General features: G+C 56.7%; 283 protein-coding genes, 1 tRNA gene and 4 pseudogenes. 102 read left to right on the top strand and 186 right to left on the bottom strand.

Annotated features, from left to right (window positions below):
• A partial coding sequence (locus ACR0MS_RS09985; protein ID WP_480578900.1) for an integrase core domain-containing protein occupies positions 1-259 on the top strand: 259 nt, incomplete at its 5' end.
• Between the two features lie 21 nt (positions 260-280).
• Entirely contained in the window at positions 281-1,576 is a 1,296-nt protein-coding gene (locus tag ACR0MS_RS09980) for a relaxase family protein (protein ID WP_480576318.1), read from the top strand.
• 552 nt (positions 1,577-2,128) lie between these two features.
• On the opposite strand, the gene ACR0MS_RS09975 is transcribed toward ACR0MS_RS09980, so the two are convergent.
• The 4 genes from ACR0MS_RS09975 to ACR0MS_RS09960 all read right to left on the bottom strand — a co-directional run bounded on the left by ACR0MS_RS09975 (position 2,129) and on the right by ACR0MS_RS09960 (position 7,229).
• Positions 2,129-2,548 (bottom strand): hypothetical protein, encoded by a 420-nt coding sequence (locus ACR0MS_RS09975; protein WP_480576315.1) that lies wholly within the window; start codon positions 2,546-2,548, stop codon positions 2,129-2,131.
• Positions 2,549-3,030: 482 nt separating this feature from the next.
• The gene (locus ACR0MS_RS09970) at positions 3,031-3,387 is read right to left on the bottom strand and encodes a hypothetical protein (RefSeq protein ID WP_170707447.1); all 357 of its coding nucleotides are present in this window, start codon (positions 3,385-3,387) and stop codon (positions 3,031-3,033) included.
• Positions 3,388-3,560: 173 nt separating this feature from the next.
• A complete protein-coding gene (locus ACR0MS_RS09965; protein WP_170494699.1) occupies positions 3,561-5,549 on the bottom strand; it encodes a DUF1214 domain-containing protein in 1,989 nt (662 codons plus the stop codon).
• A 168-nt stretch (positions 5,550-5,717) separates the two neighbouring features.
• Positions 5,718-7,229 carry a DUF1214 domain-containing protein gene (locus ACR0MS_RS09960; protein ID WP_480576310.1) on the bottom strand — a complete coding sequence of 504 codons (1,512 nt, stop codon included), beginning with the start codon at positions 7,227-7,229 and terminating at the stop codon, positions 5,718-5,720.
• A 92-nt stretch (positions 7,230-7,321) separates the two neighbouring features.
• On the opposite strand from ACR0MS_RS09960, the gene ACR0MS_RS09955 reads away from it, so the two are divergent.
• Positions 7,322-8,344 carry an AraC family transcriptional regulator gene (locus ACR0MS_RS09955; protein WP_480576307.1) on the top strand — a complete coding sequence of 341 codons (1,023 nt, stop codon included), beginning with the start codon at positions 7,322-7,324 and terminating at the stop codon, positions 8,342-8,344.
• 160 nt (positions 8,345-8,504) lie between these two features.
• Here the strand turns inward: ACR0MS_RS09955 and ACR0MS_RS09950 are convergent, their stop codons facing one another.
• Genes ACR0MS_RS09950 through ACR0MS_RS09930 form a run of 5 tightly spaced genes read right to left on the bottom strand, consistent with a single transcriptional unit; the run spans position 8,505 to position 13,298 of the window.
• Positions 8,505-9,263 carry an SDR family NAD(P)-dependent oxidoreductase gene (locus tag ACR0MS_RS09950; RefSeq protein WP_170463241.1) on the bottom strand — a complete coding sequence of 253 codons (759 nt, stop codon included), beginning with the start codon at positions 9,261-9,263 and terminating at the stop codon, positions 8,505-8,507.
• A gap of 18 nt (positions 9,264-9,281) precedes the next feature.
• Entirely contained in the window at positions 9,282-10,103 is an 822-nt protein-coding gene (locus ACR0MS_RS09945) for an ABC transporter permease (RefSeq protein ID WP_171176822.1), read from the bottom strand.
• Between the two features lie 7 nt (positions 10,104-10,110).
• Positions 10,111-10,962 (bottom strand): ABC transporter permease, encoded by an 852-nt coding sequence (locus ACR0MS_RS09940; RefSeq protein WP_142638982.1) that lies wholly within the window; start codon positions 10,960-10,962, stop codon positions 10,111-10,113.
• Between the two features lie 37 nt (positions 10,963-10,999).
• Positions 11,000-12,163: an ABC transporter substrate-binding protein gene (locus ACR0MS_RS09935; protein WP_480576304.1), complete on the bottom strand. Its 1,164-nt coding sequence runs from the start codon at positions 12,161-12,163 to the stop codon at positions 11,000-11,002.
• A gap of 34 nt (positions 12,164-12,197) precedes the next feature.
• On the bottom strand, positions 12,198-13,298 hold the full coding sequence (locus ACR0MS_RS09930) for an ABC transporter ATP-binding protein (protein ID WP_480576300.1): 1,101 nt from the start codon (positions 13,296-13,298) through the stop codon (positions 12,198-12,200).
• 165 nt (positions 13,299-13,463) lie between these two features.
• Here ACR0MS_RS09930 and ACR0MS_RS09925 point away from each other — a divergent pair, with 165 nt between their 5' ends.
• On the top strand, positions 13,464-14,219 hold the full coding sequence (locus tag ACR0MS_RS09925; RefSeq protein ID WP_170463244.1) for a helix-turn-helix transcriptional regulator: 756 nt from the start codon (positions 13,464-13,466) through the stop codon (positions 14,217-14,219).
• Between the two features lie 236 nt (positions 14,220-14,455).
• Positions 14,456-14,659, top strand: coding sequence for a hypothetical protein (locus tag ACR0MS_RS09920; RefSeq protein ID WP_170666102.1), 204 nt, complete (start codon positions 14,456-14,458; stop codon positions 14,657-14,659).
• 353 nt (positions 14,660-15,012) lie between these two features.
• Here the strand turns inward: ACR0MS_RS09920 and ACR0MS_RS09915 are convergent, their stop codons facing one another.
• Complete coding sequence (locus ACR0MS_RS09915; RefSeq protein ID WP_480430621.1) at positions 15,013-16,311, bottom strand: nucleotide disphospho-sugar-binding domain-containing protein; 1,299 nt, start codon at positions 16,309-16,311, stop codon at positions 15,013-15,015.
• A gap of 4 nt (positions 16,312-16,315) precedes the next feature.
• A complete protein-coding gene (locus ACR0MS_RS09910; RefSeq protein WP_170666104.1) occupies positions 16,316-17,434 on the bottom strand; it encodes a GntR family transcriptional regulator in 1,119 nt (372 codons plus the stop codon).
• On the opposite strand from ACR0MS_RS09910, the gene ACR0MS_RS09905 reads away from it, so the two are divergent.
• From ACR0MS_RS09905 to ACR0MS_RS09870, 8 genes are all read left to right on the top strand, one after another.
• On the top strand, positions 17,418-18,488 hold the full coding sequence (locus ACR0MS_RS09905; RefSeq protein WP_170463246.1) for a polyamine ABC transporter substrate-binding protein: 1,071 nt from the start codon (positions 17,418-17,420) through the stop codon (positions 18,486-18,488). The genes ACR0MS_RS09910 and ACR0MS_RS09905 overlap by 17 nt on opposite strands.
• A gap of 78 nt (positions 18,489-18,566) precedes the next feature.
• Positions 18,567-19,421, top strand: a complete 855-nt coding sequence (locus ACR0MS_RS09900; protein WP_170463247.1) for an ABC transporter permease — start codon at positions 18,567-18,569, stop codon at positions 19,419-19,421.
• Positions 19,421-20,203, top strand: coding sequence for an ABC transporter permease (locus ACR0MS_RS09895; RefSeq protein ID WP_170666106.1), 783 nt, complete (start codon positions 19,421-19,423; stop codon positions 20,201-20,203). The genes ACR0MS_RS09900 and ACR0MS_RS09895 overlap by 1 nt, the downstream gene beginning before the upstream one ends.
• A 44-nt stretch (positions 20,204-20,247) precedes the next feature.
• Positions 20,248-21,261: an ABC transporter ATP-binding protein gene (locus tag ACR0MS_RS09890; protein WP_480484407.1), complete on the top strand. Its 1,014-nt coding sequence runs from the start codon at positions 20,248-20,250 to the stop codon at positions 21,259-21,261.
• Positions 21,262-21,285: 24 nt separating this feature from the next.
• Entirely contained in the window at positions 21,286-22,572 is a 1,287-nt protein-coding gene (locus ACR0MS_RS09885) for a glycosyltransferase (protein WP_480576293.1), read from the top strand.
• Positions 22,569-22,934: a cupin domain-containing protein gene (locus ACR0MS_RS09880; RefSeq protein WP_170463251.1), complete on the top strand. Its 366-nt coding sequence runs from the start codon at positions 22,569-22,571 to the stop codon at positions 22,932-22,934. Before ACR0MS_RS09885 ends, ACR0MS_RS09880 begins: the two co-directional genes overlap by 4 nt.
• Positions 22,931-23,275 (top strand): cupin domain-containing protein, encoded by a 345-nt coding sequence (locus ACR0MS_RS09875; protein WP_170463252.1) that lies wholly within the window; start codon positions 22,931-22,933, stop codon positions 23,273-23,275. The genes ACR0MS_RS09880 and ACR0MS_RS09875 overlap by 4 nt, the downstream gene beginning before the upstream one ends.
• 34 nt (positions 23,276-23,309) lie before the next feature.
• Positions 23,310-24,827: an aldehyde dehydrogenase family protein gene (locus ACR0MS_RS09870; protein ID WP_480576289.1), complete on the top strand. Its 1,518-nt coding sequence runs from the start codon at positions 23,310-23,312 to the stop codon at positions 24,825-24,827.
• A 963-nt stretch (positions 24,828-25,790) separates the two neighbouring features.
• Here ACR0MS_RS09870 and ACR0MS_RS09865 read toward each other — a convergent pair.
• On the bottom strand, positions 25,791-26,225 hold the full coding sequence (locus tag ACR0MS_RS09865; protein ID WP_131726293.1) for a helix-turn-helix domain-containing protein: 435 nt from the start codon (positions 26,223-26,225) through the stop codon (positions 25,791-25,793).
• Between the two features lie 353 nt (positions 26,226-26,578).
• On the opposite strand from ACR0MS_RS09865, the gene ACR0MS_RS09860 reads away from it, so the two are divergent.
• Positions 26,579-27,673 carry a tyrosine-type recombinase/integrase gene (locus tag ACR0MS_RS09860; protein WP_480576285.1) on the top strand — a complete coding sequence of 365 codons (1,095 nt, stop codon included), beginning with the start codon at positions 26,579-26,581 and terminating at the stop codon, positions 27,671-27,673.
• A gap of 253 nt (positions 27,674-27,926) precedes the next feature.
• Here the strand turns inward: ACR0MS_RS09860 and ACR0MS_RS09855 are convergent, their stop codons facing one another.
• From ACR0MS_RS09855 to ACR0MS_RS09820, 8 genes are all read right to left on the bottom strand, one after another.
• On the bottom strand, positions 27,927-28,649 hold the full coding sequence (locus ACR0MS_RS09855) for a response regulator (protein ID WP_480576282.1): 723 nt from the start codon (positions 28,647-28,649) through the stop codon (positions 27,927-27,929).
• Entirely contained in the window at positions 28,646-30,889 is a 2,244-nt protein-coding gene (locus ACR0MS_RS09850) for a hybrid sensor histidine kinase/response regulator (protein WP_480576279.1), read from the bottom strand. The genes ACR0MS_RS09855 and ACR0MS_RS09850 overlap by 4 nt, the downstream gene beginning before the upstream one ends.
• Before the next feature lie 170 nt (positions 30,890-31,059).
• Entirely contained in the window at positions 31,060-32,079 is a 1,020-nt protein-coding gene (locus ACR0MS_RS09845) for a hypothetical protein (protein WP_480576276.1), read from the bottom strand.
• 185 nt (positions 32,080-32,264) lie between these two features.
• The gene (locus ACR0MS_RS09840; RefSeq protein WP_480576273.1) at positions 32,265-33,680 is read right to left on the bottom strand and encodes a S8 family serine peptidase; all 1,416 of its coding nucleotides are present in this window, start codon (positions 33,678-33,680) and stop codon (positions 32,265-32,267) included.
• A 2-nt stretch (positions 33,681-33,682) separates the two neighbouring features.
• Positions 33,683-34,291 (bottom strand): hypothetical protein, encoded by a 609-nt coding sequence (locus ACR0MS_RS09835; protein WP_480576269.1) that lies wholly within the window; start codon positions 34,289-34,291, stop codon positions 33,683-33,685.
• Positions 34,288-34,842, bottom strand: coding sequence for an RNA polymerase sigma factor (locus tag ACR0MS_RS09830; protein WP_480576266.1), 555 nt, complete (start codon positions 34,840-34,842; stop codon positions 34,288-34,290). The genes ACR0MS_RS09835 and ACR0MS_RS09830 overlap by 4 nt, the downstream gene beginning before the upstream one ends.
• A 2-nt stretch (positions 34,843-34,844) precedes the next feature.
• Positions 34,845-35,978, bottom strand: coding sequence for a hypothetical protein (locus tag ACR0MS_RS09825; RefSeq protein ID WP_480576263.1), 1,134 nt, complete (start codon positions 35,976-35,978; stop codon positions 34,845-34,847).
• Positions 35,979-35,987: 9 nt separating this feature from the next.
• Positions 35,988-37,808 carry a hypothetical protein gene (locus tag ACR0MS_RS09820; RefSeq protein ID WP_480576260.1) on the bottom strand — a complete coding sequence of 607 codons (1,821 nt, stop codon included), beginning with the start codon at positions 37,806-37,808 and terminating at the stop codon, positions 35,988-35,990.
• 261 nt (positions 37,809-38,069) lie between these two features.
• On the opposite strand from ACR0MS_RS09820, the gene ACR0MS_RS09815 reads away from it, so the two are divergent.
• Entirely contained in the window at positions 38,070-39,116 is a 1,047-nt protein-coding gene (locus ACR0MS_RS09815) for a DUF3137 domain-containing protein (protein WP_480576257.1), read from the top strand.
• A gap of 29 nt (positions 39,117-39,145) precedes the next feature.
• Here the strand turns inward: ACR0MS_RS09815 and hpaH are convergent, their stop codons facing one another.
• The 6 genes from hpaH to ACR0MS_RS09785 form a co-directional block, all read right to left on the bottom strand.
• Positions 39,146-39,946 carry a 2-oxo-hept-4-ene-1,7-dioate hydratase gene (gene hpaH / locus ACR0MS_RS09810; RefSeq protein WP_480576254.1) on the bottom strand — a complete coding sequence of 267 codons (801 nt, stop codon included), beginning with the start codon at positions 39,944-39,946 and terminating at the stop codon, positions 39,146-39,148.
• Positions 39,943-40,797, bottom strand: a complete 855-nt coding sequence (locus ACR0MS_RS09805; protein ID WP_480576251.1) for a fumarylacetoacetate hydrolase family protein — start codon at positions 40,795-40,797, stop codon at positions 39,943-39,945. Before ACR0MS_RS09805 ends, hpaH begins: the two co-directional genes overlap by 4 nt.
• The gene (locus tag ACR0MS_RS09800; protein WP_480576248.1) at positions 40,794-42,191 is read right to left on the bottom strand and encodes a pyridoxal phosphate-dependent decarboxylase family protein; all 1,398 of its coding nucleotides are present in this window, start codon (positions 42,189-42,191) and stop codon (positions 40,794-40,796) included. Before ACR0MS_RS09800 ends, ACR0MS_RS09805 begins: the two co-directional genes overlap by 4 nt.
• An 81-nt stretch (positions 42,192-42,272) precedes the next feature.
• Entirely contained in the window at positions 42,273-43,115 is an 843-nt protein-coding gene (hpaD, locus tag ACR0MS_RS09795; RefSeq protein ID WP_480576245.1) for a 3,4-dihydroxyphenylacetate 2,3-dioxygenase, read from the bottom strand.
• A gap of 160 nt (positions 43,116-43,275) precedes the next feature.
• Positions 43,276-44,784 (bottom strand): 5-carboxymethyl-2-hydroxymuconate semialdehyde dehydrogenase, encoded by a 1,509-nt coding sequence (gene hpaE, locus ACR0MS_RS09790; RefSeq protein ID WP_480576242.1) that lies wholly within the window; start codon positions 44,782-44,784, stop codon positions 43,276-43,278.
• Positions 44,781-45,170, bottom strand: a complete 390-nt coding sequence (locus ACR0MS_RS09785; RefSeq protein WP_480576327.1) for a 5-carboxymethyl-2-hydroxymuconate Delta-isomerase — start codon at positions 45,168-45,170, stop codon at positions 44,781-44,783. The genes hpaE and ACR0MS_RS09785 overlap by 4 nt, the downstream gene beginning before the upstream one ends.
• 93 nt (positions 45,171-45,263) lie before the next feature.
• Between ACR0MS_RS09785 and hpaR the strand changes: the two genes are divergently transcribed.
• On the top strand, positions 45,264-45,755 hold the full coding sequence (gene hpaR / locus ACR0MS_RS09780) for a homoprotocatechuate degradation operon regulator HpaR (RefSeq protein ID WP_480576239.1): 492 nt from the start codon (positions 45,264-45,266) through the stop codon (positions 45,753-45,755).
• 4 nt (positions 45,756-45,759) lie between these two features.
• Here hpaR and ACR0MS_RS09775 read toward each other — a convergent pair whose 3' ends face one another.
• From ACR0MS_RS09775 to ACR0MS_RS09740, 8 genes are all read right to left on the bottom strand, one after another.
• The gene (locus tag ACR0MS_RS09775; protein WP_480576235.1) at positions 45,760-47,112 is read right to left on the bottom strand and encodes an aminotransferase class III-fold pyridoxal phosphate-dependent enzyme; all 1,353 of its coding nucleotides are present in this window, start codon (positions 47,110-47,112) and stop codon (positions 45,760-45,762) included.
• A complete protein-coding gene (locus ACR0MS_RS09770) occupies positions 47,109-47,924 on the bottom strand; it encodes an IclR family transcriptional regulator (RefSeq protein ID WP_480576232.1) in 816 nt (271 codons plus the stop codon). Before ACR0MS_RS09770 ends, ACR0MS_RS09775 begins: the two co-directional genes overlap by 4 nt.
• Positions 47,925-48,635 (bottom strand): type 1 glutamine amidotransferase, encoded by a 711-nt coding sequence (locus tag ACR0MS_RS09765; protein WP_480576229.1) that lies wholly within the window; start codon positions 48,633-48,635, stop codon positions 47,925-47,927.
• A 1-nt stretch (position 48,636) separates the two neighbouring features.
• Entirely contained in the window at positions 48,637-49,929 is a 1,293-nt protein-coding gene (locus tag ACR0MS_RS09760; protein ID WP_480576226.1) for a type I glutamate--ammonia ligase, read from the bottom strand.
• A gap of 7 nt (positions 49,930-49,936) precedes the next feature.
• Positions 49,937-51,193, bottom strand: a complete 1,257-nt coding sequence (locus ACR0MS_RS09755) for a cytochrome P450 (RefSeq protein WP_480576223.1) — start codon at positions 51,191-51,193, stop codon at positions 49,937-49,939.
• On the bottom strand, positions 51,174-52,778 hold the full coding sequence (locus ACR0MS_RS09750; RefSeq protein ID WP_480576220.1) for a tripartite tricarboxylate transporter permease: 1,605 nt from the start codon (positions 52,776-52,778) through the stop codon (positions 51,174-51,176). The genes ACR0MS_RS09755 and ACR0MS_RS09750 overlap by 20 nt, the downstream gene beginning before the upstream one ends.
• Entirely contained in the window at positions 52,778-53,311 is a 534-nt protein-coding gene (locus ACR0MS_RS09745; RefSeq protein ID WP_480576217.1) for a tripartite tricarboxylate transporter TctB family protein, read from the bottom strand. Before ACR0MS_RS09745 ends, ACR0MS_RS09750 begins: the two co-directional genes overlap by 1 nt.
• 61 nt (positions 53,312-53,372) lie before the next feature.
• The gene (locus ACR0MS_RS09740; protein ID WP_480576214.1) at positions 53,373-54,311 is read right to left on the bottom strand and encodes a tripartite tricarboxylate transporter substrate binding protein; all 939 of its coding nucleotides are present in this window, start codon (positions 54,309-54,311) and stop codon (positions 53,373-53,375) included.
• A gap of 176 nt (positions 54,312-54,487) precedes the next feature.
• On the opposite strand from ACR0MS_RS09740, the gene ACR0MS_RS09735 reads away from it, so the two are divergent.
• From ACR0MS_RS09735 to ACR0MS_RS09670, 14 genes are all read left to right on the top strand, one after another.
• Positions 54,488-55,972, top strand: a complete 1,485-nt coding sequence (locus tag ACR0MS_RS09735; protein ID WP_480576211.1) for an aldehyde dehydrogenase — start codon at positions 54,488-54,490, stop codon at positions 55,970-55,972.
• A 45-nt stretch (positions 55,973-56,017) separates the two neighbouring features.
• Positions 56,018-57,283 (top strand): aspartate aminotransferase family protein, encoded by a 1,266-nt coding sequence (locus ACR0MS_RS09730; protein WP_480576324.1) that lies wholly within the window; start codon positions 56,018-56,020, stop codon positions 57,281-57,283.
• The gene (locus tag ACR0MS_RS09725) at positions 57,280-58,212 is read left to right on the top strand and encodes a phosphotransferase enzyme family protein (protein ID WP_480576208.1); all 933 of its coding nucleotides are present in this window, start codon (positions 57,280-57,282) and stop codon (positions 58,210-58,212) included. The genes ACR0MS_RS09730 and ACR0MS_RS09725 overlap by 4 nt, the downstream gene beginning before the upstream one ends.
• A 22-nt stretch (positions 58,213-58,234) precedes the next feature.
• A complete protein-coding gene (locus ACR0MS_RS09720; RefSeq protein WP_480576205.1) occupies positions 58,235-59,467 on the top strand; it encodes a Tm-1-like ATP-binding domain-containing protein in 1,233 nt (410 codons plus the stop codon).
• Between the two features lie 382 nt (positions 59,468-59,849).
• Positions 59,850-60,821 (top strand): glycosyltransferase family 2 protein, encoded by a 972-nt coding sequence (locus ACR0MS_RS09715; protein WP_480576202.1) that lies wholly within the window; start codon positions 59,850-59,852, stop codon positions 60,819-60,821.
• Positions 60,818-62,347 carry a hypothetical protein gene (locus ACR0MS_RS09710; RefSeq protein WP_480576200.1) on the top strand — a complete coding sequence of 510 codons (1,530 nt, stop codon included), beginning with the start codon at positions 60,818-60,820 and terminating at the stop codon, positions 62,345-62,347. The genes ACR0MS_RS09715 and ACR0MS_RS09710 overlap by 4 nt, the downstream gene beginning before the upstream one ends.
• 155 nt (positions 62,348-62,502) lie before the next feature.
• A complete protein-coding gene (locus ACR0MS_RS09705; RefSeq protein ID WP_480578910.1) occupies positions 62,503-63,099 on the top strand; it encodes a class I SAM-dependent methyltransferase in 597 nt (198 codons plus the stop codon).
• A gap of 8 nt (positions 63,100-63,107) precedes the next feature.
• Entirely contained in the window at positions 63,108-64,031 is a 924-nt protein-coding gene (locus ACR0MS_RS09700; RefSeq protein WP_480576195.1) for a hypothetical protein, read from the top strand.
• Positions 64,032-64,191: 160 nt separating this feature from the next.
• Entirely contained in the window at positions 64,192-64,707 is a 516-nt protein-coding gene (locus ACR0MS_RS09695) for a ferredoxin-type protein NapF (RefSeq protein ID WP_480576192.1), read from the top strand.
• Positions 64,704-64,979 carry a chaperone NapD gene (locus ACR0MS_RS09690; protein ID WP_480576189.1) on the top strand — a complete coding sequence of 92 codons (276 nt, stop codon included), beginning with the start codon at positions 64,704-64,706 and terminating at the stop codon, positions 64,977-64,979. The genes ACR0MS_RS09695 and ACR0MS_RS09690 overlap by 4 nt, the downstream gene beginning before the upstream one ends.
• 15 nt (positions 64,980-64,994) lie before the next feature.
• On the top strand, positions 64,995-67,487 hold the full coding sequence (napA, locus tag ACR0MS_RS09685) for a nitrate reductase catalytic subunit NapA (RefSeq protein ID WP_480576186.1): 2,493 nt from the start codon (positions 64,995-64,997) through the stop codon (positions 67,485-67,487).
• Positions 67,488-67,543: 56 nt separating this feature from the next.
• On the top strand, positions 67,544-67,972 hold the full coding sequence (locus ACR0MS_RS09680) for a nitrate reductase cytochrome c-type subunit (protein ID WP_480576183.1): 429 nt from the start codon (positions 67,544-67,546) through the stop codon (positions 67,970-67,972).
• A 29-nt stretch (positions 67,973-68,001) separates the two neighbouring features.
• On the top strand, positions 68,002-68,703 hold the full coding sequence (locus ACR0MS_RS09675) for a NapC/NirT family cytochrome c (RefSeq protein ID WP_171125588.1): 702 nt from the start codon (positions 68,002-68,004) through the stop codon (positions 68,701-68,703).
• Between the two features lie 13 nt (positions 68,704-68,716).
• A complete protein-coding gene (locus tag ACR0MS_RS09670; protein ID WP_171125586.1) occupies positions 68,717-68,974 on the top strand; it encodes a hypothetical protein in 258 nt (85 codons plus the stop codon).
• Positions 68,975-69,199: 225 nt separating this feature from the next.
• Here the strand turns inward: ACR0MS_RS09670 and phnY are convergent, their stop codons facing one another.
• Genes phnY through ACR0MS_RS09655 form a run of 3 tightly spaced genes read right to left on the bottom strand, consistent with a single transcriptional unit; the run spans position 69,200 to position 73,119 of the window.
• Positions 69,200-70,648: a phosphonoacetaldehyde dehydrogenase gene (phnY, locus tag ACR0MS_RS09665; protein WP_480576180.1), complete on the bottom strand. Its 1,449-nt coding sequence runs from the start codon at positions 70,646-70,648 to the stop codon at positions 69,200-69,202.
• Positions 70,649-70,666: 18 nt separating this feature from the next.
• Positions 70,667-71,911, bottom strand: coding sequence for a phosphonoacetate hydrolase (gene phnA / locus ACR0MS_RS09660; RefSeq protein WP_480576177.1), 1,245 nt, complete (start codon positions 71,909-71,911; stop codon positions 70,667-70,669).
• Positions 71,912-71,931: 20 nt separating this feature from the next.
• Complete coding sequence (locus tag ACR0MS_RS09655) at positions 71,932-73,119, bottom strand: 2-aminoethylphosphonate--pyruvate transaminase (protein ID WP_480576174.1); 1,188 nt, start codon at positions 73,117-73,119, stop codon at positions 71,932-71,934.
• Positions 73,120-73,236: 117 nt separating this feature from the next.
• Here ACR0MS_RS09655 and ACR0MS_RS09650 point away from each other — a divergent pair, with 117 nt between their 5' ends.
• The 3 genes from ACR0MS_RS09650 to ACR0MS_RS09640 all read left to right on the top strand — a co-directional run bounded on the left by ACR0MS_RS09650 (position 73,237) and on the right by ACR0MS_RS09640 (position 75,811).
• The gene (locus tag ACR0MS_RS09650) at positions 73,237-74,118 is read left to right on the top strand and encodes a LysR substrate-binding domain-containing protein (RefSeq protein ID WP_480576171.1); all 882 of its coding nucleotides are present in this window, start codon (positions 73,237-73,239) and stop codon (positions 74,116-74,118) included.
• A 136-nt stretch (positions 74,119-74,254) separates the two neighbouring features.
• A complete protein-coding gene (gene bfr / locus ACR0MS_RS09645) occupies positions 74,255-74,740 on the top strand; it encodes a bacterioferritin (RefSeq protein WP_480576168.1) in 486 nt (161 codons plus the stop codon).
• 384 nt (positions 74,741-75,124) lie between these two features.
• On the top strand, positions 75,125-75,811 hold the full coding sequence (locus tag ACR0MS_RS09640; protein WP_480576165.1) for a hypothetical protein: 687 nt from the start codon (positions 75,125-75,127) through the stop codon (positions 75,809-75,811).
• A 12-nt stretch (positions 75,812-75,823) separates the two neighbouring features.
• Here ACR0MS_RS09640 and ACR0MS_RS09635 read toward each other — a convergent pair whose 3' ends face one another.
• The 6 genes from ACR0MS_RS09635 to ACR0MS_RS09610 form a co-directional block, all read right to left on the bottom strand.
• Positions 75,824-77,545 carry a saccharopine dehydrogenase family protein gene (locus ACR0MS_RS09635; protein WP_480576162.1) on the bottom strand — a complete coding sequence of 574 codons (1,722 nt, stop codon included), beginning with the start codon at positions 77,543-77,545 and terminating at the stop codon, positions 75,824-75,826.
• Entirely contained in the window at positions 77,542-77,916 is a 375-nt protein-coding gene (locus ACR0MS_RS09630; RefSeq protein ID WP_480576321.1) for a thiol-disulfide oxidoreductase DCC family protein, read from the bottom strand. Before ACR0MS_RS09630 ends, ACR0MS_RS09635 begins: the two co-directional genes overlap by 4 nt.
• 88 nt (positions 77,917-78,004) lie before the next feature.
• The gene (locus tag ACR0MS_RS09625; RefSeq protein WP_480576159.1) at positions 78,005-78,709 is read right to left on the bottom strand and encodes a DUF4166 domain-containing protein; all 705 of its coding nucleotides are present in this window, start codon (positions 78,707-78,709) and stop codon (positions 78,005-78,007) included.
• 42 nt (positions 78,710-78,751) lie between these two features.
• Positions 78,752-79,315 carry a GbsR/MarR family transcriptional regulator gene (locus tag ACR0MS_RS09620; RefSeq protein WP_480576156.1) on the bottom strand — a complete coding sequence of 188 codons (564 nt, stop codon included), beginning with the start codon at positions 79,313-79,315 and terminating at the stop codon, positions 78,752-78,754.
• Between the two features lie 128 nt (positions 79,316-79,443).
• On the bottom strand, positions 79,444-80,952 hold the full coding sequence (locus tag ACR0MS_RS09615; protein ID WP_480576153.1) for a flavin-containing monooxygenase: 1,509 nt from the start codon (positions 80,950-80,952) through the stop codon (positions 79,444-79,446).
• 25 nt (positions 80,953-80,977) lie between these two features.
• Positions 80,978-81,595: a carboxymuconolactone decarboxylase family protein gene (locus ACR0MS_RS09610; protein WP_480576150.1), complete on the bottom strand. Its 618-nt coding sequence runs from the start codon at positions 81,593-81,595 to the stop codon at positions 80,978-80,980.
• A 228-nt stretch (positions 81,596-81,823) separates the two neighbouring features.
• On the opposite strand from ACR0MS_RS09610, the gene ACR0MS_RS09605 reads away from it, so the two are divergent.
• Positions 81,824-82,780 carry an AraC family transcriptional regulator gene (locus ACR0MS_RS09605; protein ID WP_480576147.1) on the top strand — a complete coding sequence of 319 codons (957 nt, stop codon included), beginning with the start codon at positions 81,824-81,826 and terminating at the stop codon, positions 82,778-82,780.
• A 61-nt stretch (positions 82,781-82,841) separates the two neighbouring features.
• On the opposite strand, the gene ACR0MS_RS09600 is transcribed toward ACR0MS_RS09605, so the two are convergent.
• From ACR0MS_RS09600 to ACR0MS_RS09515, 18 genes are all read right to left on the bottom strand, one after another.
• Entirely contained in the window at positions 82,842-84,080 is a 1,239-nt protein-coding gene (locus tag ACR0MS_RS09600) for an NADH:flavin oxidoreductase/NADH oxidase family protein (protein WP_480576144.1), read from the bottom strand.
• A gap of 114 nt (positions 84,081-84,194) precedes the next feature.
• Positions 84,195-85,160, bottom strand: coding sequence for a sugar-binding transcriptional regulator (locus ACR0MS_RS09595; RefSeq protein ID WP_480576141.1), 966 nt, complete (start codon positions 85,158-85,160; stop codon positions 84,195-84,197).
• The gene (locus tag ACR0MS_RS09590) at positions 85,157-86,179 is read right to left on the bottom strand and encodes an ABC transporter permease (protein WP_480576138.1); all 1,023 of its coding nucleotides are present in this window, start codon (positions 86,177-86,179) and stop codon (positions 85,157-85,159) included. Before ACR0MS_RS09590 ends, ACR0MS_RS09595 begins: the two co-directional genes overlap by 4 nt.
• Positions 86,179-87,207: an ABC transporter permease gene (locus ACR0MS_RS09585; protein WP_480576135.1), complete on the bottom strand. Its 1,029-nt coding sequence runs from the start codon at positions 87,205-87,207 to the stop codon at positions 86,179-86,181. Before ACR0MS_RS09585 ends, ACR0MS_RS09590 begins: the two co-directional genes overlap by 1 nt.
• On the bottom strand, positions 87,204-88,712 hold the full coding sequence (locus ACR0MS_RS09580; RefSeq protein WP_480576132.1) for a sugar ABC transporter ATP-binding protein: 1,509 nt from the start codon (positions 88,710-88,712) through the stop codon (positions 87,204-87,206). The genes ACR0MS_RS09585 and ACR0MS_RS09580 overlap by 4 nt, the downstream gene beginning before the upstream one ends.
• A 215-nt stretch (positions 88,713-88,927) precedes the next feature.
• Positions 88,928-89,944, bottom strand: coding sequence for a sugar ABC transporter substrate-binding protein (locus ACR0MS_RS09575; protein ID WP_480576129.1), 1,017 nt, complete (start codon positions 89,942-89,944; stop codon positions 88,928-88,930).
• Between the two features lie 404 nt (positions 89,945-90,348).
• On the bottom strand, positions 90,349-91,962 hold the full coding sequence (locus ACR0MS_RS09570) for a GMC family oxidoreductase (protein ID WP_480576126.1): 1,614 nt from the start codon (positions 91,960-91,962) through the stop codon (positions 90,349-90,351).
• A gap of 19 nt (positions 91,963-91,981) precedes the next feature.
• Positions 91,982-92,992, bottom strand: coding sequence for a zinc-binding alcohol dehydrogenase family protein (locus tag ACR0MS_RS09565; protein WP_480576123.1), 1,011 nt, complete (start codon positions 92,990-92,992; stop codon positions 91,982-91,984).
• Between the two features lie 6 nt (positions 92,993-92,998).
• Entirely contained in the window at positions 92,999-94,510 is a 1,512-nt protein-coding gene (locus tag ACR0MS_RS09560; RefSeq protein ID WP_480576120.1) for an FGGY-family carbohydrate kinase, read from the bottom strand.
• A complete protein-coding gene (locus ACR0MS_RS09555; RefSeq protein WP_480576118.1) occupies positions 94,503-95,345 on the bottom strand; it encodes a class I fructose-bisphosphate aldolase in 843 nt (280 codons plus the stop codon). Before ACR0MS_RS09555 ends, ACR0MS_RS09560 begins: the two co-directional genes overlap by 8 nt.
• Positions 95,336-97,057: a glycerol-3-phosphate dehydrogenase/oxidase gene (locus ACR0MS_RS09550; protein ID WP_480576115.1), complete on the bottom strand. Its 1,722-nt coding sequence runs from the start codon at positions 97,055-97,057 to the stop codon at positions 95,336-95,338. Before ACR0MS_RS09550 ends, ACR0MS_RS09555 begins: the two co-directional genes overlap by 10 nt.
• A gap of 33 nt (positions 97,058-97,090) precedes the next feature.
• A complete protein-coding gene (locus ACR0MS_RS09545; RefSeq protein ID WP_480576112.1) occupies positions 97,091-98,086 on the bottom strand; it encodes an aldo/keto reductase in 996 nt (331 codons plus the stop codon).
• A complete protein-coding gene (locus ACR0MS_RS09540) occupies positions 98,076-99,056 on the bottom strand; it encodes a sugar-binding transcriptional regulator (protein ID WP_480576110.1) in 981 nt (326 codons plus the stop codon). The genes ACR0MS_RS09545 and ACR0MS_RS09540 overlap by 11 nt, the downstream gene beginning before the upstream one ends.
• Positions 99,056-100,051 (bottom strand): ABC transporter permease, encoded by a 996-nt coding sequence (locus ACR0MS_RS09535; protein ID WP_480576106.1) that lies wholly within the window; start codon positions 100,049-100,051, stop codon positions 99,056-99,058. Before ACR0MS_RS09535 ends, ACR0MS_RS09540 begins: the two co-directional genes overlap by 1 nt.
• Before the next feature lie 14 nt (positions 100,052-100,065).
• The gene (locus tag ACR0MS_RS09530; RefSeq protein ID WP_480576103.1) at positions 100,066-101,580 is read right to left on the bottom strand and encodes a sugar ABC transporter ATP-binding protein; all 1,515 of its coding nucleotides are present in this window, start codon (positions 101,578-101,580) and stop codon (positions 100,066-100,068) included.
• A gap of 96 nt (positions 101,581-101,676) precedes the next feature.
• Entirely contained in the window at positions 101,677-102,693 is a 1,017-nt protein-coding gene (locus ACR0MS_RS09525; RefSeq protein ID WP_480576100.1) for a substrate-binding domain-containing protein, read from the bottom strand.
• A gap of 516 nt (positions 102,694-103,209) precedes the next feature.
• On the bottom strand, positions 103,210-104,178 hold the full coding sequence (locus tag ACR0MS_RS09520; RefSeq protein ID WP_480576097.1) for an alpha/beta hydrolase: 969 nt from the start codon (positions 104,176-104,178) through the stop codon (positions 103,210-103,212).
• Positions 104,179-104,276: 98 nt separating this feature from the next.
• Complete coding sequence (locus ACR0MS_RS09515) at positions 104,277-104,906, bottom strand: sterol desaturase family protein (protein WP_480576094.1); 630 nt, start codon at positions 104,904-104,906, stop codon at positions 104,277-104,279.
• Between the two features lie 210 nt (positions 104,907-105,116).
• Between ACR0MS_RS09515 and ACR0MS_RS09510 the strand changes: the two genes are divergently transcribed.
• Positions 105,117-106,037 (top strand): LysR substrate-binding domain-containing protein, encoded by a 921-nt coding sequence (locus ACR0MS_RS09510; RefSeq protein ID WP_480576091.1) that lies wholly within the window; start codon positions 105,117-105,119, stop codon positions 106,035-106,037.
• A gap of 12 nt (positions 106,038-106,049) precedes the next feature.
• Here ACR0MS_RS09510 and ACR0MS_RS09505 read toward each other — a convergent pair whose 3' ends face one another.
• The 9 genes from ACR0MS_RS09505 to ACR0MS_RS09465 all read right to left on the bottom strand — a co-directional run bounded on the left by ACR0MS_RS09505 (position 106,050) and on the right by ACR0MS_RS09465 (position 115,358).
• Positions 106,050-106,511 carry an acyl-CoA thioesterase gene (locus ACR0MS_RS09505; RefSeq protein ID WP_480576088.1) on the bottom strand — a complete coding sequence of 154 codons (462 nt, stop codon included), beginning with the start codon at positions 106,509-106,511 and terminating at the stop codon, positions 106,050-106,052.
• Between the two features lie 19 nt (positions 106,512-106,530).
• A complete protein-coding gene (locus ACR0MS_RS09500; protein ID WP_480576085.1) occupies positions 106,531-106,923 on the bottom strand; it encodes an MAPEG family protein in 393 nt (130 codons plus the stop codon).
• 93 nt (positions 106,924-107,016) lie between these two features.
• Positions 107,017-108,246, bottom strand: coding sequence for an NADH:flavin oxidoreductase/NADH oxidase family protein (locus ACR0MS_RS09495; RefSeq protein ID WP_480576082.1), 1,230 nt, complete (start codon positions 108,244-108,246; stop codon positions 107,017-107,019).
• An 87-nt stretch (positions 108,247-108,333) separates the two neighbouring features.
• Positions 108,334-109,230: a bile acid:sodium symporter family protein gene (locus tag ACR0MS_RS09490; protein WP_480576079.1), complete on the bottom strand. Its 897-nt coding sequence runs from the start codon at positions 109,228-109,230 to the stop codon at positions 108,334-108,336.
• Between the two features lie 58 nt (positions 109,231-109,288).
• Positions 109,289-111,235, bottom strand: a complete 1,947-nt coding sequence (locus ACR0MS_RS09485; RefSeq protein WP_480576075.1) for an acyl-CoA synthetase — start codon at positions 111,233-111,235, stop codon at positions 109,289-109,291.
• A 33-nt stretch (positions 111,236-111,268) separates the two neighbouring features.
• Positions 111,269-112,882, bottom strand: coding sequence for a GMC family oxidoreductase (locus ACR0MS_RS09480; protein WP_480576072.1), 1,614 nt, complete (start codon positions 112,880-112,882; stop codon positions 111,269-111,271).
• A gap of 102 nt (positions 112,883-112,984) precedes the next feature.
• Positions 112,985-114,445, bottom strand: a complete 1,461-nt coding sequence (locus ACR0MS_RS09475) for a coniferyl aldehyde dehydrogenase (RefSeq protein WP_480576069.1) — start codon at positions 114,443-114,445, stop codon at positions 112,985-112,987.
• Between the two features lie 25 nt (positions 114,446-114,470).
• Complete coding sequence (locus tag ACR0MS_RS09470; protein ID WP_480576066.1) at positions 114,471-114,893, bottom strand: tautomerase family protein; 423 nt, start codon at positions 114,891-114,893, stop codon at positions 114,471-114,473.
• A 15-nt stretch (positions 114,894-114,908) separates the two neighbouring features.
• On the bottom strand, positions 114,909-115,358 hold the full coding sequence (locus ACR0MS_RS09465; RefSeq protein ID WP_480576062.1) for a hypothetical protein: 450 nt from the start codon (positions 115,356-115,358) through the stop codon (positions 114,909-114,911).
• A 101-nt stretch (positions 115,359-115,459) separates the two neighbouring features.
• On the opposite strand from ACR0MS_RS09465, the gene ACR0MS_RS09460 reads away from it, so the two are divergent.
• The gene (locus ACR0MS_RS09460) at positions 115,460-116,479 is read left to right on the top strand and encodes an AraC family transcriptional regulator (RefSeq protein ID WP_480576059.1); all 1,020 of its coding nucleotides are present in this window, start codon (positions 115,460-115,462) and stop codon (positions 116,477-116,479) included.
• 31 nt (positions 116,480-116,510) lie between these two features.
• Here the strand turns inward: ACR0MS_RS09460 and ACR0MS_RS09455 are convergent, their stop codons facing one another.
• From ACR0MS_RS09455 to ACR0MS_RS09390, 14 genes are all read right to left on the bottom strand, one after another.
• Complete coding sequence (locus tag ACR0MS_RS09455) at positions 116,511-117,317, bottom strand: oxepin-CoA hydrolase, alternative type (RefSeq protein WP_480576056.1); 807 nt, start codon at positions 117,315-117,317, stop codon at positions 116,511-116,513.
• A gap of 3 nt (positions 117,318-117,320) precedes the next feature.
• Positions 117,321-118,379 (bottom strand): acyl-CoA dehydrogenase family protein, encoded by a 1,059-nt coding sequence (locus ACR0MS_RS09450; RefSeq protein WP_480576053.1) that lies wholly within the window; start codon positions 118,377-118,379, stop codon positions 117,321-117,323.
• A 3-nt stretch (positions 118,380-118,382) separates the two neighbouring features.
• Positions 118,383-119,570, bottom strand: a complete 1,188-nt coding sequence (locus tag ACR0MS_RS09445; protein WP_480576050.1) for an acyl-CoA dehydrogenase family protein — start codon at positions 119,568-119,570, stop codon at positions 118,383-118,385.
• Between the two features lie 2 nt (positions 119,571-119,572).
• Positions 119,573-121,633: a 3-hydroxyacyl-CoA dehydrogenase NAD-binding domain-containing protein gene (locus ACR0MS_RS09440; protein WP_480576047.1), complete on the bottom strand. Its 2,061-nt coding sequence runs from the start codon at positions 121,631-121,633 to the stop codon at positions 119,573-119,575.
• Between the two features lie 16 nt (positions 121,634-121,649).
• Complete coding sequence (locus tag ACR0MS_RS09435) at positions 121,650-122,378, bottom strand: IclR family transcriptional regulator (protein WP_480576044.1); 729 nt, start codon at positions 122,376-122,378, stop codon at positions 121,650-121,652.
• A 6-nt stretch (positions 122,379-122,384) separates the two neighbouring features.
• Entirely contained in the window at positions 122,385-123,572 is a 1,188-nt protein-coding gene (locus ACR0MS_RS09430; protein WP_480576041.1) for an acetyl-CoA C-acyltransferase, read from the bottom strand.
• Positions 123,565-123,801 carry a hypothetical protein gene (locus ACR0MS_RS09425; protein WP_480576038.1) on the bottom strand — a complete coding sequence of 79 codons (237 nt, stop codon included), beginning with the start codon at positions 123,799-123,801 and terminating at the stop codon, positions 123,565-123,567. The genes ACR0MS_RS09430 and ACR0MS_RS09425 overlap by 8 nt, the downstream gene beginning before the upstream one ends.
• A gap of 134 nt (positions 123,802-123,935) precedes the next feature.
• Positions 123,936-125,114 carry an acetyl-CoA C-acyltransferase gene (locus ACR0MS_RS09420; RefSeq protein ID WP_480576036.1) on the bottom strand — a complete coding sequence of 393 codons (1,179 nt, stop codon included), beginning with the start codon at positions 125,112-125,114 and terminating at the stop codon, positions 123,936-123,938.
• 26 nt (positions 125,115-125,140) lie between these two features.
• Positions 125,141-125,911: an enoyl-CoA hydratase gene (locus ACR0MS_RS09415; protein ID WP_480576033.1), complete on the bottom strand. Its 771-nt coding sequence runs from the start codon at positions 125,909-125,911 to the stop codon at positions 125,141-125,143.
• A 56-nt stretch (positions 125,912-125,967) separates the two neighbouring features.
• On the bottom strand, positions 125,968-126,945 hold the full coding sequence (locus ACR0MS_RS09410; RefSeq protein ID WP_480576028.1) for an NAD(P)H-dependent flavin oxidoreductase: 978 nt from the start codon (positions 126,943-126,945) through the stop codon (positions 125,968-125,970).
• Between the two features lie 34 nt (positions 126,946-126,979).
• Positions 126,980-127,597, bottom strand: a complete 618-nt coding sequence (locus ACR0MS_RS09405; protein ID WP_480576025.1) for a DsbA family protein — start codon at positions 127,595-127,597, stop codon at positions 126,980-126,982.
• 128 nt (positions 127,598-127,725) lie between these two features.
• Positions 127,726-128,202: a GFA family protein gene (locus tag ACR0MS_RS09400; RefSeq protein ID WP_480576022.1), complete on the bottom strand. Its 477-nt coding sequence runs from the start codon at positions 128,200-128,202 to the stop codon at positions 127,726-127,728.
• A 36-nt stretch (positions 128,203-128,238) separates the two neighbouring features.
• Positions 128,239-130,398, bottom strand: a complete 2,160-nt coding sequence (locus ACR0MS_RS09395; protein ID WP_480576019.1) for a molybdopterin-containing oxidoreductase family protein — start codon at positions 130,396-130,398, stop codon at positions 128,239-128,241.
• Between the two features lie 81 nt (positions 130,399-130,479).
• The gene (locus ACR0MS_RS09390; RefSeq protein WP_480576016.1) at positions 130,480-130,956 is read right to left on the bottom strand and encodes a winged helix-turn-helix transcriptional regulator; all 477 of its coding nucleotides are present in this window, start codon (positions 130,954-130,956) and stop codon (positions 130,480-130,482) included.
• Positions 130,957-131,219: 263 nt separating this feature from the next.
• On the opposite strand from ACR0MS_RS09390, the gene ACR0MS_RS09385 reads away from it, so the two are divergent.
• On the top strand, positions 131,220-132,929 hold the full coding sequence (locus tag ACR0MS_RS09385) for an amidohydrolase (protein WP_480576013.1): 1,710 nt from the start codon (positions 131,220-131,222) through the stop codon (positions 132,927-132,929).
• A 132-nt stretch (positions 132,930-133,061) separates the two neighbouring features.
• Here ACR0MS_RS09385 and ACR0MS_RS09380 read toward each other — a convergent pair whose 3' ends face one another.
• From ACR0MS_RS09380 to ACR0MS_RS09350, 7 genes are all read right to left on the bottom strand, one after another.
• Positions 133,062-134,192 carry a Gfo/Idh/MocA family protein gene (locus ACR0MS_RS09380; RefSeq protein WP_480576010.1) on the bottom strand — a complete coding sequence of 377 codons (1,131 nt, stop codon included), beginning with the start codon at positions 134,190-134,192 and terminating at the stop codon, positions 133,062-133,064.
• Positions 134,189-135,250, bottom strand: a complete 1,062-nt coding sequence (locus ACR0MS_RS09375; protein ID WP_480576007.1) for a sugar phosphate isomerase/epimerase family protein — start codon at positions 135,248-135,250, stop codon at positions 134,189-134,191. The genes ACR0MS_RS09380 and ACR0MS_RS09375 overlap by 4 nt, the downstream gene beginning before the upstream one ends.
• A 63-nt stretch (positions 135,251-135,313) precedes the next feature.
• Positions 135,314-136,438 (bottom strand): substrate-binding domain-containing protein, encoded by a 1,125-nt coding sequence (locus ACR0MS_RS09370; RefSeq protein WP_480576004.1) that lies wholly within the window; start codon positions 136,436-136,438, stop codon positions 135,314-135,316.
• A gap of 32 nt (positions 136,439-136,470) precedes the next feature.
• Positions 136,471-137,424 carry an ABC transporter permease gene (locus ACR0MS_RS09365; RefSeq protein WP_480576001.1) on the bottom strand — a complete coding sequence of 318 codons (954 nt, stop codon included), beginning with the start codon at positions 137,422-137,424 and terminating at the stop codon, positions 136,471-136,473.
• On the bottom strand, positions 137,421-138,386 hold the full coding sequence (locus ACR0MS_RS09360; RefSeq protein ID WP_480575998.1) for an ABC transporter permease: 966 nt from the start codon (positions 138,384-138,386) through the stop codon (positions 137,421-137,423). Before ACR0MS_RS09360 ends, ACR0MS_RS09365 begins: the two co-directional genes overlap by 4 nt.
• On the bottom strand, positions 138,383-139,903 hold the full coding sequence (locus ACR0MS_RS09355) for a sugar ABC transporter ATP-binding protein (protein WP_480575995.1): 1,521 nt from the start codon (positions 139,901-139,903) through the stop codon (positions 138,383-138,385). The genes ACR0MS_RS09360 and ACR0MS_RS09355 overlap by 4 nt, the downstream gene beginning before the upstream one ends.
• Positions 139,900-140,748, bottom strand: a complete 849-nt coding sequence (locus ACR0MS_RS09350) for a sugar phosphate isomerase/epimerase family protein (protein ID WP_480575991.1) — start codon at positions 140,746-140,748, stop codon at positions 139,900-139,902. The genes ACR0MS_RS09355 and ACR0MS_RS09350 overlap by 4 nt, the downstream gene beginning before the upstream one ends.
• 112 nt (positions 140,749-140,860) lie before the next feature.
• On the opposite strand from ACR0MS_RS09350, the gene ACR0MS_RS09345 reads away from it, so the two are divergent.
• Complete coding sequence (locus ACR0MS_RS09345) at positions 140,861-141,868, top strand: LacI family DNA-binding transcriptional regulator (RefSeq protein ID WP_480575988.1); 1,008 nt, start codon at positions 140,861-140,863, stop codon at positions 141,866-141,868.
• A 35-nt stretch (positions 141,869-141,903) separates the two neighbouring features.
• Here the strand turns inward: ACR0MS_RS09345 and ACR0MS_RS09340 are convergent, their stop codons facing one another.
• Positions 141,904-142,776 (bottom strand): LysR family transcriptional regulator, encoded by an 873-nt coding sequence (locus ACR0MS_RS09340; RefSeq protein WP_480575985.1) that lies wholly within the window; start codon positions 142,774-142,776, stop codon positions 141,904-141,906.
• Positions 142,777-142,871: 95 nt separating this feature from the next.
• Between ACR0MS_RS09340 and ACR0MS_RS09335 the strand changes: the two genes are divergently transcribed.
• Positions 142,872-143,279 carry a hypothetical protein gene (locus tag ACR0MS_RS09335; protein ID WP_480575982.1) on the top strand — a complete coding sequence of 136 codons (408 nt, stop codon included), beginning with the start codon at positions 142,872-142,874 and terminating at the stop codon, positions 143,277-143,279.
• Positions 143,280-143,385: 106 nt separating this feature from the next.
• On the opposite strand, the gene glnT is transcribed toward ACR0MS_RS09335, so the two are convergent.
• Positions 143,386-144,714 (bottom strand): type III glutamate--ammonia ligase, encoded by a 1,329-nt coding sequence (gene glnT / locus ACR0MS_RS09330; protein ID WP_480575979.1) that lies wholly within the window; start codon positions 144,712-144,714, stop codon positions 143,386-143,388.
• Positions 144,715-144,778: 64 nt separating this feature from the next.
• A pseudogene (locus tag ACR0MS_RS09325) lies at positions 144,779-145,408 on the bottom strand (glutamate synthase-related protein); the annotation flags it as partial.
• Here ACR0MS_RS09325 and ACR0MS_RS09320 point away from each other — a divergent pair.
• From ACR0MS_RS09320 to ACR0MS_RS09305, 4 genes and pseudogenes are all read left to right on the top strand, one after another.
• A pseudogene (locus ACR0MS_RS09320) lies at positions 145,340-145,636 on the top strand (SDR family oxidoreductase); the annotation flags it as partial. The pseudogenes ACR0MS_RS09325 and ACR0MS_RS09320 sit on opposite strands and share 69 nt — an antisense overlap.
• An 18-nt stretch (positions 145,637-145,654) precedes the next feature.
• Complete coding sequence (locus tag ACR0MS_RS09315) at positions 145,655-146,497, top strand: fumarylacetoacetate hydrolase family protein (RefSeq protein WP_480574228.1); 843 nt, start codon at positions 145,655-145,657, stop codon at positions 146,495-146,497.
• A 231-nt stretch (positions 146,498-146,728) separates the two neighbouring features.
• Entirely contained in the window at positions 146,729-149,212 is a 2,484-nt protein-coding gene (locus ACR0MS_RS09310; protein WP_480574226.1) for a response regulator, read from the top strand.
• Between the two features lie 3 nt (positions 149,213-149,215).
• Positions 149,216-150,829, top strand: coding sequence for an adenylate/guanylate cyclase domain-containing protein (locus tag ACR0MS_RS09305; protein WP_480574223.1), 1,614 nt, complete (start codon positions 149,216-149,218; stop codon positions 150,827-150,829).
• An 11-nt stretch (positions 150,830-150,840) separates the two neighbouring features.
• Here the strand turns inward: ACR0MS_RS09305 and ACR0MS_RS09300 are convergent, their stop codons facing one another.
• Both ACR0MS_RS09300 and ACR0MS_RS09295 read right to left on the bottom strand, forming a co-directional pair.
• A complete protein-coding gene (locus tag ACR0MS_RS09300) occupies positions 150,841-151,209 on the bottom strand; it encodes a response regulator (RefSeq protein WP_480574220.1) in 369 nt (122 codons plus the stop codon).
• A gap of 268 nt (positions 151,210-151,477) precedes the next feature.
• A complete protein-coding gene (locus ACR0MS_RS09295) occupies positions 151,478-151,894 on the bottom strand; it encodes a hypothetical protein (protein ID WP_480574217.1) in 417 nt (138 codons plus the stop codon).
• A gap of 163 nt (positions 151,895-152,057) precedes the next feature.
• Between ACR0MS_RS09295 and ACR0MS_RS09290 the strand changes: the two genes are divergently transcribed.
• Entirely contained in the window at positions 152,058-153,695 is a 1,638-nt protein-coding gene (locus ACR0MS_RS09290) for a winged helix-turn-helix domain-containing tetratricopeptide repeat protein (RefSeq protein WP_480574214.1), read from the top strand.
• A gap of 38 nt (positions 153,696-153,733) precedes the next feature.
• Here ACR0MS_RS09290 and ACR0MS_RS09285 read toward each other — a convergent pair whose 3' ends face one another.
• Complete coding sequence (locus ACR0MS_RS09285) at positions 153,734-153,976, bottom strand: glycine zipper 2TM domain-containing protein (protein ID WP_480574210.1); 243 nt, start codon at positions 153,974-153,976, stop codon at positions 153,734-153,736.
• A gap of 266 nt (positions 153,977-154,242) precedes the next feature.
• A complete protein-coding gene (locus ACR0MS_RS09280; RefSeq protein ID WP_480574207.1) occupies positions 154,243-155,211 on the bottom strand; it encodes a LysR family transcriptional regulator in 969 nt (322 codons plus the stop codon).
• A 251-nt stretch (positions 155,212-155,462) separates the two neighbouring features.
• Between ACR0MS_RS09280 and ACR0MS_RS09275 the strand changes: the two genes are divergently transcribed.
• The 3 genes from ACR0MS_RS09275 to ACR0MS_RS09265 all read left to right on the top strand — a co-directional run bounded on the left by ACR0MS_RS09275 (position 155,463) and on the right by ACR0MS_RS09265 (position 162,168).
• Complete coding sequence (locus tag ACR0MS_RS09275; protein ID WP_480574204.1) at positions 155,463-159,053, top strand: spondin domain-containing protein; 3,591 nt, start codon at positions 155,463-155,465, stop codon at positions 159,051-159,053.
• Between the two features lie 72 nt (positions 159,054-159,125).
• Positions 159,126-160,877, top strand: coding sequence for a type I secretion system permease/ATPase (locus tag ACR0MS_RS09270; RefSeq protein WP_480574200.1), 1,752 nt, complete (start codon positions 159,126-159,128; stop codon positions 160,875-160,877).
• Positions 160,870-162,168, top strand: coding sequence for an HlyD family type I secretion periplasmic adaptor subunit (locus tag ACR0MS_RS09265; protein ID WP_480574197.1), 1,299 nt, complete (start codon positions 160,870-160,872; stop codon positions 162,166-162,168). The genes ACR0MS_RS09270 and ACR0MS_RS09265 overlap by 8 nt, the downstream gene beginning before the upstream one ends.
• A gap of 55 nt (positions 162,169-162,223) precedes the next feature.
• On the opposite strand, the gene ACR0MS_RS09260 is transcribed toward ACR0MS_RS09265, so the two are convergent.
• The 3 genes from ACR0MS_RS09260 to ACR0MS_RS09250 all read right to left on the bottom strand — a co-directional run bounded on the left by ACR0MS_RS09260 (position 162,224) and on the right by ACR0MS_RS09250 (position 168,559).
• Positions 162,224-165,559 carry an AAA family ATPase gene (locus ACR0MS_RS09260; RefSeq protein WP_480574194.1) on the bottom strand — a complete coding sequence of 1,112 codons (3,336 nt, stop codon included), beginning with the start codon at positions 165,557-165,559 and terminating at the stop codon, positions 162,224-162,226.
• Between the two features lie 554 nt (positions 165,560-166,113).
• On the bottom strand, positions 166,114-167,181 hold the full coding sequence (locus ACR0MS_RS09255) for a ParB/RepB/Spo0J family partition protein (RefSeq protein WP_480574191.1): 1,068 nt from the start codon (positions 167,179-167,181) through the stop codon (positions 166,114-166,116).
• Complete coding sequence (locus ACR0MS_RS09250; RefSeq protein ID WP_480574188.1) at positions 167,174-168,559, bottom strand: AAA family ATPase; 1,386 nt, start codon at positions 168,557-168,559, stop codon at positions 167,174-167,176. Before ACR0MS_RS09250 ends, ACR0MS_RS09255 begins: the two co-directional genes overlap by 8 nt.
• A gap of 579 nt (positions 168,560-169,138) precedes the next feature.
• On the opposite strand from ACR0MS_RS09250, the gene ACR0MS_RS09245 reads away from it, so the two are divergent.
• A complete protein-coding gene (locus ACR0MS_RS09245; protein WP_480574185.1) occupies positions 169,139-170,398 on the top strand; it encodes a replication initiation protein in 1,260 nt (419 codons plus the stop codon).
• A 29-nt stretch (positions 170,399-170,427) separates the two neighbouring features.
• Here the strand turns inward: ACR0MS_RS09245 and ACR0MS_RS09240 are convergent, their stop codons facing one another.
• The 3 genes from ACR0MS_RS09240 to ACR0MS_RS09230 form a co-directional block, all read right to left on the bottom strand.
• Positions 170,428-172,734 carry a Tex family protein gene (locus ACR0MS_RS09240; RefSeq protein ID WP_480574182.1) on the bottom strand — a complete coding sequence of 769 codons (2,307 nt, stop codon included), beginning with the start codon at positions 172,732-172,734 and terminating at the stop codon, positions 170,428-170,430.
• A 64-nt stretch (positions 172,735-172,798) separates the two neighbouring features.
• Positions 172,799-173,821, bottom strand: a complete 1,023-nt coding sequence (locus ACR0MS_RS09235; protein ID WP_480574179.1) for an Ldh family oxidoreductase — start codon at positions 173,819-173,821, stop codon at positions 172,799-172,801.
• Positions 173,822-173,895: 74 nt separating this feature from the next.
• On the bottom strand, positions 173,896-174,840 hold the full coding sequence (locus ACR0MS_RS09230) for a c-type cytochrome (protein ID WP_480574176.1): 945 nt from the start codon (positions 174,838-174,840) through the stop codon (positions 173,896-173,898).
• A gap of 48 nt (positions 174,841-174,888) precedes the next feature.
• On the opposite strand from ACR0MS_RS09230, the gene ACR0MS_RS09225 reads away from it, so the two are divergent.
• Genes ACR0MS_RS09225 through ACR0MS_RS09215 form a run of 3 tightly spaced genes read left to right on the top strand, consistent with a single transcriptional unit; the run spans position 174,889 to position 177,347 of the window.
• Positions 174,889-175,461 (top strand): RNA polymerase sigma factor, encoded by a 573-nt coding sequence (locus ACR0MS_RS09225; RefSeq protein WP_480574173.1) that lies wholly within the window; start codon positions 174,889-174,891, stop codon positions 175,459-175,461.
• A complete protein-coding gene (locus ACR0MS_RS09220; RefSeq protein ID WP_480574170.1) occupies positions 175,458-176,204 on the top strand; it encodes an anti-sigma factor in 747 nt (248 codons plus the stop codon). Before ACR0MS_RS09225 ends, ACR0MS_RS09220 begins: the two co-directional genes overlap by 4 nt.
• A gap of 60 nt (positions 176,205-176,264) precedes the next feature.
• Positions 176,265-177,347: a helix-turn-helix domain-containing protein gene (locus tag ACR0MS_RS09215; RefSeq protein ID WP_480574167.1), complete on the top strand. Its 1,083-nt coding sequence runs from the start codon at positions 176,265-176,267 to the stop codon at positions 177,345-177,347.
• Here the strand turns inward: ACR0MS_RS09215 and ACR0MS_RS09210 are convergent.
• Positions 177,320-178,210, bottom strand: coding sequence for a LysR family transcriptional regulator (locus ACR0MS_RS09210; RefSeq protein WP_480574164.1), 891 nt, complete (start codon positions 178,208-178,210; stop codon positions 177,320-177,322). The genes ACR0MS_RS09215 and ACR0MS_RS09210 overlap by 28 nt on opposite strands.
• A gap of 106 nt (positions 178,211-178,316) precedes the next feature.
• Between ACR0MS_RS09210 and ACR0MS_RS09205 the strand changes: the two genes are divergently transcribed.
• Entirely contained in the window at positions 178,317-179,201 is an 885-nt protein-coding gene (locus ACR0MS_RS09205) for a phytanoyl-CoA dioxygenase family protein (RefSeq protein WP_480574161.1), read from the top strand.
• A gap of 8 nt (positions 179,202-179,209) precedes the next feature.
• Here ACR0MS_RS09205 and ACR0MS_RS09200 read toward each other — a convergent pair whose 3' ends face one another.
• Positions 179,210-180,514, bottom strand: a complete 1,305-nt coding sequence (locus ACR0MS_RS09200; protein WP_480574159.1) for a UDP-glucose dehydrogenase family protein — start codon at positions 180,512-180,514, stop codon at positions 179,210-179,212.
• Between the two features lie 158 nt (positions 180,515-180,672).
• Here ACR0MS_RS09200 and gmd point away from each other — a divergent pair, with 158 nt between their 5' ends.
• Both gmd and fcl read left to right on the top strand, forming a co-directional pair.
• Positions 180,673-181,797 carry a GDP-mannose 4,6-dehydratase gene (gmd, locus tag ACR0MS_RS09195; RefSeq protein ID WP_480574156.1) on the top strand — a complete coding sequence of 375 codons (1,125 nt, stop codon included), beginning with the start codon at positions 180,673-180,675 and terminating at the stop codon, positions 181,795-181,797.
• Positions 181,798-181,807: 10 nt separating this feature from the next.
• Entirely contained in the window at positions 181,808-182,785 is a 978-nt protein-coding gene (gene fcl / locus ACR0MS_RS09190; protein ID WP_480574153.1) for a GDP-L-fucose synthase, read from the top strand.
• 35 nt (positions 182,786-182,820) lie between these two features.
• Here fcl and ACR0MS_RS09185 read toward each other — a convergent pair whose 3' ends face one another.
• From ACR0MS_RS09185 to ACR0MS_RS09155, 7 genes are all read right to left on the bottom strand, one after another.
• Positions 182,821-183,897: a DUF2793 domain-containing protein gene (locus ACR0MS_RS09185; protein WP_480574150.1), complete on the bottom strand. Its 1,077-nt coding sequence runs from the start codon at positions 183,895-183,897 to the stop codon at positions 182,821-182,823.
• Between the two features lie 221 nt (positions 183,898-184,118).
• The gene (gene galU / locus ACR0MS_RS09180) at positions 184,119-185,012 is read right to left on the bottom strand and encodes a UTP--glucose-1-phosphate uridylyltransferase GalU (protein ID WP_480574147.1); all 894 of its coding nucleotides are present in this window, start codon (positions 185,010-185,012) and stop codon (positions 184,119-184,121) included.
• A 313-nt stretch (positions 185,013-185,325) separates the two neighbouring features.
• On the bottom strand, positions 185,326-187,131 hold the full coding sequence (locus ACR0MS_RS09175) for an ABC transporter ATP-binding protein (protein WP_480574144.1): 1,806 nt from the start codon (positions 187,129-187,131) through the stop codon (positions 185,326-185,328).
• Between the two features lies 1 nt (position 187,132).
• Positions 187,133-188,062, bottom strand: a complete 930-nt coding sequence (locus ACR0MS_RS09170) for an ABC transporter permease subunit (RefSeq protein WP_170389022.1) — start codon at positions 188,060-188,062, stop codon at positions 187,133-187,135.
• A 10-nt stretch (positions 188,063-188,072) separates the two neighbouring features.
• Positions 188,073-188,996, bottom strand: coding sequence for an oligopeptide ABC transporter permease OppB (gene oppB, locus ACR0MS_RS09165; RefSeq protein WP_171212408.1), 924 nt, complete (start codon positions 188,994-188,996; stop codon positions 188,073-188,075).
• A gap of 66 nt (positions 188,997-189,062) precedes the next feature.
• Positions 189,063-190,691, bottom strand: a complete 1,629-nt coding sequence (locus ACR0MS_RS09160; RefSeq protein WP_480574139.1) for a peptide ABC transporter substrate-binding protein — start codon at positions 190,689-190,691, stop codon at positions 189,063-189,065.
• A gap of 399 nt (positions 190,692-191,090) precedes the next feature.
• Entirely contained in the window at positions 191,091-192,326 is a 1,236-nt protein-coding gene (locus ACR0MS_RS09155) for a lytic murein transglycosylase (RefSeq protein WP_480574135.1), read from the bottom strand.
• 211 nt (positions 192,327-192,537) lie between these two features.
• Here ACR0MS_RS09155 and ACR0MS_RS09150 point away from each other — a divergent pair, with 211 nt between their 5' ends.
• The 4 genes from ACR0MS_RS09150 to ACR0MS_RS09135 are packed head-to-tail and all read left to right on the top strand — an operon-like array spanning position 192,538 to position 196,511.
• Positions 192,538-193,476: a cytochrome ubiquinol oxidase subunit II gene (locus ACR0MS_RS09150; protein WP_480574132.1), complete on the top strand. Its 939-nt coding sequence runs from the start codon at positions 192,538-192,540 to the stop codon at positions 193,474-193,476.
• Entirely contained in the window at positions 193,473-195,563 is a 2,091-nt protein-coding gene (locus tag ACR0MS_RS09145) for a cbb3-type cytochrome c oxidase subunit I (protein ID WP_480574129.1), read from the top strand. The genes ACR0MS_RS09150 and ACR0MS_RS09145 overlap by 4 nt, the downstream gene beginning before the upstream one ends.
• Positions 195,560-196,192, top strand: coding sequence for a cytochrome c oxidase subunit 3 (locus ACR0MS_RS09140; RefSeq protein WP_480574126.1), 633 nt, complete (start codon positions 195,560-195,562; stop codon positions 196,190-196,192). Before ACR0MS_RS09145 ends, ACR0MS_RS09140 begins: the two co-directional genes overlap by 4 nt.
• Positions 196,185-196,511: a cytochrome o ubiquinol oxidase subunit IV gene (locus ACR0MS_RS09135; RefSeq protein WP_480574123.1), complete on the top strand. Its 327-nt coding sequence runs from the start codon at positions 196,185-196,187 to the stop codon at positions 196,509-196,511. Before ACR0MS_RS09140 ends, ACR0MS_RS09135 begins: the two co-directional genes overlap by 8 nt.
• Before the next feature lie 85 nt (positions 196,512-196,596).
• On the opposite strand, the gene ACR0MS_RS09130 is transcribed toward ACR0MS_RS09135, so the two are convergent.
• Together ACR0MS_RS09130 and ACR0MS_RS09125 are read right to left on the bottom strand one after the other, a co-directional pair.
• Positions 196,597-196,962, bottom strand: coding sequence for a fluoride efflux transporter FluC (locus ACR0MS_RS09130; protein ID WP_480574120.1), 366 nt, complete (start codon positions 196,960-196,962; stop codon positions 196,597-196,599).
• Entirely contained in the window at positions 196,959-197,366 is a 408-nt protein-coding gene (locus ACR0MS_RS09125) for a fluoride efflux transporter FluC (RefSeq protein WP_480574117.1), read from the bottom strand. The genes ACR0MS_RS09130 and ACR0MS_RS09125 overlap by 4 nt, the downstream gene beginning before the upstream one ends.
• A 179-nt stretch (positions 197,367-197,545) precedes the next feature.
• Here ACR0MS_RS09125 and ACR0MS_RS09120 point away from each other — a divergent pair, with 179 nt between their 5' ends.
• The 3 genes from ACR0MS_RS09120 (at position 197,546) to ACR0MS_RS09110 (ending at position 201,660) form a co-directional block, all read left to right on the top strand.
• Positions 197,546-199,126 (top strand): FMN-binding glutamate synthase family protein, encoded by a 1,581-nt coding sequence (locus ACR0MS_RS09120; protein ID WP_480574114.1) that lies wholly within the window; start codon positions 197,546-197,548, stop codon positions 199,124-199,126.
• 61 nt (positions 199,127-199,187) lie between these two features.
• Positions 199,188-199,733: an RNA polymerase sigma factor gene (locus tag ACR0MS_RS09115; protein WP_480574111.1), complete on the top strand. Its 546-nt coding sequence runs from the start codon at positions 199,188-199,190 to the stop codon at positions 199,731-199,733.
• Positions 199,734-199,911: 178 nt separating this feature from the next.
• Complete coding sequence (locus ACR0MS_RS09110; RefSeq protein ID WP_480574108.1) at positions 199,912-201,660, top strand: vWA domain-containing protein; 1,749 nt, start codon at positions 199,912-199,914, stop codon at positions 201,658-201,660.
• A 44-nt stretch (positions 201,661-201,704) separates the two neighbouring features.
• On the opposite strand, the gene ACR0MS_RS09105 is transcribed toward ACR0MS_RS09110, so the two are convergent.
• Genes ACR0MS_RS09105 through ACR0MS_RS09090 form a run of 4 tightly spaced genes read right to left on the bottom strand, consistent with a single transcriptional unit; the run spans position 201,705 to position 205,615 of the window.
• Positions 201,705-202,355 (bottom strand): ABC-type transport auxiliary lipoprotein family protein, encoded by a 651-nt coding sequence (locus tag ACR0MS_RS09105; RefSeq protein WP_480574105.1) that lies wholly within the window; start codon positions 202,353-202,355, stop codon positions 201,705-201,707.
• Positions 202,352-203,668 (bottom strand): MlaD family protein, encoded by a 1,317-nt coding sequence (locus tag ACR0MS_RS09100; protein WP_480574102.1) that lies wholly within the window; start codon positions 203,666-203,668, stop codon positions 202,352-202,354. Before ACR0MS_RS09100 ends, ACR0MS_RS09105 begins: the two co-directional genes overlap by 4 nt.
• Positions 203,669-203,673: 5 nt before the next feature.
• A complete protein-coding gene (locus tag ACR0MS_RS09095) occupies positions 203,674-204,489 on the bottom strand; it encodes an ABC transporter ATP-binding protein (protein WP_480574099.1) in 816 nt (271 codons plus the stop codon).
• A gap of 1 nt (position 204,490) precedes the next feature.
• Positions 204,491-205,615 (bottom strand): MlaE family lipid ABC transporter permease subunit, encoded by a 1,125-nt coding sequence (locus ACR0MS_RS09090; RefSeq protein ID WP_480574096.1) that lies wholly within the window; start codon positions 205,613-205,615, stop codon positions 204,491-204,493.
• A 240-nt stretch (positions 205,616-205,855) separates the two neighbouring features.
• Between ACR0MS_RS09090 and ACR0MS_RS09085 the strand changes: the two genes are divergently transcribed.
• The 3 genes from ACR0MS_RS09085 to ACR0MS_RS09075 all read left to right on the top strand — a co-directional run bounded on the left by ACR0MS_RS09085 (position 205,856) and on the right by ACR0MS_RS09075 (position 210,068).
• The gene (locus tag ACR0MS_RS09085) at positions 205,856-207,388 is read left to right on the top strand and encodes a sulfatase-like hydrolase/transferase (RefSeq protein ID WP_480574093.1); all 1,533 of its coding nucleotides are present in this window, start codon (positions 205,856-205,858) and stop codon (positions 207,386-207,388) included.
• Between the two features lie 113 nt (positions 207,389-207,501).
• Entirely contained in the window at positions 207,502-209,367 is a 1,866-nt protein-coding gene (locus ACR0MS_RS09080; protein WP_480574249.1) for a PAS-domain containing protein, read from the top strand.
• Entirely contained in the window at positions 209,367-210,068 is a 702-nt protein-coding gene (locus ACR0MS_RS09075) for a response regulator transcription factor (RefSeq protein ID WP_480574090.1), read from the top strand. The genes ACR0MS_RS09080 and ACR0MS_RS09075 overlap by 1 nt, the downstream gene beginning before the upstream one ends.
• 15 nt (positions 210,069-210,083) lie before the next feature.
• On the opposite strand, the gene ACR0MS_RS09070 is transcribed toward ACR0MS_RS09075, so the two are convergent.
• From ACR0MS_RS09070 to ACR0MS_RS09045, 6 genes are read right to left on the bottom strand one after another with little or no spacing between them, the layout of a single operon-like run.
• Positions 210,084-210,692, bottom strand: coding sequence for a beta-barrel domain-containing protein (locus tag ACR0MS_RS09070; protein ID WP_480574086.1), 609 nt, complete (start codon positions 210,690-210,692; stop codon positions 210,084-210,086).
• A gap of 39 nt (positions 210,693-210,731) precedes the next feature.
• Entirely contained in the window at positions 210,732-211,394 is a 663-nt protein-coding gene (locus tag ACR0MS_RS09065) for a hypothetical protein (protein WP_480574083.1), read from the bottom strand.
• Complete coding sequence (locus ACR0MS_RS09060; protein ID WP_480574246.1) at positions 211,378-213,465, bottom strand: type I secretion system permease/ATPase; 2,088 nt, start codon at positions 213,463-213,465, stop codon at positions 211,378-211,380. The genes ACR0MS_RS09065 and ACR0MS_RS09060 overlap by 17 nt, the downstream gene beginning before the upstream one ends.
• Before the next feature lie 44 nt (positions 213,466-213,509).
• A complete protein-coding gene (locus ACR0MS_RS09055) occupies positions 213,510-214,805 on the bottom strand; it encodes a TolC family protein (RefSeq protein WP_480574079.1) in 1,296 nt (431 codons plus the stop codon).
• Between the two features lie 37 nt (positions 214,806-214,842).
• Positions 214,843-215,730 (bottom strand): SapC family protein, encoded by an 888-nt coding sequence (locus ACR0MS_RS09050; protein ID WP_480574076.1) that lies wholly within the window; start codon positions 215,728-215,730, stop codon positions 214,843-214,845.
• On the bottom strand, positions 215,727-219,551 hold the full coding sequence (locus ACR0MS_RS09045) for an Ig-like domain-containing protein (RefSeq protein WP_480574073.1): 3,825 nt from the start codon (positions 219,549-219,551) through the stop codon (positions 215,727-215,729). Before ACR0MS_RS09045 ends, ACR0MS_RS09050 begins: the two co-directional genes overlap by 4 nt.
• A gap of 209 nt (positions 219,552-219,760) precedes the next feature.
• Between ACR0MS_RS09045 and ACR0MS_RS09040 the strand changes: the two genes are divergently transcribed.
• Positions 219,761-221,815, top strand: a complete 2,055-nt coding sequence (locus ACR0MS_RS09040) for a beta-propeller fold lactonase family protein (protein WP_480574070.1) — start codon at positions 219,761-219,763, stop codon at positions 221,813-221,815.
• 55 nt (positions 221,816-221,870) lie between these two features.
• On the opposite strand, the gene ACR0MS_RS09035 is transcribed toward ACR0MS_RS09040, so the two are convergent.
• From ACR0MS_RS09035 to ACR0MS_RS09020, 4 genes are all read right to left on the bottom strand, one after another.
• A complete protein-coding gene (locus ACR0MS_RS09035) occupies positions 221,871-222,884 on the bottom strand; it encodes a DUF2955 domain-containing protein (RefSeq protein WP_480574067.1) in 1,014 nt (337 codons plus the stop codon).
• Complete coding sequence (locus ACR0MS_RS09030) at positions 222,874-223,938, bottom strand: HlyD family secretion protein (RefSeq protein ID WP_480574064.1); 1,065 nt, start codon at positions 223,936-223,938, stop codon at positions 222,874-222,876. The genes ACR0MS_RS09035 and ACR0MS_RS09030 overlap by 11 nt, the downstream gene beginning before the upstream one ends.
• Positions 223,935-225,014, bottom strand: a complete 1,080-nt coding sequence (locus ACR0MS_RS09025; RefSeq protein ID WP_480574061.1) for an AI-2E family transporter — start codon at positions 225,012-225,014, stop codon at positions 223,935-223,937. The genes ACR0MS_RS09030 and ACR0MS_RS09025 overlap by 4 nt, the downstream gene beginning before the upstream one ends.
• 173 nt (positions 225,015-225,187) lie before the next feature.
• Positions 225,188-225,514 (bottom strand): potassium channel family protein, encoded by a 327-nt coding sequence (locus ACR0MS_RS09020; protein ID WP_480574058.1) that lies wholly within the window; start codon positions 225,512-225,514, stop codon positions 225,188-225,190.
• A 234-nt stretch (positions 225,515-225,748) separates the two neighbouring features.
• Here ACR0MS_RS09020 and fabI point away from each other — a divergent pair, with 234 nt between their 5' ends.
• Genes fabI through ACR0MS_RS09000 form a run of 4 tightly spaced genes read left to right on the top strand, consistent with a single transcriptional unit; the run spans position 225,749 to position 231,504 of the window.
• Positions 225,749-226,510: an enoyl-ACP reductase FabI gene (gene fabI / locus ACR0MS_RS09015; RefSeq protein WP_480574055.1), complete on the top strand. Its 762-nt coding sequence runs from the start codon at positions 225,749-225,751 to the stop codon at positions 226,508-226,510.
• Positions 226,511-226,524: 14 nt separating this feature from the next.
• The gene (locus ACR0MS_RS09010) at positions 226,525-228,948 is read left to right on the top strand and encodes a DUF3141 domain-containing protein (protein ID WP_480574052.1); all 2,424 of its coding nucleotides are present in this window, start codon (positions 226,525-226,527) and stop codon (positions 228,946-228,948) included.
• A complete protein-coding gene (locus ACR0MS_RS09005) occupies positions 228,945-230,339 on the top strand; it encodes a bifunctional enoyl-CoA hydratase/phosphate acetyltransferase (protein ID WP_480574049.1) in 1,395 nt (464 codons plus the stop codon). Before ACR0MS_RS09010 ends, ACR0MS_RS09005 begins: the two co-directional genes overlap by 4 nt.
• The gene (locus ACR0MS_RS09000; protein ID WP_480574046.1) at positions 230,332-231,504 is read left to right on the top strand and encodes an acetate/propionate family kinase; all 1,173 of its coding nucleotides are present in this window, start codon (positions 230,332-230,334) and stop codon (positions 231,502-231,504) included. Before ACR0MS_RS09005 ends, ACR0MS_RS09000 begins: the two co-directional genes overlap by 8 nt.
• Positions 231,505-231,506: 2 nt before the next feature.
• Here ACR0MS_RS09000 and ACR0MS_RS08995 read toward each other — a convergent pair whose 3' ends face one another.
• The 12 genes and pseudogenes from ACR0MS_RS08995 to ACR0MS_RS08940 all read right to left on the bottom strand — a co-directional run bounded on the left by ACR0MS_RS08995 (position 231,507) and on the right by ACR0MS_RS08940 (position 242,969).
• A complete protein-coding gene (locus ACR0MS_RS08995) occupies positions 231,507-231,977 on the bottom strand; it encodes a phage holin family protein (RefSeq protein ID WP_480574043.1) in 471 nt (156 codons plus the stop codon).
• A gap of 10 nt (positions 231,978-231,987) precedes the next feature.
• Positions 231,988-232,233, bottom strand: a complete 246-nt coding sequence (locus tag ACR0MS_RS08990) for a hypothetical protein (RefSeq protein WP_480574040.1) — start codon at positions 232,231-232,233, stop codon at positions 231,988-231,990.
• A 106-nt stretch (positions 232,234-232,339) separates the two neighbouring features.
• On the bottom strand, positions 232,340-233,338 hold the full coding sequence (locus ACR0MS_RS08985) for an endonuclease/exonuclease/phosphatase family protein (protein WP_480574037.1): 999 nt from the start codon (positions 233,336-233,338) through the stop codon (positions 232,340-232,342).
• Complete coding sequence (gene ugpC / locus ACR0MS_RS08980; RefSeq protein ID WP_480574034.1) at positions 233,335-234,381, bottom strand: sn-glycerol-3-phosphate ABC transporter ATP-binding protein UgpC; 1,047 nt, start codon at positions 234,379-234,381, stop codon at positions 233,335-233,337. Before ugpC ends, ACR0MS_RS08985 begins: the two co-directional genes overlap by 4 nt.
• A gap of 11 nt (positions 234,382-234,392) precedes the next feature.
• Complete coding sequence (locus tag ACR0MS_RS08975; RefSeq protein WP_480574031.1) at positions 234,393-235,286, bottom strand: ABC transporter permease subunit; 894 nt, start codon at positions 235,284-235,286, stop codon at positions 234,393-234,395.
• A gap of 11 nt (positions 235,287-235,297) precedes the next feature.
• Positions 235,298-236,179 (bottom strand): ABC transporter permease subunit, encoded by an 882-nt coding sequence (locus ACR0MS_RS08970; protein WP_480574028.1) that lies wholly within the window; start codon positions 236,177-236,179, stop codon positions 235,298-235,300.
• A gap of 72 nt (positions 236,180-236,251) precedes the next feature.
• Positions 236,252-237,556: an extracellular solute-binding protein gene (locus ACR0MS_RS08965; protein ID WP_480574025.1), complete on the bottom strand. Its 1,305-nt coding sequence runs from the start codon at positions 237,554-237,556 to the stop codon at positions 236,252-236,254.
• A gap of 406 nt (positions 237,557-237,962) precedes the next feature.
• Positions 237,963-238,628 carry a D-lyxose/D-mannose family sugar isomerase gene (locus ACR0MS_RS08960; RefSeq protein WP_480574022.1) on the bottom strand — a complete coding sequence of 222 codons (666 nt, stop codon included), beginning with the start codon at positions 238,626-238,628 and terminating at the stop codon, positions 237,963-237,965.
• A 17-nt stretch (positions 238,629-238,645) separates the two neighbouring features.
• Positions 238,646-239,572 (bottom strand): carbohydrate kinase family protein, encoded by a 927-nt coding sequence (locus ACR0MS_RS08955; RefSeq protein ID WP_480574019.1) that lies wholly within the window; start codon positions 239,570-239,572, stop codon positions 238,646-238,648.
• Positions 239,573-239,610: 38 nt separating this feature from the next.
• Complete coding sequence (locus ACR0MS_RS08950; protein WP_480574243.1) at positions 239,611-240,591, bottom strand: glucokinase; 981 nt, start codon at positions 240,589-240,591, stop codon at positions 239,611-239,613.
• A gap of 42 nt (positions 240,592-240,633) precedes the next feature.
• A pseudogene (locus ACR0MS_RS08945) lies at positions 240,634-241,935 on the bottom strand (GH1 family beta-glucosidase); the annotation flags it as partial.
• Positions 241,936-241,937: 2 nt separating this feature from the next.
• Complete coding sequence (locus tag ACR0MS_RS08940) at positions 241,938-242,969, bottom strand: LacI family DNA-binding transcriptional regulator (RefSeq protein ID WP_480574016.1); 1,032 nt, start codon at positions 242,967-242,969, stop codon at positions 241,938-241,940.
• 221 nt (positions 242,970-243,190) lie between these two features.
• Between ACR0MS_RS08940 and ACR0MS_RS08935 the strand changes: the two genes are divergently transcribed.
• From ACR0MS_RS08935 to ACR0MS_RS08895, 9 genes are all read left to right on the top strand, one after another.
• Positions 243,191-244,459 (top strand): ABC transporter substrate-binding protein, encoded by a 1,269-nt coding sequence (locus ACR0MS_RS08935; protein WP_480574013.1) that lies wholly within the window; start codon positions 243,191-243,193, stop codon positions 244,457-244,459.
• 63 nt (positions 244,460-244,522) lie between these two features.
• Entirely contained in the window at positions 244,523-245,530 is a 1,008-nt protein-coding gene (locus ACR0MS_RS08930; protein ID WP_480574010.1) for a carbohydrate ABC transporter permease, read from the top strand.
• 4 nt (positions 245,531-245,534) lie between these two features.
• Positions 245,535-246,683, top strand: a complete 1,149-nt coding sequence (locus ACR0MS_RS08925; RefSeq protein ID WP_480574007.1) for a carbohydrate ABC transporter permease — start codon at positions 245,535-245,537, stop codon at positions 246,681-246,683.
• Between the two features lie 9 nt (positions 246,684-246,692).
• A complete protein-coding gene (locus tag ACR0MS_RS08920; protein ID WP_480574004.1) occupies positions 246,693-248,348 on the top strand; it encodes an alpha-glucosidase in 1,656 nt (551 codons plus the stop codon).
• A 3-nt stretch (positions 248,349-248,351) separates the two neighbouring features.
• Entirely contained in the window at positions 248,352-249,440 is a 1,089-nt protein-coding gene (locus ACR0MS_RS08915) for an ABC transporter ATP-binding protein (RefSeq protein WP_480574000.1), read from the top strand.
• A gap of 316 nt (positions 249,441-249,756) precedes the next feature.
• Positions 249,757-250,881 (top strand): extracellular solute-binding protein, encoded by a 1,125-nt coding sequence (locus tag ACR0MS_RS08910; RefSeq protein ID WP_480573997.1) that lies wholly within the window; start codon positions 249,757-249,759, stop codon positions 250,879-250,881.
• A 118-nt stretch (positions 250,882-250,999) separates the two neighbouring features.
• Entirely contained in the window at positions 251,000-252,112 is a 1,113-nt protein-coding gene (locus ACR0MS_RS08905) for an ABC transporter ATP-binding protein (protein WP_480573994.1), read from the top strand.
• A gap of 13 nt (positions 252,113-252,125) precedes the next feature.
• Positions 252,126-253,046 carry an ABC transporter permease gene (locus ACR0MS_RS08900; protein ID WP_171125111.1) on the top strand — a complete coding sequence of 307 codons (921 nt, stop codon included), beginning with the start codon at positions 252,126-252,128 and terminating at the stop codon, positions 253,044-253,046.
• Complete coding sequence (locus ACR0MS_RS08895) at positions 253,043-254,302, top strand: ABC transporter permease (RefSeq protein ID WP_480573991.1); 1,260 nt, start codon at positions 253,043-253,045, stop codon at positions 254,300-254,302. The genes ACR0MS_RS08900 and ACR0MS_RS08895 overlap by 4 nt, the downstream gene beginning before the upstream one ends.
• Positions 254,303-254,339: 37 nt before the next feature.
• Here the strand turns inward: ACR0MS_RS08895 and ACR0MS_RS08890 are convergent, their stop codons facing one another.
• The 10 genes from ACR0MS_RS08890 to ACR0MS_RS08845 form a co-directional block, all read right to left on the bottom strand.
• Positions 254,340-256,259: a beta-galactosidase gene (locus ACR0MS_RS08890; protein ID WP_480573988.1), complete on the bottom strand. Its 1,920-nt coding sequence runs from the start codon at positions 256,257-256,259 to the stop codon at positions 254,340-254,342.
• Positions 256,256-257,116, bottom strand: a complete 861-nt coding sequence (locus tag ACR0MS_RS08885) for an SMP-30/gluconolactonase/LRE family protein (RefSeq protein ID WP_480573985.1) — start codon at positions 257,114-257,116, stop codon at positions 256,256-256,258. Before ACR0MS_RS08885 ends, ACR0MS_RS08890 begins: the two co-directional genes overlap by 4 nt.
• Positions 257,113-257,718 (bottom strand): 2-dehydro-3-deoxy-6-phosphogalactonate aldolase, encoded by a 606-nt coding sequence (locus ACR0MS_RS08880; protein WP_480573981.1) that lies wholly within the window; start codon positions 257,716-257,718, stop codon positions 257,113-257,115. The genes ACR0MS_RS08885 and ACR0MS_RS08880 overlap by 4 nt, the downstream gene beginning before the upstream one ends.
• Complete coding sequence (locus ACR0MS_RS08875) at positions 257,715-258,608, bottom strand: 2-dehydro-3-deoxygalactonokinase (protein ID WP_480573978.1); 894 nt, start codon at positions 258,606-258,608, stop codon at positions 257,715-257,717. Before ACR0MS_RS08875 ends, ACR0MS_RS08880 begins: the two co-directional genes overlap by 4 nt.
• Positions 258,609-258,612: 4 nt before the next feature.
• Positions 258,613-259,380, bottom strand: coding sequence for an SDR family NAD(P)-dependent oxidoreductase (locus tag ACR0MS_RS08870; protein WP_480573975.1), 768 nt, complete (start codon positions 259,378-259,380; stop codon positions 258,613-258,615).
• Positions 259,380-261,089, bottom strand: coding sequence for an IlvD/Edd family dehydratase (locus ACR0MS_RS08865; RefSeq protein WP_480573972.1), 1,710 nt, complete (start codon positions 261,087-261,089; stop codon positions 259,380-259,382). Before ACR0MS_RS08865 ends, ACR0MS_RS08870 begins: the two co-directional genes overlap by 1 nt.
• Before the next feature lie 13 nt (positions 261,090-261,102).
• On the bottom strand, positions 261,103-262,443 hold the full coding sequence (gene melA, locus ACR0MS_RS08860; RefSeq protein WP_480573969.1) for an alpha-galactosidase: 1,341 nt from the start codon (positions 262,441-262,443) through the stop codon (positions 261,103-261,105).
• Positions 262,444-262,465: 22 nt separating this feature from the next.
• Entirely contained in the window at positions 262,466-263,314 is an 849-nt protein-coding gene (locus ACR0MS_RS08855) for a carbohydrate ABC transporter permease (protein WP_170389207.1), read from the bottom strand.
• A 1-nt stretch (position 263,315) separates the two neighbouring features.
• Positions 263,316-264,239 carry a carbohydrate ABC transporter permease gene (locus ACR0MS_RS08850; protein ID WP_480573966.1) on the bottom strand — a complete coding sequence of 308 codons (924 nt, stop codon included), beginning with the start codon at positions 264,237-264,239 and terminating at the stop codon, positions 263,316-263,318.
• 94 nt (positions 264,240-264,333) lie between these two features.
• The gene (locus ACR0MS_RS08845; protein WP_480573963.1) at positions 264,334-265,593 is read right to left on the bottom strand and encodes an ABC transporter substrate-binding protein; all 1,260 of its coding nucleotides are present in this window, start codon (positions 265,591-265,593) and stop codon (positions 264,334-264,336) included.
• Between the two features lie 138 nt (positions 265,594-265,731).
• Between ACR0MS_RS08845 and ACR0MS_RS08840 the strand changes: the two genes are divergently transcribed.
• From ACR0MS_RS08840 to ACR0MS_RS08810, 7 genes are all read left to right on the top strand, one after another.
• Positions 265,732-266,538, top strand: coding sequence for an IclR family transcriptional regulator (locus ACR0MS_RS08840; RefSeq protein WP_480573960.1), 807 nt, complete (start codon positions 265,732-265,734; stop codon positions 266,536-266,538).
• Complete coding sequence (locus tag ACR0MS_RS08835) at positions 266,535-267,593, top strand: ABC transporter ATP-binding protein (RefSeq protein ID WP_480573957.1); 1,059 nt, start codon at positions 266,535-266,537, stop codon at positions 267,591-267,593. The genes ACR0MS_RS08840 and ACR0MS_RS08835 overlap by 4 nt, the downstream gene beginning before the upstream one ends.
• Positions 267,594-267,755: 162 nt before the next feature.
• Complete coding sequence (locus ACR0MS_RS08830; RefSeq protein ID WP_480573954.1) at positions 267,756-268,715, top strand: dihydrodipicolinate synthase family protein; 960 nt, start codon at positions 267,756-267,758, stop codon at positions 268,713-268,715.
• Positions 268,706-269,638 (top strand): 4-hydroxyproline epimerase, encoded by a 933-nt coding sequence (locus ACR0MS_RS08825; protein WP_480573951.1) that lies wholly within the window; start codon positions 268,706-268,708, stop codon positions 269,636-269,638. The genes ACR0MS_RS08830 and ACR0MS_RS08825 overlap by 10 nt, the downstream gene beginning before the upstream one ends.
• Positions 269,635-270,873, top strand: a complete 1,239-nt coding sequence (locus tag ACR0MS_RS08820; protein WP_480573948.1) for an NAD(P)/FAD-dependent oxidoreductase — start codon at positions 269,635-269,637, stop codon at positions 270,871-270,873. The genes ACR0MS_RS08825 and ACR0MS_RS08820 overlap by 4 nt, the downstream gene beginning before the upstream one ends.
• A gap of 9 nt (positions 270,874-270,882) precedes the next feature.
• Positions 270,883-271,908 carry a trans-3-hydroxy-L-proline dehydratase gene (locus tag ACR0MS_RS08815; protein ID WP_480573945.1) on the top strand — a complete coding sequence of 342 codons (1,026 nt, stop codon included), beginning with the start codon at positions 270,883-270,885 and terminating at the stop codon, positions 271,906-271,908.
• 207 nt (positions 271,909-272,115) lie between these two features.
• Positions 272,116-274,329 (top strand): NADP-dependent isocitrate dehydrogenase, encoded by a 2,214-nt coding sequence (locus ACR0MS_RS08810; protein WP_480573942.1) that lies wholly within the window; start codon positions 272,116-272,118, stop codon positions 274,327-274,329.
• 227 nt (positions 274,330-274,556) lie between these two features.
• On the opposite strand, the gene ACR0MS_RS08805 is transcribed toward ACR0MS_RS08810, so the two are convergent.
• The 12 genes from ACR0MS_RS08805 to ACR0MS_RS08750 form a co-directional block, all read right to left on the bottom strand.
• On the bottom strand, positions 274,557-275,663 hold the full coding sequence (locus ACR0MS_RS08805) for a peptidoglycan-binding protein LysM (protein WP_480573939.1): 1,107 nt from the start codon (positions 275,661-275,663) through the stop codon (positions 274,557-274,559).
• A 45-nt stretch (positions 275,664-275,708) separates the two neighbouring features.
• On the bottom strand, positions 275,709-276,938 hold the full coding sequence (locus tag ACR0MS_RS08800; protein ID WP_480573936.1) for a peptidoglycan-binding protein LysM: 1,230 nt from the start codon (positions 276,936-276,938) through the stop codon (positions 275,709-275,711).
• A 19-nt stretch (positions 276,939-276,957) separates the two neighbouring features.
• Complete coding sequence (locus tag ACR0MS_RS08795) at positions 276,958-277,746, bottom strand: PP2C family protein-serine/threonine phosphatase (RefSeq protein WP_480573932.1); 789 nt, start codon at positions 277,744-277,746, stop codon at positions 276,958-276,960.
• 3 nt (positions 277,747-277,749) lie between these two features.
• A complete protein-coding gene (locus ACR0MS_RS08790) occupies positions 277,750-278,745 on the bottom strand; it encodes an FHA domain-containing protein (RefSeq protein WP_480573927.1) in 996 nt (331 codons plus the stop codon).
• A 209-nt stretch (positions 278,746-278,954) separates the two neighbouring features.
• Positions 278,955-281,072 (bottom strand): protein kinase domain-containing protein, encoded by a 2,118-nt coding sequence (locus ACR0MS_RS08785; RefSeq protein WP_480573924.1) that lies wholly within the window; start codon positions 281,070-281,072, stop codon positions 278,955-278,957.
• Positions 281,073-281,410: 338 nt separating this feature from the next.
• A complete protein-coding gene (locus tag ACR0MS_RS08780; protein ID WP_480573921.1) occupies positions 281,411-282,697 on the bottom strand; it encodes a dynamin family protein in 1,287 nt (428 codons plus the stop codon).
• Positions 282,694-284,736, bottom strand: coding sequence for a dynamin family protein (locus tag ACR0MS_RS08775; protein WP_480573918.1), 2,043 nt, complete (start codon positions 284,734-284,736; stop codon positions 282,694-282,696). The genes ACR0MS_RS08780 and ACR0MS_RS08775 overlap by 4 nt, the downstream gene beginning before the upstream one ends.
• 67 nt (positions 284,737-284,803) lie before the next feature.
• Positions 284,804-285,652: a hypothetical protein gene (locus ACR0MS_RS08770; protein ID WP_480573915.1), complete on the bottom strand. Its 849-nt coding sequence runs from the start codon at positions 285,650-285,652 to the stop codon at positions 284,804-284,806.
• Between the two features lie 22 nt (positions 285,653-285,674).
• Positions 285,675-286,076: a hypothetical protein gene (locus ACR0MS_RS08765; RefSeq protein ID WP_480573912.1), complete on the bottom strand. Its 402-nt coding sequence runs from the start codon at positions 286,074-286,076 to the stop codon at positions 285,675-285,677.
• A 30-nt stretch (positions 286,077-286,106) separates the two neighbouring features.
• The gene (locus tag ACR0MS_RS08760) at positions 286,107-287,798 is read right to left on the bottom strand and encodes a dynamin family protein (RefSeq protein WP_480573909.1); all 1,692 of its coding nucleotides are present in this window, start codon (positions 287,796-287,798) and stop codon (positions 286,107-286,109) included.
• A gap of 8 nt (positions 287,799-287,806) precedes the next feature.
• A complete protein-coding gene (locus tag ACR0MS_RS08755; RefSeq protein WP_480573906.1) occupies positions 287,807-289,819 on the bottom strand; it encodes a dynamin family protein in 2,013 nt (670 codons plus the stop codon).
• A 3-nt stretch (positions 289,820-289,822) separates the two neighbouring features.
• Positions 289,823-290,230 (bottom strand): hypothetical protein, encoded by a 408-nt coding sequence (locus ACR0MS_RS08750; protein ID WP_480574240.1) that lies wholly within the window; start codon positions 290,228-290,230, stop codon positions 289,823-289,825.
• Positions 290,231-290,838: 608 nt separating this feature from the next.
• Here ACR0MS_RS08750 and ACR0MS_RS08745 point away from each other — a divergent pair.
• Positions 290,839-290,923: transfer RNA gene (locus tag ACR0MS_RS08745), tRNA-Leu, on the top strand.
• A 90-nt stretch (positions 290,924-291,013) separates the two neighbouring features.
• Here ACR0MS_RS08745 and ACR0MS_RS08740 read toward each other — a convergent pair.
• The 3 genes from ACR0MS_RS08740 to ACR0MS_RS08730 are packed head-to-tail and all read right to left on the bottom strand — an operon-like array spanning position 291,014 to position 293,427.
• Entirely contained in the window at positions 291,014-291,745 is a 732-nt protein-coding gene (locus ACR0MS_RS08740) for an amino acid ABC transporter ATP-binding protein (RefSeq protein WP_480573903.1), read from the bottom strand.
• A complete protein-coding gene (locus ACR0MS_RS08735; protein ID WP_480573900.1) occupies positions 291,742-292,602 on the bottom strand; it encodes an amino acid ABC transporter permease in 861 nt (286 codons plus the stop codon). Before ACR0MS_RS08735 ends, ACR0MS_RS08740 begins: the two co-directional genes overlap by 4 nt.
• The gene (locus tag ACR0MS_RS08730) at positions 292,603-293,427 is read right to left on the bottom strand and encodes an ABC transporter substrate-binding protein (RefSeq protein ID WP_480573897.1); all 825 of its coding nucleotides are present in this window, start codon (positions 293,425-293,427) and stop codon (positions 292,603-292,605) included.
• 173 nt (positions 293,428-293,600) lie between these two features.
• On the opposite strand from ACR0MS_RS08730, the gene ACR0MS_RS08725 reads away from it, so the two are divergent.
• The 9 genes from ACR0MS_RS08725 (at position 293,601) to ACR0MS_RS08685 (ending at position 302,841) form a co-directional block, all read left to right on the top strand.
• Positions 293,601-294,419: a DUF2189 domain-containing protein gene (locus tag ACR0MS_RS08725; protein ID WP_480573894.1), complete on the top strand. Its 819-nt coding sequence runs from the start codon at positions 293,601-293,603 to the stop codon at positions 294,417-294,419.
• Between the two features lie 160 nt (positions 294,420-294,579).
• Positions 294,580-296,439 (top strand): adenylate/guanylate cyclase domain-containing protein, encoded by a 1,860-nt coding sequence (locus ACR0MS_RS08720; RefSeq protein ID WP_480573891.1) that lies wholly within the window; start codon positions 294,580-294,582, stop codon positions 296,437-296,439.
• Between the two features lie 177 nt (positions 296,440-296,616).
• Positions 296,617-297,285, top strand: coding sequence for a Crp/Fnr family transcriptional regulator (locus ACR0MS_RS08715; RefSeq protein WP_480573888.1), 669 nt, complete (start codon positions 296,617-296,619; stop codon positions 297,283-297,285).
• 108 nt (positions 297,286-297,393) lie between these two features.
• On the top strand, positions 297,394-297,606 hold the full coding sequence (locus ACR0MS_RS08710) for a YgaP family membrane protein (RefSeq protein WP_480573885.1): 213 nt from the start codon (positions 297,394-297,396) through the stop codon (positions 297,604-297,606).
• Complete coding sequence (locus ACR0MS_RS08705) at positions 297,603-298,037, top strand: YeeE/YedE family protein (RefSeq protein WP_480573882.1); 435 nt, start codon at positions 297,603-297,605, stop codon at positions 298,035-298,037. Before ACR0MS_RS08710 ends, ACR0MS_RS08705 begins: the two co-directional genes overlap by 4 nt.
• 3 nt (positions 298,038-298,040) lie before the next feature.
• Entirely contained in the window at positions 298,041-298,478 is a 438-nt protein-coding gene (locus tag ACR0MS_RS08700) for a DUF6691 family protein (RefSeq protein WP_480573879.1), read from the top strand.
• A 24-nt stretch (positions 298,479-298,502) separates the two neighbouring features.
• Positions 298,503-299,387 carry an MBL fold metallo-hydrolase gene (locus tag ACR0MS_RS08695; protein ID WP_480573876.1) on the top strand — a complete coding sequence of 295 codons (885 nt, stop codon included), beginning with the start codon at positions 298,503-298,505 and terminating at the stop codon, positions 299,385-299,387.
• A 20-nt stretch (positions 299,388-299,407) separates the two neighbouring features.
• Positions 299,408-301,087, top strand: coding sequence for a bifunctional protein tyrosine phosphatase family protein/NAD(P)/FAD-dependent oxidoreductase (locus ACR0MS_RS08690; protein ID WP_480573873.1), 1,680 nt, complete (start codon positions 299,408-299,410; stop codon positions 301,085-301,087).
• Positions 301,088-301,092: 5 nt separating this feature from the next.
• Positions 301,093-302,841: a SulP family inorganic anion transporter gene (locus ACR0MS_RS08685; RefSeq protein WP_480574237.1), complete on the top strand. Its 1,749-nt coding sequence runs from the start codon at positions 301,093-301,095 to the stop codon at positions 302,839-302,841.
• A 49-nt stretch (positions 302,842-302,890) separates the two neighbouring features.
• Here the strand turns inward: ACR0MS_RS08685 and ACR0MS_RS08680 are convergent, their stop codons facing one another.
• From ACR0MS_RS08680 to ACR0MS_RS08660, 5 genes are read right to left on the bottom strand one after another with little or no spacing between them, the layout of a single operon-like run.
• Entirely contained in the window at positions 302,891-303,868 is a 978-nt protein-coding gene (locus ACR0MS_RS08680; protein WP_480573870.1) for an HpcH/HpaI aldolase/citrate lyase family protein, read from the bottom strand.
• Between the two features lie 30 nt (positions 303,869-303,898).
• Complete coding sequence (locus ACR0MS_RS08675; RefSeq protein ID WP_480574234.1) at positions 303,899-304,870, bottom strand: 2-hydroxyacid dehydrogenase; 972 nt, start codon at positions 304,868-304,870, stop codon at positions 303,899-303,901.
• Positions 304,870-305,760, bottom strand: a complete 891-nt coding sequence (gene sucD / locus ACR0MS_RS08670) for a succinate--CoA ligase subunit alpha (protein WP_480573867.1) — start codon at positions 305,758-305,760, stop codon at positions 304,870-304,872. Before sucD ends, ACR0MS_RS08675 begins: the two co-directional genes overlap by 1 nt.
• Positions 305,760-306,956, bottom strand: coding sequence for a malate--CoA ligase subunit beta (locus ACR0MS_RS08665; RefSeq protein WP_480573864.1), 1,197 nt, complete (start codon positions 306,954-306,956; stop codon positions 305,760-305,762). Before ACR0MS_RS08665 ends, sucD begins: the two co-directional genes overlap by 1 nt.
• 29 nt (positions 306,957-306,985) lie before the next feature.
• Positions 306,986-308,227, bottom strand: coding sequence for a pyridoxal-phosphate-dependent aminotransferase family protein (locus tag ACR0MS_RS08660; RefSeq protein WP_480573861.1), 1,242 nt, complete (start codon positions 308,225-308,227; stop codon positions 306,986-306,988).
• Positions 308,228-308,446: 219 nt separating this feature from the next.
• Between ACR0MS_RS08660 and ACR0MS_RS08655 the strand changes: the two genes are divergently transcribed.
• Positions 308,447-309,076, top strand: a complete 630-nt coding sequence (locus ACR0MS_RS08655) for a LuxR C-terminal-related transcriptional regulator (protein ID WP_480573858.1) — start codon at positions 308,447-308,449, stop codon at positions 309,074-309,076.
• Between the two features lie 8 nt (positions 309,077-309,084).
• On the opposite strand, the gene ACR0MS_RS08650 is transcribed toward ACR0MS_RS08655, so the two are convergent.
• From ACR0MS_RS08650 to paaZ, 5 genes are all read right to left on the bottom strand, one after another.
• Positions 309,085-310,422 carry a TRAP transporter large permease gene (locus ACR0MS_RS08650; protein ID WP_480573856.1) on the bottom strand — a complete coding sequence of 446 codons (1,338 nt, stop codon included), beginning with the start codon at positions 310,420-310,422 and terminating at the stop codon, positions 309,085-309,087.
• A gap of 5 nt (positions 310,423-310,427) precedes the next feature.
• Complete coding sequence (locus tag ACR0MS_RS08645) at positions 310,428-310,934, bottom strand: TRAP transporter small permease (RefSeq protein WP_480573853.1); 507 nt, start codon at positions 310,932-310,934, stop codon at positions 310,428-310,430.
• Positions 310,931-311,944, bottom strand: coding sequence for a TRAP transporter substrate-binding protein (locus ACR0MS_RS08640; protein ID WP_480573850.1), 1,014 nt, complete (start codon positions 311,942-311,944; stop codon positions 310,931-310,933). The genes ACR0MS_RS08645 and ACR0MS_RS08640 overlap by 4 nt, the downstream gene beginning before the upstream one ends.
• 110 nt (positions 311,945-312,054) lie before the next feature.
• On the bottom strand, positions 312,055-312,792 hold the full coding sequence (locus ACR0MS_RS08635) for a hypothetical protein (protein WP_480573847.1): 738 nt from the start codon (positions 312,790-312,792) through the stop codon (positions 312,055-312,057).
• Positions 312,793-312,873: 81 nt separating this feature from the next.
• Positions 312,874-314,919 (bottom strand): phenylacetic acid degradation bifunctional protein PaaZ, encoded by a 2,046-nt coding sequence (paaZ, locus tag ACR0MS_RS08630; protein ID WP_480573844.1) that lies wholly within the window; start codon positions 314,917-314,919, stop codon positions 312,874-312,876.
• Positions 314,920-315,115: 196 nt separating this feature from the next.
• Between paaZ and paaI the strand changes: the two genes are divergently transcribed.
• From paaI to ACR0MS_RS08615, 3 genes are read left to right on the top strand one after another with little or no spacing between them, the layout of a single operon-like run.
• A complete protein-coding gene (paaI, locus tag ACR0MS_RS08625) occupies positions 315,116-315,541 on the top strand; it encodes a hydroxyphenylacetyl-CoA thioesterase PaaI (protein WP_480573841.1) in 426 nt (141 codons plus the stop codon).
• Positions 315,542-315,552: 11 nt separating this feature from the next.
• A complete protein-coding gene (gene paaK, locus ACR0MS_RS08620) occupies positions 315,553-316,863 on the top strand; it encodes a phenylacetate--CoA ligase PaaK (protein WP_480573839.1) in 1,311 nt (436 codons plus the stop codon).
• A 4-nt stretch (positions 316,864-316,867) separates the two neighbouring features.
• Entirely contained in the window at positions 316,868-317,476 is a 609-nt protein-coding gene (locus ACR0MS_RS08615) for a TetR/AcrR family transcriptional regulator (RefSeq protein WP_480573836.1), read from the top strand.
• Here the strand turns inward: ACR0MS_RS08615 and ACR0MS_RS08610 are convergent.
• The 5 genes from ACR0MS_RS08610 to paaA are packed head-to-tail and all read right to left on the bottom strand — an operon-like array spanning position 317,473 to position 321,076.
• The gene (locus tag ACR0MS_RS08610) at positions 317,473-318,540 is read right to left on the bottom strand and encodes a 2Fe-2S iron-sulfur cluster-binding protein (protein ID WP_480573833.1); all 1,068 of its coding nucleotides are present in this window, start codon (positions 318,538-318,540) and stop codon (positions 317,473-317,475) included. The two genes, ACR0MS_RS08615 and ACR0MS_RS08610, sit on opposite strands and share 4 nt — an antisense overlap.
• Before the next feature lie 11 nt (positions 318,541-318,551).
• Positions 318,552-319,010: a 1,2-phenylacetyl-CoA epoxidase subunit PaaD gene (gene paaD / locus ACR0MS_RS08605; protein ID WP_480573830.1), complete on the bottom strand. Its 459-nt coding sequence runs from the start codon at positions 319,008-319,010 to the stop codon at positions 318,552-318,554.
• Between the two features lie 5 nt (positions 319,011-319,015).
• The gene (gene paaC / locus ACR0MS_RS08600) at positions 319,016-319,786 is read right to left on the bottom strand and encodes a 1,2-phenylacetyl-CoA epoxidase subunit PaaC (protein ID WP_480573827.1); all 771 of its coding nucleotides are present in this window, start codon (positions 319,784-319,786) and stop codon (positions 319,016-319,018) included.
• Positions 319,786-320,076: a 1,2-phenylacetyl-CoA epoxidase subunit PaaB gene (gene paaB / locus ACR0MS_RS08595; RefSeq protein ID WP_480573824.1), complete on the bottom strand. Its 291-nt coding sequence runs from the start codon at positions 320,074-320,076 to the stop codon at positions 319,786-319,788. Before paaB ends, paaC begins: the two co-directional genes overlap by 1 nt.
• A 4-nt stretch (positions 320,077-320,080) precedes the next feature.
• Positions 320,081-321,076 carry a 1,2-phenylacetyl-CoA epoxidase subunit PaaA gene (gene paaA / locus ACR0MS_RS08590; protein WP_480573821.1) on the bottom strand — a complete coding sequence of 332 codons (996 nt, stop codon included), beginning with the start codon at positions 321,074-321,076 and terminating at the stop codon, positions 320,081-320,083.
• Positions 321,077-321,284: 208 nt separating this feature from the next.
• Here paaA and ACR0MS_RS08585 point away from each other — a divergent pair, with 208 nt between their 5' ends.
• Positions 321,285-322,133, top strand: coding sequence for a Rossmann-like and DUF2520 domain-containing protein (locus tag ACR0MS_RS08585; RefSeq protein ID WP_480573818.1), 849 nt, complete (start codon positions 321,285-321,287; stop codon positions 322,131-322,133).
• A gap of 2 nt (positions 322,134-322,135) precedes the next feature.
• Here the strand turns inward: ACR0MS_RS08585 and ACR0MS_RS08580 are convergent, their stop codons facing one another.
• The 4 genes from ACR0MS_RS08580 to gntH all read right to left on the bottom strand — a co-directional run bounded on the left by ACR0MS_RS08580 (position 322,136) and on the right by gntH (position 327,334).
• Positions 322,136-323,398 carry a HupE/UreJ family protein gene (locus tag ACR0MS_RS08580; protein ID WP_480573815.1) on the bottom strand — a complete coding sequence of 421 codons (1,263 nt, stop codon included), beginning with the start codon at positions 323,396-323,398 and terminating at the stop codon, positions 322,136-322,138.
• Between the two features lie 4 nt (positions 323,399-323,402).
• Complete coding sequence (locus tag ACR0MS_RS08575) at positions 323,403-325,181, bottom strand: hypothetical protein (RefSeq protein ID WP_480573812.1); 1,779 nt, start codon at positions 325,179-325,181, stop codon at positions 323,403-323,405.
• A complete protein-coding gene (locus ACR0MS_RS08570; RefSeq protein WP_480573809.1) occupies positions 325,132-325,938 on the bottom strand; it encodes a hypothetical protein in 807 nt (268 codons plus the stop codon). Before ACR0MS_RS08570 ends, ACR0MS_RS08575 begins: the two co-directional genes overlap by 50 nt.
• A gap of 61 nt (positions 325,939-325,999) precedes the next feature.
• The gene (gntH, locus tag ACR0MS_RS08565; RefSeq protein WP_480573806.1) at positions 326,000-327,334 is read right to left on the bottom strand and encodes a guanitoxin biosynthesis MBL fold metallo-hydrolase GntH; all 1,335 of its coding nucleotides are present in this window, start codon (positions 327,332-327,334) and stop codon (positions 326,000-326,002) included.
• Positions 327,335-327,503: 169 nt separating this feature from the next.
• Here gntH and ACR0MS_RS08560 point away from each other — a divergent pair, with 169 nt between their 5' ends.
• Together ACR0MS_RS08560 and ACR0MS_RS08555 are read left to right on the top strand one after the other, a co-directional pair.
• Complete coding sequence (locus ACR0MS_RS08560) at positions 327,504-328,085, top strand: hypothetical protein (RefSeq protein ID WP_480573803.1); 582 nt, start codon at positions 327,504-327,506, stop codon at positions 328,083-328,085.
• Between the two features lie 12 nt (positions 328,086-328,097).
• Complete coding sequence (locus ACR0MS_RS08555; RefSeq protein ID WP_480573800.1) at positions 328,098-328,853, top strand: tetratricopeptide repeat protein; 756 nt, start codon at positions 328,098-328,100, stop codon at positions 328,851-328,853.
• Between the two features lie 184 nt (positions 328,854-329,037).
• Here the strand turns inward: ACR0MS_RS08555 and ACR0MS_RS08550 are convergent.
• Positions 329,038-329,167 (bottom strand): annotated as a pseudogene (locus ACR0MS_RS08550) (FAD binding domain-containing protein); the annotation flags it as partial.

Below are 329,167 nucleotides of genomic sequence, written 5' to 3'. Positions count from 1 at the left end.
GATCGCCGCAGTTGGCGCCCAGACGGCTTACATTGAACCTGGGAGCCCGTGGGAGAACGGATACTGTGAAAGTTTCAATGGCAGGTTCAGGGATGAGCTACTCAACGGTGAAGTCTTCTACAGCCTACGCGAAGCTCAAATTCTGATCGAACAATGGAGGAGACACTACAACACAAAGCGGCCCCACAGTGCATTGGGCTATCGCCCGCCAGCACCTGAAACCATCATCCCAATGGATTACAGGCCGACGATGCACTAACAATCAATTTGGACCAGTCAGATGAGGCTGCTCACCTTCGAGGCACTGGCATTCGCTGGTATGGACAGTGAGCAATTCGACTTGCTCTGGGTCCGGCACAGCCACGAAGACCGAGTTGAGCTGCATTTCTGTACACCGCGTTTGGAGCTGACAACCGGTAAAAGCCTCAACATCGCGCCACCTGGCTATCGGACAGCCTATGACAGTCTGCGCGACTTAATGAACAAGACGCACGACTGGGCCGATCCGATGGATCTGGAACGCACACAGGAGGTTCAAGCCACCGTTGAGGCCCCAACTAGGGCACAGGGCCGCGAAGAACTCCACGAATGGATCTTAGACCAGATCAGCATCGGCACCATCACCGACCGCGCAAGCATGGTCGATGCTCTGACCGACGCAGGTTTCGATATCCCCCGCGTAAGCAAAAATTACATCACGGCCAAAGACCCCGACACAGGCGAACGCTGGCGATTGAAAGGAGAGATTTTCCATGACGACTGGCAAGCCGACCCGGCTGAGCGAGAAATTGAACGCGGACTTGGACAAGATCCGAAAAGAGCACGCCGCCTTGATGGATTCTCAATTGCAGAGCTTCAGGAGCGATATTCAAGCATGTGTAACACTCGCGCGGAATACAATCGAAGCCGATACCCGCACGTTTTTGGATTGGAGCGGGACGACCTGGCAGAGTCACATCGACAAGATCAAATTCCTGATTCAGATCTCACCTTGGGCGGTGATAACGGCCTGTATGGTGTTGATCGCAGCAACCTTAGGACTGACTTTTCTGTGGAGCTGGAAACTCTCAACGATAGCCGCCTCGACGCAGCTAGAGAGGTTGGGCATCCAGGCGGTACTTCACGAGGGAGCGACTTATTTGATCCTGCCGCCAGAAACATCAAGCATGCGCACCTGTTCGGTGGCGAGCCGATTGGTTTCTTGCATCAGAGTGGAGCCAAACTAGATGGACCAATCCCTGACAGCCTTGGAGCGAGATTTGCTCGCGTGCGTCGAGCAGTTGGTGACGGCTTGCGAGACCTCCGCCTCGGAATTGCGCAATTTGGAAGAACGCTCGACGACCGGGATCGAGGCCAGGCTAAATGGCTTAACGCAGTGCATCGAGCTGCTGATGAAATCACATCTCAAGTCCGTAGCTACATTGGCCGACTTGCTGACCGAAGAACAGAACTACACCACGCTGGAAGAGAACTTGCAGACGAGTTTGAAGCTAGCGAGAGCCGCCGAAACTCTGCTGCAAGAGAGCTGAATCATGGGCTGCTTGAACGAGACCAAGACTACGGCTTCCATCTTTGATCTGAAGGAATGACGATACCCACTCATCACGAACGCTTCACCATGAGCTTCCGCCAATCCTGCGCCTGCGGGATTGACTACAGAGAATTTGAAAGAGTCGACTCGCTACCGATAGGCATTCCACTAGTTGCAATTGCAGGGGTTTGGGGCGATTGCTACAACTTACGGTGTCTGTTTATGGACACTGACGGAAATCAGTATTTGCGGAATGTGTTCAGGACCAAAAACGGCTACTTGATACCAGAACTTGGGGTCGATGCGAAAATGATCAAAATAGGCCAAGTTGTTCTAGCCTAGCGCTCAACTGCGTATTCTCAGTGAATTCGTAGCGTGAGAACTTTTCGGTATTGCACTTCTTGCATTCGTCTAGAAAGTAGAGACTCCGGTTCCCCAAAGATCGTGGGAACGTATGAGCGTTAGTCCTTTTTCCAAATGCCTTTGACCCTGTGGCGTCGCAGAATCGACACCTCATGCGGTCACCAAGAAATCGAGGCTCGTCCTCCGGTCCCACTAGTTCCTGAACGATTTTATCATAGAGTTTCACTTGTAATCCTACTCAGGTGGGCCTGGGCGGTTTTTGCGCGTTTCTGGCGATCTAGGGCGCAGTGAGCGCCTGCTCCAACAGTCGTCTCCTGCACCGATCTCGAAAGCATCAGAAATGGCGGCAACTGGAATATCGCCCAGGTGAGCACTTTCGATCTCTGCCATAAATCTTTTTGTCGATTCTTCTAACTTCCAAAGGGCTCTGATTTCCCTCCCGGATTTGATGTTCTCTGCCACTACATCGGTGTTTATTCGCAGCCAAACAGATCGCCCCCATTGTCTCTTGAAAGGGAGAAACTCACCAATAGAACTTGTGAAGAACTCAGCTTCGTATTCTTGCAAATCAAAGCCTTTAGGGAAATCAAAGAGGCTAACCCCTCCTTCAGCCCGCACAAAAGGCGTGCCTCCATAACGCTCACTATCTGGCAACGGGGGATCTACAAAATGAAACCTGTATCTAGAATTTTCTCAAACCGAAGTACGGACGTGGTGTGCCACATACTTCCCTCAAGGTACTTTGAAATAAAGTCTGGTATTGTTACCATATTCTTTGAGTCTCAGCTTTCATATCAACCATGGATTGCGACAAAACGGGCCTCATTCAAACGGTCTTTCGCCATCGCTTAGGGTTATTACTCGAAATGGTGAAGAGTATCGGTTCTGACGCTCCCTGCAAGGTCCGCATTGGGCTGCGACCTGCCGATTTTCCCTACAGCATTTTTTGGCACGGTAAAGGCAACTTTGGGCTCTTTTTCCATTCGGCACCAATCGCAGAGAATGGCAGCTCCGAGCCCAAGGCGGTCTTTCGCATGTCGTTGGTGCGTTGCGTCGTGGGGAATGGCTGTGTTGAGGGCAAAACAAAATCAATCAGAATATCGCCTTGAGTAGAGCGAGTGGAACTGACAACTCACCTAATCGCACTCCCTGTCTGTTTCCTCCTTCAACTCCTTGCAAGCTTCGTCAACTTCCTCTTCCAAATCAGCGCGAGCGTCGTCGGCCTCGTCTTCTAACTCGTCGCGGACTTCGTCGGCCTCGTCCTCCAACTCCTCGCGCACATCGTCGTCTATTTCATCCTTCAACTCGTCGCGCACGTCACCGTCGACCCTATCGCCGTCGATACGGTCACCTCGGCTGTCCACGCGCTCTTGTGCTCTATCTGCACCTCTATCACCGACATCGCGTGCTTCGGCATCTATTGGAATGGTTATGACCCCGGCAGTCATTAAGGTCGATGTGAGCAATGCAGTCGTCAATTTGCCTATTTTCATGTGTTTCCCTTTCTAATGTTCCCATGCTCGGCGCTGTTTTCGCTGAGCTTTCAAATGATGCTTTCGATTGCCACAATTGAATCCCCATAAACTGATCTATTGGGCGCTCCAACGATGAGGAGCGCCCCTCGGCAGCTTTCGCGATCAACGCCGGGGAAAGACAAGTCTTGGTGTCACTCCACGAGCTCCAAGTCACCGGGCCGCCAGCTTTTGTCGAACCACGGTGCAAGTGGGCCGTACAGACGCATCATGACATTGAAGCTTCGTCCGGGGACCGTTTGCGCCCAGTTGTTTTCCCAACCTTCAGGCGCTTCCGGTCCGAAATAGATGCTGAAGCTACCATCATCGTTCGGCTTGATTCCGGGCCTGTTGGAGTCGATCCCTCCGGCTTGTTGGTCCGTTTCCAAGATCGAACGAGTCTGCCCACTATAGAGCATAAACGACGCAAAGTTTTTGGCAGGAACTGGTGCGGGAAGCGTTACCTTGTAGGTCTTTGAACCATCGAGGTACTCCCCATCTTTGTCGCGGGCCGTCATCGCGTACACCGACCCGGTGCCAACCGGCGGGGCGGTCATGGCAGGTGTGATACCGGTAGCCATGTAGAAGAAGTACGTCCGGTCGTCGAGAATACGCGCGCCATCCTCTAGGAACAAATAGCTTTGACGCTGGAACGGCGAATTCCATTGACGATCTTCATAGAAATACACGCCCGGATCGCGTGAGGCGTAAGTGATGGCACGCGCAGTTGCGTTTGCGATGGCGGCTGCTTCTTTGAAGATGCCCTTCATTCTGGCATCCGGTTCGAACGGTTCGCCTTTCTTGATGCCAATGGACGCAAACGTCCCAACGATCTCTGGGTCGAAAGCGCCAACAGGGTTGTTGTCCAGCGCCACATGAATTTCCTCGAAGAAATCTTCGTTGTTGGCATGGACTGTGTTGTGCTGAACGCCGGAGATATTGATGAAGTTCTCTGGTGGCGGATTGTCGGCTGCGCTGAGCGGATAGATATTCAACCCCGCCTTGATCTCTGCAACTGGTCCTGTTGTGTCACCATCTGCTCCGGGGGAACGACGCAGCAGCAACCAGTGTTCATTTGTTCTTGTACGAAGTTCAAAATATCCTTCTGGCACGGCAGTTTCATCGTCGTGATGCATCAACAGGTATTTCCCGCCTTCGCCTTTGTCTGCTCCAAGCGCGCCAATATCGGCGACGTAGTCGAACCCGGCATCGTCCAACAGGCCCAACATGCCTGCGGGCACCTCGATGACCATGGGGCCTTCGGAGATATCAACGTTGGAACCCACATAAATGGTCGTCGTATTGGGTGTCAGCCAGATTGATCTGGCATCCAGAAGATTTTCTGCAATGACAACATCATTGGGTTGTGCGCCTACATCTTCATAGCCTTGGAACATTCCACGCAGAGACGCGATTTTCATGCCATCAAGAAAAGCAGTCGTTGCGCGCATCAAGTCCAAGTTGTCGAAGACTTTCTCAACCGTATCTGGTGACGGCATGCCATCGAAAAACTCAAGTGTGCCAAGTGTCTCTGTTTCCACTCTGTCCGGTGTCAAAACGTTTTCCGGTACTATTGCCGCGAACTCTCTGTCTGATTGGGGAGGCAATGCGACTTGTTCGTTTGTACCCTCGTTCTGTTGAATCATGTCTTCGTTCAGCAAAACGAACTCCACGCGCCGGTTCAGCGCGCGTCCTTCCTCAGACAAGTTCGAAGCGACAGGCGCGATTGGACCTGCTCCCATGGCGACCAGACGTTCCGCTGCGACGTTGTAGGGTTCGCCCATCAGTGCATTGCGTACGGCCGCCGCACGGCGCTCAGCGAGGTCAATGTTGTAAGCAAAGTCACCCACCGAGTCGGTATGGCCCACAATCGCCAGTCGCATTTCAGGCAGCGTCGCCATCGCGCTGGCAACTTTGAACAAAACTTCGGGAGATGTGCCGGTCAACGCATCGCTGTCAGTTTCGAAAAAACCGCCACTCATTGAGACGCGACCATCTTCGCGCAGAGCGGACACAACCGCTTCATCTGTCAGTTCACCGACCGCTCGTGCTCTTTCTTGGCCAAATTGTTGCGCCTGAAGCGGTCCCGTAGTGACAGCGAGTGCAATCGCAATCGCTGTCATACAAGTCTTAATGTGTCTCATTTTGAATCTCCCATGTTTCATTGCCTTTATGCGCTTTTCGCGACTTGGCACTTTGGTGTTTGTTTTGGAGAGACGGCGTCCCGAGGCATACACCGCCTCTCCAATTGCTGACCAATTGGTTGGTGCCAATACCGGTCAGTGTCCAAATTTGATTGCCAAAAAGTTCAGCTACTCGAGCTTCTTGAGATCTCCGAGCATCCAGCCGCTTTCCAGCCAGCCCTCTTCAGGGCCGTAGAGGCGGAACAGGAGGAAGTAGGGCTCGGTGGTTGGGATCCAGTTGCTTTCCATGCCCTCTGGCGCTTCAGGCCCGAAGTAGATGTCGTAAGAACCATCTTCGTTTGCTTGCATCGTGTCGGTGTCGCGCTCTGAAAGTCCCACAGGATCGACGTTGCGGATAAAACTCTTGGTCTCCATCGAATAGACAATGACCGACCAGAAGTCCTCGGCGGGCGTGTCTGCCGGGACGTTCAGCTTGTAAGTCTGATTGTGGTCGTACATCTCGCCATCGCTGTCGCGCAGGCCAGTCAGGTAGAAGGTTCCACCGCCAAGTTGCTTCGGCAGATAGGTGATCCAGAAGTAGCTGCCGCCCGCACGGGCATCGACAAGCACCTCGGTGTCAGTCTCATATGGAAACCCGAGCTCGGCCTGACCCTCGGCGAAATCCCAGATCAGCCACTGACTTTTCATATCTCCGTTTTCGTCCACCCAAAGCGGCAACATCGCTTTGCCCGGCGTCACAAAATAGTGCTGCATAGATGCATAAGCCAGCAGCAAACCTTCCTCCATTGCCTTTACCTGAAGTTCGGTTGGCTCAAACGGCTTCCCCTTCTCAATCCCAAGATCCTTTAGAAAGTTCACCATGACTTTGTCTTGTGGACGGATCGGGTTGTTCTGAACGTAATCGTTTAGGTCCTGAAAGAAGGTTTCATTGTAGTAAGGCAAAGAGTCGTAGGGCACCTCTGAAGCTTCGTGATAGGTGTTCGGCGGAGGGTTGTCGGCTTCCGACAGGTAATAGACTTTTATGGTCTGTGCGTATTCTGCCGCGTCCGCATCGGTCGCGCCGTTGGTCAGCTTTGGCCGGAATGAAAACCCGTATTCGTAAGTATCTGTCTCGAAGGGAAAGTATCCGGCGTCGGTCAGGTCCTCGATCGACATTTCGCCATCATAGTCTGGCGGCAGCATAAGATACTTGCCGCCAGCGCCCTCATCGAAACCATCTGGACCAACATCGGCGATCGGCACGTCCCATGCGTTTACAATCGTACCGAAGTAGTTGACCTTGTCCGTTGCTGCCGGAACCTCGATCACCAAAGGCCCGGGTTCAGACGTCATCGAGGCCCATGCGTAAGCTGTCACATCATTGGCCGTCAGAAACCCGTGTTTGGAGTCGAATGGTTTATTAAGGTACACAATGTCGTTGTAGTCTCCGCCCAGATCGCGGCGAATACCTTTCAGGAAATCAATCATGCCAGCGGCGGGCATTCCCCAGATCGCGGTTTGCGTCGCGCGCTGAACCATTATTTTGTATTCGATGTCTTCGACCTGTGCCGAGCGCGCGAGAATGTCGCCTGTGTCGTTAAATTCCTGCGCTTCGACCTGAGCAGCGACGCTGCCTATGCAAACGGCCGCAACTAAACACTTGGTCGATAAGTTTGTGAACAATGTGCTCATCTGGTTCATTCGTGAATGCTCCCTTTAGGTTTTTGGGAGACTTGCATATCCGAATCGCGAATGCGTATCATTTCACGACAGGCGCGTTTCCGGAGAACTCAATGGCACTACCACCGATGATTTCAGCGAAAGCACTCGGCGCGATGCCGCAGTTTGTCTACGAGGTCGCCGGTGAAAAACGATTAGAGAAGGCCATGGAGGCCGCTGACCTTCCGCATCACTTTATCGAAGAACGGTCGGGTTACATTTCCGAGCATTCGCTGGCGACATTCGTCGAGCAGGCGGCTCGATCGGCGGGCCATCAAAACATTGGCTTGCTCTGGTCGCCTTACCTAACAGTCGCAGACTATGGGCTTTGGGGAGAGTACGTTCTGTCCGCGCCTACGTTGGGCAACGCGCTACGTCGCGCAACATCGGTAATGCCTTTCCACTCATCAGTTGATCGCGCGTGGCTTGAAGCTTCTGGTAGACGTTCGCGCTACTGCTACAAATTCGGAATGCCGGAACACCCCGCTTACGCCGATATAGCATTTTCCGCGATCGGCGTATTCCTGAGTATTTTTTGCGAGTACCTAGGGAGGGGATGGACGCCTACGGCAGTTCTCTTGGATTTCGCAAAAGTACCTAACTCGGTCGAAGTCGAGGACACATACGGGTGTCCCGTAGTTTGGAACGCACCAAGGTTAGGTGTGGAGTTCGAAAGCTCATTGCTTTTGGTCGAGAACAAAAGGCAAAATCGTGTTCGCGGTTTTGTGACGGTTGACGATGTTGCGAGGGAACGCCTCGGTGGACCACCTGAAACAATAGCTGGTCAGGTTGCCGCAATAGCCCGACAGCAACTCCACCACAAAGAAATCTCGGTTGACGCGACAGCTCGCGCACTCGGGCTTGGTGTTCGCACTCTTCAAAGGAAACTCGAAGAAGAAGGCGCGCAATTCCGTCGCATAGTAACCGATGTTCGCATAAGCCGGGCGAAAGAGTTACTTTCATCGCAGTCTGGCACCATTGCCGATATTGCTACTGCGCTGGGATACGAGACCGCCAACAACTTCAGTCGTGCATTTAAGACCGCCACTGGCGTCTCGCCATCTGAGCACCGGGTACTTGGTCGCGATAGGTTCTAAAGCGTCTGGAAATGCTTTAGCACCACTGACGGCTTTGTCCGCACAGCAGACGCTCACGAGTAATTTGCAAATGACCGCATCGAGCCCAAAGCGGACTGAAATGTGCTCACCAAAAATGAAGTGCGGCGATAGACATTCTCTTGAGCGGTCTAACCCATCACTAAATGCATTCACCGCCATCGATAACCAAGGCTTGCCCCGTCATAAAAGCGGATTCATCTGAAGCTAAATAGACGATCCCATGGCCAATCTCTTCAACTGTCGCCCACCGACTCATAGGGATCGCCTGCTCGATGTAGCTTTCCAGTTTGGCACGGCCACCCATCTGCTTTTCGAAGCCTGCATTGAAGGGGGTGTCTACAAATCCTGGACAAAGGGCATTGAAACGGATTGCATGGACAGCGTAGTCGGCTGCCATCTGCCGGACCATCGCAACAGCTGCGTGCTTTGTAGTCGCATAGGCGATCATGCCCCGGTCGTATTGAACCCCAGAATTGGAGGCCGTGACGATCACGCTGCCTCCACCTTGTGATTTCATATGGGGGACGGCTGCGCGCGCGGCAATGAAGTGAGCGCGGACATTCAATGCCCAAGAAGCATCCATTCCATCTGGTTCCACTTCTTCCAGCGTTCCTTCGATCTGCAACCCAGCATGAGAGTGCAACACGTCAAGCCGACCGAAGTTTTTTACTGCTTCGTCTATGGCTTTGGTAAGGGCATCGTCATCGGTCACATCAAGCTGTATGGCAGATGCTTGATTCCCCTGCGCAACGATCGCGGCCACAGTGGCTTCAGCAAGTGTTGCATCGCGATCCGTTACCACAACATGCGCACCCTCTTGTGCCATTGCCATTGAACCCGCCCGACCAATTCCTGATCCCGCGCCCGTCACGAGCGCGACTTTACCTGCAAGCCGCATTTCACTTGGCTCCTTTATTTAACTATTCGATTTTGAGGCGCCTCGGCGCAAAAGCAGTTGCGCTGCAACGAGCAACAAGAGCGACGCGCCCATAACCATAGTGCCGATGGCATTGATCTCGGGCGTTACGCCGCGCCGGATGGATGAGAATATGTAGATAGGCAGGGTTGTTTCTGAGCCAGCTACGAAGAACGCTATGATGAAATCATCAAATGAGAAAGTGAAGCTGAGCAGGAAGCCCGCCAAAATTGCCGGTGCTATCAACGGCAGGGTCACCTGCCGAAAGGTGCCCCAGGGCGTCGCAAAGAGGTCAGCCGATGCTTCCATGAGGGCACGGTCCATACCCGATAGCCTTGCACGTACGATGATTATGACCAGCGCCATTGTGAACATGGTGTGTGCGGCGACAAGCGTGGGCATCCCCATGGAAAGTTGCGGGGGATTTGCTCCATCGGGCCATAGGCTCGCAAGAAGCGGGTTTAGCCAGCCAAATACGGTGACCAGGGCAATGAGTGTCGCGATACCGATGACGATACCTGGTATCATTATCGCAATATAAATCATCGCATCGAATAAAGTTCGGAGCCATCCCTTAACCCCTTGTAAAGCGATGGCCGCCATGGTTCCGAGTGTGGATGCGAGGCAAGCAGTTATGAATGCCGCAAGCAGACTGGTCTCGAGCGCGTCCATAACAAATGGGTTGTTGAGCGCTTTGCCATACCATCGGGTCGAGAACCCCATGAACTGGCTTGCGTGTCGTCCGGCATTAAAGCTGAAAAGCGCGATGATGCCGATTGGAATATAGAGAAAAAGGTAGACGCAAATCGCGTATAAGCGCATCGGACCCTCACATCAGCGAGACATCTTCGCGCTGGCCACCCAGGCGCGAGATGAATTTCATGTAAATTGAGACAGTGACAAGCATTACGACAACCAGCGTCATTGCGACCGCCGATCCGTACGCCCAGTTTCGAGACTGCAGGAACAGGTCCACCAGCGCATTTCCGACGAAAAACACTTTTCCGCCACCTAAGATCGCTGGGATCAGAAACTCGCCCATGAGCAGGATGAAGACCAGCATGCAGCCAGTTGCGATACCCGGTACTGACAAAGGAAGTGTCACCTGACGGAACGTACGCCATGGGGTAGAGCCGAGATCAGCTGAGGCTTCCAGAAGGCGTTTATCCAGTTTGTCCAAGCTTACAAAAATTGGGAAAACCATCAAAGGTAGATACCCATAGACAATTCCCACAAGCACAGCGAATGGCGTATTTATCAGGCGGACATCGTCGATGCCGATCGACTCCAGTAGAGCGGGCAAGCCACGCCCCCCAAGGATGAAAATCCATGCGTATGATCGGATCAGGATCGATGTCCAGAACGGCACGATCACCAGGATCAACAGCGAAGTTCTCCACTTTGGTGAACAACGCACCGCAAGAAAGTAGGCGAGCGGGTAGGCAATTACCAACGCAGCGATAGTCCCCAGAGGTGCAAGGATCAAGGTGTTCTTAAACGCCGTCCATCGCGCAGGAAGGTTGGCATATTGTTCCAAAGTGAACGCTGGAACATAGCCTCCGGCGGCACCCCGTTCGCCAAAGGAAAAGACGAAGACGACCAGTAGTGGAAGGGCAAGCATTACCAAAAGCCATATTCCTGCCGGTGCCAGCAACAGTGCTTTTCTGCCTCGTTCGGTCATATTGTCCTCGTCTTTTCCGATATTGCGGCCTTGCCGCTTAGGCCGACTTGAAGCGGGCGAGCAACTCGGCACGGTTTGGATCGGTTAGCGTAGCCGCCGCGCCAAACTCGAGCGCATTCAGAAGGTCAGCTGCCGGATAAAGGATCGGATCTTCCAGCAATTCCTTCGGCAGCAACGCATTGGTGCGAGCATCAGCCGATGGATAGCCATGAGCGAGGACTTCCTTCGCATTAACTTCCGGGTTCAGCAGGAAGTCGATCAAGGCATAAGCGGCATCCATATGGGGTGCGCCCTTAGGAATAGCGTAGTAGTCGGACCAGAGTTCACCGCCCTCGGCTCCCAGAACGTAGGCGATTTCAGGCATGTCGACATTCATCTGCTTGCCGTCACCTGTCCAGCACATCGTCATCCACGCGTCACCGTTACGCATCGGTGGCTGATAATCCGACGAGATTGCAAACAGATGCGGTTTAGCATCCAGCAACAATTTCTCGGCATCCGCCAGTTCCTTCTCATCGACCGAGTTGAAGGAGTAGCCGAAGTATTTCAGGGCATTACCGATGGTGGTGAGTTGGTAATCATGCACCATTGTCCGACCTGAGTAACCTTCCATAGTAAGGTCCCAGAACTCTTTCCAAGTGGTTGGAGTCGGAGCGCCGTCAAGCTTACTAGTATTCACTGCAAAGCCGGTCGTGCCCCAGTTTTTCGGCACCGCGTAAAGCTGGCCATCGACAGAGCCGGCATCTGAAAAGCGCTGTTCGAATGAACCTGCGTCGTAGTTTGGCAGTTTGGACGTATCGAGCGGGATGATCAGATCTTCACCCACATACGTAGTGATCGTGTAGTTGGTTGGAACGAAAACGTCCCAGCCAGACCCTCCAGCCTGTAGTTTTGCCAACATCTCTTCGTTCGAGCCAAAAACATTTACCTGAACATGGGCGCCAGTGGCTTCCGTGAAGGCTTCGAAGCTCATCTCGTCATGGTAGTTCGGCCATGTGGCGAGGATCACTCGGTCGCCAATGTCCCCGGCAGCAAATGCCGGGCGTGGACGCAACCCAGGAATGGCCGTGCCCAGAACGGCCGTTGCCATCCCAAGACCTGTCACGCCTAAGAAATGTCGCCGTGTAACCGAACCCTTTTGGTACCGGCGAAGCTCTTCCATGAACTTTTGCTTGGAAATAGTCCCATTATCCTTAGTCATTGTGAACCTCTCTGTTGTTGGATTGCGGGATTTGTTATTTTTCCAGGATCAGCAGTGCGCCTTCGCCCCATGAAACAAAGGCCTGCTCTCCTGCATTGAACGTCCCCTCGCTCAATTCCGCTTGCCTTGGCACAAGTACGTGGAAATCACCCAGTGCTTCGTTGCGCGCAAGGTATTCTGTGTGCTCCCCAAGGAAGATCCGATTTTGAATGGTAACTGGCAGAGCGATTTCAGCTGTGGGTAGCGCGCGGGTCAGCGTGATCTGTTCAGGACGGATACTAACGCACACTTCCTGCCCTGCATCTATTGGAATCTCCGGAGTTCCGTGCACCTTTTGGCCACTCGCTAAACGCACAGTGATTTGGTCGGCTACTGCGTCAGTTACAGTTGCATCAAAGAAATTTGAGGTGCCTACAAATCCAGCCACGTAGCGGCTGCGGGGCATGTCATAGAGTTCGCGTGGGCTGCCAACCTGCACAATACTGCCGCCTTCCATCACACAAATTCGGTCGGACATTGAAAGCGCTTCTTCTTGGTCGTGCGTGACGAGGACAAAAGTTATTCCCAGTTGTCGTTGCAGGTTCTGCAGTTCAAACTGCATTTCTTTTCGAAGCTTTCGATCCAGAGCAGCCATTGGTTCATCAAGCAGCAAAAGCTTGGGCTCGTTTACAATCGCACGCGCCAAAGCGACGCGTTGCTGCTGACCACCAGACATCTCCCAGATGCGACGTGGGCCAAACCCACCAAGACGGACAGTTTCCAGCGCTTGCTCAACCTTTGTCGCGATTGTTTGTTTGTCTACGCGTGATCGTCGTTGGCGCAGGCCGTACGCGATGTTGTCGAACACGCTTAGGTGAGGAAAAAGAGCGTAGTGCTGAAACACCATGTTGACTGGGCGATGGTGCGCATCCAAGTCGTTGACGACTTCGCCATCGAGCAACACCTGACCTTCGGTTGGTTTCTCGAAACCCGCCAGCATCCTAAGTGCAGTGGTTTTGCCGCAACCAGATGGGCCTAAGAACGACAGGAACTCTCCTTTCCCAATGGAAAGATTCAGGTCTTTGGCGGCGACCACATTCCCGAAGGTCTTGGTCACTCCTCTGAGTTCCGCAATCGTCTGCATGGTGACGCTCATGTCAAAGCTCATATACTGCTGTTTTCCTTTTGCTTGATTTTTTGGCATTTGCTGGCATACCACTCAAACAAGGAAAAAGTAACAATAACTCGGATTAACTGTATATACCACAATTAGGGTATAGAGGTGCTTTTCGAAAATCTGGAGCGGCGTGTGTACGATTGGATGGAAGAGGCCGGCAGGGTCGTAGAGAAGATCGGAACCCCAGAATTTCCATGTGCTTTGGCAGATGGCTTACGGCAGGTCGCACCATTTGATTTTACGGTGGTGTTTGGCCATGTCGGAACCGAAGCACCAATAGACCTTCACGACGATTTTCCCAAAAGCAAACGGCGTATTTTTGTTGAGGATTACCAAGCAGGGCCCTACGTACTTGATCCATTTTTTTTGGCCGCGACAAAACCGATAACACCGGGTCTGTACCGCATGCGCGATATCGCACCGGACAGGTTCTATCAGGGCGAATACTATCGCAGCTATTACAAAAGGACTGGGTTAGCAGAGGAGATTGGCTACTTTATCGATATCCCAAGCACTGGGATGGTTGTGGTCTCGCTCATGCGATCAGCGAAGCCTTTTTCAGCCAAGGAAATTCGTCATTTGCACGCTCTATGGCCGCTCGTTCGGGCAGCCTGTTGCAAACATTGGAGTGACTTTCCAACGATGGCCCGCGGCGCCGCAGCGAATGGCGTTAGTCGTCGCGTTGATCTAGCATTCCAGGCATTTGGCGATGGCGTTCTGACGCCACGAGAACGAGAAGTCGTTGAGTTCACATTGAAGGGCCATTCGGCAGAAGCTGTTGGCACAATTCTCGGCATCTCTCCAGGCACAGTCCGCATCCACAGACGCAACATTTACGCGAAACTTAGGATCAACTCGCAGGGTGAGCTTTTTTCAAAGTTCATTGAAAAGGCTCTTTAAAAGGTTCCTTGAACACCCACTTTATCCGTTTTGCCGACCTTGCTACCTTGTGACCCGGAAAGCACCAAACATTTGGACGGCACTGTCTGATAGCCAAGGAACCCAAAGTGAGAGGATTGGGACGCCCGGGACCCGTGTCGGGCTAAATTAATACCCGAAAACGCTTTCGGGCCATTGTCTATCTAACCGGATCAGCCGTTTTAAAAATGGCGTCAAGATTCGAAAGGCAAAATTTCATGGACGCACCAGTTATCCAGTTGATTTTTATGTTCATCTTGCTGGTTGTCGTGATCTGGCTTTATATCCTGCCGATCACGATGGCGGGACGGCGCAACCGATCTAGTTTTATCTGGTTCCTGATCGGTTTGGTTGGATCACCCCTTTTGGCTATCCTTTTGCTGCTGGCTCTGGGTGACGCACCCGAGCAACCAACAACCTAATTTTGCGGACGATACCGTCTGACACCCAAAAGGGCTTAACCGGAGGGTATCTAGACGCTCGTGAGCCATAAAGGACTGCTCAGCATGCAATGAGGGTGCCAATTGTGACCCTATACTTCCGAAAGTGAAGACTACTAGTCCTTCTCACTCTCCACAACCGTGTACTGTAAACCCAAGGATGGCCGATTTGTTTGGAGAACCATAGACCGCTTTGCCCGTATTGCTGCCGCTCGCTACATTTCAGCGAGCGTCTGTCTCGAGCCCAAACCGACACTTTAGGTTCAGTGATTTAGAGGTCATTGCGATGCACCCTTCCATCCTTCATGACAAAACGGATGACCGACGGGAATAACCTAGATTCGGTTAGGATTTACACAATCCAGAATTTTCTGAGCAGCTAACTGAACCGACTTTCTCAACTGCATGATCTCTGAGTTCGCAGCCAGCCGGGCCTTCATCTCCGCGTCCCCAAGGAGTTGGTTAATCGAATTATCCAACTGCTCCGGTGTCCAATCCCATCGATTTACCCTGAGTCCGACACTGGTCTCAACTGCCCGCTGGGCGTTATCGTGTCCGTCCCAGCAATAGGGAAGGATCAGCGACGGGACCCCGAAATACAGCGCTTCGCAAAAGCTGTTGTTGCCGCCGTGGTGAATAAACAGATCGCATTGTTCAACCACGGAAGGCTGCGGGAACCATTCCTGCAGATGAACATTGTCTGGGACTCTGGAATAGGCGTCGATTTGGGCCCCGACATTGACCAGAAACCTCATGTCCATTGTCTTGAATACGTCGAACAGGCTCTCAAAGAATGGGACATCCATGGCACCCAGACTGCCAAAACTCACGTACACCAGAGGCCCGTCGTTACGGGGCATTTGAGGTACACGGTAAGGACCTTCCTGGCGAACGCAGCCTTCGAGAAAGGTGAATTGTCCAGAGTCCAGTACCTGATCACGATCATGGCGAATGATAGATGGCGCTAAAAGAAGGTTTTGATGCGGTGATGTTTCTAGGAACTCACCTTCAGGCAATAGCTCAAGCCCCTTATCCAGGCGAAATTTGTTGTAGCGAGCATGAATTGGGCCAAGGGTCTCCAGGTACTGGTCTCGGAATGCCGCACACCCGGCGGCGTCAGATGCCGGCAGACCGGACAGGTACGGCGGTAGGCAGTTGTCTGGCAACTCGGTTTCCGCGCAAGAAATAACCCTGACCCATGGGCGCTCGGATCGTACGATGGCCGGGAACATGATGACGTTGTCGAGGACGACGACATCTGGGTTGGTCCGCTCTAGCGCCGTTTCCAACCCCTGTTCGACCGATTCCGCTGTCTCGACGATTGCGTTCCAAACGGGCTCTACATAGGTGATCAGTTGGTCAGTTGGATGCATGTTAAAATGCGGCAGATGATGGCTCAGGAATTCCTGCCAGTAGGTCTGGGTTTCCTCTTCTGTCAACTCTGATTGAACAGGGACGGCGAACTCGTCAAAACCGTAATCTGCGAATACGCCACCAAAGCCACCGTGGGTCAGGAAAACGGGGTGTGCACCCATTGCGCGAAGTTCCTGAGCGATCCCCACACAATTCAGTGCAGCCCCAAAACTAGCTTCGGGGAAAAACGCGATTACGGGTGCTTCCTTGCGGTTCATCATTCACTCACCGGATTGACCCGCAGGTTGCTTGGACTAGCGCCGGAGCACCACGATTGGCGACGCTGGGCCTTTGGTGCATTGAAAGCCGCAAGTGCACCCTCATCTGATCCGCCGCAAGATCGAAATGATCTTGTTCGATGAAATCAAGTATACGCAGATGTTCATCGAGCGCCTGCCTCATCCGAAAGTCGATCATACCGAATGATCCGCCCGGCAGGTGGCGCAACCCATGATGGGCCATGAGAGCAGAAGCTAGATACTGGTTTCCGGACGATCGAGCGATGAGCTTGTGAAAGGCAAGATCCGCGTCTTGAAAATCCTGGCTATTGAAAGAGTTTTCCGACTGCGCCAGAAGCGCTTCGGTCTGGCTGCGGACCAGATCGGCGCGCTTGGTGTCCAACTTGAAACCGTCGGACAGAATGGCCTGCGGTTCCAGTATCAGACGAAATTCGTAGCTCTCTATTCGTCCGGAGCGGTCTCCCGGCATGCGCGTGAAAACCCAGGATTGACCTTCGGCTTTCTGAATCACGCCTTGGGCCAGGAGGGCTTCGAGCGCACGCTGTGCAGCGCTGCGGGAAACCGAATATCTGCGGATCAGGTCTGTGACATTGATGGCACCGTCCAGGCGTCGGGCGCCGCGATCTCGTAGGATGGCACCAGCGAGATCCACACCTGCTCCGACCGCATGCTGGTTGAGTATCGAATGCCCCTTTTCGGGTTCGCATTCTAGGACAAACCCGCCTTCTGCCGCTTTGCGTGCCATCCCCTCCTTTTCCAGCAGCCTCAATGCGGATCTAACCGGAGTGCGAGAGACGCTGCACGAATCAGCAAGGGTTTTTTCCACCAGTCTGTCGCCCTGATGCAAATCGAGATCCATCGCAACATCCAGTATTTTTTGAGCAAGTTTCAAGTATTTGCTTGGTGGCATAAGAAGACGGCTTTCGTCATACCTAGTTAATATACAATAAAAACGGTATCTTAAATGGCTTCTCCGGGCCATACAAAAATGATTCAAAAAAATGTTGAGTTTTATTTCATCAAAAAATACCGTGATTGCATCATATATCTCGCCCCAGAAGCGAGCGCGGATGTCAAGGGAGGAAGACATGACCAACAAGTTCACCAATTCGTTCCGTTTGCCATTTGCTTGGCTCACCACCGGGGCGGCCTGCGCACTCAGCTTATTCGCCGGAGCGGCCCAAGCAGAAAAAATCGTGATCTCGAACTGGGACGGCTACATGCCGCCGGACCTGCTGGAGAATTTCACCAAGGAAACAGGTATCGAGGCCGAGCTCTCGGTGCATGGCACTAACGAAGAAATCATGGGCAAGGTCGTAGCCGGTGGAGGCAAGGGCTACGACGTTCTTTTCGTCTCGTCGCCTTTTGCCGAGGCGTTAAACAACCTGGGGCTGGTGGCTGCAATCGACCACGACAAGGTTCCGAATGCCTCTAACCTGTATGACGAAGCTAAAGAACTAGCCCATGATCCGGGCAACAACTATTCAATGCCATACGCTTGGGGCACGACGGGCTTATGCTACCGGTCTGACCTGATGGCAGAGCCAACTTCGTGGAACGATCTGCTCAAACCCTCTGAAGACCTTAAAGGCAAAGTGACAATGCTCTCGACGGATCGCTGGCTGATGGGGGCTGCTGCGCTAGCCCTCGGAAAGTCGCTTAACGATACGTCGGATGAGACGTTGGCGGCTGCAAAGGACCTGCTGGTTGCGGCGAAGCAGGATCTGCTGGCCTACGATGACGCAACTTTTTATCTGAAGTTGGTATCGGGCGAGGCAACGATGGTTCACGCCTGGGATGGCTGGTGCAACTACGGCATCGGTGAAAACGCGGACATCAAGTACACGATACCATCAGAAGGATCGGATCTGTGGGTAGATGCGCTAGTCATCGCGGATGCATCTGAAAACAAAGATGCGGCGCATGCCTTTGTGAACTATGTCTTGGGCGCGGACGTCGGTGTCTGGGTTGCCAGCAATATCCTTTACAAAACGCCGAACAAGGCTGCGATGGAGGCGCTGGACCCGTCCTTGATCGAAACCTTCCCGAACATGGGAATGTCGCCTGCAGACCTTACCAAGTACGAGCAGTTGCGCGATCTCGGCAATGGCCAGAAACCCTTTGCACGGACCGTGACCGAAATCATGGCCGCACAGTAAGTGATCAAACCCTGAGCAAAACCCGACCCGAACAAAGGGTCGGGCCTGTACGACATCACTCCACAGATTGCCAAGTATATGACCAATCGACTGAAATCGGTGATCTTGCTGGGGCCGGGCCTGGGCTGGCTTGCGCTTCTTATGGTGGTGCCGTGTGGCCTTATTTTTACCTATGCGTTCTTTGAACGCGGTATCTATGGCGGCATCGACCACGTCTTTACGTTTGAAAATTTTGTGCGGGCCGCCGATCCTCTTTACCTCGGGATCTTCTTACGCTCGGCCAAGATCGCGTTTCTGGCCACGATAATCGCGATCCTGATCGCCTATCCGGCGGCCTATGCCATCACGCTGGCGCCGCGCCGTTGGCAGACCGGTTTGCTGATCTTGGTGATCTTGCCGTTCTGGTCCAACTACCTAATCCGCACTTACGCCTGGATCGTGATGCTTAACCGCGAGGGCTTGATCAATAATACTCTCCAGGGGGCAGGCTTGATCGATGAGCCGCTGTCTCTGCTTTATAACAATTTCGCGGTGATCGTTGGGCTTGTCTACAACTACACCCCCTTTGTGGTTCTGGCGATCTATTCGTCGCTGAACCGCATAAATGTCGAAACCATAGAAGCCTCGGAAGATCTTGGAGCGCCCGCTTGGACCACTTTCTACCGGGTGATACTGCCACAGACCGTTCCCGGGATTGCGGCAGGTGGTGTCTTTGTTTTTGTATTGTCGATCGGCAATTTCATTACGCCCGATTTGCTTGGCGGCGGGCGACTTCAGATGGTTGGAAACCTGATCTATGACCAGTTCCTGAGCGCCCGCGACTGGCCGTTCGGAGCAACGCTGTCGATGTTCCTGATTGCGATTATGATGGGGCTTTTGTTCGCACAGGCGGTATTGGCCAATCGCGCAGCGGGACAGAGAGGGCAGGACTGATGCGGGACCGATCCAACATGGGCCTGAAGCTGCACCTGGTTTTGTTTTACACCTTTCTCTATGTGCCGATCCTTGTGCTCATGGCGTTAAGCTTTAACCGGGCCGGACTTCCAACTGTATGGACCGGGTTTTCGTTGGAATGGTACGGCAAGTTGTTTACCGCGGATCCAATACTGTCGGCGGCGCGCAACACGCTAATCGTGGCCTTAATCTCGACCGTTCTGGCGACAATAATCGGCACGCTTTTGGCGGTCGGTGTCGAGACACGGCGTAATTCTTCAGTTCTAGACGCGGTTCTGTTCGCACCGATGATCATCCCCGACATAGTTCTGGCCATCGCGCTCTTGTCCTTTTTCACCCTACTCAACATGACGTTGGGGCTTCATTCGATCATCCTCAGCCATGTCGTATTTAACATAGCCTTTGTTGTCGCCGTGGTGCGTACGCGGATGCGCAATTTCGACCATTCGATACTTGAGGCCAGTGCCGATCTTGGGGCCAGCGAATTCACCACCTTTCGCCGCATCCTGCTGCCCGCCATCGCGCCGGGGGTTATCGCCGGGGCGCTGTTGTCTTTCACCCTGTCTGTGGACGAATTCATTATTGCCTTCTTTACCGCCGGTGCTGGGCAATCCTCGACCACGTTGCCGATGCAGATTTACGCAATGATCCGATTTGGCGTCACGCCGGAAATCAATGCGATGGCTACCATCGTCATGTTCGTTTCATTCACGCTGGTCTTCTTCGCACAGCGTACCGACAAAGAGGTTTTCAGCCGATGAACCAAGGGGTTCAACTCAGGAATATAACCAAGCGATACGGTTTGGTGACCGCGATCGACAATGTTTCACTGGATATTCGCGATAACGAGTTCTTTGCACTTTTGGGCCCATCGGGCTGCGGCAAGACCACACTATTGCGGACGCTGGCGGGATTCGAAACGCCACAGGAAGGACAGGTAATCGTTGCCGGGCAGAACGTGACAAACATACGTCCCAGCAGGCGGCCCCTGAACCTGATGTTCCAATCCTATGCCTTGTTTCCGCACATGAGCGTCGAAAAAAACATCGCCTATGGGTTAGAAATGGAGAAATTGCCTAAGGACGAAATTGCCACGAGAGTGGCCGAGGTTCTGGAAAGTGCGAAACTTTCGGGATTTGCCGGGCGCAAGCCGGATCAGCTTTCTGGTGGGCAGCGACAGCGGGTTGCTTTGGCGCGCGCGCTGGTCAAAAGGCCAAAAGTCCTGTTGCTGGATGAGCCCCTTTCAGCTCTGGACAAGAAACTACGAGAAGAGATGCAGCTGGAGCTCAAACGGTTGCAACACGAGGTGGGGATTACATTTCTAATTGTGACCCATGACCAGGAAGAGGCCTTGGTCATGGCCGACCGGATCGCGGTCTTGCATGATGGTAAGCTGGCGCAGGTCGGTACTCCTCACGAGCTCTACGAACACCCCGGATCGCGCTTTGTTGCAGATTTTATAGGCGTGATGAACTTTCTGGATGGTAACGCCGTCGACGGCGGTGTCGATGTCCACGGGGCGGGAATGCTGAGGGGCGTTTCCGAGCTGCGCGGTGCTGCCACGATTGCTGTGCGCCCGGAACGGGTCAGCCTGATGCAGACCGCCCCTCGAGATGGGCGCAACTGCCTTCCAGGCACTGTCGAAGAAGTCGCCTATCACGGATCAGACCTGGGTGTGCATGTGCGCGTTCGCGGTGGGAGGAGCACCCTTTCCGCCCGCGTTCCCGCCAGCCAAGCCGACCGTGAAAATATCCAGCCGGGTCAGGATGTCCACTGCGTATGGGACGCGAAACATTCCCGCATCCTTCCCAACTGCTAAGCCAAATCTAACCGGAGACCTACAATGTCACAGAAAACCATCGCCTTCTTCCCCGAAGCTGCCTTTGGCCCTGCGCTGAATTCGGTTGGCATCGCGCAGGCCTGCGAGAAACTGGGCCATAAGGCTGTATTTCTAAGCGATCCCGGCTTTGTCGAGGTATATGAAGGTTATGGGTTTGAGGCGCATCCTGTTGCCCTGTCCGAGCCGATGGAACCCGAGGCGATGGCAAAGTTCTGGGAGGATTTCATCAACGGTCACATCCCAAATTTTCGCAAAGCCCCGATTGACCAAATCGATAACTACGTCAAGGATTGCTGGGAGGCGATCGTCGACAGCGCAAAATGGGCGCAAAAAGATCTGCCCGAGGTATTGGCAAAAATCAAACCAGATATGATCTGCGTGGATAATGTCATTATGTTCCCAGCCATCAAGCAGTTCGGCGTACCGTGGGTGCGGATCATCTCATGTTCCGAAAACGAAATCCCGGACCCGATTGTGCCGCCGCACTTATCGGGCTGTCGGGTGGATGACCGCGAGGGCATGGAGGCCTATGAGGCAAAGTTCCACGATGTGATCAAGCCGATCCACGACGACTACAATGCGTTCCTAGCCAGATGCAACGAAGACCCCTATCCGATTGGAGAGTTTTTCGAAGCGTCGCCCACAATGAACCTTCTGCTTTATCCCGAGCCGGCAAAGTACGAACGGCAGAACCCACTGGACCCAAACCGGTTTCAGTATCTTGAAGGTTGCGTGCGCGAAGAAGAACCCTTTGAGGTGCCAACGTTTAAGTCCAACAATGACAAACCACTTCTCTATGTATCTTTCGGGTCGCTTGGCGCAGGCGACACCGACCTGCTAAAGAGGATCATTTCGACCATTTCCAGGTTGCCCTACCGGGCGCTCGTAAATGTCGGGGATTACATTGACGAATACACAGACATTCCCGACAACGTGCACATACAGAGCTGGTATCCCCAGCCTTCGGTAATTCCGCAGGTTGACGCGGTGATACATCATGGCGGTAACAACTCGTTCACAGAGTGCCTATATTTCGGCAAAACAGCAATCATTATGCCCTATGTCTGGGACGGCCACGATAACGCCACCCGTGTTCAGGAAACCGGCCACGGGTTCGGGTTTCACCGATACGACTGGACCGATGATGAATTGGCTATTGCCCTCGACAAATGTATCAACGATCCAGAAATGCAGGCGAAGATGGCGGCAACCTCTGCTCACATGCAGTCACGGCATGGCCCGACCAAGGCAGCTGGCATTCTCGACGAAATCCTGAAAGCCGCGGAATGAGCAGCGCCCCGCATCTTTCGGAAATCTCGACCCGCACCGACCTCACGGACTGGGGGCTACAGCCGGACATGATTGAAGGCCAGTCGCATTCATCGGGTATGCTGGTTCACAAGGGTCCTGACAACCGGCCGGAGATCGGCGCATGGGTCTGCACTCCAGGCCGCTGGCGCCTAACGATACCGCGTGACGAGTTCTGCTATTTTGTGCAGGGCCGCGCGGTCTATCGGTCGGATGCAGGCGAAAGCATCGAAGTTACGCCCGGAACGGCCGTACTATTCCTCGCCGGTTGGGTAGGGGAATGCACGGTCGAGGAAACATTGCGCAACACCTACTACCTAACGGATCGCGAACCTGAAACATGACCACGCCACGTATGCAAAACCCGCTCCAGCAGACTGATCTTGTCGATTGGGGGGTAATCCCGACGATGATTGAAGGGCAATCCCGCACCTCGGGAAAGCTGATCCACAAGGGGCCTGACGGCCAGTCCGAATGCGGCCTTTGGGTCTGCACTCCCGGTAAGTGGGAATGTCACGTCACCAAGGACGAGTTCTGCCACTTTCTGGAAGGCCGCTGTACCTATATCCATGAAAGCGGCGAGGTAATTGAGATTACGCCCGATACGGCGGCCTTTTTTCCGCAGGACTGGAAAGGCGTTTGCACTGTCCACGAGACGGTCAAGAAAGTGTACATGATCCGCTAACGGCGCAATGCCTGTCAAACAAGGGGGCTGCCCAATGCGTGACCCGTTCAAATCTACCTACTACCTCAACCCCAAGCATGTGCCATTGGAGGGTGGTGGGACCACTCTGGTCAACCCGTCTACCTTGCAGCCCGTCGGGGTTTTTGGTGAGCCGTCGCCGCAGATCGTGAACCAGGTCCTGGACCGGGTCAATGCGGCGCAAAGGAGGTGGTCCGCGATGGACTGCAAATCTCGCGCGCGGGTATTGCACCAGATCGCCAACGACATCGAAAGCGGCAACATGACTGAGATCGCCCGCTTGATGACATTGGAAACGGGCAAACCTTACCCTGAATCGATCGGCGAGATTGCGAACATCCCGCCGGTTTTCCGCTACTATGCCGAGATGGCGCGCAATGACGCGGGCAAGATTGCCGGCACGATGCAAACTGGATCTTTTCAGTATCAGACATACGAGCCCTACGGCGTGTCCGTGCATGTGGTTCCGTACAATTTCCCCCTCATTCTTGGCTGCTGGTCGATGGCCGCATCACTTGCGGCAGGTAACGGTGTAGTGTTGAAAGCCTCACCTGCAGGAACTTTGTGCACGATGGCGTTCATGGAGTTTTTTCGGGCGTTGCCCCAAGACCTGATTGCTTGCCTGCCGGGTGGTGCAGACGTGGGCAAACAGCTGATTGCCAGCCCCAAAACCCATGTGGTCGCTTTTACAGGGTCCGTGCCGACAGGTCGTGCAGTCGCAGTGGCCGCAGCGGAGAACCTGAAACCCGCAGTGATCGAGGCTGGGGGAAGCGATCCACTGATCGTCAGTAAACACGCCGACATCGCGGTCGCTGCTGCCGGGGCGGTTACCGCTGCATTTTTGCAGTCGGGCCAGGTTTGCACATCGTCTGAACGGATTTTTGTAGTGGATGACGTGTACGACGATTTTGTCGATGAATTCGTGACCCGAACCCGGAAACTGCGCATCGGCGACGGAATGGGGGTGGCGGAAATCGGACCTTTGGCCTCCAAGGAGGCACGCGACAAGGTCGAGCGTCTGGTGCGCGATGCAACTGAGAAAGGCGCGGTGGTTGAGGTAGGAGGCGGTACCCCGGATCACGTCGGGCCGGGTTGGTTTTTCGAACCAACGATCCTGACCGGCGTGACGACGGACATGGCGCTAACTCAGGAAGAGGTTTTTGGGCCAGTCGCCTCGGTCATTCGGGTGAGCGACTTTGACCAAGCGCTTGAACTGGCAAACGCGTCACAATTCGGTCTTGGCGGATGCCTGTTTACCGGCGACTTGGACGAGGCATTTCAAGGGGTGAACAAGCTACAGGTGGGGATGGTCTGGGTCAACAACCCGCTCGTGGACAACGATGCCTTGCCTTTTGGCGGCGTCAAGAATTCTGGGCTTGGGCGTACGCTAGGCCTTCAAGGCCTCGAGGCTTTCAGACGACCCAAGATGGTCGTGATTGATCCGAAGGCGAAGGAGGCGGACTGGTGGTATCCATATCCCGACGACTGGTTCTATTCAGATGACGTACAGGGCGGGAGAAAGCACACCGGCTAGGGTGATGATCGGTGCGACCTGATCGACTCTACAACTGAAGATGAGCTAACGGCAGGATTGTCCGCAGCCTTGCCATCCGACACTGGAATTTGAACGTCCGGAATGTGCGGTTTTTGACCTACCGCATATGCGAAAGACCGACTCTCGCTAAACGGCAGGAACGGGCTCAACGAGCCTGTCGAGGCGCTGAATATTAGCCTGAAAAAATCTCTTATTTTCAATGATCCTATCAGGGCAAACACGCGCTGCAACCAAATGTTGAAGTACAAGTTCCAGGGAATGCAAATCCTAAGCCCGAGCGAAAGGCCGCAGCAGTCTGCAAATAAATCGATAGAACTAAAACTCATGCTTCCATCATACTTTTGAGGGAACCAGTCTATCCAGAAGCATCCGGACTTGAGTTCAAGATTAGATTTCTGTGTTCCAGATAGACTTGGAGAGAGGAGTTTTGCAGAAATTCAGAAGCATCATTGGTTGGGCGCGCAAGTCTTGCTTCTATAAACGCAAGAATACACACAACAACAAGCCCGGCTAGTATCCAAAGGTACGCGAAAAGCCCTAGTAGATCTGGGCTGGTAACTTGAACGGCTATCGGAGGGGTGAGAAGAAGAATTGTAAGCATCAAACCTTTTTTCAACTTCTTCTGCTTCTGCAAATAATCCGTAGATATTTCCTCAACCTCATGCTCCAGCCTACGCACCCATGACAAGTACTCGTCTTCTAGTTGGCCACGTAAATAATGGCCGCAACGACAAAACTCTCTAGAAAGATACTCAATCCCTCCGCAGGCCTCACATTCCGTGGCATTCGGGCAACCTCTAGTCGGCCTAACTCCGTTGGAGCTTCCAGGTTGGTACGGTGCATCAAGTTGGGTCTCTTCTAGGATGCTATCTACCTTGCCCAACACTCCCACTTTGCGCGGCCTCAATTGCTCGGCTTTTCGCAAAACTTCGTTCTCTAACATCAAGCGACTAACCTTAAGATGGTGTCAATTCTGGCTATATCGGGCACTTGGTTAAGGCCCTCAATCGTTTCGGGGCTCAGAGCTTCTTTGAAAAGAAAATCTATAGCGTCCCATTTCTTTTCGGGTGCTACAACAAGGCCGCGATTAATTATTCTGTGCTCAACTGCGATTCCAAGTTTACGATAGGCATGCGCCATTTCCGAATGTCGGCGGCTTTTGCCTTCAGCAGTGTCCCCTTCGAGCATCCAGAGCGGATCGACATCGAATTCTTCATAAACCTTCAGAAGTAGGGTGGCGGTTAGGTCGCGTTGGCCACGTTCATAGTACTGATATGCACTTCGACTGATGCTAAGTCGTTGCGCCATTTCTTCTTGTGACAGACGCGCCTCGGTTCGGACAGCCGCAAGGCGCACCCCTAGGTCAGGAACAGTCATGATGTACCTTTTTGTGGTTGCATTGACCACGATTATGGTTATCTCTATTCAATGTAACCGCTGATAGAGGCATTTGGTTCGTTTTAGGTAGCATTATCGTAGTTTTGTTTCGATCTGAACGCAAAACGAAAATTTTGCCTCGATATGTGTGCAGTCATTGAGGAGTTGAAATTGCAAAAAATTCTCGAGACACCAAGGGAATTAGCTGAACGAGTGGGCATCCCCGTTTCCAACGTTCGCTATCTAATCCGCGAAGACATGCTGGATCATATCTATACAGCCCCAGGCCGACGAAACCCCAAGATTCCCAATGGTGCGTGGGAACGATACCTCGATCAATTTACGGTGAAAGCATGCCCCGCAAACCGACCCCGCCCCGCCTTGCACGCGACCGAAAACGCCTCGCCGATGGCAATTGGTACATCTACTGGACCGAAGGGGGACGCAGCCGTGAGCACTCGACTGGCACTGGGGATCGCGACCAGGCTGAACTCTACTTCGCAGAATGGAAGCTAAGGCGCTTCAGGCCGGATCGCGCGGTCGAGCCACACGAATTCTATGTGACTGACGCAGTTTCGCACTATCTGGCGAAGCGATTTGACGACGTTACTGACCCGGAGCGTTTGGCCAATGCAGCAAAGCCAATCATCAGGTTTTTTGATGGCTATGCCGTGGGCGATATCAACGATGTGCTCATTAAAGAATACTGCCAGAAACGCCGGAAGAGCCGTCGAGACAAGGGGCTGAAGGACGGCACCTTGCGAAGGGAGCTCAGTTTGCTCTCCACTGCTATCCGGCGTGCCGAGGAAGATCAGCTAATCACGCGCAAAATAACGGTCCGACTACCTCCGAAACCCGAGGGTCGTATCCGATTCCTGACATGTGATGAAGCGCTAAGGCTAATCCGGGTATCGCGGAGCTTCGATACGCCTCTGGAGGATGGCGTGCCGACCGAGTCAAAGACTGAGCACCTGACTCTGTTTCTTAGGATCGGATTGCTGACCGGCCAGCGAAAGGAGGCGATCCTATCCTTGCGCTGGTCTGATATCGATTTTCCTAGCAACATCATCTACTGGAACCCCGTTGGACGGCGCCGCACGAAAAAGGAACGCCCGAGTTCTAGGCTGCCTGCGCGTCTGAAGAAGCACCTGCTATGCCGACGAAGGCGGTTTCCGGTAGACGAATTCGTAGTCACCCATCGCGGCAAGTCTCTGCAGAACGTCAAACGCGCATTTAGGACTGCCGTTGTGGCGGCAGGCTTGGAGACCGAGGGGGACCGAAAAGTCGTTCCACACACTCTGCGGCACACCTGTGCGACCTGGCTAATGCAAAAGGGGGCGCCCAAGTGGGACGCCTGCGGCTTCCTGGGTATGACCCACGAAACGCTTGAGAAGAACTATGGGCATCATCACCCTGATCACCAGAGAGGAGCGGCGGATGCAATCTGATATCCAGATCATTTCCGGATATAGATCGGTACAAACGTGAACAAAGGAACAGTGAAATGATAGTACATTACAATAATTACAATGGGTTAAAGTCAGGCCCGTTCCTTCGGGAGGCAGGGGTCGGAGGTTCGAATCCTCTCACTCCGACCAATAAAATCAATCCGCTGCATTGATTTCGTACTTTCCGCAATCCCACTGTAATACATCGCGTGAATGCTTGGGCATCCATTGCGTCCTATCGCAACATCTGTACTCAGTCAAAAATATAGCCAATTCCCCGAACGGTGCGGATAACTTCGGGTTTGGAGGGGTTCTTCTCGATCTTTCGGCGCAAGCGGGAAATGCGCAGGTCGATTGAGCGGTCAAACGGCTCCCAACCGCGGTCATGGGCCCGCTCCAAAAGTTGGTCCCTGTTCAAGACACGGCCTCGGTTCTCAGCGAAGACGCGGAGCAAGTTGAACTCCATCGCGGTCACCGGAATTTCCTGCCCGTCCGTGTCGAACAGACGCGCTGCATCCAGATCGAGGCAACAGCTTCCGAAATGCACCTTGGTTGCAAGGCAAGTCTGGGTGACAGGTGCGGCAGGTTCGCCACCTCCCCCCGCTGCGGGCCAGCGCCGAATGGCGGCTTTGATCCGCGCCTCCAATTCGCGCAGATCGACGGGTTTGCCAAGGTAGTCATCTGCGCCCATTTCCAGCCCGACGACGCGGTCGATGACGTCAGCCGCAGCGGTCAGCATGATAACCGGAACTTCTGTTTCCTGCCGCAGCCGCTGCAATGCGGCCAAACCATTCTGGCCCGGCATATTGATGTCCAGAACAATCAGATCCGGTGCTGGGCCTTCGGTGATACGATCAAACAGTGCTTCTGCATCTTCCGCCTCGCGGACGTCAAAGCCGCGCTCGGCCAGATACTCCGCGACCATTTCCCTCAGATGCGGTTCGTCATCGCAAATGATGATGTATCCATTACTCATGATCGCGGCCCACCCGTCTCATCCGAACTGAAAATCTGGTCGACCAGTCTTAACAGATCCTGAGGAGCAATCGGTTTCTCCATGTATCTGCAATTGTTGGACCGAAGAAACTCGATCGTCTTGCGGCTCATGGCATTACCCGTCACGAACCCAAAGCGGTTCAGACACTCGGGCTTTTGCTGGGCGATCAGTTTCAACAACTCCGTTCCATCCAGACCCGGCATTGTCATGTCGCTGAGTATGACGTCGAACTCGTCCCGTTCCAGCAGGTCCAATGCATTTCGGGAATCGTTGCACGTTGTCACCTCATATCCTGCGTCCTCAAGAATATCTGCAATCAGCTCGGTTACATCCTGTTCGTCATCGATACTCAGCACCTTCAGTCTGGCAGTGTTCGATGCCGGGGCGTTCTCTGCGTCCGGTGCCGCCTGATCCGGAGCAGATGGTTTCAGGCAAATGCGAAATCGCGCCCCCTCACCCGGTGCTGTGTCGACGGTCAAACTGCCGCCATGACTGGTCACGATGCGATGGCAGAAGGCCAGGCCAACCCCTGTTCCCTCGCCCGCCACCTTGGTCGTGAAGAACGGCTCAAAAATCCGGGACCGGATGGCGGGGTCAATTCCATGCCCATTGTCGTCGACTTCGATAAAAACATGACCTGAGCTCGGTTCCGTTCCGCTGCGCAATGTGACGCGGCCCTTCTCCCCCAAGCTTGCGACGGCATGTTCTGCGTTCACCACAAGATTGGTCAGCACCTGAACGATCTGATCCGGGTCCGCATCAACACTCGCCGCAGCCGGGTCCAATTCAACACGTACATCGGCGCCTGAGCTCTTCAACCCATAACCCGAAATCTCAAGCGCCGCTTCGACAAGGGTTCCAACGTCACATTGGACAATCTCCATCGGGCGTTGGCGGGCCATGGCCAGAAATGCACGCACGATCCTTGTGCAGCGTTCAGCGGCCTGGCCGATGCGTTCCACCCGACGTTTCAGAACCGGATCGTCGACCTTATCCTGCAACATCAGCGCATAGCCGACGACGATGGAAAGCGGGTTGTTCAGTTCGTGCGCAACGCCTGCAAGCAACGACCCCAACGCTGACAATTTCTCGTTCTGATGGGCGATTTCGCGCTGCTTTTCCAATTCATCCTGCATCTGCAGGTAATCGGTCATGTCCCGTGTTGATGAGACGATGACGTTCTCGCCCTTGAAGTCGATCACCCGAGCCGATGTCAGCCCCTGCATGATGCTGCCGTCCTGCTTAAGAAAGCGAACAGGGTAATTGTCCAACTGTCCTGTTGGTAACAGCGCATCCAGATAGGCTTGCCGGTCCTCGGGGTTAAGAAAAAACCCAAGCGTGGTTTCCAACTGGCCAAAACGCTCACGCGAGGCCGGGGGGCAATAGAGGATTCTGCCATCATCCACGCGCGAAACCAGAAACGGCGTGGGCGAGGCGTCGACAATTGTCCGCACCAGCAGGTCAGCCTCGCGCTGAGCCTGCTCGATCTGGTCCCGTCCGCTCTGGTCCGAGAGTGTCAGCAGCAACTCACCTGCATCGGTTTTTCTGGTGGTGAAGGTGACAGGGCGACCATCCCGCGTGTCCAGTCGGGTTTCTGCAGCGGTTTGCTCGCTCAACCGGATCAGGGCGTCCCTGCTGTCTGAATGGGGCGCAAAATGCCCTCTTGTTGCAACAGCACGCGCAAAATCTTCGAACCGAATTCCCGGCTGCGTGTCACGCGCGGCAAGACCCGCGAAGCTGGCCAAAGCAGGATTGCTGGCAATGAGGTAACCATCCCGATCCCACAGACCGATCCCGTCGCGCAGAGGCTGAATGACACTTTGCAACAAATCCTGCGCCGAGCCCGTATCGGTTTCACGAGCTAGAGTGTCGTCCCTACCCCCCAGCGGCGCAAGCACATATCCACGATCCTTGCCGCATTCAAAGCTGGAAACGGCAATCACATCATTGCCTTGCAATTCCATCGTGACGCTGGCGTTCCCACCAAGCAACAGATTTGCAGCCGTCCTTGCCGAGCAGACCGTTTCTTCGGCCGTCAACCTCAATGCGTTGGACAGTACCTCATCAAGAAAGGCGCGCTCTGACAAACCTTCGGGCACCGCAAGGCCAGCTGGTATGGCGCCATTCCACTCGACGCACAGACCGGCCCTGTCAAAGCGAAAAAAACTGACCGTCGCGTCAGATTTTTGGGGCTGAGAATTGGCGGCGAGTGAATGCATCTGGTTTCTCTTCAAATAGTGAACTTTCTATGTGACCGCGGGACGTGTCTATCTGACGTCACCACATAATTCCGTTTGTATCAATTGTATCTGCGCCAAATGCCTGCATCGACAGGGGCATGCAAAAAGGCCCCCTCTGATTGAGGGGGCCGATCACTCGTTAAAGTAAATCAGTTCACTCGCAGTGTCTTGGGCTTGCTTCCACCCGACTGGACCTTGAAACCGCCATTGCCCGGGCTTTTGCAATTCATCGAATACTTGGCGCCGTTCGACTGGAATTTGGGCGAGACGCCTTCGATTTTCACCCAGCCATTTTCCGGGCCGTTGCCGTTGGGAATATCCCAGGTGTGCTGTACCACGGCGATCTTGTTGGCTGCTGTCTTGGCGGTAAAGACGTTGCTTTTCTTGCCGGTGTTGTGCACGAACCGATACTTGATCTGAGCGTTAGCCGTATTGGTGGAAATGGCGGTCGTGGTCTTGATCTTGCAGGCCCCGCTGGGCGGTGCGATTTCAGTCAGTTTCATGGTGGCTTTCTTTACAGAAACCGGCTGAGTATAGCCTTTGACACCACCCCCGGCCATCGGTGCGCGCGGTCCGGAAAACTTGCTGCAGACGATCTTGACCGTCTTCGGCGCTGAGTATTCCCAGATTTGGTTATTGGACCCGGCGCCTGACGCCTCGACCGTGGTTTTCAGCGAAACTTTGAAGCTCACCTCGTGGTTTGAACCAAAGATTTGCTTGTCCGACTTGCCCTGATTGCGCAGGACGGTCGCTTTCATCTCACACATACTGACAGCCGCGGATTCGATCGTGCCGACGCTAAGGGCGAAGGGCCAGTTATAGTCGATGGACTTCGGACGGTTGCCGACCGAATAGGAGACTGTCTTTTTGTAAAACGATGTGCCCGGAACCTTGGCGGCGATACCGAAGCCATGGGTAATTTCCGGCTCCATGGTCCATTTCTTGATCCGTCCTGCGGTGCCGGTGTCGTATTTGAGATTGGCACCAACCACGAACTTTCCGTTCAGATCCAGCTTGGTATAATTCTGACCGTTGCTGAGAACTTTCAGCGAGGTCGGGTTTGTGTTGGTTACGGTTGCCACACCGCTGTCGGCCGAGGCCACATGTGGCAAGGCGGCAAAAATGCCAGAGATCAGAGCTACGGTTTTGATACTGGTTACGGTCTTCATAATCTTAATTCCTTCAGCTTTCTGTTTGCTTGTGACTGTCTGTCGTCTGGCACCCGAGAAAGGTTCAAAATTTTTTTGAGGGCCTGTTCGAACTGCGCCTGGGGCATGAAATTAAGGCCCGGACGTATCTGGCAGATGTCCGGCAGATGTTTGGAATGTATCGACTTTGTCAGCGCCTTGTGCGCTCAGCACCCGCCGGATTGCACCAGACCATAGCCAAAGCGTGTATCTCGGCCCGACGGACCCAGATCAACGGCGGTCTGGCGAAGAATGCGGCGTGCCTTGTCCAGAGACAGCCCGCCACGGGATGCGTGTCGGGCCAGCAATGCGGTCACAAGCGGAGCGGCATAAGATGTCCCCGACCGATAGCCCCCACCTTTTGCGGTGATAACCCACAGGTCGACCCCCGGCGCGGAGAACTCGATGTGAGGGCCCCTATTTGCCTTGCCATAAATCCGGCGAGCCGCGTCCACTGCTGTCACGGCAATGGTATCGGGAGATGCCGCTGGCAGACGAGGCGCGTTGCTGCTGTCATTTCCGGCGGCGGCAACCACGACCATGCCGCGTGCGCGGGCTCTGGCAAGCAGTTCTGCAAACACTGTGTTGGGCGCGCCTGACATCGACATATTGACCAACTGGACATTGCGCGCGCGCAGCCAGTCCAGACCTGTGGCAATATCCTCCAGCCGTGCACCTTCACGGCCTTTGTCGCGGCCAAAGGCTTCGGCCGCAAAAATCTCTGAACCCGGGGCCAAGCCGATAAACCCGCCTGAGCCATTCCCGGCAATTAACCCTACGACCGCCGTAGCATGGTCAGTTCCCGTGGACCTGAGCCCCGGCGACAGCACTGACTGACGCTGAATGCGCACGCCGGAAAGCGCAGGGTGGCCCGCCTGAACAGGGCCGTCGATCACCCCGACCCGCACAGCGCGCCGAAGAGCGCAGGATTGCTCGGCAGGATCTCCGACCATGGCGGCCGCGTAAAGGCGCGGCGGGGCCGCGAACCCGTAAATATGATGGCGGTCAACGTCAGCATCAGGTGCAGGGATCGCCAAAGCCGCGCGCGCGTCTGCAAGTGTCAGCCCTTGGGGGAACGCATAAAACAGCATGACCCGGCCCATCTGTGGTAGATTTCGCCGGCGCAAAAGCTGCGCCCCGCGATCTTGCAACACATCCCGCGCCGCTTGCTCTTGCCGGGCTGGGACCAGAACCGAGTATTCCGGTGACCCATCCGGCGCAGGCACCATGTCACGCGCTGCGCGTTCAGTATTGCGCTGGCGTTGGGCACAAAGCGTGATGGACCCAAGGTCACGTCCGGTTGTTCCACGGATAGCCCAGACAAGGCGATAGGTTTCACCCGCCCGAAGTCCGCGCGACGGCACAGCGATCGTGACTTGGCTGCGTGACCACCGCAGCACCTGCATTTTCAGGGTCTTGCCCCGACCTGTCGCCAGTATGTCACTGGGTCGTCCGCCAAAATCGCGCGCTTCAATTCGGATTGTATCTCTGGGCTTTACGCATCCGGTGGTAGTGATCCGAAAGTCATCGGCCTGTGCTGCAATCGGTAAGGCAAACAATAGAAGGAGTATGAACATACGCATGATCAGTTCCCCCCTTCTGCTTCGACGCTTTCGACAATTCCCGTCGCCGTGCCAAGACGTTCAAACGCGCTGGCGGCGGCGTCTTCGTCGTTCGCGGCCAGCGTATACAGACCCAAAGCGGACGGCCCGGACACGATGGTCAAATCCAGTTCCAACAAAAGGGCCCGGATTTCCTGTTCGGTGGCCGTCGCTGCAAATGCCACGATCAGGGTTGGCCCAGTGTCCAGAGAGTCGGGGCCACCATCGGCCAACTCAACATCTGGTCCAGTGTTCAAATAGGGCAACGACACCTGAACGGCCAGCAAAGCCATGGCTGCAATGGCGGCAACTTTCCACAGACCGGGTTTTGTTGCTTTGGGCTGCGCCACGCTGCGGTGTGCATCAACATCGCGCATAAGCCTTGCCAAACCAAACTCACCCGGCGAGGTTTCGACTTCGGTCGCTTGCATTTGTATCCGCGCCGCCTTCAACGCAGCCAGTTCCGCCTGCAGTTTGGGACTTGCAGCCACTGCGCGTTCAACTGCGCGGCGCTCATCACCGTCCAACGTCTCATTTGCAAGAAACACCAGCAGGCCCTGGATTTCATCGTCATCCCTATTTGGATCGGTCATGTTGCTGCCTCCTTCATCCGACCTGACAGGCAGCGCAACAAAAGCTTCTTTGCGTGAAAAATCCGCGTCTTGATCGTGTTTTCAGGGGCGTCGACCACGCGCGAAATCTCGCCATAACTCATGTCCTCGTAGAAGGCGAGTTCGATGGCGCTGCGGTGATCAGTCTTTAACCCCTCAAGACAGAACCGAAGATGTTCGGCCTCTTGCGCGGCGGCAAGACAGGCCACGACATCAGGCCCTTCATCGACCTGCTCGGGCAGATCATCGCTGGGCGAGATACGCTTATGCTTTCTGAAGTGATCCATTGTCTTCCTGTAGGCAATTCCAAATACCCAGGTCTTGACAGCAGACCGACCCTCGAACTTGCCCGCCGAGCGCCAGACTTCCATGAAGACCTCATGAAGTATGTCGCCCGCTTCGAACGGATCGTTCATTTTTGAAGCAATAAATCTGTAAACCGGTTTTTCCAGCGCCCGGTACAACCCGGCCAGAGCGCTCTTGTCCCCACCCGCGACAGCCTGCAGCAATGCGTTCAGTTGTGCGTTGGTCATGGCTATTGCCTGAGCTGCAAGACAGGTTGCTGGCTGGGCGTATTGCTTAGGCCGCGAACGGATGACATGGCCAACAGGTTCCCCGCAGAGTCAAACGCAGCAACCCGCCAGCGCAAAACCCTGACCTGACGCAAGCGATCGAGCGTGAAATCCTTCAGCCGCGTTGAAACCTCCTTGGTATCCAAGGCAGCAATCTGTTTTGGCGCAAGCCCACCGGCACCCGAATCCAGAAATTCCAAACGATAAAGGCTTGCATCGGGGACCGGCTGCCAACTGAACACAGTCGCCGCGCTCAGCCCTGCGCCCGGTTGCGGGGCAGACAGTTTTAGCATTGGCTTGGATGCCGGATCCGGCGTTTGCGGCTCGATGGGCGTAGCGGTGACCGTATAGCGAAGATCTGGAACAGAGAGGGTGAAACCGTCTCGCAATCCGGGTGAGGGCACAAACCGCACCCTGTAAATACCGGGCCGATCCACCGGCAGCGGCGGGCTTTCGAATGTCGCGCGCCGCGAGCCTGCCAAAACCTGACGGACTCGACCGATGACACGGAAATCACCCGCAACGTCGGACGGACCGGCAACCTCCCACGCGCCATCCAGAATGCCGCGACCATTTGTGGTCAACTCAAGCCGAGCCGCCAGTTGCGATCCACTGGGGACCACCCGAAAGAGACTGTCGTCGTCAAAGGCAAGGTCGGCAAAGCGCACGGCCAGCGGACCACCGCTTGTCACTTGCAGGCGCACGGTTGCGGGCGCAGAGGTTCCGTTGAAATCCGTGAAGCTGCGGGTCAGAACGGCGTTGCCGGCCTGCGCAATCCGCGCCGCTGTTGTCCGGTCAACAACAAGCCGTTCGGACAGTGTCACAAAAATCAGACCACCGCCCGGATGCTGTACCGTTCGCCGCAACGGGCCGCCAATAGTGCCGCCGGTGCTGAGTTGAGCGCCGGGCGAAGTGACCGTGACCGCTCTGGCCGTTCGCGAGATTACCCCGACGCGCCAGTTCAAAGTTATTGCGGATTCACCCGACCCATTGACGCGCGCCGTCGGAGGATTGACCGAAACCGGCCCTGCCGCCTGAGCCAATCCACAGAAAAGAGACAGGACGCAGCTGAGTATGAGTGTTGGCAGAAATCGCATACCCGCCTCCTACCTGAAGAAATTCGTTGTTGCGCGAAGGGTCAGACCGACCAGCGTATCCTCGTCCCCGCCACTTTCGCTGGCATACGGCCCGTCAGCACGGCTTGCGCTCAGAACCAGCTCGGCTGTTGGGTGGAACCGCCATGCCAATTCGGTTGCATAATACTCTCCGTCCAGCGCGAACGGCTCATCAGTGCGCGTTATGCCGGTATCCAGCCGAAAAATCAGGTCATCCGGCCGCAGCGCATAGCTGAACCCCAGAGTGGCTTCGTAACGCTCCCATGAATCAAAGTCGCCATCCACACGCGTATAACCCGCGGTGCCATTCACATTGGCCCGATCATTGACGCCATAGTCGAAAGCGGCACTCAAACTGTGGCTGTCGGTGTCGATATCCAACACCCCCTGATCATCTTCGCGGATGCGAACATAATCCAATGACCAATTCCCGACATCCCCCAGCTTGTCGAACCCCACATACAAAGTCGTCGACGCATAATCCTCGGGCGGGGGGGCGGCGTTAGGGGTCGTCAGCCGATCCTGTTCGATATAGCCGCCACCGAAACGCACGGCTGTACCCTGCCAGAACCCCTCACCCTGCAAGTCATAGCGAAGGTCGGTCAGGATTTGCGAAATCCGATCTTCGGGCCAGCCGGATGGCCCCCCGACATTGGTTTTCTGGGTATCGGCAAAGATATTGAGGGCGAACCGGTTGGCGCTGTAGTCCATCGTCAATCGCCAGGTTTCGGCCCCGACCGCAACTCCGGGATTGGCGAGCGAAAAATAGTCCTGATCCACTTTTTCATAACCCAGCCCAACGGTTAAGGCCCGGTCACCCGCATCCGTGTTCAATATGTCGTAGCTTATGTGCGACAGCACTGCGTTTGCGCTGGTTTCCGGCAAGGGTCCGCCGTCATCTTCGTCCCATTGGGTCTGTGACCAAACCGACCCATAATACAAACGCCCGCCCAACAGCGTCCCGTCCAACGAAAGTGACGAGCCCTGACCGGAACCTGTCGCGCTGCCGCCATAGGGGTCACCATCGCCGGTATAGGTCTGCACGGATACTCTGAAGTCCTGCGTGGCAAAAGGTTGGAATGCAAACCTTGCCCCCTGCATGCGGCTATCTTCGTCCGCCAGCCCAGTGAAGTTGGCGGCCCCCAATGCGTCGGCACTTTGCGACGCGAAGGCACCAAGCTCTACGCGCTGATCAAACAGGCCCATATCGACCGACAGACCACGTCTGGAAACATCGCCCACCAACGCGCGGTCATAGTCGAGCATCTGATGACCCAAGCGCCCCGTAAAACTGGTCGCGCCCAAGGTGCGATTGAATTCCAACAGATACTCGGCAATATCTACCGGGTTTTCGGTGATCCGCTCGACAGGGCGGGTCGAGCCCAGATAACTGACCTGCCCGCGAAAACTGCCTTCTTCATTTTCCACGCCAAATGAACCGCTGCTTGAGGCGTTTGTTGCTTCATCGTTATTGAGCGATCGAATACTGGCCTCGTGACTGGCATCAATGGAAACCGTCAACCGGCTGCGGGCCGTGGTCGAAAAGCTGTAACTGGCGATCGGTACAAACCCGTCACCTTCAAGCAGATAGACGGTCACGTCGTGGAACTCACCCGCCAAAGGGGTGACTATGTTCAAAACAAGCTGCCCATTCTCGACCGCCGCGACATCGGTCATGTCGATACCGTCAACCTCGATCGCGACCTCTCCTGTCAAGCTGGAAATGTCGAGCGGCAGGAAAAGCGCTTGCCCACCTTCCAGCGTTCCCAGATCCTCAATCAGATCCTGTGCGGCAGCGGGGGCGCTCGCCATGGCCAATCCACCGATGTACAGCAAGCACCGGATTTTCTGTTTGAATTGTTGCCGCAATACTGCGCCCTCGTTGATCCTGTCGCAGTGCAACACCCATGTATGGCGACACCGCGGGAAAATTGTTTTGCTAAGGATCAGGAGAGAGCAGGAACGAGACAAGTCACTGCAATGTCTCAATTGTTGCTGTTGTGTATCAGCCTATGTCAAGCCCTACACAGAACAAGGCTTTAGGGCCTGCACGCCGCGTCTGAAGGGATACAATTGATACACCCACAGGGATATTCCGAGAGCGTTGCGCGAATTACAATCATCCTGCACTCAGACTGCAAAGGCATGGTGATGGCTGAATACGAATTTGTTGAAAGCGCCCCGTTCGAAGCGGGGTTTGCAGAAGTATATGACCGGCAGATCGCACCCTTTTTGCGTGGTAAAGAGGAAGAGCGCCAAGCCGCCGTCTCGCGAAGCATGATCTGGGTAAAGCTAATCGGCGCTGTCTCAGTCGTGCTGGCGGCTTTGGCATCGTATTACGTCCACCCCCTGCTAGGAATTTTTCCGCTAGCGTTCGGCGGTGGAGCCGCGCTGATTATCTATTTCGAACGCGGAAGCCGGATCAGCAAGGACGTATCAGGTTTCGTCCGTCCGATCTTGTGCAAGTTTCTGGGCAATATGGAATTGCACGCGCAGGTCCCCACAGACTTTATGCCAATAGGCCGCCTTGTTGCCCTGCAGATTTTGCCCAAGGCCGAGCGGATACGCGAGGACACCGCCATCACGGGTACGTGGCGGGATACCGGATACAAGCTGCTGAAGATGAGCTGCTCTGAAAGCTATCGCGATCACAATGACGACCGGAAATACAGAACCCTGTTCGCCGGAATCGTGCTGGAGATCGACTGCCCGGTCGAGATGCCACGCACAGTTTTCGTCAGAGATTTCGGCGAGACCCTGAACAAGCTCTATTCCTGGGCGTCGCGCAATACCTTGCCAGCCCATCGCTGGGATCTCGGTCTGGAGGATGCCGAACAGGTATTTGAAGTCTACACCGACGACCCAACCCAGCTTGGGGAATATCTAAAACCCCAATTCGCCTATACGCTGACTGACATCGCCGGGCGGTTTCAAGGAGGACGGGATTATTGCGCAGCGGCTTTTTCAGGCAGGCGGTTTTATCTCGCGCTCAGCCTGCCGCACAGTTTTATGGGGTTTGATGTCGCCGGTGCCCCTCTGAGTGAAGCAAATGACAGCATCCACCGCGCCCTGCGTGATCTGATGACGCCAAGGCAGATCATCGACGCCCTTCACACGTAAAAGGGGTGGCGTCGGCTGCGCCACGGCCTTCAGGAAAACCCAATATCGACTGAGCCAAATGGCCCGAAATCGGCGTGGATACTACTTCCCGGGGGACATTCGACCGGGCGAATGAAGCTGCCCGACAGAATAATCTGACCGGGCTCAATGCTCTGCCCGTATTGCGCCATTCGACGTGCCAGCCAGACGATGCTTTCAACCGGGTCGTTCAATACCCCTGCGCCCAAACCCGTTTCCTCAATCTCACCATCGCGGAAGGTCAACGCGCCAACCCAGCGAAGGTCAAAGGCGTCAATGGAATGACGTTCATTGCCCAGCACAATCCCCGCGTTGGCGGCATTGTCGCTGATCGTGTCATACACCGTGCGCGCCTTTCCGGTTTCGGGGTCAACACGTTGAATACGGGTATCAAGAATTTCAATCGCCGGCGTGACGTAGTCCGTAGCGGCAATAACGTCGTCACGTGTGACGTTTTCACCCCCCAGTGCCGACTTCATGACAAAGGCAATCTCAGTTTCTATCCGCGGTTGGATAAAACCCCCTGCTGGAACGGTATCTCCGGTTCCGAAGACCATGTCATCAAACAGGATGCCGCTGTCGGGTATGTCGATATTCAGCGCGTATTGCATCGCTTTTGAGGTCAAGCCGATCTTCCAGCCAATCACCTTACGGCCCGAGGCCAGTTTCTGGCGGTAAATTGCTTTCTGCACGGCATAGGCATCATCCATGCCCATCTCGGGGTGGCGCAGGCTCAGCAGCCCGATTTGGATGCCTGTGCGTTCTGCCTGCAGCAGATCGGCGGCGGCGCGAGCGTGATCTTCGGGTATCATGGCTGCTCATCCTCGACGGTGTTGCGCAATGTGCCGATACCTTCGACCGAAACCTCGACGACGTCTCCCGGCACAAGATATCTGGGGGGATCGAACCGTGCCCCTGCCCCCGTTGGTGTCCCCGTTACAATGATGTCTCCGGGCTGCAGCGTCATGAAGGTCGAGATATACTCAATCTCATGCCGGATGGGGAACATCATGCGGTTCAGGGAATCCTCCTGACGCAGTTCCCCGTTTACGCGGGTTTGAATGCGGGCGTTATCCAGTTGCCCCGCATCGGTGAAAGGCACCAACCATGGGCCAATCGCACCTGAATTGTCCCAATTTTTGCCCTGCGTCACGTTGAACTTGGCATGGCGCACCCAATCGCGGATCGTACCTTCGTTACAGAGCGTCAGCGCCGCGATATGATCATAGGCGTTCTCCTGCGAGATCCGGCGCCCACCCTTACCGATCACGATCGCCACCTCGCCTTCATAATCCAACGTGTGGTTTTCCGGCGGCCGGATCAGCGGGCGATTGTGGCCTGTAAAGCCGCTGGCGAAGCGTGGGAACAGCGACATGTATTTCGGCTGCGCGCTGCCATCTTTGTATTCTGCGTTCCGGTCGGGAAAATTCACGCCGACACACAGGATACGGCGCGCATCGGGCATTACCATTTCATACGTGAAGTCCGTGTGCGTCACCGGATTTTTCCGGGCGGTATCAACCAACTGTCCAAACGCACCTGCCGCAATTGCTTCGAATAAACTGCCATAATCCGGAAAGGCTTCGTTTAACGCAATTGCGCCCTCGTCAGTGATGGCCCCGAAATAGGGGCGTCCGTCGGCGGTATAGGTCGCAAGCTTCATGTCAGAGCCTCCCAGACCTCGTTGATCACATCAGCAGCCATCAAAACATCATCCCGTGTGGTATCGAATTGCCCCACCTGAAAGCGGATGATCTTGCGCCCGTTGAACATGCCCTGTGTCAGATAAATCCGACCATCGTCATTCAGCGCATCCACCAGGCGCTGTTGCATCGCATCATCGCCCGGACAACGGAATGAAAACAGGCTAAGGATAGGACCTGTCGTGATCTCGAACCCGTCCATTGCTCCTATTTTATCGGCAAGCTCATTTGCCCAGACAACATGGTTGCGGATACGGTCGCGCAGGCCGTCCAATCCGTAAGAACGTAGCAGGAACCAGATTTTCAACGCCCTGAACCTGCGGCCCAATGGAATGGTCCATTCGGAATAGTTCGTGACCTCGGCCCCTGTTGTTTTCAGATACTCGGGCTCGATCTTCAACGTGTTGAGTTGCGGTGTCGCGTCCCGCAGAAACTGGATCGCGCAATCAAACTGTGCGCCCAGCCATTTATGAGGATTGAAGACGATGCTGTCATAGCGATCCGCCCCGGCCCACAGCGCTTGGCGGAACTCGGGGCAAATCATGGCTGATCCGGCCCAGGCAGCATCAAGATGGGTGTATAGGTCATGCTTGTGCGCGATATCCGCAACGGCCATCAGATCATCGCAGGCCCCAACACCCGTGCCCCCGGTGATCGCGATAATCCCGGCCGGAACATGCCCGGTGGCCAAATCGCTTTGTATCGCAGCCTCAAGCGCGGCGGGATCAATTGCATAGGTTGACCCCTGCGTCGGCAACTTGACCAGATTGTCCTGCCCAATCCCGGCAACCCAACAGGCCCGGTCAATCGACGAATGCACCTGATCCGAGCAGTAGATCCGCAGTGCGCCCTTCGTATTCAATCCTTCGCGGTTGCCGGTAAACCCGGTGGCGCGTTCTCGCATGGTCAGTACCGCCGACAAGGTGGCTGAAGACGCGCTGTCCTGAATGACCCCTCTCATGCCATCGGGCAGACCAAGCGCCTGGCGCAGCCAATCGACCATTACGGTTTCGACCTCGGTCGCGGCGGGCGAGGTTTGCCACAGCATGCACTGAGCTGCGATTGTGGTCACCAACATCTCGGCCAACATCGAGGGCGGCGCGGCGTTGGCTGGGAAATAGGCAAAGAAACGCGGGTGCTGCCAATGGGTCATCCCTGGCATGACGATCCGCTCGAAATCGGCCATGATGGTTTCCATCGCCTGCCCGGAATCTGGTGGTGACGCGTCAAGCTGTGCGGCAATATCCCCCGGTTTTGTCTGCGCCCGAACAGGGCGATCCGACAGGGTTTGGTGATAATCGGCAGCCCATTTCGATATGTGCTGCCCCCAATGTGAAAACTCATCCCAGTTCATCAATTCGCCCTTATGCACCGCCTCGATCAACTGGATTTGACCCTTGCGGCCTTCAATTTTGTGTCGCTGAGTGGTTTCGGCCTAGACCGAAAAGCTGATATTTGCCTGACCCGTTCCGGAACTACCGAAATAGGGCGTATAGATGTCAATTTCGCCCTTGTAGCTGCCCCATCCAAGAGCCCCGAACAAAAGCGCCGTATCGTTCATCGCGCATTCTCCGGTGCATTTCTTGGCGTAATCAGGAAGAAGCTCCAGAAATTCTTCGAACCTTCCCTGTTGCCACAGTTCGATCACCCGAAGGTCCATCTGGCGGTTGAACTCACCATTCACAGCGTTCAAGCCATCGACCGAGCGTTCGTTGGGGGTGAAATCGTGACTCAATGAGCCCGAAGCCAGTATCGAAACATTGCGATCCGAACGGCGAATGCCTTCGGCTATGCCCTCGCCCCAGACGCGATTTTCCTGAATTGATGAGAACTGGTTGACGGCCACCGGCAACACCCGAGCATTCACACCGTCATTGATGAAATGCATTGGCAGCAGCGTGCCATATTCCATCCCCATGTCAGGGTGGGAATGGCCCAAAGCCCGCTCTCCCCGTTCCTGAAGAACCTCCAGAATAGTCTCCCCTAATTCGCGATCACCACGGTAGTCGAATTCCATATCCGCAAGCATGTGAGGCAATTCATGACTGATGAAGCGGCCCCTGTGATATTCCTTGGTATTCAGGTGAAAGCCCTGATTGGTAATCCAGTGGGTGTCGAAGATGACAAACGTATCGACTTTGCGGTCGATCGCGTCCTGTCGCAGGCGCGCGTATCCATCAATGGCAGGTTGTCTGATACCCTTATATTTAGGCATCGTATGGGACATCCAAATACTGGGCACATGCGTGATCTTGGCCGCCTGCACTATTTTACCCATGACAGTTCCTCCTCATTTACAAGGCGTTTCATGCGGCTGGTTTGCTGCAATGAAACTGCTCGTGATCCACTCCTGTTTTCTGGAATTGTGGATATTAACCCACGCTCCTTGCGACAATCATAGGACATCCGCACCAACCTGGGCACCAATCCAAACTGCGTTAGGTCCCAAGTTGCGTGATTTTGTGCTGACCCGTCGCGAACCCAATGTGTTTTTGCTCCATGTAGAACTCAAAGCTCCAATCGCCGCCGTCACGACCAATGCCAGATGCTTTGACACCGCCAAAGGGTGTGGGCAGGTGGCGCACATTCTCGGAGTTCACCCATATCATTCCCGCCTCTAACCTGTCGGTAAAACGCAACGCCCGCGTCAGGTCGTTTGTCCAGACATATCCGGTCAGACCGTATGGCGTATCGTTTGCAATCCGCAGTGCTTCATCTTCGGTCGAGAACGGGATCGAGGTCAGCACAGGGCCAAAAATCTCTTCCCGTGCGATGCGCATCTGGTTGTTTGCATTGGTAAACAGCGTTGGTCGCACGAAGTAACCTGTGTCGTCGATCTTTTCTCCTCCTGCCGCGATGGTTGCCCCATCTTCCTTGGCAATGTTGAAATAGCTTGTGACCTTGTTGAAATGTTCCTCGGTCACCAACGGTCCGATCTCGGTGGTCGGGTCAAGGGGGTGGTCGACCTTGATCTTGTTGACGCGCTCGACAAGCTTGGCCTCGAATTCATCCTTGATCGTGTCCTGAACCAGCAAACGTGAGGAGGAAGTGCAGCGCTCACCGTTGATCGAGTAGATCATGAAGATCACCGCATCCAGGGCCCGGTCCAAATCGGCATCATCGAATACGATAACGGGGTTCTTTCCGCCCAACTCAAGATGGTTGCGCTTGAGCGTGTCGGCCCCCTGCTTGGTGATCAGGCTACCCGTCCTGCTTTCGCCGACAAACGCGATGGCGCGGATTTTCGGGTGTTCGCACAGCGCTTTGCCTGCCTCCTCCCCAAACCCGTTCACGGTGTTCAAGACCCCTTTTGGCAGACCCGCATCCTCGGCAATTTCCACCAGAAGCCGCGCTGTAAGCGGGCTGGCTTCGGCCGGTTTGTGAACCACCGTGCATCCCGCTGCAAGCGCCGGAGCGATCTTCCACGTCGAGAGCATAAACGGCGTATTCCAGGGCGTTATGACACCGACCGGCCCAATCGGTACGCGCGTCGTGACATTCATGAGTGTCGGGGATTTCAGATGCTGACCGTCCCGCGCCTGCACAACCTGATCGGCAAAATAGCGAAAATTCTCTGCCCCGCGCAGGGCGGCCTTGGACATGAATTTCAGCGCCTGTCCCGTATCCCAACACTCGCACAAAGCGATGTCTTCCGCCCGCGCCTCGATCCCCTCGGCCACGCGGATCAGGATTTTGCGACGCTCGGTTGCAGCCATGTCCCGCCAGTCTGAAAACGCTTCGGCCGCTGCATCTGCGGCAGCGTTGATATCCTCTGAGTTCCCCCGCGCAACTTCGCAAATTACGCTTTTGTCAACCGGCGTCGTATTCAAAAACGTACCGGCGGACCCGCTTCTGTCTTCACCTGCAACACGGTTTTGAATCCCGTCCGAGCGGAACCGCGCCAATAACCCATGCAGTTTTTCAAGGTTCTGCTCCAAGCTACTCATGTCGGATCCTCCAGATGGTCGCGGATCGTGCCGCATTTCGGGGAAAGCTTTGCGTCTATCTCTCGCAACTCGGATGACAGTGCGATCGAATGCGTCTTCATTGCGGGCGCAAGGAAAGCCCGTGCAGCTTCAAACAGGTGTTCGATCACGTTCTGCTTGACCTTTTCTGTCCGCCCTTCGCGCAAGCGAACGGACATATCAACAAACCCGTGCTTGGCGGCACCATCGGCGATTGAATAGTGATCGACGCGTATTGCCCGCACACGCACCCCAGGCAGGGGCAGCGCATCTAATTCACCAGCCGCACGCCTGAGCGCATCACAAAGTCCGGCGATATCCACTACCTTCTCCAGGTTTCCAGAATATTCGATGTGGATATGCGGCATGGGCGAACCTATTTTATTTGCCATGTTAAATAATATTATGCCTAACGGATGTTGCAGCCCTGAGTCAATCGCTTTATTTAACATGTGATATAATTGAGGATCAGTCTATTGCCAGATACTCAGAAGCCCCAAAAAGGCACTACGCTTCCGACCACTTCGCAGTCTCTTCCCGTATCGCTCATTCGCGCGCGCGAAGCTGTCATGGCACCGGTCCGAAAGATGCTTCAGAAAGCAGGAATTACCGAACAGCAATGGCGTGTCTTGCGCGTTCTGAGCGAAAGCGGAAAAATGGATACCGGCATGTTGGCCAAGCGCGCCGCGCTGATGTCACCCAGCCTAAGCCGGATCGTACAGTCGATGGAAAACGCAGGTCTCGTTTCCCGAACGGCAGATCCCGAGGATCGTCGCCGCCAATACATCGCTATCACGGACGCCGGACAAGCGATCATCGACAACCATATGACCGAAGCGCTGGATATCGCGGCCTATTACCGCGACATCCTTGGGGTCGATGACCACAACACGCTGGTGAACCTGTTACAGAAACTTGCACAAGGCCTTGATGATCGGGACAAGGCCCCCTGAGGGTTCAAACCGCGTTCAATCCCTTATCCAACGCCATGACGATTGTCGTCACGTCGTCTTCGCTCAGAACCAGTGGAGGGGAAAGGATGATGTTGTTGCCGGACACGCGCACCATGGCACCAGCGTCATAAGCGGTCTTCTGAACTGCGCCAATCGTGGCCTTGTCGATAGGTGCCTTGGTATCGCGATCTGACACAAGCTCGATGGCGCACATCAAACCGTATCCGCCCCGCACATCGCCGATTACATCATATTTTTCGCCAAGCTTTTTCAGCCCCGCGTGCAGTTGCGCCCCGCGCTTTGTCGCATTGTCTTTGACGTTCAGGCGTTCGGTCTCTTTCAGGCAGGCAATGGCAGCGGCTGCGCCGACCGGATGACCTGAATAGGTATAGCCCGATCCGATCGCTGCCTTGCCAGATGTGTCGCTCTCGAATACCTCCGAGATCGCATCGCTGATCATAACAGCTCCGAAGGGGAAATACCCGTTGGTGATGGCCTTGGCGGTCACCGCCATGTCCGGCTGCACACCAAAGCGGCGCGATCCGCTCCATGCTCCGGTGCGGCCATAAGAGGTGATGACTTCGTCTGCGATCAACAAAATCCCATGCCTTGAGCAAATCTCGCGCACGCCGGGCATGAAACTTTCATGCGGTGGGATCACCCCGCCCGCGCCTAGAACGGGTTCCATGATCATGGCGGCAATGGTCGAGGGATCCTGAAACTTGATCTCGTCCTCAAGCGCTGCAAGACATAGCTGGGCCAGTTTTTCCGGGTCGGTTTCGCCAAACGGGTTGCGATAGGTGTAGGGCGACGGAATATGATGGCAGCCGGGCATCAAAGGCTCGTACTGCGTCCGAAAGTTCGGGTTTCCGTTCACCGACGCACCCAGCGTATGCGTCCCGTGATACCCTTTCTTCAGGCTCAGGAACTTGACGCGACCGGCTTCACCACGGACCTTGTGATATTGCCGTGCAAGGCGCAAAGCGATTTCGACGCCATCCGACCCACCAGAGGTAAAAAACGCGCGCGACAACCCGTCAGGGGCAAAGAACTCACGCAGCATCCAACTAAGTTCAATCACCAGATCGTTCGTCGTACCGCGGAATATCGAATAATAAGGCAACCGTTCCAGCTGTTGCGAGATGGCGTCTTTCACCGGCTGACAGGAATACCCCAGGTTCACATTCCAAAGGCCGCCCACCCCGTCAACAACTGTGCGGCCATCCACATCGGTGATGCTGACACCTTCGCCCCCGACGATGATTTCAGGAGGGTTGGCAAGGCTGTCCGCCGGGTGAGCCATCGGGTGCCACAGGTGGCGTGCATTGTTTTCTTTGAGGAAATTGCTGTCCTTCATGAGATCACCTGTCGTGTCGTGGTTTCATCGCCCCAATGCGCGGGCAAATCTTCAAATTTCCCGGGGAATGTTCCGCCCAAGGCGGTTGACGCGCGGTCGGCCTCTTTCAATAGCACCAGCGCGATATCCCGCAGCTTTTCCGGCTTGGCCCGCACACTCGGCACCGCCACAGCCAATGACCCGAGAACACGCCCCCCCTCACCAAATAGCGGTGCACCGACCGAGCTGACGCCTTCGTCAAATGCGCCGGTTACGGACGCGACCCCGTGTAGACGCACATGGTCAATTTTATCTTTCAGATCGGCAGGGTTCGAAATCGTCTGATCCGTGTATCGCGACAACGGCCTGCTCATGATCCGGGTCAGCCATTCATCAGGACAAAACGCCAGAGCCGCAATGCCGGACGAGGTGGCGTGCAGTGGCAGCATCTCGGAAATGTCGAAATTCACCTGAATGCCATGCAAAGCCGGATCAGCATGGGCAACCGGTGACAATGCATCGCCTTGCAGAAGGCTCACATGGGCCAATTCACCCACCGCTTCGGACAGCTCGAAAACGATCGGCTGCAAGAGTTTTCGTACCGGGAATAGAGTCTCGCGCAGGGCCGAAAGGCGCAACAGGGCCGGACCAAGGCGATAGGCGCGCGTATCCGGGTGTTGTTCAAGATAGCCGTTTTCCGCAAGCTCCGTCAGGTGACGATGTATCGTCGCCTTGTCCCGCCCCGTGAGGCGCACAAATTCCCCCAACCCGATTTCGGCCCGGTCCCGGGCGAAAAGCGACAACAGGTCCAGCGCTTTTGTGATTGTTCCCATCTATCGCCCTCCGTATTCGAAGAAAGCTGCTATTTCACGGGCAAATGCCGCGCGATCTACTGGACCTTCAGCCAAGGATTGACGTGCCTTCTGCGTGACATCTTCGCCAACATAATCAGCATACTCTTCGACCAGATCCGCGATGAATTCCTGCGTCATTTCAGGGTGGTGCTGAACGGTGAAAACTGAATCCCCGATCACAAACCCTGCAATGGGGCAGCCCGTGCTTGCAAACACGCGCCTTGCGCCATCGGGCAAAGCCCCCACCTGCTCAATATGCGAGCCGTAAAGGTGCCAGCCGTTGCTGTGATCCGACCAAGGCACGGGCACAACGCTTTTGGTTTCAATCCGCCCATGCGCCCACCCTTTCGGGTTTCGAATGATCGGCGCGCCCAGAGTTTTCGCGATGATCTGATGCCCGAAACAGGCACCAAACAGGGGAATCCTTCGGCTTATGATCTCTTGGATCAGGCCCTCAAGCTGCTGCATCCACGGGGCATCTTCGGTGACCGATGCGGGGCTGCCGGTGATCATAACCCCATCGAATTCTGAAAGGTCTTCGGGGAACTCTCCCTTACAGACCCAGTATCCCGTGACCTCCCAATCGGGGCGGACCTCGGCAATCATGGACGCAAATTTTTCGTCATCCAACGGGCGCGCTTGTGCAAAAGCGCTGAAGTCGGTGTTGGTGACAAGGGTCGCTAGTCGCATCTCAGACAAACCACACATAGAAATCAAGCAGAGCATCAGGCTCCAGTTCGCGCGTCTTACGGAATTCGCGCTCTTTCATGAAGGCATGATTTTCAACCAGCTCGCGACCAACGGCATCCACCAACGCTGTGTCGGCCTGCAGGTCCTGGATGGCTTTGCGCAGGTTAGGGGCCGTACCGGTGCGCGCATCGACTTTGTCGAACCCGTCTCCGGTCTCAATGGGGGGCAGGTTCATGTTGGCTTCGAACCCAAGACGGGCAGCCTGCAAGACTGCGGCTGCCGCGGTGTAGGGGTTCGCGCTCGCGTCGGCCATACGGTGTTCTAAACGGGCTTTTGCGCCGCCTTCGCCCGACACACGTGTCGTGACCCCGCGGTGATCACCCCCCCAGTTTTTCCAATACCCCGACAGGGATGCCGGTTGAAGACGGCGATAAGATCCTGCGGTTGGCGCAATCAGCCCAGCCAGGCCTTCGTGATGGTGCACCAACCCTGCAAGGCATCCACGCGACAGGTCGTTCAGGTGATCGGGGCCACCAACCTCGCCGGTCGCAAGCGCATTCTTGCCATCGGCATCCTGAAACGAAAAATTGATATGCATTCCGGACCCGCCAAGCTCGGACAAGGGTTTGGGCAGGAATGTCAGGACGATCCCGTGATCCAACGCAATCTCGCGGGCCATCTGCCGGAAAAGCACAATGTCATCAACCGCTGTCAGCGCATCGTCGAATGTCAGGGTGTATTCGAATTGCGGGCTGTCATATTCGGCTGTGATCAAGTCAAGCCGGAACCCCATTTCCAGCGCCTTGTTCCAGATCACATCATTGATCCGCATCGGATCGGCAAAGGGGCCCGTGCCATACACGCCACCGCCCGGTGCATCATAAGGCCTCAAGCGGCCGTCCTCGCCGCCCTGCAAGGCATAGGCCTCAAGCTCGATCCCCAGCATCGGCTTCAACCCGTGTTTTTCCCAGTCCGAAATGGCCCGTTTGAGGGCCCCACGGGGACACAACGACAGCGGTGCCCCATCTGCGTCATACAGATCCCCCAATACGACCGAGGTATTGGGCTCCCACCCTTTGCGCACATCCTCCCCCCGCCAGCGCAACTCCATGTCTGGCGCCCCTTCGCGGACTTTTGCGTGCGGCGCATCCAGCAGCAGGTCCCGGTCATAGTGCACGCCGAACGTGGCACGCGCGAAACGCGTGGATGCGTCACCGATCTTGCTGGCGGGCATGTACTTGCCGCGTGGGATCGACAGGTGGTCGATAAAGAGGGCGCGTAAACGATTGGACATGGAAAACCTATTGCAGAGTGACGCGAACAGGCATCCGTTTGATGCCGTTTACAAAATTGGACCGCACAAAGGCTTCAGACCCGTCGGGTTCGATGGTCTTGATCCGGCTGACCAATTCCTCAAACAAAACGCGCACCTCAAGTCGGGCCAGATGCATTCCCAAACAGACATGCGGACCGCCCTGCCCCCAACCCAACTGGCGGTTGGGCTTACGCGACAGGTTCAGCCGGTACGGATCTTCGAACATGGTTTCGTCCCGATTGGCCGAGATAAACCAGTACAAAACCTTGTCGCCTTCCCTGATCTGCTGGCCATGGACTTCGACATCCTTCATTGCCGTCCGGCGGAAATACGTCGCGGGGGAAGCCCATCGCACAATCTCATCCGCCGCCGTACCCCAAACCTCGCCCGATCGCAGCTCTTCCAACAAACCGTCCTGCCGGGCAATCGCCTGAATACCCGCCGCAATCGAATAGCGGGTCGTGTCATTGCCTGCCGCGACCAGCAGGCAGAAGAAGTTGCGGAACTCGGTTTCCGAGATCGTCTCTCCATTTTCGTCCGGCTGAAGGATCAGGTGCAGAATGCCGCTGGTATCGCCCGTGGCATTCTTCCTTTCCATCAATGTGCGAGAGTATTCGTATAATTCGGCCCCGGCAGGCGAGTTGAAGGGCATCAAGCGGAATGCGTCAGTCTCCATCCGGTCCACGACATGGTCCGTGAAATCCGGATCGGAATTGGCCATCAATGCATCGCCCTTATCCACCAGCCACGGCAGGTCCTCATCCGGGGCACCCAGGATTTGACCCAGCATCCGCATCGGAAGCTCGCGCGCAATATCGCGCGTTGCGTCAAAGCTGCCTTTCTCCAGTGCCTTGTCCAGAATGGGTCCGCAAAGATCGCGTATCTGGTCTTCAAACCCGGCGACAACCTTGGGAGAGAACGCCTTGGCCACCTTCATGCGAACTTTGCGGTGATCTTTTCCATCGGTTTCCTGAAACGTCCGGCGCGCCATGTATTCCTCGTAAGTCTGGTCCTCCATTCGGATTCCGCGCGCCGAGGAAAATGTTTCGACATCCCGCACCATCTTGTCGATATCCGCGTGGCGCGTGATCGACCAATACCCTTTACCGCCGTCGAATTCGGACCAATGGCACGGGGCCTCACGCCGCAGTCGTGCGAACGTGTTGTAAGGTGCGCCGCCCGCGAAACTGTCATGCGAGCCGAGGTCCGCGAACCCGTCATCGTCAGGAACCCACATGGTCATAGAAACGTCTCCGTCTTTGTTGTTTCTTGCGATTTTCGAAGTGGCGGTGCGACCGGCCCGAGATGCGCTTGGCAAACGTGTTCGACGCCTTTTTCTGCGGTGAGCGCCGATCAACCGGCCGCCATTCGCGGCGAACCCGCCAGATGGTCGAAACGACTATGATCACGATCACGCAGAACAGCAGAAAAGCGATCGGGCGGTCGATAAAGTCCAAAGGGGTTTTGACCCGGGCCAGCGACGCCCTGAGCTTGACCTCCATGATGCCGCCCAGAACCATCCCGAGGATGATCGGCACAATCGGCATGTTCAGGCGTTTAAGAACAAACCCCAAAAGGCCGAACACCGCGGCGATGATACAGTCCATCGTCGAATTTCGGATCGAATAGACGCCGACAAAACTGAGCAACAGGATACACATTCCCAGAAAGCGATTGGGTATGCGCGTGAGATGAACAAGCCAACCTGTTGAGACCAGCAAAAAGCCCACGACGATCACGTTCAGAACCAAAAGCGCGATATAAAGCGCGACAACAAAGTCCATGTCATTCTGGAACAGCCCCGGACCGGGCACCACGTTGTGAACGTAGAACACAGACAACATCATCGCGGTCAGCGCCTCACCCGGAATCCCCAATGCAAGCAGCGGGATCATGGCGGCGGCGGGTACGGCATTATTGGCGGTTTCCGAGGCGATCAATCCCTCGGACGAGCCATGGCCAAACGCCTTTGGGTTTTTGGATAACTTGCGGGCAGAGGTGTAGGACATGAACTGAGCGGTGAATTCACCAACACCCGGGATCATACCCATCACGACCCCGAAACTGGCCGAGATCGCCGCTACGCGCGGGTGGCGCGCCAGTTCGCGAAAGCCTTGGAACAGCGACCCGCGCGACCGTGGCAACCGGATCTTCTCATCATCCATTGTCAGCAGCAAAAACGCTTGCGATAGCGCAAAAAGGCCCAGCACGACCACGATCAGATCAAGCCCTCCGGCCAGCCAGCTTTGGCCGAAAGTGAAACGGCGTGTATATGCTGCCGGTTCCAATCCCACCGTGCCGATCAGGATACCGAACCCCGCAAGGGCCGCGGCAATAGCCATCTGTCCCTTGTGCGCAACAACGACCAGCACGAGGCCAAGCAATGCAGCAAGGAAGATTTCGCGCGAACCGAACATCGGGGCAATCTTGGCCAGTACCGGAGACAGGAAAATCAGGCAGATAACCGAGAACAACCCACCCAGGAAACTGGCGGAATAGGCAAGTGACAAAGCCCGGCGCCCCTCGCCGCGTAATGTCATCGGGAACCCATCATAGGTGGTCAGCGCGTTTACGGCGGTGCCGGGCGTATTGATCAGGATCGCGGGGATGGACCCGCCATACATCGAAGACCCGTAGATACCCAGCAGCAGGGTCAATCCGACGATCGGGTCCATCGAAAATGTCGCGGGCAGCAGGATGGCGATGGCAACAGCCGGACCAACCCCCGGAATGGCACCAATGGCGACGCCCCCGACCGCGCCAACCAGCAGGGCAAGCATCACGTCCCAACGCGCCAGAACATCAACTGCTGAAAAAATCAGGTCCATCAGAGATACACCAGAAAGAACGTCCGGATTGAATCCGGCAGAAGTTCATAGATTTGCGCACCCGGAATGCTGACGCCCAACATGCCCTTGAACAGCACCACCATGGCGATTGCGAATACCGCCGCAATGCCCACAGCCAGCCGCGAGCGATATCCCAGCCGATATGTCAGCGCGCAGGCGAAAAGGATGCTCATCGGCATAAAGCCAAGACGCGGAACAGCCACCACGTACACCAGAAACCAGACCAGATATTCCAGCGGCTCTGCCCAGCGTCTGGCTTCGATCCAGTCCAAAGCATTCGGCCTTCTGCGGCGCATCAATCGGTAGTGAACGGCAAAGCCTGCAAGCATTGTGATCAACGCAATAGCAGGCCACAAACGTGGCTGGCTGCCGATATTTCGGGCCTTTTCCGTCCACTCGGTCTGACTGCCGATCTGGGACAGCAGAACAAGCGTCACAATCAGACCTGCAATAACAAAAACAACCTGTCCGGACGTCTTTGTCTTGACCTGTAAAAGCTCGGAATTGTCCATTCAACACGGTCCTCGGCAAAGCGTGAGAGGGCGAGGCACGCCCGCCCTCTCAGGATCGCTATTACTGACCCAGCGCGTCTGAGATGGTACCCAGCGTTGCCTTGTCTTCCGCGATTACGGCAGCGCTTTCATCGGCATTCAGCCAATAGACCAGCGCCCCGGTTTCTTCCGCCAGTTTCTGAGCGCGTTCGCTCTTGACCGTTTTCTCAGCCACGGCAGCAATTTTGTCTCGCACATCGGCGGGCGTGTCCTTGGTCACAAACAGACCATTCCAAAGCGAGATATCGAGGCTCGGCTCTACCTCACCAATCGCAGGCGTGTCTGGAACTTTGCTGATCCGCTCGCCCGTGATCGAAACCAGAACCTTCACATCATCAAGACACGGCAGGATAAGCTGCAATGTGGTGTTGATGACATCCGCGTCACCCGAAGCAAGCGTGTTGCAATCCAACGCGTCAAACGCCGCATCACCGCCCCATTCAAAACCCATCGTCGAAGACAGGGCTTTGGTGACCTGAGTGGGCGTCAGCACGTCACCAAAATGTCCAAGGAAGACTTCGTTTTCCTTGGCGTGGTCGGCCAATTCCTGCATCGTCGAATAGGGGGCGTTGCCCGATGCCGCGATAACAAACGGATAGGTTAGGAAAATGCCGATGGGGTCGAACTTCTCGGGCGTCAGCTCGGGAATATCAATCTCATGTCCGATCAACGAAACAGCCGGAACAAAAGACCCGATTGTGTAACCGTCTGCCGGGGCTGTCGCCACTTCGACAGCGCCGGGGAACGGGCCGCCCCCACCGCCGGGTTTGTTTACCACAGCCGCCGGAACGCCGTACTCTGCCTGGAAATCTTCGGCGATCATCCGGGTCAGCACGTCTTCCAGATCGCCCGGAGGCCAAGGGACAATAAAGCTGACGGGCTTTTCAGGATACTCGGCCAGGACCGGACCGGCCAGACCAATAGCAAGTGCGGCCAATGCGGCCTTGGCTTTGATGGACATATCATCTCCCTGCGATGCGTTGCTATATCGGTTTATTATTTGAACCTTTAGTATCATTTATTCTGAGCCGGTTTCTTCACCTGTCAACAAAAAAATCATTATTGACAAATGCACGTTTAAAGATTGACACTTTTTTTGACACCTTCGGTTCATTATTCAAACCTTTGAGGCCCAATTTGGACAGCGCAAGAATTGAGGAACTTCGGTCGCGGGCGATCCCTCCTGCTCAACATGTGATCGACGGGACTAGCCGCAAAGCGTCGAACGGCGGCACGTTGGATGTTGTCTCTCCTATCGACGGCACGACTATAACGACCTTGGCGAAAGGCACCCGGCGCGATGCTCAAGAAGCGATCAAATCCGCACGCGCGGCCTTCGACGATGGCCGGTGGTCTGCGCTGGCACCGGGCGCCCGCAAAAAAATCCTGCTGAAATGGGCTGATCTGATCGAAGCAGAGGCCGAAGAATTGGCCGTTTTAGGTGTGCGCGACAACGGGACCGAAATCGGCATGGCGTACAAGGCCGAACCACTCAGCGCCGCTGGCACAATTCGTTACTTTGCCGAAGCGATCGACAAGTTATATGGCGAGATTGCACCGACCGCACCGGACGCACTGGGGTTGGTTCACAAACAGCCTGTCGGCGTAGTCGGGGCAATCGTGCCCTGGAACTTCCCGCTGATGATCGGAAGCTGGAAGCTGGGGCCAGCATTGGCCGCTGGGTGCACCGTGGTTTTGAAACCCGCGGAAACGGCGTCCTTAACCCTGATCCGGCTGGCTCAACTGGCGCTGGACGCCGGAATGCCCCCCGGCGTTTTCAACGTCGTGACTGGTGAAGGTGCGGTCGTCGGCGCCGAAATCGCGGAATCCCATGATGTCGACATTCTTGTTTTCACAGGCTCAGGCGCGACAGGGCGGCGTCTGATGGAAGCTTCGGCAAAATCCAACCTCAAACGCGTGTATCTGGAACTTGGTGGAAAATCCCCGAATATCGTCTTTGCGGATGCCCCGAACCTGACCGAAGCCGCAAAAGTCTCGGCCGCCGGTATCTTTCGGAATTCCGGTCAGGTTTGCGTCGCCGGGTCGCGGTTGCTGGTTCAGCGTGAAATCCATGACGCGTTCGTCGAGATGCTGGTGCAGAACGCCGAAGCCATGCGGGTCGGCGACCCGCTCGACCCCGGAACCCAGGCCGGGGCCGTGAATTCAGAAAGCCAGTTGGCCCAAAACCTTGCTTTTGTTGAAGAAGCGCGCATTGCGGGCCGCACGATCGTCACTGGCGGCACTCGGATACTACAAGACACGGGCGGAACTTACATGGCCCCGACCATCATAACGGGCGTACAACCCCAAGACCGCATCGTTTGCGAAGAGGTTTTCGGACCCGTTCTGACCGTACAAGCCTTTGACACCGAAGAAGAAGCCATCGCGCTTGCCAACGCCACCAAGTACGGTTTGGCCGCTGGGATCTGGACGGCGAACCTGTCGCGCGCGCACCGGATGATCGCGAAAATTCAGGCCGGGGTCGTTCATGTCAACACCTATGGCGGGGCGGACATCACGGTGCCGCTGGGCGGTGTCAAACAATCCGGAAATGGGCATGACAAGTCCTTGCATGCGTTCGATAAATATCTTGACCTAAAAACCGCCTGGATCAAACTTTGAGTTAAGGATAGCCGTGTGACCCTTCCCGCAAAGTCAGAAGAACTTATGCATCGCAGGGCCCGAGTGTTGGGACCCAATGTATCTACGTTCTATGATGAGCCTGTTCACTTTGTAAAAGGTGATGGCGTTTGGCTTTGGGACGCGGACGGGCGCAAATATCTGGATTGCTACAACAATGTCCCCCATGTGGGTCATTGCAACCCACGCGTGGTCGAGGCGATCTGCCGACAGGCATCAACGCTGAACACCCACACCCGCTACCTTCATGATGGCATTCTCGACTATGTCGAAAAGCTGACTGGGACAATGGATTCTTCGTTGGATGCCGCCATTCTGACATGCACGGGGTCCGAAGCGAATGACATCGCCCTGCGTATGGCCGAAGCGATGACAGGCAAGCGGGGCATTATCGCGACCGACGCAACCTATCACGGCAATACTGCTCTGGTCAGCCAGTTGAGCAGGTCAAATGAACCCACGGTTGGTTTCGGGCTTGGCCGATACATCCGTTTCGTCGACGCGCCCGACAGCTATCGTAACCCGGACCCGGATGGTGCGGTCTTTGCCGCAGCGGTAGCGACCCAAATAGCTGAACATGAAAAAACCGAAGCAGGCTTCGCCGCATTGATCCTATGCCCCTATTTCCTGAACGAAGGGTTCCCGGATCATCCCGACGGGTGGCTGAAACCCGTGGCCGAGGTTGTGCGCAACGCGGGCGGTCTTTTGATCTGCGACGAGGTTCAATCAGGCTTTGGGCGAACGGGCACGCATTTCTGGGCGCATCAGAAAATGGGGGTGGTTCCGGATGTCGTGACCCTGGGCAAACCGATGGCCAACGGTCATCCGGTTGGCGGCGTGGTCGCGCGCAGTGAAATTCTTTCGACCTTCCGCAATGGGTATCGGTACTTCAACACCTTCGGCGGCAACCCTGTGTCCTGTGCGGCAGCGATGGCTGTCCTGCAGGAAATCGAAGATCGTGATCTGGTCGCGCACGCCAATACTGTCGGCAATTATGCTCGTACCCGGCTGGCTCTGTTGAAGGAAAAATATGAATTCGTCGGAGACGTCAGAGGGGCCGGCCTTATCTTCGGGGCTGAAATGGTTCTGGATCGCGAAAGCAAAGAACCCGCACGCGGTTTTACCGACCGTGTCGTCAACGCCATGCGCCATCGTGGGGTTATTCTTTTCAAGCTCGGGCGACACAAGAACACTTTGAAGATCCGCCCTCCAATGCCCTTTTCGATTGAAAATGCGGACCTTCTTTTTGACACGCTGGACGACGTTCTGGCCGAAACGCCGCTGACGCAATGAAGGAGATCGTCGAGCAGGCCCTATCACTCTGGGGGATGACGGATGCCGACTGGTCCTTAGTCGCGGCGCGGGAAAATCGCGTCTATCATGTCAGGCACAGAACATCTTCGTATGCATTGCGCCTGCACCGTCAGGGTTTGCACTCTGCCGCCGAGCTTCGGTCAGAACTGCAGTGGATGGCAGAACTTGCCTCTCGGGGTGTTAAGGTGCCGACACCTGTCCCTGATACGACGGGGCAGTTGATAAACCACATCAAGGGGCGTCAGGTGGACGTTCTGGAATGGCTACCCGGTCGCCCATTGGGGGACGCGGTGGAAAGGATCGCACAAGACGACCACCCTGCGATATTCTCGGCAATCGGGCGGGAAATGGCGCGGCTCCACAAGATAAGCGACGCATGGACCCCACCGGATCATTTTACGCGCTGGTCTTGGGATCGCGTCGGGCTGTTGGGGGATGAGCCTTTATGGGGTCGGTTCTGGGAAAACCCCACGTTAAATGACGAAGACCGTGCGCTTTGTCTGCGCTTTCGGGAAAAGGCCAATCATGACCTGCGACAGTCAGAGCAAAGCCTGGATTATGGCCTGATCCATGCCGATCTGGTGCGTGAAAACGTGATCGTGGACGACAATCAGATCAAGTTGATTGACTTTGACGACGCCGGGTATGGGTTTCGGTTGTTCGACCTCGCGACAACGCTTTTGAAGTTTCGAAACGAGCGGGATTTCGTTCAGCTGCAAGCTGCCCTTCTAGCCGGATACCGTTCAGAGCGACAGATCAACTCCGAACACCTTGAATTGTTCATGGCGTTGCGTGCGGCAACCTATCTCGGCTGGATCGTGCCGCGATTGGACGAAGATGGTGCGGCAGACCGCAACGCCCGGTTTCTCGAAACCACCCGAGACCTTTTGACACTGTACCTTGACTAACTCGCATGCACCGGAGGATCCCATGGCCCAAAAGACAGTCCTGCTGATTGGCACATACGACACAAAAGAACCCGAGATGCGCTTTATCGAAGAGGTGGTCAAAGCCCAGGGTGCCGATGTACTGACAATGGATGTTTCGGTATTGGGCGATCCCGAAAGCCCAACAGACATCAGCAAGCACGATGTCGCCGCGGCTGGCGGAATGACCATAGAAGAAGTCATCGCGCAAGGTGACGAAAACAAGGCTTTTCGGGTTATGTCCGCCGGGGCAGCCGCTGTCGTTTCGCTAGCCTATTCCGAAGGGCGTTTCCACGGAATGCTGGCAATCGGCGGAACGATGGGTACTGATCTGGCGTTGGACTGCGCGCAGGCGCTGCCGATGGGGGTGCCAAAATACATTGTTTCAACCGTCAGTTTTTCCCCCCTGATCCCGCCGCATCGCTTGGCTCCGGATATTCAGATGATCCTGTGGGCCGGTGGTTTGTATGGAATGAACTCGATCTGCCGATCCTCGCTGAGTCAGGCGGCCGGAGCCGTTGTCGGCGCGACCAAAGCCGCCATAGAAGTGGACCGCAGCAAACCCTTGATCGGGATGACCAGCCTCGGCTCATCCTGCCTGCGCTATATGAAGAGTTTGAAACCAGCGCTGGAAGAGCGCGGCTTTGAAGTGGCCGTGTTTCACTCGACAGGCATGGGGGGCATGGCATTTGAGAAGCTTGCCGGAGAAGGCGCCTTTGCCTGTGTGATGGATTTCTGCATGCAGGAGTTCGGAAACCTCATGGCTGGATCGGTCGTTTCGAGCGGCGAGGACAGGGTCACAAATGCAGGACGCGCGGGAATACCGCAAATGGTAGCGCCCGGCGCATTGGATTTGCTGGACTTCGCCGGTTGGCAGGACATCCCCGATCAATATGCGGAACGTCCTTTCCACGAGCATAACCGCCTTATCAAAAGCTCGGTCTTCACCGGAGAGGAACGCCGCGCCTGGGTACAAGAGCTTGCCAACCGCCTTGAAGCCGCAACCGGCCCAGTACACTTTTTCCTGCCTGTTCAGGGAGTGGAGGCTTGGGACAATGAAGGGGAAGAAGCCCACGATCCCGAAGCATTGCGCGATATGGTGGACGAAGCCCGGCGGGTCATGCACGGTCGAATAGACATGACCGAACTGGACGCGCATATCAACGATCCGGCTTTTTCCGAAGCAGTGCTGGCACAGTTTGATGCATGGGTCGCGGATGGGACTGTTACCACCTGACCCAGTCAATCAACGCGTGTTTTGGACCGATCTTTTGCGGATCAAAGTGGCTGTTTCTTACGCAGCGCGCAGAATTTGGGCCGTATTTTGCACGCGCTATATGCTTCAACAGTAGACCAGACCGACGCCGTCTGCCTCTATTGATTCAACAAACGGTCGGTCGTTTGGGGGCAGCGAAGAACAGATAAAAGGCTGATCGGAGACCCCGTTTCAATCGCCCAACGTGCGCAAAACAACGGTTTTGTTTAACGCATTGGCTGACTTCTGCTACTGCTTGTGGCGTGTATTTTAGAATCAATGGAGAAATTTACGTCAAATTCTCCTCCATCGGTTGGCCCTGTTTCCGCAGGTTTTTTTGTTACGAGTGCGAAGGTAAATCGGTTTGAAACTCATTGTTCAAATTCCCTGCTATAACGAAGCAGAGACACTGCCGGCAGTTCTTGCCGACATCCCGAAGGAAATCCCGGGTGTAGACAGTATCGAAGTTCAGGTCATTGACGACGGCTCCACTGACGGCACCTCGGAGATCGCGCGCGAACATGGGGCGACATATGTCCTGCGAAATCGCGGCAACAAGGGACTTGCGCGAAGTTTTCAGGTTGGGATTGATCATGCGCTGCAGGCGGGTGCGGATATCATTGTCAACACCGACGGGGACAACCAGTATTCCGGTTTATCCATTCCCGATCTCGTCGCGCCGATATTGCGCAAGGAAGCGGACATTGTTGTCGGTGACCGCAAACCCGGCGAGAACGCTGAATTTTCCACGTTGAAGCGCCTGTTGCAGCGGTTTGGGACGTCGGTCGTGCGGCGTCTCGCCGGGATCGACGTCACCGACGCGGTGTCCGGATTTCGCGCCTATACCCGCGAAGCCGCCCTGACGATCAACGTCATGACCAAGTTCAGCTATACCACCGAAACCCTGATCCACGCGGGACAGACCAGTCTGAAAGTGGCGTCTGTCCCCGTCAATGTGAACCCGGTCGAGCGCCCCTCGCGCCTGTTCACGTCGATGGGTGGGTTTTTGCGAAAACAGGCAACAACGATCCTTCGCAGCTATACGATGTATCGACCACTCAGCGCCTTTTTGACGATCGGCCTGGTGATGTTGATCATCGGAACAATCCCGGTTCTGCGCTTTCTGTTCTACTATTTCACCGGCGATGGTGAAGGCCGCGTGCAGTCCCTGATCCTGGGCGGCGTCTTTATTCTGGCTGGATACATAACCATGATCATCGCGCTTCTCAGCGACGCGATTGCGACTAACCGGCGCCTTACGGAACAAGTCCTGAGCCGAATGCGGGAACTGGAACTGCGTATCGACACAAATAATCGCGGGGACGGATCGTCGTGACGAATATAGGTGTGTCAGACGCCCCGGTTGCCGGGAGCAAACGCATTGTATGGCTGATTTCCATTCTGGGGTCCGTCTATTTTGGGGTTCTGGTGATTTCTTCATGGACCATGTTCGACCTCAAACCCTTTGGCTGGCAGATATATGACGCTTATTATGCGGCGCTTTTGGACGGTCGGTTTGACTTACCCGCCCGTGTTCTTCGGTATGAAGGCCACTATACCGCCGACGGAACGGGGTATCTTTATCATGGCGTCGCGCCGCTTCTGACGCGCTTTGCCTTTGGTTGGGTGTGGCCATTCGAGACGGTACCAATGAATGGCTTCTCAATCTGGTTGTGGGCCGTGGTCGGAACACTGGGCTGGCAGCATGTACTCGTGACCTTGGCTCGGGCATCGGGCATTTGGACAGACCGCCGCCCGTTGGTGCTGGCCTTGTGCGTTGCCTTGTGGATCGCTGGGCCGGGCCCCGCCCTGGTCATCAACCTTTCGTTTTATCACGAGCCGATTGCAGTGGCCTTTGCGATGTCAGGGCTGTTTGCTGCCTTTTGGACACGCGCGGCGCGCGGCGTGACATCGCTGTCATTGGCCGTCGTTTTGCTTGCCATCTGCGCGATGGTGGCCGTGCACGCGCGGCCAAATGTGGCGATCGGGCTTTACGCCGGGGTCGTTTTGGCAGTTGGGCAGGGTTTGTGGCGGGACCGCTCGGCCTTTGTCGTTCCGGCGATCGTGGCCATGGCGATTTTGGCCGCAGGCGGGTTCGGATATCTCGGCTTGAATGCATTGCGCTTTGGCGATGCACTAATCACCCATGGCAGTTACGAAGACTCACAGGTCGTTTATGGGAATGTCTTTTGGGGCGTTGAGGCTAAGGATTCGATCCGGGCGGCGGCGTTTGAAGAGCATGGCCGCCTGAACCCTTTGCGCGTCCTTCCCAACGCTGCGTTTTACCTGTTTGACGTTCCTCCAACATCTTTCCTGACCGGGTTGTCCGACTCGATACTTGGCACATACCGGGCCGTAACAGAGCCGATCCTGGGCCATATCAGAGTCGGCGGTCCGAGGGTCGGGCTGGTTATGCTTTGGCCGCTTTGGTGCCTATTGGCACTGTTTGGCATCCGGGCGGCGTGGCGTGACAAACGAATGGCTGGGCTTGTCGCCGCGTTTTCGCTGTCAGCTATCGTGACTCTGGCTTATGGGACGATCACCTTCCGATATCGTCTGGATCTCTGGCCGGTTCTGGCAACCCTCACGCTGATGGGAGCCGTGTTCTGCATGCGGCCTGAGCTGGGCAAAGCTGCAAAATCCTGGATCGTCGGGGTATGCGCTATGGCTTTTCTAATCGGGACTGCAACTACGACAATATCGGTGTATAATTACGCCGCTCCTCTTAGGGAAAAACCGGGGGAGTATTTTGAAAAGTGGTCCGAAGACACTTGCTTGAAACGAGCGGCCCAGATTGGCCTGACCGACGAACAAGGTACAAAAACATGTCGGTCGCATCCTTCGCTTGAGGACGCCGCATGACAAACGATCCACGCGCCACCCTTTCGAGGGTAGCAAAGTCCGGTTATGTCGCGACAATGCGGGGCATTGCCTGGAGTATGAATAAAACGAGCGTCGCAGACTGGCTTACACGTCAGCATCATCGCGGCCGGGGCTATCATTGGGTGTCAAGCCTGATGGCGATCCATGACATAGACGGGCTGATCGCTCTGGATGTTCCCTGGTGGACCTATGATGCGATTGAAATCGTTGACGCTTTCCTGAAGACAAGGTCGGCCCGTGTGTTCGAGTATGGTGCCGGGGCCAGTACGATCTGGGCAGCGCGTCGGTCGGCGTCTGTTACGAGCGTTGAGCATGATGCGGATTGGCATGCGCGCGTTTTGGAAAGGATCCAAAGTCAGACCGAAATCTGCCCCGTTGATTTGCGATTGGTGACTGCTTCGAATGCACGTGAAACCGCGCCTTCAGACCCTATCTATCTTTCTCAGAAGCAAGACATGCGCGGACTGAACTTTGCGGCCTACGCCTCGGAAATTGACAAAACAGACGGGTCCTACGACTTGATAATCATTGATGGAAGAGCGCGTCAGGCGTGCTTGCGCCACGCCCTAAATCGGATCTCACGGGATGGAATGATCGTCTTCGATAACTCAAACCGGACCCGATATCATGAGGCGATCAGCAAATGCGGGCTTTCTGTCCAACGCTACCCCGGGCTTACCCCCTCCCTTCCTTACCCTGACGAGACGTCAATTTTGACGGCTCAAACCTGAGCCCGCAGATGGACGAGGACAAGCCCCAACGCACAAGCTCGCGGTTCGGGCGCGCAATTCGCGTGGCCGGGGTTGTGCTGCTGGTCTTGTCACTGGCCTATATTGTGCGCGAGGTTCAGCGAAACTGGACAGAGGTTGCGCATTGGCGTCCAAGTTCGACGGACCTTGCCCACCTGTTTGGCCTGATGTTGGTCTATATCTCAACGCTGTCTTTACCCGCCGAAACCTGGCACCAGTTTGTCGGAGCTTATGGGGCCGAACCTCGGCGCCGAACGTGGCGCTCTTTCATATTGACGCAGATTGCGCGTTACCTGCCGGGCAATGTGGCCCATCTGTTCGGGCGCGCCATGGTCCTGCGCGACGGCCCATTGAGCGCGAAACAATTAGGGCTGGCAACGATGTTGGAGTTGATTGCGATGCCCGCGGGCGCAGTGTCGGCGCTCGTGCTTGCCGCCCTTTTCACTCCGGGGGTCGATCAGGTGGCGAAAGCGATCGGCTGGTCGGAAGATACGGTGCGAATTCTCACGATCGTTTCGGTTCCCCTGTTGGTCGCGGGCTTGATCGTCACGGCTCGGATCGCAGGAAATGGCAAGAAACTGACGCGCGCTCTTTGCGTTGCCGTGCCGATTTGCACGTTGTTCATGCTGGGGCTCGGCGCAATTTTTGGTGCCATCGTCTGGATAGTAGGTCAGGGCCCTTTTCTTGTCGCAACTGTCGCCGGAATCTGCGCGTGGCTGGTCGGCTATGTGACGCCCGGAGCGCCCGCCGGATTAGGCCCTCGTGAAGCGGTGTTATTGCTGCTGCTTTCGGACGTGGTGCCCGCAGGCGGATTGATCATTTCTGTCGCCGTTTTCCGACTTGTGACTATCTCGGGCGATTTGATCTGCTTTGCCATGGGCGCAGCCATTCTGCGCGACGGAGCGCCAGCGTAGGCTTGGCCGTCAACTCTATCGGCAGTTTACGTCCGCTAAAGTACGACTCTCAGACCCTCAATTTATTTCCGAGATGCAACTTAAGTGAAAAATTGCTGCAATTTTAGACGATAAGCGGAATACTGGCGTTAGGGAATCGTCTCTAGCCAGGTAAACCAATATGGATCGAGTGACCAGCCGACGTGGGTTTCTGAGTGCCAAAATTCTCAGGGAGGACGGAAGCATCGTCCGGCCTCCGGGTGCTGCTGCGAGCGGTTTCGCCGATGCCTGCACAAAATGCGCCGAATGCGTGTCAGCCTGCCCGGAAGACCTGATTTCATTGGAACCCGACGGCCACGCTGTTTTCAAGCCAAACGATAATCCCTGTACGTTCTGCGGCGCGTGCGCGCGCGCCTGCCCTACTGATGCTTTGGATATCGAACGCTTGGCCGACTGGCCCTGGCGGGCTGCGGTGCAGGTTTCAGACTGCCTGTCTATGAACGGTGTAAGCTGTCGTATCTGCCAGGATAATTGCGACCAGAACGCACTTCGCTTCAAACTGCAGACAGGCGGACGCGCCGAGCCCGCGCTCGACCCCAATGCCTGCAACGGATGCGGGTCCTGCGTTGCGCTGTGCCCTGTCGACGCGATCAAGCTGGAACGGCGCACCCAAGTTCAGATGGAGCCGGTTCAATGAATATTTGCGGCTGCCTTGCTCATGTTTCCCCGGCTCATGCCGATGCCGCGGCGCTGGTGATGAATGAGACACCCGGCGTGGAAGTGCATGCGCAAACGGCCGAAGGCCGGTTCGTCGTCGTTGTCGAAGACACGCCAGCACGCCTTGCGTCCGAGATCATCATGGACCTGCATCAAATCCCCGGGGTGCTGTCGGTCACCCTTACCTATCATCATTTTGAGGATCTTGCGGACAGCGTTCCGCGTCCTGATGCCCCAAGCCAAACCACCTAGCCGGAGGCCATAGCTATGACTACATCAGAATCTCGCCGAACATTCCTGAAAGCATCTGCTGCCGCTGCAACCGCTTCTGCCGCTGGTATTCCCTTGGCCGGTGGGCAGGCCAATGCGCAGATTGGTATTCCGGACATAAGCTGGGACAAAGCGCCCTGTAGGTTTTGCGGGACCGGCTGTACGGTTCTTGTCGGCACAAAGAATGGCCGTGTTGTGGCCACGCAGGGTGATCCGAAAGCCGAGGTGAACCGGGGTCTCAACTGTGTCAAAGGCTATTTCCTGTCAAAAATCATGTACGGCGAAGATCGCCTGACCCAGCCGATGCTGCGCATGAGAGATGGCAAATACGCCAAGGACGGAGAATTCGAACCGATCTCATGGGATGACGCGTTCGACATCATGGCCGAAAAATGGAAAGAGACCCTCAAGAACAAAGGGCCCGAGGGCGTTGGAATGTTCGGGTCGGGCCAGTGGACCGTGTGGGAAGGCTATGCCGCGTCCAAACTGATGAAGGCAGGGTTCCGGTCAAACAACATTGACCCCAACGCGCGACATTGCATGGCATCGGCTGTTGTCGGTTTCATGCGAACCTTCGGCATTGACGAGCCGATGGGCTGTTACGATGACCTGGAGGCTGCGGATACGTTCGTTCTTTGGGGATCGAACATGGCCGAGATGCACCCGATCCTGTGGTCGCGTCTGACCGACACGCGCCTGACAAAAGAAGGCTGCGAGGTTCACGTCCTTTCTACGTTCGAACACCGTTCATTCGAATTGGCCGACAACGGGATGGTGTTCAATCCGCAGACCGATCTGGCCATCCTCAACTATATCGCCAACCACATCATCCAGACGGGCGCGGTGAACGAAGAATTCCTGTCCAAGCACGTCAATATCACCAAAACCGACACTGATATTGGATTTGGTCTAAGGGATGACAATCCTCTGCAACAGGCAGCGGCCAATCCGAATTCGGGCAAGCTGACCGAGATCAGCTTTGACGAATATGCGGAGTCAGTGAAGCCCTACACCCTGGAATATACGGCTGAGCTGTCTGGTGTCCCTGCCGATAAACTGGAACGTCTCGCCCAGCAATATGCTGACCCCGACCGCAAAATCATGAGCCTGTGGACGATGGGCTTTAACCAGCACACGCGGGGCTCCTGGGTGAACTCGCTGATGTATAACGTGCACCTGCTGACAGGAAAGATTTCCGAACCCGGCAACTCGCCTTTTTCACTGACGGGCCAGCCGTCTGCCTGCGGTACCGCGCGCGAGGTAGGCACGTTTGCGCATAGATTGCCAGCCGACTATGTGGTCACCAATCCTGAACACCGCGCGAAGGCCGAGAAAATCTGGAAAGTGCCCGCGGGCACTATTCCGGACAAGGTTGGCTTCCATGCCGTTTTGCAAAATCGGATGCTGAACGATGGGGTGCTGAACGCCTATTGGGTCCAGTGCACGAACAACATGCAGGCAGCCCCGAACATGAACCAAGAGGGTTGGCCGGGTTACCGTAATCCCGACAACTTTATCACTGTGTCCGACCCCTACCCGACCGTGACGGCGATGTCTGCCGACCTGATCTTGCCGACGGCCATGTGGGTTGAAAAGGAAGGCTGCTATGGCAATGCCGAGCGCCGCACTCAGATGTGGCGGCAACAGGTTCACGCACCCGGCGACGCTAAGTCGGACCTCTGGCAGCTTATGGAGTTTTCCAAGCGGTTCACCGTCGAAGAAGCATGGGGAGAGGACTTTGTCGCCACGGCACCCGAAATGGCCGGGAAAACCCTGTACGAGGTTCTCTACAATAACGGCAATGTCGACAAGTTTCCGCTTAGTGAAATTCAGCCAGGGCACCCAAATGACGATGCAAATCATTTTGGGTTCTATGTTCAGAAGGGCCTGTTTGAGGAATACGCCGAGTTTGGGCGTGGACACGGCCACGACTTGGCACCCTTTGAACGCTATCACGAAGAGCGCGGCTTGCGCTGGCCGGTCGTGGACGGAAAAGAAACTCTGTGGCGGTATCGCGAAGGCAGCGACCCCTATGTCGAGGCCGGATCCGAAGTTCAGTTCTACGGGTTCCCCGACAAGAAGGCCAAGATCATCTTCGCACCCTATGAGGCACCTCCGGAAATGCCGGATGAGGAATACGATCTGTGGTTCTGTACGGGTCGTGTCCTTGAACACTGGCATTCGGGCTCCATGACACGCCGTGTTCCTGAGTTGCACCGGTCCTTCCCTCTGGCCGTGATCTACATGCACCCCGAAGACGCCGCAGCCCGCGATTTGCGACATGGGCAGGAAATCAAAGTTTCCACGCGGCGCGGTGAAGTCACAAGTCGCGTATCCACCAAGGGGCGAAACAAGGTTCCCAAGGGGCTGATCTTCATGCCTTGGTTCGATGAAGGCCAGTTGACGAACAAGCTGACGCTTGACGCGACCTGCCCACTGTCCAAGCAGACAGATTTCAAAAAATGCGCCTGCAAAGTCGAGCGTGCCTGAAGCAGCGATGACCGCCCCAAGGCGGTCATCCAGCCAATAAAGAAGGAACATGCAAGATGAACAAGATAGTCGCCACCGCAGCAGCCCTTCTCGTCGCGCTTGGCAGTATTGCGATTGCGCAAGAACTTCGTGACCTGCGCGGAACCCCGCCAGATGCGCCCAGCGTTGTAAACATGAGCCTTCAATGGGAAGGCCGAGAGGGCCGAATGGTCCGAAACTACCGCCAGCAACCGCCGTTGATTCCACATTCCATCACGCAGTACCAGATTGATCTGCGAACCAATCAGTGCCTGTCCTGCCACGACTGGACAAAGGCCGGTGAGCGGAATGCGCCGACGCTTTCGATGACGCACTACCTGGATCGCGACGGGACCGAGTTGGATCACATCGCCGGAACTCGTTATTTCTGCAACCAGTGTCACGTCCCGCAAGCGGATACGGAACCTCTGGTTACCAACCTCTTTCAACCGTCGTCCACCGACTGATCCAAAGTTGATCTGAAAGGAGCACCGAGATGGCAGACTCCCCTGAAAAACGCGGTTGGATAGGCCGGGTATGGAACGCAATCTGGACACCGGCAGTTGCCTTCAGTTCTGGTTTTTTGCTGCTGGCAGGCTTTCTTGCTGGAATCCTGTTTTGGGGCGGATTCCACTGGACCTTGGAACTGACCAACACCGAGGAATTCTGCACCTCGTGCCATTCGATGGAAACCAATTTGGGCGAGTATCGGGAAACGATACACTACAACAACCACTCTGGTGTCCGCGCAATTTGCTCGGACTGCCACGTCCCTCATGAATGGAACCACAAGATCAAAGCTAAGATCATGGCCGTCAAAGACGTGTATCACGAGATGGTCGGCACCATCAGCACAACCGAAAAATACGAAGAACACCGCCTGAGTATGGCATCGGCTGTCTGGAAAAAGATGAAGGCCTCGGACAGTCGCGAATGCCGCAATTGTCACAACTTCGATTATATGGACTTTACGATTCAGGAAGCACGCGCGGCATCCGAACATCAGCGCGCGATCGACAACAACATGACCTGTATCGACTGTCATCAGGGCATCGCCCATAACCTTCCACCCGGATACCTTGAACGATACCAAGAAGTTACAGAGACACTTGCCGGCACACCACAGAATTCCGTTCAGGGCCAACTGGCTGACAGTAGCGCTGAAATCCGGTCGTACTTGACCACGCAGGCCGAGTGAGAGGGGACAAGACATGCTTGAATTACTTGGAACCATCGGAGCCAACATTATCGGCCTGCCTGGAATCCTTGGCCTTGCTTTGGGGATGATGACCCGAAATCTGATGCTTGGCGCTGCGATGGGTGGGATTGTCGGCGTGATCGAGACATTGATTTTCGCACACTGGTCCTTTGCCAATGTGGAAATGACCGAACTGGTCATCGCTGTGATCATTGGGATATGCGCAGGCATGCTGGGAACTGCTATTCGCATCAAGGGCGCAACAGTTTGATGCATCCGAGAACTGCCAGCCGGGTTCTGAGATAAGACTGCCAAGAGATGTGTCGAAGTTAAGTACTGCGATAAGGGCTCGCGACCCAGCAATCAAGCGGTCGAAGACCCATGCCGTAAGCGATTGGCCGGGCGCCTTGAATCAGTTCACTTTGCTCTCGACGCGGCGGGCGCTGCGACAGTGTTTAATCGCATTCAGCGTTCGCCGCCGATCTGCAATCTATGCTTAACCCGGCCACGGCAGCGAGTAGGTTTTTACATTGGTGAAAAACTTCATCGCTTCAATCACGCCTTCTTTCACGCCGTTCCCGCTGTCCTTGATCCCGCCAAACGGCGACATCTCGATCCTGTATCCGGGCTGTTCCCAGATATTGCAGGTTCCCACGTTCAGACCGTTGATATAGGCAATCGCGCGGTTCAGGTCGTTGGTGCAGACCCCTGATGACAACCCGAACTCGGTCGCATTGGAAATCGCCATAACCGCGTCGTCATTGTCGGGAACGCGGACGATGGGCACGATAGGACCGAAGGTTTCTTCCATCACCAGCTCGCTGTCATGGGGCACTTTATCGACCACGATCGGAGGCAGCAAAGCCCCCTGACGGCCAGGATGATAGAGGATTTCGGCTCCTTCCTTTTCGGCCATGAAGACGCGGTTCTCGAAAACCTCCGCTGCCTTGTCATGGATCACACACCCAAGCTCTGTCGCGGGGTCCTGCGGGTCACCAAACTTGATCTTCTTGGCCTTTTCCAGAACCAGTGGCACAAACTTGTCTGCAACGCTTTCCTGAACCAGAATGCGCTTGATGGCAGTGCACCGCTGACCCGAGTTGCCCGTTGCACCCGCCACGGCAATGGTGGCGGCCTTGTCCAAATCCGCATCCGACAGATCGTTCAATACGATTAGGGGATCGTTTCCACCCAGTTCCAGCGCCTGACGTTTGTAAACACCTTTGGCCGCGATCATCTTTCCGACCGGAACCCCGCCGGTGAAAGTGATGATGTCGATATTTTCATTGGTGATCATCTCGTCACCAATATCCTGCGGCCAGCCTGTGACAACCTGGAACATCTCGGGCGGCAGACCGGCCTCGTACAGGATGTCGGCCAAGGTCAGGCAGGTCATCGGCGTCAGTTCCGTCGGTTTGCACACCATACAGTTGTTGGTGGCAATCGACGGCGCGATCTTGTGGCTGACCATGTTGAGGGGGTGATTGAACGGCGTGATCGCACTGATCGCGGTCACGGGCTCGCGCGTTGTGAAGATTTTGCGTGCCTTGCCGTTATGGGTCAGATCGCACGAGAATATCTCACCATCGTCCTTCAGCGCCTCGGCCGCCGCGAACTGATAGACATCCTGCGCGCGTTTCGTTTCGTAGAGTGCGTGCTGATGGCAGATGCCCAATTCCAGCACCAGCCATTTGGCCAGGTATTCCCGACGCTCGCCAATCAGCTCTCCGGCGCGTTGCAGAATCTGGCTGCGTTCATAGCGGGTTAGCTTGGGCTTGTAGTTCGCTGCAATTTCAAACGCCTTGCGCGCGTGTTCGGCTCTGCCGGCCGGGACATAACCGACCACCTCGTTCGTATACGGATACAGAACCGGAACCTTGTCATCGGTAAAGACAACCTCTCCGCCGATCCGCATGCCTTCGTTTCTGATTTCGGCTTCACTCATGACTTGGTCTTTCATGGCTTACTGCGCCGCCGCTGTTGTGGCGTAGAAAAACGCATCAAAGTTTCGCAGATCGGGCGCGTTGCCCAGATCAATCACGCGGTTCACGATAAAGGGCACTTCCTGCTCTGTCAGCCCGCCATGGCTGCGCAGGGGTTCCTTGAGCGCTGCCAGATCATGCCGGTCCGCCGAGGTTCCGATGGTCATGTTCTCACCCGAAATCATCACGATGTCACCGATGCGATCCGCGGGAAGCTCAAAGCGCCGGATCGCTTCGTCTTTGTCGACCACAAGGATCAATTCTTCCCGAGCGTCCAGCTTGGCCATGATGTTGGCGACGTCCGCGCCCTCGGGCAAATAGGCGGTGGCAAAAGCGCCAAGCGCACCGTGGTGCACCACATAGGGATCGGTGATCGGAAGGATCACGCGCGCCTGCCCTTCCCCCAACCATTCATCCATAAGGTCCTGCGCATATATGACATTGGGCTCACCATTGGCGTTGTGCTTGGGTTTCATCCCGTGATCGGCGGTGACAACAATGGCCGCCCCCATCTCGTCCAATTGTGCGAGGTACTTGTCAAACATGGCATAAAAATCCAGAGCGCCCTGTTGGTCCGGCGCAAACTTGTGCTGGATATAGTCCGTCGTCGAAAGGTACATGATATCGGGCTTGAATTCCTGCAGCAGCTTGACGCCAGCGGCAAAGACAAACTCGGACAGCTCGGCCGAATACACCTCGGGCACCGGCATACCCAACCACGCGCTGGCATTGTCGATGCCGTGCTCTGCCTTGGTGGTTTCACCTGCGCGCTCGGATGAAAACGCGACGGCGCGGTGTTCATCGAACTTCAGACCAGACCCTAACAGGGCGCGCAACTTGTCCTTGGCGGTGACCATCGCGACGCGATACCCGGCCTCGTAAAACTGCGAGAAAATAGTCGGCGCGCGCAGGAAGCGCACATCGTTCATCATGACTTCTTCACCGCTGTCCGGGTCAATCAGGTAGTTGCCGCAAATCCCATGCACGATCGGAGGGCGACCCGTCGCAATCGATAGGTTATTGGGGTTGGTGAAAGACGGAATAACGGAATGCGCCAACCGATCTGTGCCCGTCTCGCGTATCCGCTTGAGTGTTGGCATCAATCCCTTTGTGATGGCCACCTCAAGGTATTCCGGCTCGCACCCATCCAGGCAGATGGCAATGGCGGGCACCTTTGGGGCCGGATAGACGCGCTCGTTTGCGGTCACTGGGGCATGAATTGTCATATTCGGTGGTCCTTTGTATCTTAAGCTGCCAGCTTGGAGCGTTCTTGCAGTGCCTGAACCGGCGGGGCCGCGCTGTCGACGCCCATCTCGGTCAGTGAGTCCTTGGCCGCGGCCACAACCTGCCGCATCACATGTTCATCCATCTGTCCGATGCATCCAACGCGAAAGCTGTCGACAACGGTCAGTTTACCGGGGTAGATGATAAACCCTTTGGCTTTCATCAGGTCATAGAAGCACGCGAATTCAAAGCGATCATCCGCCGGACAAAAAAAGGTAACTATGATCGGACTCAGCCAACGGTTTTGCAACAGCGTTTCGAACCCAAGCTCGCGCATCCCCGCAACCACAACATCCCGGTTCCGGCTATAGCGGGCCCCGCGTCCGGCCACTCCGCCCTCGGCGTCATGGGCCTTCAATGCTTGCAGAAACGCGGCAACCACATGGGTGGGCGGTGTAAACCGCCACTGACCGGTCTTTTCCATATGCGCCCATTGTGCATGTGCATCCAGCGACAGGGAATGACTGTTGCCCTTGGCGGCCTCAAGCTCGGACTTGCGCGCGATGACAAAGCCAAAACCGGGCACCCCTTCGATGCATTTGTTCGCAGAGGACACCATGGCTTCGTACCGGATTTCCGAAGGCTTCAATTCAATGGCTCCGAACGCAGACATCGAGTCGATCAACAGCTTGCGCCCCGCCCCGTACACAGCGTGGGATATTTCCTCGATCGGGTTCAAAATGCCCGAGGACGTCTCGCAGTGGATGGCCACGACATGCGTGATATCTGCGTCACGTGCCAGAATCTCCGCCACTTCGGACCCGCGCGGAGGCAGGTAATCCCCCTTGTCCAATACAACGTGGTCACGCCCCAGATAATTTAGTGTCTGCGCCGACCGCAACCCGTAAGCCCCGTTTGCCAGAACCAATGTCTTACTTTCGCGCGGAATGAAGGACGACAGCATGGACTCGACCGCGAATGTCCCGCTGCCCTGCATCGGAACGCAATCGAACATCTCGGACCCTTCGCCCAGCAAAGCCAACAGCCTTGTCCGGATTTCTCGGGTCATTGCGCGAAAGTCATCATCCCAACTGCCCCAGTCTTTCAACATTGCGCGCTTCACGGCGTATGATGTCGTCAGCGGCCCGGGTGTCAGAAGATAGGGTTCACCCAGCTTCGGCGGTTCAATCGTGTTTTCGCTTGCAGTCATGACCCCGCTCCGATGGTCCAGTTTCGGACAGGTTTGCAACGGTTTCATGCATATGTAAAATTGCTAAAATCAATCCAATTATAAGTTTAGCCTATATATGTATAACGAGGGCAACGCATGCGTCACAGCCAATTGAAAGCATTTCACTACGTGGCACTGCATGGCGGGTTTTCCAGAGCGGCCGAAGCCCTGTTTCTGACACAGCCTGCAGTGTCAGAACAGGTTCGCAAACTGGAACAAGATCACGACCTGCTGCTTTTTCAGCGTGAGAAAAAACGTGTCTCTCTTACCCCGGCCGGAGAGAGTCTGTTCCGCCTGACCAAACAGTATTTCGAAGTGGAAACCCAGATTGAAGATTACTTGTCAGAATCCAGCACCGCAATCGACGGAGAGCTGCGTATTATCGCTGACTCCGCCTATCATCTGACGGATTTTTTGGGTCCTTTCCAAGCCCTGCACCCGAAGCTGACGATCTTGGTCCGATCGGGCAATACAAACGAAATCCTCGACGAACTCAGGGCATATAATGCCGAGATTGGTATTGTCGGCAGCCCCTCACCCGGCAAGGACATGAGTGTTCTCAATCTCGGATCGACAGAGATAATCGCCTTTGTTGGGCCGGGTATTCTGCCGCCAGACACGACCATGCTGACAATCGACGAATTGAAAGACCTGCCGCTTGTGTTTCGCGAAAAGGGCTCAAAAACACGGCAAAAGCTGGAAGATGCAGCACGCAGCATGAAAATCACGCTCAAACCCTCGATTGTTGCCGAAGGTCGCGAAGCGGTGCGCGAGCTTGTCGCTTCGGGTGCCGGTATCGGATTTGTTTCGCGCGCAGAATTCGGTCGGGACGACCGCCTGCGCCAGATCAAATTGCAGGGCGTTGACCTACAAATGGGTGAAAGCATGATCCATCTGACGCAACGCCAAGAGGTCAGAACCATTCGCGCGTTTATGGACTTCGTCAGGCGGGTTCAGTCACACAACGCAGCCAAATAACGGGCTGGGATCGGCAACGGTGGCAAGGCCGAGGAGAGTTCTGCGCCGCTTTGGAGATTGCAGTTACCGATGTTACAGTCACGACTCAGAATGATTGTTCAAAACCAATTTTCAAACACAGTCAGGGAGACCCGCGATGAAGGGTGACAAGAAAGTAATCGAATACCTGAACAAGGCTTTGCGGCATGAATTGACAGCGGTCAGCCAATATTGGTTGCATTACCGATTGCAGGACGATTGGGGGCTTGGCAGCATGGCCAAGAAAAGCCGCGAAGAGTCCATTGAAGAAATGGAACACGCCGACAAGCTCATCGAGCGGATCATTTTCCTTGAGGGTCACCCAAATCTTCAAAAACTCGACCCGCTGCGGATAGGTGAAAACCCAAGGGAAACGCTGGAATGTGACCTGGCAGCCGAAAGAAGCGCACGCGCGCTTTACAAAGAGGCCCGAGATGTCTGCAAGGATGCGGGCGATTACGTTTCGATGAACCTTTTTGAGAGCCTGATGTCGGACGAGGAAGGGCATATCGACTTTCTCGAAACCCAACTCGAACTGTATGACCGCGTTGGACCTGAACTGTTCGCGCAACTCAATGCGACCAAAATGGAAGACGCGGAATAGGCGCTTTTACGTGTGCCGCATTGGGCGGTTTCAACTTTGGCTGATTGCACAGTCTGCCGGATGAAGCCTCCGGCTGGGTGACGCTGAGGGGCCAACGCCAAATGCGGTTATACGATCTGAGACATATTGCCGAAAATGGCGATATGTTGAAAACTCAGGCTCAGTTTTAGACAGAATCAAATTGGGTTGTTTATTAGTGATGATGGGCCTTGCAAGTTTCATTGGACGACACGTCTGTGCGGGGCCAACGCGGTTTTTCCTTGGCTGTGGTTGGGGCTTCTGCTTTCGCGCACTTCTGACAGAGTGTGGAAAAACGCTAGGGATAAGCGTCACATCGCGGTTCAGCGCAAGCTTTGACCTGCCATTGCGGAAAGCGCTGATCTGATGCAGCGCCAAACGCAAAAATCGCTTTCTGGTATTACGCCTTTCAGCATCGCTGTAGGCTTGATCAGCCTGGTGATCGTCTTCGTCATCTCGTGGACGACCGGGGCTGATTTTGGCTTTCTGACACGCGACCCTGCGCAACAGTTCAAAGCCCCGTCCTACGCCGGGTTTCTTTCCAACATGGGCGTTCTGTTCTGGATGGCCAGCGCCACCGTAACTGCGTTTGGGTTCGCCTTGTTGAGCGCCGCGCCGCATGCGGTGGCGCCCCGAAGGTTGTTGCTGGCCCTGACGTTACTTTCCACGGCTTTCTGTCTTGATGATTTCTTTTTGCTGCATGAACGGCTCCCGATTGGTGAAAAGTACTTCTACGGGGGCTACGCGTTGTTCCTGATGGGAACTGTCGTTCTTTACCGCAACCATTTGGGACGGCAGCCCAGTATGCACCTTGTCATTGCGGGGCTATTTTTTTTGACCTCAATCGGCATAGATTTCTTCCAGAAGTCAATCGAGGTTTACCTCGGCCAATATCGCATCCTGTTTGAAGATGGCGCAAAGTTTCTTGGTGCCGTGTTTTGGTTGAACTTCTCGTGGGCGGTGACCACCCAACAGATTTTTGACCTGTGGCCGGAAACTCCGGAAATGCAAGACAGCCGCCCGAATTCCGGGCGCGTAACGGCAGGTGAATAATATTGCCATCCATTAAATTGGGCTAAGGGGCTGCGGCACGGATTGACCGCTCGGAAATGTGCCGTGGGGTTCGATCCCGGCTCCCGGTTCCGTCAGGGTTTGATGGCCCTGTTTATCCTCGCGATCAGGCGCAAGGGATCCGCGATACCGCACGATCAAAACCCCTCCCAGCGGCGCTCCAAGGCTGACGTCAAAATGAAAAACTCCATTCTCGACATATTCCCGGCTTTCACTTGTCGGAAGAAGCACGCGGGGCATCGGGACCCCAAGAAACCAGCCGCGTCGCACCGGTAGAAACAGACTGCCATCCCGCACGAGCAGGTCTTGCTCAAAGTTGAACGGGCCGAACCTTTCGCGGTACCGATAGGGTGACGCCGCCGGGGTGCAATGAGACCGAAAGACTTTGCCGTCAAAGTTTCGTTCCCAGGTTTCGCTGGTGCCAAGGCGTGTTTTTGTGACGGTGACAGTTGCCTTTTGGGTAGCCTTGGGAAAACCAAAAACCCACGCCGCCAACCGCGCCATCCATGTTGTACCACGGGTCACCACGGCCGTTCCGGAGAAACTGCTTTGATCCTGAACAGAGTGCAGCGCTCGCACCTGCGGAGGCAGCGCATCCCACCTGTCCCGAAGCGCCGCACAGAATAGCGTTGGGTGGTCTTCGCTTTGGGTGTGGGTCGTGATCGCCAAATCAGACATGGCCTCTTCGACCTCTGCCTTCGACAATTCGGCCAGGCACGGGCGTGCTCCTGCCGCTATTCTATCTGGCCGACGCGCGATCGCGCGGCAGATCAGGCCGGGAACAAAAGGTCCGTCCCCCTTTTCCGCGATAAGCGTCCACCTGCGGCAAACAGGCTTGCCCTTGACCGACCCAATTACCGAAACCTGCATACCACCACGATCCGAGCCGAAGGGATACAACGCGCGTGACAGAAGATGCAGCAGGGAAAGAACCGCGTCAGAAAGCTCCAAAGACCAAAAGCGACGAACCCACGCCAAAATACTCAACGCCCGGTTCATTACGCCCAACTCCAATCCGGCGCGAAACACGACGCTTTCTGACGGTATCTTTTCGGGCAGCAATTTGAGGTCGGGTACTTCAACCACATAGGCAGGCCGCTTGAGGTCCTGATCAAGCCGATAGAGGCGCTTATCCGTCCAGCCCGCCATTGACCGCCATTTCGCACCACGCTTAACTCTGACCGGGCGGCCGACGCCACCGACGATACCCTCGATCACCGAGCGTCCGCGTGGGGCCCTGTTACCCGGCAAAATAACGGTATCGACAAGCTTGATATCCTCCAGCCTCTCTGCCAGTTCGCTGGTGATAATCGAGGACAAGCCCGGCACGCTTGAAGCACCTGACAACAGAAAAACACCCGCGGCCCTGGCTGCGGAATCCAACCGTGAAATACCTTCGGTGAATTCTGATGCATCTGAAAGATCAAGGTAGTTGCATCGCTGCCGGATACACATTTGGGGGATGCGATAGCCGTCCGCTCCGTAATTCTGAAAGGGTCCGGCGGCGTCAATCACGATGTCTGGCGCAGGATCAAAAACCGAAAGCGGCGACACCTCGACATTCTGCGCGATATGAGACGCACCGATCTTACAGGCCAGTGCATGCGCCTTTCCGGGATTTCGACCTGCAAGCCAAACGGTATGCCCGTCCCGGATCAGAAGGCGAGCGACCAGCCCCCCGAACACACCATACCCGCCGATGATGACAATCTTCATTTGATCAACCTCGCGCGCAGATCAGGGTTCGGAAGCGCGCAGATATCCGATCGCCCGAACCAGTAGCGGTTTCGTGCAATCCGGCGGTATATCCAACCCTGCCAGCGTCTCGGAACGCGAGACATAACAAACGTAAAGACACGCGCTCGCCCAGTGTAACGGGCCACGCGGATCATGGCGTCAAACCCGGTATGGGATTGTCCGTTTTCCAGATAAAGCCAGCTTTCCGGGTCTGTCGGTTCGACGTCAAAATGCCGTAACACCGCCTCCCCAAGCGGGCTTTGGACGGGACAAATCCTAATCTCTCTGCTGCGATCCAACCTGGAGATCATCTGCGCGCCAAAGCAACACAAGACGCATTCACCATCCATGAATGCAATGGGCAAGCTGTCATCAAATGCGGGTACAGACGGATCATTCCGATAGGAATATGTTTCTCTTTCTACGGAACGTGCCAATTTAGCCTCCAACCATTTGTGCATCTTCGAATATTGCAGACTGTCGGATCATCGCGCCCAGAATTGGGTGATCCAAGCTCAGCGAAAATAGAAAACGGCCACCCCCGATCTCTTCATGCCCGACGACAAGTTTGAAGGGTGAAATCCAGTTGGGCAGCGGCAACCGCCACTTCCAGATTTTCATAAAGAACCCGTCGCTCAGGAAGAACAGCGCGCGTGGCGTCGCCTCCAGCCGCAACGTCATCCCCAAACCATAGCCGATATATTCCTCCAGCCCGGTCCGGCCAGCAAACCGTTTGGAGCTGCTGACCGTTTGGGGGAAGCCCTTGGCGCGCCCATATTGGCGGATCCAGAACTGCCCATTGGTGGCGGGGTCTTCCGTTACAACAACAACTGCTGCTCGGTTAACCGAACTCAGGTCATAGGGCAAAGGTGCACCTACTATGCGTGTCAGCATGGCCAAACACAGACCAGCCATGTTCATCTGCATGTCAGTCACTTGGCCTTGATAGGACACACTCGCGCCGCCGGACAGACGTTTGCCAAATCGTTGACGTATCTCTTTGGGCAAACGCCCCCAGCCCGTGTCTCCGAGCAGGCGTCTGAATCTGTGGTCTTCTATCAACGTGTCAGGCGAACAGGGATGGTCAGGCGCAGGCGGCGCGAGGCTCCGATCAATGCGGGTTATTTTGGTAATTTCTTGCATTCTGTTCTTTCTGTCTAAAGAGAAATAATGGAGCAAAAAAAATTAACTTCCCTGACGCCCCCCGGTGAATTTCAAAAGTGAAACCACGCGGCTTCCCATTTTCATCAGCATGATGAGCTTGGGTCTGGGCACAGTTAGAATGTCTTTGTACCAAGTGTCCGCCGTCTTCAGAAAATCCTGCATGGAACGCATACGCTCAAGGACCTCCGGATTGAGGCTGTCATCTGCTTCGGCCTGATCCACGCACGTGCGCAGGGCCGAGGCCGCCGGGTCTATCTCACGTTCCTTTCGACCCTGAGCGATACGGAGGACCATCTCCCAGACGTCCGTTTCGGCCTCATAATGCTCCCGGCGCTCCCCTGGGATCGGCACGCGCCTGATCAACCGCCAGCTCACCAGCTCTTTAAGCGAATTGGACACATTGGAGCGCGCAATTCCAAGCGCGTCGGAAATTTCCTCGGCATTCAGGGGCTTTACGCTGAGGTACAGCAACGCGTGAATTTGGGCGACAGAGCGATTGACGCCCCATTGATTGCCCATATCCCCCCAGTAGAGGATAAAATTGCTGACGGCAGATGGTTTTGTCTTATCTGTTATTTCTGGCATAACAGAAATTTCTAACAAAGCAGACCAAAAGTCAAGGGTGCTGCTATTTCAAGCGTCGTGTGGGATGACGCAGCCTGTTCAGATGATCCGCTTCACTTGTGCTCTGCTCGGTCGGTAAACACCCAACATCAGGCAGATGAAGGCGCCAATGGCGCGGGTTCTGGTTCAGATGCAGGGACAAGCTGGTAATCCGTTAACCGTACCTTGCGGGTTTGTAAGCGGTACTCCCACGAAAAACCCGGCCATAGCGCCGTGTTTTTGCCGGACCCTGTCAGATACCAGCTATTGCAGCCCGACACCCATGTGGTTTTGCGCATCCGGTTCTGAAGCCATGTATTGAAACGGTCCTGTACCGACTTTTGCACATCAAAAGCCGCAAGCCCGTTGGCATCCATCTTGCGAACCATGTCGATGACGTAATTGAACTGGGATTCAAAATAATAAATCATCGACGTGTGCCCGGACACCGTGTTCGGCCCCATCAACAGCATCAGATTTGGAAAACCCGAAACAGTGACACCCTTATAAGCCTCGGCTCCGTCAGCCCACGCGTCATTGATGCTGAGACCCTTGGCCCCAGTGATAGGATACGGGGCAGCTTCGGTCGGGACCTTGAAACCAGTGGCGCAGACGATGGCGTCGACCTCGACGGCCCTGCCCGTCCCGTCAATCAAGGATTTGCCCCGGATTTCGCGTACCCCGTCCGATACCAGATCGACATTCGGTTTTAGCAGTGTCGGATACCAGTCATTCGACAAAAGCGTTCGCTTGCATCCGACCTTGTAATCAGGCGTCACTTTGCGGCGCAGGTCGGGATCCTTGATGACGCGTTTTATGTGGCTCACCCCCATCCACCGCGCCAGCGCCGTCAGAGGGGTGTCATAGACAATCACCGGCGACTTCGCCTCGCCGCTCCAATAGATTATCTGCCTTCTCAGATATTGCAGCAGTGGGAAGCGGCGGAAGCGGCTTTTGTGCTCTGGGTCAAAGGCGCGGTCAGGCTTGGGCAAGATCCAAGAAGGCGTGCGCTGAAAAACGGTCATTGCGGCCACCTGATCGGCAATCGCCGGCACAACCTGAATAGCGCTGGCACCGCTACCGATCACCGCCACGCGTTTCCCCGTCAGGTCATAGTCGTGATCCCATTCGGCCGTGTGCAGCACCTTGCCTTCGAACCCGTCAAAGCCGTCGATCTGCGGATAGGCCGGGTCGCTGAGCGAGCCGTGTCCGGCAATCAGCAGATTGGCCTCGAATTGCGGGCCCTCTTTGGTCGAAACGCTCCAGACATTGCGATGGTCGTCAAATCGGGCGCTGTCGATGGTGCGGTTGAACTCGATATGCGGGCGCAGATCGTATTTGTCGACGCAATGGCGGATGTAATCCAAAATCTCGGCCTGTTCACCAAAAGCACGGGACCATTCGGCCCAAGGTTCAAACGAATAGGAGTACAGATGCGATTGCACGTCACAGGCCGCACCGGGATAGGTGTTATCGCGCCATGTGCCGCCCACATCCGAGCCGCGCTCGAATATGCGGAAATTGGTATAGCCCGCCTGTTTCAGCCGGATGGCGATCCCCAGCCCGGAAAACCCGGTGCCGATGATGGCGATATTGTACCGGCCTGATCGGAAGCTCATGTCATTTTCTCCTAGGGGGCCGCGATTACAGCCGCGTCTGCTCCATGATCTGGTCGATCTCGGGTTCCAGCCGCACGCCGACACTGTTGAGGATGGTCGCAAGCCCCGTATAGGTGGCGATCAGGAACAGCAGTTCGATCATCAGCTTTTCATCCAGATGCGCGGTCAGCGCCTGCCATGTTTCAGGCGTGACCTGATGGGTGTCGATCATCTCATCCACGGCGGTCAGAATGGCCTTCTCATCCGCAGACCACCCTTCAGCCTGCGGCCCCTGTGTGACACGCAGAATGTCCTGAGGGGTCAGGCCGGCGCGCATTCCGATATCGCAATGGTGGCTCCACTCGTAATAGGACCGGGTTTTCCAACCCACTCGCAGCAGCGCCAGTTCGGTCTGACGCCGGGTCAGCTCACCCTTGGGCATCAGCTTGGCGTTGAACTTGGCGAAGGTAAAATAGACGCGGAAATTGCGAAAAAACGTCTGGAACAGATTGGTGGATTTCGCACCACCGATCTTGACGATCATGTGCAGAATGAACCGCTTATACGGTCCCAATTCAGACTTGCTGAGGGGGGTCAGGCGCGCATCGTCGAGTGTTTTCCATCCCCCATCGGGCACCAGGTCTCGTAACATATCAGTACTCACGGGTTTCTCCGATGGTCTTGGACACGGGGACAGCCAGTTTTGACGCAAATCGCATGATGTCCTCCCAACCCTCAAAGTAAGGATCGCGCTCCAAAAGCCGATACCCAATCCGGCCAATGTTTTGACATTTTACGCCACACCCTTTACTTCGCGGTCATGAGCGACCCCGACCATCCTCGCCTTCCTGGTAGTTTGCGTACCCTGTGTGAAGCAGCGCCGGGGTTCGGTGTGTCCACAGAACAATGCCTTGAAAATACAGGCCTAAGCCCGTTCGACCTGTATAGTTCCGAGCCGCAGATCAGCACGTCACAAGAACTGACGGCTATTGCCAATTTCCTGAAACGCGCACCGGACAAGCCCGGTCTGGGGATCAAGATCGGCCGCAGCTACAAGCTCTCGATGTTTGGAATTTGGGGCTATGCCATTCTCAGCAGCCCGACGCTGCGGGACGGTCTTAGGACGGCTGTCGAATTTGCCAACCTGTCTTTTCTGATTGCGAAACTCAAAGTCATCGAAGACGGGGACCGTGCCGTGATCCGCTATGACATGACGCGACTGCCCCCTGAATTGAAAAGGTTTGTGCTGGAACGCCACCTGACGGTTCTGACATCTTTTGCCCGCGCCCTGCTGCCCGACCGCATTCCCGATCAGACGGCGATCTATACAACGCTGGACGATCCTCAATTCACCGAGACACTGCAACGCGAGCTGAAACTGCCGGTCAAGACGCATGGCAAGCTGGATGCCGTTATATTCCCGAGGGCTCTGTTGGATCACCCCTTGCCGCTACATGACCCTACAGAGTTGACGCGCTGTCTTGACCAATGCCGTGCGCTGCTGAACCGCCGCACGCCCCATTTGAAACCATGGGCCGCCCGTGTGCGCGACGTGGTGTTGGCCGATATCAACGCCAACCCAAAAATTGAAAGGGTCGCCGGGCAACTGGCTGTCAGCCCGCGCACCCTGAACCGACGGTTGCGGGAAGAAAAAACCACGTTCCGGCACACGCTTGTTACCGCGCGGCTGGCTTTAGCGCATGAGTTATTGACAACCACGGGCCTCAGCGTTTCGGCTGTCGCCTGGCGCGTCGGATATTCGGATCCGTCCAGTTTCGTGCGGGCCTATGCGCGAGAGCATGGGTCGCCGCCGGGCGTGGCCAGAACCGCTGTTCATTCCCGGCAGTGAACGCTTACCTTTTGGTTGCTGAAGGGCAGCGATAGCCAAGGCGCCCTTTCGCCTTGTCCGCTCAGGCACGCAGACGCGCGCGGGGGCTGATGATCGACTTCCAGATAATCGACAACGCAACCAGCTTAGGCGGCAGATCCGTGCGAGTCGGCTTGCCGCGTGACAGCCTCCACAACTGGCCTTCATACCAGGTCAAGCCAATCATCGTCATGAAGTCCAAGGCGCGGATGCCCGTGCTGGGTTCTTTCAACTCGTACCGATAGTTCGGGTCTGCCAAGGCTGCGTTCGGAAGATCAGGCTGCAGGATCAACGGACGGCACAGGCCCACCATGTCGGTTGCTCCGCTGTTCAAGGCATCTTCCATACCCGCACGACTTCGGAAGCCACCTGTCACGACCAACGGCACGTTCACCGTTTTGCGCAGTTCGGCGGCGTATTGCAGGAAATAGGCCTCGCGCTTCTGCGTTGACGCGCTCTGTTCCTTTTCGCGCTTTCCCTTCATCATGGCCGGGGCTTCATAGGTGCCGCCCGAGATTTCGATCAGGTCGATCCCGGCTTCCTCCAACGCTTTGACCACGTTCATCGAATCCTCTTCGGTGAACCCGCCTTTCTGGAAGTCGGCTGAGTTGAGTTTGATCCCAATGGGAAAGGCAGGTCCGGTGGCGGCACGGATGGCGGCATAGATCTCAAGCACAAAGCGCATCCGGTTTTCCAGCGATCCGCCCCATTTGTCGTCTCGTCGATTGTGGTGAGGCGACAGGAATTGACTGACCAGATAGCCGTGTGCGCCATGGATTTGCACGCCGGTGAAACCTGCTTCTTTGGCCAACTCTGCGGCCCGCCCGAAACGGGAAATGATCGCTTCGATCTCGGGCTCAGTCAGCGCACGCGGTGGGTTGAAGCCTTTGGACAAGGCCACCCCAAGCGGAACGGCAGACGGGGCAACAGGTTCCGGGCAGATCTGTTTAGGGCTTTGTTTGCCGGGATGGTTCAGTTGCATCCACAAATGCGCACCATCACTTGTTCCGGCCTTGGCCCAGTTGCGGAACGCGTCCAGATCGCTCTCGTCGTCCAATACCACATTGAACGGCTCACCCAGTGCCGAGCGATCAACCATCACATTTCCGGTCATCACCAATCCGCTGCCGCCCTTGGCCCAAGTCTGATAGAGCGTGGCGAGCCCCGGTTTGGGATTGCGGTTTCGATCGCCGAGCTGCTCACTGGCGGCAGATTTGAAGAAACGGTTGCGGATCGTGGCTTTGTTTCCAAGCTGAAACGGGGCGGCAAGAGGCGAGGTCATACTGAATCCGGTCAAATAGCGGCTGGTTCAGTATAAAAATAATATACGCCTTCCTGCGACTACAACCGCAACTCAGGAAAGTCCCGCAGCGTCAGTTGCGATCTTTAGCGAAAATCAGTCAACCGCCCCATTCAGAACGGCCTGCGCTGTGACATCGTCAATGACCAGAGTACTGATATGCCCTCCGTTCAACGCGGCGCGTACCGGTTCAACCTTGTCAGCACCGGTCGCAACCCCAATGCGAACCGGAATCTTCTTGGCCTCATCCAATGGCAAGCTAACCAACCGAGAATTCAGAGCGTTGTCACACAAAAGCCCCTGCGCATCGACCAGATGACCAAGTAATTCCGCCCGCACGCCATCCTGATACAGCTCGGCGCGCCGATCCTCGGACAACGGGTGTGCCCGGTAATAGGTTGCCCCTTCTCCTGCCACGGCCCCAAGCCCCAAAAGCGACACATTCGCCGCCCGCGCCCGATCCAACACGTCGCTCACGGCGCGCACTGACAGAAGCATGTCCCGCTCTGCTTGCGTATCCGCATGCAAGGGCGCGTGGATCAAGGTTGCTGATCCGCCCAACCCGTCGGCAATTCGGGTCGCGACGTGATTTACATCTGTGTAATGCTGCCCCTGCACGCCCCCGGTCAGTGGCACGACCACGTTCGAGGTCGACCCACCCGGCTGTAGATGATCCGCCACGGCACTGAGCGTTTTGCCGCCCGAGATTGCCAGAACATCCTCGGACCCCAGAATGTGCTGAAGATGCTGCGCCGCCGTCTTTCCCACCAGATCCAACGTAGTGTCAGCGTTCTCGGTCACGGTATCAACCACAAGGCACTCGGCCAGCGGCCAGCGCGCTTTCACCTGGCTTTCCAGATCAAACAGGCGTTGGAACGGACTGTGGATGCGAAACTCGACCATGCCCATCTCACGGCCTTGCTTAATCAGCCGGTTCACCTTGGCCGTCGACAGTTTCAGGCTGTTGGCAATCTCAGCCTGCAGCAGCCCTTCCTGAAAATGCAGGGTCAGGACACGGGCAATCAGGCGCAGGGTGTCGGGATCGGGTCCGCTTGCGTTCAACTTTCGCTGTCCTTTCTGCTTACCAAATGGTTCGAGGCGGCCGCCAGCAACAGCGCCGTGCCTACAACCAGAGTTTGGAAATAGGCGGGCACAAGTGTCAACATGCCAACGGTCAAGGACATGATGATCAGCGCCCCGATAAAGGATTTCAGAACACGCCCCTCGCCGCCGCTGAAGGCTGTACCACCCAACAGAACCACAAGTATAGCGGTTAATTCCATCCCGTCGCCCGAAAGCGGATCACCCAGTGACATGAAGCTGGACCGCGCGATCCCTGCCAGCGCTGCACAGATCCCAACCAGTACATAAAGCAGGATCACCGTCCGCGCCGTGTTGATGCCCGAAAGCTTGGCCGCCGTCGGGTTGCCACCGGTCGCAGCCGCATATTTGCCCAGCTTCATCCGATCCTGTGCGATGATCATTGCAATCGTCACCAGAATGGCCACCCAAAAAGCCCATGGCAGGCCAAGCAGCACTCCGTCACGCCCGTATTCATTGAACCAGCCGGGCATTTTCAGACCTCCGCCGGATTTGATGGCCGACACCCCATCCTCGACCAGCAGCAGCGCGATGCCCTTGTAGAGACTCAGAGTGATCAGTGTCGCAATCACTGGTGTGATCTTTAATCGGATCACCAGAAAGCCGTTGATCGCCCCGAGCAGCACGCCAACCAGAACGGTCGCAAGAAACGCGGGCAGGAACGGCACCCCGTTGATGGCAAATATGGCATAGACCACCGCGCTCAGGCTCATGGCGCTGCCCACGGACAGGTCGATATAGCCCGAGATCATCAGCAGCGTGAACGCCCCCGCCAGCGTCAGGATCGGGGCCGAGATACGCAGGATGTTGATGATATTACGCTCACTCAGGAAGTTGCCGCGCTCGAACAGCGGGAACTTGTCCAGATTGGCGGTGCTGAGCACGACAACAACAAGGATCAGGACCAGATAAATGTAATAGTCCTTAAGAAACCGTTTAACACGGTCGCCGGAACTGGGATTTTGGGTCAGGTCGGTCATTATGCATGTCTCCGGGCCAGAGCCCAAGTCTGAGCCATGATTGCGATGAATACCGCGATGGCCTTGAGGGTGAATTGCCAGTCAGGTGACAGGACCAGCCCGGTTGCAGCCGAGGTCACGGTCGCCAGAATGATTGCTCCGAAGAACATCCCGATGACGGATCCGAACCCGCCTGCAATGGCGACGCCACCCAGCAGCGAGATCACCAGCGCGTCGAACTCCATCAACGTGCCGCGGTTCGAGAATCCCGATTTGAACTCGGACGCGAGCAGGATGCCGACAGCGCCAGCCATGGCCGCACTGAACAGGTAGAGCTTGATGACATGCCGCGCGTTATCCACACCGGACAGGCGCGAGGCCACGGGGTTTGCGCCAATAAGATAGGTCAGTCGACCAAACACTGTCTTGCGTTCGACAAAGACGGCCACAAGGATCAGAATCCCCATCAGCACCACCGGCAGTTTGATCGAGGTGCCGAACATGGTCATGTTCCCCAGCACGCCGAAATCCGACGGCAGATTAGTATTTCGTTGCGAGCCTTGCGTGACCACCTGCGCGATCCCCCGCGCCAGCATCATCGTGCCCAACGTAACGATGATCGAGGGCACCCTCAGCGCGACAACGAATATTGCGTTGACGGCGCCGATCAGCATCGCCCCAATCAGCGCGCAGGCCATCGCCAACCACGTGGGCATGCCCCAGCCCGAAGACAAAGCGTTCGCCCCTTCGGTTGACTGCGCGAACCAAACGGCCAAAACACCCGACAGCGCCACGATGCCCCCGACCGACAGGTCGAAATTGCCTGAAACCAGCAGGAACGTCACTCCGACGCCCAGTGAAATCACCGCCCAGTTGTTCGTTACCAGGTTCACAACATTTTGAAACTGAAAGAAATTTGGCACCAGCACAGATGCCAGCAGGAACAGTGCGATGGCAGCACCCGCCACCAGAGACGTGATGAACATCTCATCGCTTAACCTGTTGTCCCGTGCGGCCAGTCTGCGGCCTTCGATTGCCTGATCGGTCATGATTTCTCAGCGCCCCCACCGGTTACGACATTCAGGATATGTGGAATGTCGACCTCTGCCCCGTTTTGGATCTCGGCCTCGATGCGGCCGTCATACATCAGAAAAACCCGGTCACAGATGCCCAGCACCTCTTCCAGTTCCGACGAAAAGATACAGATCGCCCGACCATTATTGGCCAAGTCGCGGATCAGGTCATAGATCTCGGACTTTGCGCCAACATCGACGCCGCGTGTCGGTTCGTCCAGCAAAAGCATATCCGCGTCAGCAAACAGGCACTTGGACAGAACGACCTTCTGCTGGTTCCCCCCCGAGAGCTTCTCGGCATATTTCTCGATGGAATTGGTCGCGATCCCCAGCTTGCCGACATATTCACGGGCAACCTCTTTCTCGCGCTCATCCTGAAAGATACCAAACCGCGCCAGCTTTCGGATATTCATGATCGGAATGTTGCGCCGGATCGTCAGCTCGGTGAACAGACCCTGCGTGCGCCGCTCCTCGGGGACCAGAGCGATCCCCGCCGCAATCGCCTCTTTCGGTGAGGATGGGCGTTTACGACGTTTGAAATCAACCTCGCCGTCTGCTTTATCGGCACCGTAGATCGCACGTGCGACCTCGGTCTTTCCGGCCCCAACCAGACCATAAAACCCGACGATTTCTCCTTCGTTTACGTGGAACGAGACGTCCTTTAACAGGTGATTGGTCATCCCCTTCACAGTCAGCACCGGCTTGTCCGCAATTTCGCCGCGCGGCTCATAATCATGAGTGATCGCGCGCCCCACCATCATCTCAATCAGTTCGGGTCGCCCATCCACTTCGGTCAGCGGTTTGGTGGCGATATGCTTGCCATCGCGCATGACGGTGACAGTGTCGCCCAGCTCGAAAATCTCATCCAGCTTGTGTGAGATATAGATGACCGTAACATCGGAATCCCGCAGACGCCGGATCACCCCAAACAGACGTTCGACCTCACGCTCTGACAGTGCGGCGGTGGGTTCGTCCATGATGATGATGCTGGCCCCCGAAGACGCAGCCCGCGCAATCTCGACGATCTGTTTCTGCGCCACGCTCAACGACGAGACCCGCGCCTTGGGGTCAATCGTCGGTTCAATCGCGGCAAGGGTTTTGACCACGCGGTCCTCAAGATCTGACTTGACCAGAAACCCGAACCGGCTGGCCTCCATCCCCAGGGTCAGATTTTCCAGAACCGTTAACTGGTCGACCACATGAAGTTCTTGAAACAGCGTGCCCACGCCGCTTTCGCGCGCATCCTGCGTGCTGTTTGGTTGATAGTTCTGACCCAAAATAGCCATCGACCCGCTGGTCGGGGCAAGCGCCCCGGTCAGCATCTTGACGATGGTTGACTTCCCGGCCCCATTCTCTCCGACCAGACAATGCACCGTGTTGCGATCAATATCGAACGACACGGTGTCCACGGCGCGCACGCCGGGGTAGTCCTTGGTCAAATCCCTGACGGACAGTGCTTTTTCAGCAAAAGCAGTCTGCACGATCATCCCCTTTTATTCCGCAAGCCTCCGAAGGGCGCGAACGGGCCGCGTCCATGGGTCAAGCTTATCTAAGTTTGAGTGTGTTGCCACCAGCGCCGTACCCTTTAGGGAGGTTAGGGTCACGGCGCTGGCGACAAGTGAGGAACCGGCTTTGCGGGTCAGGCCCGAGGGTGGACTGCGGACCCGCCCGCAAACGCTGGTTCGTTCAGGGCCAATCAGCCGCCGAACTGGTCTTTAAGCCACTGTTCCGCCTCATCTTTTGGCATCGACCAGTAGGAGACAGTGTAAGCCTTGTAAAAGAACTCTTCCGCCGTGTCCGAGGTTGCAGCAACCTTGCCGTCCAGCACGTCCATGATCAGGTCGATGCGACCTTGTGCGGTTTCCACCGGCGGCAGACCCATCGAGACTTTCAGGCTGGAGTTCGGGTCATAGACCTGCTCGAACTCGACCGAGTCAAAATCGACGCTTGCCACGATCTCGGTCAGTGGTTTGCCGTTGTCGAACTTGCCGCGTCCCAACTGAGCCAGTCCAGCCATCGTGCCAACCGTCAGGTTCGACGCTTCGGAATAGATCAGGTTCACTTCGGGACGTTGTGTCAGCAGGTCGACAATGATCTGCTTGGCCGCTTCTTGGCCCTTGCTGGAATCCAGCGCGCCCAGGTTTTCGGCGTCGGGATCAACCGACAGCACACCTTCGGCAAAAGGGGCCGTCCGGCCCGAGTTCACCTCGGTATGGTTTGGCCAACCCAGCTGCACCATAACGATCGGCTTGTCTGGATGCGCTTCTTTCCACGCCTTGGCCATCTGCGCGCCCATCTCGAACGACACTGCGGCTTCGTCGCTGCGTGCAGTCGGGATACCCGTGTCGGTGATCGGACTGAAGAACGAGGTCATGACGATATCATCAGCCAGCGCGTCTTCTACACCGGGCGTGGCAGCCTCGGCGTCCCAGATGTGCAGAGTGGCTGCATCAAAACCGCCGGCAGCGATCTGGTCCACGTTCTGTGTCATGACGGCAGAATCCGCCTGCCCGTCAAAAACAACAACCTCAGCACCATACTTTTCTTTTGCATAGCGCTCGGCCTCGGCCGCCTGAGACTGGTGAAATACGTTCGACAAATCGGACACAAAGAACGCGATCCGCTTGCCATCATCGGCAAAAGCCCCGGCCCCACCAACAAATGTCAGTGTCGTGGCCAGCAGACCCGCCTTGAGTACATTCCTCCGCTGCATTTTCATCTCTTCCCTTTTTGTTTCCTCCAGAGTGCGGCTGATCCGATGCATGTATCCGGGGCCGCAATCCCAGCATTCAGTCCTCCTCGTGAACCGTCGCTGAAATTTATTGCAGTGTTTGCTATTATTATCATTTTCGGAATTGCAGTCAATGATTTTAATCCATTTTGCCTACGGAAAACAAAGTGCACTGCTCGCCACATCATGTCTTTAACATTTTGTTTTTATTCCATTTTTCATGATATCTACAGCAGACGCAAAAGCCCACCGATTACCCTCCCGGACGGGTTGTCCGGGAGAGTGAAAAATCTGGAAAAAGTCTGAGCTTATTCTCTAATACGAATCTCGAACGATATCGTCGTTGGCCCTGATGAACGGCTAATCAGATTGTTCATCCAAGCGGGTTACACGCCATTTCGGATCATGTCGGCCGCTTTCTCAGCGATCATGACGACCGGAGATGCAGTATTGCCTGAAACGATTTTCGGCATGATCGACGCGTCGACAACACGTATCCCGCCAAGGCCATGTACCTTTAGATCCGTTCCCACCACGGCTGACGCGTCAGACCCCATTTTACACGTACCAACAGGGTGGAAAATCGTCGTTGCGATGTCGCCAACACCTTTCACAAGATCTTCTTCGGTTTCCATCGCAGGGCCCGGCAAAATTTCCTCGGGTTGATAAGGTTTGAGGGCATTGGCCGTCATGATCATCCGCGCCTGACGCACCGATTTCGCCGCGACGTGCCTGTCATTGTCCGTGGACAGATAGTTCAAACGGATATCGGGCTGTACCTTGGTATCCGTTCCCTGAACATGACAGGTACCAACACTTTCAGGGCGCAGGTTACAGACTGAAACAGTAATGGCCGGAAACGGGTGCAATGGATCGCCCAGCTTGTCAGTGGACAGGGGCTGAACATGATACTCCAGATCGGGCGTGGCCAGATCAGGGTTGGATTTGGTGAACATTCCGAACTGGCTGGGCGCCATCGACATCGGCCCCGATTGCGTCAGCCCGTATTGCAGCGCAATCTTCGCCTTACCGACCAGCGAGTTTGCCATCGTATTCAGCGTTTTTGCGTTCTGCACTTTGAACACGGTGCGGATTTGCAAATGGTCCTGCAAGTTCTCGCCCACGCCCGCGCTTTCGTGATGCACGGCGATGCCGTGTTCGGCCAGAACGTCGCCCCGACCGACGCCCGAGAGCTCTAGAATTTTGGGGGAATTGATCGCTCCGGCGGCAAGCAAAACCTCGGCCCCTGCCAAGGCGTCATAGTGCACGCCTTTTTGTTGGAAGCGGACGCCCGTCACCCGCTTGCCGTCGAACAACAACGTCTCGGTCTCGGCATGAGTCATGACCCGCAGGTTCGGGCGTTTCATCGCCGGGCGCAGAAAACCCTTCGCTGTATTCCAGCGCACGCCATTGCGTTGGTTGACCTCGAAAAACCCGGTGCCTTCATTGCTGCCATCATTGAAATCCGCGCGCGGCTGAATGCCGAATTCCTTGGCCCCTTCCTGCACGGCTTTCAGGATGTCCCATTCCAGCCGTTGTTTCGAGACCTTCCACTCGCCGCCGCCGCGATGCATGTCGCTGTCGCCTGCATGGTGATCTTCGGACTTCAGGAAATAGGGCAGCACGTCATCCCAACCCCAACCGGAATTGCCCAACTGCCGCCAGTGATCGTAATCCGCCGCCTGCCCCCGCATGTAGATCATACCGTTAACGGACGTGCAGCCGCCCAGCACCTTGCCGCGCGGATAAACCAGCGAACGCCCGTTCAGCCCCGGCTCGGCCGCGGTTTTCATCATCCAGTCAGTACGCGGATTGCCGATGCAATAAAGGTAGCCGACGGGGATTTGCACCCAGTGGTAATTGTCAGATCCACCTGCCTCCAGCAGCAGCACCCGCGTCTTGGGGTCTTCGGTCAGGCGATTGGCCAAGACACATCCGGCCGTGCCCGCGCCGACGATGATATAGTCATATTCGCCATCAAGTTTCCGGGCATCTGTCATGGAGTTCTGGTCTTTCTGATTAGTATGCGACGACAAGTTTGCCGATCATGCGACCGGTTTCAATGATCGCATGCGCTTCTTTCAGCATATCCGCCGACAAGCCGTTTAGAGTTTTCTGTTCCGTCGTTCGGATGATCCCGTCATCGACCATACTGGCGACACGGGCCAAAATCTGCCCCTGCCGCGCCATATCTGCTGTTCCAAACAACGAACGGGTGAACATCAACTCCCACATCAGCGCGGCGGACTTGCCCTGCAACGCGGAAATATCCAGCTTCTCAGATGTTTCGACAATAGTCCCGACCCGGCCCTGCGGCGCGATCAGTTCACACATGGCGTCCCAATGCTGCGCGGTATCGGCATATTGCGTGATGTAGTCCACGGTCTCGTGCCCGGCGGCCTGCACCTCGGCGATCAGATCGCGGTGATTGGCCACCTGATGCGCGCCCATTTCCTTGCACCATTCGACCGTTTCAGGGCGGGAGGCGGTGGCAATCAGATGCAGCCCGGTCAGTTTGCGTGCCAGTTGCAGGGTGATCGAGCCCACCCCTCCGGCCCCGCCGATAACCAGCAGGCTGGCCGGCGTTTCGTTTGTCGGAACTTGCAGCCGGTCAAACAGCATTTCCCAAGCGGTCAGCGACACCAACGGCAACGAGGCCGCCGCCGCAGGACTGACCGATCTCGGGGCAATCGACGCGATGCGATGATCGACCGTCTGCAACTCGGCATAAGAGCCCGGACGATCAGCATCGCCCGCATACCAGACGCGGTCACCTTTGGTGAATCCTGTGACCTCGGGACCCATGTCACGAACAATGCCCACGGCGTCATATCCCAGAATGAACGGCTCGGCATGGTCCTGCTCTGCCGCCGTTCGGATACGGCGCTTGGCATCCGCGGGATTGACCGAGATCGCCTCAACTTCGACCAGCAGATCGTTGGGTCGAAGGATCGGCTCAGGCAGGTCGACATCCATCAAGCTGTCAGGCGCGTTAATTGGCAGTGATTTCAGAAATCCCACGGCTTTCATTGTTGATTACCTTTCGGTTGAAGTTTGAGCGCTGTTCCAGAACCCGCGCATGGCTTCGATAAGCGCAAGATACTGCGCATAGCGGGTATCGTAATGGGCTTTCATATCCGCATTCGGCTGGAACTCGGCCTTGCGGCGGGTCATTTGACTGATGGCGTTTTCGTAGGAGCCATACGCGCCTGTTGCCACAGAAACACCTATCGCGGCGCCCAACGCGCCGGTTTCCTGCGCTTCGGCCACGTAGATCGGGACGCCCAGGCAATCGGCAAACATCTGCGGCCAAACAGGGCTGCGCGAGCCACCGCCGGACAGAACCGCCCGATCAAAACTGACGCCCGCAGTTTTCAAAACCTCGATGTGGCGGCGGTGCTCGAATAAAACCCCCTCGAACAAGGCGCGCAGCATATGGCCCTCGCCGTGCCAGCCCGCGACCCCGTAAAAGCCACCCCGGAACGACGCCCCCTGCCCCGAGCCATAGAGAAACGGATGAAAGAACGGATCATCTGCCGCCGGGGTGACCTCGGCCACCTTCTCATTGCAGAACCCAAATGGGTCATCGTGATGCGCGCCGCGTTCGACGAATTCGCGCACATACCATTCCAGATTGGCGGCCGACGTCGCGCTGGCCTCGATATTCACGAACCGGTTCGGACCAAAACCCGACACCATGAACAGATTATCGTTGACGGCAGGCGCGTCCGAGAACACCTGATTGATACTCCAAGTCCCCGCGATGATCGACGCCTCACCCGCGCGCACCACGCCTGATCCCATCGCACTGGACACCACGTCGAAATAACCGCCGATAACAGGCGTGCCCTCGGCCAATCCGGTCACTGCGGCGGCTTCGGCGCTGACAGTTCCGGCAATCTCCGCCGGGTCGATCAGGCGCGGCAGCATCTCACGCGCGTCGCCCAGACCATAAAGCGCCAGCAACCCGTCATCATAGGCACATTCGGGCATCCGCGTCAGACCGCAGCCGGACATGTCCGAAATCTCGCTGACCCGCTCACCGGTCAGTTTGTAGGTGATGAAATCCTTGCACAGCAGAACCGTTCCGGTCTGCGCGTAGACCTCGGGCCGGTGGCGTTTGATCCAGGCCAGCAGAACCGGGGTCTGGGACGGCCAGGGCTTTTGCAGGCAGAGCGCGTGCAGCGCATCCCCTGCGGCCTCGGACAGTTCCTCAGCCAGACCAGCTGCGCGCGTGTCCAGCGACTGGATGCCCACAAGCGGTTCGCCCGCCTTGTCCAACAGATACAGCCCGTTGCCATGCCCCGCACAGCCCACCCCGATGATCTGATCCGGCGTGATCCCGGCCTTGTTGATGCAGCCCGAGATCACCTGCCGAGCGTTGACCCAAAGCTCGTTCAGGTCGCGCTCCACATGCCCCGGCTGCGGGGTCGAGGACTGCCCGTCCAGCGCCTGCATCGCCACGGGGCTCCCCTGTAGATCGAAGAGAACGGCCTTGATGACCGTGTTCCCCGCATCCAGCCCCAGAATGTATCCGTCTTTAGCCACGGTTATAGATATCCCACGCTTCTTCGCCGCTGGCCTTATTGTGGATCATCGCCATCAGTGCCGCCACAACCGCCTTGGGGTTGTCATGCTGATAGATGTTGCGGCCATAAACCATCCCCTGTGCGCCCTGCGCCATCAGAGCCGCCGATTTCATCAGCACGTTCTTAAGGTCTTCTTTGCCACCGCCACGCACCAGAACCGGCACGCGGGCGGCCTCAATCACGCGGTGGAAGTCCTGCGCGTTCTCGGTCGGGTCTGCCTTGATGATATCCGCCCCCATTTCAGAGGCCAGACGCACCAGCGTCACGATCTTTTCCGCATCGCCATCCACCTGATAGCCGCCGCGCACATCATTGGGCAGCATGACCAGAGGTTCGATCATCAGCGGCATCCCGTACTTATGACAGGCCGCGCGCACCTTGCTGATGTTTTCGACGCATTGACGGAACAGCTCGGGCTCATCGGGCAGCATGAACAGGTTTACCACAACGGCGGAGGCGTCCATTTCCAGCGCGCCGATGATCGGCTCGTCGGCGTTTTGCAGCATCGACCACATCACACGGTGGCGCTGATCATTATAGGGGTTGCCCATGTCGATCCGCATCACCAGCGCAGGCTTGTCCTTTTCGGGCCGGGATTGCAGCAGATCAGCCTGCCCATAGGCGCATTGGATTGCGTCGGGCTTGGCCCCGATCAGCGTGTCCATGACGCCTGCCATATCCTCAAGCCCGACCATAAAACTGGGTTCATTGCAGACCCCGTGGTCGATCGCCACGTCCAGACATCCGCCATTGGTAAACATCCGGTTCATCCGGGCTTTGGTGCTTACACGCATTCTGTTCTCCGTTCATTATTTCGTGCGGTCAGAGTCTCGGCGGTGACACCGTAGAACTCGGACAATTCGTGGATCAGCGTTTGGGTCTGATCAGAGATTTCTTGTGGATTGAGACCACATTCCTTGGCAAAACTCTTGCCCAGCCGATCCAGCACATCGGTCGAAATCTGCCCGGTGATGGCAAGCGCGGTGCGGCGCAAAACGATGTCCGACAGGGTTTCAACATATTCGGTGCGCAGCAGCCAGATGATCTCGGCCTGCGTATAGGGGCAGTCTTCAACCAGCGGTGCATCCTGACGGGACTGGCAGAACAGGGCGACGTCATCGGCCTGACTGCCGTAGTGCTCGATCAGATGCTGCGCGCGGTCGGGCGAGATGCGGAATTCCTCGACCAACCTGCGATGCAGGGTTGCGGGATCATCCGGGAACTGCGCGCCACCGCCGATGGCCAACCCAAGGGTCGAATTTTGACGGGTTTTACCAAGCTCAGCCAGAACCTCATCCGCGGTTTGTTCGCCAAAGGCGCGGAAGGTGGTCCATTTGCCACCCACCATGCAGAATTGTGGCACATCCCCGTCCAGTCGCTTCGTGTAGTGACCGCGCGAAATCCGACCGGTGAAATCCTGATCACTGTGCGGCAGCGGACGGATGCCGCTGTAGCTGAACACCACCTGTTCGGGGGCAATCTCAATCTCTGGAAACACCAGCCGCAGTGAGCCGAGGATATAGTCGAACTCGTCTGGCTCACACCGCACACGCGCCGCCTTGTCGACGCGAATATCGGTCGACCCGGCCAACACCTTGCCCTGATAGGGGAAGACGATGCAGACCCGTCCGTCGGTATTTTCGAAATAAACCATGTGACCGCCAAGCGCCTGAGCCAGCGCCGGGTTGTCAATGATCAGATGCGAACCCTTGGTTCCTGAAACCATCTGCTCATTGGCACCACCGCCCAAGCCGCGTACCGTGTCGTCCAGCCAGGCACCCGTGGCGTTCACGATCACCTTGGGCTGAACCCGCAGGCTCTGACCGCTGCGCCGATCGGTCACCGTATAGTCTTCGCCATCCCGCGTCATCTCGGCATAGTTCAGGGCTACGCAGTCGGGCGCTGCGACCTGAACATCGCGGATCATCTCGACACACAGCCGTTCGGGATGGGTGATCTGCGCGTCGTAATACACCGCTGACCGCGTGGCCTTGGACGTGAGCGCGGGCCAGTCCTTGCAGGTGCGCCCTGCGCTGTTGAAATGGTGCTTGGGCAGGATGCGCCGCTTGCGCGTCACCCAATCATACAGCGACAGGCCCAGCTTGATCGGCACCGCCCCCCGGCTGGAGGGTTTGCCCTGCCAACCGACAAAACTCGCCGCCGCGTTGAACATGCCGGAAAACACCGAGGTAATCGGAATGACCGTCGGCAAGGGTCGCACCATGTGCGGCGCGTTCAGCAACAGCGCGTCGCGCTCCTGAAGCGACTCGCGTACCAAGTCGAACTCACCATTTTCCAGATAGCGCAGGCCGCCATGAATCATCCGTGACGGCGCGGCGCTGCAGCCCGAGGCAAAGTCGTTGCGCTCGACCAGCAGCACGCGCAGACCCTGCAGGGCCAATTCCCGGTAAACGCCGATCCCGTTTACGCCCCCGCCAATGACCACGGCGTCAAACGCAGCGTTCTCGCGCAGTTTTGTCAGGTTTTGTTGTCGTTGTTCTGACATGGTGGTCCTGTTCTTTGCGGGGGCCTTGGGGGATTAGCTGTCCAGATCGCTGAGATGCGCGCGGGCTTGGGTGTCGATCTCGGCAATCTCGGCCTCGGTCAGGCGCAGTTGCCCGGCCTTGGCGTTTTCGACCGCCTGCGTCGCGTCGCGCGCACCACAGAGCGAGAAGGTGATGCCGGGCTGTTGCACCGTCCACGCGATCACGGTTTGCGCAAGCGTCGCGCCATGGGCTTCGGCAATCGGCGCGATGGTCTGCATCAGGTTCGCGACCTTTTGGCGGTTCGCCATCGAAAAGCGCGGGTTGTCTTTGCGCTGATCGTCGCCTTCAAACACCCGATCTGGCCCGATCTTGCCGCTGAGCAGCCCCAGCGCCAGCGAGGAGTAGCTGAGCACCGACACGCCGTTTTCGCGGCACACGGGCAGCAGCGTGCCCTCGATGTCGCGTTTGACCATCGAGTATTCTTCCTGAATGGCATCCAACTGACCGGCGGCCACGTAAGCCTTCACCTCATCAACCGAGGTGTTGCTGGCCCCGATCGACCGGATCTTGCCCTGCTGTTTCAGGGCCTCTAACGCCTCCATCGTTTCAGCAATCGGTGTCGTTGGGTCTTGCCAATGGGTGATGTAGTGGTCGATATAATCCGTGCCCAGACGGGTCATGCTTTGTTCGACCTCATAGATGATGGCGTCCTTGCCCAGATAGCGATGCACCGGCTTGCCGTCATAGTCGAAAAAATGGTTACCCTTCTGCGTATGCCAGACCAGCCCGCATTTGGTCGCCAGCACCACCTTGTCGCGCCGCCCTTTCAGCGCCTTGCCGACGATATCCTCGGCCACGCCCTGACCATAAGCGGGAGCGGTGTCGATCAGCGACACACCCGCATCGACCGAGGCCTGAATCGCCGCGATGGATTTGGCCTCATCCGTGCCGCCCCACATCCATCCGCCGATGGCCCAGGTGCCCAGCCCGATGACCGAAGCCTCGATCCCCGAAGCGCCAATTTCCCGTGTCAGCATCTCATGCGACATCTCGTGTTCCTTCCATTTCCTGTATGACTGCGGTCGCTGTATCTTCGTCCAAGATCAGCGAGTTGAGAAACTTTCCATTCAATACTGCCTTGATCGGTTGCACTTTCTGCGCCCCGGCACTGACCCCGATCACCTTTGAACACTGCGCCAGATCGGGCGGTGTCACCGAAACCAAACGCGAGTTCAGCGCATAGTTCGAGACCGAGCCGTCGATGTGGATCAGATGGGCCAGAAACTCTCCGATCACGCCCATGCCCATCAACATCTTGCGATCTGCTTCGGGCACCGGATGAAGGTCATAATAGCTGGAGCCTTCGGGCTCGATCGAACCGACCCCCACCAGCGCCACATTCGCGCGGCGGGCCAGATCCAGCACCTCGCGGATCGAGGAGACCTGTTCCAGCATGTCCCGCTGTTCGCGGCTTTCGGCGAAAAGCGGCGCGTGTAGCAGCATGGTCTTGCCGCCCAACCGGTCCGCCATCTGCGTCGCCAGATGGTTCACATCCGTATAATATTTGCCCTGAATGCCACCGGTCAGCGGCACGACAGTCACGTCAAAGTCGCGTTCGGAGTCCAGCGCCTCGACCGTGGCGCTGACGGCCTTGCCGCCGGTGATCGCAATGACATCGCCATCGCGCAATGTCTCAAGCAGGTGATTGGCAGCAGCGCGGCCCACCTGTTGCAGAGTGGTCTCGGCACTGCCCGCGACCGAGGGGGTCACGATAGCCTCGGACAGGCCGGTCGAGCGGGTCAGGTCACGCTCGATATCCATTAGTGTTTCGAACGGGCTTTCGATGTCGATCTTGACCATACCCATCTTGCGGCCCTGCGTGATCAGGCGATTGACCTTGGAGTTCGACAGGTTCAGCGCCCGCGCTATATCGGCCTGTTTCTGCCCTTCCAGATAGTGCAGGACCAGAACGGTATGGATCTGCCGAATCAGTTCAAAATCTTTCTTTTTGTCGACCATCACCCACGCCTTTTGCTCAGGTAATGGTCGATGGTCACAGCCGCCAGCAGGATCGAGCCGCGGATGATGTCCTGCCAGTAGACCGACACATCCAGCAGCGCCAAGGAGCTGGAGACCAGCGACAGCAGGATCACGCCAAGGATCGCGCCCAGAATTGACCCCGAGCCACCGTTCAGGCTGGCCCCGCCGATGACGGCGGCGGCGATGATGGTCAGTTCCAGCCCCAACCCGAATGTGGGTTGTGCCGACCCAAACCGCGCCATGTAGATGATGCCTGCGATACCGCAAAGCGTTGAACATAGGGTCGTGGTCAGGAAGATCACCTTCTTGGTGCGAATACCGGAATAGGCGGCGGCTTTCTCGTTGCTGCCCGTATAGAACACCTTGCGGAACATGGTCGTGCGTCGCAGCATGAAATCAAAGGCGATCACGAAGACCAGAAAGATGACGATCACGATGGGGATCGGCCCGATGGTGCCTTGCCCGATGAATTTGAACTCGGGCGGCAGGGTGTAAAGGCCCAGCGGACGCCCCCCGGTGAACAGCAGGCAAGCCCCGCGCGCGATCACCATGATCGCCAGTGAGACGATGAAGTGGTGCAGGCCCACGCGGGTTACAAAGAACCCCATAAAGGCCCCGATCCCGGTACACAGCGCAATCGCCATGGCCGAGGCCACCCACGGGTTCACTCCGCTTAAAAACAGCCAACCCGCGATCACCATCGCCAGCGCCGTGACCGAGCCCACTGACAGGTCAATTCCCCCGGAAATCAGCAGGATCGTCATGCCGATCACCAACAGGCCATCCACGGCAAAGGCCATCGACATCGCCCGCATATTGGCCCAGGTCAGAAAATAGGGCGAGGCGAAGGACATGATCAGGAACAGCCCCAGAATGATGACGATCAGCCCGGTTTCGCGCATCCGAAACAGGCGTTTCAGCAGCGATGTGCTGTCGGTGTCGCCCGGTTGGGTCAGGTTCACGGTGTTGTCCATTTTGCTCTCTCCGCTCATGCGACCGATGCCTGCGTGTCCAGGACCGAGGCCAGGTGCATGATGTTTTCTTCTGTCATTTCGTCGCCCGTGACCTGCCCGCTGATGCGCCCTTCGCGCACCACCAGCACCCGGTCGCAGACACCAATCAGTTCGGGCAGTTCGGATGAGATCACCACGATCCCAACGCCATCTTCGGCCAGATCGCGCAGAATGCGGTGGATCTCGGATTTTGCACCCACATCGACCCCGCGGGTCGGTTCATCCAGAAAGATCAGCCGTGGGTTGACCGACAACATCTTGGCCAGCGCCACCTTTTGCTGGTTGCCGCCCGAGAGCGACGACACCGGATCATTCAGCGACCCGCATTTCAGGTTCAGCATGCGCCCCAGCGTCTCGGCCTGCGCCTCTTCCGTACCGGACTGGATCAAGCCGATCCCGTTGGCGACCTGTTCCAGCTTCAGGGCCGAAACATTGGCGGCAATCGGCAGGTCCAGAAACGCACCATCGCCTTTGCGATCCTCGGACAGATACACCATCCCCTTGGCGATGCTGTCCTGGTAGTTCCGCAGGTTCAGTTCTTCGCCGTTCAGCCAGACCTGACCGGTTACCTCGCCCTCAAGCTGGCAGATGCCCTTGACGATCTCACTGCGGCCCGCGCCGATCAGACCCGCAATGCCCAGAATCTCACCCTTTTTCAGCGAGAAAGAGACATCGCGGAACCGCGTCGCCTCGGTCAGGTTGCGCACGTCAAGGATGACCTCATCCGACGGCTTGTCCTGCTTTTCGGGATAGAGGTTGTCGATCACCCGCCCGACCATCGCATTGACCACGTCACTGGGCTGAATATCCGCCACATTATTCGTGACAATGTGCTGCCCATCCCGGAACACTGACACCCGGTCACAATTGTCGAAAATCTCGACCATCCGGTGCGAGATATAGATGATCGAAATCCCCCGATCCGCCAGATTGCGCATGATCCCAAAGAGGGTCTGAGCCTCGGTTTCCGTGAGTGCGGCTGTCGGTTCATCAAGGATCAGAATGCGGCAATCCAGCGTCAGGGCCTTTGCAATCTCGACCAGTTGCTGGTTCGAGATCGAAAGGTTTTTCACCAGAACCGACGGGTCAATGTCACTGAGTTGGCGGAACACATCCACCGCCTCGCGCTCCAATTTCTTGTAGTCCATCAGCCACGAGCGGCTGACATTGGTCTTGGCCATGAAAATATTCTCGGCCACCGACACATCCGGGCACAGGGCGATTTCCTGATGCACGAACCCGATGCCCAACTGCTGCGCCATTGTGGGTGACGAGATCTTGACCGGTTTGCCGTCCAGCACAATGTCGCCGCTGTCGGGCTGCAAGATCCCGTCGATCACATTCATCAAGGTTGACTTGCCTGCGCCGTTTTCGCCTGCAATCGCGTGGATTTCCCCCTTGCGAAGCTCAAAGTCGATCCCGCGCAGCGCTTTGACCGGGCCAAAGGACTTGCTTAGGTTCGATATCCGGAGGATCACGTCATCTTGCATGGCACCACCTTTTCGGGGGTTTCTTATTGGTTGGTTTCTTGAACCGCCCGCGAACCAAAGTGGAACTGCGCGGGCGGTTCGTCGGGGAGATCCCGATCAGGCCGGATCGCGGCCTTCCATGTAGACGTTCAGATCAAAGCTGTCGGCATTGTCCTTGGTGATGACCGCAAAGCCATTGTCCATGAATGGGATCTGAACCGGGTTGAAGCCGCTGGTTTTCCAGTCGTTGAACGGATCGAACACGTCCGAACGATTGGCCAGGTGCACCGCCATGAAGCCCATGAAGCCCTGCACGCCCTGGTTTGGGTTCAGCGACATGTGGATGTTGCCCGCGCGGATATGCTCCAGCGTGGTCGGCGTCACATCTGCATGCATGATCAGAATGTCCGATTCAGCTTCCAGCTTGGCAGCTACGGCGCCTTCAGCAGAACCCGCCTCGGGGATCCAGATCGCCGCGACATTCGGGTTCGCCTGAATGATCGACGCAGTTGCGCGATACGCTGCGTTGCTGTCCTGGTTCGTCGCCTGACGACCGACCAGCTTCATGTTCGGATAGTTGGCCTCCATATACGCGATCAGAGAGGTCACGCGCAGGTCGTGGTTCGACTGACCTGGGTTTTCCAGAACCGCATATTCGGCGCTGTCACCCACCTGCTTGACGATCTCTTCCGCGGCGAACTTCGCTTCGGCATGGTTGTCCGAGGTGATGTAGCCGGTGCGCTTGGAATTCGGGCTGTCGGCGGCAAAGGTCACAATCTCGGTGCCATTGTCGATGGCGCGATCAATCGGCTCGATGAAAGGGTCCGACTGCATCGGGTGCAGCAGAACGCCAGCGGGCTGTTTCACCAGATCCTGCTCGAACGAGGCAATCTGTTTGGTGATGTCATAATCCGGCGTGCCCGAGAACACGGTCTCACATCCAAACGCTTCGGCTGCTTGCTTGAAGCCCTGATAGACCGGAACCCAATAGGGGTGGCCCGAAACCATGACGTTCATGATATAGGTCTCGCCCGGCTCACACATGATGCCCTCAGCCGAGGCCGGAGCCGCCGCTACACCAGCAACCGCAATCGCGGCAGACGCAACAAAGCCGTTGATTTTCTTATACTTCATAGAACTCCTCCCAAGAGTGTGTTCCTGCACCTGCCCCGCAGTCTTCCTCCATTACGCGGCAAATGCAAGAAATTTCATATGATGCGTGTTATTGCAATATCGAATTTCTAATCACTGGCCAGAAGAGTCGTCAACGGTTTTTTGGTACTTTATTTGGTTGCTGCAATAAATTTCATTTTTGAAAGGCAACATGCACCCGCAGTCCTTGAGACTGCGGCCTTAGTCGCAAGCGAACGACGCGAACAAGCCTGCATGAAATGCAATGCCCACCGCCCCACGGAGCGTCCGTGGTGAAATTTATGGGATGTGCTGAAAGAGGGAGCTTAGTTGCGCCCGATCTAACGATACCCGTTCGATGAACGCGTGGACGGAGCAATGCCGTCCCGCATTTCGCAAAAGCCAACGCCAGTCGGCAGCCAGATGGTATTTCAGCTTGGTGGAAGGACCTTCATCAGGCCATTGGCGGGTTCACCCGCCATTGACTTTAGCAATACTGGTCGACCATGTGATTGGCGATCAGGTCCCTGTGTTTTGTTGAACCGCTTCGCCAACACAATAGGTGTCGACCATTTGAGCAAACGTGTTCGAGACCCAGGCGTTGATCTCTTGCGAGCGTGGCAAGTCCGGTGCAGAATCTTCCATGGCGTGGAAAGTTTCGGGAAAGACCTCGAATACTACGCTACCGCCCGCGGCCTTCAGCCGATCCACAAAATCCTGATACTCAGCCAGAATGATGTCGTGATCTCCGACAAACCCCGCCAGCGGCGGCATGCCAGACAAGTCGGTTGCACGGGCAGGCACCGCATATGCCGGAACTTCATAGCGTTTCTGCGCGCGAATATCCTTCAGGTACAGGTGCCAGCACAGAACGCAGTTGGTTTCGTTCCAAGTCACCAAGTTATTGTCGATCTTCGACCAGTTCGAGGAACGGTCTTCGATCATCGGATAGAGCGGCATCACAATTGCGATCTTTACGTCGCCGCTATCCCGTGCTTGCAGGGCACAGGACAGGGCCAACCCACCGCCCGCGCTGTTACCCGTCAGGATTATGTCACCTGATCCACCCAGATTGGCCGCTTTGTCGCGGGCCCACAGAACAGTGTCATAACAATCATCATGCGAGGCAGGATAAGGCGCATCAATCGAGACGGTGTAAGCCGGAGCAACCACAATACAGGGGCGCGAGTCCATCAGGCGCTTGTAATAGGCATGGTGACGCTCGGGCCAGCCGGTGGCGAACCCTCCCCCGTGAAAACTGACTACGATGGGCAGTCCGCTGACATCGCCTTTTGGTTTGTAGACACGAGTGCGGATCGTGCCCTGACCGTTACGGCGGGGAACTTCAACAGTTTCGTTCACGACGCCGTCGAGGGTTTGCTTTGCCCCCTTTTTGGCGCCCATACGGGACAGTCGCAGCCCTGTTTGACTACGCACAAGTGCCATTGCGAATTTTTGACCTGCGGGTCGAATGTCAGGCTTGGCCATGACGCCTCCGTAGAATTTTTTCCGTGGATGTTTGATCGTTCAACAGAAACAGGGCGCATCTGCTTATCGCAAATGCGCCCAATTCAATAACGATCAGCTTACTCTGCCGGGGTCGCGGGAGACTTGATCAGGTCCCGGTCGGGCGAGCGCTCATCACCTGACGACCAGACCAGCGTACCCATGTACCAATCCGCGATCGGGAAGGTCACGTTGAAGTTGGCGTCATGCATCAGGTCACGGTTGTGGTGCACCGTGTGGACCACGCGCAGGTATTTCCAACCGGGGATCGCAGCGAACACACGCTCGATCGCCGAACCGCGCGGCAGGTGATAGGTGAAGTGCAGCAGTTCGTACAGGAAGTATTGCGAGATCGTGATGGTAGCGAACAGCAGGCCCACATTGGCGTTGAACAGCCATGTCAGGATCAGACCACCCGGCAGCGCCACGAACAGCGCGAAGGACGCGATCAGGTACAGCGGGAACAGAACAACGCGCCAGTCCAGCACCATCTGATAGCTCATTGCGTGCTCTTCGAAGAAGGTGTGGTGATCACCGGTGTGACGCTGGTAGAACAGTTTCAGGATCTTGGTCTTCTTGTGACCAAACCAGCGGTGCCCGGCATATTCGGCAAAGTTGCTGCCCAGGAACGCAACCGGCACGATCCACAGATCAATCCAGCTCAGGTCGTGGACGCGCGCAAGGCACCACCACATGATTCCAATGGCCACGACGCACATGACGCCCAGATGAATCCAGCCGCTGTATTAGGGGCTGATGCTCGCGCGGTATTTGGCGCGGAACTTTTCGCGAGATTCGTCGCTCATGCTAGAAATCCTCCCAAGGGTATTACCTGAGGGACAATATTGCGATTATGTAAAACAAAGTCTAATTTATAAAAGATAAGGTAAATATGCCTCAAAGGAATATCTTTAACTCTTATGCGGAATCAGGATCTTAATCTTCTGCCTATCTTCGATGCTTTGGTGCAAGAGCAGCAACTTTCTCGTGCAGCAGCCCGTTTGTCGATGAGTCAGCCCGCCGTCAGCAAGGCGCTCAAGCGGTTGAGACTCAGCTTCAAGGACGAGTTGTTTGTGCGCACAAGACGTGGCCTGAAACCAACCCCGCGCGCCCTGCAATTGCACAGCTCGCTGGCCCCGGCACTGAATGTCATACGTCAAAGCTATGACGCATATCCCTTTTCGCCCGAGAATGTGGACCGCACGTTTGACGTGACGATGAACAGCACGGTGGAACTGGTGGCGATGCCCTACATTGCCTCAAACCTGTATCGCGTCGCCCCCAAAGCGGCCGTTCGGGTCCATCCTGACTATCTTCCTAACATCCCCACGCGGCTGAAAGACGGACGACTGGATTGCGCCATTGAATTTGTGGACTTGCCCGAGGATCAGTTCGATAGCCAGTTCATGGTCGAAGAAACACTCGTTACAATATGCGCTCACGATCATCCGAAGGCCGGACAAAAGCTGTCGCTTGACGAATTCCAGGCCCTGCCACACGTTTCGGTCATGCCGCGCACAAGCCTGGCGCCAACGCAAAACAGCCGCCAGTTGACCCCGATCGAGTACCTTTTGGGGTCGCGCCTGCCCAAACGCAATGTCGTCATTCAGGCCTCTAGCTTTGTTGCAGTTCCGGGAATTGTCGCGGCCTCGGGGATGATAGCGATCATTTCCTACCGGCAGGCCGCGCCGTACATCGAGTCTGGCCAGCTTGCGACACTGGAGCTCCCGTTTGAAAGCCCGAAGCTGGCCCTCAAGATGTACTGGCACAAATCGCGCAACAGCGATCCGGGGCATAGGTGGTTTGTCGATATGATAACGAAACTATCTTCGGAACTCTGAAGGAATAAGCCGCTAGGCCGAAGTTTTCACATCATAGGCAGTCTTGAAAACCTCGGGCATTCGGGTAGGTCGACCGGTGCTGAGCTTGGTACAGACATAGTTGGACTTTGCCCGAAGGATCGTCATCTTGTCTTGCAGCCTGACCACCTGAAAACTCCGCGTGGCCCGCAGCTTTTCGTCATTGGCCGAAATCCAGTTGTAGACCACAACCTCGTCACCCAAAAATGCCGATGATAAATAGTCGATCTCGTGCCGCACTGCAGCCATTCCCCGATCAAGGTCAAGACAGGCCTGTTCGCTCAGGCCTACAGCCCGCGTGTGTTCCCACACGGTTGCATCCAGCCATCGAAGATAGACCGCGTTGTTGACGTACTTGAACCCGTCCAGATCATCCTCGACCACCGTGAATCTTTTCCAGAAAGCGTCCGGGCAATCCGACAGGTTCGAAATGTCCTGGTCTGATAAAGGGATCATGAAATGGCCTCTGCGCTTGTTACCCGGTGACGATTCTCGCAGCCAGAACAATCACTAAGACCGCGGCCGCCACAAGGTTCGACAGGTTGCCGACGTAACGTAGCGGGGTTCGGGACACATCAGCTTTCAGTCCAAACGGGTGCGTCAGCCGCCCAAGAACCAACAACAGGCCACTGATATGCAGCGGCAGCGCCGACGCGCCTGCACCCTCGGCCACAATCATCAGGATCAGAAGCAACCCAGCCCATTCCGAGCAGTTCCCGTGCTGACGGATACGCAGCAGCAATTCGGAATCGCCCCCGTCACCAATGGATTGCTTCAGTTCAGCCCGACGGTTGCGGACCCGAAACCACAACACAAGCCAGATCAACGCCACAAAAAGCGTGTAAACGGGGGTTACTGTGAAAATCATCGGATGTCTTTCCTTGGAATGTCAGAGGAGTGGGTGAGCCCGCCGTAGGCATCTCAGGCCGCTAGTGGGAACGGCCTGAGGTCTTGGCGCAGATCAGGCGCGGACGCGCTTGACCGCTTTGCCGTTTTTCCAGAACCGGTACATCACGCGCAGCGCCGGCCAGACGCCATCTGCCTTGGTCTGAACTGTCTTGCCTTGCGAGATGCGCTCGATCTGCATCGTGTACCAGCTGATCTCCATGATCGCCATCTGGTCGATCTTCTTGATGCCCGAACGGATCGGAGCAACCGGAGACATGTGCTTGGGGTTCTGCATCACATGCTGACCAAATTTGGCATCCACCGCGAAAGGTCGTGCCACACCCGCCATGTCAATGGCACCGGTCGCCAGCGCCTCGCTCATACCTTCGGACGAGCGGAAGCCGCCCGTGACGACCAAAGGTGTTTCGATCTGCCTTTTCACCTTCTCGGCATATTCAAGGAAATAGGCCTCGCGCTTTTTGGTGCTTTCTTTCTTGGCCTCGGCCTTGCCCTTACGGTTGACCGGGTTTTCCCAGCTACCGCCCGAGATTTCGATCAGATCGACGCCCAGCTTGTCCAGACGCTTGGCCACCTCGATCGAGTCCTCTTCGGTGAACCCACCCTTCTGAAAATCGGAAGAGTTGATCTTGATACCGATATTGAACCCCTTGCCGGTACAGGCGCGGATGCGGTTGTAAATCTCTTCAACAAAGCGGAAGCGATTGTCGAAGCTGCCGCCCCATTTATCCTCGCGCCGGTTGTGATGTGGCGACAGGAACTGGCCGATCAGGTAACCATGCGCACCGTGCAACTGAACACCGGTAAAACCAACCTCTTCCAGACGGGCGGCAGATTTGGCAAACCGGTCGATGATTTCTTCGATCTCGGCATCAGACAGCTCACGCGGGGGAACGAACAGATCATTTTCAATCGGCACGACCGAGGGCGCGACCGGCGCGTCATTGACCATCTTGGGCGATTGCTTGCCCGGATGGTTCAACTGCGGCCAGATATGAGTGTTGGTGGCCTTGCCCGTGGCCGCCCATTTGCGCAGCAGGTCCATGTTGCTGTCCAGCAGAACATCCACGACCAGCGGTTCGTTCATATGCTTGCCGTCCACCATCATGTTGCCGGTGATCAGCAAGCTCGCGCCGCTATTGGCCCAGACCTCATACAGCGACACATAGGCAGGTGTGACCTTACCGTCTGCAGTCGCCAGCGCTTCGTTCATTGACGCCTTGCAAATGCGGTTCCGCAAAACCGTGCCTGATCTGAGTGTCAGGGAATCCCCAAGCGTTGCCATTCTTTGTCTCCATTTATGGCGAACCCCCCGGAGGCCGGGGAGCTCTGTGTTGAGAGTCCGAGCTAGGCCCGGAGGTGTTGATCAAGATCACGCACGCGCCATCGTTGACGGGGCGCTCTGCGCCTCGTTGATCCGGCGGAACAGCAGGATCGCAGGCAGCGCGACGACGTACATTGTGATCGAATACAGACCTGAGGGCAGCGCCAGCTCGCTGATGCCGGTGGTGGTGCCCATGATGGCCCCGGCCAGCGCCACACCCAGCGGCGAGTTCTGGATGCTGGTCTCGATCGACAACGTCTTGGATTGCGTTCGGCAGACGCCCAGCATCCGGCCAACGCCCCAGCCCATGATCATCAGCACAAACGGCAGCACCATCAGCGCGACGCCCATTTCCGCAAACGAGCGCGTGACCAGATCCCAGTTGCCGACAAACAGGAACACCAGAAGCAGCAGCCACAGGCCCACGGCCAGATTGCTGAGGAACTTTTCAACCCGGATCGAAAATGCCGAGAACACGTGGCGCACCAGAACCCCGGTCATCACCGGAACAGTGGTCAGGATGAAGGTAAAGACCGCCAGGCTCGAGATCGAGAACTCGGGCGCGGCCTCACCCATGAAATGCACGATGGCAAGCGCGGCCAGCGGCGGCACGGTCATAAAGGCGATCAGGCTGGTAACGGCGGTCAGCGACACGGCCAGCGCCAGGTCTCCGCGCGCGAGCTTGGTCATCACGTTGCTGCTGACACCGCCGGGGCAGAAGGCCACCAGCATCGCGCCTGCGGCCAGAACCGGCGGCAGGTTAAAGGCGGTGACGATCCCGAATGCCACGATGGGCAGGAACACGATCTGACAGACGATTCCGATCAGCAGCGCCTTGCCGCCTTTGAAAACGCGTCCGAAATCCGCAAGGGTCAACCCCAACCCCAGCGAAAACATGATGAATGCCTGCGCGAGTGGCAAGATCACTTGAATTGCAAAGTCCATTTCTTTCCTCCCTAAGCGTCAGCGCCCTAACCCGACGCTGCGCTGTGATGTACTGGTGTTACGCTTGCGCTGGATCGACGAAATCCACCGCGAATGTGTAGTTACCAAGCGCGTGGCGCATGTCCTCGAGCCCGGCACTCAACGCGAGTTTGGCGACGATTCCACGTTGGCTGTCCTGCACCACGTCAAGTGCTGTGATGGTGGCACCTTTGGCTTCGGCCTCGGTGCGGATGGTGCGTTCAACTTCCATCATGTTCAGCGAGACCTTGTGGATCTTGCCGATTGCCGTCAGCGGCAATTCGTCCAGGCGGACGTAGTCCTTGGGCAGTGCGGCCCGTTCCGGCACATGTGTTTCAGCAAACTGCGCCAGGTCAGCGGCGGGGATATCGGCGCCCGTGGTCGATTGATAATAGAGAACCGGCAGCTCTCCGGCCTTTACATCAGGACGACCGACTGCCGCTGCCATCGCAATCGAGGGATGTGCGTGCATCGCCTCTTCGATCACCTTGGGGTCGATATTGTGACCGCCACGGATGATCAGCTCTTTCTTGCGGCCGGTCATCCAGAAATAGCCATCCGCATCCTGCCGCGCCAGATCGCCCGAGTTGAACCACTTGGCCCCTTCGACCTCGTAGAAGATGCCCTTGTTCTGGCTGTCGATGATGTACCCTTCGAACACATTCGCGCCCGAGATCATGATCACCCCAACTTCATCCGTCTCGGCCCAACGATCGAACGTGTCGTCATCCTTCAAAACGGCGCAGCGCATCTGCTGATAGGGCAGCCGCAACCCGATGGACCCGATCCGTACCCGGTCCGGATGGGTCGGGTTCAAGGACGAGGCCACGGCCCCTTCGGTCATGCCGTAGCCTTCGACAATCGGAATGCCGGTGGTTTCGACAAAGGTGTTGAACAGCTCAACCGGCATCGGCGCAGCACCGCAGGCCCCAAACTTGATCGAACTGATATCCAGCCCGTCGCGGGGCACATCCAGCAGCGCGGAATAAACTGTCGGCACGCCTGAGAATGTGCCGAATTTGAAGTGATCGGCCATTTTCCAGAAATTCTCGATCACCTTTTCGCCGCGATAGCCCTGCGGGGTGGCCAGAATGACATGCCCACCCTTCATCAGCGGCAACAGGCCCGTCACCAGAATAGCGTTGGAATGAAACAACGGCAGGCCGCAGAACACCGCTTCACCCGAGGCTGCAACTTCCGGATTGAAATGCGACAGCGCCCAGGCGTCATAAACCTCGGAGTGGTGGCTGCGGCGTGCGATTTTGGGCAGGCCGGTAGTGCCGCCGGTACACAACATGGTCGAGATGTCGTCGGGCTTTGGGGCCTCGAACTCCAGCGCATCGGCGCGCGCGCCTGCGATCAGCTTGGAAAAGCGCGTGACCTTGAGGGTGCGGCCGTCGATTTTCAGCTTGGACGGGGCCAGCTTGCTGATCGTGCCAAACACAGCCGCCGCGCCGCCATCCATCCAGTCAAACACGCTACAGGTGACGATATGTTCGACGCAGGGCGTGTTGACTACGGCAGCCACGGATTTATGCCACAGATCAGTCTTGGGCGTTTTCTCCAGCGTTATCAGAACCTTGGCATTGGCAGCGCGCAGCAGGTCGCCGATCTGGTCGGCCTCAAGCAGGGGGTTGATCGCCAGAACCTGACCAGCAGCCGAGCCGCCCCAGATGGTAAAATGCGTCTCGGGCAGGTTGGGCAACACATAGGCCACCACATCGTCACGCCCGATGCCGATTTTGCGCAACGCATTGGCGGTCTGCGTAACCTTACCCAGAAACTCCTTATGACTCAGCGTTTTGGGCGCATCATAGGTTGCCGCCGACACAAAAAAACTGAGCGCCGGGGCAGTCGGGTTGATCGCCGCGCCTTCTTTCAGCGCGTCATAGGTCGTGCCGGGAAATGCGCGGTCCGAAAATGGGACCTTTTCGAACGCGTCAATATCCGCCTGACTGGTAAAGCCGATTTCTGCGCTGGTCATCATGTTCATCTCAGGTCCTTGATTGCTGTGCCGTGGTCACGCCGCCGATCGGATGATGTCGGCTGCTTTTTCGGCAATTGCCATTGTTGGCGCGTTGGTATTTCCCGAAATCAGGTTCGGCATGATCGAGGCATCGACGACGCGCAGCCCCTCAACTCCGCGCACGCGCAGGGTCGGATCGACCACGGCCATCTCATCAACGCCCATCTTGCACGAGCCCACGGGGTGATAGATCGTATCCGCCCGGTCGCGGATGTGCTTTTCCCAATCCGCGTCGGTTTTGGCGGTATCGGTTCCGTGCATCTCGGACAGTTCAAAATCAGCCAGAGGCGGTGCTTTCATGATCTCACGCGTGATCTTCACGCCCTTGATCATCGTCTCAAGATCGCGCGGGTCGCTCAGGAAAGCGGGGTCGATTCCAGGCATTGCAAAGGGATCGGCGCTTTGCAGGAACACGCTGCCCCGGCTATCGGGGCGCAGCTTGCACATATGGCAGCTATAGCCATGACCCCAGTAGAGCTTGCGCAAATGGTCGTCCACAATGGTCATCATGAAGTGAAGCTGAATGTCCGGGCGGTCCAGATCGGGCGATGTTTTCAGAAATGCTCCGCCCTCGGCCACCGGTGAGGCAGCCATGGACTTGCCATCCTTTTTCCAACGCCAGATGTGGTGCATCAGGTTCACCCCACCCCACGGGCTGATACCCAGATTATCCTTGTAGGTGCCCCGGAACGACAGCGAGAAGTCCAGATGGTCCTGCAGGTTCTGTCCCACACCCGGAAGATCGTGCACCACGTCAATGCCCAGACGCGACAGGTCTTCGCCATTGCCGATACCCGACAATTGCAGGATTTGCGGCGTTTTCAGCGCCCCTGCACAGACCAGAACTTCGCGGCTGGCTTTGACTTCGACATCCTTGCCCTTGTGCTGGTACAGCACACCGGTCGCCCGTTTGCCTTCCATCAAAAGACGCTTGACCGAGGCGCGCGTGATCACCGTCAGGTTCGGGCGGCCCATCACCGGAAAGAGATAGCCCGCCGCGGCGGAACACCGCTCACCGTTCTTCTCTTCATCATGGAAATGCGTGACTTGATAAAGGCCTACGCCTTCCTGATCGCCCCGGTTGAAATCGTCGGTCCGGCGGTGTTGCAGGCGCGTCGCGGCCTCGACAAAGGCATGCGAAATTTCGCGCGGCACCTGCTGGTTCGACACTTGCAACGGACCCTCTGCCCCGTGTTCCGCATCGCCGCCGCGCTGGTTGTTTTCGGACTTTTTGAAATAGGGCAACATGCTGTCCCAATCCCAGCCCTCATTGCCCAGATTGGCCCAATCGTCGTAATCCTGCTTCTGACCACGGATATAAAGCGCCGCATTGATCGCGCTGGACCCGCCAAGCGCCTTGCCGCGCGGCTGATAGCCCTTGCGCCCGTTGAGACCCGGCTGGGGCACCGTTTCCATGCACCAGTTGTTGATCTGTACGGGCTTGTTCTGAATCATCAGACCTCCGCCCAGCATCATGCGGATAAGCAGGTCTTTACCACCGCCGCCTGCCTCAAGCAGACAAACGGTGACGTTCGGGTCTTCGGTCAGACGGCGGGCCAGAACACAACCAGCCGAGCCGCCCCCTGCGATCACGTAGTCAAAAGTCACTTGGTCTTCTCCCTAAGGCCGATCTGCACCGGCCTCTCCGTTTTTCTGATCAGTTTCGCGGCCCCCCTCCGAGGGCCGCGTCTGCTCTTCTTGCCTGTTGTCTCAGTTGATCTTGCGGCGGCGGAACCGGAATTTCTGCATAAGCATCAGTTGCTTGTACATGAAGTTCCCCCAAGGTGGTGCAACCATAGCTGTGGCATTGAACTTGCCCTTGCGCACGACACCCTTGGCTTTTGAGAAGGTGCGGAACCCTTCTTCACCATGATAGTGCCCCATGCCCGAGGGACCGATACCGCCAAACGGGATGTCATCCACACCCACGTGGGTCACGGTATCGTTCACGCAAACACCACCGGAATGGGTGCGCGCCATGACGTCGTCGGCGCGACCCTTGTCCCAGTCGAAGTAATACAGCGCCAGCGGACGCGGGCGTTCATTCACATAGGCAATCGCGTCTTCCATCGTGTCATAGGGAATGACGGGCAGGATCGGGCCAAAGATCTCTTCCTGCATGACCAACATCGAGTCATCCGCGCCCAGAACCAGCGTCAGGGGCATTTTGCGGGTGCCCTCGAACGTCTCGCCTTTGGGGTTGATCGGGATGATCTCGGCGCCTTTTTCCTCGGCGTCCTTCAGATACCCTTCCAGGCGGGCCTTCTGACGTTCGGTGATGATCGCCGTGTAGTCCGCATTTTCACGCAGGCTGGGATAGGCTTTCTTCATCGTGTCCGCAAATTCCGAGGCGAACGCGTTCACCTTGTCCCGTGGACACAGAACATAGTCGGGCGACACACAGATCTGACCGGCGTTAAAGCCCTTACCAAACCCGATGCGGCTGGCGGCTTCGTCCAGAGGGAAATCCTGCTGGATGATGGCAGGCGACTTGCCCCCCAGTTCCAGCGTCACCGGCGTCAGATTTTCAGACGCGGCTTTCATCACGATCTTGCCCACCTGAGTCGAGCCGGTGAAGACCATGTGATCAAAGGGCAGTTTGGTGAATTCGGTTGCAACCTCGACACCGCCGGTGACAACGGTCACCTCATCCTCGGCATAGATACCAGCCAGAATCTCTTTCATCAGCTCGCCCGAGGCGGGCGCAAATTCCGAGGTCTTGATCATGGCCCGGTTCCCGGCGGCCAAGGCACCGATCAGCGGCGACAGGCCCAGGAAGAAGGGAAAGTTCCATGGCACCACGATACCCACGACGCCCACGGGCTGATACCGCACCTCAACCTTCGCTGGCATCACCGTCAGCGGCGTGTGCCGGCGCTGTGGCTTCATCAACTTTCGCAAACGCTTGCGATAATAGGCAATCCCGTCGAACAAAGGCATTAGCTCGGCCAGTTCGGTCTCGGCCGCCGCCCGGTTCGAGAAATCCTTGTTGCAGGCCGCAATGATCCGCGCCCGGTTGTCCAGCAAAGCGTTGTGCAGCTTGTCTAAACGGCGCACACGCGTTGCGCGATCCGGCATGGGATCTGCCAGACACGCCTTTTTCTGTGCCAACAACAGCCCTTCAAGGTCGGGCACTTGAGTTTCAACGGGTGACAAATGAGGTGCGGACATCCTGATCTCCAATCAAAAAGTTGCGCTACGCGGCGGCCTGCGGAATGCCAAGGCTGGCGTGGAATGCATTCTTGCGTTCCAGCCAATCGCCTTCGTCGCCCGGCGCAGGCATAGTCATCGCACCTTCGACCACCCAGCGATAGTCGATGCCGATAAGTTTCACGAACACCTTCTTCTGATCGAGTTTGGCGGTCTTGGCGACTTCTTCGTGGATGGTCTTGTTGATGCGTTCGAAAATCTCGGCCCCGCGGTTGCCCCCGGTGCGCACGTTGCCATTCACACCCAGAACCGAACCCCAGCGCATCCGGTATCCGGTCATGAAGATCACGTTGACAAATTCCGGCGGCGCGCCGGTGATGCCGCAATGCACATCCGTAATGGTCTGCGCCAGATCAAAGCGCATCTGTTCGGACAACGGTTTGCGGGTGGCAATCGTATAAAGTGGCATGAAATCCTCCCCGGATTATTGATTGAAGCGCGAGATCAGAACACCGTGCTTACGCTTGGAACGCATGGCGCGCACGATGGTTCTGAACAGGAACAGGAACTTGCCCAGCGGCGAGAACCGCGCCAGGTTGCCCTTGAGCACTTCTTTGAAATTATCCTCATCAAATGCCGAGAATGACATCTGGTCGGGGTGCTGACCCGTTACACCGCGCCACTGACGTTCAAGCTCCAGCAGAAACTCCTGACGTTTTTCCAGCGGGAAACCGTTGGGCACCGCAATCGAACACAAGGATGACTGCGACCATTTGCGATCGTTCACCGTGTGCTTTTCGTCAGCGATATTCCAGACAATGGTCAACTTCTCGTCGCACACATGCGACGCATAGACCGAGCGAATGACTTCTTCGAGTCGTTTAATCTGATCCAGGGAAATCTGGTTTTCCTGAATGGCAATGATAGATCGCATGGCGTCCTCCTTGACGATAAGGTAAGGAAAGCCGCTAAAAAACCGATGTCCGGATCGGCCAGTGTTTTGACATTTTCGGCCAAAAGCACTAGAATCGGCCCATGACAAACGCCACTCAGACACGGCTTCCCGGCAGCATCAGAATCCTGTGCGAAACAGCGCCGGAATTCGGCGTTTCGCCTGAACAATGCCTCGCAAATACAGGGTTAAAGCCCTTCGATCTGTATAACGCCGATACGCAGGTCACGATGGCGCAGGAACTGACCGCGATCGCAAACTTCCTGGATCACGCCCCCTATTACGCCGGTCTGGGCATTGAGCTGGGTCGCCGGTATCGGCCCGAAGTGTTCGGGGTCTGGGGTTATGCGCTGCTCAGCAGTCCAACGCTGCGGGCCAGCCTGAAAATCGCATCGGATTTTGCCAACCTGTCGTTCATCATCGCGACGATGGGCTTGGATGAAAGCGGCAAACGGCCCAAAGTGACTTTTGACACCACGGGTCTGTCCGATCAGGTAAAAGGGTTCGTTTTGGAGCGACACCTGACCGTTCTGGACAATTTCGCCCGTGTGCTGATGCCTGATCTGTCCTTTCGCCAGTTCGAGTTCCGCACCACGATCACCGACCCGGAATTTGCGCAGGCCGTCCATCGCGAATTGGGGGTGAAGGTGCAGTTGAATGACACGATCAATGCCTTTGTCTTGCCCGCACGCGTGTTGGATCGCCCCCTACCGCAACATGATCCGGCGGTCATGGCGGATTGTCTGCAACAGTGTCGTAACCTATTGAATAAGCAGGGTGAAATTGCAGCAGACTGGACGTCTCGTGTACGCGATGTAACGCTGCCTGAAATCAATAATGACCCGCATATCGGCCTGATCGCATCCAAGCTGGGCGTCAGTGAGCGCACGCTGCGTCGCCGTTTGTCGGAAGAAGGCACCAGCTTTCGGCAAATTCTGGTGCAGGCGCGATTGGCGATTGCGCATGAGTTGTTGAAGACGACAAAACTGAACGTCTCGTCGGTGGCGTGGCGCACGGGGTATTCCGAACCGTCCAGCTTTGTGCGGACCTTCTCAAAGACCTATGGCTACCCGCCCGGTGCCCTGTCTGCGCAGCGCGGCTAAAGACCCTGCCGCGCCTGTTCAGTGCCCCGGATCACTTCTCTGGTTGCGCGGATGAAACAGGAAAGACAGGTTTGCGCTTTTCCTCGAACGCACGGATACCTTCCTGCGCCTCGTCGCTGCCAAGAGCAATCGACATAAGACGTCGCTCACGCAGCAGATGAGCGTCGAAGGCGTCGCGTTCCGGCGCAGCAATCAACGACTTGATCGAAGCCTGAGCCTGACGCGGGCCATGCGACAGGGCTTCGGTCAGGTCCAACGCAGTGCTCAGGGCTTCACCGGGGGCGACAACCCGGTTGACAACACCCATGGCATACAGGCGTTCGGCAAAGACCGGCTTTCCCGTTAGACACATCTCGGACGCCAACTGGCGTGGTAGATTCATCGTCAGAAAACCCGATCCGCCACCATCCGGAACCAGTCCTGCATTGACATAAGCCAAGGTGAATTTCGCGCCTTCAGAAGCCACAATCATGTCGCAGGCAAAAGCCAGGGATGCCCCGGCCCCCGCCGCCCCGCCTTCTATCGCTGCGATCACCGGCAGCGGACAGGCACGAATAGTTCGGATCATGCTGTGCAAAAACTCAATCTGCTCTTCACGGTCCGACAGAGGCATTTCGCGTCGCTGCTTGAGCATACGCAAATCGCCACCGGCCGAGAAAAACTGCCCTGCCCCGGTGACCACCACGGCCCGAACCGCGGACTCAGGCGCAACCGCATCGCTCAGGGCTTTCTCGACAGGCTCATAGACCGAGCGCGACAGGACATTGCGGCGCTCGGGCTCATTGATGGTGATGATCAGAGTTGACCCCTGGGTCTCGAACAGGACAGCATCGCTCATGGGTCAGGCCGCCATCACACGGTGCAGCTGAGCATAGCGGTCACCCAGTTGGTGGTCGATCATCGACAGCCGCTTGGCATAGTGCGAACCGGGATATTCCCAGGTCATACCGATGCCACCGTGCAACTGAATGCTTTCTTCCGAAATCAGAAGACCAGTGCGTCCGATCAGGTTCTTGGCCATCGCGACAAATTTGCCCGCCTCGTCCGTTCCCAGCTTGCTGGCCGCCAGAATGGTGATCGCTCGGCATTGTTCGATCTCGATTGCCATATCCACTGCACGGTGTTGCAGCGCCTGAAAACTTGCGATGGGGCGACCGAACTGTTTACGTTGCTTGAGGTAGTCGACCGTCATGTCTACCAGAACCTCCATAACACCCACAGCCTCGGCGCACAGGGCCAAACGGCCTGCGTCCAGTGCGGCTTCGATAATGTCTCCGGCATCTTCGCTGATGCAGGTGGCCGCCGCGCTGTCGAGGATCAACTCCCCCGCACCGCCACCGTCGATCACGGCATAGTCTATAGTTTCAGGGGCATCGACCAGAAACAGGCCAATCCCAGCTTCGGTTCGGGCCGCGACCAGAGCGCCATCGGCCCCCGGCAGGCCATAGACCACAGATTTCCGGCCATTCAGCACCCACCCATCGCCGGATTTGTCTGCGCTGGTGCGGATCAGCGTCAGGCTGTCCGCATCCGGCTCGAACACCGCGAATGTCAGACGCTTTGCGCCTGCGATCATGTCCTCGACCAGCTCCTCTGCACCGCAATCCGCCGCCGCGCGCACGCTCATGAGCGTGGCAAGCAACGGTTCGGGGCAAAGGCCGCGACCAAGTTCCTCGAACACGGTGGTGATGTCGAAACCAGCGCCGCCGAAGCCGCCCCGATCCTCGGGCACGAAGGCACCGATCAGGCCAAGCTCTGACAACTCCGCCCATTTCGCGGGCGAGTGATAGGGCGCAGTTTCGATCAGGCCATTGCGCGTTTCAAAGTCATACTGGTCCGCGAGGTAGCGGCGCAGAGTATCCGACAGCATTTGCCGGTCTTCGGTCAGTTTGAAATCCATGGCTCAGCTCCGGAACATGTCTTTGGCGATAATGTTGCGCTGAATCTCGTTCGATCCGCCAAAGATCGAGAGTTTGCGATTGTTGAAGTACAAGGCCGCGGATGCGGCGGCTTCTTCGGGCACGGTGCGGGCATTGTCTGACAGCTCGGTGGCCGGGAATGGCGCAGCGGCAGCCCCCAGCGCGGTTTTGGTCAGGCTCTGGATGCGCTGGCGAATGACGGTTCCCTTGATCTTGAGCATCGAGCTCTGCATGCCCGGCGCGGCGCCTTCCTTGGCCGCCGACAACATCGCGAGATTCATCACCCGCATGGCTTCCAGATCAATTTCCACCTCGGCAATCTCAGCCGCAAAAACCGGGTCTTCAGCCAGAGGTTTACCCATCCGGTGCAACTGCTTCGACAGCCGCTTCAACCGGTCCAGATCACGAAGCGAGAAACCCACCCCGGCGATATTGGTCCGCTCATGGGTCAGCAGATACTTGGCAATCGTCCAACCCTTGTTTTCTTCGCCCACCAGATTGGACACCGGTACGCGCACATCGGTAAAGAACACTTCGTTCACCTCGTGCCCGCCTTCCAGCAGTTTGATGGGGCGAACCTCGATACCGGGCGTGTCCATATCCACCAGCACAAAACTGATCCCTTCCTGCGGCTTGCCCTCGGAAGAGGTCCGCACGAGGCAGAATATTTTGTCGGCGTGCTGACCCAGCGTGGTCCAGGTTTTCTGACCGTTGATCACATAATGATCCCCGTCCCGGTCCGCGCGGGTTTTCAAGCTGGCCAGATCGGACCCGGCACCCGGTTCGGAATACCCCTGACACCACCAGTGGGTCCCGTCCAGAATGCGCGGCAATATCTCGGCTTTCTGGTCTTCCGATCCGAATTTCAACAGAACCGGACCCAGCATGCTCAGACCGAAGGCCACAATACGCGGGGCAAAAGCCATTGCGCATTCTTCTTCGAAGATATGGCGCTCAACAGCGCTCCAGCCGGGGCCGCCGTGTTCTACGGGCCATGTCGCCGCCAGCCAGTTGCGCGTTTGCAGCGTGGCGTGCCAGCCTTCCATATCCGCTTTGGTCAGCTCTTCACCATTGCGGCCCTTGGCGGCCAGTTCCTCGGACAGGTTTTCGGCGAGAAACGCTTTGACTTCGGCACGAAACGCCTCTTCTTCGGGGGTAAAGCTCAGGTCCATCCTCAGCCCTCCTTGTTGAGATCGTTAAAGGATTTGCCGGCTTCGGCCAGCTCGCGCAGCAGGGCTGGAACCTGCCAGTAATGCGGGTCTTCCTTCGCGTATTCCTCGATACGCTGAACAAGAACGTCCAGCCCGGTGATATCTGCATATTGCAGGGGTCCGCCCCAGTGACGCGGGAAGCCGTAGCCGAACAGGAACACTGCATCCACGTCGATGGGACGCAGGGCAATCTTTTCCTCGACCACACGTGCGGCCTCAGACACCATCGCGGCCATGTAGCAATCCACGATCTCGGCATCCGTAAAGCTGCGGGGCGTGATACCCTTGGCCTCGCGTTCGGCCTGCGCATACTCGGCTACGGCCGGGTTCACGCTGCGGGTCTTGCCGTCATAGATATAGAAACCCTTGCCACTCTTGCGTCCAAACCAGCCCTGCTCACAGACCCGGTCGGCGATCTCAACATAGCGCTCTTCGGCCGGTCGGAACTCTGCCTGCCGCTTGCGTGTGGCCCAGCCGATATCCTGCCCTGCCAAATCCGATACAGCGAAGGGACCCATCGCAAAGCCGAAATCCTCAAGCGCGCTGTCGATTTGCTCAAACGGCGCACCGTCCAGCTGCATATACGCGGAAGACTTGCGGTAATGTGCCAGAATACGATTGCCGATAAAGCCGTCGCAAACCTCGGACCGCACGGCGATTTTGCGCAGCTTCTTGGCCAGCTTGAAGCTGGTGGCGACAATTTCCGGCGCGGTCTCTTTCCCGACCACAACTTCAAGCAAACGCATCACATGGGCGGGCGAGAAAAAGTGCAGCCCGATTACGTCCTGAGGCCGGCTGGTCGTCGCGGCGATCTCATCGACGTCCAGATACGACGTGTTCGTCGCCAGAACAGCCCCCTGTTTGCATATCTGGTCGAGTTTCCCAAAAACCTCATGCTTGACGTCCATCGACTCGAAAACCGCTTCGATGACCACGTCCGCGTCCGCCAGCGCTGCCATATCGGTCGTGCAGGTCAACGTACCCAGAACTGCGTCCCGTTGCGCCTCGGTCAGTTTTCCGCGTTTGACGGCACCGTCGAGGTTCTTGGTGATTGTCTCACGGGCAAAAGCGACGCGATCTTCTTCCATCTCGATCAGCGTAACCGGCATACCGGCCAGCAACATCGCCGTGGCAATGCCCGACCCCATGGTGCCACCGCCAATTACACCGCCCGAATTGAGGTCGCGGGCCTCTGCCTTGGCTTCGGGGATATGCGCCACTGCGCGTTCCGCAAAGAACGCGTGTTTCAGACCCTTATGTGCATTGCTGCCCAATGCTTCGACAAAGAGGTCACGCTCTACCTGCAACCCTTCAGCCAGTGGAAGGCTGCTTGCCTCTGCCGCTTTCAATGCGCGTGTTACAACTTCGCCTTTTGCCTTGGCGCGGAAGGCGCTCAACTCATCTGCGGTAATGCGATTGTCTTGCTCAGCCGTAACACGGGTTTTCAGCGTGCCGTCCAGAACCTGCTGACCGGCAGCCAAGGCCACCGCCTGAGGATCACCATCCTGCAAATCGTCCAGCAGGCCAGCTTCCAACGCTGCTTCAGCCGAGATCGGCTTACCCGACGTGATCATGGTGAGGGCCGTCTGCCCATCCACCAGACGGGGCAGCCGCTGCGTCCCGCCTGCACCGGGCAGCAAGCCCAGATTGACTTCGGGAAGGCCCAGTTTCAGACCCTTGATACCAACGCGCGCCTGGCAGCTCAGTGCGATTTCCAGACCCCCGCCCAAAGTGGTCCCGTGCAAAACACAGACGATGGGCTTGGCGCTGGCCTCAAGGATTTCACACACTTCGGGCAGAACCGGCAATTTCGGAGGTTGGCCGAACTCGCGGATATCAGCCCCCGCCACAAAGGTCCGACCGGCGGCGTAAAGTGCTATGACCTTGATCGCATCGTCTGATGACAGATCCTGCACCGCATTCACCAGTCCGACGCGCACGTCATACCCGGCAGCATTGACCGGAGGGTTGTCGATCTTGACAAGGGCGACCTCGCCCTCTTTGCGAATTTCGACCGCAGTCATGAAAATCTCCTGTTTTCTATCCCATATGCCCAAGGCTGAGCCTGAGCGTTTGCACCGTGTCGCGCAGCTTGGGCGCCACAGTTTGTTCCAGTTTTTCGGTATTCAGATCAGACGCATTGGCGCCGCACAAAAAGGCAAAAGGCTGTGTGCCCGGACCATTTTGGAACGGAACGGCGCATGCATTGACGCCGCTGTTCCACCCTCCGTAGGAGATCACGTAACCGCAGCTTTCCAGCTGTTCGCGGTCGGCCCGTGCCTGTTCGGTTTCAGCAACCAAGGTTGGGTCGGCGGCAAGAATGGCACGACCGGCGGCGCTTTGCTCCATCGGCAGCCGGTGCCCCTCGCTCAGCCACAATGACGAGGCGTTGCGCGGTCTCCAGCAGCGGGTCAGCATCGCTGCATCACCGTGGCGCATGGTCAGTGCAACCAGAACGCCGGTGTCGTCGGCCAGTTGTTGCATCCCATTCTCGGCCATCGGCAGAAAGGACAGCCCGGCACGCGCCGTATACCCAAGCGCCATAACGGATGGCCCAAGCCGATAGGCCTCGGACGGGTGCAACTGCTCCAGAAATCCCATAGACGCGAGGGTGAAGGTCATACGCGCCACGGTAGATGGCGGCATCCCGGTACGCCGCGCCAGTTCACGGTTGCCCAGCGGGGCATCACCGGGCTTGAACGCCTGCATCACCTGCAACCCCTTAGCCAGGGTCGAGGCAAATCGGCGATCTCTTTCCGCGTCAGACATGTGGGCTTACACGCGTTCCAGGATCAGGGCGATCCCCTGCCCAACGCCGATACACATGGACAGACAGGCGTAACGCCCGCCCGTTTCCTCAAGATGCCGCATCGCGGTCAGAACGATCCGCGCACCGGACGCGCCCAGAGGGTGACCCACCGCAATCGCACCACCGTTGGGGTTCAGGCGGCTGTCGGCGGGATCAATCTCCAAGTGTTTGCAGCAGGCCAGAACCTGTGCAGCGAAAGCTTCGTTGATCTCGATGAGGTCCATGTCATCCATGGCCAAACCTGCGCGTTCCAGTGCCTTTGGAACTGCAAAAGCCGGGCCGATCCCCATGATCCGGGGCGGCACGCCTGCGATAGCTCCGGCAACGATACGCGCGCGCGGCGCGGCACGGTCGGTTCTGGCTCCGATCATCAGCATCGCCGCACCGTCATTGACACCCGAAGCATTGGCCGCAGTTGTTACGCCTTCGGGGAAGATCGTCCGCAAAGTCGACATCTTCTCAAGCTGTGTGTCCGGGCGGGGCTGTTCGTCCTGCGCGACTTCGTGGGTCGCACCTTTTCGGCCCTTGATGGTGATCGGGGTGATCTCGGCGTCAAAGAACCCCCGCGCACGGGCCGCCTCGTATCGGGTCTGAGAGTCGTAGCCGAACTGATCCGACGCCTCTCGTGTGATCTGATAGTCCTGAGCCAGATTATCGGCGGTTTGTGGCATCGGATATTCGCCATGCATCTCGGCGATGCGCGGGTTGGGAAAGCGCGCGCCGATGGCGCTGTCAAAAATCTGCGCTTGCCGGGCATAGGCGGTTTCGGACTTGGCCATGGTAAAAGGCGCGCGGGTCATGCTTTCGACACCGCCTGCGACATACAAAGGCGCCTCGCCGATCGTGACAGAACGCGCGGCATCCAACGTGGCCGACATGCCAGATCCGCACAGGCGGTTCACGGTCAGCCCGCCAACCTCAACCGGCAGACCGGCCAGCAATGCAGTGTAGCGTGCCACGTTACGGCTATCTTCGCCCGACTGACAGACATTCCCGAGGATGACATCCTCTATCTCGGACGCGTCGAACGCGCTGCGCTTCACCAGCGCGTCCAGTACCTGCGAGGCCAGATCGTCAGGCCGAACCGAAGCCAGCGCCCCGCCATGGCGACCAAACGGGCTGCGCAGCCCATCGTAAATATATGCGTCAAGCATTCTCAACCTCTTTGACCAGTTGCGCCGGTGTGTCCGTGATGGTCTCGACCAGCTTGTGTTTCAGGATTCCTCCGGTCGCCGCGTTGGGGAGCGTCTGAACGGCCACCAAGCGTTCGAATGTCCGAACCGCGCCAACCAATTCCTTCTGGCTGAAAGGCATACCATCGTGGTCGATGATCGCCGGGGACGATGCGGCCTTGCCTTCGTTGAGCGGGTGGAATCGGCGCAATACACTCTCCTCAGATGCAGCGCCGTCGTTCTAACTCCAAGACTCAAGATAGTCAATATGCGGTTTGTTGTTCCGCTATGCGGAATGTAAGACACCGGCCACCAGTGCCGATGCCCCTTTTCGCTTTCGTCGGATTAGAAAATCTCGAACAGCCCAGCAGCGCCCATGCCGCCGCCGATACACATGGTCGCGACAGCATATTTCGCCCCACGACGCATGCCTTCAATCAGCAGGTGGCCCGTCATCCGTGCGCCGGTCATGCCGAACGGATGGCCAATCGAGATCGAGCCGCCATTCACGTTGCAAATCGCAGGGTCGATCCCCAAGGTTTCACGACAGTACAACGCCTGAGACGCAAAGGCTTCGTTCAGTTCCCACAGGTCGATGTCCTCGACTTTCAGACCATGACGCTTGAGCAAGCGCGGCACGGCAAAAACCGGGCCAATGCCCATCTCATCCGGCTCACACCCAGCGATAGCGAAACCTTTGAATGCCCCCAGAGGCTCCAGCCCCTCACGCTCGGCGACTTCCGAGTCCACGACCACACAAGCCGAAGACCCATCGGACAATTGCGAAGCATTACCTGCCGTCACATACTGATCTGCGCCCCGGACCGGCTCGAGCCCGGCCAAACCTTCCAGCGTCGTGTTCGGACGGTTGCAATCATCGCGCGAGATTGTCACGGCCGCTTCGGAAGTTTCGCCGGTCTCTTTGTCTTTGACCAATTGCACCGTTTCCATCGGCACAATCTCATCGTCGAACTTACCGGCCTGTTGCGCCGCAGCGGTGCGCTTCTGGCTTTCAAGTGCCAGTTCATCCTGCGCCTCGCGGGTGACACCATAACGTGCGGCGACGATGTCAGCCGTTTCGATCATGGTCAGATAGACGTCAGGCTTATGCTCCTGCAACCACGGGTCACGGTCATGCGGACCGGGCTTCTGATTGCGCAGCGAAATCGACTCGACCCCGCCCGCAATTGCAGCGGGCACGCCGTCCTGCACCACTGCATGTGACGCCATCGCAATCGCCTGCAACCCCGAGGAACAAAAGCGGTTGATCGTTGTCGCTCCGACGGTTACGGGCAAACCCGCGCGCAATACGGACTGACGCGCGATGTTGGCACCGGTAGCCCCTTCTGGGAAACCACAGCCGATGAACGCATCTTCGATCAAAGACGGGTCAACCTTGGACCGTTCAACCGCATGTTTCACGGAATGTCCCATCAGGCTTGCGCCGTGGGTGTTGTTAAATCCACCGCGGAAGGACTTGGCTAACCCGGTTCGCGCGGTTGATACCAAAACAGCTTGTTTCATTGGGGTGCTTCCTATTCTCTGGCAGTCTATTTGAAGACCGGTTTACGTTTTTCTTTCATTGCTGCGGTGGCCTCGGCGAATTCGTCACCCTTAAAGCGGGTGCGGAAATCATCCATCTCTTCGGCCATCCGGTCAGCCACGGTGCCGTTCAATGGCCGACGCAAAAACGCCTTGGTCTGGGCCAAAGCTTGCGGGGCCTGACGGGACAGAGCGATAACGACCTTCTCAACTGCGGGTTCCAATTCCTCGCTGTCCAGCACCTGATTGATCAGGCCAACCGACAGGGCCTCGTCCGCGCTGAACGTGCCACCCAGATAAAGTAACTCAGCCGCTTTCGCATGGCCCATGATACGCGGCAGCAGATAGGTCGAACCCGCCTCGGGAAGCAGGCCCAGGCTGACGAAGGGCATCATGAACTTTGCGTCCTTCGCGGCATAGATCAGATCACAATGCAGCAGCACAGTGGTGCCGATGGCAATGGCCGGGCCTTCAACCTGCGCCACGATGGGCTTGGGAAATGCTTCCATCTTGCCAAGGAAATGCGTGCCAACCGGGTTCTCTCCGGCAACGGTTTCTCCGAATTCAGCCATCACATTGCCCGAGGTAAATGCGCCTTCGGCCCCGCGCAGCCAGACAACACGAATGTCGGGATCGGCCGCAGCTTCGTCGAGCGCGGTGTTCAACGCCGCGAACATGTCCTTGGTGATGGCGTTCTTGGTCCGGGGCGAACTGAGCGTCAGACGCAGGGCCGCGCCCAGACGTTCGGAAATGATCCGGGGAGAGTCAGTGGAGGTCATAGTGATTTCCTTGAGAGGGGGGTAGACCGGCGCGTGGGCGCCGGTCTGGTGTCGGCTCAGGCTTGGTTGAACCTGGCCAAACGATCCGAGATGATCCGGTCCGCATCCGCCATGATACCGTCAATCAACTCCTGGCAGGTAGGAATATCGTTGATCAGACCTGCGACCATGCCGCAGGACCACGCGCCCGCGTCCATTTCACCATCCTGCATAACGCGCGGATAGACCCCGGCAACCTCATCCATGATGTGTTCGAACTGGATTTCGGCGCCCAATTCACGCTCTTTTTCCAGCACGCGCTCGACGGCGGTATTGGTCAGAACGCGTTCGGTGTTGCGCAGGGGGCGCATGACCAGACGGGTGTCCAGCTCGGTCGCGGCGACGATGGCGTCCTTGACGTTCTGATGCACCGGGGCCTCTTGCGTTGCAATGAAACGCGTGCCCAGATTGATGCCATCCGCGCCCATTGCCAGAGATGCCACAAGGCTGCGCCCGTCGGCTTGACCGCCCGAGGCGACAAAGGGGATTTCAAGCTCATCCGCCGCGCGGGGCAGCAAGATCATGTTCGGCACGTCATCCTCACCCGGGTGACCGCCGCATTCGAACCCGTCGACCGAAACCGCATCGCAGCCGATTTCCTGCGCTTTCAGCGAATGGCGGACCGAGGTGCATTTATGAATCACCTTGATCCCCGCATCCTTGAGATAGGGCATCACCTGCACCGGGTTGCGCCCGGCGGTTTCCACGATCTTGACGCCGCGGTCGATGATCGCCTTGATGATCGCTGGATAGTCCGGCGCATTGACGGTGGGCAGGAACGTGACATTCACCGCGATGGGTTTGTCCGTCATGTCCTTGCAACGCGCGATCTCATTGGCCAGATCCTCGGGCGTTTTCTGCGTCAGGGCGGTGATCGTGCCCAAGCCGCCTGCGTTCGAGACCGCCGCGGCCATTTCCGCGAAGCCCACATAGTGCATACCGCCCTGAATGATAGGGTGCTGGATGCCGAACATCTCAGTGATTTTGGTTTTCATAATCTGTCCTGATCTTGACGTTTTGATTGGATCGTTATGCGTGTTCGGCGCTTTCAAGGATCGCCTCTTCTACCTGGCCAAGACGTTCCTTCCCAAAGAACATCTCGTCCCCCACAAAGAATGTGGGCACACCAAACGCACCGCGTTCTACGGCGGCAGAGGTATTGTCGAGCAGGCGTTGCTTGGCATCCGGCTCATTGGCGCGCGCCAACAGACGGGTACCGTCCAGCCCGGCAGCAGTCATCGCCTCGACATACACATCGGGGTCGTCCATCTTCAGACCCTTTTCCCACATCACCACCTTTCCAGCTTGCAGATACGCATCCTGCGTGCCGTCAATCTGGGCCGCCGCCGCACCGCGCATCAGCAGCAGGGAATTCACCGGGAAATTCGGATTGAACTGGAACCGGGTCAGGCCATGTTTGCGAACGAACCGCTCCAGCTCGAGCTTCTCGTAATCCATTTTGCCTTTGACATTGGCAAAGGTCATGAATGGTGGCTGATTTCCGGTTGCCTTGAATATCCCACCCAAAAGACAGGGGATATAGTTGAAGGTCACACCCGTGCGTTGTTCGATGTCGCGAATAACGGGATCGACCAGATAGGTGTTGTAACTGGCCAGGTCATAATAGAAATCAACTTTGGGCGACATATCTGGTTCCTCCTACCATTTTTCTTTCCAAGGGTCCGGGCCAAGTGGCCAGCCAGATGCGCGGCATGACGCTGATCTGTGCGATGCGACCTTCACTACGGGTGGATTGAGTCAGTACATTTAGCGGGTCAGCCCCCAACATGGGTCCCGGACCTGCGCATCAGCGCGGGCAGCAACCAGCGCGAAAACAATATCTGGCTTTTCAGGTAACCGTTCGCCTTAGGCAGATCGTCTTTCGCATCCTGAACCCGCAGGTCATAGAACATATGCAGCGAGGGATCCGGCAGAGCGTCCTGCTGATCAATCCAACGCGACGGGATCAGCATCATACCGGGCAGGCCCGGTATGAACAGCTTCTCAAGGATCGGGGACGCGCACCGATCACACAGGCCCCGTTTCAGCAGCGGTGGCTGTTTGTGCACTTTATAGGTCACTTTGCCCCGAGACGTCTCGCGAAACCCCTTGTTGCGGAACACGACAAAATCCGCGAAATCCCGATCATGATACGCCTTGCAGATCGAACAGTGACACAAGGCGCGCATGACCAGAGGTTCAGCTTCGAAACTGATGTCACCACAGGTGCATTGGCCGGTGAGTGCGGACATTGTCTGATCCTTTGCTTTAAGGCCTTTCAGCCTGTGTTACGCCACTTTGGTGATGCGGCAGGGCAAACCCCGGAAATGTGGAATACCCTGTTCGCGGTCCAGAAACTCGGGCGCGTCAGAACAGAGCTGCGCATCAGCCAAGGTCCAGGCGCTGTTCAGCCCACCGGAATTGCCGACCTCTTCGGGCAGCCACCAACCATGCGGAACACGGACCAGACCCTGCGGCACCTTTTGTTTCAGCGTCACCTTCATCGTCACCGCGCCATGCGTGGTCGCGGCCTCGACCATATCACCTTCATCCACGCCATGATCCTTGGCATCGTCGGGATGCATAAAGATCAGCGGCTCGGGCGAGAATTTGCGCAGCCCTTCGATGTGGCGTTGGCCGGTCTGGAAAAACGGGCTTTCGCGGACGCCGGTGAACAGGCGCAAAGGATAGTCTTTTCCTTCTTCCGGTTCTTCGCGCCAGTATGGAAGCGGATCGAACCCGAAATCCTTGAGCGTCTGCGAATAGAGTTCAACCTTGCCCGAGGGGGTGGCAAAGCCGGTCTGCTCATAGGTGCGGAATTGCAGTTTCTCCAGATGCACCGGCTTGGTCTCGGACATCTCGTCAAAACTCATCCCCATGGGGGCGACGCGGTAATCCAGTAGGTCTTTCAGCGTCTCCCACGGGAAATGTTCGCTCAGATCGAAGCGCATCGCCAGATCACGCCAGAACTCATAGACGTTGCGCGCTTCGCCGCGCGGTTCGACCGCCTTTTGCGAGGTACGGAAGATGCTGCTCCAACCCAGACCATCCGACAGAGCTTCGCGCTCGGTCCAGGCATCGCCAGGCAGGATATAGTCAGCCAGTTCCGCCGAGGGGGTCATCACATGCTCCATCGAGACGATCAGATCCTGATTCATCATCGCCTTATGGATCATCTGCATGTTGGCATAGGACATCAGCGGGTTGTTCCCCAGAACGAAGAACGCCTTGACCGGGTACGGATCACCATGCGCCATGGCCCGGAACAGGGCCGAGGGGTTGGCCATGTAGCAACCGGTCAGAAGATTGGCGTATTCGCTTCCCCAGACCTGTTTCGCCGGGTCGTTATAGGGGGCCATGCCGCGATAGGTGAAGACCGGGTGCTGATCCGCGCCCAACTGCTTGTCCTTCTGCGCCTGCGGCAGCGCCTCGTGCATTTCCAGCACCGAGTCGTGGATAATCTTGGGGTGGAATCCGTGCAGCACGTCACCACCCGGCACGTCCAGATGCCCGCACAGCGCCCGCAGCATCCCCTGCAAACGAATGGCCGAGGTCGAGTTGCGCTGCTGGTCGGTGATGGGCGACCACGGAATGACCGCGGGGCCGTTGGTCGCATACATCCGCGCGGCCTTGGCAATCAACTCACGATCAACACCAGTGATCTGTTCGACCCGCTCCAGCGGGAATTCATCGACCCGTTCGCGCAACTCATCAAAGCCGATGGTCCAGTTTTCCACGAACTCCTTGTCATAGAGACCTTCGTCCAGAATGACCTTGAGCCAGCCGAACATCATCGCCGCATCGGTGCCCGCTTTCAGCGGCAGCCAGATATCGGCCATATCCGTATTGGGGGTCTGGCGCGGGTCGCAGACAATCAGCTTGGCGCCCCGTTCGCGCGCGCGCATGATCTGGTTGTAGATCGGTGTCCAGGAATGCGGGCCGGGGCTGTGGCCGAACAGCACGATACATTCGGTCTTGGTCAGATCGGCATAAGGATACCAGCCATAGACCATCCGGTTCACGGCGGCCGTGTTGCCCGCACACAGCGCCACGCCCGAAATCCAGTTGGGCGAGCCCACAAGGTTCATGAACCGCCGCGACATGCCATTGTCGGACTGGGTGTTCCAACTGCTGGTCGAGACGGCAAACGCCTCGGGGCCGTGAGTGTCGATCACGGTTTTCAGACGGCTGGCGATATCGGCCATCGCGTCTTCCCACGAGACCTGCTCCCACTGGCCGGACCCACGCTCTCCGACCCGTTTCAGCGGGTGTAGGATGCGTTTGGAATGGGCAAAGCCTTCGGGGGCGTGGACGCCCTTCATGCAGATGTTGGACCGCCACTTGCGGGTGTCCAGCGCCTTGACGCGCTTGACCTTCCCGTCATCGACCTCGACATCGACGTGGCAGTAAATGTCACATGACGCACATAGAACGCGCTTGCTCTGCATGGGGGGTCCTCCAGCCTTTTGCTATATTTTTTATAGTTCTTCGGCCTGAAAGGTGTCAACGCAAATACAGAGACAAGATCGCTACGTCACATCTGCAACTTTCCGCTCGGATCGGAACTGTTCAGACAGTATGGACTTGGTCGTATGGGTCGAAACCGGCTCACCACAGGTTTCGCAAACCAGCTTGGCGCGCATCTCGTGATCCGACCCTTTATGCATGTTGATCAGCGGTAAGGCTTCATTCGGGTCAGGATGACACCAGTCGTCACCCCATTGCTTCAACATGATCAGCGCAGGCCACAGCGCCTCACCCTTTTCGGTCAGGGAATATTCCTTGCCACCATCCGCCGACGGGCGTGCCACGATCCCTTCGTCTTCGAGCTTGCGCAGGCGCAAGGTCAGCGACCGCGGCGACATGCCAGTCTGTTTTTGCATGCCCGCAAATCGACAATTTCCAAGAAACAATTCACGCAAGAGTATGAAGGTCCAGCTATCGACAATCTGCGCACTTGCGCGCGCGATTGAACAATGTTTTCCAGCAAGTTCGCTGCGTTTCATGTCAGGCCAGTTCCTCGAGACATCGTTTGTGAAAGTTAGCCCGGCACAAAAAATCCTGCAACATAGCGGTATCAATCTGACCCAACGGAACTCTGTTCAGTCCGTTGTCATTCCACTTTTCGGGACATAGCATCCGCCCGGCACTGACATATCTGACGCACCCAAAACAAGATCACAAGCCGTATTTCTGCGACTTATCAGATGTTTACAACCTTTCACCAATGGGTGAGGTCAGCGGAGTGCGAACGAAACGGGGGGATATCGTGAAGAAGTTCGTTAAAGTTCTGGCAGCTCTGGCTTTGCTGATCGCGATTGGAGTTTTCGTGTTTTTCCGGGTCATGTTGCCCGCACCTCCGTCCTCTCAGGCCTTCATCAATGGGCTTGTCCTGACGATGGACCAGGATAACACGACCCATGAGGCGGTGCTGGTCGAAGGGGACCGGATCGTAAAGGTCGGACCCACCGACGACATTCTGGCGGCCGCTCAGAATGGAACGGGCGTGATCGACCTGCAGGGCAGAACGCTGATGCCGGGAATTATTGATGCGCACGGCCACTTTCCCGGCACCGGGATCAAGGTCGTGGCCGTCGATCTAAGCAGCCCGCCGGTTGGCGATGTGAAATCCATCGAGCAATCCATCGACCTTTTGAAGGCAAAGGTACAAGACGTTCCCGAAGGCCGCTGGGTCATCGGTTTCGGCTATGACGACACGGCAATTGCCGACAAACGTCACTTTACCCGCGCCGACCTTGATCTGGTCAGTTCCGAGCACCCCGTCTACGCAGTCCACAGCTCGTCTCATATGGGCGTCGGGAACTCGGTTGCCTTGTCATTGCTGGGGATCGACGAAACGACACCTGACCCGGTTGGCGGAACGATCGTCAAAGACGAAAACGGTGTCCCTACCGGATTATTGCTGGAAGCTGCGCATTCACAGGCATCCGAAGTTTTATACGCATTTTCTTTGCCACAGCAGTACAAGATTGGCGACAACGCGACCAAACACTACCTCTCAAGGGGTGTGACGACAGCGCAAAACGGGTTGGCGAACCAGGGCGTTCTGGACGGCTTGTCGCTGTTCTCTCGTCTTGGACTGGCTCCAATGCGGTTAATCGTCTGGCCAGACGAAGCCCTTGCTGCAAAAATTCTGGCAGGCGAACTGGATACAAGCCGATACGACTCAGACAAGTTTTCGGTTGGCGCGTTCAAACTGTCCTTCGACGGGTCAATTCAAGGATATACCGGGTACCTGAAAGATGCCTATTTCCAACTTCCCGAAAGGCAGGAAGCTGGCTATCGCGGGCATTTGCGCGGACCCCGCCACGGGTTTTTCGAGACCGTTCTGAACTACCATAAATCCGGCCATCAGATCGCTATTCATGCAAACGGGGATGCCGCGATCGACGTCGCAATCGACGCATTCGCGAACGCCCAAAAGGAACATTTCGTCGAAGACGCACGGCCTATCGTTGTGCACTCGCAGATGGCGCGCGGCGATCAACTCGCCCGGATGAACGAGCTTGGAATGACACCGAGTTTCTTTACCGCCCATACATATTTTTGGGGCGACCGGCACAAATCCATTTTCCTTGGTGAAGAACGGGCCTCGGCAATCAGTCCGATGCGCTCGGCGGCAGATGCGGGTCTGACTTTTACCATTCACCTGGATTCTCCGGTCGTTCCGATGGAGCCGATGATGATGATCTGGAACGCGACACAGCGCACCACATCCTCGGGTGATGTTTTGGGCGAAGAGGAACGGGTATCGGCCATCGACGCCCTTCGCGCCACCACAATCGACGCGGCGTGGCAGGTTCGGATGGAAGACCGAATTGGGTCAATCGAACCGGGAAAATTCGCGGACCTCATCATTCTCAGCGAAAACCCACTTGAATCCGGCAATATACGGGACATCCAGGTTCTGCAAACGATTGTCGGCGGGGTAACTGTCTTTCAAACCGACGACATGTGACCTGAGGGCGGAATTCCAAGCATCGGCTCGGGTTTTCTCGGTTTGTCACTTTTTTAGGGCTAAGGCGTGCAACAGCTTGCACCCGCTGTTCAATGATTTGTTGCGCGAACAGCCAAGTGACCAACTGTTGTCTCACTCATCATCAGAGACACCTATCGGTTGCCACCGCCCATCCTGCGCGTCCGACGCCAACGCAGCACCGATAAATGCCATGCCGAGCATCCCGTCTTTGATGCCGGGCAGCAGATCTTCCGCACCGGGTTCACCGCAAATCAATGCGGCGGCATCGTTATAGAGCGTTGCGAACGCTTCCAGATAGCCTTCGGGGTGGCCGGGCGGCACGCGCGTCGCGGCAAGCGCGGTTTTGGACGTGACAGCAGACCCACGCATCAAAATCTGGCTAGGCTGACCAAATCGGGTAAACTGCAACTGATTGGGGTGTTCCTGAGACCACTCCAACCCACCCTTGTCACCGTAGACGCGCAAACGCAGGCCATTTTCGTTGCCCACGGCAACCTGACTGGCCCAAAGCATCCCGCGCGCGCCACTGGAATAGCGCAGCAGAATGTTGGCGTTGTCGTCGACCATCCGCCCCGGCACCATGCTCGACAGATCGGCCGCCAAATGTGACGGCACTTCCCCCGTTACAAAATGCGCGAGGTTAAACGCATGGGTCCCGATGTCTCCAATTGCCCCGGCGCCTGAGCGCGCGGGATCGGTGCGCCAGTCGGCTTGTTTGTTGTCCGCATCGGCAGGTTCGGTCAGCCAATCCTGCGCGTATTCCACCTGAACCAGCCTCAGTCGACCCAAATCTCCGGCCGTCACCATATCCCGTGCCTGCCGGATCATCGGATAACCCGTGTAGTTGTGGGTTAGGATGAACCGAACCGAAGACGCTTCTACAGCGGCTTTGACCCGGGCCGCATCCTGAACCGTTGCAGACAGGGGTTTATCGCAAATCACATGAATTCCGGCTTCCAAGAAAGCGATGGCCGGGTCCGCGTGCATGTGGTTCGGTGTTACGATTGCTACGGCGTCGATACCATCATCTCGGCCTGCCTCGGCCTGTGCCATCTGTTTGAAATCGGCGTAGGATCGTTCAATCCCCAGCTCCTGCGCCGAAGCCGCCGCCCGCTGCGGGTCTGACGACAGCGCGCCTGCGACCACCTGCCATCGCCCATCCAGACGCGCGGCAATGCGGTGAACCGCCCCGATGAACGCGCCCTGCCCGCCGCCGACCATACCCAGTTTCAACTGTCTCATCTGTTTAGCCCTAGCATGGATTGGATCATTGCGCGGTCGACGTCACCTCCGGCGAAGTCGTCGAATGCCTTGTCCGTCGTTTCGATGATATGACGCGCAATGAAGGGCGCGCCTTCGGCAGCCCCCTGTTGGGGTGATTTCAGGCAGCATTCCCATTCCAGCACTGCCCAGCTGTCATAGCCATACTGCGTCAGTTTCGAAAAGATCGCGCCGAAATCCACCTGCCCGTCTCCAAGAGACCGGAATCGTCCGGCCCGATTGGTCCAGCCCTGATAGCCGGAATAGACGCCTTGCCGCCCGGTTGGGTTGAACTCGGCATCCTTGACGTGAAAAGCGCAGATGCGGTCGTGATAGAGGTCGATGAACTCAAGATAATCCATCTGTTGCAGCAGGAAATGCGAGGGGTCGTAATTGATCTGGCAGACCTCATGCCCGTTTACCGAATCCAGAAACATCTCGAACGTGGCCCCGTCGAAAACATCCTCGCCGGGGTGGATTTCAAACCCGATATCCACGCCCTGATCGGCGTAGGCATCAAAGATCGGCGTCCAGCGACGCCCGAGTTCTGCAAATGCCTCTTCGATCAGACCCTGAGGGCGCTGCGGCCACGGGTAAAGGTAGGGAAATGCTAGCGAGCCGGTGAAACTGACGGTCGTATCCAGCCCCAGACGTCGCGAGGCAATGGCCCCCTTTTTGACCTGATCCACGGCCCATTCCTGCCGTGCCTGCGGATTGCCGCGCAGGGCGTCCGGTGCAAAAGCGTCAAAGGATTGGTCATAAGCGGGGTGAACGGCGACAAGCTGGCCCTGCAGGTGGGTGGACAGTTCGCTGATCTCAACGCCTGCATCGCGGCAGGTGCCAAGCACCTCGTCGCAATAGGTCTGGCTGTCGGCGGCCTTGTCCAGATCGAAAAGCCGCCCGTCAAATGTCGGGATCTGCACCGCCTTGTACCCAAGACCCGCTGCCCATTCCGCAATCGACCCCAACGAATTGAACGGAGCCGCATCATCTGCGAACTGCGCCAAAAACAACCCCGGTCCCTTGATCGCACCCGGCATATCAGCCTCCCTTGGAAAATCATGGTTGTCAGGCCCCGACCGGGGCCTGACGGGTTCAGTCAATTACTTGCCGCCCCAGCGCTCGGGGTAGCCTGGCATGCCTTCACAGCCACAGGCCGCGTAATGCAGCGGCGGCATCGAGGGGTTCACGAAATCGGCCAGATTGTCATTGGTGATCGCAGGTTGCGGCAGGTTCCATTCCGGTCCGGGGATCGCCTCACCATCCAGAACCTTCAGCGCGGCCAGAATCGGTGTGCGCCACTGATAGGTCGGATAGGTCGGCGCGATGGTGTTCAGGCCGGTCTGCTGCCATTTCTGCAGAAAGTCCTGCTGGTCTTCGCCGGTGACAATCGGCACGTCGAGGCCCATATCCTCGAACGCCTCAATCGCCGCGACCGAGGTTGCGCCCGCATCCATCCAAACCGCGCCCAACTGGGTGCCGCGTTGGATGTAATCCTCGACAATTGCCTTGGTCTTGGCACGGTCGCCATCGGTGAATTCAGCGCCGACGATGTTCAGACCGGCCTCCTCCAAAATGCGTTTTGCGGCGGAATAGCGGGTTTCCAGAACGTCCACACCGGGCAGGATACGCAGCATCAGCACGTCCGACCCAGCGGGCGCGTTGGCGGCGATGAACTCACCCGACTGAATGCCGAAACCGTAACCGCCCACGGGCTTGATGAAGGTCACCGGGCAATCGGTGTTCACGCCCCGGTCAAACACGATGACGGGCAGTTGTTCACAGGCTTTTTCCACAGCGGGGGTCAGGGCTGCGGTCGTGTTGGGCGAAACGATCAGCGCGTCACAGGTGCCACCGGCCAGCAGATCCTCGATATCGGCGATCTGCTTGTCGTCCGAGCCTTCTGCATCGGTCACCACGAACTCGGCGATATTGTCATGCTGTTCGACCTCGGCTTGCATGGTGTTCCAGCCGACCACGCGCCACGGGTTGTTTACGCCTGCGTTCGAAAAGCAGATCGTGTGAGGTCCGTCCTTTTTGAACGCTGAGGTGTCGGCCATCACGTCGCCAAAATGTTGCAGCCAAGGTGCATCCGCCGGGCCGTTCGCCGCCGCGCCCAGCATGTCCTTTTGCTTGGCGAACTCGGCGGGATCGTCAAAATTCTGCGCCTGGGCGGGCAGGGCCACCACCAGCGCTGTCAGGGCCGTTGCCGCAAGTTTATTGATCATTCTTGTTTCCTCCTCTGAATAGTTTCGGGCGCCTATCCCCCAGATCGGCGTCGTCGGTATCCGGCGATCACCACCGCCGAGATCAAAATCACTCCTTGCACCACGTCGCGGATGGGTTTTGGAAAGCCCAGAATGTTGAGCAGCGTGAACATCGCCTGCAGCACCAGCGCGCCTGCGATTGTGGCCCCAACGGTGCCGCGTCCGCCCAGCAATTGCGCCCCGCCGATAACGGCAGCGGTGATGGCCTGCAATTCCAGCCCAACGCCCACATCCGTGGAAACGCCAGCAAAGCCGCCCAGCAAGATCCCGGCGAAGACGGCCGAGACAGATGACATGACAAAGGCGACGATCCGTGTTTCCGTAAGTGGGACCCCTGCCAGCAAAGCCGCCTTGGGGTTGTCGCCCATGGCGACCAGACGCTTGCCGTAATTGGTGCGGTGCATCAGCCACCACATGGCGGCGCAGACCACGACCATCACGATCACCGCCACAGGCAGGATTTTGATCAACGGCAGGTCCTTGATCAGGTAGCGTCCGAAGAACCGGAAATTCTCGGGCAGATATCCGCGCGGGGCACCGCCCGACCATGTCAGGGCAATCCCGCTGAGCGTGATCATCATCCCCAGCGTTGCAATGATGGACGGCACCTTAAGCCATGACACCACCAGCGCATTGACCGTCCCGGTGATCACGCCGATCCCCAGCATGACCAGAATGACCCACCATGTCGCGCTGGGATCGCCGTCCAGCAGGATCGAGCTGCCGATCACTGTCAGCGTCACCAGCGCCCCCGCGGACAGATCGAACCCGCCCGAATTGATGACGTAAAGCTGCCCCACAGCGAGGATCGCAATGGGCGCCGCGCGTTTGAGGAAATTCATATATCCAGCGGGCTGCAAAAAATAGGGCGACAGGATCGCGATTGCCACAAACAGCAGCGCCAGAACCAGAAACACCGGGTTGATCTGTTTCAGCCGGTCCATCATGCCTCGATCCTCCGGCTGCGCATGGCATAGACGGCGACGGCCGCCACGATGATCACCCCGCGCAGGATCTGTTTGGCAAAGGCATCGACGCCTGCAATGTTGAAGATCGAGTCGATCAGCGAGAAAACCATCACCCCCATCAGGGTGCCCCAGACCCCGCCGCGCCCGCCCGACAGGGCTGTGCCGCCAATGACAACCACGGCAATGGATTCCAGATCATAAACGCCATCCCGCCCGATCCACGGCGCGCCCGAACGCAACCGGCTGGCCAGATATAACCCTGCAATCGTCGCACAGACTGAGCAGATCACATGCGCCATGATAACCACGCGCGTGGTGCGCATCCCGGCGAGCTTGGCGGCATCCGCGTTGCCGCCCACCGAATAGATGTTGGACCCTGCGCGGGTGAACCGCAGAAACACCCATGCGGCAATCGTCAGGCCGATCAGGAAAATCAGGCTGATCGAGATACCGCCGACCTGACCATAGGCAAAGACCTGGAACTCCTCCGGCACTTCGCCTGCGAAGTTATTGAACGTGGCGCTCAGCAACCCTTGCAGGATCAGCGCCATGCCCAGCGTGGCAATCAGCGGATTGACCTCAAACTGGGTGATAACCAGCCCGTTGATCAGCCCCACCACGACCCCAACGGCCAGCACCGCCGCCACCGCAGGCAGCATCATTGACGGATCACCCGACATGATGGACGAGGCCAAAACCGCCGAAACCGAGATCAGGTTGGCCACGCTCAGATCAATCGACGCGATCAGGATGGCAAAAGTCTGACCGATGGCCGTGATCCCCAGCGCAATAGACCGCCCGAGCAACCCCAACAGGTTTTCAGCCGTTAGAAATTGTGTTTGGCCTGTTGACACCGCCACGGCGACATAGGCGGCAAAGGCCACAAGCAGCAGCAGAAACGGGGCCAGAGCCGACAGGTTTTTGGGCCGTCGCATGCTCATGACAGTTCCATTTCCAAATGCGCCTCGGTCGCTGCGTGCATGACTTCGGCTTCGCTGGCGCCATGTCCGAACTCGGCCACGATCTTGCCGTCGCTCATGACCAGCACCCGGTCCGAGATGCCCAGAACCTCGGGCAGGTCGGATGAGATCGCCAGAACCGCCGCGCCCTCTTGCGCCAGTTTGCGCATCTGGGTGTAGATGCCCGCCTTGGTGTTGACGTCTATGCCCCGCGTGGGTTCGACGAAGATCAACACTTTTGGCTTCAGAGACAGCCAGCGCGCGACGATCGCTTTCTGCTGATTACCTCCTGAAAGCGATTGGATTTCCGCGTCATAGCTGGCGGCGCGCAGATCGAACGCGTCAAAGGCCTCGTCCATCTGGCGCAATCCGGCGATCGAAGTTTTATCCGGGTTTCCAAGCGCCGGTGAAAACGCCCGGGCCGAAAGCATCCCGTTGTCGCGGACCGATTGCATCAGCACCAGCCCTTCGGCCTTGCGATCACCGGGCAACATTGCGACCCCGGCCTTGGCCGCAGTGCGCGGCGTGTCCAGGACGATTTTCTGTCCTTCGATGCTGACCTCGCCGCTCTCGAATGGTTCGGCCCCGAACAGAGCCAGTGCAAGCGCCGTCCGGCCCGCGCCCTGCACGCCCGCAAACCCGGTGATCTGACCCGCGCGTAGATCGAGATTAATGTCTGACAACCGGTTATTGCCGCCGTTGCGAACACTCAGAACGGGATCACCGACCTCTTCGATCTTGGCCGGTTCAGGATAAAAATGTTCGATGTCGCGCCCAACCATGGCTTCGACGATTTGACGGGTCTCGGGCACCTGATCGAACAGCGCAGCCACCTTACCGTCCTTGATGACCGTGACCCGATCCGCCAGCCGCCGGATTTCCGGCATACGGTGGGTGATATAAACGATGGCCCGCCCCTGCCCGCGCAAATCGTCAATCAGATGAAACAACAAGTCGCATTCGGTATCGTTCAGAGCAGCCGTCGGTTCATCCATTACAATGACCTGCGCGTTCAGCGACAGCGCCTTGGCAATCTCCACCATCTGCTGCTGCGCCACGTCCAGTTCTCCGACCAGAGTATCGGGGCCAAAGCGATGACGGTCACCGAACAGGGCCAGTACCTTTTCCGTCTCAGCCCGCATCTTTTCGGTATCCAGCAGCCCCCATCGCCGCAATGGTTCGCGGCCCAAGAAGATGTTCTGAGCAACGGTGCGGTCCGGCAGCAGGGAAAATTCCTGATAGATCACACTGACCCCCTGCGCCAGAGATTCCGACGGATGTTGGAACCGAACTTTCTGCCCGCGCAGAAAAATCTCACCCTCTTCCGCCTGATAGACGCCGGACAGAACCTTTATCAGCGTGGATTTACCGGCGCCGTTTTCACCGGCCAATGCGTGAACTTCGCCGGCGCGAACCTCAAAGCTGACGGAATCCAGCGCTTTGATGCCGGGAAACAGTTTGGAGATGTTCTTCATCTCAAAGACAACTTCCCCGATCATGCGCGCGCCCACCTGTCCCGAATGAACGCGGCGCTGTCGTGAAACAGTTGCGGGTGATCCTTAAACATCGGCCGCCAGATGCGCGTCGCGGAGGCCAGTTCGGGCACTCCCGCGCCGAACGCCTCCATCACAACCCAGCCGTCAAATCCGGTTTGTTTAACGGCCGAAAAGATCGCGTCAAAGTCGATCTGCCCGGTGCCCGGCGTGCCCCTGTCGTTTTCCGAGACGTGCAACACGTTGATCCGGCCAGCCAGTGTTCTTATCGCGGCGACCTGGTCCTTTTCTTCGATATGCGCGTGAAACGTGTCGTACATGATGCCAAAGGCTGGATGATCAACCATCGCGCAGTACTCTGCGGCCTGAGCAGCGGTATTCAGGTAATGCGTCTCGAACCGATTAAGAGGCTCCAAAGCCAGCCGGATGCCATGCGCTGCGGCTTTCTCTGCCATCTGATGATGGGCCTCTGCCCCGCGTTTCCATTCGTCCCTCGTGGGGCCACTGCCGGTGAAATGTCCGATCGGAGCATGAAAAGGCCCGCCAATGGTTTGAGCCCCAAGTGCCGTGGCGCACTCCAGTATCCAATCCAGATGCGCGATTCCACGGGTCCGCACTGCCGGGTCAGGGCTGGTTGGGTCGGCGTCAGGGTCCGGAATTGTTGCGGTGCATGTCCGCTCGAGCCCGAGACTGCCCAGCTCTGAGGCCAGCCAGACGTAATGGTCGGGCGCGCCGTCCAGAACCGGGATCTCAACCCCATCATACCCTTCTTGCGCAGCCAATCGGCAAATATCCAGCTGCGACTGATCAATCAGCCCGCCTGCGCATAGAAGGTTTACGCCCAACTTCATATTCCCTCCCCAGAAATCGAAGATGTAAACATTTTGAATCTGTATGTAATCGTTTTCATTGTGAATGTAAACCATTACATTTTGTGCGATTGACTGATAGAACAGATGCAACATGACCAAGAACACGCAAAAAAGACCCACCGTCCGAGACGTCGCTCGCCTTGCAGGAGTGTCGACCGCAACCGTCAGTCGCGCGTTGCAATCGCCTGATATCGTGTCGGAAAAAACACGGAAGGCGGTGTTCGATGCGGTGAATGAAACGGGCTACAGCGTCAATACAGCAGCGCAGATGTTGCGACGGAACCGATCCGGCACGGTGCTGGTTATTCTGCCCGATATCGCCAACCCGTTCTTTTCGGAAATACTGTCTGGCATCGAAGCCGTCGCAACACCTGCGGATCTTACGATTCTGATCGGCAATACCAACGGCGACGCGACTCGATACGCCAAAATACTGGAAAATCTGCGCAATGGGCGCGCGGATGGTGCCCTGTTGTTAAATGGCAGCGCCCCGCCACAGGGATTGCTGCCAGAAGACATCCCGGTCGTTTCAATCTCGGAACGTATCGACGGGGCCGGTTTTCCGCATATCGGAACGGATAACCTGAAGGCGGCGTATGACGCGACATTCTATCTGATTTCTCAGGGCCATCGCGCCATTGCCCATGTCACGGGTCCCGAACCAAACACCCTGACCGCAGATCGTTTTGCCGGATATGCACAGGCAATGACGGATGCGGGCCTGACAGATCAGATTTGCCGCATTCCCGGTGGATTCACTTTTGATGAAGGGCAACGCGCCGGTGAACAGGTGATTACGCACCACCCCAACCTGACCGCCGTTTTTTGCGCCAATGACGAGGCCGCAATGGGGGTCATCCGTCAACTTCAAAAGGGTGGAATTTCCGTACCCGGTCAGGTTTCCGTCATGGGATTCGATGATGTGTCTTTCGCTGCGGTGTTTCAGCCTGAACTGACAACGATAAGACAGGCGCGCCATTTGATAGGTCGCCGGGCGATCGAGACATTGCTGGACCTACTCGGAAATGAGCCTGTACCGACGGCTCCGATTTTTCTGGATCATGAGATCATTGTCCGTTCCAGCACATCAAAAATCTGAAACACCAATCCGAACTTTATGCGCGGGAAAGCTCTCTATACCGCACCGACCGGGGTCGCTGAATCTCGTCTCGACCCGACGCTGCCTGGACTGGTTTTGAGGAACTGAACCAGTTTCTTGGCCAAGCCTGCAGCCATAGCTGATCTTCGATGTGAAATTCCGACGCTGCGAACCCCGGCATCCACGCCCTTCAGAGGCACCCAGACGATATCGCTGCGGCTTTCGGCATGTGACCGCGGTGTGAAGGCTATGCCAAGTCCGACTGCGATCAAGTCCAACAGTTGCGGGTCATTCATCGCTTGGGCAGCAGGTCGAACGAGAACCGGGTCCAGATCCATGCGATCTGCATTTGGACAATAGGGCCGGTGAATGATCGGATACTGGCGGATATCCTCCAATCGGACCTCGCCGGAATATGCAAGCGGGTGCTTATGCGAGAAGGCAACTCCAAAGGGTTCTTCTGCCAGCGGCAGGAACTTATGAGAGTCAGAGACACATGTTTTGCTCAGGTAGGCGATGTCACTTTCGTGAACGTCGTCAGTGAAACTGAAGATCAGGTTTTCAGATTCTGCCCGCAAGCTACTTAACCCCGAAGCCAGCCCGTTGATCAGCATATCCGGCGCAGAATAGACCCGCACTTCCTGCTGAGGCTGGTTCAGCATACGGCTTTCCAAAGTCGCAAGGTGCGTCACGCTGTTTCGCGTGTCATGATACAGTTTCGTCGCCAGCGGCGTTGGCGTCAAACCTGACTTGGAGCGTTGGAACAAGGGCGCGCCCAGACGATCTTCCAGTCTTTGAATCGCGGCCGACACTGTTGGCTGGCTGACCCCGCTTTCACGAGCAGCCTTGCTGAATGTCTTGGCTTCATAGGCGCACACGAAATAGCGCAGGATGCTCAGTTCAATCATATGCTTTACCTATATCAACTATAGCATCCAAAGCAATTACCTAAACATAAAGATACTGGCATTCTGCACCCACCAGAGAACAGGAGACCAAGGTCATGAATGCGGATCCAGCCATTTCACAAGCAACCATCATCGGGCAGGTCATCACCCGCTTTGTCGCCGGAGACCCGTCAATGTTCGAGCTCATCGCGCCTGACATTGATTTTCGCATTGACCACTTTCGCGATGAAACCGACATAAGCTGGCAAGCCGCCAAGAACCGTGATGCGTTGATGGCCGTCATTGGGCGCCTCGGGCAGGACGTGTTTCCCAAAGGAACACACTTGTTGGGCTTGAAATGCACAGCACTGGGCGACGGCTGGCACCTGACTACTTTCCAACAGCAGTTTTTCTACGGTGCTCGTCAGAAAGAGGTGAAAAGCCTGACCTATATTCTATCACATGAAGCGAACGGCATGCTGGACTATTTTCGCGAAACAGTGACCAACATAGATGACGTATAACTTTGGTTTACTCGATTGAGGGCGGCGAACCCACACACGCCGTCTGACCACAAGACCCCCTGCGCCCGCCCAGACGATCTGGGCGGGCGTTCGTTTTGACAGGTCGTCAGATATCCAGCGTGTGCTCTTTTTCCCATCGCGAAAAATGCGAGACAAACGAGTTCCATTCCTGATGTTTCATCTTCAGGAAAGCCTGCGAAAACGCGTCGCCCATCATCGCTTTTAGGCCAGTGTCCTGATCGTAGGCGCGCAAACCATCCAACATGTTAAGGGGCAGTTTTGGGGCATCGGTAACAGTGTGACCTTCGGCGTACATGTCGATGTCATATCGAGGTCCGGGGTCTGCCTTGGTTCGGATACCAGAAAGGCCCGCAGCGATGATCACCGCCTGCAGCAAATAAGGATTGGCGGCCCCATCTGCCAACCGCAACTCGAACCGGCCGGGGCCGGGCACGCGGACCATATGGGTTCGGTTGTTGCCGGTCCAAGTCACCGTATTCGGAGCCCATGTCGCCCCGGACATAGTGCGTGGCGCGTTGATACGTTTATAGCTGTTTACGGTCGGATTGGTGATCGCCGCCAGCGCGCTGGCGTGTTTCATGATCCCACCCAAGAAGTGTTTACCCTTTTCGCCCAGCCCAACCTCGCCGGTTGGCCCATCTCCCTTACCCGCGAACATATTGGTTTTTGCCGCCGCCCCCGGCGCATCCCAGACCGAGATATGGGCGTGGCAGCCATTGCCCGTCAGCCCTTCGACCGGTTTGGGCATGAAGGTGGCGCGGAAGCCGTGTTTCTCGGCCACCGATTTGGTCATGAACTTGAAAAAGGAATGCTTGTCGGCGGTGCGCAGCACGTCGTCAAACTCCCAGTTCATTTCGAACTGGCCATTGGCGTCCTCGTGGTCGTTCTGATACGGCCCCCAGCCCAGTTCGAGCATATAGTCGCAAATCTCGCGCACCACGTCATAGCGGCGCATCACCGCTTGCTGGTCATAGCAGGGCTTTTCGGCCGTATCGAACGGGTCGCTGATCTGCTCTCCGTCCGGGGTCAAAAGAAAGAATTCAGCTTCGATCCCGGTTTTCACATGCAGCCCTTCGGCAGCGGCCTCGTCGATCAGGCGACGCAACACATTGCGCGGGGCTTGAGCCACGTCCTCGCCCTCCATCACGCAATTGGCGGCGACCCAGGCGACCTCGGGCTTCCACGGCAACTGGATGACCGAGGACGGGTCGGGCACCGCCAGCATGTCGGGATGCGCAGGGGTCATGTCCAGCCAAGTCGCGAAACCAGCGAAACCCGCGCCTTCTTCTTGCATGTCAGCAATCGCCTGCGCAGGCACCAGCTTGGCCCTTTGTCCACCGAACAAATCAGTGAACGAGATCATGAAGTATTTAACGCCTTTTTCCTTGGCGAAAGCGGCAAGATCTGTCGTCATGCTCGGCCTTCCTTTCCCTGTTGAAACAAATAACGGCCCCCGATGGGGACCGCGCATTATCGGATCAAAACCCGGCTTTGCCCGGATACCAGTCTGTTCCCGCAAGCGGCACTTTTGCCATTGCAGCGGCCTCCATCGTCAGGGCGCACAGATCTTCGGGTTCAAGATTGTGAAGGTGGTTGTGACCGCAGGCACGGGCAATCGTCTGCGCCTCCAGCGTCATGACCTTCAGGTAATTGCGCAGACGGCGGCCTGCTTCAACCGGATCCAGCCTGGCCGCAAGCTCAGGGTCTTGCGTGGTGATGCCAGCCGGGTCGCGCCCTTCATGCCAGTCGTCATAGGCACCCGTGGTCGTGCCCAGTTTCTGATACTCGGATTCCCATTTAGGGTCATTGTCACCCAGTGCAATCAGGGCTGCCGTCCCTATCGCCACGGCATCTGCACCCAGCGCCAAGGCTTTCGCCACATCCGCTCCCGAGCGAATTCCGCCCGAAATCACAAGCTGCACGTCGCGATGAACACCAAGGTCCTGCAACGCCTGAACCGCCGGACGGATACAGGCCAGCGTCGGTATGCCCACATGTTCGATGAACACGTCCTGCGTGGCCGCGGTCCCGCCCTGCATTCCGTCCATCACGACCACGTCAGCACCGGCCTTTACTGCCAGTGCAGTGTCATAATAGGGCCGCGTCGCGCGCAGCCTGTCATGCAGGCTGGGACTGTCGACAGTCCCAGCCTGCATGACAGGCTGCGCGCGACCGGAGACTATGAACAGGCAATGACTGACTTCATCGCGCGGCAACCAATGGGCCGGATCGGAACGTCGGAAGAAATAGCCGAGCTTGCACTGTATCTTGCCAGCGACGCGAGTAAATATACCTCGGGACAACCATTCGCGATCGACGGCGGTTGGACCATCTGAACGGAAAGGGACCTTGAAATGAAATTGCTGAGGCACGGCGCTGCAGGTGAGGAAAAACCCGGAATTCTGGACGAAGACGGCAATATCCGCGATTTGTCAGGCACTGTCGGCGATATCTCTGGCTCGGTTCTGAGTGACGAAAGCCTAAGCCGCTTGCGCGCTCTGGACGTTGCCAGCTTGCCGATAGTTGCGGCAGACACACGGATCGGGGCCTGCGTCGGACATGTGGGCAAGTTCATCTGCATTGGCTTGAATTATGCCGACCACGCCGCCGAAAGCGGAATGGAATTGCCGGATGAGCCCGTGATCTTTTTCAAAGCGACATCGGCCATCATCGGCCCAAATGACACCGTGGAAATCCCGCGCAATTCGGTCAAGACCGATTGGGAAGTGGAATTGGGCGTCGTCATCGGGAAAGAGGCAAAATACGTCTCTGAGGCCGACGCATTGGATCACGTGGCCGGGTATTGTGTGGTCAATGATCTGTCCGAAAGGGACTTTCAGCTGCATCGCTCGGGTCAGTGGGTCAAAGGGAAATCCGCAGACACATTTGGTCCGATCGGCCCTTGGCTGGTTACCCGAGACGAAGTTTCAGACCCGCAGAGCCTGCCGATGTACCTAGAGGTCAACGGGCATCGGTATCAGGACGGATCAACCAAAACGATGCACTTCGGCATCGCGACGGTTATTTCGCACCTGTCGCAGTTCATGTCCCTGCAACCGGGGGATGTCATCTCGACCGGAACACCGCCGGGTGTCGGTATGGGGCAGAACCCTGCGACCTATCTGAAACCCGGTGACAAGATGGAACTGGGGATCGAAGGGCTGGGCATTCAGCGGCAGGACGTCATAGCCGGATAACCCATCTCGACCTGGAAAACGATTTGTCGTCTCGACCCCGAACCACGTGTTCGGGGTCAACTTTTGCGAACTTCGGCACTCCTAGAGATCCTTGCTGGAAAAGGCACCAAAGGCCCAAGGTCCCGTTACACGCAACGAACACAATCTACTCAACATCGTAGATAATCCTTGCAAGACTGAGGCTGCACCTGATCTTGTGACCAAAATCGAAGTGTTTTGGGGGAGAGGCGCTTGCGGACAGAACAAGATCAAGACTACGAAAACGAATTGCGCATTTACGAAGCGCTGAACGTAGCATCGACAACGCCCATTTTTGGACTGTCTTTCTTAATGGCCTTTGCGGTCATTATTTTGCAGATCGGCCCCTCGAACCTGACGCTGGGTGCAACTGCATCTTTGATCGTACTGCTGGTCATGAATTTTCTGGGGATGAAAAGCTATTACGCTTTGCGCAACAAGCCACGACCCAAAGCAATTTCCAAGCGGCGATTGAAGGTAATCCTCTGTACTTCGATAATCCTTGGAACTGGATGGGGCAGCTTCAATTTTTTCATGATGCCGCAACTGGCACCGCATGAGCAGATGGTGCTTTATCTGTTTGCATTTATCGGAGCGTTTGGCGGATCTACGACTTTTTCTCTCAGGGTGTCATGGGGCTTCTCAACCCCGGTTCTTTTCCTGACCTGGTTGTCCATGCTTCTTTGGGGCCCGCTGGCATGGTATTTCAACACGTTTACTATGATGGGCACTGTACTGGTTATCACTCAACTGACGTTCCTGACCAGAAAAAGTGCGATCAACGGCATCAAGTTGTCTCTGGCGAACACAAGAGCGCTCGACGATCAGTTTAAGGCTGAAAACCGAATGCGTGAATTGTCGCGCATCCCAGAGGAAAACCCGAACCCGGTCTTGCGCCTCAGCGATCAAGGCAAATTGATTTACGCGAACAAGGCAAGCGCCCCTTTGATGAAGGCGCTGCAGTTGAAGGTCGGCGATCAAGTCGGAAAAAATTGGCGCGAGCGGGTCGCCAGAGGAATGGAAGAGGACAAACGGCAAGATTTCGAGCAGGAAGGCGGAGATTTGATCTATGCCCTGTTGCTGTGGCCGGTTCCCGAAGGGGGTTACGCCAATATCTACGGCCGGGACATCACGCGGCAAAAGCGTGTCGAGAGCGAACTTCGCGTAGCCCGCGATATCGCGGAATCTGCCAATAAGACCAAAAGCACTTTCCTCGCCAATATGAGCCATGAGCTTCGCACGCCACTGAACGCGATTATCGGATACAGCGAATTGATGCTGGAAGAAGCCATTGATCAGAATGACGAAGCGAACCTGAGCGATCTGAAGAAAATCCAATCCGCCGGAAAACACCTTCTTGCGCTGATCAATGACGTATTGGACCTCTCGAAAATCGAAGCTGGCAAGATGGAATTCGATCTGGAATCTTTCGATGTTTGCCGGATGATCAAGGACGTCAGCGCGACTGTAGAGCCATTGGCAGAGAAGAACGAAAATACGCTGGAAATCTTGTGCCCGGACGATATCGGTGAGATGGTCTGTGACTTGACCAAGATCCGGCAGGCCCTGCTGAACCTGCTGTCCAATGCCTGCAAATTCACTGAAAAGGAAAAGATCACCCTATCGGTCGTGAAGTCGAACGACGCGGATCACCTGGAATTTGCGGTTGTCGATCACGGCATCGGCATGTCTCCGGAACAGGTGGATAGGATTTTCGACGCCTTTACGCAGGCCGACTCGTCTACCACCCGGAATTATGGCGGCACCGGGTTGGGATTGTCCATCACGAAAGCCTTCTGTGAACAGTTGGGGGGCCACATTCATTGCGACAGCACTCTTGGGCAAGGGTCGACATTCACGATCAGTCTGCCGCGCATCTGCCGGGACCCCGCGGCAGACGTCATGCCGCAATCCGGCGATTCCGAGGATGATCTGAACAGCGATCCAAATGCGCCCTTGGTTCTGTTGGTCGATGACGATCCAACCGTGCATGATCTTTTGGGTCGACGTCTGCGTCGGGAAGGATATCGAGTTCTTGTTTCAACCAACGGCGAAGAGGCCTTGGAATTGGCGCGGACAGCCAAACCCGATGCCATCACGCTGGATGTCTTCATGCCCCAAATTGATGGATGGGCCGTCTTGTCAAAACTGAAGGACGATCCGGGGCTGGCGGATATACCTGTCATCATGTTGACCTTTGCAGAAGATCGCAAAAGGGGCCTGTCGCTGGGGGCCAGCGAATACTTGGGCAAGCCGATTGACACGGTTGAGTTGCTGAATGCGCTGAAAGAACATTGCCCCACTCTGCCGTCCCCCCATGCGTTGGTTGTAGAGGACGAAGCCGCAACGCGCGAATTGATCTGCAGGGTTCTTGAAAAGGAGGGCTGGCGTATCGGCACGGCCGTCAACGGGCTGGACGCCCTTCAACGGCTCTCTGAATCTGTGCCGGATGTGATTTTGCTGGATCTCATGATGCCCGAGATGGACGGATTTGAGTTTCTTGCGGGGATGAGGAAAAACCCCGATTGGAAAGACATTCCCGTTATCATCGTAACGGCCAAAACGCTGTCCAACGAAGATCGCGCACGGCTGAATGGCTTAGTCCAGACACTGATCCGCAAAGATGGCGATGAAATTGAAACCATTCTGAGTCAGTTGAACGAAGTCCTGCCGACCTCACGCTCTGAGGATACGTAATTTGTGACTGACATCCCAGAATCCCAGGCGCAGAACGCCCAGGCTGTTTGGTTGGCAAATCTACGCCAGAACCTGATCTCTCCGGTCAGCGCCATTGTCGGTCTTTGCGAGCTTCTTGAAAATGAAGCCGGGCAATCGGATCTGACTGATGCGACCACCGACCTGAAACGGATTTCAACGGCTGCGAGTGAATTGAGCACATTTGTGGATCAACTTCTTCACCCCGATATGGTGGTAAAACTGACCGTCAGCGGGGATGAAGGCACAAAACGGCTGCGACACGACCTGCGAACGCCGATGAATGCAATCAAAGGATACGGCGAGATGCTGCTTGAGGATCTGGATGATCTGAATGCGCGGCATTTGGAACCAGATTTGCAGGGTCTGTTGGATCACACGGACGCCCTTCTAAGTCAAATCGACATGCTCGCGTCTTTGTCCGACAATCCGACCGGTGAGACCCCTCAAATCCCCGACGCGCCCGGAGAGGCCGCGGCGATGTTTGCCAGTCTGACGCACAGTATGCGCTCGATTGCTCCGATTTCAGAAACTGATGCGCTCACCGGACGCATCCTTGTTGTCGATGATGTCGAAGCCAACCGAGAGTTGCTTGCCCGCCGGCTCAAACGGGACGGGCACGAGGTCTGGACCGCTGACGGGGGGCACTCGGCGCTGCAAACGATGTCGCAACATCCGTTCGATCTTGTTCTGCTTGATCTCATGATGCCGGATATCAACGGCTACGATGTGCTGACACGATTAAAAGAAAATGATGATTGGCGCGATATCCCGGTGATCATGATTTCAGCACTTGATGAGATCGAAAGCGTCGCGCGTTGCATTGAAGTTGGCGCAGAAGATTACCTGCCCAAACCGTTCAATCCAATCTTGTTGCAAGCCCGCATCCGCGCCGCGCTGGAAAAAAGCCAGTGGCGCGAACGAGAACGTCACTACCTTTGGCAGATGGAAGCAGAAAAACAGAAATACAAAGACCTGCTCCACAGTATTCTGCCGCAAAAGATCGTAACCCGTTTGAATGGCGGAGAGACAACAATTGCCGACCGGCATGACGACGTCACTGTCCTGTTTTCGGACATCGTGGGCTTTACCGAAATGTCGGCAAAACTGCCTCCCGCACAAGTCGTTCACTATCTAAACCGGATTTTTTCGGACTTTGACAAAGCCGCCTCCGAACTCGGCGTGGAAAAGATCAAAACTATCGGAGACGCCTATATGGTTGCTGCGGGTGTGCCCGATCATCGAAACGACCACGCCGAAGTGATTATCGAGATGGCAAATCGGATGTTGTCACGGGTCGAGGCGCTGAACCACGAGATGGATTATTCCATGAACATCAGAATTGGCATCCACAGCGGACCCGTGGTTGCCGGTATAATCGGGTCGCACCGGTTCCTCTACGATGTCTGGGGGGATACGGTAAACGTCGCCAGCCGTCTTGAATCGACGGGCGCACCGGGTCGCATTCAAATCTCAGAAGAAACCGCAAAGCGGGTAAGGCATCGCTTTGAACTGTCCGACCCCATGGATGTCAGGATCAAAGGTAAAGGCCAGGCCAGAACCTTCTTTGTGACAGAGCGCAAATCTGATCCTGAATAGATGGCTTTTCGTCAGGATGCTGAAAGTAGCTTTTCTATTTTTTCAAGCAAACGACCAAGCTCTACAGGTTTGGTGTCAAAGTCGTCGCAACCTGCGTCCAGCGCTTTTTCCCGGTCACTCGCCATGGCATGTGCCGTCAACGCAACCACCGGAATCGCGCTCGTCTCGGACGCTGCTTTGATACGTCGCGTGGCTTCCCATCCATCAATCTTGGGTAGGCTCATATCCATCAAAATGATGTCGGGGTTTTCTGCACCGGCCATGGTTACGCCTTCCAACCCGTCTTTCGCGACGACGACTTGAAACCCTTTGCGTTCCAACCGGCGCGACAGCATATCGCTGTTCATTTCGTTATCTTCCACCAACAGAACTTTTGCCAAAATCCCCCCCTTGCGCAGCCGCGCCTTTTGACTATCCAAAAGACAGAATAGTTCCAGATCCCAATTCAAAACGTCGGCAATGGCGCAAGACCGTGCAACGCGTCTCGATTGGGGCATTCTTTCATCTATTCAGTTTCACGCAACGAGTATTTTGTCGGTGTGAGCCTTCAAGTGTTCACTTTTCTAGCCTCTGGACCAACGGACGTGGCCGTTATTCGCTAGTCGGAACACGGCCACTTTGGGGATCAAGCGAGAAAGAGACCAAAACTCAAAGACCGGTCGACGGCTCAAAGCTGTGCAGTTCGAAGGTTTTCTTTCCGGCGGCATTGAATTTCTGGACCGTGTCGCCGACCCGCAGCACTGTCATGCAGCGGTAACGCCCCTTGTCGGCGGCCATAGAAACGCAAACTTTGTCTGTATCGGTAATGGCAAAGGCACCTGCGCCATTCCAGCCACCATTCGTAAGCTCTCCACTCACGATATTGTTCGCGTCATAGAAGAAACGAAATGTCTTCTCTCCGGATGTGGCGGTGACCGTGTGTCCAATCAGCAGTTCCGCAATCTGATCAGCCTTGAGGCGCTCGGCACCATTCCCCAATGCGGCCTCCAGCTCGGTTTGCGCGAATGCGCTACTTCCCGCCAGAATAACCGTGGCCGCCATGCAAAGTGTTTTCAGTTGTGACATTTCCTAACTCCTCCAAGTTTCGGGCGTTAAAAAGCAGACGCCTCGGAAAAGGCTACGCGCGCCGAGTTCGATGGGCTTGATCGGAAGCTGATTTTTTCTGACATTCTCCTGACAATCCCCAAACTTCGTTGAGCCAAAGACATTCCGGGGTGTAAGTTGCGGTATGTACCGTTTCTTGGAATTCCAGCTTGATCCGACACAGGGGCTATTCCGGTTAGACGAACCGGTGTCTCTGGAACCACAGGCCCTGCAGTTGCTGGAATTTCTCGTTCGGAACCGAAACAGAATAGTCAGCAAGCAAGAAATCATTGATGAGATTTGGGATGGGGCGGCGATCACAGACGCGGCGCTGAACACGCGCATTCGGTCCGTGCGCAAGGCCTTGGGCGACTCGGCGGCAAGCTCGGACTACATCAAGACTTTCCCCAAGCGCGGGTTCCAGTTTGTGGCCCCGGTTGTTGCCGAGGACGCGCCACCCGAGCGCAGGAGCAAATCAACAAAACGCGGTATGCTTATTGCGGGTGCCCTGCTGGGATTGGCAGTTGCCATGTTGATGGTTTCCATCTTCGCGGATCGGCAGCGGTTGCCCGACACTGGAAAGCCGTCATTGGCCATCGTTCAATTTGACAATATCGGGGACGAAAGAACCGGACAGTATTTCGTTGACGGCCTCACCGATGACCTGATCGCGCATCTGTCGCGCAACCGGGAACTGTTTGTTGTGTCCAGCGCGACCATGTTCTCATATGCAAAGGATCAGGCGACCCCGATCGAAATCGCACGTGACCTTGGTGTTGGTTATGTCGTTCGAGGCAGCGTCCGCCGTGCGGATGGTCAGGTGCGGATCAGCGGCGAGCTTATTGACGTCGACAGCGCCGAAACCATCTGGGCCGAGGTTTTTGACCGGCAGGTCACCGACATCTTTGATGTGCAGGACGAGATCAGCCGGGCCATCGCGGGCCAGTTGCTGCCCGAGATTTATCAGTCCGGCGAGGCGCGATCGCAGGAGAAACCGACCGAGGATATGGATGCGTGGGATCTGTATCTGCGCGGCCGGGCACGACAGGCGGTCTTTTCGCAGGAGGCGCAGCAGGACGCGGTGGCCTTTGCGCAGGATGCCATCGCTGTTGATCCAAGCTTTGCCGCAGCCTACAGCCTGCTGGCCCGAGCGTTTGGGACGATCTTCTTTTTTCAGTGGACCGATACCCCTCAGGACACGCTGATTGCCGCAACCGAAGCGGCCAAGCGCGCGATCGAGCTGGACGATCAGGATGCACAAGCTCATGCGGCCCTTGGCTACATCTACCGCTTTACCGGAGAGGCCGATCCAGCCGTTGCAAATCTGGAACGCGCCGTATCACTCAACCCCAATGACGCCCGTATCCGGCTTGAATTGGCGCATACCTATGACTGGTTCCGCTTGCAGGATCGCGCCCTGCCCGAGATAGAAATGGCGATCCGGTTAAGCCCGCGCGATCCAATGTTGCAGAACATGTATTTCTACAAAGGACATATCCTGTTCCATCTCGAGCGATACGAGGAAGCGCTGGACGCTGCCCGGCAATTGGGTGCGGTGGCAACAAGCAATACGTGGCGACTGTTTCACCACCTGCTGAGCGCGGCCACTCTTGCTGAGATGGGCAGATCGGAAGAGGCGCAGAAAGCTGTCAACGCAGCGTTGGAGATCAACCCTAAACTGTCAATTTCCGCGATGCGCCGGCAATTTGCAGGATCAAAAAACCACCCCGAAAACAGACGCATCTGGCTGGCTAGCCTGCAAAAGGCGGGCATACCAGAGTAAGGCTGAATTCTCTGCCGCGAAACGGCCGGCAGAACGTGTCAGTGACAGGCCGCTTGACCTGCATACATTCCAAGACCTGCGCCAGCCGCTGTAGATAGGGTCTTACCTGTTCCACCGCCGAACCGGTTTCCAACCACGCCACCAAGTGCGGCACCGCCCAGAACACCTGCGGCACAGCGCGCATCATGTTGTAGCTGAGCCTGAGTTGGCGTTGTCGGGGCCCCGCACGCCGCCAAGAACAATGATCCGCCAATAATGCTCGTCAAAACCACCTTTTTCATTCTGATCGCCTCTGAATTTGTCCGATGAGTTGCTTATTTAAGTGGTCCATGAGCAGTCATCGTACAAGGCTTGGATCTCTGTATTAAGGAACCGTAATCTTTTCTTAATGTTGTCGCTTTGAGCGAAAGATAATTGGCAACCGCCAATTCATAGCGCGATCTGGAGCGACTATTTCCTAGCCTGTCTGGACACTGCAATATTCACCGCTATCAAAACTTAAGTCGGATCCGGGAGACAACCGCGCTTTCGCCGATTTGCCCGTTATTCAGTTCGGCAGTTCCAATCGGCAATTCTCAATCTTCGGCTCATCTGGCACGAAGATATCCCGGCACGTTTCGATCAGGAAATTTTTGGTTGTCTGCACATGGGGATAGTTCGCGACATCCTGATGGGTGAGCAGCCATAACTCCAATGATGATTTCATAAACCCCGGCATCACCTCGACCAAATTCGAATGGGCCTGTCCCATGTATCGTGGCAAGACAGCAAAGCCGAAACCGCTTTTGACTGCTGTCAGCTGCGCGGTGATATTGTCGGTACGAGCCGCCACGTTGCATCTTTCCGAGATCTTTCGAAATTCGATCTCTTGCACTGTTTGGCTCAGCGCTCCGGTCGCGAGAATGACATTGTGCCCCGACAGTTCCGCGGGGCTGTTTATCTGGTCCAGCCCGAATAGATAATCGTCCAGTGCATAGATCCCAAATTTCACATCGCCAAGCTTTTCGCTTTGGATGCGATGCGCTTCGGGTTTACCCATACGCAGGGCAATATCGGCCTCGCGGCTGTGCATGTTGATACGCGTATTGGACAACAAAAGGTCCAGCCTTATTTGCGGGTTCAGAGAGTGAAACTCGACCAGCTTGGGCACAAGAACCGCCTCACCCAGACCTTGGGGTGCCGCAACCGCGACGCGCCCTCCGCTCAGGCCGCGATGGGCGCGTGTGATTTCACCGGCATGACACATCTCGGCTTCGATCCGTTCGGCGATGCGCAAGATATCTTCGCCAACGGATGTCAGCTTGACCCCCATCTGCCCCCGGTCGAAAAGAGGCACCGACAGGTCCCGCTCCAGCTCTCGGAGTTTTCGGCCGACTGTCGCGGGGCTTTCCGACAGCCGTTCCGAAGCGCGAGCTATGCTTCCCGCACGCGCCACGCATAACAGGAAACGGACCAGATCCCAGTCGTGAATGGGAAACTTTTCAAAGCAGTCGGGCGATGTCGGATCGTCTGTCATTTGCATTCGGTCAGTTGAAAACACATAAAAAGCAATAAATCGCCCCCGAAAAAAGTGACTTCAAATTTAGTTGTACTCTTGTGAGGAAAAATTTTTATTTCTCAAAATTTATGGGCGATGGCCGCTGAACGGCCTTTTTTACCTTGGTGATGACCCACCCTTCATTTTTGAACAGTTGCGACTGATTTTGCCAGCCGCAGGTATCCAGACGCGGGCACATGAAGTGTTTGTTTAACAGTTTGGAGTGTAAAATGAATCCCCAAGACGAAATGGGCCAACTCATTGAAGGTGATGAGAATGCCAATGATCTGGTCGGTACTGCGGGCGATGATATCATCCGTGGTAATGGCGGCAATGACACCCTGACAGGTGGCAAGGGTAACGACACGCTGGATGGTGGTGAAGATATCGACACCGCCGCGTTCAACGATATCGACGTCCCTGTCCAAGTTGATCTGGGCGATGGCACGGCGACGCGTGAAACCGGGTTCTCGGTTGTCATCGAAGACGCGCCCTTTGTGAACTTCGGCAACCCTGAAGACAGCCTTGTAGATGCGGCTGTTGAGGAACTTCTGTACTACAACATCCACACTGCTGACTTCCCGGGCGGGGAAATCCGCGGTCAGTTGCTGGTCGTTGAAAACGGGCTTGATGAAGAAGGCAACGGGGTATTGGTTCTTGAGGCGTCGCTGGACGCATCACAAGAGCCCGGCCCCCTGTCGGACTCGCTTGCAACCGGAACTGCGACCGTTGTGGTCACCGTTGTGGACGGCGTGGCGACGTATTCGTCCGAGCTGTCGGTAACCGGCCTGGCGGTATCCGACCTGCTGACCCCGATCCCGGGCGTTGTCTCGGCCATCCACCTGCATAACGCGCCTGCTGGTCAGAATGGCCCGGTGGTGCGTGACTCGCTGGTCGATGCCGGTGCAGAGCTGGCGAGTGCAGAAGAAGTATCGGACAACCCGTCCGGCGTGCTGGCTGTTGAAGATGTTACCGTGGCGGTATCCGAAACCGACACCCTGATCAGCATCGAAAACGTCATTGGATCGGATGACGCAGACGTTCTGGTCGGCGACGGCAACGCCAACGTTCTGAACGGTCTGGGCGATGACGATATCCTGAGCGGCCTTGGCGGTGCGGATGTGCTGAATGGCGGAGCGGGTGACGATATCCTGTCCGGCGGCGGTGGCACCGACATCATCGACGGCGGTGAAGGCATCGACACCAACGACTTTGCCAACACCAACCTGGGCGCAGAAGATCCGACCATCGCCGGAGTTCGCGTAACGCTTGCCGCAGATGGTAGTGGTACAGCCGAATATAATGGCGGCGGCGGAAACGGCCCGCTGATTCAGGAAGAGTTCACCAATATCGAGAACATCACCGGCTCGTCCAACGATGACGAGATTGTTGCGACAGGCGCAGCTCCGAACACCATCGACGGTGGTGCCGGGGACGACTTTATCGCTGGTGGCGGTGGCACCGACTTCCTGAGCGGCGGTGAAGGCATCGACACCAACAGCTTCCAGGGTATCGGAGCCGAGGTTGTCGCAGACCTGGCAACGGGCAGCGCGTCCTATGCACCGAACGAGAACGTCACTGTTTTCGAAAACTTCAGTGGGTTCGAAAATCTGGACGGTTCTGCCAATGATGACCAGTTGTTCGGTGACAATGGCGCCAACACGTTGACCGGCAACCTCGGCAACGACCTGCTGGTTGGTCGGGGCGGCAATGACGTTCTTGAAGGCGGCATCGGCAACGATATTCTGCGCGGCGGCGGCGGTAGCGACATCACCGATGGTGGTGAAGGGATCGACACAGCCGATTTCCAGGATATCGGCGCAGGCGTGACAGCTGACCTGAATGACGGAACGGCTGTCTATTCGGCTCCGAACGGCAATGAGGTTGTTGATCAGCTGATCAGCATCGAGAACCTGACCGGTTCTGCCAATGACGACACCCTGATCGGCGACGCGGGTGAGAACCTGCTGGCTGGTGGTGCAGGGAACGACGTCATCAATGGCGGCGCAGGCAATGACGTGATCCGGGGCGACGCCATCGGCGATGGCGAAGCGATCACCGTATCCGTCACCAACACGCTGGGCGAAGGCGGAACCTTCCTGACACCTGTCTGGTTTGGTTTCCACGATGGTGCCAATTTCGACCTGTTCAACGAAGGCGAAGCGGCCAGTCTTGGGCTGGAACGTCTGGCCGAAGATGGCAGCGTTGAAGGCATCGCGGCCGAATTCAACCAGCAGGTCGGTGATGGCGGAGTGGACGCGACCATTATTGGCGGCATCGGTGCTCCGGGTCCGATTGATCCGGGCGAAACGGCCAGCTTCACGCTGAACGTCAATGCCGATCAGGTTGGACAGGGCTTCTTTACCTGGGCAACCATGATTATCCCGTCCAACGACGCATTCCTGGCCGTACCGGATGACGCTCTGGCTGATCCGATCTTTGACGAAGAGGGCAACTTCCTTGGCCCGGTCGTCATCGAACGCTTTGGCAGTGACGTTCTGGATGCGGGCACCGAGGCCAACAACGAAGAAGGCGCAGCCTTCCTCAACCAGACCGCGCGTGATCAGGGCACAGCCGAGAATGGCGTTGTGGGTGCGCATCCGGGCTTCAACGGTTCGGAAGGCAACCCAGAAGGCGAACCTGTCAACATTCTGGGTGGCGAGACCGCCGCCGGTACGATTGTTGACCCGATCGAAGGTGACTTCACCCGTAACAACGGTGAAGAGCAGCTGCTGCGCCTCGTGATCGACATCGCAGAAGGTGGCGATGACGAGCTGTTCGGCGGTGCCGGTGACGACATCATCGACGGCGGTCGTGGTGACGACCTGCTGGACGGTGGTGCCGACAACGACACGCTGATCGGTGGGTCCGGTCGCGACACCTTTGCCTTCCGGCGCGGGAGCGGATTTGACGTTGTGGCCGACTTCTCGGTCAGCGTCGAAGACGGCGACTTCCTGGATGTGTCGGATTTCGGGATCACTCAGTTCGAGGACCTCGACATCTCGGCCGATGGCGAAAACACCGTCATTGATCTGGGCAATGGTGATCAGGTCACGCTGGAAGGCGTTGCCCCGAACGAGCTGGTAGCCGAGAACTTCGTGTTCGCACCGGTTGAGCCTGAGGTGAACATCGCGCCGACAAACGGTAACGATGATCTTCAGGGCGGTGCTGGCGACGAGGAAATCGAAGCTGGCAATGGCGACGACATCGTTCTGGCCGGTGCTGGCAATGACACGGTCAACGGCGGCAATGGCGATGATGATCTGGACGGCGAAGCCGGAAACGATCAGCTTATCGGCGGCAACGGCGATGATGACCTGACCGGCGGTCTGGGCAATGACACCCTCGAAGGTGGCAACGGTGACGACCTTCTGGATGGCGGCGAAGGTGCCGACACTCTGGGCGGTGGTCGCGGTGACGACATCATCGACGGTGGCCTTGGCAACGACATGATCGAAGGTGGTCGCGGCAACGACGTCATTGACGGCGGTGAAGGCAACGACGTGATCTGTGCCGGAAGCGGTGATGACATCATCAACGGTGGCCTTGGCAACGACCGTCTGGAAGGGGCCCGGGGTTCGGACACCTTCGTCTTCGAAGCCGGATTGGGTGACGACGTCATCGGCGACTTCGAGGCATTTGCCAACGGTGACGTTCTGGACCTGACCTCGAGCGATTTCGATTTCGAAACCTTCGATGACCTGTCCGGTGCGATTTCGCAGGATGGCAACGATGTTGTCATCGACCTGGGCGACGAAGGCAGCATCACGCTGCTGGGTATCCAGGTTGCGGACCTGAACGAAGACAACGTCCTGGTCTGATCCAGCTTGCGGCGGCGGCCCGACGGTCGCCGCCGCCTTTCCCGTTAACTTTTGTCCAGAAAGAGGGTCGCCATGTCCCACAGTTCCCTCAAACGTACCGAGCTTGAGCAAGCCGTTCGCGCTGCTCGCCCGGGTCTCTTTTCAATTGGCGCCATCAGCATGGTGATCAACCTGACAATGCTAACCGGCCCTTTGTTCATGATTTTGGTGTATGACCGCGCCCTGCCCAGCCAAAGCTATCAGACGCTGTTTGCCCTCAGTGTGCTGATGCTGGGTCTGTATCTGGTGTTTGGCCTTCTGTCCCTCGTGCGCTCGCGCATTCTGGTGCGCATCGGCAATCGCATCGGCAACATGCTGGAAAAGCGTGTGTTTGACGCCCAGATTGAACGCTCTGTCAAAGAAGGTGGTGCCAAGGGGCGCGACGCTGTCGGAGATCTGAACACCCTCCGAGAATTTGTCGGCGGCTCGACCCTGGCCGTCATATTCGATGCGCCTTGGACGCCGATCTATCTGGGATTTGCCTATCTGCTGCATCCATGGCTGGGATACGCCGGTCTCGCCGGGGTGGTGTTTCTGGTCGGTGTCGCGATCCTGAATAACGCGCTGACCCAACGCGGCATCGCCCGCGCCACCCCGCTGCAGACCCGCGGGGCACGAATTCTGAACGACGTGATCCGCAACCACGAAGTCACCCATGCGATGCGGATGCGGGACGATCTTTACCAGCATTGGCACCAACTGAACGGCAAGGCGCAGGTCAGGCAAAGCCGGATCAGCGATATGGCGGCGACGCTGTCGTCGATCTCGCGCACAGTGCGGCTGATGCTGCAGTCCGCCGTGTTGGGCCTGGGCGCGTATCTGGCCATTTCCGGTGATTTGAGCGCCGGTTCCATCATCGCAGCCTCGGTTCTGGTTGGCCGCGCGTTGGCCCCGGCGGATCAGGCCATCGGCAGTTGGCGTCAATATGTTATCGCCAGCGCCGCGCGGCAGCGACTGAACACGTTGCTGACCGACTACCCGGCTGCGCGCAGCTCGGTTCAGCTGCCCCACCCTCGTGGAGATCTGGAGTTGAAGAACGTATTCGCTACCACGCCTGACGGTGCGAAGATGGCGCTTAGAAACGTGTCGATGTCTTTGAAGGCTGGCGAAGTTCTGGCCGTGATCGGACCCAGCGGATCGGGCAAATCCACCCTCGCCCGCGTTATCATCGGCGCGCTGGAACCCAGCCGTGGCAGTGTACGTCTGGATAATGCGGACATGACCTATTGGAATGCCGTGCAATTGCGGGATTCGGTCGGCTACATGCCGCAGACAGTCGAACTGTTCGATGGCACGGTCCGCGAAAATATCGCTCGTTTTCAAGCAGATGCCACAGATTCCGACGTATTGCAGGCAGCACAGGCAGCCAACGCGCATGACCTGATCCTGAAGCTGCCCAATGCCTATGACACTGCGCTGGGTGAAGCAGGCAGCGCCGTATCGGGTGGCGAACGACAGAGGATTGGCCTGGCCCGAGTTCTGTATCGAAACCCGTCATTGATCGTGCTGGATGAGCCGAACTCGAACCTTGACGCCGCAGGCACCGCCGCACTGAGCATGACGATCGACCGTCTGAAAGACCAAGGCAAGACCGTTGTCATCATCGCTCATCGTCTCGGTGCTCTTAATCAGGCCGACAAGGTGTTGGTGATGGATCAGGGCATGGTTTCGGCCTTTGGCCCACGGGATGAAATTCTGAGAACCTATTCTGAGAACCGCGCCAAGAAATCGCGCACTGAGGCGGCTGCCACCGCGTCAAAAGATAAGGATGAGACACATGCGTGAGGATGCAACAACCCCGACAGATCGCTTTGGCAGATGGATTGCCTTCAGCAGCGCTGTGATGGCACTGACAGTGGGCGGGTTGGCCTATTGGTCGATGACCACCCGGATTGACGGCGCAATCGTCGCGCCCGGCATGGTCGCGTTGGAAACGGACCGCCAGACGATCCAGCATCTTGAAGGCGGGATCATCTACGAAATTCGCGTCTCGGAGGATGATGCGGTTAAACAGGGTCAGGTGCTGGTCAGTCTGGACACCACAAGGGATCAGGCCGAACTGAACGCCCTGACCAGCCAGATCGAGACATTGTCCGTGCGCAAGGCACGCCTACGCGCCGAACTAGACACGACGGACTTCACTCTGCTGGCCTCGGATTTTTCGGAAACGGACAGCAGCAAGGAAATCTTTGCCAGCGAAGCCCAATTGTTCGAAAGTCGCGCAATGGCCAAAAGCGCCAACACAACTCAGTTGGAGACGCAAAAGCTGGCGTTGCTGGCGCAGGTATCGGGGTTGCGCAGTCAGATCAAATCGCAGGAAGCCAACCAAAAGCTAACCCAGGAAGAGTTGGAAACGGTAGCGGGTCTGCACGAAAAAGGCTTGGCCAATGTCACGCGTTTGTTGCAGGTCCGGCGCACGGTGCTTGATCTTGAAGCTGGCCTGTCAGGGAACGCGGCGCAGATCGACAGCGTTCTGGCACAGGTGGCCGAGGTTGAAAGCGCTCTGGTCAGTGATGCGGCCACATGGCGTGAAGAGGTGTCGACCGAACTGACAGCGGTCTCTCAGCAATTGCGCGAAGCTTATGAGCGCCAAACGACGGTCCGAGACCGGATTGCCCGAAGCCAGATCCTGGCCCCACTGGATGGGCGCGTTTTGAATCTGGGATTTCACACCAAGGGCGGTGTCGTGGCGCCGGGTCAGGCGCTGATGGATATCGTGCCCGTAGCAGAAAAGCCGGTTCTGATGGCAAATATTCCAGTCACCGAGATTGACCGTGTCGTGCCCGGGCAGGATGCACGGGTGCGTCTGACGGCATTTAACTACAACCAAACGCCTGAGCTGAACGGTTTGGTGAAATGGGTGTCCGCCGACACACTCTCGGACCCGGTCACCGGAGCGGTGTATTATAGTGCCGAAGTCGAAGTCTCGGCGGTCGAATATGGCAAGATTGATGGCAAGGAACTGGTACCCGGCATGCCGGTGGAGGTCTTGGTCTCAACAGGCGAGCGTCTGGTTGCCTCATATCTTTCCCGACCCATCCGTGATGCGATGACCAAGACGTTTCGGGATGAGTGACAAGAGCAGTGAGTGGATGTCCGTTGCGATCGTGGTTTTCGCGATTTGCAACGGACTAAGCTCCTGATATTTTGCCTAAAACTGTCTTATCAAGCAGATCATTGGCGTTGATCACGTCGACTGTTTGCTCTCCTCCTTTGACCGTTTCTAAGACAGCACTTAAGCCAAAATTGGGTGTAGGGGTCTGTCCGAATTTTTGACAGACTTTAATGTAGTCTACGACAACCCGAAGTTCGAACATATTTGCTTGCTGTCGTTTTGCGGTGTTTAAAGCCTCACAAAACTCTACTTCGGCGAACCGGCTTTCGGAAATAACGAGAGCATAAACCCGGTCGGTCTCAGCTTGCGCCCATCCTTCGTTTGTAAGGCTTTGGTACCTGCGAGCCTCGGCTAACAACTGAAAGGCATTTTCCCGATCTCCCGTTTTCAACGTGAGTTCCGCGATCAACGTCAAAAAGAAAGGTTTGTAATTCCCAGCTCCGCTGGCCCACCATGCTTCCGATGCCTGTCGTAATGCGTGGATGTTTTCCGGCTCAGGGGAAAGGTAGGCATCCACCCAGCTTCGCCAGAGCGTTGCAGTAAGCGACATGAAGGTGAACGAGTGTTTTGAAGACAGTTTCTCCAACTGATTTGCGGCTTCAATGACTTGTCCAGGTTCGCGGCGCAGAAGATAGAGCATACACAGGTAGGTTAGCGACTGTGCTATGCTATGCGCATGCTCCAGCTTTTGCGCCGCAGCGACCGCTCTTTTCTGGACTTCAAGTGCAGCGTCAGGCTCTCCGCGCATCCAAATAGCTAAACTCAAAAAGCAGGACGTGATCGCTGCGTGGTCAGATCCGTATATGTAGGCCAGATGCCCGTCGCGTTTCGGACTGTAAAGCTCTAACGCTTGACTCAAATGCTCGTATGCAGGGTCTAGTTCTCCAATATGAAACAGCACTGCGCCCATGGCTCGATGCCCTACCATTTGATGGTGAGTCTCACCCGTTGTATCTGCCAAATTCAGCAATTGCGCTGCGACGCTTCTCGCCAAGTCATACTCAGCACGCACCAAATGAAAGGAATACAACCCATTCAAAACAGGGAACAGATGTTCTGTTTCATCCACCCGTTCACACAAGTCGCGTATTCTTGCGTAAACGGTCCCTGTTTCATCGGCGGCTATTCCTGCAGTCGATCTTAAAACACCTGCTCTGAGAACCTGAACCTCAATTTCTCTCTGATCCCGTTCAACACTATCCGGCAGTTGGCTCAACTGCTCAATCGCTAAGGATAGCTGCGTGTTCGCTTCGATATTGGCAGAGCGTTGGATTGCGCGCTGACCGGCGAGATAGCGATAGTCGATTGCCTCCCTACTCATACCAGCCATCGTGTAGTGGTGAGCCAGAATTTCCGGACTGGCATCACCAATATGGGTTGAGTTGCCGCCTAAGGTTTGCGCAACACGTGCGTGCAAGACCCGGCGCTCGCTCTTCAAGAGGCTGTTGTAAGCTGTGTCGCGAATTAGGGCGTGGCGATAGCTGAATATTTCAAGACTTTCTTCTTTAGAAACTGTCACAATGCCTGCGTCGACCAAAAGTTCCAACCCCGCGCGCAACGCCTTGTCGCTGATCAGAGCGACCTTGGCGATCAACGGAAAAGAAAACTGAGGTCCGATAACCGCCCCGATCTGACCGACCTCCTTGACGGAGCTCAGTCGGTCAAGCCGCGCCATAAGTGCATCATGCAACGTGCTTGGGACCGAGTTTGCCGGGGACGCCCCACCCTTCGAGTATGCGTCCCGTCCTTTTGTCAAAACCCCTGATTCCAATAGATCTTTTGTCACTTCTTCGACAAATAGCGGGACGCCATCGGATCTGGCAGCGACGACATTGTACATTTCGTCAGAAATCGAATGCCCTTTTGCAACTTCGTCCACAATGTTTTTGACCTGGTGAAAGTCCAATTGCTTCAAGACCAATTTAGAAAGGTTGGATTGCAATGCCCAACCAGGGTCGAATTCAGGTCTGAATGTCATTACGACCAACACTGGAAGATCACGAATCCGATCAGCAATTCGGTCAAGCAACAATTTAGTTGTCGGATCAATCCAATGCGCGTCTTCAAACAAGAGCAACACTGGCTTTTGCTCTGCTTGCGAGGTCAGATTGCCCAACAGCATTTCTAACGTCTGATCCATGAGTTGCTGTGGCGCCAGGTTCAGTTCCCCCAATTGGTCTTCAAACGGAACCGAAAGAAGGGACGCGGCCAGCTTCAGTGTGTGGTCGGACTGGTCACTTAGAACAGAGGATATCTTTTTGAGTTTTACTTCGTTTTTGTCGTCTGAACGAAGGCCCGCTGCATTCTCAATTTGACGAATGGCCGGATAAAACGCACTCGCGTAATGGTAGGGAGAACACTGATATCGCGTTTGAGTGTGCGACATCCTCGGAATGCTCTGCCTGAGTTCCTCGACTAATCGAGACTTGCCGATTCCTGGTTCGCCGGACACCAGCACGACTTGCCCTTGCCCGCCACTTGCCAACTTCCACTTTTCATAAAGCGCCTCATATTCTGCGGCGCGTCCGATCAAAGGGTTCAGAACCTCGTTATCCTCTGCCATGAAACGGCTGACTGTTTCCCGTGCTCCTGTCACCTGCCAGGCTTCGACCTCTCTGGCAAAACCTTTAAGCTTGAATGCGCCACGCAGAACGTATTCGAAAGCATCACCCGCCAAATGATGAGTATTGGGGGCGACGATCAATGTCCCGGGCTCAGCCATTGCTTGTAGACGTGCGGCCAGATTGGGTGTCTCCCCCATTGCCGTTCCGTCCTCAAACATTTTTTCACCACGTAGGTCGCCTACAACCACCAACCCGGTTGCGATCCCAATTCGGACGTTCAGTTTGGCGTGAGTGCGGATGGCTGGAATTTCCTCGATAATGCGAAGACCTGCACGAATGGCTCGCTCTGGGTCATCTTCGTGCGCGTGAGGAAACCCGAAAAAGACCATAATCCCATCGCCATAGTAACTCGCAATATGGCCATCAAAAGCGGCCACCGACGCAGCGCAGGTTTCTTTGAACAGTCGCAGTACTTCCGCCAAATCTTCCGGATCGACGCGCTGGGATATTTCCGTTGATCCAACCAAATCTATGAACATGACGGTAAGTTGCCGACGCTCAGCGACGATCGCGGGACCTAAGGCAGTGTTGCGCGGGTAATCCTCTCCCTGTGCGTCGGCTCGAACAGCTTTCATGAATCGGCGCCTCGGACCCAAGGGAAGCCCGATTGTAGTGAGATCTTTGTCGGTTAGTTCGGTTAGATCACCTAATTCAATCTCGTGATCTGCAAATGCCTCAGCATATTTGGACAAGCCATGTTTCTCTAGCCAGCGCAAGATATCAGACATTTGATCCTTTCGCGTGCACCGGCTGCAGGACTATCGCCTGCTACTCACCGGCATGCTTCCCTGTGTCTAGTAATTCGTTGCAGTTTATCGAGTCGCTATTTCTGAGCACTTGAACTCTTCTTTCGCATTGAAGAACACCGCATCAAATTTGGTCAAGGACTTCGTCGCTTTGGATGAAAGTGGTCCATCGGTATCGGGTTAGTACAACGTGACGATTTCGCGATGTAAATGGTTCTGTCGTAAAACACTGATTTCGGGCGGGTACTGACCTTTGCAGATCGTTTGAGTGACCTCTAGCTCCTCAAGGTTCGCGGCGTCCGTCGGCTGAAATGGCGGTGTCTGCCGCAGCCATCAGGCGCGGATAATCGACATGCACTGGCTGTCGCCATTAGCCTTGGAACCTTTTCCTCATTACTTCGCAGGAAGTTAATGCTCATTTTTTACTCCTTATGCGCACCACCATGCACAGACTTACTGCAGCATTCATAATGCCCGCTAATTGACGTCTTCGTCCGCGGATTAGTAGTCATTCAAAAACAGGTTTCGTCACGAAACTAGCTGAGATGATCCGCTATTTGCTTCACTAACTCTTCAGCATCCTCGGCTGAGACGTCTTGCAAACTTATTTTTATCCGCACTTCTGTCGACGAAAGCTCGGCGGAAACTTTTCCGCCGCCAGGAAGTGGCACAGGTTTCAGATGCAGGACTTGCTGCGGTCGTCCGCCGCGTGCCTTATCCCTTGTTGGCTTCGGCTCCGATTTCAGAGCTTCTTCCAACAACGCCCATTCCTCCCGCACTTCAAGTGTTCCAGCATCAGCCAAGACCTGCCGTAGTTTGGACTGTGCGCCGGATCGAAGGGCCGAGGCCAATTTCAAACCGGCTTTCTCGGAGAGACTCACCGGATGTTGAAGGAGGTCACCCAGCGCTTCATGCACAATCGCAAAACTTCTAACTTTCGATCTCTTTGCTTTAGACGCCGCCGCAAAGAGCGCATCAACAGCAGCTTCTGTAGATTCGAAAACCCCCTGCCCCGCCGCAAGAACAGCAACCCGTCCACGTTCGTATGGGCTCAGGTTGGAACGTATCTCGTTCTCTTCCACCATCGAAATATAGGCACCCTGCCCCGACCCGGCTTCTCGCACAAAGGCCGGGATCGATGAAAAGGTGCTATTGGTATCGGCAAGCAGCCGGAACGCTTTGAGCCTTCGATACCCTGAAATCAAACCAAAGCCGTCACCGACTTTGGTCACTTCGATCGGCGTTCTCAGACCGTGTGAACGCAGTGAATCCAACAATTCATCCATGGCCTCATCGTCTTCGGCCATTCGGTCCCTGCGAATAAAATCTGCATCTATCTGGTCCAGCGAAATCATTTCAGCAACCAGTCCAGTTTCTTGGGCGTCGCGCCAACGCGCTGCGTCTCCTTGATCCCGAGCCAGTGCAACCCTGTCTGTGACAGAGGCCATACTGTTTAATGTAGCGGCTTCGGCAGCAACTTTGGCAATCGGTGGCGTAGCCCCATTTGACTCAAACGGATTAAGCGAAGGTTTCGCCGCGAAACCTGCCTCCATCTGTTCCAATTCCGTTGTATCCGGAGCGGACAATCTTCTGCGTTTAGCCATCTGTCTTATCTCCCATATGGGCATCGCGCCACCAGCACCCGATCAGCACCTCTTTGAACTCCGCGTAAGTCCTGTCGAAGGTTTCGCGACCTCGAACATATGTATCGCGATTGAAATCGCGGTAATCCGCCTCATAGATACCATTGACCTGCTCTCCTGCTTGGCCAACCAAGGCGGTGTAGTCCTGCCTATAGGCGTTCATGAAGTCCCCGAAATAGGCTTGAATTACATTCGCCATATCTGTCTGTTGGCTGGCGTCAAACCGGGTGATTATCGCCCGGACAACGTCCCATTCAAACTTGAGTTCCGGAAGGCCCGCGGCGCGCTGAGCAGCGTTCTCGCCATCTTCGATACTGGCGAAGGTCGTGTAGAGCATATCGAAGAATCGACCTGTCGAGTCAAACTCCAGAAATGAAGCCCCGAGTGGGACCAGTAAAATGTCTGCTGCGGCCAGAGCGTTGATCGTTAGGTACCCAAGTGCAGGAGGCGTATCCAGGAAAACTATGTCGTAGTCATCCAAAACACCGTCCTGCTGCAGAAAATTGGTTAAGCCGTCCCACAAAGGCCAACTGCGCAAACCCATGCGCCAAACCGGTATCTGAAACTCAGCCCAGTACAAATTTAGCTGAGCTCCTATAAGATCAATATTGGGCCAATGCGTTTTTTGAATAACATCGCCCGGTCCAGTCTTAAGAGCTTCATTCAAGGTCTCGTCCAGAAGAATTTCTGGTTGCCCGGCCGCGCTCCGGACGCGGTTTTCCTGCTGTACGGCTTGCGCATAATCTTTTGCAATAAGCGGAAATACGGTCTGCCACTCGTCTGCGACGTTACCTCCGAGGATCGATGTCATCGACCCCTGGCTGTCAAGATCGATGACCAAAACGCGATATCCATCCAAGGCAGCAGACATAGCAAGATGCGCTGCCGTGGATGTTTTTCCAACGCCCCCTTTGAAATTGGCCACGGCAACGACCTTAGCGGGCAGTCCCTCAGGGCGATATGGTACGTATTCCTTGGTGCTCACACCTTCAGACGCAAAATGCTTCCGCAACGTAAGAACGTCTTCCAGGGAAAACCACTTTGAACCGGTTTCTCCTTCGCCCTGCGGAAGATCCGGGTTGGCCTTAAGGACACGCCGAAGGTGCGCAGGGGCTACTGGTATGAGATATTTTGTTATCTCCCAGATAGAGAAACGGCGAAGGCGTTTTTCTCCATCGGGGGCATAGCCTCGACGCGCTAGGTCCTCGCGGCCTTTTGTGCAGAAAGCCGCGGCTTTTGCGAATCGCGAAGTCCCGATAGGATTTGGCAACTTGTTTGCTGCCACTTCGGGATCGAGATTTAGATAGGGCGGCAGTTGAGGGGGGTTAGATTTATTCACTGTCTGAGCCTCAGGAAATGTTCGCCTTAGCGACGTATATTATCCAAGGTAGCGCACATTTTTCTGAAAAGCTATCCTTAGTCGGTAAGTTGTCCACAGAATTCCCGGAATTGTCCGAGTTTCGCCACGAAACCCTTAAAAAACAAAAAAAGGAGCACAACAAAAGGTTTTGATTCTTTAGAATGTTTAGAATCTTTGACAGAGAACAATCCTTATAAAACAATAAGGTAGCGTTCTTTGGGGGCCCAAATTCAGTACATCAGGTACCTAATAACAGGAGCAAAGGTACCTGGTTACAGGATCAAAGGTGGCCGGACTCAGTAGGACATGTACCGATTCTCGGTCTGATTGGTTCCTCAAGAATTCAGACCCTATTTAGGCCAATTATTTGCCGCCATGATGTAGGTACGATTGCTCGGAGAGTCGTGGGAGACGTCTTGCTGGGGATAACTTCCTGCAATCCGCAGTGAGGTACCCGTTTGCGGGAAGGGCTTCATCCTGTAATCGGGTACCCAATGTGGATTGATCTTTGGGTACCCTTCGTGCAACAAATACTGAAACGAGCAGTCGGGCAGAATCATGCCGGTAACACAATTGGACATGGATCACCTTTCAGGCGCTTTGCGTCGGGAGACGGTAAAAAAGAATGTCGCTGCGATACATATCAGCGGCAAGCTCACGTTGCTTCAACGAAAGCTATCCAATGTTCTTCTGCTCAACGCGTATGATGCGCTGACATCGGCATCCACCCATACAATCGATGCTCGTACCCTGGCCATGATGGTTGGATATAATTCCAATGATTTTGATACGCTACGTGCAAGCTTGCGCGCGCTGGCGGAAACCGTGGCAGAATGGGACATGCTTGACGAACAAGGTCGGCAAGAGTGGGGGGTTTCCTCGCTGCTCAGTTTTGCAAAGCTCAAGAATGGCGTTTGCGAATATGCCTATTCGCCCGCATTGGCTCAGAAACTCTACGACCCAAAGATCTATGCACTGATCAACGTACAAATACAGCGAAACTTCAGTTCGGGTCATGGCCTTGCCCTATACGAAAATTGTTATCGATTTGTGAGAACCGGTTCTACTGGATGGTGGGCATTGGATGTGTTTCGCAAACTTATGGGCGTTGATGGCAGCGACTACTACAGTAGCTTCAAGCATCTGAACGCAAAGATCATCAAACCGGCTGTCGCAGAAGTAAACAAAAGCTCAGATATCCTTATAGAGCCTGAGTTCCAAAAGAAGGGACGGTCCGTCACGGACATAAGGTTCCGCATTAAGGGGAATCCCCAAAAGGCTATGTTCGAAATCGACGATAGTGATGGGGTTCGAAATCTTTCAGTCTATAAAACGCTGCGCAAGCAGGGGGTGTCGGACCGGTTGGCGCGACAGTGGATAGCAGAACATGGTGAAAAATACGTTCAGCAAAAGCTGGATTATGTGACAGGGCAGGGCGGTGTGAAGTCCACCCTCGGGTACCTGTCCGCGGCCCTGCGTGACAACTACAAAGCGCCACTTGATGAAGAGCCGCCCGCTCCAAGTCCCGAAGCAGTTGAATCAGCACGATTGAGACAAGAAGAAAAAGCTCAGGAAGACAGGGCCTACGCCGCGCGTGCTGCGGAACGTACTGAGAGGTCCAGGAAACTCTCAATTGTCGAAGAGTTGGTTTCGCGGCGAAACCCCACGCAGCGCGACGCTGATAAAAGACTGTTCATGGCAGGCTTGGACCATGATCTCGACCGAGAACATTTCCGGTCGCATGGGTGGCGTTCAGGTCTGAACGCCACCAAGATATTTGCCTTCTGGGAAGAGCTTGAGCCAGAGGCATTCGAATAAAAGTAAAGCAGTACTTAAGGTAACGGAACTCAATGCTTTTTCATCGCAGATCGCAGCGCGTCTCCAAGCGCGTTGTACTGCGCATTATTTCCTTTTTTTGCGCGTTGTGTTTCTTTTCCTTTTGGATTTCTGCTTTTCTTCGTTGCAGCCTTATCGCCGTTATTTTGCTTGTTCGATGTGGTACTGTTTTTACGCATGCTCAGGCCAATTCGCTTACGATTGACGTCAATGTCGACGACGGTGACTTTCACGACCTGACCGGTTTGAACAACTTCATGGGGATCTTTGACGAACCGATCTGCCAATTGGCTCACGTGAACCAAACCATCCTGATGAACGCCGATGTCGACAAATGCCCCAAACGCCGCGACATTCGTTACCGTCCCCTCCAGCTTCATTCCGGGTTTCAGATCCGAGATATTCTCAATCCCATCCTTGAAAGAGGCAGTGACAAAACTGGGTCGGGGATCGCGTCCCGGTTTTTCAAGTTCGGCGAAAATATCCTGAACGGTGGGAAGACCGAATCTTTCATCTGTGAAACGTGCGGCTTGCAGGTACTTCAAAGCCCCTTCATGCCCCATGATCTGGCGAAAATCTCGCCCGCAGGCAGCCACCACACGTCGTGCAACGTCATAGGCCTCGGGATGTACCGAAGAGGCGTCCAGTGGCTCGGACCCGTTTTGAATGCGGAGGAACCCGGCACTTTGTTCAAAGGCACGAGGACCCAGGCGCGCGACGTCCAGCAATTCGTTTCGAGACTTAAATGCGCCGTGCTCGTCACGATGGGCAACGATGGACTCTGCTAACATTGGCCCCAAACCAGAGACACGAGAGAGAAGGGGGGCTGATGCAGTATTCAGGTCGACGCCGACCGCGTTCACCACATCCTCAATGACCGAATCCAGAGACTGTGACAGCCGATGCTGATCAACATCATGCTGATACTGCCCGACCCCAATCGACTTTGGTTCGATCTTTACCAACTCGGCCAGGGGATCCTGCAATCTGCGTGCAATCGAAACGGCACCCCTCAATGACACATCCAGATCGGGGAACTCGCGAGCAGCAAGTTCAGAGGCTGAGTAGACAGATGCACCCGCCTCGGACACGACGACTCTGGTCGGCGATCTTTCAGTCTTTGCAATGTGCTTCAGCGCGTCAGAAACGAGCCTTTCTGTTTCTCGGCTTGCAGTGCCATTGCCAATGGCGATCAGTTCGATCTTGTGCGTCCGTACGAGAGTCAGAATCGTGTGTTTCGCACCTTCAAGGTCATTCTTGGGCTGAAACGGGTAAAGAGTTTCTGTCGCAAGGACTTTTCCCGTTGCATCGACGACAGCGGCCTTAACTCCGGTGCGAATGCCCGGGTCCAAGCCCAGCGTCGCCTTGGCACCGGCAGGTGCCGAAAATAGTAAGTCTTTGAGATTGCGCGAGAAAACTTGTATCGCCTCATCCTGCGCGCGGCTACGCAGGTCGGCCATCAGCTCAACCATCATGGTCAGCGATAGTTTAACACGCCAGGTCCAGCCGGCGACCTTGCGCAGCCAGACGTCACCGGGCGCGTCTGTGCGCGAATGGAGATGCGCGGCCACGATCGCTTCGGCCCGTGCAGCCCCATCTTCGGGGGGTGGTGCGATATCCAGTGTCACGACACCTTCCTTGGACGCGCGCAGCATCGCCAGCGCCCGGTGCGAGGGTGCCTTGACCCATAGCTCGGAATGATTGAAATAGTCGCTGAACTTTGCGCCTTCTTGCTGTTTACCTTCGATCACCTTGGCTGACAGTAATGCCTCACGGTGCATGAATGCGCGAAGCTCGCCCAGCAATCCGGCGTTTTCGGTCAAGCGCTCTGTGATGATGTCGCGGGCACCGTTCAATGCGTCCTTAGGCGTTGCGATCGCATCGGTTACGTACCCCAATGCCAACACGTCCGGGTCTGCATTCCTATCCGCAAGAATGGCATCTGCAAGCGGCTCAAGTCCGTTTTCACGCGCAATCATCGCCTTGGTCCGACGTTTGGGCTTATAGGGCAGGTAGATGTCTTCCAACTGCGCCTTGGTGTCCGCCTGCGCGATGGACTTGGCCAGGTCTTCGGTTAATTTTCCCTGATCCTTGATCGAATTTAGGATCGTATCACGACGCGCCTGCAGCTCTCGTAGATAAATCAGGCGGTCGGAAAGCTCTCGTAACTGCGTGTCGTCCAACCCGCCTGTCGCCTCTTTGCGATAGCGAGCGACAAACGGCACAGTGGCCCCTTCGTCCAACAGTTTGACCGCCGCTTCGACTTGTTCGGGCCGAGCGCTGATTTCGGTGGCGATGGTGCGGGCGATGCGGTCCAATTGGGTCTCCTGAAAATGGTTGGAGAACCTTCTTAGCCAGCCGCATCACCAAGGGGAAGAGGCCTCAGACCTGTTGGGCAAGCACTTGCAGATCATCGTAAAGCGATTTCGAAACTTCAACAAACCCCCGCGCTTTGTTCCGGCTGCGGGCAGCAAAGCGGCGCTGCGATGGCAAGCGTGCCCCCTGATCGGTAATGTCAGCAAACAGACGCTCGGCCCGCGCGTCATTTTCCGTTACGCGACCGCCGCTGAACTGGGCGGGGTCAAAGGCCAGGATGATCTCACCGTGAAAAGGCGCACCGCCTGCACCGTCTGCGAATTCCATACTTTCAAGACTGGTAAGATCGTCAATCAAAGGTCCGGCCAGTAGCTCGATCATGATTGAAAGGGCTGATCCCTTATAGCTGCCAAATGTCAGCATCGCGCCTTCCATTGCAGCCTGCGGGTCGGTTGTCGGGTTACCGTTCTTGTCAATGGCCACGCCGTCCGGAAGCGGCTTTCCGGCGCGGTGGTACAATTCAATCTCTCCGCGGGCGAAGGCGCTTGTGGCAAAATCGAAAGTAAAGGGATCTTTGCCCGAGCGGGGCCAGCTGAATGCCAACGGGTTTGTACCCAAGCTGCCCCGGGTTCCCCCGGCCGGGGCCACCCAGGAATGACTGGGCACCATGGCCATTGCCGCAAGACCAGCCGAGGAAAGACGCTCGACCTCCGGCCATAGGGCAGAGAAATGAAAACACCGGTTGATCACCATCGCTGCGATACCGTGCGCACGGGTTTTTTCGATCAGAACCGGCAGGGCGCTTTGGAACGCAAGAAGGGATATCCCGCCTTGCGCATCCACACGGACGATTGCGTTGTCGGATGGGGTCACTACGGGTACGGCGTGCCCGTCAATCTTCCCGGCCTTCATCGTTTCGGCGCACATGAAAAGCCGGAAAAGGCCGTGAGACTGACAATCGTCGAACTGGCAGGTAGCCAGCGTCTCGGTGATGGCCTGCGCATGATCAGGCCCGTAGCCTGACTTGGCCAATACGGTCAGACACAGGGTTTGGATGTCTTCCAGCTTCAGTTTGACCGTCTCGCTCATGCGCTGCATCTCCTGAACTTAAGATGCGCAAGAGATAGCGCGGCAAGACGGTCAAAGGGAACCGGAATTCGCGGTCACCCCTGCGATTCTGCTTGCAGGTAAGCGATGACATTGGTGATGTCTTCCGGTTTCTTGAGCCCCGGAAACTGCATTTTGTTGCCGGGGACAGTACCTTTGGGGTCGGCCAGAAAGCGGGTCAGGGCATCGACGTCCCATTCAATTCCGGACGCAAGCAGGGGGTCAGAATATTTGAACCCGTCCACCTGTCCTGCTCCGGCACCGACGATCCCATGCAGAGACGGGCCAACGCCGTTGCGTCCTTCTTTCAACTGATGACAGGCCTTGCACTTGCGATAGACCTTCTTGCCAGAAGAGGGGTCGCCTTCGACCAGCGCAACTTGCACAGGGGCCGAGGCCGCAGGGGTCGCTTCGGCCTTTTTGTCGTCCATGTTAAAGAACAGTCGCGCGGTGATGGGGACCGTGCGCGTGATACCAGAGAGGCTGGCCAGATCCATCAGCGTGTCGATCCCGGCATTCACACCGGCATCTTCGGTACTCAGAAACACCATATCATTTGTCGAAACCATGACCGAAGTGTCGGACACCCGGATTACGAACATCTCGGTATCCAGCTCAACATTCGTTCCGGCCAAAGACAGCACCGCTTCGACGTCGATGATTGCAGAGTCACCTGGGGTAAGAGCCGTCAGTTCTTCCATGTCGAACTCGGCTGACAACTGGGCGGTGCCTGCGTTGCGGAACACGTGTTCGATCATCCGTTCGTTGCGAATGTCGATATTCGTTTCAACCGAAGACAGATCAATTTCGATCACGGCTTTTCCGTCAGAGCCAACTTGACCAGACAGGTTTGTGAAGGAATTGACTTCCCCAACAGTGTCTTTCTTGATGCTTCCATAGGCCAGATGAGACCCCTCGGGAACCAGTGTCCAGCTTTCGGCCGCAACCGGGCCTGCAACAATTGCCGACGCAATCGTGACTGCTTTGAGCAGAAGTTTCATTTCTTTCCTCCTGAGTTTGTGCCACTCCTGACCGCGCGGGCCGGAACCGTGAAAGACAAACACACACAGGTCGCTGTTTATTCGATGGGTGGTCAAATTAGTTCAGAACAAGCCGTGCGCGGCGCAATCCAGACGCATTCAAAGCGCGTATGGCGTTTTGGGCTGGCGTTGTCCGGGGCATCAGACGTGGCTGACGATTTGTTGCAGTCGACTTGCCTTCGCGCGTTGGAGCGTCATCATCAGGTAACGTCGCATGACCGGCTGGACAGTTGGTTGATGACAATCTGCCGCTCGATCTGGCTGAATGAGGTGCGATCACGCTCGGTCCGCAAGGCTCAGGCGTTGTCGGTAACACCGGAAGCCCAATTAATTGCACCGGGACCGGATTCAGAAACGAATATTTTCGCGGCTGAAGTGTTTACGGAAGTGATGCAATTGCCAGAGGCGCAACGGGAAACGGTCATGCTTGTGTTTGTTGAGGGTTATAGTTATCGCGAAACCGCCGCGTTGCTGGATGTACCGATTGGAACTATTATGAGCCGGCTGTCGAATGCCCGGCAGAAACTTAAGACTGTCATGCAGCATGAAGCGGCGGGCACCGTTCAACGGAGTGGCCGATGAAGTTCTCCGATGAGACGCTGAAAGCGTATCTGCAAGGAACGGCAGAGGAAGACCAGGCCAACGCCATTGAAGCTGCGGTCGAGTCTGACCCTGACCTTGAAGCGCGCCTGATGGCGTTGGATACGATGGCGCCCGTGGTGCAATCCGTCTTTGTAAACATTCCAGCGGAAGCACCAACGGTGCAGCTTCCAAATGAAGTGCGCGACCCGTCGCAGTCGCCAACGCGCGGGCCGTGGCGGTTATTCGCTGTCGCGGCATCGGTTGCGGTTTTGGCTGTGTCAGCGACTTTTTGGGCAACCCGCCCCGAACCTCTGGGTTGGGCCGCGCAAGCAGCCCTTTACCAGTCGTTGTATGTTCCTGAAACGATTGCGTCTTTGGACAATTCCACTCCGGAATTGGATTCCCAGTTTGCATTGGCCGAAGCAAAACTTGGCCGGACCTTGCAGCGCGACACGCTTGAAGCGTTGCCAGGGCTGGAGCTTAAGCGGGCGCAGGTCCTGTCCTTCAACGGAAAGCCGCTGATACAGGTGGTCTTTGCGGATGATCAAGGCCAACCTTTCGCGTTTTGCGTCATTCGACAGGGCGAGGGCGCGCCTGCCAAGGACGTAAACCTTGCGGTTCTAAGCGGTCTGGCCACGGCCACATGGTCGCGGAACGGGTATGGGTTTATGCTGATCGGCAGTGACGAGCAGACCGATCTGGATGGTCAGCTGGAAATATTGACCCAGACCTTCAAAAGCTGATTTCCCTTGGTGTTCGAAAACGCCTTGTGAAGGACTGCAAATAACAGAAATATAGCGGTCATGACATCAGATCCTGTCAGGCCGGACCAAGATGAGGACGACACTGCGCTCGGACCTCCAAGCATCTATGATGCTGACCCGTCGGAAGAGGATGATCTTTGGTTTCTGCCTGTCGACGGTGACGGAGAGGTGGAAGAAGACTTCCTGCTACCGGGACCAAAGGCCGATCGTCGCCTGCTGTTTGATCCACGCGATTGGCGTGCGGCGCAGGCCGAACTTTCTTTCGAGCTGGCAGATCTGGCCGCCACGTTTGGGGCGTTGGACGAGCGTCTTAGGGCCGGGCCAAAAGGTTGGACACATCGGTTGGCTCTTATGGATGTGTCGGATTTGGGGTGGTGGACCGGTGATCGCATCAGTGTCGATCGGCTGGCCTTATGGACAGGTTTGCGCATTGGGGCGACCGGAGACGATGTGCAGGCGTTGTTTCGCGCAGGCTGGGCTGTCCGCCGATTGACCTCGGGTGCCGGTCCGTCAGAAGGGGGATGGGCCTCGGGTCTGACGGCATTTCTTGATCGGCTGGCTCAGGGGATCGAAGAGGTTCCCGAAGCAGTTGCTGATCTGGCCGAAGTCATGGAGAACGCCGAAGGTTTGCATCCGGTCACGCAGGCCGCGATCGGGTTTCATGCGTGGCGCGCGCTGTCTCAAAGGGTTGGGCAGGACACGGAAGCCGCGATAATTGCCGCCAGACATGGCGCGACTATGGGCAGGGGCGGAGCGATGTTCATGCCGCTGGCGCTGTCGGGACCCGGAGCCCTGCGCGGGGTAGGGGCCACCGACGAAAAACTCTCGGCATGGATCAGGGGGGCAGGGCAGGCGGTACTGGCTGGTCTTTTGCACCTTGACCGCGTGAACGCGTGGGAGGTCCGCGCCCGTGACGCCATCCACGACCTGAGCGGGCGCACGCCGCCTTTGTTGATTGAAGTTCTTAGGTCGTGGCCCATGGTTTCGGCGCCATTGGCGCAAGAGTTGACGCAAGCCTCACGTGCGGCGGTTCAGCGCAACATTGATCGCTTTACAGACCGGGGTTTGATCCGCGAAGTGACGGGGCAGGGGCGTTATAGAGTCTGGACGGCTGCGCTGTAGTCCATGATCCACGCGCGAAAGGCACGGGCCGAAGGCCGCAGGGCCGCGCGTGACTGATATATGAGGTGATACGCCTCTTGGCCCGGAACCGTGACACCGTCCAGACATGGCACCAGGCCAGACAATGACATGATCCGGTCAGACGCCGGGGCGCGGGCCAAGGCAATGCCGCCTCCGCGCGCGGACAGCTCTGCTGCCATGATCGAATTGTCGGCGAAGAAGTACCGGGCTTGTCCTGCTGGTAACCGAAGAGCTTCGAAAAGGTGTGGCCAGCTTGCGCGGTGCGTGGACACCTCGATAAGCGTATATCTGAACAGGTCTTGCGGCTGGTTTATCTGGGCCGCCACGTCCGGAGGCGCAACAGGGTAAAGTTCTTCGCGAAGCAGTTCATCCCCTTCGGTTCCAAACAGGGACGGGTTTCCGAAAACGATCTGAAGGTCGGTAAACCGGTTGGCAAAGTCCGAGGTCACGTTTCCAGTGGTCAGTGACAAATTGATCTGCGGATATGATGCATGAAAATCTGGTAATCCCGCCGCAAGGATCCCATGGGCGAACAACAACACGGACTGAACGTAAAGCCGTTGTTCCCTTGTTTCCCCAAACAGTCCGGTCGTCGCAGTTGCAAGCATCAAAAGCGATTGCTGAACCGACGGCAAATAGGCGCGACCCGCTTCGGTCAAGGTGACGGAATGGGCATGGCGATGGAACAAGGGTGTTCCCAGTTGGGTTTCCAGTGCCTTGACCTGTTGGCTGACGGCTGCGGCCGACATGTTCAACTGCGCGGCTGCACGAGAGAAACTCTCGGTTCGCGCCGCCGCTTCGAAGACGCGCAACCAATTCAGGGAGGGGATACGGGTTGCCATGTGACGCAGGCTAAGCTGAACTTAGTCTGACAGGCAAGAGATCGCGTTCTGTGAAATGTGAACCCCGTCTTATCCTTTCCCAACCATGCATCGGGGAGGAACACGCATGTCTGATCAGACCGCCAAACATCAGTCCACGCTGACCCAAGCGCAATCGGCCCGCTACTGGGAGGACGGCTTCCTATTTCCTTTGACTGTATTTTCCGAGCAAGAAGCGTTGGAAATACGCGCCGAGTTCGAAAGGATCGAACACGATTGGCGGGACGCGGATCTTCCGCTGCCGTTGAATACCTACAAGCGTGTGAACGCCCATCTTGTCATGCCGATGGCCGCGCGCATTGCACTGGATGCCCGCGTTCTGGATGTGGTTCAGGGTGTTTTGGGGCCAGATATCATGGTTTGGTCCGCCGAGTTTTTTGTCAAAGAACCTCAGACCAAACACACGGTCGGGATGCATCAGGACCTGACATATTGGGGTATGGGCGAAACACCGGATCAAGTGACCGCATGGATTGCCCTGTCGCCGGCAACCGTAGAGAGCGGATGCATGGATTTTGTGCGGGAAAGCCACAAGAATCCGATCCTGCCGCATAACGATACGTATTCGGAAACCAACCTGCTGTCGCGCGGACAAGAGATCGCCGTCGAGGTCGCCGAAGAAGACAAGACCCACATCGAATTGAAGCCCGGACAGATGTCCTTGCACCATGGGTTGACGATACATGGGTCGGGTCCGAACCGCTCAGATGACCGGCGAATTGGTCTGGCGATCCGGTATCTGAACCCAAATGCTAGGCAGCTTGTTGCTGAACGGGATTACGCGATGCCAGCGCGGGGAGGGGACGCGCAAAGTAATTTTCTGCACGTTGAACCCCCAAACGCGTTGTTCTCGAAAGAGGCGCTCGCCCTTTATGAGCAGGTGCGCCAGGATCAAAGCAAGGCACTGGCGCAGGGCGCTGACAATTCGGTTCCGCTTTATGCTGCGCCCTGAGGTGCTGTTTACCGGCCAACGCCAACGTAGCTTTGAAACCCGGCTTTCAGCGCGGCCCGTTTGGAATAGATGTTGCGCAGATCGACCATTTGCGGTGACTTCATCGCAGCCGCCAGTTCCGGCAGGTTGAGCGCGCGGAATTCGTTCCACTCGGTCAGCAGGACAACAACATCTGCTCCTTCGGCGGCAGAGTAGGGGTCGTCACACCATTCAACACCGGGAAGCAAGGCCTCACCCTCGGCACGGCCTTGCGGGTCCACGACGCGAACCGTTGCTCCGCCACCGATCAGGGCTGGCACGATCGCCAGCGACGGGGCGTCCCGCATATCGTCCGTGTTTGGCTTGAATGTCACGCCGAGGACAGCAACGGTTTTTTGATTGAAGCTATCATTACAGGCGTCGCGTATCTTCTCGATCATCCGTTTTTTGACCCCGTCATTGACGCGAATAACCGTTTCGGTGATTTGCATGGGATACGCGTGTTCTTGCCCGATCCGGGCCAGAGCCGCCGTGTCCTTGGGGAAACAGGAACCTCCATAGCCGGGGCCGGCATGCAGAAACTTGTTCCCGATCCGACCATCCAGACCGATGCCGCGCGCAACCTCTTTGACGTCGGCATTCACACGCTCGCACAGCCCCGCGATTTCATTGATGAAGGTGATCTTGGTCGCCAGAAATGCGTTCGCCGCATATTTTATCATCTCGGCGCTTTCTAGATCCGTTGTCAGAATTGGAAAATCTCGCAGGTAGAGAGGGCGATAAATCTCGGCCATGACTTCGGCGGCACGATCATTTTCGACGCCCACGACAACCCGATCGGGTCGCATGAAATCGTCAATCGCCGCGCCTTCACGCAGGAATTCCGGGTTTGAGGCAACGTCAAAATCGGCGCTGGGGTTGGCGCCTGAAACAACCGCGTGTACCTGCCGGTTCGTTCCAACCGGAACCGTCGATTTGGTGACAATGACGGTATATCCGGTCACGGCCTGGGCAATTTCTTCTGCGGCGGCCATGACATATGTCAGATCGGCGTGACCATCACCCCGACGGGTCGGTGTTCCAACAGCGATAAAGACTGCGTCAGCACCATCGACGGCAGCGGCAAGGTCGGTTGTAAAGCTCAGACGGCCTGAAGCCACGTTTTTTGACATCAACGCGTCAAGCCCGGGCTCATAGATGGGAACCTGACCAGCCTGCAGCATCTCGATCTTCTGGGCGGCTTTATCGACGCAAACTACGTCATGGCCAAAATCTGAAAAACACACGCCCGATACCAAACCGACATATCCGGTTCCGATCATCGCTATACGCATCTTTCATTTCCTTTCTCCGAAATGCCGGACTTGGCGCGTCGTCACGCAGGAAAGTTCCGCCGCTTTCCATGCTTGCAGACGGCCTTGGCTTGCAATCCGGGGTATCTTGCTGTTTCTGAGAGTGCAATCAGCCAGATTGAGTTTTGTGGAACGCGACGATGACAAAAACTGCATTAATAACCGGCATCACAGGGCAGGATGGATCATATCTGGCCGAATTTTTGCTGGAAAAAGGCTATGAAGTTCACGGTATCAAGCGCCGGGCGTCCTCATTCAATACGCAGCGTATTGACCATATTTACCAGGACCCGCATGTTCCCAACCCGCGTCTGCACCTGCATTACGGTGACCTGAGCGACACATCCAACCTGACCCGAATCATTCAGGAGGTTCAGCCGGACGAGGTGTATAACCTCGGCGCGCAATCTCATGTGGCGGTCAGCTTTGAATCGCCCGAATACACGGCCGACGTGGATGCGATTGGCACATTGCGCTTGCTGGAAGCCATCCGGTTTCTTGGTCTGGAAAAGAAAACACGCTTCTATCAGGCCTCGACCTCGGAGTTGTACGGTCTGGTTCAGGAAACCCCTCAGCGTGAAACCACGCCCTTCCACCCACGATCACCTTATGCCGTGGCCAAATTGTATTCTTACTGGATCACGGTGAACTACCGCGAAGCCTATGGCATGTATGCGTGCAACGGCATTCTGTTCAATCATGAAAGCCCGCGCCGGGGCGAAACCTTTGTGACACGCAAGATCACCCGCGGTCTGGCGAATATCGCGCAGGGCCTCGAGGACTGCCTGTATATGGGCAATATCGACAGCCTGCGGGATTGGGGCCACGCCAAGGATTACGTGCGGATGCAGTGGCTGATGTTGCAACAGGATCAGCCCGAAGACTTCGTGATCGCGACCGGCGTTCAGTATTCCGTTCGGCAGTTCATAGAATGGTCGGCTGACGAGCTGGGTGTATCGCTCGAGTTCACAGGCGACGGTGTGGATGAGATCGCCACTGTCAAATCCGTGCGCGGCGATAAGGCACCGGCGTTGAAACAGGGCGATGTGGTCATGCGGATCGACCCTCAATATTTCCGCCCTGCCGAAGTTGAAACCCTGTTGGGCGATCCGTCAAGTGCCAAGAACAAACTGGGGTGGGAGCCTGAGCTGACCGTTCAGGAAATGTGCGCCGAGATGGTGTCGGAAGACCTCAAAGCAGCCAGACGCCACGCCCTGTTGAAAGAGCATGGGTTTGACCTGCCTGTAAGTCTGGAAAATGGCTGAGGTGGGGCACGTGCGCAAAATCTACGTTGCCGGGCACCGCGGTATGGTCGGAGGCGCAATCCTGCGCCGTTTGCAGGACCGGCAAGCGGTGGGTGAAGCGCTGTCTCTGCTCACGCGCACCCATGCGGAACTGGACCTGACCAATCAGGCTGCTGTGCGGGACTTCATGCAAGCGGAACGCCCCGACGTGGTCATTCTTGCAGCGGCCAAAGTGGGCGGAATTCACGCCAATAATACGTACCCTGCCGACTTCATTTATGAAAACCTGATGATTGAATGTAACGTCATCCATCAGGCATTTGCCGCAGGCGTGACCTCTCTTCTGCAACTGGGTAGCTCGTGCATCTATCCGCGGGCCGTCGCACAGCCCATGCGTGAAGACGCCCTGCTGACTGGCGTATTGGAGCCGACCAATGAACCATACGCAGTTGCCAAAATTGCCGGTATCAAACTGTGCGAAAGCTATAACCGCCAGCACGGGGTCGATTATCGCTCGGTCATGCCGACAAACCTGTATGGGCCGGGCGATAACTTTCACCCGGAAAACAGCCACGTGCTGCCCGCCTTGATCCGCCGTTTTCATGAGGCGCAAAGGGATGGGCAGGACGAGGTGGTTATCTGGGGCACTGGCAAGCCGCGCCGCGAGTTTTTGCATGTGGATGACATGGCCGAGGCGTCGCTATTTGTGCTCGACCTGCCCCGCGATGTTTATGAACAGAACACTCAACCCATGCTAAGTCACATAAACGTCGGCTGCGGGGTAGATATCTCGATCGCTGAACTGGCTGCAATGATTGCCAGGACAGTCGGATTCACCGGGCAGATCACGCAGGATACCAGCAAACCGGACGGGACCATGCGCAAGCTGATGGACGTAACCCGGCTTGCCGATATGGGATGGCGCGCGCGGGTCAATCTCGAAGATGGAATCCGCGAAACCTATGCATGGTTTCTTGACCAGGCTGAGGCTGACCTTCGGGCCAAATAGCCGCGCGAACCAGCGTCCGGGCGGCATTGAGGGCTCTACCGCCAGCGGCCAATTGCCGTAAGCGCGGGCGCGTGTAGAGCTGGATCAGAAATGGTCGAGAGAACTTTGTACGCCACTTGTGACTCAGTTGCTGCATCAGTCCCTAGAAATCGGCTGGCAGCGCTGCCACTGCCGCTGACAACCGGAGTGGAGTTCGCCGTAAACGCGATTGGAAAGGCCCATATATCAGTACCGCTTGTGAACAGAGGGCCGTCTGCAACAGTGCAGGCAACCGCGTTCCGTGTTGCGGTACAGATTTGCGTGCCGTCCGCGAAACGGACATAGTCTCCGTCAGGTGTTGTTCCGCGTTCAATGACTGCTCCGGTTGGTGTGCCGCCATTTTCAGATACAGTGCCCAGCAGATTGCCGGGGCCATAGCCAAAATCCGCCCGCATCAGGCGGCCCGCCGTTGTATCATCGGCACTGTTCTGAACGGCGGCGCCGCTTGCAACGGCCGAGGTTGGGTCAAACCTTAGGGCGTCGGTCCAGTTGCTGCCGTCCGGTGAGACCTTGATGGAAAATCCGGTGCTGCCGGATAGTCCCATTTCCGCATGCCCGGTCCAATTCGATTGGAACAGCAATGAGGCGGTTTCGCCCGCGTTGGCCTTGTTGATTTTCAACTGATGACCTTGACCGTCATGGCTGAGCAATGATGCAGCCGACCGAACCGACAGCCGGTTCGTGTCGTCAAATGCAGTGAAAATGCCAATTCCATTCAGGTTTTGAGTTGCGATTGGGGTATCAACCCAGTCTGACCCGTCCCAGACGATCAGCCGAGACTGGTTTTCATCCCAGGCGCGCCATCCTGATGCGGGGGTTACGAAGTGCCACGCATTGTCCAGCCATGCGGCCAGTTTGCCAGCTTGCCCTGCCCAGTCACCCGTAGGCGCAGCCCCCAACGCATGCACTTCCCCCTGTTCTGGGGCGGCAGGAGGATTGGTTGCGCCTGTCGAGGCAAAGCTTAACTGGACGATCACGTCCAGTTTTCTGAGTGCTTCATTATGGGTGACATGTTTCTGAGCTTGCGAGGGTTGAATAAATGGCAAGTCCAGTCTGGGCGAAATTTGTGACACCGAGGTCCTCCTGTGGCTGTCGAAATGACATACGCATTGCGGGCCACAGTGTGCGCAGAGATGTGAAGCCTTTCCGATTTGCGCGACCGCAACAGACAGGAGTCGTTAATTTTTTGGGAATGGACCCGGTTGGTCCGAGGCTGGCCAGCGACCGATATCGCCAGCCCTGCGTAGGCAAAGCAGGTGCTGGCTTACACCGACCAATGCGGTTTAGGCGGCTCTTACTGAGCCGCCTTGTCCGCGGAAATCACTTCGTGAAGATATGCGCGCAGGTCGTCACGCAAGTCTTCCCGAGACAGAGCATATGCGACCGTGGCCTGCAGGAATCCAGATTTGGAGCCGCAGTCAAACCGCTGACCTTCGAACTTGTAGCCAAAAACCGGTACTCCGTTTCCGATATCTTCGGCGATCGCGTCGGTCAGTTGGATTTCTCCGCCGCTGCCTTTTTTCTTCTGGTTCAGGTTGTACAGAACCGAAGGTCCGAGGATATAGCGACCGATCACGGCCAAGTTGGACGGCGCGTCCTCTGGGTTGGGTTTTTCAACCATGCCCCGCGTGCGCACGACGGAGCCGATATTCTCACCAACATCCAGCACACCATAGGATTGCGTTTTTTCGTGCGGAACTTCCATGGCCGCAACCATATTGCCGCCGGTCTCTTCATAGGCTTCGACCATCTGCTGCAAGCAGGGCTTGTCGGCGGCGATTACGTCGTCAGGCAGCATAACGGCAAAGGGCTCGTCCCCGATCAGGCGGCGCGCACACCACACCGCGTGCCCAAGACCTAGCGCCTTGTGCTGGCGGATATAGGCAATCGCTCCGCTTTCCATGTTGGTGGCATTGAGCGTTTCAAGAAGATCCGTCTTGCCTTTGGCCTTTAGTTCTTGCTCAAGGATGTGATTGTGGTCGAAATAGTCTTCGAGCGCGGATTTCCCCCGCGAAGTCACAAAAATAAACTCTGTGATGCCAGCCGCACGGGCTTCGTCGATTGCATATTGAACGAGTGGCCGGTCGACCAGCGTCATGATCTCTTTGGGGACAGATTTAGTTGCAGGCAAAAAGCGTGTACCCAGACCCGCAACCGGAAAAATCGCCTTGGTGACCTTGCGTGCCATGTTACCTCTCAAGTTAAAAAAATTGCCCGAAAATCGCTTTGCTCTCGTGGCTTCCTCTTAGGCCGTGCGTTTTAAATGATCAACGCCATTTGATGCAGGATGCTGCGCCTGGGGAAATGGTGCCATCACGAAGATGGGGAGTCAAAACGAACTGCGGCAACGTGTAGCGCGAAAGCTGTATATTTATGCGAAAAGGGAAACAATAATATCAGATAGTAGAATATTGTTTGCCTAACGAATGTTTGACTTGCTCAATCCTTGAGCGGAATTGAAAGACGCCCGATGCCTGTAGACAGGTCTCGGGCGTCTTTGTTCATGCGTTGACCATGATCGCCTCAAGCGGGTCGTGCTCTGCCACGAAATGATCGGGCTTCACCTCGTTCAGTTGAGGCACATAGTTCGTCTGACCGGCGGTTAAACGACTGGGCAGGAAACGCAACGCGGCCTTCGGATCCATGGGTGAAGGAAGTTCGCCCGGCAATTTCAGGCGCTGCCGACTGCGCTCGACATCCGGGTCCGGGATTGGCACGGCCGAAATCAACGATTTGGTGTACGGATGAATAGGGTCCGAACAAATGGTTTCGCCATCACCCAATTCGACGATCCGGCCCAGATACAGAACCATGATCCGGTTTGACACGGCACGAACAACGGACAGATCGTGGCTGATGAAGATCATCGACAAGCCAAACTCCTGCTGCAGTTCCCGCAGCAACTCGACAATCTGGGCCTGAATCGAAACGTCAAGCGCGGATACCGCCTCATCACAAATGATCAGTTTGGGCTTGTTGATCATCGCACGTGCGATACCAACCCGCTGGTTTTGCCCTCCGGACAGCTCATGCGGGTAGCGGTTGATCATGTTGGCCTTCAGGCCAACCCTCTCCATCATCTCGGCAACCATTGTCTTACGCTCCCGCTCGGTAAGGTCGGGGCGATAGGTTTTGAGCGGTTCAGCGATCGAAGCAGAGATTGTCATTCTGGGGTCAAGACTGGCCAGCGGGTCTTGGAACACGATCTGCAAATCCTTGCGGTATTTGTTCAGCTCGGCCCGCTTTAGTCCAACGATGGGGTGACCTAGCCAACTGACATTGCCGCCGCTGGGTTCGATCAATTGCAGCACTGCGCGCGCTAAGGTCGACTTGCCACAACCCGACTCGCCCACAACACCCAAGGTCTCGCCCTTGCGGATGTCAAAGGTCACACCATCAACAGCTTTCAAAGGGACTTTGCGTCCGAACAAGCCGCCAGAGACGTGGATTGGGAAGTGCACTTTGACGTCATCAACCTTAAGTAAAGGTTCTTCTGTCTTACCCAGCGCCTTGGGTGCATCTCCGGCATCAATGCGCGGCATCGCTTCCAGCAGGGTGCGGGTGTATTCGTGCTGCGGCGCGCGAAAGATCTCGCGCGTGTCGCCAGCTTCGACAAACTGCCCCAGACGCATCACCTGAATACGGTCACACATGCGTGCAACAACGCCCATGTCATGCGTGATCAGCGCGATGGCCGTGCCTTCGTCCTTTTGCAGGCGGACCATCAAGTCCAGAATGTCTGCCTGAACCGTCACATCCAGCGCCGTTGTGGGCTCGTCCGCGATCAGCAGTTTGGGGCTGCACAGCATCGACATTGCGATCATGACCCGCTGACGCATACCGCCCGACAGTTCATGCGGGTATTGGTCCAGACGTCGTTTTGCCTCGGGGATACGAACGCGATCCAGCCACTCCAGGCACCGGGCGCGGGCTGCGTTTCCCTGCAATCCTTCGTGGACCTGCAGCACCTCACGCATTTGCTGGCCGATGCGCAAATGCGGGGTCAATGCAGTTAGCGGATCCTGAAAGATCATGCCAACGTCGTCGCCCCGGATCTGGTTCAGCTTGTTCACGGGCAGGTTCAGGATCTCTTTGCCGTTCAGCAAAGCCGACCCGCTGGCGCGCCCGGCCGGAGGCAGCAACCCCATCGCGGCCATGAAGGTCTGGCTTTTACCCGATCCGCTTTCGCCAACGATGCCGAGGCATTCGCCTGGACTGATGTCAAAGCTGATGCCCTTGACGGCTTCGACAACACCATCCGGTGTATCGAATTGCACACTCAGGTCCTTTACAGAAAACAGACTCATATCAGCGATCCTTCGGGTCCAGAGCGTCACGCAGGCCATCCCCGATGAAGAACATCGTGATGATGATGGCGACGTAGAATGTCAGGGGGAACATCAATTGCCAGAGGGTTCCGTAGCCCATCGTACCAGCACCCTCGGCGATCAGTCGGCCAAGTGAGGTGTAGGGCTCCGAAATTCCCAAACCAAGGAATGAGATGAAGCTTTCGGTCAGGATCATCTCGGGCACCAGCAACGAGGCATAGACGATCACGACACCCAGCAGGTTCGGCAGGATGTGACGGTACATGATGGTGAACTCACTGACGCCTGCGGCGCGGGCGGCCTCGATGAATTCGCGGTTTTTCAGGGTGAGTGTCTGCCCGCGGACGATCCGTGCCATGGTCAGCCACCCCACCGCGCCAAGGGCGATGAACAGCATAAAGAACGACCGACCGGCCACGACCAGAAGCAGGATGATGACCAGTGTGGCCGGGATCGCCAGCAAGATGTCAACGAAACGCATCATGATGCCGTCGGTGCGGCCACCGATATATCCGGCCGCAATCCCATAGCAGGTTCCCACGATCAGCGCAGTCGCGGCCCCGATCAACCCCACCAACAGCGACGTGGTGGTCGCCTGAATGACTCGGCTGTAGAGGTCGCGCCCCAGATCATCGACGCCAAAGAAATGCCCGGTCTCGACCGAGGGCATCCCCATGCCCCGGACGTCACCCATGACGTTCCAGTCGATTTCTTCGTTGTTCCAGACAGCAAAATAAGGCCCGATAAGAGTGAACAGAACGATCAGACCCAGAATGAACAGACTGGCCATTGCAGCTTTGTTGCGGACAAACCGCATACGCGCGTCCTGCCAAAGTGAGCGCCCCTGAATCACCGTGTAGTCGGTGATATCCTCGGCCAGATGCGCGGCTTTTTGTGATTTTCCAAGCATTGCCGGCCCCTCAGTAACGAATTTTCGGATCGAACCAGGCATAGGCCAGGTCGGTCAGCAGGTTCACCAGCACGGTCAGAACGCCATACAGGATCGTGACGCCCAATAGCACGGCATAGTCTCGCGACAGGGCCGATCCCACATAGGCTTGGCCCAGCCCGCCGGTCGAAAAGTAGATGTCGACAAAGACCGAACCGGTCAGAACGTAGACAAAAACCGGCCCAAGATAGGATACGACCGGCAGAAGTGTAGGTTTCAGAGCGTGCCGCCAAATGACGGTCCGTGTCGGCAAGCCCTTGGCTCGTGCGGTGCGGATAAAGTTCGAGTTCAGAACTTCCAGCATCGAAGACCGGGTGATCCGAGCGATCGACCCCATGTAAGAGGTCGCCAATGCGATCACCGGCATGATCAGGTAAGGCCATTGCCCGCCATTCCAACCGCCGCCGGGCAACCAGCCCAGCCAAAGGGTGAAGGTCAGGATCAGGATCGGTCCCATGATGAAGTTCGGCAGCGCCTGCGCCGCGATCCCCAGACCAACTGCGAAATAGTCGATCCAGCTATTGTGCTTGATCGCAGCAGCGATCCCAAGACTGACGCCCACGGCTGTCGCGACAAGGAAGGACAGCGAGCCATAGGTCAACGAGATCGGAAAGCCCTGCGCGATGATGTCATTTACGTCGCGGTCCTTAAACTTGAAGGACGGGCCGAAATCGAAATGCACGACGATGTTGTACAGATAGTCCCAAAGCTGCTTCCACAGCGGCTGGTCCAGCCCGTACCGCGCCTCGATATTGGCCAGAACCGCCGGCGGCAGGGGCCGCTCTGACGTGAAGGGTCCGCCGGGTGCGAAGTGCATCAAAAAGAAACTTGCAACGATCAGCAAAAGGATCGTTGGGACGGCGATCAGCAACCGCCGGACGATATAGGCAAGCATTTCATGCCCCCAATTATTGGCTTTGCCCCAAAGAACTCTCCGGGGCAAAGCGTGATCAACAGATGATTATTCAGCGATTTTGTAGAGGTTCTTGGAGTACCAGTTCTGCTCTACGTTATTGACCGGCCAGTTCCCGACATCGCTGTCCATCATGTAGACACCAGCATAGTGATAGATCGGGATTACAGGGGTCTCTTGGGCGATGATCCGCTCGACCTCGGTGTAAAGAGGTGCTGCATCGTCCGATGTTTTGGCTTGGGCCAAAAGCTCGTCAACTTTGGCATTGTTGTACTTGCCATCGTTGTAGCCGGAATCCGACTGTAGCAGGTCCAGGAAGGTCGAAGCTTCGTTATAGTCGCCACACCATGCGCCACGGGCCAGATCGAAGTTCTGGTTGCCGCGCTCTTCCAGGAAGATTTTCCATTCCATGTTGGCGAGTTCGGCGTTTACTCCCAGTTTCTGCTTCCACATCTGGCTGAGCGCCACGGCAACTTTCTTATGAGCTTCTGATGTGTTGTAGACCATCTCAAAGCTCAGTGGATTGTCAGGACCGTAACCTGCGGCAGCCAGCAATTCCTTGGCCAATTCGTCGCGTTCCTGCTGAGACATAGAAGCCATTTCAACTTCGGGAACCGTGAACCCGGCGGTTGCCTCAGGAGCAAAGGTGTAAGCCTGAGGCTGGCCACCCGCCATGATGTTTTCTGTGATGATCTTGCGATCTACTGCCAGCGACAGCGCTTGGCGGACGTTCGGGTCCTTGAACGCTTCGGGGCCACCGTCGGACAGGTTGAACGTGTAGTAATAGTTGCACAGGCGCGGGAAGCTGATGGCTTCGTCCGGGTGCTCTTTCTGAAGGCGTGGGAACTGACCTGCGGGCACTTCGGTGCGGTCCAGCTCACCGGCCAGATAGCGGGTCAGAGCGACGTTTTCGTCGTTGATGACCAGTGCGACAACCTTGTCGACGATGGTGTTGTCATTGTCCCAGTACATTTCGTTACGCTCGCGAACCGAGCGTTCCTGCGGCAGGTGTTCGGTCAGAACATAAGCCCCGTTCGAGACGATGTTTTCAGGCTTGGTCCACGCGTCGCCAAACTCTTCGATAACTTTCTGCGGGGCGGGGAAGGTCGTGGAATGCGTGGTCATCTGCGCGAAATAGGGCAGAGGGGCGCTCAGCTTGACTTCAAGCGTGTGGTCGTCAATGGCGGTAACGCCCAGCTCATCCACAGGTTTGTCGCCTGCAATGATTTCGGCCGCGTTTTCAATCGACATCAGTTCCATGAACCAGGCGTAAGGCGACGACAGCGCTGGATCGACGGCGCGTTTCCATGCAAAGACAAAGTCGCCAGCGGTCACCGGGTCGCCGTTGGACCACTTGGCGTCATCGCGCAGGGTAAATGTATAGACGTCTTTGGTATCGTTGGTGGTGAATTCTGTGGCGACGCCGGGAACCAGATTACCGTCTTCGTCCTGGTTCATCAGACCCTCAAACAGGTCGCGCACAATCTCGGCGCCAGATACGTCCTCGACAACCTGCGGGTCGACCGAGCTGTGTTCGTCCAGAATACGATAGGTGAATGTCTGGTCATCCGCCAATGCTTCGCCGGTTTCAGGATGGGTGCCGGCGGCGAAAGCCACGCCAGTGATCATGGTCGAGGTCAACAGCCCCGCCAGCGATGTCCGAATGTGTTTTTTCATGTTTTTTACTCCCGTTTTTTCCGACGTTGCGGGCCATCCCAACAAGATGGTACAGCGCCGGTTTGTTTGTCCGACTGTGAAAGCTATAGGTACAGGTCCGAAAATTGCTGAATTGGTTCGCAATATGGGCTGCGCCGCAGTCTTTCGGTTTTCAGTCGGGAACGTGGTTGCAAAAGTCGCCTTTCACTGAAGCCGACGTTGGCATTATTTAAAAAAAGGTTAAAGCCTTTGCCTGCAAATTAGGCAGCAGGATGCGAATTGTGAAGGAAACCGGGGGACGCTGGAAATATTATAATGAAACTCGGCGCGTTCTTAACATTTTTGTGAACGGTCGCCGAAGAAGGCGCGTCCTGACGTTGCGTCAACCTTTTGGCAGGCGGCCTCGCAAGGCGCGAATCGCTATCGGCTTAGGGTTGTTTTCATATGTGCGGCAGGAAAGCATGTGGGCACCTGACCGGTCGCTTCCTGCCAGCGCCCGATCGAACGACGGGTCTTGTATCCCGCAAGACCGTCGGCACCGCCAACGTCATGCCCCTGATGCTCCAGGGCGCGCTGCATTGATGCGATGTCCGAACGATAGAGATCACCCACTTTGCCCCACTGACCTTGGAAGTTGCCGACGCCGTATTCAATCCGGTCCCCGACATGACCGACGAAAAGAGCATAAAGATCGCTTTTGTTGTATTCCTTCAAAACATAGAAATTCGGCGTCACCAAAAAGGCCGGGCCGCTTCGTCCCGCAGGCATCATCAGGAATCCTTCTCCCGAAAGCTCGTGCTGCGGGAAAGGTTTACCCGAAACTCTGGAAACTCCCATCTCTGCCCAGACCTTGATCGGGCGTCCCTGATCCGGTCCTTCAAGGGCGCACGAAACAGAGTTTGGCACATTGACCTCGAACCCCCAGTCGCGACCGGACACCCAGCCATGTTGCGCCAGATAGTTCGCGATCGAGGCCATGGTATCCTCGGGCGATGTCCAAATATCGGATCGCCCATCGCCATTGCCGTCCGCTGCAAATGTCAGAAAGCTTGACGGCATGAACTGCGGCTGCCCCAAGGCACCGGCCCAACTGCTTTTCATATCACCCGGCGGCGCATGCCCTGCTTCGGCGATCTGCAACGCCGAGAGGAGCTCGCCTGCAAAATACTCTGATCTTGTACTCATGAAGCCCTTTGTTCCCAGCACCTCGAAGACGTTATGCCGGATCGGGACCTGACCGTATCCGCTTTCCCGTCCCCAGATGGCCAGAATGATGTGGGATGGAACGCTGGTGCCGGCCTCAATCCGCGCAAGGGTTGTCGCGTGGCGCTGTGCCATCTTACGGCCGACGGATGTCGCGCCCTGCACCGTGTTGGCCTTGAAATACCGTGCAGGTGAGCCGAATTCGGCCTGTTTCTGCCGTTTAGGTATCTTTTGCGCTTCTCCCGGGGGGATCAGGTCGGGCAGCTTCCAATTGAGGGTAACGCCGTTGAAAGCACGTTCCATCGTGCGTCGGGAAACGCCTTGGGCTTTGGCCTGCGGCCACACGGTTTCCCATAACCAAATCTGAAATTGCCGCTCGACAGCCCCGCGGTCCAGAGCGGTTGCGTTTGTGGGAAGAAACCAGAGGCCAAGTATCACGATAAGCCAACGCATGTGTATAAGGTCTCGCCCGAGCGATGTGGCAAGTCAACACTGACGTGTGCTGGCGAATGACTGCGCCTAATTCCGAGGTTGATCCTGTCGGGCGCCAGACAATCCCCGGTTACGAAAAACCTTGAGAAAACTTGGAAGTCTGCCGATAGTTGCCTGTAAACAGAGAGGCAGGAGAGGACAGTCAGGAGTGGCCTATTTCAGGTTCTCATTCGTGTGGCAGAAATTCGCGATCGCGATCGCAGTTTTCTCCCTTGGCACGCAAGTAGTCTGGGCGAGTGACAGTTTCCTTGATCCGCGTGGCCCGATTGCCGAGGTTCAAAGGCTCCACCTGTTGCGCGCTACAGTCCTGATTATGCTCGCGGTTTTGCCTGTTTTGGTTCTGGTGCCCTTGATTGCCGTGCGCTACCGACGCCGTAAGGAAAGTGACGCGGCATATCGGCCAAACTGGGATTTCTCGTCCCCTCTGGAATTTGTCATGTGGGGCATCCCGGTGCTGATCGTGGCCGTTTTGTCTTTTTATCTTTGGAAAGCCACCCATCGCCTGGATCCCTATACAGCGCGCTTTGGTGAAACACCTGCCCTGAACGTGCAGGTCGTCGGATTGGACTGGAAATGGTTGTTCATCTACCCGGACCTTGGCATCGCCAGCGTTGGAGAGTTGGGGATACCCGTCAATCAGCAGGTTTCGATGACGTTGACCACGGACACGGTGATGCAATCCTTCATGATCCCCGCTCTGGCGGGTCAGATCTACGCCATGCCGGGCATGACAACCAAGCTGCATGTCGTGGCTGACACCCCGGCGACCATGCAGGGCGAAAATACGCAGTATAATGGCCGCGGCTTCACCAAGCAGAAGTTTCAGACCCTGGCGATGCAGCCTGACGCGTTCAGCAACTGGGTCGATACCGTTCGCGCCAATGGAATTCCGCTGACCGCAGACACATACAGGACGTTGGCCATGCGCACGGACCGGGATGAGGTGCAGGCCGCTTTGGGCACATCTGACATGCCGCAAAACGCATTGTACTTCACAACCGAGGACAAGGATCTGTTCCAGTCAATCTTGCACCGGTATCACCACGGGGAACCTTTGCCCGCTGATCAACAGCCCGGAACGGCAGAATACGGGCAGGAGGCGCAGCAATGAGCTCTGCGGATACAGGTTTCTTTGGTAGACTAAGCTGGGAGTCGTTTCCTCTGGCGGGCCTTATTCAAACTCCGAACGCGAATGAAATCGTCGCAAATGCCGCTGCGGGTGTTGTGATCGTCGGTATTCTGGTCGTTGTCGGCGCCCTGACGTGGTTTCGCCTTTGGGGACCGCTTTGGCGCGATTGGCTGACAAGCGCGGACCACAAGAAAATCGGTATCATGTACATTGTCTTCGCGATTGTGATGCTGGCGCGCGGGGTGCTTGAAGGCGTGGTCATGCGCGCGCAACAAGCGGCGGGCCCGGGCGACGGGTTTCTTGAGGCAGAACACTTCGCCGAATTGTTCAGCACGCATGGCACCATCATGATCTTTTTCGTGGCCGTGCCTTTCGTCTTCGGACTGGCTAACTTTCTGGTTCCCTTGATGATTGGAGCGCGCGACGTTGCTTTTCCCGTGATGAACCAGATCAGTCTTGGCCTGACGGTTTCGGCCGGGATGATGCTGATGGTTTCGTTGCTCGTCGGTGAATTCTCGACCGGGGGCTGGACGGCTTACCCGCCCTATACGGGTGCCGCTTTCAATCCAGGTGTCGGGCCGGACTACTGGATCTGGGCTATCGTGGTTTCCGGTATCGGAACGACCCTGACCGGGATCAATTTCGCGGTCACGATCTACAAACTGCGTGCGCCGGGCATGAAATTCATGCGTTTGCCGATGTACTGCTGGACGATTATTTGCAGCTCTATCCTGATCGTGTTTGCGATGCCGCCGCTGGGTGTCGCGGCGCTGATGCTGGCCGCCGACCGATATCTGGATTTTCATTTCTTCACCAATGACCTTGGTGGGAACATGATGAACTATGCCAACCTGTTCTGGCTGTTCGGGCACCCCGAGGTCTATTTGTTGGTCCTACCCGCATACGGGATTTATTCCGAAGTGTTCGCGACATTCTCGGCCAAGCGGCTTTACGGATACAACTCTTTGGTCATTGCGACGATGTCCATTGCCGTGCTGTCCTTCACCGTCTGGCTGCACCACTTCTTTACAATGGGTCAAAGCGCGCTGATCAATGCGGTGTTTGGCATTGCGACTATGCTGATCGCCATCCCCACCGGGGTAAAGGTGTATGACTGGATGGCGACGCTGTTCCGGGGCCGCATTCGATTCTCGGTGCCGATGCTCTATGGTCTGGCGTTTTTGATGCTCTTTGTCATTGGGGGGCTTTCGGGCGTGATCCTTGCGAACCCAACCGTGGACTATCAGGTTCACAACACCCTGTTTCTGGTTGCCCATTTCCACAACGTCCTGCTGCCCGGGGTCCTGTTTGGCCTACTGGCAGGGTATAATTACTGGTTTCCCAAAGCCTTCGGATTCCGCCTGAACGAAACCTGGGGCCGTATCACGGTTGTCCTGTGGACGGTCGGTTTCATGCTGACGTTCCTGCCCCTATACTTTGTTGGCCTGATGGGGATGCCGCGCCGATCGTTCAGTTGGGAAGACCCGAGTTTTCATCCCTATATGATCGTGGCCGTCCTGGGGTCGCTGGTCATTCTGTCCGCCCTGCTTGCGGTGGTGGCGCAATTGTGGGTCAGCATCCGAGACCGAGAGAAAACACGCGTGCCTGCTGGCGATCCGTGGGACGCCCGCACGCTGGAATGGTCAATCCCAGCGCCCCCACCGCCGTATAACTTTGCCATTATTCCGCATGTCACCGACCGTGACGACTTTGCCGCCGCAAAGGAACGGGGCGAGGCTTACCCGGCTCCAGAAGCCTATGAGGACATCAGCCTGCCGCGTAATACGCGGATTGGCTTCACCCTCTGCGTTCTCAGCGGCGTTTGGATGTTTGCCTTGGTTTGGTGGATTTGGTGGCTGGCGGCGCTGGTCACCGTTCTGATGCTGTTGTCCTTCGTTGCGTGGACATTCAAAACGGATACTGAAGAGGTTATTCCAGCCGCGCAGGTGCAAAGGGAACATGAGGCCTGGCTGGATCTTGTCCACGCCTCTGCCCCGATCAATCGCGACTTTGAAATCTCTTCGGAAAACCGGGGGCGCGCGGGTCCGGATATGGAGGTCGCCACATGAAGCGCGCGCCAACACACAGTTATCCCGGCCTGAACCTTGGTCGTCGGCATCCGGGTGCGGACAAGGCCAGCGAAGTTGTCACCTTCGGCTTCTGGGTCTTTCTGATGAGCGATCTGGTCTATTTCGGGCTGATGTTTGCCATATATATCACCATGATCGACGCGCAGGCGGGCGGTCCGGGGCCACACGAACTGTTCGATCTCAAAAGCATCTTTGCGCAGACCCTGATCCTGCTGACCAGCAGCCTGACGGTCGGGCTGGCAATGTTGGCACTGAAATACAACCTGCCGCGTTCACGCATCGTGCTGTGGTTTGGCGTGACCTTGGCTCTGGGGCTCGGCTTTCTGGTGCTGGAAATCCGGGACTTTGTCGCAATGGCGGACAAGGGCGGTATTCCGCAACGCAGCGGTTTTCTGTCCGCGTTTTACGGTCTTGTCCCGCTGCACGGTTTGCACGTTGCCGCCGGGTGTCTGTGGCTGATCGTTTTGGGTATCCAACTGCGGCTGATGGGCCTGACGGATTTACTGATGTCGCGCGTGGTCCGGCTGGCGTTGTTCTGGCACTTCCTCGACCTGATCTGGATCGGGATCATTACGATCGTTTATTTCGGAGGTCTGACCTATGGATAGACGCAGCGAAATGCACAGGCGCGAGCGGCGACGCTATGTCATTGGTTACGGCGGTTCGCTTTTGCTGACCATGGCTGTCTTTATCATTGCCTACGCCTTTGGGATCGAAACAAAAGGGGTCTATTTGGCAATTGGCCTTCTGGGGTTGGCACAGCTCGTTATACAACTAGTCTATTTCCTTCATATCGACCGTCGACGCAGCAGCCGCGAAGACCTGGACCTGGTGCTGTTTTCGACGTTGGTCCTTCTGATCATCATCGTTGGAACAGTCTGGATCATGGGTAATTTGGCGGTCCGGATGCACACTATCCCAATGTGACCAAACCTTCAGATCAGGAAGGCCGGTCTTCAATACCACCTTGCCTTGTTTCTCAGAAAATCGCCGGGCAAGTCAGCAACGACACTTACGAGCGCGTCAAGACAAGCCCTAGCCAAAGCGCTGACCAACACAAAATGATGCTTAAGAATATGTTGCCGGCGGCAAGCGCAATCGTGCGTTCTCGTTTCAGTTCCAACGATTGGTAGGCGAAACTGGAAAACGTCGTGAATCCACCGCAGAACCCAAAGACCAAGCGTCGCTCATGCTCACCCATGTCCGCAGGCCCGCCCAGATAACCGACCCACAATCCTAAAAGCAGGCTGCCCAGCACATTTACGATCAGCGTCGACAAAGGCAGATCGTGTCGGATCACCAATGCGATTGCGTGGCGCATAACTGCGCCCAATCCACCGCCCAGGCCAAACATCGCGTGAAGGAACAGGTCTGTCATTCGCCAGCCCTCCGGCCAAAGGAGTGCCTTCCGATCGCTTCACCAAGGATGGCCGCTGCAATACCGACGGCAACCTCAAGCCCGGCGGCGGTTGCTGCGTTCAGGACACTGGTTTCGGCAAGGCGTTCGAGTTCCTGAACAAAGGACGAGAAGGTAGACAATCCGCCGCAAAACCCGACAGCACCCAGATGCAGCACATGGGCATGAACGCGATGTCGGATCGCATAAAGCCAACCCAAAACGAAACACGCGGCGATATTGATCCCGAAGGTGGCGGTAAAAAGCGGGGCGCCAGGAATTGTGATCGAAAGGCTTTCCCGCAACAGCGAACCCGCAGCCCCTCCGACAAAAACGGCTGCAAACATAATGGCAAAGGTTCGAACCGCTGATCGCGTCTTTTTCACAGCCAATGACCCTGCCCAAATTCACCTGTCTTTCCAGATACAGACAGCAAACACCCGGATCAACAGAAGACCCGGCTTCACAATGAAGCCCTTTTTTGTGAAGTACGGCGTAAACTCTTGCAAGGAAACGTCGATTTGCTCAACGATTGAGTAAGGCAATGACGGTATCGGAGAGCACGATGATTGTACGCAGACTCTATTACATCCTCAGCTATGTGTGCCTGCCGTTAACTTTGCTTTGGGGTTACTTCTGGCCGCCTGCCTATTGGGTGCTGGTGATACTGGTGCCTTATGCGGTGATCGGGCTGTACGACATGCTGACCACCAAGCACAACGTCCTGAACAACTACCCCGTTCTGGGCCATTTCCGTTACATGCTGGAATTTGTGAGCCCTGAAATCCGCCAGTATTTTGTTGAGACCAACGAAAGCGGGCGACCCTTCAATCGAATTATCCGGGGGCTGGTGTATTCGCGTGCAAAAGGTCAGGTCGATACTCAGGCCTTCGGTACCCAATACGATATCATGACTGTCGGCTATCACCGGGCTAACCATTCTCTGGCCCCCAAGGACGTAGCTGAAAGCGAAGAACGTGTGACGCTGGGTGGTCCCCAATGCAAGCAACCCTACAACGCGTCCCGTCTGAACGTCTCGGCCATGAGCTTTGGAGCGCTTAGCGCGAATGCAATTCGGGCACTGAATGGTGGCGCCAAGGACGGGGGGTTCGCCCATAATACGGGTGAAGGGGGGCTGTCGCCGCACCACCTGGCAGAAGGCGGGGACATCATCTGGCAAATAGGGACGGGCTATTTTGGGTGCCGAACCGACGAGGGCGGTTTCGACAAGGACAAATTCGCTGAAAAGGCTCGAAATCCCGTTGTCAAAGCGATTGAGATCAAGCTGTCTCAGGGGGCAAAGCCATCGCATGGCGGTGTATTGCCTGCGGCAAAGGTTGATCAGGAAATTGCTGAAATTCGCGGTGTCCCGCTGCATCAGGACGTTATTTCCCCGCCCGTTCATTCGGCCTTTGACGGACCGACCGGGCTGCTGCAGTTCGTTCAGCATCTGCGGGACATGTCGGATGGCAAGCCCATCGGGTTCAAGCTGTGTATTGGCCGCCCTTCAGAATTCATGGCGATTTGCAAAGCGATGTTGGAAACTGAAATCCTGCCGGATTTTATCACGATCGACGGGTCCGAGGGGGGGACGGGCGCGGCTCCTGTTGAGTTCACCAACAGGATGGGGATGCCGCTGAACGAAGCGCTGATCTTCGTAAACAACTGTCTGCGCGGCGTCGGATTGCGAGATAAAATACGGATCATCTGTTCGGGCAAGGTGGCTACCGGATATGATATGTTGGAAAAATTCGCTCTCGGAGCGGATATGTGCAACGCCGCGCGTGCGATGATGTTTGCAGTCGGTTGCATTCAGGCCCTGCACTGCAATACCAATCGCTGCCCGTCCGGTGTGGCAACGCAGGATCCGGTGCGGGGGCGTGCGGTGAATGTTCCGCAAAAACGTCAACGCGTGCACAGGTATCACGACGCCACGCTCGAGAGTTTCCGTGAGCTGTTGGGTGCCATGGGCAAAAGCACGGTGTCAGAATTGCGCCCGTCGGACATTCGACGCCGAACCGCGGACGAGCGAGAGCGGTCATACGGGGAACTCTACACCTTTCTGGAGGAGGGAGCGCTGCTGACGGAGTCGATCCCTGCCGAGTTCAAGGCCGATTGGGAAATGGCGCACGCGTCCCATTTTTAATATTTTTAGGAAAACCGCCAAGGATTGACCTTTGTGATCCGTCTTACCATTCGTGATGCGCATGAGTACTTCGGATGAGGATCTGGCAATGGCTGCCGCCAACGGTGACGCGAATGCGTTTGCCGCCCTGTTGGAGCGCCATTACGACCGGATATTCCGACTGGCATTTCGCCTATCGGGACGGGCCGATCAAGCCGAGGATTTGACACAAGACATCTGTCTGACATTCCCCGCCAAGATCACTGGGTTTCGCGGGGATGCGCGATTTACGACTTGGCTCTATCGGGTGGTCGTAAACGCCGCTGAGGACGCGCGGCGAAAGCGTGCCAGCCACAGCCGTGCTGCGGAGGGCTGGGGGGACGTCGAACAGATGAGGCGGGCAGAGGCAGCCGAGACTGCTGAAGCTGTCAACTGGCTGCAGCGCGCAATGCGGGCATTGCCGACCGAGTTGAAAGACACCTTGGCGTTAACGCTGGAAGATGAAATGACCCACGCCCAGGCCGCCGATGTGTTGGGTGTCTCCGAAGGCACTGTGTCCTGGCGGATGTCTGAGATCCGAAGACGCCTCCGCGTTATGCGAGATGAGGAGCTGGCCGATGATAGATGATTTGGACAAGCTGAAATCAGTGATGGATGCAGCTACCCCTGCGCCTGATGACAATCGGCGGGCCGCAAACCTCTCTTTGGCTCAAAAAAATTTCGGTGCAGCCCAAGGAACGGGCGCCACGAAACGTCCCACTGTCAAGCGAGGCCCGTTGGCCCGCCTGTCAGAAGGAGCCAAATTGATGTTGAATGCCCTGTCTCACCGAGGAGTTCTAACAGCGACGACGGCGATTGCCGCTGTCGCGCTGATCGTCATCCTGCCCCAGACGCGGGACAATATCGTCCAGCCCAGTTTTCGGGTTGAAGACCACCTACCGCAGTCTGTCGCCGAATTGGATCGTGAAGAAGTCGCTCCGTTGCAATCATCGGATGTCTTGTTAGATGAAGCATCCGAGCCGGTCGCGACAAGAAAACGACAGGAAACCGTCTTGTCGCAAGCGGACCAGTCGACCATTAGGATCGGTCGGGGGGCGGTGATGGAAGCGCCCGCAATTGTCGCTGCGTCACCGGAGCGGTCGCTCAGTTCCCAGACTGAACAGAACACCGAAGCGTTTTCGAATGGGGAGACCAATCCACTTAAAGTTACGTTGGAAGATCCTGTATCCACGTTCTCGATCGACGTCGACACGGCCTCCTATTCGATTGTGCGCTCGTCCCTTCTGAATGGCCACCTGCCGCGGCCTGACGCCGTGCGGGTTGAAGAAATGGTGAATTATTTCCCGTATAGCTATCCTGCGCCAGAAGGGGACGCCCCATTTCGCCCGTCAATAGCCGTTAGCCCGACGCCTTGGAACGAGTCGACGCAATTGGTTCATATTGGCATTCAGGGCGCATTGCCTGAAATTGCTGATCGTCCCCCTCTGAATTTGGTGTTTCTGATTGACACATCAGGTTCGATGCAGGACGCAAACAAGCTGCCATTGCTGAAACAATCGTTCCGTTTGTTGCTGGCGGAATTGCGACCCGAAGATCAGGTCTCGATCGTCACTTATGCAGGCAGTGCGGGGCAAGTTTTGGAGCCAACCAGCGCAACAGAGAAATCTAAAATTCTGAACGCGTTGGACAGGCTTGAGGCGGGCGGTTCTACTGCGGGGCAGGCGGGTTTACAGCAGGCCTACCAAGTTGCGGAATCCATGGCCTTGGAAGGCGAGGTAACGCGTGTGCTTTTGGCCACGGATGGCGATTTCAATGTCGGTTTGTCTGATCCCGAAGCACTGAAGGATTTTATTGCCCGCAAGCGTGACAGCGGCACGTTCCTGAGTGTTCTGGGTTTTGGCAGAGGGAATCTGGATGACGCAACGATGCAGGCATTGGCGCAGAACGGGAACGGGCAAGCAGCTTACATTGATACATTGGGTGAGGCGCGGAAGGTATTTGTTGATCAGTTGACCGGCGCATTGTTCCCGATTGCCAATGATGTAAAAATCCAGGTTGAGTTCAACCCCGCGCAAATCGCCGAGTACCGCTTGATCGGATATGAAACCCGCGCTTTGCGTCGCGAGGATTTTTCGAATGACAAGGTCGACGCGGGTGATATTGGTGCAGGCCACAGCGTGACCGCGATCTACGAAGTCACCCCAGTGGGCTCTGACGCAGTCCGGAACGGCCCATTACGATATGGTGAGAAGGCTGTTTCTGATGGGTCGGAAGAAATTGGGTTCGTCAAGTTGCGCTTCAAAGAACCCGGCGGGCAAGAAAGCAGTTTGATTGAACAGCCCATTCTTTCTGAGCAGAGAGAGATCACGGATGATGTGCGGTTCTCTTTTGCAATTGCCGGTTTTGGCCAGTTGCTGAGGGGTGGGGCGTATCTTGGGGATTGGACCTATGATGATGCGATCCGTCTGGCCAATTCCGCGCGAGGCGAAGACCCGTTCGGCTACAGGGCCGAGGCCGTCACGCTGATTCGCCTTGCCCAATCATTGGATCGGTAAAGAAGGGGCGGGCGCTGTAAGTCAGCGCCCATCCTTGACTGCACCTAGAACGATCTTGGATTGTTTGCGGCGTGGGTGTGGATCTTGCGGATGCTCCATTCGACAGCGTCACGCATGGTCTTGCCCAGGGCGACATCAAAGGCCGTGACCAAGTCTTCTGTTTGGTCGCTGGCGGCAACGATGTTTTCCTGGAACGAGCTTGATGCGATGATCTTGTCCTCAAACTCGTCGATAATCTTAATGTTCATCCGAACCTCAACACGCACGGTCGAGGAATTGTCGGCCTCGCCAACGACTATGCCTTGGAATTCACGCAGGTCGGGAACAACAACATAGTCTGCTCTCAGGCCAACGGTCGATCTGCCGACGGCGGCCACTTTGCCGCTGTTTTCGAAACTCTCAACCAACAAGGTCTGAACAATCAGCGGCGCGCGATCGACCCAGCGGGCCCGCGACAGGTATTGCACTTGCAAGCGGGTCGGCTGAACTGCGATTTGATCCGTGTTGACCGCCGCAGTCGCCGTCGGCTCTTCCACAACGATTTGCCTTTGGACGCGCGGAAGGGACGAGGAAAACGTGCTTTTGGGTGTCAAAAGGTAAAGGTCGTTTGGCTTGGATGCCTGTTGAAGCGTACCCAGCCCGGTGCAACCGGCCATCGAAGCAATCGCCAGAGCGGTAAGAAGTGACCTGATCATTGGCGAAACTCCGATGCTTGGGTTCCCAGTAAGAAGCGCGCAGGGTCCCGTTCAACCTTGTCCACCAACCGGTCCAGGCTGACGACCAAACGCTGAGATTCTTCGATGAAGCGCGTGAATTGGGGCAACCCGACCCGCAAAAAGTCTGACACTTGACGCCGGTTGTCCTGCACGATGCCGTCGATGGTCCCCAAGAGATCCGAGGCCGACTTGGACGCGCTCAGGATATCGTCCGAGATTTCGTCCAAACGCTCTGTGACGTTTGTAACCGTCGTCGTGATCTGATTGGCTGCGTTGCGGATATCGGCCATCACCTGACCGACATCCTCGTCTATGACGCGATTGGCCGAGTCAAAAGCGCGTTCCGCCGAGGTCAGCGTTTTCTGGGCTGTGTCCATCGCCCCTGTAATCGAACCCAGCGTCTCGTTCGCGTTAAGGAATGTTTCCGTTGCGGTCGCCAGCGCCACCGAGCCTTCGTCGGAAAGCCCTGTCAGGTTTTCTGCCAGGGTCGACGCCCGGTCAAGGAACGGTTTGAGGTCCTGTTGAATGACCCGGTCAGCGGATTCAATTGCGGTCTTCGCGCTTTGCAGGGTCTCAGTTGCGGATTCAGATGCTGTTTTTACGCTGTTTAGCGTATCGGTGCCCGTGGTCAGCGTGGTTTCGGCTGTATCGGCAATTTGACCCAAGCGTTTCGAGAACGCCGAAATCTCCTTGGCTGCGCCACCCAGGTCTGACGAGAGCGATTCAAAGTCTGATAGGGTTTTATCCAAACGGCCTGTTGCGGTGGCCACATTTTCCAGAATGTCTGCTACAGCTTTGCGGTTCTTTTCGTCCACGACCTGGTTGACATCCTCAAGCAGCGTGATCGCCTTCTCGACCAACAACGGCGCGCCTTCGAACAGTGACTGAATTGCACTTCTTTTGCTTTTGATCAGGCTGTCTTGCGGTAGACGCTCTGCCGTCGGAGAGCCCCCCGTCAGTTCCACGTAGCTGACCCCTGTGACCCCAAGCGACTGAAGTTGCGCAATTGTTTCGGTCGTGACAGGGATTTCTGCGTCAATTTCAATGCGGACGCGCACTTTGGATGGGTCTTCTTCATCGAGGTTCAACGAGATCACCTGACCCACCGGAAGACCATTGTAACTGACCCCCCCGGCCGCTGACAGGCCCGATACGTTGTCGAACAGAACGTCATAATAGGCGTATTGGCGTGACACTTCGAATTTCGCCAGCCACAGGAAGAACCCAAATGCGCCAAGAATACCCGCAAGGGTAAATGCGCCGATCAGGATATAGTTCGCTCGGGTTTCCATGACGTCTACCTGTCTTGCCCCTTCTCTTGCGCAGCACGCGCGCGGGGGCCCGTAAAGTATTCCTGAACCCAAGGATGATCGACTTTGGTCATTTCTTCAATCGGGCCTTCAACAAGCACGCGTTTTTCTGCAAGAACTGCGACGCGATCGCAAATGGCATAGAGGCTGTCCAGATCATGTGTGACCATAAAGACCGTTAAGCCGAGTGCGTGTTGCAATTCGCCGATCAACTCGTCATAGGCCGCGGCACCAATCGGGTCCAGGCCGGCTGTCGGTTCATCAAGAAAAACGATTTCCGGGTCCAGCGCGAGCGCCCGTGCAAGGGCTGCGCGTTTGCGCATCCCCCCCGACAGTTCGGACGGAAATTTGCCGCAGCTCAATTGCGGCAGCCCCACCAGACTGATTTTCAGCCCTCCGAGGGCGGTCATCAGGCTTTCGCTCAGCCCCGTGTGCTCTCGCATCGGGGCCACCACGTTTTGAAGGACAGTCAGCGACGAAAAGAGAGCACCGTCTTGAAACGCCACCCCCCAACGCTGTTCGATCCGCTGTCTTTCCTGCTCGGGGCCGTTCAAAACGTCGACCCCCAGCACGTCGATGCTGCCAGCCGCAGGTTTGTTAAGCCCGACGATTGTGCGCAACAGAACCGATTTACCCGTGCCAGAGCCGCCGACGATGCCCAGAACTTCGCCGCGCCAGACATCCAGGTTCAGATCCTGATGCACAACTTGTGGACCGAACTGGTTGGTCAAATTCCGAACACGAATTACAGCCTCACGCTTGGTGTCTGTCTTTGTGGTCTGTTCAAGGGGTGTTCCGTCCATTTTAGACCCCCATGACCGAGAAAAAGATTGAAAACAAGGCGTCCAGCGCGATGACCATAAAAATGGATTGGACGACCGACGCGGTTGTGCGCTGCCCAACACTCTGGGCCGAACCTTTGACTTGCAATGCCTGCCAGCAGGCGACGACACCGATGACCAGCGCAAAGAATGGCGCTTTGATCATGCCAATGGCAAAGTGCCAGATACCGGTGTTCTCCTTCAGCCGGGTTGCAAACATGCCCGGGCTGACGTTAAGGTCGATCCAGCTCATCAATCCTCCGCCAAACAGAGCGGCCATGTCAGCTATGAAGCCCAGGATCGGAAGCATGATCAGCAGGGCGACAACGCGGGGGATCACCAGTACTTCGATCGGATCCAGCCCCAACGTCCGCATCGCGTCGATTTCTTCCTGCACTTTCATCGAACCTATCGAAGCCGTGAATGCCGACCCCGATCGACCAGCGACAATAATGGCCGTCAGCAAAATGCCCAATTCCCGCAGGACCGAGATTGAGATCAGTTCGACCACAAAAATTTCGGCACCAAACTGCTTGAGCTGTGTCGCCCCCTGAAAGGCCAGCACAACACCGATCAAAAAGCCCATCAACGCGACAATGGGGATCGCCTTAAATCCGACCTCTTCCATCTGCGACACTAACGCTGCACGACGCAGTCGGCGCGGCATCAGGATAGTTCTGAAAAGTCGGTGCAAGGTAAGGCCCAAAAACCCCAGGATCGACAAGCTGTCGTTCCAGCTTCCAACCGTGCGCTTGCCGATACTCTCTACCCAGTCGGTAAAGCTGCGGTGATGGGCTTCGACCCCCGGTTCTTCCGGGATGTTCTTGGAAACCGTGTCAATCAGGTCCGAATAAGCAGGCGTCACACCCTGAAACTGGACATCTGCCCCCGTTGCCTGAACACGGCGTGCTAGGTCCGCAACCAGCCACGCGCCCCCTGTGTCCAGCGCCTGCACATCTGACAAATCCAGCACGACAGAGGTGCCGTCCGGATTGAAGGACGAAAAAGCCGATTCAACGCTGCTAAGGGATTGCGTCACCAATTCACCTGATACCTTGAGGTAAACGCCGTCGGCGTTCCTGTCAGATTGAATCGCTGGTTGTGTCATGGGCGTATGTGATGTGAAACCGGGTTGCGCTGCAATGCATTTTTGCAGGCCAACCAGGGAATGTGGCTTAACAACAGCGCGTTCGTGGCGGTCCCTTTCAAGTTGGCAAACTTGGTTCTTGTCTTGGTCGATGCCGTGAGACCGGGTGCATGAACCATCACGCGACAATCTTGTTGCCCGCAACCCAGAACCAAGACAGAGTTTGCCCGGACCAACGTCTACGGAATCATGGAGAGTGGCATGCGGCGCGCGGGAAATGTCCTGTTCATCATCATTGATCAATTGCGGGCCGATTGTCTGAACGGAGCGTTGGCCGCGCATGTCGACTTGCCGAACCTGCGCGAGTTCATGGCCGACGCCGTTACGTTTGACCGCCATTTCTCTGTGACGAACCCGTGCGGACCGTCCAGAGCGTCAATCTTGACGGGCCAATACGCGATGAACCACCGTTCCGTGCGCAATGGCACGCCTTTGCGCCACGACACACCCAATATAGCCACCGAAGTGCGAAAGGCCGGGTATCTGCCTTTGCTGTTCGGTTACACCGACACCACGGCCGACCCAAGAGTTCACGACCCTAACGACCCGATCTTGCGATCGTATGAAAATCCAATGCCTGGGTTTGAAGAAGTCGTCGAAATGAGGTTGGAGGAATCCTACCCCTGGCGATCTCATCTTTTGCAAAAGGGGTACAAGTTCGACGATTACTGGGACGTCCACAAGCCTGTCGCCCCTGACAGAGGAAAAGCCCGCCTCAACGATCCGGCCATGTATACGGCACAGGACAGTGATACGGCGTTTCTGACGGATGTGTTTCTGAACAGCATGGCGTCGCGCGTAGGCGAAGGTTGGTTTGCACATTTGACCTATATCCGGCCGCACCCGCCGCTAGTGGCCCCTGCGCCTTATAACGAAATGTATGATCCGACGTCTTTGCCCCTGCCGGTTGGTTTTGCCGACGCAGACAGCGAGCGGGCTTTGCATCCTTTCTTTGGGCCGACTATGGCCAAGCAGACACCTGCCGATTTCGTTTTGGGCTTCGATCAGGTTGATCCGACACCCAAGAACATCCAGACCCTGAGAGCGGTTTATCTGGGGTTGGCAACAGAGGTGGATCATCACGTGGGCCGTGTTCTGCGGTTTCTCAAGGACAGCGGCCAGTACGACGACACTTTGGTAGTTATCACTGCCGATCACGGAGAGATGCTGGGAGACCGGCACAGTTGGGGTAAGATGACCGTCTATGACGCGGCCTACCACACGCCGTTAATGATCCGGATGCCGAGAAATCAGGCGCAGGCAGGCGCGATTGTATCTGAACCGACCGAGTCCATAGATATCACACCAACCATTCTGGAATGGGTTGGGCAAACGATCCCCAATTCGATGGACGGGCGATCCCTGATACCGTTGCTGCGGGGGCAGGTGCCGGATGACTGGCGCAGCTATTCGTTCAGCGAACTGGATTTCTCGGAACCTGAGAAACCAACTATTTGGCAGAGGGAATTGGGAACCGGGCACAGCGACTCATGCCTTGGAATACTGCGCGACAGCCGGTTTGCGCTGGTTGAATTCGCTGCGGACGTGGCGCCCATGTTATTTGATCACGCCGCCCGAGGAGAAATGGAAAACGTCGCTGAGAAACCAGAATACGCGACCGACCTTGCCCGCCTGACGCGCCTGATGTTGCGTCATCGAATGCGCAATATGGACCATAGCTTGTCCCTGCACTCGATCACGCCAGACGGTCCCGTTTCGAAAACACGGTTTTAAGGCCTATAGCCCAAACTGTCGCGCTCAACCCCCTACACCTGCGATAATTCCGGTGTTACGCATGAGGCGTGGGGAGGGCGGATTTGAACATTACAGAAGAACAGATCAAGACCATGACAACTGCGGGCCTTAACCTGATTGGGCAAGGTTTGTCTATTTACGACAGTCAGTTACGGCTGGTCGTCAGCAACCGTCCCTTCCAGGCCATGTTCAATCTGCCTGCTCACCTAGTCGAACCGGGGTCGCTGTTTCGGGATACAATCCAATACCTTGCCGAAAACGGCGAGTATGGCGACGACGACAGCGTCGAGGAAATTGTCGAAACGCGCGTCGCGCAAGCCCTGACATTCGAACCACATTATCTGGAACGGGTGCGGTCCAACGGGCAGGTTATTTCTGTTGAGGGTGCCCCATTGCCAAAGGGGGGCTGGGTAGCCGTCTACACCGACATCACCAACACCAAACAGGCTGAAGCCTTGTTGCGCGCCCGCTCGGTTGAACTGTCCGGTCAGCTTCTGGACCGTGCCGAGGAACTGTCCGCTGCGAACCGAAAACTGGCAGCGACAAACGCAGCCTTGGAAGAGGCCAAGCGCCAGCTGACCGAGATCGAAGCCCGTACGCGCATGACGACCGAGATGATGCCGGCTCATATCGCGCATTTGGATGCCGAGGGGCGGTACGATTATTCCAACCGACGGCTGAATTCCGTCATGCCCGGGCGTCCGTCCGAGATTTTGGGGATGCATATCGCGCAGGCCTTGGGTGCGACCTCTTTCGCGCGTGTCCAGCCGCACCTGGAGAAAGCCTATGCGGGTGAAACCTCGGTTTTTGAGTTTACCGAAGATCAGGGGTCCAGACGTATACGCGTGTCTTTTACGCCAGACAGCGCAGGCGGTGTCTACGTCATGTCCGTGGATATCACGGAAGAGACGCAGGCGCGGGTCGCTTTGCAGCAGACCCGGCGACGCGCCATGGCCGCACAGATGACCAGCGGGCTGGCGCATGATTTTTCAAACCTGCTGACAATCATCTTGGGTATGCAGTCTAGGTTGGACAAGATGGACCTGCCGGAACCTGCGCGTGAACTGGTGGCGGCGACACAACAGACGGCCCGGCGGGGCGGGCAACTGCTGAACCGAATTGCCGATATGACCGGCAACCGGACACCTCAGCCGAAAGCGACCGATATGCGAGGTTTGTTGGAAGACCTGCGCATTCTGGCGTCACCCTCCTTGCCACGAGGGGTTGGCCTGTCATTGATAAACACCCTTCCGGATGAGGCCCTGATGCTGGATCCCGGAATGCTGCAGGACGCCCTGCTGAACCTTGTTCTCAATGCCAGAGATGCGTGTGGCGGAACCGGTCAGATAACGATCAGCGCGCATACTGTCGGCTCGATTTGGGTGGAGGTTACTGTGTCGGACACCGGTCCCGGGTTCTCTGCCGACGCTTTGAAAAAGGCGTTGAACCCGTTTTTTACCACCAAGGGCAGCGAAGGGTCCGGTCTGGGATTGCCGATGGTTTACGACACGGTGAAACTGGCGGGCGGTGATCTGAACCTGCGCAATACTCCGTCGGGGGCTTCGGTTGTATTGCGATTGCCCTATCGACCGGCACCACCGGTTCAGGAAGGTATGGTTCTTTTGGTTGAAGACAGTGACGATCTGCGCGGTCAGTTCCGCGACATGCTGGTTGATCTTGGGTTTTCGGTGATCGAGGCGACCTCAACAGACGAAGCTCTGGCGCTTGCCGCAGACGTCGAGGACATCGTGCTTGTTCTGTCAGATATCCGCCTTGAAGGGGAAGGCACCGGGTTGGATTTGCTGGATCGGTTAAATGGCAAACTGCCGTGTATTCTGATGACGTCCTTGCCATATTCCGACCCCCTGCATCGCAAGGCGCTGACGCTTGCGCCGGTTTTGCGTAAACCCTTTACACGGGCTCAATTGTCCGCCCTGATCCGCGCGGAGGCTGCGTGATGACTCAACCGCTGGTAACCATCGTCGATGATGAGCCCGAAATTCGCCGAATTCTGACTGACGCGCTCGAAGATGCAGGGTTCAAGACCCAGAGCTTTTCACGGGCCCGCGAATTTGAAGCGTCACTAAAACGCGTTACGCCGGATGTCTGTCTTGTGGATCTGTCCTTGCCCGATACCGATGGCCTTGCGCTGGTTCACAGGCTTGCACTGGAACAGGGGGCAGCGGTGATTATCATTTCGGGTCGGGCGCAAGTGCAGGACCGTGTAACAGGGCTCGAGCTTGGCGCGGATGATTACATCACCAAGCCCTTTGATCCGGCAGAAGTTGTTGCACGTGTCCGGGCAAGATTGCGGTCGCCACGGTCGCAAGCCACGCATTCGGACGCAGCACGGTTCAACGGATGGACGGCACATTTCGACCGTTACATCCTCGAAAATAAGGCCGGACAAGAAACCCCGTTCAGTCACGCTGAAGGTGAAGTTCTACGGTTATTTCTGGAAAGTCCGAAAAGGCTGATAAGCCGCGCCCAAATGCAAGAAGCGTTAGGCGGAGCGGCGGGTGAGAGTTTTGACCGGGCGATGGACGTCAGAATTTCCCGATTGCGCACAAAACTGGGCGAAGACCCCAAAAACCCCCGCTTGATCAAGACGATTTACGGAGCCGGTTACATTTTCCTTGGTGACGTGGACTGGATGTAGCGAGGTTGGCGTTCCTTATTCGCGCAGCGCCTGATTCCTGATCTTGATCACGGGCTGCACTAGGTATTCCCAAACGGTCTTCTTGCCTGAAAGGATGTCAACTTCTGCAATCATGCCGGGAATGATCTCAACCGACACACCGTTTGCATCCAAAAAAGACTGGCTCGTCATAATTTCAACGACGAAGACCTCTTCGTCATTCCGGTCGGACCGAGAAATAGTGCTGGCGCCGATCCTGGTGATTTTCCCATCCAACGCCCCGTATCTGGCGAAATCGTAGGCGGTAACTTTAACCTTTACGGGTTGCCCAGCGTATAGAAATGCAATGTCTTTTGGGGGCACATAAGCCTCCACAAGCAGCGTGTCGTCCAGCGGAACAATTTCAATAAGCTCTTCTCCACTGCGCGCCAGGCCGCCAATTGTCGTTCGGTGCACGCGGTTTACGATTCCTCGGACAGGGGATCTTACCTGCGCGCGGTCTGCACGGTCCTTGAGTGCGGGTATGGTGGGTTTCAAAGCCGCGAGTTCCGCCGTGGCGATTGCAAGGTCTGTCAAGGCGGCACTGCGGAACCGACTTCGGGTGGCGCGAATTCGGTCGTCGATTTCTTCAAGACTGGTCTTCAACCGGTTTGTTACAGCGACAGCGCGGGTTTTTCTGCCCGACTATTCCGCCTCGCTGCGGCGAAGAGTCAACAACGTCGTTGCAGGCTCCATTCGCTTTTCAATCAGCGGTGTCATGATGGCACGTTCCTCGGCCAGAACCCTGAGGGTTTCTTCAGCAGTGACCTGATCAACAAGACCCTCTTCATATTCCCGTCGTCGCTGCAAGCGTTGTCGCTCGAGGATGGCGATTTCAGATCGAAGCTCGGCCTGCCGACCGTGATAGAGAGCTGTTTCAGATTTGACCACGTCCGGAGCGCCCTCAACAAGGCTCTTGGCAAAGACAAGATCCCCCCCGTCGATTTCGATTTGTAACCTGTGCGCGCGGGCGATCAGTCCAAAGGCGCGCTGCTGTTCTTGTTTCAGTTCACTGTCGATCTGAGTTGTGTCGAACTCCATCAACAGGGTGTTTTTTTCAACGACTTGCCCCTCCAGTATATGGAGTGATCTGAGAACGCCGGTTTCCGTCGCCTCAATTTTCTGAACGTCACCCGAAGGCACGATCCGACCGTCTACCCGGGTCACGTCATCCAACTCTGTCAGATACGCCCATAATCCGGCGGTGATCAGACATGCCACGATAAGCAAGAGCAACAACGAACTACGCAAAGGTGTCCGCCCGCGCATTTCCCGGGCCAATTTTGCAAGGTCAGGATGCTGCGACATTCAGTTTTCTCCCGGTAGGACGCAGGTGTTGGGTCAGGATGCTCTTGGGGCCATCGGCCGTGACCTTTCCGTTTTCGATCACGATTACACGGTCGACTAGAGCCAGAAGACTGGTGCGATGCGTAACAATCACCATGGTCGCATCTGCCGTCGCCTGTTTCAGGCGCGCTATGACTTCTGCCTCTGTCTTTACGTCCATGGCGCTTGTCGGTTCGTCGAACAGAAGAACCGGTGGTCGCTCAATCAACGCGCGTGCAAGGGCTATGGCCTGCCGTTGGCCGCCAGACAATCCTTCGCCGCGTTCGGAAAGTTTCATGTCGTACCCAGCGGCAGTTCGGGCGGCAAATTTTTCGACTCCGGCGACCCGTCCGGCCTCGAGAATGTCGTGGTCGCGAGGTCTGTTTGCACCTGCAGCAATGTTGTCACGGATTGATCCGGAAAATAGCCAGATATCTTGCAGAACGGACCCAATATTCCGTCTGACATCCCCGGGGTCGATTTGACGAATGTCCACGCCGTCCAACAAGACCGAGCCGGAGTCAGGTTGATACAGCCCCAGGATCAGGCGCGTTATCGTACTTTTCCCGGACCCAATCGGCCCAAGAATGGCGACTTTTTCCCCGGGCTGGACATCAAATGAAATGCCTGACAGCGTCTCATCCAGTTGATCAGAATAGGAAAATCTTACATCTTTAAATGAAATACGGCCTTCGATTTCGGGGCGGCTGATCCAGCCATGTCCCATGGGTCGTTCGCTATCCGCGTCCATCAAAGTATTCAGGCTACGATATGCGCTTCTCGCCTGGTTCACGCGCGTCAGGGTCTGAGCAAGTTGGCCAAGTGGTGCAAGCGCGCGACCCGTCAACATCACGCACGCAACCAACGCGCCCATGCTGGTCTGACCGTCCGCAATGAGGAAGACCCCATAAAAAACAATCAACACCTGAGCAGCTTGCTGTGTGAATCCCGTCAAGTTCAAAGCGAATTGGGTTATCGTTCGGCTGCGCATTCCGTGCGAGGATTGCCTGTCCATGGCTGCGTCCCATCGTGACCGCATCTGCCTTGCCGCCGCGGTCGTCTTTATGGTTTCGAGCCCGGAAACTGTTTCGATCAGGACCGATTGCTTTGATTGTCCGTCTGCAAAACTCCTTTCGGCCAGACGCGCCAATATCGGCTGCACCGCCAGCCCCGTGACCAGCACGACGGGAACGGCCAGAGCTGGGATAATGGCGAGCTGGCCGCCAATCGCTTGAATGACGAAGATGAACAAAACGATAAATGGCAGATCGACAACTGCTACGAGGGTAGCGGACGTAAAGAACTCTCGTAATGTTTCGAATTCTCTGACGGTATTGGCCATGGCGCCTGTCGAACCAGTTCGAGATTTCATCCGAATGTTCAGCAACTGATCGAAGACGCGCCGCCCCATCAGCAGATCAGCCTTTTTCCCGGCCCGATCAATAAATCCGGCTCTTAGGATTTTCAGGCAAAAGTCAAAGATAAGCGCCAGGCCAACGCCTAGGGTCAAGGCCACCAGAGATTCCGTCGCTTCGTTTGGCAGAATCCGATCATACACCACCATGATAAAAACGGATGTGGACAAACCCAATAGGTTCGCGACGACTGCGGCCAGAGAAACCTGCGAATAGGACCAGCGGTTTGCAGCCATTGCGGACCAAAACCAGTGACCGGTGGCAGGCTGTGATTTGAGCGAGGGGTCCCCTAAATAACTGCGACGAAAGAGGATGGCATAGCCTGTGTAGACCTCTTTCAGCTGAGCTTTCGAGACCTCAGTAATCTGTTCTCCGCGCTGTGGGTCGTAAATGAGGTACTCTCCGGTCTTTGCACGGCCGTGGAAAACGACGGCCCGGTTCCCGTTCATCAGCAAGAGCGCGGGCACGAGGCTTTCGTCGAAGTCCGATAACTTCCATTGTCCGTATCCAGCCTGCAAACCGGCCTTGTCAGCGGCTTCAAGCGCATCGCGAACAGTCAATTCCCCGGAAGGGTCAGAATGGGATGAAAAAAGAGCCGCGGCTGTTATGGGTCGTTCAAGTTGCGTAGAGACGTGCATCATGCACATCTCAAACGCCGTGTATTTCCTGCGATCTCGCGAGTTCATTTGTGCAGACCCCCAAACTGGGCAGAAATGCCGAACAAGTCCAGAATGTCACCTGTGAGACTGAGCACGGCATAGTTGGTCAAAAAGGTGTTTTGCTCGGCTAGGATGAACCGTTCCTGGGCATTCACATAGTCACGCTGCGCATCCAGAATCTCGATTAGGCTACGTCGACCGATCGAGAATTGCGCCCGGGCTGCGGCGACACTTTCGGCGTTTGCCTTTGCTGCGCTGCGCGCGGCCCGAAGCCTTTCTGCACCGGCTTGCTGGTCTGATCGAATGAAATCCAGTTCCCGCTGAATGTCCCGGATCAAAGTGTCTCGGGCATACTCCGCTTCCTGAACTGTGGCTTCTGCATGAGCGATTGAGGCACGCCGTTGTCCCGTGCTGTCCAATTCGTAGGTAAGAGAGAGATCAACCCCGAAGTTTGCATCATTGCTGCTGTCCCGGTCGGCGAATGCCGCAATTTCCACCCCCGGCTGGCGTCGTGCGATGGCAGCAGACAGGTCAGCGCGCGCAGCCAGCACTGACGCGTCCGCGCGGCGCACTTGCGGACTGTCAAAAACGATCTGACGGTCTGACCGGGTCAGGGCAGGAGCGGCGACAGGCGGCGACAACTCACCCGGGTCTTGCCCAAACACTTCGCGAAACTGAGCTTCGGCGCGTTCTGTTCGCGTCTTTGCGTCTGAAAGACGTGTCATCGCATCGGCCATGCGCGACTGTGCTGTTAAGACGTCAGCGTTGGATGCCGCACCATGATCTGCTCGTGTGATGATTTGATCGAGAACCTCTTTATGAACGGCGACATTTCGATCTGAAATCCGCAAGATATCTCGACGATCCAACACCAGAACATAGGCTTCAATTGCCGCCAAAGTTAAGGCGGACGCCGTCTGAATTTGGTCGCCACGGCTTTCCAGAACACGCGCTTTGGCCGCCGCCAGATTTCCCGACGCTGCACCACCGTCATAGACAAGTTGTGAGATGCGCAAATAAGGGGTTACGTCCGCGATATCGGTACTCACCCGCTCTGATCTGGCGCTTAAACCGATCGAGACCTGAGGCAAGAAAGCGCCCTTCGCGGCGTCCTGATTGGCGACGGCACTGTCGAGCCGGGTTGCACTCTGTGCCAGTCTGGGATTGGCTTCAACAGCGGCTTGAATTCGTTTGCCAAAGGCACCCTGGGTCAAACGCGTCGATTGTGGTTGCGCTCCAACCCCCACGGCGCCATTCGACAAAGAGGTTTCAACCCCCGTGAGGTCCGGCAGCGGTGCGCAAGCCGATGTTGCAACCATCAAGGTGACAGCCAAGATACGAGGACAAAAACAGCGTTTAGGCATGAGTGATAGACATTTCACCAGTTTCAAAAAATTCGTTTCTCTGAGCGTTTGCGACAGCACCAAGGAAACCGGAAACATCTGAATTTTCAGTGAATTTATCTTGTACTTCAGAGCGGGCTTGTCTCTCCTGAGCCTGAAAAAGCCATTGGCAGTGCGACAAGGAAATCGAATGAGCGAAAGTTAGGCTCAACGCGCCAGTCTCGTATAATTCGAGCTTTTCAGTCGGTGCCAGTGCATCCAATCTATCTGCCGAGATTGCCAATGTGCCGTCCGGCAAGTTGATGCCGCCGTGGTGGTCGACAGCTTTGAACAGCCCCATCTTTGCCAAAGCATGACAAGCCTTTAAGGTATCTGCGTGGTTTGCAGACCACGCACGCAGAAACATGAGCACATCCTGCAAGCCCTGCGATAACGCACCGTCGTCTGAGAAGAACGGTTCATCTTCCGGTTGGCTTGTTAACAGATCGGAAGTTTCATCAACCAACAACTGAGCGCCACATTGTAACGGATTGCCCGCCCACGCGACTTGAAAGGGCGGGCAACGTAGTGCAGCGGGCACATAGCTTGCCAGCCATCGGCCATCCGTCGTCACAAATGGATTCGCCGCCTTTTTCCGCAACGAAAGAAGCGCTCTTGGTTCAACGCCACGGTCTGTTTCCTTGAACACGATTGGAAAAGCAGCGGCAACCTCGGACGCCTCTTTCATAACGATCCGGCACTCGGTTTCCTGCGCCGCAAAGCGATAGGATGTGAAGCGTTTCCAGCGCAGGTTTTTGTGACGCGTGAAAGAAACGGGGTGCAGACGGCTTTGTTTCATTTGTGAGACTTCCATTTCTAAATGGTCGCCGGGGATTCCGCCGACGACCTGCGTTGAAGTCACGCCGAAGCGCCGGTGGGATCGGTATGGAGAATGTTTTCCGAACTCAGGCCGCTCAGGTCGCTCAAGCCGGTGAATTCGGCGATGGTTTCGACAGACGCTGAACCGGGCACCGAATAATCAACCTTGACGAGGGCGCTATCCTCTCCGTCCGTGGCAAGGACATAGATTTCGTCACCAGACTGCACGCCAGTCAAACTTTCTGCTGCCGTTTCTATCGTTGCTTCTGAGAGGTCGGAAAGCTGGGAAGTCAAACCTACAAAGCCTGTGTTCAGACCAATAGCGTCACCGATGTTCAAGGTTTCTATTCCGGTTCCATTGCCGCGCAAAGATCCGGTATTGAGGCCGCTGAACATCAACGCATCCGATACATCGGCCGCCGGGCCAAGAGTCAAGCCGGTAACGATGTCGGTTCCGTTGGCTGATGGATCGGCTTCAAACACGATGACATCCCGGCCGGAACTTGACACGTCGATTGCATCGTCACCTCCCTGACCCCGCACCACGTTGTCCATAGCGGTTGAAACCAACGTGTCATTTCCACCCGTGCCCAGAAGAAAATCAGCAGGGCCACCGTCCGGCGTGGTGAGTGACATCTGTATCGGCTGGCTCGGGTCCTGCACCGTCATCGTGAAGGTGACCAAAGGTTGAGACAGATCGGTGAAGACAGTCGCCGCGCCGCCAAAGCTGACTTCGGACGGCCCCTTTGGATTTGTGAGAAACAGGTCGAAATTGCTGTTCTCGTTATCTGAGCCCAGATCGAAGGTTATCACTGACGGATCGAATCCCAAGTCGGCGGTAATGGCCAGACCGCTCGAAATGTCACGGTCCGGATCGGCATAGATTTCGAAGGTAACGGTCGAACCGCTGCGGCCTGCTTCGACAATCGTGTAGGCGGCCGGTTCATGGGCTATGTTCTGGTCTGATGCGGGCAGAGGGTCCGATCCACCGGACACATTGGCTTGTGCCTGAAAGTTAAGCGCATCGCCTGCCTCAACTCCTGAAAAGTTCGAAGCTGGCACACTCAAAGACCACGTTCCGTCTGAGGCGACAGTCGCGGTGCCTACGGACAGGGTGTTGAGTGTGACGTCCACAGATTGCCCAGAACTCAACCCGATGGACGTGCCGGACACAACGACGCCCGACGTCATCGCATCGCTCAGATCAATCGCCTTGTTCGTGCCTACCGTGTTCAGGTTCAAAATCGGTCGGAAATCTGTGGTGAGTGGCAATGACGTCGGCAGCGAGGTGTTTCCGGCTGCATCCGCGACCGTGGCCGAGATGGAGTATCCGGTTCCATCAGACAGTGCGACCAGGTCAGCACTCGGAATTGATGTTGACCAAGCCCCGCCCGAGCCGGTGCCGCTATAGATCTGTCCGTCGAGGGTGACTGAGACGGGCTGCCCATCTTCCGCGTCTGTTGTCCCCGATATCGTAAGATCGCTGCTTCTTTCGCTGATATCCAGCACGGGACCAACGGACAGCGCATTCAGTGTGATTGTTGGCGCCGTAAAATCCGTTGCGAAACCTGATGTATCACTGGACTCGTTCCCGGCAGAGTCCACAACGGTTGCAGTAACGCTATAGGCCAGCCCGTCTTGCAGTCCGGCGATACTCGCGGCACTTGCGACATAAGCCCATGAGCCGCCGCTGACGGTTGTTGTGCCGGTTGCATCCACAGTCTTGTCCGGTCTGCTGATCGTAACAGTAATCGTCGTGCCATCTGGTGCGTCTGAGGTGCCCGTGACGGTCAGGTCCGTCGTCTGCTCGCTCGCCGTCATGACCGCCCCGTCGGACAGGCCAGTAATGGTCACAGCTGGGGCGGTGAAATCGGTTTGAAAGCTGCTGGTGGCCTGAATAGCAGGGTTGCCTGCCGCATCGGTTACGTCAGCGGACACTGCAATCGTCGCACCGTCGGACAGCGTCGAAAGGTCGGCGGCGGGAACTGTCGCAGTCCAACTGCCTCCGGCAGTGGTTGCTGTGTAGGTTTGTCCATTGACAATAACGCTTACCTTTTGGCCATCTTCCGCATTGGTCGAGCCGGTGATCGACAGATCAGTGCCTTGTTCGACCGCGTTCATGACGGCTCCAGAGGAAAAACTGTCTATGCTGAGCGTTGGCGCGGTCACGTCTTTCCCCAGTGGCACGCTGGCTTGCGGAGCAAATAGGCCATCCGTGTCCGACACGTCGGCTGTAATGGTGAAGGAGCCTCCATCAGCCAGGGACAGCAAGTCCGCGGTTGGAATTGTAACGCTCCAAGCGCTGCCCGAAACGGCGGTTGTGTAGGTTTGACCGTTCAGTTCAACCGATACGACTTGGCCATCCTCGACTCTGTCCGTGGTTCCGGTGATGACCAGATCCGTTCCGACCTCGGCGGCGTTTAACGATGCCCCGATTGAGAGAGGTGCGATCGTCAGGGATGGGCCTGTCAGATCTACCGGGACCATAGCGCTGGCTGGGACCGAGATATTGCCTGCTGCGTCTGAAACCGTTGCGCTTACTGACACAGGTATACCGGTCGTAAGACCGCCGAGGTCCTGGGCTGGAACAGTTGCGTTCCACTGGCCGCCGGACGCGGTCGTGGTATATGTACGACCGTCAAAACTTACCCTAACAACTTGTCCGTCGGCTGCGTTTGTGGTGCCGCCCAGGGCCAAGTCGCTGCTCACATCTATCAGTTCGATAGATCCTCCGGAAATCGGGTCCATTGAAATTGTTGGGGCTGTGAAGTCTGTGTCAAAGCTGGAATTGGCTTGGGCCGCCGGATTTCCCGCCTCGTCTGAGACATCGGCAGTGACAGCAATAGTGGCCCCATCAGGCAAAGCCGTCAGATCGGCTGATGGGACCGAGACACTCCACTGACCCCCTTGAACCGAACCCGTATAGGACTGTCCGTTTAAGGTGAGCGTTACAGTCTGTCCGTTTTCTGCATTCGTTGTACCGGTGACAACCAGATCGGTTGTTTGCTCTCGGGCGTTTAGCACGGCACCGTCGGAAAAACCGGAAATTGAAAGGGTTGGAGGTATGGTATCGACGTCGAAAATGACTGTTTCGACGGACAACTCTTCGCCTTCGCTATCTAAAGTTCGGACTGTTACATCATTTACGCCTTGAGGCAGCGCCGCAGCCTCAACTGCGGTAAAAGACGCGCTCCAAGTGCCGTCGTCGTTCAGTACCGCGACAGTGCTCGACGACCCAATCGAGACCTCGACGGTTTCTGTGCCTTCCGGTGCGCTGAGGTTCAGCGTTGCCGAACTCAGGGCGTTGGATTGCACGCCTGCCAGGTTCAAATGTGGATAGGTCGGGGCAGGGGGCGGCGTCGCATCATCGCCGCCACCGCCACCACCTCCTGCAGCGGCCGCTGCGCCAGCCAACCCCAAACCACCAAGGGCTGCTGCACCAATCCCACCTATCCCGCCAGAGGCCGCGGCGCCGCCCGCTTCGGCCACAAGACTGAACTGAGCGATTTCCGCCACCGCGTTTTCTGCGATCATGATCGCGCCACTATCCAGAACCTGAACATTCTCGGATGCGACAACGACCTTTCGGCCATCCGCCATTTTCAGCAGAACATCACCATTTTCGAGCTGCTTTACGGAACGAACGCCCGGGATGGTTTCCGCGAATTGAAAGGCGTAAAGTTCTTCGATTGTAGCCTGCGCCAAAGCAGGCAGCGCCAGAAGCGTAGATCCCAAGCCGCCGATGATCCCACCTTCCGCAAGACGGCGCATTTTCCTGTCCATCCATTTTCGGACATAGGATTTGCGCTCGGGACCCGAATGCGTTTCGGTCGACTGGATATTGATGTCAGATTCTTTGGTCATCTTACCCTCACAAGTGGTGTCCGCGTCCGCTTGAAGGTGCCAGCTCTTGTTCATCTGAGTTTCCCTCCGGTGACTCGTGCGGTCGGACCAGAAAAATTGAGTTAAACTGAAGCCGAACTCCTCGTTTTCACCACAATCCCGCTTTGGTTTCGGGCTGGGCATCGGATCATCCTGATGTTGGAGCCAGCAGTGGCGCAGGGTGATTTGGAATGATGCTTCAGTTCGAAAGAGTGGTTGCGACGGGGAGCGCAGCGCTCGATTCAGGTATCGGCGATACGGCTTTAAAAACATTTAACGGTGACACGTACCTGTACAGCGTTACCGGTCCCGGCGGCGGCGTCGCAGTCTGGAAGCTGGCGGACGGCGTTGTTCCGCAACTGATCGACACGGTCTATTTCAGCGGAGCGCTGGCTACGAACGCCGGTCGCATGGGGTTCCCTGTTTCCTTTGCTGGAGACGATCAACTGATATTAAGCGTCAGCCACGCATCCGGTCTGGTCGGTTATGCGATGAACCCGGACGGTACGCTGGGGCAGTTAACTGAGAGTGGTGGTATCGTTGGCGGCGGCAACATATCTGCGGTCTCACAGGTGTCGACGTCGTCAAGCGACGTTTTGGTTCTGGCGCAGAAAGACACGGGCCAAATCGCGTCTTACACGGTTGATGCGCAAGGGGCTTTTCAACTTGTTCAAATGGTCTCGGCCGCCGCGGATTCGATGCAGACTGTGACCCTAGGTGCGAACCACTTTGTTGTCGCATCGGATTCTGTTTCCAATTCGGTAAAGACGTTTAGCGTGGATGATGCGACAGGTGGGCTTGGTGAAGTCGACAATAGCGAGGTCTTGGAGACACTGGGAATCGCGGTGCCGACCAAGATCGAAGTTGTTCAAGCCTATGACCAATCCTGGGTGATCGTCGCGGGGTCGCAAAGCAACTCGTTGAGTGTGATGAAGCTGACCCCAGACGGACGCCTTGACCCAACAGATCATGTCCTGGACTCCCGGCACACGCGGTTCGAACCTGTTCAGGACCTTTCCGTCATCAATGTCGACGGGCACGTGTTCGTCGTGGCAGGGGGTGGCGATGACGGGATCTCGCTCTTTACCCTGATACCCAATGGGCAGTTGGTCTATCTGGACAGCTTTGCGGATACGGTGGAAAGCGGCTTGCAGAATGTCGAAGCATTGAGTGTCGCTCATGTCGGGGATGCGTTGCAGGTGCTCGTCTCCTCGCAGCAGGATGCTGGGTTGACACAACTGTCCGTCGACCTGCCGGATTTGGGCGTGATACGCAAAGGCTTCGGAACCGTCCATGGCACAGCCGGGGCGGACAAGCTGAGCGGCGGCATTCTGGACTCGGAATTGTTGGGGGGTGCGGGAGATGACATTCTGATAGCAGGCACCGGTTCGACGACCATGACTGGCGGGTCAGGATCGGACATCTTTGTCATGCAATTCGGAAGCGATCCCACGACAATCACCGATTTTCAGGCTGGTTTCGACCGTCTTGATATGTACGATTTTCCGCTTCTTCGAACTCCGGGGCAACTGACGTTCACCTCTACGCCCCAGGGCGCAAGGATCGGGTACCTTAACGAAAGGGTCGAGTTGATTTCTGCATCGGGGGGTGCGTTGACAGCGGATCAGGTGTTTGGCGCGGGCTTTGGCGGACCTGACCACATACCTGTCGATTTCGGGGATTTCGGCGGTTTAGACCCCGGAAGCTCGGACGGTGTTCTGGGGCCTTTTACCATTAACTCCGAAACCGAAAACCCTGCATTGGCGCAGGCTGAAGTCAGGTTTTCTCTGGACGGCGGCGGCACTGTCAGTGTGCGCACGGATGAGGAGGGACGGTTCGATCTGGGTTTGCCGCCGGGCGAGTTCTCGGGCGATCTGGATATTGTTAAGACTTATTCTACCGCCAGTTCGGATATCAATGCGTTGGATGCATTGCAGGTTTTGCGAATGTCGGTCGGGTTGAATCCGACTTGGGGCCCGCCGGCACCTGAAAACATCATTGCAGCCGACATAACTCGGGACGGAACAGTCAATGCACTTGATGCTTTGGCCATCTTGCAGACGGCGGTCGGTCAGACGACCCCGCACAAGCCACAATGGGTGTTTCTGGATGATGATGCGGACCTATCGGCCATCACCAAATCGAATGTCGATTACGAGACAGGCGTTGTGGGCGTCACGATTGATGGCGGAGGTTTCACAACAGACATGACATCCATTTTGCTTGGCAATCTAGAGCCTGTTTGAACTGTCGAAATGCAAACGGTGGGCCGAGCCGCTGCTCCGCCAGTGCCCGACCGTCCTAACCCATTGCGTTGCGCTGTTTTCGTTCGGGCCAGAATTCATCAACCACTACATAGGCCGTTATGACGAAGAATGCGGCGCTTGCGACCTGCAACACGCGCGTAATGCTTTTGACATCTGCTTCATCCGAGAACGGGGCAACTGATCCTCCGTATACGATCAGAGCGGTTGTGATCGCCGACCCCGCTGCCGCAGCCAGCGGAGTTTGCGATTTTCCAAGAGCCCCGAGAACAATGCAGAAGAAAAAGCACAGTAGTACAGGTGTCAGAATGACGGGCGCGATGACGTTGATCTCGTAGCAAATGATGGAAACCGCTGCGCCCAGCAAGTTCGCAGTCAGCATCGCCTTGGCAACGGTCTTACCGGCCGCAGGCATCGCTGCAAGCTGTTGGCTGAGAAGCGCGACAAAGAACAGAACAAGCAGCGCCGACGCTCCATAAAGGAAGAATGCAATCGCAAATGGCACTGTCACTAGGGACATTCTGAAAATGCGCCGGTTTGGATCAAAATCGGGATCAGCAGCAGCTTTCTTTTGCGCCTCTGCCGGCGGAGGGGCTGGGATAAGTACAAACATCAGAGTGGATACAAAACCCGCAAAGAACAGGTTCATAGGAATCCAGAACACCAATACCAGCGCCAGATCCTGCGATTGAAGAACAAGATTTGGGATCATCAAAGCACCCATGAGCGCGATGACACCGGGCAATACCCCGGCCCCGGACACAGACCACGTAAAGGACAGTATGATTCCGATGGCCATCAGGACCAGGAATACAACTGGATATGGCGCGAAGACTGAAGACAGCAGAAACGAGATGAACATCAGTCCAATGGAAAACACGAAGAGTTTCCCGAACGCTGCCAATGGCAAAGCTGCAGGTGCTTGCAGAAACAGAGCCGTGAATACAGCGCCGACAACTGCAAGGGGCCATCCAAGAAACAAACCCAAGGCAAAAACGCCCGTTACCCCAAGCGCCAGGCGGAGTATTGCGTGTTTGTCTTCAATACGCATAAGACAGGATCGAAACCAAGCGAATATAGGTGCGACCCACCAAGTTCAGAGGCGCATTGTCGCTCAGGTACATGATCACATCCGCCTGCCCATTAAGCTGGAACCGAAGGTCATCTTCGGCGCTCCCGGCCTCATAGCCCGGCAATACAATCCGAACCGGGAACCGTTCGGGTTCGCGCAGGAACCCCTTGGTGCTGGGTGGGCTTGCAAGCTGGCCGGGTTCGTCAGCACCGCTTAGGGAAACAGCCGCGCTAAAGCTCTCGACTTTGCCCGACACGATCTGACCGGGGTGCATATCCAGAACAACCTCGACAGGGGACCCGACAACGGCGCGGCCAAGGTTGTTTTCGGTGAAATAGGCTTCGATCCAGACATCGGTTGCGTCTAGGAAGGTCAGAAGATCCTGACCCGAGCGGGCATACGTCCCGGGGGCAATAAGCAAGTTCGAGATTACGCCCGTTGCAGGTGCACGCAATTCTGTCCATTCCAGGTTCAGCTCTGCATCAGCCAAAGCAGCAAGTGCACGTTGAATTTTAGGGTTCTCAAGCCCCTCATCCCCAAGACGTTGCTTTGCTTTTTCCAGATCAGCCTTGGCATTTTCCAGATTGGCTTCGGATTCGGCCAATTGGCCGCGCGCATCGTCGGCGCGCGAGACGGCAATCAGCCCCTTCTTTTCCAAGGCAAAAACACGCTCGGTCTGAATACGCATCGTATCAAGGTCGCTCTGAGCCCGCGCCAATTTAGCCTGTGCCGCGCTGACTTCAGCCGATGATGCACCCACTTCCTGAGTAGCGGCTTCCAGATCGGCTTCGGCCTTTGACCGTTCGATTTCATAGGGCCTGCGATCAATGCGCACCAGAACATCCCCGGCTGAAACGACCTGACCGTTTTCCACCAGCACTTCGGTCACCGTCCCGGTGACTTGCGGAACGATCTGAGTTGCAACGGCCTTGACCCTGGCATTGCCGGTAAACGGAGTTTGACGATCAGCGACCAGATACCAGATCAGAAACAGAAGAATGACCGCAAGCGTTGTCCAAATCGTTTTCCTCATTCCGCTGCACCTTCGGCCGACTCCGAGGCTTCTGGCGACGCGTCGATCCAGACCTTGAACAGTTCATAGAAAACCGCAAACAGAACTGGCCCCATGAATATTCCGATCAGGCCGTAGGCCATCATGCCACCTAGAACGCCGATCAGTATGACCAGCATCGGGGTTTCCAATCCTTTCGAGATAAAGACCGGGCGGAGGAAGCTGTCCATGATACTGACGGGAAGGGCGAGGACCGTGAAGATCAAAGCGGTGCCGCCTGACATGGAACTCCACGCGTAGATGATCACCGGCAGCAGAACCAGGCCTGGCCCGATCTGAATGATTGAAAGGATAAGGCTTACAAAGGCCAGAGTCGCAGCAGAGGAAATGCCAAAGACCGCCAAAAGTATCCACACAACAAATGCCTGGATCGCGGCAACTCCGATAACCCCTTTGGTAACATTTCGGATCGTTGCACCTGCCAGGGTGACAAACTCGCCACCTCGTGGTGCAAAGACTCGGTTGGCGAACCGCTGAAGCCCCTGAACCATTTGCGGGCCCGGTTTGAAAAGCGCGCCCATGATGATGACGGAAAGCGCAAGTCCCAGAAGACCGATGCCGATACCCAGAACTTTTCCAAAGAGGGATTTTGTGACTTCAAGGATTTGAGCGCCGTATTTGGCAAGTGCGCCATCCAGATTACGCTCAAACATGGTCCAGACATCGCCAAGCTTGTCCCCGATCAGGGGCAAGTCTTTGATGCCCTCGGGCACAGGTGGGATTTTAAGTTCTCCGCGGTCTGCTTGTTCGGCAAAATCGGAGCCAAGTTCAGCCGCCCCTGAAACGGCGGTCGCGACAGGCCCCAGTGTCAAAACCAAACCCAGCAGTACCAAGATTGTGGCCGCAAGCGATTTTCTTCCACCCAGTTTGCCTTGGAGCCAGTCGAAAACAGGATAGAGCGCAACGCACAGAATTGCCGCCCAGATCACGACACTCGCAAGCGGGGCAACCATTATTAGTGCGCTATATAGGAACAGTCCTAAGAACAGCAGGCGTATTGCCAGATCAACTATCTTGGCGTCTTGAGTCTTTTCCATTCCATCCCTCCAAATATTTTTTTATCTGAATATTAGACTCAAAAAACGTGACATGTATATTTTTTTTGGCTTTGGGGAATCTGTATCGGTTTGATGAATAATTCAAAAAGCCGGATCGCGCGTTGCGACCCTGCTGAGGTTGCGTTGAATTCCTTAAGAAGGAAACAGGCAGTCTACCCGTCTTTTTTGTCGTCATCCTGTGACAGAATTGTATCCGCCACCGTGGTTGCCGCCGTTACGAAGATACCCAACCCGACAATGATGTACGCCATCGTGAAAATCTTTCCGGCCGCCGTTTCCGGGGAAAAGTCTCCGTATCCAACGGTCGAGATGGTCACGACCGAAAAATAGATGGAATCGAGCCAGCTCCAGCCTTCGACAAAGTGGTAAAAAACGGAAGCCCAAAGGATCATGCCAACCGTGAAGGCCAGTAGCCCCTTCACCCTGCCGTCCTTGAATGCAATACCAATTCCCCGAGTTATTCTGGTAAGTGAGTTCATTGTGCCCTCGTTATTTGTTTTATGAGGGCATAGTAATCAGATTTTTGAATATTTCAAAAAAGCTTAGTTTTGTCGTGGTTTGTTGGCTTTTTTTGGCACTCAAGCTCAACGTCATTCTTGGGTTGACCATCAAGGGCCGCGCGATTTCGTCAAAGTTTCACACTGCCGCGCAAAGTTTGTGGTAAACCCCAAAGCGGGTTATGCTGCAGTGCAGAAAAAGCGAGAGAATCGACCATGTTCCGTTTGGAAGGAGCGAAAGCGCTGGTCGTTGGTGTTGCTAACGATCAGTCAATTGCCTGGGGATGTGCCAAAGCCTTGCACGCGCAAGGGGCCGAAGTTGCGCTGACTTATCTGAATGACAAGGCCGAGCCTCATGTTCGCGCCTTGGCCGAACGGATTAACGCCCAGATTGTAATGCCGTTGGATGTGCGCGATCCGGTTCAAGCGCAGGCGATGTTTGCTGAAATCCAAACGCGGTGGGGGCAGTTGGACACGCTCGTCCACTCGGTCGCTTTCGCGCCGAAGGACGATCTGCACGGGCGCGTCGTTGATACATCTGCCGAAGGGTTTTCCCTTGCTATGGATATCTCGGTGCATTCGTTTCTCAGGATGATCCGGCAGGCCGAGCCGTTGATGACGCGCGGTGGTACATGCCTGACCGTGTCGTTCCTTGGCGCCAACAGAGTTGTCGAGAATTACAATGTGATGGGGCCTGTAAAAGCTGCTCTTGAGGCGTCGGTGCGTTATGCTGCAGCAGAGCTTGGACCCAAGGGGATATCGGTGCATGCCCTGTCGCCCGGTCCGCTCAAGACACGGGCGGCCTCGGGTTTGGCGGAATTTGACGCGATGCTGCAAGATGCGGCAGATCTGGCCCCGACCCATCACCTGGCGACGATCGACGATGTCGGTGCCTATGCCGCGTTTCTGGCCAGCCGAGAAGCATTCAACGTCACGGGCGGCATACACCCCATCGACGGCGGCTTCAGCATTGTCTGAAAGAGGAAATCCACATGATTACGAATGCGCATTCGAAATCCCTGCAGCTTGGCTCTGATCTGGCCAGGGACGCGGCAGTTGTGAATGACCGGACCGTCGGGGCGGTTACAAACGCGTTGGATCAATCCGAGGTTCAATGGAGCTTGCTGTCAAAGTCAATGGCGCTGCAATCCAGCAAGATCGCGCAGGATCACACGGACCGAACGCGCCAGTTGGTTCAAAACATGGCGGAGTGTTCCGCGCGGCTGGCGGCGTCCCACTCAATCGTCAAAGATTGGGGGGACTATCTGAAAGACGCAGGCCAACGAGTGGCCTTGACGATGGACACCTTGCGTGAACGCGGCGATGTCTTCCTCGAGCATGAAGCGGCCGGGTGTCCGCCCGTTCTTATCTATGACTACGAGGTTATTGCCGACGGCAAGCACTTAAAGCGCCCGTGTAATTACCAGTTGTTGCGCATTCTCCCGCCCGAAGGTGTGACCATTGAAGATACCAAGCGCCCATATATCATTATCGACCCACGCGCCGGCCACGGTGGTGGAATCGGAGGCTTCAAGCGGGATAGTCAGGTTGGTGTTGCTCTGGCCAAAGGCCACCCGGTTTATTTCGTAAGCTTTGGGCGCGATCCTGTTCCAGGTCAGACGCTGGCGGATGTCATGCATGCCGAGGCCGGGTTTGTTCGAACCGTGCGCGCGCGCCATCCAGACAGCCCGCACCCTGTTGTCACCGGAAATTGTCAGGGCGGGTGGGCGACGTTGCTGATGGCTGCCTGCAATCCTGATCTAAGCGGACCATTGGTTCTGAACGGCGCGCCCGTTGCGCCTTGGGCAGGGGCCGTTGGGGAAAACCCGATGCGCTATAATGCCGGAGTTCTGGGAGGAACCTGGCAGCCGATGTTCTGGTCGGACTTGGGGGCAGGTCAATTTGACGGCGCCAATCTGGTGATGAACTTTGAGCAGCTAAACCCCAGCCGAAACTACTTTGGGAAATACTTTGATCTCTTCAGGGATCCTGACGGAGGGCGGCAGCGCTTTATTGATTTCGAACGCTGGTGGGGCGGATATTTCATCCTGAATGAGGCCGAGATCCATTGGATCGTCGAGCAGCTTTTCGTCGGTAACCGTTTGGTCAAGAACACGGCCCAGCTCGAACCCGGCGTGCCGGTCGATATCAAGGCGATCAAAGGGCCGATCTTTGTGTTTGCAAGCCAGGGCGACAACATCACACCGCCGCAGCAGGCTTTGAACTGGATTGCTGAGACCTACGCCGACGAAGAAGAGATCCGCGTTAGGGGGCAGCGCATTGTGTACATGCTGCACGATGAAGTGGGTCATCTGGGCATTTTTGTTTCGTCGAAAGTCGCACAGAAAGAGCATCGGGAACTTGCCTCCACGCTCGAAACCGTCGAGTCGATGGCGCCCGGCCTGTACGAAATGCAGATCGAAAACATCGAGGGCGAAGGCATCGACAAGAAATTCGAAGTCCGTTTCCACGAGCGCACGCTGGCAGATGTCGCTGCGCTGGATGACGGTCGGCAAGATGAAACGAGCTTTGCCGCTGTCGCGCATATGTCAGAAACCCAGGCCAATTTCTATGAGACATACGCCCGCCCGATCGTTCAATCCTTGGCGACGCCCGCCTCGGCAAAGGCGCTTCGTGATCTGCACCCTCTGCGTGTGCAGCGCGCGGCTTTGTCTTCGGCCCAGCCTGCCATGTTGGGTATTAAGTATTGGGCGGACATGGCGCGAGAGCACCGCAAACCCGCTGCGCCGGAAAATCCATTTCTGGAACTCGAGAAGATTACGGCGGATTGGATAGAGCAGGTCATGGATTACGGTCGTGATGTTCGTGACGCGTGGTACGAGTTGGCGTTCTTTTCCATGTGGAGCGGGCCGTTGGCGGCTTGGTTTGGCCGGAAGAACGTCGCGCACAGAACACTGGCGGATCCGGAAGGTCTGAGATCACTGCCCGAGGTTGAAGCTGCGCTGGCGCATATGAAACAAGGCGGATTGGCCGAAGCGATCGTCCGGATGCTGATCCTTCTGGTTGATAGCAATCAGAGCTTTCGGGCTGAAATTCTGGACCGGTGGGCCCAAGTCTTCAAACATGATGAACCATTCAAGGCGCTGACGGTTGATCAACGACAGCGCCTTTTGCATGAACAGTCGCTTATCGTGACCTTTGACAAGCAAGAAGCGATGAACACTCTGTCAGATTTGCTTCCCCTAAAGAAAGACCGTATGCAGGCGGTCGACCTCATCCAACGGATCGCCGGAGAAGTACAAAGACCAACTCCTGAACTGTTCGAAATGGTTGACGATTTGTGTGACATTCTTGACCTGCCGAAGCCTCAGGACGACGCGGCACCAGTGCTTGGACTTACCCCGAAAGCCCGTCCTGCTCGGACCCCAGCTAAAAGAAAAGCTACCCCAAAATGAAAATTTACGAGAACCGAACATTTGCCCAATTGAATGTTGGTGACGAAGCTCAACTGACGCGGCTGTGTACGGTCGATGACCTCTATGCGTTTGCGTCTGCGTCGGGCGACCACAATCCGCTGCATTTGGCAGCCTATGATGGGGATGGTGACGGGCAACCCGAAGCCGTGGCTCCGGCGCTATGGCCTGCTGGTCTGGTTGCTGCTGTTCTGGGCAACGTGTTGCCGGGGGCAGGGACCCAAACTCGCCGCGCGGACCTGTCCTTCCACATTCCTGTTCTTGCCGGCGACGAGCTGACGGCCTTTGTCTCGGTTGCCGAAAAGCGCGATGATGGCGATCTGATCTGCACCGCCGAAGTACGCCGCGTTGGAGATAACGCCCTGGTCCTGAGCGGTACGGTTCAGGTTACACCCCCGTCCCAGCACATGGAGTTTGACTCGATCGAAGTTCCGGGCCTTGTTGTTCAGCGCCATCGTCATTTTGATGCGCTACTTGAAAAGGCAAGACCCTTGGACCCCATGCCCACAGCAGTGGTTGCGCCCGAAGACAGCAACTCATTGAGTGGCGCGTTGTTGGGTCATGCCAACAGCATCATCACGCCGATCCTTGTGGGGGATTCTGACAAGATCAAGGCCGCGGCAGCAGAGATAGATGCGGATATCTCCGGTCTTGAAGTCGTCGAGGCTCGGGGCCACGGGCTCGCGGCGCATCGCGCGGTGGACTTGGTTGTTGAAGGCAAAGCGCAGACCTTGATGAAGGGGTATCTGCATACAGATGACCTGTTGCGCGCCGTCTTGCGCCGTGAAAACGGGCTGCGAACCGGTCGGCGTCTGTCGCATGTCTTTGTGATGGATGTGCCGGGCATGCCGAGACCCATCATGGTCACAGACGCGGCGGTGAATATCGCGCCAGACCTCGAAACCAAAGCCGACATCGTTCAGAACGCAATTCACCTGGCTCAATCCATCGGGATCGAAACGCCGAAGGTCGGTGTCTTGTCTGCCGTTGAAACCGTGAACCCGCATATGCCGTCTTCCGTGGATGCGGCACTGCTGTCCAAAATGGCTGAGAGGGGACAGATCACCGGCGGATTGGTCGATGGCCCCCTTGCGATGGACAACGCGGTCGACCTGAAGGCTGCCCGTACCAAGGGTATCACGTCCGAGGTCGCCGGGTCCGCGGATATTCTTGTTGCCCCGAATATTGAGGCGGGCAACATGGTTGCGAAACAGCTAACCTTCATCTCTCATGCCGAGGCTGCCGGTATCGTTGTGGGGGCTGGTGCGCCGATCATCTTGACATCACGGTCCGATGATGATGCCTCGCGCTTGGCGTCTTGCGCGGTTGCGGCGCTGCATGCTTATGCAAGTAAAGGTAAGCTCTATGGCTGATCATGTGCTGGCGCTGAACGCCGGGTCTTCGTCACTGAAATTCGCGTTGTACGAAGTCGTTGAGGAAAACCGCCCCAGCATGCGCTGGCGTGGCCAGATCGAGCGTTTGGGGGAAGCCCCCCGATTGTTGGCGCAGTCTGCCGGGGGTCGGTCGATCAACCGGCCACTGTCGAATACCCAAAGTCATGACGAAGCAATCCACGCATTTCTTGAAATGGCACGGGAATACCTCCCGGATATCCACGTGAAGGCTGTCGGCCATCGGGTTGTCCACGGTGGTACGGTGTATTCCGAACCGGTTCTCATTGACGAAACGGTCATAGACACTTTGACGGGGTTCGTCCCTTTTGCACCCTTGCACCAACCCTATTCCTTGGCTGGGATCCGGGCGGCCAGCGCTGCATTCCCGGATACGATCCAAGTGGCGTGTTTTGATACCGCCTTTCATCGAACCCACCCTTGGGTCAACGATACTTTCGCCCTGCCGCAGAGTTACTACGACAAAGGTGTTCGTCGGTACGGGTTTCACGGGCTGAGCTACGACTATATCTCGCAGAAACTGAAAGAGATCGCACCGGGTCTGTACGATGGCCGCGTTGTGATTGCGCATCTGGGGAATGGCGCGTCCATGTGTGCGGTATCGGGCGGGCGCGCGGTTGCATCGACGATGGGGTTCTCGGCACTGGACGGTCTGCCGATGGGGACGCGCAGCGGTCAGCTCGACCCGGGTGTGGTACTGTACATGATGCAACAGGATGGAATGTCGGCAGATGAGATTGCCGAAGTTCTATATCGCAAATCCGGTCTTCTGGGCCTGTCCGGGGTCTCGTCCGATATGCGCACGCTTCTGGCGGCGGATACGCCGGATGCGCGCAAGGCTATCGACTATTATGTGTTCCGCATCCGCCGGGAATTGGGGGCGTTGTCCGCCGCGCTGGAAGGCATTGATGCGCTGATCTTTACGGGCGGTGTTGGCGAGAATTCGGCTCCGATCCGGCAGATGGTTTGTGACGGAATGCGTTGGATCGGAATCGAAATGGACCATGCGCGAAACGCGGATGGTGGCACGGTTCTGTCGACGGACTTTAGCCGCGTTCGCATCCTGTCGATTCCGACCAACGAAGAAATGGTAATCGCACGAGCCGCGGTTAACTTGATGCAGTAAGGTTAGTCGCCAGACTTCTTTCCAGTTTTGGAGAATTTGATCAAGGCACCCAGCAGGGCGCTGATGATCTCGGGCGTCACTGCCCCAAGCGGATCGCGTCGGAACCCCGTTACGGCGTCTCGCGCCTCGGCCAGGTTGTCCTTGATCTCGGTCTCAATGTCCTGCAGCGCCAGGTCTCGAAGTTCAACAACCGCAGAGATGTCAGTTTGTGACGACATGGAATTGGCGAACAACGCCAATAGCAGGGCCACAACCATATCGACCCCGGCCATGATCAGTGCCGCGACCGCGTTTGACACGGATTCAGACAGCCAGAAAAAGCCAGCGACGTTCAACATCACGACCGCAAGGCCAATAGCCAACCCCGCAGCCCCATAAAAACCGGTGCGTTTGGCCGCTACTGCGACTTGTCTTTGGGCAATCAGCCTTTCGGCGCGCAGAATGATCGAGAGATTGCGGGAAATGCGATTCATGTGCGGGCTCCTACCGGGAACGGCCAATCAGATAGCCAAGCGCGAAAACGCCAAGCGCGAACACGATCGGCTTATTATGCGGCAACTCTCCGAGTTCGGTCAGAACTTCGTCCATCTGATCTGACCAGTTTTCGATTGTGTCGATCAGACTGTCGGATTGGTCTACCTTCGGTTCCGCCTTCTCCGGCTTGGTTTGTTGGGCGAGTTGACGGCGAAGTTCGGCAACTTCGGCTTCCAGCTCTGCTTTTGTCACCATCGTTCAGGTCCCTCTAACCGCGTTGTAACGCATGTTAGTCGGTTTTTCCGTTTTGGCAAAAGGGGCTTATCGGGATGTATGACAGAACGCGGCCCGGTAAGCGGGGTCAGCCAGCCCGACACCAAACACAGTCATGGTCGGACAGGGGTGTTCCGTCGTCCGCAATCGAAGGCAGAATACCAGTGCCATGACATTCGAGCCCCCGGCCCGCCAACCAGTCCAGCTTCATCACCCGGTCAGGGTGGGGTGTAATCAGGCTGGGGCGGGTTGTATTGCCTTGTGCCGTGAAAGACCAGGAATAGCCGTGGTCTTCGGCCAATCCAAACAAGGTTTCTTGCCGCCAGTCAAAATCCGGGGGCATGTGATTGCCTGTATTCAGGTCTCCACCAATCATGACCGGTAGGTTTGGTGCGAAATCTTCAATCGCTTGCAGCAGCCGTTCGAATTGTTGATGCCGGTGAACCGCATTTGCGTTGCTTTCCAGATGAGTGGAGACGACGCAAACCGGCCCGTTGGTCCCCGGTACAATGGCGGCGATGGCGTTGCGGCCCCCGATGCGCGGCTGATCCGGATCGCTCGCCCCGGCACCTGCCGTAAACCAATGGCCGTGATCGTCCAGCCGGATCAAGGCGGTGCGTAGGAATGGAGCCGACGACAGGATAGCGTTCCCGTGCCAGCCCAGTGCGTTGAAATCATCCGTGCAGAACTTGCGCTCGGTCGATCCGCCCAAATCAAGCTCGTGAAACTCGACGCCAAAGGCGTAAACCATTCCAAGGGCGTCAGCCATTGCTTCGGTTGTATGTCGCTGTGCAGTTCGGGCCATTCCGTGATCAACTTCGGACAGCAGAACAATATCCGGTGCGACTTTCCCGAGATGCGCGGCCGTTTCTTCCGGGAAAAGGCATCGTTCCACGTTCCAGGCGGCCACGGTGAACGCACTGGGTAGGCGAGCGGAGTGTGCCTTGCCACCAACCTGAACGGCATTCATGGCTTTTATGTCGGCCAATATCCTGCGATGCGCGTCGGCCGTGCGCGGGGCCGACAGAATAGCATCCCGTTGCGTTTCGGAAACAGCCGGGAGGGTCGGAAGTGTTTCCGTAATCACAGTTTTTGCCCCGTTTCCTTGTCGAACAGGCAAAGGGCCTCGGGCTTTAGATTGATCCGGATTTCACCGATCTGTGCCGCGTCATCCTTGCCAATCATGACCGAGAAGGGCTGATTGTCGATCCGGCCATGCAACAGCCGATGTGCGCCCAGTTCTTCAAGGATATCGACATGAAATGAGACCTGGCCCTGGTTATCCATTTCGACATCTTCTGGGCGAATGCCCATGGTCACAGGCCCGCTATAGGCTTGCGGAACGTGCATCAGATCGCCGAAGCCATTGATCCGAAGGCCTCGATGGTCAATCTCGGCTTCGATCAGGTTCATCGGTGGTGCCCCCATGAACGAGGCGACAAAGGTCGAGGCCGGGTTGTGATAGATCTCGGATGGGGTGCCAATCTGTTCGATCCGACCTTCGTTCAGGACGATGATCCGGTCGGCCATCGTCATCGCCTCTACCTGATCATGAGTCACGTAGACCGCGGTGGTTCCAAGACGACGTTGCAGGGCTTTGATCTCGATCCGCATCTGGTTGCGCAGCTTGGCGTCGAGGTTCGACAGCGGCTCGTCAAACAGAAACAGTGCCGGGTCGCGCACCACGGCGCGGCCCATGGCAACGCGCTGGCGCTGCCCGCCCGAAAGCTGCGCTGGTTTGCGGTCCAGATACTCGGTCAGGTTCAGCATCTTGGCCGCATCCTGTACCTTGGCGTCAATCTCAGCGGTCGGCGTGCCCCGGTTCTTCAGCCCGTAACCGATATTTTTGCGGACGGTCATATGTGGGTACAAAGCATAATTCTGGAACACCATCGCAATGTCCCGATCTGCCGGATCCACGTCGTTGACCACCCTATTGCCGATTTTCAGAGTACCTTCGGTGATCTCCTCAAGCCCAGCGATCATCCGCAGCAGGGTGGACTTGCCGCAACCCGAGGGGCCGACGAGTACGACAAACTCGCCGTCTTGAATGGTAAAGCTGGTGGTCTGAACGGCCTGAAAGCCGTTGGGATAGACCTTGCGGATGCCCTCTAATGAAACCTGAGCCATGCGCGTATTCCTTATTTGTCGGATTCTGTAAGGCCCTTGACGAACCAGTTCTGGAAAAAGACGACGATCGCGACAGGTGGGATCATCGCAACAATGGCCAGCGCCAAGGCCTGCCCGTGTTCGGGGATCTGACTGTCCGTGTAAGACAGCACGATCTGCTTGATGCCGCGGACCAGCGTGAAAAAGCTTTCATCCGTGGTGATCAATGTGGGCCACAGATACTGGTTCCAGCCAAAGACGAACATGATGATAAAGATCGCTGCGATCATCGTCCGGCTGAGCGGGACGAGAATGTCGATAAAGAATTTCCAGGGTCCCGCGCCGTCGATCCGAGCGGCCTCGGCCAGTTCTTCGGGGACCGACATAAAGAACTGCCGGAAAAAGAACGTGCCGGTGGCGGATGCGATCAGTGGCACGATCAGGCCGGTATAAGTGTTCGTGAGGCCCAGTTTCTGGATCGCCTCGTATGAGGGCAGGATGCGCACCTCAAGCGGCAACAGAAGGGTGGTGAAGATCACCCAGAAGGCCAGTGTCGCGAACCGCAGGCGGAAATAGACAATGGCATAGGCCGCCATCATTGAAATTACGATTTTGCCCACTGCAAAGCCGATGCCAAGGATGAATGAGTTCGCCAGCATCAACGTGCCATCAACCGTTTGGGTAAAGCCGCCTTTTTCGAACATGGCGGCGTGGAAGTTCTTTCCAAGGTCATCGCCAAGCGTAAGTTGCAAGCCTTCACGATGGATCGTCACCGCGTCGTGGCTGGCCGTGATCAGCGCCAGCACTGGCGGCAGCATCATCAGCAGCGCGCCCAGGATCAGGATGGTGTGGTCACCAATCGCCTCCCATTTGATGCGGTGGGGGCGATGGGCCTCTGTGGGGGTATCGAGTGTTGTTTCAGCCATGTCCAAAGCCCTCAGGTATAGTGAATCCGGCGTTCAACCAGCCGGAACTGAAACACGGTCAGGATCAGCACCAAAGCCATCAGCACCACAGATTGCGCCGACGATCCGCCCAGATCATTGCCCCGGAACCCGTCCAGATAGACCTTGTAGACCAGCGTCATCGGGTTGTTGCCCGGCTCGCCTTTCATCAACGCATCGATGATGCCGAACGTGTCAAAGAGGGCATAGGTGATGTTGATGATCAGCAGGAAAAACGCGGTGGGGGCCAGCAGCGGGAAAGTCACTTGCCAGAACCGTCCAGTGGCGGATCGGTTGTCGATCATCGCGGCCTCACGCACGGAACGTGGTATGGATTGAAGACCCGAGAGGAAAAAGATGAAGTTCACCGGGATCTGCTTCCACACGGCCACGATGATCATCGCCGTGGCCGTGGCGTTGTAATCCACGCCCAGTTTGAAATCCCAGCCGAACATCTGGAAGAATTTGGTCAGCGGCCCGGTGCTTTGATCAAAGAACAGGATACCCAGAAAGCCCGCGACCGGAGGGGCAATAGCATAGACCCACATAAGCAGCGTGCGATAGGTTTTGGCCCCCTTGATCACCTTATCGGCCTTGACCGCCAGCAGCAGCGCGATGGCCAGCGAAAAGAACGTCACCAGAACCGAGTAAAGGATCGTGAACCCGGCAACGCGCTTGTACTGATCATTGCCCAGCAGCGATGTATAGTTCTCGGCCCCTACGAAGGTCGAGCCGAAGCCGAACGGGTCCTGAAGAAAGAATGAGGATTGCAAAGCCCAGCCCGCAGGCCAGTAAAAGAAGATGGCGATGATCATCAACTGCGGCATAAGTAGCGCCACAGGAAGCCAGATCGTGTCAAAGCCCGCGCGTTTCATAAGGTGTCCACTGCGAAAAAGAGTGATGGCCGCGCCATGACAGCGCGACCATCCTGGGGGTGATCCGGGGGGTTAACCCTGGGTCTTGGCGAAGCGGGCCAGCAATTCGTTGGCTTCCTCTTCGATAGTTTTGAACGCGGTTTCCACGTCGGTTTCACCGGTCAGGATACGGCCATATTCGCGGTTCATGATGTCGCGGATCTGCACGTAAAAGCCCATGCGATAGCCTTTGGTATTGTCGCCGGCTTTCTCCTGCAGCTGGTTCACACCAACTTCGGCCGCCGGGAAGCGGTCATAGTGGCCGTCTTTCTTGGCGACGTCATAGGCGGCCTCGGTGATCGGCACGTAACCGGTTTCCTGATGCCAGAAATACTGGGTTTCAGGCGCGGTGAGGAAGCGGAAGAATTCAGCCGTCGCTTTGTTTTCTTCGTCCGACTTGCCCGACATGGCGAACAGGGCCGCGCCACCGATGAAGGTTTGGGTCGGTTCAGCGGTCACGGCTTCCCAATAAGGCAGCTCGGTCGCGCTGAATTCAAACGGCAGGTCTTTTTGCAGCAGACCGCCGAAGGAACCGGACGAGCCCAGCCACATGGCGACTTTGCCTTCTTCGAACGGCTTGGCATTGTCGCCCCAGCCCGTGCCGTACCATTCGAACAGGCCATCATCTTTCCACTCGGTCACAGCGGTGAAATGCGCTTTGATCGCGTCGTTGTTCACAAGGATCTGCGTGTCGTTGCCGTCATAGCCGTTGTTGTTGGTGGCAAACGGCAGGTTGTGGCGCGACATGAAGTTTTCGGTGAAAATCCAGGGCAGGTGCGACTGGCTGAGCGCGATATACCCTGCGTCTTTCAGTGCCGGGGCGGTGGTCGACTGGAACTCTTCCCAGGTTTTCGGCGCGGTGACGCCTGCGGCTTCCAGTGCGTCCATGTTGTAATACAGGATCGGCGTGGATGAGTTGAAGGGCATCCCGATCATCTTGCCGTCGCTATCGGCATAGAAATAGCGCACACCGGCGATGTAATCGTTGATGTCGAAATCCACGCCATTATCGGCCAGAAGGTCCTGAACCGGAATGGTTGCGCCCTTGGCACCGATCACGGTGGCGGCTCCGGCGTCAAACACCTGCATGACGTTAGGCTGTTCACCTGCGCGGAAGGCGGCGATACCTGCGGTCAGCGTTTCTTCGTAGCTGCCCTTGTAGACCGGAGTGATCTTGTAATCGTCTTGCGAGGCATTGAAATCTTCGGCGATCTTGTTGACGGTTTCACCAAGCTGACCACCCATGGCGTGCCACCAGGTGATCTCGGTTTCCGCAAAAGTAGCAGTCGCGCTAAAGGCGACGGCGGCAGCGGTCGCGCAGAGCTTCAGGTTGGTCATATATTAACTCCGGTTCAGCAGCGGCCTTTGATAGAAAGGCTCGCCAAATTCAGGGACATTTGTCCCTTGGGGTAAGAGAATGGCAGCGCTATCAGGAAAGACCCTGAACGCTGTACACGGTATGCGTACTCAGCGTCAGGTACGTGGATCGTGTGACAGTCAGGTGAATGTTTTTTAAAGCAATCTTGACATATTTCCCCGAAGGGAATGCCGACTTGAAAGTGTCACTTGCACGCGCATCGCGGCTGGAAACCCGTGTTAAGTCGTTGTGTATATAAAGGTCGGGACGTCGGGGCCCATCAATTAGTGAAGACGGCTTATCTGGATGACAATCCAGCAGATCATTGGCGGCGCACGACACTATAGTTTCTGTTCCGTGCGCCGAGATTACGAGCAGAGTTTTAGTTCAATAGTCTGCAACCAAAAGGAATTCCTGTGCGGCGTCTTCTTCGATGGTGGCAAAGCGGGGAATTGGGTCTTCGAATACATTGTCGGTTCGGTCATCGTTTACAGTCGACACTTCACCAATCAGACAATCGCCCTTTTCGGCCCAGAAAGCGTGCCAGATGCCCGGCATTAAGGTGACGCTTTGACCCGGTCCCAGCCGTAAAAGATTACCGGGCTGGATCGTCACCGGGCAGCCGTCGCTGGGTACTGTCACCGGGTTTTCCCGGTCGATCCCACCCTCGGAATCCGAGGCGTAAATCTCCATCACCAGATCGCCGCCACCGCGATTGATAATATCTTCGGCCTTCACGATATGACGATGCATTGGCGAAAGCTGTTTGTCCCGCGAGACAAGCAGTTTCTCTGCATATAGCATGCCGCACCCCTGGTTTAGATCAGCGACATCACCGTTGCGCAGCGTGAACAGGAACAACCCCAGCTCGTCAAACCGTCCCTGTCCGTAATCGGTGATGTCCCACCCCAAACCACGTTCGCGAATAACCGCAGCCTGATCCCTTCTCATCTGGTCTGGCGTCCAGTTGGCGAAGGGCGGCAAAACCGTTCCGAAGGAACGAATGAAAGCCTCGGCTTCGGTTTTGATTGCGTTGATATCTGATCGTTTCATCAATATCCCTTTCGGGGTCAGAGTTCATTCGCCCAAGGCGGGTTTGCGCCTGCGCGGGATACGGTAACGGCAGCGACTTCGGCACCTTTAACAAGCGCTGCTTTCAGTTGGTCTGGGTTGAGGGAGCGAAGACCTTGCTTGTTCAAGTGACCGGCGTGTTCCAACTCGGCCAGTACACCGGCATTGAACGTGTCGCCGGCGCCGACCGTGTCCACCACCTCGACCTTTTTGACGGGCACCGAGGTTGATCTGCCATCCGCCAGATATCCGGATGCCCCCTCGCTGCCTTTGGTCACGATGACGATAGCGGGACCTTCTTTCAGCAAGAGCGGAACTTTGTCCGTCAGGCTCTCTGGTCCTGGAATAATCCAATCCAGATCTTCGTCCGAAACCTTCACGATATCGGCCTGCGCGATCATCGCGTTGAGCCGGGTGCGATACCGGGTTTGATCGCTGATAAAGCCGGGACGGATGTTTGGATCCAACATAACAGCCTTTTCGGACCCGTGTTGTTTCAACAAGGACGCATAGGCATCTGCACAGGGTTCGCAAGCAAGGCTGATACCGCCAAAATACAACGCCGATACCGCTGGCAACTGGCTGGGCATGTCCTCGGGCGTCAACATGCGACCGGCCGAGTTTTCGTCCAGAAAGTTATAGGTCGCGTGCCCGTCCTTTAGCTGAACAAACGCCAGAGTCGTCGGGCGATCGGAAACGATGACATGGCTGGTGTCGACATGGCTGGCTTGCAGAGACTTGTTGAGCTGCTGCCCAAACATGTCCGTCGAAAGACCTGTCAGCATTCCCGCCGGAACGCCCAGCCGACCAAGCGCGATCGCCGTGTTGAAAATCGCACCCCCGGAATGGGGCACAAAACCCTGTTCGCCCGAAACTGTGGGCGAGGCGATCATGTCGATCAGGGCTTCACCGCAGCACAGGATCATGCCGGGTCCTTTCTGTATCAGAGGGTCAGGCGGCCAGTTTACCGCGCAAGTGCACTTTTACAGAAGTTGTTAGCGCCAACAATGCCAAATTCATCTTGTTCTGACACGTACAAGTTCATTGACCGGCGCAGTTCGCTGAAACGTCCGCCAGCGTTGAAGGCATCTTTGAATACGTCGGCGAAAAGCCAACGGTTCTTTTCGGCCACGCCGCCGACAAGGAAAACACCGCCCGCAGGCATCATAACAACTGCCAAGTCACCCATCACGGCACCCAAGTGCGAGGTAAACATCTGCGCTGCCCTGACTGCGAGCGGGTCCGAGGCATTGCAGGCGTCCTCAAGAATATCTTTGGCACTGCGCGTTTCGGCAGTCGTCTGACCCGCCGCAAGTTGAATGGCCTGATGCAGGATCGGCAATCCCGTCCCGCTCAGAAACATTTCGGCCTCAAGCGTCAGGGTGTCGTCAAAAAAACAGTCCGTAGCAACTTTGCGTGCGGCGCGGAAAATCTCGACCTCGTCCTCGTGGCGGGGCGACAATCCAACATGGCCACCTTCGCCAGACGCGGTGTGAAACCGACCATCAGAATAGAGCAGAGAACCGACGCCCAACCCGGTTCCAGGCCCGACAACCAAGCGCGTTCCCATCGGCGGCGTTTCGGCGCCTTGCAGAACTTCGACATCGTCGCCGGTGATTTCGGCAACCGACCATGCAGCGGCGGTGAAGTCGTTGATGACAAAGGTGTGCTGCGCGCCCGTCGCGCGCGCGATGTCAGCCTCGGACAGGTCAAGCTGCGCGTTAGTGAGCCGGATCATACCGTCCCGTACCGGCCCTGCACCCGCCGCGACGACGGCGCGTGGATCGGTTCCAATTTCATCCCGCAAGCTGTGAAACGCTTCGAGCAACTGTGGTAGCTTACCGGTCGGGTATTTGCGTAAATCGGTGAGCGTGCCATTTGAAATAACGCCCAGCCGAGTGTTGGTTCCGCCGATATCGGCAACCAAGTTCCAATGCTCGTGCATCGCTCCGGCGCGCTGCGCCAGTGGCAGCGAAACGGTGCTGCCCTTCAGGGCAGATTTCACCGCGTTGTAAGACGCTTTGGGCGTGCGCTCCATTGTGTCAAAGTCGACATCCACAAGGCCAAAGCGTTTCTCGTAACCCAAGGCCCATTCGTAATTATCCAGCAAAGACCAGATGAAATATCCCTTAACCGGGACGCCTTGATCTATGGCGTCGCGTACAGCCGAAAGGTGTTGGTTCAAATAGTCGATCCGGTCATCATCCTGCCGTCGTTCCGGGCTGGCCATGCCGTTTTCCGTGACATAGATCGGAAGATCGCCGGTGTGGTCGCGCATCGTGCGGGTCAGGAACCGAGTCAGGGCGCTGGGTTCGATCTCCCAACCCATCTGGGTTTTCGGCAAAGGCCCGGGGACTTCTTTGAGGCTGGGCCAAGCGGTTTCTGCGGGGGCGATTAGTTTGCGGGTGTAGTAGTTTAAGCCACACCAGTCGACCTGGGTGCCAATCGTGTCGAAATCGTTCTGCCAGCCTGCGGGAAGGAATGGTTCCAACCCGTCCAGCACGTTTTCCGGGTAGGCTTTGTTGAACACACCGCCAAGAAAGAACCTGTTGTAGATACCATCATAAAGGTCAGCAGCACGGCGTGCCTCGGCGCTGTCATCCGCAGGTTCTGCCCATTCCAGATTGAACACTGCACCCAGGTTGGACATGCCCAGACTGCGCATCGCCTCAATCGCTCGTCCATGCGCAAGCAGAACGTGGTGCATCGCACGTGCCGTGGCGCGGATGTCGCGCAAGCCGGGCGCGTGGTGGCCGTCAAAATGGCTGAGCCAACTGACGCACCAAGGTTCGTTGATCGGCGCGACACTGAACATGCGGTCCCCGATGCGGCCCATGATGATCTCGGTAAAGTCGGCAAACCAATTGGCGATGTCCCGATTTCTCCAACCTCCCAGATCGGCTAGGGGCGAGGGCAACTCCCAATGATAAAGGGTGGCGCAGGGGCGAATTTCACGTTCCAATAGTGCGTCGGCAAGGCGGTCGTAGTAATCCAGCCCCTCTTGGTTAACTGGCCCGCGTCCTTCAGGCAGAACGCGCGCCCAACTGGTGGAAAACCGATAGCAGTCAAAGCCCGCGTCGCGCACAAGATCAAAGTCTTCGCCAAAGCGGTTCAAATGATCACAGGCACGGTCCCCGTTCTCATTGCGCACCACGTTACCGGGTGTTGCCGCGAACGTATCCCAATGGGTTTGTCCAGCGCCGCCCTGAGCATGGCCTTCGATCTGATAGGCAGAGGTTGCGACACCAAAGAGGAAATCTTTGGGGAAATCAGCACGGGTATATTTCATGTTCAGAACCTGTCAGGAGCGGGGCCGGTCGAGCCGCCAACTACCAGTTCGGCCTCCAGCAATCTAGTTTTAACCGGGTCGTCCGGTGTTTTGATCCGATCAATCAGCATTTCGGCGGCGATTTCCCCTGCCTGCCGGACCGAGGATCGCGTTGCCGTAAAGATCGGCACGTCCTGTCCGTTTTTGAGATAAGACAGATCGTCGTCATGGGCGATGACGGAAACATCGCGCCCCATCTTCAACCCGGCCTCGTTCAAAGCGCGCCTCACGCCTATCGCCGAGATCATGGAGGAGATCAGTATAGCCGTCGGCGGATTTTCCATCTCAATCATGGCGCGCGTTTCGTGATGTCCGTAGACCTCGGTCATCTCGGCGCTGCGCATTAGAGACGGATCGCAAGCGACCCCGGCCTCGCACAGAGCCTCCAGATACCCGGCGCGACGGCGTTGGGCAAAGTCCATATCCTCTAACCCGTTGATCAGGGCGATGCGGCGATGCCCAAGGTCAATCAGGAATTTGGCGGCCCTTTGGAATGAGCTTTTGTTGTTCACGTCGATCCAATCGTAGGGCTCATCAACTCCGGTTGCGCGGCCATGAACGATGAAGGGAACGCCCATGCGGGATAGCACCCCGATACGAGGTTCGTTGACCTTCGGTCCCTGCAGGACAACCCCGTCGACGGCGCCACGTTGAAACAGGTCGCGATACGCCCGTTCAATCGACGTATCGTCGGCATTTGTGAACATCATGTCATAGCCATGTTCCGCGTATTTTCGCGCAGCACCTGCAACGAAATCGCCGAAGATGGGGTTCACCATCTCGTGCTGCGAGGAACTGGGAATTACATGCCCAATGACCATGGATCGCCCCGTGGCCAACCCCTTTGCGCGGCTGTTTGGCCGATAGCCATGTTTCGCGGCAGCAGCCTGCACACGTATGCGCGTGTCCTCGTTCACCTCGGGATAGCCGTTCAGCGCGCGGCTGACAGTTGTTTGGGACAAGCCAAGAATTTCTGAGAGCTGCTTTAGATTCATATCCGCTTCAAAGCGCCTTAAAATTTTGGATTATCACCTGTATTGTGGTGAAATTGCCTGCGCGTCAATAGAATTCGATCTTCTAGCTGAAAATATTAAAATGCAGGAGTAACGGTAAACCTAATATTGACAGAACCTGAATGTTAGCGGATAAAGTTCTGCATCCAAAGCGCTTTGAAAAACGTGATTCCAAAGCGAGAGATGATACGGGAGGAGAATTCATGAAACACTCGCTTTACGCAGGTGCGGCCACGTTTGCCTTGATGTCGGGCGCTGCACAGGCGGACAAGGTTACCGTGTTCGGCCCTTGGTTGGGGCCGGATCAGGAAAATGTTGAAAAGGTGCTGGATGGCTTTGCCGCAGCCACCGGGCATGAGTACGCCTATGTCGGCTCAGACAGTTTTGAACAGCAAATCCGCATTGATGCCGAGGCGGGGTCAGCGCCGAATGTGGCCGTATTCCCGCAGCCGGGCTTGGCGGCAGATATGGCTAAATCCGGCTTTCTGACGCCGCTTGCCGATGGCACGGGTGACTGGATTCGCGACAACTATGCTGCAGGGCAGTCATGGGTCGATCTTGGCACGTATGGCGGACCTGATGGCGCGGAAAATCTGTACGGCTTTTTCTACAAAGTCGATGTGAAGTCTCTGGTTTGGTACGTGCCCGAGAACTTCGAGGACGCCGGGTACGAAGTGCCGACCACTATGGAAGAACTCAAAGCTCTGACGGACCAGATCGTCGCGGACGGCGAGACGCCTTGGTGTATCGGTCTGGGGTCTGGGGGCGCAACCGGCTGGCCCGCGACCGACTGGGTCGAGGATATGATGCTGCGCACGCAGTCGCCCGAGGATTATGACGCCTGGGTCGCAAATGAGATGAAGTTCAATGACCCAAAGGTCATCGCGGCCATCGAAGAATTCGGAGCCTTCGCTCGCAATGACGACTACGTTGCCGGCGGCGCAGGAGCGGTGGCCACAACCGATTTCCGCGACAGTCCCAAAGGCATGTTCAGCTCTCCTCCGCAATGCTATCTGCACCGTCAGGCGTCCTTTATCCCGGCGTTTTTCCCGGAAGGAACTGTCGTGGGTGAGGACGCGGATTTCTTCTACTTTCCTGCCTATGAGGGCAAGGACTTGGGCAGCCCGGTTCTGGGTGCGGGCACGCTTTGGGCGATCACCAATGACAGCCCCGGCGCTCATGCTTTGATCGAGTATCTGCAAACGCCAGAGGCGCATGAGACCTGGATGCAGCTAACCGGGTTCCTGACGCCGCATAAGGGTGTCGATACCTCGCTGTTCTCGGACCCGACGTTGAAGAAGATGAATGATATTCTTCTGGGTGCAACCACCTTCCGGTTTGACGGGTCTGACCTGATGCCCGGCGGTGTTGGCGCAGGGACGTTCTGGACCGGCATGGTCGATTACGCAGGTGGGGCCTTGGCGGAAGAGGTTGCCAACGAAATCCAATCCTCCTGGGACGCGCTGGACTAAGCGTTCCTGATCGGGCAACCCGCTAGTTCGGGTTGCCTGCCACCGTCGCAAGGGAGACGCGGCATGCATCCGGCATTACAAGGCCTGCTGACCATCGCCATCGGCGTGTCAGGGTGTGTGGGCTATTTCTACCTTTCGAACCAGTTTCTGGACAAAGTGCTGTTCCCGGCGCGCGGCCCGAATGCAGGGCGCAATATCAACCGCGCGAACATGATCCGTCCGTGGTTGTTTCTGTTCCCGGCGTTGGCGGCGTTGGGTCTGTATCTGGCCTATCCGGTGGTCGAAACTCTGCGCTTGTCCCTTACGGATCGGGTGCCCGGTGGGGGCTATGAATGGGTGGGGCTGGAAAACTACATCCAGATGGCGAATGAGCCCAAATTCTGGGAAGCCATGCGCAACAACATGTTCTGGTTGATCATCGTGCCTGCGATGTCGACCGCTTTGGGCCTGTTGGTGGCGCAACTGACCGACCGCATTCGTTGGGGCAATATCGCCAAGTCGTTAATCTTCATGCCGATGGCGATTTCTTTTGTGGGTGCTTCGGTGATCTGGAAGCTGGTCTATGACACGCGCCCGGCCGAGCAGGATCAGATCGGGATGTTGAACGCGCTTTACATCTTCTTTGGCGGGACCGAGCCGCAAACTTGGCTAACCATCCCGTTCTGGAACAGTTTCTTCCTGATGGTTGTCCTGATCTGGATACAAACCGGTTTTGCCATGGTGATCCTGTCCGCCGCTTTGCGCGGTATCCCCGAGGAAACCATCGAAGCGGCCATTCTGGACGGCGCCAACCCGTTCCAGATTTTCTTCAAGATCAAAGTGCCGCAGATCAAGACGACGATCCTAGTTGTCTGGACCACGATCACCATCACCGTGCTCAAGGTTTTCGACATCGTCTTTGCCATGACCAACGGCCAGTGGGAGACACAGGTTCTGGCCAACTACATGTATGACAAGCTGTTCCGCGCCAATGACTGGGGTGTGGGGTCGGCCTCGGCCATGGTGATCATGTTGTTGGTGACGCCAATTCTGATCTGGAACGTGCGCAACGCGCGCAAAGAGATGGAGTGAGGCCATGAGCGATATTGCAGGAACCAAACCGGCGCTGCGCTGGGTCGTCCATGCCTCGGTCATTTTTCTGGTTGTGCTTTGGGTGGTGCCAACGCTTGGGCTGTTGATCTCGTCCTTTCGCACGGCCGATCAAATTGCCACAAGCGGCTGGTGGAAATCGCTGTTCCCGTCCGAACAGAACCTGACTTTGCGGTCCGCCGCGCCGGACACACAGGTGCTGGAAAACGGGGTTTACGTCATAGAAGGCAACCTATTTGACGCGGGAACCACGGCTACGATTTCTCAATGGGGTGTCAGCTCTCGGGCCGTGGATGCGTTTGTTCCGGGTGATACTGCTGAGCTGCGTCGGGGTGGTACGATCACTGTGGATGCGCAGGGCAAGTACAGGATGGAGAATTCGGAAGAATTTACCGGCAGCCGGGGCGCCCGTGTGTTCGTGACCGCAGAATTACCGCCCGAGTTCACGTTGGCCAATTACCACAAGGTCTTATTGGCCGAAGATTCCTCTGACAGTATGGGGCGGGCCTTTTTCAACACACTGACAGTGACCATCCCGGCGACGATTATCCCCATTCTGGTGGCGGCTTTTGCAGCTTATGCGCTGGCGTGGATGGATTTCCCAGGCCGCGCCCTGTTGATCGCAGCGGTCGTTGGATTGTTGGTGGTGCCGCTGCAATTGGCGTTGATCCCGCTTCTGAAATTCCACCTCAATATCGGGATCGGGAAAGGCTATCTTGGGGTTTGGATGGCCCATACCGGGTTCGGGATGCCGCTGGCGATCTACCTGCTGCGCAACTACATGGCTGGCCTTCCCCGAGACCTGATCGAGAACGCGCGCGTCGATGGCGCGACTGAGTTCCAGATCTTCACCAAGCTAATCCTGCCCCTGAGTTTCCCGGCGTTGGCCTCTTTCGCGATCTTCCAGTTCCTGTGGACGTGGAACGACCTGCTGGTCGCCAAGGTCTTTTTGATTGACGCGTCGGGTCAGACCACCGTTATGACCAACCAGATCGTCGAGTTGTTGGGCACGCGGGGCGGTAATTGGGAAATTCTGGCGACGGCGGCCTTCGTGTCGATTGCCGTGCCGCTCATCGTTTTCTTCGCAATGCAAAAATACCTGGTCCGGGGCCTGCTGGCCGGATCCGTCAAATAGAGGCTTCTGATGAACGTGCAGAACACCGTAGACACAACAAAAGCAACCCAAGCAGCGTCCGATTGGTGGCGTGGCGGGGTGATCTATCAGATCTATCCCCGCAGCTTTCAGGACAGCAACGGCGACGGAATTGGCGACCTGAAGGGGATCACGCAACGGCTGGGCTATATCGCCTCGCTTGGTGTTGATGCGATCTGGATTTCGCCGTTCTTCAAATCTCCGATGAAGGATTTCGGGTACGATGTCAGCGATTACCGCGATGTCGACCCGATGTTCGGAACGATGGCGGATTTCAAAGAGCTTCTGGATCAGGCGCATGGGCTTGGGCTGAAAGTGATGATCGACCTTGTGTTGTCGCACACCTCGGATCAGCACCCGTGGTTCAGCGAGAGCAGGTCCAACCGCGAAAACGAAAAGTCCGATTGGTATGTCTGGGCCGACCCGAAAACGGACGGGACCCCACCGAATAACTGGCTGTCGATCTTCGGAGGCTCGGCCTGGCAGTGGGACTCGAGGCGGTTGCAGTATTACCTGCACAACTTCCTGACCTCGCAGCCCGACTTGAATTTCCATTGCCCGGCGGTTCAGGACGCCTTGCTAGACGTGGCCCGGTTCTGGTTGGATTTAGGCGTCGATGGGTTCCGGCTGGACACGATCAACTTTTACTTCCATGACAAGCAGCTGCGCGACAATCCCGGCCTGCCGATGGATCAGCGCAACGCCTCGATTGCGCCGATGGTGAACCCCTATAACCATCAGGACCACCTTTTCTCCAAAAGCCAGCCCGAGAATATCGCCTTTCTCGAACGGCTGCGCGCGCTGACCGACGAATATGACGGCCGCGCCTGTCTGGGTGAGGTCGGCGACGCGCAGCGCGGGCTTGAAATCATGGGCGAATACACCACCGGCGATAAGCGGATGCACATGTGCTATGCGTTCGAGTTTCTGGAAAAACGCGCCCTGACCGCGTCTTATGCCAAACAGGTTTTTGACCAGCTTGAGGACAAGGCCGGTGATGCATGGCCCTGTTGGGCGTTCTCGAACCATGACGTGCAACGTCATGCCTCGCGCTGGGGTCTAAGCGATGCGGCCATCCGGCAACATGCGGTTCTCATGATGTGCCTGCGGGGGTCTGCCTGCCTGTATCAGGGCGAGGAACTGGGCCTGCCCGAGGCGGATGTAGCATTTGAAGACCTGCAAGACCCTTACGGCATCGAATTCTGGCCAGAATTCAAGGGACGCGACGGGTGCCGCACGCCGATGGTCTGGGCCGCGCAGGACGAACACTCTGGGTTCAGTAAAGGGCGTCCCTGGCTTCCGGTCAGTTCGTCGCAAGCCGAGCGCGCCGTGGACCGGTTGGAGCAGGACTCCAAGTCGATGCTGCACCACTACCGCCGTGCGATCGCGCTGCGCCATGCGCATTCCGCTTTGATGTCGGGGGCACAAGTTCAGATGGTTCAATCCGGCCCAGTTCTCTCGTTTGTGCGTGAAGGTCAAAATGAACAGGTTTTCTGTGCCTTCAATCTGGGGTCGGGCCCGGCAGAAGTCGCCGTGCCGGACGGTAACTGGCGTGTTATCGGGGAGGAGTTGGGCAGCGTCGGCGGGTCAGGAAAACTGACCCTCGACGCTGCTCAGTTCTGTCTGATGACTCGGGAAAAGGGGTAGGTCATGTCGGAACTCAATCTCACGGATGTCGCAAAGACCTATGGCAGTATTGATGTCCTGAAGGATATCAACCTCGACATCGAGCGCGGCGAGTTGATTGTTTTCGTTGGACCGTCCGGCTGTGGCAAGTCCACTTTGTTGCGCATGATTGCGGGGCTGGAGAAAATCTCGGGCGGGACGCTTGAGATCGAAGGGCAGCTCATGAACGACGTGCCTCCGGCGCAGCGCGGTATTGCGATGGTGTTCCAAAGCTACGCGCTTTATCCCCATATGACCGTGCGCGAGAATATGGCCTTTGCCCTCAAGATTGCGAAACTGCCTGCCGACGAGGTCAACGCAGCCGTTGAACGCGCGGCCCGTATTCTTCAGCTTGAGCCGTTTCTGGATCGTTTGCCCAAGGCGCTGTCGGGGGGGCAACGTCAGCGGGTCGCTATCGGGCGGGCCATCGTGCGCGACCCCAAGGTCTATCTGTTCGACGAACCGCTTTCTAACCTTGATGCCGCCCTGCGGGTGGCCACGCGGATCGAAATCGCGCGTCTGAAAGAGGCGATGCCCGACAGCACGATGATCTACGTAACCCATGATCAGGTCGAGGCGATGACACTGGCCAGCCGGATTGTGGTGCTGGCCAACAAGGGCATTGCTCAAGTCGGTACCCCGCTGGAGCTTTATGAGACCCCGGATAACGAATTTGTCGCCCAGTTTATTGGCTCGCCCTCGATGAACCTGTTGCCCGGTGTCATCACACAAACGGGAGCAACGACCATTGTCGAGTTGGAGGCTGGTGGAACGATCGCCAGCAATATCGCGACCGAGACAGAGGACCAGGGCAAACATGTGAATGTCGGTATCCGGCCCGAAGATTTTGTTCCAAGCGACGACGCGACCGCCTTTCAGGGTGTCGTGGATTTCACCGAAGCCTTGGGAGAGGTCACCTTGCTGTATTTTGAGAACCGCAAAGGGGCCGAGTCCGTGATTGCCAAACTGCAAGGCATTCAGCGTAATATGCGGGGGCAAACCGTTGCCCTTTCAGCCAGCCCCGACAAGGTGCATCTGTTCCACAACGGCACTTCTATGCGCAAAAAGCGCTGATTTCCCTGCCGAATATAGAATCGCACCTGCGCCCGAAGTCCGGTTCTTACCCTTTCACGCGTCCGATGGAACCGGCGCTGCCAAAATAAGCAGCAAACGCGTCTTGCGTCCCTTGTTGGGGGCGCAATACGCTTTTTCACGCAATCCGCGCCAGCCCCTTAGTTTCATTGCAATACACAGCAGGTGAACGGCCCATCGTTTTCAAACTGGACTTATGAAAATCGGGAACTGTCACTTTTGGACTGACAGCCGGATCGCAAAGGTCTAGCCTGTGTCCATAAAAACAAAAAAATGGATTTGCAACGGGAGTAAGACAATGACCAAACACCAAAACCTGTCCCGGCGGACGGTACTCAAAGGTGCGGGCGCGGCGGCGCTGGCAGCACCCCTTTACAGCAAAAGCGCGCTGGCCTCTTCGGGTGAGATCAACATTCTGATGTGGTCTGACTACCTGCCGCCCAGTTTCTTGGAAGAGTTTGAAACTCTGACCGGGATCAAGGTGAATTACACCGGTATCGGGTCGAACGAAGAAATCATCAACAAGATGAAGGCGACCAAAGGTCAGGGCTTTGACATTGTCTCGCCCACCAACAACCGGTCCCTGCAATGGGAGCCGCTGGAGCTGTTGCAGCCCTTTGACATGAACAAAGTGCCGATTGATCTGGTGAATCCGGCGATGGCAGCGATCGGCACCGACGCCTGGAACTTTGCAGACAGCGGTGTTCACTGGTTGCCGCATATCTGGGGCACCGAAGGGATCGCCTATCGCACCGATCTGTGGCTGCCCGAGGGCGATGCGCCTTCTTATGGCGATGTCTGGTCTGAAGAGAACGCCGGCAAGACCATGGGCCGCGCACACTCCATGATGCTGGGTGCGGGTCTGTATATGGAACGCGCGGGCGAGATGGAGCCGGGTTCTGTCTGGGCGGCCTATGGTGACGAAGACACCATGCGCAAAGTCTGGGGTCAGATCACCGACTGGTGCGTTGAACGCAAGAACCGGATCAAGCTGATCTGGAACGACGCGGATACCCAGAAAAACGGTCTGCTGAACGAAGGTGTTGTGGTCGGTCAAACTTGGGATGGTCCGCCGCTGGCGCTGAAATCGGCAGGTGAGCCGGTGCACTATCAGGCTCCGGTCGAAGGTGCGATGGCCTGGGTTGATGGTATCGCGATGCCGACCGGTGCGGCGAATATCGACCAGATCTACGCCTTCATCGACTTCGCTTACCAGGCAAAACCGGCTGGTGTCGCGATTGACAGCCATGGCTACAACTCGCCTGTTCTGGGCGCCGATCAGTATTCCGGCGACACCTACAAGAAGAACTTTGCCGAAGCGTATCCAGGCGACTCTCTGGCCAATCTGAACCCATGGCCGGCCGAGGCCCCGTGGTATGCAGAAACCCGGACCGAGTTCGTCAACAAGTTCAAAAGCGCCTGATCGCTATGAAATCATACCCTTCGCCACCCGGCGAAGGGTAATCGAACCGCGCACCGACAAGGTGCGGCGGACACTATTTCGGTGCGCGTAGCAAACGCACCAGACGGAGATACCAAAAATGAGTGCTGGGGTCGGTGTAGATCTTGAGAACCTTTGGATCCGTTTCGGTGACTTCGTCGCCGTGAGGGACGCCAATGTGAACATCAACGGTGGCGATTTCTTTTCGTTCCTCGGGCCGTCTGGTTGCGGCAAAACGACGATTTTGCGCGCCGTATCGGGGTTTTTGGACCCAAGCGAAGGCAAGGTCCTGATCGGCGGCAATGACATGCGAGGCATCGGTCCGAACAAACGCCCGACCGCGCTGATCTTTCAGAACCTCGCGTTGTTTCCCCTGATGAAGGTTTGGGAGAACATTACGTTTTCGATGGAAATAAAGGGCGCCAGCGCTGCTCAGCGCCGTAAGCGCGCGGACGAGTTGCTGGACATGATCGCTCTGCCCGGTCAGGGCGACAAGCTGCCCAGCGAGTTGTCTGGCGGACAACGTCAACGCGTAGCCATTGCACGGGCGTTGTGCGCCGAACCCGACGTGTTGTTGCTGGATGAACCGCTTTCGGCACTCGACCTCAAATTGCGCCAGCACATGCGGACCGAATTGCGCGAGATCCAGCAGCGGGTTGGCATCACGTTCATCTATATCACTCACGATCAGGGTGAGGCTCTGACCATGTCGGACAACATTGCCGTCATGCGGGCAGGCGTGATTGACCAGATCGCTGACGGCAAAACGATCTATAACGATCCTAACACGGCTTTTGCCGCGTCATTTGTTGGTGAAAACAATGTGTTCCGAGGCAAGATCAAACAGATCATGGGGACCGAAGCCCTGATCGCCACCAACCGGTCCGGCGATCTGGTTGCGCGGATTTCCAGCGCCAATCAGGGCAAGATGAAAGAAGGCGACGAGGCGATGATGTTCATCCGCCCCGAGGCTTTTGCCATCGCGCCCGAAGGCGCATCGGGAAACCATTTCGTGACGGCGCGGGTCAACCACGAAGAGTTCGAGGGCAACGTGTTCAACATCTTCACCGAAGGTGAGGGCGGCAAAGAGATCAAAGTGTCGATCCCGAACCACGGACAGTCCTTCCAAGACCACACCGGACAGAACATCACGCTGGAATACGAGACCCAAAACGCGGTTCTGGTCCCGGCGGGTGAACTGGCTGCGGAATAAGAGGGTCGGAAACATGCCCAAATTCCTCAAGGAGTTTTTCAATCGCAACGGCACCGGGATGGGGCTGGCGATATTGGGGCTGGTCCTGTTCTGGACCATCGGCCTGATTATCCTGCCGCAACTCTCGATGCTTGATTTTTCGTTCCGTCCGAACCTGCCGCCGCCGGAAATCGGCGGACCAAAGGACGTTTATACGCTCGAGAACTACAAATACCTGATTTACGGCCCGGAAGGGGGATCTCAGGACTACAATTCGGTCGACCTGAGAGTGTTCTTCAGAACGCTGCTCGCGGCTGTTTGCGTGACCATATTCAACCTGATCATCTGCTATCCGATCGCCTACTATCTGGGGCAATCCAAAGGCAGCCATATTCGCATCTTCGCGATCATGCTGATCATACCTTACTGGATTAACGAAATCCTTCGCGCGTTCGCGTTGCGGATCATCTTTGGCGAAACCGGAGTTCTGAACACCCTGTTCATGGGTCTGGGGATCTGGGACACGCCCTTTGACTTTATCCGCAACGACATCGCCCTCTATGCGGGTCTTGGATATGCTTACATCCTGCTGATGATCTTCCCGATCTACAACGTGATCGAAAGCCTCGATCACAACCAGATCGAGGCCGCGCGTGATCTTGGCGCGCCTTGGTGGAGGATTCACTGGCGTGTGGTCATTCCCTACGCTAAGCCGGGCATCAGTTCGGGCTGCACGATGGTTTTCATGCTATCCGCTGGCGCCCTTGCCGCCCCGCAGATTCTGGGCGGCCCGTCCAGCCTGTGGTTCACGCAACTGATCTACCAGCAGTTCAACGACAACAATGACTGGCCGCAAGGCGCTGCCTACGCGATCGTTCTGCTGGTGACCTGTATCTTGTTCGTTCTGGCGGTCATGCGCCTGTTCAAAGTGAACATGGGGGATATCGGGAAATGAACCTCTCTTTCCTTCGTGTAAGCATCTGGGTCTATCTGGTCCTTTTCTTCCTGTACCTGCTTGGTCCGCTTGTGATCATGTCGGTTACGGCCTTCAATTCCTCGGCCTTCCCGCGGATGACTCCGTGGGAGTGTCTGACCTTTCAGTGGTTCGGGGATCTGTTTCAGGACCAGCGTATTCTGAACGGGATCAAGAACTCGCTGATCATCGGTGCAGGAACGGTCGTTCTGTCGGTTGCGATGGGGCTGGCGGGTGCGCTCATGCTGACCCAGATTTGGCCCAAGCTGCGAGCGACCTACTACACGATCATCATTGCCCCGATCCTGATACCGGGCGTGGTTTTGGGTATATCGACGCTGGTGTTCTGGGACCGGATTAACCGTATGCTCGGGCTGGGCGCAGATAGCGTTTTGTCCAACGGGGTTTTCCTGACTGTGATCGGTCAGTCCACCTTTATCGCAAGCTATTGCATGCTGGTTCTGGTGGCGCGGCTGCAACGGTACGACATCGCGCTGACCGAGGCCGCTCTGGACCTTGGTGCAACCCACGCACAGGCGTTTCGCAAGATCCTGCTGCCATTCATGCGGCCCGCGATCGCTTCGGCGGCTGTGCTGGCGTTCCTTGCATCGTTCGAGAACTACAACACGACAACCTTTACCTTTGGCGAATACCCGACACTGACGATCGAACTGGCGCAGAAAGTGCGCTATGGCATCACGCCGTCGATCTCGGCGCTGGCTTTCATCATCGTGGCGCTGACCGTGTTCTTTGCCCTACTGAACGAGGCCAAGCTGAAGCGTCAGGAATTGGTTGCAGCCGCGCGCAAGAATGCCACGGTCGAGGAGTTGGCAGGGAAAATCAAACTGCCCAGCTTCTTTGCAGGCAACATGGCTGCTGTGCTTCTGGTCGTGTTCGCTGTCGCCACGATTACCGTGGTCGGCACGGCGACCGCGTATAACCCGGCCCAGTGCATTGCCAATGTCAAAGAGGAAAAACGTCTGGAAGCCGAACAGCGTATCCAAGAGCTGCGAAAGCAGCGCGAGGAACAGCGCAAAAAGCGCGAAGCTGAGGAAGCCGAACAAGGCGATGCGGGGCAATCTGCGCCTAAACCTTCTAACAACAGTGGCTTTGGCAACGTGTTCGCGCCGAACACTTTGGGCAGCGGTGAAGAAGAAAGTCAGGAAACCGAAACGCCACCGTCAAATAACGGTGGGTTCGGTGGCGTATTCGACCCGAACAGCCTTAATTCCGAATAATTGAAAGCCTGACTAAGGCCGACTGCGCCCGGAGAGATTACCCCTCTTTGGGCGCATTTTTTGTCAGTATGGCAACGTCGCACGCGTTGACCTTTATTCCGTTCCATTCCACGGGTGTTGCGTTGTAGTTGATCAGGAACGTATGGCCCTTGGTGTCTCGCCGACGAAGGCCGCCGGGCATCGGGTGCAGCGTCATTCCCACCTGTTGCGAGGCCATCTTGATCACACGATCCCACAGCGCCACATCCGGGAAGCCCGCCAGATACCAAAACCCGTTTTCGCCTTTCAGGGCAGAGGTGCCATCCTCAAAGGTCAGCAAATCGGGTGCTGACCCCGACAAACGGTCAACCCAGTGCTGCGCTGCGCCGCCGCCGTCGACGTTGCGCTTTACCGATGGGGGCAGCGTCTCAACCAGATCAACATCACAGTCCAAACCCGACAGGCCTGGGCGTCCCGTTTTCGGAATTTGGAAATCCGGCGTGATTGCCCCTGAGCGCGGGCCGAGGACAGCCAGATCGCATCCTTTGCCGAGTCGTCTTTCAAGGTCGCTATCCACACTCGCCAGACCCGGCGCAAGGATCACTTTGTAAGCGTTCTCGGGGATCTTGTCCGACGATAGGAAATCCACTGAAAGCCCGGCTCGTCGCAGTGCGCGGTAGGCCGAAAACACGAGGCGGAAATAATCGAAACCAGCGCCGTGTGGTTGTGTCGCCCAGGCCCAGTCCGACGCGTAGTCGAAAACGATAGCGACTTCCGCCTTGCTTTGTTGGACCTCGCCCAGTTGGGACAGCACATCGCTGGTTCGCTGCGCTTCGAACAAGGCCGGAGCCGGTCGGTTGTTCGACGTCAACAATCCTGCATGCATCTGCTCTTGCGCGAACGGTGCCTGCCGCCACCGAAAATAACTGACCACTTCGGCGCCATGCGCCACCGCTTCAAGCGACCAGAGCCGGACCATCCCCGGCAAGGGCGCCGGATTGTACGGTGCCCAGTTCACCGGACCCGGCTGTTGTTCCATGACCCACCAGCGCCCGTGCCCGACGGCGCGATAAAGGTCGTGATGAAGCGCCTGCATGTCGGGGTCACCTTGCTGCAAAAAGGCCGTCTTGTGCGCCTCATCAGCCTCGAGCCGGTCTGACAGGAACCCGATGGGATAACTGTCCCATGTAGCGATATCCAGATCTGCCCCGACTTTGAAATGATCAAACTCCAGCGTGCGACCCATGTAGTTGTGCAAAAGGGGCGCGTGCGTCAAAGGGCGCAGAGCATCGACCTGCGCTTTGTTGAACTTTACCACCTGATCGGAACTGAACCGACGAAAGGCCAGAACATGCGCCGGGTTTGGTTCTGTCACTGTCAGATTTGGCAGGTCGATCTGGTCAAACCCGTCATATTCCATCGACCAAAAGACATTGCCCCAGGCAGAGTTCAGCGCATCAATGGTGCCGTATTGATCCTCAAGCCAGTTCTGAAAGGCGCGCAGGGCAGGGTCGCTGTAGCTGAGTGTTGTATCATGGCAGCCATATTCATTGTCGATCTGCCACGCGGCGACATGGGGATTATTCCCGTAACGCTTGCCCATTATCCGGGCAATACGGGCGCATTCGGCAACATATCCTGCGTGGCTGAAACAATAGTGTCGGCGCGATCCGAACTTTCGTGGTTGCCCCTGTGCATCAACCGCCAGCATGTCGGGGTGTTTTTCCTGCATCCATCGCGGTGGCGTCGCCGTGGGCGTTCCCATCACGATCTTCAGCCCGGCCGCCCCGAGTGTTTCAACGGCCCGGTCCAACCAGTCAAACTGCAGGTCGCCCGGGGTGGGCTCCAGCCGGCTCCAGGCAAACTCGCCGATCCGAACCCAGCTCAACCCGGTTTCGATCATCTTTTGGGCGTCGTCCGTCCACATATCCTCGGGCCAATGTTCGGGATAGTAGCACACGCCAAGTTCTGGCTTCATAGGATGACTCTGTGTTCTGGTTGCCCTTTACCGGCATCAATCGCGGCAAAGGTCATTCCGTTCGAGGGGTGTTGTGAGAGGGTGGTTTCGTCCAGACCTTCGCGCGCGGTCGTGCAATAGAGTGTCGTCAGGTCTGCTCCGCCAAATGCCGGGCAAGACACGTGCGCGGCGGGGAAGGTCACAGCTTTCAGGAATTGACCGTCGGGGTCGTAGGCCGCCACCCGGTGCGCGCCCCATTGGGCAATCCAAATATTCCCTGCCGTATCCGCAACAGCGCCGTCGGGGTTCAGACAGTCCACCCGCAGATCGAGAAAAACCGTGCTTTCGCCTTCAGGCCATCCGGTTTCGGCGTTCAGTGCCCACCGCATGACCCGTTTGGTCGCTGTGTCAGTATAATACGCGCAGGACCGGTCCGGTGCGAAACAGATGGCGTTCGAGATCGTGATATTTGGCACAAGCTGTCGTAGCTCGCCCCGCCAATAGCGATAGATCGCGCCCGCACCTGGTTCGGCGTTCTTGCCCATCGTGCCGATCCAGAACCCGCCCCAAGGGTCGGCGCGGCCGTCATTTGATCGCGTGACAGGGTTGTCAGCCTCCAACGCGACGACAAGGTCTTTCGTGTTACTCGTCAGATCGAAACGCCACAGCCCGGTCTCAGACGCGATCAGCAGGGTGTTTTCATCCACCCATCCCGCAGCCGAAACATGTTCCGGGAAGTCCCAGCTGAGTTGTTCGCCGTCCCTTTGCGACATCATGCGTTTGTTGATGATATCGAACCAGAAAAGCTGCTGCCTATTGGGGTGCCACAACGGTCCTTCGCCCAATTCGCAGGGGCGGTTGTCAAAGATCGGGCTCATCCGGCGGCCTCGTCATAGGCCGATACGATCCGCTGCGCCCGGTCCGCGACCTCGCGCACGGTCATACCCGGCTTGAAAAGCGCGGAGCCTATGCCAAAACCATCGGCACCGGCTTTGATCCACTCGGCAAAATTCTCAGGACCGGCACCGCCCACCGCAAAGATCAGTGATCCCGCAGGCAGGACCGGGCGCAATGCCGCCAGACCGGAAGGCCCTGCCATCACACCGGGAAACAGTTTTAACCCTGTCGCTCCGGCCTTGAGCGCGGTGAAGGCTTCGGTTGGGGTATAAACTCCGGGCCAGCTCTGCATGCCCAGTTCGACCGTGCGATGAATGACCTCCGGGTCGCAGTTGGGCGACACGACAAGCTTTCCGCCAACGTGGGCCACGTCGTCTACTTGCTGCGGTGTCAGAACGGTTCCCGCTCCGATCAGTGCCTGATCGCCAAATTTCTCTGACAAGAGCGAGATGCTGTCCAACGGGTCGGGTGAATTCAGCGGAACTTCGATCCGGTCGATACCTGCTTGGATCAGGGCATGTCCGATTTCTGCTGCTTCGGTCGGTTGCAAGCCGCGCAGGATGGCAATGATGGGACGGCTCATACAGTTTGCCTCGTCAGGAGGCGGGCTTGAAACAGACCCGCCAGTGTGGATTGCGTTGTGTCGACAGTTTCAACAAGAGCACCTTGTTGCTTGAGGGCGTTTGCATAGACCGCTGCGATGCCTTCGGCACCGATGATGGCAATTTGCTGACCCAGCCAATAGGGGCGGCTCGCCGCCAGTTCCGCGCCAATCAAAAACCCGGAAAGTTGGGCTCGCGCGACACCGGTGTCTTGGCCGTGCAACAGATCAGCGGCCCGCAAGCCAAACAATCGTGCTGCAAGCTGTTCTGGTTTCGACAAGGTGTCCGCGACTGCTTCGGCAAAGGCGGCGTTGTCCCACCCCTCGCCAACCGAATGTCTTAGAACCGATTGACCGCGCAACAGCTCAAACAGTTCACCGGTCATGAACGTCCGGAAACTGACAACTTCATTGGCGCTGATCTGCACCCACTTGGTATGCGTCCCCGGCAGGCAAAGGACGCCGTCCCAGTTTTGACGGCTGGCCAAAAATCCGGCGATCTGGGTTTCCTCACCGCGCATGACATCCGGCGGAGCGTTTTGTTTCAACCCGGGCACGACAAATGTGCGAATGCGGGCGTCCGTGTCGGGCACACGGATTGGGGCAGCTGGAAGAGGGGCGACGGGGACGGTGGAATAGGGGGCCTCGACCCAGCCTTGCCTTGCGCCGACCATGCCACACGCGACAACGTCTGTTGTGGTGTTGCCCAACCAACCTTCGATCAGGTCCAGCAGCGCGGATTGAAACTCATGTTTGGTCAGACGGGCCATGCCGTTGTCGGATTCTGCCTGATCCAGAATCTTTTCGCCCTGCATCGCCCATACCCGTAGATGAGAGGTTCCCCAGTCTGCTGCGATCCATTCAATACTCATTGCATTACCCCGTCACCACCACGCCACCGTCGACGACCATGCATTGCCCTGTCATCGCTCGGCTGGCCTGCGACGCCAGAAACAAGGTGGGCCCGATCATGTCTTCTGGCGTCAGGTGTTCCTTGAGGCATTGTCGGTCCATATGCGCGGCCAGATCCTCGGGCGTTGCCCACATGTCCAACTGCTTTTGCGTCAGCACCCATCCGGGTGCCAGCGCGTTTACCCGGATATTCTGCGGACCCAACTCACGCGCCAGAGAACGGGTCATCCCGGTAATTCCAGCGTTTGAGGTTGTGTAGATCGGATAACCGGCATTGCCCATCATATAGCTGATCGAACTGAAATTGATGATCGACCCGCCGGTGCCCTGCATTTGTCGGGCGGCCTCCTGACAGGCAAAGTAATACGCCTTCAGGTTCACCTCGATCATCCAGTCCCAAAACTCGGTCGTAGTTTCTTTCAGGGAGTGGCGCTTGTCGTTCGCGGCGTTGTTCACCAACACGTTGATTGGGCCGTATTCCTCGGCCGCCTTGTTCATCGTCGCGTGCAGCAATTCGGTATCCGTCATGTCGCCCTGCATGAACAAGGGCGCGCGACCGTGTTTGTCACGCATCTGCTCGACAAACGCGCTGGCGTCCGAGCGGCCGATAAAGGCGACATTTGCGCCCTGAGCCATGAACCCATCGGTCAGCGACGCTCCAACGCCCGATCCGCCACCCGTGATATAGACAGTGGCCCCATTCAGGTCATGAAAAGTGGCAGGTTGGTCCATCAATGGCTCTCTCTGGTAACGAGGCGGGTGTCCTTGCCGACAAGAAAATCAAGGTCCGCGCCCTGATCAGCCTGCAAGACGTGATCAATGTAAAGTTTCGCGTATCCACGGGTGTAATGCGGGTCATCCGGTTGCCAGGCTGCGCGGCGCGCGTCCAGTTCATTTTGGTCAACCAGCAGTTCCAACTCACCCTTGCTTGCGGACACGCGGATGCGGTCCCCGGTTTTGACCAGCGCCAGCGTGCCACCCGCCTGAGCTTCGGGACTGACATGTAAAATGACGGTGCCAAAAGCCGTGCCAGACATGCGCGCGTCCGAGATACGGATCATGTCGCGCACGCCGTCTTTCACCAGCTTGGCCGGGATTGGCATGTTGCCTACTTCGGGCATCCCCGGATAACCCTTGGGACCGCATCCCTTGAGCACCAGAATGGTCTCGGGTGTGACGGGCAGGTCTTCGCGGTCAATGTTGGCTTTCAGGTCTTCGATGCTTTCGAAAACATAGGCCTCCGCTTCGGTCTCCAACAATTCATCTGTTGCGGCCGAGGGTTTTACGATCGCCCCGTTCGGTGCCAGATTGCCGCGTAGTACACGCAGCCCCGCAGCGGGTTTCACAGGATCATCAAAGCCGTGGATCACATCGCGGTTAAAGCATTCAGCCCCTTCGTAATGGGCCGAGATGTCCTTGTTCAGCACGGTATTCGCGGGTCGTAGAAAGGGTTTGAGTTCATTCAGAACGACCGGCACACCACCGGCGTAGCAGAAATCCTCCATCAGGTATTTGCCCGAGGGCATGCAGTTCACCAACAAGGGAATCTCTGACCCGATCTCAAAATCTTTCAGCGACAGATCCACTCCGACACGACCGGCCAGAGCCAACAGATGCACGACTGCATTGGTCGACCCACCGACCGCCGCGTTGGTCAGGATGGCGTTTTCAAACGCTTCCTTGGTCAGGATGTCCGACGGTTTCAGGTCTTCGTCCACCATCTCGACAATCCGTTTTCCGGTCAGATGCGCCAGCGCCATGCGCCGCGCGTCAACTGCGGGCAGGGCCGCGTTTGTGGGCAGGCTCATCCCCATCGCCTCAACCAGCGAGGCCATGGTCGAGGCCGTACCCATCGTCATGCAGACCCCCGCGCTGCGCGACATGCCGGATTCAGCGTTCATGAAATCCTGCAAGGTCATCTCTCCGGCGCGCACGGCTTCGGAAAACTTCCAGACATCCGTGCCCGAACCGATGTCCTGCCCCCGATACTTGCCGTTCAGCATCGGGCCCGAGCTGACCACGATGGACGGCAGATCGACCGAAGCCGCACCCATCAACTGCCCTGGCGTGGTCTTGTCGCATCCGCCCAGCAGGACGACACCGTCGATGCCATAGGCGCGGATCGATTCCTCGACATCCATCGCCAGAAGGTTGCGGAACAGCATGGCGGTGGGCTTCATCTGTGTCTCGCCCAGCGACATGACGGGGAATTCGACAGGGAACCCTCCAGCCTCCCACACACCGCGCTTCACACCCTCGGCCAGATCGCGCAGGCCCGAGTTGCAGGGGGTCAATTCCGACCATGTATTACAGATGCCAATGATCGGGCGGCCATCAAAAGCGTGGTCGGGAAAACCCTGGTTCTTCATCCACGAGCGGTGGATGAATCCGTCCTTGTCCAGCTTTCCGTACCAGTGTTCCGAGCGGCGTTTCTTGGTCATAGGCTTTACCCTTTCAAGCGGCTTTGGCGGGCTGGCACCAGTCAGGCAGCCAATCAGCATGTGCAGTCAGAAGATCGCTGACCATGTTTCGGATTTGTCGGAGGTCCAGTTCGGCTGCGGTATGCGGGTCCATCATCGCAGCGTGATAGATAAACTCCGGGTTTTGTTCGACCAAAGCCCGAACGGTCAGTTCCTGCACGTTGATCTGAGTGCGCATCAGCGCAACCAGTTGCGGCGGAATATCCGCCACAACAGATGGCTGAACGCCGTTGCTGTCCACCAGACAAGGGGTCTCAACTGCTGCGCCAAGCGGTAATTGCGGTATCTGTCCCGTGTTGGGCAGGTTGCCATAGGCCACATAGGGTGTGTCCGTGACGATCGCGTTCATCAGGTCGGCGGCAAATTCGTGGCTGCGCTCTACTTCGATGTTGCGGCCATCGGTAAGCGTTTTGGCCTGTTCTTTCCAACTGGCGACCTGTTCCTCGCACCGTGTCGGATACTCGTCCAGCGGAATCCCGAACTGGTCAATCAGGTCTTGTCGTCCCTCCTTAATGAACCAAGGGACATATTCGGCCAAATGCTCCGAGCTTTCGGTGCAGAAATAGCCCAAGTGATCCATGACTTCGTATCGCACCTTGTTCGGGCACCGCGGCATCAGCAAAGGCGGTTTTGGCAACTGCCCACTGGCATAGCCCTTACGAAGCGCCGGGTAGAGGTCGCGCCCGTCGCGCTCCAATCGCAGAAAAAAGGCGACGTGGTTTACGCCTGCGACCTTGAATCGGATGTCATGCTTGGGCAGGTCCAGATCATGTGCCAGTTCCTCGACCGTGTTCTGGACCGAATGGCACAGGCCTACGTGTTTCAAGGCCGGAAACCGCTCGGCCAGCGCCCAGGTGTTGATCGCCATCGGGTTGACGTATTGCAGCAACGTCGCGTTGGGACAAAGCTGCATCATGTCCTGCGCGACGCCCCAAAGCACTGGTACCGTGCGCAGACCACGCATTATTCCTCCGACGCCCAGCGTGTCGGCGATGGTCTGACGCAGGCCGTATTGTTTCGGGATCTCAAAATCAGTGACCGTGCAGGGTTTGTAGCCACCCACCTGAAACGCGGTGATCACGAAATCCGCGCCCTCAAGGGCTGCCCGTCGGTCGGTGTGGGTTGTGACGGTCGCACCAGTTCCCACTGATCGGATCATGGCCTTTGCCACGGTTTCGCTTTCAGCCAGCCGCTCTGGGTCGATGTCCATCAGCGCAAAGTGGCTGTCCGCCAGGGAAGGGGTAAGCAGTGCATCGCCCACGATGTTTCGCATGAAAATCGTGGAGCCTGCTCCAACGAATGCAATCTTGGTCATTTTGCAAACCTTTGGCTTGGCGTTATTTTACGGCACCGAGGGTCAGCCCCGCGATAAAGTGTTTCTGCATGAGAAAGAACATGGCCACCGGCGGCAACGCGGCCACGATCGAGCCTGCACTCATGAGCTGATAGGCGGCCCGGAATTGCGCGTTGAAGCTGGTGATCCCCGCAGTAACCGGTTGGCTTTCAGCGCCTTGGGTCAGGACGACGGCCCAGAAATAATCGTTCCAGATGAAGGTAAAGATCAGCACGCTGAGCGCCGCAATCGCAGGTTTCATCAGCGGCAGGACGACGTACCAGAAGATGCGCCATTCGCTGATACCTTCGACCCGGGCTGCTTCGATCAACTCGAACGGTAGGGCGCGGATAAAGTTCCGCATAAACAGCGTGCAAAAGCCCGTTTGGAACGCGATGTGGAACAGGACGAGGCCGGTTTTGGTATTGTACAGGCCCAGTTGCAATGTCAGGTCGCGCACCGGCACCATCAGGATTTGGAACGGTACGAAATTGCCCGCCACGAACATGAAGAAAATCCACAGGTTCGATCTGAACTTGTAAATCCCCAACGCGAACCCGGTCATGCAGCTAAGGGCAACGGCCCCGATCACAGTTGGGATTGTGATCAGGAATGAGTTCAGCAGATACCGCGGCATATCCGAATTGAAAAAGACTTGCCCGTAGTTGAACGCTCCCTCGAAACTGGAGGGCATGCCCCAGTAGTTCGCATTGGTAAAGTCCGCAGCCGGTTTGACCGAGAACAGGGCGACGGCCAGCAACGGCCCCAGCCACAGCAGAAGGGCCAGCGGCAACATGGCCTGATACGAAATCTGGGCTGCGCGAGATTGTTTTTCGATAGGTTTGGGAAACATCTCAGTGCCCTCTCTCTTCGCGGTACATCGACCACAGGAAATAGGCGATGAAGCAGAGCATGATCAGGAACAGGATCACCGCGATGGCGGCGCCGTATCCCATGCGGAAACCGTATTCGGACAGCGCAACCTCGAACATGTAATAGGCCAGCACGCGGGACGACCCGAATGGCCCCCCTTGGGTCATGATCGAGATCAGGTCAAACGACCGCAGCGCACCGATGATTGTGACGACGAAGGCGATGAAGGTGGCCGGGCGCAGTTGCGGCAGGATGATGTGCCACAGCATCCGTCCGCCTTTGGCTCCGTCCAGACGTCCGGCCTCGATCTGTTCGGGGTCCACCGCGTTCAGGCCGGTCAGATAGAGGATCATGCAATACGCCGTCTGCGGCCAGAGGCCCGCGACGATGATGCCATAGGTGACGAACCGTTCGTCGCCCAGAACATTCAATGGCCCGAGGCCAAAGAAGCCCAGGAATTCGTTCAAAAGCCCGAATGTCGGGTCGTAGAACCATGTGAAAACCAGCCCGACAACGACCTGAGAAATCACGAAGGGAAAGAAAAACAGGGATTTGTATAGCCGGATGCCCCAAACTGTCTGGTTCAGGAAAAGCGCGATGAAAAGGCCCGCCGGGATTGCAGCCAAATAAAGCAGCAGCCAGATCAGGTTGTTCTTGAGCGATACAAAGAAAGCATCCCGGTCGACCCATTCCCAATACAGGTCTTCGTAGTTGCGAAAGCCCACATATTCGGCCGAGCCAAGCCCATCCCATTCGTAAAGTGACAAGTTGAAGGACTGAAAGACCGGAATGATCACGTAAACCATGAAGAACAACAGGCCGGGGGCCAGAAACAGCCAAGGCGCGATACGTTGTTGGTTTCGGCGGAACCAGCTTTCTTGTTCCGGGGTGTCGACAGCGGACATGGGGTATCTCGGGTCTGGTGGGGCGAAGGCGGGTTGAAGCCCGCCTTACATTTGAGGGTGACGTAGGCCGGGCTTCAGCCCGGCCCATGCCGGATCAGTTGTCGTAGATACGCTGACGCGCGCGCTCGAGCTTGGCGAGGATCTTGTCGGCGTTGTCAGGCTTGACCATGAACTCCTGGAAACCTTCCATCGACACTTTGGCCATTTCAGCCGGTGCGTCGCGGTCCCAGAACTGGGCCACACCGCCGGGGCTGTTCGACGAAAGCATTTCAAAGCCTTGGTTCAGGAATTTGTCGTTGTCGACCGAAGACTTGGCATTGACCGGGAGTTGTCCAAGGTTCGAGCCATTGTTGATTTCGGTCTGTTCGTCAGCCGAAACAACGAACCGCAGGAATTCCCGCGCGGCTTCCTTGTTGGATGCGTTTGCCGGGATGTGGAAGGTGTCGGTCGGTGCGTCTTCTGCCAATTCAACATCGGGGTTGATGGCAACGAACTGGTAGAAGTCGAGTTGATCGTCGCTGAGGCCCGCCTCACGCAGCGGTGCTACAGCGAAGTTACCCATCAGATAGGCGGCCGCTTCACCATTGACCATAAAGGGCAGGGCTTCCTGCCAGCTATAGGTCTGGTGGTTGTCGATGAACGCGCCCATATCAATCAGCTGTTTCCAGTTCGCGAAAGTCTGTTTGACACGATCGTCTTCCCAGCTCACTTCGCCATTGGCCAGTTGCTGGTGGAAGTCAAAGCCGTTGGTGCGCATGTTCAGATAGTCGAACCAGCCACCCGCGGTCCAAAGGAACTTGGTGCCGATCGTATAGCAGGCACGGCCTGAATCGACGATTTTCTGGCAGTTTGCCAGTTCTTCTTCCCAGGTGGTCGGCTCTGACAGGCCCAGCTCATCAAAGATGTCTTTGCGGTAGTAAACACCCCACTGGTAGTAGGTATAGGGCACGCCCCACTGCTTGCCGTCGATGGTCATCGCGCCCTTGGTCGATGCTAGGTTGTCGGCGATCTCAGGCTCGGCCCACAGGTCGGACACGTCCTCGAACAGGCCAGCTTCGACATAGGGTTTCATACGGTTGGCGGCGTACCATGTCGCGACATCTGGTGTGTCGGCCGTCAGAAAGTTGCGGATCTGAGTCTTATAGGCTTCGCGGTCGATCACGGTGGTCTCGATTTCCAGACCGGGATGTTGTTCTGCGAAACGGTCGATCATCGCTTCCATTGTCGCGCGCGGCGCAGGGTTGGACGTATCAAGAAAGATTCGCAGCTCGCCGGTCAGTTCGGCATAGGCCGGAACAGCCAATGCAACACTCATGGCCAGCGCAGCCGTAGTGCGCTTGTAAATGGAATGCATAATTTCCTCCCTTTGCATCCACGTGGTTCCAAATAATGAAACCTTGTTTTATATATTGAAAACTACACATCGACTCGGTTAGTCTTGTCAAGACCCTCGTGTCGATGTGCGTGGGTAAATGGAGGAGATAACGCGCCCGTGGCAGGTGACGGAACAATAGGCAAAGCATGTGACGTGCTGGATCAGGTCGCTGCATTTCAGCGCCCCGTTCGATTCGCGGAGCTGTTGGACAGAAGTGAATTTCCCAAGGCAACCTTATACCGGTTCCTGCAATCACTGACCAATCAGGGCATGTTGTCCTACGACCCGGACCGGCAAACCTATATGCCGGGATTGAGGCTGGTGCGGTTGGCCCATTCTGCATGGACACAAAGTTCGCTTGCGCCAATCGCGCGGCCGTTTCTGGATGCTCTCAGCCGCGAGACCGGTGAGACGGTGCATCTGGCGCAGATGGATGCCGGTCAGGTACTTTATGTTGATAAACGCAACGCGACGCAGCCGATCGAGATGTATTCGCAAGCTGGAAAAGTCGGTCCTGCTTATTGCACAGGTGTCGGCAAGGCGATGATGGCGTATCTGGCTGGTGACGCGCTGGATAAAGCTGTCTCGCAGCAAAGTTTTCACAGGTTCACGGACAAGACTCTGGCGTCTGAGGATGCGTTGCGGGCCGATCTCGACCTGATACGCGAGCGCGGATATGCGGTCGATGACGAAGAGCACGAGCCCGGAATCATTTGCGTTGCCTGCCCTGTTCTCACGGCAGGCGGGCGGATGTTGGGGGCAATCTCGGTGACTGGAACCACCGAGCGCATGAATTTCAAACAATTGGAAACCTGGGTACCCCGTGTTCGCCGCGTGGCTGAACAGATTGGGGCCGAAGCACAGGCGTGGCGGTTCCCGGAGACCCGCCCGAACACCGATAACGACAGGATGCAAGCGACATGACGGGTGTAACTCTGAACCAGGCGATCAAGCGCTACGGCGAAACGCAGGTTATTCATGGTATTGATCTGCAAATCGAAGATGGGGAGTTTTGTGTATTCGTCGGACCTTCGGGGTGCGGCAAGTCCACTCTGCTGCGGATGATCGCGGGGCTTGAGGAAACGTCCGAAGGACAAATCCATATCGGTTCGCGGGATGTCACGCATATGGACCCGGCCAAGCGGGGTGTGGCGATGGTATTTCAGACCTATGCGCTCTACCCGCATATGACGGTTGCCGAGAATATGGGGTTCGGGCTGCGTATGAACGGCGTGGCGAAATCCGAGATCGACCAGAAAGTACAGGAGGCGTCGGGCATCCTGAAACTGGATCAGTATCTCAAGCGCAAGCCAAAGGCTCTGTCGGGTGGTCAGCGTCAGCGGGTCGCCATAGGCCGTGCGATTGTCCGCGGGCCCGAGGTCTTTTTGTTCGATGAACCATTGTCCAATCTGGATGCCGAGCTTCGGGTGGAAATGCGCGTTGAAATTGCGCGCCTGCATAATGAGATTGGCGCGACGATGATCTATGTGACCCATGATCAGGTCGAGGCCATGACGATGGCAGACAAGATCGTAGTTCTGCGGGACGGACGGATCGAGCAGGTCGGCGCACCGATGGACTTGTACCGTGATCCGGACAACCGCTTTGTCGCCGGATTCATTGGCTCTCCGGCCATGAATTTTCTGGAGTGTGAGTTTGAGGATGGTAAAATCCTGCACCCCGCGCTGGCCGAGCCATTGGAGATGAGCGTGGCTGTGCCCCAAGGCATGACCAAGGTCACGCTGGGCATCCGACCCGAGCATATCGAAGTTGATCGGGCGGGTGATACCTGTTCCGTAGATCTGACCGAAGCTTTGGGTGGTGTGAGCTATTCGTATTTGTTGACCCCAAATGGCGACAAACTGATCGTTGAGGAACGCGAAGATCAGCGCAGCAAACAGGGCGAACGGATCGGTATCAATGTCCGCCCGGAACGTGCCATGCTGTTTGACCCTGAAACGGGGGGAAGACTCCGGTAATATCCATATTGATGGGTCCCAGTAAGGAACGCGCCGGTGCACCAGCACGGCGCGTTTTTTTGGGCGCCATTGCTCTGGATTTTGTATCCAATATCCGATAAGGCGAGTTGAATGGGCCTGAAACCAGCGCCCGGATGCAGTTTAGTTGGAAGGATGACACGAATGTCGACCAATGTGTTCATAGGGACCATGCCTGCGCTGATGACCCCTTGTAAGGCTGACCGCACGCCTGATTTTGATGCGCTGGTTCGCAAAGGGCAGCAGATGATCGACGCTGGCATGTCGGCGGTCGTCTATTGTGGGTCGATGGGTGATTGGCCCTTGTTGACGGACGAGCAGCGGATGGAAGGTGTCGAGCGTCTCATCGCAGCGGGCCTGCCCGTGGTCGTCGGCACGGGGGCCATAAACACGAAGTCAGCCGTTGCACATGCGACCCATGCGCAGAAAGTTGGGGCCGTTGGCCTCATGGTCATTCCGCGCGTTCTGTCGCGCGGCAGCGCTCCGACTGCGCAGAAAAACCATTTCAAAGCGATCCTGAACGCAGCGCCGGACGTCCCGGCGATCATTTACAACAGCCCCTATTATGGCTTCGCGACCCGGGCCGATCTGTTCTTTGCCCTGCGCGCAGAACATCCCAACCTGATCGGGTTCAAGGAGTTTGGGGGTAAGGATGACCTGCGCTATGCCGCTGAAAACATCACCAGCCAAGATGATCAGGTGACGTTGATGGTCGGGGTCGACACCGAAGTGTACCACGGCTTTGTAAATTGCGGCGCAACCGGGTCGATCACCGGCATAGGAACCGCCTTGCCGCGCGAGGCTTTGCTTTTGGCTGCGCTGTCCAAGAAAGCGGCGAAAGGGAGCGCCGAGGCTCGATTGCGCGCCCAGGAGTTGACCGAGGCGATTCACGTCCTGTCCAGCTTTGACGAAGGGCCGGACCTGGTGCTTTATTACAAGCACTTACTGGTGCTGAACGGGGAGCAGGAATACCGTCTGCACTTTAACGAAACGGATGAATTGACAGATGCGCAGCGAAACTATTGTGAGCAGCAATACGCGCTTTTCGGGGCGTGGTTTGCCAACTGGTCAAAACAGGGCGGAGTGATCGCTGAATGCATGTGATCGACAGCCACACCGGAGGGGAGCCAACACGTGTTATCCTGAATGGTGCGCCCGATTTGGGCTCTGGGGCCTTGTCCGAACGCGCCAGAAGGTTGTCGGAAGATCACGAAGGGTTTTATCGGTCGGTCATGCTTGAACCACGCGGTCAAACCGCCATGGTCGGGGCGCTGTTGGTCGAGCCTGTGGATCAGACCTGTGTTGCCGGGGTGATCTTCTTTGACGTTGATGCTGTGCTTGGCATGTGTGGGCATGGAACAATTGGCCTGACCGTGACCCTTGGGCATCTGGGACGCATAGGTATTGGATCTCATCGGATCGAAACGCCTGCCGGTATTGTCACGGTCGAACTGCACGATGCGCATACAGTCACCGTGACGAATATCGAAAGCCGGCGGGTCCACCGCGACGTTTCGATCGAAGTGCCCGAATACGGAGCCGTAACCGGCGATGTTGCCTATGGAGGTAACTGGTTCTTCATCGTTGACCCAAGCCCGATTCCGGTTGAGCCTGGTAACATCCGCAAGCTGACAGATATGAGTGTTGCGATCCGGGACGCGTCAATTTCTCAGGGCATAGGAGGGGAGCAGGGCGAAGCCATAGACCACGTCATCTTTCAAGACGCCTCACCCGACCATGGCGTTCACAGTCGCAATTTCGTCCTCTGCCCGGACAACAATTACGATCGCTCACCCTGCGGAACTGGCAGCTCGGCGCGGCTGGCATGCCTTGCGGCGGATGGTGTTTTGGCTCCCGGAGAGGAAATCTTGCAGCAAAGTGTGATTGGAAGCACGTATCGGCTTTCCTACCAACCCGGCCTGAACGGTGGTGTGACCCCTTCGATTACTGGACAGGCTTTCATCATGGCCGAGGCGACGTTGATCTTTGACAAGGCTGATCCTTTCAAGGACGGGATTGAGTTGTGACCGAACAGGTCATTGTCATTGGGGCCGGTGTTATCGGCATCACGACCGCTCTGGAATTGCAGCGCCGTGGCCATTCGGTGCTGGTATTGGACAAGGGCGGCGTTGCGGCTGAAACCTCGGCCGGAAATGCCGGTGCTTTTGCGTTCCCCGAGGTCGAGCCGTTGGCGACGCCGGGCATTATGCGCAAAGCCCCGAAATGGCTACTGGACCCGCTTGGCCCGTTGTCCATTCCCTCGACCTATGCGCTCAAGATCGCGCCTTGGATGTACCGGTTCTGGCGCGCCAGCCAACCCGGACAATACGCCAGGTTGCTGGGGGCGCAGGCCAACCTGATGCGACTGTCTGCGGCGGCATTGGAGCGGCTGATACCTGCGGTCAATGGCGAGCCCCTGATGCAGCGCGACGGGCAGATGCAGCTCTATGAATCCGAGGCTGAATTCCGCGCAAGCCTGCAAGCTTGGCAGGTACGCCGGGCCCACGGGATCAAGTACGAGCTTTTGGAAAGCCCGGAAGCGATTGCCGAAATGCAGCCCGGTCTCAGTTCAAGGTTCACGCATGCCGGGTTTACGCCGGATTGGTTGAACACGATCGACCCGAAGACTTGGGTCGAGCATCTGGCGCAAGCTTTCCGTGATCGACAGGGCAGAATCGAACAGCATAACATTCGGGCGCTGACACCGTTGGAAAACGGTGTGCGCATCACAACGCAAGGGGGTGCGATTGACACCTCGAAACTCGTGTTGGCCGCAGGCGCGTGGTCGCATCACCTTGCACGGACACTCGGCGATTATATCCCGCTTGAGACTGAGCGAGGCTATAACACGACCTTGCCCGAAGGCGCCTTTGATCTTCGGATGCACCTGACCTTTTCCCGTCATGGTTTTGTGGCCAGCCGGATCAATGGCGGCGTCCGCGTGGGTGGCGCGGTTGAGTTGGCGGGGCTAAACTTGCCGCCGAACTTCAAACGCGCGGACACCTTGCTGAAGAAAGCCACTCAGTTTCTTCCCGGTTTGAAGACCGAGGGCGGCACACAGTGGATGGGTTTTCGCCCGTCCTTGCCGGACAGCATTCCCGTGATCGGGCGGTCGCCAAATGCGGCTGACGTCATTTACGCGTTTGGCCACGGGCATCTTGGGCTGACTCAATCGGCAGGCACTGCTGAACTTGTCGCGGCACTCATTGATGATCGGGACCTGCCGATTTCGGTGGCTCCGTACTCTCCGGCGCGGTTCTGAGGAGGCGTCATGCGAAGTGTAAAAACGATTCACGTCATATCCGCCCATGCAGAAGGTGAGGTCGGCGACGTTATCGTGGGCGGGGTTCAACCGCCTCCCGGTGATACGCTGTGGGATCAGCGGTCGTTCATCGCGCAAGACCAGACATTGCGGAACTTTGTTCTCAACGAACCGCGCGGTGGCGTTTTTCGCCATGTGAACCTGCTTGTTCCGCCAAAGCACCCGGACGCCGACGCCGCCTTTATTATTATGGAGCCCGAAGACACGCCGCCCATGTCCGGGTCGAACTCGATCTGTGTGGCTACGGTGCTGTTGGATAGTGGGATTATTCCGATGCAGGACCCTGTCACTCATCTGGTTCTCGAAGCCCCCGGAGGATTGGTTCATGTCCGCGCCGACTGTCGGAACGGCAAGGCTGAACGTGTTTTCGTGCGCAACCTTCCCAGTTTTGCCGACAAGATCGCAGTGCCTCTTGAGGTGCCGGGCGTCGGTACTCTGACGGTGGATACTGCATTTGGCGGGGACAGTTTCGTTGTCGTTGACGCGTCGACCTTGGGGATTGAGATCGTGGAAGAGGCTGCACGTGACATCGCGCGTTTGGGCGTGGCAATAACGAATGCGGCCAACGACCAGATTGGGTTTAACCACCCGACCAACAGGGACTGGAATCACATTTCATTTTGCGCCTTTTGCGGCCCGCTTGAATCCACCGAAACCGGATTGCGTGGTAAATCCGCCGTGGCCATTCAGCCGGGAAAGGTTGATCGCTCTCCAACCGGAACCGCAGTGTCGGCGCGGATGGCGTTGATGATGGCAAAAGGTGAAATGACATCGGGTCAGACGTTCGAAGCGGAATCAATCATCGGGTCACGATTTTCAGGCAAGATTGTTGGCGAAACAACCGTTGGCGACCGTGCCGCAATTATTCCTGAAATTGGCGGTCGTGGTTGGATTACCGGGGTTCATCAACACATGCTGGACCCTGACGATCCATGGCCCGGGGGGTACAAACTCAGCGATACGTGGGGTGTCTGACACGCGTCTGCCCCACGATTTTCTACAAAACGTGTCAAAATGCGCATCCAGTTGCGATTGATCCCAAGCCAATCGTGATTTATGGGAGGCCCTGTCAAATCAGAGTCACCGTTGGGGCAGTAGGATAAACGCGCCCCACCCGCGCCATGTGATCGTGGCAAACTCTTGGATCGCACGCCCCGAAAGGCTTAAAAAAGGTAAAAGAATATGGCAGATAAATCGAACTTCGACATATTGTATACCATTGTAGACGAAGCGCCCGAACTGGCCAGCGCCTCGTTCCTGCCCATCATTCGCAAGTTCGCCTCGGCCGCGGGCGTCAGTGTTGGCACCAAGGATATTTCATTGGCTGGTCGCATCCTGGCGACCTTCCCAGAGAAGCTGACCGAGGAACAGCGCATTACCGATGATCTGGCCGCTTTGGGTGAATTGGTGAAGACGCCGGAAGCCAACGTGATCAAACTGCCGAACATCTCTGCGTCGGTGCCGCAGTTGGTGGCCGCGATGGAAGAGTTGCAGGCGCAGGGCTACGATATCCCGAACTACCCCGAGGAACCTTCGACCGACGAAGAAAAAGCGATCCGCGCCCGGTATGACGCCATCAAAGGCTCGGCCGTGAACCCGGTTCTGCGCGAGGGCAACAGCGACCGCCGCGCTGCGCGTGCTGTGAAGAACTATGCTCAGAAGAACCCGCATTCGATGGGTGAGTGGGCTTCGGACAGCAAAACCAAAGTCTCGTCCATGTCGGGCAATGACTTCTATGCCAACGAGAAATCGGCAACCATCACTGCCGCTCAAGCCGGGGATGCCAAGATCGAGTTCGTCGGTAAAGACGGCAGCGTTACCGTTCTGAAAGACGGCTGGCCGCTGGCCGAAGGTACGGTTGCTGACGCGACCTTCATGTCGGTCAAGGCCCTGTCTTCCTTCCTGGCGGACGCCATTGAAGACACCAAGACCGACGGCACCATGTTCTCGCTGCATATGAAAGCCACGATGATGAAGGTTTCGGACCCGATCATCTTTGGCTATGCGGTCAAGGCGTGGCTCGCCCCGGTTTTTGACAAATTCGGCGCGGAACTGGACGCGCTGGGTGTGAACCCGAACTCGGGTCTGGGCGACCTGCTGGAGCGGGTCAAAGACAATGCCGAAATCGTCGCCGCCATCGACGCGATCAAGGGCGACCGCCCCTCCATGTATATGGTCGACAGCGACAAGGGCATCACCAACCTGCATGTGCCGTCCGATGTGATCATCGACGCCTCGATGCCTGCGGTGATCCGCGCGGGCGGTAAGGGCTGGGATGAGACCGGCGCCAAGGGCGACACCAACTGCGTGATCCCCGACCGTTGCTATGCGCCCGTCTATGACGAAACGATCAACTTCTTCAAAGCCAATGGCGCGCTGAACCCGGCCACCGCCGGTGCGGTTGCCAATGTGGGCCTGATGGCACAGAAGGCTGAGGAATACGGTAGCCACCCGACTACGTTTGAGGCCCCTGCGGACGGAACCATCCGCATCGTTCTGGCCAATGGCGACGTGCTGCACGCGCATGAGGTCGAAAAGGGTGACATCTGGCGCTCTTGCACCGTCAAGAAAGCGCCGATCGAGAACTGGATTCAGCTTGCCATGGATCGTCAGCGCCTGACCGGGTCCGAGGCGATCTTCTGGCTGGACGCAAACCGTGCCCATGACGCTGAGCTGATCAAATACGTCAAACCGGCGCTTGAGGCCGCGGGTGTGGCCGACAAGTTCCTGATCCTCGCCCCGCGCGAAGCGACCCGTCAGTCGCTGGAGACGATCACGGCAGGAAACGACTCGATCGCGATCACCGGCAACGTGCTGCGGGACTACCTGACCGACCTGTTCCCGATCCTCGAACTGGGCACCTCGGCCAAGATGCTGTCCATCGTCAAGCTGATGAATGGCGGCGGTCTGTTTGAAACCGGTGCCGGCGGTTCGGCCCCGAAACACGTTCAGCAGTTGGTCGAGGAAAGCCACCTGCGGTGGGATTCGATGGGTGAATTCTGCGCGCTGGGTGAATCCCTGAATTTCCTGGCCGACAGCAAAGGCAACGCCAAGGCAGGCGTTCTGGGGGCCGCAGCCGAGGCCGCAACGCAAGGCATTTTGGACAATAACCGTTCGCCAAGCCGCAAGGTGGGCCAGCCTGACAACCGGGACAGCCACTACTGGTTCGCACGCTATTGGGCTGAGGCGCTGGCCGCGCAATCCGATGATGCGGCGCTGGCAGCGGAGTTCGCACCTTTGGCCAAAGCGCTGGCAGATGGTGAAGAGAAGATCCTGTCCGAATTGGCGGCAGCCCAAGGCGGCGCTGCGGATCTGGGCGGTTACTATCACACCGATCCCGCCAAGGCTGCCAAAGTCATGCGCCCAAGCGCGACACTGAATGCCCTGATCGACTGATGTCTGGCACCCTGCGTCCAAGTGCGCGAGGGAAAGCAATGAAAAAGGGACCGACCTCGAAAGTCGGTCCCTTTTTTTCTGCGAGCGCGGGAAGCCATAGCGTCGCCGGCAATGTTATTGGAGTTCTGTGGCTCGTCTCGGTATTGGTTAAACCGGATATCCGCTAAGCGGTGGACGATGAGGCTTGTGAAACGGGGCTGACGACATGCCAGCCCCGTCACCGTCTTTTAGTTCGATGCTGCGTTCAGCTTTTCATTCTGTTCGCGCAGCGTATCCGAGATGATCGCGTACCATTCGCCGCTTTCACGCATCTCGTTCAGGCCCTTGTTCATCATGGCGATGTATTCGCGTGCGAACGGGTTGGTGCGGTGCGCCAGGAAGCTCATGGACGACAGGGTTGAGACATAGGGGTTTTCCACGATGTCGGCCGAGGTCAGACCCATGTCTTTCTTGGTGGCGGCAAACAGTTCGACCTCGAACGCGGCGACATCTGCGGTGCCGGTCAAAACGGCATCAAGACATTCGCGCGCCGAGTTCGGCTGCACCACGGTGGTGTTGGTGCGGTTCAGACCAACCTCTTCCAGAACAACCATGCTCCAACCGGCCATGCGGCAGATGGTGGCGCCTTCGAAATCCGAGAACGAGGTTGCGTTGACATAGTTGCTTTCGGGCAAGGTGAAAAATCCACCCACGACGTCGTAGACCGGAACCGAGGCCACAAATTGCGTGCAGCGTGCTTCAGTTTCTGCGGACCATTCGTAGGTGCGGTTGGTACAATCCGGAACCGTCCAGGCGATTGAGATATCGAAGGCCCCAAGCGGCAGCAGCGTATCCAGGTGCGATGCCCAATCATCCACAAAGCTGACCGAATAATCGCGCTGGTTGCCTGCGCGCTGAAGGCTGGTGGTCGCCAGACGGGTCATGATGCCGCCGCCGCCCAGACCTTCACTGGTGAAGGGTTCCCAGCCATTGCCCGCAACCATTTTGATCGGCGGAGCGTAGACATTGGAACGCTTTACGCTGGCTGCGCGCTGTTCCTCGGCTGCGATGATTTCCTGCGCGGTCTGTCCGTTGGGCAAGCTGCCGTCTTCACAAGGCAGAGCCAGTACCAGACCCGGCTCAAGTGCGTTCGGGTTCGTGATTGCGTTCCGGTTCGCGTTGAAGATCGGCTGGTAGTTCGACGTGCCGTAGGCTGCGATGGCGATTGTTGCCATCGTGTCGCCATCCTCGACGGTGTAATTTGTACAGGCTTCCTGCGCGGCGGCGGCTCCGGCGCTCAGGGCGGTGACGGCAGTTGCCGACAGCGCGACTTTCTTCAGGTTGAAACTAAACATGTCCACTTCCTCCAGACTATTTTGTTGTCAGGCCGATTTGGGGCCTTAGCCATTTTCCATTTGATGACGCAGAGCGGTTGAGACGATGTCGCGCCACTCTCCTGATTGCTGCATGATCGCCAGACCCTGGTTGAGCGTCTCAAGGATCGCTTCCCCATCCGGATTATCTTTGTGGGTCATGACGTTAAGCGACTTGATCGCCGCCAGGTTGGGGTTTTCGATAATGCGGTGTTCGTAACCCAGACGGCCAATCGCTTCGACGGCCAGATGAGCTTCGATTGCCACGATGTCGGCAGTGCCATCCATCAAAGCGTGAAAGCAGTCATCCGGGGACACTGGACGCATCAGGGAAATCGCCGGCTCATAAAGACCGACCGAGTCCATATGCGACAGCGACCAGCCTTCAGGACGGCAAATCGTGGTTCCGGCGAAATCGGCATAGGTCAGAGTCTGCTCATACCCCGATCCTTCGCGTGCAAAGAATGTATCGACAACCTCGTAGAAAGGGTTCGAGAAATTGTAGGTCTCGCAGCGGTTGCGGTCTTTTTCCGACAGGGCCGCGGGTTCTTCGCAATTGGGACGCGACCAGGGAAAGGTTGCGTCAAAGGCCAGCGTCGGCATCAGCAGGTCCAGATGCGAAGACCAGTCATTTACGAACTGAATCTTGTAGGCCTGCTCGGGCGCCGCGCGCAGCATCGCCGTTTCCACCAGGTTGGTATAGAGGCCGCGATGGGGCAGGGCCTCGTCCGTGAACGGGGCATAGTTGCCGCCGGTGATCAGCAACAATTGGCGATCCCGAATTTCCGGTCGTTCAGCAGTATCCGCGTTGCGGATCAAAGCAGCAGCTTCGCTGCGTGCGGCTTCGATTTCTTTCTTCGCTTCGGCACGGGCTGCAATGACGGCATCATCGCTGGCCTTCCTCGCTTCGGCGATGGCCTTGGCTGCGCGGTCCTCGGCAGCCTTGACCAGCTCAGATGCCATCTCTGCGGCCATTGCTTCGGCCTCGGTCTGAGGTTCAGCCGGTGCACGGCCAATGTCTTCGAGACAAGGCAAGGTCAGCACATCGCCCACGCGAATGATGTTCGGATTGTTCCCGATCACATCACGGTTGGCGTCGAAAATGATGCGGAAGTCTTCGGTGGAATAAACCTCGATGGTCAGTTCGCGAAGACTGTCGCCGCGTTGAATTTCATAGGTCGAGCACGCCTCTTGCGCCGAGGCCGCACCAGCGGCGGCAGCAAGTGCCAGGCTGGATATGATCAGATTGGGTCTCATTTTTCCTGTCGCTTTGCCTTCATTCGTTTCTTGTGAGTTTCACGACACCGATCGAGACATTGTCCTGATCAGGGTCGTTCTTGGCCTTGACCGCCCGTAACAGAGCGTCGGCAATGTCTTGCGCCAGCGCATTCGAGTTGGCCTGAAGAACCGCCAGAATTTCGGTGTCGGTGATGTATTGAAGTCCGTCGCTGCCTGCGATCAGAACGTCCGAGCCGTTTAAGGTCACCGGAATTTCCGGGCAGTCTACCTTTGGGATGGCTCGGCCCATGATCACCGACGTCAGTTGATTCCGGTCAGGATGATTTTGAGCCTCATCTTCGGTCAGAGCGCCGTCCGCGACCTGAGCGTCAATGAGCGGAGCCATGGAATGGTCCTCGTTGATCTGGCTCAGTGCGCCGTCCCGGTAGAGGTAGAGCGGACTGTCTCCGATCGAGATCCAGAATACCCGTTGTCCCAGGATCAAAACGCCCAGGAGCGTCGAGCCCATTTGGAGGCCATCGCCTTGCTCTTCGCAGTGGTTCGAGACAGCGGCGTTGCCCAGCATTGCCGCAAGCGGCAAGGCATCCACCAGATTGGATTCCGACGGGGTCGTTGCTTCAAGTTCGGGGTCCAGCGCTTCGCGCCAGGCATTGATCACGAACTCTGCCGCGACTTCCCCGGCATCGTGCCCGCCCATACCGTCTGCAACGACGACATAGGCAGCGTCTGCTGCGTCAAACATACGCGATGCAACAGCGTCTTCCTGCGTTTCGCGCTGACCCTGATCGAGGATCAGCGCAACGTCATATGCCGGGTTTGCCAGCATCAATCAGGCATCCCGCCAGTCAAAGCCGTCGTCACAGAAGGCGGCAAAACGGACCGTGGTTTCGCTGATGCGAATAAGGTCTCCGCTGTTCAGGGCGACGGTGCTGAGAACGGGTTTACCGTTCAGGCGGACAAGATTGGCCTTACCGCCATGTCCCAGATAGCATTTGCGATCTTCAGGGTCATAGGCGATCACGGCGTGATTGCTACGAGAGATGCCGGTGTCACCAAAATCAAGTTGGATGGCCTGATCATCGTTTCGACCGATCTGCATCAGACCTTCGGACAAGGTGATGCTTGTTCCGCGGCCCGGACCGCTTGTCACCACAAGCCACCCAACGGGAAATGTCTGCTCGGCAGCCTCGGCTTTGGCAACCGGTTCCGCGGTTTCGATCAGGTCCTGAACATGCGTATCCGCACGCTCGAACCCAAGGAAGGTCGTTTTCACACGGCCGCGACGGTCAGAGGCCGGTTCCGGCGCTGGCTCAGGGGCGATGTTCTTAACCGCGTCCGCCTGAGGTTCTTCAATTTCTGCCTCGGGCTCTTCTACGACGACTTCAACAACCGTTTCTTCAGGCGTTGCGTCGACGACGACGATCTCTTCCGCGACCACGGTTTCTTCGGGCGCGACATGCAGCGTCACAACCTGATCCGGGTCGGTTTCTTCCGAAACTGCCTCATCGTCAGCCGTTTCCTGAACCTCGGCGATGACCTCGGTCATTACGACCTCGTCCAACTCTTCGGCCATGTCTTCGGCGGGCTCGGCGTCAGCCTCTTCCGAGAACTCCGGCATCTCCTCTTCGGGCAGCAACTCGTCACTGTCCTCGTAGGTTTCAGACGACGACATGTTGCCCCCGGCCAGTGCTTCGCGCAGAGCGTTGAAATCTGCAATCGGCTCGGGCTTTTCCGCCTCAGGAGCCGAGACTTCTTCGGTTTCTTCTTCTTTAGGTTTGCCGGCACCTTCGAGAAGCCGGCTAAGAGGGCTTTTGTATTTGAACATGGTGACGACACCTTTTGTTACTGGGCACAGGCTTTCTGACCTGTGGGGCTGCTACTCACCCCTGCGCGTGACCGCACAGTGGCACTGATGATTAGAAACATTTGTCACTCATACTTTCCGCGGCGGGCCGGTCCCCGTCGGGGTAACGCTGACTTTCGCGCGACCCTCAGCAAAACACACACTGGCGGACTACAATCGAACCGGTCTGATCACTCCTGCGCCAATTGCATGACAACTTCTGCCTCGGCACCATTCCGCAAGACCGTGAAACGGGCCTGTGAATTGTCTTCGGAAACAAGGCTGCTCAACACGGTGTCCAGGCTTTCCGGTCCGTCGATTGCAGCACCGGTTTGCGCCTCTGACACCAAGACGTCACCTTCCTGCAGACCGCCAGCGGCACCGGCCGGAACGGTTTCAGCGACTGTCGTCCACGAAGCGCCGTCCGAATTGCGGATCTTGAACCCGTACCCGTTCTCCAGGCCAACCATGCGAATTGCAGGCAGCGCCAGCAATCCGTTCTGAGCACGTGTCTTACCCAACGGGCGATACCTTGCGGTGATACGGATATAACCGTCAGGGTCCACATTGAGGTCGTTCAGAATTTGCGCCGCAAAGGTGGCGTCAGCCTGAACCGGCTTGCCATTCAACGTGTAGATGGCGGCGCCGCGCTGAACCCATTCGCCGATGATCGACATGTCGCGGGAAGAATCCACCCGGGTGACCGCGATCACATTACCTGTTGAAGCCCGACGCTTGGAGGTCTGAAATGGAATCTCGACGTCCCAGTGAGAAAACGCGACCTGCGTTTCTGCGGGGGTGCCGGTTTCCACAGCGGCGGGGGCTTCCGGTGGGGTTCCGGCTGCCGGGGCGTCTGCCTCTTGTGTGGCAGCCGGTTGAACCAGAGTCTGCTCGATAGGTTCTGGCTCGGGTTCCACCTGCTTGGGTGCCTCATCTACCGCGACCTCAGGTGTTACTTGCTCGTCTTCTGACGGCGCTACACCTACGGTCTCGGAAATGTCTGGGCTGGGTGCCAGCGATACTTCTGTGTCTTGGGTGGATGTATCCTTTGCGCCGGGCATCAGGAAAAATCCACCAGCGGCCAACGCAGCCGCGACGACCGCGACGCCAGCAATCAGTTTGCCGCTGCCGCCTGATCCGCTTTTGACGACTGTGTCCACTGCCACCGGAGGTTCTTCTTTCGGTGTGAACTGGGCCAGTTCATCTTCTTTCTTGTCTTCATTGCCCAGAACGATGTCCGAGTTTCCCGCCAACAGAGCCGTAACGACGGCTTCAGCGTTTTCGCTTTCGGCCTTGATGCGGGCTTTCTCGGCGGCCTCATCCTTGCGGTCCATTGCAACGATCACCGAAACGGGCCGGTAATCGAACGAGTCGAACATTACACCCGGACCGCGGAACATGCGCAGCCAATCCAGCGCAGTTTGCAGACGATCTGTCGCGTGCACCTCCATCGCTTTGTCGATCGCTTCCAAGAAACCTTCCGGATAGCCTTTGAAGCGTCCAGTCAATGGCTCATACGGGTCGTCCTGGCTGTTGTTGAAGGCGTTCAGACGTGTCTGACCGTCAATCGGGCGTTCCCCGCTGATGGCGTGATACAGCGTCGCTGCCAGCACATACAAATCACTGCTGGGCCCTTGCTCGGCTCCACGGACATAGAATTCGTGCGGGGAATAGCCATCCTTGATCACGCGCAACGTCAGAAGGGCGGCGGATTGGTTGGCGGCCTGTTCCCGGGCTGCGCCAAAGTCGATCAATTCGGGTTCGCCATTCTCGTCGATGAGAATGTTATCGGGCGAGATATCCCGGTGCAGCATGCCGCTTTGGTGAATGAAAGACACCGCTGACAGCATTTTCTCGGTCACCTGAACGATAAAATCAGGGCCGGTGTCGTTGTCCGGGTTTTCGACATAATCCAGAAGATCACACCCCTGGATGAAGTCCATCGCGATGTAAGCCGTGTTGTTGTCTTCAAAGACCTGATGAACATCGACGATGTTGGGGTGGACAAGACGCGCGTGATTGCGGGCTTCCTGAATGAACAGATCAATGATCGAGCGCAGGTCGTTTTCGAACCCGGCCTCGACAGGTTCTACAAGATCACCGTTTCGGCGGCACAACGCCCCCGGATAGCATTCCTTGATGACGACTTCCCGCTCAAGGCTGTTTCTCGCCAGATAGGTGATCCCGAAGCCGCCATTGCTGAGAAAGCGCAGGATCTCGTACTGTCCGCGCAAGAGCTTGGCGCCCGGTTGAAGTCCCTCAATTTTCGGTTCGTCGTGCGTCGCACCGACAGCCTGGTTGTGGCTCATTTCTTCCCGCCCGTTCTAATCATTTTGCGGTTCATTTAACGGGGCAAACAGCCCAACAACTCACAACCAAACACAACCGCAGGACACTTGAGTCTGTTAGACGTTTCAAATTTGACTTTATTGGGGCCGCCTCATGGCTTCACTGAGAACTGGAATCGCGGGAAATCCAGATATAGTTTGGCGTGTGGCGAACGTGACTACATGTTGATAGAAGAGGCGCAATATTTGCGGACTGAATCGCGATTTTGCAATGATTGGTAGCTGATTCCGAAACAATACCGACTCGATTCTGTGGTCCTCGAATCGCTGCTTTGCAGCTCAATTATAGCGCGAAATAGTCAGGTGCCGGTCTTGGACTGTAGGGAGTCTGCGCGGCTGCCGGCCCAGGCAAGGTTATCGCTGAGCTGCGCCAGGATGCTGATTGCATCCCTGAGCGGGGCGTCACCGGTTTCGAACTGGAGCAACAGCAACAGGTCAGTGGCCTTTTCGAACTCGCCCGGAATCCAATCGGCCTCAGAGCTGATTTCCCCACCCTGTTCCAGGCGTTCGGCAAAGTCTTCGACGATTTCCTGACAGCTATGCAAGAAGGCGGACGGTTCAATATCCGAACTTTCCTTCAGGTCTTCGTAGATGCTGGCAATCGCGGCCAGCCAATCTTCGAGGATTGGGTTCTCTAACGCTGGCAGTGCAGATTCTAGCGTCGCCTGAATTGGCGAATATTCTGGCGTGCTGGGCTGCGCCTCCGGCGGCTCGAGCGTGTCCAGATAGGGCATAAGATCGCGCTCTAAATCTGTGCGCGCGGCCTCGATATCCGCCTGCCGGCGGTTCGACGCGATTTCCAAAATTTGTTCGGCCAGGTTCTGACCGCCACAGGTTTCCCACAGGGCAAAATCAGGTTCGGGTTCCTGCGACATGGCGCGAACAGCAACAGGGGTTCCAATCGGAACCACGGACCGGAACATGTCGTCCTTTTCCTTGTTCAGGCGTGCCAGTATTCGATCCAGTGAATCTTTGACGGGCGGCAGATCAGCATGTGTCACTGCCAAGAGGCTATTGGCCCGCAATTCCTGCGGAACCTGCGACCAAAGATGACGTTCCGTTTCCCGCCATGCGCTGGTGCCGTTGGTGCACCAGATTGCGCAGTCGACAAATTTCAACAGATCAAGCGTTGGCTTGTAGGATTCGTCCAACGCGCCTGCGCCGGGAAGGTCAAACAGCGAAATTTCCTGAAGGGCCGGGGTGTTCAGGCCGACGGAAATAAAATCAGGATTGTCGGCTGCCGCCTTTTCCAACGCGATGCCCGAGTACACTTTGGGCTCTTTGCCCCACCAGCCAACTGTGGTTTCCGGGGCTTCGGCATAGGCGACAATCACCAGTGGCAGCTTCAGATGTTGTGGTCCGGTCGGCAAGATATCTGCCCCGGCGAGCATGTTGGCCAGGCTGGATTTACCAGCCCCGAATTCCCCGGCAAAACCGATATTCACCGCGTTTGAAAGCCGCTCGGCATGGGCCAGCGCCCGGGCGCGCATGTCGTCCAGCGCAGGGTCCGACGGTAGTTTTTCGGTGGCGGTCAGAAAGCGCTCGAGTTTGCGCACTTCCTGCTCGGTTCCGGGAAATTCGATCATTCCGCAGCCTCAGGTAGAATCTTGTTTGAGGGGTCAGGGCCGAAAACGGCTTCCAGTTCATCTGCCACACGCTGGGCGCTGTCAAACGCGTTTTGTGCCTCGGTTCTGGGGTTGGTTTCACCCGAGCCGGACCGGTGTTCAAGGTGGCCGGCCAACAATGCGAGATAGTGATCCAGCACAGTGTTCAACCGCTCCATCAGGTCCCCACGCGCGGTGTCCACCAGATCGTCGCCGATCATCTCGAATTCCTGAACGATCATCTGTTCAGCGCGCGACACGACGCTTTTCCGGGAAATCAGGCGTGACAGCCAAGTGACGCGCAGTTCGACCGTAATGCCCCGGGTCAGGGCCGTGGTGTCCGGACGGAACCACCTGACCGCGCTGGTGTTCATACGGTTTTCGGTCGCGTCCTGCCATCCAGGGAGTGAACGCAAGGCTGCATTACTTTGCATGTCGACGGCATAAAGTTCGCTGAGCATTCTTTGCCGCACAACCTGTGTTGCCCCTTGAACCAGCTCGCGCATGCGATCCCGCAGCGGTCCAAAGTTCAATTCCGTTTCACCGCCTTTAGCCAGCAGCGGAGATGCGCCGCTGGGACCCCTTACAACGCCCGAGACAGCTTCGGCCACGGTGTCATCCATGACGCCGCGAAGATTTGCCAGCACTTCGTCCATGTCATTGACGATGCCAGCAGTTTTCTCGCTGACCAGATCCCGAATGCTCGCCAGGGTCTTGTCGTTTTCGGACCCTGCGCTTGGGCTGTTCGCGGATTCATCCTCAATGGCACGCAGATGGGCCTTGGACCGCTCAACCTCACCTTGGGCAAAGCTGTTGAGGTGTTGCCAGGCCATGCGAAGATGTTCGTTCCGGGGCCCGTCGTTCAGGGCGCGGGTCACGTGCCGGCGTAGATCGGGAAGGCCGGACGCAATCATGGCCGCAAAACGCAATACGCCTTCGCGACTGATCGGGCCGGGGCCCTGTTTGATTTCTTCCACGCCGTCCAGATATTGCTGCATCTGCTCGGGATGGGCCCGCAACCAAGCCAGAACATCATCATGGTTAATGCCTGTTTCATCGCCGGTCAGTGCATAATGCGCCCATTGCGCACTGCCCATCAGAACATCAATGTCGGAGTTGCCAAGTGCTTTGTCCAACCCGTCCATCACATCGGACCGCACTTTGGCAGCGTCATCTGCGCCCTCGCCAAGTTCATCGACGCGGTTGATGAAGACGACGATCTGCCCCAGTTCCAGCGCCTGCATCAGGCGGAACAGTTTCAGGTCCGCTCGTGAAAGTGCCTGATGCGCGGACAGAACCACCACAAAGAAATCGGATTCCTTGAGATACTGACGCGAAATCTCTTCTCGGATCAGAAGGGGGTCGTTGACCCCCGGCGTGTCCGTGACCGTGACTGGAAACGGGAAGTGACCGATGTCAAAAAATACCTCGGCCTTGCGCGTGATGTCACTGTACAAACCGCGATCCGAGCCGGGATCATACTCGCCGTCCTCAGTGGGATCGTCACCCGCGCAGACATAGCGCGCCAAATCGTCGGATGTGAGTTTTTCAAGGTCGTGATGCTGGCCAAGCAGATGTTTGTAGCTTTCGCCCAAACGCAGCTTGGCGCGGGTTTTCATCGCGTCGACCTGCTCTTCGATCATCTCGCGCTTATAGCTATCCTCGTCATCGGGAAACATGTTGCGCAGCTCTTCGCCTTCAGCGATGAGCGCCTGCCACTGGCGATTGTCGAAGAAATGGAACTCTGCTCCGTCGGTTCGGCCCGACGGGTGACCGAAATGCATGTCGGTGATTACGGTCGTCCATGGGTTTACGTCGGACGGCAGATACCCGGCCTGTGCGGTAAACCCATTGATCAGCCGGGATTTTCCCGCCTTGATTTGCCCGACAAACGCGATGGACGGTTTCAGGTTGGAAAGATCGCTGACGATCCGAGAAATGAACTGCTGGGTCTCTTCATTGCTGACGCCGTTCATCTCTTCGGCGATGCGTATCAACTCACGACGTTGATTTTCACTCATAACACTTACCCTGGTTAATCCTAATCAAGGATTGAATTCGTTGAAAATTTGAATGTTAGGGGCCGGTTCATGCGTCGGCCTCGGTGAGAGTTTTCCAAAGACTGACAACTGCGCCCAATTTACGCGCCTCGTGCACGGCTGCCGAGATCTGAGTGCCGTCGTGCAGGACTGCCAGTGCGGTTCCCTTCCCGCCCGAGGGTCGCAGGACGATTAGCTGAGGATGATCTTGTACCGCCGACGTGTCCTTGTCCCAACCGGCCAGATCAGCGGCGAATTGTTTAAGCAGATCACTGTCGGCATGCATGGGCTGGTCCGGGGCACACGCGCCGTCCGCTTGCATGGATGCACCATCGGACATGTTTATCTGAACGCGTCCCTGCGCAAAACGATCGGATCCGGCATAGAATTGGCTGGCCAGCCCGTCCGAGGTGTCGGCCACTTCGTTTTCGTCCAGATCCGGCACGATCGAGACGACAGGTTCCGCAGGCAACTCGATCGAACGGCATGCGTCCGAGATTTCGCTGAAAGTGATACCGACATCATCGGCTTCCAGCGCGATGTCGGGTTGCAGAGAGATAAGTTCCATCGGACCGGGTGCTGCGGCGATATCTGACACGAGCTGGGCAAGCTTATCCGCAAGATTATCGCGGGCTTCCGTTTCAAAATCGGGAACCAGGCCTGAGCGCACACGAAACACATCCGTGACCCGAGAGCTGTTGACCTCGATCGCAAGGCAATCGCCATTCGCGGCGGTGAATTCCAGACGACGTGGCAGCACCGTTCCGCGAATTGTGCGCAGGACCTGCTCACGGCGGGCAGAGGCTGTCTCGGCCGTCAGAGTCACAGCCGGATTCAGGCGCGCGACCGAGGTGCGTCCAATATCCTCGAGCAGATCGAGTATCGCTGTATCCATCATATCGAGACCCCTCTTTCTGCGCTTAAACTGCAGCCGCAACCGGCCCAAGGCTGAGATGCGATTTCGTGAGCGCCAACCCAACATTGGCACTGTTGCGGCAGGTGTAGCAGACCACGTGATCCGGGTAGGCTTGTGTGCGCAGGAAGATATTCAGACGATCTTTGGAAAACACCGCGATTTCGCCAAATCCTGACTGCCCGTCTTCCTCGGTTCCGGCCTCACGCAACAGCTCTTCAAAGCCGCAGACGCCGCGACCTTGAAACAGATTGGCCACCGCGATGGCCAAACTGTCCAGCGCGTTTGCGTCTTCTGGGCTGGCGAAACTTGTTCCCAGCAACATCCCGGTCTCCATATCGACATACCCGGCTGCGATACAGTCGGGTATGGTATGAATTGCGGTATTTAAAGCTGCTTCGATAGACATCTTGTGCCCTGCTTTTCTGCCCTATCTATTCTACAACACATGCCACTCGGCCCCGTTATTGTCGTTTGGCTTCGGCATGGATGACACCGTACCTTTGGACTTGCGGGCACTGTGCTCTGCCGCGATCTGGTCGAACTCGCGCAAGAACGAGCAGAACATTGACTTCAGACCTTCTGCATCGTCTGGCAGGTCTTCATCTTCCGTGACTTCGCGCCACATGGCCGCAGCACTAAGCGGTAATCCAGCCGGGACACTCAGCAGATCCTCCAGCCTTTCGTTCTGAGCGGGCGCATCCGAGGCAGCCCCGTTGGTCAGTGGCACAACCTGCATGTCGATCAAACCGTTGCCTTCTGGCTCGGGCTCGAATTCATCTTCCTCACCAGATGCCTGATCCGCCATGAGAGCTGTAATGGACGACACCGAGTTATCGGCCAGCACTTCGTGGCTTGTGTCCTCAGGGTCTTCGGCTTGCTCGGGGGTATCCGCCAATTTGTCTTCCAACGACACCATGAATCCATCAGCATCAATCGAAGAGTCCTCTGGCTGATCCACTTCAAATTCTGAAGTAAACTCAACGCTTTGCTGGTCGAAGTCCTCAGAAGGGATTTCAGTCAGGTTCAGGTTCTGGCTGGGCGTTTCCTTGAAGAAGGCGCGCAGGTCGTCCTCCTGCTCCTGCGTATCCGCGATTGGAGCTGCCTCGGTCGACTGCTCCATTTCAGCCCGCAGGCGATCTGCGTCACCCAAGTCGATTCTGGGCGCGCGGTCTGACTCTTCCGCCCTGACTTCGACACGGGCCGGTCGGATGGGGAAGTTGGTGACGACCTCGTTTTCCGCCCCACCGTCAGTGTCGGCGATTACCGGATCAACCAGTTTCAACGGCCTTGACTGCTCGGCATTTTCTGCCGCCTTTCTTGGCCGCAACGGTTGAACAGGTTCCGCAACGGAAAGACTGTTGTCGACTTGATAGCGCGCCAGCAATGCCGCGCGATTATCCATGATCTGTTCGGTGATCTCCAGGAAACTGTCGACCATTTTCCCGCCGCCGCTGCGCGCCCACAGATCGGCGTCGCCACTTTTGTCGCGGGCAGTAATGGCGTCGCGCGCCGAAAACAGGATTGAGCGGTTGAACAGATGACCGGCTTCACGATTGATCCGACGCAGGACTTTCTGGCGGTCCTTCTGGGCCAGAACGTCGGCCCGCGTGACCAAAAGAAGCGAGTTGTTCTGCAGTCGCTCGGGCAGGGACACCCAAGTCGCACGTTCGGTTTCGCGCCAGGCTTGCGTTGCGTGGGTGCACCAAAGAACCCCATTTGCCTGTCCAACAGCACGGCGCCAGACGTCATCTGATATCTTCGGGTCTGAAATGCCGGGCGTGTCGATCAGGTCGACAGCCTCCAGAATATCGGATTCGAGGAAAATGCGAATGAACTGGGCGTCGTTTACACCAACCGTTTCCAACTGATCCAAACCGATAGTCTGGCGGCTGCCGTCGTGACGTTGCACATAGGCAGACTGCTTTCCCCAACTAAACCAAACCGGAGGCAACTGCGTGGCCGTCACCTGCGTCGGCAATGCGTGTGAGCGCAGTAGAAAGTTCATCAGGGTCGATTTACCGGCACTGAACTCTCCCATAAGCGCAAAAATGGGTTTGCGCCGTGACCAGTGTTCGATACGATCCCATGCCTTGGGAGAAACGAAGCGGGTTTGTGAATCTTTTGCCATGTCGATACTCATGCTGCCTCGTTGCTTAGATCTTTAAGAATGTCGCCCAGAATGTCGTCGCGGGATTTTTGCGGCACCATTCCAGCCATCATCGCTGCGTTCCGGTTGGGGTCCTTCTCGGCGGCTGCCGAAATGCTCAGCAATGTCTCTTTCTGCTCACGCATGAAATCTGACAGGCTCGCACGGACGTTTTCCAGAACCGCTGCAATCTGGTTTTCTTCGATATCCTTGGTTATCGAGCTCGCCTCGGATGCAATCAGACGCGTGTAATCTGCGGCATATGCCTCGAACCCTTTTCGGCGTTGCCACCACCGTCTCCACCATGTGCTTTGAAGATCAAGGGCAATGGTGCGCCCGATACCCAATGGCGGTGGAACCCGGGGAACGATCGGTGCTTCGATCGTGAATTCACCCAAATGGTTGCCCAACAACTTTTGGTACAGGGCCTCAATGTCTGACGCCGCTGAGCCATACAACGCTCCGGCATCCTTGCGCATCGAGCGCGCAAAGCTGAAATACGCCGCCTTTTGCAGGGTTCTCAAACCGGCAGGATCGTACTGCCACGTCCCTTCTTCACCGTTTTGCTCAAGATGGGCGATCAGCGAGTCCGTTGCGCGTTTGACAAAATTTGTCTCGGCAGATTTCAGCCTTTCCAATACCTTATGCCGCAGGGACGAGGTCAGATCGGCTACCTTCTTCTCGTATTGCTCAATGACTTTTTCGATGGCCTCTTCTGTCGAAACGCCATCCAGGTCGCGGACAACGCCTTCGCCAGTAGACAAAGTTTTGGCAACCGCTGTGGCGCGGATCTGGCTCGCAATGTTGCGCGCCTTGTGGCGCACCCGCTCCAGCAGCCGGTTTCCCGCGCCTTCAGCAATGCGTTCGTTCATGGCCAGCAGCAGATCCGGCAATCCGGACAGCGCCCAGATTTTGTCCAAAGACGGAGCCTGATCCCCAAATCCCGCTGCCAGATAGAAGGTGTTCAACGCCTGACGGGAATCCTCGTTCAGGATGTCAGGGTTGCCCGTGAGTGCGGCCTCGGCCCAAAGCGCGCTGCCGAACACAACACTTGTATTTGCGTCGATGTTGTTCTGTTTCAAAGTGTCCTGAATCCGGTCGCGAATTTCAGGAACCTGATTGACCGGATCAGCCAGTTCGTCGATCCGGTTCACGAACAGAATGATCTGCCGGTTCTCGAACTGCGCAATAATGCGCATGAGCGCCATGTCCATGGTCGTTAGGGCCTGACTTGCAGCCAGAACAACGACGCACACCTCGGATCCGCGCAGGCTGCGCAGAGTAATCTGTTCACGCACCATAAAGGTATCGTTGACGCCCGGCGTGTCGCAGAGTTTCAGGGATATCGGATATTGCGGGATATCCATGTAGAGTTCCGCAGACTTTGTGACGTCTGCAAACCGCCCGGTCTTGGGGTTGATGTCAGGGTCATCCTGATCACCCAAGCACACATAACGCTGGATCAGTTCTTCATCGAAATAGTCATACTGATGGCTCTGGCCAAGGATCAGGTCGAAATGTTTGCCAAGGCGTTCTTCGGATTTCGCCTTCATCTCTCCGATCTGGCGACGAATGTCGTCCATTTCGTCGTCTGCGCCCGCGCGGTTCGCCAATTCGCCAAGCCGTCCGCCGCCGACCATCAGGTTATCCCATTCTTCCTGCTCAAAGAATGTAAACTTGGATTTGGTGTCGCCCTCGGTGCGGGTGTTGATGTTCAGCGTCGTGACAACCGACGTCCACGGGTTCACATCAGACGGCAAAAGGGCAGGGCGCCCGGCCAGAATGTTCACAATCGAGGATTTGCCGGCCTTGACCTGACCAACCAGCGTCACGCTGGCGGTGAAGCTTTCCATGCGGGTCTTGAGCGTGGCAAGACGGGCGGAAGAGCGTGCGTCCGCCACCTCTGTCAGTTGGTCGATCTGCGTGGTCAGGGCTGACATCGCCGATGTTATGGGCGTCAGCGCCTCGTTTCCGACGGACAGAAGATGGTCATTGCGCGCCATGATTTAGCCTCCGGTTCCAGTTGCCGCCAAGTGATGCTGCACCTGATCAGCTTGGGTGCTGGTCAGCAGATCAATGCGGGCAATCAAATTCAGTGCGTTGCCCAAAATTGCGGCCTCGGCGCTGGGAGATATCTTGTCGAAGGCACACTCGTCCGCGAGCACTTCGATTGAGCTGAATTGCTCGCTATTTTCCAAACAGGCAACGCTGCGTCCTGTCGGGAACCCAGCGGATTTGGTTTCAGGCAGCGGCATGCGAGAGTTTGCAAGTAAGTAATGGCCGCCGGAATGCGTGCGGAGCGCGACACCAAAACCCGTATCGGGGTGGTCGCGGCTCAGGGTCTTGAGTTCACCGAGAAAGCTCTCGCGTGCAAGACCAACAGCGTCTTGCTCGGCAGCAGCGGAAGTCATCATATTGGTCACGGTTAAGCCCTTGTTTTTGAGTTGAGCAGATAAAACTCGTACAACGCCCGAAGGCAAAAAAGACTCAGTAAGTCCTCTTGCCCATCAATGACCCCCAAGGCGGAATTTGTTTGACGCGAATAAGATTTTTTGGCGTTTGAATTGTGGCGCAATTGTGATGCGGCTGCTGTGGGGTGCTTTAAGGCAGAAGGGCAGTGCGCGAATCCACGCTGGTATTATTGGCTGTTGCTGCGCTTATAGACGGTTCTTTTTACGCGTTGGCTCTCGCCAAACGAAACTGCGCAAGTTGTTAAAATGAATGGGTATTGAAGCCCGGCCAATTCCTGGCACGTTGTTTGAGTTCAAGGATGGGCGGTGGCATTGGATTAGAAATCCGTGACTGCTCAAACGGCCTTCCAACAATCAATGAGCCGCGATCAACCCAACAGAGCGGTTCATACCTTCCGGAAATGCAGGATTGTGTCTGAATTATGCGGCGCATCCAAACATGGAAATTTCTGAGTTCAGCTCTCTGCCGACACGTCATTAAGAATATTCAGGATGGGTGCACTTTCCCTCTCGCACTTGGTTTCAAGCTTTGCTATTGAGCCGGTCATCGTGCGGGTGTGGCGAAATTGGTAGACGCACCAGATTTAGGTTCTGGCGCCGCAAGGCGTGGGGGTTCAAGTCCCTCCACCCGCACCACTTTGAAACTTAAAGATAATATCTGAGTTTGCGTGGCCTTGCTGACCGCTGTTCTGGCCTGTTCACCTTGAAACACCGCCCGTTGCGGCGTTAAAGGACGCGGGCAAGAAAAGCCTTGGTTCTGGGCTCGCGAGGCTTGGAAAAGAGTGTCTCGGGCGGGCCTTGTTCCAAGATTCGACCCGCATCAAGGAAACACACCTTATCGGCTAGTTCACGTGCAAAGCCCATCTCATGCGTGGCAAGCACCATGGTCATACCCTGTTGTCGCAGGTCACGAAGCACGTCGAGAACTTCGCCGACCAATTCAGGGTCCAGTGCGCTTGTAATCTCGTCAAACAGCATGATCTGCGGTTCCATCGCCAGCGCCCGGATGATTGCAACGCGCTGTTGTTGCCCTCCTGACAGCTGGTCCGGGTAATGATCCATCCGCTCGCCCAAGCCGAAACGCCTAAAAAGCTGGGTGACCCGTGGGCGCAGGTCCTCTCTGCTTAGTCCGCGCACGCGGCGCGGGGCGAGCATCACGTTTTCCGCCGCTGTCATGTGGGGAAACAGGTTATAGCTCTGAAATACTATCCCGATCTGCTGGCGTACCGGCTGAGGATCGAGACCCGGCTCGGAAATATCTGTCCCGTCCAGCCAGATCGCCCCGTCGTCAATCGGTTCCAACAGGTTCATGCAGCGCAGAAGTGTGGACTTGCCAGAGCCCGAAGCGCCGATCAGACACACCATCTCACCTTCGGCGATATCAAGATCAATGCCCTTGCAGACTTCGTGGTCATCGAACCGCTTGCGAACTCCGCGCAGGGATAGTTTCGCCGTCATGTGCGCGCCTTGTTTTGCTTGTTCATCAGGTAATCCGCGTATCGGGTCGCAGGTATGGTCAGCGCCAAAAAGATCAGCGCGGCACCGACATAAGGCGTGAAATTGGCGTAGAGCGACTTGTAGACACCCGCCTGACGGAAAATCTCGACCGGGCCGATAAAGGACAGCAGCGCCACGTCTTTCTGCAGGGCGATGAACAGGTTCATATTGGCGGGAACCACATTTCGAATGGCCTGAGGCAGCACCACATAGCGCATGGTGTCCCGATCGCTGAGGCCCAGTGAAGCCGCCGCTGCGCGCTGAGAGTTGTGGATCGAGTCGATCCCCGAACGGATCACCTCGGCCACGTACGCGGAATAGACCAGAACCAGCGCCAAGGTGCCCCAGATATACGGGCTGTTCCATGGTCTTGGCAGACCCAGACCGGGAATGCCAAAGCCGATAATGTAGATGACAAGCACCACGGGCAGGCCGCGGAAGATGTCGGTATAGGCAATTCCGAACAATCGCAGCGGAAACAGCGCGGGTGTGCGGGTGTCCCGACACAGTGCGATGGCAAGGCCGGTGATCGCGATCAAGGGCGCAGACCACGCAAAGATCATCACGTTCAGAAGAAAGGCTTCGAGTAACCCGGGAAAGGTTGCCGTGAACACCCTGCCGTTGAAAAAGGCGCGCTGCACCGCGTCCCAACCGGGGGCGAGCGGAACCAGAACGATGAGCGCGAGGACAACGCTCACCGTCGAAATCAAGGCGATCCGGTTGGACCGCCGCCGTATCCCGGCCTCATAGATTTCGCGACGCGTCGGCGTTGTGGTCGCGCGCTCAGTTGCGCTTTTTTGCAACGATGTTTCGTCCATTTATTTGATGACCGGCACACCTGTCGCCTCGGACAACCATTGCGCTTCAAGGGCCGCAAGTTCGCCGCTTTCGGTCAGTTCCGTGATGGCCGCATCGACGCATTCCCTGAGCGCGCTGCCGTCTTCCATCAAAAGGCCGAACTGGTCGGGGTTTTCCGATTGACCCGGGGGGAACTGTCCCAGCAAAGCACCGCCTTCAACGACGACGGCCGACAGGTACAGTGCAGTGGGCAGGTCATAGAGTGCGGCATCAATCTGGCCCGCCATGATAGCGGCGTTCACGTCCGCGTTGTCGTTATACAGCAGTGGCGCATCCGATGGCTGGATCACATCGTTCAGCATGGGAATCGCGGTGGTCGTGGCCACGGCGCCCCATTTCAACCCCTTGAGGCTGTCCAGCGTCGCTTGGGCCCCTGAATCGACAACATTCTGGGTGGTCAGCACCGCCATGGCAGACGTGTAGTAAGGCAGGCTGAAATCGACCATTTCCTCGCGTTCAGGCGTGATCGAGTATTGCTGCATGTTGAAGTCAAAGTTCTTTGCTCCGGGCTGGATCGCCTCGTCAAAACTTGTGCGAACCCAAGCGACGTTATCCTTACCAAAGCCCATCTTTTCAGCGATGGCGTAGGCAACTGCGGCTTCAAACCCTTCGCCGCTTTCTGGCGCGTCGTTCATCACCCATGGATAATAGGCCGGGTTTCCGGTCGCGATTGTCAGCGTACCTTCGGTCAGCGTTTTCCCTGCCGCGCACGTTCCGTCGCCCGCCGCAAATGCCGAGGTTGCAGAGACAGTTACGGCCAAAGCCGTACAAGCAATCAGTTTCATCTAAACGACTCCCTATTTTTTGATTGCGCACAGGTTCTTACGGGCAGGCGGATTTGTCTAGGGCGTGTGCTGCAAGGATTTAAAAACTCTGGTTCCCGGACGGACGCCAATTTCAACGCATAGACTGGAAGCAAAAGTCTGCGCGCAGTACCATGGCATGGAAGGAGCGTGATATGGCACCCAAAACCGCAGGTTCCACACCGCCGGGCAGTCCGGTACAGCCGCAACAGTCCGTGCCAGAGGTCAGAAAAGTGACCGTGCAGGATATCTCAGCGTCTTTGAAAGCGGGATTTTCAGACTTTCTCGCGCGGCCTCTGATGAGTGGTTTTTTTGGTCTGTTCTACGCGGTTTTTGGAATCTTGTTTGTGTGGTGCCTGGTCTGGCTGGGCAAGATCTGGATGATTATTCCTGCCGCCGTCGGCTTTCCTCTGGTCGCACCCTTCGCTGCCGCGGGCCTGTATGAAATGTCGCGACGGTTGCAGAAAGGTCAGAGTTTTGGTTGGTCTGAAATTCTTACTGTCATGGCCAATCAGCGCAAACGTGAAATGGGCTGGATGGCTTTTGTCACTCTTTTCGTATTCTGGGTGTGGATTTATCAGGTTCGGCTTTGGTTGGCGATCACCCTGAAAGATGCCTCATTCTCGAATTTCGATGGGTTCCTGAACACTGTATTTTTCACACCTCAGGGATGGACCTTTCTGGCAATAGGAACCTGCGTCGGCGCGCTCTTGTCGACCGTGCTGTTTGCTGTAACCGTCGTAGCCATGCCGATGTTGCTTGACCGGGAAACCGATTTCGTCTCAGCGATGTTGACGTCAATTCGGGTCGTTACTGAAAGCCCTCTGGTCATGCTCAGTTGGGCGGCGATTATTTCGGTCACTATGCTGTTGTCGCTTGTTCCGGCTTTTCTGGGCTTAATTTTCACCCTGCCCATCCTTGGGCACACGACCTGGCACCTTTATCAAAGGGCTGTGCCGCCTGTAGGAGAGTGAAGCAGCTGAGGCGGCTGAGGTAATGAACGAAAAAGAAGTATTCATTATCAAAGCGATGGCAAAGGTTGCAGTAGCGTTTTGTCATGTTTCAGCCGACGCCCAGTGCACGGTATAGACCGATTATAGGTTCTCGCTTAGCCTTTGGGGTGAGAAACCCACTATGGAACGTCGGCTTACAACGATAGTTGCTGCGGACATCGCCGGATTCTCGCGATTGGTCGCCGCAGACGAAGAGGGAACGCTTTCGGCACAGCGTTCTCACCGTAACGCGCTGCTTGATCCCTTGGTCAAAAAATACTCGGGTCGCATTGCGAATACGGCTGGTGACAGCTTGTTGATCGAGTTTCCGTCAGCAGTGCAGGCGGTTCGTTTCGCCATTGATACCCAATCCGGGATGGCGCGGCGAAACGCCGGAATTTCTCAGGACCGGCGCATCACGTACCGGATCGGAATAAATGTCGGCGATGTTGTGCTTGACGGTGATGATCTGCTTGGCGACGGGGTCAACGTCGCGGCGCGGCTTGAGCAATTGGCTCCGGCTGGCGGCGTATTGCTGAGCCGTGCAGTGCGGGATCAGGTGAGGGACAAGCTGGATATCAATTTGAAGGATCTTGGTGACGTTCGGGTCAAGAACCTCTCTCGATCTGTCAGGGTATTCCAGATTGAGAATGGAGCCGCACCGGAATCACCAACTTCGGCAGAGCGGGCTAGCCCGGCAATATTGTTTGCTGCGGGTATCGCCCTTTTGATCGCGGCGAGTGCCTGGTGGTGGCTACAGCGCGCGGATTTGGCCCAACTGGAAAGCGACGGCTACGCGCAGGAAATGCCTGACGACTCTTCTCTGGCGGTTATGGCGTTTGATTACATAGGCCCCGGAGAGGTTGAGAATGGGTATTTGGCCGATGGGATAAGCGAGAATATCACGACCAACCTGGCCAAATTGCCGGACTTGCTGGTCATCGGTCAGGATACAAGTGCGACAGACAACGGCGAGGGTCTCAGTAGCCGGGACATCGCTGTGCGATACGGCGTTCGTTACGTTCTGGAGGGCAGTGTTCAGAAGTCCGGTGAAGACCTCAGGATTCTGGCCAAGTTGTTGGATGCCTCCTCGGGGAAATACCTTTGGTCCGAAACATTTAACCGAAAATCGGGCGACTTCTTTGATATTCAGGACGAAATTACACTGTCTGTTCTGGAGCAGGTTTATCGCGGGACAGTCGACGGCGACCGTGTGACGCTGCGCGAAACAAATGATCTTGCGGCCTTCGCGGAAAACGCAAAAGGACGCGCGCATCGTGTGCGCTTTACTGCCGAAGACAACAAGACGGCGCGCAAACATTATCAAGCCGCGCTTGAACGCGACGCAAGATATGTCGATGCATTGGTCGGCATGGCATTTACCCATATCATGGACGTCCGACTTGGATTTTCCGGAGACCCGAAAGAGTCGCTTGCCCTTGCCGAAGATCATCTTGCGCTGGCGCTGGAAATAGACCCCGAGCGCCCGGCGACTCTGTCCAACCTTGCTGTATTGCGGGTCGTACAGAAGCGAGGGGAAGAAGCGCAGGAATATGCCCACCGCGCATTGGACAGGGGGATGGGCGATGCGAGGGTCATTCGAAGTGCCGCCTGGGTATTGAAATATGCAGGTGCGTCCGACGAAGCCCTTCCCTATTTCACCAGAGCGAAACGCATGACCCCGGTTCCGTTGTGGTGGTTGATCGTGGATGAATACGGCGCGCTGATTGACGCCGGCGAATTTGAGCAGGCAAGCGCCGCGACCGATGCATTTCTGGCGGTCTTGCCCGAGGTCTATCGGGCTGAGTTTCTGACATGGCCGGCCGTCGCCGCGTGGAAGACTGGCGACTTTGAGCGTGCGCAAGCATTCATCTCTGAGGCTCGGCAACTCAAGCCGGACATTTCGATCACAAGTATCCACCCCTTTGATCTGGCCTATATCGAAAAGTCGTTACCCGAACGCAGGTACGAGGTTCTGCGTGAACTCGGCCTAGAAGATTGACTGACAATGGGACACCATGCTTCTGCGTACCCAATACGGCGAAACACGACCTGAGCGGCGCCAATTTCTGGTCGTCGATTTGGCAACACAACGGAACCAGGGTCTCTGTTATATTCGGTAAATCAAATGTATGGTCCAATTCGCAAACAGGCAAAGCAGGCGAGTTGGAACAGAGTTATGGACGTTTCGTGGATTGACAGGTTCAAAGGGCTCAGCCAACTGCCAGCCGATATTCGCACGCGATTGGAGGAAGGAAGCCAGATTGTCAGCGTTCCGGCAGGTACTCAGGTCTTCTCACCGGGACAAACTGCGGACAATCTTCTGCTATTGTTGGAAGGCACGATACGGGTCCAGCAAAAATCCGAAACAGGGCGCGAGGTCTTTCTGTATCGCGTTCACGCGGGCGAAAGCTGTGTATTGACCACCGCCTGTATGCTTGCCTTTGAAGACTATTCTGCAGATGGCATAGCCGAGACCGATGTCAGCGCGGTTGCTATACCGAGACAGACGTTTGACGAGCTTGTGGCAAAGTCCGATGTGTTTCGAAACTTCGTCTTTGCGGCCTATTCCCGTCGGATAACAGACCTATTCACGCTGATTGATGACATCGTGTTTCAACGGATGGATGTCCGTCTGGCCTCTCGCCTTTTGGAGCTTGCCGACCAAAATGATGTCGTTCGCGCCACCCATGCGGTGTTGGGGACCGAACTGGGAACGGCGCGCGAGGTCATCTCGCGATTGTTGTCAGAATTTCACCGCCGTGGATGGATCGAACAGTCCCGAGGCGAGGTTCATCTGGTGAACAGGGCCGGTTTGGAACAGTTGGCACGCAGCTCGGCTATGTAAGGCTGATGGTGCTGAATCCAAAAATGTGAAGCGTTTGGTGACCAAGTCACCAAGGCTTGGGTTCGGGTTATGCAAGTGTCGCTCCATTGAGTCTCAATGGAGTGAGAAATGATCACCAATATGGGAAAACTTGATCGCGGCCTGCGCATTGCTGTTGCCGTTATCCTTTTGTTTGTGGCCTTTGGCACCGGCATGGCTGGGTCTGGCCTACTGTTTTGGCTGGCAGTGATCGTCGCTGCGGTATTCGCTGTAACCGCACTTGTCGGGAACTGCCCGATCTACAGCATTGTTGGCTTCAAGACCTGCAAGGACTGCGGATGATGGAGACCGCGTTCACGCCAGTTGCCTCTCTGACCGGAGGCATTCTGATCGGCGTCGCGTCGACCCTGCTGATGCTTGTCATGGGCCGGGTTATGGGGGCGACAGGTATTTTGACCGGACTGGTCCAGCCTTCCAATCGTCAGGACTTTGCGTGGCGCCTGGTACTTGTCGCCGGAATGATCACGGGGCCTGCCCTGTTTTGGATGTTTTCGGGCCAGATGCCTGCCGTTGACGTTCCCGTATCGACCCCCGCGCTGCTGGTAGGTGGGGTGATCGTCGGGCTTGGCGTTACCTATGGTGCGGGTTGCACATCCGGCCACGGTGTCTGTGGGATGGCAAGGCTTAGCCCGCGGTCAATCGTGGCGACGTTGACTTTCATGATTTTCACCTTCGCCACGGTTTTTGTCGTGCGCCACGTCTTTGGAGGCTGATCCATGAAACTCATCGCCACATATTTCATCGGTGTCATCTTTGGCCTTGGCATATCAATTTCGGGCATGGCTAACCCTGCAAAGGTGATCAACTTTTTTGACATCGCAGGACGCTGGGACCCATCGTTGATCTTTGTGATGGGGGGCGCGCTGGTCACAACCTTCATTGGCTATCGGTTGGTCTTTGGGCGCACGACACCGATCTTCACGGACGCCTTCAGCCTGCCAACAAAACGCGAAATCGACGCGCCGCTTGTGGGTGGCTCGGCACTGTTCGGCATTGGATGGGGATTGTCCGGCTTTTGCCCGGGTGGTGCCTTGCCTGCGCTGGGGACGGGGCAATGGCAGGTCTTTGTTTTTGTCGCCGCCTTGGTCGTCGGGATCCTGTTGGCCAAATCCATTCAATCCACCACCGCGCGTCGGGCACAGACCACGACCTGACACGACACAGGAGGAGTAAACGCAATGACACATTACCCGATCAACTTGAACACAAAACCCGATGTTCAGGCCTTTTTTGACGAGGCGACAAACACCATCAGCTACATCGTCAAGGACCCGTCTTCAGCGGCCTGCGCCATTGTGGACAGCGTTATGGACATCGACTATGCGGCGGGTCGGATCACCTATGACCACGCCGACGCGTTGATCCGCCAGATACAGTCGCAGGGGTTGCGACTGGAGTGGATCATCGAAACCCATGTTCACGCCGATCATTTGTCAGCCGCACCTTATATTCAAGGCAAGCTGGGCGGAAAGATCGGTATCGGCTCAAAGATCATGGTGGTGCAGGACACGTTTGGAAAAGTGTTCAACGAGGGCACAGAGTTCCAACGCGATGGCTCGCAGTTCGACGCGCTGTTTGAAGACGGCGATACGTACATGATCGGCAACATGCAGGCCTTCGCGATGTATACACCGGGCCATACCCCGGCCTGTATGGTCCATGTCATGGGGGATGCGGCCTTTGTCGGGGATACGCTGTTTATGCCGGATGGAGGATCGGCACGCGCGGATTTTCCGGGCGGGGATGCCGGGCTTCTGTACGACTCGATCCAAAAAGTGCTGTCCCTGCCAGACGAAACGCGCCTCTTCATGTGCCATGATTATGGGCCGAACGGACGCGACATTGCGTGGGAAACCACCGTGGGCGAAGAAAAGGCCCTGAACATCCATGTTGGTGGCGGAAAAACGAAGGAGGAGTTCGTCAAATTCCGCACCGAGCGTGACGCGGTTCTGGATATGCCCAAGCTCATCATCCCGTCGTTGCAGGTCAATATGCGGGCGGGCGAAGTGCCTCGGGATCCCGATGGCAACCCCATGCTCAAAGTGCCCGTGAACACTCTGTGACGGAAAAAGGGAGGAGACAGATGGATATCAGATACATCACGGATCAGCTCTCGGTCGGCCCGCAGATCACGGTCGAGGATGTCGCCGCGATTGCAGCCAAGGGGTTTCGCACCATCCTGTGTAACAGGCCCGACGGAGAAGCCGCCGACCAGCCAGTGTTCGAGGAAATCGAAGCCGCGGCACAGAAACTGGGGGTCGAGGCGCGTTATGTCCCGATCACCAGCGGTATGGTTCGGGATCAGGATGTGGCGGAATTTGGCCGGGTTTTTCAGGACGCGCCAAAGCCGGTATTGGCCTATTGTCGAACCGGGACAAGGTCTGCCACGTTGTGGTCTTTTCATGAATCCAACCTCCGACCAATGGCAGAAATCCTCGCGGCAACTGGGGCTGCGGGCTATGACATGAACGGTGTGGCGCGCCGCATTGCCAACGGCGGCAAAACGCCAACGGACAAGGGTGACGCGTTCTTTGATGTTGTAATCGTGGGCGGCGGTGCCGGGGGTATCGCGGTCGCGGCGAGTTTGAAGTCACGAGAGTCCGATCTGGATATTGCCGTGATCGACCCCGCTGATATCCACTATTATCAACCCGGTTGGACCATGGTTGGCGGTGGCATCTTCGAGGCGCAGAGCACGGCCCGAACCATGGGCAGCCTTATTCCGAAAGGTGTGCACTGGTTGAAGTCAGCCGTGGCAGCCTTTGAACCCGACAATGATGCTGTGATCCTGGACGGCTGCCGCGTGGTCAAATACGGCCGGTTGGTTGTTTGCCCGGGCCTCAAGCTTGACTGGGGCAAAGTGGACGGTTTGGAAGAAACGCTGGGCCGCAATGGGGTCACATCGAACTACCGTTATGATCTTGCACCTTACACGTGGCAATTGGTGCAGCAGATGCAGAAGGGCAGGGCGTTGTTTACCCAGCCACCGATACCAATCAAATGCGCCGGTGCGCCGCAAAAGGCGATGTATCTGTCCGGTGACGCGTGGTTCCGCCGGGGTGTGCTGAAAGATATCGACATCCAGTTCATGAACGCGGGTGGCGTCTTGTTCGGCGTGAAGGATTATGTGCCCGCGCTTGAACGATATGTTGAGAAATACGATGCTTCTCTGAACTTCTTTCATAATCTGATCGCCGTGGACGGGCCGGGAAAAATGGCCCGTTTTGAAATAGCTCGTCCGGGTGAAGACACGGAGACCGTCGAGGTCGGTTTTGACATGATCCACGTCTGTCCACCCCAGACAGCGCCCGATTTCATCCGGGTATCGCCATTGGCAGATGCGGCTGGTTGGGTTGACGTGGATCAGGCCACCTTGCGCCATAAAATATATGACAACATCTGGTCATTGGGTGACGTCATGAACGCGCCAAATGCCAAAACAGCGGCTGCCGCGCGCAAGCAGGCTCCGGCTGTTGCTGACAATATCGTGGCCGATATCGCCGGTCGTTCGGCAGTGGCGCAGTATGATGGGTATGGGTCGTGTCCGCTGACGGTTGAGCGGGGCAAAATCGTGCTGGCCGAATTTGGATATGAAGGCGCGCTCAAGCCCAGTTTCCCCCCATTCCTGATTGATGGAACCCAGCCGTCACGCGCGGCTTGGATGCTGAAAGAACGGCTGCTGCCGCCAATCTACTGGAAAGCGATGCTGCGGGGAAAAGAATGGCTGGCGAAGCCCGAAAAGATCAAGGTCGCCGCAAACTGATGCCTATGAAAACCACCTTGGGGCGCGGCGTTGGGCGCTATGTGCCCATTTTGGACTGGGGCCGCTCGTATTCGCGTTCGGCCCTGTCAAACGACCTGATTGCGGCGGTGATCGTCACCATTATGCTGATCCCGCAATCGCTTGCCTACGCGATGCTGGCCGGGCTGCCGCCCGAGGCCGGGCTTTACGCTTCGATTGTTCCGATTATGCTCTATGCGGTTTTCGGAACCAGTCGTTCGCTGGCGGTCGGACCAGTGGCTGTTGTGTCCCTTTTGACGGCTTCGGCCATCGAACAAGTGGCCCAGCAGGGTACTGCCGGATACGCCGCAGCCGCCCTGACACTGGCTATGCTGTCCGGAGGGTTTCTGGTGCTCATGGGGGTGTTGCGGCTTGGGCTGCTGGCCAATTTCTTGAGCCACCCGGTGATTGCCGGGTTCATTACCGCCTCGGGCATCCTGATCGCGACCAGTCAGCTAAAGCACATTCTGGGGATTGAGGCACATGGTCATACATTGCCCGAGATGATCGGCTCAATCCTCTCGCATCTGAGCCAGACAAACTGGGTTTCGGTGACAATTGGGACAGGCGCGATCCTGTTTCTGTTCTGGGCGCGCGGTTTTCTGAGGCCGACTTTGGCGAGGTTGCGCACGCCTCCTCTCCTAGCTGATATCCTGACAAAAGCAGGCCCGGTGTTTGCTGTTGTGGCGACGACTGTCAGTGTTTGGGCATTTGATCTGGCAGATCAAGGTGTGCGCATTGTTGGCGCAGTCCCGCAGAGCTTGCCGCCTTTCACGGTGCCCAGCCTGTCCTTCGATTTGATCGAGGCGTTGCTTCTTCCGGCGATCTTGATTTCGATCATCGGTTTTGTCGAAAGCGTTTCCGTTGCGCAAACGCTGGCTGCCAAAAGAAGGCAACGGATCGACCCGGATCAGGAGTTGATTGGCCTGGGCGCTGCCAATCTGGGGGCCGCTTTTACCGGGGGCTACCCGGTGACAGGCGGATTTGCCCGTTCGGTGGTGAATTTCGATGCCGGTGCCGAAACGCCTGCTGCCGGCGCATACACGGCCATCGGATTGGCCGTCGCAGCCCTGGCGTTGACACCACTGGTTTACTTTCTGCCAAACGCGACGCTGGCCGCCACGATCATTGTAGCGGTTCTCGGGCTGGTCGACCTGTCGATCCTGAAAAAGACATGGGCCTATTCGCGCGCCGACTTCGTGGCTGTCGCGGCCACCATCCTGTTAACCCTCCTTCTCGGGGTCGAAGTTGGCGTGGCGTTGGGTGTCGTGCTTTCCGTTCTGTTGCACCTTTACAAGACATCCCGACCACATGTGGCCGAAGTGGGTCTGGTTCCCGGCACCCAGCATTTCAGAAATATCAACCGGCACGCGGTTCTGACTGACCGGGCGGTCGTTAACCTGCGTGTTGATGAAAGCCTGTATTTTGTGAATGCGAGATTTCTGGAAGATTACATTCAAAGCAGGGTCACCGAGGGGTGTTCGGTGCGCCACGTCGTGCTGATGTGCTCTGCCGTGAACGAGGTCGACTATTCCGCGCTGGAAAGTCTGGAAACCATAAACCATCGGCTTGCCGATATGGATGTTGGCCTACATTTGTCCGAGGTCAAAGGGCCTGTGATGGACCGGCTGAAACGGTCCCGTTTTCTTGAGGAGATGAATGGGCAGGTTTTCCTGTCGCAATTCGATGCCTGGGATCACCTTGCCCGTTCGCCACAGCCGCACGCGGCGGCGTGATCATCACGGCACTGACGGAAACCTGACAGTGCCGTGCCGGAGATTGAAATCAGGCCGCTGCGATTTGCCGTGCCTTTTCGACCATAACTTCGGCCTGCCGGATCGAGGCGTAGTCGATCAGACGCCCGTCCAGCGACACCGCGCCTTTGCCTGCGGTTTCGGCCTCGGCCATGGCGACCAGAATGCGCTGTGCCTTGGTGACTTCGGCATCGCTGGGGGACATGACCTCATTCGCCAGCGCGATCTGGCTGGGGTGGATGGCCCACTTGCCCTCGCATCCCAGAACAGCGGCGCGTTTGGCGGCGGCTTTATACCCTTCGGGATCCTGAAAATCCCCGAACGGGCCGTCAATCGGGCGCAGACCGTTCGCGCGGGCCGCTACGACCATACGTGCCAGCGCATAATGCCACATGTCGCCCCAATGCGACGCGCGGGCTGCGTCAGCATCCGGGTCGGTCAGAACCGCGTAATCGGGGTTAACACCGCCAATGATCGTGGTGCGCGCGCGGGTCGAGGCGGCATAATCGGCCACACCAAAGTGCAGGCTCTCGTTGCGTTTCGAGGCGGCTGCAATTTCGCTTACGTTCTGCATGCCCAGAGCGGTTTCGATGATGTGTTCAAACCCGATGCGCTTTTTATAGCCCATTGCGTCTTCGATCTGCGTGACCATCATGTCGATCGCATAGACGTCGGCCGCCGTGCCCACCTTGGGGATCATGATCAGGTCCAGACGTTCACCCGCTTGTTCGACCACATCGACCACGTCGCGGTACATATAGTGGGTGTCCAGACCATTGATCCGCACGGACATGGTCTTGTTGCCCCAGTCGATGTCATTCAGAGCTTGAATGATGTTCTTGCGGGCCTGTTCCTTTTCATCGGGTGCAACCGCATCTTCCAGATCAAGGAAGATCACATCCACATCCGACTGGGCTGCTTTTTCGAACATACCGGGCTGGCTGCCCGGTACGGCGAGTTCGCTGCGGTTCAGGCGCGCGGGGGCCTGTTCGATGGCGTAAAAGCTCATGAGTTTGAGTCCTTTGAAAGATAAATCGCGTCAGATCACGCGGTCACGAGGGGGACGACCCGCAAAGAAGTCGCCCAGATTGTCCAGCACGCGAAAGCCCATAGCCTCGCGCGATTCACGGGTGGCGCTGCCCAGATGCGGCAGCATCACCAGATTGTCGCATTGCAGCAGGTCCGGGCTGATGCGTGGCTCGCCATCGAACACGTCCAGCGCTGCGCCGCCAATCGTGTCGAACATCAGAGATTGAACCAGAGCATGCTCGTCCACCACCTCACCGCGGGCGGTGTTGATCAGGAAGGCATCAGGCTTCATCAGTTCCAGCCTGCGCCCGTTGATCAGGTGCCGGTTCGCAGCCCCTCCGGGGCAGTGCAACGAGACGAAATCGCAGTGCGGCAACAACGCGTCCACCGTTTCGACTTGTGTTGCATTGAATTGCTTCAGCACGTCAGGCGCGACTGCGCTGCGGTTCTGCACCAGAATGTTCATACCGAACCCATGATGGGCGCGGCGGGCCATTTCCTGACCGATGCGGCCAAAACCGATGATGCCCAGCGTCTTGCCGCTGACCTTGGTGCCGACCAGATGCGTGGGCCGCCAGCCAGTCCAGCCACCTGCACGCAGCTCACGCTCACCTTCACCGGCGCGTCGAGCGGCCATCAGCAGCAGCGTCATCGCCAGATCAGCCGTGCATTCGGACAGAACGTCCGGCGTGTTGGTGACCGTCATGCCCAGATCACGGGCAGCGGGTTCGTTGATATGGCTGTAACCGACACCGTAATTGGCAAGGATTTTGGTTTGCGCGGCAGGTACATCCAGCGCCTCGGCGCTGAGAGTATCGGTCACCGTGGGCAGCACCGCGTCATATTTCTTCAGTGCGTCGCGGATTTCGGCCGGGGACATCGGAATGTCCCCGGTATTCAGCACGGTGTTGTAGCTTTCGGCCAGTTGCGTTTCGACGGCAGCAGGCCAACGACGGGTGACAAGAACCGAAGGTTTCACCATCACGCGGCCTTTCCCATGACGCGGGCGATGGTCTCGCCGATCACTGCCGGGTTTTCCGCCACGGTCACGCCCGCTGCCGTCAGGATTTCCACCTTTTCGCTCGCGCTTTCGCCAAAGGCCGAGATGATCGCACCGGCATGGCCCATCGTCCGGCCCTTGGGCGCGGTCAGACCCGCGACATAGGCCACAACGGGCTTGGTGACGTGATCGCGGATATATTCTGCCGCTTCCGCCTCCTGGGGGCCGCCGATCTCACCGATCATGGCGATGACCTCGGTATCTTCATCTTGTTCGAACCGCTCAAGGATATCGCGGAAGGACGAACCATTGATCGGGTCGCCACCGATGCCGACGCTGGTCGAGACACCGATGCCACGCTCTTTCAACTGTGCCGCAGCTTCATAGCCCAGTGTACCCGAGCGCCCGATGATGCCCACGTTGCCCGGCAGGTAGATATGGCCCGGCATGATCCCCAGCAGCGCTTTGCCGGGGCTGATGGTTCCGGCGCAGTTCGGGCCGGTCAGCACCATGCGCTTGTCCTTGGGATAGCGGTACATGTAGCGTTTCACGCGGATCATGTCCTGCGCCGGGATGCCGTCGGTGATGCAGACGCAATAGCGGATACCGGCATCTGCGGCCTCCATGATCGAATCTGCGGCGAACGGGGGCGGCACAAAAACAAGGCTGGCATCGGCGCCGGTGGCTTCGACCGCCTGCTTGACGGTGTCAAAGACAGGCACGCCTTCGACGGTTTCGCCACCCTTGCCGGGGACGACGCCGCCCACGACATTGGTGCCATACTCCACCATATCCTTGGTGTGCAGGCGCGCCATGCGTCCGGTGATGCCCTGAACGATCACGCGGCTGTCGCGGTCCAGAAGAATGCTCATTACACGGCCCTCATCTTGGTGTTTTGGGACAGGTCATTGCGCCACGCACCCACGGCGCGTTCGGCGGCCTCCATCAAGGTTGTCGCGCGGATGATCGGCAGGCCCGATTTGGCGAGAATTTTCTGACCTTCTTCGACATTCGTACCCGCAAGGCGCACGATCACCGGCAGGTCGATTTCCAATTCGCGCAGTGCCTGCACGACACCCTCGGCGACCCAGTCACAGCGGTTGATGCCCGCGAAGATATTGACCAGAACCGCCTGAACATTGTCATCCGACAGAACCAGCCGGAAAGCTTTCGCCACCCGCTCGGGCGAGGCACCGCCACCGATATCCAGAAAGTTCGCAGGCTCGCCACCGGCCAGCTTGATCGTGTCCATCGTGGCCATGGCCAAGCCTGCCCCGTTCACGATACAGCCGATATTGCCGTCCAGCCCGACATAAGACAGGCCCCGGTCGGCGGCGCGGCTTTCGCGCGGGTCTTCCTGACTTTTGTCGCGAAGCTCGGCGATCTGCGGGCGGCGGAACAGAGCGTTGTCGTCAAAGCTCATTTTCGCGTCCAGCGCCAGCACCCGGTCGTCGCCGGTGATGACCAGCGGGTTGATCTCGACCATGGTCGCGTCCAACTCGCTGAACGCGGCATAGCAACCCTGCAAAGTGCGGACCATGTGCTGGATCAGCTTCGGCTCAAGCCCCAGCTTGAACGCGATCTCACGCGCCTGGAATTCCTGCAACCCCACTGCCGGTTCAACGATCGAACGCACGATACTGTCGGGACGCTCGGCTGAGATTTCCTCGATCTCCATTCCGCCCTCGGACGAGGCCACGATCATCACGCGCTGGCTCGAGCGGTCCAGCACAAAGCCCAGATAGATCTCGCGATCAATCGGCACGGCGGCCTCGACATATACACGGTAGATGCCTTTTCCCTCGGGACCGGTTTGATGCGTGACCAGCTTGCGACCGAACATGTCATCACAAGCGGCGTAGATTTCGCTTTCCGAGTTGCACAGCTTGACGCCCCCGGCCTTGCCCCGGCCGCCTGCGTGGACCTGCGCCTTGACAATCCATTTGTCGCCGCCCAGTTCGCGTGCGCGGTAAGCGGCCTGTTCGGGGCTGTAGGCCAAAGCCCCCGAAGGGGTTTCGACACCAAACTTCGAAAGAAGTTCTTTCGCCTGATATTCGTGAATATCCATCTGCATGTTCTCCCGTTTATGCAGTGCGGTCAGGCCGCAATCGACGTCCCGTAGCGGCTTTCCAGCAGAGCTTCGATTGCGTCAAAGTCCACTGTGCCGCCGAGGTCCTGTATCGCTTGGGCGAACAGGTGGATGATGTGGCTGATGGCCTGGTGATTTAGCTGATTCAGGATGCCAATCCGCACCTGAACGGGCGCGCTGAGGGTCGGCCAGATGCCAAATCCTTTTGCGCGGCACGCCTGTACCAGTTCCATCTCGCGACCGGCCAATTCGGGCGGCAGGTTCAGAACGACCAGGCTGGGCATGTCCGAGGTTACCTGACATCCCATCGCAGTCACGGCGTCCCGCAGGACGGCCTCGTGCGTTTTGTAGGAATGCGCGCGCTTGGCCAGCCCCTCGATCAAAGTCAGGCGCAGGGATTCGTGAAAGGCGGCCACGGCATAGCCGGAATGGGTTCGATGGTAGGTGCCTTTTTCAACGTCTTGCCCGTCGACGATACCCCAATGGCGGGCCTCGAAAATCGGATTGTGGACATAGGTGTAAGCCCCCGACGTCTTCAACGTGTCCATGTAGGCGTCGGTAAAGCTGACCGGTGCATAGGTCAGCGGCAGGCAGCACAGGCCCTTTTGCGGGCAGGACGCCCAACCCGCGATGCCGGGGAAGTCATCAATCCGGAAATCAGCGACACCCAGTGAGGACACGGCGTCAATCAGGCCCATCGCGCCATGCCGCTCGCACGCGTCCGAGAAACCGCGCAGATCATTGACCCGGCCGGAACCGGTTTCCCAATGTGCCATGAACGCCCATTTTGGTTTGTGCTCTGCCAGTGCAGCTTCCACAATCGTGCCTGTCACAGGCTGCCCATGGGGAACTTCGATCACGGTGACGCTTGCCGCTTGTGGGTCCAACGGGTTGGCCGCGTGTTCCTGCGGTGTTGCAGCCTTGATCCGAAGTGTCAGCGCGTCGATTCCCGAAAAGGTGCCGTTCGTAAATGCAACGACCGTGTCGCCGGGCATCACGGCCGAGAACATCGTGTCCAGCCCGCTCCAGCCGGTTCCGGCCACAGCGAAGGTATAAGTGTTTTCGGTGCCCCAAATCTCGCGCAGCATATGTTTGCATTCGATCATGCCCCGCAGGACATCACCCTGCATATGATCCGCCACACCCGCGCTGGCAAAGGCCTGCAGGACACGGGCATCGGTGTTGCCGGGGCCGGGGCCAGCGGCAAGGGTCTCGGGGATTTCGAGAGTCGGGTAGATTTGAAACGTCACGTGCGATCCTCCTCAGTGACGGGGTCTGTGATGGCCCCATGCGTCGCGTTGGAGGTGAGGAAAACCGAATCTTGCCAGTTAACGCAACGTAACTTACTACTGCTTTTGGGTATCTGTTTGGATGGGGAAATACATACCCATTCCGGTAAATATACAGCTGTATACCAAGTAACTACCTACCCACTTGGGTGGGTTTTGGAAAATTTGTGCAGGAAATCAATGTCGGAAACCTCTTCTCCTCCGATCGACATCATGCTGGCCGACAACAACCCGTTGGTTCTTTCGGCAATGTCGGAAATCTTTGAACGCGATCCGCGATTCTCGTTGGTGGCGACCTCTGCCACGGCCGAAGGGTTTTTGGGCGCGATTATGCGGGTTCCGGTCAAAGTCTGTGTGATTTCATGGAACCTGCCGGTTCTCGGCGCGGTGAAACTGATCGAAGTCCTGCGCGAGCAGGAGAATCCGCCGCGATTTGTGATCTACGGGGACGAAGCCGGGGATATCCCGCGCCTTGCCATGCAAGCGGGCGCAGCCGGGTTCGCGTCACGCTCGGGCGAGGTCGACGGATTGCTGGAGGCCTGTGTGGATGTGGCCAAGGGCAAAATGGTCTTTCCGTTCATAGACGTGCGCAAGATGCAGAAAGACCCGCTTCACAGCCTGTCGCGCAAGGAAATCGTAATCCTTGAGGCGCTGGCCAAGGGGATGTCGAACCGGGAATTGTCGAAAGAGCTGCAGATCTCGGCCAACACGGTGAAATTTCACCTGTCGAATATCTATGAAAAGCTGTCCGTGAAGAACCGCGCGCAGGCCATCGCGTTCTATTATTCGTCGAAAGCGGGGTCCGAGTAAAACCCGCGCTATGGTCCGAACCCGAAAACGCCCAAGGGCATGAACAGGGACAGGGCTGGAAGGGCGACAAGAAGGGCCAGCCTGACGATATCGGCGGCCCAGAAAGGCGTCACACCGCGGAAGATCGTGGCTGTTGATACGTCTTGCACGACGGACCTTAGGACAAACACATTCAGGCCGATGGGGGGTGTGATCAGCGAGATTTCCGTGACCACCACAACGATAATCCCGAACCAGATCAGCGCGGTTTCCCCGGTGATATCGCCTTCGAAAAAGCCCAATGACGCGATCAAAGGTGCAAAGACCGGTACGGTCAGCGTAATCATGGACAGGCTCTCAAACACGGCGCCTAGAACGATGTAGATCAAGATGATGATCAGCAGAATCGTGAAGGGCTCCAGCCCGGCGCCTTGGACCAATGCCAGCAGGTCATCTGGTAACCTTGCGCGTGTAATCAAACGGTTAAAGATATCCGCGCCGATCAGCAGGACGAACAATCCAACGGATGTTTTCACTGTTTGAACCAGTGCCTCAATCAGGCCCTTGAACGTGAATCGGCCGATCAGGATGGAAATGATGATCGCCCCAAATGCGCCGACGCCAGCGGCCTCGTCTGCAGTGAAAACGCGTCCGTATAAACCGCCAATGATCAAGGTAAACAGCGCGAGGATTGGAAGGACGCGCAGCAAAGCCTGCCGCGTTTCAGACCATGAGCTTTTTTCACCCGCAGGACCGTAATCGGGTTTGCGCCAGACGACGAACGCGACAGCCCCCAAATACAGCAGGATTCCCAGAAGGCCGGGCAAAATGCCTGCCAAAAACAATTTCCCAATAGATTGACCTGTCAGAAATCCGTAGATGATCAGGATGATGCTGGGCGGGATGAGTATTCCCAACGTGCCGCCTGCAGCGACGGATGCGGTCGACAGGCTATCGTGATAGCCAAACTTGCGCATCGGTGGCAGGGCGACCTTGGACATGGTCGCAGCCGTGGCCAGCGACGAACCTGAAACAGCGGAAAAGCCACCGCAGGCCAAAATCGTCGACATCGCCAACCCACCGGGTAACCGTCCGACCAAGGTGTAGGCGGCGCGGTATAAATCCAGCGCCATACCGCTTTGCGCGACGATCATGCCCATGAAGATGAACAGCGGTATCACCGACAGCGCGTCGTTCTGCGTCACGTCCAGTATCGAGTCCGCGGCCGGACCCAACCCGGCGGACCAGCGCCCGTCGCGCAGGTAGACAAACCCGATTGCCCCGATGAAACCCATTGCAATTCCAATCGGCACGCGCAGCAGCACAAGGAAGATGACCAGCGCAAAAGCAATCAGTGAGACTTCCATCTTGGTCAGAGTCCTTCAGGGCCGGATGGCCGTATGATTTTAATAATTGCACTGACCACCAACAGCACGCCGGTTAGTCCCACGACGAGGGCGATGAAATAAATGAGCGGATATTTAGGGATGAACAGCAGCTCACTGGTAATGCCGCGCTCCAGTGCCTTGTCCGCGCGTGCAAACAGCCACACCGACATCGTCAGCAGGCACAGCGATGTCAGCGCGTCGATACACCGGTCGCGCCAAAACGCAGCGCGGCGTGAGAACAGGTGGTCAAGCAGGTCGACGTCAATCTGTTCACGCCGCAGGGTGACCACGGGAAATGCAAAGAAGATAGATAATGCCAACAGGATTTGCGCCAGATCCTGACGCCCGAATATCGGTGCGTTGAAGATATAGCGACCGATAACCTCTACAACTGTCAGACCCATCACGAGCATAAGACAAAGGCCGCTGCCCAATAGACACAAGCGGGCAAACCAGTGGCTTGCCCGTTTGAGGTTCGATTGTGCGCTCATTTTGCGCTGTATTCGGACATGGTGTCCCGGATCAGTTGCATCGCAGCTTCTGCATCGACGCCTTTGCTTGAGACTTCTTCAAGCACCGATGCCTGTATCTGTGGCACCAGCGCTTCAAACGGGGCGGAGGCATCCCCTTCAAGGTCGATGATCTGACCCGAGGCAGCCTGAGCATCCAGACCCCTCTGGTTGCCGACGTCCCACGCTTTGCCCGCGAAGGCCGAGAAATCCTCGCCCAGAGCTGCTTTGATGGCTGCGGCGTCTTCTTCGCCGACAGACTCAAGGAACTCTTCACTCATGATGATCGAGAAGGAGCCGCGATAGAACCCGCCCGGAACGCGATAGGTGTAAGGCAGAACTTCGGTCAAGCGCAGGATGGCAATCGTGTCACCCGGAAAGAACGTCCCGTCTGCGACACCGTTAGAAACGGTTTCATAGACTTTGGGCGCAGCAACTTGAACGCCGGCCATGTCCAGCCCTTTGAGGACATCCCCCATAACGCCACCGCCCGAGCGGATTTTCAGACCCGCGACATCGTCAAGCGAGCTGACTTCCTTGGACAGGTGCAACATGCCCGGGGCATGGACCATCATGGCAACCGGAACAACGCCGTCATGTTCGTTGGCCGCCGCCAGATATTGCTCATGCGCACGCCAATGCGCGGCGGATGCAGCGGCAGAGTCGCCTTCAAGCCCCGGAATTTCGATCAGTTTTGTGGTAACAAAACGGCCGGGGTTATACCCGTGGAAAATCCACGCCGCATCCGCGCCGCCATCTTCGATCAGGTCGGCTTGCGCAGGGGGTGAGGCCAGATTGTATTCAATAGCACCGGTCACACGTCCATCGGTTGCGTCTTCGATACGTGAAATGAACTCTGGCCAGATGATCTCGTTCACGATGTGGCTGGGTGGCAACCACGAGGAAACCACCATTGTTTTTTCCGCCCAGGCAGTGGTTCCTGCCAGCATCGTGGAAATCCCCAGCCCAAGGGCCGCAAAAGTCTGTTTCATGTCATCCTCCCATAACAAAAGCTGCGTGCAGCTTTTGAATACAGTTTCATAAACCAACCGGTCGGTCAACTAATTCTGCGTGTGGAATCTCCAAAAATTGCCGCCAGCTTTCAGCTTGCAAGTGCAGCGGGATCCAGCCTGGGCAGATCAGCCATCACTTGCGTCACGCGGTTATGGCAACGCGCAAGTGATCCTTGAGGGATCATCGAGATGTGAGCCCAACTGGAACTGCGCAGGGCAATCTTGCGCCAGTAATGCAGCAGCAACAAACGTACCGCAGCCATGGAAAGGGGTGGCAGATCGCTAATACCCGGCTGTCCCGCAATTTCGTAAAGTTGTTGTGCCAAAATCAAAGTTTGAGGCGGGACAATCCGGTCCGAAAACCAATCCGGGATATGGTCAGTGTCCGCCCGCAGCCCAAGCGCGGTGCCGTCGCGTTGAACAACTTCAACGGGCACCAGCAGGAGCGACCGTTCAATCCGGATTGCCGGATCAGGAGCGGCATAATCGCTTTTGGTCAAAAGCAACTGCCATCCTTGCGGGTATTTTATGTCCCGCCGGTAAACGTCTTCGTAAACGGCATGGGTTTCGGCAAGACCTCGATCCGAAAGGCTGTAGGTTACTTCCCGCCCTGATTTCGTGGACACAATCCAGCCGTCCTTCCGAAGGCGGTGCAGCGCGACCCGTATGGCCTCAGTCTTGACGCCGACATGACCCATCAGCAGGCCCAGTTCCTTACCGCTGATGCTATGGTCGCTGAGGTCGCCGAACAACGTAACGATCAGCGACCATGTCTTGATCGGCTCAAGGTTGCACAAGTCGTCAATCAGGGCGTCTGCGGGTGTCAAATTCGGGTCTTTCCAAAGAGCTTAGATGGAAGTTGACCTCTTAGCTATCACGCCATCGCGCCATGTGGCTATGAGAAAACCCTAAGGAGCATCGCGACGATAGGCGTTCATGGTCAGCAGCTCGTATTCGGCTGCCAGATCTCCGTCGCGGTTAAGGAGCGCGACTTTCCAGCGAACCTCGCCATAGTCCTGATTTCGCGGCGACTTTTGCATCACGGTCAGGCGAACCTGTATACTGTCTCCGGCCTGAACTGGTTTGAGGAACCGCAAATTGTCCAGCCCGGTATTGGCCAGAACAGGCCCCTCGTCGGGTTGCACGAAAAGACCAGCGGCAAAGCTCAGCAACAGATAGCCGTGCGCAACACGACCCGGAAAGAACGGGTTCCGCTTGGCCGCTGCATCATCCATGTGGGCATAGAACGTGTCGCCGGTGAAATGGGCAAAGGTTTCGATGTCGTCCAGCGTTATTTCACGTTCCGCAGAATACAGGGTTTCGCCGATTTGAAGCGCATCGAATGTGCGGGTGAACGGGTGGGCGTAATCGGTGATTTCCTTGGCACCCGGTACCCATTTTCGACCTATGCGCGTCAGGATGTCGGGGCTGCCCTGAATGGCGGTGCGCTGCATATAGTGCATCACGCCGCGCATACCGCCCATTTCCTCGCCACCACCGGCGCGACCGGGCCCACCGTGCACCATATGCGGCAGGGGTGACCCGTGGCCTGTGCTTTCTTTCATCGAGGTCCGGTTGTTGAAATACAACCGTCCGTGGAAGGGTCCTGCACCCAAGGCGGCAGTTCTGGCAACGTCGGGATCGTTCGTGATGACCGACGCCACAAGGCTGCCGCCACCGCGATTGGCCAATTGGACCGCGTGGTCCAGATCGCGATAGGGCATCACGGTTGAAACGGGGCCGAACGCCTCGACCGAGTGCAGGATGTTGGCCGTGTCCGGCGACGCACAGTGAAACAGCATCGGTGGGACGAATGCACCCTTTTCGCGGTCAGCACCCTGAACCACAAAGTCTTCGGGGTCTCCGAAAACGCGGTCTGCCTCTTGCCCGATTAGGGCGGCTTTTTCCAGAACATCACGTCTTTGGGCCTGAGACACGAGGGCGCCCATTTGTGTGTGTTCGGCTGCGGGGTCCCCAATGACAATAGACCCAAGCCGTGTGCGCAGGGCGTCAATCACGGCTTCGACTTGAGAGTCCGGGGCCATAATGCGGCGAATGGCGGTGCATTTCTGGCCAGCCTTGGCGGTCATTTCGCGGGTGGCTTCTTTGATGAACAGATCAAATTCAGGCGTGCCTGCCACGGCATCCGGGCCGAGGATCGACGCGTTGAGGCTGTCTTGTTCGGCAATAAAACGCGTTGCGTTCCCTTGGAAACATGGCGCGCCGCGCAGTGTTTTCGCGGTGGCAGCCGAGCCGGTGAAGCTAACGACATCTTGCCCGCCCAGATGATCCAGCAAGTCTCCGATCCCTCCGGAAATCAACTGAATGGCACCTTCTGGCAGCAGGCCGCTATCCAGCATGATCCTCACACAGCGTTCGGCAACATAGCAGGTCGCCGTCGCCGGTTTTATGATTGCGGGAACCCCAGCCAAAAGCGTTGGGGCCAGCTTTTCCAGCATACCCCACACAGGAAAATTGAAGGCATTGATGTGAATGGCTACTCCGGTCAACGAGGTACAGATATGCTGTCCCAGAAACGTGCCCTGGCGCGACAGTCGCTCAACCTCGCCGTCCAGATAGACAGTATCGTCCGGCATTTCACGGCGGCCCTTGCTTGCATAGACCATCAGTGTGCCGATACCGCCGTCTATGTCGATCAGGTGATCTTTCTGCGTCGCGCCGGTCGCGAAAGAAATGTCGTATAGGGCCTGTTTGTGCTGCCCCAAATATGTCGCCAGCGCCTTGAGCATGCGCGCACGATCATGGAACGTCATCGCGCGCAGGGCAGGGCCGCCTTTTGAGCGCGCGAAATCCAGCATGGCCCCGTTGTCCAGCGCAGTGTTCCCGGCCCGACCAATCAACTCTCCGGTCACGGCCGAGTGGATTTCTCGGGCTGAACCGTCGCATCCGATCCACCGTCCGGCGATGTAGCTTTCAACATTTTGTACAGTCATGAGGTGGTCCTTGCGTTTGGGTCCGGTGTGACTCAACTCATTAATTGACCTACCGGTCGGTTTATGAAATGTTTAAGCACAGGGTGGAGGAAGATCAAGGAGAATATGGTGTCCGAGACGGTGCTCAACACAGCCCGCATAGGTCGGGTGAAGGGAAGGTTGGTCGTTAGTTTGCCAAGCTTCAATGGCCGCTGGCATGACGCCTAAAGAGCGCGCGGAGCGTGCGGCGCAAGCCATGTGGCGTGACGACAATGCCAGCCCGTGGGTCGGCATGCGCCTTGATGACGTGGATGAAGGCAGGGCGAAACTGTCGCTGACAGTCGAGAAACACCACACAAACGGGCATGGTATCTGCCATGGCGGTGTGATCTTCATGCTGGCCGACAGCGCCTTTGCCTTTGCCTGCAACAGCCGAAATCAGTCGACAGTCGCGCAGCACAACACGATCTCATACATTGCGCCGGGCCGTTTAGGGGATCAGCTTTTCGCGGACGCGCGCGAAATCAGCCTGTCCGGACGCAGCGGCGTTTATGACGTGACCGTCACCAATCAGAAGAACACAGTGATCGCAGAATTCCGAGGCTGTTCCCGAGCCATTCCGGGCCAGCTTTTCGAGGAATAGGGGAGGAGCCCATGAAAGACCTGACACCAGCCCGAGACAGCCTCGATCCGATCGAAATAGCGTCCACCGACGAAATTCGCGCCCTGCAATTGCAACGGCTGCAATGGTCGTTAAAGCACGCATATGACAATGTGCCCTTGTATCGGCAAAGGTTTGAGGCCGCGGGGGTGCATCCGGATGATTTGAAATCTCTGGAGGACCTGTCGAAATTCCCCTTCACCTACAAGGACGATCTGCGGGCCAATTACCCCTTTGGCCTTTTTGCTGTCCCGCGTGAACAGATCGTGCGTGTGCACGCGTCATCAGGGACAACGGGCAAGCCGACGGTTGTCGGGTATACGCGCGGTGATATCGACATGTGGGCAAAGCTGGTGGCGCGGTCTATGCGGGCCAGCGGAACCAAGCCCGGCGATGTCGTTCATATTGCTTATGGATATGGCCTGTTCACCGGTGGGCTTGGCGCGCATTACGGAGCTGAGGAATTGAATTGCACGGTTGTACCTGTTTCGGGCGGGATGACCGAACGGCAGGTGATGCTGATACAGGATTTCAAACCCAGCACGATCATGGTGACCCCGTCTTACATGCTCAATATTCTCGAACAGTTTCGTGCCGCCGGAATAGACCCGAGGGACAGTTCGCTGGATGTGGGGATTTTTGGCGCCGAACCCTGGACCAACGCGATGCGAGCCGAGGTCGAGGCCGCGTTCGACATGCATGCGGTTGATATCTATGGCCTGTCGGAAATCATGGGCCCCGGTGTGGCCAATGAATGCGTCGAGACCAAGGACGGGCTGCATATCTGGGAGGATCATTTCTACCCCGAGGTCATTGACCCCGAGACCGGAGAGGTTCTGCCAGACGGTGAGATCGGTGAATTGGTCTTTACAACCCTCACCAAGGAGGGGTTGCCAATGGTACGCTACCGCACGCGTGACCTGACCCGGCTGATGCCGGGAACCGCGCGGTCGATGCGGCGGATGGAGAAGATTACCGGTCGTTCCGACGACATGATCATCCTGCGCGGCGTGAATGTCTTTCCGACCCAGATTGAAGAACTGGTTCTGGCGACCCCCGAACTCGCGCCGTATTTCCAGATTGAACTGACACGCTCGGGCCGGATGGACGCGATGACCGTACATGTCGAAGCCGCGCCGGATGCAGCAGCAGATGCGGCGCGCGATGCCGTGGCGGGGGTCTTGTCTAAGAAGATCAAAGATACGATAGGGGTCGGAACCACAGTAAGTGTCGGTGTGCCCGGCACTGTCGAGCGCAGTCAGGGCAAGGCCCGTCGCGTCATCGACAACAGACCAAAGGAGTGAGCCCGTGGCGCGCACGATCGCAAAAGACCACGACAAAAAGCGGCAGAGCATCCTTTCGGTTGCGGCCAGTGTTTTTGCCCGCGAGGGGATTGCGCGCGCCTCGATGAATCAAGTGGCGAAAAGCGCAGGGATATCGAAGGCCAACATCTATCACTACTATGACAGCAAAGAGACGTTGCTGTTCGATATTCTGGATTCCTATCTGTCCGAGCTGAACGACCGGGTCACGTCGGTCGAACTGGAAGGCAAGCCGCCGGAAGAACAGTTGCATCTGGTCTTGCGCGAATACCTTCTGGCCTATGAGGGGATGGACTATGAGCACAACATCCAGAGTGAAGGGGTCTCATTGCTGCCCGAAGCCATGCAGACGGTGCTGAAAGCCTATCAAAAGGAAATGGTCACCCAGATGAGTGGTATTCTGGACGCGGTGAGCGGCGGCAAGCTGAGTTCGCAACCCCGGTTGTTGCGCGAATTGACAATGTCCGTTTTCGGCATGTTGAACTGGTACTACATGTGGCACCCAAAGGCGACGCGATCAGATCGCGAGGGGTATGCAAGGACCATCGCCCAGTTCACCGTTGCAGGTCTGCCCGGCGTTCAGGCCGAGAGTTAGTGGCCCGCCTCATCGTAATCCCACACAACTTTGTCTGAGACAGGGAAACACTGGCAGGTCAGGACAAAACCAGCTTCAACTTCGTAATCTTCCAGAGCGTGGTTTGCCACCATTTCGACTTCTCCTTCGACCACCCGTGCCTTGCAGGTGGAACACACACCAGCTTTGCAGGCGTGAGGCGCGTCGAGGTTCTCGGCAAGTGCAGCTTCCAGCAGGCTTGTGTCCTTGGGAATGGTCAGGCTGCGGCTCACGCCGCCCAAGGTGACTCGTCCCTTGATGCCTGCATCGTCGTCGGCCCTTGAAGCTGGGCGGGTTTTAGCTCGGCCGGGTTGGGATGAGGCGAACAATTCGAACCGGATCTGATCCTTTGTCAAACCATGATCTTTCAGCGACTGCGAGATCGCCAGCATCATGGGCTCCGGCCCGCAGATATACGCCATCGAGACAGAGCCTATGTCGATCCAGTGCCGGAACAGGGCCGCACATTTTTCGCCATCGACTCGGCCTCGGAACAGGTCAATCTCCTGACTGTCATCTTCAAGAATGTGGACGATGTTCAACCGGTGCAGGTACCGGTTTTTCAGGTCCTCAAGTTCTTCCCGGAACATGATCGTGTTTGGGGTTCGATTTGCGTAGACAAGTGTAAACCGGGCAGAAGGGTCTTCGGACAGGGCAGTTTTGAGGATCGACAGAACCGGAGTGATACCCGATCCCCCCGCAAATCCCAGATAGTGCGGGGCATCGGTATCCACCGCCGCATGAAAATTCCCCATAGGCGGCATTGCAGTCATGACGTCGCCCACTTGCAGTTCTGTGTTGGCCCAGTTGGAAAAGGCACCACCATCAACGCTTTTGATCCCGACCCGCAAAACACCTTCATGCGGTGCCGCGCAGATAGAGTAGGAGCGCCGCAATTCCTCACCGTCGAAGTCCCGTTTGAACGTCAGGTATTGGCCCGGCGCAAAGGCAAACCTGTCCGGGCTCTCGGGTTTCAGGGTCACAATAACTGCGTCGCGGATGGTTTTTTGGATGTCCGTCACGGTCAGGGGGTGAAACGTCGCCATAGCTCAAGACCTCAGATGCATTTGAAATAGTCGAAGGGTTCCAGACAGTCCCGGCAGCGCCATTGCGCTTTGCAGGGGGTCGAACCGAATTGGCTGATTTTTTCAAGCCGGTCGGATTTGCAGTGCGGGCACCGGGTTGGACCGCCCGCAGGTTGCGGTGGCGCAATGCCAAACTCCTCCAGCCGGGTGCGGGCTTTTTCCGATAGCCAGTCGGTTGTCCAGGGTGGCGCGATCCGGGTTTGGATCTGCAGGTTTTCAACCCCGTTGGTGGCCAGCGCCGTTTCTATGTCCATGGATATGACCGCCATCGCGGGGCAGCCGGAATAAGTGGGCGTAACGGTCACCGTCACTGCGTCGCCGGACACGGATACGTCCCGGATCACCCCAAGATCGACCACCGAGATCACCGGGATTTCGGGGTCGGGGACGCCTTCGAGCCAGTCCCAGATCTGCGCTTCAGTCACAGGCATTGCGGCTACCAGGTCGCTCCGGGGTAAGAGCGTTGGAGGGTTTGCATAACCGCCAGCATGTGCCCCAGATGCTCGGTGTGTCGAAACCCGGTGCGCCCACCTGATTGCGCAAATGTTCCCTCGGGCAATGTCAGGCAGGCTTCGGTCAGCACGCGTTGAACCGTGTCCAGCCAGGCACCGCGCAGGTCCGAGGGTAACGGGGCGACCCCGGCCTTGGCCATCACCTGATCGGTGGCATCGTCCTTGAAAACCTCTCCGCTATACGGCCACAGGAATGCCAGAGCATCCGACATGCGGCTGTTGCTTTCTGCCGTTCCATCCCCCAAGGCAATCACCGTGTGTGACGAACGGTCTAGGTGGTAGAGCGCTTCTTTCAGACACTTGGCTGCGATCTCGGCCACGCGCGTATTCTTTGAATCCTGCAGGCTTGTCAGCCACGGCACCTGAAAGGCGTCAAACAGGAACTGGCGCATTTGCGTCCGCCCAAAGTCGCCATTCGGCACCTCGAGCATCAGAAGGTTTCGAAAATCGTAAACCTCGCGCAGAAAGGCCAGATCATCGGCGGTTCGCCCGGCACCTTCGACCTCACCGGCATATCCCAGCCACAACTGGGTCTGGCCGATCAGGTCCAATGCCATGTTCGCCAGCGCGATATCCTCTTCCAATACCGGAGCGACCCCGCACCATTCCGACGTTCGATGGCCCAAAACCAAGGCATTGTCCCCTTGCCTGAGAAGGAACTCGAACAGAGGGTTTTCCGTAGCAGAAGGCGCCATCACATTTTTCCAACTTCTTCGGGGATGTCGTAGAATGTCGGGTGCCGATAGACCTTGTCACGGGCCGGATCGAATAGCGGCCCTTTGTCCGAGGGGCTGGACGCCGTGATTTTTCCGGCTTCGACAACCCAGATGCTGACGCCTTCATTGCGGCGCGTGTAAACATCGCGCGCATTGCGGATTGCATGCTCGGCATCTGCGGCGTGCAACGATCCGACATGGCGGTGGCTCATACCGTGCTGCCCGCGGATAAAGACCTCCCACAGGGGCCATTCGTTTTCATGTGTCATCGGGTTACTCCGCAGCTTGAGAGCGTTTCTGGGATTTGCGCGCATGGGACAGCATCGCCTCGCGCACCCACGCGCCGTCATCCCACGCCTTGCGACGTGTACTCAGGCGCTCGGCGTTGCAGGGGCCGTTGCCGGATATCACGTCGAAGAATTCCGCCCAGTCGGGTTCGCTGAACTCGTAATGGCCGGTCTCGTCGTTCCAGCGCAGGTTTTCATCGGGGATCGTCAGGCCCAGAAACTCGGCCTGCGGAACGGTTTCATCAACGAATTTTTGACGCAACTCATCGTTGGTGTTGATCTTGATTTTCCAGGCCATCGACTGCGCTGAATGCACGCTGTCTTTGTCCGATGGGCCAAACATCATCAATGCTGGATACCAGAATCGGTTCAACGCATCCTGTGCCATACGCTTTTGATCAGCGGTGCCTTCTTTCGCCATCTTGATCATGATGTGATAGCCTTGGCGCTGGTGAAAGCTTTCTTCCTTGCAGATACGAACCATTGCGCGGGCATATGGCCCGTAAGAGGTGCGCTGTAGCGGCACCTGATTCATGATCGCGGCCCCATCGACCAGCCAGCCGACCGCGCCCATATCGGCCCATGTGAGGGTGGGGTAGTTGAAGATGGACGAATACTTCATCCGCTCGGAATGAAGCATTTCGACCAACTCGTCCCGGCTGACGCCAAGCGTTTCGGCCGCACAATACAGGTAGATACCGTGCCCGGCCTCGTCTTGAACTTTGGCCAGCAGATTGGCTTTACGTTCAAGCGTCGGCGCGCGGGTGATCCAGTTGCCTTCGGGCAGTTGACCTACGATTTCGGAATGGGCGTGCTGACCGATCTGCCGGATCAGCGTCTTGCGATAGGCCTCTGGCATATAGTCCTTTGGCTCAATCTTTTCCCCCCGGTCGATACGATCCTGAAAGGCTTTGTCCTCGGGGCTCATGTCTTCCCGGGATTGAACACCCTTGCCGGTGGACTTAACCATCTGTGCATACATGCTTGCGTCCTCCTCAAACGCAAAATCCCGCATAAGCGGAGGCCGTGTCTGATCCTGTCGTGGAGCAGAACTGGGGTTGTTGACTCTATTATGTTACAAAATTTTCAATGATACAATATTTTTGTAACATTAAATTTTCGGCAGGCTCGCTTGAGATATTTCCACGCCTAATCAATAAAATATCCGATCAGAACAGGAGGTGACCGGCATGCACAGTTCAAGGGTGAATATCATTGGTGCCGGGCGGGTGGGGCAAACGATTGCCCGGCTTCTTCAGGGCAGTGACGGCTACATTCTTCAGGATGTCATGAATGCGCGTCTGCAAACTGCACAGGGTTTTGTTGCGCTGATCGGACAAGGCAGGGCCGTTGACAGTTTTGCGGAATTGCGCCCGGCGGATATTTGGATAGTGACCGTGCCGGATACTCAGATTTCTCATGTTGCCGAGCAAATTGCCGAGGCATGTTCAGCCAACTCGACGCCGTCGGTGGCCCTGCATTGCAGCGGGTTTTTTCCAGCCGATCAGATGGCGCCTTTGCGATCCTTAAACTGGCGGCTGGCCAGTGTTCACCCGGTTTTGTCTTTTGCCGATCCTCTGACCGCCGCGCGTCAGTTCAATGGGGTGCCTTGCGGCGTTGAAGGGGATCCCGAGGCGACGGAAGTGGCCACAACGATGTTCGAAGCGCTTGGTGCCAAGTGCTTTCCCATCAAGTCTGAAGGCAAAAGCCTGTACCACGCAGCGGCGGTCATTTCGAACAATTTTACGGTCGTTTTGCAAGCGATGGCGCGTGAAGCATGGGACGCGGCTGGTGTTCCTGATGACGTCGCCCAGCAATTGAACGAGACGCTGCTTCGTGGGACCTGCGAGAATGTCTGCGCGCAAGGGCCTCAAGCTGCTCTGACTGGCCCGGCGGCAAGAGGTGACGATTTCGTGGTCGAAACGCAAGGCCGGGACGTGAGCGACTGGCATCCTGTGGCCGGGCGCATTTACAGCGATCTGAGCGCGTTGGCAAAGTCCCTGAGCAAAGGTGGGAAAACACGCTCAGCAGGGGATTGATTTTAAGCGATCAGCACGGAAAAGCGTTCTACGACCCAGATCAGTGCAACCACCGAAATCGAGGCGGCAATGAGAGCCCGTGCGCCGATCCAGATGGATGACGGCATGCGCCTGAGGAGAACGACCAACGGCCATGTCACCAGAACGATCATCAACTGTCCGATCTCAACGCCGACATTAAAGGCCAGAAGGCTTTGCCAGACGTTGTTCGCGTCAACTTTCAGAATTTCTCGCAGCATGAACGAGAACCCAAACCCGTGCAAAAGCCCGACACCAGCCGTAACACCAGCCGCAACAAGGTAAGAGTGCTTGCCTTCGGATCTTTGAAATACGGCGTCTGCCGCCGCCAGAATGATGGTCATGGCGATTGCCGTTTCGACCGCAGGAATGAACCAGGGGGCCGACGGTGCCAGACCGAAGAACCCCATGATCAAAGTGACACTGTGGCCCAGCGTAAAACCGGTCACCCGTGCAAGCAGGGCCTTCAGATTCAGCGATCCGATCACCATGCATAGGACAAAAAGAACATGATCAATACCCTCGATGATGTGCCGAATACCTTCGACGACAAAAGTTGCAGCGGCAGAGGATGCAGTTCCGGTGACTTCGATGGGTTCAGCCAACAACCCCTTGGCGCGGTACGTTCGCGTTTCGCCGTTGTGATAGTCCAGAACAAGGTTCGCGGTTTCGTCCTGACCCGCCAGACCGGGGTTGGACAACACGGACAGCGCATAGGCGGCGTCTGACGCATCCGGGAAGGTCAGCCAGAGATCAACAACGGCGTCGCCTACATAGACTGGCTGATCGCTGCCCATGGTGATGGCGCTCGTTTCCAAGGCCTCTGTTGCTTCGGCTCTTGTCGCAAAGCCCGGCTCCTGACCGATGGGATAGACGCTCAGACTGACGACATGGCCGTCGAGCCGGGTTCCGTCTTGTTCGATAACAAGCTCGTCGTGGATAATCTGCGCAAAAGCAAGCGGGGCATGGTTTAACGCCTCAACATCGACAAGGTGCATGACAACACCGTCTTGCAATTCATTTGTGGTGAAGGGTGCGGGGCTGGGCAAACCGTCGGACCCGGCTGGCCCTACTTTATCCGCCAAGACATAGGCCATCGGCGTGCGCAGCATCACATTAAGCCCGCTGTCGTCCCGGACGATATGAAAAATGCGAACATTCTGGTTCAGGTTAAAATGCGCCCAAGCTCCACCCGCGACAGACAGAAGTAGCAAAAACAAAATCGCAAAAGGCTTTGCATATCGCATGATTTCACCCTTGTGTCTGAGCATTCAGGACGGTCAGGCCGTCCAGATGCCACTGGTCGCCATGCCGCGATACGTTCATCAATCCGCGAAACAGCACTGATTGCTGGTGCAGATGCCCCCAATGGCCGCCGCTGACCTGTGCTTTCCAGTTCGCGATAATCTGGTGGGAGTTTCTGTTTTCGCCGGAAGAAACCCCCTCAATCTGCAGGTCGACAATCTTATCGGTCTGCGCCAATGCCCCTGAAGGAAGGCTCACGGACAAGCCCCGACGCAACTCATCACGAATTTGCTCGCGGTTGTCTGGCGCGACAAACGGCTCCAACGCGGTTTCCAGCCCCGCCGCGTCAGGTTCCAGCATCGCGACGCTTAGATTGCCAAGCAGTCCCTGAACAACTTGGTGAGTGGTTACTTCATCCGGTGCAGCGGCGGTCATCATTGGCAGGGCATTGCGGATTGGAATGGTCAGCAGCGCCGCTGTCGCTAAGGCCCCAAGCATCACGGCATATACGGTCCGTCGATTGGAGGTCGCGCGCAGTGCGAGTACCGCGCAAATGAAGGCCGCCAAGCCGAAGCCGATCGTAACCATCGGGAGGGAGATCAAACCTGCAGACTTTACGACAACGGGCTGCGTTTTGGGGTTTTCCCAAGACGTCAGATGATTGTTCCAGACCACGGTCGGATCCGATTTGTAGATTTGCGAAGGGACGGCCCCGGCAGGATCGCTCAGGGTTACAGGAATGATGTAGGTCCCGTCGGGGAAAAATTGCCATGTCATATCCACGCGATCTGCCAGCGTAGCGTGAGGATAGGACATGACGACGCCCATCAACATGGTTGTCCGTTGCGCTTCGGCCTCGTCGGGCAATACACGCAACCCGTCCGCACCGACCGCGATCCGCGAGACCTGAACGTCGCTTGGGATGACGCTTGTGCCGTTGATAGACAGGGGGTTGCGGTGTTTAAAAAAGGACGCGGCTTCCGATTTTACCCGTGCGACCTGACCCGGCGACAGTCGTTCCGCCGTGCCTAAATTCAGGTCTGCCCACTCCTCAAAGTCCTTCAGGCGAAAAATAATCTCATGGCGCACCTCTCGCGGCTCCATCGACAGAAACGACATGAGCGGCGACTTGTGGTGGCGGGTCAGGTTCGGGTTTTCAAACGTGGTGAACCAGGGGTCTTCCCAGTTGGGCAGCATTGTTTCCGGGCGGGACAGGTATCGGTAATCGGTTACCGGTACGCCAAGATGTTCGGCGACCATTCCTATGGATGCCAAAGGAATACCGTTTTCATTCAGCGGCGGTGTAAATGTGATTTGCTTTGGCTGGCCGTGGAATGGGTACTCCATCTCTACAAACACTACGTCCTCACTACGGGGGCGGGGGGCGACGACTTTACTGGCGGCGGTTAGCCTGGGTGTTCTGCTGCGAACATCAATCGACCGAACCACAGGGGTCAGAGGTTCACCGTTTGCTGCCACACCAAATGTTTGCCCCGTCCGGTCCGCCAGAGCGCGCCCAGTGCCATCATCGGGCGCAACAAAAAAGGGATAGTCGCCAAGGTCTATTTCCAGCGCAACGTGAACGCGGTCGCCCTCGACCACCAGTTCAACAAAGTTGGGGGCCGTCTCACCGCCATAGGGGGACACGAGGTCTGCGGCACCGCCCTCGGGCCTGATCAACACACAGGCCAGACACAGCGCCCTGAAACACCAGAGTTTCGTGCGCAGATATACTTCAGAAATGAAACGCGACGGCTGCATAAATACCGTTTTGATCGACGTCATAAGCAAACTCTCCGTCAGACCGATCCGTCGAGTAGTCGATGCCATAGAACTGATACCCAAAACGCAGTGATGTGCTCTCCCAACCTTTCCAATCAAATCCGGCCAGTACAAGGTATTGAAGATCATCCCCGTTCACGCCGAACCCGCTGAGTTCCGCTCGGGTGGCAAAGCCCCACTTTTCGTTTATCTCTGACGCGTACCGAATAGCGACCATCGGCTCGATCCATTCTTCGGTTCCGCCCAAGGTCATACCCGGCCCGGGCCCGGCGATGTCAATTTCCTGCTTTAGCCGGTTCCATTGCAAACCCACAGCCACATCCGCCGCATAGCGCCGACCCGAGCTGTTCACCCCGTTGGCAAACCTGCAGGCACCTTGGATATTTGCAAAGGTTTGGCGGATATCTGCGTCCACCGATGCACCCATCGGCAGTGATCCACCAGCCGCCAACTTGACGTAGTAGACTTCGGAAATGATGCCGAAGTCGCCTTTCCATCCCTCGTATCGAACGGACGCTGCACCCTGAAGCAAGTCAAGCACTTCGCTGAGGCTCAGATCCAGATCGACACTTGTTCCCGCAACTGTTGACGTGCCCGAGGTGCTGACGGGGAGGAAAAGATAAGGCGTGATCGAATGCCGCCATGATCCGTCATCACCTTCTGTGCGCGACAGGGATTGAGCGGTCGATGCCTGAGCAGCTAGGGTCGCCAGCCCTAAGCCCAAAAAGGTTCGTATTGCCGGTTTGAGAAATTCGATCATAGCGTTTCACCGATGGCCAAAAAAATCGACGCGGGACATAACCCGCGCCAGTCACGTCATTTCACTGTTCGTCTCCGGGGTAGGGGAATTTTTGCCCCAATACTTCTGAGGCTTCTTCGTAGATTGGGCGCAGGACATCGTCGACGTCATCGTACCCTGACTTCGTAAAGTCAGAAAACTGCATGGCCTCGACCGGAACGCCTGATCGTTCGGCAAACCCGGCTCTGTCATCCAGTGATGGGATTTGCGCAGGTGCCGCAAGCGGCGGTGCCCATGTGCGTTCTTCCGTGGCAGCCATTCGAACAACAATATCGTCCTTGGTCACATTCCAGACCATAAAATCGTCAGCCATGCTGAGCGGCCCGTCATAGGTTGAACGAATTCGCTCATAGACGCCGTTGGATGTGTCGAAGTCATTGAAGAAATGATAGGCGACGGCCATCCGAGGTTTTATGTCGCTCATGACTTTGCCGAACGCTTCGGGTGCTGTGTGAACCTGCGTTCCGACCAGTAAGGCGGACTCGGGCGTAAATTTCATTTTGGTTACCAACTCCGGCACGGCAATAAAGCACTCATGGATTGCTAAGTCGGCATTTTGCGCGTGTTCCTTGAACCATTTGTTGGGATACGTGTCAGAGCTGAAAACAAACTTCAGTCCGTTCCATTCCAAAGAATAACTCACTGACCCATCAATGGCGTGAATTGCCGGGAAGGAACGAATGGTCACGCCGTTGTTCTCATAAACAATCTGGTTCTCGCCGGTGTAGTCAAACTCGTTAATTTCCAGGCTATAGCCTCGGAAATCCGTATTTCCTGCCCTTGCCGCAAGGTCCCATGTCAGCATCCGGCGCATGTTCTCTAATGCGTAGGCAGTGCCCAGTTCTTCCACCGGACCGCTCGGTCCCCACACGCGCAGCGGCACGTTGCGCCCCATCAGGGCTCCACCTATAAAGAGATCATGCAAGGCCCCGAAATGGTCGGTGTGAAGGTGGCCGATAAAGACTTTGTCCAGATAGTTATACGGGATTTGCAGCGATGAAATCCGCTCTGCAGAACCCGAACCGATGTCGAACAGGAACTTGTCACCATTCCCTAATTCGACAAGAAAACACGCAGCGGCCTGCGCTGCGCGCGTGGTCGGCATCCCGGTGCCACAAGCGATGACACGCATCTCGTCTTCGGCCAGGTCTTCGGTGTTCGGATAATATACGTCCCGTGGGCGGTCGCGCACCATGGTTGGCGAAACCTCTTCGGCTGCCTGCGCGTAGGCGGCATTCGGAGCGAACAAAGCCTCGACAGTGTTGGTGACGGCTTGTGGCGCAATAGCCCACGCGCCGAATACCAATCCGATTGAAAAGTGTTTGCCGAGGCTCGAAAAACGTGTGCGCCGTGACATGGATTTCCCCTTTGTGATCAAGTGACAATGCAAGTCGGATCGCAGACCAGTTCGGTTGCTCTGCGGGGTATATCCTTTGAACTCTGCAACTTAATGGTGCCCCACGTAAGTGAATCACGGTGAGATTCAGGGTGACTCACGTCAATTTAATTGCAAATATCCGAATGTGATGACGGCCTCATATGACATCTCGGAAACCGACAAACGCCGGGCGCTTGCCAATGTGTTGGGCGATACGCATTTCGATGGCGCGGACAGATTGCGCGCGTTTCTCGCTTATGTGGTTGAGGAAGAGATCGCAGGCCGGGGCGCCGACATTCGCGCAAAGACGATTGCTCAGGATGTCTATGATCGCGACACGTCGGAAGGGATAGACCCGGAAAACGTCGTCCGCGTCGATGCACGCCGGCTTAGGCAGTTGTTGGAACTGCATTACGAGGGCGTCGGCAAAGCGGACCCTGTTCGGTTGCACATAGACACCGGAGGGTATCGCCCACGGTTTGAAGCAGTGACGAAAGCACTTCAGCCGCCATCGCAGCAGGCGCAAAAAGCATCCTGGTTGCCATTTGCGACCTTTTCCGCAGGTGCGATGATAGGCGCGGCTGTGGCCGTCAGTTTTCTGCCTGCAATGCCCGAACCGGGTTCAGATCCAAAGTCTGATGTCACCACTGCAGGGCAGCCTGAATTGCTGCGCAATGTTGCGATCTACGAAAAATCCCCTGTCGCTTTGCAGGCCTACAACTTGGCGTAGCAGGCGCGCGCGATGACCTTCCCGATTTTTGATCGCCCAAGACAAGTGCTGGTTCTTTCGGTATTTCAACGGGTGATCGAAATGGATGCGACCTATTTCGGAGGGTACGCAGGAGCGGCACAAACTTTGGCAACGCTGTCGATCTTGACCCCGGAAATGCAGACCAAGAGTGATTATGCGGCGGCCGCAATGGGATTTGCCGACGAAGCAGTGCAACTGGCGCCAGAGCAGGCGTGGAGCCAGTCTGCAAAAAGCTGGGCGCATTTTGCAAATGGCGAGTATGACGCGGCATTGACCCTTGGGCGACGCGCATCTCAGTTGGACCCTTCAGATGGCGCGGTGTTGGACTTTCTGGGTGCCGTAACCCTGTTTTCGGGTGAGTTTGATGAGGCTGTCGAAATCGCGGATCGCTTGTCTTTGTTGGACTCCAGCAATCAACGTCTCGCCAATCGCAACATTTCCGGAGCGGCTCATTTTCATCTTGGTGAATTCGAAACGACGATCGAGAGATTTGAAGAGGCCAAAGGGCTAGGAGGCCCACTCAGCGCGCCATCATTGGCTTATGTGACCGCTTCCTTAGTGGCTTTGGGGCGGGAGAAAGAGGCGCGCACAAAACTGGCAGAACTTGAACGCGCGTGGCCCGACGCGCCGGTTGATGCTATGTTGAAAAGTATCTACAAAAGTGACGCCCATGCAGAGGACGTCATAGGCAGGCTCGTTGCGTTGGGCTGGATTAGGCCGCCGCAAAAAGCAGCGACGCCTCAATAACATCCCTCCCACAATCAACGGCGCTGTGCCATGCAGACGCGTATGAAATTCAAACGATCCTCGACCGAACAACCAAGAACATCACGGTAATATGTGTTCACCAGGACGGGTCTGTCCGGACCTTTCGTTGATAGAAAAAGCCCCGGCGTTTACCGGGGCTCTTTGTTGTCCAGATTGCGTGCCCTCAAGAACAGGCTTCAATAGCCCGTTTAGTCATGACGCTGACCAGATGCGCACGGTAGTCCTTGCTGCCATGCAGGTCGCCGATCATGTTTGCGGGGTTGATGCTCAGGCCGGTCAGGGCGTCGGGGCGG

Source organism: Ruegeria sp. CJ2 (assembly GCF_056536745.1).
The sequence above is the reverse complement of the archived record's forward strand: the minus strand, read 5'-3'. Positions and strand labels throughout refer to the sequence as shown.

Coding starts and splice junctions, on each gene's coding strand:
- ACR0MS_RS09400 (WP_480576022.1), bottom strand. CDS start 128,202: ATGTCCGCACTCACCGGCCAATGCACCTGTGGTGACATCAGTTTCGAA.
- ACR0MS_RS08910 (WP_480573997.1), top strand. CDS start 249,757: ATGACCAAACACCAAAACCTGTCCCGGCGGACGGTACTCAAAGGTGCG.
- ACR0MS_RS09920 (WP_170666102.1), top strand. CDS start 14,456: ATGGACGCACCAGTTATCCAGTTGATTTTTATGTTCATCTTGCTGGTT.
- ACR0MS_RS08995 (WP_480574043.1), bottom strand. CDS start 231,977: ATGAATCGCATTTCCCGCAATCTCTCGATCATTCTGCGCGCCGAAAGG.
- ACR0MS_RS08915 (WP_480574000.1), top strand. CDS start 248,352: ATGTCGGAACTCAATCTCACGGATGTCGCAAAGACCTATGGCAGTATT.
- ACR0MS_RS09800 (WP_480576248.1), bottom strand. CDS start 42,191: ATGAACTGGGATGAGTTTTCACATTGGGGGCAGCACATATCGAAATGG.
- ACR0MS_RS08800 (WP_480573936.1), bottom strand. CDS start 276,938: ATGAGACCCAATCTGATCATATCCAGCCTGGCACTTGCTGCCGCCGCT.
- ACR0MS_RS08975 (WP_480574031.1), bottom strand. CDS start 235,286: ATGGCTGAAACAACACTCGATACCCCCACAGAGGCCCATCGCCCCCAC.
- ACR0MS_RS09820 (WP_480576260.1), bottom strand. CDS start 37,808: ATGGCGAGCGCCCCCGCTGCCGCACAGGATCTGATTGAGGATCTGGGA.
- ACR0MS_RS09435 (WP_480576044.1), bottom strand. CDS start 122,378: ATGTCTGACGCGGAAAGAGATCGCCGATTTGCCTCGACCCTGGCTAAG.
- ACR0MS_RS09135 (WP_480574123.1), top strand. CDS start 196,185: ATGGATAGACGCAGCGAAATGCACAGGCGCGAGCGGCGACGCTATGTC.
- ACR0MS_RS09220 (WP_480574170.1), top strand. CDS start 175,458: ATGAAGTTCTCCGATGAGACGCTGAAAGCGTATCTGCAAGGAACGGCA.
- paaA (WP_480573821.1), bottom strand. CDS start 321,076: ATGTATGCACAGATGGTTAAGTCCACCGGCAAGGGTGTTCAATCCCGG.
- ACR0MS_RS09140 (WP_480574126.1), top strand. CDS start 195,560: ATGAAGCGCGCGCCAACACACAGTTATCCCGGCCTGAACCTTGGTCGT.
- ACR0MS_RS09175 (WP_480574144.1), bottom strand. CDS start 187,131: ATGAGTCTGTTTTCTGTAAAGGACCTGAGTGTGCAATTCGATACACCG.
- ACR0MS_RS09915 (WP_480430621.1), bottom strand. CDS start 16,311: ATGATGAACCGCAAGGAAGCACCCGTAATCGCGTTTTTCCCCGAAGCT.
- ACR0MS_RS08730 (WP_480573897.1), bottom strand. CDS start 293,427: ATGAAACTGATTGCTTGTACGGCTTTGGCCGTAACTGTCTCTGCAACC.
- ACR0MS_RS09655 (WP_480576174.1), bottom strand. CDS start 73,119: ATGACTGCAAGCGAAAACACGATTGAACCGCCGAAGCTGGGTGAACCC.
- ACR0MS_RS09550 (WP_480576115.1), bottom strand. CDS start 97,057: ATGTCAGAACAACGACAACAAAACCTGACAAAACTGCGCGAGAACGCT.
- ACR0MS_RS08785 (WP_480573924.1), bottom strand. CDS start 281,072: ATGAGCCACAACCAGGCTGTCGGTGCGACGCACGACGAACCGAAAATT.
- ACR0MS_RS08645 (WP_480573853.1), bottom strand. CDS start 310,934: ATGAGCGCACAATCGAACCTCAAACGGGCAAGCCACTGGTTTGCCCGC.
- ACR0MS_RS09410 (WP_480576028.1), bottom strand. CDS start 126,945: ATGAAAACCAAAATCACTGAGATGTTCGGCATCCAGCACCCTATCATT.
- ACR0MS_RS09215 (WP_480574167.1), top strand. CDS start 176,265: ATGACATCAGATCCTGTCAGGCCGGACCAAGATGAGGACGACACTGCG.
- ACR0MS_RS09055 (WP_480574079.1), bottom strand. CDS start 214,805: ATGGTTGCAACATCGGCTTGCGCACCGCTGCCGGACCTCACGGGGGTT.
- ACR0MS_RS09255 (WP_480574191.1), bottom strand. CDS start 167,181: ATGGCTAAACGCAGAAGATTGTCCGCTCCGGATACAACGGAATTGGAA.
- paaB (WP_480573824.1), bottom strand. CDS start 320,076: ATGACACATGAAAACGAATGGCCCCTGTGGGAGGTCTTTATCCGCGGG.
- ACR0MS_RS09005 (WP_480574049.1), top strand. CDS start 228,945: ATGAAAATTTACGAGAACCGAACATTTGCCCAATTGAATGTTGGTGAC.
- oppB (WP_171212408.1), bottom strand. CDS start 188,996: ATGCTTGCCTATATCGTCCGGCGGTTGCTGATCGCCGTCCCAACGATC.
- ACR0MS_RS08875 (WP_480573978.1), bottom strand. CDS start 258,608: ATGAGTATTGAATGGATCGCAGCAGACTGGGGAACCTCTCATCTACGG.
- ACR0MS_RS08640 (WP_480573850.1), bottom strand. CDS start 311,944: ATGAAACAGACTTTTGCGGCCCTTGGGCTGGGGATTTCCACGATGCTG.
- ACR0MS_RS09720 (WP_480576205.1), top strand. CDS start 58,235: ATGGCCCAAAAGACAGTCCTGCTGATTGGCACATACGACACAAAAGAA.
- paaC (WP_480573827.1), bottom strand. CDS start 319,786: ATGGCGCCTTCTGCTACGGAAAACCCTCTGTTCGAGTTCCTTCTCAGG.
- ACR0MS_RS09980 (WP_480576318.1), top strand. CDS start 281: ATGAGGCTGCTCACCTTCGAGGCACTGGCATTCGCTGGTATGGACAGT.
- ACR0MS_RS09565 (WP_480576123.1), bottom strand. CDS start 92,992: ATGAAAGCCGTGGGATTTCTGAAATCACTGCCAATTAACGCGCCTGAC.
- ACR0MS_RS09825 (WP_480576263.1), bottom strand. CDS start 35,978: ATGCGATTTCTGCCAACACTCATACTCAGCTGCGTCCTGTCTCTTTTC.
- ACR0MS_RS09280 (WP_480574207.1), bottom strand. CDS start 155,211: ATGACAGACGATCCGACATCGCCCGACTGCTTTGAAAAGTTTCCCATT.
- ACR0MS_RS09695 (WP_480576192.1), top strand. CDS start 64,192: ATGGATCGAGTGACCAGCCGACGTGGGTTTCTGAGTGCCAAAATTCTC.
- ACR0MS_RS09705 (WP_480578910.1), top strand. CDS start 62,503: ATGGCGATCCATGACATAGACGGGCTGATCGCTCTGGATGTTCCCTGG.
- ACR0MS_RS08755 (WP_480573906.1), bottom strand. CDS start 289,819: ATGGCGCGCAATGACCATCTTCTGTCCGTCGGAAACGAGGCGCTGACG.
- ACR0MS_RS08855 (WP_170389207.1), bottom strand. CDS start 263,314: ATGTTTCCCAAACCTATCGAAAAACAATCTCGCGCAGCCCAGATTTCG.
- ACR0MS_RS08735 (WP_480573900.1), bottom strand. CDS start 292,602: ATGGACGAAACATCGTTGCAAAAAAGCGCAACTGAGCGCGCGACCACA.
- ACR0MS_RS09870 (WP_480576289.1), top strand. CDS start 23,310: ATGCGTGACCCGTTCAAATCTACCTACTACCTCAACCCCAAGCATGTG.
- ACR0MS_RS09000 (WP_480574046.1), top strand. CDS start 230,332: ATGGCTGATCATGTGCTGGCGCTGAACGCCGGGTCTTCGTCACTGAAA.
- ACR0MS_RS09420 (WP_480576036.1), bottom strand. CDS start 125,114: ATGAAACAAGCTGTTTTGGTATCAACCGCGCGAACCGGGTTAGCCAAG.
- ACR0MS_RS08885 (WP_480573985.1), bottom strand. CDS start 257,116: ATGAGCCCGATCTTTGACAACCGCCCCTGCGAATTGGGCGAAGGACCG.
- ACR0MS_RS09345 (WP_480575988.1), top strand. CDS start 140,861: ATGACCAAGAACACGCAAAAAAGACCCACCGTCCGAGACGTCGCTCGC.
- ACR0MS_RS09925 (WP_170463244.1), top strand. CDS start 13,464: ATGGAAGAGGCCGGCAGGGTCGTAGAGAAGATCGGAACCCCAGAATTT.
- ACR0MS_RS08815 (WP_480573945.1), top strand. CDS start 270,883: ATGCGAAGTGTAAAAACGATTCACGTCATATCCGCCCATGCAGAAGGT.
- ACR0MS_RS09035 (WP_480574067.1), bottom strand. CDS start 222,884: ATGCGTATTGAAGACAAACACGCAATACTCCGCCTGGCGCTTGGGGTA.
- ACR0MS_RS09010 (WP_480574052.1), top strand. CDS start 226,525: ATGATTACGAATGCGCATTCGAAATCCCTGCAGCTTGGCTCTGATCTG.
- ACR0MS_RS09415 (WP_480576033.1), bottom strand. CDS start 125,911: ATGACCTCCACTGACTCTCCCCGGATCATTTCCGAACGTCTGGGCGCG.
- ACR0MS_RS09670 (WP_171125586.1), top strand. CDS start 68,717: ATGCTTGAATTACTTGGAACCATCGGAGCCAACATTATCGGCCTGCCT.
- ACR0MS_RS09245 (WP_480574185.1), top strand. CDS start 169,139: ATGCCGGTAACACAATTGGACATGGATCACCTTTCAGGCGCTTTGCGT.
- ACR0MS_RS08560 (WP_480573803.1), top strand. CDS start 327,504: ATGACGGCCTCATATGACATCTCGGAAACCGACAAACGCCGGGCGCTT.
- ACR0MS_RS09460 (WP_480576059.1), top strand. CDS start 115,460: ATGACAAACGCCACTCAGACACGGCTTCCCGGCAGCATCAGAATCCTG.
- ACR0MS_RS09585 (WP_480576135.1), bottom strand. CDS start 87,207: ATGACCGATCAGGCAATCGAAGGCCGCAGACTGGCCGCACGGGACAAC.
- ACR0MS_RS09475 (WP_480576069.1), bottom strand. CDS start 114,445: ATGTCCGCACCTCATTTGTCACCCGTTGAAACTCAAGTGCCCGACCTT.
- ACR0MS_RS09740 (WP_480576214.1), bottom strand. CDS start 54,311: ATGTCCATCAAAGCCAAGGCCGCATTGGCCGCACTTGCTATTGGTCTG.
- ACR0MS_RS09640 (WP_480576165.1), top strand. CDS start 75,125: ATGCAGCGCCAAACGCAAAAATCGCTTTCTGGTATTACGCCTTTCAGC.
- ACR0MS_RS08810 (WP_480573942.1), top strand. CDS start 272,116: ATGGCAGATAAATCGAACTTCGACATATTGTATACCATTGTAGACGAA.
- ACR0MS_RS09375 (WP_480576007.1), bottom strand. CDS start 135,250: ATGCCGGGTGCGATCAAGGGACCGGGGTTGTTTTTGGCGCAGTTCGCA.
- ACR0MS_RS09205 (WP_480574161.1), top strand. CDS start 178,317: ATGTCTGATCAGACCGCCAAACATCAGTCCACGCTGACCCAAGCGCAA.
- ACR0MS_RS09750 (WP_480576220.1), bottom strand. CDS start 52,778: ATGGACCTGATTTTTTCAGCAGTTGATGTTCTGGCGCGTTGGGACGTG.
- ACR0MS_RS09760 (WP_480576226.1), bottom strand. CDS start 49,929: ATGTCCAATCGTTTACGCGCCCTCTTTATCGACCACCTGTCGATCCCA.
- ACR0MS_RS09905 (WP_170463246.1), top strand. CDS start 17,418: ATGACCAACAAGTTCACCAATTCGTTCCGTTTGCCATTTGCTTGGCTC.
- ACR0MS_RS08955 (WP_480574019.1), bottom strand. CDS start 239,572: ATGATCCTGTGCTGCGGTGAAGCCCTGATCGACATGATCGCCTCGCCC.
- ACR0MS_RS09745 (WP_480576217.1), bottom strand. CDS start 53,311: ATGGACAATTCCGAGCTTTTACAGGTCAAGACAAAGACGTCCGGACAG.
- ACR0MS_RS08940 (WP_480574016.1), bottom strand. CDS start 242,969: ATGAATCTAAAGCAGCTCTCAGAAATTCTTGGCTTGTCCCAAACAACT.
- ACR0MS_RS09625 (WP_480576159.1), bottom strand. CDS start 78,709: ATGCAAGAAATTACCAAAATAACCCGCATTGATCGGAGCCTCGCGCCG.
- ACR0MS_RS08740 (WP_480573903.1), bottom strand. CDS start 291,745: ATGACGGCGAAACTATCCCTGCGCGGAGTTCGCAAGCGGTTCGATGAC.
- ACR0MS_RS09295 (WP_480574217.1), bottom strand. CDS start 151,894: ATGTCACAACTGAAAACACTTTGCATGGCGGCCACGGTTATTCTGGCG.
- ACR0MS_RS08710 (WP_480573885.1), top strand. CDS start 297,394: ATGATCACCAATATGGGAAAACTTGATCGCGGCCTGCGCATTGCTGTT.
- ACR0MS_RS08865 (WP_480573972.1), bottom strand. CDS start 261,089: ATGACCAAGAAACGCCGCTCGGAACACTGGTACGGAAAGCTGGACAAG.
- ACR0MS_RS09025 (WP_480574061.1), bottom strand. CDS start 225,014: ATGGAAAAGACTCAAGACGCCAAGATAGTTGATCTGGCAATACGCCTG.
- ACR0MS_RS08890 (WP_480573988.1), bottom strand. CDS start 256,259: ATGAAGCCAGAACTTGGCGTGTGCTACTATCCCGAACATTGGCCCGAG.
- ACR0MS_RS09600 (WP_480576144.1), bottom strand. CDS start 84,080: ATGACCTCGCCTCTTGCCGCCCCGTTTCAGCTTGGAAACAAAGCCACG.
- ACR0MS_RS09085 (WP_480574093.1), top strand. CDS start 205,856: ATGCGGCGCGCGGGAAATGTCCTGTTCATCATCATTGATCAATTGCGG.
- ACR0MS_RS08960 (WP_480574022.1), bottom strand. CDS start 238,628: ATGAAACGATCAGATATCAACGCAATCAAAACCGAAGCCGAGGCTTTC.
- ACR0MS_RS09065 (WP_480574083.1), bottom strand. CDS start 211,394: ATGTCGCAGCATCCTGACCTTGCAAAATTGGCCCGGGAAATGCGCGGG.
- ACR0MS_RS08925 (WP_480574007.1), top strand. CDS start 245,535: ATGAGCGATATTGCAGGAACCAAACCGGCGCTGCGCTGGGTCGTCCAT.
- ACR0MS_RS09500 (WP_480576085.1), bottom strand. CDS start 106,923: ATGATTTTCACAGTAACCCCCGTTTACACGCTTTTTGTGGCGTTGATC.
- ACR0MS_RS09335 (WP_480575982.1), top strand. CDS start 142,872: ATGAATGCGGATCCAGCCATTTCACAAGCAACCATCATCGGGCAGGTC.
- ACR0MS_RS09120 (WP_480574114.1), top strand. CDS start 197,546: ATGATTGTACGCAGACTCTATTACATCCTCAGCTATGTGTGCCTGCCG.
- ACR0MS_RS09850 (WP_480576279.1), bottom strand. CDS start 30,889: ATGCATTCACTCGCCGCCAATTCTCAGCCCCAAAAATCTGACGCGACG.
- ACR0MS_RS09570 (WP_480576126.1), bottom strand. CDS start 91,962: ATGACAGATGCCCGGAAACTTGATGGCGAATATGACTATATCATCGTC.
- paaK (WP_480573839.1), top strand. CDS start 315,553: ATGAAAGACCTGACACCAGCCCGAGACAGCCTCGATCCGATCGAAATA.
- ACR0MS_RS08685 (WP_480574237.1), top strand. CDS start 301,093: ATGAAAACCACCTTGGGGCGCGGCGTTGGGCGCTATGTGCCCATTTTG.
- ACR0MS_RS09455 (WP_480576056.1), bottom strand. CDS start 117,317: ATGAGCGATGCTGTCCTGTTCGAGACCCAGGGGTCAACTCTGATCATC.
- paaI (WP_480573841.1), top strand. CDS start 315,116: ATGACGCCTAAAGAGCGCGCGGAGCGTGCGGCGCAAGCCATGTGGCGT.
- ACR0MS_RS08780 (WP_480573921.1), bottom strand. CDS start 282,697: ATGATCGAATTTCCCGGAACCGAGCAGGAAGTGCGCAAACTCGAGCGC.
- ACR0MS_RS09865 (WP_131726293.1), bottom strand. CDS start 26,225: ATGACTGTTCCTGACCTAGGGGTGCGCCTTGCGGCTGTCCGAACCGAG.
- ACR0MS_RS08835 (WP_480573957.1), top strand. CDS start 266,535: ATGACGGGTGTAACTCTGAACCAGGCGATCAAGCGCTACGGCGAAACG.
- ACR0MS_RS09505 (WP_480576088.1), bottom strand. CDS start 106,511: ATGATCCCTTTATCAGACCAGGACATTTCGAACCTGTCGGATTGCCCG.
- paaZ (WP_480573844.1), bottom strand. CDS start 314,919: ATGACTGTACAAAATGTTGAAAGCTACATCGCCGGACGGTGGATCGGA.
- ACR0MS_RS08765 (WP_480573912.1), bottom strand. CDS start 286,076: ATGTCTATCGAAGCAGCTTTAAATACCGCAATTCATACCATACCCGAC.
- ACR0MS_RS08655 (WP_480573858.1), top strand. CDS start 308,447: ATGTCGGAAACCTCTTCTCCTCCGATCGACATCATGCTGGCCGACAAC.
- ACR0MS_RS08770 (WP_480573915.1), bottom strand. CDS start 285,652: ATGATGGATACAGCGATACTCGATCTGCTCGAGGATATTGGACGCACC.
- ACR0MS_RS09365 (WP_480576001.1), bottom strand. CDS start 137,424: ATGATGGACCGGCTGAAACAGATCAACCCGGTGTTTCTGGTTCTGGCG.
- ACR0MS_RS08750 (WP_480574240.1), bottom strand. CDS start 290,230: ATGATGACTTCCGCTGCTGCCGAGCAAGACGCTGTTGGTCTTGCACGC.
- ACR0MS_RS08870 (WP_480573975.1), bottom strand. CDS start 259,380: ATGGACCAACCTGCCACTTTTCATGACCTGAATGGGGCCACTGTCTAT.
- ACR0MS_RS09355 (WP_480575995.1), bottom strand. CDS start 139,903: ATGATCGGGGAAGTTGTCTTTGAGATGAAGAACATCTCCAAACTGTTT.
- ACR0MS_RS09465 (WP_480576062.1), bottom strand. CDS start 115,358: ATGCGATCTATCATTGCCATTCAGGAAAACCAGATTTCCCTGGATCAG.
- ACR0MS_RS09340 (WP_480575985.1), bottom strand. CDS start 142,776: ATGATTGAACTGAGCATCCTGCGCTATTTCGTGTGCGCCTATGAAGCC.
- ACR0MS_RS08705 (WP_480573882.1), top strand. CDS start 297,603: ATGATGGAGACCGCGTTCACGCCAGTTGCCTCTCTGACCGGAGGCATT.
- ACR0MS_RS09100 (WP_480574102.1), bottom strand. CDS start 203,668: ATGGAAACCCGAGCGAACTATATCCTGATCGGCGCATTTACCCTTGCG.
- ACR0MS_RS09855 (WP_480576282.1), bottom strand. CDS start 28,649: ATGAGTAATGGATACATCATCATTTGCGATGACGAACCGCATCTGAGG.
- ugpC (WP_480574034.1), bottom strand. CDS start 234,381: ATGGCTCAGGTTTCATTAGAGGGCATCCGCAAGGTCTATCCCAACGGC.
- ACR0MS_RS09275 (WP_480574204.1), top strand. CDS start 155,463: ATGAATCCCCAAGACGAAATGGGCCAACTCATTGAAGGTGATGAGAAT.
- ACR0MS_RS09575 (WP_480576129.1), bottom strand. CDS start 89,944: ATGCAGCGGAGGAATGTACTCAAGGCGGGTCTGCTGGCCACGACACTG.
- ACR0MS_RS08675 (WP_480574234.1), bottom strand. CDS start 304,870: ATGGTGAAACCTTCGGTTCTTGTCACCCGTCGTTGGCCTGCTGCCGTC.
- ACR0MS_RS08795 (WP_480573932.1), bottom strand. CDS start 277,746: ATGCTGGCAAACCCGGCATATGACGTTGCGCTGATCCTCGATCAGGGT.
- ACR0MS_RS08680 (WP_480573870.1), bottom strand. CDS start 303,868: ATGAGCTTTTACGCCATCGAACAGGCCCCCGCGCGCCTGAACCGCAGC.
- ACR0MS_RS09540 (WP_480576110.1), bottom strand. CDS start 99,056: ATGGTCGACAAAAAGAAAGATTTTGAACTGATTCGGCAGATCCATACC.
- ACR0MS_RS09840 (WP_480576273.1), bottom strand. CDS start 33,680: ATGCGTATGTTCATACTCCTTCTATTGTTTGCCTTACCGATTGCAGCA.
- ACR0MS_RS09650 (WP_480576171.1), top strand. CDS start 73,237: ATGCGTCACAGCCAATTGAAAGCATTTCACTACGTGGCACTGCATGGC.
- ACR0MS_RS08720 (WP_480573891.1), top strand. CDS start 294,580: ATGGAACGTCGGCTTACAACGATAGTTGCTGCGGACATCGCCGGATTC.
- ACR0MS_RS09430 (WP_480576041.1), bottom strand. CDS start 123,572: ATGCTTGACGCATATATTTACGATGGGCTGCGCAGCCCGTTTGGTCGC.
- ACR0MS_RS08895 (WP_480573991.1), top strand. CDS start 253,043: ATGAACCTCTCTTTCCTTCGTGTAAGCATCTGGGTCTATCTGGTCCTT.
- ACR0MS_RS09590 (WP_480576138.1), bottom strand. CDS start 86,179: ATGACCGACCTGACCCAAAATCCCAGTTCCGGCGACCGTGTTAAACGG.
- ACR0MS_RS09680 (WP_480576183.1), top strand. CDS start 67,544: ATGAACAAGATAGTCGCCACCGCAGCAGCCCTTCTCGTCGCGCTTGGC.
- ACR0MS_RS08650 (WP_480573856.1), bottom strand. CDS start 310,422: ATGGAAGTCTCACTGATTGCTTTTGCGCTGGTCATCTTCCTTGTGCTG.
- ACR0MS_RS09940 (WP_142638982.1), bottom strand. CDS start 10,962: ATGACCGAACGAGGCAGAAAAGCACTGTTGCTGGCACCGGCAGGAATA.
- ACR0MS_RS08930 (WP_480574010.1), top strand. CDS start 244,523: ATGCATCCGGCATTACAAGGCCTGCTGACCATCGCCATCGGCGTGTCA.
- ACR0MS_RS08610 (WP_480573833.1), bottom strand. CDS start 318,540: ATGGCGACGTTTCACCCCCTGACCGTGACGGACATCCAAAAAACCATC.
- ACR0MS_RS09960 (WP_480576310.1), bottom strand. CDS start 7,229: ATGAACCAGATGAGCACATTGTTCACAAACTTATCGACCAAGTGTTTA.
- sucD (WP_480573867.1), bottom strand. CDS start 305,760: ATGAGCATTCTTCTGGACCGCGACAGCCGCGTGATCGTTCAGGGCATC.
- ACR0MS_RS09350 (WP_480575991.1), bottom strand. CDS start 140,748: ATGAAGTTGGGCGTAAACCTTCTATGCGCAGGCGGGCTGATTGATCAG.
- ACR0MS_RS08725 (WP_480573894.1), top strand. CDS start 293,601: ATGGCACCCAAAACCGCAGGTTCCACACCGCCGGGCAGTCCGGTACAG.
- ACR0MS_RS08935 (WP_480574013.1), top strand. CDS start 243,191: ATGAAACACTCGCTTTACGCAGGTGCGGCCACGTTTGCCTTGATGTCG.
- ACR0MS_RS09880 (WP_170463251.1), top strand. CDS start 22,569: ATGAGCAGCGCCCCGCATCTTTCGGAAATCTCGACCCGCACCGACCTC.
- ACR0MS_RS08555 (WP_480573800.1), top strand. CDS start 328,098: ATGACCTTCCCGATTTTTGATCGCCCAAGACAAGTGCTGGTTCTTTCG.
- hpaE (WP_480576242.1), bottom strand. CDS start 44,784: ATGAGTAGCTTGGAGCAGAACCTTGAAAAACTGCATGGGTTATTGGCG.
- napA (WP_480576186.1), top strand. CDS start 64,995: ATGACTACATCAGAATCTCGCCGAACATTCCTGAAAGCATCTGCTGCC.
- ACR0MS_RS08695 (WP_480573876.1), top strand. CDS start 298,503: ATGACACATTACCCGATCAACTTGAACACAAAACCCGATGTTCAGGCC.
- fabI (WP_480574055.1), top strand. CDS start 225,749: ATGTTCCGTTTGGAAGGAGCGAAAGCGCTGGTCGTTGGTGTTGCTAAC.
- ACR0MS_RS08580 (WP_480573815.1), bottom strand. CDS start 323,398: ATGCGATATGCAAAGCCTTTTGCGATTTTGTTTTTGCTACTTCTGTCT.
- hpaD (WP_480576245.1), bottom strand. CDS start 43,115: ATGGGTAAAATAGTGCAGGCGGCCAAGATCACGCATGTGCCCAGTATT.
- ACR0MS_RS09390 (WP_480576016.1), bottom strand. CDS start 130,956: ATGAAACGCAGCGAACTTGCTGGAAAACATTGTTCAATCGCGCGCGCA.
- ACR0MS_RS09370 (WP_480576004.1), bottom strand. CDS start 136,438: ATGATCAATAAACTTGCGGCAACGGCCCTGACAGCGCTGGTGGTGGCC.
- ACR0MS_RS09470 (WP_480576066.1), bottom strand. CDS start 114,893: ATGCCACTTTATACGATTGCCACCCGCAAACCGTTGTCCGAACAGATG.
- ACR0MS_RS09525 (WP_480576100.1), bottom strand. CDS start 102,693: ATGAAGTATAAGAAAATCAACGGCTTTGTTGCGTCTGCCGCGATTGCG.
- ACR0MS_RS08950 (WP_480574243.1), bottom strand. CDS start 240,591: ATGCACGAGCATTGGAACTTGGTTGCCGATATCGGCGGAACCAACACT.
- ACR0MS_RS09060 (WP_480574246.1), bottom strand. CDS start 213,465: ATGCACGTCTCTACGCAACTTGAACGACCCATAACAGCCGCGGCTCTT.
- ACR0MS_RS09970 (WP_170707447.1), bottom strand. CDS start 3,387: ATGAAAATAGGCAAATTGACGACTGCATTGCTCACATCGACCTTAATG.
- phnY (WP_480576180.1), bottom strand. CDS start 70,648: ATGAGTGAAGCCGAAATCAGAAACGAAGGCATGCGGATCGGCGGAGAG.
- ACR0MS_RS09485 (WP_480576075.1), bottom strand. CDS start 111,235: ATGATGACCAGCGCAGAAATCGGCTTTACCAGTCAGGCGGATATTGAC.
- gntH (WP_480573806.1), bottom strand. CDS start 327,334: ATGTCACGGCGCACACGTTTTTCGAGCCTCGGCAAACACTTTTCAATC.
- ACR0MS_RS09235 (WP_480574179.1), bottom strand. CDS start 173,821: ATGAGCGAGACGGTCAAACTGAAGCTGGAAGACATCCAAACCCTGTGT.
- ACR0MS_RS09105 (WP_480574105.1), bottom strand. CDS start 202,355: ATGATCAGGTCACTTCTTACCGCTCTGGCGATTGCTTCGATGGCCGGT.
- ACR0MS_RS09885 (WP_480576293.1), top strand. CDS start 21,286: ATGTCACAGAAAACCATCGCCTTCTTCCCCGAAGCTGCCTTTGGCCCT.
- ACR0MS_RS09380 (WP_480576010.1), bottom strand. CDS start 134,192: ATGAGACAGTTGAAACTGGGTATGGTCGGCGGCGGGCAGGGCGCGTTC.
- ACR0MS_RS08690 (WP_480573873.1), top strand. CDS start 299,408: ATGGATATCAGATACATCACGGATCAGCTCTCGGTCGGCCCGCAGATC.
- ACR0MS_RS08905 (WP_480573994.1), top strand. CDS start 251,000: ATGAGTGCTGGGGTCGGTGTAGATCTTGAGAACCTTTGGATCCGTTTC.
- ACR0MS_RS08805 (WP_480573939.1), bottom strand. CDS start 275,663: ATGTTTAGTTTCAACCTGAAGAAAGTCGCGCTGTCGGCAACTGCCGTC.
- ACR0MS_RS08990 (WP_480574040.1), bottom strand. CDS start 232,233: ATGGTGACAAAAGCAGAGCTGGAAGCCGAAGTTGCCGAACTTCGCCGT.
- ACR0MS_RS09965 (WP_170494699.1), bottom strand. CDS start 5,549: ATGAGACACATTAAGACTTGTATGACAGCGATTGCGATTGCACTCGCT.
- ACR0MS_RS08700 (WP_480573879.1), top strand. CDS start 298,041: ATGAAACTCATCGCCACATATTTCATCGGTGTCATCTTTGGCCTTGGC.
- ACR0MS_RS09450 (WP_480576053.1), bottom strand. CDS start 118,379: ATGGATTTCAAACTGACCGAAGACCGGCAAATGCTGTCGGATACTCTG.
- glnT (WP_480575979.1), bottom strand. CDS start 144,714: ATGACGACAGATCTTGCCGCTTTCGCCAAGGAAAAAGGCGTTAAATAC.
- ACR0MS_RS08775 (WP_480573918.1), bottom strand. CDS start 284,736: ATGAGTGAAAATCAACGTCGTGAGTTGATACGCATCGCCGAAGAGATG.
- ACR0MS_RS09830 (WP_480576266.1), bottom strand. CDS start 34,842: ATGACCAACGCACAACTGAACGCATTGCTGCAGGCTGTCGCGGGTGGG.
- ACR0MS_RS09725 (WP_480576208.1), top strand. CDS start 57,280: ATGAAGGAGATCGTCGAGCAGGCCCTATCACTCTGGGGGATGACGGAT.
- galU (WP_480574147.1), bottom strand. CDS start 185,012: ATGGCACGCAAGGTCACCAAGGCGATTTTTCCGGTTGCGGGTCTGGGT.
- ACR0MS_RS09075 (WP_480574090.1), top strand. CDS start 209,367: ATGACTCAACCGCTGGTAACCATCGTCGATGATGAGCCCGAAATTCGC.
- ACR0MS_RS09945 (WP_171176822.1), bottom strand. CDS start 10,103: ATGCGCTTATACGCGATTTGCGTCTACCTTTTTCTCTATATTCCAATC.
- ACR0MS_RS09360 (WP_480575998.1), bottom strand. CDS start 138,386: ATGAGCATGCGACGGCCCAAAAACCTGTCGGCTCTGGCCCCGTTTCTG.
- ACR0MS_RS09285 (WP_480574210.1), bottom strand. CDS start 153,976: ATGAAAAAGGTGGTTTTGACGAGCATTATTGGCGGATCATTGTTCTTG.
- ACR0MS_RS08825 (WP_480573951.1), top strand. CDS start 268,706: ATGCATGTGATCGACAGCCACACCGGAGGGGAGCCAACACGTGTTATC.
- ACR0MS_RS09490 (WP_480576079.1), bottom strand. CDS start 109,230: ATGGACTTTGCAATTCAAGTGATCTTGCCACTCGCGCAGGCATTCATC.
- ACR0MS_RS09265 (WP_480574197.1), top strand. CDS start 160,870: ATGCGTGAGGATGCAACAACCCCGACAGATCGCTTTGGCAGATGGATT.
- ACR0MS_RS09130 (WP_480574120.1), bottom strand. CDS start 196,962: ATGACAGACCTGTTCCTTCACGCGATGTTTGGCCTGGGCGGTGGATTG.
- ACR0MS_RS08970 (WP_480574028.1), bottom strand. CDS start 236,179: ATGAAACGCGCGGGCTTTGACACGATCTGGCTTCCTGTGGCGCTACTT.
- ACR0MS_RS09845 (WP_480576276.1), bottom strand. CDS start 32,079: ATGAAGACCGTAACCAGTATCAAAACCGTAGCTCTGATCTCTGGCATT.
- ACR0MS_RS09805 (WP_480576251.1), bottom strand. CDS start 40,797: ATGAAGCTTGCGACCTATACCGCCGACGGACGCCCCTATTTCGGGGCC.
- ACR0MS_RS09045 (WP_480574073.1), bottom strand. CDS start 219,551: ATGACCAAAGAATCTGACATCAATATCCAGTCGACCGAAACGCATTCG.
- phnA (WP_480576177.1), bottom strand. CDS start 71,911: ATGACAATTCATGCCCCAGTGACCGCAAACGAGCGCGTCTATCCGGCC.
- ACR0MS_RS09445 (WP_480576050.1), bottom strand. CDS start 119,570: ATGGACCTGAGCTTTACCCCCGAAGAAGAGGCGTTTCGTGCCGAAGTC.
- ACR0MS_RS09935 (WP_480576304.1), bottom strand. CDS start 12,163: ATGACTAAGGATAATGGGACTATTTCCAAGCAAAAGTTCATGGAAGAG.
- ACR0MS_RS09620 (WP_480576156.1), bottom strand. CDS start 79,315: ATGCCAGAAATAACAGATAAGACAAAACCATCTGCCGTCAGCAATTTT.
- gmd (WP_480574156.1), top strand. CDS start 180,673: ATGACAAAAACTGCATTAATAACCGGCATCACAGGGCAGGATGGATCA.
- melA (WP_480573969.1), bottom strand. CDS start 262,443: ATGACCAAGATTGCATTCGTTGGAGCAGGCTCCACGATTTTCATGCGA.
- bfr (WP_480576168.1), top strand. CDS start 74,255: ATGAAGGGTGACAAGAAAGTAATCGAATACCTGAACAAGGCTTTGCGG.
- ACR0MS_RS09950 (WP_170463241.1), bottom strand. CDS start 9,263: ATGCGGCTTGCAGGTAAAGTCGCGCTCGTGACGGGCGCGGGATCAGGA.
- ACR0MS_RS09895 (WP_170666106.1), top strand. CDS start 19,421: ATGCGGGACCGATCCAACATGGGCCTGAAGCTGCACCTGGTTTTGTTT.
- ACR0MS_RS08965 (WP_480574025.1), bottom strand. CDS start 237,556: ATGACCAACCTGAAGCTCTGCGCGACCGCTGCCGCCGTCGCCTTTAGC.
- ACR0MS_RS08845 (WP_480573963.1), bottom strand. CDS start 265,593: ATGCATTCCATTTACAAGCGCACTACGGCTGCGCTGGCCATGAGTGTT.
- ACR0MS_RS08790 (WP_480573927.1), bottom strand. CDS start 278,745: ATGTTCAAATACAAAAGCCCTCTTAGCCGGCTTCTCGAAGGTGCCGGC.
- ACR0MS_RS09405 (WP_480576025.1), bottom strand. CDS start 127,597: ATGTCGCCCAAAGTTGATTTCTATTATGACCTGGCCAGTTACAACACC.
- ACR0MS_RS09020 (WP_480574058.1), bottom strand. CDS start 225,514: ATGAACTCACTTACCAGAATAACTCGGGGAATTGGTATTGCATTCAAG.
- ACR0MS_RS08880 (WP_480573981.1), bottom strand. CDS start 257,718: ATGAGCCGTCCCATCATTGCCATCCTGCGCGGCTTGCAACCGACCGAA.
- ACR0MS_RS09700 (WP_480576195.1), top strand. CDS start 63,108: ATGGACGAGGACAAGCCCCAACGCACAAGCTCGCGGTTCGGGCGCGCA.
- ACR0MS_RS08850 (WP_480573966.1), bottom strand. CDS start 264,239: ATGTCCGCTGTCGACACCCCGGAACAAGAAAGCTGGTTCCGCCGAAAC.
- ACR0MS_RS09095 (WP_480574099.1), bottom strand. CDS start 204,489: ATGGACGGAACACCCCTTGAACAGACCACAAAGACAGACACCAAGCGT.
- ACR0MS_RS09930 (WP_480576300.1), bottom strand. CDS start 13,298: ATGAGCGTCACCATGCAGACGATTGCGGAACTCAGAGGAGTGACCAAG.
- ACR0MS_RS09145 (WP_480574129.1), top strand. CDS start 193,473: ATGAGCTCTGCGGATACAGGTTTCTTTGGTAGACTAAGCTGGGAGTCG.
- ACR0MS_RS09495 (WP_480576082.1), bottom strand. CDS start 108,246: ATGGCAACGCTTGGGGATTCCCTGACACTCAGATCAGGCACGGTTTTG.
- ACR0MS_RS09765 (WP_480576229.1), bottom strand. CDS start 48,635: ATGCGACTAGCGACCCTTGTCACCAACACCGACTTCAGCGCTTTTGCA.
- ACR0MS_RS09730 (WP_480576324.1), top strand. CDS start 56,018: ATGCATCGCAGGGCCCGAGTGTTGGGACCCAATGTATCTACGTTCTAT.
- ACR0MS_RS08920 (WP_480574004.1), top strand. CDS start 246,693: ATGAACGTGCAGAACACCGTAGACACAACAAAAGCAACCCAAGCAGCG.
- ACR0MS_RS09630 (WP_480576321.1), bottom strand. CDS start 77,916: ATGGATGGTGAATGCGTCTTGTGTTGCTTTGGCGCGCAGATGATCTCC.
- ACR0MS_RS09160 (WP_480574139.1), bottom strand. CDS start 190,691: ATGAAAAAACACATTCGGACATCGCTGGCGGGGCTGTTGACCTCGACC.
- ACR0MS_RS09115 (WP_480574111.1), top strand. CDS start 199,188: ATGAGTACTTCGGATGAGGATCTGGCAATGGCTGCCGCCAACGGTGAC.
- ACR0MS_RS08830 (WP_480573954.1), top strand. CDS start 267,756: ATGTCGACCAATGTGTTCATAGGGACCATGCCTGCGCTGATGACCCCT.
- ACR0MS_RS09510 (WP_480576091.1), top strand. CDS start 105,117: ATGCGGAATCAGGATCTTAATCTTCTGCCTATCTTCGATGCTTTGGTG.
- ACR0MS_RS09875 (WP_170463252.1), top strand. CDS start 22,931: ATGACCACGCCACGTATGCAAAACCCGCTCCAGCAGACTGATCTTGTC.
- ACR0MS_RS09900 (WP_170463247.1), top strand. CDS start 18,567: ATGACCAATCGACTGAAATCGGTGATCTTGCTGGGGCCGGGCCTGGGC.
- ACR0MS_RS09770 (WP_480576232.1), bottom strand. CDS start 47,924: ATGGGAACAATCACAAAAGCGCTGGACCTGTTGTCGCTTTTCGCCCGG.
- ACR0MS_RS09835 (WP_480576269.1), bottom strand. CDS start 34,291: ATGACCGATCCAAATAGGGATGACGATGAAATCCAGGGCCTGCTGGTG.
- ACR0MS_RS08575 (WP_480573812.1), bottom strand. CDS start 325,181: ATGACGTCGATCAAAACGGTATTTATGCAGCCGTCGCGTTTCATTTCT.
- ACR0MS_RS09090 (WP_480574096.1), bottom strand. CDS start 205,615: ATGACACAACCAGCGATTCAATCTGACAGGAACGCCGACGGCGTTTAC.
- paaD (WP_480573830.1), bottom strand. CDS start 319,010: ATGCCTGTGACTGAAGCGCAGATCTGGGACTGGCTCGAAGGCGTCCCC.
- ACR0MS_RS09260 (WP_480574194.1), bottom strand. CDS start 165,559: ATGTCTGATATCTTGCGCTGGCTAGAGAAACATGGCTTGTCCAAATAT.
- ACR0MS_RS08715 (WP_480573888.1), top strand. CDS start 296,617: ATGGACGTTTCGTGGATTGACAGGTTCAAAGGGCTCAGCCAACTGCCA.
- ACR0MS_RS08760 (WP_480573909.1), bottom strand. CDS start 287,798: ATGGCAAAAGATTCACAAACCCGCTTCGTTTCTCCCAAGGCATGGGAT.
- ACR0MS_RS09555 (WP_480576118.1), bottom strand. CDS start 95,345: ATGCGTGTAAGCACCAAAGCCCGGATGAACCGGATGTTTACCAATGGC.
- ACR0MS_RS09520 (WP_480576097.1), bottom strand. CDS start 104,178: ATGGCCAAGCCTGACATTCGACCCGCAGGTCAAAAATTCGCAATGGCA.
- ACR0MS_RS09395 (WP_480576019.1), bottom strand. CDS start 130,398: ATGCAGAGCAAGCGCGTTCTATGTGCGTCATGTGACATTTACTGCCAC.
- ACR0MS_RS08585 (WP_480573818.1), top strand. CDS start 321,285: ATGCACAGTTCAAGGGTGAATATCATTGGTGCCGGGCGGGTGGGGCAA.
- ACR0MS_RS09230 (WP_480574176.1), bottom strand. CDS start 174,840: ATGAAACTTCTGCTCAAAGCAGTCACGATTGCGTCGGCAATTGTTGCA.
- ACR0MS_RS09755 (WP_480576223.1), bottom strand. CDS start 51,193: ATGACCATGTGGGTTCCTGACGATGACGGGTTCGCGGACCTCGGCTCG.
- ACR0MS_RS09615 (WP_480576153.1), bottom strand. CDS start 80,952: ATGAGCTTCCGATCAGGCCGGTACAATATCGCCATCATCGGCACCGGG.
- ACR0MS_RS09530 (WP_480576103.1), bottom strand. CDS start 101,580: ATGCAAGATGACGTGATCCTCCGGATATCGAACCTAAGCAAGTCCTTT.
- ACR0MS_RS08570 (WP_480573809.1), bottom strand. CDS start 325,938: ATGATCGAATTTCTCAAACCGGCAATACGAACCTTTTTGGGCTTAGGG.
- ACR0MS_RS09535 (WP_480576106.1), bottom strand. CDS start 100,051: ATGGACAACACCGTGAACCTGACCCAACCGGGCGACACCGACAGCACA.
- ACR0MS_RS09675 (WP_171125588.1), top strand. CDS start 68,002: ATGGCAGACTCCCCTGAAAAACGCGGTTGGATAGGCCGGGTATGGAAC.
- ACR0MS_RS09170 (WP_170389022.1), bottom strand. CDS start 188,062: ATGCTTGGAAAATCACAAAAAGCCGCGCATCTGGCCGAGGATATCACC.
- ACR0MS_RS09110 (WP_480574108.1), top strand. CDS start 199,912: ATGTTGAATGCCCTGTCTCACCGAGGAGTTCTAACAGCGACGACGGCG.
- ACR0MS_RS09785 (WP_480576327.1), bottom strand. CDS start 45,170: ATGCCGCATATCCACATCGAATATTCTGGAAACCTGGAGAAGGTAGTG.
- ACR0MS_RS09775 (WP_480576235.1), bottom strand. CDS start 47,112: ATGAAGGACAGCAATTTCCTCAAAGAAAACAATGCACGCCACCTGTGG.
- ACR0MS_RS09440 (WP_480576047.1), bottom strand. CDS start 121,633: ATGACTGCGGTCGAAATTCGCAAAGAGGGCGAGGTCGCCCTTGTCAAG.
- ACR0MS_RS08900 (WP_171125111.1), top strand. CDS start 252,126: ATGCCCAAATTCCTCAAGGAGTTTTTCAATCGCAACGGCACCGGGATG.
- ACR0MS_RS09315 (WP_480574228.1), top strand. CDS start 145,655: ATGAAATTGCTGAGGCACGGCGCTGCAGGTGAGGAAAAACCCGGAATT.
- ACR0MS_RS09200 (WP_480574159.1), bottom strand. CDS start 180,514: ATGCGTATAGCGATGATCGGAACCGGATATGTCGGTTTGGTATCGGGC.
- ACR0MS_RS09155 (WP_480574135.1), bottom strand. CDS start 192,326: ATGCGTTGGCTTATCGTGATACTTGGCCTCTGGTTTCTTCCCACAAAC.
- ACR0MS_RS09955 (WP_480576307.1), top strand. CDS start 7,322: ATGGCACTACCACCGATGATTTCAGCGAAAGCACTCGGCGCGATGCCG.
- ACR0MS_RS09860 (WP_480576285.1), top strand. CDS start 26,579: ATGCCCCGCAAACCGACCCCGCCCCGCCTTGCACGCGACCGAAAACGC.
- ACR0MS_RS09635 (WP_480576162.1), bottom strand. CDS start 77,545: ATGAAGATTGTCATCATCGGCGGGTATGGTGTGTTCGGGGGGCTGGTC.
- ACR0MS_RS09690 (WP_480576189.1), top strand. CDS start 64,704: ATGAATATTTGCGGCTGCCTTGCTCATGTTTCCCCGGCTCATGCCGAT.
- ACR0MS_RS09080 (WP_480574249.1), top strand. CDS start 207,502: ATGACAACTGCGGGCCTTAACCTGATTGGGCAAGGTTTGTCTATTTAC.
- ACR0MS_RS08665 (WP_480573864.1), bottom strand. CDS start 306,956: ATGGATATTCACGAATATCAGGCGAAAGAACTTCTTTCGAAGTTTGGT.
- ACR0MS_RS09030 (WP_480574064.1), bottom strand. CDS start 223,938: ATGAGGAAAACGATTTGGACAACGCTTGCGGTCATTCTTCTGTTTCTG.
- hpaH (WP_480576254.1), bottom strand. CDS start 39,946: ATGATACCCGAAGATCACGCTCGCGCCGCCGCCGATCTGCTGCAGGCA.
- ACR0MS_RS09290 (WP_480574214.1), top strand. CDS start 152,058: ATGTACCGTTTCTTGGAATTCCAGCTTGATCCGACACAGGGGCTATTC.
- ACR0MS_RS09270 (WP_480574200.1), top strand. CDS start 159,126: ATGTCCCACAGTTCCCTCAAACGTACCGAGCTTGAGCAAGCCGTTCGC.
- ACR0MS_RS09040 (WP_480574070.1), top strand. CDS start 219,761: ATGATGCTTCAGTTCGAAAGAGTGGTTGCGACGGGGAGCGCAGCGCTC.
- ACR0MS_RS09545 (WP_480576112.1), bottom strand. CDS start 98,086: ATGTCGCATGAGATGCTGACACGGGAAATTGGCGCTTCGGGGATCGAG.
- ACR0MS_RS09210 (WP_480574164.1), bottom strand. CDS start 178,210: ATGGCAACCCGTATCCCCTCCCTGAATTGGTTGCGCGTCTTCGAAGCG.